The 446645-nt window shown below is 63.8% G+C and carries 434 protein-coding genes, 2 tRNA genes and 1 pseudogene (2 of these 437 running past the window's edge); 225 read left to right on the forward strand and 212 right to left on the reverse strand.

Annotation, left to right across the window (positions count from 1 at the left end; all coding sequences use genetic code 11):
- Both KUF59_RS18990 and KUF59_RS18995 read left to right on the forward strand, forming a co-directional pair.
- Positions 1-261: the 3' portion of a class D beta-lactamase gene (locus KUF59_RS18990; RefSeq protein WP_212460196.1), read on the forward strand. 558 nt of this gene lie to the left of the window's left edge; 261 of the gene's 819 nt are visible here — the last part of the coding sequence; its start codon lies beyond the left edge, outside the window; its stop codon occupies positions 259-261.
- Positions 262-323: 62 nt separating this feature from the next.
- Entirely contained in the window at positions 324-1694 is a 1371-nt protein-coding gene (locus tag KUF59_RS18995) for a serine hydrolase (RefSeq protein ID WP_212460195.1), read from the forward strand.
- Between the two features lie 6 nt (positions 1695-1700).
- On the opposite strand, the gene KUF59_RS19000 is transcribed toward KUF59_RS18995, so the two are convergent.
- The 3 genes from KUF59_RS19000 to KUF59_RS19010 form a co-directional block, all read right to left on the reverse strand.
- Entirely contained in the window at positions 1701-2705 is a 1005-nt protein-coding gene (locus KUF59_RS19000; RefSeq protein WP_212460194.1) for a dienelactone hydrolase family protein, read from the reverse strand.
- Between the two features lie 82 nt (positions 2706-2787).
- Positions 2788-3405: a hypothetical protein gene (locus KUF59_RS19005; RefSeq protein ID WP_212460193.1), complete on the reverse strand. Its 618-nt coding sequence runs from the start codon at positions 3403-3405 to the stop codon at positions 2788-2790.
- A gap of 184 nt (positions 3406-3589) precedes the next feature.
- Positions 3590-3994: a DUF4260 domain-containing protein gene (locus KUF59_RS19010; RefSeq protein WP_212460192.1), complete on the reverse strand. Its 405-nt coding sequence runs from the start codon at positions 3992-3994 to the stop codon at positions 3590-3592.
- A 150-nt stretch (positions 3995-4144) separates the two neighbouring features.
- On the opposite strand from KUF59_RS19010, the gene KUF59_RS19015 reads away from it, so the two are divergent.
- Together KUF59_RS19015 and KUF59_RS19020 are read left to right on the forward strand one after the other, a co-directional pair.
- Positions 4145-5677, forward strand: coding sequence for an acyl-CoA carboxylase subunit beta (locus KUF59_RS19015; protein WP_212460191.1), 1533 nt, complete (start codon positions 4145-4147; stop codon positions 5675-5677).
- Entirely contained in the window at positions 5674-6039 is a 366-nt protein-coding gene (locus KUF59_RS19020) for a hypothetical protein (RefSeq protein ID WP_212460190.1), read from the forward strand. Before KUF59_RS19015 ends, KUF59_RS19020 begins: the two co-directional genes overlap by 4 nt.
- Before the next feature lie 99 nt (positions 6040-6138).
- Here KUF59_RS19020 and KUF59_RS19025 read toward each other — a convergent pair whose 3' ends face one another.
- Positions 6139-8100 (reverse strand): alpha/beta hydrolase domain-containing protein, encoded by a 1962-nt coding sequence (locus tag KUF59_RS19025; protein WP_212460189.1) that lies wholly within the window; start codon positions 8098-8100, stop codon positions 6139-6141.
- Between the two features lie 215 nt (positions 8101-8315).
- On the opposite strand from KUF59_RS19025, the gene KUF59_RS19030 reads away from it, so the two are divergent.
- Both KUF59_RS19030 and KUF59_RS19035 read left to right on the forward strand, forming a co-directional pair.
- On the forward strand, positions 8316-8801 hold the full coding sequence (locus KUF59_RS19030) for an adenosine-specific kinase (RefSeq protein ID WP_212460188.1): 486 nt from the start codon (positions 8316-8318) through the stop codon (positions 8799-8801).
- Between the two features lie 73 nt (positions 8802-8874).
- A complete protein-coding gene (locus tag KUF59_RS19035) occupies positions 8875-9612 on the forward strand; it encodes a protein-L-isoaspartate(D-aspartate) O-methyltransferase (protein ID WP_212460187.1) in 738 nt (245 codons plus the stop codon).
- Positions 9613-9718: 106 nt separating this feature from the next.
- On the opposite strand, the gene KUF59_RS19040 is transcribed toward KUF59_RS19035, so the two are convergent.
- Positions 9719-10180, reverse strand: coding sequence for a VOC family protein (locus tag KUF59_RS19040; RefSeq protein WP_212460186.1), 462 nt, complete (start codon positions 10178-10180; stop codon positions 9719-9721).
- A 204-nt stretch (positions 10181-10384) separates the two neighbouring features.
- On the opposite strand from KUF59_RS19040, the gene KUF59_RS19045 reads away from it, so the two are divergent.
- Both KUF59_RS19045 and KUF59_RS19050 read left to right on the forward strand, forming a co-directional pair.
- Positions 10385-10699, forward strand: a complete 315-nt coding sequence (locus tag KUF59_RS19045) for a hypothetical protein (RefSeq protein WP_212460185.1) — start codon at positions 10385-10387, stop codon at positions 10697-10699.
- 100 nt (positions 10700-10799) lie between these two features.
- The gene (locus tag KUF59_RS19050; RefSeq protein WP_212460184.1) at positions 10800-11093 is read left to right on the forward strand and encodes a twin-arginine translocation signal domain-containing protein; all 294 of its coding nucleotides are present in this window, start codon (positions 10800-10802) and stop codon (positions 11091-11093) included.
- 135 nt (positions 11094-11228) lie between these two features.
- Here the strand turns inward: KUF59_RS19050 and KUF59_RS19055 are convergent, their stop codons facing one another.
- From KUF59_RS19055 to KUF59_RS19065, 3 genes are all read right to left on the reverse strand, one after another.
- Positions 11229-11480 carry a GCG_CRPN prefix-to-repeats domain-containing protein gene (locus tag KUF59_RS19055; RefSeq protein WP_212460183.1) on the reverse strand — a complete coding sequence of 84 codons (252 nt, stop codon included), beginning with the start codon at positions 11478-11480 and terminating at the stop codon, positions 11229-11231.
- A gap of 221 nt (positions 11481-11701) precedes the next feature.
- Positions 11702-12208 carry a hypothetical protein gene (locus KUF59_RS19060; RefSeq protein WP_212460182.1) on the reverse strand — a complete coding sequence of 169 codons (507 nt, stop codon included), beginning with the start codon at positions 12206-12208 and terminating at the stop codon, positions 11702-11704.
- 66 nt (positions 12209-12274) lie between these two features.
- Entirely contained in the window at positions 12275-12973 is a 699-nt protein-coding gene (locus tag KUF59_RS19065; RefSeq protein WP_212460181.1) for an ArsR/SmtB family transcription factor, read from the reverse strand.
- A gap of 156 nt (positions 12974-13129) precedes the next feature.
- Between KUF59_RS19065 and KUF59_RS19070 the strand changes: the two genes are divergently transcribed.
- From KUF59_RS19070 to KUF59_RS19080, 3 genes are read left to right on the forward strand one after another with little or no spacing between them, the layout of a single operon-like run.
- Positions 13130-13438: an NIPSNAP family protein gene (locus KUF59_RS19070; protein WP_212460180.1), complete on the forward strand. Its 309-nt coding sequence runs from the start codon at positions 13130-13132 to the stop codon at positions 13436-13438.
- 32 nt (positions 13439-13470) lie between these two features.
- Positions 13471-13821 (forward strand): antibiotic biosynthesis monooxygenase family protein, encoded by a 351-nt coding sequence (locus tag KUF59_RS19075; RefSeq protein ID WP_212460179.1) that lies wholly within the window; start codon positions 13471-13473, stop codon positions 13819-13821.
- Positions 13822-13875: 54 nt separating this feature from the next.
- A complete protein-coding gene (locus tag KUF59_RS19080) occupies positions 13876-14685 on the forward strand; it encodes an isocitrate lyase/PEP mutase family protein (RefSeq protein WP_212460178.1) in 810 nt (269 codons plus the stop codon).
- Positions 14686-14737: 52 nt separating this feature from the next.
- Here the strand turns inward: KUF59_RS19080 and KUF59_RS19085 are convergent, their stop codons facing one another.
- A complete protein-coding gene (locus tag KUF59_RS19085) occupies positions 14738-15136 on the reverse strand; it encodes a hypothetical protein (RefSeq protein ID WP_212460177.1) in 399 nt (132 codons plus the stop codon).
- A 167-nt stretch (positions 15137-15303) separates the two neighbouring features.
- Here KUF59_RS19085 and KUF59_RS19090 point away from each other — a divergent pair, with 167 nt between their 5' ends.
- Positions 15304-15945: a trimeric intracellular cation channel family protein gene (locus tag KUF59_RS19090; RefSeq protein ID WP_212460176.1), complete on the forward strand. Its 642-nt coding sequence runs from the start codon at positions 15304-15306 to the stop codon at positions 15943-15945.
- Between the two features lie 144 nt (positions 15946-16089).
- On the opposite strand, the gene KUF59_RS19095 is transcribed toward KUF59_RS19090, so the two are convergent.
- Positions 16090-17292 carry a cytochrome c gene (locus KUF59_RS19095; protein ID WP_212460238.1) on the reverse strand — a complete coding sequence of 401 codons (1203 nt, stop codon included), beginning with the start codon at positions 17290-17292 and terminating at the stop codon, positions 16090-16092.
- A 279-nt stretch (positions 17293-17571) separates the two neighbouring features.
- Between KUF59_RS19095 and KUF59_RS19100 the strand changes: the two genes are divergently transcribed.
- The 3 genes from KUF59_RS19100 to KUF59_RS19110 all read left to right on the forward strand — a co-directional run bounded on the left by KUF59_RS19100 (position 17572) and on the right by KUF59_RS19110 (position 22121).
- Positions 17572-21063, forward strand: a complete 3492-nt coding sequence (locus KUF59_RS19100) for an indolepyruvate ferredoxin oxidoreductase family protein (RefSeq protein WP_258769855.1) — start codon at positions 17572-17574, stop codon at positions 21061-21063.
- Between the two features lie 14 nt (positions 21064-21077).
- A complete protein-coding gene (locus KUF59_RS19105) occupies positions 21078-21347 on the forward strand; it encodes a hypothetical protein (RefSeq protein WP_212460174.1) in 270 nt (89 codons plus the stop codon).
- A 144-nt stretch (positions 21348-21491) separates the two neighbouring features.
- Positions 21492-22121 carry a hypothetical protein gene (locus tag KUF59_RS19110; protein WP_258769857.1) on the forward strand — a complete coding sequence of 210 codons (630 nt, stop codon included), beginning with the start codon at positions 21492-21494 and terminating at the stop codon, positions 22119-22121.
- A 154-nt stretch (positions 22122-22275) separates the two neighbouring features.
- Here KUF59_RS19110 and KUF59_RS19115 read toward each other — a convergent pair whose 3' ends face one another.
- Positions 22276-22722 (reverse strand): lysozyme inhibitor LprI family protein, encoded by a 447-nt coding sequence (locus tag KUF59_RS19115; protein WP_212460172.1) that lies wholly within the window; start codon positions 22720-22722, stop codon positions 22276-22278.
- 261 nt (positions 22723-22983) lie between these two features.
- Here KUF59_RS19115 and KUF59_RS19120 point away from each other — a divergent pair, with 261 nt between their 5' ends.
- The 8 genes from KUF59_RS19120 (at position 22984) to KUF59_RS19155 (ending at position 32304) form a co-directional block, all read left to right on the forward strand.
- The gene (locus tag KUF59_RS19120) at positions 22984-24141 is read left to right on the forward strand and encodes a thiolase domain-containing protein (RefSeq protein ID WP_212460171.1); all 1158 of its coding nucleotides are present in this window, start codon (positions 22984-22986) and stop codon (positions 24139-24141) included.
- A complete protein-coding gene (locus KUF59_RS19125) occupies positions 24141-24530 on the forward strand; it encodes a Zn-ribbon domain-containing OB-fold protein (RefSeq protein ID WP_212460170.1) in 390 nt (129 codons plus the stop codon). The genes KUF59_RS19120 and KUF59_RS19125 overlap by 1 nt, the downstream gene beginning before the upstream one ends.
- A 206-nt stretch (positions 24531-24736) precedes the next feature.
- Entirely contained in the window at positions 24737-25597 is an 861-nt protein-coding gene (locus KUF59_RS19130; RefSeq protein WP_212460169.1) for a MaoC family dehydratase, read from the forward strand.
- 159 nt (positions 25598-25756) lie between these two features.
- Positions 25757-26635: an SDR family oxidoreductase gene (locus KUF59_RS19135; RefSeq protein WP_212460168.1), complete on the forward strand. Its 879-nt coding sequence runs from the start codon at positions 25757-25759 to the stop codon at positions 26633-26635.
- Between the two features lie 105 nt (positions 26636-26740).
- Positions 26741-27694 carry a dihydrodipicolinate synthase family protein gene (locus KUF59_RS19140; protein WP_212460167.1) on the forward strand — a complete coding sequence of 318 codons (954 nt, stop codon included), beginning with the start codon at positions 26741-26743 and terminating at the stop codon, positions 27692-27694.
- Between the two features lie 4 nt (positions 27695-27698).
- Positions 27699-28517, forward strand: a complete 819-nt coding sequence (locus KUF59_RS19145; protein ID WP_212460166.1) for an NUDIX hydrolase — start codon at positions 27699-27701, stop codon at positions 28515-28517.
- Positions 28518-28598: 81 nt separating this feature from the next.
- A complete protein-coding gene (locus KUF59_RS19150; RefSeq protein WP_212460165.1) occupies positions 28599-29516 on the forward strand; it encodes a DMT family transporter in 918 nt (305 codons plus the stop codon).
- A 100-nt stretch (positions 29517-29616) separates the two neighbouring features.
- The gene (locus KUF59_RS19155; RefSeq protein ID WP_212460164.1) at positions 29617-32304 is read left to right on the forward strand and encodes a PAS domain S-box protein; all 2688 of its coding nucleotides are present in this window, start codon (positions 29617-29619) and stop codon (positions 32302-32304) included.
- A 110-nt stretch (positions 32305-32414) separates the two neighbouring features.
- On the opposite strand, the gene KUF59_RS19160 is transcribed toward KUF59_RS19155, so the two are convergent.
- Positions 32415-32765 carry a GrlR family regulatory protein gene (locus KUF59_RS19160; protein ID WP_212460237.1) on the reverse strand — a complete coding sequence of 117 codons (351 nt, stop codon included), beginning with the start codon at positions 32763-32765 and terminating at the stop codon, positions 32415-32417.
- Between the two features lie 271 nt (positions 32766-33036).
- Here KUF59_RS19160 and KUF59_RS19165 point away from each other — a divergent pair, with 271 nt between their 5' ends.
- Positions 33037-33534 carry a hypothetical protein gene (locus KUF59_RS19165; RefSeq protein WP_212460163.1) on the forward strand — a complete coding sequence of 166 codons (498 nt, stop codon included), beginning with the start codon at positions 33037-33039 and terminating at the stop codon, positions 33532-33534.
- Between the two features lie 63 nt (positions 33535-33597).
- Here the strand turns inward: KUF59_RS19165 and KUF59_RS19170 are convergent, their stop codons facing one another.
- A complete protein-coding gene (locus KUF59_RS19170) occupies positions 33598-33981 on the reverse strand; it encodes a VOC family protein (protein WP_212460162.1) in 384 nt (127 codons plus the stop codon).
- Between the two features lie 270 nt (positions 33982-34251).
- Between KUF59_RS19170 and KUF59_RS19175 the strand changes: the two genes are divergently transcribed.
- The 7 genes from KUF59_RS19175 (at position 34252) to KUF59_RS19205 (ending at position 39995) form a co-directional block, all read left to right on the forward strand.
- Positions 34252-34773, forward strand: coding sequence for a hypothetical protein (locus KUF59_RS19175; protein WP_212460161.1), 522 nt, complete (start codon positions 34252-34254; stop codon positions 34771-34773).
- A 176-nt stretch (positions 34774-34949) separates the two neighbouring features.
- On the forward strand, positions 34950-35474 hold the full coding sequence (locus KUF59_RS19180) for a hypothetical protein (protein WP_212460160.1): 525 nt from the start codon (positions 34950-34952) through the stop codon (positions 35472-35474).
- A 97-nt stretch (positions 35475-35571) separates the two neighbouring features.
- Positions 35572-35645: transfer RNA gene (locus KUF59_RS19185), tRNA-Arg, on the forward strand.
- A gap of 420 nt (positions 35646-36065) precedes the next feature.
- The gene (locus KUF59_RS19190; RefSeq protein ID WP_249140519.1) at positions 36066-37115 is read left to right on the forward strand and encodes a tyrosine-type recombinase/integrase; all 1050 of its coding nucleotides are present in this window, start codon (positions 36066-36068) and stop codon (positions 37113-37115) included.
- Positions 37116-37385: 270 nt separating this feature from the next.
- Positions 37386-38120 (forward strand): hypothetical protein, encoded by a 735-nt coding sequence (locus KUF59_RS19195; protein ID WP_258769862.1) that lies wholly within the window; start codon positions 37386-37388, stop codon positions 38118-38120.
- The gene (locus tag KUF59_RS19200) at positions 38120-39001 is read left to right on the forward strand and encodes a hypothetical protein (RefSeq protein ID WP_258769864.1); all 882 of its coding nucleotides are present in this window, start codon (positions 38120-38122) and stop codon (positions 38999-39001) included. Before KUF59_RS19195 ends, KUF59_RS19200 begins: the two co-directional genes overlap by 1 nt.
- A complete protein-coding gene (locus tag KUF59_RS19205) occupies positions 38991-39995 on the forward strand; it encodes a metallophosphoesterase family protein (protein ID WP_212460156.1) in 1005 nt (334 codons plus the stop codon). Before KUF59_RS19200 ends, KUF59_RS19205 begins: the two co-directional genes overlap by 11 nt.
- Positions 39996-40768: 773 nt before the next feature.
- Here KUF59_RS19205 and KUF59_RS19210 read toward each other — a convergent pair.
- The gene (locus tag KUF59_RS19210; protein WP_212460155.1) at positions 40769-41029 is read right to left on the reverse strand and encodes a hypothetical protein; all 261 of its coding nucleotides are present in this window, start codon (positions 41027-41029) and stop codon (positions 40769-40771) included.
- A gap of 210 nt (positions 41030-41239) precedes the next feature.
- Between KUF59_RS19210 and KUF59_RS19215 the strand changes: the two genes are divergently transcribed.
- Positions 41240-41650, forward strand: coding sequence for a DUF3775 domain-containing protein (locus KUF59_RS19215; RefSeq protein WP_212460154.1), 411 nt, complete (start codon positions 41240-41242; stop codon positions 41648-41650).
- Between the two features lie 74 nt (positions 41651-41724).
- Positions 41725-42186, forward strand: coding sequence for a host attachment protein (locus KUF59_RS19220; RefSeq protein WP_212460153.1), 462 nt, complete (start codon positions 41725-41727; stop codon positions 42184-42186).
- 22 nt (positions 42187-42208) lie between these two features.
- Here the strand turns inward: KUF59_RS19220 and KUF59_RS19225 are convergent, their stop codons facing one another.
- The gene (locus tag KUF59_RS19225) at positions 42209-42472 is read right to left on the reverse strand and encodes a hypothetical protein (RefSeq protein WP_212460152.1); all 264 of its coding nucleotides are present in this window, start codon (positions 42470-42472) and stop codon (positions 42209-42211) included.
- A 294-nt stretch (positions 42473-42766) separates the two neighbouring features.
- Here KUF59_RS19225 and KUF59_RS19230 point away from each other — a divergent pair, with 294 nt between their 5' ends.
- The 3 genes from KUF59_RS19230 to KUF59_RS19240 all read left to right on the forward strand — a co-directional run bounded on the left by KUF59_RS19230 (position 42767) and on the right by KUF59_RS19240 (position 45029).
- Complete coding sequence (locus KUF59_RS19230; RefSeq protein WP_212460151.1) at positions 42767-43213, forward strand: hypothetical protein; 447 nt, start codon at positions 42767-42769, stop codon at positions 43211-43213.
- A gap of 104 nt (positions 43214-43317) precedes the next feature.
- A complete protein-coding gene (locus tag KUF59_RS19235; protein WP_212460150.1) occupies positions 43318-44190 on the forward strand; it encodes a DMT family transporter in 873 nt (290 codons plus the stop codon).
- Positions 44191-44288: 98 nt separating this feature from the next.
- Entirely contained in the window at positions 44289-45029 is a 741-nt protein-coding gene (locus KUF59_RS19240; protein WP_212460149.1) for a hypothetical protein, read from the forward strand.
- A gap of 187 nt (positions 45030-45216) precedes the next feature.
- Here the strand turns inward: KUF59_RS19240 and KUF59_RS19245 are convergent, their stop codons facing one another.
- Entirely contained in the window at positions 45217-45501 is a 285-nt protein-coding gene (locus tag KUF59_RS19245) for a hypothetical protein (protein WP_212460148.1), read from the reverse strand.
- Between the two features lie 66 nt (positions 45502-45567).
- Positions 45568-47019, reverse strand: coding sequence for a cryptochrome/photolyase family protein (locus tag KUF59_RS19250; RefSeq protein ID WP_212460147.1), 1452 nt, complete (start codon positions 47017-47019; stop codon positions 45568-45570).
- A gap of 127 nt (positions 47020-47146) precedes the next feature.
- Between KUF59_RS19250 and KUF59_RS19255 the strand changes: the two genes are divergently transcribed.
- On the forward strand, positions 47147-48880 hold the full coding sequence (locus tag KUF59_RS19255; protein WP_212460146.1) for a methyl-accepting chemotaxis protein: 1734 nt from the start codon (positions 47147-47149) through the stop codon (positions 48878-48880).
- A gap of 172 nt (positions 48881-49052) precedes the next feature.
- Positions 49053-49448: a DUF2177 family protein gene (locus KUF59_RS19260; RefSeq protein ID WP_212460145.1), complete on the forward strand. Its 396-nt coding sequence runs from the start codon at positions 49053-49055 to the stop codon at positions 49446-49448.
- Positions 49449-49566: 118 nt separating this feature from the next.
- On the opposite strand, the gene KUF59_RS19265 is transcribed toward KUF59_RS19260, so the two are convergent.
- Positions 49567-50226, reverse strand: coding sequence for a peroxiredoxin (locus tag KUF59_RS19265; RefSeq protein ID WP_212460144.1), 660 nt, complete (start codon positions 50224-50226; stop codon positions 49567-49569).
- 382 nt (positions 50227-50608) lie between these two features.
- On the opposite strand from KUF59_RS19265, the gene KUF59_RS19270 reads away from it, so the two are divergent.
- The gene (locus KUF59_RS19270) at positions 50609-51184 is read left to right on the forward strand and encodes a hypothetical protein (RefSeq protein ID WP_212460143.1); all 576 of its coding nucleotides are present in this window, start codon (positions 50609-50611) and stop codon (positions 51182-51184) included.
- Between the two features lie 155 nt (positions 51185-51339).
- Here KUF59_RS19270 and KUF59_RS19275 read toward each other — a convergent pair whose 3' ends face one another.
- From KUF59_RS19275 to KUF59_RS19295, 5 genes are all read right to left on the reverse strand, one after another.
- Entirely contained in the window at positions 51340-53193 is a 1854-nt protein-coding gene (locus tag KUF59_RS19275) for an alkaline phosphatase family protein (protein ID WP_212460142.1), read from the reverse strand.
- 440 nt (positions 53194-53633) lie between these two features.
- Entirely contained in the window at positions 53634-53951 is a 318-nt protein-coding gene (locus tag KUF59_RS19280) for a response regulator transcription factor (protein WP_249140518.1), read from the reverse strand.
- A 50-nt stretch (positions 53952-54001) separates the two neighbouring features.
- Positions 54002-55225 carry an ABC transporter permease gene (locus KUF59_RS19285; protein ID WP_212460141.1) on the reverse strand — a complete coding sequence of 408 codons (1224 nt, stop codon included), beginning with the start codon at positions 55223-55225 and terminating at the stop codon, positions 54002-54004.
- Positions 55222-55947 carry an ABC transporter ATP-binding protein gene (locus tag KUF59_RS19290; RefSeq protein WP_212460140.1) on the reverse strand — a complete coding sequence of 242 codons (726 nt, stop codon included), beginning with the start codon at positions 55945-55947 and terminating at the stop codon, positions 55222-55224. Before KUF59_RS19290 ends, KUF59_RS19285 begins: the two co-directional genes overlap by 4 nt.
- A complete protein-coding gene (locus KUF59_RS19295) occupies positions 55944-57182 on the reverse strand; it encodes an efflux RND transporter periplasmic adaptor subunit (RefSeq protein WP_258769865.1) in 1239 nt (412 codons plus the stop codon). Before KUF59_RS19295 ends, KUF59_RS19290 begins: the two co-directional genes overlap by 4 nt.
- Before the next feature lie 843 nt (positions 57183-58025).
- Here KUF59_RS19295 and KUF59_RS19300 point away from each other — a divergent pair.
- From KUF59_RS19300 to KUF59_RS19330, 7 genes are all read left to right on the forward strand, one after another.
- Positions 58026-58700, forward strand: a complete 675-nt coding sequence (locus KUF59_RS19300) for a response regulator transcription factor (protein ID WP_212460139.1) — start codon at positions 58026-58028, stop codon at positions 58698-58700.
- Between the two features lie 252 nt (positions 58701-58952).
- The gene (locus tag KUF59_RS19305; RefSeq protein ID WP_212460138.1) at positions 58953-59351 is read left to right on the forward strand and encodes a curlin subunit CsgB; all 399 of its coding nucleotides are present in this window, start codon (positions 58953-58955) and stop codon (positions 59349-59351) included.
- A 116-nt stretch (positions 59352-59467) separates the two neighbouring features.
- Positions 59468-59860 carry a curlin gene (locus KUF59_RS19310; protein WP_212460137.1) on the forward strand — a complete coding sequence of 131 codons (393 nt, stop codon included), beginning with the start codon at positions 59468-59470 and terminating at the stop codon, positions 59858-59860.
- A gap of 43 nt (positions 59861-59903) precedes the next feature.
- The gene (locus tag KUF59_RS19315; protein WP_249140516.1) at positions 59904-60251 is read left to right on the forward strand and encodes a curlin; all 348 of its coding nucleotides are present in this window, start codon (positions 59904-59906) and stop codon (positions 60249-60251) included.
- A 75-nt stretch (positions 60252-60326) separates the two neighbouring features.
- Complete coding sequence (locus KUF59_RS19320) at positions 60327-60725, forward strand: hypothetical protein (RefSeq protein WP_258769866.1); 399 nt, start codon at positions 60327-60329, stop codon at positions 60723-60725.
- Positions 60726-60744: 19 nt separating this feature from the next.
- Positions 60745-61044, forward strand: a complete 300-nt coding sequence (locus tag KUF59_RS19325; protein WP_212460135.1) for a hypothetical protein — start codon at positions 60745-60747, stop codon at positions 61042-61044.
- 189 nt (positions 61045-61233) lie between these two features.
- Positions 61234-61683 carry a hypothetical protein gene (locus KUF59_RS19330; protein ID WP_212460134.1) on the forward strand — a complete coding sequence of 150 codons (450 nt, stop codon included), beginning with the start codon at positions 61234-61236 and terminating at the stop codon, positions 61681-61683.
- A gap of 27 nt (positions 61684-61710) precedes the next feature.
- On the opposite strand, the gene KUF59_RS19335 is transcribed toward KUF59_RS19330, so the two are convergent.
- Positions 61711-62388 carry a MarC family protein gene (locus tag KUF59_RS19335; RefSeq protein ID WP_212460133.1) on the reverse strand — a complete coding sequence of 226 codons (678 nt, stop codon included), beginning with the start codon at positions 62386-62388 and terminating at the stop codon, positions 61711-61713.
- A gap of 4 nt (positions 62389-62392) precedes the next feature.
- Positions 62393-63235 carry a GNAT family N-acetyltransferase gene (locus KUF59_RS19340; RefSeq protein WP_212460132.1) on the reverse strand — a complete coding sequence of 281 codons (843 nt, stop codon included), beginning with the start codon at positions 63233-63235 and terminating at the stop codon, positions 62393-62395.
- 111 nt (positions 63236-63346) lie between these two features.
- Here KUF59_RS19340 and KUF59_RS19345 point away from each other — a divergent pair, with 111 nt between their 5' ends.
- Positions 63347-64051, forward strand: coding sequence for an SDR family oxidoreductase (locus tag KUF59_RS19345; protein WP_212460131.1), 705 nt, complete (start codon positions 63347-63349; stop codon positions 64049-64051).
- 213 nt (positions 64052-64264) lie between these two features.
- On the opposite strand, the gene KUF59_RS19350 is transcribed toward KUF59_RS19345, so the two are convergent.
- Positions 64265-64459 carry a hypothetical protein gene (locus KUF59_RS19350; RefSeq protein WP_212460130.1) on the reverse strand — a complete coding sequence of 65 codons (195 nt, stop codon included), beginning with the start codon at positions 64457-64459 and terminating at the stop codon, positions 64265-64267.
- Between the two features lie 352 nt (positions 64460-64811).
- Here KUF59_RS19350 and KUF59_RS19355 point away from each other — a divergent pair, with 352 nt between their 5' ends.
- Positions 64812-65633, forward strand: coding sequence for an outer membrane protein (locus tag KUF59_RS19355; RefSeq protein WP_212460234.1), 822 nt, complete (start codon positions 64812-64814; stop codon positions 65631-65633).
- Positions 65634-65707: 74 nt separating this feature from the next.
- Here the strand turns inward: KUF59_RS19355 and KUF59_RS19360 are convergent, their stop codons facing one another.
- Together KUF59_RS19360 and KUF59_RS19365 are read right to left on the reverse strand one after the other, a co-directional pair.
- Positions 65708-66874 carry a serine hydrolase gene (locus KUF59_RS19360; protein WP_464165366.1) on the reverse strand — a complete coding sequence of 389 codons (1167 nt, stop codon included), beginning with the start codon at positions 66872-66874 and terminating at the stop codon, positions 65708-65710.
- A 97-nt stretch (positions 66875-66971) separates the two neighbouring features.
- A complete protein-coding gene (locus KUF59_RS19365) occupies positions 66972-68471 on the reverse strand; it encodes an outer membrane protein (protein WP_258769868.1) in 1500 nt (499 codons plus the stop codon).
- Between the two features lie 220 nt (positions 68472-68691).
- On the opposite strand from KUF59_RS19365, the gene KUF59_RS19370 reads away from it, so the two are divergent.
- The 3 genes from KUF59_RS19370 to KUF59_RS19380 all read left to right on the forward strand — a co-directional run bounded on the left by KUF59_RS19370 (position 68692) and on the right by KUF59_RS19380 (position 70587).
- On the forward strand, positions 68692-69078 hold the full coding sequence (locus KUF59_RS19370; protein ID WP_212460128.1) for an ArsR/SmtB family transcription factor: 387 nt from the start codon (positions 68692-68694) through the stop codon (positions 69076-69078).
- Between the two features lie 3 nt (positions 69079-69081).
- Positions 69082-69570, forward strand: coding sequence for an SRPBCC family protein (locus KUF59_RS19375; protein ID WP_212460127.1), 489 nt, complete (start codon positions 69082-69084; stop codon positions 69568-69570).
- Positions 69571-69744: 174 nt separating this feature from the next.
- Positions 69745-70587, forward strand: coding sequence for a hypothetical protein (locus KUF59_RS19380; RefSeq protein ID WP_212460126.1), 843 nt, complete (start codon positions 69745-69747; stop codon positions 70585-70587).
- A gap of 4 nt (positions 70588-70591) precedes the next feature.
- Here KUF59_RS19380 and KUF59_RS19385 read toward each other — a convergent pair whose 3' ends face one another.
- On the reverse strand, positions 70592-71254 hold the full coding sequence (locus KUF59_RS19385; RefSeq protein WP_212460125.1) for a response regulator: 663 nt from the start codon (positions 71252-71254) through the stop codon (positions 70592-70594).
- The gene (locus KUF59_RS19390) at positions 71251-72630 is read right to left on the reverse strand and encodes a sensor histidine kinase (protein WP_212460124.1); all 1380 of its coding nucleotides are present in this window, start codon (positions 72628-72630) and stop codon (positions 71251-71253) included. Before KUF59_RS19390 ends, KUF59_RS19385 begins: the two co-directional genes overlap by 4 nt.
- A gap of 184 nt (positions 72631-72814) precedes the next feature.
- On the opposite strand from KUF59_RS19390, the gene KUF59_RS19395 reads away from it, so the two are divergent.
- Positions 72815-73684 (forward strand): DUF3280 domain-containing protein, encoded by an 870-nt coding sequence (locus tag KUF59_RS19395; RefSeq protein WP_212460123.1) that lies wholly within the window; start codon positions 72815-72817, stop codon positions 73682-73684.
- On the opposite strand, the gene KUF59_RS19400 is transcribed toward KUF59_RS19395, so the two are convergent.
- The 4 genes from KUF59_RS19400 to KUF59_RS19415 form a co-directional block, all read right to left on the reverse strand.
- Positions 73685-74893 carry an ABC transporter substrate-binding protein gene (locus KUF59_RS19400; RefSeq protein ID WP_212460122.1) on the reverse strand — a complete coding sequence of 403 codons (1209 nt, stop codon included), beginning with the start codon at positions 74891-74893 and terminating at the stop codon, positions 73685-73687.
- A 45-nt stretch (positions 74894-74938) separates the two neighbouring features.
- Complete coding sequence (locus KUF59_RS19405; RefSeq protein ID WP_212460121.1) at positions 74939-75796, reverse strand: fumarylacetoacetate hydrolase family protein; 858 nt, start codon at positions 75794-75796, stop codon at positions 74939-74941.
- Between the two features lie 27 nt (positions 75797-75823).
- A complete protein-coding gene (gene mhpA, locus KUF59_RS19410) occupies positions 75824-77338 on the reverse strand; it encodes a bifunctional 3-(3-hydroxy-phenyl)propionate/3-hydroxycinnamic acid hydroxylase MhpA (RefSeq protein WP_212460120.1) in 1515 nt (504 codons plus the stop codon).
- A 76-nt stretch (positions 77339-77414) separates the two neighbouring features.
- On the reverse strand, positions 77415-78203 hold the full coding sequence (locus tag KUF59_RS19415) for a DNA-binding transcriptional regulator (RefSeq protein WP_212460119.1): 789 nt from the start codon (positions 78201-78203) through the stop codon (positions 77415-77417).
- Between the two features lie 143 nt (positions 78204-78346).
- Here KUF59_RS19415 and KUF59_RS19420 point away from each other — a divergent pair, with 143 nt between their 5' ends.
- Complete coding sequence (locus KUF59_RS19420) at positions 78347-79330, forward strand: VOC family protein (RefSeq protein WP_212460118.1); 984 nt, start codon at positions 78347-78349, stop codon at positions 79328-79330.
- Positions 79331-79343: 13 nt separating this feature from the next.
- Here the strand turns inward: KUF59_RS19420 and KUF59_RS19425 are convergent, their stop codons facing one another.
- From KUF59_RS19425 to KUF59_RS19435, 3 genes are read right to left on the reverse strand one after another with little or no spacing between them, the layout of a single operon-like run.
- The gene (locus KUF59_RS19425) at positions 79344-80375 is read right to left on the reverse strand and encodes an L-idonate 5-dehydrogenase (RefSeq protein ID WP_212460117.1); all 1032 of its coding nucleotides are present in this window, start codon (positions 80373-80375) and stop codon (positions 79344-79346) included.
- Between the two features lie 40 nt (positions 80376-80415).
- On the reverse strand, positions 80416-81183 hold the full coding sequence (locus KUF59_RS19430; RefSeq protein WP_212460116.1) for an SDR family oxidoreductase: 768 nt from the start codon (positions 81181-81183) through the stop codon (positions 80416-80418).
- A gap of 9 nt (positions 81184-81192) precedes the next feature.
- Positions 81193-82392: a mandelate racemase/muconate lactonizing enzyme family protein gene (locus KUF59_RS19435; protein WP_212460115.1), complete on the reverse strand. Its 1200-nt coding sequence runs from the start codon at positions 82390-82392 to the stop codon at positions 81193-81195.
- A gap of 185 nt (positions 82393-82577) precedes the next feature.
- Here KUF59_RS19435 and KUF59_RS19440 point away from each other — a divergent pair, with 185 nt between their 5' ends.
- Positions 82578-83339, forward strand: a complete 762-nt coding sequence (locus tag KUF59_RS19440; protein WP_212460232.1) for a GntR family transcriptional regulator — start codon at positions 82578-82580, stop codon at positions 83337-83339.
- A 33-nt stretch (positions 83340-83372) separates the two neighbouring features.
- A complete protein-coding gene (locus KUF59_RS19445) occupies positions 83373-84737 on the forward strand; it encodes an MFS transporter (protein WP_212460114.1) in 1365 nt (454 codons plus the stop codon).
- An 8-nt stretch (positions 84738-84745) separates the two neighbouring features.
- On the opposite strand, the gene KUF59_RS19450 is transcribed toward KUF59_RS19445, so the two are convergent.
- The gene (locus KUF59_RS19450) at positions 84746-85996 is read right to left on the reverse strand and encodes an arsenic transporter (RefSeq protein WP_212460231.1); all 1251 of its coding nucleotides are present in this window, start codon (positions 85994-85996) and stop codon (positions 84746-84748) included.
- Positions 85997-86256: 260 nt separating this feature from the next.
- Complete coding sequence (locus KUF59_RS19455; RefSeq protein ID WP_212460230.1) at positions 86257-88722, reverse strand: PAS domain S-box protein; 2466 nt, start codon at positions 88720-88722, stop codon at positions 86257-86259.
- 261 nt (positions 88723-88983) lie between these two features.
- Here KUF59_RS19455 and KUF59_RS19460 point away from each other — a divergent pair, with 261 nt between their 5' ends.
- The 5 genes from KUF59_RS19460 (at position 88984) to KUF59_RS19480 (ending at position 94252) form a co-directional block, all read left to right on the forward strand.
- Complete coding sequence (locus KUF59_RS19460; RefSeq protein WP_212460113.1) at positions 88984-90054, forward strand: zinc-binding metallopeptidase family protein; 1071 nt, start codon at positions 88984-88986, stop codon at positions 90052-90054.
- Between the two features lie 207 nt (positions 90055-90261).
- Entirely contained in the window at positions 90262-92277 is a 2016-nt protein-coding gene (locus KUF59_RS19465) for an acetyl-CoA carboxylase biotin carboxylase subunit (protein WP_212460112.1), read from the forward strand.
- Between the two features lie 154 nt (positions 92278-92431).
- Entirely contained in the window at positions 92432-93298 is an 867-nt protein-coding gene (locus KUF59_RS19470) for an isocitrate lyase/PEP mutase family protein (protein WP_212460111.1), read from the forward strand.
- Complete coding sequence (locus KUF59_RS19475) at positions 93295-93594, forward strand: acylphosphatase (protein WP_212460110.1); 300 nt, start codon at positions 93295-93297, stop codon at positions 93592-93594. The genes KUF59_RS19470 and KUF59_RS19475 overlap by 4 nt, the downstream gene beginning before the upstream one ends.
- Before the next feature lie 307 nt (positions 93595-93901).
- Positions 93902-94252, forward strand: a complete 351-nt coding sequence (locus KUF59_RS19480; RefSeq protein ID WP_408918101.1) for a hypothetical protein — start codon at positions 93902-93904, stop codon at positions 94250-94252.
- Positions 94253-94277: 25 nt separating this feature from the next.
- Here KUF59_RS19480 and KUF59_RS19485 read toward each other — a convergent pair whose 3' ends face one another.
- Complete coding sequence (locus KUF59_RS19485) at positions 94278-95795, reverse strand: PAS domain-containing sensor histidine kinase (RefSeq protein ID WP_212460109.1); 1518 nt, start codon at positions 95793-95795, stop codon at positions 94278-94280.
- Positions 95796-95946: 151 nt separating this feature from the next.
- Between KUF59_RS19485 and KUF59_RS19490 the strand changes: the two genes are divergently transcribed.
- From KUF59_RS19490 to KUF59_RS19500, 3 genes are read left to right on the forward strand one after another with little or no spacing between them, the layout of a single operon-like run.
- On the forward strand, positions 95947-96504 hold the full coding sequence (locus KUF59_RS19490) for a GbsR/MarR family transcriptional regulator (protein WP_212460108.1): 558 nt from the start codon (positions 95947-95949) through the stop codon (positions 96502-96504).
- Positions 96505-96520: 16 nt separating this feature from the next.
- Positions 96521-97186: a DUF4166 domain-containing protein gene (locus KUF59_RS19495; protein ID WP_212460107.1), complete on the forward strand. Its 666-nt coding sequence runs from the start codon at positions 96521-96523 to the stop codon at positions 97184-97186.
- A complete protein-coding gene (locus KUF59_RS19500; protein WP_212460106.1) occupies positions 97183-98619 on the forward strand; it encodes a TIGR01777 family oxidoreductase in 1437 nt (478 codons plus the stop codon). The genes KUF59_RS19495 and KUF59_RS19500 overlap by 4 nt, the downstream gene beginning before the upstream one ends.
- A gap of 61 nt (positions 98620-98680) precedes the next feature.
- Here KUF59_RS19500 and KUF59_RS19505 read toward each other — a convergent pair whose 3' ends face one another.
- On the reverse strand, positions 98681-99478 hold the full coding sequence (locus KUF59_RS19505) for an outer membrane protein (RefSeq protein WP_212460105.1): 798 nt from the start codon (positions 99476-99478) through the stop codon (positions 98681-98683).
- 101 nt (positions 99479-99579) lie between these two features.
- Positions 99580-100428 (reverse strand): LysR family transcriptional regulator, encoded by an 849-nt coding sequence (locus KUF59_RS19510; RefSeq protein WP_212460104.1) that lies wholly within the window; start codon positions 100426-100428, stop codon positions 99580-99582.
- Between the two features lie 111 nt (positions 100429-100539).
- On the opposite strand from KUF59_RS19510, the gene KUF59_RS19515 reads away from it, so the two are divergent.
- Positions 100540-100962 (forward strand): tautomerase family protein, encoded by a 423-nt coding sequence (locus KUF59_RS19515; protein WP_212460103.1) that lies wholly within the window; start codon positions 100540-100542, stop codon positions 100960-100962.
- Between the two features lie 53 nt (positions 100963-101015).
- Here KUF59_RS19515 and KUF59_RS19520 read toward each other — a convergent pair whose 3' ends face one another.
- Positions 101016-101279: a tautomerase family protein gene (locus tag KUF59_RS19520; RefSeq protein ID WP_212460102.1), complete on the reverse strand. Its 264-nt coding sequence runs from the start codon at positions 101277-101279 to the stop codon at positions 101016-101018.
- Positions 101280-101354: 75 nt separating this feature from the next.
- Here KUF59_RS19520 and KUF59_RS19525 point away from each other — a divergent pair, with 75 nt between their 5' ends.
- Complete coding sequence (locus KUF59_RS19525; protein ID WP_212460101.1) at positions 101355-102416, forward strand: LysR family transcriptional regulator; 1062 nt, start codon at positions 101355-101357, stop codon at positions 102414-102416.
- 7 nt (positions 102417-102423) lie between these two features.
- Here KUF59_RS19525 and lipB read toward each other — a convergent pair whose 3' ends face one another.
- A complete protein-coding gene (lipB, locus tag KUF59_RS19530) occupies positions 102424-103149 on the reverse strand; it encodes a lipoyl(octanoyl) transferase LipB (RefSeq protein ID WP_212460100.1) in 726 nt (241 codons plus the stop codon).
- A gap of 68 nt (positions 103150-103217) precedes the next feature.
- On the opposite strand from lipB, the gene KUF59_RS19535 reads away from it, so the two are divergent.
- The gene (locus tag KUF59_RS19535) at positions 103218-103460 is read left to right on the forward strand and encodes a FliM/FliN family flagellar motor switch protein (RefSeq protein WP_212460099.1); all 243 of its coding nucleotides are present in this window, start codon (positions 103218-103220) and stop codon (positions 103458-103460) included.
- A gap of 207 nt (positions 103461-103667) precedes the next feature.
- Positions 103668-103752, forward strand: a tRNA-Leu gene (locus tag KUF59_RS19540).
- A gap of 56 nt (positions 103753-103808) precedes the next feature.
- On the opposite strand, the gene KUF59_RS19545 is transcribed toward KUF59_RS19540, so the two are convergent.
- From KUF59_RS19545 to KUF59_RS19575, 7 genes are all read right to left on the reverse strand, one after another.
- Positions 103809-104780, reverse strand: coding sequence for a D-2-hydroxyacid dehydrogenase (locus KUF59_RS19545; RefSeq protein WP_212459973.1), 972 nt, complete (start codon positions 104778-104780; stop codon positions 103809-103811).
- A 39-nt stretch (positions 104781-104819) separates the two neighbouring features.
- On the reverse strand, positions 104820-106835 hold the full coding sequence (tkt, locus tag KUF59_RS19550; RefSeq protein ID WP_258770025.1) for a transketolase: 2016 nt from the start codon (positions 106833-106835) through the stop codon (positions 104820-104822).
- 70 nt (positions 106836-106905) lie between these two features.
- Positions 106906-108771 (reverse strand): TRAP transporter large permease, encoded by a 1866-nt coding sequence (locus KUF59_RS19555; protein WP_212459972.1) that lies wholly within the window; start codon positions 108769-108771, stop codon positions 106906-106908.
- Complete coding sequence (locus tag KUF59_RS19560; RefSeq protein WP_212459971.1) at positions 108768-109793, reverse strand: TRAP transporter substrate-binding protein; 1026 nt, start codon at positions 109791-109793, stop codon at positions 108768-108770. Before KUF59_RS19560 ends, KUF59_RS19555 begins: the two co-directional genes overlap by 4 nt.
- Positions 109794-109845: 52 nt before the next feature.
- A complete protein-coding gene (locus tag KUF59_RS19565) occupies positions 109846-110832 on the reverse strand; it encodes a transketolase family protein (RefSeq protein WP_212460212.1) in 987 nt (328 codons plus the stop codon).
- Positions 110833-110855: 23 nt separating this feature from the next.
- Entirely contained in the window at positions 110856-111704 is an 849-nt protein-coding gene (locus tag KUF59_RS19570; protein ID WP_212459970.1) for a transketolase, read from the reverse strand.
- 20 nt (positions 111705-111724) lie between these two features.
- Positions 111725-112474 carry an SDR family NAD(P)-dependent oxidoreductase gene (locus tag KUF59_RS19575; RefSeq protein ID WP_212459969.1) on the reverse strand — a complete coding sequence of 250 codons (750 nt, stop codon included), beginning with the start codon at positions 112472-112474 and terminating at the stop codon, positions 111725-111727.
- A gap of 108 nt (positions 112475-112582) precedes the next feature.
- On the opposite strand from KUF59_RS19575, the gene KUF59_RS19580 reads away from it, so the two are divergent.
- Positions 112583-113473, forward strand: a complete 891-nt coding sequence (locus KUF59_RS19580) for a LysR substrate-binding domain-containing protein (RefSeq protein WP_212459968.1) — start codon at positions 112583-112585, stop codon at positions 113471-113473.
- A gap of 130 nt (positions 113474-113603) precedes the next feature.
- Here the strand turns inward: KUF59_RS19580 and KUF59_RS19585 are convergent, their stop codons facing one another.
- From KUF59_RS19585 to KUF59_RS19600, 4 genes are all read right to left on the reverse strand, one after another.
- On the reverse strand, positions 113604-115418 hold the full coding sequence (locus tag KUF59_RS19585) for a reverse transcriptase family protein (RefSeq protein ID WP_212459967.1): 1815 nt from the start codon (positions 115416-115418) through the stop codon (positions 113604-113606).
- Positions 115419-115770: 352 nt separating this feature from the next.
- The gene (locus KUF59_RS19590) at positions 115771-117441 is read right to left on the reverse strand and encodes an SWIM zinc finger family protein (RefSeq protein ID WP_212459966.1); all 1671 of its coding nucleotides are present in this window, start codon (positions 117439-117441) and stop codon (positions 115771-115773) included.
- A complete protein-coding gene (locus tag KUF59_RS19595) occupies positions 117438-120326 on the reverse strand; it encodes a hypothetical protein (RefSeq protein ID WP_249140499.1) in 2889 nt (962 codons plus the stop codon). Before KUF59_RS19595 ends, KUF59_RS19590 begins: the two co-directional genes overlap by 4 nt.
- Positions 120327-121246: 920 nt before the next feature.
- On the reverse strand, positions 121247-121504 hold the full coding sequence (locus KUF59_RS19600) for a hypothetical protein (protein ID WP_212459964.1): 258 nt from the start codon (positions 121502-121504) through the stop codon (positions 121247-121249).
- 343 nt (positions 121505-121847) lie between these two features.
- On the opposite strand from KUF59_RS19600, the gene KUF59_RS19605 reads away from it, so the two are divergent.
- The gene (locus KUF59_RS19605; protein WP_212459963.1) at positions 121848-122222 is read left to right on the forward strand and encodes a hypothetical protein; all 375 of its coding nucleotides are present in this window, start codon (positions 121848-121850) and stop codon (positions 122220-122222) included.
- A 13-nt stretch (positions 122223-122235) separates the two neighbouring features.
- Here KUF59_RS19605 and KUF59_RS19610 read toward each other — a convergent pair whose 3' ends face one another.
- Positions 122236-123516, reverse strand: a complete 1281-nt coding sequence (locus KUF59_RS19610; RefSeq protein ID WP_212459962.1) for a polysaccharide deacetylase family protein — start codon at positions 123514-123516, stop codon at positions 122236-122238.
- Positions 123517-123685: 169 nt separating this feature from the next.
- Positions 123686-124474 carry a polysaccharide deacetylase family protein gene (locus tag KUF59_RS19615; RefSeq protein ID WP_212460211.1) on the reverse strand — a complete coding sequence of 263 codons (789 nt, stop codon included), beginning with the start codon at positions 124472-124474 and terminating at the stop codon, positions 123686-123688.
- Positions 124475-124590: 116 nt separating this feature from the next.
- Between KUF59_RS19615 and mgtE the strand changes: the two genes are divergently transcribed.
- From mgtE to KUF59_RS19650, 7 genes are all read left to right on the forward strand, one after another.
- Positions 124591-126012 (forward strand): magnesium transporter, encoded by a 1422-nt coding sequence (mgtE, locus tag KUF59_RS19620; RefSeq protein ID WP_212459961.1) that lies wholly within the window; start codon positions 124591-124593, stop codon positions 126010-126012.
- A 274-nt stretch (positions 126013-126286) separates the two neighbouring features.
- Positions 126287-126580: a helix-turn-helix domain-containing protein gene (locus tag KUF59_RS19625; protein WP_212459960.1), complete on the forward strand. Its 294-nt coding sequence runs from the start codon at positions 126287-126289 to the stop codon at positions 126578-126580.
- 127 nt (positions 126581-126707) lie between these two features.
- Positions 126708-127541 (forward strand): aldo/keto reductase, encoded by an 834-nt coding sequence (locus tag KUF59_RS19630; protein WP_212459959.1) that lies wholly within the window; start codon positions 126708-126710, stop codon positions 127539-127541.
- Positions 127542-127590: 49 nt separating this feature from the next.
- Entirely contained in the window at positions 127591-128496 is a 906-nt protein-coding gene (locus tag KUF59_RS19635) for a hypothetical protein (protein WP_212460210.1), read from the forward strand.
- A gap of 133 nt (positions 128497-128629) precedes the next feature.
- Positions 128630-129760 (forward strand): helix-turn-helix transcriptional regulator, encoded by a 1131-nt coding sequence (locus KUF59_RS19640; RefSeq protein ID WP_212459958.1) that lies wholly within the window; start codon positions 128630-128632, stop codon positions 129758-129760.
- Between the two features lie 574 nt (positions 129761-130334).
- A complete protein-coding gene (locus KUF59_RS19645) occupies positions 130335-133751 on the forward strand; it encodes a beta strand repeat-containing protein (protein WP_212459957.1) in 3417 nt (1138 codons plus the stop codon).
- A 528-nt stretch (positions 133752-134279) separates the two neighbouring features.
- Positions 134280-135275 carry an ABC transporter substrate-binding protein gene (locus KUF59_RS19650; RefSeq protein ID WP_212459956.1) on the forward strand — a complete coding sequence of 332 codons (996 nt, stop codon included), beginning with the start codon at positions 134280-134282 and terminating at the stop codon, positions 135273-135275.
- A 681-nt stretch (positions 135276-135956) separates the two neighbouring features.
- Here the strand turns inward: KUF59_RS19650 and KUF59_RS19655 are convergent.
- Entirely contained in the window at positions 135957-136676 is a 720-nt protein-coding gene (locus KUF59_RS19655) for a DUF599 domain-containing protein (RefSeq protein ID WP_212462543.1), read from the reverse strand.
- Between the two features lie 118 nt (positions 136677-136794).
- Here KUF59_RS19655 and KUF59_RS19660 point away from each other — a divergent pair, with 118 nt between their 5' ends.
- The 9 genes from KUF59_RS19660 (at position 136795) to KUF59_RS19700 (ending at position 144346) form a co-directional block, all read left to right on the forward strand.
- The gene (locus KUF59_RS19660) at positions 136795-137454 is read left to right on the forward strand and encodes a glutathione S-transferase family protein (RefSeq protein ID WP_212462544.1); all 660 of its coding nucleotides are present in this window, start codon (positions 136795-136797) and stop codon (positions 137452-137454) included.
- Positions 137455-137493: 39 nt separating this feature from the next.
- Complete coding sequence (locus KUF59_RS19665; RefSeq protein WP_212462545.1) at positions 137494-137862, forward strand: YidB family protein; 369 nt, start codon at positions 137494-137496, stop codon at positions 137860-137862.
- Between the two features lie 207 nt (positions 137863-138069).
- Positions 138070-138273, forward strand: a complete 204-nt coding sequence (locus KUF59_RS19670) for a hypothetical protein (protein ID WP_212462546.1) — start codon at positions 138070-138072, stop codon at positions 138271-138273.
- A 157-nt stretch (positions 138274-138430) separates the two neighbouring features.
- Positions 138431-139408: a hypothetical protein gene (locus KUF59_RS19675; RefSeq protein ID WP_212462547.1), complete on the forward strand. Its 978-nt coding sequence runs from the start codon at positions 138431-138433 to the stop codon at positions 139406-139408.
- Positions 139409-139450: 42 nt separating this feature from the next.
- Positions 139451-139891, forward strand: coding sequence for a DUF1489 family protein (locus KUF59_RS19680; RefSeq protein ID WP_212462548.1), 441 nt, complete (start codon positions 139451-139453; stop codon positions 139889-139891).
- A gap of 632 nt (positions 139892-140523) precedes the next feature.
- The gene (locus tag KUF59_RS19685) at positions 140524-141447 is read left to right on the forward strand and encodes a division plane positioning ATPase MipZ (protein ID WP_212462549.1); all 924 of its coding nucleotides are present in this window, start codon (positions 140524-140526) and stop codon (positions 141445-141447) included.
- Positions 141448-141798: 351 nt separating this feature from the next.
- On the forward strand, positions 141799-142659 hold the full coding sequence (locus tag KUF59_RS19690; protein WP_212462550.1) for an alpha/beta fold hydrolase: 861 nt from the start codon (positions 141799-141801) through the stop codon (positions 142657-142659).
- Positions 142660-142804: 145 nt separating this feature from the next.
- Complete coding sequence (locus KUF59_RS19695; RefSeq protein ID WP_212462551.1) at positions 142805-143560, forward strand: VWA domain-containing protein; 756 nt, start codon at positions 142805-142807, stop codon at positions 143558-143560.
- A gap of 57 nt (positions 143561-143617) precedes the next feature.
- Entirely contained in the window at positions 143618-144346 is a 729-nt protein-coding gene (locus KUF59_RS19700; protein WP_212462552.1) for a DnaJ domain-containing protein, read from the forward strand.
- A 220-nt stretch (positions 144347-144566) separates the two neighbouring features.
- On the opposite strand, the gene KUF59_RS19705 is transcribed toward KUF59_RS19700, so the two are convergent.
- Positions 144567-146396, reverse strand: a complete 1830-nt coding sequence (locus KUF59_RS19705; RefSeq protein ID WP_212462553.1) for a D-alanyl-D-alanine carboxypeptidase — start codon at positions 146394-146396, stop codon at positions 144567-144569.
- A 388-nt stretch (positions 146397-146784) separates the two neighbouring features.
- On the opposite strand from KUF59_RS19705, the gene KUF59_RS19710 reads away from it, so the two are divergent.
- Positions 146785-147123, forward strand: coding sequence for a phasin family protein (locus tag KUF59_RS19710; protein ID WP_212462626.1), 339 nt, complete (start codon positions 146785-146787; stop codon positions 147121-147123).
- Between the two features lie 77 nt (positions 147124-147200).
- On the opposite strand, the gene KUF59_RS19715 is transcribed toward KUF59_RS19710, so the two are convergent.
- Positions 147201-149105 (reverse strand): TadE/TadG family type IV pilus assembly protein, encoded by a 1905-nt coding sequence (locus KUF59_RS19715; protein WP_212462554.1) that lies wholly within the window; start codon positions 149103-149105, stop codon positions 147201-147203.
- Between the two features lie 484 nt (positions 149106-149589).
- Between KUF59_RS19715 and clpS the strand changes: the two genes are divergently transcribed.
- Positions 149590-149922 (forward strand): ATP-dependent Clp protease adapter ClpS, encoded by a 333-nt coding sequence (gene clpS / locus KUF59_RS19720; protein WP_186294195.1) that lies wholly within the window; start codon positions 149590-149592, stop codon positions 149920-149922.
- A 267-nt stretch (positions 149923-150189) separates the two neighbouring features.
- A complete protein-coding gene (gene clpA, locus KUF59_RS19725) occupies positions 150190-152598 on the forward strand; it encodes an ATP-dependent Clp protease ATP-binding subunit ClpA (protein ID WP_212462555.1) in 2409 nt (802 codons plus the stop codon).
- Positions 152599-152673: 75 nt separating this feature from the next.
- Here clpA and KUF59_RS19730 read toward each other — a convergent pair whose 3' ends face one another.
- From KUF59_RS19730 to KUF59_RS19745, 4 genes are all read right to left on the reverse strand, one after another.
- Positions 152674-153300: a hypothetical protein gene (locus KUF59_RS19730; RefSeq protein ID WP_212462556.1), complete on the reverse strand. Its 627-nt coding sequence runs from the start codon at positions 153298-153300 to the stop codon at positions 152674-152676.
- Positions 153301-153450: 150 nt separating this feature from the next.
- Positions 153451-153903 (reverse strand): peptidase associated/transthyretin-like domain-containing protein, encoded by a 453-nt coding sequence (locus tag KUF59_RS19735; protein WP_212462557.1) that lies wholly within the window; start codon positions 153901-153903, stop codon positions 153451-153453.
- A 100-nt stretch (positions 153904-154003) separates the two neighbouring features.
- A complete protein-coding gene (locus KUF59_RS19740) occupies positions 154004-155425 on the reverse strand; it encodes an MFS transporter (RefSeq protein ID WP_212462558.1) in 1422 nt (473 codons plus the stop codon).
- A gap of 131 nt (positions 155426-155556) precedes the next feature.
- The gene (locus KUF59_RS19745) at positions 155557-156468 is read right to left on the reverse strand and encodes a DMT family transporter (protein WP_258769872.1); all 912 of its coding nucleotides are present in this window, start codon (positions 156466-156468) and stop codon (positions 155557-155559) included.
- A gap of 183 nt (positions 156469-156651) precedes the next feature.
- Between KUF59_RS19745 and KUF59_RS19750 the strand changes: the two genes are divergently transcribed.
- Positions 156652-157539: a helix-turn-helix transcriptional regulator gene (locus KUF59_RS19750; protein ID WP_212462560.1), complete on the forward strand. Its 888-nt coding sequence runs from the start codon at positions 156652-156654 to the stop codon at positions 157537-157539.
- 18 nt (positions 157540-157557) lie between these two features.
- Here KUF59_RS19750 and KUF59_RS19755 read toward each other — a convergent pair whose 3' ends face one another.
- On the reverse strand, positions 157558-157719 hold the full coding sequence (locus KUF59_RS19755) for a hypothetical protein (RefSeq protein ID WP_212462561.1): 162 nt from the start codon (positions 157717-157719) through the stop codon (positions 157558-157560).
- Positions 157720-157923: 204 nt separating this feature from the next.
- Between KUF59_RS19755 and KUF59_RS19760 the strand changes: the two genes are divergently transcribed.
- The 5 genes from KUF59_RS19760 to KUF59_RS19780 are packed head-to-tail and all read left to right on the forward strand — an operon-like array spanning position 157924 to position 159819.
- The gene (locus KUF59_RS19760; protein WP_212462562.1) at positions 157924-158247 is read left to right on the forward strand and encodes an ArsR/SmtB family transcription factor; all 324 of its coding nucleotides are present in this window, start codon (positions 157924-157926) and stop codon (positions 158245-158247) included.
- Positions 158244-158675 carry an SRPBCC family protein gene (locus tag KUF59_RS19765; protein WP_212462563.1) on the forward strand — a complete coding sequence of 144 codons (432 nt, stop codon included), beginning with the start codon at positions 158244-158246 and terminating at the stop codon, positions 158673-158675. The genes KUF59_RS19760 and KUF59_RS19765 overlap by 4 nt, the downstream gene beginning before the upstream one ends.
- Positions 158676-158718: 43 nt before the next feature.
- Entirely contained in the window at positions 158719-158919 is a 201-nt protein-coding gene (locus KUF59_RS19770; RefSeq protein ID WP_212462564.1) for a hypothetical protein, read from the forward strand.
- A 4-nt stretch (positions 158920-158923) separates the two neighbouring features.
- A complete protein-coding gene (locus tag KUF59_RS19775) occupies positions 158924-159364 on the forward strand; it encodes a DUF1801 domain-containing protein (RefSeq protein ID WP_212462565.1) in 441 nt (146 codons plus the stop codon).
- An 11-nt stretch (positions 159365-159375) separates the two neighbouring features.
- Complete coding sequence (locus KUF59_RS19780) at positions 159376-159819, forward strand: DUF1801 domain-containing protein (RefSeq protein ID WP_212462566.1); 444 nt, start codon at positions 159376-159378, stop codon at positions 159817-159819.
- Here the strand turns inward: KUF59_RS19780 and KUF59_RS19785 are convergent.
- Entirely contained in the window at positions 159816-160772 is a 957-nt protein-coding gene (locus tag KUF59_RS19785) for an AraC-like ligand-binding domain-containing protein (protein WP_212462567.1), read from the reverse strand. The genes KUF59_RS19780 and KUF59_RS19785 overlap by 4 nt on opposite strands.
- Positions 160773-160960: 188 nt before the next feature.
- Between KUF59_RS19785 and KUF59_RS19790 the strand changes: the two genes are divergently transcribed.
- Both KUF59_RS19790 and KUF59_RS19795 read left to right on the forward strand, forming a co-directional pair.
- Positions 160961-161977, forward strand: coding sequence for a carbon-nitrogen hydrolase family protein (locus KUF59_RS19790; protein WP_212462568.1), 1017 nt, complete (start codon positions 160961-160963; stop codon positions 161975-161977).
- 13 nt (positions 161978-161990) lie between these two features.
- Positions 161991-163031, forward strand: coding sequence for a phenylacetaldoxime dehydratase family protein (locus KUF59_RS19795; RefSeq protein WP_212462569.1), 1041 nt, complete (start codon positions 161991-161993; stop codon positions 163029-163031).
- A gap of 59 nt (positions 163032-163090) precedes the next feature.
- Here the strand turns inward: KUF59_RS19795 and KUF59_RS19800 are convergent, their stop codons facing one another.
- Complete coding sequence (locus KUF59_RS19800) at positions 163091-163738, reverse strand: HAD family hydrolase (RefSeq protein WP_212462570.1); 648 nt, start codon at positions 163736-163738, stop codon at positions 163091-163093.
- A gap of 74 nt (positions 163739-163812) precedes the next feature.
- Between KUF59_RS19800 and KUF59_RS19805 the strand changes: the two genes are divergently transcribed.
- The 4 genes from KUF59_RS19805 to tsaA all read left to right on the forward strand — a co-directional run bounded on the left by KUF59_RS19805 (position 163813) and on the right by tsaA (position 166596).
- Positions 163813-164796: a lytic transglycosylase domain-containing protein gene (locus KUF59_RS19805; RefSeq protein ID WP_212462571.1), complete on the forward strand. Its 984-nt coding sequence runs from the start codon at positions 163813-163815 to the stop codon at positions 164794-164796.
- Between the two features lie 196 nt (positions 164797-164992).
- A complete protein-coding gene (locus KUF59_RS19810; RefSeq protein WP_212462572.1) occupies positions 164993-165733 on the forward strand; it encodes an AzlC family ABC transporter permease in 741 nt (246 codons plus the stop codon).
- Entirely contained in the window at positions 165730-166074 is a 345-nt protein-coding gene (locus tag KUF59_RS19815; protein ID WP_212462573.1) for an AzlD domain-containing protein, read from the forward strand. The genes KUF59_RS19810 and KUF59_RS19815 overlap by 4 nt, the downstream gene beginning before the upstream one ends.
- A gap of 30 nt (positions 166075-166104) precedes the next feature.
- Positions 166105-166596, forward strand: coding sequence for a tRNA (N6-threonylcarbamoyladenosine(37)-N6)-methyltransferase TrmO (tsaA, locus tag KUF59_RS19820; protein ID WP_212462574.1), 492 nt, complete (start codon positions 166105-166107; stop codon positions 166594-166596).
- Positions 166597-166715: 119 nt separating this feature from the next.
- On the opposite strand, the gene KUF59_RS19825 is transcribed toward tsaA, so the two are convergent.
- The 4 genes from KUF59_RS19825 to KUF59_RS19840 form a co-directional block, all read right to left on the reverse strand.
- Positions 166716-167141 (reverse strand): HIT family protein, encoded by a 426-nt coding sequence (locus KUF59_RS19825; RefSeq protein ID WP_212462575.1) that lies wholly within the window; start codon positions 167139-167141, stop codon positions 166716-166718.
- A 49-nt stretch (positions 167142-167190) separates the two neighbouring features.
- A complete protein-coding gene (locus KUF59_RS19830) occupies positions 167191-168423 on the reverse strand; it encodes a GNAT family N-acetyltransferase (protein ID WP_258769874.1) in 1233 nt (410 codons plus the stop codon).
- Between the two features lie 270 nt (positions 168424-168693).
- On the reverse strand, positions 168694-169440 hold the full coding sequence (locus tag KUF59_RS19835) for a glycerophosphodiester phosphodiesterase (protein ID WP_212462577.1): 747 nt from the start codon (positions 169438-169440) through the stop codon (positions 168694-168696).
- 15 nt (positions 169441-169455) lie between these two features.
- A complete protein-coding gene (locus KUF59_RS19840; RefSeq protein ID WP_212462578.1) occupies positions 169456-169923 on the reverse strand; it encodes a RidA family protein in 468 nt (155 codons plus the stop codon).
- Positions 169924-170169: 246 nt separating this feature from the next.
- Here KUF59_RS19840 and KUF59_RS19845 point away from each other — a divergent pair, with 246 nt between their 5' ends.
- A complete protein-coding gene (locus KUF59_RS19845; protein ID WP_212462579.1) occupies positions 170170-171018 on the forward strand; it encodes a cell envelope integrity EipB family protein in 849 nt (282 codons plus the stop codon).
- A 27-nt stretch (positions 171019-171045) separates the two neighbouring features.
- On the opposite strand, the gene KUF59_RS19850 is transcribed toward KUF59_RS19845, so the two are convergent.
- From KUF59_RS19850 to KUF59_RS19860, 3 genes are all read right to left on the reverse strand, one after another.
- Positions 171046-172728 (reverse strand): sigma-54-dependent Fis family transcriptional regulator, encoded by a 1683-nt coding sequence (locus KUF59_RS19850; RefSeq protein ID WP_258769875.1) that lies wholly within the window; start codon positions 172726-172728, stop codon positions 171046-171048.
- Positions 172729-173171: 443 nt separating this feature from the next.
- A complete protein-coding gene (gene acmB, locus KUF59_RS19855; protein ID WP_258769876.1) occupies positions 173172-174365 on the reverse strand; it encodes a methyl acetate hydrolase AcmB in 1194 nt (397 codons plus the stop codon).
- Between the two features lie 78 nt (positions 174366-174443).
- Positions 174444-176075 (reverse strand): flavin-containing monooxygenase, encoded by a 1632-nt coding sequence (locus KUF59_RS19860; RefSeq protein ID WP_212462582.1) that lies wholly within the window; start codon positions 176073-176075, stop codon positions 174444-174446.
- Between the two features lie 260 nt (positions 176076-176335).
- Between KUF59_RS19860 and KUF59_RS19865 the strand changes: the two genes are divergently transcribed.
- Positions 176336-176737, forward strand: coding sequence for a RidA family protein (locus KUF59_RS19865; protein WP_212462583.1), 402 nt, complete (start codon positions 176336-176338; stop codon positions 176735-176737).
- Between the two features lie 189 nt (positions 176738-176926).
- On the opposite strand, the gene KUF59_RS19870 is transcribed toward KUF59_RS19865, so the two are convergent.
- Positions 176927-178243, reverse strand: a complete 1317-nt coding sequence (locus KUF59_RS19870; RefSeq protein ID WP_312015540.1) for a DNA polymerase IV — start codon at positions 178241-178243, stop codon at positions 176927-176929.
- Positions 178240-178539, reverse strand: coding sequence for a DUF3572 domain-containing protein (locus KUF59_RS19875; protein WP_212462628.1), 300 nt, complete (start codon positions 178537-178539; stop codon positions 178240-178242). The genes KUF59_RS19870 and KUF59_RS19875 overlap by 4 nt, the downstream gene beginning before the upstream one ends.
- 230 nt (positions 178540-178769) lie before the next feature.
- On the opposite strand from KUF59_RS19875, the gene KUF59_RS19880 reads away from it, so the two are divergent.
- Positions 178770-179135 (forward strand): response regulator, encoded by a 366-nt coding sequence (locus KUF59_RS19880; RefSeq protein ID WP_027553080.1) that lies wholly within the window; start codon positions 178770-178772, stop codon positions 179133-179135.
- Between the two features lie 13 nt (positions 179136-179148).
- Positions 179149-180522, forward strand: coding sequence for a PleD family two-component system response regulator (locus KUF59_RS19885; protein WP_258769878.1), 1374 nt, complete (start codon positions 179149-179151; stop codon positions 180520-180522).
- A gap of 201 nt (positions 180523-180723) precedes the next feature.
- Here the strand turns inward: KUF59_RS19885 and KUF59_RS19890 are convergent, their stop codons facing one another.
- Positions 180724-183093 (reverse strand): xanthine dehydrogenase family protein molybdopterin-binding subunit, encoded by a 2370-nt coding sequence (locus tag KUF59_RS19890; RefSeq protein WP_212462585.1) that lies wholly within the window; start codon positions 183091-183093, stop codon positions 180724-180726.
- A 195-nt stretch (positions 183094-183288) separates the two neighbouring features.
- On the opposite strand from KUF59_RS19890, the gene KUF59_RS19895 reads away from it, so the two are divergent.
- A complete protein-coding gene (locus KUF59_RS19895; protein WP_212462586.1) occupies positions 183289-184368 on the forward strand; it encodes a Ppx/GppA phosphatase family protein in 1080 nt (359 codons plus the stop codon).
- Between the two features lie 4 nt (positions 184369-184372).
- Complete coding sequence (locus KUF59_RS19900; RefSeq protein ID WP_212462587.1) at positions 184373-185062, forward strand: RlmE family RNA methyltransferase; 690 nt, start codon at positions 184373-184375, stop codon at positions 185060-185062.
- A gap of 132 nt (positions 185063-185194) precedes the next feature.
- On the opposite strand, the gene KUF59_RS19905 is transcribed toward KUF59_RS19900, so the two are convergent.
- Entirely contained in the window at positions 185195-185938 is a 744-nt protein-coding gene (locus tag KUF59_RS19905) for a C13 family peptidase (RefSeq protein ID WP_212462588.1), read from the reverse strand.
- Positions 185939-186245: 307 nt separating this feature from the next.
- On the opposite strand from KUF59_RS19905, the gene KUF59_RS19910 reads away from it, so the two are divergent.
- Positions 186246-186509, forward strand: coding sequence for a hypothetical protein (locus tag KUF59_RS19910; RefSeq protein ID WP_212462589.1), 264 nt, complete (start codon positions 186246-186248; stop codon positions 186507-186509).
- 76 nt (positions 186510-186585) lie between these two features.
- Entirely contained in the window at positions 186586-187278 is a 693-nt protein-coding gene (locus KUF59_RS19915; RefSeq protein ID WP_258769879.1) for a hypothetical protein, read from the forward strand.
- A 113-nt stretch (positions 187279-187391) separates the two neighbouring features.
- Here the strand turns inward: KUF59_RS19915 and KUF59_RS19920 are convergent, their stop codons facing one another.
- The 5 genes from KUF59_RS19920 to KUF59_RS19940 all read right to left on the reverse strand — a co-directional run bounded on the left by KUF59_RS19920 (position 187392) and on the right by KUF59_RS19940 (position 192140).
- Positions 187392-188309 (reverse strand): MBL fold metallo-hydrolase, encoded by a 918-nt coding sequence (locus KUF59_RS19920; protein WP_258769880.1) that lies wholly within the window; start codon positions 188307-188309, stop codon positions 187392-187394.
- 194 nt (positions 188310-188503) lie between these two features.
- Positions 188504-189709, reverse strand: coding sequence for an NAD(P)/FAD-dependent oxidoreductase (locus tag KUF59_RS19925; protein WP_212462592.1), 1206 nt, complete (start codon positions 189707-189709; stop codon positions 188504-188506).
- Positions 189710-189832: 123 nt separating this feature from the next.
- On the reverse strand, positions 189833-190111 hold the full coding sequence (locus KUF59_RS19930; RefSeq protein WP_249141071.1) for a hypothetical protein: 279 nt from the start codon (positions 190109-190111) through the stop codon (positions 189833-189835).
- 95 nt (positions 190112-190206) lie between these two features.
- A complete protein-coding gene (locus tag KUF59_RS19935; protein ID WP_249141074.1) occupies positions 190207-191163 on the reverse strand; it encodes a helix-turn-helix domain-containing protein in 957 nt (318 codons plus the stop codon).
- Between the two features lie 131 nt (positions 191164-191294).
- Entirely contained in the window at positions 191295-192140 is an 846-nt protein-coding gene (locus tag KUF59_RS19940) for a catalase (protein WP_212462593.1), read from the reverse strand.
- A 319-nt stretch (positions 192141-192459) separates the two neighbouring features.
- Between KUF59_RS19940 and KUF59_RS19945 the strand changes: the two genes are divergently transcribed.
- Positions 192460-193389, forward strand: a complete 930-nt coding sequence (locus KUF59_RS19945) for a helix-turn-helix domain-containing protein (protein ID WP_212462594.1) — start codon at positions 192460-192462, stop codon at positions 193387-193389.
- A gap of 463 nt (positions 193390-193852) precedes the next feature.
- On the opposite strand, the gene KUF59_RS19950 is transcribed toward KUF59_RS19945, so the two are convergent.
- Together KUF59_RS19950 and KUF59_RS19955 are read right to left on the reverse strand one after the other, a co-directional pair.
- A complete protein-coding gene (locus KUF59_RS19950; RefSeq protein WP_212462595.1) occupies positions 193853-195640 on the reverse strand; it encodes a peptidoglycan-binding protein in 1788 nt (595 codons plus the stop codon).
- A gap of 365 nt (positions 195641-196005) precedes the next feature.
- Positions 196006-197496: an MFS transporter gene (locus KUF59_RS19955; protein ID WP_408918119.1), complete on the reverse strand. Its 1491-nt coding sequence runs from the start codon at positions 197494-197496 to the stop codon at positions 196006-196008.
- Positions 197497-197660: 164 nt separating this feature from the next.
- On the opposite strand from KUF59_RS19955, the gene KUF59_RS19960 reads away from it, so the two are divergent.
- On the forward strand, positions 197661-197909 hold the full coding sequence (locus KUF59_RS19960) for a hypothetical protein (protein WP_212462596.1): 249 nt from the start codon (positions 197661-197663) through the stop codon (positions 197907-197909).
- Here KUF59_RS19960 and KUF59_RS19965 read toward each other — a convergent pair.
- Entirely contained in the window at positions 197906-198859 is a 954-nt protein-coding gene (locus tag KUF59_RS19965) for an IS481 family transposase (protein ID WP_258768043.1), read from the reverse strand. The two genes, KUF59_RS19960 and KUF59_RS19965, sit on opposite strands and share 4 nt — an antisense overlap.
- 274 nt (positions 198860-199133) lie before the next feature.
- Between KUF59_RS19965 and guaB the strand changes: the two genes are divergently transcribed.
- The 3 genes from guaB to KUF59_RS19980 all read left to right on the forward strand — a co-directional run bounded on the left by guaB (position 199134) and on the right by KUF59_RS19980 (position 202325).
- Positions 199134-200624, forward strand: a complete 1491-nt coding sequence (gene guaB / locus KUF59_RS19970; protein ID WP_212462597.1) for an IMP dehydrogenase — start codon at positions 199134-199136, stop codon at positions 200622-200624.
- A 247-nt stretch (positions 200625-200871) separates the two neighbouring features.
- Positions 200872-201894, forward strand: coding sequence for an NADP-dependent oxidoreductase (locus KUF59_RS19975; RefSeq protein ID WP_212462598.1), 1023 nt, complete (start codon positions 200872-200874; stop codon positions 201892-201894).
- A gap of 146 nt (positions 201895-202040) precedes the next feature.
- A complete protein-coding gene (locus KUF59_RS19980) occupies positions 202041-202325 on the forward strand; it encodes a hypothetical protein (RefSeq protein ID WP_212462632.1) in 285 nt (94 codons plus the stop codon).
- A gap of 3 nt (positions 202326-202328) precedes the next feature.
- Here KUF59_RS19980 and KUF59_RS19985 read toward each other — a convergent pair whose 3' ends face one another.
- The 11 genes from KUF59_RS19985 to KUF59_RS20035 form a co-directional block, all read right to left on the reverse strand.
- Positions 202329-203393 (reverse strand): LacI family DNA-binding transcriptional regulator, encoded by a 1065-nt coding sequence (locus KUF59_RS19985; protein ID WP_212462599.1) that lies wholly within the window; start codon positions 203391-203393, stop codon positions 202329-202331.
- 27 nt (positions 203394-203420) lie between these two features.
- Positions 203421-204449, reverse strand: coding sequence for a succinylglutamate desuccinylase/aspartoacylase family protein (locus KUF59_RS19990; protein ID WP_212462600.1), 1029 nt, complete (start codon positions 204447-204449; stop codon positions 203421-203423).
- Positions 204450-204511: 62 nt separating this feature from the next.
- Positions 204512-204856, reverse strand: a complete 345-nt coding sequence (locus KUF59_RS19995) for a RidA family protein (protein ID WP_212462601.1) — start codon at positions 204854-204856, stop codon at positions 204512-204514.
- Between the two features lie 61 nt (positions 204857-204917).
- The gene (locus KUF59_RS20000; RefSeq protein WP_212462602.1) at positions 204918-205715 is read right to left on the reverse strand and encodes a transporter substrate-binding domain-containing protein; all 798 of its coding nucleotides are present in this window, start codon (positions 205713-205715) and stop codon (positions 204918-204920) included.
- A gap of 46 nt (positions 205716-205761) precedes the next feature.
- A complete protein-coding gene (locus KUF59_RS20005) occupies positions 205762-206490 on the reverse strand; it encodes an amino acid ABC transporter ATP-binding protein (protein WP_212462603.1) in 729 nt (242 codons plus the stop codon).
- Positions 206477-207127, reverse strand: a complete 651-nt coding sequence (locus tag KUF59_RS20010) for an amino acid ABC transporter permease (RefSeq protein WP_212462604.1) — start codon at positions 207125-207127, stop codon at positions 206477-206479. The genes KUF59_RS20005 and KUF59_RS20010 overlap by 14 nt, the downstream gene beginning before the upstream one ends.
- A 10-nt stretch (positions 207128-207137) precedes the next feature.
- Positions 207138-207797 carry an amino acid ABC transporter permease gene (locus tag KUF59_RS20015; protein WP_212462605.1) on the reverse strand — a complete coding sequence of 220 codons (660 nt, stop codon included), beginning with the start codon at positions 207795-207797 and terminating at the stop codon, positions 207138-207140.
- 9 nt (positions 207798-207806) lie between these two features.
- Positions 207807-209075, reverse strand: coding sequence for an alanine racemase (locus KUF59_RS20020; RefSeq protein ID WP_212462606.1), 1269 nt, complete (start codon positions 209073-209075; stop codon positions 207807-207809).
- A gap of 143 nt (positions 209076-209218) precedes the next feature.
- Entirely contained in the window at positions 209219-210061 is an 843-nt protein-coding gene (locus KUF59_RS20025; RefSeq protein WP_212462607.1) for a metallophosphoesterase family protein, read from the reverse strand.
- Positions 210062-210166: 105 nt separating this feature from the next.
- Positions 210167-211033: a tetratricopeptide repeat protein gene (locus tag KUF59_RS20030; RefSeq protein ID WP_212462608.1), complete on the reverse strand. Its 867-nt coding sequence runs from the start codon at positions 211031-211033 to the stop codon at positions 210167-210169.
- Between the two features lie 3 nt (positions 211034-211036).
- On the reverse strand, positions 211037-211660 hold the full coding sequence (locus KUF59_RS20035; RefSeq protein ID WP_212462609.1) for an acriflavin resistance protein: 624 nt from the start codon (positions 211658-211660) through the stop codon (positions 211037-211039).
- Positions 211661-211827: 167 nt separating this feature from the next.
- Between KUF59_RS20035 and KUF59_RS20040 the strand changes: the two genes are divergently transcribed.
- Both KUF59_RS20040 and KUF59_RS20045 read left to right on the forward strand, forming a co-directional pair.
- The gene (locus tag KUF59_RS20040; RefSeq protein ID WP_212462610.1) at positions 211828-212250 is read left to right on the forward strand and encodes an MAPEG family protein; all 423 of its coding nucleotides are present in this window, start codon (positions 211828-211830) and stop codon (positions 212248-212250) included.
- A 46-nt stretch (positions 212251-212296) separates the two neighbouring features.
- On the forward strand, positions 212297-213598 hold the full coding sequence (locus KUF59_RS20045) for an RsmB/NOP family class I SAM-dependent RNA methyltransferase (RefSeq protein ID WP_212462611.1): 1302 nt from the start codon (positions 212297-212299) through the stop codon (positions 213596-213598).
- 236 nt (positions 213599-213834) lie between these two features.
- On the opposite strand, the gene KUF59_RS20050 is transcribed toward KUF59_RS20045, so the two are convergent.
- The 3 genes from KUF59_RS20050 to KUF59_RS20060 form a co-directional block, all read right to left on the reverse strand.
- Positions 213835-214044 carry a cold-shock protein gene (locus tag KUF59_RS20050; protein ID WP_212462612.1) on the reverse strand — a complete coding sequence of 70 codons (210 nt, stop codon included), beginning with the start codon at positions 214042-214044 and terminating at the stop codon, positions 213835-213837.
- A 281-nt stretch (positions 214045-214325) separates the two neighbouring features.
- Positions 214326-214658, reverse strand: a complete 333-nt coding sequence (locus KUF59_RS20055; RefSeq protein ID WP_212462613.1) for a DHCW motif cupin fold protein — start codon at positions 214656-214658, stop codon at positions 214326-214328.
- Positions 214659-214845: 187 nt separating this feature from the next.
- Positions 214846-215217 (reverse strand): nuclear transport factor 2 family protein, encoded by a 372-nt coding sequence (locus tag KUF59_RS20060; RefSeq protein WP_212462614.1) that lies wholly within the window; start codon positions 215215-215217, stop codon positions 214846-214848.
- Positions 215218-215366: 149 nt separating this feature from the next.
- Between KUF59_RS20060 and guaA the strand changes: the two genes are divergently transcribed.
- A complete protein-coding gene (guaA, locus tag KUF59_RS20065; RefSeq protein ID WP_212462633.1) occupies positions 215367-216965 on the forward strand; it encodes a glutamine-hydrolyzing GMP synthase in 1599 nt (532 codons plus the stop codon).
- Between the two features lie 226 nt (positions 216966-217191).
- Here guaA and KUF59_RS20070 read toward each other — a convergent pair whose 3' ends face one another.
- The 8 genes from KUF59_RS20070 to KUF59_RS20105 form a co-directional block, all read right to left on the reverse strand.
- Entirely contained in the window at positions 217192-217998 is an 807-nt protein-coding gene (locus KUF59_RS20070; protein WP_249141076.1) for a COG3904 family protein, read from the reverse strand.
- Positions 217999-218040: 42 nt separating this feature from the next.
- Positions 218041-218247, reverse strand: coding sequence for a hypothetical protein (locus KUF59_RS20075; RefSeq protein WP_258769883.1), 207 nt, complete (start codon positions 218245-218247; stop codon positions 218041-218043).
- 278 nt (positions 218248-218525) lie between these two features.
- On the reverse strand, positions 218526-218945 hold the full coding sequence (locus KUF59_RS20080; RefSeq protein WP_212462615.1) for a cupin domain-containing protein: 420 nt from the start codon (positions 218943-218945) through the stop codon (positions 218526-218528).
- Between the two features lie 90 nt (positions 218946-219035).
- Positions 219036-220472 carry an MFS transporter gene (locus KUF59_RS20085; RefSeq protein ID WP_212462616.1) on the reverse strand — a complete coding sequence of 479 codons (1437 nt, stop codon included), beginning with the start codon at positions 220470-220472 and terminating at the stop codon, positions 219036-219038.
- Positions 220473-220578: 106 nt separating this feature from the next.
- Complete coding sequence (locus KUF59_RS20090; protein ID WP_212462617.1) at positions 220579-220980, reverse strand: SPW repeat domain-containing protein; 402 nt, start codon at positions 220978-220980, stop codon at positions 220579-220581.
- 226 nt (positions 220981-221206) lie between these two features.
- Positions 221207-221740, reverse strand: coding sequence for a DUF1993 domain-containing protein (locus KUF59_RS20095; RefSeq protein WP_212462618.1), 534 nt, complete (start codon positions 221738-221740; stop codon positions 221207-221209).
- A 178-nt stretch (positions 221741-221918) separates the two neighbouring features.
- Positions 221919-222494 carry a cytochrome P460 family protein gene (locus KUF59_RS20100; RefSeq protein ID WP_212462619.1) on the reverse strand — a complete coding sequence of 192 codons (576 nt, stop codon included), beginning with the start codon at positions 222492-222494 and terminating at the stop codon, positions 221919-221921.
- A gap of 371 nt (positions 222495-222865) precedes the next feature.
- On the reverse strand, positions 222866-223906 hold the full coding sequence (locus KUF59_RS20105) for a hypothetical protein (protein WP_249141079.1): 1041 nt from the start codon (positions 223904-223906) through the stop codon (positions 222866-222868).
- Positions 223907-224219: 313 nt separating this feature from the next.
- Between KUF59_RS20105 and KUF59_RS20110 the strand changes: the two genes are divergently transcribed.
- From KUF59_RS20110 to KUF59_RS20125, 4 genes are all read left to right on the forward strand, one after another.
- A complete protein-coding gene (locus KUF59_RS20110) occupies positions 224220-225440 on the forward strand; it encodes an efflux RND transporter periplasmic adaptor subunit (protein ID WP_475647876.1) in 1221 nt (406 codons plus the stop codon).
- A complete protein-coding gene (locus KUF59_RS20115; protein ID WP_212462620.1) occupies positions 225437-228616 on the forward strand; it encodes an efflux RND transporter permease subunit in 3180 nt (1059 codons plus the stop codon). The genes KUF59_RS20110 and KUF59_RS20115 overlap by 4 nt, the downstream gene beginning before the upstream one ends.
- A 70-nt stretch (positions 228617-228686) precedes the next feature.
- Positions 228687-229136 (forward strand): DUF983 domain-containing protein, encoded by a 450-nt coding sequence (locus tag KUF59_RS20120; protein WP_212462621.1) that lies wholly within the window; start codon positions 228687-228689, stop codon positions 229134-229136.
- Positions 229133-230866: a glutamine--tRNA ligase/YqeY domain fusion protein gene (locus KUF59_RS20125; protein ID WP_258769886.1), complete on the forward strand. Its 1734-nt coding sequence runs from the start codon at positions 229133-229135 to the stop codon at positions 230864-230866. Before KUF59_RS20120 ends, KUF59_RS20125 begins: the two co-directional genes overlap by 4 nt.
- 108 nt (positions 230867-230974) lie before the next feature.
- Here KUF59_RS20125 and KUF59_RS20130 read toward each other — a convergent pair whose 3' ends face one another.
- From KUF59_RS20130 to KUF59_RS20185, 12 genes are all read right to left on the reverse strand, one after another.
- A complete protein-coding gene (locus KUF59_RS20130) occupies positions 230975-233182 on the reverse strand; it encodes a xanthine dehydrogenase family protein molybdopterin-binding subunit (RefSeq protein WP_212462623.1) in 2208 nt (735 codons plus the stop codon).
- Positions 233183-233186: 4 nt separating this feature from the next.
- A complete protein-coding gene (locus KUF59_RS20135; RefSeq protein ID WP_212462624.1) occupies positions 233187-233642 on the reverse strand; it encodes a (2Fe-2S)-binding protein in 456 nt (151 codons plus the stop codon).
- A gap of 89 nt (positions 233643-233731) precedes the next feature.
- Positions 233732-234649, reverse strand: coding sequence for an NADP-dependent oxidoreductase (locus tag KUF59_RS20140; protein WP_258769888.1), 918 nt, complete (start codon positions 234647-234649; stop codon positions 233732-233734).
- A 65-nt stretch (positions 234650-234714) separates the two neighbouring features.
- A complete protein-coding gene (locus KUF59_RS20145) occupies positions 234715-235632 on the reverse strand; it encodes an NADP-dependent oxidoreductase (protein ID WP_212459314.1) in 918 nt (305 codons plus the stop codon).
- A gap of 198 nt (positions 235633-235830) precedes the next feature.
- The gene (locus KUF59_RS20150; RefSeq protein ID WP_212459315.1) at positions 235831-236325 is read right to left on the reverse strand and encodes a DUF3788 domain-containing protein; all 495 of its coding nucleotides are present in this window, start codon (positions 236323-236325) and stop codon (positions 235831-235833) included.
- 77 nt (positions 236326-236402) lie between these two features.
- Positions 236403-237116, reverse strand: coding sequence for an FMN-dependent NADH-azoreductase (locus KUF59_RS20155; RefSeq protein WP_212459316.1), 714 nt, complete (start codon positions 237114-237116; stop codon positions 236403-236405).
- 44 nt (positions 237117-237160) lie between these two features.
- Positions 237161-237706: a carboxymuconolactone decarboxylase family protein gene (locus KUF59_RS20160; protein ID WP_212459622.1), complete on the reverse strand. Its 546-nt coding sequence runs from the start codon at positions 237704-237706 to the stop codon at positions 237161-237163.
- A 35-nt stretch (positions 237707-237741) separates the two neighbouring features.
- Positions 237742-238377, reverse strand: a complete 636-nt coding sequence (locus KUF59_RS20165; RefSeq protein ID WP_258769889.1) for a nitroreductase family protein — start codon at positions 238375-238377, stop codon at positions 237742-237744.
- A gap of 713 nt (positions 238378-239090) precedes the next feature.
- On the reverse strand, positions 239091-239468 hold the full coding sequence (locus tag KUF59_RS20170) for a c-type cytochrome (protein WP_212459317.1): 378 nt from the start codon (positions 239466-239468) through the stop codon (positions 239091-239093).
- A 25-nt stretch (positions 239469-239493) separates the two neighbouring features.
- Complete coding sequence (locus KUF59_RS20175; protein ID WP_258769890.1) at positions 239494-241383, reverse strand: GMC family oxidoreductase; 1890 nt, start codon at positions 241381-241383, stop codon at positions 239494-239496.
- Positions 241266-242060 carry a gluconate 2-dehydrogenase subunit 3 family protein gene (locus KUF59_RS20180; RefSeq protein WP_212459319.1) on the reverse strand — a complete coding sequence of 265 codons (795 nt, stop codon included), beginning with the start codon at positions 242058-242060 and terminating at the stop codon, positions 241266-241268. The genes KUF59_RS20175 and KUF59_RS20180 overlap by 118 nt, the downstream gene beginning before the upstream one ends.
- A gap of 910 nt (positions 242061-242970) precedes the next feature.
- Positions 242971-243261: a hypothetical protein gene (locus tag KUF59_RS20185; RefSeq protein ID WP_212459320.1), complete on the reverse strand. Its 291-nt coding sequence runs from the start codon at positions 243259-243261 to the stop codon at positions 242971-242973.
- A gap of 387 nt (positions 243262-243648) precedes the next feature.
- On the opposite strand from KUF59_RS20185, the gene KUF59_RS20190 reads away from it, so the two are divergent.
- Positions 243649-245022, forward strand: coding sequence for a helix-turn-helix domain-containing protein (locus KUF59_RS20190; RefSeq protein ID WP_212459321.1), 1374 nt, complete (start codon positions 243649-243651; stop codon positions 245020-245022).
- A 279-nt stretch (positions 245023-245301) separates the two neighbouring features.
- Here KUF59_RS20190 and KUF59_RS20195 read toward each other — a convergent pair whose 3' ends face one another.
- From KUF59_RS20195 to msrB, 4 genes are all read right to left on the reverse strand, one after another.
- Positions 245302-246330, reverse strand: coding sequence for a transaldolase (locus KUF59_RS20195; RefSeq protein WP_258769891.1), 1029 nt, complete (start codon positions 246328-246330; stop codon positions 245302-245304).
- Between the two features lie 123 nt (positions 246331-246453).
- Positions 246454-246708, reverse strand: coding sequence for a DUF2171 domain-containing protein (locus tag KUF59_RS20200; RefSeq protein ID WP_212459323.1), 255 nt, complete (start codon positions 246706-246708; stop codon positions 246454-246456).
- Between the two features lie 163 nt (positions 246709-246871).
- Positions 246872-247384, reverse strand: coding sequence for a peptide-methionine (S)-S-oxide reductase MsrA (gene msrA / locus KUF59_RS20205; protein WP_212459324.1), 513 nt, complete (start codon positions 247382-247384; stop codon positions 246872-246874).
- A 2-nt stretch (positions 247385-247386) separates the two neighbouring features.
- Complete coding sequence (gene msrB / locus KUF59_RS20210; RefSeq protein WP_212459325.1) at positions 247387-247839, reverse strand: peptide-methionine (R)-S-oxide reductase MsrB; 453 nt, start codon at positions 247837-247839, stop codon at positions 247387-247389.
- Positions 247840-248163: 324 nt separating this feature from the next.
- Between msrB and KUF59_RS20215 the strand changes: the two genes are divergently transcribed.
- Complete coding sequence (locus KUF59_RS20215) at positions 248164-248853, forward strand: redoxin domain-containing protein (protein WP_212459326.1); 690 nt, start codon at positions 248164-248166, stop codon at positions 248851-248853.
- 99 nt (positions 248854-248952) lie between these two features.
- On the opposite strand, the gene KUF59_RS20220 is transcribed toward KUF59_RS20215, so the two are convergent.
- A complete protein-coding gene (locus tag KUF59_RS20220) occupies positions 248953-249993 on the reverse strand; it encodes a LysR family transcriptional regulator (protein ID WP_212459327.1) in 1041 nt (346 codons plus the stop codon).
- Positions 249994-250474: 481 nt separating this feature from the next.
- Here KUF59_RS20220 and KUF59_RS20225 point away from each other — a divergent pair, with 481 nt between their 5' ends.
- The 3 genes from KUF59_RS20225 to KUF59_RS20235 all read left to right on the forward strand — a co-directional run bounded on the left by KUF59_RS20225 (position 250475) and on the right by KUF59_RS20235 (position 252631).
- Positions 250475-251479: a helix-turn-helix domain-containing protein gene (locus KUF59_RS20225; RefSeq protein ID WP_212459328.1), complete on the forward strand. Its 1005-nt coding sequence runs from the start codon at positions 250475-250477 to the stop codon at positions 251477-251479.
- Between the two features lie 200 nt (positions 251480-251679).
- The gene (locus KUF59_RS20230) at positions 251680-252225 is read left to right on the forward strand and encodes a carboxymuconolactone decarboxylase family protein (protein ID WP_212459329.1); all 546 of its coding nucleotides are present in this window, start codon (positions 251680-251682) and stop codon (positions 252223-252225) included.
- Positions 252226-252268: 43 nt separating this feature from the next.
- Positions 252269-252631, forward strand: coding sequence for a DUF488 domain-containing protein (locus tag KUF59_RS20235; RefSeq protein WP_212459330.1), 363 nt, complete (start codon positions 252269-252271; stop codon positions 252629-252631).
- On the opposite strand, the gene KUF59_RS20240 is transcribed toward KUF59_RS20235, so the two are convergent.
- From KUF59_RS20240 to KUF59_RS20275, 8 genes are all read right to left on the reverse strand, one after another.
- On the reverse strand, positions 252628-253125 hold the full coding sequence (locus KUF59_RS20240; RefSeq protein WP_212459331.1) for an OsmC family protein: 498 nt from the start codon (positions 253123-253125) through the stop codon (positions 252628-252630). The two genes, KUF59_RS20235 and KUF59_RS20240, sit on opposite strands and share 4 nt — an antisense overlap.
- A gap of 20 nt (positions 253126-253145) precedes the next feature.
- Positions 253146-253832: an antibiotic biosynthesis monooxygenase family protein gene (locus KUF59_RS20245; protein ID WP_212459332.1), complete on the reverse strand. Its 687-nt coding sequence runs from the start codon at positions 253830-253832 to the stop codon at positions 253146-253148.
- Between the two features lie 250 nt (positions 253833-254082).
- Complete coding sequence (locus KUF59_RS20250) at positions 254083-254829, reverse strand: ferredoxin reductase (protein WP_212459333.1); 747 nt, start codon at positions 254827-254829, stop codon at positions 254083-254085.
- Positions 254822-255427, reverse strand: coding sequence for a sulfite oxidase-like oxidoreductase (locus KUF59_RS20255; protein WP_212459334.1), 606 nt, complete (start codon positions 255425-255427; stop codon positions 254822-254824). Before KUF59_RS20255 ends, KUF59_RS20250 begins: the two co-directional genes overlap by 8 nt.
- Positions 255428-255539: 112 nt before the next feature.
- On the reverse strand, positions 255540-255953 hold the full coding sequence (locus KUF59_RS20260; protein ID WP_212459335.1) for a cupin domain-containing protein: 414 nt from the start codon (positions 255951-255953) through the stop codon (positions 255540-255542).
- A 139-nt stretch (positions 255954-256092) separates the two neighbouring features.
- Positions 256093-256638 carry a DUF1003 domain-containing protein gene (locus tag KUF59_RS20265; protein WP_212459336.1) on the reverse strand — a complete coding sequence of 182 codons (546 nt, stop codon included), beginning with the start codon at positions 256636-256638 and terminating at the stop codon, positions 256093-256095.
- A 120-nt stretch (positions 256639-256758) separates the two neighbouring features.
- Positions 256759-257040 (reverse strand): DUF427 domain-containing protein, encoded by a 282-nt coding sequence (locus KUF59_RS20270; RefSeq protein WP_212459337.1) that lies wholly within the window; start codon positions 257038-257040, stop codon positions 256759-256761.
- 187 nt (positions 257041-257227) lie between these two features.
- A complete protein-coding gene (locus KUF59_RS20275; RefSeq protein ID WP_212459338.1) occupies positions 257228-258163 on the reverse strand; it encodes a LysR family transcriptional regulator in 936 nt (311 codons plus the stop codon).
- 253 nt (positions 258164-258416) lie between these two features.
- Here KUF59_RS20275 and KUF59_RS20280 point away from each other — a divergent pair, with 253 nt between their 5' ends.
- Entirely contained in the window at positions 258417-264845 is a 6429-nt protein-coding gene (locus KUF59_RS20280) for an AAA family ATPase (protein ID WP_212459339.1), read from the forward strand.
- On the opposite strand, the gene KUF59_RS20285 is transcribed toward KUF59_RS20280, so the two are convergent.
- Positions 264811-265212 carry a response regulator transcription factor gene (locus KUF59_RS20285; RefSeq protein ID WP_249140429.1) on the reverse strand — a complete coding sequence of 134 codons (402 nt, stop codon included), beginning with the start codon at positions 265210-265212 and terminating at the stop codon, positions 264811-264813. The genes KUF59_RS20280 and KUF59_RS20285 overlap by 35 nt on opposite strands.
- Before the next feature lie 577 nt (positions 265213-265789).
- Between KUF59_RS20285 and KUF59_RS20290 the strand changes: the two genes are divergently transcribed.
- The 12 genes from KUF59_RS20290 (at position 265790) to KUF59_RS44530 (ending at position 274577) form a co-directional block, all read left to right on the forward strand.
- Positions 265790-265984, forward strand: coding sequence for a hypothetical protein (locus KUF59_RS20290; protein WP_212459340.1), 195 nt, complete (start codon positions 265790-265792; stop codon positions 265982-265984).
- A 264-nt stretch (positions 265985-266248) separates the two neighbouring features.
- Positions 266249-266884, forward strand: coding sequence for a response regulator transcription factor (locus KUF59_RS20295; RefSeq protein WP_212459625.1), 636 nt, complete (start codon positions 266249-266251; stop codon positions 266882-266884).
- 429 nt (positions 266885-267313) lie between these two features.
- Positions 267314-267760, forward strand: a complete 447-nt coding sequence (locus KUF59_RS20300; RefSeq protein WP_212459341.1) for a winged helix-turn-helix domain-containing protein — start codon at positions 267314-267316, stop codon at positions 267758-267760.
- 294 nt (positions 267761-268054) lie between these two features.
- Positions 268055-268363, forward strand: a complete 309-nt coding sequence (locus KUF59_RS20305; RefSeq protein ID WP_212459342.1) for a hypothetical protein — start codon at positions 268055-268057, stop codon at positions 268361-268363.
- Between the two features lie 210 nt (positions 268364-268573).
- On the forward strand, positions 268574-268762 hold the full coding sequence (locus KUF59_RS20310; protein WP_258769895.1) for a hypothetical protein: 189 nt from the start codon (positions 268574-268576) through the stop codon (positions 268760-268762).
- Entirely contained in the window at positions 268759-268968 is a 210-nt protein-coding gene (locus KUF59_RS20315; RefSeq protein ID WP_212459343.1) for a hypothetical protein, read from the forward strand. The genes KUF59_RS20310 and KUF59_RS20315 overlap by 4 nt, the downstream gene beginning before the upstream one ends.
- Positions 268969-269705: 737 nt before the next feature.
- A complete protein-coding gene (locus KUF59_RS20320) occupies positions 269706-270773 on the forward strand; it encodes a two-component system sensor histidine kinase NtrB (protein ID WP_212459344.1) in 1068 nt (355 codons plus the stop codon).
- A 30-nt stretch (positions 270774-270803) separates the two neighbouring features.
- Positions 270804-272720, forward strand: coding sequence for a Na+/H+ antiporter NhaA (nhaA, locus tag KUF59_RS20325; RefSeq protein WP_212459345.1), 1917 nt, complete (start codon positions 270804-270806; stop codon positions 272718-272720).
- Positions 272717-273115: a baeRF12 domain-containing protein gene (locus KUF59_RS20330; protein ID WP_212459346.1), complete on the forward strand. Its 399-nt coding sequence runs from the start codon at positions 272717-272719 to the stop codon at positions 273113-273115. Before nhaA ends, KUF59_RS20330 begins: the two co-directional genes overlap by 4 nt.
- A 254-nt stretch (positions 273116-273369) precedes the next feature.
- Positions 273370-273495, forward strand: coding sequence for a hypothetical protein (locus KUF59_RS20335; protein WP_258769898.1), 126 nt, complete (start codon positions 273370-273372; stop codon positions 273493-273495).
- 57 nt (positions 273496-273552) lie between these two features.
- Positions 273553-274314 carry an ATP-binding protein gene (locus KUF59_RS20340; RefSeq protein WP_212459347.1) on the forward strand — a complete coding sequence of 254 codons (762 nt, stop codon included), beginning with the start codon at positions 273553-273555 and terminating at the stop codon, positions 274312-274314.
- Positions 274311-274577 carry a hypothetical protein gene (locus KUF59_RS44530; protein WP_464165363.1) on the forward strand — a complete coding sequence of 89 codons (267 nt, stop codon included), beginning with the start codon at positions 274311-274313 and terminating at the stop codon, positions 274575-274577. Before KUF59_RS20340 ends, KUF59_RS44530 begins: the two co-directional genes overlap by 4 nt.
- Positions 274578-274998: 421 nt before the next feature.
- Here the strand turns inward: KUF59_RS44530 and KUF59_RS20350 are convergent, their stop codons facing one another.
- The gene (locus KUF59_RS20350) at positions 274999-275391 is read right to left on the reverse strand and encodes a VOC family protein (protein ID WP_212459348.1); all 393 of its coding nucleotides are present in this window, start codon (positions 275389-275391) and stop codon (positions 274999-275001) included.
- A 206-nt stretch (positions 275392-275597) separates the two neighbouring features.
- Between KUF59_RS20350 and KUF59_RS20355 the strand changes: the two genes are divergently transcribed.
- Positions 275598-276059 carry a hypothetical protein gene (locus KUF59_RS20355; RefSeq protein WP_212459349.1) on the forward strand — a complete coding sequence of 154 codons (462 nt, stop codon included), beginning with the start codon at positions 275598-275600 and terminating at the stop codon, positions 276057-276059.
- Positions 276060-276087: 28 nt separating this feature from the next.
- Here KUF59_RS20355 and KUF59_RS20360 read toward each other — a convergent pair whose 3' ends face one another.
- From KUF59_RS20360 to KUF59_RS20375, 4 genes are all read right to left on the reverse strand, one after another.
- On the reverse strand, positions 276088-277347 hold the full coding sequence (locus KUF59_RS20360) for an acyl-CoA dehydrogenase family protein (protein ID WP_212459350.1): 1260 nt from the start codon (positions 277345-277347) through the stop codon (positions 276088-276090).
- 150 nt (positions 277348-277497) lie between these two features.
- Positions 277498-278454, reverse strand: a complete 957-nt coding sequence (locus tag KUF59_RS20365; protein WP_212459351.1) for a helix-turn-helix domain-containing protein — start codon at positions 278452-278454, stop codon at positions 277498-277500.
- A 406-nt stretch (positions 278455-278860) separates the two neighbouring features.
- Entirely contained in the window at positions 278861-279361 is a 501-nt protein-coding gene (locus tag KUF59_RS20370; protein WP_212459352.1) for a peptide deformylase, read from the reverse strand.
- 17 nt (positions 279362-279378) lie between these two features.
- Positions 279379-279783 (reverse strand): MAPEG family protein, encoded by a 405-nt coding sequence (locus KUF59_RS20375; protein WP_212459353.1) that lies wholly within the window; start codon positions 279781-279783, stop codon positions 279379-279381.
- A gap of 161 nt (positions 279784-279944) precedes the next feature.
- Between KUF59_RS20375 and KUF59_RS20380 the strand changes: the two genes are divergently transcribed.
- Entirely contained in the window at positions 279945-280700 is a 756-nt protein-coding gene (locus KUF59_RS20380) for an SDR family oxidoreductase (RefSeq protein WP_212459354.1), read from the forward strand.
- Between the two features lie 390 nt (positions 280701-281090).
- Positions 281091-282311 carry an MFS transporter gene (locus KUF59_RS20385; protein ID WP_212459355.1) on the forward strand — a complete coding sequence of 407 codons (1221 nt, stop codon included), beginning with the start codon at positions 281091-281093 and terminating at the stop codon, positions 282309-282311.
- Between the two features lie 119 nt (positions 282312-282430).
- Here the strand turns inward: KUF59_RS20385 and KUF59_RS20390 are convergent, their stop codons facing one another.
- Positions 282431-283303: a bifunctional helix-turn-helix transcriptional regulator/GNAT family N-acetyltransferase gene (locus KUF59_RS20390; protein ID WP_212459356.1), complete on the reverse strand. Its 873-nt coding sequence runs from the start codon at positions 283301-283303 to the stop codon at positions 282431-282433.
- Positions 283304-283450: 147 nt separating this feature from the next.
- On the opposite strand from KUF59_RS20390, the gene KUF59_RS20395 reads away from it, so the two are divergent.
- A complete protein-coding gene (locus KUF59_RS20395; protein WP_212459626.1) occupies positions 283451-284587 on the forward strand; it encodes an MFS transporter in 1137 nt (378 codons plus the stop codon).
- 5 nt (positions 284588-284592) lie between these two features.
- Here KUF59_RS20395 and KUF59_RS20400 read toward each other — a convergent pair whose 3' ends face one another.
- Both KUF59_RS20400 and KUF59_RS20405 read right to left on the reverse strand, forming a co-directional pair.
- On the reverse strand, positions 284593-285009 hold the full coding sequence (locus KUF59_RS20400; RefSeq protein ID WP_258769901.1) for a cupin domain-containing protein: 417 nt from the start codon (positions 285007-285009) through the stop codon (positions 284593-284595).
- 72 nt (positions 285010-285081) lie between these two features.
- Positions 285082-285483 (reverse strand): Ohr family peroxiredoxin, encoded by a 402-nt coding sequence (locus KUF59_RS20405; RefSeq protein WP_212459358.1) that lies wholly within the window; start codon positions 285481-285483, stop codon positions 285082-285084.
- 150 nt (positions 285484-285633) lie between these two features.
- Between KUF59_RS20405 and KUF59_RS20410 the strand changes: the two genes are divergently transcribed.
- A complete protein-coding gene (locus tag KUF59_RS20410; protein ID WP_212459359.1) occupies positions 285634-286110 on the forward strand; it encodes a MarR family winged helix-turn-helix transcriptional regulator in 477 nt (158 codons plus the stop codon).
- A 6-nt stretch (positions 286111-286116) separates the two neighbouring features.
- Here the strand turns inward: KUF59_RS20410 and KUF59_RS20415 are convergent, their stop codons facing one another.
- Together KUF59_RS20415 and KUF59_RS20420 are read right to left on the reverse strand one after the other, a co-directional pair.
- Positions 286117-286785, reverse strand: coding sequence for a VOC family protein (locus KUF59_RS20415; RefSeq protein ID WP_212459360.1), 669 nt, complete (start codon positions 286783-286785; stop codon positions 286117-286119).
- A 157-nt stretch (positions 286786-286942) separates the two neighbouring features.
- On the reverse strand, positions 286943-287296 hold the full coding sequence (locus KUF59_RS20420) for an MmcQ/YjbR family DNA-binding protein (protein ID WP_212459361.1): 354 nt from the start codon (positions 287294-287296) through the stop codon (positions 286943-286945).
- Between the two features lie 138 nt (positions 287297-287434).
- On the opposite strand from KUF59_RS20420, the gene KUF59_RS20425 reads away from it, so the two are divergent.
- The 8 genes from KUF59_RS20425 to KUF59_RS20460 all read left to right on the forward strand — a co-directional run bounded on the left by KUF59_RS20425 (position 287435) and on the right by KUF59_RS20460 (position 293749).
- Positions 287435-289099 carry an acetolactate synthase large subunit gene (locus tag KUF59_RS20425; RefSeq protein WP_408918103.1) on the forward strand — a complete coding sequence of 555 codons (1665 nt, stop codon included), beginning with the start codon at positions 287435-287437 and terminating at the stop codon, positions 289097-289099.
- 89 nt (positions 289100-289188) lie between these two features.
- Positions 289189-289536, forward strand: a complete 348-nt coding sequence (locus KUF59_RS20430; RefSeq protein ID WP_212401550.1) for a Lin0512 family protein — start codon at positions 289189-289191, stop codon at positions 289534-289536.
- A 6-nt stretch (positions 289537-289542) separates the two neighbouring features.
- Positions 289543-290235 (forward strand): GNAT family N-acetyltransferase, encoded by a 693-nt coding sequence (locus tag KUF59_RS20435; protein ID WP_212459362.1) that lies wholly within the window; start codon positions 289543-289545, stop codon positions 290233-290235.
- Between the two features lie 72 nt (positions 290236-290307).
- Complete coding sequence (locus KUF59_RS20440) at positions 290308-291492, forward strand: serine hydrolase domain-containing protein (protein WP_212459363.1); 1185 nt, start codon at positions 290308-290310, stop codon at positions 291490-291492.
- Positions 291493-291773: 281 nt separating this feature from the next.
- Complete coding sequence (locus KUF59_RS20445) at positions 291774-292166, forward strand: ArsR/SmtB family transcription factor (RefSeq protein ID WP_212459364.1); 393 nt, start codon at positions 291774-291776, stop codon at positions 292164-292166.
- Positions 292167-292178: 12 nt separating this feature from the next.
- Complete coding sequence (locus tag KUF59_RS20450; protein ID WP_212459365.1) at positions 292179-292712, forward strand: SRPBCC family protein; 534 nt, start codon at positions 292179-292181, stop codon at positions 292710-292712.
- 39 nt (positions 292713-292751) lie between these two features.
- Positions 292752-293501 carry a DUF899 domain-containing protein gene (locus KUF59_RS20455; protein ID WP_212459366.1) on the forward strand — a complete coding sequence of 250 codons (750 nt, stop codon included), beginning with the start codon at positions 292752-292754 and terminating at the stop codon, positions 293499-293501.
- Positions 293498-293749, forward strand: a complete 252-nt coding sequence (locus KUF59_RS20460; RefSeq protein WP_212459367.1) for a hypothetical protein — start codon at positions 293498-293500, stop codon at positions 293747-293749. Before KUF59_RS20455 ends, KUF59_RS20460 begins: the two co-directional genes overlap by 4 nt.
- A 50-nt stretch (positions 293750-293799) precedes the next feature.
- Here the strand turns inward: KUF59_RS20460 and KUF59_RS20465 are convergent, their stop codons facing one another.
- On the reverse strand, positions 293800-295140 hold the full coding sequence (locus tag KUF59_RS20465; RefSeq protein ID WP_212459368.1) for an RtcB family protein: 1341 nt from the start codon (positions 295138-295140) through the stop codon (positions 293800-293802).
- Between the two features lie 122 nt (positions 295141-295262).
- On the reverse strand, positions 295263-296588 hold the full coding sequence (locus tag KUF59_RS20470) for a TROVE domain-containing protein (protein ID WP_258769905.1): 1326 nt from the start codon (positions 296586-296588) through the stop codon (positions 295263-295265).
- 1225 nt (positions 296589-297813) lie between these two features.
- On the opposite strand from KUF59_RS20470, the gene KUF59_RS20475 reads away from it, so the two are divergent.
- On the forward strand, positions 297814-298473 hold the full coding sequence (locus tag KUF59_RS20475) for a DUF429 domain-containing protein (RefSeq protein ID WP_212459370.1): 660 nt from the start codon (positions 297814-297816) through the stop codon (positions 298471-298473).
- A 101-nt stretch (positions 298474-298574) separates the two neighbouring features.
- On the forward strand, positions 298575-298721 hold the full coding sequence (locus KUF59_RS20480) for a hypothetical protein (RefSeq protein ID WP_212459371.1): 147 nt from the start codon (positions 298575-298577) through the stop codon (positions 298719-298721).
- Between the two features lie 8 nt (positions 298722-298729).
- Here the strand turns inward: KUF59_RS20480 and KUF59_RS20485 are convergent, their stop codons facing one another.
- Positions 298730-299581, reverse strand: a complete 852-nt coding sequence (locus KUF59_RS20485) for an SDR family oxidoreductase (protein WP_212459372.1) — start codon at positions 299579-299581, stop codon at positions 298730-298732.
- A 70-nt stretch (positions 299582-299651) separates the two neighbouring features.
- Here KUF59_RS20485 and KUF59_RS20490 point away from each other — a divergent pair, with 70 nt between their 5' ends.
- Positions 299652-300362, forward strand: a complete 711-nt coding sequence (locus KUF59_RS20490) for a glutathione S-transferase family protein (protein ID WP_212459373.1) — start codon at positions 299652-299654, stop codon at positions 300360-300362.
- A 4-nt stretch (positions 300363-300366) separates the two neighbouring features.
- Here the strand turns inward: KUF59_RS20490 and KUF59_RS20495 are convergent, their stop codons facing one another.
- The 4 genes from KUF59_RS20495 to KUF59_RS20510 all read right to left on the reverse strand — a co-directional run bounded on the left by KUF59_RS20495 (position 300367) and on the right by KUF59_RS20510 (position 303008).
- Entirely contained in the window at positions 300367-301149 is a 783-nt protein-coding gene (locus KUF59_RS20495) for a sulfite exporter TauE/SafE family protein (RefSeq protein ID WP_212459374.1), read from the reverse strand.
- Between the two features lie 3 nt (positions 301150-301152).
- The gene (locus tag KUF59_RS20500; protein WP_212459375.1) at positions 301153-301785 is read right to left on the reverse strand and encodes a TetR/AcrR family transcriptional regulator; all 633 of its coding nucleotides are present in this window, start codon (positions 301783-301785) and stop codon (positions 301153-301155) included.
- Positions 301786-301916: 131 nt separating this feature from the next.
- Entirely contained in the window at positions 301917-302624 is a 708-nt protein-coding gene (locus KUF59_RS20505) for an alpha/beta fold hydrolase (RefSeq protein WP_212459376.1), read from the reverse strand.
- A 12-nt stretch (positions 302625-302636) separates the two neighbouring features.
- Positions 302637-303008: a tRNA-binding protein gene (locus tag KUF59_RS20510; protein WP_212459377.1), complete on the reverse strand. Its 372-nt coding sequence runs from the start codon at positions 303006-303008 to the stop codon at positions 302637-302639.
- A 123-nt stretch (positions 303009-303131) separates the two neighbouring features.
- Here KUF59_RS20510 and KUF59_RS20515 point away from each other — a divergent pair, with 123 nt between their 5' ends.
- Complete coding sequence (locus KUF59_RS20515) at positions 303132-303497, forward strand: ArsC family reductase (RefSeq protein ID WP_212459378.1); 366 nt, start codon at positions 303132-303134, stop codon at positions 303495-303497.
- 8 nt (positions 303498-303505) lie between these two features.
- Here the strand turns inward: KUF59_RS20515 and KUF59_RS20520 are convergent, their stop codons facing one another.
- Complete coding sequence (locus tag KUF59_RS20520) at positions 303506-304189, reverse strand: PAS domain-containing protein (RefSeq protein ID WP_212459628.1); 684 nt, start codon at positions 304187-304189, stop codon at positions 303506-303508.
- Between the two features lie 315 nt (positions 304190-304504).
- Here KUF59_RS20520 and KUF59_RS20525 point away from each other — a divergent pair, with 315 nt between their 5' ends.
- From KUF59_RS20525 to KUF59_RS20555, 7 genes are all read left to right on the forward strand, one after another.
- Entirely contained in the window at positions 304505-305260 is a 756-nt protein-coding gene (locus KUF59_RS20525) for an ABC transporter ATP-binding protein (protein WP_212459379.1), read from the forward strand.
- The gene (locus KUF59_RS20530; protein ID WP_212459380.1) at positions 305253-306005 is read left to right on the forward strand and encodes an ABC transporter ATP-binding protein; all 753 of its coding nucleotides are present in this window, start codon (positions 305253-305255) and stop codon (positions 306003-306005) included. Before KUF59_RS20525 ends, KUF59_RS20530 begins: the two co-directional genes overlap by 8 nt.
- Before the next feature lie 69 nt (positions 306006-306074).
- Entirely contained in the window at positions 306075-307295 is a 1221-nt protein-coding gene (locus tag KUF59_RS20535; RefSeq protein WP_212459381.1) for an ABC transporter substrate-binding protein, read from the forward strand.
- 67 nt (positions 307296-307362) lie between these two features.
- Complete coding sequence (locus KUF59_RS20540; RefSeq protein ID WP_212459382.1) at positions 307363-308226, forward strand: branched-chain amino acid ABC transporter permease; 864 nt, start codon at positions 307363-307365, stop codon at positions 308224-308226.
- A gap of 1 nt (position 308227) precedes the next feature.
- Positions 308228-309196: a branched-chain amino acid ABC transporter permease gene (locus KUF59_RS20545; protein ID WP_212459383.1), complete on the forward strand. Its 969-nt coding sequence runs from the start codon at positions 308228-308230 to the stop codon at positions 309194-309196.
- Between the two features lie 155 nt (positions 309197-309351).
- Positions 309352-309996: a DUF47 domain-containing protein gene (locus tag KUF59_RS20550; protein ID WP_212459384.1), complete on the forward strand. Its 645-nt coding sequence runs from the start codon at positions 309352-309354 to the stop codon at positions 309994-309996.
- Between the two features lie 14 nt (positions 309997-310010).
- Positions 310011-311015: an inorganic phosphate transporter gene (locus KUF59_RS20555; protein WP_212459385.1), complete on the forward strand. Its 1005-nt coding sequence runs from the start codon at positions 310011-310013 to the stop codon at positions 311013-311015.
- Here the strand turns inward: KUF59_RS20555 and sugE are convergent, their stop codons facing one another.
- The gene (gene sugE / locus KUF59_RS20560; RefSeq protein WP_212459386.1) at positions 311016-311330 is read right to left on the reverse strand and encodes a quaternary ammonium compound efflux SMR transporter SugE; all 315 of its coding nucleotides are present in this window, start codon (positions 311328-311330) and stop codon (positions 311016-311018) included.
- Positions 311331-311487: 157 nt separating this feature from the next.
- Here sugE and KUF59_RS20565 point away from each other — a divergent pair, with 157 nt between their 5' ends.
- The 8 genes from KUF59_RS20565 to KUF59_RS20600 all read left to right on the forward strand — a co-directional run bounded on the left by KUF59_RS20565 (position 311488) and on the right by KUF59_RS20600 (position 320407).
- The gene (locus KUF59_RS20565; RefSeq protein WP_212459387.1) at positions 311488-313110 is read left to right on the forward strand and encodes a peptide chain release factor 3; all 1623 of its coding nucleotides are present in this window, start codon (positions 311488-311490) and stop codon (positions 313108-313110) included.
- Between the two features lie 189 nt (positions 313111-313299).
- Positions 313300-313881, forward strand: coding sequence for a hypothetical protein (locus KUF59_RS20570; protein WP_212459629.1), 582 nt, complete (start codon positions 313300-313302; stop codon positions 313879-313881).
- A gap of 183 nt (positions 313882-314064) precedes the next feature.
- A complete protein-coding gene (locus tag KUF59_RS20575) occupies positions 314065-314649 on the forward strand; it encodes an NnrU family protein (protein WP_212459388.1) in 585 nt (194 codons plus the stop codon).
- 69 nt (positions 314650-314718) lie between these two features.
- Entirely contained in the window at positions 314719-316311 is a 1593-nt protein-coding gene (locus KUF59_RS20580; RefSeq protein WP_212459389.1) for a class I adenylate-forming enzyme family protein, read from the forward strand.
- 173 nt (positions 316312-316484) lie between these two features.
- Positions 316485-317138 carry a tetratricopeptide repeat protein gene (locus tag KUF59_RS20585; RefSeq protein WP_212459390.1) on the forward strand — a complete coding sequence of 218 codons (654 nt, stop codon included), beginning with the start codon at positions 316485-316487 and terminating at the stop codon, positions 317136-317138.
- Positions 317139-317178: 40 nt separating this feature from the next.
- Positions 317179-317721, forward strand: coding sequence for a hypothetical protein (locus KUF59_RS20590; RefSeq protein WP_212459391.1), 543 nt, complete (start codon positions 317179-317181; stop codon positions 317719-317721).
- A 50-nt stretch (positions 317722-317771) separates the two neighbouring features.
- Entirely contained in the window at positions 317772-319154 is a 1383-nt protein-coding gene (gene der, locus KUF59_RS20595; RefSeq protein ID WP_212459392.1) for a ribosome biogenesis GTPase Der, read from the forward strand.
- Entirely contained in the window at positions 319151-320407 is a 1257-nt protein-coding gene (locus tag KUF59_RS20600; RefSeq protein WP_212459393.1) for a TCR/Tet family MFS transporter, read from the forward strand. Before der ends, KUF59_RS20600 begins: the two co-directional genes overlap by 4 nt.
- A 58-nt stretch (positions 320408-320465) precedes the next feature.
- Here KUF59_RS20600 and KUF59_RS20605 read toward each other — a convergent pair whose 3' ends face one another.
- The 6 genes from KUF59_RS20605 to radA form a co-directional block, all read right to left on the reverse strand.
- Complete coding sequence (locus KUF59_RS20605; protein ID WP_212459394.1) at positions 320466-321692, reverse strand: ABC transporter substrate-binding protein; 1227 nt, start codon at positions 321690-321692, stop codon at positions 320466-320468.
- 233 nt (positions 321693-321925) lie between these two features.
- On the reverse strand, positions 321926-323014 hold the full coding sequence (locus KUF59_RS20610; RefSeq protein WP_249140450.1) for an NHL repeat-containing protein: 1089 nt from the start codon (positions 323012-323014) through the stop codon (positions 321926-321928).
- Between the two features lie 135 nt (positions 323015-323149).
- Entirely contained in the window at positions 323150-323890 is a 741-nt protein-coding gene (locus KUF59_RS20615; protein ID WP_212459396.1) for an SDR family NAD(P)-dependent oxidoreductase, read from the reverse strand.
- A gap of 196 nt (positions 323891-324086) precedes the next feature.
- Positions 324087-325610, reverse strand: a complete 1524-nt coding sequence (gene purF, locus KUF59_RS20620) for an amidophosphoribosyltransferase (protein ID WP_212459630.1) — start codon at positions 325608-325610, stop codon at positions 324087-324089.
- Between the two features lie 31 nt (positions 325611-325641).
- Complete coding sequence (locus KUF59_RS20625; RefSeq protein ID WP_212459397.1) at positions 325642-326271, reverse strand: CvpA family protein; 630 nt, start codon at positions 326269-326271, stop codon at positions 325642-325644.
- A gap of 167 nt (positions 326272-326438) precedes the next feature.
- A complete protein-coding gene (gene radA, locus KUF59_RS20630) occupies positions 326439-327896 on the reverse strand; it encodes a DNA repair protein RadA (protein WP_212459398.1) in 1458 nt (485 codons plus the stop codon).
- A 152-nt stretch (positions 327897-328048) separates the two neighbouring features.
- Between radA and KUF59_RS20635 the strand changes: the two genes are divergently transcribed.
- Entirely contained in the window at positions 328049-329209 is a 1161-nt protein-coding gene (locus tag KUF59_RS20635) for an ABC transporter substrate-binding protein (protein ID WP_212459399.1), read from the forward strand.
- Complete coding sequence (locus tag KUF59_RS20640) at positions 329206-331299, forward strand: putative bifunctional diguanylate cyclase/phosphodiesterase (protein ID WP_408918104.1); 2094 nt, start codon at positions 329206-329208, stop codon at positions 331297-331299. The genes KUF59_RS20635 and KUF59_RS20640 overlap by 4 nt, the downstream gene beginning before the upstream one ends.
- 21 nt (positions 331300-331320) lie before the next feature.
- Here the strand turns inward: KUF59_RS20640 and KUF59_RS20645 are convergent, their stop codons facing one another.
- On the reverse strand, positions 331321-331728 hold the full coding sequence (locus KUF59_RS20645) for a hypothetical protein (RefSeq protein ID WP_212459400.1): 408 nt from the start codon (positions 331726-331728) through the stop codon (positions 331321-331323).
- Positions 331729-331796: 68 nt separating this feature from the next.
- Positions 331797-332522 carry a sulfite exporter TauE/SafE family protein gene (locus tag KUF59_RS20650; RefSeq protein ID WP_212459401.1) on the reverse strand — a complete coding sequence of 242 codons (726 nt, stop codon included), beginning with the start codon at positions 332520-332522 and terminating at the stop codon, positions 331797-331799.
- Between the two features lie 149 nt (positions 332523-332671).
- On the opposite strand from KUF59_RS20650, the gene KUF59_RS20655 reads away from it, so the two are divergent.
- Together KUF59_RS20655 and KUF59_RS20660 are read left to right on the forward strand one after the other, a co-directional pair.
- Positions 332672-333040, forward strand: coding sequence for a GFA family protein (locus tag KUF59_RS20655; protein ID WP_212459402.1), 369 nt, complete (start codon positions 332672-332674; stop codon positions 333038-333040).
- 187 nt (positions 333041-333227) lie between these two features.
- Positions 333228-334046 carry an SGNH/GDSL hydrolase family protein gene (locus KUF59_RS20660; protein ID WP_212459403.1) on the forward strand — a complete coding sequence of 273 codons (819 nt, stop codon included), beginning with the start codon at positions 333228-333230 and terminating at the stop codon, positions 334044-334046.
- 4 nt (positions 334047-334050) lie between these two features.
- Here the strand turns inward: KUF59_RS20660 and KUF59_RS20665 are convergent, their stop codons facing one another.
- The 3 genes from KUF59_RS20665 to KUF59_RS20675 all read right to left on the reverse strand — a co-directional run bounded on the left by KUF59_RS20665 (position 334051) and on the right by KUF59_RS20675 (position 337746).
- Positions 334051-334827, reverse strand: coding sequence for an exodeoxyribonuclease III (locus tag KUF59_RS20665; protein WP_212459404.1), 777 nt, complete (start codon positions 334825-334827; stop codon positions 334051-334053).
- A gap of 63 nt (positions 334828-334890) precedes the next feature.
- The gene (alr, locus tag KUF59_RS20670; RefSeq protein WP_258770029.1) at positions 334891-336189 is read right to left on the reverse strand and encodes an alanine racemase; all 1299 of its coding nucleotides are present in this window, start codon (positions 336187-336189) and stop codon (positions 334891-334893) included.
- Between the two features lie 54 nt (positions 336190-336243).
- Positions 336244-337746: a replicative DNA helicase gene (locus KUF59_RS20675; RefSeq protein ID WP_212459406.1), complete on the reverse strand. Its 1503-nt coding sequence runs from the start codon at positions 337744-337746 to the stop codon at positions 336244-336246.
- A gap of 567 nt (positions 337747-338313) precedes the next feature.
- Between KUF59_RS20675 and KUF59_RS20680 the strand changes: the two genes are divergently transcribed.
- Positions 338314-338520, forward strand: coding sequence for a transcriptional regulator (locus KUF59_RS20680; RefSeq protein WP_212459407.1), 207 nt, complete (start codon positions 338314-338316; stop codon positions 338518-338520).
- Between the two features lie 105 nt (positions 338521-338625).
- Here KUF59_RS20680 and KUF59_RS20685 read toward each other — a convergent pair whose 3' ends face one another.
- Complete coding sequence (locus KUF59_RS20685) at positions 338626-339876, reverse strand: SAM-dependent methyltransferase (RefSeq protein WP_212459408.1); 1251 nt, start codon at positions 339874-339876, stop codon at positions 338626-338628.
- A gap of 272 nt (positions 339877-340148) precedes the next feature.
- Between KUF59_RS20685 and KUF59_RS20690 the strand changes: the two genes are divergently transcribed.
- The 3 genes from KUF59_RS20690 to KUF59_RS20700 all read left to right on the forward strand — a co-directional run bounded on the left by KUF59_RS20690 (position 340149) and on the right by KUF59_RS20700 (position 342453).
- Complete coding sequence (locus tag KUF59_RS20690; protein ID WP_212459409.1) at positions 340149-341270, forward strand: hypothetical protein; 1122 nt, start codon at positions 340149-340151, stop codon at positions 341268-341270.
- Positions 341271-341368: 98 nt separating this feature from the next.
- The gene (locus KUF59_RS20695) at positions 341369-341989 is read left to right on the forward strand and encodes a TetR/AcrR family transcriptional regulator (RefSeq protein ID WP_212459410.1); all 621 of its coding nucleotides are present in this window, start codon (positions 341369-341371) and stop codon (positions 341987-341989) included.
- A complete protein-coding gene (locus tag KUF59_RS20700; protein ID WP_212459411.1) occupies positions 341986-342453 on the forward strand; it encodes a PaaI family thioesterase in 468 nt (155 codons plus the stop codon). The genes KUF59_RS20695 and KUF59_RS20700 overlap by 4 nt, the downstream gene beginning before the upstream one ends.
- 127 nt (positions 342454-342580) lie before the next feature.
- Here the strand turns inward: KUF59_RS20700 and rplI are convergent, their stop codons facing one another.
- The 4 genes from rplI to rpsF all read right to left on the reverse strand — a co-directional run bounded on the left by rplI (position 342581) and on the right by rpsF (position 345061).
- Positions 342581-343186 carry a 50S ribosomal protein L9 gene (rplI, locus tag KUF59_RS20705; RefSeq protein WP_212459412.1) on the reverse strand — a complete coding sequence of 202 codons (606 nt, stop codon included), beginning with the start codon at positions 343184-343186 and terminating at the stop codon, positions 342581-342583.
- A gap of 52 nt (positions 343187-343238) precedes the next feature.
- A complete protein-coding gene (locus KUF59_RS20710) occupies positions 343239-344201 on the reverse strand; it encodes a DUF2232 domain-containing protein (protein WP_212459413.1) in 963 nt (320 codons plus the stop codon).
- A 132-nt stretch (positions 344202-344333) separates the two neighbouring features.
- Positions 344334-344573 (reverse strand): 30S ribosomal protein S18, encoded by a 240-nt coding sequence (gene rpsR / locus KUF59_RS20715; RefSeq protein WP_011441353.1) that lies wholly within the window; start codon positions 344571-344573, stop codon positions 344334-344336.
- 5 nt (positions 344574-344578) lie between these two features.
- Complete coding sequence (gene rpsF / locus KUF59_RS20720) at positions 344579-345061, reverse strand: 30S ribosomal protein S6 (RefSeq protein WP_212459414.1); 483 nt, start codon at positions 345059-345061, stop codon at positions 344579-344581.
- A 342-nt stretch (positions 345062-345403) separates the two neighbouring features.
- Here rpsF and KUF59_RS20725 point away from each other — a divergent pair, with 342 nt between their 5' ends.
- The 9 genes from KUF59_RS20725 (at position 345404) to gmk (ending at position 354080) form a co-directional block, all read left to right on the forward strand.
- Positions 345404-346138, forward strand: a complete 735-nt coding sequence (locus KUF59_RS20725; RefSeq protein ID WP_212459415.1) for a TetR/AcrR family transcriptional regulator C-terminal domain-containing protein — start codon at positions 345404-345406, stop codon at positions 346136-346138.
- Positions 346135-347157: a fatty acid desaturase family protein gene (locus KUF59_RS20730; protein WP_212459416.1), complete on the forward strand. Its 1023-nt coding sequence runs from the start codon at positions 346135-346137 to the stop codon at positions 347155-347157. The genes KUF59_RS20725 and KUF59_RS20730 overlap by 4 nt, the downstream gene beginning before the upstream one ends.
- Positions 347158-347333: 176 nt before the next feature.
- Positions 347334-348293 (forward strand): ACP S-malonyltransferase, encoded by a 960-nt coding sequence (gene fabD / locus KUF59_RS20735; protein ID WP_212459417.1) that lies wholly within the window; start codon positions 347334-347336, stop codon positions 348291-348293.
- A gap of 73 nt (positions 348294-348366) precedes the next feature.
- Positions 348367-349104: a 3-oxoacyl-[acyl-carrier-protein] reductase gene (gene fabG / locus KUF59_RS20740; protein ID WP_212459418.1), complete on the forward strand. Its 738-nt coding sequence runs from the start codon at positions 348367-348369 to the stop codon at positions 349102-349104.
- A 299-nt stretch (positions 349105-349403) separates the two neighbouring features.
- Entirely contained in the window at positions 349404-349643 is a 240-nt protein-coding gene (locus KUF59_RS20745) for an acyl carrier protein (RefSeq protein WP_008130699.1), read from the forward strand.
- Between the two features lie 103 nt (positions 349644-349746).
- Entirely contained in the window at positions 349747-351012 is a 1266-nt protein-coding gene (gene fabF, locus KUF59_RS20750) for a beta-ketoacyl-ACP synthase II (RefSeq protein ID WP_212459419.1), read from the forward strand.
- A gap of 133 nt (positions 351013-351145) precedes the next feature.
- Complete coding sequence (mltG, locus tag KUF59_RS20755; RefSeq protein ID WP_212459420.1) at positions 351146-352417, forward strand: endolytic transglycosylase MltG; 1272 nt, start codon at positions 351146-351148, stop codon at positions 352415-352417.
- Between the two features lie 112 nt (positions 352418-352529).
- The gene (locus KUF59_RS20760; protein ID WP_212459421.1) at positions 352530-353417 is read left to right on the forward strand and encodes a YicC/YloC family endoribonuclease; all 888 of its coding nucleotides are present in this window, start codon (positions 352530-352532) and stop codon (positions 353415-353417) included.
- Between the two features lie 3 nt (positions 353418-353420).
- Positions 353421-354080: a guanylate kinase gene (gene gmk, locus KUF59_RS20765; RefSeq protein ID WP_212459422.1), complete on the forward strand. Its 660-nt coding sequence runs from the start codon at positions 353421-353423 to the stop codon at positions 354078-354080.
- Here the strand turns inward: gmk and KUF59_RS20770 are convergent.
- The 3 genes and pseudogenes from KUF59_RS20770 to KUF59_RS20780 all read right to left on the reverse strand — a co-directional run bounded on the left by KUF59_RS20770 (position 354013) and on the right by KUF59_RS20780 (position 357265).
- Positions 354013-355251: a hypothetical protein gene (locus KUF59_RS20770; RefSeq protein WP_212459423.1), complete on the reverse strand. Its 1239-nt coding sequence runs from the start codon at positions 355249-355251 to the stop codon at positions 354013-354015. The genes gmk and KUF59_RS20770 overlap by 68 nt on opposite strands.
- 155 nt (positions 355252-355406) lie before the next feature.
- A complete protein-coding gene (locus KUF59_RS20775) occupies positions 355407-355892 on the reverse strand; it encodes a hypothetical protein (protein WP_212459424.1) in 486 nt (161 codons plus the stop codon).
- A 23-nt stretch (positions 355893-355915) separates the two neighbouring features.
- Positions 355916-357265: pseudogene (locus KUF59_RS20780) on the reverse strand (caspase family protein).
- A 223-nt stretch (positions 357266-357488) separates the two neighbouring features.
- Here KUF59_RS20780 and KUF59_RS20785 point away from each other — a divergent pair.
- Together KUF59_RS20785 and KUF59_RS20790 are read left to right on the forward strand one after the other, a co-directional pair.
- Entirely contained in the window at positions 357489-357992 is a 504-nt protein-coding gene (locus KUF59_RS20785) for a helix-turn-helix domain-containing protein (protein ID WP_212459425.1), read from the forward strand.
- A gap of 42 nt (positions 357993-358034) precedes the next feature.
- Positions 358035-358802, forward strand: coding sequence for a hypothetical protein (locus KUF59_RS20790; RefSeq protein ID WP_258769910.1), 768 nt, complete (start codon positions 358035-358037; stop codon positions 358800-358802).
- Positions 358803-358840: 38 nt separating this feature from the next.
- Here the strand turns inward: KUF59_RS20790 and KUF59_RS20795 are convergent, their stop codons facing one another.
- The 7 genes from KUF59_RS20795 to lptF all read right to left on the reverse strand — a co-directional run bounded on the left by KUF59_RS20795 (position 358841) and on the right by lptF (position 367620).
- The gene (locus KUF59_RS20795) at positions 358841-359899 is read right to left on the reverse strand and encodes an alcohol dehydrogenase (protein ID WP_212459427.1); all 1059 of its coding nucleotides are present in this window, start codon (positions 359897-359899) and stop codon (positions 358841-358843) included.
- A 34-nt stretch (positions 359900-359933) separates the two neighbouring features.
- A complete protein-coding gene (rsmA, locus tag KUF59_RS20800; RefSeq protein WP_212459428.1) occupies positions 359934-360788 on the reverse strand; it encodes a 16S rRNA (adenine(1518)-N(6)/adenine(1519)-N(6))-dimethyltransferase RsmA in 855 nt (284 codons plus the stop codon).
- Entirely contained in the window at positions 360785-361819 is a 1035-nt protein-coding gene (gene pdxA / locus KUF59_RS20805) for a 4-hydroxythreonine-4-phosphate dehydrogenase PdxA (RefSeq protein WP_212459429.1), read from the reverse strand. Before pdxA (KUF59_RS20805) ends, rsmA begins: the two co-directional genes overlap by 4 nt.
- Positions 361819-362763, reverse strand: a complete 945-nt coding sequence (locus tag KUF59_RS20810; protein WP_212459632.1) for a peptidylprolyl isomerase — start codon at positions 362761-362763, stop codon at positions 361819-361821. Before KUF59_RS20810 ends, pdxA (KUF59_RS20805) begins: the two co-directional genes overlap by 1 nt.
- Positions 362764-362843: 80 nt before the next feature.
- Positions 362844-365357: an LPS-assembly protein LptD gene (locus KUF59_RS20815; RefSeq protein ID WP_258769911.1), complete on the reverse strand. Its 2514-nt coding sequence runs from the start codon at positions 365355-365357 to the stop codon at positions 362844-362846.
- Positions 365357-366454: an LPS export ABC transporter permease LptG gene (lptG, locus tag KUF59_RS20820; protein WP_212459430.1), complete on the reverse strand. Its 1098-nt coding sequence runs from the start codon at positions 366452-366454 to the stop codon at positions 365357-365359. Before lptG ends, KUF59_RS20815 begins: the two co-directional genes overlap by 1 nt.
- Positions 366451-367620, reverse strand: coding sequence for an LPS export ABC transporter permease LptF (gene lptF, locus KUF59_RS20825; RefSeq protein WP_212459431.1), 1170 nt, complete (start codon positions 367618-367620; stop codon positions 366451-366453). Before lptF ends, lptG begins: the two co-directional genes overlap by 4 nt.
- A 341-nt stretch (positions 367621-367961) precedes the next feature.
- Here lptF and KUF59_RS20830 point away from each other — a divergent pair, with 341 nt between their 5' ends.
- From KUF59_RS20830 to KUF59_RS20845, 4 genes are all read left to right on the forward strand, one after another.
- A complete protein-coding gene (locus tag KUF59_RS20830) occupies positions 367962-369458 on the forward strand; it encodes a leucyl aminopeptidase (protein ID WP_212459432.1) in 1497 nt (498 codons plus the stop codon).
- A gap of 91 nt (positions 369459-369549) precedes the next feature.
- On the forward strand, positions 369550-370002 hold the full coding sequence (locus tag KUF59_RS20835) for a DNA polymerase III subunit chi (RefSeq protein ID WP_212459433.1): 453 nt from the start codon (positions 369550-369552) through the stop codon (positions 370000-370002).
- Positions 370003-370182: 180 nt separating this feature from the next.
- The gene (locus KUF59_RS20840; RefSeq protein WP_212459634.1) at positions 370183-370671 is read left to right on the forward strand and encodes a hypothetical protein; all 489 of its coding nucleotides are present in this window, start codon (positions 370183-370185) and stop codon (positions 370669-370671) included.
- A gap of 85 nt (positions 370672-370756) precedes the next feature.
- Positions 370757-371698, forward strand: coding sequence for a hypothetical protein (locus KUF59_RS20845; protein ID WP_212459434.1), 942 nt, complete (start codon positions 370757-370759; stop codon positions 371696-371698).
- Positions 371699-371718: 20 nt separating this feature from the next.
- On the opposite strand, the gene KUF59_RS20850 is transcribed toward KUF59_RS20845, so the two are convergent.
- The 3 genes from KUF59_RS20850 to KUF59_RS20860 all read right to left on the reverse strand — a co-directional run bounded on the left by KUF59_RS20850 (position 371719) and on the right by KUF59_RS20860 (position 374247).
- Entirely contained in the window at positions 371719-373587 is a 1869-nt protein-coding gene (locus KUF59_RS20850; RefSeq protein WP_212459435.1) for an ABC-F family ATP-binding cassette domain-containing protein, read from the reverse strand.
- A gap of 39 nt (positions 373588-373626) precedes the next feature.
- Positions 373627-373809 (reverse strand): hypothetical protein, encoded by a 183-nt coding sequence (locus KUF59_RS20855; protein ID WP_212459436.1) that lies wholly within the window; start codon positions 373807-373809, stop codon positions 373627-373629.
- Between the two features lie 192 nt (positions 373810-374001).
- On the reverse strand, positions 374002-374247 hold the full coding sequence (locus KUF59_RS20860; protein WP_212459437.1) for a sulfur globule protein precursor: 246 nt from the start codon (positions 374245-374247) through the stop codon (positions 374002-374004).
- Between the two features lie 297 nt (positions 374248-374544).
- On the opposite strand from KUF59_RS20860, the gene ndk reads away from it, so the two are divergent.
- From ndk to KUF59_RS44535, 4 genes are all read left to right on the forward strand, one after another.
- Positions 374545-374967: a nucleoside-diphosphate kinase gene (ndk, locus tag KUF59_RS20865; protein WP_027535388.1), complete on the forward strand. Its 423-nt coding sequence runs from the start codon at positions 374545-374547 to the stop codon at positions 374965-374967.
- 38 nt (positions 374968-375005) lie between these two features.
- A complete protein-coding gene (locus KUF59_RS20870; RefSeq protein WP_212459438.1) occupies positions 375006-375866 on the forward strand; it encodes a TerC family protein in 861 nt (286 codons plus the stop codon).
- A 348-nt stretch (positions 375867-376214) separates the two neighbouring features.
- The gene (locus tag KUF59_RS20875; RefSeq protein WP_249140431.1) at positions 376215-376865 is read left to right on the forward strand and encodes a hypothetical protein; all 651 of its coding nucleotides are present in this window, start codon (positions 376215-376217) and stop codon (positions 376863-376865) included.
- Positions 376835-378283 carry an alpha-amylase family protein gene (locus tag KUF59_RS44535; protein ID WP_464165364.1) on the forward strand — a complete coding sequence of 483 codons (1449 nt, stop codon included), beginning with the start codon at positions 376835-376837 and terminating at the stop codon, positions 378281-378283. Before KUF59_RS20875 ends, KUF59_RS44535 begins: the two co-directional genes overlap by 31 nt.
- Here KUF59_RS44535 and ppx read toward each other — a convergent pair.
- The 4 genes from ppx to KUF59_RS20905 all read right to left on the reverse strand — a co-directional run bounded on the left by ppx (position 378280) and on the right by KUF59_RS20905 (position 383465).
- A complete protein-coding gene (ppx, locus tag KUF59_RS20890; RefSeq protein ID WP_212459439.1) occupies positions 378280-379782 on the reverse strand; it encodes an exopolyphosphatase in 1503 nt (500 codons plus the stop codon). The two genes, KUF59_RS44535 and ppx, sit on opposite strands and share 4 nt — an antisense overlap.
- 12 nt (positions 379783-379794) lie before the next feature.
- Entirely contained in the window at positions 379795-381984 is a 2190-nt protein-coding gene (locus KUF59_RS20895) for an RNA degradosome polyphosphate kinase (RefSeq protein ID WP_212459635.1), read from the reverse strand.
- A gap of 151 nt (positions 381985-382135) precedes the next feature.
- Positions 382136-382813: a P-loop NTPase family protein gene (locus tag KUF59_RS20900; RefSeq protein WP_212459440.1), complete on the reverse strand. Its 678-nt coding sequence runs from the start codon at positions 382811-382813 to the stop codon at positions 382136-382138.
- A 109-nt stretch (positions 382814-382922) separates the two neighbouring features.
- Positions 382923-383465 (reverse strand): CDP-alcohol phosphatidyltransferase family protein, encoded by a 543-nt coding sequence (locus tag KUF59_RS20905; RefSeq protein WP_212459441.1) that lies wholly within the window; start codon positions 383463-383465, stop codon positions 382923-382925.
- 153 nt (positions 383466-383618) lie between these two features.
- Here KUF59_RS20905 and purM point away from each other — a divergent pair, with 153 nt between their 5' ends.
- The 3 genes from purM (at position 383619) to KUF59_RS20920 (ending at position 386694) form a co-directional block, all read left to right on the forward strand.
- Complete coding sequence (gene purM / locus KUF59_RS20910) at positions 383619-384692, forward strand: phosphoribosylformylglycinamidine cyclo-ligase (RefSeq protein WP_212459442.1); 1074 nt, start codon at positions 383619-383621, stop codon at positions 384690-384692.
- Positions 384693-384697: 5 nt separating this feature from the next.
- A complete protein-coding gene (purN, locus tag KUF59_RS20915) occupies positions 384698-385360 on the forward strand; it encodes a phosphoribosylglycinamide formyltransferase (protein ID WP_212459443.1) in 663 nt (220 codons plus the stop codon).
- A 203-nt stretch (positions 385361-385563) separates the two neighbouring features.
- Positions 385564-386694: an autotransporter outer membrane beta-barrel domain-containing protein gene (locus tag KUF59_RS20920; protein ID WP_249140434.1), complete on the forward strand. Its 1131-nt coding sequence runs from the start codon at positions 385564-385566 to the stop codon at positions 386692-386694.
- 20 nt (positions 386695-386714) lie between these two features.
- On the opposite strand, the gene KUF59_RS20925 is transcribed toward KUF59_RS20920, so the two are convergent.
- Complete coding sequence (locus KUF59_RS20925; protein WP_212459445.1) at positions 386715-387758, reverse strand: LysR family transcriptional regulator; 1044 nt, start codon at positions 387756-387758, stop codon at positions 386715-386717.
- 65 nt (positions 387759-387823) lie between these two features.
- Between KUF59_RS20925 and KUF59_RS20930 the strand changes: the two genes are divergently transcribed.
- The 5 genes from KUF59_RS20930 to KUF59_RS20950 all read left to right on the forward strand — a co-directional run bounded on the left by KUF59_RS20930 (position 387824) and on the right by KUF59_RS20950 (position 391468).
- The gene (locus KUF59_RS20930; protein WP_212459636.1) at positions 387824-388441 is read left to right on the forward strand and encodes a hypothetical protein; all 618 of its coding nucleotides are present in this window, start codon (positions 387824-387826) and stop codon (positions 388439-388441) included.
- Positions 388428-389048 (forward strand): GNAT family N-acetyltransferase, encoded by a 621-nt coding sequence (locus tag KUF59_RS20935; RefSeq protein WP_212459446.1) that lies wholly within the window; start codon positions 388428-388430, stop codon positions 389046-389048. Before KUF59_RS20930 ends, KUF59_RS20935 begins: the two co-directional genes overlap by 14 nt.
- 25 nt (positions 389049-389073) lie before the next feature.
- On the forward strand, positions 389074-389637 hold the full coding sequence (locus tag KUF59_RS20940; protein WP_212459447.1) for an isochorismatase family protein: 564 nt from the start codon (positions 389074-389076) through the stop codon (positions 389635-389637).
- A 36-nt stretch (positions 389638-389673) separates the two neighbouring features.
- Positions 389674-389853, forward strand: a complete 180-nt coding sequence (locus KUF59_RS20945; RefSeq protein ID WP_258770106.1) for a hypothetical protein — start codon at positions 389674-389676, stop codon at positions 389851-389853.
- A gap of 232 nt (positions 389854-390085) precedes the next feature.
- Positions 390086-391468 (forward strand): aspartate aminotransferase family protein, encoded by a 1383-nt coding sequence (locus KUF59_RS20950; RefSeq protein WP_212459449.1) that lies wholly within the window; start codon positions 390086-390088, stop codon positions 391466-391468.
- Positions 391469-391707: 239 nt separating this feature from the next.
- On the opposite strand, the gene rnd is transcribed toward KUF59_RS20950, so the two are convergent.
- The 3 genes from rnd to KUF59_RS20965 all read right to left on the reverse strand — a co-directional run bounded on the left by rnd (position 391708) and on the right by KUF59_RS20965 (position 398133).
- Positions 391708-392856, reverse strand: coding sequence for a ribonuclease D (gene rnd, locus KUF59_RS20955; RefSeq protein ID WP_212459450.1), 1149 nt, complete (start codon positions 392854-392856; stop codon positions 391708-391710).
- 562 nt (positions 392857-393418) lie between these two features.
- A complete protein-coding gene (locus KUF59_RS20960; RefSeq protein WP_212459637.1) occupies positions 393419-395017 on the reverse strand; it encodes an outer membrane protein in 1599 nt (532 codons plus the stop codon).
- Between the two features lie 269 nt (positions 395018-395286).
- Positions 395287-398133: an autotransporter outer membrane beta-barrel domain-containing protein gene (locus KUF59_RS20965; protein WP_212459451.1), complete on the reverse strand. Its 2847-nt coding sequence runs from the start codon at positions 398131-398133 to the stop codon at positions 395287-395289.
- Positions 398134-398301: 168 nt separating this feature from the next.
- Between KUF59_RS20965 and KUF59_RS20970 the strand changes: the two genes are divergently transcribed.
- Positions 398302-398427: a hypothetical protein gene (locus KUF59_RS20970; protein ID WP_258769914.1), complete on the forward strand. Its 126-nt coding sequence runs from the start codon at positions 398302-398304 to the stop codon at positions 398425-398427.
- A 220-nt stretch (positions 398428-398647) separates the two neighbouring features.
- On the opposite strand, the gene KUF59_RS20975 is transcribed toward KUF59_RS20970, so the two are convergent.
- Both KUF59_RS20975 and KUF59_RS20980 read right to left on the reverse strand, forming a co-directional pair.
- Complete coding sequence (locus KUF59_RS20975) at positions 398648-399562, reverse strand: AraC family transcriptional regulator (RefSeq protein ID WP_212459452.1); 915 nt, start codon at positions 399560-399562, stop codon at positions 398648-398650.
- Positions 399563-399884: 322 nt separating this feature from the next.
- Positions 399885-403178, reverse strand: a complete 3294-nt coding sequence (locus KUF59_RS20980; protein WP_212459453.1) for an autotransporter outer membrane beta-barrel domain-containing protein — start codon at positions 403176-403178, stop codon at positions 399885-399887.
- Between the two features lie 404 nt (positions 403179-403582).
- Between KUF59_RS20980 and KUF59_RS20985 the strand changes: the two genes are divergently transcribed.
- On the forward strand, positions 403583-403849 hold the full coding sequence (locus KUF59_RS20985) for a hypothetical protein (RefSeq protein ID WP_258769915.1): 267 nt from the start codon (positions 403583-403585) through the stop codon (positions 403847-403849).
- A 192-nt stretch (positions 403850-404041) separates the two neighbouring features.
- Here the strand turns inward: KUF59_RS20985 and KUF59_RS20990 are convergent, their stop codons facing one another.
- Complete coding sequence (locus KUF59_RS20990) at positions 404042-405070, reverse strand: helix-turn-helix domain-containing protein (RefSeq protein WP_212459454.1); 1029 nt, start codon at positions 405068-405070, stop codon at positions 404042-404044.
- 85 nt (positions 405071-405155) lie between these two features.
- Positions 405156-406169, reverse strand: coding sequence for a helix-turn-helix domain-containing protein (locus KUF59_RS20995; protein ID WP_212459455.1), 1014 nt, complete (start codon positions 406167-406169; stop codon positions 405156-405158).
- A gap of 305 nt (positions 406170-406474) precedes the next feature.
- Between KUF59_RS20995 and KUF59_RS21000 the strand changes: the two genes are divergently transcribed.
- Positions 406475-407326 carry a sterol desaturase family protein gene (locus tag KUF59_RS21000; RefSeq protein ID WP_212459456.1) on the forward strand — a complete coding sequence of 284 codons (852 nt, stop codon included), beginning with the start codon at positions 406475-406477 and terminating at the stop codon, positions 407324-407326.
- 121 nt (positions 407327-407447) lie between these two features.
- Here KUF59_RS21000 and KUF59_RS21005 read toward each other — a convergent pair whose 3' ends face one another.
- From KUF59_RS21005 to KUF59_RS21020, 4 genes are read right to left on the reverse strand one after another with little or no spacing between them, the layout of a single operon-like run.
- On the reverse strand, positions 407448-408767 hold the full coding sequence (locus KUF59_RS21005) for an ABC transporter substrate-binding protein (RefSeq protein ID WP_212459457.1): 1320 nt from the start codon (positions 408765-408767) through the stop codon (positions 407448-407450).
- A gap of 12 nt (positions 408768-408779) precedes the next feature.
- Entirely contained in the window at positions 408780-409658 is an 879-nt protein-coding gene (locus KUF59_RS21010; protein ID WP_212459458.1) for a carbohydrate ABC transporter permease, read from the reverse strand.
- Entirely contained in the window at positions 409655-410605 is a 951-nt protein-coding gene (locus KUF59_RS21015) for a carbohydrate ABC transporter permease (RefSeq protein WP_212459459.1), read from the reverse strand. Before KUF59_RS21015 ends, KUF59_RS21010 begins: the two co-directional genes overlap by 4 nt.
- Before the next feature lies 1 nt (position 410606).
- Entirely contained in the window at positions 410607-411458 is an 852-nt protein-coding gene (locus KUF59_RS21020; RefSeq protein WP_212459460.1) for a phosphodiesterase, read from the reverse strand.
- Positions 411459-411833: 375 nt separating this feature from the next.
- On the opposite strand from KUF59_RS21020, the gene KUF59_RS21025 reads away from it, so the two are divergent.
- Both KUF59_RS21025 and KUF59_RS21030 read left to right on the forward strand, forming a co-directional pair.
- Positions 411834-412367 (forward strand): REP-associated tyrosine transposase, encoded by a 534-nt coding sequence (locus KUF59_RS21025; RefSeq protein ID WP_258769916.1) that lies wholly within the window; start codon positions 411834-411836, stop codon positions 412365-412367.
- A 73-nt stretch (positions 412368-412440) separates the two neighbouring features.
- Complete coding sequence (locus tag KUF59_RS21030; protein WP_212459462.1) at positions 412441-412758, forward strand: hypothetical protein; 318 nt, start codon at positions 412441-412443, stop codon at positions 412756-412758.
- Positions 412759-412843: 85 nt separating this feature from the next.
- Here KUF59_RS21030 and KUF59_RS21035 read toward each other — a convergent pair whose 3' ends face one another.
- A complete protein-coding gene (locus KUF59_RS21035; RefSeq protein ID WP_212459463.1) occupies positions 412844-414316 on the reverse strand; it encodes a protein adenylyltransferase SelO in 1473 nt (490 codons plus the stop codon).
- Between the two features lie 196 nt (positions 414317-414512).
- On the opposite strand from KUF59_RS21035, the gene aspS reads away from it, so the two are divergent.
- Positions 414513-416285, forward strand: a complete 1773-nt coding sequence (aspS, locus tag KUF59_RS21040; RefSeq protein ID WP_212459464.1) for an aspartate--tRNA ligase — start codon at positions 414513-414515, stop codon at positions 416283-416285.
- Between the two features lie 146 nt (positions 416286-416431).
- Here aspS and KUF59_RS21045 read toward each other — a convergent pair whose 3' ends face one another.
- Complete coding sequence (locus KUF59_RS21045) at positions 416432-418399, reverse strand: hypothetical protein (protein WP_212459465.1); 1968 nt, start codon at positions 418397-418399, stop codon at positions 416432-416434.
- Positions 418400-418647: 248 nt separating this feature from the next.
- On the opposite strand from KUF59_RS21045, the gene KUF59_RS21050 reads away from it, so the two are divergent.
- The 4 genes from KUF59_RS21050 (at position 418648) to KUF59_RS21065 (ending at position 425945) form a co-directional block, all read left to right on the forward strand.
- Complete coding sequence (locus tag KUF59_RS21050; protein WP_212459466.1) at positions 418648-420957, forward strand: NADP-dependent malic enzyme; 2310 nt, start codon at positions 418648-418650, stop codon at positions 420955-420957.
- 200 nt (positions 420958-421157) lie between these two features.
- Positions 421158-421610: a DoxX family protein gene (locus KUF59_RS21055; protein WP_212459467.1), complete on the forward strand. Its 453-nt coding sequence runs from the start codon at positions 421158-421160 to the stop codon at positions 421608-421610.
- 368 nt (positions 421611-421978) lie between these two features.
- Positions 421979-423328 (forward strand): outer membrane protein, encoded by a 1350-nt coding sequence (locus tag KUF59_RS21060; RefSeq protein WP_212459468.1) that lies wholly within the window; start codon positions 421979-421981, stop codon positions 423326-423328.
- Between the two features lie 244 nt (positions 423329-423572).
- Positions 423573-425945: an autotransporter outer membrane beta-barrel domain-containing protein gene (locus tag KUF59_RS21065; protein WP_212459469.1), complete on the forward strand. Its 2373-nt coding sequence runs from the start codon at positions 423573-423575 to the stop codon at positions 425943-425945.
- Position 425946: 1 nt separating this feature from the next.
- Here KUF59_RS21065 and KUF59_RS21070 read toward each other — a convergent pair whose 3' ends face one another.
- The 3 genes from KUF59_RS21070 to KUF59_RS21080 are packed head-to-tail and all read right to left on the reverse strand — an operon-like array spanning position 425947 to position 429255.
- Positions 425947-426630 (reverse strand): SDR family oxidoreductase, encoded by a 684-nt coding sequence (locus KUF59_RS21070; RefSeq protein WP_212459470.1) that lies wholly within the window; start codon positions 426628-426630, stop codon positions 425947-425949.
- A 4-nt stretch (positions 426631-426634) separates the two neighbouring features.
- The gene (locus KUF59_RS21075; protein WP_212459471.1) at positions 426635-427828 is read right to left on the reverse strand and encodes a sialidase family protein; all 1194 of its coding nucleotides are present in this window, start codon (positions 427826-427828) and stop codon (positions 426635-426637) included.
- Complete coding sequence (locus KUF59_RS21080; RefSeq protein WP_212459472.1) at positions 427825-429255, reverse strand: sodium:solute symporter family protein; 1431 nt, start codon at positions 429253-429255, stop codon at positions 427825-427827. The genes KUF59_RS21075 and KUF59_RS21080 overlap by 4 nt, the downstream gene beginning before the upstream one ends.
- Positions 429256-429775: 520 nt before the next feature.
- Here KUF59_RS21080 and KUF59_RS21085 point away from each other — a divergent pair.
- Together KUF59_RS21085 and KUF59_RS21090 are read left to right on the forward strand one after the other, a co-directional pair.
- A complete protein-coding gene (locus tag KUF59_RS21085; protein WP_212459473.1) occupies positions 429776-430561 on the forward strand; it encodes a hypothetical protein in 786 nt (261 codons plus the stop codon).
- Between the two features lie 159 nt (positions 430562-430720).
- A complete protein-coding gene (locus tag KUF59_RS21090) occupies positions 430721-431572 on the forward strand; it encodes a L,D-transpeptidase (RefSeq protein WP_212459474.1) in 852 nt (283 codons plus the stop codon).
- Positions 431573-431608: 36 nt separating this feature from the next.
- On the opposite strand, the gene KUF59_RS21095 is transcribed toward KUF59_RS21090, so the two are convergent.
- Complete coding sequence (locus KUF59_RS21095; protein ID WP_212459475.1) at positions 431609-432433, reverse strand: IclR family transcriptional regulator; 825 nt, start codon at positions 432431-432433, stop codon at positions 431609-431611.
- 243 nt (positions 432434-432676) lie between these two features.
- Here KUF59_RS21095 and KUF59_RS21100 point away from each other — a divergent pair, with 243 nt between their 5' ends.
- The 5 genes from KUF59_RS21100 (at position 432677) to KUF59_RS21120 (ending at position 438808) form a co-directional block, all read left to right on the forward strand.
- Positions 432677-433582 (forward strand): dihydrodipicolinate synthase family protein, encoded by a 906-nt coding sequence (locus KUF59_RS21100; protein ID WP_258769918.1) that lies wholly within the window; start codon positions 432677-432679, stop codon positions 433580-433582.
- Positions 433579-434694, forward strand: a complete 1116-nt coding sequence (locus tag KUF59_RS21105) for a four-carbon acid sugar kinase family protein (RefSeq protein ID WP_258769919.1) — start codon at positions 433579-433581, stop codon at positions 434692-434694. Before KUF59_RS21100 ends, KUF59_RS21105 begins: the two co-directional genes overlap by 4 nt.
- Positions 434691-435722, forward strand: a complete 1032-nt coding sequence (gene pdxA, locus KUF59_RS21110) for a 4-hydroxythreonine-4-phosphate dehydrogenase PdxA (RefSeq protein WP_212459477.1) — start codon at positions 434691-434693, stop codon at positions 435720-435722. The genes KUF59_RS21105 and pdxA (KUF59_RS21110) overlap by 4 nt, the downstream gene beginning before the upstream one ends.
- A 21-nt stretch (positions 435723-435743) precedes the next feature.
- A complete protein-coding gene (locus tag KUF59_RS21115; RefSeq protein ID WP_212459478.1) occupies positions 435744-436874 on the forward strand; it encodes an iron-containing alcohol dehydrogenase in 1131 nt (376 codons plus the stop codon).
- 74 nt (positions 436875-436948) lie between these two features.
- On the forward strand, positions 436949-438808 hold the full coding sequence (locus KUF59_RS21120; protein WP_212459479.1) for a caspase family protein: 1860 nt from the start codon (positions 436949-436951) through the stop codon (positions 438806-438808).
- 339 nt (positions 438809-439147) lie between these two features.
- On the opposite strand, the gene KUF59_RS21125 is transcribed toward KUF59_RS21120, so the two are convergent.
- The 4 genes from KUF59_RS21125 to KUF59_RS21140 all read right to left on the reverse strand — a co-directional run bounded on the left by KUF59_RS21125 (position 439148) and on the right by KUF59_RS21140 (position 443150).
- Positions 439148-439699, reverse strand: coding sequence for a dihydrofolate reductase family protein (locus KUF59_RS21125; protein ID WP_212459480.1), 552 nt, complete (start codon positions 439697-439699; stop codon positions 439148-439150).
- Between the two features lie 8 nt (positions 439700-439707).
- Positions 439708-440697, reverse strand: a complete 990-nt coding sequence (locus KUF59_RS21130) for a polysaccharide deacetylase family protein (RefSeq protein WP_212459639.1) — start codon at positions 440695-440697, stop codon at positions 439708-439710.
- Positions 440698-440866: 169 nt separating this feature from the next.
- Positions 440867-441430, reverse strand: coding sequence for a glutathione peroxidase (locus KUF59_RS21135; protein ID WP_212459481.1), 564 nt, complete (start codon positions 441428-441430; stop codon positions 440867-440869).
- Between the two features lie 91 nt (positions 441431-441521).
- Positions 441522-443150, reverse strand: coding sequence for a L,D-transpeptidase (locus tag KUF59_RS21140; protein ID WP_212459482.1), 1629 nt, complete (start codon positions 443148-443150; stop codon positions 441522-441524).
- 212 nt (positions 443151-443362) lie between these two features.
- On the opposite strand from KUF59_RS21140, the gene KUF59_RS21145 reads away from it, so the two are divergent.
- Positions 443363-443908 (forward strand): CreA family protein, encoded by a 546-nt coding sequence (locus KUF59_RS21145; RefSeq protein WP_212459483.1) that lies wholly within the window; start codon positions 443363-443365, stop codon positions 443906-443908.
- Between the two features lie 3 nt (positions 443909-443911).
- On the opposite strand, the gene KUF59_RS21150 is transcribed toward KUF59_RS21145, so the two are convergent.
- Positions 443912-444118, reverse strand: a complete 207-nt coding sequence (locus KUF59_RS21150) for a hypothetical protein (protein ID WP_212459484.1) — start codon at positions 444116-444118, stop codon at positions 443912-443914.
- On the reverse strand, positions 444115-444378 hold the full coding sequence (locus tag KUF59_RS21155) for a hypothetical protein (RefSeq protein ID WP_258769920.1): 264 nt from the start codon (positions 444376-444378) through the stop codon (positions 444115-444117). Before KUF59_RS21155 ends, KUF59_RS21150 begins: the two co-directional genes overlap by 4 nt.
- 153 nt (positions 444379-444531) lie before the next feature.
- On the opposite strand from KUF59_RS21155, the gene KUF59_RS21160 reads away from it, so the two are divergent.
- On the forward strand, positions 444532-444690 hold the full coding sequence (locus KUF59_RS21160) for a hypothetical protein (protein ID WP_212459485.1): 159 nt from the start codon (positions 444532-444534) through the stop codon (positions 444688-444690).
- A gap of 24 nt (positions 444691-444714) precedes the next feature.
- Positions 444715-445080, forward strand: coding sequence for a hypothetical protein (locus KUF59_RS21165; RefSeq protein WP_212459486.1), 366 nt, complete (start codon positions 444715-444717; stop codon positions 445078-445080).
- A 6-nt stretch (positions 445081-445086) separates the two neighbouring features.
- Here KUF59_RS21165 and KUF59_RS21170 read toward each other — a convergent pair whose 3' ends face one another.
- The gene (locus KUF59_RS21170; protein WP_212459487.1) at positions 445087-445332 is read right to left on the reverse strand and encodes a DUF6719 family protein; all 246 of its coding nucleotides are present in this window, start codon (positions 445330-445332) and stop codon (positions 445087-445089) included.
- Between the two features lie 67 nt (positions 445333-445399).
- Positions 445400-446645, reverse strand: partial view of a MocR-like pyridoxine biosynthesis transcription factor PdxR gene (pdxR, locus tag KUF59_RS21175; RefSeq protein WP_212459488.1) — the 3' portion only. The gene runs 218 nt beyond the window's last position; only the last 1246 of its 1464 coding nucleotides appear in the window; the start codon falls outside the window, past its right edge — the gene reads right to left on this strand; the stop codon is at positions 445400-445402.

Consider the following 446645-nt stretch of genomic DNA (forward strand, 5'->3'; position numbering starts at 1 on the left):
CTGCCAGTCAGTCAGCGCAGCCAGGACGTCGTTGCCGACATTTTGCCGGTGACCAAGGTCGGCGAGTCAATCATTCGCGTCAAATCGGGATTGTTGGGGGCCGAGCGCGGTGATCCCTCGCTCGGCTGGATGGTCGGCTGGGCCGAGAAGGGCAGCGCGCACACCGTGTTCGCGCTCAACATGGATTGCCGCGAGCCCGGCCTCATCGCGCAACGCATGCCGCTGACGCAGGCCTGCCTGACCGACATCGGCGCGATCTAGCCTCTCGCGCGTAACCGAAGGCTCGACTAGCATCCCCCGCACCAGAGGGCAGGGGACATCGCATGCTGCATCGCCGGTCGGTTCTGCTCGGAGGCTCGGCGCTTCTCCTCGGAGGGCGGCTGCACGCACAGTCGACGCCCGAGCGGGACCTTGTCGCACTGCTGCAAGATCATGTCGATGTCGGCCGCGAGACGATGGGACTGGTGGCCGGTCGCATCGTGGACGGCCACCGCATCGTCGCATCCCACGGGCGTTCAGGTAGCGCCAACGGCCGGCCGCTCGATGCCGACACCGTGTTCGAGATCGGCTCGATCACAAAAGTCTTCACCGCATTGCTGCTCGCCGACATGGTCCTGCGCGGAGAGCTGGCGCTCGACGATCCCGCATCGAAATTTTTGCCCGCCGGCGTCGCCATGCCGGAGTTGAAGGGCGTGCCGATCAGCCTCTTGGACCTTGCCACCTACACGTCGGGCCTGCCCAACATGCCCGACAATTTTGCGCCGAAGGATCCGGCCAATCCCTATGCCGATTACACGTCCGACAGGCTCTATGATTTCCTGGCGCGTCACAAGCTCGCTTATGTGCCCGGCAAGCACTACGAATACGCCAATCTCGGCTTCGGCCTGCTCGGCCACATCCTCGAGCTCCGGGCCGGCAAGAGCTACGAAGACCTAGTCACCTCGCGCATCGCAGCGCCGCTCGGCATGGACGATACGCGCATCACGCTGTCATCAGCGATGCGGGAGCGTCTCGCGCAGGGCCACAACACCTCGATGGCGCCGGTCGCGAACTGGGACCTTGCGGCGCTCGCGGGCGCCGGTGCGCTACGCTCCACTGCGAACGACCTCTTCAAATTCCTCGAGGCCTATCTCGGGATGCGCGAAACGCCGCTTGCCGAGGCGATGAAGATGACACTGTCGATCCGACGCCCTCGCGAGACACAGCGCGACGTCGCGATGGGCTGGTTCGTCAGCACGCGGTTTGATGACGAGGTGATCTGGAAGGACGGCGGTACCGGCGGCTACGCGACCGTCGTCGGCTACTCGACCAAGTCGCGCAAGGCCGCCATCCTGCTCTCCAACGCGAACGACTACACCGCCAATCTGTCGCTCGGCATGAACATGATCAACCCGGCCTATGAGCCGCCAAAAATCCGCCGCGTGGTGCCGGTCGACGCCGCATTGCTCGCCGCCTATGCCGGCCGCTACCAGATCGTGCCGACCTTCGTGCTGACGGTGCGCGCCGACGGCATCAGGCTGTTCGTGCAGGCAACGGGCCAGGCCGAGTTCGAGGTGTTTGCCGAGAGCGACACCGATTTCTTCTACCGCGCCGTCAATGCCCAGCTCACCTTTGCCCGCCCTGAAGGCGGCGCGGCGGCGATGCTGACCCTGCACCAGAACGGCAAGGATATGCGGGGAACGCGGCTCCCCTGACGTCCGCTATCCCAGCTTGAGCAGCGCCTGCAAAAACTCCACCACCGCCTTGCGGGCTTCGCTGGCGGTGGCCGGATTGCCGCCGACATGCGGGTTGAGCTCGACGCAGGCGTCCTTGTAGGTGAAGGGCGCATTGGTATCGCCGTTCATCAGCACGCCGCCTTCGCCTTCCCTGATGTTGCAGTTGCGCACGGTCTGCGCATTCGCGGACACGGTGATGGTGTTGACGCCAAGCAGGCCGCTGTCAAAACCGTGGGCTGAGTCGGGATATTCCGTCAGCGTCACGTCGCGCTTGGCTTCCTTCAGCCGCTCGACAAAGGCCTTGCAGCTCTTCACGGGATTGTAGTCGTCGGGCGAGCCGTGGAAGATCCGGATCGGTCGCGCGGCGACTTCGGTATCGCTCGCATAGGTCGTCGAGCAATCCGGATAGAAGGGGATGTAGGCCGCGAACTGCGCGCCGGACTTGTTCCAAAGCTTGTGGAAGCGATCGAGGCTGGCATAGAGCGTCGCCTGTCCGCCGCGCGAAAAGCCCATCAGCACGATACGGTCGGGATCGACGCGGGGATGTTTTGCGAGGATTTCCAGCGAACGGTAGATGTCGACGATCAAATTGAGCCGGCCGAGCAGGGCCTGGTTCGGTCCGACCGCGGTCAGGCCGCGGCCGGAAAAGCCGTCGATCACAAAGGTCGAGATGCCCATCGCGTTGAACGCGTGCACCCAGGCTTCCGTCGTGGCGCCGACGCCGCTCGAGCCGTGCATGAGCACCACGACCGGCATCTTGCCGGTGCCCTGCGCGACGCGGAATTCGCCCGCGACGGTCACCGGCTTGCCGGCGGCCGCATCGCCGCTGAGGAATTGCTGGTCAGAGAGGGTCAGCGACGGGATCGCGTAGATCTCGACGCGGGAGGCGACCTCCTTCGGCAAAGACTGTGCCCGGGTCTCGATGCCGATCAACAAAGTCGAGACAACAAGCGCAATGAGCGCGACTACGACACGCGGCGCCGTCAGCATAGTCATCCTCCCCATGATTTTCGTTAAATAGAACAACCGCCTCGCGCGCTGTCAATTCGGCGCACGCAGGCGGCGAGGGACGTTAAGCCGATTTTTCCGCAGCCTTGTTCGCCAGCACCTGGTCTATGGCGCAGCCGCCGATTTGGCTCATCGCCTGCGAGATCAGGTCGCCATTCCTGGCAAAGCCATCCGAGAGGAAGTCGAACTGCGCCCGCGCCAGCCGCAGCACCTCGATCGGCACGGCGACGGCGGTCGCGTTGAACTCATCGACCGACCGTTTGAGTGTCCCGAGTTCTTCCGTCACGCGCGCGACATGGGCCTCCGCATCCTGCATCAGACCGAGCAGCCGGCCGCGCTCGGCCTCGAACCGCGCACGCTCGGCCTCGAATTGCCCGCGCTCCGTCGTCGCCTGGTCGGTGACCCCGGCAAGCTGCGTGCGCAGGGCGTCGATCTGCCGGAGCAGGCCGTCGGAGGCGAGCTCGGCGACCTCGCGCAGCTCGGCATTGCGCGTGCTCTCCTCCTGCAGGCGGTGATAGAGCTGCTCGGCCGACATCGCGCGGTGGGTGAGGGATTCGATCATGGCGGCGGCGCGCAGCAGCATCTCGCCATTGCGCCCCGACACCATGCTGGCCATCCGCCGCAGGAAGGCGGTGGTCTCTGAGGCGCTGTTCGCCGGCAGGGGAACGACCGTCGCGGACATCGGTGATGCAATCGAAGCCAAAGGGAACGGAGCAAGTACGCTGATGACGCTGACCGCCGCCGTACCAAATGACTGAGCTCACGCTTTCACATTCGGCGCCTGATCGAGATTCGGAGCAAGCCAGAGTCAGGTGAATCGGTCAACCCAAGGCGGTTGGCAAAGCGCCGCGGCGAGGCCCCGCGGTTCACGCTTTCCCCAGCCGCCCGATCCGCCCGAGATGGGTGAAGCCGAAGCCGGCAGCATATTTCAGGCCGTAGCCGAGTGCGCGGTCGAGGCCGATATGGGCGAGCCAGATCATGGCGATCGAGAGGGCGAGGGGCATTTCCAGCGCAAAGCCAGCCGTCATCAGCGCCACGGGCGCCATGTAGCTGTGGGCGGCGTTGTAGACGATGGCGCCGGTCTTGCTGTCGGCGAGATAGGCCAGGAAGCTGAGGTCCGGCGCCAGGAAGAGCAGGGCGAACACGAGCCAGGAGCCGCCCCAGACCGCGTAGAGCACCACCATGCCGACAAACAGCGTCAGCCCCTCCAGCCGGAGCAGGGTCTTGACGCCGCCGCTTGCAGCACCGGTTTCGCTCGTCACCTCGTCCATCGTCCGTCTCCCCGCCTAGCGCCTTGTAAAGCCTTGGGCTTTTGCGTCTACCGGCTGCAGGCCAGCTAGGTGCAAACCCGCTTTCCGGCTTGCAAAATGCCGTGTTAGAACCCCCGCCAACATGTCTTAGCTAAGAACTGGCGGGAGCAAATGAAACATATCCTGGACGCCCTTGAAGACCGCCGCGCCGGCGCCAAGCTCGGTGGCGGCGAGAAGCGCATCGAGGCGCAGCATGCGAGGGGCAAGCTGACCGCCCGCGAGCGCATCGAGCTTCTGCTCGATAAGGGATCGTTCGAGGAATTCGACATGTTCGTCGAGCACCGCTCCACCGAGTTCGGCATGGAGAAGACCAAGGTGCCTGGCGACGGCGTCGTCACGGGGTGGGGCACCGTCAACGGCCGCAAGACGTTTGTCTTCGCCAAGGATTTTACCGTGTTCGGCGGCTCGCTGTCGGAGACCCACGCGCTGAAGATCACAAAACTCCAGGACATGGCGATGAAGGCGCGGGCGCCGATCATCGGCCTCTATGATGCGGGCGGCGCGCGCATCCAGGAGGGCGTCGCCGCGCTCGCCGGCTATTCCTATGTGTTCCGCCGCAACGTGCTTGCCTCGGGCGTGATCCCGCAGATCTCGGTCATCATGGGCCCCTGCGCCGGCGGCGACGTCTATTCGCCGGCCATGACCGACTTCATCTTCATGGTGAAGAACACCAGCTACATGTTCGTCACCGGCCCCGACGTCGTGAAGACCGTCACCAACGAGGTCGTCACCGCCGAGGAGCTCGGCGGCGCCTCGGTGCACGCGACGCGCTCGTCCATTGCCGACGGCGCGTTCGAGAACGACGTCGAGACGATTTTGCAGATGCGCCGTCTCATCGACTTCCTGCCGTCGAACAACACCGACGGCGTGCCGGAATGGCCGAGCTTCGATTCCATCGAGCGGGTCGACATGTCCCTGGACACGCTGATCCCCGACAATCCGAACAAGCCCTACGACATGAAGGAGTTGATCCTGAAGGTCGTGGACGAGGGCGACTTCTTCGAGATCGCGGAAGGCTTCGCCAAGAACATCGTCACCGGTTTTGGCCGCATCGCGGGCCGCACCGTCGGCTTCGTCGCCAACCAGCCGATGGTGCTGGCGGGCGTGCTCGACAGTGACGCCTCACGGAAAGCGGCGCGCTTCGTCCGCTTCTGCGACGCCTTCAACATCCCGATCGTCACCTTCGTCGACGTTCCCGGCTTCCTGCCGGGCACCGCGCAGGAATATGGCGGCCTGATCAAGCACGGCGCAAAGCTCTTGTTCGCGTACTCTCAGTGCACCGTGCCGCTGGTGACCATCATCACCCGCAAAGCCTATGGCGGCGCCTTCGACGTCATGGCCTCCAAGGAGATCGGCGCCGACATGAACTACGCCTGGCCGACCGCGCAGATCGCGGTCATGGGCGCCAAGGGCGCGGTCGAGATCATCTTCCGCAGCGACATCGGCGATCCCGACAAAATCGCAGCGCGCACCAAGGAATATGAAGACCGCTTCCTGTCGCCCTTCATCGCCGCCGAGCGCGGCTACATCGACGACGTCATCATGCCGCACTCGACCCGCAAGCGGATCGCCCGCGCGCTGGCGATGCTGAAGGACAAGAAGACGGAAATGCCGGCGAAGAAGCACGATAATTTGCCGTTGTGACGTTCGGCGGCGACGAGAGCGAAGACGATCCGGCCGACGCGATCTCGGATCTCGAGGCGCGGATCGAAGTGCTTTCCGAGATCGCCGAACGATGCCGCAAATTCATTCTCGCCTCGAAGATCGCGATCGGCGGCGGAGTAGCGTTGCTGCTCCTCATGGTGCTCGGTTTGTTCGGAGCCGGTCAGGTCGCGGCGCTCGGCTCGATCGCCCTGGTGCTGGGCGGGATCGTGTCGCTCGGATCGAACGTCAGCACGCTGCAGCAGACCGATGCCGCCATCGACGCGGCCGAGGCGCGGCGCGCGGACCTGATCGGCAGGATCGACCTGCGCGTGGTCGACGACGTGCCGTTGAAGCTGATGTGAGGCGCAGTGCGCTTGGCGTAACCCACCTCTTTATTTTCCGCGTGGAGAGAGAAGTGGTGGGTTACGCTGCGCTAACCCACCCTACAAGTTTGCGGCGCTTCAATACGGTCCGAGCTTAGCCAGTTTGCCTTGCTTCGCGGCCTCAACGGCACGGTCAGCATCCTCGGGCAACAGCAACCGCTCCGCCACCTGCCGCGCCGCCTCCCGCCGAACCGCTGCCACGTATGCCTCATTGTCCGCATATCGCTCCGCGATTGACGGCCGCGGATCGTGGACCTCTTTTCGCGCAGCCTCGGTCGGTGCGAACGGCACGACCGCGCCTTGCAGCGGGTACAGCGCCGTCGGTCCATAATTCTGCGACCTCGGATTCCACCCGGTGTACGTTGCGCGTGGCACGGCCAGTGCAAGCTGACGCACGCCCGCGATCGCCATGCCGTCATTGTCCGCCTTCGGCACGAACACGGGATAGCGGCCGATCTCCTTCGGCGGCAGCATGCTCTGGTCGGAGAAGCCCGCGAGGGTGTGTATGCCGGCGTAGGGCAGGCCGGGGATATCCGTGGGCACCGCGCCCTTGGCCTCGACCAGCGTGCCCTGGCTGCGCATCGGCACGCGGCTCGAGGGCGGCCTCACACCGTCGGTGATCCAGGCGTTGAGATCGGACAGCAGCGCGCGCATCGGCGCGCCCGCATGCATCGGATTTTGCGGCAGCGCCATCGCCACAAGAGTCCTGCGCATGGTGTCGTCGGGATTGGCGAAATGCGGCGTGCCCGCGATCATGTAGGCGCGGACATTGTCGGGCAGGTCGAGGTGGTTGCCCGCGAGATCGGTGACGAGCAGCGAGGCGTGGGAGGCCCACCATTCGTGCTCGCTGTCGGTCTGCATCACTTTGGGGCAGGTTGCCGTCAGCGTGCACCGGCGAAGCAGGCCGTCGGTCCTGCCGGAGAGCGGGTCGCTGAGGCTGGCATAGGTGAACGGGAAGAGATCGGCCTGCCAGGCCGGGTCCTGCAAATGGCGCGGGTTGCGGCCGGGCTGGCCGAAGCGGAAATTGGTCGCCATGCGCCGCGTGCCCGCGACATGCGGCATCAGCCCGTCGAACACGACGCGGCCCGAGAGGTCCTCGTTGAAGCCGAGATAGAGGAAGTCGCGCAGAAAGCGGCCGGATTGCGAAACGCCAAAACCGATGGCTCGGCTGACGGAGGGGTGCAGGGCGTTCAGCAGCGGATTGGCCGGCGTGGTGTCGCGCCGCAGGAAGCTGACGACATCGCGCACGGCCGCGAAGCCCATGCCGAGGATGGCGGGATCGCGCGCGGTATAGGTGATCTCGTAAAGCGCGCCCGCATCGAAGCTGTCGGGGCGCGTGATCTCGACGGTGTTGGGATCGATGAGCTTTGCCGAGAGGCCGGCGGGTGTCTGCCGCGCATCGGCCCAGGCCGCGCGCACGGTCACGTTGAGGTTGGCGGGATCGGCCGCCGGCCATGTCAGGCTCGCGCGGGCCGGGTTCGTCAAATTGTCGAAGATGACTTCCTCACGCGCCGGCCCGGTGACGCCCTTCAGCATCGGCGCGGTCAGCGCCATCTGGCCGGGCTTTGAGGGGATGTCGCCCTGCCAGCCGACCCAGACCATCGTAAAACCCTGGCGGTGCAGGAAACCGATGCTGGCATCGTCTGCTCCTTGCGCATTGTTGGCGCCGGGCTGCGCGGCATCGTCGAACAGTTGCGGCGCAAGTTTGCGGCCGCGGTTCGGCACATCCAGCAGCAGCGTGCCGTTGCCGCGGGTGGGATCGGCGGGGCGGAGGATCACGACGTCGGCGGTCGCCTCGACCTTGCCGTCGCCGTTCCGCGGCGCCTGCGCGAGATCGGCGATGACGGCATTGCGGTCGTCGGACGGAGCGAGCGCGATGGTGGCGCGCGCCGTGATCCGCTCATAGGGCCCGACATCGCCAAAGCTCCGGCCCGCGAAGGCCGGCACGCGTTCCAGAATGTCGAAGCGGATCACTTCGGCTTGCAGCGCGACCGGGAACAGGCATGCAGCTGCGATTGCACCCGTAAGCACTTTTCGCATGGTCGCTCCTTCCCCAAGCGGCGTCAGAGGTTGATATCCCCCGCGCATGATTTTGTAGGTGCCAGTATAGCTAGATCGTCTCGCCAAACAATCGCCGGAGGAAACCGAGGCCCGCCGCCGTCTTCATCGTCCGCGCCACCATCACCGCAGGCGGCTTGCAATCGCCTACCGGTGGCCTACGATGAATTCCGTTGGTACCTTGAAGGAGCGCAGCCATGGAACTCACCGTGGTGCCCATCGTCAAGCCGGACGCCACCAACTTCATCTTCGGCCAGTCGCATTTCATCAAGACCGTGGAAGACCTCCACGAGACGCTGGTCGGCGCGGTCCCGGGCATCCGCTTCGGGCTGGCCTTTTGCGAGGCCTCCGGCAAGCGGCTGGTGCGCTGGTCGGGGAACGACGAAGCCGCTCTCACCCTCGCACGTGACAACGCGTTGGCCATCGGCGCCGGCCACACGTTCCTGATCTTCCTCGGGGACGGGTTCTTTCCCGTCAACGTGCTGGCTCAAGTGCGCGCGGTGCCGGAGGTCTGCCGCATCTTTTGCGCGACCGCCAATCCGACACAGGTGATCGTCGCGCAAACCGAGCTGGGGCGCGGCGTGCTCGGCGTGGTGGATGGCGGCTCGCCGCTGGGTGTCGAAACCGACGCGGACATCGCGTGGCGGAAGGATCTGCTGCGAAAGATCGGCTACAAGCTGTAGCGTTGGATCGGGATATCGGCGGTCGATGCGAACTTGCGTATCTCTCTATGTATCCCTTGGAGAGCGCACGATCATGAAGTTCTTGCTGCTCGTGTTGGCCATGGCTGTCGTTGCGCGGGAAGCGACCGCACAGGACGCACAGGACGACCAGTGCGTGCGCGAACGCGCCGCCATGGTCGAAACCATCCGGGCCTACGCGCGGTCCGCCGCCAGTGTCTTGGGAGAGCAAGGCCTGTCGGAGAGGGTCCTTGAGGCCATGGCGCAAACCAAACGCCATCTGTTCATCCCCGAGCGATCCTGCTCTATCGCATACGCAGACAGGCCGGTCCCGATCGGCCTCGGCCAGACCATATCGCAGCCGTACATCGTGGCCTTGATGACCCGGTTGGCCGATGTCGCGCCCGATCACGTCGTGCTCGAAGTCGGTACGGGTTCGGGCTACCAGGCCGCCATCCTTGCGCGCCTGGCGCGAAAGGTCTGCACCATCGAGATCATCCCGCAATTGGCCGAGACCGCCGCGAAGACACTCAGAGACCTCGCATATGACAATGTGAGCGTCAGGCTTGGCGACGGCTTCGATGGCTGGCCCGAATGCGGTCCCTTTGACGCCATCGTCGTGACTGCCGCGCTTGGGCAGCCACCGCCGCCCCTGATTGAGCAGCTTAAAGTGGGGGGCCGACTCGTCATGCCGGTGGGGTCCGCTTACACCACTCAGCAGCTCACGGTCGTCGAAAAAATCGCCGCCGGCAAGACGACGACGCGCAGCGTCGCCCTCGTGCGTTTTGTCCCCTTTACGCGTTCGCAAAACTAGACAACCGTTCAGCCCGCGCAGGATGGTTGAGCGTAGCGAAACCCATCACACGGTCACGGAAAGTGTGATGGGTTTCATGTCGTTCAACCCAAGCCTGTGATTGCGCCTACGCCGCCTTGTTCTGCTGTTTCATGGCCTCCGCAGCGCGCTTCTTGAGTTCGGCCGGCGATACGTCCTCGATATGGGTACCGATGTGCCAGCGGTTGCCGGCCGGATCCGACACACCGCCGCTACGGTCGCCGTAGAACTGATCCGCGGGCTCCATCAACGATGTGCCGCCGGCCTTGAGCGCCTTCTGATAGACCGCGTCGACGTTGGGTACGTAGAGATACAGCATGACGGAAGTTGCTTGTGCGCGTTCCGAAGCGTCGGAAATCATCACGATGGAATTTCCGATTTTGAACTCCGCATGCCCGACCTTGCCGTCGGGCCGCATCATCGGCTCGAATACCGGTTGGGCTCCGAAGGCGTCTTTCATGAAGCGGATGATTTTCTCCGCGCCATCGACGACGAGATAGGGCGTGACGGTGTGGTATCCCTCGGGAACCGGCTTTACTTTTGTTGCCATGGCTGTCTCCTCTGATTTGACCAACTCGTTCAGGACGACCCAGCCTGCCTCATGTCGTGTCCGCAATGTTCGGCCCGGTCTTTGAACAAAGTATGACGGCTGGTGTGCCGCGCGGGGCGGTTTAACGGGCAGTCGCGTCAATGCGCGCCCGCTGCTAAATTGTTCCTATCCGTGTTGCCTGACAAAAGGCAGGGAGGAACCGTCATGCCAACCGCCGTCTTCATCGTCCGCGCCACCGTCACCGATGCCGGCAAGCGCGCCGCGTTCGACCGCTGGTACGAGAAGGAACATCTCCCCGATGCCGTGAAATCGTTCGGGGCGAAGAAGGCGTGGCGGTTCTGGAGCGCGACAGATCCTGCCGTGCATCAGGCGATGTATCAGTTCGACGATCAGGCCTCCCTCGATCGCGCGACCACAGGTGACGACATGAAGCGGCTGATCGCCGATTTCAACCGCGACTGGCCCGAGGTGACGCGTACGCGCGAGACGCTGCTGCTGGCGCAGGAGTTCGCTGCGTGACATCAGCGCAAGATATCTGAATGCGCAGTTCAGCAGCCGTTCATTTCGCTCGGCCGACACTTCCCCTGCATCACTCACGATTGATTCAGAGGAAGACTTCATGGAACGTCGGGACTTTTTGAAATTCGCGTTGGGTGTTGCGGCGGCGAGTGCCGCGCTTGCGGCCAGCGCGCAGGCCGCACCGCTCACGCCGCAACCGATCGAAGGCCCGGGCGTTGCGCCGCGCACCAATTCCGATGCCCATCCCGCCGTCACCAGCAGCGAGGAAGCTGCGCAACTGAAGCCCGAGCAGGTGCACTGGCGCGGGCGCGGCCATCATTATGGCTGGCGTCACCGTCACTGGGGCTGGCGTCGTCGTCATTGGCGCCGGCACTGGCGCCGCCGCTACTGGTAGCGTTCAATCAGCCACAAAGGGAAAGGGGACCGCAATCGCAGTCCCCTTTGTTATTTGGGTTGTCCGACGGGTGCCCAAAACGAATGTGGCCGCCCAGGCGAGACGCCGGGCGGCCACATTGCGATGCAAGAACTATCAGAACGGGCGGCAGCGGCCGGCATACCAGCGGAAGCCGTAGGGGCAGACGCGCGCGCGCGGCACGACGACGACCGGGGCCGGGGCCACGACGATCGGGGCAGGGGCCACGACGACGCGGCCGGCCATTGGTTGGCAACCGCCATAGGGCCCGCGATACCAACCGGGACCGCATCCGCCGGCTGCGCTTGCAGCCTCGGTGAACCCGACGACCGCACTTGCGACCATGGCTACGGCAAACAGGTATTTCATAGGATGATCCTTCTCGTCCTTGGAACGGCGCTTGCGGCGCACAATGAATCAATGAGCGCGATTCGACACGTTAACTTTTTGGCGACACGTCGACACGACACAATCCAAACTGGCAATCATGACCTGAATGCGACGTGAACGGCGGCTCGCGCCCGGGGCTTTTGGTGCAGATGGCGCCGGGACCGGCGCCTTATGCTTAGTCTTCGCCGACGGTTTTTTGTTCATTCGATTTTTGGCGTGGTCTCGAAATTGCCGTCGGTATTGACAGTGTATAGGTGCTTCAAATTCCCGCCTTCGCCGAGCAGGTAGTAGTGGTTGCCGACGACGCCGGTCTCGTTTCGCGCGCCGCGAAACACGATCAGGCGGCTGTCGGCGCGGCTGACCACGGCATCAAAATCGTCGCCGACCTCGCGCCAGCCCGACACCGTGAACAACTCGGTGATGTGTCCCGACCGGGCATCCAGCAGGACGGGCGCGACGCAGGCCGAGCCGCAGGGCAGCTTGACGACGTAGTAGTGGCCGGCCGCGCTGACCTTCTCCTCTGACACGGCGTAGTGAAACTGCTCGCGGACGTCGCGAAGATACTGGTTGTGCAGGCGCGGCTTGGCCGGCTTGCCGGCGAAGACCTTTGCCGGATAGTCGGCGAATTTAGGCGGGATATCCGCGCGGGCGGGCAGGATGTAGCCCGCGACAAGCAGTGCAGGCGTCAATCGGAGCAGGCGATGCATGGCGGTCTCGAAGCTTCTTGCTCCGTAGGTCGTCCAGGCCATTGGAAAGTTCAAACGCCTTGCCGCCTAGTCGCTGCCCTTGCCGAACAGCGCGGCAAAGCTCTTCTCGCCGGTGCGGGTGAAATTCACGACGCGGCTGCCCGGCGTCGCATCGCGCGCCGCCCATTTCAGTTCGGTGAAGCGCTGCATCATGGTCGCGCCAAGCGTGCCGGCGAGGTGATGGCGCCGTTCGCTCCAGTCCAGGCACGCCTTGCAGACCGGGCGGCGCGGATGGGTGAGCATGTCCTGCGAGATCTGCAAATGTTTGGCGAGGAAGCGCTCGCCCTCGGCGGTCAGCTCGATGTCCTGCTTCTTCTGCCTGACCAGGCGCCGCTCGCGCATGCTGTCGAGCATCTGAACGCCGAGGTCGCCGGCAAGATGGTCGTAGCAGATGCGCGCCCGCCGCAGTGCCGGATCCTTCGGACCCGTGCGCACGCGCATGTGCCCGGCACGCGCGGCAAGGCCCGCAAGGCCTTCCAGGACGCCGGCGACATCGGGGTCGGTGAGGCGATAGTAGCGATGGCGGCCCTGCTTCTCAGGCTCGATCAGCCCGCCAGCCTCGAGCTTGGAAAGATGCGAACTCGCGGTCTGCGGCGTGATGCCGGCTTCCTGCGCCAGTTCGCTTGCGGTCAGCGCGCGACCGTTCATCAGCGCGGTCAGCATGTTTGCGCGGGCGGGGTCGCCGACCAGCGAAGCGACCATGGCGATGTCGGGTCCTGCTTTCATGCTTCGATGGTAGCCGAAGCATCGTGGAGGAGCAAGCGCGTAGTCTGGACCACAAGCTCGTCATTGCGAGCGCAGCGAAGCAATCCAGGCTGTCACCGCGGAAAGATTCCTGGATTGCTTCGCTGCGCTCGCAATGACAGGAAAGAGGAGCACGCCATGTCCGTCACCGTCTTCATCCGCTACCAGCTCGATCCCTTCAAGCGCGCGCAGTTCGAGGAGTATTCAAGGCGCTGGCTCACCATCATCCCGAAATGCGGCGGTGACCTGATCGGCTATTTCATGCCGCATGAGGGAACCAACAACATCGCGTTCGCGCTGATCACGTTCGAGAGTCTCGCCGCCTACGAGGCCTATCGCGCGCGGCTGCGCGGAGATGCCGAAGGCATGGCGAACTTTGGTTTTGCTGAGGAGCACAAGTTTATCCTCAGCGAGGAGCGGACCTTTTTGCGCAAGGTGGTATTGTAGGCCAACACCACGTCGCAACGCAGGAGGCGCCCATGATCGCCGTGATCTTCGAGGTCTGGCCGAAGGACGAGCACCGGCAGCATTATTTCGATCTCGCTGCCGACCTGAAGCCGATCCTGCAGACCATCGATGGCTTCATCTCGGTCGAGCGGTTCGAAAGCCTGACCGAGAAGGGCAAGATCCTGTCGGTGTCGTTCTGGCGCGACGAAGCGGCGGTGCAGGCCTGGCGCAATACGATGGAGCATCGCCGCGCCCAGGCGAGGGGGCGCGGGGCGTACTTTGCCGACTACCGCTTGCGCATCGCCAGCGTCGTCAGGGACTACGGCATGAGCGAGCGCGATGAAGCACCGAAGGATAGCCGCGCGGTGCACGAGGCGCACTAGCGCTGCCCCGCGCGCATCCCCATCTCTGCGCCGCCAACACAAAGGGAGAGAAACATGACGGTCACGACCGCCGACAAGCGCGCCACCTTCAGGAAGATGCACGAGAGCGGATGCTTCATCCTGCCCAATCCGGTCGATGTCGGCAGCGCCAAAGCCTTGCAGCATCTCGGCTTCAAGGCGATCGCATCATCCAGCGCGGGCTTTGCATGGACCATCGGCAAGGCCGACAACCACGTGACGGTCGAGGAGGTCTGTCAGCATCTGGCAGCATTGTGCTCGGCGACCGACATCCCCGTGAACGCGGATTTCGAGGGCGGCTTCGCGGTCGAGCCGGACAGGGTCGCCGACCATGTCGAACGTGGCGTTCGGACCGGCGTGGCCGGCCTGTCGATCGAGGATTCCACCGGCGACAAGGACAAGCCGCTCTACGACCGCGCACTCGCGGTCGAGCGCATCCGTGCCGCCCGTTCGGCGATCGGCGACAGCGGTACGATTCTGGTCGGGCGCTGCGAGGCTTATCTGTGGGGCGTGACCGACCTCAAGCTCGTGATCGATCGTCTCACCGCTTATGCGGAGGCGGGTGCGGATTGTCTCTACGCGCCCGGCCTGAAGACGCGCGAGGATATCGCGGCGGTGGTGAAGGCCGTTGCGCCAAGACCGTTCAACCTGTTGATCGGTGGATCGGGCCTCTCGCTTGCAGAGGCCGCCGACCTCGGCGTGCGTCGCATCAGCGTCGGCGGCTCGCTCGCGCGCGCCGCCTGGGGCGGTTTCATGCGCGCGGCGAAGGAGATGGCGGAGAAGGGCACCTTCACCGAGCTCGGGAGCGGTTATCCCGGCGGCGAGCTCAACAAGATGTTCAGCTAGCGCAAACGAAAGCGGCGGGATGTTTGGTGCCGCCGCTTTCGCTTCAACTCGCTTACTGCGACTTGGAGCCGTCAGACGGAGTCTGGGTATCCGGCACCGGCTTGCTCGGCGCTGCACCCGTGGTCACGCCCGGCGCGGCATTATTGCGCGGCGTCACGTCGCGCATGCCGGGAGGCGCGGCCGGATTGGTCGCAGGCGCCGTCTGTTGTGCCGTCTTCGCTGACGGCTCGGTCGTGGCCTCCTTCACGCTGGTATTGTTCAGGCCGTAGAACACGGCGCCGAGCACCAGCGCGATTGCCACTGCGAACAGCGCAACCTTGCCGCTGGAGGCGGGGCCTTCGCCCAGTTCCGGGTCAGCCTGGAGCTGGCTATCCCGGCGCGCCTCACGAAGATACTCATCGTCGGCAAAATTCGGTCGATACGGATCGTTGGGAAAACGGTCGTCAGCCATCGATTGGATCTCCTCGATTGATTGCGGCAAGACAACCGATGGATGCGGAGTTCGGTTCCGGGCAGCTCATGCTTTCGTCGCATGTTGCCCCCGGATCGGGAATCGGGAACCTGTTCTTTGCGGAACCAAGGACGTAGGTTCCATCATCAAGAATGGGAACTGTGGCGATGTGGAGCCTGCCGCCGAGCGATAGCGTCTTGCATTTCCTGTCTCTCGTTGCGCTCGCAGCGCAGGGAATGACGGCCGCGCTCGCTGCCGGCCGGCGCAGCATGGATTGGCTCGGCGTCTGCTTTCTCGGCTGCATCACCGCGCTCGGCGGCGGCACGCTGCGCGATCTCTTCCTCGGCCATTACCCGCTCGCCTGGGTGCAAAATCCGATCTATCTCGCGATCACCGGCGGCGCGGCCTTCGTCACGATTCTGATCGCGCGCCTCGTGCACCGGCTCAACCTCGCCTTCATCGTGCTCGACGCCATCGGCCTCGTGGTCTTCACCATGGCCGGCTGCGACGTTGCCTGGCAGATGGATGCATCGCTGCCAATCGTGATCGTCTCCGGCATGATAACGGGCTGCGCCGGCGGCGTGCTGCGCGACGTGCTCTGCAACGACGTGCCGCTGCTGTTTCGCTCAGAACTCTACGCCAGCGTCTCCGTCGTCACCGGCCTGTTCTATGCGACCGCGTTCGGTCTGAAGCTCAACAGCGAAGTCTGGACTGTGCTGACCTTCGTGCTCGGTGTCAGCTTCCGTTTGCTCGCGGTGCGCTACAAATGGGAGATGCCGAAGTTCGTGTTCACCGGCGACGAGAGGTAGGTTGCTCTCTTCACGCTTCGCTATTTCCGTTGAAGCCCCGCCGCTTCCACATCGTCATTGCGAGCGTAGCGAAGCAATCCAGAGTCTTTCCGCGGAGGGATTCTGGATTGCTTCGCTGCGCTCGCAATGACAGCGAGGGATCAACTACTTCCGCGCCTTCGCGACCTGCTCCGCCGTCACCAGCGGCGCGGCGTTGCCCCAGGAATTGCGGATGTAGTTCGTGACCGCGGCGATCTGCTCGTCCGACAATTGCTTGGCATAGCCCGGCATCTCGCCGGTGTTGGGGGCGCGCGGCGTCGTTACGGTGTGCGCGCCGTCGAGGATGATACGGATCGTGGAGGAGGGGTTGATTGATTGCAGCAGCGCATTGCCGGGTAGCGGCGGATAGATGCGCGGCGCGCCGGAGCCATCCGCCTCATGACAGGCGATGCAGAAGCGTGCGTAGACGGCCTGGCCGGCTTTCATCTCGCCGTCCTCCGGCGGCGTCACCAATGGCTCGCGTCGCCCCGGCGGCAGGCCCTTCAGATACACCGCTATCGCGCGCACGTCGGCGTCGCTCATCTTCGAGGTCGAGTTGAGGATGACTTCGGCCATCAGCCCGCCGGCATGGCTCTTGGCGTTACGCCCGCTTTGCAGATATTCGGCGATGTCGCCAGCGCTCCAGGACTGCAGCCCGCTGCGCGCGGCACTGTCGAGCCGCGGCGCGAACCAGCCGTCGACAGGGCTGCCGGAAAACGCGAGCTCTCGCTTGTCCGCGCCGAACCAATTCTTCGGCGTGTGGCAGGCGCCGCAATGTGCCAGCCCCGTGACGAGATAGCCGCCCCGATTCCAGGCTGCGCTCTTGAACTGATCGGGCTCGAACAGGCCGGGCTTGAAGAACAGCCAGCTCCAGGCCCGCATCAGCACGCGGTAGTTCAGCGGCCAGCGCAGCTCCGGCGGCTTGACCCGGTTCGCAACCGGCGCCTGCGTGCCGAGATAGGCGCGGATCGCCAGCGTGTCGTCCTTGGTCATCTTGGTGAAGTAGGGGTAGGGGAAGGCCGGATAGTAATTCGAGCCATCGGGCGCAATGCCGAAGCGCAGCGCGCGCGTGAAATCGGCGTCACTCCAGGACCCGATTCCGGTCTCCCGGTCCGGCGTCAGGTTCGGCGAGTAGATGCCACCGAACGGCGTATCGATGCGTTTGCCCCCGGCAAAGGGTTTTGAGGGATCGGCGGTGTGGCAGCTTGCGCAATCGCCGGCCTCGGTGAGCGCCTTGCCGCGGGCGATCGTCTCCGGCGAGGGCTCGCTGGCTCCTGCGGCGCCGGCAATTGCACTGCACAAAGCCAGACACACCAGAATCGCCCGCATCATCACGCCTTCCCTGCGACCATTCGCCAAGATCCACATCAAGGTCCCCATTATAGGGACGTTACGTCGTTTCGCGATGCCCGGGGTAAGCTGACACAAAGTGAAAAAGCGAGCGCACTTCCGGCCACGAAATTGCGAATTCATCATCGGCGGCGGATTGCTCCAGATTTGTGGTGCGGAGCGTTAAATATCCGACATAGAGTGGCGAAGACGGTCCGCCCGACATAAGTGAAAACAACGGGCGGGACCAAGGGTTTAGGGCGGCAAAGAGGACGCGGCATGGGCATCAACCAGGGTCCGATCAGTCTCGATCAAAAATACACGCAGAGCACGGGACACGTCTTCACCACGGGCATCCAGGCGCTGGTCCGCCTGCCGATGGCCCAGATCCGGCGCGACCGCGCCGCAGGCCTCAACACCGCAGGCTTCATTTCAGGCTACCGCGGCTCGCCGCTCGGCGGCTACGACCAGCAGCTCTTCGCCGCCCGAAAACATCTCGAGCAGTACAACATCAAGTTCCAGCCCGGCGTGAACGAGGACCTGGCTGCGACCGCCATCTGGGGCTCGCAGCAGCTCAACCTCTCGCCCGGCGCAAAGTACGATGGTGTGGTCGGCATCTGGTACGGCAAGGGCCCAGGCGTCGACCGCTGCGGCGACGTCTTCCGCCACGGCAATGCGGCGGGCTCAGCGAAGAACGGCGGCGTACTTTGTCTGGCCGGTGACGACCATGGCGCAAAATCCTCGACCGTCCCGCATCAGTCCGACCACGCCTTCATCTCGGCCCTGATGCCCTATCTCTATCCTTCGAGCATCCACGAGATGATCGAGATGGGCCTCTTGGGCATCGCGATGTCGCGCTACTCGGGCTGCTGGGTCGGCATGAAGGTGATCACCGAGACGGTGGAGACCACCGCTGAGATCGATCTCACCGACGAGATGAAGCCCTTCATCATCCCGACCGATTTCGAATTGCCGCCGGGCGGGCTCAATCTGCGCTGGCCCGACGACCGCTTCGAGCAGGACCGCCGCCTGCAGGACTACAAGGGCTTTGCCGCGATCGCCTTTGCGCGCGCCAACAAGGTCAACCGCGTCACCATGGATTCGCCGAATGCGCGCTTCGGCATCATGGCGTCCGGCAAGAGCTATGAGGACGTCCGCCAGGCGCTACGCGAATTGGGCATCACCGAGGAGGTCGCCGCCAAGATCGGCCTTCGCCTCTACAAGATCGGCATGCCCTGGCCGCTCGAGCCGGAAGGCGTGCGGCAGTTCGCCGTCGGCCTGGAAGAGATCTTCATCGTCGAGGAACGGCGCGAGATCGTCGAGAACCAGGTCAAGCAGGAGCTGTTCAACTGGCGCGACGACGTCCGCCCGCGCATCGTCGGCAAGATGGACGAGCACGACAAGCGCTTCCTCACCTTCGCCGCCGAGCTTAGCGTCGCCTCGCTTGCAAGCTCGCTGACCGAACGACTTCTCCGACTTAATCTCAATCCCGAAATCGCCGAAATGCTTCGCGCCAAGGCCGACTGGTTCAACGGTCGCCAGGCGTCCCAGATGATCCCGTCAGCGCCGGTCTCCCGCACCCCGTATTTCTGCTCCGGCTGCCCCCACAACACCTCGACAAAGGTCCCCGAAGGAAGCCGCGCGCTCGCCGGCATCGGCTGCCATTTCATGGCGCTGTGGATGGACCGCTCAACCGAGACGTTTACGCATATGGGCGGCGAGGGCGTGCCGTGGGTCGGCATCGCGCCCTTCACCAACGAGAACCACATTTTTGCCAATCTCGGCGACGGCACCTATTTCCATTCCGGCTATCTGGCGATCCGGCAGGCGGTCGCCTCCAAGACCAACATCACCTACAAGATCCTCTACAACGACGCGGTGGCCATGACCGGCGGCCAACGCCATGACGGCGATCTCTCGCCGCAGCAGATCACCTTCCAGCTCCACGCCGAAGGCATCCGCGAGATCTATCTGGTCTCCGAGAATCCCGATGCCTATCCCGCCGACACCATCGCGCCCGGCGTGAAGAAGTATCATCGCGACGAGCTCGAGAACGTCATGAAGATGTGCCGCGAGTTCAAGGGCACCTCGGCGATCGTCTTCGTGCAGACCTGCGCGGCCGAAAAGCGCCGCCGCCGCAAGCGCGGCCTGATGGAGGATCCGCCGCGCCGCGTGATGATCAACCCGGCCGTCTGCGAGGGCTGCGGCGACTGCTCGGTGCAGTCGAACTGTATCTCGGTCGAGCCGCTGGAGACCGAGTTCGGCCGCAAGCGCGCCATCAACCAGTCGTCCTGCAACAAGGACTATTCCTGCCTCAAGGGCTTTTGCCCGTCCTTCGTCACCATCGACGGCGGGGCGCCACGCCACCGCGCGCCGGCCGAGCTTGCCGACATCGGTGAGTTGCCCGAGCCGGCCTCGCGCCCGACGCTCGACAAGCCCTACAACATCGCCGTCGGCGGCGTCGGCGGCACCGGCGTCTTGACCATCGGCGCGCTGCTCGGCATGGCAGCGCATATCGAGGGCAAGGCCTCGATGATCCTCGACATGTCCGGCCTCGCGCAGAAGGGGGGCGCGGTGCTGAGCCATGTTCGCCTGTCCGACCATCCGGCCGAAGTGACATGCTCGCGCATCGTCACCGGCACAGCCGACCTCGTGCTCGCCGCGGACGAGGTGGTTGCGGTCGCCAAGGACACGATCTCGCTCTGTGACTCCGGCCGCACCCACGGCATCATCAACAGCCACGTCATTCCGACCGCCGACTTCATCCTCAATCGCGACTTCAACTTCCAGACCCGCAAGCTGAATGCGGTGCTTGAAACCGCGCTGCACAAGGATTCCGTGTTCTTCGATTTCACCAAGCCCGCCGAGCAGCTTCTTGGCGACTCTATCGCCACCAACATGATGATGATGGGCTATGCCTATCAGAAGGGCCTTCTGCCTGTTGGTGCCGAGGCCATCGAGCAGGCGATCGAGGTCAACGGCGTCTCGATCAAGATGAACAAGGAGGCGTTCCGGCTCGGCCGTCTCGCCGTCGCGGACCCTGCGCGCCTCGCCGACATGTTGAAGGGGACGGACGAGGTGGCCGCCCCGAAGACGCTCGATGCGATGACGCTCGACGAGATCATCGATCATCGCGTCAAGCATCTCACGGCCTATCAGAATGGCCGTCTGGCAAAACGCTATCGCAAGCTGGTCGACCAGGTCCGCGATGCCGCGGTGAAGGGCGGCCATGGCGATGCGCTGCCGCGCGCGGTTGCGATCAACTACGCAAAACTGCTCGCCTACAAGGATGAGTACGAGGTCGCGCGGCTCTTCACCGACGGCAAGTTCGAGCAGCAGCTCCGCGACCAGTTCGAGGGCGACTACAAGTTCAGCTTCAACCTCGCGCCGCCGATTTTGGCTGGTAGTGTCGATGCGCTGGGCCGGACGAAGAAGCGGGCCTTCGGTCCGTGGATGCTCGGCATGTTCCGCTGGCTGGCAAAATTCCGCTTCCTGCGCGGCACCCCGCTTGACGTCTTTGGCTACAGCGCCGACCGCAAGATCGAGCGCGACCTGATCGCAGGCTACGAGAAGGACGTCGCCACCGTACTCGGCCTGCTGTCGCGGGTTACGCACGACACGGCCGTGGAGCTGTTGTCGCTGCCCGACCGCATCCGCGGCTACGGCCCGGTCAAGGAGAAGGCGATCGCGGACGCCAAGACCCGCTACGCCCAGCTCGCCGCCGACCTCGCGAGCCCGCCGCCCGCACCACGGCAGATCGCGGCGGAGTAGGGAGGTCGCCCCCAGTGAGCGAGTGGCTGGCTGTCCACTGGCCCGAATTGTCGTTCGGTTTCGTGTGCGGAGTCATTTGCTCGCTGACCAAGCTCTTTTGGGAGAGAGTCCTGTTCGCGGGCGGGCTTGTCCTGGCGATCTACTTTCTGATGGTTCGTACGGCTGCCCATGCCGGATTCAGGTGGGACAATGAAATTGCCGCCGTTTGCCTGCTGGGTGCACTCCTGGGATGCCTTGTGCGTCCCGCGCTGGAATTGCTCTATCGGAAGGCGATGAGGTCTTGAGCGGGGACGGTGTCGCCCCTCGTGGCGAGGAGCGCGAAGCCGCAGGGCGGGCAAAGGTGCGAAGCGCCGTGGCCATTCTTCGAGGCGCCTGCTGCTCAGACCCCTCAGGATGAGGGCGGAGTATGCGGAAGCCGAGATCGCCAATTGCGCGTCGCTCCATCCGGGCTACAAGCGGATCATGATCAATACCGGGTCTTGGGGGAGCGAATGCGACGTGCGTTGCTGATGATGTGGGCCTTGTTGCTGACGACGCCCGCTGCCGCCGAAACCTTGTCCTGGGAAGGCGTCGGCACCGTCCGCTTGGGCATGGACGTGAAAGCGGCCGAGCAAGCGCTGAAGACAAAGCTGCTGCCTCGGCAGCCCCCCTTCGAAGATGACCAATGCTACGTGACCTGGCGCGCTGACGGGCATGATCCGGGCCTCGGTTATGTCCTCGAGCAGGGCAGGATCACCGTCATCCAGGTCTATAGCTCGGACGGCAAGGCGCCGGAGGTGGTTGACACGCACGGCCTCGCAATTGGCGCTAGGGAGGATGCTATCCGCGGTGCCTATGGGCAGGTCAAGAAGACTCTTGGCTTCTATGATCGCGGCAGCGACGCCAAGGTAGAGCAGGGTTCGAAGGAGGGCGCGAGCGACTATTCGCCGGAATATGTGTTCGAGTTGGAGAGTCCCGACCACAAGCGCTCCATCCTTTTGACGACACAGGCCGGCAAGATCATCAGCCTGTCGACGGGATTGAAGCCGATGATCCTTGAGCCTGAGCCGTGCCAATAGCGTCGGTGTCGTAGGACCACCTACTCTTGGTCAAGGAGCGCAGGTCGCTGGCGTAATCCACCGCTTCTGTCTCCGTGGAAACAAAAGAGGTGGGTTACGCCGAGCGGTTTGCGCTTTGCGCAATCCGCGGGGCTAACCCACCCTACGATTCCGGCTATCTCTGAACATACGGCACCTTCAGTTCGCCGATCCGCTCAAACGTCTTCTCTACCAGGCATCCATAGGCCCAGGTCCGGCTCCCCGAGCCGCCGGGCTCTCCGACGACGCCCCAGCATTCGGCATCGCGATAGGCTTCCCAGGCTTTCTGGCTTGCGGTGATCCGCTCCGCCGAGCTCGGTCCGTTGCCCGATGGTGGCGGCCAGGTGTTTCGCGCGCGCGCGTCCGCTTCCAGCGCCCTCATGCGGTCGACCGATTGGCGATAGATCTGGTCGAGCTCGGCTGACGCTGTGCGATAGAGGTCGTGCAGGCAGTCCCGCTGCTCGGCATTCGATCTGCGATCATAGCACGCCTTGATACGGTCGTTGTCGGCGCGGCCACAGCCGGCCAGCGCGAGCAGCAAGGCCACGCTGAAGCAGGACATGCTGTTCGAAACCTTCGTCAATTCGGACTTCCCGCGCACGCCTGCATCGCTTCCGGTTTCATTGGTGGCCGTGGAGGGCAGGCGGGTTCAACGGCAAGCGGTTCTACTGTGCATGGGGTTGTTTCGAGGAAAAAGAATCGACATGTACCGTCGGGCAGCGCTGACGGCGATTTGCGCTGACCCGCTACCCTCTCGCCCGACGGAATATTTCCGCGCTTGCCAAGGCGCCAGCGGCGGTTCAGAAAAACGGTGCAAGAAGAAACGCCAGCGGAGAACCTGAGTTTGACCATCAAGGGCAAGGCCTACATTGCCGGGATCTACGAACACCCGACCCGGCATGCGCCGGACAAATCAACCGCCCAACTCCACGCCGAAGTCGCCAAGGGCGCGATCGAGGATGCCGGGCTCACCAAGGACGACATCGACGGCTATTTCCTCGCCGGCGACGCACCGGGCGGCGCCTGGCCGATGGTCGACTATCTCGGCCTCAACACCAGGATGCTGCGCCACATCGATTCCACGGAAACCGGCGGCTGTTCCTATCTGATCCATCTCGGCCATGCCGCCGAGGCGATCGCCGCGGGCAAGTGCTCGGTCGCGCTGATCACGCTGGCGGGCAAGCCGCGCACCGGGGTGATGCCGCCGCGCGCCGCCGGCGCCGAGGTCGATTTCGAGTCCGCCTATGGCGCGACCACCCACAATGCCTACGGCATGTGTGCCATGCGCCACATGCACGACTATGGCACCACGAGCGAGCAGCTCGCCTGGATCAAGGTCGCAGCCTCGCATCACGCGCAGTACAATCCGCATGCGATGCTGAAGGACGTCGTCACCGTCGAGGACGTCCTCAACTCGCCGATGATCTCCGATCCCTTGCATCGCATGGATTGCTGCGTCGTCTCCGACGGCGGTGGCGCGCTGATCGTGACGTCACCCGAGATTGCCAAGAGCCTGAAGAAGCCGCTGGTGCGCCTGATCGGCCATGGCGAGGCGATGAAGGGACCGCGCGGCGGCAAGGATCTCGATCTCACTTACTCCGCTGGCGTCTGGTCCGGCCCGCGCGCGTTCGAGGAAGCCGGCATCACGCCAAGAGACATCAAATACGCCTCGATCTATGACAGCTTCACCATCACCGTTTTGATGCAGCTCGAAGACCTCGGCTTCTGCAAGAAGGGCGAGGGCGGAAAATTCGTCGCCGACGGCAACCTGATTTCGGGCGTCGGCAAGCTGCCGTTCAACACCGACGGCGGCGGCCTTTGCAGCAACCATCCCGTCAATCGCGGCGGCATGACAAAGATCATCGAGGCCGTCAGGCAGTTGCGTGGGCAAGCGCATCCGAAGGTGCAGGTGCAAAATTGCGATCTCGCCATCGCCCATGGCACCGGCGGACTACTGGGCGTACGCCACGCCGCCTCGACCTGCATCATGGAGCGCGTGTGATGGCTGAAGCGAAGAAATATCCTGCACCGGTGACGAACCCCGAGACCGCGCCGTTCTGGGAAGCCGCCAAGGCCGGCAAGTTCATGATCAAGCGCTGCACGTCGTGCGGCGAAGCGCATTACTTCCCGCGATCGATCTGCCCGTTCTGCTTCTCCGACAAGACGGTGTGGGAGGAGAGTTCTGGCGAAGGCACGATCTACACCTACAGCCTGATGCGGAAGTCGCCGACCGGTCCGTACGCGATCGGCTATGTCACGCTGAAGGAGGGGCCGTCGGTGCAGACCAATTTTGTCGACTGCGACCTCGAGAAGCTGAAGATCGGCCAGAAGGTGAAGGTGGTGTTCAAGCCCACCGACGGAGCGCCGCTGCCATTCTTCACGCCGGTGTAGTTCTTTCTTCCTTCTCCCCTTGTGGGAGAAGGTGGCAGCCGAAGGCTGCCGGATGAGGGGTATCGCTCCGCGGGGAGGTCTGTTGATGCGGAGCCAACCCCTCACCCAAACGAGTTTGCCGCACTGATCTCGCAGCCCTCTCCCACAAGGGGAGAGGGCACATCGACGGGCAGCGGCGTAAGGAATGCGGGAGGAAACCAAAAAACATGTCCGCCAGATACGAAGAACTCAAAGCCCTCAAAAACCTCGGCCAGAAATACGCCTACAGCGATCGCGAGGTCATGCTCTATGCCTACGGCATCGGCCTCGGCGCCGATCCGATGGACGAGAGGGAGCTCGCCTTCGTCAACGAGGGCACGCTGACGCCGCGTCCGCTCAGGGTGGTGCCGACCTTCGCATCCGTTGCGGCCTGGGGCGCGGGTCCTGGCGAGATGAACCTCAACCGCGTGATGGTGGTGGATGGCGAACGCGACATCACCTTCCACCAGCCTTTGCCGGCTGCGGCCCACATCACCGCCGACTCCTCGGTGGTCGAGGTCTACGACAAGGGCAAGGACAAGGGCGTGGTGATCAGCCACCAGACCGTGCTGAAGAACGAGAAAGGCGAAAAGCTCGCAACGCTGGTCGCCTCGCGCTTTGCCCGCGGCGACGGCGGCTTTGGCGGCCCGAACCTCACCCAGCCAGATCCGCACAAGATCCCGTCGCGTTCGCCCGACAAGACCATCGACATCACCACGCGGCCCGACCAGGCGCTGGTCTATCGTCTCTGCGGCGATCGCAATCCGCTGCACTCTGATCCCGAATTCGCCAAGAAGGCCGGCTTCCCGCGCCCGATCCTGCACGGCATGTGCACCTACGGCATCACCTGCCGCGGCGTGCTCCAGACGTTTGCCGACTACGATCCAAGTGCCTTCCGCCGGCACATCGCGCGGTTCTCCTCGCCGGTCTATCCCGGCGAGACCGTGACCATGGACCTCTGGAAGGACGGCAACGTGATCTCGTTCGAAGCCAAGGTGAAGTCGCGTGGCGTCACCGTGATCAAGAACGGCAAGACGGTGCTGGGTTAGGCGGTTTCGTGCCCCGGACGCAGCGCAGCGCTTCTTCAGCGGTGCGCTGCAGAGCCGGGGCCCATCGCAGCCGGAAAGAATGGGTCCCGGCTCAGCGAAGCAGCGTTTCACGCTGCATCGCGTTCGGGACACGAGAAACAAAATCAGGGAGAAGCCACCATGGGACTACTCGACGGCAAGGTTGCGCTGATCACCGGCGCGGGCGGTGGGCTCGGTGAGGCCTACGCAAAACTGTTCGCGCGCGAGGGCGCAGCCATCGTCGTCAACGACCTCGGCGGTCCCCGCGACGGCTCCGGCGCCGACAAGTCGATGGCGCAGCAGGTGGTTGACGCGATCAAGGCCGAAGGGGGCAGGGCGGTCGCCAACGGCGCCGACATCTCCACCATGGAAGGCGGCCAGTCGGTATTCGACGACGCCATCAAGCATTTTGGCCGCGCCGATATCCTCGTCAACAACGCCGGGATGTTGCGCGACCAGACCTTTCACAAAGCCTCGGAGTCCGACTGGGACAAGGTCATCAAGGTGCACCTCAAGGGCACCTTCTGCTGCACCATGCCGGTGTTCCGCTGGATGCGCGAGAACGGCGGCGGCGTCATCGTCAACACCTCCTCGACCTCGGGCCTGATCGGCAATTTCGGCCAGACCAATTACGGCGCGGCCAAGGGCGGCATCTGGGGCCTGTCCAACGTGCTGGCGATCGAGGGTCGCAAGTACAACATCCGGATATGGACGCTGGCGCCGGGGGCGCTGACCCGCATGACCGCAGACCTGCCCCGCTACAAGGAGAACCCGGGCGCCGCGCTGGGGCCGGACGGCATCGCGCCGGCCGTGCTATACATGGTCAGCGATTTGTCGGGCGACCAGACCGGCAAGGTGCTGGGCGTGTCCGGGCCCCGCGGCGTGCGCGAAATGCGGATGATGGAGATGGAAGGCTGGAAACCGCCGCACACGGGCTGGAACGCCCAGGACATCGTCGATCACGCCAAGGAGATCTTCTTCTCCGAGGAGCAGATCAAGATGGGCGCGCGGCGGTTTTGATAGACAGTCGTTCCGGGGCACGCGAAGCGCGAACCCGGAACCTCGAGATTCCGGGTTCGATGCTGCGCATCGCCCCGGAATGACGAACAAGAGGACAGAAGACCGATGAAACTCACCGCCGAAGCCAAGGGCACCTTTGCGATCGCGCCGACGCCGTTCCACGACGATGGCCGCATCGACGAGCGCTCGATCGACCGCCTGACCGATTTCTACGAGGAGGTCGGCTGCGACGGCGTCACCGTGCTCGGCATCCTCGGCGAGGCGCCAAAGCTCGATGCCGCCGAGGCCGAGCAGGTGGCGGTACGCCTCGTCAAGCGCGCGAAGAAGATGCAGGTCATCGTCGGCGTTTCCGCGCCGGGCTTTGCCACCATGCGCTCGCTGGCGAAGGCCTCGATGGACGCAGGTGCCGCCGGCGTGATGATCGCGCCACCGCCGTCCCTGCGCACCGACGACCAGATCATTGGCTATTTCAAGCAGGCGGCCGAAGCGATCGGGCCTGATGTGCCCTGGGTACTCCAGGATTACCCGCTGACGCTGTCGGTGGTGTTCACCCCCGCCGTGATCCGCAAGATCGTCATGGACAATGCGAATTGCGTGATGCTCAAGCACGAGGACTGGCCGGGCCTCGAAAAAATCTCGACGTTGCGCAATTTCCAGAAGGATGGCTCGCTGCGTCCGCTCTCGATCCTCTGCGGCAATGGCGGGCTCTTCTTGGATTTCGAAATGGAGCGCGGCGCCGACGGCGCCATGACCGGCTATGCCTTCCCGGAACTCCTGATCGACGTCGTGCGCCTGTCGAGGGAGGGCAAGCGCGACGCCGCGCATGATCTGTTCGACGCGCATCTGCCGCTGATCCGCTACGAGCAGCAGCCGGGCGCGGGCCTCGCCGTGCGCAAATACGTGCTGCAGAAGCGCGGCATCATCGCCTCCAGCGCGCAGCGCAAGCCAGGCGCGACCATTACTCCGGCCGCAAAGGCCGAGGTCGATTATCTCCTGTCGCGTGTCGCGAAGGTCGACAAGCGCGCCAATCTCCAACCGCAATCCAGCGCAGCAGGTTAATTGCATGGCCGAGATCGCCGCCGTCCGTCCCGCGTCCACGATCCTCCTGTTGCGCGATGGTGCAGCAATTGTCGACGGCAAGAGCCGCGACGAGATCGAGGTCTTCATGATGGTGCGCCACCATCAGATCGAGTTCAATTCGGGTGCGCTGGTGTTTCCCGGCGGCAGCGTCGATGCCGGCGACAAGGAGATCATCGCGCGATCCGACCTCTATTCGGGCGGCGAATCCTTAAGCGAATCCGATCGCGGTTTTCGCATCGCTGCGATCCGCGAGACGTTTGAGGAGAGCGGCATTTTGCTGGCGCGTCCCAAAGGCTCGACTGCGCCCGTTGATGCCGCGCGCGCCGGCGAGATCGCCGACAAACATCGCGTCGCACTCAACGAGCACAAGGTCAGCTTTCTGAGCATTTTGGCCGATAACGGCCTCCAACTCGCGCTCGATACGCTCGTGCCCTACGCCCACTGGATTACGCCGGAGGGCATGCCAAAGCGCTTCGACACCTGGTTCTTCCTCGCCGCTGCGCCGCCAGATCAGCTCGGTGCCCATGACGGACGTGAGTCGACCGACTCGATCTGGGTGTCGCCGCGCGAGGCAGTGGAGGGCGGCAACAGCGGTCGCTTCATCCTGCCGTTCCCGACCACTCGCAATTTGATCCGGCTCGCCAAGCAGCCGAACGTTTCGGCTGCGCTCGACGATGCCCGCGGCATGTCGATCGTCACCGTGATGCCGGTCATGACCAAGACCGCGACCGGCCGTCAGCTCCGCATCCCTCGCGAGGCCGGCTATGACGGCGAGGTCTTTGAGGTGGGCGCCGCCGGCTGACACAGTTCGACGCACAGCGAACTATTTTGGTCTCCGGCCCCTGTAGATTCCGTCCGCTGGCAACGGGACGGAACGCGCGACATGGACGATCGGCAAACCCCCAACATCGCCGTCGAGCTCGCGCTGCTCGTCCTGCTCGCAACGCTGTGGGGCGGCTCCTATACCTTCATCAAGCTCGGTGTCGCCACGATCCCGCCGATCACGCTGATCGCGGCGCGTACCGCGATTGCGGGCCTGCTGCTGCTCCTGGTCATGCGCCTCCGTGGCGTCACCATGCCGACGGATCTTGCGACCTGGCGCCGTTTCGCCTTTCAGGCCGTCCTCAACAGCGTGATTCCCTGGACGCTGATCGCCTGGGCCGAACGCCACGTCGATGCGGCGCTCGCCACCATCCTCAATTCGGCCGCGCCGATCCTCACCTTCATGCTCACGGCCATGGTGACCCGGCACGAGGCAACGAGCCCGCGAAAGCTGTTCGGCGTCGTCGCGGGCATGGCCGGCATCTGCCTGATCGTCGGCGTCGATGCGTTTCATGATTTCGGCCGCGGCATCGTCGCCGAAGCGGCAATCGTCGCCGCCACCATCTGTTACGCCTGCGCGGCGATCTTCGGCCGCAGCTTCGGAGGGCTCGACCCGATGGCGCCGGCGGCCGGCTCGCTGCTATCAGGCGCGGCCGTCCTGATCCCGGCCTCGCTTGCATTCGAGCAGCCCTGGACGCTGTCGCCCTCGCTGAGCTCGGTGCTGGCACTGCTTGCACTCGCGGTGTTCTCGACGGCACTGGCGTTTGCGATCTACTTCCGTCTGATCCAGACACTGGGTTCGGTCGGCACCACCGCCCAGGCCTATCTGCGCGTCCCGATCGGCGTCGCGCTCAGCGTGGCGTTGCTGGGCGAGACCCTGAGCAAGACCGCCTGGATCGGGCTTGCCTGCGTCGTCATCGGGGTCGCCGCCATGACAATTCCGGCGAGGGCGGCAACAGCGGCCCGCGCATCGTCCTGATGTAGGGGCGTTTGGTTAATTTCCGGCCGATTCAGCTCTATTCCCCGGGGGCCGGAATACGTCGTATATTGCACCGGCCAGGAGCCCGGTTCCCATCAAAATGCCCGCCGAATTGACGCCGATACCCGAAAAGAAGCGTGCGTTCTCGCTTTCCATCGGACAGATGACATTCGGCAGCTTCCTGCTCGTGCTTGCGGTGATCATTGTCACCTCGGCCGCCAGCGTGATCGCGATCCGTCACATCGATGCGACCTTTGCCGAGCTGCAGCGGCTCCAGAGCGTCGGCGACCTTGCCGAGGATATCGACCGTCGCATGAACGAGCTCCGGCTCGCCGCGCGCGACTTCGTCACCGATCCCGGCGCCGGCGTCCAGTTCAAGCAGGTCGGCGAGGCCGCCTCCACCCTCAGCGACATCCTGAAGAAGACCCGCATCGAGCTTGCGCCCGAGCAGCAGGACATGATCGACGGCGTCACTGAACGCCTGGCAACCTATCGCACCGGGCTCGAGCGCATCTCCGCCCTGATCGACCGCCGCGCCCAGCTGATCGCCGGTCTGCCGCCGCTGCGCGAGCAGTTCGACGCGGCGGTCCGCACCTCTGCCGACCGCGAGCTCGCTTCACGCCTTGCCGAGGCGCAGAGCCGGATCGCGCTCGGGCTGCTCGCCCGCAACCCCTCCGCGGCCGAGCAGGCCGCGCAGGGCATGCGCGCGGCCGACATTGGCGATGCCAGGCTGAAGGCGGCGGTCGACAATTACGCCGAGGCCATCATCGCGGTGGCGGTGCGCGAGCGGCAGATCGCCGACATCGACCGCGAGGTGCTGGGCACCGAGGGACGGCTGATCGGGCGCGTCACCGAATTGTTGCGCGACGTCAGCGACCGCCGCGGCCACGTGCTGTCGCGCGACTTCGCGCGGACGCTGGCCGAGGCGAAGTGGCAGAGCATCGTGCTCGGCACCATCGGGGTCCTGATCGGCATTGCCGCGGCGCTGTTCGTGGTGAGCCGGACGGTACGTCCGCTCGCCCAGATCGCCCGCTCGATCCGGGCGCTTGCAGGGGGCGAGAAGAACATTTCGATTCCCTCCGCCGAGCTCGACAACGAGATCGGCGACATCGCGCGCGCCGCAGAGGTGTTCCGCCGCGCATTGGAGGAGGCCGACACCGCGCGCGAGGCGGCGGTGCGCGCGCTCACCGAGCAGCGCCTTGCCGAAGAGAGCTACCGCAAACTGTTCGAGGGCTCGGTCGACGGCATCTACGTGACCACGCCGGCCGGCGACCTGCTCAACGCCAATCCGGCCCTGGCGCGGATGATGGGATATGAGAGCCCGCAGCAACTCATCGACAGCATCAGCGACATCGCCCATACGATCTACGTCCACCCTGAAGCGCGCGTCGAATACCAGCGGCTGATGGAGCGCGACGGCATGGTGCGCGAGTTCGAGTACCAGGTGCGCCAGCGCAGCGGCGACATCCTGTGGCTCTCCGACAGCGCCTCGGTGGTGCGGGATGAGCAGGGGCAGATTGTCCGTTACGAAGGCACGCTGCGCGACATCACCGACCAGAAGCGCGCCGAAGACGCGATCGCCGAAGGAAGGCGGCTGTTGCAGCAGGTCATCGACACCGTGCCGGCGGTGATCAACGTCAAGGACCGCGACCTGCGCTACGTGCTGATGAACCGCTACATGGCGGGTATCTTCGGCATCGAGCCCGGCGTTGCGCTCGGCCGCACCACCGCCGACCTGATGTCGCGTTACGGCGCGGCGAAGAGCGACGAGGCCGACAAACGGGTGCTGAAGGTCCGCAAGGGGCTCGGCTTTTACGAGGAGGAATACAAGGATTCCTCCGGCAATATGCGGCAATGGCTGGTCAACAAGCTGCCGCTGCTCGACGCCGAAGGCGAGATCGAGCGCATCGTCACCGTTGCGCTCGACATCGGCGAGCGCAAGCGGGGCGAGCAGGAGATGCGCAAGGCCAAGGAAGCGGCCGAGACCGCGCTGCGCAATCTGCGCGAGACGCAGGCCTCGTTGATCGAGGCGGAAAAGCTGGCCGCACTCGGGCGCCTGGTGGCGGGCGTCGCGCATGAGGTCAACAACCCCGTCGGCATCAGCCTGACGGTCGCCTCCGCCCTGGAGCGCAAGACCGCGATGTTCACCTCCGAGGTCGAGCGCGGTGAGCTGCGCCGCTCGACGCTCAACGACTATCTCAACACCAGCCGTGACGCGTCCTCGCAGCTCGTCGCCAACCTCAACCGTGCGGCCGAACTGATCCAGTCGTTCAAGCAGGTCGCCGCCGACCGCAACTATTCCGACCAGCGCACCTTCGACCTCGCCGATCTCACCGAGCAGGTGGTGATGAGCCTGCGGCCGGGCCTGCGCAAACACAATCTGACGCTCAACGTCGAGTGCCAGCCCAATCTGATCATGAACAGCTATCCCGGCCCCTACGGCCAGGTGCTGACCAACCTGTTTTTGAACTCGGTCGCGCACGCCTTTCCGGACGGGCGGCCCGGCATCATCGACATCCAGGTGCGTGAATCAGGCAAGGACAATGTCGAGATCATCTTCTCCGACAATGGTTGCGGCATGTCGCTCGACGTGCGCCGCCGCGCCTTCGATCCGTTCTTCACGACCAGGCGCGACCAGGGCGGCACCGGGCTCGGGCTGCACATCGTCTACAGCATCGTCACCAACCGCCTTGGCGGGCGGCTCGATCTCGACTCCGAGGCGGGTGAGGGCACGCGCATCCAGATGATTTTGCCGCGCGTCGCGCCGCTGGAGCAGGCCGCCGAGTAGTTCGCGGTCTATAGCGCTTTCAAGCGAAGTGGATACTGGTTCACGTCAAGAAGACGCGTCAAAACAAGAATCTAGAGACCCGTTCCGATTTCATCGGAACGGAAAAGGCTCTAGTTGGTATCAGCGAGCCTGCGCAAGGTTGCGCCAAAAATCTGGCTGGCCTTGCCGACGAGCGCGGTTCCCGTCATCTCCGCGTGTGTCTCGGTGAAGGTGCCGGTGACGCCGATACCGACCGGCGCCGGTCCGCCGAACAGCGGGTTGTCGTCATTGCGCGGAGAGGTGTGCCGCTGCACCAGCACCTCGCCCCTGAAGGTGTTGTCCTTCACGGTGTAGCTGCCGGTGTAATAGAGATAGGCATCGCCGCCGAGGATCTGCCCGTCGCGAAACAGGATCACGCCGCTGCCTTTGCCGACGCGCCCATCGAGCAGCGTCACATGTATCGAGTAGAGGCCGTTCTTCATCGCGTCCCGCGGCCGGTCGCCTTCGCCCTCGGCCGACCGGTCCATCTTTTATGCCAAAGCGCGTTGGCCCGCGCAACGCGGCAGTTTGGTTGCAGACCGCACCTCACGCCAACTCGCGAACCGTAGTTGTCCCGGCTTGCGGTGACGCTTGTGTGACGGCCTGATGGTGCGGCGAGGCCAAGTCCGACGAATCAAGTCAGGCGCATCAAACTGGCCCGCGAAATGCATAACAATCGTTGCACTGGCCGCGGGGTGCTGGAGCAAGACAAACATGACAAACTGGATCGATTCCGGCGGCGATCAGCCGCGCCTGTACGGTATGCGTCTGGACAATGTCAGGTGTGAAGCCAGGCGGTGGCGGATCGGAAGCGCGACGCGCTGGCGCGGCGTGCTCCAACTGAGTTGCGCCGTGCTTTTGATAGCGCTCGCTACGCCATACGGACATGCGCGCGATGACGGGCGCTACGCCAATTCGCCGCTGAAGGAATGGTTTGACAGCTTGCGAAGCGGCAAAGGGCCGTGCTGCTCCGACGCTGACGGCTCGGCGATCTCGGATTCCGATTGGGAAAGCAAGGACGGGCGCTACCGCGTGCGCGTGCCGCGCTACGGCTATTTGCTCGACGGGCAGCAGCAGGAGCTGGTCTGGGTCGACGTGCCCGACGACGCCGTGATCTCGGAACCCAATCGCGTCGGGCGCACCATGGTGTGGCCGATCTACGGCTACATGGGCGTTAACATCCGCTGCTTCATGCCGGGGTCGATGACCTGATCATCGCGCCATCGTCGGCGCCACTCCTCGGAGTGACGCCGGGCGCGGTGCGAGCACGCCGCCTCAGGTGTATTTCTTGTCGCGCTCGAGCAGCTCGACCGAGATGTTTTCCGGGCCGCGGATGAAGCAGACGCGAACGCCGGGGCGGATGGTCGTCGGCTCGCGCGTGAATTCGACGCCCTTGGCCTTGATCTCGGCGGCGACCGCGTCGATGTCCTTTACGGTGAGGCCGATATGGTCGAGGCCCTGATGCGGGTGCGGGGGCGGCGGGTTCATCGGCTTATTGGGCTCGAGCGGCGCAATGAAGATGTTGGCGCCGCCAAGCTTGACGTCGATGCGTCCAGGACCGCGTACGATCTCGCCGCCCAGCACATCCCTCAGCCAGACTGCCGTCGCCTCCGGATCGGGGCTGCGCAAGTGAACGTGATCCCAGGTGACGACAGGCATTTCCATTTCCTCCATGAAGCCTTGCGGCATTGCACCGTATGTTAGAGCGTTTTCAAGCGAAGTGGACCCCGGTTCGCGTCAAGAAGACGCGTCAAGAACGAGAATCTAGATCCCATCGCGCAATGATCACACACGGCGGTCGGCCGGAGGGAACCCGGAGCGATCCTGCGGGTTGAACAACGCGCGGTGGTCCGCCGTCAAACGGCCGTATCGGCGCGCTAGCGGAAAGCAGGGCAAGTGGGCGACGCCTTGCCCGACATTCGGTGACGCATGAGCGCTGGGCTTAGCCGTATCGAACGTATCAGCTTCGGCAAGCGAAGCCTGGTGCTGCTCTTCGCCCTCATGCTCCTCGGCCTTGGCGCCTGGCTGTTCCTGCCCGCCTCCAACGGTCATGTCGCGGGGACCAAGCCGCCGTCCGCGAACCTCGCTTCCCTCCAGACCGATCCTTCGGCCTCCGAGGCCGCCACGGTCGGCCTCGCGGCATCGTCGGCCGATGCGGCCGAGCTCCAGGGGCTGCGAATCTCCTCGCAGACCTGGCGACGCGGCGGGCTCGGGTCGAAGGCGCTGGTGACCTTCACCTTGCGAAACGACAACGACTACGCCGTGAAGGATGTCGAGATCGCCTGCGCCTTCAACCGGCGCGACGGCAGCCATCTGACGGACCGCAGGCGCGTGCTTCCCGAAACCGTGAGCATGAAGAGCCGCAAGACCTTTGCGCAGGTTCACATCGGCTTCGTCAATATCAATGCCAGCCAGGCGAAGTGCTCGGCGGTTGCTGCACGCCGTACGTAAAGGTCGGCCGTAAAGGGCGGCGCGTTCCGGTAGCGGAAAAGTTACCCTCATCCTCCCAATCGCCAAAGAATCCGGCGTTCCCGTTGAACCTGTCGCCGTGAGCAGGAACCAATTAAAGGATCGCCGGTTTTAAGGCGGAGAGCCTGTGCGCCAATGCGTGGGGCGGAGCGCTACCAATGCCCATCTTTCGCTATTTCGTCTTCGTCGGCGGGGCGCTGCTCGCCCTGTTGTTCGGTGTGAACCTGGTTCTGCCGCAAACTGCGCATGTCGAGGCCGTCACCACGGCCGTCTCCAGCGCCGACGTCCCGATGATCCGGATCCGCTCCGAACGAAAGCTGCCCGAGCGGGTGGTTCTCGACACCAGCGGGCCGACGATCGTGCCGGCGGTGACGACTGCCGAAGTCGTTGCTCCGCAATCCCAGGCGTTGGCCGATCTGTCGGCCAAGGCGCGGGTGCGCGATACTTTTGCCCAGTTCTCGCCGGAACCGAAGGCCGACTCCGCGGCCGGCAAGAAGGTCGAGGCCAAGCCGCAAGTGGCGCAGGCCGTGCCGCCATCCTCGCCGCCGAAGCACAAGGTTGCCAGGACGCGCTCGATGCAGCCGCAATATTATGGGCCGCAGTACGGCTATGGGCCGCAGTACGGCCGTCCCATGCTGATGGCTCAGCAGCCGCATTACGGCCTCTTCAACAACACCTGGTAAGCTCGTCCGGTCTCCTGCAATTGCGCGGGTGGGGCTTTTGCTCCGCGAACCTCTCTGCTAATCCGACCACGAGATTGGCCCGGCGTCCGGGCCGCACGCGCTCGTAGCTCAGCTGGATAGAGCATCGGATTTCGATTCCGAGGGTCGGAGGTTCGAATCCTTCCGAGCGCGCCCGAAATCTCCTCCCGATTGGCGGGAGTCTCCTGTACCTATTTGAAAAGCCTGGACTTTCATGCGCTCGACCAGCTAGCATTGGGTGGCTAACGAGGGTGTAACATTTTAGCCGCCTCTAGCGCTCCATACCATCAGACCTTTTCAACGGCTTTTGCCATGAGTGAGTACCTTACGAAGCGCAAGGGCTTCTGGCATTTCGCCAGGCGGGTGCCCAAAGAATTCGCGGATTTCGACCGGCGGGTCGTAGTGAGGCAATCCACGAAGATTCGGTGTTCGGAGGATCGAAGCGGCCGACGGGCGGCGGCTGTGGCTGAGGCCCTAAATCGGGACCTTGAGGGTTATTGGCTCGGCTTATCCAGAGGGCCCGGGGAAGAGGTTAAGGAGCGATACGAGCAATCTCGACGGAGAGCTCGGGCGTTGGGCTTCGAGTACATCGAGGCCGATGCACTGGCAAAACGCGAAACCGCCGAAATTCTCAAGAGAGTGGAGAAGCTTCTTGAGGATGGCCATGCAGACGATCCTGACGCTCGCGCGGCCTTATTGGGAGCAGTACCGAAGCCGGCGATCCTCGTGAGCGACATCTTTGTAGAGTATGAGCGTCAGGTAGCGGCCGAGATGACCGATATGTCGCCGAACCAGCGTCGGCGCTGGGCCAACGAGCGCAAGCTAGCCGTGAAGTATCTCATAAAGGTCATTGGAGATAAGCCCGTTAATCGCATCACGGGGGAGGATGCACTCGACTTCAGTGATTGGTGGCGCGATCGGGTTCAGCACGGAACTGTGTCCGCAAAGACTGCCAACAAGGGCATTGGTAATCTAAGCCGCATGCTTAAGGTAATAAATCGCCGGCATCGACTTGGGCTCCCTGATGTTTTTTCCGGTATGCGACTCGATCGAGTGGTCAACCGGTCGCGCGAACCATTTGACGTCAACTTTATTCAGAACAGTCTTCTTGAGGGTGGGACTCTCATGGGTCTCAATCCGGAAGCTCGCCGAACTGTTTTCCTGATAGCCGAAACAGGCCTCAGGCTGTCGGAAGCGATCAACTTGACACGGGAGACGATACAGTTGGATTGCGAAGTACCTCATGTGCAAGTTAGGCCAGATGGTCGTCGCATGAAGACCGAGCAGTCACGACGTGACATACCCTTGGTTGGAGTGGCTCTTGAAGCAATGAAGCTGCAACCGAACGGCTTCCCGCAATACCGGGACAAAAATGCGAGTCTCTCGGCCGTCTTGAACAAATTCCTCGAAACAAGAAATCTTCGGACGGAGCGTAAGCTTACAATTTATTCGCTTAGACACAGCTTCAAGGACCGCCTCATTGCTGCCGAGGCGCCCGATAGCATTATCGACGAGCTCATGGGTCATAAGACCTACAAGCCCAAATATGGGAGAGGCGCCACCCTGGATCTAAAACAGAAATGGCTGCTCAAGATCGCGCTCCGCGCTCCCGCTACGCTGTGATGATCTGGAATTTTCCCTTGAGTACTCGCATTGGTTGAGCGATAACAGGATCCCTTAGGGGAGGGGCAGCCATGCGGATTCCGAGGAACGGAGAACGGGAAACTTTGGCCACGAGCCGCTGCATCGATTTTCCGCAGGGGTCATATCCGTTTATTGTTATCGCGAAATGAAATTGGCTTAAGCCATTGATTTTATGACATATTATGTCTTGTTGGCTCCCTCGATACGACTAAATTGTCTGCATCGGCCAACTTGTAAGGCGGGCACCGAATGAATAATAACAATGAGCGGACCTCCGCAGCCCCCTCAATCGTTACCGGTGCTATGTCAGCGTACCCTTCAATCACACCTCCAGGAGCGCTCGATGCAGCTTTAGCGCCTCTGGCGGAGCTTAGCGATTTCGAGTTTCAGGGACTGCTTTTCGCGACATCGAAACCTCGTTCGTTTTTGCTGAGTTCGAAGGAACTAAAGGGTCTTCGAGAACAAATTCCTTCTGTTGCCAGCAACCTGCCTTTCCTGCTGTCCGCTCTCTCCTTTCTGTATTCCAGAATAGATGCACTTGGAGAAGTGTCGGAGCCCTTCGATCAGGTGATAGCTCGGCTGGTCGACGAACTCGATTTCCAGATGCTTGACGCCCAAAAGAAGGCGACGATTCAGAAGCGTCTAGAAGAACTTCTAAAGAAAAATCCAGGCTTTGGACGGTTTCAGAAAATTCTGCGACTTCAGGATGGATTCATTCCCAACGCGACTAGATTTCGATCGATGGTCGATTTGCGTCCAGATTTTGGTGAAAGCGACGACAGCCTCGAATACAAAGGCGTTATTACTACAATCCAATTTCGGGTAGTCACCGATTCAAGTAACCCGTCGCTCCAAGAAATGATCTTTCAAGTCAACGAAGAAGTCTTGGAAGACTTGCGAAAGGCTGTCGATAGGGCACAGAAAAAAATCGCACTTCTCAAGCAAGAGCCGAAGTTGGCTGGGCAAATTTTAGGGATCGATTGATGTCCTTATCCTTTCCGCCCTTTCTTGCGTTTTCTGGAGCCGGCGTAGCCGGTCCGCGAAAGGAAATTATCGGCCTTGCTCGTCGCGCGACCTATCATGGGCATCCGCAGCACGTTGCTGAGAAGATCACGCTGAATGCCGTTCAACAGTTTAGTGATGCCTTCGTTATCGTCGTAGTTGACGATTGGTCGGGTCTTCATGGATGGCACAGCCACGAGCCCGTTGTGGACAATAATTTTCTATTGAGCGCTCACCGCAATGTCGCTCGGAGGATGAGTGACAGTGTTACTCAAGTAACGAAGGTCGAGACGCTTCTACTCTCTTTAGACAAAGATAATGCCGCAACGCCTGTGGTGGAGCATTTTGAACCTGCTTGGGAGCATCACGAAACAGGAGAGCCGCAGGGACGTTTGAGTTTTTCGGAAACCTTCTTACCCTCAAACGAGGCTGTCTCCATTTGGATTGACGCGCTGAGACAGAAGGCCATCGACGCGAGACGGAAGGATATTGAACTAGCTTTTGCCGCCGCGTCTCCGCAGGAACGCTTTCACGAATTTGCTAACCTGTTCCGTTCAACCATTGGTTCGTTCGCGCAGTTCACGCGATATGAGGGGGGTGATCCAACGATCATCCGATCCGGCCAATTCATGGCCAATTTTCAAAGGGCGCTAAATCAGCAGTTCGATGTGATCCCAAATGACATTCCTCGGTTTAACCGTGTTCTAGCCGAAGATTTTACTCGAGCGTTACGCAAGGGTTGGCGCGTAGAGGGTGAGTGGGGGTTTGTCGAGCAAATCGGTTCCCTTGAAGTAAGGCTTAACTTGAGGCCGGTCGAACTTTTCGAAGATCCTGAATTCGTAGAGTCTGAGGATGTCGAATAACGCGTTAGCTGCGACCTATCGATACGTTCACTTATCGGATTTTCATCTTTGCAATCAGCCCTGGCGGACAAACATACTTTCTCGCGATTTGCACAAGTCGCTCGACACGTTCGATAAACGGCAGGCGCCTCAGAATGAATGGAATTCGATCATTCGTCCCGCCAGCTTCATTCCGGAGATCGTGGCTGGTGCAGCAAGGTTTTGCTACGGGCTCAATCGCAAATTCGATGGAATAATAATTTCCGGGGATCTAGCAACAACCGGGCGTGGTGTTGACCTGGACGTAGCGAAGGATTTCATCAAGACGCCCCCTCTATACGGTCCTTACATACGCTACAACGAACCGACAATTTGTGGCACTGCACTTCCAAAAAATATCCACCTCGTGCCCGGCAATCACGATCGGTATAGCGACGATTTCGCTACCCCAGGATCGCAGACTTTCGGGCTGATGTTCGAAATTCCTCACATGAGGAATCGGAATGGGGACGTCGGCCATTGGGTTAAGATCAAGAGCGGCCGGAAACTTGGATTTGTCTATGCTGATTTCGCCTTACGACGGGTTGACGACGTCAAAGACATTTCAAGGGGTCCCTACGGACAAGGCTTTGCCCATGCGGACATCCTAAATAAGTTAAAAGCGAAAACCCAAGAACTGCGGGACCAAGATATCCCGGTAGTCTGGATCATTCATTTTGCACCTTATGATTGTGATCCCGACCTTCATCTAGTAAACTTCAAGCAGGTCACCGACGCTGCAGTCGCGCTAGATGTCCTATGCACCTTGTGCGGGCACATACACGAACAACAGCATGTCGTTGTGGATGGACATCCTGTCTTTTGCGCCGGTTCAGCCGGATGTGTGGACTCGAAGAACAATGCTCGCTTGCACTTGATGACTATCAAGATCGACGACACTGGTCCCACCGTCAGCCGGCGCAATTTCCGCTGGTCTTGGGACCAAGATGCCTTTGTCGAGGTGGGTTCGGATTGATCTTCGCTCGACTAGATCGCCCAATCGTCAACCGAACCGAACGTGCACGTTAGCCTTTCGGGAGTTGCATCCAAAAAGAAAGAGGCCGCCAAATGAGGCGGCCTTTTCGTGCAAATCGAATTGAGTAATATCTCAACATGGGGGGCAAGGAAGACACCCCCATGAGGTTTTTGACTAGTCTTACCGCCTAATCTCAACCTTGATCTTGATAGTCAGAATGATCATGCCGATCCCCCCTTTCCGCACCCAGATGGGGGCTAGCAGAGGCCTCTGCGCTAGCCGATAAAGCACGGCTTTGGCTTCTGTGGAACTCACGATTTGGAGGCCACTAGGGCGCGGCTAGAAAATCAGATTTGAAAGCCGTTGAGGCCAAGTTCGAAGCAACCTCGTAGCGTGTAACATTGCGTGAATTCAATTCCGAGGTTGCCCATATTGAAATCGCAGCCTTTTTTGTCTTGTCGCGCGGATCTTTGGCCATTCCGAGCGCGCCATTCGCCGGCGATCGTTCTTCTTATGTTCCGAGTAGGCGGATGAGTGCCCGCTTATCAGGCACGGCTGACGCAAATCCGGATTTTGATCCCGTCAGCTTTTCGCCCGGTCCGCCGCGAAATGCTTCATGTCGTCCGCGGCGCCTTGAAGGGCGGGGCGGGCCGTGGCGCTCGCTGTAGTCACGACGCGCGACCGTCGCGCGCGCCGACATCGCTGACGACATTTTCGAGTTGATAGCGCGGCATCACAAAAAGCGAAGGGGCCCCGAGGGCCCCTTCAAAGTCTCACCAGTAACGGTAGCGTGGGCCATACACGCGCGGCGCGTAGCCATAGTACCTCGGGCCGTAATAGCGCCTCGGACCACCGTAATAGCCATAGTAGTTCGGGCGCCACCAGCAGCGTCCGTAGATGTCGCAGACCATGCGGACCTGCTCGACGTCAGGCGCCACCTGCGGGGCGGGCGCGACGGGCATGGCCGAGGCGGCCGGCGATGCCGCGAGCGCGCCAAACAGGGACGCGGCAACGAGGCCAATTCCAAGCTTCATGATGCATTCCTCCACTTACGCGCCCAGAATATCGAACAGGTTCCGCTCAAATTGTGGCGAAGGCGAAATGTAATGCTGATGAACAGTTGTTCAGTCAGCCGCGTCGCCCTGCCGTCATCCTTGATCTCGCGCAATCAGCCCGCGCGCCTTCCCCGCTAGTCTCTCAGGCGTGGGGGCCGGCGAACGCTGGCGCCCGGAAAGTGAGCGACGATGACGACAATTCCGAACCTGTCGATTTCGCCGGAGAAGGTGTTCTTCATCATCTCGAAGTCGCGTCAGTCCGAGAGCGGAGCCGCCGGAGGAGGCGTTATCCTGGAGTCGGGCGACAACGACATGAGCTACGGCCGCGGCGGTCGCGGCGAGGAGACCGATCGGGCCGAGCTCGCCGGCTTCATTCGCGACCTCAATATGGACGAGCAGATCGACCTGGTCGCCCTGACGTGGCTCGGCCGCGGCGATGGCGATCTCGGCAATTGGCGCGAGCTGCACGCCCAGGCCGCCCAGGCCCACAACAGGCGCACCGCTTCCTACCTGATCGGGACGCCGATGCTGGCGGACTATCTCGAAGAGGCGATGGCGCAGTTCGGCAAATCCTTCGAAGAATTCGAAGAGCACCTCTGATCGACCGTTTCGTAACGGTGCCGCGGGCAGCCACGGTTGGCAGCCCCAGCACGTTTCTCCCCTGGAGTCAGACCATGAGCAAAATGAGAATCGACAAGGGCGACTGGCTCGTCGTGTGCGATGGGCGCAAGGCGCTCATCCTGGAGAATCTCGGCGACGAGATGTTTCCCAATTTGCACACCCGCGAGGTGCACGAGCAGCCCAACCCGTCGACCAGCGCGCAAGGGAGCGATGCGCCGGGCCGGCTGCATGCCGCGGTGGGCGGGGCCCGCAGCTCGGTCGAGCAGACCGATTGGCACGACGAGGCCGAGCGGTCCTTCCTCAAGATCCTGGCCAGCCGGCTCGACACCGCCGTGAGCTCGGGCGAGACGAGCGCGCTGACGATGGTGGCGTCGCCGCGCGCGCTCGGCATGATCCGTGGCGATTATTCTGCGCTCGTGCGCAAGGCGCTGCGCGGCGAGGTCAGCAAGGACCTCGTCAAGCTGCCGGTCTATGAGATCGAGAAGCAGTTGCTGGAATCGGGCGCCGGTAGATAGCGGCGTCCGGGTCAGGCATCTCTCAGTAACAGGGGTGCCGGCGGCGGTCCTGGCCGATATAGGCGGCTGCGCTCTGACGGCAGTGATTGGTAGAGGGGCCGTCATAGTAGGCGAAGGTGCCGGCCGTCAGGCCCGGCCCGTAATTGTGCAGATAGCTGATCGGGTAGGGCAGCGGATTCGCATGATAGCGGTGGTAGCGGTGATGATGCCGCGCCTCTGCCAGCGCAGGCGCAAGGGTTACCGCCGACAGGACCGCGAGGGCGGCAAGACGCGTCAATTTGCTCATCTCATTTCTCCGGAACCGGCGCTAACGAACCGATATCTTATAGCCATTTTGGGCAGGCTTGGTACCTGCCAGGCAGGCGGAAATGGTAGCAGATTCCACAGATTCGGTAGTCCCCCGGATCGAAACGCCGGGTGTGGCCCCCAGACTTGCCTATTTTTGGCCTTTTCTGGATGCTTAACGAATTGCCAACACAGTTTGGCCAAGAGTCCAGAGACAAGAGTCCAGCGGGCCGGCCCTTTGGGGGGTCTCTATCGAGTCGGTCCGAATCCCAGAAGGCTTCCGCCCGTCACCCGCATGCGCATCACGTCCTTAAGCCTGTTGTTGCTCACTCTCGCCGCCGCTACGCCGGCGCGCGCGGAGCTGCACATCACCCGCGACCATGGCGGCTATGTCGAGGAGTACAAGGCGAAGTACAAGCGCGTCCGCGACAAGGGCGAGCGGGTCATCATCGACGGCATCTGCAATTCGGCCTGCACGCTGGTGCTGGGCATCGTGCCCATGAACAAGATCTGCGTGACGCCGAAGGCGAGCCTCGGCTTCCATCAGGCCTATTACGACAAGGCCTTCACGTTCGGCATCAAGGTGACGAGCTCGGAGGGGACGTCCGACCTGATGTCCTATTACCCCGACACGGTGAAGGACTGGATCCGCCGCAATGGCGGGCTCACCACCGAGATGAAGAAGATCAAGAACGGCACTGATCTCTGGAAGATCATCGATCCCTGCCCAGAGGAATGGTGAGCGGCTGAGCCGGCCGCGTTGCCGCCAACCGTCCTGCAACGCAACATCGACCCCTTGTAAAATCGCATTGCCGCACTGCCCATCGTCGGGCAATGAGAGCGGCAATGAATCATAATCAAGAAAGCCTGGCCGCGCGGGCGGCGCCGATCCTGTTCGTGGTGCTGTGGAGCACCGGATTCATCGGCACCAAATATGTCGTCAACAACGCCGATCCGTTGACCTACCTCGCCATCCGCATGGCGATCGTGGTCGGGCTGATGGCCGTCATTGCCGCCGTCGCGCGCCCGGCATGGCCCGATCGGGCCGGAATCTTCCACAGTGCGGTGTCCGGCATTCTCGTGCACGGCTTCTATCTCGGCGGCACGGCGATCGCGATCGCGCATTCGATTCCCGCAGGTCTCTCCGCGCTCATTCCAGGTCTGCAGCCGATCCTGACCTCCACGATTGCCAACCGCTGGCTCGGCGAGCGGGTGACGCCGCTGCAGTGGGGCGGGCTGCTGCTCGGCCTCGGCGGTGTCGTGCTGATCCTGCACAATCGTCCCATGACTGGGGAGGCCGGACTCGGTTGGCTCGCCTCTGTCGTGTCGCTGATCAGCATCACGCTCGGCACGCTCTACCAGCGCCGCTTCTGCAATCACATCGACTGGCGCGCCGGCAATCTCGTGCAGTACGTCGCGGTCACCATCTTCTTTGCAGCCGGTGCCTTCCTGTTCGAGGACAGGGTGGTGCACTGGACGCGCGAGTTCGTGCTCGCGCTGGCCTGGCTCGCCGTCGTGCTGTCGATCGGCTCGATCGGGCTGTTGTACTGGCTGATCCGGCATGCGGCGGCGACCTCGGTCGCGAGCCTGTTCTATCTGGTGCCCGCGGTTACGGCGCTGATGGCGTTTCTCCTGTTCGACGAAAAGCTCGACGCCATCGCGGTCGCCGGCATGGCGTTGTGTGCGGCGGCCGTGTTCCTGGTCAACCGGCGCTTCTAGCACGACCTGTGGGGAGGCGCCTTGCAGCTCTGGCGTGTATCGCGCGTCATGCTAGAATGGCCGCGTCATTTCAGCTTCCATTTTAGACGGTGATTTCCATGACGACACCCAAACGTGGATTGCTCGGCGGAGCCCGCAAGCCGGTCCGCATCGCCTGCATCAATCGCGCCGAGAGATCGCTCGATGTGTCGATGGCGAAGCTCACGACGGCGCTGCAGAAGTGTTACGACAAACACTTCCTTCCGGTCTGGGGCTATCCGGTCAAGCTCTACAACACGGACGATCCAAAGCCGACGGATTGGCAGTTGATCTATTTGAATAACCCGGACCAGCGGAGGGGACTGCTCGGCCGCCATGAACTGACCTATCGCGGACAGCCGATCTCCAAGGTCTTCGTCGAGACGGTGCTGGCCGATGACGAGACCGTGAGCAAGGCAGCCTCGCACGAATTGTTCGAAATGGTCCTCGATCCCATGGCGAACCTTTGGGCGGACAAGAACAAGCGCACCGAGTACGCCTACGAGGTGTGTGACGCGGTGGAGGACGAGTCCTTTAAGGTCAACGGGCTGGAGATGTCGAACTTCGTCTATCCGTCCTGGTTCGAGCCGTTCAAGCACCCGCGCGGTACCAAGTTCGATCATCTGGGAAGTCTGACCGAACCCTTCAGCATGACCGAAGGCGGCTACATCATCAAAAGGGTGGACGGCAGGGATATCGTCAAGGCGTTCGGCTCGCGAGCCAAGAAGCGACGCTTTGAGGCGGAGGACCGGCGCGGCCATCGCAGCGAGTTTCGCGATCCGAGCGGGATTCATCTCGCGCCCAGGGGGCGGAAGCGCTAGGCGCCGCCTGGTGGCCAGCCCCCGGAGCGTCTCGCCCGGGGGCAAAGCGCGATGGCTTTAGGTTAAAGGGTCATCGCGCTCTAGCGCTTTGTTTGCGCATGATCTCCGCGCAAACGCGTTCCGCGTTTGTCGCGAGGGAAAACCGCTGCACACTTTTCCGGATCATGCGCTAGTTCGAAAGTTGCGATCAGCGCTTGGCCTTCTTGGCCTTTTTCTTCTTGGTGGCCTTCTTCGCAGTCTTCTTCACCGCTTTCTTGGCTGCTTTCTTGGCTGCCTTCTTGACGGCTTTCTTGCCGCCCTTCTTGGCCGCCTTCTTCGAGGATTTCTTCGCGGCCTTCTTCGTAGCCTTCTTGGCTTTCTTGGCCGCTGCCTTCTTCGCGACCTTCTTGGCCGCGGGCTTTGGCGCTTCCTTCGGCGGCTCGGCCACCGTGGTTTCCATCACTGGCTCAACTACGGGCGTATCGTCGTTCATTGCGTCCCCCAGGGTTTGAACGGAACGACGACGATAGCGGGATTCTGCAACCTGTCAAAGCAGCGCTCAACTTTTGCGTATCCTCGCATAGGCCGCGAGCGCGCGCTCGCGGCCGCGCGTGTGGTCGACGATCGGCTCCGGGTAGGTGCTGCCAAGCACGACACCGGCACTCGCAAGCTCGATCGGCGTCGCGCGCCAGGGCTGATGGACCAGCTTCGCCGGTAGGCCTTTGAGCTCCGGCAACCAGCGCCGGACATAGGTGCCGTCGGGATCGAACTTTTCGCCCTGGAGCACCGGATTGAACACGCGGAAGTATGGCGCGGCATCGGCGCCGCAGCCGGCGATCCATTGCCAGTTGGCCGGATTGCTGCCCGCATCCGCATCGACCAGCGTGTCCCAGAACCAGCGCTCGCCGCAGCGCCAGTCGATCAGGAGATGCTTGACCAGGAAGGAGGCGACCACCATTCGCACCCGGTTGTGCATCACGCCGGTGTGCCAGAGCTCGCGCAGGCCGGCATCGACGATCGGATAGCCGGTGTGGCCGCGCTGCCAGGCCTCCAGGTCGGCGGCATCCCGCTTCCAGGGAAACGCGTCAAAACCGTCTTGCAGGCTCTGGCTCGCAAGCTCGGGGATGTCGAACAGGAGGTGGCGGCAGAACTCGCGCCAGCCGAGCTCGCTCAGGAATTTCTCGACGCCGGGAGCGAGGGCGGGCTCGGCGTCGGCGGCAAAGCGCGCGGCGTGCCAGACCTGCCGGGGGCTGATCTCGCCGAAGCGCAAATGCGGCGACAGGCGCGAGGTGCCGGCCCGGTCGGGCCGGTCGCGGTCACCTGCGTAAGTCCGCGCAGTCGTCTTGAGAAAGTCGCGCAGCCTCGCGCGGGCGGCAGCTTCACCCGGCGTCCAATTGTCGCGGAGGCCGCCGGCCCAGTCCGGCTGGGTCGGCTCGAGCCCGTAGTCTTCGAGGACGTCCGTGGCGATGTTTGTGGCGGATCGCAAGGTCTTCGGCGCGGCGAGCGGTTTTGGCGGATCGCCCATCGCCAGCACGCGGCGCCAGAACGGCGTGAACACCCGCAAGCCGCGGCCTTCCTTGTTGCGAATGGCGGCAGGTGGGACCAGGAGATCGCCGGGGAACCGCCGCGTCTCGACCGCAAGCTTCGCCAGCGATGCCTCGAGCTGCTTCTCGACCGCTTGATGCGGTCTTTGCGCGATTTCATTCCAGTAAAAGGCGCTGGCATCGTTTTCGCGGACGAGATCCGGGATCACCTTGACCGCTGCTCCCTTGCGCAAGGTCAGCGATCCCCCGATCGCCGCAAGACTGTTCCCCAATGCGCGCAGCGACCGCGCGAGCCACCAGCGTGCGGCGCCGCCCAAGGGGCGGCCGACGCTCTCGTCGAGGACGTAGAGGAAGATGACCGGCGCGCCGGTCCGTGCACTGGCCTTGGCGGCGGCGTGCAGGGCCGGATGGTCGGCGAGGCGCAAATCTTCACGGAACCAGACGATGATCGGCCGCGGGCTTGGCATGACGGGGGAGGCCTCGTTTACGACTTGGAAAGGATGTTGGGCCGGCCGGCACTTGCCAAATCCTCCCGTCGTTAATGGGAACGTAAGCGAAATGCTCGAAACATACGCCGTTTTTTGGGGGAGTTTCATGTCGAGCCGTTTTGGGAAGTTCCTGCCGCAATTCAAGCTCAAGCTTGGCACCAAGGCCGTCGTGAGTGCGGTGCTGTTGATTGCCGTGAACACCGCGCTTGTGGTGGGCGCCGGCTATTGGTCACTGACCTCGGAATTCAACGATCGCGCTTTGCGCGACATCGAGGTCAATCTGCGCACGCTTGCGCTGGCCTTCTCCGAGACCATTCCAGACGCCAAGATCGCGATGAAGGACGGCACGGTCGTCCGCGCCGAGATCGCCAAGATGCCGGAGTTCAAGGATCACGCCATCGTCGATCGCGCGGTGTCCTACACCGGAGGCAACGCGACGCTGTTCGTCTATGACGATGCGAGCGGGCAGTTCATCCGCCGCTCGACCAACGTGAAGAAGGAGAACGGCGACCGCGCCGTCGGCACCCAGCTCGCCGCTGACCATCCGGGCCAGACGCCGCTGCGCAAGGGCGAGGCCTATAAGGGGCCGGCCACGTTGTTCGGCAAGACTTTCATGACCGCATACTTCCCGGTGCTGGGGGCGGGCGGCAAGGTGATCGGCATCCTCTATGTCGGTATCCCCATGGCGCAGTTCGAGGCGATGCTGAACGAAGCAATCCGCAACATGGCGATCGCTGCCGGAGTCGCGGCGCTGCTGGTGCTGCTCCTGACCATGCTGCTGGTGCGCAGCGTCACCAAGCCGCTGACCTCGGTCACCGGTTCGCTGACGGCGCTCGCCAACGGCCAGAACGACATTGAGATCGATTGCGAGGACCGGGCCGACGAAATCGGCGAGATCGCGCGCACAGTTGCAGTGTTCAAGAGCAACTCGCTCGAACGGCAGCGGCTGCGCAGCGAGCAGACGGCTGCGTCCTCCGCCGCCGCCGAGCAGCGCAAGTCCGAGCTGCGCGGCTTCGTCGACGAGTTCCACGGCAGCGTCGGCGGCATCCTCAACAAGGTGCTGCAATCCTCCGGCGAGTTCGAGCGCGTGGCGAAGCAACTGACCGACACGGCCCGCTCGACCGCCGACCTGTCGGCGCAGTCGGCCGGCGCATCGGAGACCGCGTCCGATCACGTGCGTTCGGCGGCTTCTGCGTCCGACGAGCTCTCCAAGTCGATCTCCGAGATCACCCGCCGGGTGCAGGAATCCAACGACATCTCCGCCGAGGCCGTTCGCCAGGCTGAGGCGACCGACCAGCGTATCGCCCAGCTTTCGGAAGCGGGCTCGCGCATCGGCGACGTCGTCAAGCTGATCACCAGCATCGCCGAGCAGACCAACCTGCTCGCGCTCAACGCCACCATCGAAGCGGCGCGGGCAGGCGATGCGGGCCGCGGCTTTGCCGTGGTGGCTCAGGAGGTGAAGAGCCTCGCCGGCCAGACCGCGAAGGCGACCGAGGAGATTTCCAGCCAGATCGCGAGCATGCAGCTTGCGACGGAGGAGTCAGTCGGTGCCATCAAGGCGATCGGCGAGACCATCGAGCGCATCAGCGGCATCTCGACGTCGATCTCGGCCGCCGTCGAGCAGCAGAAGAGTGCCACCCACAACATCGCCCAGAGCGTCCGTGCGGCCGCGAGCGGCACGGCCGACGTTGCCGCCAATGTTCGCCATGCCGCCCAGGGCGCGAACGAGACCGGCGAGACTTCGAGCCGGATGTTTGCTTCCGCTCAGGCGCTCTCCAGCGAAAGCCTCAACCTCAAGGCCGAGGTCGAAAAGTTCCTCGACCGCGTGCGGGCGGCCTAGAGCATGATCCGGAAAAGTGCGCAGCGGTTTTCCGAAAAGATCATGCGCAAACAAAGAGCTAAAGCGCGATGACCCTTCAACCCAAAGCCATCGCGCTTTAATGTGAGACAAGCGGCGGGCTGAAACCACACAGCCTGCCGCGCCGTATCTGGCGGCATCCGATGAGGCCGCCATGAACCGGTATCTCGTGCTCTATGTCGCGACGCTGGTCGTCCTGATGGGGCTGGACTTTTTGTTCCTCGGGCTAATCGCCAAGGGCTTCTTCACGTCAGAGGTTGGCGACATGCTGGGCGAGCTCAAGCCGCTGCCGGCCGTGCTGTTCTATCTGCTCTACGTCGTCGGCATTCTCGTCTTCGTCAGCGGATCGGAGGCCGCAACCTGGCAGTCGACGCTTCTCTATGGCGCGCTGTTCGGCCTGTTCTGCTACGCGACCTTCGACCTGACCGCACTTGCGCTGCTCAGGCACTGGAGCTGGCCGGTCGCGTTCGTCGACGTCGGCTGGGGCGCGGCGGTGACCGCGGTCTCATCGACCGCGGGTCTTCTCGTGGCGGATCGTGTGACGTCCTGACTCCTGTCGTTCCGGGGCGATGCGGCAGCATCGAACCCGGAACCTCGAGATCCCGGGTCTGGTCCTTCGGACCATCCCGGGATGACGTTTGTCGGTTGCTTGGCGCAACCGCCCAACGTCATTTCGGCTGCGGCACGATCCGGATGTAAGGCTTCGGTTCCTTCCAACCCTGCGGATAGATGGTCTTGGCCTCGTCGTTGGAGACCGAGCCCGCGATGATGACGTCTTCGCCTTGTTTCCAGTCGGCCGGCGTTGCGACGCGGTGCTTCGCGGTCATCTGCAAGGAGTCGATGACGCGCAAAATTTCCTGGAAGTTGCGGCCCGTGGTCATCGGGTAGACCAGCACCAGCTTGATCTTCTTGTCGGGGCCGATGATGAAGACGTTGCGGACAGTCTGGTTGTCGGCCGGCGTCCGGGTGAGGGGATCGCCCGAGGTCGAGGCGGGCAGCATCTCGTAGAGCTTTGAGACGTTGAAGTCGGTGTCGCCGATCATCGGATAGTTCGGCGCCGCGCCTTGCGTCTCCTTGATGTCTTCAGACCATTTGGCGTGGCGGTCGACCGGATCGACCGACAGGCCCATCAGCTTGACGCCACGCTTGTCGAATTCGGGCTTCAGCTTGGCGAGCAAACCGAGCTCCGTGGTGCAAACCGGCGTGAAGTCCTTGGGGTGCGAGAACAGAAGCGCCCAGCTATTGCCGATCCAGTCGTGGAATTTAATTTTCCCCTCGGTGGTTTCGGCTTCGAAGTCGGGGGCGGTGGTGCCGATCGGAAGTGGCATGGTTCTACCTCATCTCATTGAAGTTACAGATAATTTCGGTCTGGAGGTGTCGGCCGGAGTATAGGCCGGACAAGGTCTCAAGTGAACCCGTTCAAGTAAAATGTGAAATCATTCTCCGAAACGTCCGATGTTCTAGCATCATCTTGCTGTTGGCGCTGCTGCGGCGAAATATCCCCGCATCCGGGAAAAGGTTCGGATCGCCCCGATATTGCCTTTTATGGCCCGCATCACGCCCGCCCGCCGTCGATGAAACCGAAACGGTCCCGACAGCGACTAATCAGCAACCATCTAGAAAAGTCGCGATCACCGTATCGAATCATTAACCACTCGTTTACGCCCGCATGAAAATGCTGGCCGATCAGAAGAAATCTGGAAGTGAACTATGTCTGCCGCTGCGTCGAATACTGTTGAGTTGTTTCAATCCCTCGAACCGTCCTGCCGCGATACTGCGGCTCATGCGCTCACCATCGTGCGCGACGGCGTGATTACCGGTGAAGGCCCCACCACCAAGGGCCGGGTGCATTTCTCCCGCGCGCTCGATTCCGATGACGCCGCCTGGTGCGTGCGCATCCTGACTGCTGCCGCCGTCAACGACCAGCCGATCAGCCGCGCCGAAGCCCAGGCGCTGTTCGAGATCAACGAGGCCGCGACCGAGCGTACCGATGGCGGCCGCTTCGAGGACCTCCTGGCCAAGGCCGTCGCCCATCACGCCGCCAGTGCCTCCGGCCTGCCGGTGCCGCCGCGCAGCGTCGCGCTGTCGGCCGAGACCGACATCGAGAGCTGGGCGCCGGGTTACGCCAGCCGCGTCAACCGCGACATGCTGGAATGGATCGCCGGCCAGATGCGCGGCAGCCGCCAGGGCAACCGTCGCCTGATGGCGATGGTGGCGACCTTCGTCGGTGCTACCGCGCTGCCGCTGGCCGGCCAATTGCCGAACGTGTTCGATATCGGCATGTGAGATTCTCGCGCCCAGCTAAAGCGCTATCGCGCTTTAGCTGCTTGTTTGCGCATGATCTCCGCGCAAACGCGTTCCGCGTTTGTCGCGAGGGAAAACCGCTGCACACTTTTCCGGATCATGCGCTTGTGCACGACTGAGTTGCCGAAGCGGCGGGGTTATTTCCCCGCCGTTTTCTGTTTGTCGCCCTCCGCTTCGAGCCCGAGGGTGCGGCCGGGGAAGCCAGCGGTATCGAAATAGCGCTGGCTGCCGACGCGCTGGAAGTTCAGCACGGTGCGCAAGCCGCTCTCGGTCGGCCGTGACTTGACTGAACCGACATAGGCCTTCGGCGTCTCGCCGTTCGGCATCGCCTCCGTCATCACGCGTCCGATCAGGCTGCCCTTCGGCTTGGTGGTCAGGCCCATCAGCTTGGCTGCGGTGGCCCCGACATCGGCGTTGCTGACGGGGAGCTCGTCGACATAGCCGGCTTTGAAGTCAGGCCCGATCGCCGCCATGAAGTTCATGGTGTCGCCGCGGCTGAAGCTGCCATGCATGCCCTGGCCCTGGCGCAGCACGGTGTCGGCGACCTGCACCGAGCAATTGGTCGGCGCTTCGCCGCAATCGCTGGCATAGGAGCGGAAGTTCACGACGATGGCCGGGTGGGGCGTCGCCGCCTTGCCCTTCAGGCTCAGCTGCGACAGCGGCAGCGTGCCCAGGAAATTGCCGAGGTCGTCGTGGACGAAGAGGCCGCTGACATAGTCCTGCTGGAGCAATGCGTTGATCACCTTGCGGGCGAGCTTGCGATCCTTGCTCGGGATGTAGATGAGGTCCGATCCGCCATTGGTGGCGACGACCACGTCCGGCTTGGTCGGATCCTTGCCGAGCACGCCGTTGCCGGCCTTGGGATGCTTGTTGCCTTCGATCTTGGCGTTCTTGTCGTTGGGGTCGAACAGCGGCAGGTCGAGAGCCTTTGCAAGGTCGAGCGCGACAAAACCCATCGGCAAAAAGTCCTTTGGCGTGTCGTCGTAGCTGACCTTGGCCGAAGGGCTGGTCTTGCTCTCCTTGGAGATCGTCGAGAAGCCGTGATCGGCCGAGACGATGATGTTGGTCGAGGCGGCGAGCCCGAGCTCGTCCAGTGCCTTGCGGATCTGGGCGAGATTGTTGTCGGCATTCTTGATCCCGGCCATCGAGGTCGGGCCGTTGATGCCCGGCTTGATCTGGTTGAGGCTGTCGCCGGTGTTGTGCTGGCTGCCATCGGGATCGCGCGACCAGAACACCAGCACGAAGGGCTTGCCGCGTGCCTTGAACATGGGGAGCACGACCTTGGTCGTGACGTCGGCCAGATAAGCCTGCTGCGCCACGTTGGCGACGGTGGTGCCCGGCGTTTTGGCGTCGCCCGCCTTGCTGTTGTCGCCGCGGGGCGGGGTGGCGAGCGGCAGGCCGGCCTTGGTCAGCGCCGCCTTCATCTCCTCCGACAGCGGCACGCTGTTCTTGCCGCCGGTAGCATCGTCGAGCACGATCGAGTGCAGGCCAGCCTCTCCTGGACGGTCGGTATGGTCGAACTGGAAGGTCGGCCCGAGCTTGCCGATCGCCGCGGTGCTGTATTGCTTGTCGCGGGCGAGCTTCAAGATGGTCTCTTCGTTGAGATAGTTGCCGTTGAAATGTTCGTCGATGTCGCCGAGCACGGCGTCGTTCTCGATGAAGGGGACGACCGTATCGCCGGCCGGCACGGAGGTGTAGGCCGTGTAGATCGTGTTGGAGAACACGCCGGTATCGCCGAGATAGTGCCCGGTCGACATCGCCGAGCCGTTCGCCATGGTGAAGGTCGGAAACAGCGAATGCGAATTCTTGAGGTTGACGCCCTTGTCGCGGATTTCCGCCATGGCGGGCGCGGTCTCAGGGCTGACCTTGAGTGCGCGCAGGCCGTCGGGAATGAACAGGATCAGGTTGCGCTGGGTATTGTTCTGGGCGGACGCCAGTCCGGTGGACATGAGCATCAGTCCGGCGGACAGCAACAATCGTGAACGGCGCATCAAATCTCTCCCTGCGATCAGGCGGATCGGCGACCGGCGCGGCCGCAGCCCTCCTTTAGTTTTGCTGCGTGACCGTTTTGTTACAAGGGGCGGGGGTTAGGCAAGAGTGATGTTGGGGAGTGGACACGTCCTGCTGTCATTTCGCGCGCCCCGGCTGCGCCAAGGCTTCTGCGCCAAGGCTTCTGCGCCAAGGCTTCTGCGCCAAGGCTTCTGCGGTAAGGCTTCTGCGGCAAGGCTTCTGAACCAAGGCTTCGCCGGGCTTAATGATCACGACCGCACTTTGGGGCCGGGACGGTTGATATAGGCGATAATTACAAACTCTAACGACGAAAAATATGCTTGCCGCAGGGGCCTGACAGGACGTTGTTCATTTGTCCGACGCGCGGGCTATCCAATCAATCCTTGCGCACTCAAGGCTGGCTCAATGCATCGTAGGCTCGTCACTTCGACGCGGAATGCACGCTCGGATTCCCGGCCATTACCGGCTGCGCTTTTTCCGGTGCTTGAAAACTTCCGGCGCTGACCAGATCGCGGCGCAATGAGGGGGGCGCGGCATGAAGGGCGAAAATGATCGCAATCTGCGTTCTATTCTGGAGACGGTACTTGCGCATGATGTTGCCGATATGCGCGCGCACCGTATTTTCGGAGATCTTGAGCTCATAGGCGATGTTCTTGTTCTGAAATCCGCGCGCGATAAGCATCATGAGCTCACGTTCGCGGGGCGTAGCTGTGATCTGTTCTTTTGGATCTGGGCTCATGACTAGCTCCTTCCTGGCCTGAAGGTTGATTTGGCTACCGCAGCACGTTCTCATTCCGTCTTGAGCGCCTCGATCGGACTCAGCTTGGAAGCCTTGTGAGCAGGATAAAAACCAAAAACGAGACCGGTCGCGATCGAGAAGACCAGGGCCAGCCCAATCGCCTCGGAATCGACCGACGTGATCCAGCCGGCCATGCGGGCGACCGTCATTGAAAGCGTAATGCCACCGACAACGCCTATGGCGCCGCCGAGAAGGCAAAGGACGAGCGCCTCGCAAAGGAACTGAAGGCGAATGTCCCGCATGCGGCCTCCGAGGGCGCGGCGAATCCCGATCTCGCGGGTGCGCTCGGTGACCGATACGATCATCACGTTCATGATGCTGATGCCGCCGACGAGCAGGGACACCGAGGCGATGGCAACCAGCAGCAGCGCCACCGTGCGGATCGCGCCCTGCTGCGCCTCCATGGCCGCGGCCGGATCCTGGACCTTGAAATCATCCTCCTGTCCGACGGGGATTCGATGGCGTTGCCGCAGTAGGCTCTCGATTTCGGATCGAGCGCCCGCCATCTGACCGTCGGCAGCCACCTTGGCGATGATGTAGGCAACCGAGTCCCGGTTGATCCCGCTGGCGCTGCCGAGAAATCGCAGTTTGGCCGTGCTCAGGGGAACGAAGGCGACGTCATCCTGCGCGGGACCCTTGCGATCGAGCACGCCGACCACCTCCAGCGGGACTTTCATGATCCTGATCTGCGCGCCGATCGGGTCATCGCCCGGCGCAAACAGCTCGCGCGCAACCGTGCTTCCGAGGATCACGACCTTGCCGGCGCCGGTCTCTTCGGCGCCGGAAAAATACCGACCGGACGAGAGCTGCCAGTCGCGCACCATGAAATGCCCGGTCGTCGTGCCATTGATCGTGGTGTTCCAGTTCTTGCCCTCGTGGATGACCTGTGCGGTCCCGGCGATCGAGCCGGCCGCGGCCTGGATCTCCGGAATCTGCTCGAGGATAGCCTGCACGTCGCTTTCGGTCATGGTCAGCTTGGTGCCTTCCTTGAGACGAACGCCGCCCTGATAGACCGCGCCCGGCGTGATCATCAGGACATTGGCTCCGATTGAGCGGATCTGCTCCTGAAGCCGGAGCTGAGCGCCCGCGCCGATCGCAAAGACCGTGACGATCGACGCGACGCCGATCACGATGCCGAGCATCGTCAGGAAGCTGCGCAGCGGATTGAGGCGCAGCGCATGAAGAGCGATCTGGAAGCCCTGAAGCATCGTCATGACGCCGCAATCCTTTTCGGCACGAGCGGGACCTGTGTTTCGTCGCTGACGAGTTGGCCATCATGCAGACGGATCGTGCGCCGGCATCGCGTCGCGATACCGGGGTCGTGCGTGATCATCACGATGGTCTGACCGGCCTCGTTGAGGGCGTCGAACAGGGCCAGGATCTCGCCGCCGGTGCGGCTGTCGAGTGCGCCCGTCGGCTCGTCGGCAAGTACGATCAGCGGGGATGCGATCAGGGCCCGCGCGATCGCAATTCGCTGTTGCTCGCCGCCTGAAAGCTGTCTCGGAAAGTGCTGCGCCCGGTGCAACATGCCGACGGCCTCCAGGCTTTGCTCGGCCCGTGTGATGCGCTCCTTGCGGTTCACGCCGCAATAGACGAGGGGAAGCGCGACGTTCTCGACCGCGTTGTGCCGCGCGAGCAGATTGTAGGACTGAAACACGAATCCGATGCTGCGCGCACGCAGGACCGATCGGCGGTCCTCGGAGAGATCGGCGACGTTTTCTCTCTCCAGGTAGATCGCGCCTTCGCTCGGCAGATCAAGCAGCCCGATCATGTTCATCAGTGTGGACTTCCCGGAACCAGACGGTCCCATGACGGCAAGAATCTCGCCCCGCGCAATGTCGAAACTGACGTTGCGGACAGCCGTCACCGCCACCCCATCCATGCGGTAGGTCCTGCACACCGATCTGAGGCTGATGAGAGGAGGGCGGCCCGTCATGATCCAAACCTGATTCCAAGAAATTCCATGCCGCCCGGCCGGATCGCCTGTCCGACCGCGACCTGGCTGCCTTCGACGAGATCACCGCTCTTGAGCGCCACCTGTTCTGCTCCTGCGGTGCCAACAGTCACGGGGATGCGCTGGAGTGAACCGCCGGCCGTACGGAGCCATACGCCGCTGCGTCCGGGGGCTCCGTCCGGCTGCGTGCCTGAGGGCTGGAATCGCAGGGCGGCAAGCGGCACTTTCAGCACGTCGTCCTGGCGCTCGATCACGATCCTCACAAGCGCGGTCATTCCCGGCAGCAACGCGCCATCGAGATTGGAGGTCGCCAAAACTACCGTATAGGTCACCACATTCTGCTGGGTCTGCGGCGCCTTGCGCACCTGCCTGACGAGCGCTTCGAAGCGGCGATCGGGATATGAATCCACCGTGAAGTGCGCGCGTTGGCCCGGCGCAATACGCCCGATGTCCGCTTCATCGACCCGCGCGTGAATCTCCATGTCTTCCAGACGGTGCGCGACCACGAAGGTCGTGCGAGATTCAAGGCCGACCGCGAGCGTCTGGCCTTCATTGACGAACCTGCCGACGACGACGCCGTCAATCGGCGAGCGGATCACCGTGCGGTCGAGATCGGCCTGAGCCGCCGCGAGGACAGCCACTTTCTCCGGAACCGCCATCCTTGCCTGGTCCAGCTCGGCTTCGATCCTGCGTAAATCCGCTTGCGCACCCTCGACCGAGTAGGCGTTCAGCGACATGAGGACCTCGGCTTCGCGCTCCTGTGCCAGTCTCGCGGTGAATTCGGTCTGGGCATCATCAACCGATGCGGTCGCCACGACATTCTGTGTCTGAAGCGCCAGCTTGCGCTGAAGCGTCTTTTGCGCCGACGCCTTGACGGCCTGGGCGCTCTCGAGCTTGGCGGCGAGGACTGCCCGGCTGCCCTTCGCGTTCTCCAGATCGACCCTGGCGCGATCGAGCTTGGCCCTCTCGAGGTCGACATAGGAGTTGGCCACCTCCACCGCCGCCTTGGCCTCGTCGACCTTGGCAGCGAAGGTCCGCGGATCGATCAGCGCGAGCGGCTGGTCCTTCCGGACCGTGTCGTTGAAGTCGACGTAAACCCTGGACAGCTGGCCGGACAGTTGGGAACCGACCTCGATCGTCTTCACGGGCTGAAGGGCGCCTGTGACGGTCACGGTCTGCTCGATGCTGCCGCGCTGGATCGAGGCGTAGCGGAACACGGGGGCATCCGACCCGAAGGCGGCGGCATTGCGTTCGATGGGCGGGATGGATTGGATGGCCGCCCGATAGACGCGGCTTGCTTCGCTCGCAGCCCGCGCAGCAGCGCCTCTGACGCCGGGGGGATCGGCGCTGTACGTTGCAGCCAGGCCACATATGACGGCAAGCGGAACAATCACTGGCACAAATCGCATATCAAAAACCCGCCTTCTGAAAAAAATGAGATCGCGGCGGAAAATCAGGGTTCGCGTAATGGTTGTACAACCAAATGTCGACACCTGCATCTAGGAGTATGTCGCCGCTCCTGGGGTGACGGACGGGAGCGCTGCATCATCCAGATGCAAAAATTGCGGACGCGATCATTCGTGACTTGCACGGTTCCTATACGAGGCGTACACGAGAACGTGTGTGCGGTATCAAATACGATCGTTGATTGAACGTCCCGGCTGGTGCGGATCCAATGCGACCACCAGTCGATGCGTTCGGAGAAGTCGTGAAGCCATGAACTGCTCTGGGAAAGACCTGGCGACAGCGCGGCCAGTTCAATCCACTCACCAGCCGGAGGTGAGATGTGCGGCCGCCATGTCGGTCGTCCGCATCCTCTGTCTCTCGCGCGGTGATCATGTCGTCGACGGCACCCCCCGATATCGCGATCATGAATCCCAATGTGTGAACGCGTTCACTCGTTTTCGGGAAGCGTTGGCTTAAGAGGGTCGAGTCGTCCGGGCAGGGGCGATGCGTTCGACCTGCGGAACGTCATTCAAGCACCTTAGCATCGCTTACAAGAAGAATGGACAGCTCGATGTCGGATCATCGAGCTAAGAGGAGTCCTGGAGTCTTTTGCCATGGGTTCGAATCAAGCCACGGTTTATGTCGTTGACGACGAACTACAGATAAGGAATGCGATCGGAAGTCTTTGCGAGGAGACCGGGCACCAGGTGAAGTTGTTCGCCTCGACGGAGGAATTCCTCGCGCAAAGACTCGACGTCGGACCGTCCTGTCTCGTGCTGGACGTCCGCTTTCCCGGTACATCGCCGACCGGGCTCGAATTGCAGCGTACGCTCGCGCAATCCGGCGTGCCCATTCCGATCGTGTTCATCAGCGGCTACACGGACATCCGCGTTTCGGTCGAGGCGATGAAGCGCGGAGCGGTCGAGTTTCTGCCGAAGCCGTTTCGGGAACAGGAGCTCCTTGACGCCATCAGGCACGGCCTCGAGCGCGACCGCAGGCGGCTCGAACGCGACGACAGGCTGCGTGATGCCAGGCAGCGTGTAGAAATGCTGACGATGCGCGAGCGCGAGATCATGTTGCTGATGGCAGAAGGGTTCGTCGCCAAGCAAATCGCGGCGAGGCTGAATGTCAGCGAGGTGACGGTGAAGGTGCATCGTGCACGGATGATGAGAAAGCTGGAGCTCCGCTCGCCGATCGAGGTGGTCAGGCTGATCGACAGCATGGGGCCGGAGTTCGGTGCAGGACGGACCGGCACGTCGCAGTCGCCTTTTCAGGCCGGCGGGTCCTGAAATTTCGCGCAACGTCTAGAGCATGATCCGGAAAAGTGTGTAGCGGTTTTCCGGAAAGATCATGCTCCAACAAAGAGCTAGAGCGCGATGACGATTCAACTTGATCTCATCGCGCTCTAGTCTGTCCAGACTAGCATGAATCACAGTCTGTCGCATGGAGCGCAATCGGTTCAGAGTCATCCCCATGATGTCGGCGTCCTCAAAACGGCATCAGAGACTTGATCAGATAACTTGACAAGAAAGGGATACTCCATGCGTAAATTTCTTCTCGTTTCCGTCGCAATGTTCGCTCTGTCGTCCGCCGCCCAGGCCGCGAACACCGCAACCACGGTGCAAGTTGGTGTCGTGAACGGCTCGAGCGTCACCCAGAACGGCCTCACCAACGACAGTTCGTCCACCAGCCAGCTCGGCATCCTGAACAGTGCGTCCACTTCGCAGGGCACGAGCTCCCCGTCGCTCAACAATGTTAGCACGGTCAACCAGGCCGGCGTGCAGAACACGGCGGCCACCGGCCAGGTCGCATTCGGCAACAACGGCAGCTCGATCACCCAGAATTCGTTCGGGCCCCCGGCACTCCAGAACAACGCTGCCGCCGTCGGTCAACTCGGCCTCGGTACCAACACCTCCGTCATCTCGCAGACGGCGCACTGAGCCAGCCCCACCGGACGCGTCACAGCGCGGCGCGTCCGGGCCATTTTCCAGAGAACCGCAATCAGGCTGATTGACCCAACGGCGGATCGACGGCCGATAGTCGCGGAGGAAATCACATGCGGATCAATTATTTCATTGCGACGATTGTCACGCTCAACGCGTTGAGCGCCATTGACGCCCATGCCGGCAACACGGCCAGCGTGTTGCAATTCGGGACGACGAACAGCTCCTTCATCTCCCAGAGCGGTCCGACGAACAACAGCGCCACCACGCTGCAATTCGGTGCGACCAACCAGGCGACGACCTTGCAGACGGGATCGCTGGCCTCGGTCAATACGTCGGTCATTGGACAGGGCGGCACGACGAGCACGGCAACCAATACGGCGGTCGCCGGCCAGGTCGGCGGCTTCAACTCGAGCCTGATCGGTCAGATCGGCGCGAACAACACGGCCGGGGTAGGTCAGCTCGGCATCCTGAACGGCTCAACGATCCTCCAGCAGGCGCCGTGACCGCGGGGCCTTCCCGATGTCCGCAACAGTGATGAGGCATGTCATGAAACACCGTCTTCCCAGCGTCGCAAGTTTGGCAGTTCTCATTCTCTGTTGCGGGCAGAGCGGACCGCTGCACGCCCAAACGGCTGACATCAAGACCATCGTGTCACTCGGCGGCCCGCCGGTCGTCCTGAACCAGAACAGTCAAACCAATATGGCTGGTGTGTTCATGGTTGGTGGCAACACCAGCGCGACCGTCGTCCAGACCGGCACCAACAACGCCACGGGAATCCTGCAATTTGGCGGAGCCAACTCGGCGGCCGTCGGCCAGAACGGCACGTTCAACTTCACCTTCGTCGGTCAGTCCGGCCTCTTCAACTCTTCCAATGTGAACCAGACTGCCCCGTAAGAGCATCGGTCCGGATCGTTCCCGCCCGGAAGGGCGAGGTGAAGGAGCGTTTCCATGAGATGGCGCGTTCAAGCCTTGGCGCTCGCAGCACTTGCCGGCGCGATGGGGATGAGTTCGACGGCATGGTCCGAATCCTTGACGACGTTTTCGTTCAGGAACAGCTTGCTCAGTGCTGAAATCATCGTCACCTACGGCCGGAACGCGGCGCCGGTGGCCGTGCAACAGACGAGCCAGACCAATATGCTGAGCATCTTTCAGCTCGGCGGAACGAGTTCTGGCGGTACTGCTGTCGTGCAAACGGGTGAGCGCAACAACGCCAGCGTCTATCAGACTGGCGAGGTGACGACCGCCAACGTTCTGCAGATCGGCGATACGAACGGCTCGCGCATACTCCAGGTTGGAGACATGAATTCAGCGTTCCTCACGCAATTCGGTCGGTTCAACAGGTCAACGATATTTCAGTTCGGTCGATGAGCCAGAAGGATAACCCGACATGAGGTTCATCTTACTCGCAGCGGGAATTGGTATCATGATGTACGGCGGAGCGGTCCGGGCAGCATCCGGCAGCGACGGGAACGGGAATACGACCATCGTTCGGGACGCCAATGGCGAGACGGTGATCACACAGAGCGGAGATCCCGCGGAGGCCGAGGTTCGCATCGAGCAGGAGCCCGGGCGAACGACGGTCTATCGTCGCAGCGGCGGAAACACCGCCATCGTGACGCAGAGTTCCGGCGGGCCCGGAGTTCCGGACGGGCAGCTCGAGTGGCTGCTCAAGCAACTGCGGCGCTGACCAGGGCGCTGTCGTTAAGCTCTTCCCGCGACAGAGGCCGGCGGCGGTGCGTGGCAATGGAACTGGCGTGGCCAGCCTCTGTGTTAATGTTACGCCTTAACCAATTATTAAGTATGGGTTTGCGGACGGCGAAGGGACGGGCCTAGCGTCGCGAAAGGGGAGCTTCAGAGCCAACGAGTGGTGCGTAACATGTCGTATCGAGTGTTTGGGGCGTTGATCGCCTCCGTGAGCGCAGTGTCGCTCCTGCTTGCCGCCGACGTAGCTTCTGCGAGGTCAGGCGGCGCGATGGCCCCGGCCGTTGCGGCGCCAGCCCCGGCCGTCCGCGCGCCGATCGCGCCGGGCGCGCGGTTTCATCATCACCACCGCGGCGCGCGGGGCGCATGGAACATGTGGCCGGGAGGCGGTGGCTTCTTCTACGGGCCTTCGGGCAGCGAAGGCTTTGCCGAGGCGGCGGCGCCGCTCTCCAACGACATCCGCTACACCTACACCTATGACGTGCCCTGGGATTGGGTGCACCGCTTTCCGCCGAACGTCGTGCCATCCGACAAGCCCTATGTGTCGAGCTGTCCGTCGGAGACCGTCGTCGTTCCCGGTCGCGGCGGCCAGGAGCACACCGTCAACGTGATGCGCTGCTACTGAGGCGCAGCGGCACGGGCGTTCCGCCGTTCATTTTGCGCTGTCCAGGATCGTGCGAGCGAGCTCGGTCACGCCGGTGAGCGTGATCTGGACGCCGACGCAGAGCAGCAAAAAGGCGGACAGGCGCGTGACCACGCTCGTGCCTTCCTCGCCGAAGATCCGCGCCATCACACTCGACTTCGCATAGGCGTGATAGATCGTCGCCGAGACTGCGATCGCGACGATGAGCGAGACGATCGATGACGTGAACAGGCCGTCGAGATCGTCCGGCCGGTGCGTGCCGATGGCGATGGCGGTTGCGATGGTGCCCGGACCCGTGGTCAGGGGAATGGTCAGCGGGAAGAATGCCATCCGCTGCACGATGGCGAAGTTGGCGGTCGACGTTGCATGTGCGCCGGGCGCGGCCGTGGGCGCATGCAGCATCGACCAGCCGGCTGCCGCGACGACCAGTCCGCCGGCAATGCGTAGGGCCGGCATCGAGATGCCAAAAATCTTGAGGACCTGGGCGCCGACGAACAGCGAGCCGAGCATGACGGCGAACGCGTAGAGCGCGACCCGCAGCGCGACGCGGGCGCGTTCGCTGTCGGACAGGCCCATCGTCCTGTCCAGGAAGATGAAGGCCAGTCCGTAGGGATTGATGATCGCAAACAGCGCGCCGAACGCGAACAGGAAGTCACCGATCCAGCGTGACGTAAACAGCTCGGCCATGCGCCTATCCCAGCTCGAAGGTGGTGACGCCGAACACGCGGTCGATCCGCAGCGGCGGGATCGCGCCGGTGTACATGCGCGCGGTCTCGAAGGTCGGGGTGAGGCCGAGCGCTTGCGCGAGCGCAACGGCGTCAGGGTTGACCGAGGGAACGTCGAGGAAGATTTCGCCCGGGCCCTTGCTTGCAAGCAGGGCGGACAGGATCGTCTCCGCAGCCGCGCGGTCATCGGCGACGAGCGGACCGATCTTGCGGCCCTGCCGGCAGGGCCGCATCACGCCCCATCCGGCGAGCCTGCCGTCGCGCATCAGCGCGCGGCCGACATGGCCCGTTGCGCCGATCCAGGCGCGCAAGAACGCGCTCCGCGGCGCGGGGAACACCGTGGCGTCATCCGCCTCGATCGCTGCAAAGGGGATTTTGTCGAGCGCGACGGTGTCGGCGCGCGGTTCGGTCACGGACGTCACGGTCCCACCATAGCGGATGTTGGCATAGGCGAGGGTGAAGCCGGACTTGCGATAATTGTCCTGCTGCGCCACGACTCCGTCGAGCCCGATCACGCGCGGCCCCGCATGGGCGATCGCGGCGTTCCAGACGTCGAGACCGTAGCCGTGGCCGCGCAGGTCGGCGCGCACGATGTAGAATCCGAGGAAGGCGAAACGTGGGCCATAGTTGACGCAGGAAACGGTTGCGACCGGTTCGCCCTTGAGCTCGCCGACGAAAAAGCCCAAGGGATCGACGGTTGCGAAGCTGGCGGCATCGGCAAGGCCCGGATTCCATCCCTCGGCGGCGGCCCAGTCGACGGCGAGGGCGATTTCCTCCGGCCGCAGGTTGCGGATGTGCAGATCGCTCATGACGGCTCCCCGAGGTCCGGACTTATGCCGGCGCAAGTCTGCATGTAAAACACCTTCCGATGATAGGCTGCGCGCTCGGCAGGCCTCAACAGCAAGACTTAAGGAATCGTCATGACAGGAGAAAAGGTCGCGCTGGTGACCGCGGGCGGCAGCGGCATGGGGGCAGGGGCCGCGCGCAGGCTTGCCGCCGACGGGTTTCGTGTCGCGATCCTGTCGTCCTCCGGCAAGGGCGAGGCTCTGGCGCAGGAACTCGGCGGGCTCGGCGTGACAGGCTCGAACAAGTCGAGCGACGACCTGAAGCGGCTGGTCGACGCAGCGCTGGCGAAGTGGGGCCGGATCGACGTCCTCGTCAACAGCGCGGGCCACGGGCCGCGCGCGCCGATCGTCGAGATCTCGGACGAGCAGTGGCACACCGGTCTCGATACCTATCTGCTCAACGTCATCAGGCCGACGCGCCTCGTCGTTCCGGCGATGCAGGCACAAAAGTCCGGCGCCATCATCAACATCTCGACCGCCTGGGCGTTCGAGCCGAGCGCGATGTTTCCGACCTCGGCCGTCTTCCGCGCGGGGCTTGCGGCCTTCACAAAGATCTTCACCGACACTTACGCCGCCGACAATATCCGCATGAACAACGTGCTGCCGGGCTGGATCGACAGCCTGCCGGCGACGGAGGAGCGGCGGGCGAGCGTGCCGATGGGGCGCTATGGCAAGGTCGAGGAGATCGCGGCGACCGTCGCCTTCCTGGCCTCCGACGGCGCGGCCTACATCACCGGCCAGAACATCCGTGTCGATGGCGGGCTGACGCGCTCGGTGTGATGTGGGCGGTCAAATCTGCCGCCGACAGCCATTGTCTCTCACGACGAGGCTTGCCCTTTGGGCCATCGCATCATCGTCGCTGCCTCGGGGCAGCGGAGGGCGCTGGGAGGCAGAATGAGTGGCGGATCGGTCACACTGCGCGGAACGTCCTTCGATTTCGCAATAGTCCAAGCGAAGTTTCGCCGCAGTTCAAGACGGTAAGGCACCCGAAGACTATTTCCGATCCTGCGCTGGATTCATCCCGATCGCGCACTTCGAAAACGCGAGCGTGAATCGCGTTTGGGGCTTGGAGACCGGAACGTCAACTGTTTCGGTTTCAAGGGCGTGCGACCGATCCGGCGGCATGACGAACGAAACCATCTGGATCATCGTCCCCGCGATTGGCATCACCATTGTCTTGGCGACCATCGTTCTGCTCACTGGCTAGTGATATCGGTTCGGCGACGCCGGGCTGGCCGATCTATGCCACCGGCGGTGTTGCGATTGCGGAAGTGAAGGGCGACTTCCCCTTCACCAATTTCCGTTTGCGTTCGGGCGGGAATCTGTAGCGGGAGCGAACGGCGCTGGGCCGCAGAACAAGTGGCAGATCGGTCACGCTTCGCGCGCAATGGACTTCGAGTTCGCAGTGGTCCAGCCGAAGTTTCGCCGAAGTCCAAGACGGCAAGGCGAGCGGAGGTTATTCGCGATTGTGCGCCGGGCGCATCCCGACAGCGCGCTTCGAAAACGCGAGCATGAATCGCGTTGGGGCATGGAGACTGGAATGAAAAGAGTTTCTCTGGCGATCTCGCTGATTCTGTTTGGAACTATGGCCGCGTCCGCGGCTGATCTTGCGGCGCATTACACCAAGGCCCCCGTGATGGCGCCGTCCTACAACTGGACGGGCTTCTACGTCGGCGGCAACGTTGGCGGTCAATGGGGCAGTTCGAATTCGAACACATCGACAGTCTTCGATCCGTTCGGCTACTTCGCCGACACGAGTGTTACCGCCGTCAACGCCGTCGGTGCCCAGCACATCAACAGCTCCAGCGTGACCGGCGGCTTGACGGCCGGCTACAACTGGCAGGTCAACAACGCGGTGTTCGGCTTCCAAGGCGACATCAACTATTTCGGCTTCAAGGGCAGCGCGACCGGCTCAGCGGTGTATCCCTGCTGCGCGCCGGTCGGTTTCACCGTCAACTCCTCGGTCTCGGCCGACTGGCTCGCCACCATCCGTGGCCGCATCGGCGTCCTCGCCACGCCGAACTGGCTGATCTATGCCACGGGCGGTGCTGCGATAGCCGACGTGAAGGGCGATTTCACTTTCACAGACGGGTTCATGACCGAATCCGGAGCGATCCGCGACACCCGGGTCGGCTGGACGGCGGGCGTCGGCGGCGAATACGCGGTCGGCAATGGCTGGTCGCTCAAGGCCGAATACCTGTACGTCGATCTTGGTCGTGCGAGCATGCGCAGCACGAATCTCGGCGGCGTTTTTGGCCCCTTCCCGGCCAGCGTGTTCACGCACTCGGCCGATCTCAAATCGAACATTGTCCGCGTTGGCGTGAATTACAACTTCGGCGGCCCTGCGGTCGCCAGATACTAGGCAGATTGAGCGAGCAGGCTTGACGTAAGAGCCCCGGCTTAGCCGGGGCTTGTTCGTTCCGATGATGAGCGCGTTCATCGCGATGCGACCAGCCTCGCCAGCGCGGGGAGGATCTTGTAGCGGGCAATCTCGTGCGGATATTCGCCGCGATTGGCGAGCAGAACGATGGCGAGCCTCTGTGCGGGCACGAGGCCAAAATAGCCGGAGGCGTTGTTCAGGCCGCCGGGCTTGTCGACGACGGTGACGCCGTCGAGATGGACGGTTTCCCAGGCCATCGCCTGTCCGAACTTCTCATCGACGCGAAAGCTCTCGCGCTGGGTCATCCGCAGCGCCTCGCGCAGCTCGGGCGCGACCGAACGCCCGTCGGCACAGGCGGTCACGAAGATCGCGAGGTCCCGCGCCGACGAGAACATCTGGCCGGTGCCGGGAAAGTCGAAATAGCTTTGCTGATTGCCGGGCGGGCCGATCGCCGTGCCCTGATCGGAGTAGCCCTGCGCCGTCCGCTGCAGCGCCTCATGGCCCATGATCGCGCGATTGTCGGGGCCGCGCTCGGGAACGAATGTCGAGGTCATGCCCAGCGGTTTCAGGATGCGTCTGTCGATGAGCTCGCGGATCGGCCTGCCGTAGCGGCGCTCGAGCGCGAGCTGGAGCAACACGTAGCCCGCGTGGCTGTAGATGCGCTGCCTGCCGGACTGCTCGCCATGCTGCGGCATCCAGGCGTTGAGCATGTCGAAGAACCGGGCCTGCGTGAACGTGTCGTTCGGCCAGGGCGGATGATCGGTCGGCAGCAACAGGCCGGATGTGTGCGTGACGAGCTCACCCATGGTGACCTTGCGAATGTAGTCGCCGCGCAATTCAGGCAGGTGTTTGGTCACGGGTTCGTCGAGCCTGAGCTCGCTGCGGAGCGTGCCCAGCGCAACGAGCGTGGCCTCGAAGGGCTTTCGCAAGGAGGCGAGGTTGAAGAGCGTATCCGGCGTCACGGGCCGTCTCGTCTCGCCGTCGGCAAAGCCATAGTCGAAGAATTCGACATGTCGGCCCGCATAAAGCGCAGCGACGAGGCCGCCTGGATGGTCCGGCGTCGCGGTCGGCGCCAGCTCGGCCGTGACGATGTCGCGCATCTGCGCGATCATGTCGGAATCCGCAACGGCGCGGCGCGGCCGGGCAAGCGCGATCGCGAACGGAAGCAGGGCGAGCGCCCGCCGGCTGATCGAGGTGTGACGTGAGGTGACAAGGGATGGCACGTGACGAGATGAACAGATCGCTGGCGCCCCCAGCGATGTCCTATCCGAAAATCCTCCCGTGCCTCAATTCACAATCGCGCGTGTTCCGTACAACCGTCTAGCCGCCGAGCCTGTAGTTCACACCGACGCGGATGACATCGTTGCGGACGGTCGATTGCGTTCCCATGGTCGGGAAGGTCTGATCGGTCGTCGCGAAAGTGTGATTGATGCTGCCGAGATCGAAATGAAGATACTCAATCTTGCCGGTCCAGTTGCCGGACAACCAGGCTTCGACGCCGCCGCCGGCAACCCAGCCGCCCTTGGTCTGCTTGAAGTTCGAGGTGTAGACGGCCGCGCCCGAGAACACGTCGGTCTCTTCAATCTCGGCCCATGCGCCGCCTGCGGTGACGAACAGGAGATAGCCGCTGCCGGCATAGCCGAGGCGGGCGCGCGCGGTGGCAAGCCAGTTGTACCGCTGCGTCACGGTCTCGACGGGACCGCCGGCCGTGAAGCAGCTCATGGCGCAGGCAGTGTCCTTCTGGCCGCTCCATTGTGCATCACCTTCGACACCCACCACGAACTGGTTGATCTGCCAATTGTAGCCGACCTGGCCGCCTGCGAGCGCGCCCTGCGGCGACACCTTTTGGGGCGCGAAGGAGGAGATGTAATGGGTGAGTTCGCCGAACAGCGGGGGCGCGACCGGGTCGAAATATTTGAACTCCTTGAACGAGGTGTTGCCGACGCCATAGCCGCCATTGAGACCGGCATAGGCGCCGGTCCAGCGCCAGGCGTTTGCTGCCGGATCGATCGGCGCGGGAGCGGTGGCCTGCGCATTCCACAGCCGGTAGTTCAGGCCGACGCGGACGATGTTGTCGGTGACGTGGCTGCGCACGACGTTGGTTTCGTCGAAGGGCAGCAGCCCGGCCGGCGTCGCAAGGCGCGTCGTCGTGGTGGTCGGCGAGAAATCGAGATGCAGATATTCGAACTTGACGGTCCAGTTGCCCGAGAGCCGTCCTTCGATGCCGCCGCCGAACACCCAGCCGGCCACGACGTTTTTCACTGTGGCTGAAGCGACGGAGTCGTCGAACTGGAGCGTTGCGGTCTCGCGAATGCCCGCCCAAGCGGCGCCGCCGGTGACATAGAGCAAATAGCCGCCATTGGCGTAGCCGAGCCTGCCGCGCAGCGTGGTGAACCAGTCGACCTGGTGACGCACGAGCGCCGCGCCGACCTCGGCGTTGAAATTCTGGATGCACTCGAAGCCGCCGCAGCCGGGGTCGCGCTGACCGGCCCACTGAGCGTCGCCTTCGAGGCCCAGCACCCAGCGTTCGATCTGCCAGTTATATCCGAGCTGGCCGCCGAACACGCCGCCGGTCGGCAGGATGCGTCCCGGGCCGTCCTGAAACCGCCCGGCGGGCAGGTTGGGCAATGCTTGATCGAAGGTGTCGCGGCCAAAGCTGTAGCCGGCGTTGATGCCGCCATAGAGGCCGGCCCAATTCCAGGGATCCGGCGGCGGCGCCTTGTATTTGACGGGGAGGTCGGCAGCGGACGCAGCGAAAGTCGACGCCAGCAGGATCGTTGCCCCCACAGCAATCCCGAAGCCGGTTCGTTTCATTCCCATTGCCAGTCCAGGGTGGTGCAGGGGGCCGGCGCGGCCCCGCGGCAAGATTCGTGCGGCGCGATTAAGCCATAATCGCCGACGCGTTGGCTGTGATCGGCCGGCCACAATCCCAGGTATTTGCGTCTTCGTTTCGCTCGCTCGCAATTGCCCGGGAAAGCATCACTTAGCTAATCAGCTAACAGATGTTGACACGGGCGACGGTCCGCTTATAGTTAGCTGTATGGCTAACAATCAAATCCAGCTCGACCGGATCTTCGCAGCGCTGGCCGACCCGACACGGCGGGCGATCGTGATGCGGCTTTGCGACGGCGAGGCGTCGGTCGGCGAGCTCGCCGATCCCTTCGACATGGCGCTGCCGAGCTTCATGAAGCACATCCACGTGCTCGAAATGAGCGGCCTCGTCCAATCGGAGAAGGCGGGCCGTGTCCGCACCTGCCGGCTGCGGCCGGAGGCGATGGTCGGGGCCGAGGACTGGCTGCAGCATCAGCGCGCGATCTGGGAGGCGCGGCTCGACCGGTTCGAGGCCTATGTCATGAAGTTGAAGAAAGAGAAGACGGAGAAGCCGGCTGTCAAACGGCCGTCTGCATCAAAAAAAGGAAAGGCGTAAGTGATGACCAGTTCTGCCAACCCAGCGCTGTCGCAATGGTCGCTCGATCGCGAGGTCGTGCTGTCGCGCGTGATCGACGCGCCGCGCGATCTCGTGTTCGAGGCGTGGACCGACCCCAAACATCTGCCGCACTGGTTCGGTCCGGCGGGCTTCAAGATCGAGACCAAGGAGATCGACGTGCGCGTCGGCGGGTGCTGGCGTTTCGACATGATCGCGCCTGATGGCACGCTATATCCGAACCGCATGCAGTTTCGCCGCATCGAGAAGCCGCGGCTCATCGAGATCGATCATGGTTCGGACAAGGACGATGATCCCGGCATGTTCCGGACGACCATCACGTTCGACAGCCAGAGCGACGGCAAGACCGTCTTGACGCTGCGGCAATTGCACCCGACTGCGGCACAGCGCGAGGCGGTGATCGGATTTGGTGCCGTTGAATATGGCAATCAGACGCTCGACAAGCTGGCGGTCTACGTGATGGCCAAACGCTGAGTGGTACGGCTCTGGATGAATTGTGACAGTCGCCACCGGCAATTGTGACAGGAGATGAATTATGACAGCGGGCGAAGTTCGCCCGCTCACGCATTTTTTTGTCGCGATTCGCTTCAGTTGTGTGACAGAATTGCTACCGTTCAATGTCAGTTTGACTACGACGGAGCGAGAAGCATGTTGCGATGGCAGGCACGAACCAATCCCCTGGCCTGGTGGTGGGGTTCGCTGACGCTTGTCAGCAACGTCAACATTCTCGTCTGGTTCATGCTGTATCGCGCGTTCTACGAAACGCCGGTTGGGAATGTCTCTGCGCCGTCCGGAACCGGGCTGATGCTGCTGCTCTGTGCGGCCTATGTGTTCGGCTGCGCGTTCCGCTCGTTCCTGCCGCGCGCCGACGTGCAGCGCATCTGCCTGTTCGACACTTGGCTGTCGAGCGTGTTCGTCGGACGCTCGGTCGCGACCGTCGCCGAAGTCTGCTTCGCCGCGCAATGGGCGATCATCCTCTATCAGCTCGGCGGCATGGCGAATGCGGACACCGCCGTCAATATCGCCTGGGTGATCGTGCCCGTGATCATCATTGCGGAGTGCTTCTCCTGGTATGCGGTGGTGACGACGAACTATCTCTACAACGCGATCGAGAATTCGCTGTGGGCGGTCGTGTTCTTCCTGGTCGGCGTCGCGCTCGTTCGCCTCGTGCCGGAATTTTCCGGTCCGGTGCGCTGGGGCCTCGTTGCCGGTGTCGTTGGGATTGCCTGCTATCTCGCCTTCCTTATCACCGTCGACGTCCCGATGTATCTGAGCCGCTGGCGGGCCGGGCATGGCGAGGGCGGCCGGCTCCTCGGCCTGCTCGAGGGGCTGCATGACGTCAGCACGCGCTGGGTCGTGACCCACGACGTCGCGCATTGGAAGGGGGAGTTGGCCTGGATGGCGCTCTATTTCAGCCTGGCGGTGTGGTCGAGTCTGGCGCTCTGTGCCTTCTACGCCATGCCGGAGTACCTCGCGCGCTATTTGACCTGAGCACTCAGGCCTCGCCGAGATCGACTTCGGTCAGGATTCCCTGGCGCAGCGCGAGCCGTACCAGCTCGATGTCGGAGCCGACGCCGAGCTTGTCCTTGATCAGCGAATGCAAATTCGCCACCGTCTTCGGGCTGACGTGCAAGGTCTCGGCGATCTCCTCGGTGGTGCGCTCAGCGAGCAGCAGGCGCATCACCTCGAATTCACGCGGCGTGAGCACATCGGCGGCGGACGATTCGCCGGCGAGCCGGCTCAATGCCAGTTCGTGGTCGATGTCGGGGCTGATCGCGATCTTGCCGGCGAGCACGTCCATCACGGCGCGAACCAGCGTTTCCGGCGGGCTGGTCTTGGTGACATAGCCCCTTGCGCCGGCGCGGATCGCTTGCACCGCGAAGCCCGCGTTCTCATGCATGGTGAAGACCAGGATCTTTGCCGTCTTGTCCCATTGCCTGATGCGCCTGACCGCCTCGATACCGCCGATGCCGGGCATGCTCAGATCCATGATGACGAGATCGGGGTTGACCGCCTTGAACTGCCGGTAGGCCTCGGCACCGTCGGAGGCTTCGGCGACGACGCGCAAGCCCGGTTGCTTCTGGAGCACGGAGCGATAGCCCTCGCGGACGACCGCGTGATCGTCGACCAGCAAAATGCCCCAGCCGCTCTCGCTCATGCCGCGTGCTCCAGCGCGGCGGGTTGATGCGGCGTGGCTGCTGGAATGAGCACGCGCAAGGCGCAACCGCGCTCGGGGTTTGCATCGAAGCTGAGGCGGCCGCCGAGCGCGGCGACGCGCTCGCGCATGCCGAGCAGGCCCATGCCGCTCCTGATCGCCGACTCGTTCGGCCGGCCGTCGTCGGCGACGACGAGATTGATGTCGCCATCCAGCATAGTCACTTGCAGAGTGACCCGTGTGGCGCCGGCGTGCTTGGCGGCGTTGGTCAGCGCCTCCTGCACGATGCGATAGATATTGGCGCTGACCGCGGGGGCGAGATGCTCAAAACTGCCGGAGAAGGCGATCTCGAAACGGGTCTGTCCGCGGCTGCGTCCGTTCCACCCTGCGACCAGGCCATCGAGGCTTCCCACCAGGCCGAGCTCCTCGACATCGGGCGGACGCAGGCGGAACAGCGTGCCCCGCAGCGTCTCCGCCATGCCGGTCGCGGTGCGCGCAATGCCGTCGCATTCGGGCAGCAGCGTGGGACAGTCCTGCGCCGCGGTCTGGCGGGCTGATGCGGCGAGCGCGCGGATGGCGGCGAGCGATTGGCCGAACTCGTCGTGCAGCTCGCGCGCCAGATGCCGGCGCTCCTCGTCCTGGAGCGCGATCAGTTTTCGCGTGAGCTCGCTGCGCGCGGCAAGCGCGGCCTCGAGGCTTTCGGCAAGGTGATTGAAGACGCCGCGGATCGCAGACAGTTCTGCGAGGTCGAACGGCGGCAGCCGCGCCGAGAGATCGTTGGCGGCGATCCGCTCCAGCCCGGCCCGGACCAGTTGGGTCGGCCGCAACGCGCGCGCCAGCGCCGCGTAGACCAGGATGCACAACAATGGCAGCGCGAGCGCCAGCGCCGCCATCAGGCGGCCTGCATCATGCCAGGCCTCGGCCGTCAGCACGGCAGGATCGACCCAGACGACGGCGTCGCCGAGCCGTGCGCCGCGGGAGGTCACGGGACGCACCGCCTCGCGGCCGGGATCGAACAGCGTGCGGTAGAAGGCGACAAAGGCCCGCGGCGGCTCACTGGCGCCCCCGGGTGCACCGCCGCAGAAGCGCTGCTGCATCTCGCCATTGGCAGCGCGAAAGGCCAGGCACAGGCCGGGCGTCATCACGGCCTCGACACTGTCGAGGTCGGGAAAGTTGTTACGGGGATTGCTCGCCCACTGGATCTTTCCCCGCTGCAGCTCCAGCGTCTTGGCGGTGAGGTCGGCGATGGCGTCGATCCGTGCATGGACCGCGCGGTCGGCGTCGATCAGGAAATAGGCTGAGATGGCGGCGAAGCACAGCGCCACGACGGCCGCCACGCGCAGCGTCAGGCGGACCTTCAGGTCGGATCGGTTCCACATCGCGGCGCACCTCGCAAGGCATGGTCGGCTGCCATTTAACGGCAGAAGCGACATGGCGGAAAGCGCGGCCCGGCCGGGAAGGCCAAAATCGTGAAATTTTCCCGGCCCATGCCGGGATAGCGGCGGCTGCGGGCACAAGAGCCCATGGCGTAGGTTGCTGGCCTGTCCCAGCTTTGAGGCCCTCATGCGTCGCCTGATCCTGCCGGTCCTGATCCTTCTCGCCCTTGTCCCGAAGGCAGGCGCCCAGCCCATCAGCGTTGCCGTTGACGACTTCAGTTTCACCGATACGTCGGCCGAGCCGGCAGACCAAACCGCGGCGCATGAGAAGCGCCTCAAGGCGTTCATGGTTGCGTTGCGGAAGGATCTTGCCGCAGACGGCCGTTACCAGCCGGTTCCGGCCATGCAGGCCGACGCAAAATTCAAAATCATCGGCGGCGTGCAGAAGACGAGCACGCTGGTGCAGTGGGCGAAGGCGGTCGTGATCGACGCCACTGCCAAAAAGATCGTGCTGGAACGGCTCTACACCTTCCGCGGCGACACCGACGAGGCGTGGGACCATGCCGAGGCGTTCGTCTCCCGCGAGATCCGCGCGACCCTGGACAAGGCGCTCGCGCCAGCGCCGGTCGCGCTCGCGGTGTTCGATTTTGAGCTGGAGGATACGACGGCTGCGCCATCGAGCGGCCTGGCGCCGTCAGACGCGACCTATCTGGCAGAAGCAACGGCGGGCGTGCGCGATCTCCTCGCGCAATCCGGCCGCTACCGCATGGTGGATGTCGGCGGCGTCGGCACGGAAGCTGCCAAGGCGCGCAAGCTCCGCGACTGCGGTGGGTGCGAAGCCACCATCGCCCGCGAGCTCGGCGCCGACCAAACGCTGATCGGCGTGGTGCGGCGGGTCAGCCGCACCGAGTACACGCTTGGATTCCAGGTCCGCGACGCCAAAACCGGCGCCGTCGTCTCGCGCGGCGACAGCGGGCTTCGCATGGGCGCCGACTATTCCTGGAAGCGCGGCGCCGTGCGGTTGGTGAGCGACGTCCTCGTCGAGGCGCAGCGCTAGCTATTTGCCGACCAGGCCGCACTTGCTGCGGTCGAGCGGACGAAAGGCCTGGTCGGGCGGGATGGTGGCGACGAGCTTGACAAAGTCCCACGGCCCTTTTGATTCCTCCGGCGTCTTGACCTGCACCAGATAGAGGTCGTGCACCATGCGCTGGTCCTCACGAATCTTGCCGTTCGGCGTGTAGGCATCAGAGACCGGCGTCGCCTTCATCCTGGCCATGACGGTCGCACTGTCGTCGGAGTCGGCGTCCTTCACAGCCTGCAAATAATGGCGCACGGCAGAATAGACGCCGGCCTGGATCTGCGAGGGCATGGCCTGGCGGCGCGCATGGAACGCATCGGAGAAGCGGCGGGCGGCCGGTGACACGTCCTCGAAGAAGGAGGTGACAATCAGGTCGCCGCGGGTCGCCTTGAGCCCGACGGCGTGAATGTCGACGTTCTGGAACGACATCGGCACGATCTTCATGCCCTGGGCCGCCAGGCCAAACTCCTCCGCCTGCTTGATGGCGGTGGCGTTGTCGCCGGCGACGTTGAGCGCCAGGACCTTCGCGCCCGAGGCCTGCGCCTGCAGCAGGAAAGAGCTGTAGTCGGGCGTGCCGAGCTGCGCCTTCACGCTGCCGGCGACCCTGCCGCCGAGTTCACTGATGCGCGAGCGCGCGGTCGCCTCGATCGAATGGCCGAAGGCGTAGTCGCCGGTGATGAAGAACCACGGCTCCTTGGACGTCTGCATGATGCCCGACACCACCGCGGTCGCGGTCGAATAGGCGTCCTGGGTCCACTGCACGCTGGTCGGCGCGCAGGCATCGTCGGTGAGCTGATTGGCGCCGGCGCCCGAGATGAGGAAGATCTTGCCGTTGCCGCGGACGAGCTCCTGCACCGCGAGCGCAGCACCCGAGCTGCCGCCGTCCGCGATGGCCTGGACGCCGTCGCTGAACCATTTGCGGGCGAGCGAGGCGGCAAGATCAGGCTTGTTCTGGTGGTCGGCCTGCAAAATCTCGATCGGCTTGCCGTTGATCTTGCCGCCGAACTCTTCCGCCGCCATCCGCGCCGCCTCGACCGAACCCGGCCCCATGGCGGTCGCGAATACGCCGTTCATGTCGGTGAGGACACCGATGCGGATGGCGTCGCCCTTGATATCGGCCTGCGCAGGCCCGGCGAGAATGAGAGCGAATAGCAACGCGGCGGCGGATGAGGTGTGGTGGATGCCCATGTCGTTTCCTGATTTTGTGTTTTGGGATCGTTGAGGCGCGTGCGGTTACGCTTGCCCGGCGACCACGGTGTTGCGGAGGACGCCGATGCCGGAGATCTCGACCTCGACGGTGTCGCCCGGCCGCATCCACAGGGGCGGCGTGCGCTTGGCGCCGACGCCGCCGGGCGTGCCCGTGACGATGACGTCGCCGGGGACGAGCGGGCAGATCGTCGAGATGTAGGCGATCAATTCGGGAATTGCAGTGACCAAAAGATCGGTGGTGGTGTTCTGCACGACCGTGCCGTTCAGCCGCGTCTGCAGCGTCAGTTTTGACGGATCGGGAATCTCGTCCGTCGTCACCAGCCACGGGCCAAAGCTTCCGCTCTCGGCAAAGGTCTTGCCGGAGAGGAACTGGCTGGTGTGGCGCTGCCAGTCGCGGATGCTGCCTTCGTTGTAGCAGGCATAGCCCGCGACATGGTCGAGCGCGCGGCTCGCCTGGATATGCCGGCCGGCCTTGCCGATCACCAGCGCAAGCTCGCCCTCATAGTCGAAATCGTCGCTCACTTTCGGCTTCACGATCGGCTGCAAGTGTCCGACCTGGCTGCAGGCGAAGCGGGCGAACAGCGCCGGCTTCTCCGTGACGGTGCGGCCGGTCTCCGCGACGTGGTCGCGATAGTTGAGGCCGACGCAGATGATTTTTTCGGGATCGGGGATGACGGGCGCGAAGGCGATCTTGTCGAGGGTGTGGTCGGGTCGCGCGGAGGCTGTCAGCCGCGCAGCGTCCGGAAGCCGGCCGGCTTCCAGGAACTGCCGTAGTGTCGCACATCCCTCCAAGCGCAGGCGCGCGCCGAGATCGACAACGCCATTGTCCTTGACCGCGCCGAAGGAGGGGCGGCCGTCGACGACGAAAGAGATGAGCTTCATGAGAATCCCTGGAAAGTTTGAGAACGGTCAGGCCGCGGACGGCACACGGGTTGATGGCGCGGCGGCAGCGATGAGCTGGTCGAACTCAGCATCGTTGCGCGCAGCGCCGCGGATGTAGCGGTCGGGGCGGACAAGCGCGGCCTTGAGGCCGTGCTCGCTCAGCCAGCGCCCGAGTTCTTCGGCGTCCGCGCTCGTCAGGACCGCGATGCCGGCTTGTGCGAGTGCGGACTGGACGGGCGTGGAGAGCGATGCGGCTGCTGCGACGAGGAGGACATTGTTGTACCCGGTGCGATCGTCGCTGCGCCGGCCGTCGGTGAGCATGAACTGCGGCGCGAGCTGTCCCGCCATCGGGAGATCGCCGATCCCGAGCCCGGGACCGAGCAGGGGCTTTCTCACCTCCAGCTTGACCGGCGCGTCCTTGCGCGCTTCGCCTGCGGCAAGTCCGGCCTCGATGTCCCTGGTGTTGATGACGCCGCCGAGCCGAATCGCGAGCTCGATGAACTCGCGCACATGCGGGCAACGCTCGCTTTGGTAGGTGTCGAGGAGGCCGGCGTCGGCGCGCCCTTGCAGCACGTCGCGGAGCTTCCAGGCGAGGTTGGCAGCATCGCGGATTCCCGCGCACATGCCCTGTCCGAGGAACGGCGGGGTCTGGTGCGCGGAGTCGCCGGCGAGCAGCAGCCGTCCATTGCGCCACGCTTGCGCGATCACCGAATGGAACGTGTAGACGGCGGCACGCTCGAGGTCGGCGTCGTCAGGCGTGATCCACTTTGACAGCAGCTCCCACATTTTTGCGGGCTGCGTGACCGCATTGCTGTCCTCGTCCGGATGGACCGTGATCTCCCAGCGGCGACGGTTGCCGGTGCCGCGCACATAGGTTGCCGGCCGCTGTGGATCGCAATGCTGGATGCTGTAGTCGCCGAGGTCGGCCCGATCGCGCTTCAGCAGCGCATCGATGACCAGCCAGCGCTCGTGAAAGCCGAGATCGTCCATGCCGGAGCCGATGAAACGGCGGACCAGCGAACGGGCGCCGTCGCAGCCGATCACATAGGTCGCGCGGATCTCGGTGAGCCCTCCGCTGGACAAATCCTCGTAGCGTACGCGAACGCCGCTCTCGTCCTGATCGAGCGCAAACACTTCACAACGGTTGCGCAGCTCGACATGCGACCAGCGCCGCAGGCCGCCAATGAGGATCTCTTCCAGATCGGGCTGGTGAAAGCGGTAGCTGAGATGCCAGCCCATCGCCGTGGGCGTCTGCGGCCGCGACCAGTCCAGGATCAGCCGACCCGCGGCGTCCTTGAACAGCATCCCGGGGCTCAGAATGACCTGGGGCAGAATGTCGTCGGCGAGCCCGATGGTCTGGAACACGCGCATGCATTCGTCGTCGAAGTGCACCGCGCGCGGCAGATGATAGGCTCGCGCTTCGCGTTCCAGCACCAGCGTTCGCACGCCGCACAGGCCCAGCAGATTGGCGAGCGTGGCCCCGACGGGGCCGCGCCCGACGATCACAACGTCGTAGTCCGGGGAGGCGGATTTATCTTGCATGGGGCTATCTCTTCCCCAGGCAGGTCACGCCTTCAACGGCGCCGCGCCAAGTGTCCGCCCAGCGGACGCAAGGAGGTCACGCGACCGGAATCGCGGCGGCGGCCTCGCGCAGCGGCGCGACATATTGTGTGACCGCCTCGTCGAGGGTCAGCGCCGAGCGGATCCAGATGATGGAGATGCAGCCGAACACGACTTCGTCGCGGACGATCGGGACCGCGATCGAGGCGGTCTTGGGATTGTATTCGCCTTCGCTGCGGACGGCGTAGCCGCGCTTCGCGGTCTCGGCGATCATGCGCGTGAGGCGTTCGCCGTCGAGGAAGGGGCGATCATCGGCCTCGTCGATCCGGCGCAGATGATTGACAATCATCTCGCGTTCGCGCGGCGGGCAGGCGGCGAGATAGGCGCGCCCTGCTGAGGTCCGCAGCATCGGCAGGCGTTTGCCGATCATGCCGCGGTCGATCGACAGCGGGCTGCGCGAATGGGTGGTCTCCTGGACCACCATCGCCGCGTTCTCGTATGTCGAGAGATCGACCGGCCAGACCAGCGTCTTGCTGAGTTCGGCAAGATAGGGTGCGGCCGCCTGGCAGATCACGACGCCGGGGTCGTAGCCGTCACCGAGGCCGAGAGCGTGCCGCGTGACGCGAAAGCGGTCGTCGCTGGCGCTGCGCGCGACATAGCCGAGTTCCTCGAGCGTCTCGAGCAGGCGATAGACGGTGGGGCGGGGGAGGTCGAGCTGGCGCGCGACGTCGCCGGCACGGATGCCGCCGGAGCGGTTGACCTCGCGCAGCACGTCGAGGCCCCGCTTGAAGGCGCGGACGCCCTCGGATTGCCTGGGCCGCCCGGACTGCGTCCGCTCCTTGGACACTCCAAATTCCTCCCTTGTGCCACCTCGCACCGCGGTTATCGTCACTCGCGAACGCGAAGCGACTGCAATGGTCCAGTGTAGGGCCGCGCGGCGCCGGTATCAAATCCGCGTAACGGCGGATGCGATGCCTTGGGAGGATGTGCATGGAAATCACCGCGCTCGGCTATATCGGCATCGCATCGTCGCAACTCGAGCAGTGGAGCCGGATGGCGACCGGGTTGCTTGGCATGCAACAGGTCGATCGTGGCGGCCAGATGCGTGCATTCCGCATGGACGATCGCAGGCAGCGCCTGATCGTGGATGGCGGCAGTGACGCCGGCCTTGCGGTGATGGGCTGGGAGGTGCAGAGCACCGCCGAGCTCAATCGTCTCGCTGCTCGGCTGGAGGGTCACCGTGTGAAAGTGACGCGGGGATCGCGCGCGCTGGCCGACGAGCGTCACGTGACCGAGCTGATCGCGTTCGCGGACCCCGCAGGCAATCGCCTCGAAGCATTTTGCAAGCCGGCGCTCGCGACCGAACCGTTCAAGCCGGGACGGCCGATCTCCGGCTTTCGCACCGGCGCGCTCGGCATGGGGCACGTCGTGCTGAACGTCGAGAACGTCGAGGTGCTGCTGCCGTTCTACCGCGATGTGCTCGGCTTCCACGTCTCCGATTTCGGGCTAAAACCTTACGGGCTCTACTTCTTCCACGTCAACGGACGCCACCACAGTTTTGCGATGGTCGGCTCGGGGCGGAAAGCGATGCACCATTTCATGGTCGAGCTCGGAAGTCTTGACGATGTCGGCCAGGGCTATGACCTCGCGCAGATGGACGATGATCGCATCGCCTATACGCTGGGGCGCCACACCAACGACCACATGACCTCGTTCTACGTGAACACGCCGTCCGGCTTCTTCATCGAGTATGGCTGGGGCGGACGCGTGATCGATCCCGCGACCTGGCAGCCGCATGAGACCTTCGACGGCCCGTCGCTATGGGGCCATGAGCGGCTCCATATGCCCGAAGAGCAGCGCAAGCGTATGCGCGACATGCGTCTCGATGCGGCGGCACGCGGCGTCCGCGTGCCAGACCCGCGCGTGCCACCCATGAACTGCGCGTGGCTGGATTCGGTGATCGCGCAGGAGTGAAGGCGCTAGCGCCTCAGAACGTCAGCTGCACCTTCATCGATTTCGAGCGGTCGCTGGCGAGTTCGAAGGCGGCGACCGCGTTCTCGAACGGCATCGCGGCCGTGATCAGCGGTTTGACGTCGATCAGGCCTTCGCCCATCAGGCGCAGCGCCAGCTCGAACTCGGGATCGAAGCGGAAGGTGCCGCGCAGTTGCAGCTCCTTGGCGACGATGCTGTTGATCGGCAACGTCATCTCGCCGCCGAGGCCAAGCTGCACGATGGTCGCGCCCGGCCGCAACAGGTCGAGCGCGGTGCGCAGCGCGGCCTGGCTGCCGGACGCCTCGAACAACGTGTCGAACACGCCCTTGCCGGCGCGCCAGGGATCGAGCGCAGGGGCGTTCGACGCGACATTGACCGCATGGCTGGCGCCGAGTGTCTTGGCGACCGAGAGTGGGGCATCGGCGACATCGGTCACCACGATCTCGGCGGCACCACCAAAGCGCGACACCAGGATCATCAGCGCCCCGATCGGGCCACAGCCGGTGATCAGCACGCGCTTGCCGAGGAGGGGGCCGGCCTGCTTGCCGGCGTGAAGGCAGACGGCGAGCGGCTCGGCCACCGCGGCCTCGGCCAGTGACAGTCTCTCCGCGATCGGGATCGCCTGCGCGGCATCGACCGTGACATATTCGCGAAACCCGCCCTGCACATGAGGATTGCGCATCGCACTGCCCATGAAGCGCATGTCCAGGCACTGGTTGCGCATGCCCTCCTGGCAGTGCAGGCACTGCCCGCACGGCTTGCTCGGGTTGACCGCGACGCGCGTGCCCGGTTTCAGATGCGCGACGCCGTCGCCGACAGCGGCGACGACGCCCGCGATCTCGTGGCCCAGCGCCATCGGCTGCTGGATCCGCACCGTGCCGAAGCCGCCATGGTGATAATAGTGCAGATCCGAGCCGCAGATGCCGCCATTGGCGATCTTGACGCGGACTTCGCCGGAAGCGGGTAGCGGATCGGGAAAATTGTCGATCCGGAGATCTTTTGGCGCGTGAATGACGACGGCGCGCATGGGCTCAACTCCTTGATAAGTTGTGCGGGGCAGGGCGCGATTACATCGCGGCCATCATGCCGCCGTCGACATAGATGATCTGGCCGTTGACATAGGTCGCGGCATCGGAGGCGAGGAAGATCGCCGCGCCCACCAGTTCATCCGGCTTGCCCCAGCGCTTGGAGGGGATGCGGCCCATCAGCCAGTTGTTGAACTCAGGATTGGACATCAGCGCTTCGTTCATGTCGGTCAGCATGTAACCGGGGCCGATCGCGTTGGCCTGAAGTCCATACTGCGCCCATTCGACGGCCATCGAGCGGGTCAGATTCTTGATGCCGCCCTTCGCCGCGGTGTAGGGAGCAATCGTCGGGCGGGCCAACTCGCTGCCGAGCGAGCCGATATTGATGATCTTGCCGTGCTTGCGCGGGATCATACGCTTGGCCGCCTCGCGACCGATCACGAAAGCGCTGGTCAGATCCGTCTCGATCACCTTGCGCCATTCGTCGGTGGTGAACTCGACCAGCGGCTTGCGGTGCTGGATGCCGGCATTGTTGACGAGGATGTCGACCGCGATGCCCTCGCGGTCGAAGCGCTCGAAGGCGGCGACGATCGCGGGTTCGTCGGTAACGTTGAAGGCGGCGCCTTCGGCCTGATGCCCGGCGGCGCGAAACTCGGCGACTGCCGTCTCCACGCGCTTCGGATCGACGCCGTTGATGATCAGTCTTGCGCCGGCTTTCGCCATGCCTTCGGCAATGGCGCGGCCGAGGCCGCGAGAGGAGCCGGTCACGAGCGCGGTGCGGCCGGAGAGATCGAAGAGGGCAGTGCTCATGGCGGGTCCTTATGCGTTGGTGCGGCGCACGGTGAGATCGCTGCGATCGAATACCGCAGGGAGCAGATCGACGCCGAGCCCGGGACCTTCCATCGGATAGACATAGCCGTCCCTGATCACGGGCATGGTGGTGACGAGCTCATTGTACCAGCCCTTGTAGAACGCGCGTACCGATTCCTGGATCAGCGTGTTGGGCTGGCTGAACGACATGTGGATGGCGGCGATGAAGCCGACCGGGCCGATGCAGTCGTGCGGGGCAAAGGGGCGGTGATAGGTCTCGGCCATTGCCGCGATCTTGCGGCCCTCGGTCAGGCCGCCAGTCCAGCACAAATCCGCCATCACCACATGCATGGCGTCGCGATCCAGCATGTCCTTGTAGGGGAAGCGCGAGCCCAGCGTCTCGCTGGCGCAGACCCAGACGTCGGTCGAGCGTGCGTATTCGGCGAGCGCCTGCGGTGAGTTCATCCGGATCGGATCCTCGTACCAGGTCGGCTTGTAGGGTTCCAGCGCACGCGCGATCTGTTTCGCAGTCGGCAGGTTCCAGAGCGAGTGGAGTTCGACCATGATCTCCATTTTGTCGCCGACGGCCTTGCGAATCTTTTCGAACGGCTCGATCGCCTGCTTCATCTGGGCGGCCGTGATGAACAGGCCCTTGTTCTCCTGCGCCGCCGGATCGAACGGCCAGATCTTCATCGCCGAGATGCCGCTCTCCAGAAGGCTTTCGGCGAGCGCGTCGGCGCGGGTCATGAAGGCGTCGAGGTCTTCGTACTGGCCCTGGGTAGCCCCGAGATTCCAGTTCGCGACCGGGCTGATATTGGTCGAGCGGACATATTTGGTGCCGGCGCAGGTGTTGTAGATGCGCTGCTTGTCGCGGCAGAGGCCGCCGAGCATCTGGTGCACCGGCTGGCCGCAGACTTTGCCGAACAAATCCCACAACGCGATATCGATGGCAGAGGCCGCGCGATATTCAACGCCGGTGGAGGACTGCGCCATCGGCAGATTGAGCATGTCGCGGTGGATCGCCTCGATATGCAGGGGATTGCGGCCGATGAGGCGGCCGGCAAAGGTGTCGTGGATCTGCGCCTCGACGGCGCCTGCACCATAGAAGGTCTCGCCGAGGCCGATGACGCCAGTATCGGTGTGCACCCGCACCCAGATGACGTTGGCGAACTCTTCCGTGCGCAGGGTTTCGATTGAGGTGATCTTCACCGCGATATCCTCCCGGCGGCCGCGTTGACGGCGCCTCTATTGTTATTGGTTCCGAACGGCCACTTTGCGGGCCGTCGGGCAAGGGCAGTCTTAACGCCGCTTGTAATATATCACAACATGTTTTATGAAGGTCACAAATGAGACTCGGCCCGGACAGGGACAAGCGGGCCGACAGGGAGGAAGACATGGTGCGCCGCAAACGCGCGCTCGAGGTGGTGCAGCCCGATGGTGAGGGCAGGCCCAGCCGGCGCAATCGCGTCAATTTCTTTCAGCTTGCCTATCAGAAGATCGAGGATCTCCTCGTCAATTGCGAGCTCAAGCCCGGTCAGTTCCTGACCATGCTGGAGCTTCAGCATCTCACCGGTTTCGGCCGCACGCCGGTGCATCATGCGGTGAACACGCTCGCCGCCGACACGCTCATCATCATCCGCCCGCGCCATGGCTTGCAGATCGCGCCGATCGATCTGGCGCGTGAGCGCATGCTGCTGGGCCTGCGCCGCGACATGGAGCGTTTTGTCATCCGGCTCGCCGCCGACCGCGCCAGCCTTTCGCACCGGAACCAGGCGCTGCATATCGAGCGTCTCTTGAAGGAGCGGCGCGCGAGCCTCACGCTCGACGAATTCAACCAGATCGACCGCCGCATCGACGCGCTGATCCTGGAGGCGGCGGGCGAGCCGTTCCTAGCGCACACGCTGCGGCCGCTGCACACGCTCTATCGCCGGATCGGCTTCATCCATCATCGCTGCATGCCGGGGCAGGGCGATTTGTCCGGCACCATCGACAGCCATCTCGCCATTCTCAACGCGGTTGCCAATCGCCGCGTCGATCGCGCCGTCAAGGCCAGCGACGCGCTGATCGACTTCATGGACTCGATGTTCGAGGGGATGGAGGCGGGGATCGATCCGCGCCTCCTGGATTGCAGCATCGAGCCGCTGCTCGGCGCCTGATCAACAAGCAACAAGGGACAGGGAGGAACGGGAATGCAAACAATGGCCGTGCCGCAACAGACCGCGATCGACAGCGCGGTGCGCTACCTCATCACCAACTACAGTCCGAAGGGCAACAAGGTCGGCTGGCTGATGATGGCCTCGATCCTGGTCGAGGCCTGGGATCTCTATTCCATCGCCTTCGTGCTGATCTTCATCCGCGAGCAGTACAACCCCGATCCGCTGATGCTCGGCCTCGCCGCGGCCGGTACGCAGGGCGGCGCCTTGATCGGCGCGCTGATCGGCGGCTGGCTCTCCGACAAGATCGGCCGCCGCGTGATGTTTTTGGTGACGATGGTGCTGTTCATCATTCTGGCACTGGCGCAGGCCTTCGTGCCCGGGGTCGGCTGGCTCGTCGTGATCCGCTTCCTGCTCGGCATACCCCTCGGCAGCGACATTTCGACCGGCTACACCTACATCATGGAATCCATGGCCAAGGGCGAGCGCGAGGTCATGGGTAATCGCTGGCAGTTCATGTTCGCGGTCGGCGAAGTCCTGACCGTCGGCGTCATCGTGCTGTTCCTGCTCGTCAACATCAACCACGAGACGCTGTGGCGCGTGACGCTCGGCCTCGGCGCGCTGCCTGCGCTGATCATCCTGGTGATGCGGCACGACGTGCCGGAGACTGCGGTGTGGCTGGTGCAGAAGGGGCGTTTCCGCGAAGCCAAGCAGGTGGCCCGCGAGATGTTCAACGACAATCTCGACATGCTGCCGAACCAAGACGTCGTGCTGCCCAAGACCAATACTATGGCCTTCCTCGCCGACTTGCGGAAGGATCCGATCCGCTGGCGCGCGACGGTCTATGGTTGGATCGCCTGCTTCGCCCAGGCCAGCGAGTTCTCCACCTTCGCCTTCTATCTGCCGGTGCTGTTCGCCATGGTTGGCGTCTCCTCGGTGCTCGGCAACAATCTGGTGACGATGGCGCTGTTCTCCTTCGCGGCGCTCTCGGGCTGGGTCGGACCGCTCTTGACGCCGAAGATCGGCCATCGCGGCATCGCGATTGCGGGCTTCGCGATCGTGCTGGTGTCGCTGCTGGTCGCGGCCTTCGCGCTCTACACCGACAACAAGGTGCTGTTGCCGCTCGCCGCCGCCGGCATGCTGTGGGGCCATTATTGGGACGCGTCGAACTGCATGACTATCCCGACCATGGTGGCCCGGCCGCAATATCGTGGCACGGCCAGCGGTTTTGCCTACATGTTCGTCAAGCTGCCGGCGTTCCTGGCGATCTTCCTGTTCCCGTCGCTGTTCGCAGCGATCGGGCAGGCCAATGCGACACTGTTCGTCGCGATCTTCCCGCTGATCGGGTTGCTCGCCGCGATCTTCATCCTGCCGGAAGTCTACGGCTACGAGAACGATTGAAGTTAGACCTACCTGATCGCGGCCGCGAGCGCCGCGATCAGGGCAGGCGGCGTGACCAAAAGGCCGAGCTTGAGGAACGGCCAGGCGCCGACCTCGATCTTCTCGCGGCGAAGCGCGACCAGCCAAAGGATCGTCGCAAGCGAGCCGGTAATCGAGAGGTTCGGCCCGAGATCGACGCCGATCAGGATGGCGCTGACGACGGATACCGGCAGGTGATCGGCTGATACGATCGAGCCGGCGACGAGGCCGACCGGCAAATTGTTGGCGATGTTGGTGGCAAGTGCGGTGGCGATGCCGACGCTCCAGGCCGCCTTCGGCGCCGATTGGCCGACGGCCTCATGCAAGAGCGCGCTGAGATGGCCGATCACGCCGGTCTTGACCAGTGCTTCCACCATCACGAAGAGGCCGCCGACCAGTGGCAGCACGCTCCAGGAGACGTGCTTCAGCACAGGCATCGGCGACTGCCGGCTGAGCAGCAGAACGAGCGCGGTCGTGACCACACCGCAGATGAAGGTCGGCAGGCCCAGTTGCTTGTCCAGCGCCGAAGCCGTGACCAGCACGATGCCGATCGCGACAATCCCGATCGCGGTCAGCTTGCCACCGCGGCTGAGCTTTGGATGCGGCACTTTTCGCGCGATGGTCTCTTCCTTCAGCGCGCGGTGCTGGGTCAGGCGCAGCACCACATAGGTCAGCACGATCGCGGCGATTGAGGGCAGGGCGAACTGGCGCAGCCATTCGGTCAGATGCGGCATGCGCGAGCCGAACACCACGAGGTTCGCCGGGTTGGAGATCGGCAGCACAAAACTCGCGGCATTGGCAATGAAGGCGCAGACGAAGAGATAGGGCAGCGGCTTTGCACCCGCCGCTCGCGTGGCGGCATAGACGGCCGGGGTCAGCACGATTGCGGTGGCGTCGTTCGACAGTAGTACGGTGACCAGCGTGCCGACGATGTAGATCAAGAGGAACAGCCGCTGCGGTGATCCATGCGAATGTTCGACCGCAAGCGCTGCGAGATAGTCGAACAGGCCCTCGAGCCGGGCGAGCTCGGCGATCAACATCATGCCGATCAGGAAGAGATAGACGTCGACGCCCTTCTCGACGCCGGTGAGCGCCTCGCGCCACGTCAGGAAACCGAACAGCACCAGCGCGGCCGCGCCCAAGAGCGCCCAGATCGCCTCGGGCAGGCGAAACGGGCGGATGAGGACGCCTGCGGTCGCAGGCAGAATGATGCTCCAGGCCCAGAAGGCGTCATGCGGCACGGTCGGCAAACTCGGTCCTCGATGCAGGTCTATTCGGCAGATAGCCGAAGTGGCCGCGGTTGTCTTCCCCTGGCCGTCGTCCCGGCCAAGCGTAAGCGCGGAGCCGGGACCCATACCGCGGAATCCTTCTCGAGGCACGCGGGACGTCGTTCTTCGCCAAAACCAGTCCTGTGGCCATGGGTTCCGGATCAGCGCTCCGCTCCGGACAACGCTGCGCGTTGCCAGGAGCTGCGCTTGTCCGGGACGACGTTGGGATGGACTTATCTCGCCACCGGCAGCTTCTCGGAGATCGCCTTGCGCAAAATGCGCGAGAGCGATTCCACCGAATAGGGTTTTTGGATCAGCTCGAAGCCGCGATGAGCGTTTTCGGCGAGCACGTTGCTGTAGCCGGAGGTCAGCACCACCGGCAGGCCGGGATAGCGCTCCCGGACGATTCCGGCGAGCTCGACGCCGTTCATGCCGGGCATGATGACGTCGGAGAATACGAGGTCGACGGCGAATTCGTCGTCGGCCAGGATCGCCAGCGCCGCGCCCGCCTCGGCGACGCGCCGCACGACATAGCCGAGGTCCTCCAAAAGCTCGGTGGAGAAACGCCCGACGTCGTCATTGTCCTCGACGACAAGCACGCGGTAGCCGCGCCCGGTGGTCGCGGATTCGCTTGCGATGGCCGCGGCCGCCTTTTCGCCGACCGGGCTCGGCGCCTGCGGCAGGTAGATCGTGAAGGTCGCCCCCTGGCCGGGCGTGCTCGCCACCGCGATGTCGCCCTCGGACTGTTTTGCGAAGCCGAAGGCCTGGCTGAGGCCGAGGCCGGTGCCCTTGCCGACCTCCTTGGTGGTGAAGAACGGCTCGAAGATCGCTTCGATATTTTCCGGCGCGATGCCGGTGCCGGTGTCGCTGATCGAGATCGCGACGAAGTCGCCGCTGCGCGCCGATTGCGCCCGCAGGCTCGGGATGCCCTGGACCTTCTTCACCGAGATGGTCAGGGCGCCTTCGTCCTTCATGGCATCGCGCGCGTTGATCGCGAGATTGATCAGCGCGGTCTCGAACTGCGCGACGTCGGCGATGGTGAAGCAGTCCGGCGCCTGGATGTCGACCTCGATCTGGATGCGGCTGCCGACGAGGGGGCGGACGAGCTGCGCCACGCTCTCGACCTGCGTGCCGACGTTGAACACCTGCGGCTTCAGCGGCTGCCGCCGCGCAAAGGCAAGCAATTGCGCCGTCAGGTTCGAGGCCCGCTCCACCGTCTCGGAGATCGCATCGACATAACGGCGGCGGCGCTCCTCCGGCAGCTCGCGACGACGCAGGAAGTCGGTGGCGGAGCGGATAATGGTGAGCAGATTGTTGAAGTCGTGCGCGACACCGCCGGTGAGCTGGCCGATCGCTTCCATCTTCTGCGACTGGCGCAGCGCCTCTTCGCCGCGGCGGCGTTCGGTGATGTCGACTGCTTCGGGCACGGCGCCGAGAATTCTGCCATGCTGGTCGAGCAGGGGACGCATGCTGAAGTCGAAATAGCGCTCGCCGATCGGCAGGCGAAGCTGCATCTCGATCCGGACGGCTTCGCCCGTCAGCACGGTGTTGAAGGCCTCACGAACGGTTGCCGGAAGGCCCGCGGTCGCGGTGAACCACGGCGTGTCCCAGAACGGCTTGCCGACCACGTCCGAAGGCTCGGCCTTGATTCCTGCGAGCGCGGTGTTGTTGGCGTAGAGCAACTCGCCGGCCAGGTTGAGCAGGCCCTGGTACTGGTTGCTGGTTTCCAGGATCGAGCGCAGTCGCGCCTCGTTGGATTCAAGTTGCGCGGTGCGCTCGGTGATGCGCTGTTCCAGGGTCTCGTTGAGCTGCCTCAGCTCGATCTCCGCCTGCTTTGCCGCGGTGACGTCATGCGCCACTCCGATGAAGCCGATATGCTTGCCATTGGGATCCCAGCGCGGCTGCGATTCCGAGCGCAGCCAGCGCCATTGGCCGTCGGCGCGCTTATAGCGGGCTTCCAGAACGAACGGTTTGAGCGAGGCCTCGCCCTGGACCGATTGTTGCAGGACGTGCGGCAGGTCGTCCGGATGTAGCACCTTGCGCCAGTCGAAATCGATCGCCTCCTCGAAGGGCAGTCCAAGGAAATCGACATAGGCCTGGTTGGCAAAGGACCGTTTGCGATCGAGCTTGGTGACCCAGATCGGCACCGGCGCAGAGTCCGCGATCAGGCGGAAGCGCTCCTCGCTCTCCTGCAAGGTGGCCTGGGCCAGCATCTGGTCGGTGACGTCGATGTCGGCGCCGATAAGGCGCAGCGCGCGCCCGGCGGCGTCGCGTTCGATCTTGCCGACGACGCTGATCCACCTGATCTCGCCGTCATTCTGGCGGATGATCCGGTACTTGTCGGAATAGTCCTCGCTGTCGGTCTTGAGCGTGGCGAGCAGGCGCTCGGCCGTCCGCGCGCGGTCCTCGGGGAAGATCCGTCCGACCCATTCGTCGTAGGTCTCCTCGGCAGCTTCAGCGGGCAGCCCGTGGATGTGAAGATATTCCGGAGTACGCCGGTTCCTTACACCGCGGCGCAGATCGATCTCGAGGCCGCCGACGCCGGCGATGCGCTGGATCTGCGCGAGCTCGGCCTCGCGCTCCTGGAGCGCGTAGTAGGCCTGATCGCGCTCGCGGGCGATCTCTTCGAGGTGCTGGCGCAGCCGTTCGGCGGCGATGGTTTCGGGCAGTGGATCGTTCAAGGCGTTGGCCGTTGTGATGCATGCCTGCGCGTGCCGGAGCGATACTCACACATGCGCCTTGCGAATTCCATTGGTTCAAGAGGCAGCAGACAAGAAAGACATCCGGCCGCTCTTGGTCGATCGTGCAAGGTGCTTGGTCCGGTGCCGGGGGCGTGCGAACGTCGAGCCGACGTCGCGCCGTGCATTTTGTTCCGATTCTTGGAACGATCGGCGTGCGGATGCGTCTTCGCAGGCGCAGGAGGCCATAGTTCAATCATTGCTTGCCGAAGAGGTTAAATCTTGAAGCTTTTCGCCTGCCAGGCCTGCGGCAACGTGCTGTATTTCGAAAACCGCGTCTGCGAGCGCTGCGGCCACCGGCTCGCCTTCCTGCCCGAGACGGAGACGCTCTCCGCGATCGAGCCCGACGGGGCGGCCTGGACGACGCTCGCCGACAAGGGCAGGGGGCGCATGCTCTGCGCCAATGCCGAATACGACGCCTGCAACTGGCTGACCGATCCCGGCAGCGAGCAGGCCTATTGCCGCGCCTGCCGGCACAACGGCACGGTGCCGAACCTGTCGGATCCGGCGCAGCTCGCCGGCTGGCGCGAGCTGGAGGTGGCAAAGCACCGGCTGTTCTACTCCCTGATCCGCTGGCGGCTGCCGCTGACGACGCGCTGGGAGGACCCCGCGCACGGACTGATCTTCAATTTCCTCGCCGACGATCCCCATAGCGGCCAGCGGATCATGACCGGCCACGACAATGGGTTGATCACGATTGCGCTCACCGAGGCTGATGACATCGAGCGCGAGCGGCGGCGGCTGGAAATGGGCGAGCCCTATCGCACGCTGCTCGGGCATTTCCGCCACGAGGTCGGGCATTATTTCTGGGACGTGCTGGTGCGCGGTGGCGGCAAGCTCGACGAATTCCGTGCGATGTTCGGCGACGATACCCTCGACTATGGCCAGGCGCTGCAGCGTCATTACGCCGAGGGCCCGCCGCCGGATTGGCAGCAGAACTATGTTTCGACTTACGCGACGATGCACCCCTGGGAGGATTTCGCCGAAACCTGGGCGCACTACCTGCACATCGTCGACACGCTGGAGATGGCCTCCGAATTCGGCATGCAGGTGCGTCCCCGGGTCGACCGGGACGGGGAGCTGACCGCGCGCATCCGCGCCAACCCGTACGAAGCGGCGGACTTTCAGGTGCTGGTCAATGCATGGCTGCCCTTCACCTTTGCCATCAACAGCGTCAACCGGGCCATGGGGGTGCGCGACCTCTATCCCTTCATCCTGTCGTCAGCGGTGATCGCGAAACTGGGCTTTATTCACGCCCTGGTGCGGGCCGCGGCAAAGGCCGACAGCAAGTAAGCGCAAGTCGGCTTCAAGTCGGCCTGGCGGCGGGACGCCCGGGCTGCTGGTACGCCAGGCCTTGGGTGGTTCTTGGGTGGTTCTTGGGGCGGATTTAGACCGTTGCCTCCGGCCCATTTTGATGTACCACGGACACCTCACGGCCCGTCCGCCAAGGCCCCAACGGCCAGGGAGGGGTCCCGCCCAAGGTTCAGACTCAAGAAAAGCATGTTCAAACGCATTCTGATCGCCAATCGCGGCGAAATCGCCTGCCGGGTCATCAAGACTGCCCGCCGTATGGGAATTCAGACGGTCGCGGTCTATTCCGAGGCCGACCGGGACGCCCTGCATGTCGAGATGGCGGATGAAGCAGTCCTGATCGGGCCGCCGGCCGCCGCCGAGAGCTATCTGGTGATCGAGAAGATCGTCGAGGCCTGCCGCAAGACCGGTGCCGAGGCCGTGCATCCCGGCTACGGCTTTCTCTCCGAGCGCGAAGCCTTTCCGCGCGCCTTGAAGGCCGCAGGCGTCGTGTTCATTGGCCCCAACCCGGATGCGATCGCCGCCATGGGCGACAAGATCGAATCCAAGAAGGCCGCCGCCAAGGCAAAAGTCTCGACCGTGCCGGGCTATCTCGGCGTCATCGAGGACGACAAGCACGCGGTGCGGATCGCCGACGAGATCGGCTACCCCGTGATGATCAAGGCCTCCGCTGGCGGCGGCGGCAAGGGCATGCGTATCGCGCATTCCAAGAGCGAGGTCGCCGAAGGTTTTAATCTCGCCAAGGCCGAGGCCAAGGCCTCGTTCGGCGACGACCGGGTCTTCGTCGAAAAATTCATCGTCGATCCCCGCCACATCGAGATCCAGGTGCTCGGCGACAAGCACGGTAACGTGATCTATCTCGGCGAACGCGAATGCTCGATCCAGCGCCGCAACCAGAAGGTCATCGAGGAAGCGCCGTCGCCGCTGCTGGACGAGAGCACCCGCCGCAAGATGGGCGAGCAGGCGGTCGCACTCGCCAAAGCCGTGAACTACGACTCCGCCGGCACGGTCGAGTTCGTCGCAGGCCAGGACAAGAGCTTCTACTTCCTGGAGATGAACACCCGTCTCCAGGTCGAGCACCCCGTCACCGAACTGGTCACCGGCATCGACCTCGTCGAGCAGATGATCCGCGTCGCGGCCGGCGAGAAGCTGGCGATCGCGCAGAAGGACGTCACGCTGACCGGCTGGGCCGTGGAATCGCGCCTCTACGCCGAAGATCCGTTCCGCAACTTCCTGCCCTCGATCGGGCGGCTCGTGAAATACCGCCCGCCGGCGGAGTTGAGCAAGGACGGCATTACCGTGCGCAACGACACCGGTGTGCAGGAGGGCGGCGAGATATCGATCCATTACGATCCGATGATCGCAAAGCTCGTTACCCATGCGCCGTCGCGGGCGGCAGCGATCGAGGCTCAGGCGACCGCGCTCGATGTGTTCTATGTCGACGGCATCAGGCACAACATTCCGTTCCTGTCGGCGCTGATGAACCATCCGCGCTGGCGCGAGGGCAATCTCTCGACCGGCTTCATCGCGGAAGAGTTCCCCAAGGGCTTTGCGCCGCGTGCGGCCGAAGGCGAGGTCGCACGGCGGATCGCCGCCGTCGGGGCCGCCATCGATCACGTGTTAGGGGAGCGCAAGCGGCAGATTTCCGGCCAGATGGGCGGCCGCGTCGTGCAGCGCGAGCGGCGCCGCGCAGTGTGGCTCGATCGCGAGGAGATCCAGCTCGAGGTCGCCCGTGAGAGCGAGACAATCGCAATCCGCTTCGTCGATGCCGAGGGCAAGGCCGGCAAGCCGCATCTGCTGGACTCGCCGTGGAAGCCCGGCGACCCGGTCTGGCAGGGCACGGTCGACGGCCAGTTCATCGCGGTGCAGGCGCGTCCGATTCCGAACGGCATCCGGCTGGCCCATCAAGGCGTCGAGGTGCCGGTCTATGTCTGGACCGAAACGGAGGCGACGTCCGCGCGCCTGATGCCGGTCACTACGGCGTCCGACACCGGCAAGAAGCTGCTGTGCCCGATGCCCGGTCTCGTGGTCTCTATCGCGGTAACCGAAGGCCAGGAGGTCAAGGCCGGCGAAACGTTGGCGGTCGTCGAAGCCATGAAGATGCAGAACGTGCTGCGCGCCGAGCGCGACGGCACGGTGAAGAAGGTCCACGCCAGCGCCGGCGCGACGCTTGCCGTGGACGCGCTGATTTTGGAGTTTGCGTAGCTCGTGGTGAAGCGCTGGCGGCGCCAAAAGCGCCGTCATTGCGAGCGAAGCGAAGCAATCCAGAATCTTTCCGCGGCGGCAGTCTGGATTGCTTCGCTTCGCTCGCAATGACGGAGTATGTTGTTGCACCGTTGCAACGGACCGAGACAGCACCATGACCTTTCGTCACCGCCGCGAAAAACTGCGTTCGATCCTCGCAGGCAACGACTGCATCCGCCCCGGCTCGGTCTATGATGCGATCTCGATCCGCATCGCCGAGGATCTCGGTTTCGAGATGGGAATGTTCGGCGGCTCGGTCGCCTCGCTCGCCGTACTCGGCGATCCCGACATCGCGCTGATCACGCTCACCGAGCTCGCCGAGCAGATGCGGCGGATGTCGCGGGCGTCAGCGCTGCCGGTGCTGGTCGATGCCGATCACGGCTATGGCAATGCGCTCAATGTGCGCCGCACCGTGCAGGAGCTGGAGGCCGCAGGGGCTGCCGGTCTCACCATCGAGGACACGTTGCTGCCGCAGGCCTTTGGCGAAGCCAGGACGCAACTGATCCCGCTGGAGGAGGGCGTCGGCAAGATGAAGGCGGCGCTCGATGGCCGCGGCGATCCCGCGCTGGTCATCCTCGGGCGCACGGGTGCCGCCGCGATCACCTCGCTCGACGATGCGATCCGCCGCGCGCGGGCCTATGAGGCCGTTGGCGTCGACGGACTGTTCTTCACCGGCATCAAGTCGAAGGCCGAGCTCGAGGCGATTTCGGCCGCGACGCGATTGCCGATCGTGCTGGGCGGCGCGCCGGAGGACATCAGCGTATCAGATTATCTCAGGGGACAGCGGGTGCGCATCGCGCTCCAGGGCCATGCGCCGATATCAGCCGCAACGCAGGCCGTCCACGACACCCTCAGGGCGCTGCGCGAGGGGACGCCGCCGAAAAACCTCAAAGGCCTCGCATCGTCGGAACTGACAAGCCGTGTCATGCGCGAGGCCGACATGAAGACGCGCAGTGCCGATCTCCTCGGACTGAAGACATGAGCCGGGCCATCCTCCAGGTCACGATCCGCGGCCGGGTGCAGGGCGTCGGCTATCGCGCCTGGATCGAATACCAGGCGACCACGATCGGACTGGAAGGCTGGGTGCGCAATCGCCGCGACGGCAGCGTCGAGGCCTTGTTTGCGGGGCCGCCGACCCGGGTTGCCGAGATGGTCGCGCTCTGCCGGCACGGCCCGCCATCCTCGCGCGTCGAGAGTGTGACCAACGAAACCGCCGGCGAGGAGGATTTGAACCTGCGCCGGGCAGGCGAGATCTTCTCGGTGCTGGGAACGGTCTAGCGCGTCTACCTATATTTTGGCGGCGTCCGTTTTTCAGAAGGCGACGTCGCACCGCAATCTATTTCATGTAGCCCACGTAATCGATTTCGAGCGCATTTTGCGAGGCGCGTGATCACTTTGGAATGATGGCCGCGTCAAAAGCTCGCACTGAGCCAGCGATGGCTGCTTGAACCTTCCAGCTTTCTGCCGCGACGTACGGCTACGCTGACGTGTGTCCCCGAGGGGCGCATTGATCCCAGTGAATTGAGCTGACGCTGTTTGCGGACTGTTGTGGTTGGGAATTTTCCTTCTTTCAAAGGAATTTTCCATGGCCAGGATATTGCTGGTAATTGCAATCGCCACGGTGATGGCGGTCGACGTTCACGCCCATGACGCCGCTCATCCCGAACTCGACTCGTGGTATGAGAGTCTTCGCAGCGGAAAGGGGCCGTGCTGCAGCGACGCGGACCGCTATGCGCTGTCTGACGTCGATTGGGAAACCAAGGACGGCCGTTACCGCGTCCGGATCGCAGGCCAGTGGTGGGATGTGCCCGACGAGGCGGTCGTTACTGGGCCGAACCGAGCCGGGCGTGCGATGGCTTGGCCCGTCTACCATTGGAGACTCGAGAGGCTGATACGGGTGGACATTCGCTGTTTCATGCCCGGAAGCATGATGTGAGAAGGGCGCAACGGAACGACGCGCCCTAGCGCGGCAGCTTTGCGATCGCCTCGCTCAACTCGTGGATCTCGTAGGGCTTGCGCAGGATCGGGAAATCGCCGCGCGCGTCGGCGGCGGCGTCGCTGTAGCCGGTCGCGAGCAGGATCGGCAGATCGGGACGGATCTCGCGCAGGCGGTGCGCAAGGGTGAGGCCGTCCATCTTGCCGGGCATCACGATGTCGGAGAACACGAAGTCGACGCCGTTCAGCTCGATCTCGCGGAGCGCGGCCTCGGCGTCGGCGACGCGCCGGACCGTGTAGCCAAGCTGCTCCAGGAAGCCCGTGCTGACGGTCGCGACGTCGGGGTTGTCCTCCACCAATAGCACCGTGCCGCTGCCGCGCGACGGCACAGGGAACTTGTCCCGTCGCGGCTCGGCCGTTTCCCGTGGCAGCAGAATGGTGAAGGTCGTGCCCTTGCCGAGCTCGCTCTCGACCTTCACGGTGCCGCCGGCCTGATGGGCAAAGCCGTGTACCTGCGAGAGGCCGAGGCCCGTGCCCTTGCCGATCGGCTTGGTCGTGAAGAACGGCTCGAAAATCTTGTCGACGACATCAGAGGGGATGCCGAGGCCGGTGTCGGCGACGCTGATCGCGACGAATTCGCCGGCGTGAAGGGTCTCCGACAGCACCACGTTGCGCGCGCTGACCGTCACCGTGCCGCCGTCGGGCATGGCGTCGCGCGCGTTGATCACGAGATTGAGCAGGCCCGTCTCGAGCTCGGAGACATCGGCCCTGATCGGCCAGACGTTGCGGTCGATGTCAAAGGCAAGCTGAACCGAGCTGCCGGCGCCGGTGTGGAGCACTTCGCGGATCGCCTCGATCCGTTCGGCGAAATGGATCGGCTGCGGATTGACGCTCTGCCGCCGCGCAAAGGTCAGGAGCTGGCTGGTCAATGCCGCGCCGCGCCTTGTCGCCGTCTCGATCGCCGAGATCGCACGCTGCAGCTTGGCATCCTCGCTGGTGCCCTTCTTCAGGATGTGCAGGCTGCCGCTGATGATCATCAGGAGGTTGTTGAAATCGTGCGCGACGCCGCCGGTGAGCTGGCCGAGCGCGTCGAATTTCTGGGCCTCGGCGAGCTGCTTCTGCATCGTCTCGAGTCTCAACTGCGCATTGCGCCGCTCGGTGATGTCGCGGGTTATCTTGGCAAAGCCGACGAGCTTGCCGCCCTCGTAGATCGGGTCGATGATCACGCTCGCCCAGAAGAAGGTGCCATCCTTGCGGACGCGCCAGCCTTCCTCCTCGTAGCGACCCTGATCCCGGGCGATGCCGAGCGCGCGCATCGGCTTGCCGTTGGCGCGGTCGGTTTCCGGGTAGAAGCGCGAGAAATGCTGACCCACGATCTCGTCGGGCGAATAGCCCTTGATGCGTTCGCCCCCGATATTCCAGCTCGTGATGATGCCGGCGGGATCGAGCATGTAGAGGGCGTAGTCAACAACCCCCTCAACCAACAACCGGAAACTTCGTTCGCTCTCGAACAAGTCCCTCTGTTGCTTGAACTTTGTTACCATTCTGGATCCCAGCCTCAACGCGGGCAAACGCGTCATAAAGACTTTCGTTCCCGATCGCTGGAACATTTTTGGGCAAATTCAGGGAAAGTCCGCCGCATTGTGTACAGGGGAGCTGCTTGACAGGGCGCCGCGATCGTCAGATATTTCTGTCATGACAGAAACAACCGGCAAAAAGAAACTGCCTGTAGTCGTCGAGCGCTTCATCCTGCATTGGGGCGACATGGGCGACGGGTGGGGCGTCAACCGCTCCGTCAGCCAGATCCATGGCCTCTTGTATCTGGCCGAGCAACCGATGACGGCGGAGGACATCGCGGAGACGCTGGGCATGGCGCGCTCCAACGTCTCCAACTCGATCAAGGAACTGCTGGCCTGGAACCTGATCCGCCGCGTGCCGATCCTGGGCGACCGCCGCGATCATTTCGAGGCGGAGACCGACATCCTCGAAGTCGCGGCGCGCATTGCGGCGCGGCGGAAGGAGCGGGAGCTGGATCCCGCCATCGCAGCGCTCCGGGCCTGCGTGACCGACGCCGCCGAGGACCCCGCCATCAGTCCGGTCGCGAGCAAGCGCCTGAAGGAGATGCTGGCCTTCACCGAGCTCGCCGACCGCTGGTTCATGCAGATGCTCACCGTGCCGCGGCCGCGTCTCGTCGCGTTGATGAAGCTGGGCGAGAAGATCGTCAATTTGCTGCCGATCGGCAGGGCCAAATAGGGCTGGGAGGGGTGCGATGACATCGGCAAGGAGTTTTGCCTCTCACGCTGCACCGCCCGCCCATACAAAGCTGCTCGACGATCGCCGTTTCCGTGCGCTGCTGCCGGATGAGGATTGGGGACGCCTGCCGGTTGCGACTTGGCGGCGCTTTTCCAAGCGCGTCTGCGACGGCGACAGCGTCGTCTATGTCGGCCGCATCGACGAGGTCATGTTCAGCGACATCGGCTGGTGGCTCGCGCAAGCCGCGCGGCTGATCGGCGGACCGTTGCCGACCGGCCGCGACACCGGCGTGCCCATGATCGTCACCGTCACCGAGGATGCCGCGAGCGGCGGGCAGATCTGGACGCGCATCTGCGCCCGCAGGAGCAGCTTTCCCCAAGTCATCCATTCCGCCAAGCGCTTCGACGGACCGACGGGGCTCGAAGAATATGTCGGATTCGGCGTCTGCATGGCGTTGCGGATTTCGGTCGTGGACCAGGCGCTTCAGTTTCGCAGCGCCGGTTATGCCGTGCAGATCGGACGGCTGCGCGTGCCGCTGCCGGCATGGCTCGCGCCGGGCGAGATCACGGTGACGCATCGCGATCTCGGCGAGGGCGCATTCCGCTTCACGCTCGACGTCGTCCACCCGCGTTTCGGCGCGCTCATCCGCCAGTCCGCCGTGTTCAGGGAGGCCGTATCATGACGCCACTCTTGTGGACCCTCATCGCGATCCAGATCGTGATGGGCACGTTCGATACCTTCTATCATCACGAATTCACCGAGCGTCTCGCCTGGCGCCCATCGCAGCGCTTCGAACTCCAGCTCCACGCCGTGCGCAACATGCTCTATGCGCTCTTGTTCCTGGTGCTCGGCTGGCTCGAGGTTCATGGCGTGCTAGCGTTGCTCATCGTCGCGCTGCTGATTGCCGAGATCATCATCACGCTGATGGATTTCGTCGAGGAGGATTTGAGCCGGAAATTGCCGGCGAGCGAGCGCATCAATCACACGCTGCTGGCGATCAATTACGGCGCCATCCTGGTGCTGCTGCTGCCGGTCCTGATCGGCTGGGCGATGCAGCCGTTTGGCGTGACGATCGCCTATACGGGCTTCGTCAGCATCGCCGCCACCGTTTGTGCGGTCGGCGCCGCGCTGTGCGGCCTGCGCGACATTGCCGTGACGCGCCGCCTCGCGCGCATGCCCCGCGGCCCGGCGCGCGACCTCGTCGACAAACTGGCAGGTCGCCGGACCGTGCTGATCACCGGCGCCACCGGCTTCATCGGCAGCCATCTCGCCGCAAGCCTCAGCGCAGCCGGCCATCACGTCATCGCGCTGATCCGCAATCCGGCGAAAGCGGAGATGCTGCCACCGCCGGTCACCCTGATCACAAGCCTCGATCACCTTTCCTCCGACACGCGGATCGATGCCATCGTCAATCTCGCGGGCGAGCCGATCGGCGACGGCCTGTGGACCGAAGCCAAGCGCGCAAAAATCCTCAATTCGCGGATCGACATGACCGGCGAGGTCGTGAAGCTGATCGCGCGCCTCGAGCGCAAGCCGGACGTGCTGGTCAGCGGCTCCGCGATCGGCTGGTACGGGCTGTGGGCCGATCAGGTGCTGACGGAGTCGAACAAGTCGCATGCCTGCTTCAGTCACGCGCTGTGCGAGGCCTGGGAGAAAGCCGCGCGGCCGGCGGAGGAGCTCGGCGTCCGCGTGGTCTATTTGCGGATCGGCCTCGTGCTCGGCACCGAGGGCGGCTTCATCACGCGCATGCTGACGCCGTTCGAATTCGGCCTCGGCGGTCCCCTCGGCACCGGCCGGCAGTGGATGTCCTGGATCGAGCGCGACGATCTGATCCGCCTGATCGCCTATGTGATCGCAACATCAGATCTGGCGGGGCCGATCAACGCGACCGCGCCGATCCCCGTCACCAACGCAACGTTTACCGAGGAGCTCGGCCGCCGCCTCAATCGTCCCGCGGTGTTCCGTATTCCGTCCGGCCTGCTGCGCCGGTTCGGCGGCGACTTTGCCGATGAGCTTCTGCTCGGCGGCCAGCGCGTGCTGCCGAACAAGGCGCTGAGCCGCGGATTCGTCTTCCGCCACGAGACGCTGCGCAGTGCGTTCGACGCGATCCTTTAGCAGAAAAGCAAAAAGCCCCGGCCAGGACAGCCGGGGCCACTCAGTTTCCACCCGAGGGAGATCAGTATTTTGCGACGACCGGGCTGCCCCAGCCAAAGCGGTAGTTGACGCCGGCTTTTACGACGTCGATGTGCTGGCGAATATCGTATTCGAAGGCGACGCAGCCGCAGCCGGGCTGAGGCTGCAGCGTTTCGCGTTGCCGGCCGAAGTCGAGATAATTGTACTCGGCCTTCACCGACCAGTTATTGGCGAAGGCGTATTCGATGCCGGCGCCGACCATCCAGCCCCAGCGCAAATCGTCGGCTTGCTGCAGCGGAACGCCTTGCGGCCCCGGGAAGACGCCGCCGGGGAGTCCGCTGACGAAGAAGCGATCATTGGCCCAGGCGCCGCCGCCCTTGGCGTAGAACAGGGCCTGGCCTGCCGCGACGCCGACGCGGCCGGCGATGGTGCCGAAGGCATCGGTCTTGGAGTTGATCTGGAGCAGGAGCGGGAGCTGCAGATGCGTGCTGGTGGCCTTGAGGTCGGTCCAGCTCGCGTCGGCCTCGACGCCGAACACCCAGATGCCGGTCTGGTAGTTGAAGCCGAGCTGTCCGCCGGCGAGCCAGCTTGAAGCCGTGTGGCCGCCGGAATTGACCGGACATCCCGCGCAGCCGGCCGCGAGGTTGAGCGGGCTCGCCGGGCTTATCCAGTCCTTGTCGAACCAGTCGCCGCCGACATGCGCGCCGATGTAGAAGCCGGTCCAGCTGAACACGGGAGGCGGGGGCGCCGGCGGCGCCTTGACCGCCATGTCGGCGGCCGACGCTGCGGTCGCAACGGAGGCGAGGGCGATTGCCAGAAGCCCCAGAACCAGTTTTCGCATGCCACACTCCCCGGGAGGTCAGTTGCGCGCATGCTACTGCCGATTGCCGCAGGGGACTGTCACCCCGGAAATACATCGACACAGAAAACGGATCGTTGCGGTCAGGCGGCGCTGCGGAAGGTCGCCGCCACCGTGCGCAGCGCGGCAAGCTTTGCGGGATCGCTGACGTTCGAATGGAGCATCACGCGCGAGCTGCCGAGTTTTGGCAGCTTGTGGCTCGGCCCGATGTCGACCAGCCCGGCCGGCGCAATCCGGCGCGCCAGAGGCGCGACCGCAAGGCCGGCGAGGGCGGCTGCGACGACAGCGGTCACGCCGCCGCCGACAAAACGCTCGCGCCAGGCAAGGCCGGCCTTGTCGAGCGCGCGCGCGGCGATGGCGCGAACACCGCAGGGCGGCGCCAGCGTCGCAAGCGGCACTGCCTCGCCGCGCGGCAGCGAAAAGCGTCTTGACGCGAACCAGCCAAACTCGTCCTCGACGAGCCTTTCGCCGCCGCGCCGGCTGCCTTCCTGGCGCACGATGACAGCGTCGAGGCGGCCGGCATCATAGGCTTCCAGCATCTCGCGCGAAAAACCGATGGTTACGGCGAGCGCGAGCTGCGCCGACATCGCATGCAGCCGCTCCAGGAGCGCGACCAGCTCGGGACCTGCCGCGTGATCGGAGACGCCGAGCGACAAGACTTGCGGGGCCGCGCTTGCGCCGGATAGGGCGCGGTCATGCGCCTCCATCAGCGCGCGTGCATGCGGGAGGAAGCCGGCGCCCTCGGCGGTCAGCCGGACGGCACGCGGCGAACGTTCGACCAGCCGCTTGCCGAGCAACGTTTCGAGCCGCTGCAGCTTGAGGCTGACAGCGGCCTGCGTCGTGCCGAGCGCTTCGGCGGTGCGCGTAAAATTTTGAAGGTCGGCGACCAGGAGGAAGGCCTGGACGGTGGCGATGTCGAGGGCGGCTGTCATTATGAGTCGTTATCATTGATATCAATAGAGATAAGATACCAAAATGGCGATCCAGGGTCTAGTTTCCCTTCAGCGCAATGAACGCCCGCGCAAGCGAAGAGGAGAACGACCATGCCGCTGATCACCGTGACCTATGCAACGTCCCGCCGATCGCCGACCTTGAAGGCCGACATTGCCAATGCCGTGTCGGAGCTCACCGCAAAGATCCTGCACAAGGATCCTGATGTCACCGCCGTCATCGTCAAGGCGGTGGATGCCGCCGACTGGTTCGCCGGCGGCAGGTCGCTCGCCGAGCAGAAGCTCGCCAGCTACTGGATCGACACCCATGTCAGCGAAGGCACCAACACCAAGGACGAGAAGGCCGCCTATCTCGCGGCGATGTTCACGCGCATGAGCGATCTGCTCGGCCCGCTGCACCACGAGACCTATCTGCATGTCGACGAAGTGAAGGGCGACGCCTACGGCTTCGGCGGCCTCAGCCAGGAGCGCCGCTACATCGCCGGCAAGCTCGAGGTCGCGGCCAAGGCGGCATGACGCGGCGCGGGAGTTCGGTACGGTCCCGTGGCGCCGTCGTCAAAGGTCGCGCGTCACGGGATGACGGACATCGTTGCCGGCGGTTCGTGGTGGTCGCCGAAAGCGAGGCCGTGCCCAAGCGACCAGTCCACCGCCGCGTTTTCGGAGAGCGCAATCATGATGTCGTCTCCGCAGAAGCCGGCACTGACGGCGCGCTCCGCGATCGACCGGAACAGACGCTTCTTCTGGTCGATCGTCCGTCCCTGGAGAAACAGGATCTCGACGATCGATGCCTCCGCCGTGCGCGTGACGTTGGGGAAGGTCGGGTCAATCAGCATCAGGTCAGGCGCGTAGCGGCAAACGAGCTGAAACCGATCGTTGGACGGGACGCCGCAGGTCTCAACCAGGCCCTCATGTACGGCGTCGGCGAGCGCGTGAACCCGTTCAATTGGGAGCTGGGCGGGGACGGAAATGCGGGCGAGGGGCATGGCTGGCGGGCTCCGTGGTTGTCCGGATCATCCTTATTCATGCTGAAGATGGAGATAAATCTCGATATGGAGAAGCAATCATTCCTAAAAGTCATGAATATGCCGTCACACCCCATCCCCGATCTCAGCGTCTTTGTCCGTGCCGTCGATCTCGGAAGTTTTGCTGCGGTCGGTGCTGAGACGGGTCTGACCGCCTCCGGCGTGTCCCGCATCGTGACACGGCTGGAACGGCGCCTCGGGGTGGCGCTTCTGCACCGGACAACCCGGCGGCTCGTCCTGACGCAGGAAGGCGAAACCTTTCTTGCTCACGCACGAAGCATTCTGGCGGCAGTCGAGGCCGCCGAGGCTGACGTTGCATCTGTGCACGGACGCCCGCGCGGGATGATCCGTATCAACAGCGGCACCGCGTTCGCACGACGGCGGCTTGCGCGGTGGCTGCCTCAGTTCATGGAGCAATATCCGGACATCCGCATCGATCTCACGGTCAGTGACCATCGCATTGATCCGATCAGCGAGCAGATCGACGTGACGATCCGGGTCGGCCCGCTCGCCGACAGCGACCTGATCGCGGTGCGCCTCGGTGAGGTCAGGCGCATCATCGTCGGCAGCCCGCAATATCTCGAACGCAATGGTGTGCCCGAGCAGCCCTCCGATCTGATGCGGCACAATTGCCTCCAGCTCAGCGGCTACGCGCGGCTTGCGCAATGGCCCATGTTCGAGCACGGCAAGCCGATGGCGATTCCCGTCAACGGGACGATCCGATCGGACAGCGCCGAACTGCTGCTCGACCTCGCACTGGCGGGCGCGGGTCTCATTCGCCTCGGCGACTTCCTGGGCGAAGAAGCCTTGCGGGAGGGCAGGCTGGTGCCTTTGCTGTCGCATTGCCACGACGATGATCCGCAGCCGATCACGGCGCTGATCCTGCCAGGGCGGCAAGCCATTCCCAGGGTCCGCGCTTTCGTCGATTTTCTAAAGGCGAACTGCTGACGGGGATTCAGATCGCGGCTTCCGGCAGCAGCGCCCGTGTCGGGCCGAACAGCTCCTCAAAAGCCTGCCGGAGCGCGACGTCGACATCGGCCATCGTGACGGGATGGCCGAGATCGACCAGCGAGGTGACGCCATAGCGGGGATCGGCGACGCCGCAGGGCACGATGCCGGCAAAATGCGAGAGCTCCGGCTCGACATTGATGGCGATGCCGTGGAACGAGACCCAGCGCTTCAGCCTGACCCCGATGGCTGCGATCTTGTCCTCATAGCCCTCGCCCTTGTCGGGCCGCCTGACCCAGACGCCGACCCGATCCTCGCGCCGCTCGCCGCGCACGTTGAAGGCGGCAAGCGTCCGGATGATCAGCTCTTCCAGACCAGCGACATAGGCGCGGACGTCGGGCCGGCGGCGCTTGAGGTCCAGCATCACATAGGCCACCCGCTGGCCGGGGCCGTGATAGGTGAGCTGGCCGCCGCGCCCCGTGGCAAAGGTCGGGAATCGGGGGTCGAGCAGGTCGGAGGCCTTGCCCGAGGTGCCGGAGGTATAAAGCGGGGGGTGCTCCAGCAGCCAGACCAGCTCCGCCGCCTCCTGCGCCGCAATGGCCGCGGCCCGCGCCTCCATGGCCGCCACGGCCTCCGGGTAGGACACGGGAGCGTCCGAAATCTGCCATTCCACGGGAGCGCCGTTTGAGGCCGAAAACGATGTCAAATCGAGGTGTTGGCGGTCGTTAACCATTGGCTAACCATAACGTGGTGATCATTGCAGGAGCAAATGCGAAAGTCTCAAGTTGTGGCGGTGCCGTAGTGTCCACCCTCGATAAAGTCACCGTGGATCTCATGGTGGTCCTCGGGACCACGTCCATGCCGATCCATCAGGTATTACGTCTTTCCCGCGGCGCCATCATCGAACTGGACGCAACCGAGGCCGACGAGGTCAAGGTCCTGGCCAATAATCTGCCGGTGGCCAGCGGCGTCGTGCTGGTTGACCGCAACCGGATCGCGGTCGAGGTCAAGCAGATGCTGCCGCGCTCCCCGGGCACCCGCTAGCCAGAGCGATTTCCAGGGAGTTGGGCAACCGGTTCGCGTCAGGAAAGCGCGTCAAAGCAAGAATCTAGAGCCGCCGGGCAGGGGCCGGAACCGCCCCGAAAAGCTTGTGGAATTCGAGGCCTCTGCAGGCTTGTACCCCTCTGATCGATTTGTTACATCGGCGCCGTTGATCCGGCAGGCCTCAAGCCTTATAGCCGGCTTCCCAAAGCGCTCGTGGCGGAACTGGTAGACGCGCTGCCTTGAGGTGGCAGTGAGTAAAATCGTGGGGGTTCGAGTCCCTCCGAGCGCACCAAAAACGTAAGCCATTGACACGAAAAACGTTTTCGCTGTTCGCGTCCGGCTTCACGCCTAGGCCACCATGTTCCTTGGCGTGCCGTTCCAAAATCCCTCGACATTATCGACAAGCTGATCGGCGAGCGTTTGAACAGCTTCGCGACTGGCCCAGGCAACGTGCGGCGTCAGAATGAAATTCGGCAAGCCGGCCAGTTGCATCAGCGGATGATCGGCCTGTGGCGGCTCAATGGTCGCCACGTCGAAGCCTGCCCCCGCGATCTGGCCAGAGCGAAGCGCCTGGCCGAGCGCAACCTCGTCGACTAGGCCGCCCCGCGCAGTGTTGATCAGAATCGGTCTGCGCCGCATCAGCGCAAATTCGGGCCCCGCGATCATGTTGCGTGTCTGCGGCATCAAGGGCGCATGTAACGTGATGATATCGCTCTGTCGCAGCACCTCCTCGAATGGCGTGTAGAGCGGGCCCATGCCGGCTACGCCCTTGTAGGACGAGAACAGCGTGCGCATTCCGAAGGCTTTTCCGATGTCGGCAACCGCGCGGCCGAGCGCGCCGTCGCCGATGATTCCGAGCGTGGCGCCAGAGAGATCGTTGATGGGGTGGTCGAAATAGCAGAACTGTCCGGATTCGGCCCAGCGGCCCGCGCGCACTGAATCACGATAGGCGGTCAGGCTGCGACGCAGCGCGAGAATGAGCGCGAAAGTGTGCTCGGGCACGGTGTTGACCGCGTAGCCGCGAATGTTGGAGACGGCGACACCGCGATCTGAACAAGCCTTGACATCGACGACATCGGAGCCGGTGGCCGCAATCGCGATCAATCGCAATTTCGGTGCCGAGCTCAGTTCGGCGAACCGTATGGGCACCTTGTTCGTGATGACGATGTCCGCGTTCGAAATTCTCTCGGCAACCTGATCCGGCTCGGTAGCGCCGAATTCAAGCAATTCGTGCGGGAATGCGAAGGGACGAAGGCGGATATCGCCAGGCATCGTATCGCGGTCGAGAAATACAATGCGTGCGGGCTCGGCGGCCTTCATGATTTCGTCTCCCAGGGATTCCGCGGTAGCGCGGTCGAGCTAGAGGAGGGCCAATGCAGCCGTAACGATCGCATCAGCCGTGATGTTGAAGTGTCGGTAGAGTGCGTCGGCCGGGCCGGACGCGCCGAAACCGGTCATGCCGACGAAGGCGCCGTCGTCGCCGAGCCAGCGCTCCCAACCGAATTTCATCGCGGCCTCAACTCCCACCCGGGCAGTGCCGGCGCCCAGGACGGAGGCGCGATAGCCCTCATCCTGGAGTTCGAATAGCTCCCAGCACGGCATGGATACGACCGCCGTCGGAATACCCTTGGCCTGCAGGATCGCTCGCGCCTCGATGGCCAAGGCCACTTCTGAACCCGTTGCGAGCAGCGTAACGCGGCGGGTCCCCTCGGCTTCAGCAAGGACGTATGCCCCGCGTCGCGAGGAGTTTTCACGACTTGCATCGGATCTCTGCTGCGGCAGCATTTGCCGGGCACAGACGAGCGAGACGGGTCCCGTGGCGTGCTCGAGCATGATCTCCCAACATTCCGCCATCTCGGCTGCATCGGCCGGCCGGAAGACCAGCATGTTCGGCATTGCCCGCAGCGAGGCAAGAATCTCGACCGGCTGATGGGTCGGGCCATTCTTGCCGATCCCGATCGAGTCGTGGCTGAAGATGAATTTGACCGGCAGGCCCATGAGCGCCGCCATCCGCATGGCCGGACGTTCGTAGTCGGCGAACGCAAGATAGGTCACGGCCAGCGGAATGATGCCGCCATGGGCGGCCATGCCGTTGGCAAGTGCACCCATGGCGTGTTCGCGCACGCCGCAGTGGACATAACGGCCGCGGTTGTCGCCGGCTGTGAAGGCTGCGAGCTGGCGCTTGTGGTTCGTCGGCGCCTCCAGATCGGCGCAGCACGTCATGATATCGGGTATGACGTCGTAGAGCGCACTCGCGACCTCGCCCGACGTCTCGATTGAGTAGGCCGGTTTTCGCTCCACGATCGAACGCGCCTTGTAAGTGGACGTCACGTCGCGCCATCCTTCGGGAAGATGCCCGGCAATGGTGCGTTCGAAGGACGCTCGATCCGCGCCGTCCAAGGTCGCGGCGCGCCGCCGCCAAGCGTCGTATTCAGCCTGCGAGCGAGTGCCTGCGTCGAGCCAGGTTGCGGCTACCTCGTTTGGAATGGCGAAGGGTGTCGCGGGCCAGCTCAGCGTGCCCGCCATCTCGTCGCGATCGGAGTCAATCAGTTTGCCGCTGTGCCCGCCTCGCTGCCCCTCGAGCCGCCGGATGCCTTTGGCGATCGTGGTACGGCAGGCAATCAGCGACGGACGATCGTCCTTTCGTACGTCCGCAAGCGCGTCGCTAACGGCCTCGATATCGTGCCCGTCGACCTCCAGGACATGCCAGCCGGCAACCCGAAAACGTTCGGCCACGTTCTCGGAGATGCTGAGGGAGGTCGCGCCGTCGTCTGTGATCTCGTTGCTGTCCCAGACAAAGACGAGATGGCCGAGACGCAAATGTCCGGCCAGCGAAATGACCTCCTGACCCACGCCCTCCTGCAGGCATCCGTCACCGACGAACGCGTATGTCATGTGATCGACGATTTTGGCGCCGAAACGCGCCCGCAACCGAGCCTCGGCGATGGCCATGCCGAGAGCGTTGGCGATGCCTTGACCAAGCGGCCCCGTCGTCGTCTCGATGCCGGCCGCAGGATCATATTCGGGATGTCCGGCACAGTGCGAACCGAGTTCGCGGAAGGATTGTACTTGCGACAGAGAAATCTTCTCGTAGCCGGTGAGGTGCAGCAAAGCGTAAAGAAGCATCGATCCATGGCCGTTCGAGACCACGAAGCGGTCGCGATCCGGCCAAAGCGGATCCTTCGGATTGAACTTCAGGTGGCGCGTGAACAGTGCGGTGGCGATCTCCGCCATGCCGAGCGGAACGCCCTGATGACCCTCGCCGGCCTTCAGGATGGCATCGACGGCGAGAAAGCGAATCGCATGGGCGAGACGTTCGTCCATTTTGCCGACGGGACGTGCAGGGGCGAAGGTCGCGGAGGCATCAGCCGACATATGCAAGGCACCATTTTCCTGCGGCGCGGCTCCTGCCGCGGCCGCAACTGTCAGACGCGCATCCGGCGCATCACGGGAGAAAACCGGTAGAAATCCAGGGAACGAAGGCCACGACGAGCAATCCGACAACCAGCGCGGCGAGATAGCTCCAGATCCGCTTCAAGCCCGCGTTCGGATCGACCCGACCGATCGAGCAGGCGGCGTAGTAGCCGAGCCCGAAGGGCGGAGCGAAGAGGCCGATGCCCATGGCCAGGATGACGACCATCGCATAGTGCACCTCGTGCACGCCGAGCTGCTTGGCGACCGGAAACAGCAACGGGCCGAACAACACCATGGCCGGGATACCTTCCAAGACGCTGCCGAGCACGATGAACAGAACGATGGAGCCGATCAGGAAGCCGTACTTGCCGCCGGGAGCCTGCGCGAGGACCGCCGCCAGAGCATGCGAGAAGTTCGATTGCGTCAGCGCCCAGGACATGCAGGTCGCAGCGCCGATGATGAACAGGATCGTGCCTGCCAGTGCCGCCGTACCGACGAGCGCGGGATAGAGCTCGCGCCAGTTGAACGAGCGGTAGACGAGAATGCCGATGACGATCGCATATGCGATACCGATCGTGGCGACCTCGGTGGCGGTGGCCACGCCTTCCATGACGGCAACACGAATGATGACCGGCAGCAGCAAGGCCGGTACGGCGATCACGAATGTCCGGCCGATTTCACGCATCGTCGTCACGCCGCGCTCGGCGCCGGATCCCTCCGCCATGCGGCGACGCGCAATGATGGCCAGCGCCAGCGCAAGCACGACGCCCGGCAGGATGCCGCCGGTGAACAGCGCCGCGATCGAGACGCCGGTCACGGAGCCGATGATGATGAGCACGATCGACGGCGGGATCGTTTCCGCCATGGCGCCCGAGGCCGCGAGCAATGACACCAGCTCCCCCTCGTGGATGCCTCGCTTCTTCATGTCCGGAAACAGCACCGGCGCGACGGCCGCCATATCAGCCGTCTTGGCGCCGGAAATGCCCGAGACAAGCAACATGGCGCCCAACAGGACGTAAGCCAGACCGCCCTCGACATGACCGACGAGCGCCGCGAGAAAGTTGACCATGGCGGTCGACATGCGCGTCATGACGATCAGATAGCCGAGCAGGATGAACAGAGGCACGGCCAGCAGGATCAGCGAGCTGACGCCCTCGTCGATGCGACCCGGAATCACCTCGAGCGGCGTCGTCGTGGTCAGCATGAGATAGGAGACGGTGGACAGCCCGAAGCAAAACGCAATCGGCACGCCGGCAAGCACGCCTAGTCCGAGCAGGACGGCGAAGAAGATGACGAGATTCCAGTTGCCGATCCCCCGCATCCAGGGGCCAAGCGCATAGAGCAGGCCGGCCAGCGCCGCGATCACCGCGATGGCAAGCACGAGGTCGCGCCAACCGCGATCGGCACAGCGAACAAGGCTGGCCGCCAGCATGAGCACGAAACCGACCGGCAAAGCGGCGGCACGAACGACGTCGTTGAGACCGAGGGCCGGAGTATGAACGAAGGTCTGATCCTCAGCGAAATTGTACGCCGGGTGAAGAACAAGCAGCAGAAACAACGCGGGCGCAGCGGCTCCCGTGGCCTCGAGCAAGCCGCGCAGCCATCCCGAGAACATCCCGACGAGTGCGGTCATGCGCATGTGCTGACCGCGCCGCTGTGCGATGGCCGCGCCCAGCATGGCGAGCCACAGGAACATGATCGAGGCGAGCTCGTCCGACCAGGTCAGCGGATGATTGAACACGAAGCGCGCAATCACGCCGGTGAGCAGGACGAGAATCTCGGCCACGACCACGATGGCCGCCAGGGGCTCGGTAAGGAGCGCGAGCGCCCGATCGAACGGAGCGGCCAGGCCCGATACGGGCGCAGCCATCTCTCCCGACAGCGTCTCGGCGCTCATCCGAGTTGACCCACGGCCTGTTCGAGCAGGGTCCAGCCCTTGTCGCCGAACTTCTGACGCCAGTCCTTGTAGAAGCTGGTCTTGGCGAGGGATGCGCGGAAGGCAGCCTTGTCGACCTCGACGAACTGCAAGCCCTTGCCCGCAAGCTCGTCGCGCAGCGATTTCGAGAGTGCAGCAATGTCCGCACGCTCGGCGTCCGCCGCCTTGTTCAATTCGCGCGTGACGATCTCCTGAGCATCGGCCGGCAAGCGCTGGAAGGAGCGACGGTTGCCGAGGATGAGGTAGGCGTCCCAGACGTGGCTGGTGAGGCTGCAATATTTCTGCACCTCGTAGAGCTTCGCGGTCGCGATGATCGCCAGCGGATTCTCCTGTCCTTCGACGACCTTCGTCTGCAAGGCGGAATAGACCTCATTGAAGTTGATCGGCGTCGGCCCGGCACCGAGGGCCTGGAACAGACCGGTGAGGATGGGCGCCGCCGGAACGCGCATCTTGAAGCCCTTCAGATCGTCCGGCGTCTTGATCTCGCGGGTCGACGAGGTGAGCTGCCGGAATCCGTTGTCCCATGACTTGCAGACCTGAAGGACACCGACGTTCTCGACCTCGGCCTTGACGAATTTTCCGAGATCGCCGTCCATTGCCTTCCAGACCTCGTCGTAGGAGGAGAAGGCAAAGCCGGTATTCACGATGCCGACGCCCGGGACGAGCGTTGCGAGCACCGAGGAGCCGATGTTCAGATAGTCGACCGCGCCATTGCGGATCTGGCCGAGAAGGTCGGTGTCGGAGCCGAGCTGGTTGGCCGGGAACAGATTGATCTCGACACGCCCGCCGGTCGCTTCCTTGATGCGGTCGATCGCTTCACGTGCCCGCTTGTTGACGGGATGCGACGGGTCCTGTCCGGTCGCGAATTTGAGGGTGAATTCGGCCGCATCGCCGCGTCGCGAGAGGATGGCTACGAGCGGGATCGATGCACCTGCCGCCAGCACGACGCGTCGGCTCAGGCCCGTCTTGGATTGCTTGGTCATTTCATTCTCCCTTGGATTTTTTGTTGGTGTCGGTTTTGTGAAGGCGGCTGGTTCACCGCCAACTTTTGACGGCAGCGCATATCGCTTCCGTCGAGATGCCGTAGCGATCGTGCAATGTCGGCAGCGCTCCGGCGGCGAGGAACTCGTCGGGCAAGCCAATCTGCTGGAATGCGGGATGGACGCGCGCACGCATCAGCGCACTCGCCACCGCTTCACCCAGCCCCCCGATCACGGTGTGGTTTTCGGCGACGACGACGAGGCGTCCGGCCTTGCGGCATGCCTCCACGATCGTTTCGGTATCGAGCGGCTTGATGGTCGGCACATGCAGTACCGCGGCCTGGATCTTGTCGGCCTCGAGACGCTTGGCAGCCTCCAACGCGCGCATCGTCAGCAGACCCGAGGAGACGAAGAGCACGTCCGCGCCGTCGCGCAGCAACTTGGCCTTGCCAAGCTCGAACTTGTAACCGTACTCGTCGAGCACGAGCGGCACCTGTCCGCGCAACAGTCGCATGTAGACCGGACCCTGGTGGCTCGCCATCGCCGGCACGACCTGCTCGATCTCGTGCGCGTCGCACGGATCGATCACCGTCATGTTCGGCATGGCGCGGAACAGCGCGAGATCTTCCGCCGCCTGATGGCTTGGTCCGTATCCCGACGTGAGGCCGGGCAGGGCGCATGCAATCTTGACGTTGCGGTCCTCCTCCGCGATCGTCTGGTGGATGAAGTCGTAGGCGCGGCGAGCCGCAAAGACGGCGTAGGTCGTGACGAACGGCGTAAATCCTTCGGCCGCGATGCCCGATGCAGCGCCGAACAGGAGCTGCTCGGCCATGCCCATCTGATAGTAGCGGTCCGGGAATTCCTTCGCGAATACGTGGAGGTCGGTATACTTGCCGAGGTCGGCGGTCATGCCGACGATGTCGTGTCGTGTGCGTGCGAGCTCGACGAGTGCATTGCCGAACGGCGCCGGCTTTGTCCGCTGCCCTTCGGCGGCGATCGAGGCGATCATGGCCGAGGTCGTGAGGCGAGGCTTGGATGGCATGGTCGCGGTCCCAGTGGTCGCCTTCACGCGCGCCTCCCTTCATCGAGAGCCTGCAGCGCCAGCTGCCACTCGTGCTGATCCACGCGCATGAAATGATTGCGCTCGCGGGCCTCCAGAAACGGCACGCCCTTGCCCATGAGAGTGTCCGCAATGATCATGCGCGGCTTCGCGCCCTCATGCTTCTTGGCGGCATCGAACGCGGCAACCACGGCATCGAGGTCATTGCCGTCGATGCGCTGCACGAACCAGCCGAACGCCCGCACTTTTTCCGCGAGCGGCTCAAAACCCATCATCTGCGTGGAGGGCCCATCGGCCTGCTGGTTGTTGACGTCGACGATCGCAATGAGGTTGTCGAGCCCGTAATGCGCCGCCGACATCATTGCTTCCCATTTCGAGCCTTCGTCGAGCTCGCCATCGGAGAACAGCGTGTACACACGGCTTTCGGAGCCTTTGCGCTTCAAGCCGAGGCACATGCCGACGGCGATGCTCAGGCCAAGCCCCAGCGATCCTCCCGACATCTCCATGCCCGGCGTGTAGGAGGCCATTCCGGACATCGGAAGCCGGCTATCGTCGAACCCGTAGCTCTCAAGCTCCGCCTCGGGAATGATTCCAGCCTCGATCAACGCGGCATAGAGCGCGATGGCATAGTGTCCGTTCGACAGCAGGAAGCGGTCGCGCCCCTCCCAGGTCGGCTCTTCCGGGCGGTAGCGCATCGCATGGAAGTAGGCGACGGCCAGCACGTCGGCGATGTCGAGGGCCTGGGCGATGTAGCCCTGTCCCTGAACTTCACCCATTCGAAGCGCATTGCGGCGGACGCGATATGCGCGTTCCGCAAGCGTCGGCTCATTGGTTCGCAAGTTGGCTCCGGACATGGCTCGTCCCCTCCGCGTCGTCAGTGAATGTGCATTCCGCCGTTCACGTCGATCACGGCCCCGGTCGTGTAGGCCGCCAGTTCGGAAGCCAGAAACAGGAAGATGTTGGCGACGTCCTGCGGTCGGCCGAGGCGGGCGAGCGGGATGCCGGCGAGAATCTCCTTCTCCTTTTCAGGCGCGATCTTGCCGATGTTGATGTCGGTGACGATCAGGCCGGGCGTGACGCAATTGACGCGGATGTTGTCGGGGCCGAGTTCCCGGGCCATGGCCTTGGCGAGGCCAAGCACGCCGGCCTTGGCGGCCGAATAGTGCGCGCCGCCGAGAATGCCGCCGCCGCGTTGCGCGGAGACCGAGGACATGCAGGCGATCGAGCCGGTCTTCCGCGCGCGCATGTGGGGCATGAGCGCCTGCGAAAGATAGAGCACGCCGCGCAGATTGACGTCCTGGATGCGGTCCCAGTCCTGAGCGGTGATATCCCAGACCTTCACGGGCTGGGTGACGCCGGCATTGTTGATGAGAATGTCGACCTGGCCGAAGGCCTTGAGCACGTCGGCCACCGCGCGTTCACAGTCGGCCTTGTCCGTGACGTTGCAGGCGAGGCCGAGATGCTCCTTGCCGAGTTCGCTGGCCGCTCTGGCCGCGCCGGCGCCATCGAGATCGAGGATCGCGACGCGCGCGCCCTGGGCAGCGAACGTCTTTGCGGTGGCGAAGCCGATGCCGCGCGCACCGGCTGCTCCGGAAATGATCGCGGTTTTGCCGGCCAAAAGCATATTCCCTCCGAGAAGTTTTGTTTCGATTGGCGGGGAATATGGTTGAGGCCAGAGACCACGAAAATACGCGAAATTTGCACTAACAGGTGAATTGTGTTCACCTGTCGCATGGCTCCGCTCCCCCTTCGCTCTCTTCGGGTTTTCGAGGCGGCCGCGCGCAGCGGATCGTTCCGCGCGGCTGCGAGCGAACTCGGGCTGACGCCGAGCGCGGTCAGCCACGCGATCCGGGACTTCGAAGGACAGATCGGGACGACGCTGTTCGAACGTGACGGACGTCGAATGCTGGTCAATCAGGCTGGCGAAGAGCTGTTGCGGCGCGTGTCCGGCGCCTTTGACGAACTGAGGAATGGGCTTGAGGTTGCCAGCGCACGCTCATCCAATCTCTTGCGGATTCATTGTGCGCCGAGCCTGGCGGCGCAATGGCTGATGCCCCGGCTGCGTGGCCTGATCGAAAAGCATCCCGAGCTGGAAGTGAGGTTGGCGGCAGGAACCGACTATCCCCATTTTCGCAATGACGAGTTCGACCTCGACATTTGCTATGGACCCCCGCGCCAGGAAGGCATGGCTGTCTTGCCGCTCGGCGAGGAAATCGTGCGTCCCTTGTGCGCCCCCTCGCTTGCCGGCGCCATTCGCGAACCGGCCGATCTGCTAAAGCTCTCGCTGATCGAAAGCGAGCAGAAGCGGGTTCGCTGGAATGCCTGGTTCGCGACAAACGGCCTTTCGGCGCCGAGCCCTGGCGGGTTTCGGTTCGATCGCAGCTTCATGGCAATTGCCGCGGCCGTCGATGGTCTCGGCGTGACGCTGGAATCGACACGGCTGGCCGAGCGTGAACTTGCGAGCGGCAAATTGGTGGCGCCCCTGGCCGGCCGCGCGAGCGATCCGTCCTATGTTGGGCACTATCTCGTCTGTCCGCCGCAAACCAAGCATCGGCGCTCGGTCCGCACCTTTACAAGATGGATCACAAAGGAACTGGGTTTGGCGGATGGTCAAAAGCGCTAGAGCGTTCACAGCTTCCGCATGGCGCCCGTCGTTCGCGCGCTCTCGGCGCTCGCGCCGTGTCTCGCTCAAACTGGGGCCGTCGGGTTTTTAAAGGCAGCAGGTGGGCGCAGCCACGAGACGGGGCGGCGGTTCAACGCGTCCACCATCGGCTGAAGTAGAAATACAGCATTGCGCCGGCGATCACGGTGCCGCCAGGGACGATTGCGAGCGCGAGCATCAACGCCAGCAGGATCACCAGCGCCGTGACGAACCACGGCGGCCTCTTTTTTGGTGCCGTCGCGGGAGCCGCTGGCGGGCCGGCAGCGCGCGTCGCGCCCGGCGGCGGTGGGGGAACATTGGGCACACCCCACGGGCTAGGCGCCGCGATGCGCGCTTGTGCTGCCTGCTTCTTTTCCTCCTGCCGCGCCAGCGCAACCAATACCGGGTCCGGCGGTGGCGGCAGCCGCTCTGCGGGATTCCATTGCCGGCCGGGTGGCGTCTGGCCGGCGGCTGCGGCCTTGCGGAATGCGGCGCGGGTCGGGCGCCGCGCCAAGCGGGTGGGCGCGTACCGTGCGGCAAGGCGCTGCGCTCGCTGTAGCAAAGGCGTGCCACTCTCCGGATCGACCATCATGGCGAAATGGCCGAAGCCGAGCAGCGACCGGATCACGTCCTTGCCAGGGCCGAAGTGCTTGCCCGCCGGCCCGTGGCGCTCGACCTGCTGCAGCACGGCGCGGTAACGGCGCAGCAGGTCGCGCGGTACGGCCACGGCCTCGTTGACCGTGAGGCCGGTGACCTCCTGGCGCGTCGACCTGCGCATCACGCGCGTCTTGTCCGGATGGACCTTGAACCCTTCGGCCTCGACAATGCTGTGCACTGCCTTGAGCAAGGTGCCGATCTTTTTCACCGCTTCGCCCGAGCCGGAGAAAGTCAAATCGTCGGCATAGCGGCTGTAGACGAAACCGAGCGTGCGGGCGAGCCCTGTGAGGCGTCGGTCGAGCCTGCGGCAGATCAGGTTGGTGATCGCCGGGCTCGTCGGCGCGCCCTGCGGCAGCAGCCGCGGGCCGTCGGCGATGAAGTGGCGCTCGCCGTCGAGCGTCACTTCATCGACCATCGGCTCGGTGCACAACAGCGCGAGCGGAATCGCGACCGCTTCAGCATAGCCCAGCGCCTCGAACAGGCCCTTGACGCGGGCGTAATTCAGGGTCGGGAAGAAATCCTTGAGATCGAGATTGATCACCACGTCGCGGCCGACATGGTTGCGCGCATTGGTAAGGATGGAGCGCTGCGGCGCAAAGCCGTGCGCGGCATCATGGAGTGGCATTCGCGCGAGGATGTTGTCGAGCACCCAATACTGCGCGCGCTTGAGGCGTGGCATCGGCGCCGAGATCAACCGCTCGCCGCCGCTCTTCTTAGGGATCGTGAAGCGCTGATAGTGATTGACCGACGCCACCTTTCTGTTGAAGGCGAGGAAGCGCAGCTCGCCCAGCGCTACGCCCATCGCGTCAGCCAGCGCCTTGGCGTCGGCGAGCGGGGGCAGGCCGTCGTGCAAGGGCGTGGTGGTCGTGCGGGTGTGAAGGCCACGCGAGACGTCCTCGCCGAGGTAGAGCACATCGCGCTTGCGTCGTTCGTGCCAGGCAAAAGCCCGCCCTTGTCGCGCCTCTGCGTTGCGACGCTTCGTCTCCTGACGCCGCGCCATCGCCTCGGCCTTGCGGCGCTTGTGCATTTCCTTCAGCGCCCGCTCGGGATCGCCGAGCGTGGCGTTCTGGCGCTGCAGTTCGGTGAGTTCGCGCATCGCTTCTGCACGGGCGCGGATCACGTCCGCGGCCGGCGCAGGCGCGTCTTCGCCGTCGGGCCAGAAACCGAGCCGGATCATCTCCTCGAGGATGACCTCGTCCTTCGACGACTGGCGGATGCGGTCGTAGAGTTCCTGACGCGTCAGCGTGCCGGGAGCAACGGTCTCGTTCATGCGGCCGGCCCTCTGGTCAAGAGGGCGGCGGCTGTCTTGCTGAGGGAGATCGGAAAGGGCGCAGGCCGGATTGCCTTCGTCTTATCCAAGAACTGGATCGATCCACTCGACGCCGGGGCGTCCACCCATACGCAATTGGGTTCAAGGAACCCAATCTGCGATTGCGTATGGGTGGACTGCCCCGGCCCAGTGAAGATCGGGCCAGTGACGCGTGCATAGTCATGGTGCAAGGACGGCGATGCGCCGCCCGGGTTGCAAGGTCCTGACCAGCCTGCGCCCTTCCGAATGCAGTGATACGCGAATTGTCGTCTCCGGTTCAAGCCGGGTCGGCGGATGGCGGCTTTCATGTCACTCATGCGATGGCGCGTCCGTCCTGGGCGACGCCCTCGACTTGGGCATGGAAGATCCGGCGCAGCGCCAGCATGTGCTCGCAAGGGCCGCGCATCATCTTGTTGTGGCCGTAGAAATGACAGCTGCACCGCGCCTCGACGAGACGGTCGTCGTCGTCGAGGACGAGGCTCACCTGCTCGGTGCGGGCGTTGTCGAGCACGCTGCCGCTGACGGCGCGAATGCCCTGGTTGCGATCGATGCTGCCGATTGTCACGAGGTTGGCGTTGATCAGCCGATCGGCCTTCTCCTCCTGCGCGCTCGCGAAGCGCAGCTGGGCGGCCGATAGCGGCTCGCGCACCAGCTCGCGGAGGCGGTAGAGCGACTTGTCGAGATCGAACATGACGCGTCCGGCCTGGGTGTAGGCCGTGAGCGCCGCATGCACGAGCGTCTGGTCGACGCCGGTCTGCTGCGCCAACTCGGCGGCCGTCGCCGCGTGCGACTTGCCGAGCGCTGCGAAAATGCGTTGGGCGGTGTCGTTGTCGACCCTGTGGCGCGGCGCGAGCAGGTCGAATTGCCCGGCGGACGACCAATCGTTCGCGGTCCAGCCAGACAAGCCGAGCGTGAAGCGCAGACCGCCGAAGTCGACGACGAAGAACGATGGCAGGCCGGTCCCGGTCAAATGCACCCGCACCGACCGCGCCAGCGGCAGCGCCCGTCCGAGGATCGCAAGACGCCGCCGGCCCCAGATGCGGATCTCGGCGGGGGACTTGCCGCGATAGATCGAGCGGCGGAAGGTGAGCCTGTCGTTCCACGGCTCGATGATCACCTCCACGGGCGCATCCGGCTTGAGCAGGAAACGCAGCGAGCGCGGGCCGGCCTTTTCCTTCCTCTGCGCGAGGCGGGTGAGGATGTTGGCCATGTCCACGGGATGCAGGTCGAACACATGCGCAGGCAAGGTCATGGCGCTCGACACCTGCAGGAAGCCGCGCACCCAGCTGTCCGGCAGGTCGATCTTCTCCTCGCGGAAGTCGAGGTCGTCGCCGGTCTGTACCTCGAATCCGGACGGATCGATGGTGAGCGTGGTGTCGCGATAGGAGCGGATCTTCTGGAATTCGTCGTAGAGGGCGTGGCTGTAGTCGATGTTGGTGGTGCCGAACGCCATCTCGCCGAGGTTCTCGAACACGTCGTGGTCGCACGACAGCCGCCCGTAGCTCGATTCGTCGAGGCTGAAGCACTCGAAGAAGATCTCGTCCGGATGCACGGTGATCACCGGATCGAGCACGATCCAGGCGTCGCGGTTCTGCTTGTAGAGGTAGTTGAAATAGGCCTGCCGCGCCGCCCAGAACGGCTTCATGAGCCGATCGCGCTCGCGGTCGAGGCCGCGGATGCGGTCCTGCAATTCCGCGATGCGCGGCTTGAGCGCGGCAGACTGCGCCGTAGCCTCGGCGAGGAAGTTGGCCTCGTTCTGCTTCAGCCACTCGAAGTAGGCGGTACGGTCGCGCGGCTTGAAGCGCAGGTCGGACACGACGACATGATGCAGCGCCGAGATCGCCTCGCGGAACGCGAGATGGCGCGCGACCTTGCCGGTGAAGAAGGTCGGCTGGCGCAGCGTATCCGGCGCGAAGGCGAACGACGAGGAGGCGGCGTCGGACGAGGCACTGGTGCTGCCGAGAAATCGATATGCGAAATTCATGCGGCGCTTCCGTTGCTTTGCGAGCCACCGCCCGACGGCGTGCGGCCGGCGCGGGCCACGGTGACAGGCAGAGTGATATCCGGCCAGGCATGGGCTATGTCGCGCAGGATCATGAGTGCTGGCGCCTTGTCGCGCAGGGTCATGCTGAGCGTGATGTCGTGCAGCAATTGCGCAATCGCCGCAGCGCGGTCCCTGTGTGCCAGTGCCTCGTTGCGCAGTGCCGTGAAGACCCTGTCCTTGGCGATGCGCCCACGGTTGATCTGCATCAGGATGATGCGGGCCTGGGTGAGGAACTTGGCGAAGGTCGCTGCATCTGCCAGCGAATCGCCGGTTATCAGCTCGGTGACGAAGAGATGGAAGCTGCCCGATGGGTGCTCCAGAACGCGCCCCAGCACCTCGGCGACATCGCCGTCTGTGAGGCTGCGCCGCAGCAGCAGGCGGGCGGCGTCCTGCACCGCCGGCACGGTCGAGTCCGCCATCACCGCCAGCGCCGCCGCCGGCAGCGCGTCGCTGGGCCATGCGGTGAGGCGGTTCACCGCGGTCGTTCGTACATCGTCCCACTCGCTCTCGACCAGCAGGACGGCATTCTGCGGGTCGGAGCGGAAGCGGGCCTCGTCGGCCGCAAACGCATGAAGCGCGAAGCGGCGCACGGCAGCGAACGAATGATTGCCGAGGCGGGCGAGCTGGCGGACCGAGAAGCGCGATGGGTCGCGGCTCTCCAGCAACTTTGCGCCCAGCATGCGGGCGCCAGCCGCGCGCGCCTGCAGCAGGCGCCACAGCGTGCCGTCGTCGATGGCAGCCGCTGCCTGCGGCAAGGCATCGACGAAGAGTGTGACCATGTCGGCGGCATGGCCTTCGATCGGTTCGGCGCGGAAGAAGCCGGCCATCAGCGTGTCGCGCAACTGAACGGCAAAAGCCTCGTCGGTCGCCGCGAGGCGCGCGATCAGACGCCGAGCAGCCGCTCGCAGCCCGGCATGGGCGCCAGTGGCCGCCAGACTGATGCCGTCGCGATGATGCGCGAGCGTGGCGTCGTCGAGCCGTGCCAGCAGGGTCATCGAGGCAACGCGGATTTCCGGCGCATCAGCCTGCAGGATTGCCTGCCAAAACGCTGCCGGCAGATCGCCTGGCCGCGTCGGCGTCACGGCGATGAGCTGGATGCTGGCCGCCTGGACGTCGGAGCTGGCATGGCCGGTCAGGCTTTCGATCACCTCCGGTTGAAGCGGGCAGTCGCGATCGGGCCATAGCTGTGGCAGCAGCGCGAGGGCGGCCGTAAGGCCGGCGCGCAGAACATTGTCAAGTTCCGACGGCAACTGCGCAAGCCAGGCCGCGAACGCTTCCGTCGCGCGGGCGCGTTGGTCCCGCGAGGGGGCGCGGTCGCGCAGCCAGCCGCGCGTCCGGCCTTGCACGTGGTCGTGCGGGCTCGTCAGCGCGGTGCGTGCAAGGGCGGGGGCGGCCCACGGCCAGTCGGCGCGGTCGTCGATGGCGCGGATGGCCAGGTCGCGCATGTCCTGTGCGGTCGCCTCGAGCAGCGCGGCGATCAATGTCGCCTCGGCCTTCCCGGCATCGATCAGACGCCGCGCGATGTCGGTCGCGAGCGCGGTGACCTCTGGATAGGGTGAGGCTAGCAGGCCGCCGATCGCGGCCACGTCCATCGTGTCAGGGCGCGGCGGGCCCTGCCGCAGTGCCTCCGCCGCGAAGCGCGCTGCCGCGTGATTGCGTGCCAACGTCGCGATGCGCAGCAGCCGCTGCGGCTGGGCATCCCATAGCGCGGGGAACGCCTCCTCGCGTTGCGCCGGCGCACGCGCGCCGACGTGGCGATGAGTGAGCGCGTTGGCATTGAAGCGGCTGGTCTCGGCCGCGGCATGCAGCAGGTGGCTGATGCTCCACACCCGGCTTAGCGCCTCGGTGGCATGAGGGGTGGGACGAAAGCGGCCGTCGATGCGGACGTGCTCGGTCCACGTCGCCGGCTTGATGCCGTCGGCGTCGGTGAAGGCGAGCAGGAGCTCACTCGCCATCGCCGTGAAGGCTTCCTGTCCGAGCTCGGCGCGCTTGCGCAGCATCCGCCAGGCGCGCCGCTTGAAGTAGAGCAGGGTCTGGTCGGACAGTGCGATGCGCGGAGCCGCGCTCCGCAGTTCCTCGCTGAGCTTCAGCGCCTGGCGCGAATCGGGCACCCAGACGCGGTCGTTGTAGACGCGGCCGCGACGGTACATCGGCGTCGCCAGCTCGAACTGCCGCGCAGTTGCGGCGAACAGCGGACCGTCGTCGGTTAGATCGGCATATTTGAACAGGCGCCGCAGCACCTGCACGTAGGGCGGGCGTGGACTCATCGCGTGCACGGCCGCGAGCAGCGTCTTGCGCGCGGCGCTGTCGGCGAGCGCATGGTGGGCAAGAGCAATGAGGAACTGATTGGCGAAGCCCGGATGTGCCGAGCTTGCCGCCAGCAGGGCCTGCAGCAGCCCCGCGCCGTTGCCGTTCGTCAGCGCCATCTCAATGTCGGGTGTCGCCGCAGCATCCGTCGTTCGCGGCAACGACAGGCGTGGCGGCAGTCGCCGCGCGCCCATCAGTTCACTGGCGAGGGCATAGGCCGCATAGTCGCGTGTCACGAAACTGACATTGACGTCGGCGCAGCTGCGCAGCAGATCGACGGCGTTCGCACCGCCACAGCGCGCCAGCGCATACACGAGGCTGTAACTTGCGTTCGCCGCGCCGATCTTTTCGGCGAAGGCGGCGAGTTGGGGATAGGCGGGGGCCAGCCGGATCACGCCGAGGCGCCAGAACAGGCGGTCGCGTTCCTTGTCGGGCCATGCACTACGCGCACCGATCGCGAGCTTCTTGAGTAGCTCCGTATCGCGTCCGTCGGCAGCGACGCCGGTGTCGAGAACCATCAGCGGTGGTGCGTCGCCGTCGATGCGGCGATAACCGCCGTTTATCTTGGACACCACGACACTGTCGAACAGCTTTTCGGCGTTCGAGCGGGTGACCGGCGACGGTGTCTTCGTTCCATCCCTTAACGACGTGCCGCGACGGCCAAACCTAAAATTGACGAGATAGCATGCGTCGACATCTGCTCGTTCGAGATCGACCAGATCGACTTCATAGAGTTTGTCTGAACTGCCCTCCTTCATCCAGAGGCGAACGGACCGAACGACTTGCATGGACTACCCTAGGATGTCGGGCGGTCTACATGGCAAGCTGGGCGCGCCGCGTCAATGGCGATTGGTGCAACGGAATATGGACGTACACGACAGGGGCTCGTCGAGCCTGTGAGGGAGCTCGGCGTGCGGGTCAGAACAGTCGGCCAGCCAAGCCGTCGTTCATTTTTGGGGACCTCGCCCGACTCCGCCCACTTCGCACGGCATCCTTGAAAGGCACTTAGCAAGTGGGAAATGCACCTAATTCCTTTATCCATCTTGGTAAGTAATTGAGATCGCAATAAATACGACTGTCCTCCGAGCGCGCCCGAATCAAAATGCGAGGGGCTATTCCCGTCACTCGCTCCGGCCCCAGCTCGAGTTCTATGCGTAGTTGAGGCGTCAATTCGCATGACCGTGTCCGTGCGGTCGGCTGGACCGTCGGCGCCGGCTTCGAATATCTCCTCGCACGCAACTGGTCTGTGTTCGCGGAATACAACTACGTCGATCTCGGCACCAACCGCGCGGGTTACACGCGCAACACCGACGGGATCCGCATTCTTCGTCGATGCCCGACGTCAGGTCCATCTGGCGACGGTTGGCGTGAACTTCCGGTTCGGGCAGCCCTGACCGAATTCGAGCGATGCTGCGGTCGCGGGCGCGGCCGCGCGCCGTTAGCCGTATTCGTCGCCGATGCCGTACTCCCGGTAGATCTCCAGCGGATCCTGGTCGGGGAACAGACGGCATTTGGCCTGCGCGAGGTGCAGGCTCACGGTGGCCGGCTCCTTGCCGTTGGCAAGCAGCTTTCGGATGTCTTCCATATGGGCCTGCGGCTGGTGCTTGGTGGCAAGCTGCTCCAGCGCGACGAGGGCCGTCGCCAGGGCCTCGGTGAGGACCCATTCGTCGTGGCCCGTGATTCCCTTCTTCGGCATTGGCAGACCCCACATCGGACGGCAAGTCAGGTGGCAGAACACAGTGTACCGCGACTTTGGCCCAATCTCCATTGAGCCGTTGTGGCCGGTACGCATCCGAGCAAGGTCGTCGTCGCTGGCGGCTCGCGATCTCTTGCATTATGCCCATGCAGGGCTAAAAGGCGCACAGCGCGCGTGTTCCGCTCCGAGCGGCGCCGCGCCCCGCAGATGCACTCGTATCCCTGCTGCAATGATACTGGCGTAGACCGGTACGCAGCGTTCAGGCCGGCCGTCCCGGCTTGCGACCGACACCTCACGATTCGCAAACGCTCAAACGGTTGCGCCATCCCTGGCTGGAGCAAGCATGGTCCTTCTGAGCTTCGTCTACCGCTTCCTCACGAACTTCCTGTTCCTGGCGGTGGTCTATTTCAGCCTGAACTTCCTGGAGAAGTACGAGAACAAGGCGCTTCTCGCCATCCTGGTGCTGGTCTACAGCGCGATGCGCGCGGTCTCGACGCTGCGCTCGTTCTACTTCTACCAGAAGATTGAGAAGCTCGAGGCCGAAACGCGCAGGTTGCAGGCGCCGATCAATGACGGCTCCGGCGGGACCAATGTGCGCAAGCAGATCGTGACCGATGTCGCGAAGCTGCGGCGCGACGGCGAGCTGAAGGCCTATATGGACCTGTTCTTCATGGCGCTGATCGTGCTGCTCTGTGTCGCCAAGATCCTGACGAGGTAGCCGAGCAGGCGGATCACTGCTGCCGCTTCTTCAGGCTGGCGACGCGCGTCGGCCGGGTTACGTTGGCTTGTGCCGGCCGTTTGGCGTTTGCGGCGTGCGCAGGTTGTGCGCCGCGCGGAGCCGCAGCGGCGATCTTCGCACGGGTTTTTCCCTTGCTCTTGCCGTTCTTCGGCGCAGCCGTGAGCGGCGTCGCCGCCGGCTCGGCCGATGTCATCCGTGTCGCGGTGCGCCGGGACGACGACGCCATCAGCACGGCGAGCGACTTCTCGGGAATGTCGAAGACGTCGCGGCCGGGCACCGGCAGCGTCACCGCGCTCGCCTGCGCCGAGATGTGGCGCGACAGGGCGACGGGGCGCGGCATCTCGGTGTGCAAATCCGCCAGCGCCGGTGCCGGAAGCATGTCGGTGCGGGCAAAGACGAAGTTCGGGACCTTGGGCCAGCGTGCAATCGGCACGGTCTCCGACGGCGGGTGCATCAGCCATTCAACCTGCTCGGTCGGCGTCGCCGGCCGGTCGGCGGTCGCCGGCACCACATGCACGATGCGATAGCCGCGCGCCTTGAGATCCCGGATGATCTTGGGCAGCGCCGCGACCGTGCGCGCCTGGATGTCGTGCAGCAGCAAGATGCCCTTGCCCTTGGCCTCCAGCCGCTGCATCGCGAGCTGATAGACCCGCTCGGAGGAGACATGCCGCCAGTCGTCGGCGGGGAAGTCGGCGCTCCAGACCTGGATGCCGCGCGAGATCAGGTGGTTCTCGACGCCTTCGGCGCGCATCAGGCCGGGAATGCGGAAGAACGGCGCCAGCGCCGACGGATCGGTCATCGCCGCCTGCGTCCACTCGATGCCGCCGTTGATCTCGGCCTCGGCCTTTTCGATCGGCATCCTGTCGAATGTCAGCGGATGATTCATGCTGTGCGTGCCGACGGTGTGGCCCGCGGCCACCAGCCGGCGCACGCCGTCCGGGTTGGCCTTGGCCTGGCTGCCGATGATGAAGAAGGTCGCCTTGACGCACTCGTCGGCGAGCATCTTGAGGACCTGGTAGCTGTATTTCGGCAGCGGACCGTCGTCGAAGGTCAGGACGACCTCATGGTCCTTCAATGGCAGTGTCTCGCGGTATTGCATCGTGCCGATGAGCGGATGCTCGCGCGGGTCGACAACGATGGTGCGCGACGTGCCGAGCGCGCCCGGATTGCCGGGGCAATCCGCCGCCATGGCCGAGCTGGCAATGGCCGAGGCGGTCAATAGGCCGAGGCCAAGCCCGATCCAGGATCGTGTCCCAACACCACTACCGATCATGAATCACCAATTACCCTCGCGCCCGATCCGCGTTATGTCCGAACGTTGGTCTAAAAGCGGCCCATGGCGGTTCAGGCCCGTGGAGCCGTTATGAATGCACGGACTAGCATGAACAGAGCCTTAACTGGCTCATTTTCGCCGCATTTTGCCGCGGCGTGACATTCTCGCATCAACGCGCGGCGTCGGCATTCCGTTGCGTGCGGCCGGGCGGGACGATGTGGACGACGCGATAGCCGTTCTCGCGCAGATAGCGCAGGAATGCCGGCATCATAGCGGCCGTGCGCGCCTTGTTATCGTGAAACAAGATGATGCCCTTGCCTGCGGCGGCCAGGCGATCCGTCACCAGCTTCAATGTCTGCTCCGGGGTCATCTCGTCCCAATCGCTCGCCCAGAGGTCGGCGCCGAACACGGCGATGCCCCGCGATTGCAGGAGGTCGAGGGTCGCGGGCGTCGACTCGAAATAGGGGAAGCGGAAAAACGGCGTCGAAGGCGTTGTCGTCGACGCTCCGTTCAGCGCCATCTCGTCTGCCGCGATCCCGCGGTCGATATTGTCCTTGGACCTGTCGAATGGGATTTGCGACATCATCGGATGCGAGAAGGAGTGATGGCCGATCGTGTGGCCCTCGCGCGCGATCCGCTTGACCATGTCGGGGTGCTCGGCGGCATGCTGGCCGATCAGGAAGAAGGTCGCGCGCACGCATTCCTGCGCCAGCGCCGCCAGCACCTTTGAGGTGGTCGGCGGATGCGGGCCGTCGTCGAAGGTCAGCACGACCTCGTGATCGGCGAGCGGCAGCGTCTGCGGAAAGCTCTTGGTCCCGACGCGCGGATACGCCTTGGGATCGACGGTGAGGACGCGCGCGGTGCCCAGCGCATCCTTGCGCGGGCAGTCTGAGGCCAAAGCGGGTGTCATGCCGGGAGTCGCGAAGGCGACCGCTGCAAGCATCGCGCTCGCAAGCATCAGGGGCCGGTTCGATCGACGCATCTTTGTCATTGCACTCGACGTTGCCTTGTGGGTATTGCCAAAGCCCACAGCACAAATGAATTGATCCATCCTGTCAAACGGCGAGGCGCGCCATGGACGAGCAAATGGACGTTGCCCCCTCCGCCGAGACGTCGGTACTCGACCACGTTCCGATGCGCAATGAAGATGGCGAAATTCGTCATGAATTCGTCGCGGAGATTGCCCATGCGATCGCGGCCGCCGACGCCGCGCCGCTGCGCGCCATCGTCGCCGAGCTGCACGAGGCCGACCTCGGCGACCTGATCGCGGCCCTCGAGCCCGACGACCGCGTCCGCTTGGTCGAGCTGACGGGCCGGGATTTCGACTTCTCGGCGCTGAACGAGGTCGACGAGACCGTCCGCGAGGAGATCCTCGAGGAGCTGCCGGCGGAGACGGTCGCCGAGGGCGTCCGCGAGCTCGAATCCGACGACGCGGTCGAGCTGCTCGAGACCCTCGACGAGGCGGAGCAGGAAGAGATCCTGGAGAAGCTGCCGCTGAAAGAGCGCGTCGCGCTCGAGCGCAGCCTGCTTTATCCGGAAAATTCCGCCGGCCGGCGGATGCAGACCGAGTTCATCGCGGTGACCCAGGATTTCACGGTGGGCCAGGCGATCGACTACATGCGCGACACGCCGGATCTGCCCGACCGCTTCTACGAGATCTACGTCGTGGACAAGGACCAGCACTGGCTCGGTGCGATCCCGCTCGACGTGCTCCTGCGCGCGCGCCGGCCGGTGCCGCTCACCGACCTCACCGACGAGGATCGCCGCCGCGTCTCCGTCCTGGAGGACCAGGAAGAGGTGGCGCGCATGTTCGGCAAGTACAATCTGGTGGCGGCTCCCGTCCTCGACACGCAGGACCGGCTGGTCGGCGTGATCACGGTCGACGACGTCGTCGACGTCATCGAGGAGGAGGCCGACGAGGACCTGAAGGCGCTCGGCGGCGTCACCAGCGACGAAGAGCTCTCGGATACCGTGCTGACGATTGCGCGCGGCCGCTTCAACTGGCTGCTGGTGAACCTTGCGACCGCCTTCCTCGCGTCCTCGGTGCTCGGCCTGTTCGAGGGCCAGCTCGAGAAGATGGTGGCGCTCGCCGTGCTGGCGCCGATCGTCGCCAGCCAGGGCGGCAACGCCGCGACCCAGACCATGACGGTGGCGGTGCGGGCGCTGGCGACGCGCGAGCTCGGCGCCAGCAATGCCTGGCGCGTGGTGGTCCGCGAGGGCCTCGTCGGGCTCGTCAACGGTCTCGCCTTTGCCGTGATCACGGGCATTGCGGCTGTGGCCTGGTTCAAGATCCCCGGGCTCGGGTTCGTGATCGGGCTTGCGATCATCGTGAACCTCTTTGCCGGGGCGCTCGGCGGCATTTTAATCCCGATGGGACTGGAGCGGGTGAGGGCGGATCCCGCGGTTGCCTCCGGGACGTTCGTCACGACGGTCACCGACGTCGTCGGCTTCTTCTCCTTCCTCGGCATCGCCACGCTGTGGTTCGGCCTGAAGTAGGATCCTGGCTACGATCTTCCGTCTCCACAAACTCAATCGTCATCCTGAGGTGCGCGCCCTTGCGCGCCTCGAAGGATGGGCCGCGAGCGCCCGTAGCCCATCCTTCGAGGCTTCACCTTGCGGTGCAAGCGCATCGCAAGGCTCGCACCTCAGGATGACGTCGGTGTGTGTGGTAGGCACGGCCGCCCGGATGGAGCGCAGCTCCATTCGGGCCACTGACCCCTATCGTTAATCCGAACTTAAGCCGCTTCAGGGATCATCGCCCTGCTTGGGGATGAACATGCGCCTACGGCTGAAAGCGGACGGACGGATCGTGGAGCTGCGGGACGGGCAGGAATTTCCGCTGCCTGCCGTCGCCTCCGGTGAAGGCGGTTCGCTTGAAGTGCGTGATCTGCGCCGCCGCGCCTGTCTCACCCAGATGGAGTTTGCCGCCAAGCTCGGCGTGCCGGTCGAGACCATCCGCAATTGGGAGCAGGGCAAGCGCGCGCCGCGCGGACCTGCGCGGGCGCTTCTCGCCGTGATCGCGCACGCGCCCGACACCGTGTTCCAGGCGCTGGCCAAGGGCTGATCAAGGGCTGATCAAGGCCCGGTTAGGGCTTGCCGTGAAATCCTGTTCGCCCTTGGGTTGCTTCGGTTGGCAGTCCCGCGAGCCAGGTCCATAATGCGATGGGGCGTGCGAAGGCGAGGGATTCCTCATGCTGTTCGTCGAAGCCAAGGGTGCAAGAATCTCGGGTGCAAAAATCCCGGCGATCGGACTGGGGACCTGGGAGCTGAGCGGCCGGACCTGCGCGCGCGTGGTCGAACAGGCGCTGCGGCTCGGCTATCGCCACATCGATACCGCGCAGGTCTATGAGAACGAACGCGAGGTCGGCGACGGCGTGCGCGCCTCTGGCGTGCGGCGCGACGACATCTTTCTCACCACAAAAATCTGGACCAACCATTTCGCGCCGCACGACCTGGAGCGCTCCGTCAAGGAGAGCCTTGTCAGGCTGCGGCTTCCCGCAGTCGATTTGTTGCTACTGCACTGGCCCAATCCGCACGTGCCGCTGGCGGAAACGCTGGGTGCGCTGGCGCATGCGAAGAGGATGGGGCTGACGCGGCATATCGGCGTCTCCAATTTCACGGTGGCGCTGATCGAGGAGGCGGTTGCCTTGTCTCCGGAGCCGCTGGCCTGCAACCAGGTCGAGTATCATCCCTATCTCGACCAGGCGAAGGTGAGGGCGGCCTGCGACAGTCACGGGCTTGCGCTGGTCGCCTACAGCCCGATCGCGAAGGGGCGCATCAGGAGCGACCAGGCGCTGGCGCAGATCGGGCGCACCCATCGCAAGACGCCGGCGCAGATCTGCCTGCGCTGGCTGGTGCAGCAGAACGTCTCGGCCATCCCGCGCACCTCGCGTATCGAACGGCTCTCGGAGAACATCGAAATCTTCGATTTCGAGTTGTCGGACGACGAGATGGAACAGATCTTTGCGCTCGCCCATCCGAAGGGCCGGCTGACCGATTTCGGCTTCGCACCGAAATGGGATTGAGGGGCGGTTCCGGTATGCTAGGACCAGAATGGCAACCGAAAATCAGGCCATGGAACCGCGGCGGATCATACGGACGGACATTGCGGCCTCAGCGCTCGCGCATCTGACGCTGGTGGGACTGATCATCCTGATCAGCGAGGTCCATCCGTTTCACGCAGCGCCCACCGAGACCGTCTCCTTCGACATCGTCACGCCGGAGCAGTTGAAGGAAGAGGAAGCGAAGGAGCAGGTCAAGGAGCAGGTCAAGGACAAGCCGCCTGAGCCGCCCCTCGACCTGAAGCTGCCGAAGCTCGACGTCACCGAGAAGAAGGAGGCGGCCGCTGAGCCGCCCAGGCCGCCTGCGCCGGCACCTTCGCCGTCACCGATGCCGGAGGCATCGTCAGAACCGCCGAAGCAACAACCGCAGCCGCCATCGGCACAAAAACATCGCGAGGCCAACGCACAGCCGCAAGCGCAACCACGGCCCGCGCCGCAACCGCCGCCGCAAGCTGCGGCCCCGGCCTATATTCAGCCGGAGCCTGACGTCACCCTCAAATACGGCGTCATGCTGGGGTTGCCTCCGGAACTGCCGGCCGCGCCGAAGGACGCGACCAAGGACGCGTCGAAGGACGACGGCGGCGCTGCGCAGGACTCGATGGCAGCCAAGCTTGCGCCCGAGGTCGTGGCGGAGTTTCGCCGCCACCTGCGAAGCTGCACCAAACTGCCGGACGGAGTCGCGCCGACCGACAAGGTGCACATCAAGCTGCGCACGGTGATGGCCACCGACGGCACACTGGCGCGCGAGCCGATCCTGATCGAGGCCAGCGCATCGCCAGCGAAGGGCTTGGCCATGTTAGAGTCGGCCAAGAGCGCGCTCCTGGCCTGCCAGCCCTACAAGATGCTGCCGGCGGACAAATATCAGGAATGGAAGGTGCTCGACCTGTCGTTTACGCCGCGGGATTTCGGTGCGTCGTAGAGCTGCTGTCGGCGCTGGCTTCCCAGAAAGGTCACCTTTTCTCACAGTATTGATGCGGGGTTGTTGTTCCGCGGATAGTTTGATGCAGTTTTGAGCAGGCTAGCACGCCAACACGACCGGACGCGAGGCAGGCATGCGTACCTCGTGGGACCTAACCGCAATACATGCAGCGATCACCCAGGCGGCGCTCGACCCGTCCTGCTGGACCCCGGCATTGGATGAAATTGCGGCGGCTGCCGGCGCTGTCGGCGCGGCGCTGATTCCGATCAAAACAAGCGACAGGCCCCTCGGCCTTACCTTCACGGCCAGCGTTGCAGAATTGATGGACCGGTACATCAAGGAAGGCTGGTACGAGCACGACGAGCGGAGTCGAGGTATTCCCAAATTGCTCTCCACCGGGATCATGGTGGATCAGGATCACACCTCGCCGGAGGAAATGCGTCGCTCACCATACTACAACGACCTTCTCGGCAGATGTGGTTTTCGATGGTTCGCCGGCGTGGCGTTTGATGCGGGTGAGGACAATTGGTGTCTTGCAATTCAGCGCAGTCCCAAACAGGGACCGTTTAGCCCCGCCGAGCAACAACGGCTTCTCGCTCTTCGGCCCCCCTTGACCAGCGCCGCCACGGTAGCACGCGAATTGGGGTTCGTGCGGGCGCTTGGGATCTCCGAAGCTTTCGACATGATGGAAACGGCCGCGCTGCTCATCAATCAGAACGGACGCGTCGTCAGGACGAACAGGGTGGCCGACAGCAAGCTCGGCGATCACCTGCGTATCATCGACGGGCACCTGACCACAGACGATCGGAACGCCGCGCGCGCGCTCAGACGGCTCATCGAGCGCGCGATAAACGCCGACGCGAGCGCGACCGTGATGCCGCCCGTTGCCATTGCGCGGCCCGGCCGCCGCCCGATGGCCGTCTACGCGGTGCCGCTGAGCGGCGGCGTGGTCCGCGACGTCTTGGCCGTCGTGCGTGCAATTGTGGTTGTCCGAGACCTGGAACAATGTTCCATGCCGCCCGAAGCGCATCTAAGGAACCTGTTCGGTCTGACGTCCGCCGAAGCCAAACTCGCGACGCGCGTGGCATCGGGCGAACACCTCGAACGCGTTGCCGACGAAAGCGGTATTGCCTATCAAACTGCACGCAACCAGATGCAGGCGATCTTCGCGAAAACGGACACGCACCGGCAGGCGGAAATCGTGGCGCTGTTCGCGCGCCTACACTGCGCTGGGCCTCACGCGATCGACGGCGGAGCGGCGTAGCTTCAAAGGTCTACGCCTTCTCTCGCTTTGATTTGCTTCAGATGCGACGGCGAAGCCTGACGGCTTTATGGAGGCGTTGCGCTGAGCGGGTGGGTTGCTGGGAAAAGTTGCAACGCATGGTACATTTGCATCATGACAGCCCGAGAGAGCGCAGTTACCAACGGCAAGTATTATTGCCATCTGCTGCCCGTAAATCGGCGACGTACCGAACTCACCGTTTGTTCCAAGTGGCAGCGCTAGTGCCATCGGTAGGCCCTTTTCACTTCCGCCTTATGCAAGTGGGCGAGGGCCGCAGTTATTGATGGCCCATGACAAGCAGATCGACAGTTACAAGCCGTCGGTTTGTTGGAACCGAGCGCACCCGCACCGACTACACCGACTACCTGACCGGCGGCTCCTCATATTCGTTCCAGACCTCAATGGGGACGATAGATTGGATCTTGAACGCGCGGCATTGATCGCTTCGCGCAGTCTCATACGAAGAAGGCGAAACCCACAGTTTTAAATTTAGCTCAAACCGCTGGCCTTCGTCGAATGCGCAACGCCGTGCATGGACAAACCGAAGGAGGCGAAGATGCCAACCGAATTCCAGCAGACTTCCTACGCGACGGGATCTGGACCTCTTTCCGTTGCAAGTGGAGACTTGAATGGTGACGGCAAGCCGGACATCGTCACCGCAAATGCCAACGATAACACCGTGTCGGTGCTGCTCAATAATGGCAACGGCAGCTTCCAGACACAGACGACGTATGGAACGGGACCTGGACCTCTCTCGGTTGCGATCGGCGACCTGAATGGCGACGGCAAACCGGACCTTGTTGTCGCGAATGGTAATTCGTTTAGCACGGACAGTGTCCTGCTCGGCAATGGCGATGGTACCTTCCAACCCAAGACGAATGTCGTGGTCGGGGAATCTCACCAGGTTGTCATTGGCGACTTGAACGGGGACGGGAAACTAGATCTCGTTAACGCCAACAGCAACTCCGGTACGGTTTCGATATCGCTCGGCAACGGCAACGGAACGTTTCAATCCCGGACCACCTACGCGGTAGCGTCTGCTCCCGGGCCTATTTCGGTTGCGATCGGCGACGTGAATGGTGACGGCAAGCCGGACCTTGCCACCGCGGACTACAGCGTGAATACGGCGTCGGTGCTGCTCGGCAACGGCAACGGCACTTTCCAGGCGGCGGCCAGCTATGCGGCGGGAAGCCAGCCTGGTCTAGTACAAGTCGCGGACCTGAATGGGGACGGTCGACAGGATATCGTGGTCGCAAATCAAACCTCGAATGACCTCTCGGTGCTGCTCGGCAATGGCGACGGCACCTTCCAGCCGCAGGCCAACTATGATGTCGGCGCCGGTCAGGGTTTCGTTCAGGTCGGCGATGTGAGTGGGGACGGCAAGCCGGACATCGTCGCGGTCGCGAATGGAGTGGCAGTGCTGCCAGGCAATGGTGACGGCACCTTCCAGCCGGCGACCACCTATGCGGCGGGCTCTGGAACTTCCTCTGACGTGCTTGGAGACGTGAACGGCGACGGCAAGCTCGACATCATCACATCGAATTTCAGCGACAATACCGTATCGGTGCTGCTGAACACGACCAACAACGACCCGCCGGTCGTGACGGTGACCGCGACCACCACCACCGCGACCGAAGGTAATGACGTGGTGTTCACGTTCCATCGCACCGGGAATCTCAGCAGCTCGATGCAACTGGACTTCGGCTACAATGGTTCGGCCACCAACGAGGTCGACTTTACCTGGGCCGGCAACAATGGTCTTCCGCCCCGGTTTGAGGCCGGCTCGGACTCCTACGTGCACCGCCTCACCACCTTCGGCGACGGGTTGACCGAGGGATCGGAGACCCTCGGGATCTATCTTGTCAGCAACTACGGCTACACGGTTGGTGATCCCGGTACCGCAACGGCGACCCTCTACGACGAGGACACGACGGCGGATGAACCGCCAACAGCATCTGTGGCGATCAACGACGGCGACGGCTTCATCAACGACGCCGAGAAGTCGGAGGTTGGTTTCACGATTGTGGGGGTTGATGCTGACGCGGTTGCGATCGTGAAGTTCTCGGACGGCAATCCTCTCCACGATGTTTTTCGTGGACCTGGCGGTGATGGCTCCAGCGCGGCCGATCTGTCCGGGCTGACTGACGGCCCAATCACGGCGTCGATCTCTGTGACCGACACGGCTGGCCATACGGCCGCTGGCACCGGCGACACCACTACGAAGGACACGACGGCGGATGCATCGCCGACAGCGTCTGTGACGATCAACGATGGCGACGGCTTCATCAACGATGCCGAGAAGTCGTCAGTTGGTTTCACGATTGTGGGGGTCGATACCGACGCGGTTGCGATAGTGAAGTTCTCGGACGGCAATCCTCTGCACGATGCTTTTCGTGGACCTGGCGGTGATGGCTCCAGCGCGGTTGATCTGTCCGGGTTGACTGACGGCCCGATCACAGCGTCGATCTCCTTGACCGACGCGGCTGGCAATACGGCCGCCGGCACCGGCGACACCGCTACGAAGGACACGACGGCGGATGCATCGCCAACAGCGTCCGTGACGATCAACGACGGCGACGGCTTCATCAACGATGCCGAGAAGTCGGCAGTTGGTTTCACGATTGTGGGGGTTGATGCCGACGCGGTTGCGATCGTCAGATTCTCGGATGGCAATCCTCTCCACGATGTTTTTCGTGGACCTGGCGGTGATGGCTCTAGCGCGGCTGATCTGTCCGGGCTGACTGACGGCCCAATCACGGCGTCGATCTCCCTGACCGACACGGCTGGCAATACGGCCGCTGGCACCGGCGACACCACTACGAAGGACACGACGGCCCCGGGGGCTCCGACGCTGGCTCTGGCGCATGATACCGGCAGCTTGAACAGCGACAGGATCACCAGCGATCCGTCCATCATCTACACGGCGTCGGCGGCGGGCGACGTGCTGTTGTACAAGGCCGACGGTGGGACGGGTTTCTCGACCATCGCGCCGGTGTTTCTGACCAACGGCACGGCCGATGGTCAACATACCGTCTTTGTCGAAGAGCGGGACAGCGCGGGCAACATCAGTGTGGCTGCCAGCCTGATATTCAGGCTCGACACCACCGTGCCGGCGGCGCCTTCGCTCAAGCTGCATACGGACAGCGGCAGCTCGAGCACGGACAAGATCACAAAATCTGGCGTGGTCGACGTCACCGGCCTCGAGACCGCGGCGAACTGGCAATACAGCACCGACAACGGCGCGCACTGGCTCAACGGTACCGGCACGAGTCTGACGCTCACGGGCGATGGCCAGAAGGACGTGATTGTCCACCAAACCGATGTGGCGGGTAACACCTCGGCAAGCTCGGCAACGTTCACCTTCACGCTCGACACAACCGCGCCTGTCACGACGATCGCAGACATGCTTCAGGTCGCGACTGCAAAGAAGGGAACCACCACGACGATCAGTGGTACGTCCGAAGCGGGGAGTACCGTGACACTTCTGGACGGCAATGCGGTCGCAGGTACGGGCACTGCTGCGGCGAACGGAAAATGGAGTATCTCGATTTCGAATCTGTCCGATACAAAGCATTCGTTCTCGGCGAGCGCCGTTGATCTTGCCGGCAATAACGGCGGGTCAAGCCCTGTAGCCATCCTCGGTACTTCGGGCGGGGATAAAATTTCAGGTACGGGTAGCGCGGATCTGATCGAGGGGCTCGCCGGCGCAGATCAGTTCGCGGGCGGCGTCGGAGCGGACACATTCATTTTCCACGGCGGCTTCGGAAAGGACACGATCACCAGCTTCGATCTCTCGAAGGACGTGCTGGCATTCGATCATAACTTGTTCGCCAGTGTCGCTGCGATTCTGAGTGCAACCACCGACGTAAAGGGCAATGCCGTGATCGCTTACGACAGTGCCAGTACGATTACCCTTGTCGGTATCACGAAGTCTGACCTGGCGAACCACACGAACGACTTTCAGCTCCTTTGATTCTGCTTCGTGCTCGCTGAGCAAGCAGAATGTGTGCGCTAACGCTGTTTGACCCCGGCACAAAGATGTGTCGGGGTCATTCAAGATCCTCAGGCCGCGGATGAACGTCGCCCCTTTTGGAAGAAAGCGACGTCTCCTGCCATCTCGGTAGGTCGCGCCTTGCCGAACTCGCCGACTTCATCTGCGATTACCCGGACGGATAGGCGAGACCCGTTGGTGAAACGGCAATGATCTCTCTGGAAACGTATTGTCCTGTTCCACCGTTGTCTTGCGGCCCGAATGCTCTTGCCGACAGGGGAGGCGCCTTCCGGCGCCATCGCCGCCCACGCGCTCGAAGGGTTATGCCCCAATTTGGATGTGTGGCATCGCAGACACACGGGGAACATAATCAACGGAAGCGATCAGCGGGACATTGACCCCAAAACCCCGGCACTGTTGGCTTCGATGACATTTCTTTGGCTCCGATAACGTTTCGATTTTAGTTCGCCAGAGCGACGAGGACGACGCGCTGATCCTTGGAGGCGATTCATGAAGCGCCGCGATTTCTTGTTTGCCGCCGCGATGCTCGCGCCGGCCATGCGACAAGCCTCGGCGCAGCAGCCCGCTCCGAAGAAGCGTCTTGCGGTCATTGGCGCTGCGAAGGTCGAAGACATGAGGATCGGACGCGAACCAAATTCGTCAACGTTTCTGGAAGAACTGCAGCGCCTTGGCTACGTCGAAGGTGGAAACCTCATTGTCGACCGGTGGCAACTTCAGCCGGGACGTCTCGAGGAGATTGCACGCGAAGTGGTTGACACAAGACCCGATGTGATTGCCTGCCAGGGAACGCCGATGACTCTTCGCCTTAAAGCGGCGACGACGACTATCCCCATCGTAGCGGCAACGGGCGACCCTATTCGGTTCGGGCTGGTTTCGAATCTCGCCCGTCCCGGCGGCAACGTCACGGGTGTGAGCGTGGACGCCGGAATCGAAGTCTGGGCCAAGCGCCTTGAATTGCTTTCCAGCGCCGTTCCCAAATTGCACAACGTCGTTTTCGTGTCATCGGAAGGAGCTTGGACGGGCGCAGGTGGCCAAGCGGTGCGCGACGCGGCACAAAAGCTGGGGATTTCCCTGGTGCGTGGTATCGTCAGCAGTCCATATGGCGAAGCGGAATTCCGCAGCGCATTCTCATCGCTCCAGCGAGATCAACTGGACGGATTGATCCTTTCGGATGAGGGGCAGGTGCATGTTCCCAGAAAGCCCCTGTTGGTTCAGCTGATCCAGCAGATGCGGCTTCCCGCCATTTACCCCTACACTGTGTTTGTGGAAGCAGGCGGACTGATGTCCTATGCCTCCGACGTCGAGTCCGTCATTCACAGGCAGGTAGCGCAGATCGTCGAAATATTTCGAGGAGCCAATCCGGGCGACATCCCGTACTCTCAAGCGGTGCGGTTTGACCTTGTTGTTAATCTGAAGACGGCCAAGGAGCTGGGACTTGAGATGCCCGCCGCGCTGGTTGCCGCCGCGACTACCGTGATTGAATAGCGCGCTCGGCTGCGTTTGCGCTTGTGGAGAGCAAAGCGGACGCGACGAATGTATGAGCGCGTAGGATGGGTTGAGCTCTTCGCGAAACCCATCATCTTCGTCAAGCGCACTGAGTGATTTCGCTTCGCTCTAACGATCCTACGGACTCGTTGTCGGTGCGACAACGGTGATCGAATGAATGCTGGAAAATACCGGGCAAAGCTCTGTGACCGTCACCCTGAGGTGCGCGCCTTGCGGCGCAGTTGCGCCGCAAGGCAAGCCTCGAAGGGCGACGGCCCGGCTGCATCCCGGCCGCTCATCCTTCGAGGCTCCGCTTGCGATGCGTGCGCACCGCAAGCCTCGCACCTCAGGATGACGGGTCCGACACGCTCGCAGGATGGGTTGAGCTCGTCGCGAAACCCATGATCTTCGTCGTGAAGTGCATTGTTGGGCTTCGCCTCGCTCTACCGCGTCCTGCGGGCTAAAGGAGATTCCAATAGAACATTGCGCTGGCTGCAGCGATGCCAACGAATATGCCAATCGAGATCGCTTTTCGTATCGGCGTTTTCCATGGAAAGGCTCTGACGCCGCCCATGAGGTAAAGCGCTACTGCGGCAGCAGCGAAGAACGGTTGCTCCTTCCAGAAGAGCCCCATAAGTGCGGTCGAAATCACTGCGGATACCGCGCCTGCGAGGCTCGCGCTCATTTCCGCAGCAGCCGCGTCGCCGCCGGTGCATCCGCATCGTCAGGCGCCATCGCCGCCCACGCGCTCGACGCAAATTGTCGCCGCCAGGTGACGATGACGACCGCAGCCGTGGTCACGAACAGCACCCAGGGGCTGACGAACCAGCCGAGATAGCCGAGCGCGAAGAAGAAGGCGCGCTGGCCGCGGTTGAAGTGACGGCCGGCGGCTTCGAACAGGCGAGTGGTGCGGATGACATGCGCCTCGGCCTCGGGCGTGTCGCGCTGGGAGGCCGGCGGCATGCCGCCATAGAGGATCGCGACATAGTTGAAGAGCCGGTAGGCCCAGGCGAACTTGAAGAAGGCGTAGACGCAGATCAGCACCAGGCCGACGCATTTCAACTCCCACAGCGCCGGCGTCGGGCTGAGATCGATCGGCAGCTTGCTCAGGATGACGAGCGCGTCATTGGTCGCCCGCAGCAGTGCCAGCGCGCCGCCGATCGCGAACAGGCTGGTGGAGGCGAAGAAGGCGGTGCCGTTCTGCAAGGACGCCATGATCTGCATGTCGACCATGCGGGTGTCGCGCTCGAGCATGCGGCGGACCCAGACCTCGCGGTAGCGGTTCATGCGTGCCGACAGGCTGTCGCGGCCATAGGCCGAGTGCTCCAGCGTAAGCGCGTAAACCAGCCATTCCAAGGCAAAGAAGCCGACCGCCGCGACGTCGACCCAATATCCGCTCATGTCGATCCCTCGTTGCGATGAGGATTGCCACGCATGTTTCATCGCGGCAACGATTGATTGCCGGCAGGCGATGGCGCTAAAAGCGCCATCCTGGGGAATGACGAGAAGGACCACTCACATGGCTGCGCTGACGCTCGCGATCGGCAACAAGAATTACTCCTCCTGGTCGATGCGCCCCTGGATCGCGCTGCGCGCGAGCGGCATCCCTTTTGAGGAAGTCTTCATCCCGCTCTACACCGACCAGGCGGACAAGGACAAAATCCTTGCCTTCAGCCGCGCCGGCAAGGTGCCGGTCCTGGTCGACGGCGACATCACCGTGTGGGATTCGCTCGCCATCATCGAATATCTTGCGGAGCGCTTTCCGGAAGCAAAACTGTGGCCGGAAGACCGCGCGGCGCGCGCGCATGCGCGTGCCGTCTGTGCCGAGATGCATTCGGGCTTCCAGGCGCTGCGCAACGAATGCGGGATGAATTTGCGCCGCCCGGTCAAGCCGGTCGCGCTGTCGGCGGATGCAGAGGCCAATATCGCGCGGGTGCAGGAGCTCTGGCTCGATTGCCGCGCGCGCTACGGCGCTGGCGGGCCGTTCCTGTTCGGCCGTTTTGGTGCGGTCGACGCAATGTACGCCCCCGTCGTCCATCGCTTCCGCACCTACGCGATTCCAGTCGCGCCTGAGGTCAAGGCCTATATGGACGCGATGATGGTGCTGCCCGCGTTCCAGGAATGGACCAAAGACGGGATCGCCGAAACCATCGTCATCGACAAGTTCGAGGACGCTTAGACGCGAGGGTCGCGTGTGATCCGCAACGGGAGCACTGCCATGGGAATTCTCGACTCGCTGGAAAACAACCCGGCGTTCCGTAGCGCGCTCGGCCAGCTCGGTGCGGCGGTGCTGCCGGCCGTGCTGAACGAGGTGCTCGGCAGCAACAATCAGGGCGGTCTCAGCGCAATCGTCGCGAAGTTGCAGCAGGCCGGTTTCGGCGGGCAGGTAAAATCCTGGCTCGGCAACGGCCAGAACCTGCCGATTACGGCCGACCAACTCCGCCAGGTGCTCGGCAACGACACCGTCAGGCAGCTCGCCGCGCGCTACGACATCCCGGTCGACCAGCTCGGCCAGATCCTCGCCCAGGAGCTGCCGAAGGCCGTCGACCACGCAAGCCCCGAGGGCCGGCTGCCCCATACCGCGTGAGGGCGCAGGGCGCGGCCGGCGTCCGTTCTAATACGGATCATGGGCGGTTCCCGTGCAGCTACTGCACTGAAAAGACTGCAAAATTTGCGCGTCTGCCACGCTTGTATACCGCTGGCCAAAAAGCCTGAGCGCGTGCTATAAGCCCGCCGGGTTTCCAGCCAGCCATCGTAAGCGGGACCGTTGGGCGACGGCAGGCGTTGTTTGCAAATGGAGAGGGCGTTGAAGCACAAATTCCCTGTGGGATCGCGCGTTTTGTACACTGCCAGCAATGTCGCGCGCCCGGCTGCGAGCGGTGCGTATGAGGTGATCCGCCTGCTGCCGACGGAAGGCGACGACTGCCAGTATCGGATCAAGAGCTCGACCGAAGCTTTCGAACGGGTGGCCAAGGAAAGCCAGCTCGCTTTGTCCTGACGGTTGAAGGGAATAGCGCATTGGCGTTGGGGTGGATTTGTTTCGTCCCGCCGTCAAAAGGCCCGGTTCAAGTTAGCAAGTAGCCGCGAGGCGGTTGCCGGCTCGCGGCGCTTGCTTTCACCAAATCAGCTCTCTGCTGCGTGAAGGGACGTCGCGCATGAATTGGGCATGGGCATCTTCGCTCGACGAGCTCTGGCGCTCGCCAACTTTTCCCATGTGGGTGACGCTGGCGGCGGCAGGCTTCTTTGGCCTGATCGTGCTGTTCACGCTGCTGCGCGCCGAGAAATCGGTCGCCAATGGCGCGTTGACCGTGATCACGCTGCTCGCCATCGGTATCGCGGTGGCGGCCACCATCCGCTTCTACGGGCCGTCGGGCAGGGCGGCGCCAAATGAGGCCCGGGCGCAGCCGGTGACGGTGGCGGCGTTGCCTGCCTTGTCCTGCATCGACGATCTCGCCGGCGACATCGTGCTGTCGGCCTGCGAGAAGACGTTGTTCGGCTCGTCCGACGCGGTGGCCGCTGCCGTCAGCTACGCCGCAGCCCAGATCTCCCGCCTGACCGCGCTCGGCGATGTTGCGAGCGCCAACAAGGTCATGACGTCAGAGCTGAAGGCGCTGCGCCGTGCGGTGGAGCACGACCGCTATGGCCTGGTCGCTCAGGTGCTCGCAACGCGCGACAATTGCACGCCGTCCGAATGCGCCGCGTTCCTCTCGGTCACCGATCGCGCGCAGATCGTTGCCAACATGGATGCGCATGTTTTCGAGGGGCTGATCGCGCGCTATGCGCCGGCCTGGAACGCGCCTGGGGCGCAGGTGCCGCCGGGACCGCTCGCGGCGCTGCCGCCGTCGATGCCCACCGGCAAGCCGACCAATGCGGAGTTCCCGAGCGCGTCATCGACGCCTCCGGTCAGCATCATGTCGCCGGAACCGCCTGTGACCGCTGCCAAGCCCGCGCCGGCTGCGCCCGCAGCCGCTTCTGCACCGCGTCCGGCGGCGGCCCCGGTCCAAGCCGCAGCCCCGCCGCCTGCCGCCAAGAAGCAGCCGGCGCCGAAGGCGGCGCGTGCGCCTGCGGCAGCTCCGGTGCAGATCGCGCCGCCTGCATCGGCGGCCGCGCCCGCGGCTGCGGATAACGACTAGCCGCAGCTTTCAAAGCGCGGCATTGCCCGCTATTGGTGGGCCATGCCGCTTCACCTGATCAAGCTCGCCGTCGGTTGCGATTCCGTCAAGGAACTCAAGCAATGGGTCGCTGAACGCATGCAGGCCGCGAAGAAAAAAGGCCTGCCGCAACAGCACGTCCACGTCACCCGCATGGTGCCCAAGCGCGGCGACGAGATCCTCAGCGGGGGCTCGCTCTATTGGGTGATCAAGGGCGAGATCGCGGCCCGTGAGAAGATCATCGGCATCGAGCCGTTCCGTGACAAGGACGGCATCGGACGCTGCCGGATCGTGATGCAGCCGAAGGTGTTTTCGGTGTCGCCGCGGCCGATGCGTCCGTTCCAGGGCTGGCGCTACCTGACCGAGGACGCCGTGCCGCCGGATCTCGGCAAGTCCGCCGCCGGAACGATCGCGGCGATGCCCGAGCCGATGCGCCGCGAACTGCGCGACCTCGGATTGCTGTGAGCAATCGGATTGCTGTGAGGAATCGGATTGCTGTAGCAAACGCCGCTTGCGGGCGATGATTGCGTCATCGTCGCCGATTTGCCCGACGCATCAATGAGCTCGTAGGATCCACCGGGCATCGCGCCGGCGACCGCCGGCTACTGTGCATGGGGTTGTTTCGATAGTTTGTCCATCGCCTCAGGGCGTGACGATATGCAGCCGCGCCAATTCGGACGGCGGCATCTCGATCCGACGGCCGCGTTCGGTGATGCCGTCGACGATGTCGACGATCTCCGGTTCGACGCCCATGCCCGTTTGCTTCTTCCCTTAGGGGCAATCATCCATGCGGGTGCATTCGGCGCAAGCGCAACCTGGTGGCATCGCGCGATCCGGTCCGGATCGTTCGGGAGGAGGGCAGTGGGCTTCCGCGAATCGTCACAAACCTGAATCGCTCGACTTGCGTGTTCGCGCCGTTGCGCAAAGGCGGGCGTAAAGAACTGTCGCGTGTTTGTGGGATTGATCACAGAGGGGCGTCGTCGCGCGATTCATGATTAAGATGAAGGCGGGGCGATTTGAGCATCCTGACACGCATTTCACTTGACCGCTGACGCGGTCGACTCGAAGATATTTCGCGTGGGGGCTTGAGGATCATTATGCTTGTGCAGACCAGCCAAGGCCAGTCGGGCTCGGCGCACGTCGTCGTGCTCGGCAACGAGAAAGGCGGCTCGGGAAAATCCACCAGCGCCCTGCACATTGCCGTCGCTCTGCTCAAGGCCGGCCAGCGCGTCGCCACCATCGACCTCGACTGCCGTCAGCAGAGCTTTACCCGCTACATCAACAACCGCTCCGCCTGGGCGCGCCGCACCGGGCTCGACCTCGAGCTGCCGGTGCATCGCTGCATCAAGCTCGGCGAGACCATGCAGATCGCCGAGAACGAGAATTCCGAGTTCCTGCAGTTCATGGAAGCGGTCTGCGCGGTCGAAAGCAGTTTTGACTTCATCGTCATCGATACGCCCGGCACCGACAGCTACCTGATGCGGCTGGCCCACTCGATGGCCGACACGCTGGTCACCCCGATCAACGACAGCTTCCTCGACTTCGACGTGCTCGGCACCGTCGACCCCGCCAACTACGCGGTGACGGGCGAGAGCCATTATGCCGAGATGGTGCGGGACGTCAGGCGCAAGCGCCGCCAGCTCGACGGCTCGACCACCGACTGGATCGTGGTGCGCAACCGCCTGTCGATGCTCGGCTCGCGCAACAAGCAGCTCGTCGCCGACGGGCTGAAGGAATTGTCGCTGCGGCTCGGCTTCCGCTATGTCGACGGCTTTGCCGAGCGGGTGGTCTACCGCGAATTCTTCCCGCGCGGACTGACCGCGCTCGACGACATCGACGAGGCGACCCTCGGCATGCGGCCCAATCTCGGCCACGTCACGGCCCGCGAGGAGGTGACGGGCCTGCTGCGTCAGCTCAAGCTGCCACTCGACGAGCGCGGCCGCCGCCGCGCGGCCAACCGCGCCGAATGGTTCACCCAGGTCGACAAGCCGCTCGAAGTCCACGACATCCTGGGCGCCTGAGCGGCGGCGGTAGCTGCCTACTTTCCCTATCAAAGTATCTGCGACTATGGCCGGTTCCCATGGAACCCGATGGCCGGTTCGCGCTTTTATGCCGCATCCCTTCGGTATTGAACCGGAGTTGGATAGGTTGCGTCGGAAGGAGTATTGCAGCCTGACATAGCTCTCTTGGAATGGGCTGCCTAACAAACGTGTGCGACGCACAATGAAAGGGCTGCTAGTTCACAATATTTGGCCTTCCTGTCACGTCGCTGTGACATATATTAGGGAATAACCGACAAGAGGCCCCAAGAGCCTCCAGCAAGACGATGACAACAGGGATTCAGGCCAAAAGGCCTGACGCTGAGGACGATCATGAAGCGTGGAATTGCCGTTCTGGTTTCGGTCACCGCTCTCGCGGCCATCGCCTATTTCACGGCGAACAAGTGGGCCATCAAGCACGAGACCATCACGTTCTATGATGCTTCGCGCGACAATCGCCCGGTGCCGGTCCACGTCGCGATCCGCCGCGACAGGGAATTCCAGGCCGATGCCGGCATGATCAATTTGCCGGTCGCCGTTCTCAACCACGGCAATACCGTCAAGAACACCGAATACGGTTTCCTCTCCACTGTCTTTGCCATGCGCGGCTATCTTGTGCTCAGCCCGCAGCATGATCTGCCGACCGATCCGCCGATGGTGACCAAGCCCGGCGAGCTCTATGTCGGACGCCTGCCGCAGATCCTGCGCGGCGTCGCCAACATCCACCTCGCCATCGCGGAGATGAAGAAGATTCGGCCCAACGCCGATTACGCCAGGGTGACGATGGTCGGCCACTCCATGGGCGGCGACATCTCGATGTATTTCGCCAAGCAGTATCCGGACGAGATCAAGAAGGTCGTGACGCTGGATAATCTGCGCGTGCCGTTCATGACCGCCGGCAAGTTCAAGATCCTTTCGTTCCGCTCCAAGGACCCGCAATTCAAGACCGACCCGGGTGTGCTCCCGACCGACGAGGAGTGCGAGAAGGCGGGCATTACGGTGGTGAACACCGACTTCCAGCATAACGACATGCGCGACACCGGCCCCGATGGCGCAAAGTCCTCGATCCAGGGCATGCTCGACAAGTTCCTGAGCGACACCGACAGCGACGTGGCACCGGTCGATACGCTGAAAGCCCCGCCGAAGATTCTGGAGCCGGGTCCGGTCGCGCTGATGGGGTCTGCCAAAAGCTGACCTGACAAGAGCTGATCTGACGCGCTGACCTTAGCTGCGACTGCAAACCCAAAGCCTCCGCCGGCTCCGCCCGCGGAGGCTTTGTGCATTGACCGCGCGAGCCGCGCTGACCACATTAGTCGCCTGATCAGGCGAATGTGCAGGGATGCCCGGCGAACCGACCAAACCGCGCAGCCGCGATGCCGCCTCGGAGCAGAGCAAGGCGTCCGGCACGCTGCCGCAGGCGAAGACGTCGACCGCGGACGACATCGCCGCCTTTGTCGCCAGGGCGCGCGCGATGTCGCCGCATGCCCCCGGCGCGAAGGGCCGAATGATCTTCGCGCTCGATGCGACCATGAGCCGGCAGCCGACCTGGGACATGGCCTGCGCACTGCAGGCCGACATGTTCCGCGAGGCGGCTGCACTCGGCAGCCTGGACATTCGGCTGGTTTATTACCGCGGCTTCAACGAATGCCGCGCCTCGAGCTGGATCTCGGACAGCGCCAAGCTTGCCGGCCTGATGAGCAAGATCGACTGCCGCGGCGGCAACACGCAGATCGGCAAGGTGCTCGCCGAGGCCCGGCGCGAAGCCGCGGCCTCCGGCGTGCGAGCCGTCGTCTTCGTCGGCGACGCCATGGAGGAGAAGGTCGACGAGCTCTGCGCCAAGGCCGGTGAGCTCGGCATGCTCAAGGTCCCCGTCTTCATGTTTCAGGAGGGCCACGACGCGGTCGCCGAGCATGCGTTTCGCGAGATTGCCCGGCTGACCGGCGGTGCCTGGTGCCGGTTCGATCCCGGTGCGGCAGCGCAATTGCGCGAGCTGCTGCGCGCGGCGGCGGCCTATGCCGCCGGCGGCCGCGAGGCGCTGCTCAAGCTCGCGAAGACCGCAAGCGGCGCCGCCCTGTTGATCGGCCAGATGAAGTGATGCGGGACTGACGTTCGGCCGCATGCTTTTTGCGAACGGCGGGACTATATTCAGGCCATGCCGACCCTGATCGCCGGCGCTGTCGCCGTTGTCACAATCTATCTGCTGCTCCAGATGTTTCGTGCCGCCAATCCGGCCGTGCTGGCGCGCGCGATCAAGATCGGCGGTGGCGTTGTGGCGCTGGCGGTTGCCGCCTTCACAGGCCTGAAGGGCGAGCTGGCGGTCGCGATCCCGCTCGGCATTTTCGGCGCGGGCCTGCTCGGCTGGTCGCCGTTCACGACCACGGGCTTTGGCAATATCGGCGGGCTGTTCGGCGGCGGCGCTTCGCGTGCGCCGGGCCAGACCTCGCGCGTGCGCTCGCAATTCCTCGACATGCAGCTCGACCACGATTCCGGCCGGCTCGCGGGCCAGATCGTCGCCGGTCCCAATGCCGGCCGCCAGCTCGACGAGTTCGATCTTGCCGAGCTCGTGGCGATGTGCCCGGCGTTCGACGCCGAGAGCGTGGCCTTACTTGAAAGCTATCTGGACCGCCGGTTTCCCGCTTGGCGTCAGAACGCGCAGGGCGACGCGGCAGGGCGGCAGCGCCGCACGGCGCCGAGCGGCAAAATGACGACGGAGGAGGCCTATCAGATCCTTGGCCTGCAGCCGGGGGCGGGCCGCGACGAGATCAGCCGAGCCCACAAATCCCTGATGAAGAAACTGCATCCCGACCAGGGGGGCTCTACGTATCTCGCTGCCCGGGTAAACGAGGCCAAGGATACTCTGCTTCGCACGCATAACGGCTAACTCCGGCACCACGCTACAAACACTTCTGTGCCCGCGTGAGTCCTGTTCGTCTGTTTGCCGTCGCCCCGATGCGCCCGCCTTTGTCGGCGTGGTCGATCCCTTAGGGAAAGTTTTAACCGTAAATTCTTGACGAGAGGTTTTTAACGCAGAGATCACCTGGTCCGAAAACGACGATGCCCGCGCGAGGCGGGCATCGGGATCGGTTCGGCAGTGAAAGGGATCAGTTTCGGACGGTGATGCAGGAGATGTCGGCGCGCTTCAGCGCGCGGCAGACGGCTTCCGCCTGGTCCCGTTCGAGCCCCGCGAAGCGGGCGCGGTAGAGCTTGCGATTGTCCTTGGCGACCACCTCGGTGAACGGATCGGCCTTGCTGAGCAGGCCGCGGGCCGAGCTGCGGGCGGCTTCGATGCGCTGCTGGGCCTCGCCCTCGCTTTCCAACGCGCCGACCTGCACGATCCAGCCGCTGTGGGTGACGACTGGCCGGGTGGTGCTGCTCATCTGGATCGGCTGCGGCGCCGGCTCGGCCGAGGCGAGCCGCGGGGCGGGCGCCGGTGCGGCGGCGGTCGCCGCCGGCAGGACGCCCAAAATGCCGTGTCCGGTGCCATGTCCGGCCGGCTGCTGCGGCAGCTCGGCGCGGGCGGCTTCCGGCTTCGCGATCTCGGTCTTGCTGATCTCGGATTTGGCGACGTCGGCGCGGGCGACGACCGCGCCCGAGGTTTCCGCGACTTCGGCGCGCGCGCTTGAAACCGTGCTGGTGATCGGCGGTGACGGCTGTGCGGGGGTCGCGGAGGCGACCTTGACGGCGCCGGCCTTCACCTGAACCGTCTTCACCTTGACCGGCTTCATCGGCTCCGAGGAGCCGGGAATGATGGACAGCGGCTGGCTTGCGATCACACCGTTGGTGAGCGGGGCGGGCGGCTCCAGCTTGGCTTCAGCCGTCTTTTCGGCCTTGGGCTGGGCCGGGGGCATCGCAGCGGTGGCGGCGGCCAGCGCCGACATGCGCGAGGCGGGCGCGGTGCGCGGAGCCACCGGTTCGGGGGCGGCTGCGGCCTGAACCTGCGGCGCAGCGCGCGCCGGGGCCTCGGAGGCGTCGGCAACTTCGGTCGAAGCTTCCGACGAATTGCGTTCGGTGATCGCGACGGCGGTGCGGGAGGTCGCGGCCTTCTCGAGGTTCTCGGCGAGCAAATTGCGCATGATGGCATCGCGCGAGCCGCCGCTGCGGCCGCCGAGCACGACGCCGACCAGATGGCGGTTGCCGCGGCGCATCGAGCTCACGAGGTTGAAGCCGGAGGCGCGGGTGTAGCCGGTCTTGATGCCGTCCACGCCCTCGACGCTGCCGAGCAGGTGATTGTGGTTGCGGATCGACTGGCCGCGGAAATTGAACGTCGCGGTCGCGAAGTAGCGGTAGTAGCGCGGGAAGCGATCCTGGATCGCGCGGCCGAGGGTGGCCTGGTCGCGCGCCGTGGTCACCTGCTCGTCGTTGGGCAGGCCCGAGGCGTTGCGATAGACGGTCTTGGACATGCCGAGCGAGCGCGCCTTGCGCGTCATCATCCCGGCAAAATCGTCCTCGTCGCCGCCGATCGCTTCGGCGATCACCACGGCGGCGTCATTGGCGGAGCGGGTGACGAGACCCTTGATGGCGTCTTCGACGCGGATGGTCTGGCCGGGACGCAGGTTCAGCTTGGTCGGATCCTGGCTGGCGGCGTGCTGCGACACCGACATCTCGGTGTCGAGCTTCATCTTGCCGGCTTCCAGACGCTCGAACAGCAGATAGAGCGTCATGATCTTGGTGAGCGAGGCGGGATGGCGGAGCGCGTCGGGGCTCGTCGCCTGCAGCGTGGTGCCGGAATTGCCGTCGACGATGATCGAGGCGAATTTCGCGCTGGAGCTTTCGGACACATCGCGCTGCACGCGATGGTGCGCGTAATGGCGATGACGATAGCGCCGTGCGTCGGCAGCTTCCGTCGTGAAGATGACTGCGGTGGTGACCGTAAGAAGCCCGAAAACCCCAACCCGCGCCAAGCGCGAGGAAGACAAGTTTTTACGAAGCATGAAACCCCGTCCCCGTTTCTGACTTGATCACCGGCTCGTGAGGCGAAATTGTGCCCTTTGGACCCGGTATCACTACCTGCCTGGACCGCCGCGCCGCGGACGCTTGTGCGAAGCGGTGCGGGCCCAAGCCGCTGTTCTGGCTAAGGTGATGTTCTCAAACGGCTTTTGACCGCCTGTCGGAAGCTGAACACGTCCAGGGAATCAAGGTAGGGGCCTGCGGTTTCCAAAAGCTTAAAGAACCCTTGCGTAGATCCCCGGGAATCACCGCAAATTGCGTCATTTTGTGCGTCGCACAAGATTCTTGACAATTTTTGTGCGATGCACTATGTCTGGGGCGACGTCAGGGAGCCGGGCTTCCCGACGATAGCCAGGGAAAAAGGATTCCATGATGTTCAAGGTTGAAGACTTCCAAAACTACGGCAAAGAGCATTTCGAGCAGGTCGTTGCCTCCGCGACCTCGGTGCAGCATGGCCTGCAGGCGATCGCCAGCGCCTATGGCGACTTCACCAAGAAGTCGTTCGAAGACACCAAGTCCTTCGTTGAGAAGCTTTCCGGCGTGAAGTCGCTGGACAAGGCCCTGGAAGCCCAGACCGAGTTCGCCCGCTCGAGCTACGAGACCTTCGTCGCCGAGTCGCAGAAGATCGCGGGCCTCTACAACGACCTCGCCAAGCAGGCATTCAAGCCGGTCGAGACCATCGTGTCGAAGTTCACCCCCGCCGGGAACTAAGTCTCCCGACAAGTCCTGGAATCAAAAAGCCCGGCTGGTTTCAGCCGGGCTTTTTCGTTCTTGCGTTGCGGCGTGCGTCAGTGCGCCACGCGCAGCTTGCTCAGCGCCGTGCCGATCGTGTTGAACGTGGTCACGATCTGGCTCGAGCTCGTCAGCATGAAGAACTTGTCGGGGCTGCTCGCGCAGTTCTGCAGCACGGTGGACGTCGCATCGGCGGGCGAGTGAGTGTTCACCTGGATCGTGTAGATCGTGTACATGTCCTGGCCCTTGGAATCCTTGGCCGCCTTCAGGTTGCTGCACATCAGCGCCTGCCGCGCGTCGATCGGATCGCCCGACGCCTGCGAGCTGCCGTTGCCGTATTCGGGCCAGCGGTCCTCGGTGTTCAAGCCGTCGGACAAGAGGATGATAACCCGGTTGTACGTCGTGTTGGCGTCCTCGGCCGGTGTGTTCAGCGGGCCTCCGACCAGCAATGACTGCCAGGCCCAGGCCAATCCGACCGCCTGGTTGGTGCCGCCCGTCGGCTGCATCGCGTTGACGGCGTCCTTGAGTGTGGTCCAGCTATAGCTCAGCGGAATGATCGGCTTGAGCTGGCTCGAGACGCTGCTGCTGCAATAGGCTGTGCTGTTCTCGTAATATTCGTTGGCCGGGAACAGCGTCGTGACGTCCGAGGACACTGGCAGCACGCCGGTCGCATCATTGGGCTGGGTGCGGTCGGCGACGCAGCCGGTCCAGTTGCTGATCGGATTCGTCGAGGCCAGACGGTAATCGTTCAGGACGGTGGGCGTGGTGTTGGTCGAGGTATATCTGTTGTTGGTCCAGCCGACGACGGCACTCACCCGGGGCTGGCTGGTATTGTGCGTCGTGTCGTTCGGTCCGGGCTGCGTCCAGTTGTGGACGTAGAGATTGCCGGTGCACGATTTGACGCCGTTGCTCGTCGAGCAACTGCAGCCGGCGATCGCATTGTTCGAGGAATCCCTCGGACAGGAGCAGCTGTTGGATCCCGTGCAGAACACGCCGGTGCCTGCGGCTTCGCTGGTCCAGCAGCCATTGTAGAGCGCGTGCGAGTTCGCATCCACGCTCGGGCAGATGTAGCCTGAGTAGCTGCCGCTCGACGGGATCGTCGAGGTGGTGGAACTGCTGGTCGGGCCTGTTGTGCAGGAGAAGCCGCCGTTGCTGTTGGAGAAGGGGCACTTCGCACCGGGACCGAAGGCGTGCCAGTTGATCGGCAGCGATGCCTGATAGCTTCCGTTGTTGGGCTGTGTCGTTGGCGGGTTCAGCCAGTCGGTCCAGTCGAGGTAGCTCTGGGTGTAGTTGCTCGCACCGAGATTGACGACCTTCGCAAAAGGAATGACCGAGATGTAGACGTCACCATTGGTCTTGCTGAGCGCGCTGAGCTGATCGATCAGGCCGCCGGTTCCTGCCACGGCATTACGCAGTGCGGTGATCTTGCCGTCCGACGCCATCGAGCCCGTGTTGTCGAGCGCCAGCGCCACGCGCATCTTGACGTTGCCCCAAGTAGTCGTCGAGTTCGAGTTGAGATTGAGATTGTCGTACGTATTGGTGTTGTAGAGAATCCGGGGCAAAATCCGGATGAATTGAGTTGGCATCGATGCATTTGCCGTGAGTGCAATCGTCGCGGCGGTGGTGCTGCTGGCGGCGGTATAGTTGGCGGTGACCCCCGTGACAGTCGCGGACGTGTTGTTGTAGAGGGCCGCGAAATAGCCTTGGGCCTTCGTGTTGATGTCGGAGGTGGTGATGGTGCCCTGCGTCAGGTCTTTCGAGAGCATCAGCGCCGTGGAATCGAGCGCCGCCTGCATCGACGCGCGCGCCTGGACGCCGCGGCTATAGTCGATGGCTGCGCCTACGAAGCCCAGGACCGGCAATAGCGCGATAGCGAAGATGACCGCAATATTGCCTTGTTCGGCCTTCGTGAAGCGGGCGAGGAGCCGACCAACTCGATTAACGACGGGCAGGCGAAACATGACGATCCCCGAAATCTGTGGTTTTGCCTGATTTCGAGGCGCACCATTGAAGAGCGGGTAAATTGGACCGTGCAAAACCGGGGGTATCCCGGCGCGAAGCCGCCGCAGCGCCGTTAACCCCGGGTTCCTGGTCAACAGCCGCTGAACGGTGATCCGGAATTTTTTGTCAAATTGATTGGAATTGACTAACCTCGGACAGGATTGGCCGGACCGGGAATCGGACGGCCGCGGCCGCGTCGTATGAGCCCATGCGCGCTTGCGGCGGGCCGGGGTCGAGCCCATATTCGTATGGCTGACCGGGCCCGGCTCGGATCGGCTGGGAGCGGCGATCCGCAAGACGGTGCGTCGTGCGGGGCCTCGAAAGCGGGGCCGCGCGTCAAGCCGCCATATGCTTCCGTGGGGATTTTTAAACGCCTGAGCCATGTCGCAACTAACTTTCAGCCTTAACCTACCCGCGTCAGCCGCCGTCTGTGACGCTCCCCGGATGAGCAACGACGAAAATCGTCCCGGCAACACCACGGGACCGACCACCTCGGTCATCACCAAGGTGAAGCCCAAGACCAAGCGGCCCAATCTCTACCGGGTGCTGATCCTCAACGACGACTACACGCCGATGGAGTTCGTCGTTCACGTCCTGGAGAAGTTCTTCCAGAAGGACGTCGAGGCCGCGACCAAGATCATGTTGCACGTCCACCATCACGGTATCGGGGAATGCGGCGTGTTCACCTACGAGATTGCCGAGACGAAGGTCACGCAGGTGATGGATTTTGCGCGCAAGCACCAGCACCCCCTGCAATGCGTGATGGAAAAGAAGTGACGCCGCGCTGACAGGCGCGGTTACCGCGTAAAGGCATCCGCTATCCGAGTGGCGTCCCCGCCGTAGGCGGCCAACTACGGGGTTTTGATCGCCAGCGCCAATTCCTGCCCCAATCGGAACGGGTTTTGCATCGAAAATACCCGGGCGCGTAACCCGAGTCGCGGAACCGCTCTTTCGCCGCGGTTTTGTATAACTATATTTGACGAAGGTTGTTGTTGCCTGACCGGGTGATGGCGATCATGATGGTGGGGGCCATAGAGGACGCGAATGCCGACTTTTTCCCAAAGCCTTGAACAATCCCTGCATCGTGCACTGGCGATCGCAAACGAGCGTCATCACCAATACGCGACGCTCGAACATCTCCTCTTGTCGTTGATCGATGACTCCGATGCAGCAGCCGTCATGCGCGCCTGCAGCGTCGACCTCGACAAGCTGCGCACGAGTCTGGTGAACTATCTCGAAACCGAATTCGAAAACCTGGTGACCGATGGCGCCGACGACGCCAAGCCGACCGCCGGTTTCCAGCGCGTCATCCAGCGCGCGGTGATCCACGTGCAGTCGTCCGGTCGCGAAGAGGTGACCGGCGCCAACGTGCTGATCGCGATCTTCGCCGAGCGCGAGAGTCATGCCGCGTACTTCCTGCAGGAGCAGGACATGACGCGCTATGACGCGGTCAACTATATCAGCCACGGCATCGCCAAGCGGCCGGGCGTCTCCGAAGCGCGCCCCGTGCGTGGCGTGGACGAGGAGACCGAGGCCAAGGGCAACGAGGACGCCAAGAAGAAGGGCGAGGCGCTCGAGACCTATTGCGTCAACCTCAACAAGAAGGCGCGCGACGGAAAGATCGATCCGGTGATCGGACGCAACTCCGAGATCAACCGCGCCATCCAGGTCTTGTGCCGCCGGCAGAAAAACAACCCGCTGTTCGTCGGCGAAGCCGGCGTCGGCAAGACCGCGATCGCGGAAGGCCTCGCCAAGCGCATCGTCGACAGCGAGGTGCCGGAGGTTCTCGCGGCTGCGACCGTGTTCTCGCTCGACATGGGAACGCTGCTCGCGGGCACGCGCTATCGCGGTGACTTCGAAGAGCGCCTGAAGCAGGTGCTGAAGGAACTGGAGGCCCATCCCAACGCCATCCTGTTCATCGACGAAATCCACACCGTGATCGGCGCGGGCGCCACCTCGGGCGGGGCGATGGACGCTTCGAACCTGCTCAAGCCGGCGCTTGCCTCGGGCACCATCCGCTGCATGGGCTCGACGACCTACAAGGAATACCGCCAGCACTTCGAGAAGGACCGCGCGCTGGTGCGGCGCTTCCAGAAGATCGACATCAACGAGCCGACGGTCGAGGACGCCATCGCAATCCTCAAGGGCCTCAAGCCGTATTTCGAGGACTACCACCGGCTGAAATACACCAATGAGGCGATCGAGGCCGCGGTGCAGCTCTCCTCGCGCTACATCCACGACCGCAAGCTGCCGGACAAGGCGATCGACGTGATCGACGAGTCAGGCGCGGCGCAGATGCTGGTCGCCGAGAACAAGCGCAAGAAGACCATCGGTATCAAGGAGATCGAGACCACGATCGCCACGATGGCGCGGATCCCGCCCAAGAGCGTGTCGAAGGACGACGCCGAGGTGCTCAAGCATCTCGAGCAGACCCTGAAGCGCGTGGTGTTCGGCCAGGACAAGGCGATCGACTCGCTGTCGGCCTCGATCAAGCTGGCACGCGCCGGCTTGCGCGAACCGGAGAAGCCGATCGGCTGCTACCTTTTCTCGGGTCCGACCGGCGTCGGCAAGACCGAGGTCGCCAAGCAGCTCGCAGCCTCCCTTGGCGTCGAGCTCCTGCGCTTCGACATGTCCGAGTACATGGAGCGGCACACCGTGTCGCGCCTGATCGGCGCGCCTCCCGGCTATGTCGGCTTCGACCAGGGCGGCCTGCTCACCGACGGCGTCGACCAGCATCCGCATTGCGTCGTGTTGCTCGACGAAATCGAGAAGGCGCATCCCGATCTATATAACGTGCTGCTCCAGATCATGGACCACGGCCGGCTCACCGATCACAACGGCAAGCAGGTCAACTTCCGCAACGTGATCCTGATCATGACCACGAACGCCGGTGCGGCCGATCTCGCACGGCAGGCCTTCGGCTTCACCCGCCAGAAGCGGGAAGGCGACGACCACGAGGCGATCAACCGGCAGTTCGCGCCGGAATTCCGCAACCGTCTCGATGCCATCGTCTCCTTCGCGCATCTCAATGCCGATGTGATAGGCATGGTGGTGGAGAAGTTCGTGCTGCAGCTCGAGGCGCAGCTCGGCGATCGCGACGTCACGATCGAGCTGTCCGACGAGGCCAAGGCCTGGCTGATCCAGCACGGCTATGACGAGCAGATGGGCGCGCGCCCGATGGCCCGCGTGATCCAGGAGCACATCAAGAAGCCGCTGGCGGATGAGGTGCTGTTCGGCAAGCTGAAGAGCGGTGGCCACGTCCGCGTCGTCCTGGTCAAGGACGAGGCTGACGAGACCAAGGACAAGATTGGCTTCGAGTTTGTCGAAGGACCGGTCACGCCGAAGCAGGAAAAGCTGCCCGGGGCCCGCAAGCGGCCGCCAGGTAAGTCCAAGCCGGGCGGTCCCGGCGGCTCCAAGGGGCCGACCTCCAAGGGCCCGCTGGTCAAGGTCTGATCGCGAGCGTCATGAATTGAAAAAGGGCCGGCTGTGAAGCCGGCCTTTTTGTCGATGGCGACGATCGGCGCGAGCTCATATCTGAGGACAGGCCAGCCCCAGAAAGCCGGCTCGTCGTGCGATCGCGGCCTCAAGACCATCTGGCAAGAAACTCACCGCTTCGTCCAACGTGTCATCGCCTACGCTGCAGCGGCAAAACCGCCTGGCTGCGGCGAGCAGTTCCTCCCGCGACACGCCCTCATAGGCTTGTCGCGTCGTTTCAAGCGCCGCCTCGACCTCGGGCGGAGACAGCAGCAGGTTTCCCATCTGCCCCGGCAACGCTTGCGCGCGCTCGGAGCCCAGCGCATGCCAGACGATGCTGACGGTCGGATGACGAGCTGTGATCGTCATCCGGAAGACATGTCGTTCATCGACGAGGTCCGACAGCGCGCCCTCGATCGTCAGCAGCTGTCTAGCGAACTCGACGAACCCCGGACGATTGAATGCGCGGGAAAATGCGCGGACCCGGGAAGCTAGCTCGTCGCTTGCGGTGAGCCATGCGTCTTCCTCATATTCGTACGGGTGCGCCCGCCAATCGTCGATGGCCTGCCTTGCCTCCGCAGACAACGGGCTTTCCGCCGCGGCCGCAGCAAAATGTGGCTGAATGCGCGCATGCTCGCGCTCATCGACGAACAAACCGATCCACCAATAGTCGAAGGCCACGCGTCACCCCCTGCAGCATGTTTCAGGCTGCGCTGGATGGCCGACGGGTTACCAAGCACCAGCAGTCTCCGGGACCGCGTGTTGGTCGCGGCACGCGAGCAACCGGTTCGCGTCACCGGTCGTGAGAGCAGGACAGAAACGCCGTACGCACTATGTGCCGGCTTCGGGTGCGCGCGATGGCCGAGGCTTCTTCGCAGGAGGGGGCGGCCGGTGGACCGGCGCCACGGGCTGCATGGTCACGATGACGGGATTCGGCTTGTGGTCGGTGGCAGCGCCGGTCACGGCGTCGACACCCATGCCCACGAGACCGCCCGCGATGATATTGCCCGCGAAGCCGGCCGCGCCTGTCGCCGGGATTTCCTTCGTGAGCTGCACCGTCTGCGATTCAAAACCTTCCTTCTGGAAGGTGATGGAAATGTCGGCGTTGCGCTTGGCGACGATGGAGCATGGCGTCATGCAGGTCGTCGGTACCTCGAGACCGCTGACCACGGCTTCAACGCCTGATGGTGTCGATGAAATGCTGATGTTTTCCGTCGTGCCGCGTGTAACGGACGCGCAGCCGCCCAGCATGGCGCCGAGCGCCAAAATTCCTACAATACGCATGAAAAATCCCCAGCCCGAGATGCAATCAAGCGCAACCGGAGCGCGAAGGCAAGGGGCCACTGCGTCGAATAGTTAAGCCACGCCAAGGTTGTGCGCTGCTTTACTCGCCCTTCATGCGCTGGCCGTCATGGATGCGCACATGTTCGGCGCCGCGCGCGCCGGCGGGGGAGAGCCTCAGCATGCTCAGCAGGGCTCCGCACAGCGCGAAACCGACGGCGGCCAGCAGCGCGATCCTGGTACCCTCGATGGCGTAGCGCCCGAGCAGCAGCGCGACCAGCGCCGCGCCCGTCGTTTGTCCCAGCAACCGCGCCGTACCTAACATTCCGCTGGCCCCGCCGGAGCGTTCGCGCGGGGCGGCCGCGATCATGGTGCGGTTGTTCGGGGTCTGGAACAGTCCGAAGCCGAGACCGGCAAGCGCCATCCGCCAGATCACGTCGGCATGTGCAGGGCTGGCCGGCAGCAATGCGAGCGAGGCGAGCCCGCCCGCGAAGAGCAGAAGGCCGATGCCGCCCAAGAGCCCGGCCGGATAGTGCTCGACCAGCCGTCCGGCCAGCGGCGCCGCAAAGGCCACCGCGATCGGCCAGGGCGTGATCAACAGTCCCATCTCGACGGCCGAATAGCCAAAACGGTGTTGCAGGTAGAAGGGGATCGCGACGAAGGCCAGCATCTGCGCGCAGAACGAGGCGATCGAGGTTGCGATCGACAGGCCGAAGATCGGAATGCGCAACAGATCGATCGGCAACAGCGGCACCGCGACGTGGGTCTCGCGATAGATCAGGAGCGCGCCGGCGGCCATCGCGACGCCGAACTCGATCAGGCAGATGAGCAGCGGCTCGCCATGGCCGACACTGTCGATCGCAAAGATGCCGACGCCGAAGGTGACGGCGCTGAGGCCTGCGCTTTGCCAGTCGAAGGGATGCGATGCGAGACGCGTGTGCGGCAGGCAATTCCACCCCAAGGCCAGGGCAGCTATCCCGAGCGGGATGTTGATCGCGAACAGAAAGGGCCAGTTCGCGACCGAAAGGATGGCCGAGGCCAGCGTCGGGCCGATCGCGGCCGACACCGCGACGACCAGCGCGTTGCGGCCGATCCCGCGTCCGAGCAAGGCGTGCGGATAGGTGAACCGGACCAGCGCGGTGTTCACGCTCATGATGCCGGCCGCGCCAAAACCCTGGACGATGCGCGCCAGCGTCAGCTCAAGCAGCGTATGCGACAGCGCGCAAAACGCCGAGGCGAGGGTGAAGAGTAGCAGCCCTGCGAGGTAGACGCGGCGATAGCCCACGATCTCGCCCATCGAGGCCAGCGGCAACAGCGAGATGGTGATGGCAAGCTGGTAGCCGTTGACGATCCAGATCGAGAAGGCGGGGCTGGCGTTCAGATCGGCCGCAATGGTCGGCAGCGCCACATTGGCTATGGCGCCGTCGACGACCGACATGGTGATGCCGAGCGCGATGGTGAGGATGGCCCATTGCCGCTGCGGCAGCGGCAGGCCGTCGGCATGCTCGATTACATCTGTCGACATCGTGAACGGCGCTCGGAAGCGCGATCGAATCGCGATCGCAGATTTCACATGTTACTGCGCAACTTGGAGCCGTCGCGATGGTTCCGGGGCTTTATCGCTCACCTGGTGACCGCCGCGAGCAGCCCGGGGCATCAGGCCTGTGTGGAGGCTCTTTCCCAAGTCGCGGCGCGGCTCGGCGGCAGGCGCAGGAAGAGGACGATGTTGCCGAGGCCAACAAGCGCCAATCCGGTGATCGACCAGAGCGACCAGTGATAGGCCTCGAAGGAGCTGGAGACGGCGAGCGCGACCGCAGGGTAGAGCACCGTCACATAAGCGGCGCGATCGGCGCCTAACCGCGCCAGCAGCGAGAGATAGGCGAGAAAGGCCGCAATCGTGCCGACAACCGCGAGATAGAGGAGGCTAAGGAGATAGCCTGGCGAGGGGGCGATCACGAAAGCTGCGCCTCGTGCCAGGCAGAAGAGCGCGAGAAAGACCGTGCCCCAACTCATGGCCCGGGCGACGGCGTTGGGAAGATCCGTCCCGTCCGCCGTGGCACGCAGAGAGGCGAAATTTCCAAGCGAGAAGACGAGCGCGGCGGCGAGCTGCAACGCGACTCCGAGCGCCGTGCCGGCATCGACCGCAACGCCCGCGAACGCCTCGCCGAAAAGGAGCATGATGCCGATCATGCCCAGCAAGGCGGCGCCGAGAACTTGCCGGCTCGGCCGTTGGCGTCGGAAAAGCCATTGGTTGAGCGGATTGAATATCGTCACCGTCGTGACGATGACGGAGGCGACGCCGCTCGCAATGTGGCCGATCGCGGCATAGGTGAGGATGTAGTTGAGGCAGAACAGGCAGACGCCCATGGCCGCAAACCAGCCATGCTGCCGCGGGTCGACGCGCTGGAGTCGCCCCGTTGCCGCGAGGCCGGCCCAGATCAAGGCCGTTGCGAGAACGAAGCGCCAAAGGATCGAGACCTCGGGGGCGACGACCCCGAGCTGCAGCTTGATCGCGAACCAGGTGAAGCCCCATGCAAGGACGACGGTGATGAAGAGCAGAGCGGTCATGAACAACACTTGTCCGTTGGACCGCGCGATCCCTAGTCCAGGCCCAACAAGCTTGTCTGTCGCAACGCTGCCTGTTCTTGTCAGGATCTTGCTCTAAAGCACGGCGTCCACGGCGCCCGACATTGTGGCGCGACGGCTCTTTTGCTCTAATCGGCCGCGTCTTCAACCGCCGTGCGACGAGCGATGTCCGGTCTCCAGGGATTCACCATCTTCGACTGCCTGAATGGCGCCCATGTGCCATTGCGGAGCGCTGTGGCACTCGGCGGTGGTCTCGCGGTGGCCCTATGGGAGCGGAACGAGACCGCCTTCACGCGCTACGCCGCGCCCAACCACCACACGCTCAGCCTCTATCTTAGTGGCGGCGAAGCGATCTGCCGTCGTCGCGACGGGGAACGCATCGGCAGCGCCGGCGCCGGCAGTCTCTGCACCATGCCGCGCGGCGTCACCAGCGATTGGGATGTCAGCGGTCCTGTCGCCATGTTCCACCTCTATGTCGCGCGCGCGGCCTTCGAGCGTGCCGCCGTGGAGGCGCTTCACGTCGATCCTGCCGCCATCGACCTGCGCGATGAGACGTATTTCCGCGATGCCCACATCGAGACGCTGATCCGCGAGGCAATGCTGCCTCTTGTCTGGGATGAGCCGGCAGAGCGGGTAGCGCTTGGCCACGCTGCGCAGACGCTGCTCGCCTATGTGGTCGCGCGCCACACCACGCGTGGTCCGGCAGCACTGCGGACACGCGGCGGTATCCCGCCGGCGCGACTGCGACGCATCACCGACTTTGTCGAAACCCATCTCGACAGGCCGCTCGGGATCGAGGATCTCGCCGGCGTGGCCGAGCTCAGCCCGTATTATTTCGCACGGATGTTCAAGCGTGCGACGGGTGAAACCCCGCATGGCTTCGTCTTGCGCCGCCGCATCGAACGCGCGAAGCGGCTGATGGCGACGGCCGAAATTCCGCTTGCCGAGGTCGCGCTCGCCTGCGGGTTCAGCAGCCAGAGTCACTTCACGCAGCGCTTTCGCGCCTTGAGTGGCATGACGCCGCGCCAATACACGCGCTCGCTGCGCGGTTGAGAGCGCAGGCGCTATTTCTCACCAGCGCGCGGTCGCCTTGCCGAAGACGTAGAGCGCGATCAGCCCCACTGTCACTGCGGTCGAGTAGATCAGGACGTTGCGATCCCAATCGATCCGCTTGCGCCCGGCCTTGCTGAAGGTGAGGGCCGTGAACAGGGCCTTCATGGCAAATCGGCGCATTGGCATCCTCGAAAGCCGGAGGATGCCATCGTTGGGCCAAACGGGCTTGATGCACGTCAACGGCGTGGAAAGCGCCGCGACCGCGGCGTAATGCATTGCCGGCGGGATATGGGTCTGACCTGACGGGTCCGGGAAATTTTGGGTTGACCGATCCATTCCTCTTCAGTTATACCAAATCCATAACCTAATGGTTATGGATTTGGGATGCCGAATGCTCACGACTTGATTTTCAGGACGCTGGCCGATCCAACGCGGCGGGCGATCTTCGAACGTCTCTGCCGCGACGGCGAGCAGACGGTCGGAGCGCTGACGGCGCGCGCCGGGATCTCGCAGCCGGCCGTCTCGAAACATCTCGGGGTCTTGAAACAGGCGGGCCTCGTGCGCGACCGCCATGAGGGCCGCCAGACCCATTACAGCGCACAACTCGGGGCGCTCGGGCCGCTGATCGACTGGACCCGCCAGATGGCCGGGTTCTGGGAGCGCCGGTTCGACGATCTCGAAGATCTGCTGAAGAGGATGGACCAATGAACAATACCGCGACCGAAACGCGCTCCGTCGTCGTCGAGCGTGAGATCCCGCATCCGCCGGAAAAGCTCTGGCGCGCGCTGACGCAGCCGCATCTGATCGAGGAGTGGCTGATGAAGAACGATTTCAAGCCGCAAGTCGGCCACCGCTTCAACCTGCGCGGCGAGTGGGGCGGTGTGCTGGATTGCGAGGTGCTGACCATCGAGCCGCAGAAGACGCTGTCCTACACCTGGAATTTTGCGCACGAGGATGCCGCCTTCGATCTGCGCAGCGTCGTCACATTCACGCTGACACCGACGGGCAGGGGAACGCATCTGCGCATGGAGCAGGTCGGATTCCGTCCGGATCAGAAGCAGGCTTTTGGCGGCGCGCACGCTGGCTGGAAGCAGTTCTTCGACAAGCTCGACCAGGTATTGGCGCAGGCAGAATGACACCGGTCGCATCGTTGATGGTTTCGTCTCAAGGGAGGGGTTCTTGAACAAGTGGATACGTCAGATTCACCGCTGGCTGTCGATTGCCTTCACATTGGCCGTCATCGGCAATGTCATCGCCATGGTCAGGCAGGAGCAGGCCGTCTGGGTCGGCCTGCTCGCGCTGTTCCCGCTGATCCTGCTGCTGCTGAGCGGCCTCTACCTCTTTGCGCTGCCCTATGCTGTCAGATGGCGGAACAGCTGAAGATATGGCCGGCAACACACCGAAAAAGTCCGCGAGGGCTGCGAAACCGGCTCTCCTCGCAGGCGGCAACCCCCAGATCGCGAAAGCCGAAGGCGATGCCCCGGTGCAGGCCTATATCGCAGCCATGCCCGGCTGGAAGCGCGAAATTGGTCGCCGGCTCGACGCAGTCATCGTGCGCACCGTCCCCGGCGTGCGCAAGGCCGTGAAATGGAATTCGCCCTTCTATGGCATCGCTGACGAGGGCTGGTTCCTCAGCTTTCATTGCTTCACGAAGTACGTCAAAGTGGCTTTCTTCCGCGGCACGTCGCTGCGTCCTGTTCCGCCCGGCGAGTCCAGGAGCAAGGACACGCGCTATCTCGACATCCATGAGGATGACCAGCTCGACGAAGCTCAGCTCGTTGCCTGGGTGACGCAAGCCAGCCGATTGCCCGGCGAACGAATGTGAGTGCAACGAAAATGAAAAAAGCGATGGCAAGCGTGAAGAAGAGCCCTGCGAAGGACGCAAAGGGGGGAGCCTCTCCTTCCGAGCATATCGATGCGCGGATCAAGGAGCTCGGCGACTGGCGCGGCGAGACGCTGGCGCGCATCCGCGGGATCATCAAGCAGGCCGATCCTGATGTCGTCGAGGAGTGGAAGTGGCGCGGCGTCCCGGTGTGGGAGCATGACGGCATCATCTGCACCGGCGAGACCTACAAGGCCGTGGTGAAGATGACCTTTGCCAAGGGTGCTTCGCTGGATGACCCGGCTGGCCTTTTCAACTCCAGCCTCGAAGGCAACACGCGGCGTGCCATCGACATCCACGAGAGCGACAAGATCAACGAAAAGGCGCTGAAGGCACTCATCAAGGGCGCCGTGGCGCTGAATACCGCGAAGCGATCGGCCAAGAAAAAGAAGAGCTAATGCGGCAACTGACTCTGCCGGAAATCGCGCGGCGATAGGCCAAAATGCTCGCGGAAGACACGGCCGAAATGCGAGAGGTCGTTAAAACCCCAGGCAAAGGCGATCTCGCCGACATGCCGGTGCGCGAGCACGGGTGAGGCGAGGTCGCGCTTGCATTGGGCGAGGCGCTCGGCGAGCACGTAGCGTTGAAACGACATGTGCTCGTCGGCGAGAAGATCGTTGACATAGCGCGGCGAGATGCCGAGCGCGGCCGCGGTGTCCGACAGCGAGAGCTCCGGATTGGAAAGGCGCGCGCGGATATGCGCCTTCAGCCGATAGAGCAGGGCGGAGCGATGGGTCGATGACGGCAGCGACGTCTTGCCGAGACGTTCGCTCAGCGCCATCGCAATGAGGTCGACCGCCTGCTCGGACAGCGCGACGGCGTGGCTCGCCTCGATCTGATCAGCGCTCTGGCACACACGGTAGACGAAATCATAGGCGAGCCTCTGCAGCGGCGAGTCCGGGCCGAACGTGATCGCGGTCATGGCTTCGGTGCCGCCGAGCCGTCGCTGCAGCATGTCGCGCGGCACCTTGAAGATGGTCTGGGTGAAGGCGTCGTCGAACTTCAGCTCGTACGGGCGCGTGGTGTCGTAGAGCGCGAATTCGCCGGGATGGATCACGGTCTCGCGGCCGTCCTGCACGACGCCGCCGATGCCGCGATTGCCGAGCGCGACGAGCACATAGTCCTGATCGGAGCGCGCGATCCGCGACGGCGTGCGGTAGACATGCTGGCGGTCGGAGCAGACATCCGAACACACCGCGCGGCCGAGCGAAGCCTGAGTCACCGTGCCATGAAAGGCGCTGCCGAGGTCGGACTTGCAGTCGAGCCCGACGAACACGTCGCAGACGATGTCCTGCCAGAGCGACAGGCGGCGGTAGCCGGGGCTGCCGTCTGTGGTGAACTGGACTGACATGCGTGAGCCTCCCTGTCACATCCCGTGCATTGTGCTGGCACTCAACCTGCCGGGCAGCGAGGCAATTTCCGTACCGCCTCGCCGATCGCTCCCAGTCGACTTTTTGTTCCGCAGCGGTCGAGCGCCGATCGCCGCTGTCTGGCCCAATAGACTGCATCGGACGTGGTCAGAATTCAATGGAGGCGGGAATGGGCATCGAACATCCGAAATACAAGGTCGCGGTGGTGCAGGCGGCACCCGCCTGGCTCGATCTCGACGCGTCGGTCGACAAGTCGATCGCACTGATCGAGGAGGCCGCCCAAAAGGGCGCCAGGCTGATCGCATTCCCCGAGGCGTTCATCCCCGGCTATCCCTGGCACATCTGGATGGATTCGCCGGCCTGGGCGATCGGCCGCGGTTTTGTGCAGCGCTACTTTGACAACTCGCTCTCTTACGACAGCCCGCAGGCCGAAAAACTGCGTGCTGCGGTTCGCAAGGCAAAACTCACCGCCGTGATCGGATTGTCGGAGCGGGACGGCGGCAGTCTTTATCTGGCGCAATGGCTGATCGGGCCCGATGGCGAGACCATCGCAAAGCGCCGCAAGCTGCGGCCGACCCACGCCGAGCGCACCGTCTATGGCGAAGGCGACGGCAGCGACCTCGCGGTCCACAACCGCCAGGACATTGGCCGGCTCGGCGCACTCTGCTGCTGGGAGCATCTGCAGCCATTGTCAAAGTACGCGATGTACGCGCAGAACGAGCAGGTGCATGTCGCGGCCTGGCCGAGCTTTTCGCTCTACGATCCCTTTGCGGTGGCGCTGGGCGCCGAGGTGAACAACGCAGCCTCGCGCGTCTATGCGGTGGAGGGCTCCTGCTTCGTGCTGGCGCCATGCGCGACGGTCTCGCAGGCCATGATCGACGAACTCTGCGATCGGCCGGACAAGCACGCGCTGTTGCATGTCGGTGGCGGCTTTGCCGCGATCTACGGTCCCGACGGCAGCCAGATCGGCGAAAAACTGGCGCCCGACCAGGAAGGCTTGTTGATCGCGGAGATCGATCTCGGCGCCATCGGCGTGGCCAAGAACGCGGCGGATCCGGCCGGGCACTACTCGCGGCCCGACGTGACGCGGCTCCTGCTCAACAAGAAGCCGTACAAGCGCGTCGAGCAGTTTTCGCCGCCGACTGAGGCGGTCGAGCCGACGGACATTGCAGCGGCGGCAAGCTGAGGAGGGACTCGTCATGGAATCCGCCATCCCTCCGCATCTGGAGACAAAGCGCTCGCGCCACAAGCGCGTGCCGGATGACTACCAGCCGCCATATCCGTCCTTTGTCGCGCGCTACAAGCCCGCCGTCAGCCGCGTGGTGATGGCCTATTTCGGCGTGCAGTATCGCGGCGCAACGCCGGCTGCGGCCACCGACGCGCTGGCGCGGATCGCAAAGCGTTTTGCGGCGGCCGACGGTCCCGCGCATTGGGACCGCGCCCATTACGTGGACCATGCAGGCTTCGCGAACGTCGTCTCCGTCGCCTATTGGGACGACGTCGCGCGCTTCGATGCTTGGTTCGCTCCGGCCCGCGATGACTGGACCGGCAAGGCGGACGAGGGCATCGGCACCTTTATCGAGGTGCTGCGTCCCTCGGTCGAGCGCCACGAGACACTGTTCTCCTCGCTCGGCCGGCCCGAAGGCGTCGCCGTCATCGCCGACGGCATGAGCGGCGATGTGCAGGAGCACGCCTATTGGGGCGGCATGCGCGACCGCATTCCGCTGTCGCAGACGAGCGAGATGGCACCTGGCGGCAAGGCAGAGCTGGTGCGCGACGGGGCTCGGCTACGGGTGAAAGCGAATGACAATCTCTGCCTGATCCGTTCGGGCCAGGACTGGAGCGATACCGAGGCTTCCGAACGAGAGCTCTATCTCGGGGACGTCGAGCCGGTGCTGCGCGAGGGCATGGATTTCCTGCGCGACGACGGCGTCGCCATCGGCTGCTACGCCAATCGCTATATGCGCGTGCTCGGAGCGGATGGAACGCCGACCGAAAAATCCTACGGCCAGAGCTGGTGGAAGAGCCTTGCCGCGCTTGAGCGCTGGGCGGAGTCGCATCCGACCCATGTAAAGATCTTTGGCGCGGCGATGAAATATCTCTCGACGCTCGGGCCGTCAGCAAAGCTGCGGCTCTATCATGAGGTCACGGTGGCCGCGGCAGATGAGCAGTTTTTCGAATATCTCAACTGCCATCCCAAGACGGGGATGCTGACGGCGGTCGAGACCGTCAGCGCCTAGAGCATGATCCGGAAAAGTGTGCAGCGGCTTTCCGGATAGATCATGCTCAAGTAAAGACCTTACGCCGCGAGCGTGGCGTAGCGGTCGAGCAGTTCAGGATGTGCGGCGCAGATGTGATGCGCGCCGGCATCCCGCAGCTCGTCTTCGCTGCCATAGCCGTAGAGCACGCCGATTGCGGTCATGCCGTTCTTGCGCGCGCCGACGACGTCGTGGCTGCGGTCTCCGATCATGACCGCAGAGCGCGGGTCCACCTTCGCCTCATCGAGCGCGTAAGCCAGGAGGTCGCCCTTGTCGACGCGGGTGCCGTCGAGCTCGGAACCGAACACGCGCTCGAAATAGCGGCGCAGGCCAAAGTGGTCGATGATGCGCTCGGCAAAAACCCTGGGCTTGCTGGTCGCGACGAACATGCGCGGACTCGTCGCCGCCAGCGCCGACAAGGTCCCCTCAATCCCGCCATAAGCCTCGTTCTCGAACAGGCCGACATCGGCGAACCGCTCGCGGTAGAGCAGCAGCGCGCGGTCGGCGAGCTCGTCGGTTCCCGTCAGCTTCTTCAGGCTGGCATGCAGGGGCGGGCCGATGCACCAGGTCAGCTCGTCCTCGGTCGGGACGGCCTGGCCGAGCGTCTTGAGGGCATACTGGATCGAGCGGGTGATCCCGGGCTTTGGATCGGTTAGCGTGCCGTCGAGATCAAAATAGATTGTATGCATCCGGGCCCGCTCGCGTTGATTATCCCGGTCGTTGCTAGTTGCCTTGCTGCCCGGTTTCAAGGCCGATTTACGTGATGTTGCGGACCCAATTGCTGCCATCCCTGACACGGACGCTGCTCGGCTGTGGCCTGGCGACGCTGCTTTGGCATGCGCCAGCGAGGGGCGAGGAGCCGCCGGTCCGTGGCGCGCGGCCGAGCGTCGAGGAGCCGGCGATGCCGCCGGACAAGCCGGCCGATGCGGCGCGCGAGAGCGACACCCGTGAATCGATCTGCCTGATGATCGAGGCCGCAGCGCGGGCCTCGAACCTGCCGCTCGAATTTTTTGCCCGCGTGATCTGGCAGGAAAGCCGTTTCCAGACCGACGCGGTCGGCCCGGTGACGCGCAATGGCCAGCGCGCGCAAGGCATCGCGCAGTTCATGCCGGGCACCGCGAGCGAGCGCGGGCTGCTTGATCCCTTCAACCCGATTCAGGCCCTGCCGAAATCGGCCGAGTTCTTGGACGAGCTGCGCAACCAGTTCGGCAATCTCGGTCTTGCCGCCGCTGCCTACAACGCCGGCCCGCGGCGGGTGCAGGAGTGGCTCGCCGGCACCGGCGCGATGCCGCAGGAGACGCGGAGTTACGTCGTCGCCATCACCGGCTCGACGGTCGAGGACTGGGCCGCGGCAGGAAGGGGCGGCAAGACCCCACCCAGCGCGCCGCCGACGAGCTGCCGCGACCTGATGGCGCTGCTCAGGCGCGCGCCTAATCCCTTCATCGCCGAGCTCGAGCAGCATGTGCAGCTTGCCGCGGCAAAGCTCTGGGGCGTGCAGCTCGCCGCCGGCTTCGACCGAAACAGGGCGCTGGCGATGTACTCCCGCGCCATCAAGCGCCTGAGCGACGTCATCGGCGACCGCGATCCGAGCCTGCTGAGTTCGGTGATGCGCAGCCGCGGCACGCGCGCCTTCTACCAGGTGCGCATTGGCGCCGACACGCGCGGCGAGGCTGACGAGCTGTGTGGCCGCATCCGCAAAGCGGGCGGCGCGTGCTTCGTGCTGAAGAATCGAGGTGTGAGCGGGTAGTTGATGAATGCCGTCATTCCGGGGCGGCTCGAAGAGCCGAACCCGGAATCTCGAGATTCCGGGTTCGATGCTTCGCATCGCCCCGGAATGACGGCATGTGCTGCGCCGCGCATGCCAGCCCCGCCTTGCACTTCCTTGACGTGACGCACCGTCTCGCCCGTTATGCCGCCACGACTTCTCCCATTCCCGGCTGCCCGTGGCGCTTCCTCCGCTCGATTCATCGCAATGGCATAGCTCGTGGCGCGCCTTCCTGTGGGGCCTGCGCTCGATCACGCAGACGATCCTCACCATCGTGCTCTTCGTGACCTATCTCGGCATCGGGGCGCTGGCGCATGACACCGGCTTCAGCCTCGCCTGGGCGTTGGCCTCAACCCTGTTCGTCTGGGCGGGACCGGCGCAGATCATCCTGATCACCACGCTCGGGTCCGGTGCGACCATCATCCAGTCCGCGATCGCCGTGACCGTGAGCGCCATACGCCTGTTCCCGATGGTAGTCTCGGTGCTGCCCCTGATGCGCACGCCTGAGACCAAGCGGCGGCAGCTTTTCTTCGTGGCGCATCTGACCGCCGTGACGCTGTGGGTCGAATGTCACCGCTTCCTGCCGCTGGTGCCGCGCGAGCGGCGCATCGCCTTCGTCCACGGGCTCGGCTTTGGCCTGGTCTCGGTCTGCCTCTGCGCCAACACGGTCGGCTATTTCCTCGCGGCCAATCTCACGCAGACGCTCGGCGCGGCGATCCTGATGCTGACGCCGCTGTCGTTCCTGTTCTCGACCGCGCGCAACAGCCGCGAGCTCGCCGACATCGTCGCGCTCGTACTCGGGCTCGTGCTCTATCCGCTGGCCGCGAAGATGAATTCAGGCCTCGACATCCTCGTCAGCGGCGTCGTGGCCGGCACCATTGCTTACGGCGTGCACTGGTTCCGGGAGGCGCGCGCATGAGCAGCTTCATCGGCGACTGGCATGCGCTGGCCGTGCTTTTTGTCGCCGGCGTTATTCCCAACCAGATATGGCGCATGCTAGGTCTCTGGTTTGGCGGCGGTCTGGACGAGGGCTCGGAAGTCCTGGTCTGGGTGAGGGCGGTGGCGACCGCGATCCTTGCCGGCGTCATCGCCCAGATCGTGGTGCAGCCGCCCGGTGCGCTGGCAAGCGTGCCTGACGCGTTGCGCTACGGCGCGGTCGTTGCCGGCTTCATCGTGTTCACTCTGACGCGCCGCTCGATTTTTGCCGGCGTCGTCACCGGCGAACTCGTGATGCTGGCCGGCAGGGCGTGGCTGGGCTAGAGTCCGACCGAATAATAGGGAATTGTGAGAATGGTTCGCGAAAACGAACTCCGCGAGGGCGAGCTTGCGATCGAGTTGCCGAAGGCCGAGGACGCCGGCCTCGTCTTCATCGGCCGCATCCGCACGCCCTGGACCTCGCGGCTGGAGACGCCGCGGCAGGGGCGCCATGACGGCCCCGTCTGCCGGCTCGAAATCTTCGAGCCCTTCGTGCCCGCGATCAAGGGTGTGGACTTCTACTCGAACCTCGAAGTGCTGTACTGGCTCGACAGGTCGCGCCGCGACATCCTGCTGCAAAGCCCGAAGAACAACGAGAAAACACGCGGCACGTTCTCGCTGCGCTCGCCGGTGCGGCCCAACCCGATCGGCACGTCCATCGTCAAGCTGGTCGGGATCGAGGGCAACACAATTTTGGTGCGCGGCCTCGACTGCCTCGACAACACGCCGCTGATCGACATCAAGCCCGATCGCTGCGAGTTTACGCCGCTGGCCGCACCGCAGCCGGGGGATTTTGAGACGGAGTAGGTCTCTCCGCCGTCATTCCGGGGCGCGCCTCTTGGCGCGAGCCCGGAATCCATCTCTCGTCGGTTTCTGCGGCCCAATGGATTCCGGGCTCGCGACTTCGTCGCGCCCCGGAATGACGATCAGCCCTTCAACGCCGCGATCAGCTTCGCCGCATTCTCTTCCAGCACCTTGTTGTCTTCCTTGCGGCTCGCAGGCGGCAGCATCGCCACGCCGTCATGACGCGGCATCACGTGCATGTGTAGGTGGAACACGACTTGTCCGCCGGCGGACTCGTTGAACTGCTGCACCGTGATGCCGTCGGCCTCGAACGCCTTCATCGCGGCCGCGGCAACCTTGTGCGCGCCGCGCGCGACGTGGGCGTAGTCGTCAGGCTTGATGTCGAGGATGTTGCGGGCAGGGGCTTTCGGAATGACCAGCGTGTGGCCTGATACCCGCGGCATGATGTCGAGGAAGGCGAACACATGCTCGTCCTCATAGACCTTGTGGCAGGGCAGCTCGCCGCGCAGGATTTTTGCGAAGATGTTGTTGGTGTCGTAGGCGGACATGGCGCTGCTCCCGGAGAATATCGTTTGTGTCACCAGCCGGCGGATGGCGTCAAGGCGCCTCTTCGAGGCCTTTGCGGAACGGCCCCATCTCGGCAAGCTCGCGACCGGCTTCCGCGACATAGGCGCGCTCGCGCTTGAGGTAATCGTCGATCGCGCGGCGCAGGCCGGGGTCGGCGATGAAGTGCGCGGAATGCGTCGTCTGCGGCAGGTAGCCGCGTGCGATCTTGTGCTCGCCTTGCGCGCCGGCTTCGACGTTCTTCAATCCGCGTTTGATCGCGAACTCGATCGCCTGATAGTAGCAGACCTCGAAGTGCAGAAACGGGTGGTGCTCGACCGCGCCCCAGTTGCGGCCGAACAGCGTATCCGCGCCGATGAAGTTGATCGCACCGGCAATCCAGCGGTTGTTGCGCCTGGCCATCACCAAAAGCACGTCGCGACTCATGCTCTCGCCGATCAGCGAGAAGAACTTTCGCGTCAGATACGGCCGGCCCCATTTGCGCGAGCCGGTCTCCATGTAGAACGCGAAAAACGCGTCCCAGGCGTCCTCGGTGATGTCGCTGCCGGTGAGCCAGTGGATGGTGATCCCTGCTGCGAGCGCCTCGCGCCGCTCGCGCTTGATCGATTTGCGGTGGCGCGAGTTGAGCGTCGCCAGAAAATCGTCGAACGTCGCAAAGCCGTGATTGTGCCAGTGGAACTGCTGATCAGTCCGCTGCAGAAAACCGTGGCTCGCGAGCAGCTTCCATTCGGCTTCGCGCGCAAAGGCGACGTGCACGGAGGACGCCTTGCTGACGCCGCAGAGCGCGATCAGCCCGCTCGCAAGCGCCTCCGCGATGCGCGCGCGATCGACGCCGTCGCGGATCAGGAGGCGTGGGCCGGTTGCGGGCGTGAAGGGAACCGAGACCTGGAGCTTCGGATAGTAGCGTCCGCCGGCGCGCTCATAGGCGTCGGCCCAGCCGCGGTCGAAGACGTATTCACCCTGCGAATGCGATTTCAAATAGCAGGGCACGACACCGGCGACCTTGCCATCGACCTTGGCGATGAGGTGCCGCGGCCCCCAGCCGGTGCGCGCCGTCGCCGAACCTGAATTCTCAGCGGCCGAGAGAAAGGCATGGGAAACGAAGGGGTTATAGGCGGGTGTTGAAAGCCCGGTGCAATCACCCGACAGCGCGGATGAGGGGCCGAGATCGGCTACTCCAGACGGATTGGCGCAAGCATTCCAGTCCTCAGCGGACACTTCGCCAATGGATGGAACGGCCTCGAGCGTGATTTCGGAAGATGCCATCGCGTATCTTGAACAACCCCTGCGTCAAAGATCGTGCATTGCGGTAGCGACTTCAAGGGGTGTGGGGAACTCGGCTGGTGCTGCGGACTCGTCTTCGCGATACGGGCGTGATCCCTTCACGAGTCGTCCTAGCGAAAGCCAGGACCCATAACCACAGGCCAGAGTTTGGCGAAGACTGGCAGTCGCTATGCCTTCATCGGGACTGGCACCGCGCGCCATCGAGAGATCACGCGGTATGGGTCCTGGCTTTCGCCAGGACGACGTCGGAGCCTACGGCACAAACCCCTCAAAGATCATCTGGTCCGCATACTTCGCCGCCGCCGCACGCTGCTCCGCCGTGCGCACCGTCCAGGTCAGGAGCGGGCAGCCGAATACGTTGCGCGCGATCCAGGGAGCGGGAGCAGGCAGATGGTTGACCGAGAAGGCCACGAAATGCGGCTGGGTCTGCAAACCATGGCGCAGATACAGCATCGAATCGCGCTGCTCCTGCGTGAGTTTTGTCCAGTGGCCATCGTCATAGGTTCGCTGCGCGACGATGCCGCGCGGCCGTGACGGGATGAGCTCGCGAAGCGCCAGCACCTGGTCGGGATCGAAGGACATGCCGACCGCCGGTCCATCATAGGAGGCGAGCACCTCGGCCATCCGAGCTACCAGCTTGCGGTCGCCCTTGAAATGGCTCTTCACCTCGATCACCAGCGGCGCGCGGCCGGCGACCATGGCGCAGAGGTCGGTCAGCGACATCATCCGCTCGGGCGTGTCCTTGAAGGTGACGGCCCTCAACTCGGCCGCGGTCTTTTTGAGCAGGAGACCGCTGCCGTCGGCGAGGCGTCCCAGCGCATCGTCGTGATGCACCATGGCCTCGCCGTCGGCGGTAAGCTGGATGTCGACCTCGATCGCGAAATTGCCCGCGATCGCAGCCTGCACCGCGCCCGGCATGTTCTCGACCACGCCGCGTGAGATGTCGTGCAGGCCGCGATGAGCGACCGGCCGCTGGGTCAGCCAATCCGGAGCGCGCAACGCTCGTCCTCCGCGTCAGGCGACCTCGAACACGCCTTCGACCTCGACGGCGGCATCCGCCGGAAGCGAGGCGACGCCGACCGTGGTGCGGGCGTGGCGGCCCTTGTCGCCGAAGGCGGCAACCATCAGGTCCGAGGCGCCGTTCAGCACTTTTGGCCCGTCGACGAAGTCGGGCGCGGAATTGATGAAGCCGCCGAGCCGGACCACGCGCACGACCTTGTCGAGGTCGCCGAGCGCCGCCTTGACCTGGGCGAGCAGATTGACGGCGCAGCCGCGAGCCGCAGCCGCACCCTGTTCGATGGTCACGCCGGCGCCGAGCTTGCCCTTGGCGATCAGCTTGCCCTGCGGATCGAAGCAGACCTGGCCGGAGACGAAGATGAGGTTGCCGGTCCGCACGAATGGAACGTAGTTGGCGACCGGGGCGGGGGCCTCATGCAGGACGATGCCTTGTTCCGCGAGCTTCTGTTCGACCGTTCCTGCCATGTTGCGCCCTCGATGCCTGCTGTGATGACCCGGACTCAGGTTTGCAGCCGGGTGCGCCTGTTTCGCCGATTGGCCGGCCGCATGCAAGGCGACCGCCGGCTTGCCCAGCGCCGTTCAGGGTTGCATTTTTCTGAGGCAGAACAGGAGGTTCAACGAAAAAGCGCAACTTTCCGTGAAGCCGCCGCAGTTGCGACGCAATGGAACGGCCATTAATGTGGCGAATCTTCGCATCCCCAGGGAACAGACATGGTGCACCTTTTCCGGACGTCGCTCGGTGTGATGGCGTTTGCGGCGGCCGCGCTTGCGGCGGGCGGCGAAGCCGCGGCGGCGAACGGTCCGTTCCTTCCGCACCAGGCGCTGTATGAGCTGAGCCTCGTCAAGTCGCGCAGCAACTCCGTCAACAGCGCGCGCGGCCGCATCCTCTACAATTTCACCGGCAATAGTTGCGAGGGCTACACGTCCGAATTCCGCCAGGTCTCCGAGCTCGACAGCGGCGAGGGCAAGATCACGCTCAGCGATCTCCGCTCCAACTCCTGGGAAGACGCGGGGGGCAAGAGCTACCGCTTCAAGATCGAGACGCGGATGAACGACACCGATAGCGGCCAGGTCGACGGATCGGCTGAGCGCAGCGGCGACCACATCAACGTCAAGCTGAAGCTGCCGGTGCCGAAGACCTTTACGCTCGATGGCACCACCGTGTTCCCGACCGAGCAGATCCAGCGCATCATCGCCGCCGCCAAGGAAGGCAAGTCGCTGCTGGAGCTCAGCGTCTATGACGGCTCCGACAATGGCGAAAAAGTCTACAACACGCTCACCGTGATCGGTCAGGCGATCCCGGCCGAGCGCACGGCTGCCGCGCCTGATCCTTCGACCCGCGACGACCACATGAAGTCGCTGATGCGCTGGCCGGTCACGGTCAGCTATTTCGACCGCGAGGCGCAGCAGAAAGAGGGCGAGCAAACGCCGGTCTACGCCATGGCGTTCGAGCTCTACGAGAACGGCGTCTCCCGCGCGTTGGTGCTGGATTACAACGACTTCGTGATTTCAGGCGCGATGGGCAAGTTCGACGTCAAGGACGCCAAGCCCTGCAATTGAGCGCTTCTCAAGTTTTTTGAACGCGCCTCAGTCGGCACGGATCTGATAGTGACGCAGCTTGGCGTAAACGGTGCTCTTGGCGAGACCGAGCGCGGAGGCAGTGGCTGCCACATTGCCGTTGCATGACCGCAGCGTGCGCGCGATGAGATCGCGTTCCGTCACCTCCGTGAGCGACAGGCCCAGATCCGTCCTGGCGTGGACTTCTGTCCGGAAGGAGAGATCGGCCAAGTCCGAGGGTTCAATCACCTCGCCGGCGCTGGTCAGCAGCAGGCTCTCCACCCGGTTGCGCAGCTCGCGCACATTGCCCGGCCAGTCATGGCCTTGCAGAAGTGCCAGGGCCTCGGGCGAGAAGCGGCAATCGCCGAGGCCATAGCGCGTCCTCGCCTGGGCAACGAAATGATCGACCAGCATCGGAATGTCGTCCGGCCGCTCCCGTAGCGGGGGAATGGCAATCGGGACCACCGCCAGCCGGTAGTACAGGTCCTTGCGGAAGCGCTGCGCGTTGACCTCAGCGTCGAGGTCGCGGTTCGTCGCGGCGATCAGGCGGAAGTCCACCTTGCGGACCGTCGCTTCGCCGACGCGGCTGATCTCGCCGCTCTCCAGCGCCCGCAGCAACATCGGCTGCAGGTCGAGCGGCAGTTCGCCGATCTCGTCGAGGAAAAGACTGCCGCCGGATGCGGTTTCGATCTTTCCGGCCATGCCGCCGCGACGCGCGCCGGTGAAGGCGCCGTCCACATAACCGAACAGTTCGCTGGCCAGCAAATCGCGCGAGATGCTGCCGCAGTTGACGACGATGAACGGCTGGTCGCGGCGCGGCGAGGCCGTGTGGAGCCCCTGGGCGAAGATTTCCTTGCCGACGCCGGTCTCGCCAAGCAGTAAGACGGGCGCGGACGTCCACGCGACGCGGCGGCATTTCTCGACCACCGCATGCATCTTCGGGCTGCGGTGGATGATGTTTCCGAACGTGCGGGCTGAGTTTTGCGCTGATGGCGAGACGGTCCGGGCCGCGGCCTTCGGCGCCACCATGATGGTGCCCAGATGCTCGCCATCATGGTCTACCGGCCGCAGCCATTCCTCCTTGATCCAGGCCGGACGCGAGGCGTCCCATGGCCGATCGTCGGCGCTTCTGAGCTGCGGAAAGTTCGGCTCGCACTTCGGCGCGCCGAGATCGCGCATGATCTGCGTGATCTCTCCGTTGGCCTTGAAGGGACGCCCGGCGCTGTCGAACAACACGGCGTGATGCCGGTCCGACGGGGGCAGCAGCCAGAAGCACTGATCGAGAAGCCGATAGCGCGCCTCCATCTCCATCTGAAGCAACTGGGCCTCGATGCGTGCGGCCGCCGAAATCGCCAGCGCCAGGGCCTGTCGGCCGTAGGAATCGGACAGCCCGGACAGATCGATCGATCCGATCACCGCGCCGTCGATGGGGTCGCGGATCACGCTGGCCGAGCAGGTCCAGCGCTGAATGCCGGAGCAAAAATGTTCTGTCGCATGCACCTGAAGCGGCTGGCCGGTTTCCAGTGCCGTGCCGATCGCGTTGGTGCCGCAGACCGTCTCGCTCCAGTTGCTGCCGGGGAGGAGGTGCGTCTTCTCCACCGCATTGCGCAGGGCGATCTTGGTGTCGCCTTCGAGCCGCAGCACGATGCCGTCGGCATCGGTCAGCACCATCACGGTGCCGGTCTCCGACATATAGTCGCGCGCCAGTGCCATGGTGGAGGCGCCGGCCTGGACCAGCCGGTTGCGCTTGTCGAGCAGGCGCTGGAGCCGCTCATCACGCATCGGCATCGGAGCCTGGCCGCGCCTGTGGTCGACGGCCGACTCCTGGCTCCGCCGCCAGGAATCGCTGATCGCGGGACGCACGACCTGTCGCGCAGCGAGGATCCCGGACTGGAAGTACTCCCAGTTTGTCAGGACGTCGCGGACGATGTCAGGATTTGCAAAAGCTTCCTCTGGCGTCTGCCCCAACACGTTCCCTCCTTCGACGCGCTGAGTGGTCCTGATCTGTGGACCCCGAGCTTCATCTCCCGATTGTGAAACCATCCATGGAAACGTGCAACGGACAATCGCGACCTTGGTGCTACCCCGGTCCGCCTCCGGCCGCACTGCAAAATGCGGCGATTGAAGGCGGACCGAAGATCGCAACAAGGCGAAATCTAGGCGGCCTTGCGTTGGCTCAGGCTGTCGTAGAAGGCGGTTTCGAAACGCATGTAGCCGGTGAACGACGCCACATCCGCAAAGGGCAGGATCTGGGTTGCCCAATAGCCGCCAAAGCCGTTCTGCCGGTCGATCCAGTAGAACAGGTTCGCCAATCCCGCCCAGCCGAGCGCACCGGCTGGCCGGCCGGTCGGAGCCTTCTCGTCGTTGACCATGAAGGTGAACGCCCAGGATTTTGACAGGCCCGGGAAAAACTCCGCATCGTTCGAGAGCGATTTAATGACGCCCGGCAAGGCCGTCACCTTGAGATCGCCAAGCTGGTTCTTCTCGGCCATCTTCACGGTCTCAGGCTTCAAGACCCGGCCATGGGGACCTGCGCCGTCGTTGAGCCACATGCGGATGAAGCGCATGTAGTCGCCGACCGTGCTGTAGAGGCCGTGGCCGCCCATATGGACCTCAGGACTCGCGGGCAATTCGAAGTCCATCGGGGTCAGCGAGCCGTCGGCGTTGCGCGCATGCACGCCGGCAAGCTTGCTGCGCACCGCATCGTTGATCGCGAATGTGGTGTCGCTCATGCCGAGCGGCTTGAAGATGCGCTCGGCAAAGACCTCGCCGAGCCGCTTGCCGGTGATGCCCTCGACAACCTGGCCCACCCAATCGATGTTCGTTCCGTACTCCCATTTCGAGCCGGGATCGAACAGCAGCGGCGTCATGAGTGCGGCCTTCGACGAGGTGATCACGCTCGGCTGTCCGTGCTCGGTCGCCAGGCGCAGATAGTTCTCGTTGAAGAAGTCGTAGCCGAATCCGCCGGTGTGCAGCAGCAGCATGCGCGTGGTCACGTCACGCTTCGGCGCGCGAAGTTTTGGCTGGCCCTTGGCGTCGAAGCCGTCGATCACCTGGAGCTTGCCGATGTCAGGCGCGTACTTCCTCGCGGGCGCATCGATGTCGAGCTTGCCTTCCTCGATCAGTTGCAGCGCCGCCGTGCCGGTGATCGCCTTGGTCGTCGAGAAGATCGCAAAACTGCTGTCGGTCGTCATCGGCGCCGACTGGTCGGTGCGCCGCTTGCCGACGGCGCCCTCGTAGATGTTGCCGTTGCGATCTGTCACCATCGCCACCACGCCTGGGACGCCCTGGCCCGTCGTGACCGTCTCATGGAGAATGGCGTCAGCCGCCGCCTTGAATTCCTTGGTCATGTGTTGCTCCGAATTTGTCATGATGATGCGGGATGGAGGGCCGCGCTCACCCAAAAGGTTGCGCAGCCCCGTGTGCGTTCACTGCTTGGCAAAGCCGGGATAGGCCGAGGAGGCGACCTCATCGCACTTCTGGCGATAGGTCCCGACGCCGCCGATATAGGAGAGCAGACGGCGCGGCTTGCCCTCGACGTTCGAGCCCATGTACCAGGAGTGCGTCTTGGTCACGAGGGTCGTGTTCGCGACCTCGTCATGATGCGCGACCCAGGCATCCTGCGTCGCCTTGGTCGGCTCGATGACGTTCAACTGGTTCTTCTTGAGATAGGCGATGCAATCGCTGATCCACTCGACCTGCTGCTGCAGGCACGTCGTCATGTTGCAGAGCGCCGTCGACGGCGCCAGCGGAGCGCCGGTCGTGAACAGGTTCGGGTAGCCGTGGACCTGAAGACCCATAGTGGTCCGGATGTCGCGGCTCCACTCGTCCTTCAGCGAGCGGCCGTCGCGGCCACGGATGTCGATGCGCGTCAATGCACCTGAGCCGGCGTCGAAGCCGGTGGCCAGGATGACCACATCAAGCGCATGCGACGTTCCATCGGTGAGTTCGATCCCCTGGGGCGTAATCCGCTTGATCGGGTTGTTCTTGACGCTGACCAGCTCGACATTCGGCTGGAGGAAAGCCTCCAGATAGTTGGTCTCGAGCGGAACCCGATGCGTGCCGAAGCCGTAATCGGTCGGGATCAGCGCCTCGCAGAGTTTTGGGTCCTTCAGGCGCGCGCGCATCTTCTTGCGGACGAACTCGGAGATCTCCTCGCTGACATCCTCTTCGAAGAACATCTCGACAAAGGAGGCGAGCCACAGCCGCAGCGAGCCTTCATCCCAGATCTTCTCCAGAACGGCGTGACGCTGGTCCGGTGTGAGATCCTTCCAGGCGCCATTGGTGAAGTCGTATTCGAAGCCGGTGAACGAGTGGGGCAGAACTTTCCGGAATTCCTCGAACCGCGCCTTGTAGCCCTCGACCTCCTTCGGCCCGTATTTCGGGTTCTTCATCGGAATGATGTATTGCGGCGTGCGCACGAACACTTTCAGGCTGCCGACTTCGCCGGCGATGGTCTGGATCACCTGGATGCCGGTGGCACCATTGCCGACCACGGCGACGCGTTTGCCGGCGAGATCGAGCTTCTCCTTCGGATAGCGGCCGGTGTGGACCAGCGTACCCTTGAAGGTCTCCTGTCCGGGAAAGACCGACGTCAGCGGCGCCGACAGCATGCCGCAGCAGGTGATGAGGAACTGCGCGTCGATCGTGTCGCCCTTGTCGGTGGTGATCGTCCAGCGCTGGGTTGCCTCGTTGAAGACGGCGCTTGTCACCGTCGTGCTGAAGCGGATGTCCTTGCGCAGGTCGAGCGTGTCGGCGACGTAGTTGAGCCACTTTTCGATTTCCGGCTGACCGGGGAAGCGCTCGCTCCAGCTCCAGCCCTTGTAGAGCTTCTCCGAGAACAGATACTGGTAGATATAGGCCTCGGAGTCGAAGCGCGCTCCCGGATAGCGGTTCCAGTACCAGGTGCCACCGACGCCGGTGGCCGTATCGACGGCCTTGACCTTGAGGCCCTGCTCGTCGCGCAGCTTGTAGAGCTGATAGAGGCCGGCAACTCCCGTACCTATCACCACTGCGTCCAGGCGTTCCGGCTGACGCGCGCCGTTGGTCGTCCCACTCATGCTTCCCTCCTAATTTGGATCTTTGTCCTCTCCCGCTGCGAGGCGAGATGCGATCGGGAAACGCAGGTTGTGTGCCAGCTCCGTCGCGAGGCTCTAAGCGCTTGCGTTGATTGGGTTTGTTGTTTGACGGCCGGGATGCCCAGGGTTCGAAATTCGAACTGGCGGGGAGTGCTGAGATCGAATTTCGGTCGAGCACTGGCCCGCCGCACCGCTCCCGGTTACGATCACCTGCAATCAACAAACGTCAGGGAGGCGGCACCATGCCCAAGATCGAACATCTCCGTCCGAGCGAGCTGCACCACAATCCCGCATACTCCCATGTCGTCGTCGCCTCAGCCGGGCGCACCATCTACATCGCGGGACAGGTGTCGACCGACGAGGAGGGCAGGGTCGTCGGCGAAGGCGATCTCGCCGCGCAGACCACGCAGGTCATGCACAATATCGGCGCCGCGCTCGCCGCTGCGGGTGCGACCTACGCCAACATCGTCAAGATCACGACCTTCGTCGTCGGATACAAGCCCGAACTACGTCCCATCATCGGCAAGGCCCGCGGCGTCTTCTTCGAAGGCATGACCCCGCCGGCCAGCACGCTCGTCGGCGTCACGGCGCTTGCCGCGCCGGAATGGCTGATCGAGATCGAGGCTGTGGCGGTGGTGGATTGACGGGGACGCTGCATACCCCAATGTCGTCCTGGCGAAAGCCAGGACCCATTACCCCAGGGAGTAGTTGTGGCGCAGCGCGCTGACTACGAGTCTTCGCGACAATGACCGCTGGTGGTTATGGGTCCGGGCTTTCGCCAGGACGACAGCGAGGTTGTGGTCGCCTGCTTCGGCTCACACCAACCGCCGCCCTCACTCCTCCGCCGTCTTCTCCGGCCCGTCATAGGCGATGCCGCGGATCACGGCGGCCTTGCCGAACTTCTTGCGCAGGCTGTCCACCGCGCGCTCGGCGTGCGCGGCGCGGCGGTCGAGCATGTCGGTGTCGTCGTCGGACGAGCCCGCGCGCAGCGCGCTGACGCCGGCGCCCATCAGGCGGAAGGCGGTACCGTCGATCTCCTTGGCCAGCATCTCCCGGCAGATCGAAAAGATCTTTGCCGCAAGTTGCGTCGGCGCCGCGATCGATTGCGAGCGGGTGCGCTGGCGGAAGTCGGCGGTCTTCAGCTTCAGCGTGACGGTCGAGCCGGCGAGCTCGCTGGTCTTCAGGCGCGAAGAGGTCTTCTCGCACAGGCGCCACAAAATCTTTTCCAGCGTCGCGAAATCGCGGATGTCGCTCTCGAACGTGGTTTCGCTGGAGATCGTCTTGGCGCCGCGATCCGCCACCACACTGCGGTCGTCGATGCCGCGCGCGAGCCGCCAGAGCCTGCGGCCGTCGGTCGGGAACTGCCGCATCAGTTCGATCTCGTCGGCCTTTTGCAGATCGGCGATGGTGCGGAAGCCGCGCTGAACCAATCGCTCCTGCGTGGCGGGACCGACGCCGAAGATGAAGCCGACGGGCTTGTCGGCCAGCATCGTGCGCGCTTCCTCCTGGTCGAGCGTGGCAAAGCCGCGCGGCTTGTCGAGGTCGGAGGCGATTTTTGCCAGAAACTTGTTGCAGGACAGCCCGACCGACACCGAGATGCCGATATCGCGCTCGACGTCGCGGGCAAAGCGCGCCAGCACTTTTGCCGGGATCATGCCGTGGACGCGCTCGGTGCCGGAGAGATCGAGAAAGGCTTCGTCGATCGACAGCGGCTCGACCAGCGGCGTCAGCGCCTGCATGGCATGGCGCACCTCGCGGCCGACCCGAACATATTTTGCCATGTCGGGCGGGATCACGGTCGCGTGCGGGCACGCTTCGAGCGCCCTGTACATCGGCATCGCCGAGCGCACGCCAAAGGTGCGCGCGATGTAGCAGGCAGCCGACACCACGCCGCGTTTTCCGCCGCCGATGATGACGGGCTTGTCCGCGATATCTGGATTGTCGCGCTTCTCGACGGTCGCGTAGAACGCGTCGCAGTCGATATGGGCGATGGTGAGGGCGGCGAGCGTGCGGTGGCGGACGAGGCGAGGGGAACCGCAGCGGATGCAGCGCCGCGCCGCAATATCGAGATCGGACAGACAGTCCCGGCAGAAGCAGCCAGGACCGATTTGAAGTCCGGTCTGAGGTCCCGACTGGTCGGGATTGGTCACGGCACGTCGCGCTCCCAATGCGGGTCGCCGAGCACCTGCCGGGCGGCGGCGATGTTGGTCGGATGCAGTTGCGAGACGTTCGCAAAAGCCTTCACCGTGGCATCGTCGCGCAGCACGAAATCGAGCACGCTGATCAGGAAATTCGGGTCGCCGGCGGCGCTGCGCAAGGTCTCCGGGCCGATGCCTGTCTCAGCCAGGAACAGGCCCAGCCTTTCAGGGTCGCCCGCAACGAAAGACAGCGCCTGAATCGCAACAATTTCAGCGACTTCGCGGGGGTTTTGAACAGGCTTTTTCAAGGGGGCGGTTTGCCTTTCCATTAACTTTCAGTGTCTACTTTGGAATCATCATGCCCGAGTCTCGCAAGGCCAGACAAGCAACCGGCAACCAATCGCAGAAAGTTGGGCCTCGGGTTTAACGAAACTAGAGCGAATCTGGAGCTAGTTTGAATCCAGTTTTCGAAGCGCCGTCGAGAGGCGCCTGAGGCGCCACATGTCGAACAGATCTCCTGGAAGTGGGGAGTTGCGGGATGGCTAAGACCGTCCTGATCGTGGAAGACAACGAGCTCAACATGAAGCTCTTCCGCGACCTGTTGGAGGCGCATGGCTATCAGACCTCGGGCACCAGCAATGGCTACGAGGCGCTCGATCTCGTTCGCAAGATGCGTCCCGACCTCGTCTTGATGGATATCCAATTGCCGCAGGTCTCGGGTCTGGAGGTGACGCGCTGGATCAAGGACGATCCGGAACTGCGCACCATTCCCGTCGTCGCAGTCACGGCCTTCGCGATGAAGGGCGACGAAGAACGCATCCGCGAGGGCGGCTGCGAAGCCTATTTGTCCAAGCCGATCTCGGTCGGCAAGTTCATTGAGACGGTCCGGCGTTTTATCGGGTAGGGAGTCAATTTCAGTGTCCGCGCGTATCCTCGTCGTCGATGACGTCCCTGCCAACGTCAAGCTCTTGGAAGCCCGTCTCTCGGCCGAATATTTCGATGTGATGACGGCGTCGAACGGCGCCGAAGCGCTGGCAATGTCTCGCAGCGCCGAATGTGATATCATCCTGCTCGACGTCATGATGCCCGACATGGACGGCTTTGAGGTCTGCCGCCGCTTGAAGTCCGATCCGGCGACGCATCACATTCCGGTCGTGATGGTGACCGCGCTCGACAGCCCCGCCGACCGCGTGCGCGGTCTGGAAGCGGGCGCCGACGATTTCCTCACAAAACCCTTGTCCGATGTCGTGCTGATCGCGCGCGTGCGTTCGCTGACGCGGCTGAAGATGATGACCGATGAGCTGCGCATGCGCGCCATCACCTCGCTCGAGATCGGGGTGCAGGCGCCGGAGCGCAACGCGATCACCGACACCGGCAAGGGCGGCCGCATCCTGCTGGTCGACGACCGGCAGTCGTCCTATGAGCGGCTCGCGACTCTGCTCGCCGCCGAGCACACGGTCGATGTCGAGCCCAACCCGACGGAGGCGCTGTTCCACGCCGCCGAGGGCAATTACGACCTCCTGATCGTCTCGCTCGACCTCAACAATTTCGACGGGCTTCGGCTGTGCAGCCAGGCGCGCTCGCTGGAGCGCACCCGTCACGTGCCGATCCTTGCGATTGCCGAAGCCGAGAGCGGCACGCGGCTGCTGCGCGGGCTCGAGATCGGCGTCAACGATTATCTCTTGCGCCCGGTCGACAAGAACGAGCTTTCGGCGCGCGCCCGCACGCAAATTCGCCGCCGCCGCTATACCGATCATTTGCGCGACAACGTGCAGAACTCGATCGAGGCTGCGATCACCGACGCGCTGACCGGCCTGCATAACCGCCGCTACATGGAGAGCCATCTGGCGACGCTCGCTGAACAAGCGTCCACGCGCGGCAAGCCGCTAGCGCTGATGATCCTGGACATCGACTATTTCAAGTCGATCAACGATAATTACGGTCACGATGCCGGCGACGACGTGCTGCGCGAATTCGCGGTGCGCGTGCGAAAATCGATCCGTGGCATCGATCTCGCCTGCCGCTACGGCGGCGAGGAATTCGTCATCGTGATGCCGGAGACCGATCTGCACGTCGCCGGCATGGTCGCCGAGCGCCTGCGCCGCTCGATAGCGGGCGAGCCCTTTGCCGTCCACAAGGGCACCAAGCGGATCGAAGTCACGATCTCGATCGGATTGACGACGCTGGAGCAGAAGGGCGAGGCCGTCGCCGACGTCCTCAAGCGCGCCGACACCGCGCTCTACCGCGCCAAGCACGACGGCCGCAATCGCGTGGTGTCGCAGGCGGCCTAGGCGCGCCTGCATCGAGCGTGCGGCGCCGCGTTCCACAAACTCCGCTGTCATGCCCCGCGAAAGCGGGGCATCCAGTACGCCGCGGCTTCTCGGCTCTACTCTCGCTGTCTCTGGAATACTGGATCACCCGCTTTCGCGGGTGATGACAGTTGTGTGCGTGGAAGCAGCGACAGACTCTCGCTCAGCAAAAGGCGCCCCGCCTTACGCCGTCCCCTTCGCCTCCTGGATCGCGCGCCAGACCCGCTCCGAGGTCAGCGGCATGTCGAGATGCTTGATGCCGTAATCCGACAGCGCGTCGAGCACGGCATTCACCACGGTCGACATGCTGCCGGCGCAGCCGGCTTCGCCGCAGCCCTTGGTGCCCAGCGGATTGCTCTTGGCCGGCACCGGATGGTCGCCGACCGTCATCGCGGGGATGTCCTCGGCGCGCGGCAGCGCGTAGTCCAGCAGCGAGCCGGTGACCGGCTGGCCACTTTCGTCATATTGAATGTGCTCCATCAGCGCCTGGCCGATGCCCTGCGCGACGCCGCCGTGAAGCTGGCCCGCGACCAGCATCGGGTTGATGACGGTGCCAAAGTCGTTGACGCCGGTGTAGCGCACGATCTGCACCACGCCCGTATCAGGATCGACCTCGACCTCGGCGACGTGGCAGCCGTTGGGGAAGGCCGACGGCACTGGCTCGCTGGTGTGGTCGACGTCGAGTCTATCGGGCACGCCTTCCGGCACCTTGCCGTCATGCAGGCGTTTTGCGAGCTCCATGATGTCGATGCTGCGGTCGGTGCCGGCAATGGTGAACGCGCCGTCGGCGAATTCGATGTCAGCCTCGGAGGCCTCCAGCATGTGCGCAGCGGCGCGCTTGCCCTTCTCGATCACGAGTTTCGAGGCCTGCACGATCGCCATGCCGCTCGCGGTGATCGAGCGCGAGCCGCCGGTGCCGTTGCCGGTGTGCACGATGTCGCTGTCGCCCTGCACCAGCTTGACGCTCTCGAAGGGGACGCCGAGCTGCGCACATAGCACCTGCGCGAAGGCCGAGGCGTGGCCCTGGCCGTAGTCGAGCGTGCCGGTGACGAGCTGCACCGAACCGTCAGGATCGAACACGATCTTGCCGAGTTCGACGCCGGGAGGTGCGGTGACTTCGAGATAGGAGCCGACCGCGACGCCGCGCAGCTTGCCGGCCTTCTTGCTCTCCTTCTTGCGCTTGGCAAAGCTTTCATAGTCGGAAATCTCCAGCGCCTTGTTGAACACGGCCTGGAAGTCGCCGCTGTCATAGGTGACGCCGGAGGAGGCGGGGAACGGCATCTGGTTCGGCTTGATGAAGTTGCGCTTGCGCAGCGTCAGGCGGTTGATGCCCATCTCGTCGGCGGCGCGATCGATCAGACGCTCCATGTAGTAGTTCGCCTCGGGCCGGCCGGCGCCGCGATAGGCGCCCATCAGCGTGGTGTTGGTGAGGACCACCTTGATGTCGATGCTCATCAGCGGCGTGCGATAGACGCTGGAAAAGTTCTTGCCGGTGTTGAGCGAGAGGGGCCCGGGCGCGACGCCGGTGATGTAGGCGCCGACATTGCCGTAACCGGAGAGTTTGGTCGCCAGGAAATGCCCCTCGGCGTCGAGCGCAAGCTCGGCATGGATTTTTTGCGCGCGGCCGTGGCTGTCGGAGAGGAAGCTGGTCGAGCGCTCGTCGAGCCACTTCACTGGGCGCCCGAGCTCCTTCGCGGCGAACAGGATGCACATATATTCGGGATAGTTGATGTTCTTCATGCCGAAGGAGCCGCCGACATTGCCGGTCAGCAGGTGCACCTTCTCGTTCGGCACTTTCAGGTTCTTGGCGAGGTTGGCGCGGTTGCCGGCGACGCCCTGCGTCGGCACCTGGATGGTGTAGCGCTCGGTCTTCTTGTCATAGGAGGCAAGCCCGACCCGCGGCTCCATCGACACCACGGCAACGCGCGTGTTTTCGATGTCGAGCTTGGTCACATGGGCGGCGCCGGCGAAGGCCGCGTTCACCTTCTCCATGTCGCCATAGTGATAGTCGAGCGCGACGTTGTTGGGGATGTGGTCGTAGAGCAGCGGCGCGCCGGGCTGCGCCGCCTGTTCCGGATCGGTCACCGCCGTCAGCGGCTCGACGTCGATACCGACGGCTTCAGCCGCGTCGCGCGCCTGCGCCAGCGTTTCCGCCACAACGAAGGCGACGGGGTCGCCGACGAAGCGGACCTTGTCGGTGGCGAGCGCCATGCGGTTGGTCTGGAGCAGTGGCGTGCCGTCGCGGCTCTTGAGCGGCAGGCCGCAGGTGAAGGGGCCATGGCCGGCGGCGCTGAGGTCCGTTCCGGTCCACACGCCGAGCACACCCGGCATCGCCTTGGCGGCCGCGGTGTCGATTCCGCGGATCACGCCATGGGCATGGGTCGAGCGCACGACATAGGCATAGGCCTGGCCGGGCAGGTTGAAATCGTCGGTGTAGCGGCCCTTGCCGCGCACCAGGGTATCGTCCTCCTTGCGCCGGACCGGCTGGCCGACACCATATTTTTGCAGTGCAATAGCGTTTTCGAGCGAGGACGATTTGGTGTGTTCTTGCATGGAAATGACCTGAAAAGCCGGCGATTGCGCGATTTGGGGGGCGGCCGCGGACCGGGCCCCGTTCAGATAACCCACCGTTCCCTGCACGACAACGCATGAAAGGGCATGGTTGCGCTGACTTGCCGCGCTGGTAATGTTTCCTTCGAAAAAGCAATTCCGGATCGGCCCTTTCGGCGCCGTGGAAAGACAGTTTGTATGAATGACCACACGCCGCTCCGCGACGGCGCTCCGCCGCGCGGGGAGCCGCAGGGGTCGATGGTGTCGGCAGCGCTGGCTGCCGAACCGGCGGCGCCCGTGAATGGGGCGGGAACCGGCATCTATGCGGCGCTGGATCTCGGCACCAACAATTGCAGGCTCCTGATCGCCTGTCCGACCCATGACGGCTTTCGCGTCGTCGATTCCTTCTCGCGCATCATTCGGCTCGGCGAGGGCATTTCGGCGACCGGCTGCATCAGCGACGCCGCGATCGAGCGCGCGATCGCAGCGCTCAGCATTTGCCGCGACAAGATCAACCTGCGGAAGGCCCGGCGGCTGCGGCTGATCGCCACCGAAGCCTGTCGCGCGGCCTCGAACGCCGAAGGGTTCCGCAGCCGCGTCGCAGCCGAGACCGGCATCGAGCTCGAGGTGATCGACCGCGAGACCGAGGCGGCGCTTGCCGTGCTCGGCTGCTCGCCACTGGTCGACCCCAGGGGACGCGGCGCGATCCTGTTCGACATCGGCGGCGGCTCGACCGAGCTCGTGCGCATCGAGCGCGATCCGGCCGAGGACAATCCCCAGCCGCGCATAAAAGCCTGGATGTCGATCCCGCTGGGCGTGGTGACGCTCGCCGAGCAGTTTGGCGGCCGCGACGTGACGCCGGCGATCTACGCGCTGATGGAGCAGGAGGTCGCGAACCATGTCGCGCCGTTTGCCGAGGAGCATGGGCGCGATCTCACTGAGATGCATCTGCTCGGTACGTCAGGCACGGTGACGACGCTCGCCGGCATCCATCTCAACCTCGCGCGCTACGACCGCCGCCGCATCGACAGCATCTGGATGGACGATTCCGACATCACGGCGACCATCAACCGGCTGCTCGGCATGAGCTACGAGCAACGCGCCGGCAACAATTGCATCAGCGTCGAGCGCGCCGATCTCGTGCTGGCGGGCTGCGCGATCCTCGATGCGATCCGCCGCGCCTTTCCGCTGCCGCGCCTGCGCGTCGCCGACCGGGGCTTACGCGAAGGCATGCTGGTCGAGATGATGCGCGAGGACGGCGCGCTCAGGAGCTGGTGAGACCATGGCCAAGGACACCACCGGCCGGCTGCACGTCCAGGTCAAGACCGGCGGCAAGCGAAAGCTGTCGTCAAAGCTCTGGCTCGAGCGCCAGCTCAACGATCCCTATGTCGCCAAGGCCAAGGCGGCGGGCTATCGCTCGCGCGCCGCGTTCAAGCTGCTCGAGATCGACGACAAGTATAAGCTCCTGAAGCCGGGCATGGCCGTGGTCGACCTCGGCGCCGCGCCCGGCGGCTGGAGCCAGATCGCGGCCAAGCGCGTCGGCTCCGTCGACGGCAAGGGCAAGGTTGTCGCCATCGACCTCCTGGAGATGCCGGAGATTCCCGGCGTCGATTTCGCCCAGCTCGACTTCATGGCCGATGACGCGCCGGACAAGTTGACCACGATGCTGGGCGGCGGCGCCGACATCGTGATGTCCGACATGGCCGCGAACACGACAGGTCATCGCAAGACCGACCAGCTCCGCATCGTCGGCCTGGTCGAAACCGCCGCCGCCTTTGCCTGCGACGTGCTCAAGCCCGGCGGCGCGTTCCTCGCCAAGACGTTCCAGAGCGGCGCCGACGCCGAGCTCCTCGCCCAGCTCAAGCGCGACTTTGCCACCGTGCGTCACGTGAAGCCGGCCGCCAGCCGGCAGGATTCATCCGAGCGCTACGTGCTGGCGACGGGGTTTCGGGGCGAGGCAACGAAGGCGTAGCCTCACACTCTGCAGCCGCCCCGGACAAGTGTAGCTGCTGACAATGCGTAGCGTTGTCCGGTAGCGCGCACTGATCCGGACCGCGCGAGCACTTGCGCTCGTCGCGCTAACCACAGGCAGCAGTTTGCCAATTCAAGGACGTTCAACGAGCAATGGCAGCACGTTTTCACCGCCTGCCATCTGAGGATTTGACGGCTCGAAATGCTCTCGCCGTTCTCGCCTCCGAACGAGCAGGCTCGCGTCGAGAAACGCACTCCTCACACTTGTCGCTTGCCTTAGCGCAACGTTGAAAAAAGCGTCGCCGAAGTAGGTCCACTTGGCCTTGTCCTGACAGCCGAACGAAGAATGATGGGCATCGGCCGCGGTGATGACCAGCACATCGGGATTCGCGAGGCGTGGGATGAAAACGCCAGAAAAACAGGCAGAGATGACCACCACCTTGTGTCGCACGCCCGTTTTCGCGAGCATGTCAGCGAGACGGGACGGCGTAAGCGTTTGCGTGAGCCGCCCCGCCTTGATTGCAAGGCCATCGGGAGAGCCATGCGAGGTTAGAATCAAAAAGAGAACATCTTTCTCGGGATTCAGGCGGCTGGCCACAATCTGCAACGAGCTAGCCAGGCCCTCGATCGTCGCATGTCCGCCCTTCTTTGAATTGTACTGTAGGTCGATCGAGGCAGTCTCAAAACGGGCCGCTACGACCTGAGCGGCGCCAGTCGCCTCGGCTCTAAACACGCCTTGATCGCCGAAAAGGCCAAAGGACACCACGCCGACCTTTCGGGCATCCTCAATAGCGCGTACCGGCGAAACCAGCCCGACGATCAAAATCAATGCGACGAACGGCGCGCCGAGCCGGCTGATCCAGGACCCAGAGGTCATGCATACCTCGCTGCGAGATGGCCGCCACAGAGCTGCGGCCTAACACAAGACAGGCGAACTACAGCGAATTTGCATGGCTCGCAATGTTATCTCTCCGACCGCGTTCATGCTTCGCCGCTCCCCATTGTGCGAACCGCCACGCCGGCCGGACTCGTCCGAGCGTTGCCGGCGACAGGATTTCGGGGGCGGGCGAAGGAGGAGCCGCATACTTCGCCGTCGTCCCGGCCAGCCCGGCATTTGAACCGATCCCCGATCCGGTCACACCAAGATCAGGCAACCAATCGCCTGCGTGCCCCCGGACGCCCGAATGCATTTCTTCATCTATGAGGTCGGCTATCGCATCGTCGCGCTCGCGGCGTGCATCTACTGCGGCCGCAGGGTGTGGTACGGCGCGGTCGAGCGAAAAATCACGATGTACAACACGGATTGGTGGGACTGGTGGACGCCGGACTTCGTGTTTCAGCGCGACGCCATGCCGATCCGCTACTGGATGACGATGGTGATGGCGGCGGGCGGCGCGGTCCTGTGCTTCCTTGCTACGATCCTCGGATACTACCAGCCTGGCACCTGAGCTTCGGCTAATCCCACGATGAACTTGATCGGGCGACGCGCGACTTATCGTGTAACTCCATCAAGGGAACAGGACGATGAAGAGTAGGGCATTTTGGATCGGCCTGCTCATGGCCTGCGGCATCAGCGTCTGCAACGCAGCGACCGCCGCACCGCCGGCGGCTCCGCCCGCGGGTTACGCGATCGCAGAGAAGCACACCAAGACATCGCCCGACGGCGCGACGACGATCGAGCAATATCTCAACCAGGAGACCGACGAGTGGAAGTGGCTGTTCTGGGCGCGCCGGCAGGGCACGTTCGCGCTGCTTGATCCGGAGCCCGCCGGCTACGCGGCGGCCTTCGTCTTCACCAATGACCAGAACTGGATCGTTCGCCTGCAAAAGACTGGCTCGGGCGAGCAGTCGCTCTACCTGTACCGCTTCACGCCGCAGGGCTATGTGAGCGCGACCAGGAAGCCGCTCGGTGACCTCGCCTGGGCCTATATGAAGAGCAGGCCCGACTGGCGGAAGGTCGTGAAGGCGCCGGAGTATCACGAGGCGGCGTATCTGTGGGAGGGGTTTGAAGACAACTATCGCGGGCTCGGCGTCGATTGGCCGGCGAACCGCTATCTTCTGATTGGCCTGTCGGGGGATGCCGACGTCAGGGGTCGCAAACGCTCGCAGACCGGCGTGGTGAACGGCTGGCGCTGCCGATATGACCTTGAGACCGGCAAGTTCGACCTGCCGCCGCTCTTTTCACGTGACAACGCGAAAGCCGTCGTGCCCAGGTGAGCAGGTCGGCTCCTGATCGTCGCACAATCCGCAATCGCCGGCGCCAAAACCAGGGCGTGAACTCATCAACGCGATGAGCACGCGCCCCAGCTCGGCTCTAATCCAACACGCGGTCAGTAGTCCCAGAAGGCGGGCACAAAACGGAAGGCGTCGCCGTCGATCGCCACCCGTCCGATGGACGGGAACGGCACGTGAGTGGCGACCAGCATCTCGCCGGTCTCAGCGAGTTCTCGCAAAAGACGGACACGGACGCGCGCTGCCTCCTCGGGGTCGTGTTCGAAGCCGTTGAACCAGTCGGGGTGCTCGAACCCGACCGCGAACACGGCGTCCCCGGCGAACATCAGCCTGTCGCTGCCGGACGCCAGACGAACCACGCTATGCCCGGGTGTATGACCGCCGGTGCGAAGGATGACCACCCCGGGCGCCACCTCGTGCTCCTGCTCGAACGGCCGCAGATGGTTGAGATACTCCTTGGTGAACCGCTTCGCGGCCGCACGAAGCGCGTCCGGAAATCCCGGCGGCATGGAGACGCGGGAGAAATCGGGAGCCTCCCAGAACTTGACCTCGGCAGCCGCCACATGGATCCGCAGGTCCGGGCGCAGATGGTCCTTCACCCCGTCGACGAGCAACGCGCCGATATGGTCCATGTGCATGTGGGTCAGCACCAGGTCGGTCACGGACCCAAGATCGATGCCGGCAGCCTCCAGTCGCTTGATCAATTGCCCGGCCCGCGGCAAGTTCAAGTTCGGGTCGGACCCTAGCCCGGCATCGATGAGGATGGTCTGGCCGCCGCTACGCACCACGACCACGTTCAGCGCCCAATCGAACGCGTCCTGCGGCAGGAACATGTCGTTCAGCCAGGCCGCTCGGTCGGCCGGTGCGGCGTTGTGCGCCAGCATGGTCGTTGGCAGCGGAAGCACGCCGTCGCTGACGACCAGCACGTCGATGTCGCCGACCTTCAGCGCGTAGCGCGACGGCACGAGCTCTTCGGGCGCGGCTCTGACAGCGTTCGGGGTGTTGTGTAGGTTCATGGGTGTCTCCTGCTTTCAGTGTGGGCGTCTGGCCGCCTTGGTTGAGAAGGCCGCGCGGCCAGAGGGGAACGCGGCCGTCATCGCTTCGCGCGTCTAAAGCGCGATGGTTTCAGGTTGAATCGTCATCGCGCTTTAGCTCTTTGTTTGAGCATGATCTTTTCGGAAAACCGCTGCGCAGTTTTCCGGATCATGCTCTAGAGATCGGTGACACGCTCCGGATCGGCCGACGCCAGCGCAGCGGCACGCTCGGCCTTTGGCGGATAGATCCAGACGGTGTTGATCTCCTGCTTGGTCTTCTTGGCGACGTCGCCGACCATCTCCACCTTGCGTTCCCAGCCGCGCGTGAACAGCGCGCCGGCTTCGCCGAGATCGAGACAGGTGACGTAGGCCTTCTGGTGGTAGGGCCTGGTCGGAACGCCGAGCAGCTCCGCTGCGGCGTTGTTGCCGGCAAAGGCGCCCATCCGCGTGGCGTGCTGGCAGGACATCAGTGCGTAGTTGCCGTCGTCATCGCAGGCGGCGCGCGCAGCATCGCCGGTGGCGAAGACGCCCTCGATGCCCGGCACGCGCAAACAGCGGTCGACCAGCAGCCGGCCGAAATTGTCGCGCTCGGCGCTGATCTGCGCGGTGAGGGGAGCGGCACGAATGCCGGCTGCCCAGACCACCGTCTCGGTTTCGATGTGCTCGCCGCTGGACAGCGTAACGCCTGATGCATCGAGCGAGGCGACGCCGACACCGATGCGCGTCTCCACGCCGAGCTTGCGCAGCGCGTCCTCGATGACGGGGCGGGGACCTGCGCCCATGTCGGGCGCAATCCCATTGTTGCGCTCGACGATGATGACGCGGGTCTTGGCATCCTTGCCGAGAATCTCGCGCAGCCGCGCCGGCATTTCGGTGGCCGCCTCGATGCCGGTGAAGCCGCCGCCGGCCACGACGACCGTGTCGCGCCCGTTCACGGCAGGTCGCTTGGCGAGGCCATGCAGGTGCTTGTCGAGGGCAACCGCATCGTCGAGCGAGTCGACGCTGAAACCGTGCTCGGCAAGACCGGGAATGTTCGGACGAAACAGCCGGCTGCCGGTGGCCACGACCAGACGGTCGTAGGAGAGCGACTTGCGCGTAGCTTTTCCGGTCGCGATCTGGACCATCTGGGATTTGGTGTCGACCGTCTCGGCGCTGCCTTGCACGTAGACGACGTCGATGGCCTTGAGCACATCCGAGAGCGGTGCGGTGAGGGTTTCGGGATTCGGTTCGTAGAGCCGCGGGCGAACCACCAGCGTTGGCTCAGTTGCGACCAGCGCGATCTCGAGCTCGTCGGGTGTGACACCCTGGATATCGCGCAGGCGGGCGGCGGAAAGGGCTGCATACATGCCGGCGAAGCCGGCGCCAATGATGACTAGTCGCATGTAAAGTTCTCCTTGGGTTGGGTCTTCTCGGGCACAAGCGCGCTGCCGCCGCCGCTCCCGGGTAGCGGCTGGCCGTGTTGCGGTCGGCAACGGCGCGAAGGGGTGAAGTGAAATCGCCGGTCCTTAAGGGGCGATACAGCCGGGCGGCGACGAACTTGGCGACCAGCCTTGGCGAAAGACGAACGGCTGCGCGGGCCTGCGGTCCCAGTCCTGATAGGGAAGGCGCGAGCTATCCCTGGTCATGATTGAGATCAGCGGGTGTTGCGGCGGGATTTCCACCTCTTCCCCCGTTGCTGAAGTGAAGCGCACGGCCAGCGAAAGTCCGTACACGACGGCGGTGGCGAGGGCCTTTCGTGATGACGCGAGTGCCAGCCGGCTGACGAAGTTTTTCCCGATCATCATTTGTCTCCGTCGATTGGTTTCGACATGGTGATGGTCTAACTGATCAGGTTTGCCGCTGCCCCAGAGCGATTGCGATCGCTATAGAGCGATTGCTGCTAACGCATGCGCCTGCGCCAATCGCTCGGGGTGTCACCGGTCAGCTTCCTGAAGGCCGCGGCGAAGGCGGTCTGGGAGGAGTAGCCAAGCGCCGCGGAAATCGAGACGACCGAGTCGTCGGTGTCGCGCAGCATCTTCATGGCCTGCTCGAGCCGGTGCTGGCGCAGCCAGGCATGCGGCGAGAGCCCGGTGCTCTCCTTGAAGGCGCGGCAGAAGTGAAAGCGCGACAGCCCGGCATCGGACGCCAGCGCGGCAAGGGAGACGTCGGTATCGTCGTCCGAGTGCAGACGCTGGATCGCGCGCCGCAGCGTGATTGGCGCAAGACCGCCCAGCGTCGGCTGAAAAATGGCAGGCGAGCCGGCATGTGCAGCCAGCAGGCGGGTGGCTAAGAGATCGTTGAGCTGGTGCCGGAACAGCGCATCCAGTGCCGCGCTGCCTTCAATCGCATCCGATGCGCTTATGAGGAGACGGGATGTGATGGGATCGGGATGCCCCGTTCGCTCCAGCAGCTCGCGCGGCGCCGACATGTCGGCTTCACCGGCTACGCGCTCGATCGTCCTGTGGGGAAGATAGAGCTGAACCACATTGACGGATCCGGGAATGTCCCAGCGCGCGCTCGAGCCGGCCGGAATGATCGTGACCACGCCGGTGCGCGCCGTTCCAATCGCGATCGACCTTCCGTTGCGCCGCTCCAGACGTTGCACGCCGGTGGGATACGTCATGATGACGTGGTCAGCCATGGGTTCCACGACGTCGTGCAGGGCGCCATGCTTCCAGTGGGCGATGGCGCCGCTGGTGGGATCCGAGGCCATGCTGACCGGTGCGGTCTTCAGCACGCGCGCCATCTCCAGATCGGCGGGACGCGGTTCGCCATTCGGCAGAGAATGCTGGGACGTCTCGGGAGCGTTGGACTGTTTCGGCTGCGAAACGTCGCGCGGGATTGGCTGGCAGCTCATGGTCAATGACCTCGCCGTTGAGATGCACTTCGATCGAGCGTGTTCGGCGCGCGTTCTAGGCGCTGTGCAGGTCCAGGGTCTTTCCCAAAGCCGCCATGCTTTGTCCGAACCTGCTACAAGCGGCGAACCGGTCAGCGACGTATTGTCTGCGAGATCGCGTAGGCGGCGCAGCGTGCTGCAAACATCTCGTCCGGCGGACGCCCGATCCCCTCGGCAAGATTGGCCGGATTGAAGCCGGCCTCGTCACGCGCATCCTTCGCTTCGACGCCGGTGACCACGATCGTTCCCAATCGCAAAGCGTCGCGCGCATCCTCGTCGGGCCATCGGATGGTGACATCCATCACGGGGTCACCGGGACGGTCGAGCAGCGCCATCAGGCTGAATCTGATATCGCGGGCCGCGATGCGGGAGTCGAGTTCATCGTGCAAGAGATCGGGTCGCTTCGGTGCGACCTCGTCCCCGGCCGGCCGGCCTTCTTCGCCGACCGGGATGACCTTGAACTTGATGAACCTCGTCTCGCCCTTTGAATTCGTCGTGGGAAAAGCGTGCACCCCCCAATAGGTCGTGCCGGCAAAGCTTGCGGGCAGCGGATGCGCGGCTATGTAGTCCGCCTGATGCAGCGTTTCAGGATTGCTGACGGAGAAGGCCTCGATCCTGTCCCAATCCAGCTTGCCGTCCGGTCCCGGACTGCGTGCGCGAAGGAAAGCCAGCATTTGATCGAGCGTCCTGGCAAAATGAACAGGGGCGCTTTGCGTGAAAACGTCCGAGCGCTGCCCGTTGCTGCCGAGCCGGAAGCTGAAGCCGCGCAACGAGAGGTTCGTGTTCGCCGCGATCGGATCGCCGCCGTCCAGGGCGAACCGCGCCAGCACGCGCGATGGCTTGGTGAAGCTGCGGGATCTCGTGATCTCCCGGGCCTGACCCGAGGGAGTATAGGTGCCCCGAACGCATCGGCCCCAGGCGAAGCTCGCACGGGTCATTGGCGGTAGATCAGCTGCCGCCTTCAGGGCGTCGATGATGGATGCGGGCGTGGCGGCACCGGCAGGAAACTTGGGCAGAACGGGAACCTTTGGCTCGTTGGGACGTCTTTTTCGCGCAGCGAGAGGCCGGGCGTCTTTCCCGAAGCGGCCATGCCTTGTCCGATTCTGCGACGAAATGCCGACGGCGCCATGAACCCTCGAATTGCTGCGTAAATCATCCTGCCGTCAGCCATGCTGGACGGCAGATCGCCGATTCACGATAATGATCCGGGTTTGCACTTGCATCCGCCGGTCCGCGTGACTGATGAACTGAGATCCTATGGCACAGAGCGGTTTTCACGGTGAGAAGTTCAGGGAACTTCTGCACCTTCGGGACACACCGTCATCGCTGATCACGCGGTCCATGCGCGGTGTCGACGTGGCCGTCACCGAAACGCGGGATGACAATCCCGTCCCGGGTCTTTGCGGCGAAATCATCCCCGAGGATGCGTATATCGTCAGCCTGAAACTCCGCGACTACCCTGACTGCGAATACTGGCAGGATGGCAAGTGCGTGGCCAAGCCCAGCATCGTGGCAGGCACGACATATATCTACGACATGAAGCGCGATCCGCGCTTCGTGATCGAAAAGCCGTTCCACTCCCTTCATTTCTATGTTCCGGCTCTGGCGCTGGACGGTATCGCGGAGCAGTCCGGCGTGCGGCGTGTCGGCCAACTCGACTATCAATACGGCAACGGCTTTCAGGACGAGGTTGTGCATCACATCGGCGCGTCGCTGATGCGGGCATTGCGACGGCCATCCGAAGCCAACCAGCCCTTCATCGATCACATGATGCTTGCGCTCACAGCGCACGTCGCTCAGGCCTATGGCGGATTGCGCGACGCGGAGGCGATGCGCGGCGGTCTTGCTCCCTGGCAGGTGAAGCGAGCCTGCGAAAAGCTCGAATCCGATCTCGCCGGCAAATTTTCGTTGCAGGACATCGCGTCTGAGCTCGGCCTCTCGGTCAGCCATTTTTCCCGGGCGTTTCGGACGTCCGTTGGATTGCCGCCGCACCAGTGGCTCCTCCACCAACGCGTGAGCGCGGCAAAGCAGTTGATGACCGTCCGCGACCTGTCACTTGCCGAGATCGCAATATCGGCCGGGTTTTCCAATCAAAGCCACTTTACGCGGGTATTTACGAGTCTGGTTGGCGTCAGCCCGGGTGTGTGGCGTCGCGAAGGACTCGGCGCTCCCGAAAGCGAGACGTGAGCCAAGACGACAGGAGCGGTAGACGCCTGCGGACGCCGAGGCTCGTGCAGCCTTCGTATAGGTCGAAGGCTGCCGCCGTATCTTCCGAATTGCCTGGCGCCTTTTGGCCGACGATAGTTGTCAGCCATGGCCACGTCGGAAACCCTTCTCTCTGTCGTCGCAATCAGGCTCGCCGCGCTGGTCGTTGCCGGGCTTGTCGCGAGGACCGCGGCGGCGGATCATCCAGGCTCAGAGCAAGCATGCGTCCGAGCGAGGATGGCCATCGACGTGCACGCGCCCCCGGCTGCGAAGCCGGAGCCGGATGCAGTCTTGCGGGACATGTTGGTGCATGACTGATCGCCCGACGGCGGTGATCGCTGCGCGCTGAGCCTGCACCTCATCGAGCCTGTTCGCGCTGCCCGACCGCTGGGGCTGTGCGGGCCGCAAAAAGAGCCCCGCCAGAGGCGGGGCTCAGGAGGCGCCTTTACCGGCTGGGTTGGTTCTGAGCCGGCTGACCCGACGCCGAAGGCGCCGGGGCGTTATTCTGGTCGGTTTGTCCAGACTGCGTGTTCTGCGTAGCGCTGGGTTGGTTGGTAGGCTGATTGTTGCTTTGGGCCGGGGCCTGTCCGGTGGTCTGGCCCGACGGCGGTTGTGTCGCTGCCTGGCCCTGCGTCGCCGGTTGGTTCTGCTGAGCCTGGCCGCTTGTAGACGGCGGGTTCTGCGGAGCCTGGCCCGTGGTCTGGTTCTGCTGCGCTGGCGCATTGGTCTGATTTTGCTGCGCAGGCGCAGTGGTCTGACCGGTGTTTTGCCCGGTCGTGTTCTGCTGCGTCGACTGGCCAGTCCCATCCTGACCGACGGTCGTCGATTGGCCCTGCGTAGCGCGGATCTGGTTGGACACGCCCAGTGCAGCGACCGTGCGGGTATCGATCGAGCCGGTGGTCTGGAAGCCTTCCTGTCTCTGGAAGGTAATCAGCGCTTCGCGCGTCGTGGGCCCGAGGACGCCGTCTGCTTCGCCAGACATCAGGCGACGTTCAATCAGAACCCGTTGAACAACGCGGATCTCGTCGGGGCTGAGATCCAGCGTGGCGACGCTGCCACCGCCAACGCTCGGGCCGCCGCGCCGGACAAAGTGTGTCCGCGGGCCGGCGGGAATGGCGTCGACGATCCTGCGCCTTCGGTCGAGGACCACGATCTCGTCATCCACGACGAAGAAGCTGTAGTCGCGATAGCCCGGATAGATGCCGATCAGCGCCGGGTATGCCGAGAAGGAGACCACGGAGATGTTCCGCGGCACCACCACGCCGGCATTGATCCCGAAGTTGATGGAATTGAAGTTGACTCGCGCGCGCTCCACATTGCGTGAGCTCAACACCGACTGCTGCAGCGTCGTCTGCTGCTGTGCGCTCACCTGCACGCGACCGGACATGCTCTGGGTGGTCGCATCCTGGGTTTGCGCCTGGGTGTTGGCCGGTCCCTGGGTGTTGGTGCCAGTCGTCGTACCCTGACCCTGCTGTGCATTCTGGCCTTGGGCGTTGTTGTTCGCGCCGGTTGTGGTGCTCTGACCCTGGGCGTTCTGGCCTTGTGCGTTGCCCTTGGTGTTCGCACCCGTCGTTGTCGTGCTCTGGCCCTGCGCGTTCAGGCCTTGGGAATTGTCCTTGGTGTTCGCGCCGGTCGACGTCGTGCTCTGACCCTTCGCGTTCTTGCCTTGGACATTGTCCTTGGTGTTGGCGCCTGTGGTCGTGGTCTTACCCTGATCTGCATCTTTCGACTGACGCGTAACGTCGCGGTCGCTGCGGCCCTGTCCGACGCTCTGGTCCTTTTGTCCGCTCTTGTCGCTATCGGACCTGGACTGACGCGCTTGGCCAGGTTCGCTGCGGCCCTGACCGACGGTTTGGTCCTTGCCACGCTTGTCGCTTTCAGACTGGGACTGGCGCGCGTTGTCGTGGTCGCCGCGGCCCTGACCGATGGTCTGACGCTCGCCCCTGTCGGCCTTGCCGCTGTCACGCATTCCTTCGCTGCGCTCGGTACGCGACGGCGCCGCGGAGGGACTCTCGGCCCGGCCGCCTGCGCGGCCCTGCGTCATTCCTTCGCTGCGGGAAGCGCCACCTGCGCCTTGCGACATTCCGCCGCCGGACCGACCCTGTTCCGCAGCGGCTCCGCCGCCGCTCGTTCCGCCGCCGGCACCTTCACGCATGCCTTGCGCCGACGCCAGGCTGACGCCGGCGAGCAGCACTGCTGTAGTCAGCAGGAACCTGCTCTTGCTTGTGTTCATCTGAACCTCCTCCGTTTGCTTTGCAGCATTTTTCAATTGGGTATTTTCGAACGACAGAGCTCGAGACGAACAAGCCCTCATCCGATTTTCCGATTAGCGTTGCGACGTCGTGCCAACATCAACGAAGGGCAAAAGTTGCAAACGCGCGCCCGCGAGGAACAGGAGTCACGAAGACAAACGAGCGTTCATCTCGGTGAACTCGCGGCTCCCGATGGATCGCCTCATGACTGATCGCGTTGGTTGGAGAGATCCATAGGCCCGCTGTTCCGCGGGCGTTCGTAGGGCGTCGCGGGGCGCGCCCGGCTACTTTGCATGGGGTTGTTTTGCGGGTTTTTGACCTGCCGAGGCCGGCACCTTGCTTTCCGCTACCCCAGCCTTTGATCCCGCACGTCCTGGGTATCCTCGGTCGCCGCCTTGACGGCGGCGCTCGCCGCGCTCTTCGCGGCGCCCTTGCGGCTTGCGACCTCGACCGCCTTGCGGCCGGAGATTTCGTGGCCGGCATCGGCAGGCATCTGCCAGAAGAACCAGGAGGACGCCGCCGACGTCAGCGCCACGACGAGAAAGGCCGGCGCGAACACGGTGGCATTGATCTCGCTGACATGGTTGAGCCACATCGTCGTTTCCACGCAGGCGGCGCCGACGGCGACGCCGGCCGAGACCGCGAGCTGCTGGTTGACGCTGACGAGCGTGGTGGCGCGGCTCATCTGCGCTGTCTCGACGTCGGCATAGGCCACCGTGTTGATCGCGGTGAATTCGAGCGAACGGAAGAAGCCGCCGACCACCAGGATGACCATGATGATGAGCAGCGGCGTCGTCACCGTGAACAGCGCACAGACGGCGAGGAAGAACGCGCTGATGATCGCGTTGACCGTCATCAGATTGCGGAAGCCGAAGGTGCGGATGATGCGCGCGGCCAGTGTCTTCATGCCCATGGCGCCGAGCGAGGAGGCGAAGGTGACCAGGCCCGAATGGAACGGCGACAGCCCGAAACCGATCTGCATCAGGAGTGGGAGCAGGAACGGCAGTGCGCCGATGCCGAGCCGGAACATGAAGCCGCCGAATATGGCTGCGCGGAGCGTCGGCAGTTTTAACAGCGAAAAGTCCAGCACCGGTGATCCCGTCTTCCGCGCGTGCAGGACGTACAGCGTCATCGAGATCGATCCGCCGACGACCAGGGCAGCGATCGTGCCCCAGGGCAGCAGGTTGAGCCCGGCCACGGAGAGACCGAACGCGATGCCGGCAAGCCCGATGCCTGCGAGCACCATGCCGTAGAGATCGAACGGCTCCTGCGTTTCGCTCTTGATGGGATCGATGAAGCGCATCGCCATGAAGATGCCGACGAGCCCGATCGGGATGTTGATCAGGAAGATCCAGTGCCAGGACGCGTAGGTCGTGATGAACCCGCCGAGCGGCGGGCCGATCACGGGACCTATGAGGGCAGGGACCGTCACCCAGGCCATGGCGTTGACCAGCTCGCTCTTGTCGATCGAGCGCAGCAGCACGAGGCGGCCGACCGGCGTCATCATCGCGCCGCCCATGCCCTGCAGGATGCGCGCGAACACGAAATGCGTCACCGATTGCGACAGCGCGCAGCCGATCGAGCCGACCATGAAGACGCCGACCGCGATTGCGAACACCATCCGCGCGCCGAACCGGTCGGCGGTCCAGCCGCTCGCGGGGATGAAGACGGCCAGCGACAGCAGATAGGAGGTGATCGCGAGCTTCAGCGTCAGCGGGCTCGTGCCGATGTCGGCGGCGATCGCCGGCAGCGAGGTGGCGATGACCGTCGAGTCCATGTTTTCCATGAACAGGGCGGTCGCCACGATCAGCGGGATGACGCGTTGCTTGTTGTCCAACATGACGGAAAAGTAATGGAAATCAGAAGCAAGGGGCATTTGCGGCTTATCATCGCCGCGCCGTCGAGACCATTGCGGAACTGCGCATAGCACCTAAATCCTGCGTCACAGCGGTGTGACCACCAACCGTGTCCGAGGTTGCACCGGCTGCCGGAGATCCCGCGATGATCTACATCCTTGCCGCGCTGCTGCCACCGATCGGGCTGCTCCTGAACGGCCAGCCGTTCTCGGCGATCCTCAACCTCGTCGTGATCGTCATCTGCGTGATTTTCGGCCTGATTTTCCCGATCCTGTTCCTGGTGCCATCAGCCCATGCGCTGATCGCGGTGCACATGAAGCGGGAGGACCGGCGGCACCGGGAGGTGGTGGACGCGATCCGCCAGCACGGCCCGCCGCCGGGCTATCCGCGCTAACTGTGGAATCTCAACAGGTCGTCCTTCGGAAGGCCGAGGCGGCTGATCGGTGGTTTGGCTTGCAGACTACCGTGCGGGCGATGCCAGTTGTAGTGATGAAGCCAGATTGGCAGGTTGTTGGCGCGCTGGTCTGAGGTGTCGTAGGCGCGAGCGTAAGCCCACTCACGCAGCACGGTCTGGATGAAGCGTTCGGCCTTGCCGTTTGTTTGCGGTCTGTAGGGTCTGGTGAAGATGTGCTTGAGACCGAGCTTGCTGCATGCTCTGGCGAAGGCCTTGGCGCGGTAGCAGGAGCCGTTGTCGGTCATGATGCCGGTGACCTTGATGCCGAGGCTGCGGTAGTAAGTGACGGCACCCTTGAGGAAGGCGATGGCGCTCTCCTTTTTCTGATCACGCCGGATCTGGGAGAAGGCCAGGCGCGATGCATCGTCGATGGCCACGTGGACGAACTCGTGGCCGGCGCCGCGGCTTTCGCCCTTCTGGCGATCGTGCGTGATGCGGTGGCCTGGTCTGATGAATCTGCCGAGTTTCTTGATGTCGATATGGATGAGCTCGCCGGGCTGCTCGCGCTCGTACCGGCGCACCGGCTCGGCGGGCTCCAGATCGCGTATCCGGCTTAATCCCAAGCGGCGAAGGATGCGGCTGACGGTGGCCCGTGACACCCTGACCTCGGCTGCGATCTGCTTGCCGGTGTGGCGCTGCCGGCGCAACGTCTCGACGGCGGCGCACGTGGCGACAGGGGTTTGGCTTGGCGATGAATGAGGTCGCGACGAGCGGTCGCGCAAACCATCAACACCCTCTGCGCGGAACCGCTTGACCCATTTGGCCACCGTTTTCGGTGTCGTGTTGAACCGATCTGCCACGGCGGCCTGGCTCAGCCCGCCATCGATCACGCCTCGCACCATCGCCTCTCGACCTTTGGGCGTCAAAGGCGCATTCTTGTGGACGTTCATCTGGTCTCTCCTTGGAACACTGAAGCTTCGCAACCTCAGCTTCCTCGGTTCAGACCAGATGGACAACCTCCTGAGAGACCAAAGCTAACCCACCCAAAAAAGCCTGTGCATGGCTGGCAATCGGGTCGAATGGCTTTGATTCGTCAGCCGACCGTGCTATCGACCCGCGTCAACCCCACTGATGGGCTCCGATTCTCCGGCGCTGCCGCAAGGTACGCCGAGGGTGGCGCTCATCCATAAGCATTTGCGGCATGGCCGCAGGAAGGAGTTGGCGATGGCCACGGTACTTCAAGGCATCCGCGAAGCCTACACATTCGACGACGTGCTGTTGAAGCCGGGCCTGTCGGACGTGCTGCCGTCCGAGGTCGACATCCGCTCGCGCGTCACCCGCGCCATCCCGCTCAACATCCCGATCATGGCCTCCGCCATGGACACCGTCACCGAGGCGCGCATGGCGATCGCCATGGCGCAGGCCGGCGGCCTCGGCGTCATCCACCGCAATTTCGATCCCGAAGGGCAGGCCGCCCAGGTCCGGCAGGTCAAGCGATACGAGTCGGGCATGGTGGTGAACCCGCTCACCATCAGCCCCGATGCTTCGCTCGACGATGCGCTCAAGCTGATGAGCGATCACGGCATCTCCGGCATTCCCGTTGTCACTGGTGCCGGCAAGACCACGCCGGGCAAGCTCGTCGGTATCCTGACCAACCGCGACGTCCGCTTTGCCCACGACCGCCGGCAAAAAGTCTCCGAGCTGATGACGCATGAAAATCTCGTCACGGTGCGCGAGAATGTCAGCCAGGACGAAGCCAGGCGGATGCTGCACAAGCATCGCATCGAAAAGCTGCTCGTCGTCGACGACCAATATCGCTGCGTCGGCCTCATCACCGTGAAGGACATGGAAAAGGCGGTCGCCCATCCGCTCGCCTGCAAGGACGCGCAAGGGCGCCTGCGCGTCGCTGCCGCAACGACCGTCGGCGAGTCCGGCTTTGAGCGCACCGAGCGGCTGATCGATGCCGGCGTCGATCTCGTCGTCGTCGATACTGCGCACGGCCATTCCAAGCACGTGCTCACGGCCGTCAACCGCATCAAACGTCTCTCCAACTCCGTGCAGGTCGTCGCCGGCAATGTCGCGACCATGGAGGGCACGCAGGCGCTGATCGACGCGGGCGCCGACTGCATCAAGGTCGGCATCGGCCCGGGCTCGATCTGCACCACGCGCATTGTCGCCGGCGTCGGCGTGCCGCAGCTCACCGCGATCATGGATGCGGTCGAGGCCGCGAAAAAGGCCGACGTGCCCGTGATTGCCGACGGCGGCATCAAGTTCTCCGGCGATCTCGCCAAGGCGCTTGCGGCCGGTGCCGACATCGCGATGGTCGGCTCGCTGCTCGCCGGCACCGACGAGACGCCCGGCGAAGTGTTCTTGTGGCAGGGCCGCTCCTACAAGGCCTATCGCGGCATGGGCTCGGTCGGCGCGATGGCGCGCGGCTCGGCCGACCGCTACTTCCAGCAGGACATCAAGGACACGCTCAAACTCGTGCCCGAAGGCATTGAGGGCCAGGTGCCCTACAAGGGCCCGGTCGGCAACGTCATGCACCAGCTCGCCGGCGGCCTGCGTGCCGCGATGGGCTATGTCGGCGCGCGCACCCTCGACGATCTGCACAAGAAGGCACAGTTCGTCCGCATCACCGGCGCGGGCCTGCGCGAAAGCCACGTCCACGACGTGACGATCACGCGCGAATCCCCGAACTATCCGGGCGGGGGTTAGTCGTTTCGGATCTCTCCACTCGTCATGGCCGGGCTTGACCCGGCCATCCACGCACTCGCCCAAAACTCCGCTGTCATGCCCCGGCCTTGACCGGGGCATCCAGTACGCCGCGGCCTCTCGGCTTAATCACGACCGTCTCTGGAATACTGGATCGCCCGCCTGCGCGGGCGATGACAGCGAGTGCGGGGTTTGCTTCCCCGCGATGCGTCTCCTAAATGACTGCAACAAGCATTCAGGAGGAAGCATCATGTCCCAAGGCAAACGCATCGTTCTCGCCGCGCGTCCCGTCGGTGAGCCAAAACCATCCGATTTCCGTACCGAGGAATTCGCTGTGCCGACACCGGGGCAGGGCGAAGTTCTCCTGCGCACCATCTGGCTGTCGCTCGATCCCTATATGCGCGGCCGCATGAACGACACGAAGTCCTATGCGGCGCCAGTACCGGTCGGCGGCGTGATGGAAGCGGGCACGGTGTGCGAGGTGGCGGCATCAGACAATCCCGGCTTTGCCAAGGGCGACATCGTGCTCGCACGTGCCGGCTGGCAGACGCATGCGATCTCCGATGGCAAGGGCCTTGCGAAGATCGATCCAAAACTTGCACCGATCTCCACCGCCGTCGGCGTGCTCGGCATGCCCGGCATGACGGCCTATACGGGCCTGCTCGACATCGGCAAGCCGCAGCCGGGCGAGACGGTGGTCGTGGCGGGCGCATCCGGAGCGGTCGGATCGGCCGTCGGCCAGATCGCAAAGATCAAGGGCGCGCGTGCGATCGGCATCGCCGGCGGCAAGGACAAGTGCGACTACGTCAAGAACGAGCTCGGCTTCGACGATTGCCTCGATCACCGCGAAACCGATTTTGCCGCGAAGCTGAAGTTTGCCTGCCCGAAGGGCATCGACGTCTATTTCGAAAACGTCGGCGGCGCGGTGTTCGAAGCCGTCTTCCCGCTGCTCAATCCGTTTGCGCGCGTTCCCGTGTGCGGCCTGATCGCGCATTACAACGACACCGACGCCAAGCCGCCGAAATGGGCGTCGTCGCTGATGTTCGCGACGCTGACCAAGCGGCTGACCTTCCGCGGCTTCATCGTCTCTGATTTCGCCAACCGTCACGGCGACTTCCTGCGCGACATGTCCGGCTGGGTCCGTGAGGGCAAGGTCAAGTACAAGGAGTTCGTGACCGAAGGCCTCGACAGCGCGCCAGGAGCGTTCATGGGCCTGTTGAAGGGCGCCAATTTCGGCAAGCAGCTCGTTCGCGTGGGACCGGACAAGGCCTGATCACCCCCTCGGGGCGAGGCAAATATGGTTAACGAGGCGTTACCAATCGGCAACACCCGCCCGTAAAAGCCGTAAGTATGACCGCCGGTTCATTGACCGGCGGTCGAAGGCATTGAATCATCGCACCAATTTCAGGTGCTGTGATGTTGTTTGAGATCGGTATTTTCTGCGTAATTCTTCTGGCCGCCGGCTATTGGGCGACGATGTTCGTCATGGGCCGGCGCGACGACGTCATCCATGGTAAATTCGTGCATGCCGAGGACGAGCCCGGGCAGGCCTTGATGCCGGCGCCCCCGCCGCCATTTCCTGCACGGCCAAAATTCCCGGCGCGTCCCACCCCGCGCGTGGCCAATGACGCCAAGCCGGTGAACAGCGATGCGCTGCAATCGCTGCTGGCCGCGATCCAGCAGGATCTGAAGAACGTCGCCTAAGCCTCAGACGCTGCCGCGCTCAAGGAGGACCAACTCCACCGCATGTCGCGGCTCGATTTGTGGCGTGCCGGCCAGACGCGCCAGCAATAGCTCACCCGCCGCCCGGCCGATCGCAGCGGCATTGAAGGTGATGGTGGTGAGGCCCGGCGTGATCTGATCCGCCACGTCATTGTCGCCGAAGCCGAGCAAAGCGAGATCGCGCGGCACCGATATGCCACGCGAGCGGGCCTCGATCAGCGCGCCGGTGGCCAGGAGATCATTGGCGCAGAACACCGCACTGGCGCGATTGCCGCGATCGAGCAGCGCCGTGAACGCGGCCCGGCCGTCGACCAGACCCGTGATCTCGCCGACGCCGATCTCGTGAACGATTTCGAGACCGAGCCTCGTCGCCGCCGCGCGAAAGCCATCGCGGCGTAGCGCGCCGCGGCCGCTGCTGCGTCCGATGAAGGCAAGGCGGCGATGTCCCGCCTGCGCCAGGCGCTCCGCCGCCATGGCGCCAGCATCCGCGTTGGAAAATCCGACCAGCATGTCGATGGGATCGCGCGGGAAGGCCCAGGTCTCGATCACGGGAATGCCGAGCTCCTGCAACGCGGCCCGGTTCTCCTGGAGCTCGATGACGCCGGTGAACATGACAGCTGCGGGGCGGATGCCGCGCAGCGACTGGATCATCGCGACCTCCTTGGCGTAGGAGTAGGAGGTCTGGCCGACCAGCACTTCATAGCCTTCGGGCTCGAGCGCGGCCGCGAGGCTGCGCACGGCGAGGCCGAACTGCTGACTGAGGATGTTGGAGACGAAGGCGACGACCACGTTCGATCGTCCCGACCGCAATGCGCGCGCATGCGGATTGGACGCATATCCCGTCGTCTCGATCACTTCGAGGATGCGGTCGCGGGTCTCGCGGTTGACCTTCTCGGGGTGTCGCAGCACCCGCGACACTGTGATTGGCGCAACGCCGGCGCGCTCCGCCACCTCTTCGATGCGCGGCGGTCGCCCGGTTGCCGGGCCGCGGCCGGGCGGCGCCGGAATGCGCACCACGTCGTCGTAGGTCGGCTTCGTCGGATCGCTCATCGATTCTCCGAAGCTAGAGTACAACGCTCACCGCGCCAAAGCCTCATCGCGTGTCAGGGCACGGCCGACCTGGACCAGGCAATCGCCGCTCTGACTGTCGGTGTGCAGGCGCTGCGAGATGACGATGCCGTCGGCGGGGAAGCGCAGGACCTCCTCGCTCGCTTCGGGACGCTCGAAATCGTGATACCAGCCCGCAATGTCGCCCGCCTTGACCCGGGCTCCGACCATGACAGCCGGCTCGAACCAGCCGCGCCGCGTCGCGTACACCGCCTGGGCGTGACTTTGCAGTGCCAGCAGTTCGGTCGGTCCCTCGATCGGCGCATGCGGCCCGAGCACCGGTGTCTTGACGATATCGAGCGCAAGCAGGAGCCGGTCGACGGCGCGCGCGGTGAGCGCCATGGTCTGCGGCGTAACGGTGCCGCCGCCGCCGAATTCGCCTGACAGCCCGATCGCGCCGGCGCGCGCAGCGGCCGCCATTGAAGTTGGCGCGGCGGCGCCGTTCTCGGCAACGAAGGCGAAGGGCATTCCGAGCCCCTCCATGAGACGCAGGGCCTGGCCGAACATCTCGGGCGGTCCCTGTCGCTCGATCAGCGCGCAGGGCAGATGTGCCATCGACGTTCCGCCGGAGTGGATGTCGAAGACGATTTCGTGGCGCGGGAACAGCTCGTGCTCGAGGAAATGCGCCAGGCGGAATGTCGGCGTTCCCGCGGCATCGCCCGGGAAAGCGCGGTTGAGATTGCCTTCGTCGAGCGGCGAGCGGCGGCGCGCCGCCATCACCGCCGGCAGGTTGGCGAAGGGCAAAATGGTGATCTCGCCGGTCACGGCAACCGGATCGAGCCGGCGGAACAGGCGGGCGAGCGTGATCTCGCCCTCATATTCGTCGCCATGATTGCCGGCCATCAGCAAGAGTTTCGGGCCGGCGCCATTCTTGATCCGGAAGATCGGGATCTTGAGCTGGAAATAGGGGGAGCGATCGATCGAGAAGGGAATGCCGAGATGGCCGGACCATTTCTGGTCTTTCTCGAAATCGATCTCGTGGAAGAGTCCGGTATGCATTGGGTGCCTCGAGGCCGCGTCGTTGCCGACGCCGGCCGAAGGTTGGACAAAGGGCGATGCCGTTAAAGCAAGGCGACCGCGGTCATCTCGACGCGGAGGTCGGGATCGGCAAGTCGAGCCTCGACGCAGGCGCGTGCCGGCGGATTGGCCGGATCGATCCAGGCGTCATAGACCGAGTTCATGGTGTCGAAATCGGTGATGTGCGGCAGGAACACGTTGACCGCGACGAGCTTGGAGCGGTCGGAGCCGGCTTCCTTCAAAAGCGCGTCGATCTTGGCAAGCACCTGCTGCGTCTGTGACACGATGCCCGCCTTGCGGTCATCGGCGACCTGGCCGGCGATGTGCACTAGGCCGCCGGCGGCGACAGCCTGGCTCATGCGCGGGCCGACGACGTAACGTTTGATCATCTGAAAGTTCTCCTCGTGAGGTGAGCTCCCGCGCGCCGTGCGCGGGAGCGTTTGTCCGAGCTTACAGCGTCGGCAGCGTCTGCTCTTCCTTGAACCACTTCAATTGCAGCGCGCCGAGCTTGCCGTTCAGCTTGTTGGTGAAGATGTCGGTGTTGATCCAGTTGAGCAGGTTCTGCTCGCCCTGGCGTACGCCGATATGCGCCGGCGACTGGCGGATCAGGAATTTCAGCTCGACCTCCTTGGTCGGATTCTGTTCCTGCACCTTGATCGCGATCGCGCTGTTCTCCGCAAAACTGTCGGCCTGTCCGGCGAGATAGGCGGCGATGGCGGCCGGCGTATCCTCGAAGCGGACCAGTTTCACCTTCGGCGCGTTGTCGGTGAGCCAGACGTCGAGAGTCGTGCCTTTCGCGACGGCAACGGTGCGACCCTCCAGATTGTCCGGCTTCTTGCCGGTCGCCGACGCAAGCGATTTCGCGCCGTAGACGCCGAGATTCACGACCGCATAGGGCTGGGAGAACATCACCTGCTGGGCACGCTCGGGCGTGGCGCCGAGACCCGCGATCAGGAGGTCGATCTTGTCGGACAGCAGGCTCGGGATGCGCGCCGCGCCCGTCACGGGGACGAGCTCGAGCTTCACGCCCATGTCGCCGGCGATCAGCTTGGCAAGGTCGGCATCGAGGCCGGCGATCTCGCCCTTGTCATCCTTGAAGCCCCAGGGCGCGGCGTCGGTGAGGATGCCGACGCGCAGCTTGCCCGCGCCAAGCACGTCCTGGAGCTTGTCGGCTCTGGCAAGACTCGATGTGGCAAGGACGGCAACCGCCGTCGCAGCAATCGTGAAGAGGGACTTCCACTTTCTCATGACGCTCTCCTGGTGTCGGCCGACGGCCGGATGACGGGGACGGTTCTCATTTCACAGACGCAATGAAGCTTGCGAGCTCGGGCGTTTCGGGGTTTGCAAACAGCTTTGCCGGCGGCCCCTGTTCCCAGACGCGGCCCTGATGCATGAAGACGATGCGGTCGGCGACGTTTCTCGCAAAGCCCATCTCGTGGGTGACGAGGATCATCGTCATGCCCTGGCGTGCCATCGCCTCCATCACCTTCAAGACTTCGCCGACGAGCTCGGGGTCGAGCGCCGAGGTCACCTCGTCGAACAGCATCAGATGCGGCGCCATCGCGAGGCAGCGGGCGATCGCGACGCGCTGCTGCTGGCCGCCGGAGAGCTGCTCCGGCCAGGCATCGATCTTGTCGGCGAGGCCGACGCGGGCGAGCACGTCCTCGGCAAGCGCGCGCGCCTTCGTCTTGTCGGTGCGGCCGGTGAGGAGAGGGGCGAGGGTGATGTTGCGCTCGACCTTCAGATGCGGAAACAGGTTGAAGGCCTGGAACACGATGCCGACGCGCTGGCGGAATTGCTTGAGGTCACGCATCTTGGCGTGGACCCTCTCGCCCTCGACGCGGATCTCGCCGGCATCGACGGTCTCCAATGCATTGATGCAGCGGAGCAGCGTGGACTTGCCCGAGCCGGAACGGCCGATGATCGTGACGATCTCGCCTTCCTCGACGTCGAGCGAGACGCCCTTGAGCACGTCGACCCGGCCGAACTTCTTGTGGATGTCGCGGATTTCAACGAGAGCCATCGAGGCGGGCCTCCAAAGAGCGGGACCAGAGCGTAAGCGGCAGGCAGAGCGCGAAATAAATCGCGGCGACCAGCGCGTAGGTGAGCAGCGGCTGGAACGTCGCCGCGCTCACCACTTGGCCTGCACGGGCGAGCTCGACAAAGCCGACGATCGAGGCGAGCGAGGTGCCCTTGATGAGCTGCACCAGGAAGCCGACCGTCGGCGGCAGCGACAGGCGCAGGGCTTGAGGTGCGATGATGTGGCGGAATTGCTGCCAGAGCGACAGGCCGAGGCAACTTCCGGCTTCCCACTGCGCCAGCTTCACGGCCTCCAACCCGCCACGCCAGATCTCGCCGAGGAAGGCCGCGGTGTAGAGCGTGTAGGCAACGGTGACGGCGATGATCGCCGGCACCTGGATGCCGAGGAAGACCGGCATGCCGAAATAGAAGAAGAACAGGAGGCCGAGCAGCGGCACGCTCTGGATGACCTGGATGATTGCGGCCATCGCCCAGCGCAGGGGCGCAAAGCAACTGACGCGCCCCGTAGCAAGCCCAAGCGCGAGCGGTGCGCCGAAAGCAAGCGCGAGGACGACGAGCAGAACGGTCCAGCGCAGCGCGGCGACGAGCGATACGAAGTCGATGACGGAGAAGGATCGCATCGCCTCGCCCTCAACGCCGCCGCGGCCAGCGGAAGGCCGCCGCGCCGACCAGCGCGAACAGCGCCTTGAACGACATCGCCATCGCGAAATAGACGGCGCAGATCACCGCATAGACCTCAAAACTGCGGTAGGTGCGGCTCTCGATGAAGCCGGCGACGTGAAACAGCTCGTCGGCGGCGACCTGCGATGCGAGCGAGGTGCCGAGCAGCAGCAGCACGAACTGGCTGGTGACGGCCGGATAGGCATTGCGTAGCGCAGGCGGCAGCACGATGTGACGAAACACCTGCCAGCCGGAGAGGCCAAGGCATTGGCCGGCCTCGACCTGGCTCCGTGGAATGGAATCCAGCCCCGACCGGATGATCTCGACCGAATAGGCGCCGAAATAGAGCGACAGCGCCACGCAAGCTGCTTCGAAGGCCGGGAGCTTGAGGCCGAAGGTCGGGAGCACGAAGAAGACGATGAAGATCTGGATCAGCGACGGCGTGTTGCGGAACAGCTCGATGTAACCGCGCACCAGCCAGCGCAGCGCCGCGATGCGGCCCTTCAGGGCGACCGCGCCGGCAATGCCGATCAGGATTCCGAACAGCGCCGCAACCACGGTCAATTCGAGCGTGACGAAGGCACCGTCGATCAACTGGTTCTGATAACGCCAGAGCGGCAGGAAATTCATCGCGCGCTCTCAGCCGAACTGGGTGTCGAGCGCGCGCGTCACGGCGCCGTCGGCGTCGAGACCGTAGATCACGCGCCAGCGGTCGAGACAGGTGCAGGGATGCGAGATGCCGAAGGCGATGACGTCGCCGACCGCAAGCGTAGAGTCCGCGGGCACCTGGATGAAGGCGTGCTGGTCGTTGAGGCGGGTGACCGCGAGCTTGTGCGCGAGGCCTTGCTGTTCGATCCCGTCGCGCCAGAGGCGTAGTGGAACGGGGAGGCCTTGGTCGAAGGAGGCATCGCGCATGCCGAAGCCGCAGATCGCAAGTGTTGGCTCCGGACGGGATAGGACCTCGGCCCAGAGCGTCAGCGCGGGACGAAAACCGTCTGCCGCCGAACGTCGTACGCCGTCGATAACGAGGCCGCCGCGCCGGTCCATCTCCGCAAAAGCGCGGGCATAGATGCCGTGGTCGGCGAAGAACAGCGCGCCGGAGCGCAGGATCACCTTCGCGTTGCCGTCGGTCTTCGCGACGGGTGCCAGCGCTTTTGCCACGACGTCGAAATAGGCCGAGCCCCCGGCGCTCAGCAGCAACTGATGGTGAGGGGCCGCGCGTCGAACCAGCGCGAACGCGTCGGCGGTGCGCTCCATCAGCGTCGCGATGGCGTGTGTCGTCTCATCGCGATCCGGTGTGGCGGCTGCGCCTTCGTAGGTCGCGACGCCGCCGAGCACGAGCCCGTCAGCGGCAAGCACCGCGGCGATGACCGCTTCGACCGCGGCGCGATCGCGTGCGCCGGCGCGGCCTGTGCCGAGCTCGACCAGCACCGACAGCTCAGTGCGGTCTGCGTGCCGCGCGGCCTCCGCGAGTGCGGCCACCGCGGCCGGCGAGTCCGCGAAGGCATGAAACTCGACCTCGGGATAGGCGCTCAGCAGCGCGCCGAGCCGACGCCCGGCGGCGAGCCCGCCGATCTCGTTGGCGAGCAGCACGGCTGCCTGTTGGATGTTGGCGACCGTCGTCCCCCAGGCGCCGGCCTCACGCAGCGCGCGGGCCAGCGCGGGCGACATTGGTGTCTTGGCGTGGGGCGCCACATTGACGCCTGCGCCCTCGCACCAGCGCAGGAACAGGTCGCGATTGCCGGCGAAGGCGGCTTCATCAAGCGCGAGAGCGGGGAGCGCGAGGTCGCCGCGCGAGGGACGCCAGCCCCGGCTGCCAATCTCCTCGGAGGGAATGCCGTCGACCAGAGGAATTCCTCTGGTGGTCGCAGAAAGAGGTCGGGCGTCCCACGGTGAAATCGACAGCATCGTCACTCCGTCGTGCGGCGTTTAATCGCCGGCAGCGACGATATGACGTAATGACAACGTTGTCATTAGCAGTTTTGAAGCAAAATCAGCGCAATCAGCATGTGTGGTAGTATGATTGTAGGGGCGAGTGCCCGCCGACTAGGCTAGTCGGCCGCTGCCATCTGCGCGAACAGCTCTTCAATGTCGATATCGACCTGACCGGCTGCCTTGACATGCCGGACCTCAAAACTGTCGGGCTGGAAGCGGTACTCGACGAGCCCGGTTTCCTTGATGCCGATGCGCACCTGGCGCTGATCGTTGATAACGAAACCCGTTGACGGCGCCCAGACGTGGCGCGTGTGGCCGAAGGTGAAATCGCGCCGCTGATGGACGTGGCCGCTCGCGACGAGGCGCAGATCGACGCGCGAAAACATCTCGATCAGGCGCTGCCGCGCCGGCTGCGGCACGTAGCGGATGGAGGTGTCCACCGTCTCGGCATCGTCGGGCTGATTCAGGAACAGCGGCTTGTGCACGAACAGCGCGACCGGTCTGCCGTTGGCGCGCGACAGTTCGGATGCGAGCCAGTCGAACTGTTCGGCCTCGAAGGCGAGGCCCGAGTTCATCACCAGTGTGTTGAGGCCGATGAAGCGCCAGCCGGCCGCCTCGAACGACCAATGGTCTTCGCCGATGATTTCGCAGAATTGCCGGCGGTGCGCTTCCTCGACCGGCGGCTTCGGCGCCGGGCCGATCGCGGTCGGATTGTCGCCGATGTCGTGATTGCCGGGAATGTAGCGGCAGGGAAAGGGCAGGGCGTCGTGCAGCCCTTTTGCGAATTCGACGTCGGCGCGGCTGGTCGGCCCGTCGAACGACACGTCGCCGGTGTTGATCACGAGATCGGGTCTGTTCGCATCGATGTGCTCACAGACGCGCTGGAAGTTTGCGATCAGGCCCGGAAAGCGCCGGCCGAGATGGGTGTCAGAAATCTGCGTGAGGCGAAATTCGGACATGGGGCGAGTATCGACCGGCGAAACGTCGGAACGATGACACGCGCGCAAAATCCGCGATCGAACAAAGTTTAAAGCACGCGCCGCCTGTTGCTCGTTCAGGAAGGCCTATCCGCCGTCAGAGCAAATCCGTCCGACGGATTTGCCGGCGCGGTCTTTGAGACCGAACGGACAGCGCAGGCGTTCCAGCGCCTTCGCCGCATCCTCGCTGCCGAGCGCGGCGGCGCGCTTGTAGTAGGCGATCGCGGCCTTGGGGTCCTTCTCGCCGGCGCGCCCGGCTTCGGCATAGGCGCCGAGGCGCTCCAGTGCGTCCGCATGGTCGAGCGCGGCGGCTTTCTCGAACAGCGCCTTGGCGGCGACGTCGTCCTTCGGCCCACCGTCGCCATCCTCGGTCATCAATCCAAGCTGGAACATCGCCTCGCTGGAATTGGCCGCCGCCGCTTTGGCGTACCAGTTGCGCGCCATCGCAACATCGGTCTTCACGCCGACACCGGCACCATAGATCGCGGCGAGATTGATCATGCCCTCGACATCGCCGGCCTTGGCAGCCGTCTCGATCAGCGTCCGTGCCTCCTCGACGTTCTTTCTCACGCCGTCGCCTTTGATCAAGAGCACGCCGAGCCCGGCCATCGCAGTTGTGTTGCCGGCTTTGGCTGCCTTGCGATACGCATTGGCCGCTTCAGTCGGTTGGCCGCCGAACTCGTAGGCGCGGCCGAGCTCCATCCAGATGCGGCGCGGCGCATCGGTCGCGGCAGTGGCCGCCTTGCACGCCTTGACCGCGGCTGGAATATCGGAGCCGGCGATCACGGTGACGCCGTTGACCTCGGCGGGCTTGTCCGGATCGGTGGGATGCGCGGCGAGCCCGTCACATGCGGCGATGTCGGCGGGCGCTGCATTCGCCACCATCCCCTGCACGAGGCAGAGTGGCACGGCGAGGACGAGGCCGATGCTGACGCGAAACCCCGAACGAGCCATCCGTTAAAGCACCCGATAGCGGATCGTGAAGGCGTCCTGCGGCGCCACGGGGCCTGCAACCGGGGAGGCGACGCGGTCGGCGAGGTGCCAGGGGCTGAACTGCTCGGAGCGGTGCGGCTCGGCCGGCAGGCGCAGCTTGAATTCGAACGTGCCCTTGCCGGGCAGGCTGACGACCAGCAGCCGGTCGGCGGTGCGATGGTCGATCGTGACGGCGCCCCGCAGCACCGAGCGGCCGTCGCCGAGTTCCCGCGTGCCCTCGACCTGGGCGAGCTTCTGGTTGCGGTCGGTATGCAGCTCGATCTGGCTCTCGGAGGCCGTCGTCAGGATCTCCCGGGGCATGCGGATCTCGAATTCGACCGCGGGCTTCGACGGATTGAGGCCGAGATAGGCGAGCGCGGCGTGGCGCATGTCGTAGGCCGCAAAGGTGAACAGGCCGAGCGCGGCAAGCGTCGCCAAGCCGTGCTTGAGGAGGTCGCGCCCGGTCCGGTAACCGGTGCGGAAGTAGACGGTGAGGGTGATCGCGACCGCGAGCGCCGCGGCGATGCCTGATAGCGCCGACATCAAAATTCCGAGCCCACCGTCCGGGGATTCGCTGAAAAAGCTGCCTAAGGTTGCGAAAATCGTCATGGCGCCGTCTCGCCGTTGGACCCCGAAGGGCCGAAATCGCTTTAACTACTGGCGGTTAGTCGCCTCACCGCGAAAAGCGGTTCAAGTGCTTGATTGCCAGAGCTAAGGGCGGGGGCTAATGAGCCCCTCAATTCGCGTCGCGAACGGGAAAATCCCAGGAAAATCTGATGTCGGTTCAAATGGTTTTGCTGCCGGTCTTCGTGCAGGTCGCGCTCACTTTGGCGCTGCTCGTCGCCGTGGTCGGGGCGCGCCGGGCAACGCTGGTGTCAGGCGAGACAAAAATTCGCGACATTGCGCTGGGCGAGCCGAGTTGGCCTCCGCGCGCCACCCAGATCGGCAATTGCTACCGCAACCAGTTCGAGCTGCCGGTGTTGTTTTACGCGCTGATCGCGATTGCCTTGCCGCTGCGCCATGCCGATCTCTTCATCGTGCTGATGTCCTGGGTGTTCGTGGTGACGCGGCTGGTCCATGCCGGCGTGTTCGTCACGTCAAACGATTTTGGCCGGCGCTCCACGGTGTGGATCGCGGGCGGCCTCGTGCTGCTCGTGATGTGGATCTACTTCGCGCTGAAAATGCTGCTGCTGATCTGAACGCATGATTCCCCGAAGAGATCATGCGCAACACTGAAAGAAACTCATGACCCCTGCTGCCCGGCTGTCCGCGGCCATCGAACTCCTCGACACCATCGAAACCCAGCGCGTGCCTGCGGCCAAGGCGCTGAAGGAATGGGGCACCGCGCATCGTTTTGCGGGCTCCGGCGATCGCGCGGCGATCGCGGGGCTCGTCTGGGACGTGCTGCGCCGCTACGCCTCGAGCGCGTATTTGATGGACGCCGACAGCGCCCGCGCGCGGCTGATCGGCATGCTGCGTCTCGAACGCGGCATGGATGTCGCGACCATGTCCGCGATGTTCGACGGCAGCCGCTATGCGCCGTCGCCGCTGACCGAGGCGGAGAGTAGCGCGCTCGCCACGCGCTCGCTGAAGGGTGCGCCGGCCGCGGTTGCCGGCGACTATCCGGACTGGCTCGATCCCTATCTCGCAAAAGTCTTCGGCGAGGATCGCGCGGCGGAGGCGACCGCGATGGCAAGCCGCGCGCCGCTCGACCTGCGCGTCAACACGCTGAAATCCAACCGCGACAAGGCACAGCGCTCGCTTGCGCATCTCGGCGCAAAGCCGACGCCGTGGTCGCCGGCCGGCCTGCGCATCGAGCTCGGCGCTGATGCGCGCAATCCCGGCATCCAGTCGGAGGAGGATTTCATCAAGGGCGGCATCGAGGTGCAGGATGAAGGCTCGCAGCTCGCCGCGCTCTTCACCGCGGCAAAGCCCGGCGAGCAGGTGATCGATCTCTGCGCCGGCGCCGGCGGCAAGACGCTGGCGCTGGCGGCCTTGATGCAGGGCAAGGGCAGGCTGATCGCGACCGACAGCGACAAGCGGCAACTTGCTCCCATTCACGAACGCCTGTCGCGCGCTGGCGTGCACAATGCCGATGTCCGCACACCCAAGGGCGACGCCGATCCGCTGGCCGATATTCGCAGCACAGCCGACTTGGTCGTGATCGATGCGCCCTGCACGGGCACCGGCACCTGGCGCCGCAACCCCGACGCCAAATGGCGCATGCGCCCCGGCGCGCTCGAGATTCGCCTCAAGGACCAGGCCGAGGTGCTGGAGCGCGCCGTGCCGTTGGTGAAGCCGGGTGGGCGGATCGCCTACATCACCTGCTCAGTGCTGACGGACGAGAACGACGAACAGGTCAAAGCCTTCACCGCGCGCCATCCCGAATTTTCGGTCGTGCCGCCGGAGCAGACCGCAGGCGTGCTCTGGGACAAGGCGGAGGCGTTTGCCGAGGCCGCGCTGCAATCGGAGCACGGCTGGCTGATGACGCCGAGGCGAACCGGCACCGACGGGTTTTTCGTCGCGGTGCTGAGGAAGGCCGGTTGATTATTTGCTGTCATTCCGGGGCTCGCGTAGCGAGAACCCGGAATCTATTGGGCCGCAGAGATCGCTGAGGAATGGATTCCGGGTTCGCCCTACGGGCGCCCCCATTGCGCGCTTGCGCAATGTGGAATGACAAGGGAGCAAACGAAAGCCCCGCCGCCGGAATCCCGGGGGCGGGGCTCGTAACCTTACGCTTTGCCAGTACGTCCGTGGTCAAAGCGCGATTGGGTCGCGCAGGACTAGCCGGCGCGGAGGTTGTCGGCGGAGGACTTGCCGCTGCGGCGGTCCGCGACGATGTCGAAGGAGATCTTCTGGCCCTCGTTGAGGGTGCTCAGACCGGCGCGTTCCACCGCGCTGATGTGAACGAAGACGTCCTTGGTGCCGTCGTCCGGCTGAATGAAGCCAAAGCCCTTTTGGTTGTTAAACCACTTCACAGTACCCATAGCCATGGGGGAGGTTCCTTTGATTAACGGTCTACGCGCTGGGACCGGTACGCAAATGCTTTGCGCCCATCGTCCCGATTGATCGATTTTGGGGAATCTGAATCGTGCGCGCCCGTCATAAAAAACGAGGCGAAGCGGCCCAGTCGTTCGGCCAAGTATCGAGAATGTGAACATACAGATTTATTGGGGCCAGTTCAAGGCACCACCACACGCGCGCCGTGAAGTGGGGTCGGTATTCTAGTCCGCGCTGCAAATCGGCCACTTCGGCGGCATATTGGCGGGTTCCCTCAGTCGACGATGAACAGCGTCGCGCCCACAGCCGTCGATGAGCGGTGCGCGGCGTCGCCAAAATCCGAGACCTGGTAGCTCATGCCCGGCGTGAGCTTGAATTTGCGCCCGTCGCGCAGCTCGGTGTCGAGCTCGCCCTTGAGCACGTAGAGCACATGGCCGCGATCGCACCAGTGATCGGCGAGATAGCCCGGCGAATACTCCACCATCCGCACCCTGAGCTCGCCGATGTCGAGCGTGCGCCACAGCGCGTGCCCGGTCTCGCCGGGATGCGTGGTAGCCGCAATCTTGCTCCAGTCGGTGACGGTGAAGGGCGAGGTGGGGAGTTTCATGGGTGATCCTGTTCGTTCGCTACGCTCGCACTGACGAGCTTGTGGCACGCATGCGCCTCACTCTCGCTGTCATCGCCCGATTCAATCGGGCGATCCAGTATTCCAGAGGCGGTGACGCTATACGGAGAAGCCGCGGCGTACTGGATTCCCCGCCTTCGCGGGGAATGACAGCGGTGTGCTTGGCAACCTAATGCACCAAATGATTCGCCGAGCCCTGCACGATCTTCGCATCCGTGTTCACCCGCAGATACTCGCAGATCTTCTTGCCGCGCTCGTTCTGGTAGAACACGACGACGCTGTCGGGGCTGACGAACAGGTCGATCAGCTCGAAATGCAGGTTGGGAAGCAGCGCCAGCGCCTTGCCCCAATATATCCGCAAGCTCTCCTTGCCGCGCAGGGTTCCGCTCTCGGCCAGTCCGAGCGCCTGGACCCTGTCAGACGTCATCTCGGCGATGTCGTCATAGAGCGCCAGCACGCGCTCGAGGTCGCGCGAATTCCAGGTGTTGATCCAGGTCCGGCCCAAAGCTTCCATGGCGGACGGCTGGTGGTGAATTGGCATGGCATCCTCCCAATCTCGGCATATTCTGCAGCGGGCCAAATTAGGTCAATATTACTGACATAAATGGCGTCTGTCCATGCCCAAAGAAGAATGTGGGCGCGCCGGCCCGCGCGGTTGCGGCAGGGGGCGTGGTCGCGTATCTGCTTGCCATGACAGCAGCACAGAACGCCCGCGAGTCGTCGTCGCCCCATGTGGCCTCGGCGCACGACAAGATTCTCATCGTCGACTTCGGCAGCCAGGTGACGCAGCTCATTGCGCGTCGCGTGCGCGAGGACGGCGTCTATTGCGAGATCGTCCCGTTCAACAAGGCCGAACAGGCCTTTCTGGAGATGAAGCCGAAAGCGGTGATCCTCTCAGGCGGACCGGAATCCGTGCATGAGGAAGGCTCGCCGCGCGCCCCGCAACTGATCTTCGATTCCCGCGTGCCCGTGATGGGCATCTGCTACGGCCAGATGACCATGGCGGCCCAGCTCGGCGGCACCGTCGAGGGCGGGCATCATCGCGAATTCGGCCGCGCCGACGTCGAGGTGAAAGCCCCGAGCAAGCTGTTCGAGGACGTCTGGTCGCCCGGCGGCAAAAACCAGGTCTGGATGAGCCATGGCGACCGCATCACAAAGATGCCGCCCGGCTTCACGGTCGCCGGCACCTCGCCGAATGCGCCGTTCGCGATCATTCAGGACGAGACGCGCAAATATTACGGCCTCATGTTCCACCCCGAGGTCGTGCACACGCCCGACGGCGCAAAGCTGATCCGCAATTTCGTGCGCAAGATCGCGGGCCTTTCCGGCGACTGGACCATGCGCGCCTTCCGCGAGGAGGCGATCCAGAAGATCCGCAATCAGGTCGGCAAGGGCAGGGTGATCTGCGGCCTCTCCGGCGGCGTCGATTCAGCCGTCGCCGCCGTGCTGATCCACGAGGCCATCGGCGATCAGCTCACCTGCGTCTTCGTCGATCACGGCCTGCTGCGCCTGGACGAAGCCAAGACGGTGGTCGATCTCTTCCGCGGCCACTACAACATTCCGCTCGTGCATGTGGACGCCTCAAAACAGTTTTTGGGCGAGCTCGAAGGCGTCACTGATCCCGAGGTGAAGCGCAAGACCATCGGCCGTCTCTTCATCGACGTGTTCGACGCCGAGGCCAAGAAGATCGGCGGCGCCGATTTCCTCGCGCAGGGCACGCTCTACCCTGATGTGATCGAGAGCGTCTCCTTCACCGGCGGTCCCTCGGTGACGATCAAGTCGCACCACAATGTCGGTGGTCTGCCCGAGCGCATGAACATGAAGCTCGTCGAGCCCCTGCGCGAGCTGTTCAAGGACGAGGTCCGCGCGCTCGGCCGCGAGCTTGGCCTCCCCGAAATCTTCGTCGGCCGTCACCCGTTCCCGGGCCCGGGCCTCGCCATCCGCTGCCCCGGCGACATCACCCGCGACAAGCTCGAGATTTTGCGGAAGGCCGACGCCGTCTATATCGACCAGATCCGCAAGCATGGCCTCTACGACGAAATCTGGCAGGCCTTTGCCGTGCTGCTACCCGTGAAAACCGTCGGCGTCATGGGCGACGGCCGCACCTACGACTACGTCGTGGGCCTGCGCGCCGTCACCTCCACCGACGGCATGACCGCCGACTTCTACCAGTTCGACATGAAGTTTCTGGGCGAGACCGCCACGCGCATCATCAACGAGGTGAAGGGCGTGAACCGGGTGGTGTACGACGTGACCAGCAAGCCGCCGGGGACGATTGAGTGGGAGTAGTGCGGCTTGCTGCCATCGCGTAGTTTAGCGTGGTCTGGTCGAGTTGTTCTCGCTTCCTTCGCATTGAGAATTCTGACCGAAGTAGTGGGCTTGGCTTATCCCGGCAGAGGTCCGAAATCCATTGCGTCTTCGCTGATGGAGTATCGCAGCGCGCTGGATCGTACAGAAGGGCCGGGGGCTCAAAGCTTAGCTTCAAGCACCGGCAGGTTTTGGCGCAAAGCGGACATCAACATGAGTGGAGATGCGATTTAGACTCACATGCTTTGGGTGCCAGCTCGACCACCGCTGCGTTGGGGCTGCTCAGCTGAGCAACTTTGTCGGTAGTGATGAGATTGGTCACTCGCAATTCCTCCCGAGAGAGTTCATGTAAATCTTCCCACGGCGGAACGTTTAGCGACAGTGACAACAAATCACCCGCGCCGCCCATGTCGAAGGTGTATTTGGCGAGACGTCCGATATCGCGCTCAACGGTCATGAGATCATATGCGCTGTAGCTCGCGGCCCGAGCATTGTCAGCGCGGTCGCCCATCCAGATCTGATGCACGCGGACATGCGCTTGTTCAGGCACGTAACGCGACTTGCCCGACAGCAGCAGAAAAACGCACATGGATTCGCAGTAGGCCTCCGGCGACACGTGGGCGCGCTCGCCATGTTCGCTGGGGGTAAGCACGCTCGCCCCGACGGTCGTGAACATTTCGAGCGCCCGGAACCGCCGTCCGAGCGCGATCGCGTCGTTGACCGAGCCGCCGCCGGAATCCAGCACGACGGTTTCGCCATTGAGCCGATAATCGCGTGCGAATGCATCGAAATCGCTTGGGGTCTCGGCGGTGACGATGCCGACTGCGCTGATCCAGCCTCGGCAATTCGGCTGGCAAGCGACCCAGCTGAACTTCATGGGCAATTGGCGTTCCTCGAGGGCGGCGCCGGCGTACGCCGAGCGCCCCGGCATGGCCACAAGGCCGAGCAATGCGATGCAACAGGTGGCGACGCTGAGCAACGTCCAAGCTCGGGTGGTCGCTCGGCGAGCGAGCATGAATCTCTTTCCTTGGCTGGCTATCGGGTGGAATGAGCCGCGTCACAACGGCTTGGGTACACCGGCGACACCTGGTGCCGCCGGGTTGGTCGGTACAGATCCAGAATCGAATCTTAACCGGGACTGATGCTTGGCGCGCCATTTCGGGCCGGGGCCACGCATGTAGTGCAGCTCGGGTCGGTAGCTGTCGCGCACGTCCATAATCAGGTTGTGAATGACACTGGCGAAGTCGGAGGCAAACTCAGTCATCCTTCGAGCAAAACATGAAAATGCGGTTGCACCCATTGTTATCATCGATGAACCTCTCCTATTTCTCTCGCCGCTAAACACATCGGCCGTTATGCCCAAGCGTAGGCTCCGAGAGATGGGCCAAGCCATTGCACAGAGGTTGATCCTCCCCTGACCTTTGGCTGAGAAGAGCACACCAAGGCTTAGGCCCTGCGCACGAGGGCCCTGCGACTGATGGGAAGGTCGCAGGCCAGCCGCATGCGAAGACTGCCCTTGTTCATCTCAATGCGTCTGAAGGTTCATTTGATGGGCGTGGTCAGAGGGCCGTCGTAGGTATCGAGGACGAAGACAGCGAGCAGCTTTGCCGGCTCGGTGTTGCTCGCGTTGCGGCTGGTCGAATGGATAGCGCCCGGCGGTTCGGACCAGCTCTCGCCCGCCCGATAGATGCGCGTCTCGCCGTCATTCACCTTCGACTCGATCGCACCCGAAATCACATAGGCGTAGATGAAAGCCGACTTTGCGTGGGTGTGGGGCACGGAGGCCGCGCCGGGCGCGTAATCGACTTCCACGGCGATCAGCGACTTGCCGGGGACATTGGGAATAGCCGCCTCGAAGTTCTTCGTGACGGTTTGCGCTTCGCTATCATGGGCGTAGTTGGGGCCGGCCATCGAGAAGGCGAGGGCGGCGCAGGCGGCGGCGATGATGGTTCTGATCTTCATGGGCTTTCTCCTTCTGCCTATAGGTTGGTCTTCGTTCTTCATTGTTTCCTCCCGGCCTTGCCGGCCTGCTGATTACGGACACCGAACGGGTCAGTCTCGCGGGATGAAGTCGACGTGGGGCCCCGGCTCGATAATGAACACCGCGAGCGTGGCGAGAACGCAGGCGACCGCGGCGACAGTCATCGCCATATGGAATCCCGAGAACAGCTGAGGACCGCCCTGCCGCAGGACGCCGCCGAGCAAGGCGATGGCGAAGAGCGACCCGGCGCGCGAGACCGCGCTGTTGACGCCAGACGCGGTTCCGGCGCGATCGGTCTCGACGGAGGTGAGGATGAGGGTCGTCAGCGGCGCGATCGCCAGGCTCATGCCCAGCGCCAGCAACAGGATGCTGGGGAAGACGTCCGCCCAATAGGTCGCGTTCGAATCGACACGGAGCGCCATGGCGCATCCCAAGGCAACAACGGCGCCGCCGGCGAACAATGGCAAGCGCCGGCCGAACCGGCGGCAGAGCATGCCGGCAAGCGGCGAGACGACCGTGATCAGCACTTGCAGAGGAATGAAGGCCAGGCCCGCCACCAGCGTCGGCAGGTGCGCCCCCCGGATCATCACGAACGGGATCAAGGTTAGCATGATCGTGAACGCTCCGTAGAGGAACGCAGTGAACAGGTTCGCGCCGACAACCGACCGCGAGGCGAAGAGGGACGGGGGCAGCATGGCGTTGGCGCCTAATCGCCGTTCGGTCACGATGAGGCAGGCTAAGCCGCCCAGACCGACGATCAGGGTGACGAGCACCCAAAGGTTCAGACCGGAGCCGTTGGTCAGGCTTGTCAGCCCCGCGCCCAGCCCGCCGAGCCCGACTGTCGAAAAGACCGCGCCACCGATGTCGATCCGGGCGTGGCTGGTCGGGGAGTCCTTGGGTATCCACACGGCGCCGACGGCCAGCGCGCCGGCGACGACGGGCAGGAGCATCAGAAAGGTCGTCCGCCAGGACCCGTGATCGAGGATCGCGCCGGCGATCGCGGGCGCGACGCCGCTGGCGACGGCCGCGGCGGCGGACCAGATGCCGACCGCACGTGCTTTCTTGTCGGCGGGAAAGGCCTGCCCGAGCACGGAAAGGCCGTTGGGCAGGATCGCGGCTTCGCCCAAGCCTTGCAGGAAGCGGCCGACGATGAGCGGCGCGAAACTCGGCGCGAAACCAATCGCGGTCGCGCCCATGCCATAGAGAGCGATCCCCGCGAGGAAGATCCGCTTCTGTCCGAACCGGTCACCCAGAGCGCCGGCGACCAAGGTCAGGGCCGCGAGTGGCAGGAGCTCGGCGTTCATCACCCACTGCAGGTTGAGCGGCGACAGGCGCATGTCTCGGCCAATCGTCGCGAGCGCGACGGTGACGACGGCGCTGCTGACGAACACGAGGCAGCTGCCCAGGCTCGACGCGGCGAGCACCTTCGTGCTGCCCTGCGCGCCGACGGCCTTAGGCTCGGAGAGAGCCAGGCTGCGGTCGGTCAGGATCAGGGACGCGCTGCTCACGACCTAATCTCTCAGGTTAGGTCGAGCGCTTCGCGGCGCGCGAGCTCATAGTCCTCACGGACGAACATCGGCAACGTCTCGACCCTCGACGACGCCGTCGCCGCATTCAACCCGCTGTGCGCCTGTCCAATCCCGAACGCATCGCGACTGGCTCCTCAGGCGCGTTAAAGACTGATGTCGTGAGCAGGACAGCGGCAGCGAGGCCCCAGTAGTACGAGGCGTCGAGCCCGAAGAATTTGAAGGCAAACGGGGCGATGACAAACACTACCCCGACGGCGCGATCGACCCAAAGGTGTAGCCAGTAGGGAATGATGCGGACGAGCCCGGTGGGATGGTCGGTCAGGGCGGCCAAGAGTAGCGCCGCGACGCCGGTAACAACCGAAAGCCACATTGCGACCGGTTCGCTCTGGCCGAGCTTCAGCACGAACGGCGCTGCGATCAAGACGATCGCGACGGGATAATCGATTAGGTAGGCGTGGATAGACTTGGTGATGAAGCGGAACGACATCGGTGACTCCTACGTTGTTGGTTGCTCGACCGGGTCCTTGCGACGCGGGGAGTGCATCCACCCAAGAGGACGATCACGCCGCCCTATGTTGGCAAGCACTCCGCACAGCCGTCACAAGTCAACCCGGTTAGATGCACGGAAAAGCTATGCCGGCACGCCAACCATTGGAAATGTCCGGTCGTTATGGTTTCCATTCCACTCGCCCCGCGCCATGGAAGCGCGCCTCTCACGAGTAGTCACCACCGCTTTGCTGAGTGAGGTTGCCGAGGTAGTCACGCTTCCCGATCGTCGCTCCAAGATGCCGGAGGATCGCGTGCGCAATCGAGATGTGGAAGAAGAAGTCGGGCAGCACCAGGTGCCGGATGTAGTCTTCGCCGCCGAACCACCCGCGCACGATAGGCGGCGTCAGCTCGTATGTGTGGGACTGCGCGCCGGAAATCTCGTCCGGCTGCACGTTTTGCAGGAAACCGCGGGTCTCAAGGAGCCGTTCTTTCAACGCCGGATACATCATCGGGGTGTTACCGGGTGCTGGCGGATCGTGCTGCATCAACTTCGCCATGTGCGCCTCGACCTTGTTGCAGCTTACGGAGAACTGTTCTCCGAAAGTGAGCATGTTGGGCGCGAGCCGCTCGCCAAGAATCCTCCCAGGCTCAAACGCCTTGGTCCGTTCGAGTGCTTGGGCGTGGTCGAGATAGTCGTCCATTACGTTCAGTCCATGCACCATGACAGGGACTGTGATGTCATAGACCGAGAAGGACACGCCGAACTCCATACTCTTGTTTGTAGTCTGAAATTCGGTCGGACCCGACAGGTCGATAACCGAAGCGAATGATCACAATGACACCTCCCATCTCACGGCTTGCCAAACCAGCTTGCCGGACTCGACAGTGGCCTGCACGAAACAGCAGCAAGAGGAGAGCGTCTACGCATGCGGCCGCCTAGTGACGCAGGACGGGATATCCGCTCACGTAAATCCAGTCGGTGGCCTTGGCGGGCACATGGCACCCCTGGCAATCGGTGTGGTAGTCGGTAGAGGTAGTCTTGAGCGGCTTGTCCGCGTCGAACCAAGACCATCCCCACCCGTCGCCCCACAACGGGTTGTCGGGATGCGTTCCCTTGCTGTCTTTCACCATGACGAACCAGCCCTTGAGCTTGTCGGCGTGGCTTACTGTGCCGGTGGTCATCTCGTTCGTCGAGGTCGCGAAGACCTCTTTCACCAGAACGGCGCCGTCCGGGAAGTGTCCCGTCTTCCGGTAGGTGTCGATCGCCCCCGGGGATGCGTAGACGGTGTGCATTTCCTTCGAGCCCTGGCCGCTGTCGGCGGCGATCGCCCAGCTCCCCAGCGTTTGGTAGACGGTTCGGTAGTCTGCCGGCACGCGCAGCTGCCCGGAGGCGTCCACCACGTTCGCGGTTGGGCCGGCCGGAGCCGCTCCGCTGATCTGAGCGAGCGCCGCCACGGTGCCGGTGACCAGGGAAATGGCGACAGCCAGGCCGACAGTCCTCGATAATTTCATTAGGCGCTCCTTTGCTGTCCGCGCACGGCACGGCGGCTCGTCACAATGGCTTCAATCAATGTCGAGGCAGCCGCGTGTTCGGCCGACCCAGTGGACCTCAGGATCGGACGCAGCCGGCGAAATTAGAAATTCCGTTTGGACATGCATTCGATAAACGTGGGGTATCATTGCCTAAAAGCGCTGTACGCGTGCGGCCCCGTCCGTCTTCGATCAACCGTCGAGGACGCCGTACAACACCGCCTTGAGGTCAAATGACAGCGAATCGGAGAGGTTCAATCACCACGTGGCCGTCGGCAGGCCACCCAGGTCGGGGATTCCACGCGCGCCTTGCGCAGAACGGCGCATGCGACCGCGATAATCTCGTTCACAAGTCACGAAGCCAATGCACCGATCCTGACGCCGCACATTCCCGCGATGATCGCGGCCGCGACGATGGCGCTCATCGCGACGCAGACACTCCAAAGGCGATTGGCATTACGTTCGTCTACACCGTGCGCGATCAGCACCACTCTCAGCCCTGAAGCAAGGTGGCTCAGGACGAAGAAGGCGCCGAGCGCGTAGTGAGGCAGCAGACGGATATTCCATGCGTCATGAATGAGCCCAGTCGGGGCTCCAATCGCGAAATTCCAGTCTGTCGGTATGCCGAGAAAGCTTCGCGCGTAGACGAAGACCGAGTTCATGTGGCCGAGAATGTACACTGAGAGATAGGCTCCCGAAGCGACCTGATAGGTCCGCTGGAAGTCATGGGCTGCGGCGCTCCAGCGCCATGCCAGAAAGAGGCCGGTGCCGATCTGGAAAAGCATGGCCGCCACCAACAACGGTTCACCTACGGCAGAGCGATAAACCACGCGTCCGATCTTCATAACGGCCGCATGCGCATCCGGCCCTATCAAGCCGAACAGATGATTGGTGAGATGAAACACCACATACAGGGACAGGACCGCGGCCGTTACCCCGTGGACCACCCGCCAACGCCCGACTGCAGGCGCAGCTGCAGCGACCGGATCTCGGGCAGACTGCGACCAGATCGCGATTGCGAGCCAAATCGAGCACCAGACGACCTCGTCGGGAATAGGGCTTTTGATCAAGGTCTGGACAACGCCGAGAAAGACATAAAGCGTTGGCGACACCACGCTGGCATAGGCGAGGCGTCTTGAACCGGGATTGGACGTCGGACGACAAGCCAGAGCGATCCCAAGAAACGGCACGACGAACGCAACGACCAGGATGAAGGTCGCGCTGGCGGTCGCGAGCGGCGGCGGGCTTACGGGCTGCGTGCCGACGATGGCATGAAAAGCACTGAGCAGAAATGGATAACAAATCGCCGCCGCTGCTGGAACCAGAGCCAAATAGTCAAAGTGCTTCTCAAGAAGCCTTCGGCGGTTCTGCAGGCGAACGAATGCTTCCATCATAGACCTATAAAGCCACAACGAAGAAAGCGGTGTACGAGACGACTTCCAAGACAGGTTTAAAAACTGGCCTTCGCGTATCACGCCGCGCGGCAAGCGGCAATTACGATCGTCTATCGACTCTATGGCGAGTGGTAATTTCCCTTGTCGGCTTTGCAAGGTCACTCTCGAAAGCATCGTCGTACCGAAACTTTCAGTGCCGAAACGGACACGCGGAACACAATGCCGGATTGAGAAGCCAGGAGGCTCGATATGCAAAGCAACGACGCAATTGAAGTCGTCAATTGCAACATTCTAGGTCCTTCGGGAGACGGAAGTGAGTGCGACTGACAGAACGGAGTATCCGGCTCCGGCGACCCGGCTCGATCGCAGTTCGTTTCGCCGCCTTGCACGATGCGGCGCACCGATCGGTCTGCTGGTCGCGCTCGCGCTCGCTGGCTGCGACGAGAAGGCGCAATCGCAGGCGGCCGCGCCTCCGCCGCCGTCGGTGACGGTGGCACAACCGGTCAAACGGAGCGTCACCGACTGGGACGAGTTCACCGGCCGCTTCGAGGCGATCCAGGAGGTTCAGATCCGTGCCCGCGTCGGCGGCTTCGTCACCAATGTCGAGTTCAAGGACGGCGACATGGTTCATGCCGGCGACCTCCTTTACATCATCGACCCGCGGCCGTTTGAGGCGGTGGCCGAGCAAGCCAATGGCCAGCTTGCCGATGCCCGGGCAAAGACGGAGCTTGCTAAGCGCGAGCTCGATCGCGGCCTGAAGCTTGTCCAGACCAGCGCTGTCTCCGAACAGGTCGTCGACCAGCGCCGCCAGGCCTTGCAGGCTGCGAACGCCGCTGAGACCATCGCTGAGGGTGCGCTGAAGGCAGCCCAACTCAATGTCGAGTTCACGCATGTGGTGGCGCCGATCACCGGTCGCGTCAGCCGCCATCTCGTCAGTGTCGGCAATCTCGTCAGCGGCAGTGACAATGGCGCATCCACATTGCTGACCACCATCGTCTCAATGGATCCCATCTACATCTATTTCGATGTCGATGAGGCGACACACCTGAAGAACAACAAACTGTGGTTCGAGGGCAAGAGGCCGAGCTCGCGCGACACGGCCAACCCCGTGCAGGTGACGCTCACCGGCGAGACGAAACCCTCGCATGAGGGCAAGATGGATTTCCTCGACAACCGGCTCGACGTGTCGACCGGCACGCTGCGCAGCCGCGCGATCATCCCCAACCACGATCTGTCCATTCTGCCCGGACAATTCGGTCGCGTGCGGCTGATCGGCTCCTCACCCTATGAAGCGTTGCTGTTGCCGGATACGGCGATCGCGACCGACCAGTCGCGCAAGATCGTATTCGTGGTGAAGGATGACGACACGGTGGAAGCGCGCGCGGTCGAGCTCGGGCCTTTGGATGAAGGCCAGCGCGTAGTCCGTACGGGCCTCAAGTCGGAAGATCGCATCATCATCGACGGCATCCAGCGGGCCCGCGTCGGCGCCAAGGTCGCACCGAAGAAGGCCGAGAGCGGCGGCAAGAAGTCATGAATCTCGGGCGTCTTTCCATCAATCAGCCCATTTTGGCGATGGTGCTGTCGATCGTGCTCCTGATCGTGGGAGCGATCGCCTACAGAACGTTGCCCGTCGCAGAATATCCGGAAGTGGTACCGCCGACCGTGGTAGTGACCGCGCAATATCCGGGCGCCTCCGCGCAGACCATCTCGGATACCGTCGCCGCTCCCATCGAGCAGCAGATCAACGGCGTCGAGGACATGCTGTACATGTACAGCCAGGCGACCTCGAATGGCCAGCTTACCATCACCATCACCTTCAAGCTCGGCACTGATCTCGACAAGGCGCAGGTGCTGGTGCAGAACCGTGTAGCAATTGCGCAGCCGCAATTGCCGGAGGAGGTGCAGCGCAATGGCGTCGTCACCAAGAAGGACTCGCCCGACATCCTCATGGTCGTGTTCATGCTGTCGCCCGACGATTCGCTCGACCAGCTATACATCTCCAACTATGCGTTGCTGCAGGTGCGCGACCAGTTGCTGCGGCTTGACGGCATCGGCGACATCCAGATCTTCGGCGCGCGCGATTATTCGATGCGGCTGTGGCTCGATCCCGACAAGATCGCGAATCTCGGCCTGACTTCGAACGATGTGGTTGCGGCGGTCCGCGCCCAGAACCTGCAGATTGCGGGCGGCCAGCTTGCGAGCCCACCGATTGCCGACCGCGCCTTCCAGCCGAATCTAACCTTCGTTGGCCGGCTGAAGGATCCGTCCCAATTCGAGGACATCGTCGTCAAATCGGGCCAGGACGGCCGCATCGTGCGCCTGCGCGACGTGGCGCGGATCGAGCTCGGCGCGCTCGACTATTCCACCAACAGCTTCCTGTTCCGCAAGTCAGCGGTGGCGTTGCGGGTGACGCAGCGGCCAGGGTCGAACGCGCTGGCGACTGCCAAGGGCATCAAGGACACGATGGAAAAGCTGAAGGTCGGCTTCCCCAAGGGGCTCGACTACAATATCGGCTACAACCCCACCGAGTTCATCCGGCAGTCCATCAGCGAGCTGATCAAGACGATCTATGAAGCGATGGCACTGGTTGTCGTCGTGGTTCTGGTGTTCCTGCAGGGCTGGCGTCCGGCGATCATCCCAATCGTGGCGATCCCGGTGTCGCTGGTTGGTACCTTTGCGGCCATGGCAGCCCTCGGCTATGGCATCAACAATCTCACGCTGTTCGGACTTGTGCTCGCGGTTGGCATCGTGGTCGATGACGCCATTGTCGTGGTCGAGAATGTCGAGCGGCATCTCGCGCAAGGCTTGAGCCGGCGCGATGCCGCGCTGAAGACGATGGAGGAGGTCGGCGGTGCGCTGGTGTCGATCGCGCTGGTGTTGTGCGCTGTGTTCGTGCCGACCGCGTTTCTCGGTGGCATTACCGGGCAGTTCTTCCAGCAGTTCGCGGTCACCATAGCGGTCGCGACAGCAATCTCCTGCTTCTGTTCACTGACCCTGTCGCCGGCACTGGCTTCGCAGATCCTCCTTCCGCACGCGGAGAAGCGGCCACCGGCTGCCTGGAATTTTATCGCGCGCGGCTGGGAATGGTTTACCAGTCTGTTCAACCGCGGCTTTGATTGGCTGTCGCATTTTTATGCTGACGTCGCACGCTTCGTGATCCGGCATCGCGTGGTGATGCTGCTCGTCTATATGGTCCTGATCGGCAGCGCCGGCTGGCTGCTTGTCACCACGCCCCAAGGCTACATTCCGCCACAGGATCGCGGCTACGTGATCATATCCGCGCAATTGCCAGGCGCGGCATCGCTGGCGCGGACCACCGAGATCGTTCGCAGGATCGAGAGCATCGCGCTCGATACGCCTGGAATTTCGCATATTGCGGTCTTTGCAGGTCTGTCTGGAGCGACCCGCACACAGGCGAGCAACTCGGCGGCGTTGTTTCCGGTGTTCGAAGAACCGGAGGTGCGCCTCAAGAAGGGACTGAACGCGCAGGTGATCACGGCGGATCTGCGCAAGCGGCTGTCGGCCATCGAAGGTGCGTTCATCATCGTGATCCCGCCACCGCCGATCCCCGGCATCGGCACCGGCGGCGGCTTCACCATGCGCATCCAGGACCGGCAAGGCCGTGGTCCGAAGCTGCTGGCGGCGGCGACCGACGAACTCGTCGCAGCGGCGCGCAAGTCGCCGCTGCTCCTCGCCCCTACTGTGTTCTCGCCGTTCTCCGCGAACACGCCGCAGGTCTTCGTCAACATCGATCAAGTCAGGGCGCAGAAGCTCGGCGTTCCCATCCAGAACATTACCGACACGATCCAGACCTATTTCGGCTCGACCTATGTCAACGACTTCAACCTGTTCGGCCGCACCTATCACGTCACCGCGCAGGCCGACCTGCCGTTCCGGAAGGAGCGTCCTGATCTTGCGCGGTTGCGGACCCGCAATGCCAATGCCGACACGGTGATGCTCGGCAGCGTCGTAGATTTCAAGGACGTCTCGGGTCCCGATCGCGTCGCCCGCTACAATCTCTATCCGGCGGCCGAGCTGCAGGGCGAAGGCTTGCCCGGGACGAGTTCGGCGACGGCGATCGCCGTTATGAAGAAGCTCGCCGAGAATACACTGCCGAGTGGCTTTTCCTTCGAATGGACCGACCTGTCCTATCAGCAGGTCACCGGCGGCAACACCGGATTGTTCGTGTTCCCGATCTGCGTGCTGTTCGTCTATCTGGTTCTGGCCGCGCAATACGGGAGCTGGAGCTTGCCGTTTTCCGTCATCCTGATCGTGCCGATGTGCTTGCTTGCCGCCACTATCGGGGTGCGCATCATGGGCCAGGACGTCAACATCCTCACACAGATCGGCTTCATTGTGCTGGTGGGATTGGCCGCCAAGAACGCGATCCTGATCGTCGAGTTCGCGCGGGACATCGAGCTCGAGGGCAAACCGCGCCTGGAGGCGGTGATCGAGGCTTGCCGGTTGCGACTGCGGCCGATCCTGATGACCTCGTTCGCCTTCATCCTCGGCGTGCTACCGCTGGTGATCTCCACCGGCTCCGGATCGGAGATGCGCCAGGCGGTCGGCGTCGCCGTCTTCTTCGGCATGCTCGGCGTCACGCTATTCGGCCTGATCTTCACGCCGATCTTCTACATGGTGGTGCGCGACCTCGCGGAAGGCAAGAACGAGCGCAAGCCGACGCGGACGACGGCGGCTGCAGCGGAGTGAGTTGCGGTGACGCCGATGCGCGATGAAGCCGGAATAACTCATGCTGCCGTGTGAGGCAGGAGGACGGGCGATGGCCACGACAGTTGAAGGCAATGTTGGAAGTCACGACAACGACTGGACGTCTGCAGAGACTGCCGCGGGGCGTAACGTTAGCCTCTCCCTTTGGAGGGGCGTTCGAGGAAGGTGCCCGCGCTGCGGGCGCGGTCGCCTGTTTTGTGCGTTTCTCAAAATCGACGACCGCTGCTCTGTCTGCCGCCTCGATTTCACCGGCCACCGAGCCGACGACCTGCCGGCCTACTTAGTGATTGTCATCGTCGGACACATCGTGGTCCCCGTGATTCTCTGGATCGAGGTGGACTATGCACCGTCGCTGGCGTTTCAGCTTGGCATCTATCTTCCGATTACGGCCTTGGCCTCGATAGTTCTCCTGCAGCCGGTCAAGGGTGCCGTCGTGGCGCTGCAATGGGCGCTCAGGATGCATGGCTTCGGCGCGCACCCGCCCGACGAACTCCAGGCGTGAGGCGGAAGGTGCCTCAACAGAACGACGTCGGAGAAGCGGGCGCGAGCGCCAGCAATTTCATCCGCGGCATCATAGCGTCTGACGTCGAGACCGGCCGCACGCGTGTCGTGGTCACGCGCTTTCCACCCGAGCCGAACGGCTTCCTCCACCTGGGACACGCGAAGTCGATCGTTCTGAATTACGAGCTTGCGAAGGAATTCTGCGGCCGCTGCAACTTGCGCCTCGACGATACGAACCCGGCAAAGGAGAGGGTGGAGTACATCGACGCGATCAAGCGCGACGTCCAGTGGCTCGGATTCGATTGGGCGCAGGGCCTCCACTTCGCCTCCGACTACTTCGAGCAGCTCTACGCGTGGGCCTGCCATCTCGTTCGCATCGGCAAGGCCTACGTGGACGACCAGTCCGCACACGATATCAGAGAGGGCAGGGGGACATTGACGAGCCCTGGGCGTAACAGCCCGTTCCGCGACCGCAGCGTGAAGGAAAATGCTGAGTTGTTCGCGCGGATGCGCGCCGGCGAGTTCAGGAACGGCGAGCGGGTTCTCCGCGCGAAAATCGACATGGCGTCAGCGAACGTCAACCTGCGCGACCCGGTCATCTACCGTGTTCTCAACGCCAGCCATCCGCGCACCGGCACGGCCTGGCACATCTACCCGAGCTATGACTTCGCGCACGGCCAGTGCGACGCCATCGAAGGGGTGAGCCACTCGCTGTGCACCCTCGAGTTCGAGGATCACCGACCTCTTTACGACTGGTTCCTCGACAACCTCCCGGTGCCATCGCGACCCCGACAGTATGAGTTCGCTCGCCTGGGTATTACGCATACGGTCCTCTCAAAACGCGTGCTGACGGAGCTAGTGCGCGACGGCCGCGTGGCGGGCTGGGATGACCCGAGGATGCCGACGCTTGCAGGCCTGCGCCGACGGGGTGTGCCTCCGGAGGCGGTGCGTCGATTCATATGCGGAGTCGGAGTTTCGAAGGCCAACAGCATGGTCGACGACGGTGTCCTGGACGCAGCGATCCGGAATGTCCTTAATGAGCGGGCTCCCCGACGACTGGCGGTGCTCAAGCCGCTCAAGGTGACAATTGAGAACTACTATGCCGGCCGGATAGAGGAGTTGGATGCTCCAAACCACCCGGCGAACCCGACCTTCGGGACGAGAGTCGTCCGGTTCTCCCGCGAGGTGTACATCGAGCAAGACGACTTCCACGAGGCGCCATCATATGGTTTCCGGCGCCTCGCGCCGGGTCGCGAGGTGAGGCTCCGGTACGCCTACCTCGTCACTTGCCATGATGTGGTGAAGGACGCAGCAGGCCGTGTGGTCGAGCTACGCTGCACCTACGACCCCGACAGCAGGAGTGGCGCCGGCGGGCGAAAGGTCGGGGCGACAATCCACTGGGTCAGCGCTGTAGATGCGTTGCCAGCAGAGGTCAGGCTCTACGGCCGGCTCTTCTCAGCAGCGAGTCCGAGCCTGACGGACCTCGCAGCGGACCTCGACCCGCATTCCCTGCAAACGCTAAGCGGCTGCCTCGTCGAGCGTGCAACCGGCTCTGATCCCCATGGCCAAGCATTACAGTTTGAGCGCCAAGGCTACTTCACTCACGACGACGATTCCTGCCCAGAGAAGCTGGTCTTCAATCGAACCGCCTCGTTGCGCGAGAGCCCGGGAAAGCCACAGCCCCCTCGGAGTAACTCCTTGCTACAACCCAGGCAGCGCCGTACTGTCTGAGGCCACTCCCTCGAGTGGTGCATCTCGCGGAATCATCCCATTCGGGGCCCAGTCGGCTCCGGACAGTCATCCCGTGCGCGCTGCGACGCGCACGGGATGATGGAAGGACTATGACGACGACTTCAGCAAATCCGTGTCGAACGGCAGCCTGCGCAAGCGCTTCCCGGTGGCGGCGAAGATCGCATTGTTTACCGCAGCACTGACAATGGCCGTCGGAGCTTCACCAATGCCACCTGGAGCTTCTGCGTTCTTGATCAAGTGCGTCTCCACCACCGGCACCTCGTCGATACGCATCGGCAGATAGCTGTCGAAATTGCTCTGCTCGACGCGTCCATCCTTGAAAGTGATTGACCCATGGAGCGCAGCGGTCAGCCCGAAGAGCGTTCCACCCTCAACCTGTGCTTCGATCGTATCCGGATTGACGTACATGCCGCAATCAACCGCACAGACGATCCGCTTTACCTTGACAGAGCCGTCGGCCGCCACTTCGACCTCGGCGACCTGCGACAGGTAACTTCCAAATGCGAATTGTACCGAAATCCCGCGGCCATGCCGTGCGGGAAGTGGTGATCCCCACCTTGCTTTTTCCGCGGCAAGGGACAGAACACCAAGCGCTCGCGGATTGTGACCGAGCAATCCCTTGCGATAAGCGACAGGATCCTGCTTTGCGGCATGCGCGAGCTCATCCATGAAGCTTTCGACCACAAAAACATTGTGAGTCGGTCCGACGCCGCGCCAGAAAGCCGTCCGGACACCAGGGGGCTCGACCCGGACATAGTCGACGTGGATATTGGGCAGCGCATATGGCGGCTTGGCCGCCGCTTCTACGGCATCGAGATCCAATCCGTCCTTGAACCAATAGGGAATATAGCGAGCGGCGATTGAGGAGCCGGCGATCCGATGCGTCCAGGCAACCGGCTCGCCGACCGCATCAAGTCCGGCCGACAGTCGATCGAAGTAGTACGGCCGATACATATCGTGCTGGATGTCTTCCTCGCGGCTCCAGATCACCTTCACCGGGCCATCGACGTGCTTGGCGATCTTGACGGCCAGCACCGTGCCATCGGCCTCCAGCCTTCGGCCGAAGCCACCGCCAATCAGATGATTGTGAATCTTGATCGCATCCCTTGGCAGACCGCTGAGTTCGGCGACCAGAGACTGCGTGAGCGATATCGCCTGCGTCCCGACCCAAACGTCGCAACGATCCTTCTGCAGATGAACGGTGCAGTTCATCGGCTCCATCGCCGCATGGGCCAGGAAAGGCACCTGATAGACGGCTTCGAGCCGTTGCGCCGCTTGAGCAAGAGTCTTCCCTGCATCGCCATCTCTACGGGCAACTGCGCCCGGCTTTTTGGATTCCTCCTCCAATTGCTTGACGATATCGGCGTTGTTAACCGTGCCATTCGGCCCATCGTCCCACGTGATGGCGGCAGCCTCGAGCCCCTTCTTCGCCGCACCCATGTGATCCGCCACGACTGCAACAGCTTCATCGATATTGACCACCTGCCGGACGCCCTTCACTGCCAGCGCAGCCTTCTCGTCCACCGTTTTCGCCTTGCCACCGAGCACAGGCGAAATAGCAACCGCGGCAACCTTCATACCCGGCAATCGTGCGTCGATGCCGTAGAGTGCGCGCCCATCGACCTTTATCGATGAATCTACGCGCTTGGCACGCGTGCCGATCAGGGTGAAAGCCTTCGGATCCTTCAACCTAACACTTGCTGCGGGCGGCATCGGCAATTTCGCTGCAGCCTTCGCAAGTTCACCGTAGCTCAGATGCTTCGAGCCGGACGCATTGAACACGATGCCGTTCTTGGCATGGCAAGTCGCTGGATCGACATTCCACCGCTTGGCAGCAGTCGCAATCAGCAGATTACGACCCACTGCGCCTGCCTGACGCAGCGGCGTCCAGAAGGCACGTACGGAGGAGGAAGCACCTGTAGTTTGAATGTGCAGGAACGTGTTGGCGTAAAGTGCATCATTTGCCGGCGCATGCTGAACCTGAATCTGGTCAAGCTCCACTTCCAGTTCTTCAGCCAGAAGCATTGAGAGCGCCGTGTAAACCCCCTGTCCCATCTCGGCCATCGGCATGATCAGGGTCACGGCGCCGGTTGGATTGATCCGTATAAATCCATTCGGCGCAAAAGTACCCGTGACATCGTTTTCGACCACCCGCGAAGCAGGCGCCGCGAAGACGGACGCCGTGCTTGCACCGGTCAGCGCAAAACCAAGCAGCAAACCTGTGCCATGAAGAAAGGCGCGCCTCGACACCGCTGTTTCCTCGGCAATCCGCTCTCTCAGAATAGGCCCATCCATGATCTCAAGCTCCCGCGGCGTGCTTGATCGCAGCGCGGATGCGCTGATACGTGCCGCAACGGCACACATTGCCTGACATGCCGGCGTCGATGTCGTGATCGGTCGGCTTCGGCGTGTCCTTCAGCAGCGCCGCCGCCGACATGATCTGGCCGGACTGGCAGTAGCCGCACTGCACCACCTCCAGCTCCAGCCACGCCTTCTGCAAGGCCGCGCCCTGCGGCGTCTGGCCGATCGCCTCGATCGTGGTGACCGCGCTCTCGCCGACGCTGTCGACCGTGGTGATGCAGGACCGCGTCGCCGCGCCGTCGACATGCACGGTGCAGGCGCCGCACAGCGCCTTGCCGCAACCGAACTTGGTCCCGGTCATGCCGAGCACGTCGCGCAGCACCCACAGCAGCGGGGTGTCGCCGTCGACGTCAACCTCATGGGGTGTGCCGTTGATCTTTAACATGAAAGCCATGACGGCCTCTTGGTAGCTGCGACTGATAGGATGCCGCCCGCCGACTGGACAGCGCCGGCCGGCCGCGTGCATCGATGGACGCGTGTCGCTCACGGACGAACGCGGATGATTGTCTTCCCGTTGCGTCGCTCGGTCGGGTTGAAGGCGGCGACAGCGTCGTCGAGGGTCGAGACGATGCCGATGTTCGTCCGCAGTCGTCCGTCCCGCACCCGCTGGACGATCTCACTCAGTTGGGCACGATCGGACTCGACAACGAAGTCGACCGCCAGACCGTCGGCGGGCCGCGCCTCGGTCGGCCCGACGATGGACACCAGCGTTCCTCCGGTTCGAATCAGGCCTGCGGACCGCTTCTGGATGTCGCCGCCGATGACATCGAACACCAGATCGACTCCGCCGACGTCTTCAAGGACGTTGTTGTCAAGGTCGACGAACTCCTGCGCGCCGAAGTCGAGCGCCTTCTGACGGTCGGCGGCGCGTCCGGTGCCGATGACGTAAGCGCCGGCCTCTCGTGCGAGTTGCGTCACCATCGACCCGACTGCGCCGGCCGCGCCGTGCGCGAGGACGCTCTGCCCCGCGTGAAGACGGCCGTGCTCGAACAGTCCCTGCCACGCGGTTAGGCCTGAGATCGGCAGGCTCGCGCCCACCGTGAAGTCGACGTCGCCCGGCAGCGGCGCGAGGTTGCGTGCCTCGATGGCCACATACTCCGCCAGGGTGCCGTCGCGATACCAGTCGGCGAGGCCGAACACTCGCTGTCCGACCGACAGTCCCGTCGTGCCGTAGCCGAGAGCGGTGACCACTCCGGCCAGCTCGTGGCCGGGGATCGACGGTGTTCGGTCACGGTCGAGGCGATCGGTCCAGGTCGGGGGCCACGTTAGCTCAGTCGGGACGAATCCCGACGCATGAATCTGAACGACGACGTCGTTTATCGCCGCCTGCGGCTCGGGCCGCTTCGCCAGCTTCATCCCGGCCGTTCCCGCAGCCTGGTCCGTCACAACGATCGCCTTCATGTGAATTGTCTCCTCGGTCATTTGTCTCTTTGGTGGAGATGTCGCAGTGACAGGCGCATGTCGCCTCACGGACGAACGCGGATGATCGTCTTCCCGCTGATCCGCTTGGTCAGATTGAAAGCGGCGACGGCATCGTCGAGGGTCGCGATGTTGCCGATGTTCGTCCGCAGTCGTCCGTCCCGCACCCGCTGGACGATCTCACTCAGTTGGGCCCGATCGGACACGAGAACAAAGTCGATCGTCAGGCCATCGGCCGGCCGCGCCTCGGTCGGCCCGGCGATGGTCACCAGTGTTCCTCCGGCTCGAATCAAGCCTGCGGACCGCTTCTGGATGTCGCCGCCGATGACATCGAACACCAGATCGACTCCGCCGACGTCTTCAAGGACGTTGTTGTCAAGGTCGACGAACTCCTGCGCGCCGAAGTCGAGCGCCTTCTGACGGTCGGGGGCGCGTCCGGTGCCGATGACGTAAGCGCCGGCCTCTCGTGCGAGCTGCGTCACCATCGAACCGACTGCGCCGGCCGCGCCGTGTACGAGGACGCTCTGCCCCGCCTGAAGATGGCCATGCTGGAACAGCCCTTGCCATGCGGTCAGGCCCGGCATCGCCACGCTGGCGCCCACCGTGAAGTCGACGTCGCCCGGCAGTGGCGCGAGGTTGCGTGCCTCGATGGCCACATATTCCGCCAAGGTGCCGCCGCGATATGAGTCCGAGAGGCCGAACACCCGCTGTCCGACCGACAGCCCCGTCGTGCCGTAGCCGAGAGCGGTGACCACTCCGGCCAGCTCCTGCCCAGGGATCGACGGTGTTCGGTCACGGTCGAAGCGATCCGTCCAGGTCGAGGGCCACGTCAGCTCACCCGACGTGAATCCCGACGCATGAACCTGAACGACGACGTCGTTTATCGCTGCCTGCGGCTCGGGCCGCTCCGCCAGCTTCATCCCGGACGTTCCCGCAGCCTGGTCCGTTACCACGATTGCTTTCATGGGAATTGTCTCCTCAGAGATTTATTGGTTCGGGGTAAATTGCAGGCGTGGAAGGTCTTTTCGATCTCTCACGCAACTGGTTATCGGCTCGACGTCTTCCGCGACGACCGTGATGTCGAATTGCTGTGTGATGTCGGCGAGACCGCTGCTCGCGTTCCTCGGAGCCATCGCGCGGCGAACCCAGCATTTTTGTGAACTTCAACCGCGCGACGGTGGCGGGCGCTTCAAAGTGAGAAGCTCCGCCACATCGTGCAGATCACCCGCCGATGAGATGGCAACTGTCAGCCATTTTCCGTCGATGTATGTTTTGGCTTCGTCATAGAGCTTGACCAAGTGCGGACGCCAGACATAACGCCGCTCCTCAAACTTCTCTCGTTCAGCTCCACCCATGACCACCACGGCCGAAAACAGCCGGTATTCCGGCACCAAGGTGCAGAACGCCCTGGTCTTCTTGTAGCGCAAGGACCAACCGCGGTTTCTGCCACCGTAGAGCCAGTCCGGCGCGAAAACTCCAGGGTAGAATTCAACGATCCAGTTCCGCAGCTCGGTCCAATACCCGAACGCCTTTGGTCCGATCCACTCGCGGACGGCACCGTCATCGGGCGGTGCTGATTTGTCGGTGATCCTGTCGCCGATTTTGGGAAGCGTCACGCCATCGGCGGCTGTTACTCTCGTTCCGATAGGTAAAATCATCAAAAGACCTCGTGTTCATAGTCCGACGGAGGCCGGAGGATTATGATGCGGGCGCGCCAAGCGCTTGCGGCGCGCCCTTAGGGAGCTCCTGGTACGACGCTCTCCGGAGCATGGGGGAGTGCCTCGCGATACGGTTTACCGGTGCCTGAGCGCACTGCATGGCAGCCATCGACGCCTCGAAGCTCTCCCATGACAGTCAGATCGAGAGCGGCGAGCGCTTTCTCCCTCGCCAATGGAGCTTGCTCTCGGTCGAGGAACGCGGTGGCCTCTAGAGGGATAAATTGCTGGGTCTTCAGCCCAATGGAACTAAGTGCCAGCGACAGATATGGCGTGAGGAAGTCCGGCTGGTTGGCTTGGTCGCCGGTAAAGACGCCGCCAGAGGCGACGCCGATGAACACCGGACGATCCCGGAGCATTCCCACCTTTCCGGCGGGCGTCGACATCATCGTGCGACCGACGCGCAAGATTTGATCGATCCACGCTTTGAGGACCGAGGGAATAGCGAAGTTGTGCATGGGCGTTCCGATGACAACAACATCGGCCGCTTCGACTTCCCGGATAAGCGCTTCGGAAATATCCAGAGAACCCTTCGGCGGGGCGGCTAACGTGGCGGGCGACGCCAACGCGGCGGCATAGTTAGCCACGGTGTGGGGCAAGGGTTCGAACCCTAAATCACGCCGGGTAATGCTCGCCCCGGGCGCAACCTCGAGAAGCTTTTCGGCGATCGCGGCCGAAAGCTCACGGCTATGCGATTCTCGACGGGGACTGCTATCAATATGGAGAATGTGCATGTGATCGATCCCAATGGCTTCGAGAAGTTGCGACGGGACAAAGCTCAGATCGAGCCGGCCGGCGTTACGGCGGGAAAGTCCTTCTCGGGATCGAACACGTTGTTGAAAAAATTCGTTAGGGAGTACATAGCCGCCAGCGCGACGATCTCCATGACGTTCGCATCCGTGTAGCCTGCATCGCGAACGGCTTTCAGATCGGCATCACTGACCTTGCCGCGGGTCTCGATGACCTTGCGCGCAAACTGGACGGCGGCGTCCCGCTTCGGGTCGCTGGCATGGCCCTTCCGAGCGAGAATGATTTCATCGGCCGGCAGCTTGGCCATATGCTCGGCCGTAAAGCTGTGAACCGTCAGGCAATAGTTGCAGCCATTCACTTCGGAGACAGCAAGGCCGATGCTGTCACGCGTCTTCACGTCGAGCGCCTTGCTCAAGGAGCCGAGCAGGGCGGCCCACGCGTTGAACGCGATCGGGCTATGCGCGAAGGTCGCCATCATATTTGGGGTGAACCCGACGTTCCTGGTGATCGCATCGAGTGTCGGTTTGCTATCGGCCGGCACTTGATCCGGCTTTAGAGCTGCACTTCTTGGCATCGTAGTCTTCCGTAAGTTAGGGGCTTTACTAATACTCAAACGAGATCCAGCACATCGGCGACCGGTCGGCGCGGCTTCTGCGCCCAGTTTCCCGGACGCTCCGGCCCCACGGACAACAGCATGACCGGTACTTCGTCCTCGGCCAGTCCGAACTCGCGGTGCACCGCTTCGGCATCGAAACCGATCATCGGCGTCGAACCCAGGCCCAGTGAGCGGGCCGCATAGATCATCGCCGCCGCGCCGAACGTGCCGGTGCGTACTGCCTCGTCGCGCTGGCGCTGCGGGTATTCCATGTACAGATCGCGTGCGGGGATTTCCCATTCCGGCACCATCTTTGCCGGCATGATGCCCGCTTCCACCAGCGGTGCCAGACGCTCTGGTACTACGCTGGAATCGGCCAACTGGCCGCAGACGATGAAGGTAACGGCTGCTTCGGTGATCGCGGGCTGATCCCAAGCGAGCGGCCGCAACCGAGCCTTGGCTTCAGGCGTGCGTACGGCGATGAAGCGCCAGTTCTGCAAGTGGAAGGACGTCGGCGCGGTGGTACCGATTCTCACCAGCTCGCGGATTTGTTCGTCGCTCAAGGTGGCGGCAGGATCGAAGTACTTCGTGGCGCTGCGGCTCAGGATGCATTCGATGACGCCGTTGGTCATGGTGATTCCGTCAGTCATGGTGATTCCTATGGGTGAAGGGATAGGTTGAGGTACGAGAGTGCTTTCGCTTTCTCTGTTGAAAATGCTGCGGCGATGGGTCCGTTCGACATCTAGTGCCGGGAGCCATGGGTAGTTTCCGAAAGCGAAGGCAGAACAGTGTGACCTCGCTTCCAGAACTGCTCGGTGTCGGGCGGCGGCTTGACCAGTGACACATCAGCGTCCACTACGTTCGCGGTCGGACCGGCTGAAACCGCTTCGCTCATCTACGCGAGCGCCGCCACGGTGGCCGCGACCAGGGAGACCGCAACAACTGGGCCGACGGTCCTAGGTGATTTCATGGGGGGCTCCTTTGTTGCCCGCGCGCGGCACGGTGGCTCGACGCAATGGCTTCATGCGATGTCGAGGCGGCCGCGTGTCCGGCCGACCCGGTGGCCCCAAGATCGGACGCAGCCGGCGAAATTGGAAATTCCGGTTGGTCATGCATTCGATAAGCGCGGGGTATCGTTGTCTAAAAGTGCTGTGCGCGTGCGCCCCGTCGGTCTAGACAGGGAAACGCATCGCGTAACCACCGCTGCGCTCGAAGCGCACAGGAGGCCACACTCGTAACGCATGGCGGTGAGGATTTCAGACACAGCATCACGCAATTCCGACGCCCGCACATATTGGTCGGCGGCATCGATGTTTAGCGTGCGAATGGATGGCGTCTTGCTGACGCCTCGCTCAACGAGCCGTTACTTCAACGTAGCAAGATAGGTAACGAGGTCCGTCCGGTCCGTCGGGTTCTTCAGCCCTGCGTAGGGCATCCTGTTTCCGGGAACCACTTGCTGTGGCGATTCCAGATACGCATCGAGGATCTTCGTATCCCAGACAATGTCGGACTTCTTCATCGCGTTACTATAGCTGAAGCCGGGAACCGTACCCGCCTTCCTGCCGTTGATTCCCCCCAGGCCCGGCCCGGCGCGACTGGCATGATCTGCCGCATGGCAAGCTGCGCAAGCTTTGAAGATGGTTTTTCCGTGCTCGGCGTCCTGTGCGTAGCCGCGAGTCGCGGTTGCTCCCGCAAGTACGAGCACCGCGATAAACGCGCCAATCTTTCCCGCGCTTTTCATAGGGAACGTCCTTTTTAGGTCGGGATCAGAGGTGGCGCGGCCGCGCGACATAATCGTTGAGGTCGTCGCCGAGTCGAAGCGCGAGAGCCCCTAGCGGGCCTGTCGGGTTGTAGCCTGCATTGAAGGGGTAGACGGATGCACCGACGACAAACAGGTTTTGCGCATCCCAGTGCTGCAGGTGAGGGGAGACGACGCTCGTCGCAGGATCGCTTCCCATAATCGTGCCACCAGTGACATGGGTGGTCTGATACACGCGACTATCGTACGGCCCCTTGCGGGGGGCTGTCGGCGGTGCGATGTCGGCACCGGTCGCTTTGGCGATCTCGTCGATCTTCTTCGACAGATAGACCGACATCTTGCGCTCGTTCTCGCGAACGTCGAACGTCATCCGCAGGAGCGGTTGCCCATAGGCGTCGACATAGGTCGGGTCGAGGTCGACATAATTCTCCCGATGCGGATACCAGCTGCCATGGGCAGTTATGCTGAAATTATGTGCGTACCAATCGGCGTTGGCTTTTTTCCACTCCGCGCCCCATTTCGGCGTGCCGGGCGGCACAGCCCGGCTCGTAATCGGCCGTCCGTTCGTCACGTTGGCGTAGATGTAGCCGCCTCCGAAGAAGCCAAGACCGCTGTGGTCGAAATTGTCCCCGTTGAACTCGTCGATCACGGTCTGTGACGCACCGGACGCCAGGAACGGGTTGATCCAGCGGTCCTTGAAGAAGACACGCGTGCCGAACATCGTCTGGTGGCAGAAATTCTTGCCGACCAGCCCGTGACCAGTCTTGGGATTGTAAGGCGTCCCAATCCCCGCCATCAGCAGAAACTTGGTATTCGACATCGTGAAGGAAGAAAGTACGACGACGTCGGCCGGCTGTTCGTACTCCTCGCCGGTTACGCGATCGATGTAACGAACGCCTCTCACGCGTTTTGCCTTACGATCATAAAGAATATCGAGAACATGCGTTTCCAGACGCAATTCGAAGCTCTCGCGCTTTCTCAGCATCGGATAGAGCAGAACTTCGGGGCTCGCCTTGGCGTTGGCTTCGCAGATGAAGCGCTCGCAATGGCCGCAGAACTGGCACTGACCAAGCTGCATACCATCGGGATTGGTGTAGGCCTCCGGCGAATTTGCTGCCGGCAAGGGAAAAGGTTTGTAGCCTAGCTTCTTGGTTGCCTCGCTGAAGATCACGCCCGCTTCGGTGATAGGCAGAGGGTTTTGCGGAAACTCGTTCTGCCGTGGTGCCTCGAACGGATTTCCGCCCTCCTGCACCTTGCCACGCAGATTTCCTGCCTTGCCGGCAATGCCGAACAGCTTTTCGAACTGATCGTGATAGGGCTCCATCTCTGCATAGGTGACGCCCCAATCCTGGATCGCCATTTCAGCTGGAATGGCCTTCTTTCCATACCGGTTCTCAAGGTGGGTACGCAAAACAGGGTCAGTCTCGCTCCAGCGCCAGGTCTGCCCGTTCCAGTGATTGGCCGCACCGCCCATTCCCTCGCCGGGTTTGAACGCCTGGAGACGTCGTATCGGCAGCGCCGTTTCGCCGCCATTATGGCGAAGCGTGTAGGTCTGGACGGACCAATCCTGAAAGAGATCACCATGCACGTCCCAGCGCAGTTCGTCGCGCTGCGACGGCAGGCTTGTTGCGGCGGTATGGGTGCGGTCGATTCCCCGTTCAAGGACGACGACATCGACGCCCTTGGCCGTCAGCTGGCGAGCGGCCAGCGCCGCCGTGAATCCTCCGCCTACGAAAACGACGGTGCGATGTTTCAAGCGTGTAGCCATGATTGCTTCCCTTAGGCGAAGTCGGCGATGGATTTCGGATCGGCGGCACCCGGGAAGGGCTTGCCACGGAAATCGACCATGTCCTGGGAATGAACCGCGGGGAGACCTGGATAGCCGATCGCCTTCCAAAACACCTTGCCGACATTGCCGCCGTAAACGGGATCGGCGAAACAAGCTTGCTCAAATAGCGGATAGACGAGTTCGTTGAACCACGAGGCGAGCTGGACGCGCTCGTCTGTCACCTTGCCGTTGGCAATTTCATGGAGAAATCGGTCGGCACCACTCTCATCTAATTCACTAAAGGCCTTGCCATTGCGTTTCTGGCAGGCCGCATCCGCGGCAGCGAGGCCCGCCTTGAAAAATTGCTCGGGTGTGAGCGGCAATTGATAGCCCAGTTCAGGCTTACCCTCTCGCCAGGGGCCGCGCATATAGAGGCGCGCGCCCTTACCGAAACCGCCTGCCAGTTGTCGGTCGATGTAGGCTGCAAGCCCGCAATCGACGCCGCCGGGTGTCAGCGCATCCGCAGGACACATCACGTTGACCATCACCTCGACGAAGCCGGCTTCGTCCGGGCCGAATGACAGATAGCCGGGCACTGGCAACGGCAACTTGGCAGCGATAGTACTCGCGGAAGCATCCACGGATTGGGAGGAGGCCGGTTCGGATGCTTCCGCGAGCGCCGCGGTTGTCGCGACGGTTCCTATCAGGACACCCGGAGCCAGCGAAGCGGCGCCCGTGGCAGCGGCAACGCCGAGAAAGCCTCGACGATTCGGATGGAAGGTTTTGTCGCTTTGGTCATTGGTCATCGGAGTTGCAGTCCACTTTTTTATCGCGGCATAATCGCGTGATCATCCATGTGCGAGGCGTCTCTCTGTGCGGCGGAAGCATGGGTCGCCTCATGCGGGGCTCAGTCTGCCTGACGCGCGTTCGCGGTCGGGCCGGTCGGAGCCGCTCCGCTGATCTACGCCAGCGCGGCCACAGTGGTGGCGAGCAGCGAGACAGCGACAGCCAGGCCGACAGTCCTCGGTAATTTCATGGGGGCTCCTTTGCTGCCCACGCGGCAAGGTGACTCGCCGCAGCGGCTTCAATCACTGTTTCAATCGTTGCGGAGGCGACCGCTTGTGCTCGGCCGGCCCAGCAGACCCAAAGATCGGGCGCGGCCGACGAAATCAGAAATAATCTTTGGTCATGCATTCGATAGGCAGAGGTATCGTCATCCAGAAGCGCTGTGCGCGCGTGCGTCCCGTCCGTCTTCGATCAGCATCGAGGAGCGCGCCGTACTCGAGGTGTCGGGCGGCGTAGGAAGACATGAAGGGGCACTTCGCGATCACCCTTTTTCCATCGCGTCGCAACGCTTCGAAAACGCCATGTGCCAGCCGCGATCCGTACCTTGGCCGGACAGCTCTTGCGTCGCCTCCGTGTGGAGCAGGACGAGGCGGCTTTTAGTAGCCGACTGTGAGCGCGCCGTCGCCGAAGGGCATTTCAAGCCGGTTCATTGCCGGATTGTCCAGGACACCGCCGCGGCAAGCGGGGCGAGCCGTGTGTCTGGACGAACGGCGACGGATGCGTGGTTCTTCGCGCATGCCGCTCATCGCCTCCACAGCGTTGATAATCAAATTGAGGATTACTTGCCGTAGTTGCCCCCGATCTGCTTGGACAGTCGGCTAGGGCCCTGCGAATTGAGTCAGCACTGATACGCCGTTTCTCGTCACCTCGTCACGCGTCAGCTTGAGCAGGTCGCGGATCGCCCCGTTGATCTCCACGCGCTCCTTCTTCGGTGGCGCCTTCTTGAAGAGGCCGCAGCCCGCGGATCCGGTAGATCACGTCACTGGCTCGATAAGCGTCCCTCACGATGCAATCGAGCGCTTGTCGTACCTCGTCTAGGTCCGGCGGCCGATGAGCCAGAAAGTGCCGAGCGGCCTGAGCGTTAGCGACTATCGTCGCAATGCGCTGCGTCGCTTCAGCAATATTGTCTGACTCGGCGCCCACATGTCCACTGTCGATCATGGCGTTCTCCTTTGGATGTTCGGAGCGGAACACTAGACCGCGAAGGTCTGTCCGACGGCTGAGCATCCAACAAATGATCTAGCCACTCTTGGAGGGATTTGATCCCGACCGGAGGCCCTTGCTTTTTTACATGGAACTTTGGCTTACGGCGCGCCGTCAGGCTCGCTGTTCAATAGCCGAAAACAAGTACCATCAGCTGTCCTTGCGGCGATTGCGAGGGTACTTCGCGTGGTATACCGTGGTGCTGCTTCGACGATGTTTTTTTGGATGTCCGTGGTGTCTTGACGACCTGCGGCGCCGTGTGCCGCGATAGCGCGTTTTGCCACGGGCAGAAGATGGACGGCGCGCCATCGGTACAAGCCCGTCCATCGTGAACCGGGTGCGGTGATGAGACTCCCGGAGCGGTCTGCAAGCTCGCTCGACACTTTCGCTGGGCATGTCGAACACGTTTGTTCGGTTGCTCAGGGGGCAGCGCCTCCGCCGGGGATAGAAGCAGTATCAAGCTCCTGGCAAAGATCAGCAAAAAAATACGGACTCGATCCAGTCGATAGCAAGGCGCCGCGCATCCTCACGCCTGCTGAATTGAAGCATTTTCGCGAACCGCTGGATAAGCTCACCTTTAGTGCTCAAGAGGAGATAGATGAATTATATAAGGTGGTTCGTGAAGCTGGTTATGCCATCTTGCTCTGTGATAGCTCGGGAGTCGTAGTCGCCCATCGCGGTGAAGATATGCGGGCAAGCGAGTTCAAATATTGGGGAACGTGGCTTGGGGGAGTGTGGTCCGAGGAGTTGGAGGGCACAAACGGAATCGGCACCTGCATCATAGAAGAGCGGCCTGTCACGATCCACAGAAGCCAGCATTTTAGGTCCAGACACATTAACCTGAGCTGCTCTGGTGCGCCGATCTTCGGAGTTGATGGGCGATTGATAGCAGTGTTGGACGTCTCTGCCATCGATCCTGAACTCTCGGAACGAGCGCACGCGCTCACTGGTGCGCTCACGCTACGATCGGCGTGCGCGATAGAAGAGAGAGTTTTTCGTGAGCACTTCCGTCGAGAGTGGATCGTCGCGGTAGCGCCGCCGGAGGGCGGCGCTCCGGGCATGCTGCTGGCGATTGACGGCAACCAACGTATCATGGGCGCAAACCGGTTCGCGCGCACGTCCCTTATGCTTGATGATCGTGGACTCCGGGCGGGTACCAGCTTGTGGTCGATCTTCGAGCGAAACGTCGACATTTTCCGGCGCCAGGACCGGACCGATTTCTCTGTGCGGTTACTGATCGCCGGCAGCAATGATAGTCGGCCCGCGCTTGTCACTCCACCCGATCGCCCTGTGACTGCCTCGAACAATCCAACGAGCCATGACGTGCACACGCGGCCGCGCCTGGGCTCGATTGATGTTTCGACCCTGCCGCCAGCACCGCAAGCATGGGGCGGATTGTCGCCGGGCGCAATGCGTCGGGTGCGGGAATACGTGGAAGTGCATTTGGGCGAAACTATCGATCTGTCGATGTTGGCTGGAGTTGCCGGACTATCAGTACATCATTTTGCACGACAATTTAAGCAATCCGCCGGGGTGACGCCGCATGTCTACCTCACGCAAAAGCGCGTTGAGCGCGCCCAGGAGATGTTGGTTCGGACGGATCTTCCGTTAGCGGAAATTGCGTTCGCCGTGGGCTTTTTCGACCAGGGTCATCTAGCACGTCATTTCCGTCATTTGCTCGGTAAGACCCCTCGAGAGTTTCGGTGGTCGCAACGCTAGAAGCAAAGAGCGTTTGCATCGCCGAAGAGTCGCTGAGGACTAGGTCTGCCGTATGGCCACCACGCTACCGAAGACGAGATCGAGGAATCCGATGCAGCCTGACGCCGGCCTTCACTCCGCGAGAGCGACGCGCGCGACCGCGGCGAGATACGCTGGACGCACCTGCAGCCCGAGATCCGCGAGCAGCCATCGGACGCTTTGAGGCCTCGAGTTGTTCAGGTGGTGCATCACGATCATCACGGCTCTGCGTTCGCTGTCGGCCGTGGCGACGTCGCGGGCTCACAGGAGGCGTTCTGCGGTCCTGCGGCGGAGCGTCTTCAGGTCGTTCGCGAGCACGCGAATGCCCTCGGACAGCTTCTCGGTCGCCATCGCGTCCTCGTTCATGATCCACCGGAAGGTTGTTTCGTCCATCGGACCCGTGGGGTCCAGGTGTTTTATGTCGACGGCGTCTTCGCTCACGAACCAGTGGCAGATCCCGTCTTCCGCCGTGCGAAGGGAGCGTGGCTCTGCGGCGGTGGGCGCCAAGACGCGTTTGAGCTCGCCCCCCTCGGACGCAAGCGCGTCCATGAGGGCGGGCGCGATCGCCAGCCGATCGCATCCGGCCAGCGCCTCGATCTGGCCGGTGTTGCGAAATGACGCCCCCATGACGATCGTCTCGATGCCGTTCGACTTGTAGTATCCGTAGATGTCCCGCACGGACCGGACCCCTGGATCCTCGGCGGCGTCGAAGTCCTTTCCACCAGACTTCTTGTGCCAGTCGTAGATGCGGCCCACGAACGGCGAGACCAGGAAGGCGCCAGCTTCGGCGCTGGCAATCGCCTGCGCCCGGTTCAACAGCGACGTCATGTTGCACTTGACACCCTCGCTTTGGAGGATCTCTGCAGCGCGTATTCCCTCCCACGTCGATGCGAGCTTGATCAGCAGGCGATCGGGTCCGACGCCGCGCTGCTTGTAGGCGTCGATAATCTGGCGCGCCCTCGCGACCAATGCTCCGATATTGAACGACAGGTTGGCGTCCACCTCGGTGGACACAAAGCCTGGCACGAGTCGCAAGAGCTCGACGCCGACGGAGACTGCGAGCCGGTCGGCAGTCGCGGCGGCGACGCGTGCAGCGTCGCCGGTCTGTTTTCGTCCCCATGTCAGCGCTTCTTCGACAATATTCCTGTACTCGGGATTGTCGATAGCTTTCAGGACGATCGTTGGATTCGTCGTGCAGTCTACCGGCTTGAGACGCGCCACCGCACCAAGATCGCCTGTGTCGGCGACCAATGTTGTCATTGCGCGTAGTTGATCCAGCTTCGACGCCAAGGCCTTTTCCTCTCGAGTGTCGGCTCAAGCCGTGCATGCACCATGCCTGCGAAACGGTTTCCTGTCGTCGGTTCGCGTTTTTTTATGCCTCGCGCGTGGCCAGGGTCGTCGGGTCTTCTTTCGTCAGACGGGCTTTCCCGATTGCTCCTCTTCGAACGTCACCGCTACCGCCGCGTTTGCCGAGAGGCGAACCCTTTGCCCCTCGACGTCGGCGATCAGCCCGAGGTCGATGAAATGCGCGTGGCCCTTGTGCTGGCCCTCGCCGCTGTCGCGCTTGGCGAGCCTGATGCGACCGTTGGCGACACCGTCGACAGTGCCGACGTGAACACCGTCCGCGCCGATCACTTCCATGTTCTGGACGATCTTGTTCGTGGTCATCCCGTCTCTCCTTGTGGTTTCGCCGGCTATGGCGAAGTTAAGCGTGCTCCGCCAGCCGGAGACCCGCGGAAGCGCGGGTATTGGCGAGGGTGCGTCGCACCCCTCGTTTCACGAAGCGAAGTAAGGCTGCGTCCGGCACCGTCCACACGTCCCTGCGCCGCCCTCAGGCGGCGCTTCTGCGCGGAAGCTTCCACTGCGGGCGGACGAAGTGGCAGGTGTAGCCATTCGGGTAGCGTTCCAGGTAGTCCTGGTGCTCGGGCTCGGCCACCCAGAAGTCGCCAGCGGGCGAAACCTCCGTCACCACCTTGTCCGGCCACAGCCCTGAGGCCTCCACGTCGGCGATGGTGTCCTCGGCGACGCGGCGTTGTTCCTCGCTCGTGTAGAAAATCGCCGACCTGTAGCTCGCGCCTCGGTCGTTTCCCTGCCGGTTCGGCGTCGTCGGGTCGTGGATCTGGAAGAAGAACTCCAGCAGGTCGCGGAAGCTTGTCTGACTCGGGTCGAACGTGATCTCGATCGCTTCTGCGTGCGTGCCGTGGTTGCTGTACGTGGCGTTCTTGACGTCGCCGCCCGAGTACCCAACCCGCGTTGAGACGACACCGGGCAGGCGTCGCACCAGTTGCTGCATTCCCCAAAAGCAACCCCCTGCCAGGATTGCGCGTTCTGTAGTCGCTGCCATCGTCAGGCCTCCTGCTTTGCGAAGAGCTTTGCGTACGCGCCGTAGCCCTCGCCCTCCAATTGGTCGCGGTGGATGAATCTCAAGGAGGCCGAGTTCATGCAGTACCTCAACCCGCCCTTGTCGCGCGGCCCATCTGGGAAAACGTGGCCAAGGTGGCTGTCGCCGTGCTTGGAGCGAACCTCCGTCCGTGCCATGCCGTGCGAGCTGTCAACGTTCTCGACGACGTTTGCCGCCTCCAGAGGCCGCGTGAAACTCGGCCATCCCGTCCCGCTGTCGAACTTGTCGAAGGATGCGAAGAGCGGCTCGCCGGAAACCACGTCGACGTAGAGGCCAGGCTCCTTGTTGTCCCAGTATTCGTTGGCGAAGGGGCGCTCGGTCCCGGCGGTCTGCGTGACGCGGTACTGCTCGGGAGTCAACTTCGAGACGGCTTCGGGGTTTTTCCTATAGATCGCCATTCGCCGTACTCCTCTTTGTTCAGCATTGAGGATAGGCACCGGGTGGTCGAACGTCCAATCACCTCCGGCTATCGAAACGATGCCATGCGGATCGACACCCGGGGGTGTTTCAATCTGCCGGGACCGATTTATCGGCCCGGGCGGCGGGTCTGAGAAATGCGGGAACAGGACTTTGAATCGGCGCGCGCCCGACTATTCCTAAAGATAATTCGTCAACGACTTCCATTCCAAAGTTGAATTTTAGTTTCCCAGAACGCACGGTCACCATGCAAGAAACATACGCGTACAGGTGCTGCGAAGGGCCCCGTTGGGGGGAGAACCAGAATGGACGATGAAGTTTCGAAGGGGCGCCCGGTTAGTACGACGATCGAACCCTCCGCGGAGACCTTGAGCGGTTTTCGCACGCTGGATATCCGAACCGACCGGCTGATTTCATCATGGCTGAGAGAGGCGGGGGTTCCTGACGGCGCCCTGAAGGTGAACGAATCTGCGCCCGATTTCCTTCTCCCCGACGCAAATGGAAAGCTCGTTTTATCTTTGGAATTGCGACAAACTGCACCGTTGATCGTCACCTTCGTTTACGGGACTTGGTCCCCATTGTGCGCAGCTGGACTACGGGTTCTTCACGGGGCCACCCCCAGAATCCGCGCTGCCGGCGCCAGAGCAATTGCCATAACGCCTGACACTGCAGACTTGCCACGCAATCTCAAATGCGATCACCGACTGGATCTGGAAATCCTCTCCGACCTAGATCTTGGGGTGAGCCTTTCGTTCGGCCTGGTGTCCGTGGTGCCAGCCGAGATAAAGAGCCGTCTCTTGCAGCGCGGCCTTGATCTCTCCGCTCCCCATGGCTTCTCCTTTTGGATGTTGCCAATGCCGGCGACCTATGTCCTCGACCAACGAGGGATCATCCGTCGAGCGTGTATCGGGCCGGACTCCATCACGCGAGCGACGACCGAAACCGTGCTTGCTGCCCTGCCCGAATTGGATAGGCCGCCTAAGCCTCGCCCTTAGGCTAACCGGAAACGAGACGAGTCAATTCAAGAGGCTACGCGTGGGTGACTGCAACTGCGTCGTGGGCTTGTCCCTCGGCATCAACGACTTCGCGCCACCTTAGCAACGACGGTTGGATGCCCGCGACAAGCTCGGGCGTGAGGAGGCGGGACCGGGACCTGTGATCTGGATCAAGGAGCCTGCACCTTGTGCGTCAACCTTGCGAACATTGACCTTGCTCGAGGCAGGGGCAGACGCGCAGCGGAGTTTGTACAGTGCACTCGTCCAGTCACGAACACGAGCGACCTTGATAAAGGCGTCAAGCGCGGGCGAATACTGCCTCCCCGCCACGGCCAGAAGCTGCACCTCGCGCCGGACGGGGTCGCCCTCAATTGGAATAGCGGCGAGCGACGGCAGCCTTGGAGCGTACTCTGGCGCCAGGATGGCCCCAAAACCGGCCGACGCCATTTCCTGAAGATGGCTTTCCTGATCGCTCCCGTGCACAACCTTAGGGCCTGGCTGGTCGGCAAAACAAGCCTGTTTGAATCGGCCGGCGACGTCGCATCCGACCCTTTCGAGAAATTCCACCTCATGCAAGTCTTTGAGCGGGATAACGGTTTGCCTCGCCATCGGATGTTTCAGAGACAAGACGAGCACGTACCGTTCCTCGAACAGCCGCCAGCGATCGATACGCTCAGGTAGCTCCACGGCGCCACCGACGAGTGCGGCATTGATCTCGCCATCCAAAAGCATCGCAATGAGCCCGTTGGCATCCGCCTCGCGCAGATCGACTCGCAGGTCAGGGATAATCCTGGCGACTTCCAGGAGCAATTCCGTAACGAGTGCTGCGGAGACTGACGGCACCAACCCGATCTTGAGCGGGGCGATTGTCTTCTTTTGATAGCCTCGCGCCTGAAGCCGTACCGCCTCGGCGGCGGCAAATATCTTCTCCAGTGTGGGCAAAACCATCTTGCCCAGCTCGGTGAGCTGGGTGAGGTGACGCTCACGGTGAATCAACGCGCCACCGAGTTCTTGCTCTAACTTTTGTACTGCCTTTGTCAGCGCCGGCTGCGTCACATTGCATTGCTCCGCAGCCCGCGTAAAATTGAGTGTCCTTGCCAGAGCTAAGAAATATCGCACCTGATAAAACTGCAGCTGCATACTCATACTCGAAAGACTTGCCCTCGTTCGGACCGTTCCGGTTCGTTGCCGTAGTAGGCAGAGCCGATGGCCAAGCGGTTTGTCGCGGAGTTCCCGCGGAAACCGATATTGTGCGCCGGCTCGGAATTGTCGATCCGCGTCTCGCGCAAAGTGTTCTCACCGACGCTGTTTCCTATTAACGCCGCGGTTGCGTACAACATCATAGGCGAGTCCAGTCATATGTCAGGGTTTGCGTCGAGATCGGCTCGGTCGTCTTTTCATCAAGTGCTTTTTGCTCATTAGGATCTCCTAAGGTCTCAGTTCTGAAACGTCGGAATGAGGGGCGCTGCAAGCCCACGTTCGTCAAAGAGGTTCCCAGCTTCCTCCCAGGCCGCCAGCCAGGGCGCAGACGCACACCGTCTTCGCCATAAAGCAGTACCAAGATTTGCAATTGTCCTGTCCCAAGAATAGGACATCAGCTCACCCCGAGAGTCCGAAACAAATGTCCGATCGTCCAAATCTTGTATTGCGTCGATCCGATCTCGACGTACTGATGGCAACTTTCGATGTCGAAGTCATTGGGCTCATCGAGTGTTTGGTCAGTCCAGGTTGGCGCCTGTCATTCGAGAGCGCGGACGCGCCGGCTATCCACTACAATCTTTCCGGGACCGGACGAATGGTCGTGAGTGGTTTCTCCGCATTTCCTCTAGTACCTCACACCCTTGTCATCACACCGCCCAAGAAGCCGTTTCACATCGAGGTTGATGACCGCACAGCGGCCAAAACAGTGAATGTGGTCGAAGCTCAATGGGATTCCCGCTTCGGCGAGGGTATCCAGCGATTCGTCGCCGGGAACGTCGACCCGGCGGTGATGCTGATCTGCGGGTACTTTCGCGCCACCTACGGCTCGTCGATCGACCTCTTTGCTGACCTTTCCACGCCGATTGTCGAGCGCTTCGAACCCGACGACGAACTGGGGTCAAAGTTACAGGCTGCGTTGGCAGAAATCAGCGGCCGGCAGGTTGGAATGCAGGCGATGACCACCGCCATCCTGAAGCAGGTGCTCGTCACGCTCATCCGTCGGAGTTTGAATTCGACTAGCGTTTGGCTCGAGCGCTTTTCTATCCTGAGTGACCGTCAAATCGCCCATGCGTTCGCCGATATGGTGGCGCGGCCATCGGCCGATCACTCCGTCACGGCCTTGGCGCAGAAGGCTGGCTTGAGCCGATCCGCATTCATGGCGCGATTTGTGCGCGCAATCGGAAGTTCGCCGATGGTCGCGCTCCGGCAAATGCGGATGAAGCGCGCAGCCGATATGCTCGCCGCGAAGACATTTTCAGTTGAGCAGATCGCGCGGGCGGTCGGTTATAGGAGCTGCAGCAGCTTTCTCCGTGCTTTTCGCCAGGTGCATGGATACGTCCCGGCAGAATCCGAGGGTAAGGGGCGCTCCGCGCATGGTCAGCGCGGCGGGTCAGGCGCAGCTGAGGACGAAGGCCGGGACACGTGACATTGGTGCGCCGGTCGGTGCTCAGTCGATGACCTGCTGTTATCGATTGCATGATCAAGAAACATGCCCGCCGCGGCGTGACGCGCGCTAGCTTTCGAGGCACTCCAGTGGCGAACACTGGCTGAGACGGTCGGGCGTCAGTGACGGCCCGCATCGTCACCAACCGAATAATCGTTCGCGGTCTACGGTAGGAGGATCAAATGCCGCGTATTGCCATTCCGAAACGTGAGGACGCCCCCGCGGAGTCCAAGCCGATCCTCGACAACGTTGACAAGATGCTGGGCTTCGTGCCCAACCTGCACCGCCTCATGTCGATCAGCCCTAACGCGCTCTCCGGCTGGGCTACCCTGATGGGATCGCTGGCGAAGACCCTGGACGTCAAGACGAGAGACGGGATCTCGCTGGCGGTGTCGGAGGCGGACGGCTGCGACTACTGCCTGGCCGCGCACAGCTTCATCGCGGCCAACCTGGCCAAAATCCCGGCGGACGAAATCGGGCTGAACAGGGAGGGCCGCTCGAGCGATCCCAAGCGCCAGGCTGCGGTCGCCTTCGCGAAAGCGCTCATCGAGACGCGCGGCAAAGTTTCCGACACCCAGTTTGCGGCGGTCAGGGATGCTGGGTGGACAGACGCCAACATCGTCGAGATGATCGCGCTGACTGCCCAGTTCCTTTTGACCAACTTCATGAACAATGCGGTGCAGACCCCGATCGATTTTCCCAAGGTCAGTCCCGCGAAGGCAGCCTGACGCGAGGTGCCTTCCTTTGGAGAGGGGAGGGCTGGAGAATCCAATGTCTCGACGGTCCCCGCGGCCTGGTGTCAAGCGCGTCTACGAGCCGCCCGAGGCCTCGGACGGCACGAGGGTGCTCGTCGACCGCATCTGGCCGCGCGGGCTCACGAAGGAGCATGCCAGCGTCGACGTGTGGCTAAAGGACATCGCCCCGAGCGCCGGCCTCAGGACCTGGTTTGGCCATGACCCGAACCGGTGGCGCGAGTTTCACAAGCGATACTTCGAGGAACTCCGCGCCAATCACGCCGCAGTCGAGCCCCTGACGGATCTTGTATCGACGGGCGAAGTCACGCTGCTCTTCGGCGCGCACGATATCGAGCGCAACAACGCCGTGGCGCTCGCGGACTATCTCGCGGCAGACTAGTCGGGGTCAATGTTCGGGATCGGGAGGTCGCTCAAGTCATCATCATAGCTTGCCGCCGGCCCGATGCCGACGTTACCGTTCGTGCGGATGTCGGCACTGAGGCCGAGCGTCCGCCCGACGGGACACATGTTCGCAGCCTGCATCAGTTGGGCGCGCTCCTCCTCGCCAAGGTTTCCTTCGAGCTTGATGGAGCGATCGAAGGAGTCGCGGCCGCCGTCGCCGCCATGGTGGTACGACACGGCTACCTCGACGTGGGAGAGCGGGATTTTCCGCCTTCGCGCCTGCAGCCGTATCGTCATCGCCGTGCACGCGGCGAGCGAAGCGCTTAGCAACTCGTAGGGGGTCGCCCCCGCTGCCGTGCCGCCCCTGCCGTCGGAGCCGCTGATCGAGAACACCGATGGGCCGGCACGGCCGTTAAGGGTGCCAGTGCCGTCAAGGTCGCCGGCCACCTCGGCCTGTGGGCGGGGAGCTCCATCGTCGTTCGAATTCGTCATCGTGCTTTCCGGAGCGGATGTCAGGCGTGGAGGGTCTCGCCGCCCTTAGCATCTGCGTAGTACTGAGGCGCTTCGCGACGGTCGTATTTCCCGTAGTCGCGCACGATCCGCACTCTCCGGACCCTTGCCTTGTCATTCGGCTCGGAGGCGTCCTCGTAGGCCTGCGCTGCAGCGGCGTCCTTCCAAGATATGAGGAGAATCAGCTCGCCGGGCGTAAGTATGGCGTCGAAGATGTCCCAGGACGTGCAGTCGGCGGCCCACGGGTTCAGGCCGAGCCACTCGGCGCAGTCGTACGGGTTGTTCGTCTGCTTCCACTCCGCGGGGCGCGTCGCGTTGATCAGCGAGACCGTCGTTCCTTCCCCGACTTCGGTCTCGTCGAGCCGCTGCTCCGTGAGGGCGTACCCCGCGGGTACCTCATTGTCAGCAGTGATCTGGCCGACGCGGAGGTGGTAGTCTGCGAGAATTTCGTCGCGGCCCTTCCGTTGGACCTCGTGATGGCGCCTGTGGGTGCGCCATCGGACGAGCGATTTCTCGTCCCGCCAGTTCGAAAGCGAAAGGATCCAGCCCTCGCGGGTCAGGCTCTTGTAGCGGACGTTGTCGACGAAGCCCTCGGCCTGCTCCAGCTCGGGGCGCAGCATCTTGGCGTTGTCGAGGTAGTCATCCCAGTTCTCTTTATTGGGGAGGACTTCAAAAATCACTGAAAACATGTTCGTATCCCGCTCTTAGAGTGTGCGACGCAGTCGATTTTGATGTCGAATTGCCCAGGCTAGGCGCGCTCTTGACGGCGGAAGACCTTCAAGTCTTCGACATCGATCGTCTTGGACAGCATCCACGCGGCTCCCGTTTCGTTCACTGTTGCGTCTTCTTGCATTCGGCGCGACCATAATCGCCACAGGCCGCGCGGATAATCTGGCCTTTGCGAAAACTATCCTCTCGCAAAGCGAGAGGAGTCGTCTCTCAAGCGCCGTAGCGTTCGGTCTTGATCGCCCTCGCTTCCAGTCCCAAGGCGAGGGCGGCGTCCGCCGCGATGTCGACGAAGGCGTTCGACCCGCACACGAAGGCGCAGCCGGGAGACATAGGCAGCCGTGCCGCGACGTCAGCGACCATCCTGGCGTCGATCCGCCTGCTGAAGTCGGTGCGGCGCGTCGCAGGCTCGCGTGTCAGCGCCAAGGCGAGCGCGAAATCGGGAAGCGAGCTCTCGAGCTCGAGGAGCTCGTCCCTGAACAGCACGTCACCCCAGGTTCTGGAGGAGAGCGACAGCGCGACGGGCACCGGCTCGCCGCTGGCCTTCCGATACCGGATCATGGCCATGAGCGGCACGACGCCGGAGCCGGCGCCGATCAAGAGCACTGGCTTGTTGGAAGGCCCCGGCCAGAGAAAGTGTCCGCCAAGCGGCCCGCGAAGCTCGATCATGTCGCCTACTTGGGCGACGTCGTGGAAGAACGGGGAGACCTCGCCGTCCGGGAGGCGCTCGATCGCCAGCTCGATCACCTTGGAATCGCTCGGGGCCGAGGCGATCGAGTAGCTGCGCATGGCAGTGTAGCCGTTGGGCGCGGTCAGCCGCACGTCAACGTGCTGTCCGGCCGTATGGCCGAACGTTTCGGAGAGGCGGAGAAAGAAGCTTTTGATAGCTGGCGTCCTCGTCGCAATCTCGACAATCGCGCAGCTCTGCCATTGCGCGGTTGCGGCAATCGCTTCAGTCATTCGTGTATCGCTGCTCATGCCACGGATCGCCGTACATATGGTACCCTCGCAACTCCCAGAAGCCGGCCTCGTCACGCTCCGTGAACTGAAGCCCATTCACCCACTTCGCCGACTTCCAGAAGTAGAGATGTGGCACGAGCAGGCGCGCCGGTCCCCCGTGGTCGCGCGGCAGCGGCTGGCCTTCGTACCTGAGCGCGACCATAGCCTTCCCCGTCGTGAGGTCCGCGAGTGGCACGTTGGTGGAGTATCCGTCGTAGCAATGTGCGAGCGCAAACGGAGTGGGTGCGGTAAGGCCAGCGTCGGCGAGGACGTCGTCGACGGCCACGCCCTCCCAGGCGGTGTTGAGCTTCGACCACGAGGTCACACAGTGGATGTCTCGCGTCATCCTGGTTCGAGGGAGCGCGTTGAACTCCGACCAGCTCCACGCTTTGACCGGACGAGGTCCGACCTTCAGCGTGAAAGTCCAGTCCGCGGACTCGATCCGCGGCGTGGGGCCGGCCGTAAGCACCGGGAAATTGTCGACGAGGTGCTGTCCCGGGGGAATCCGGTCCGATGGTTCGGGTCCGGATTGGCGGCCTGTGAAACCGCGAGTGACCATGGTGGATTTCCTCCGTGCCTGCGCGTGGCATAATCATCTGGCGGTCGCGAGCGGCCGGCGCCCGGACCCGCGCGCGCGCGGTCACGAACGCCGCGCGCCGCGGTCGCCGCCCCTAGGGGAACGTCAGGCCGAAAGTGGCCGGATCGGGCTGCTCGCCTTTCCGTGGGACCAAGAAACGCTCCAGCCCACCCGGCACGAAGCTGAGCAGCAGGGTCGCCTGGTCGCCGACCACCTCGATCGTATGCGGCACTCCGCGGGGAAGAGCTGCGTAGGCGCCCGGTCCCACCTCGACACGGGCATCGCCGACCCGCGCGATGAGCTTGCCCTGCACCACGTAGAGCAGTTCGTCCTCGCGCGAGTGGGTGTGCAGCGGCGGCTCCTCTCCGGCCCGCACCGTCCACATGACAGCGCCATATTCGCCTCCGGACTGGCTGCTCTCCACTTTCATCTCGATGCTCGAGCCTCCGCTCGAGGTCACTGTCTCGCCGCCGTGTGGCGGTGTGAGAACCGGCTGCTGGACTGACATTTGTAGACTCCTGATTGTTGGACCCTTATTCGACTTCGCAGTGGCGGCGAAAGGTCGCCGCTCACAACGTACCGTGAAACATGGTATTCCGTGCGGCGAATGGGAAATGACGTCACGCCATGAAGTCGATAGCCGCGCGTTATGACGGCCGTCCGCCTTCCGCATCGGGCTCGCGGGCATCCAACGCCAACCGCTCCAGCAGCTCGGTTAGCGTCCTGACGGCCTCCGTTAGCTTCAGGACTTCGCGCTCACGCAGTTGGTCGATCTTCTCGTGCAGCAACTCTATCTCGAGCTCTGCCTTCACATTGATCCGGTAGTCGTTCTCCGCAGCCTTGCGATCAATGTCCTGCTGCCGGTTCTGACTCATCATGATGACCGGCGCGGCGTAGGCCGCCTGGAACGAAAGCGCGAGATTGAGAAGAATGAACGGGTAGGGGTCCCAGCCCCTCATCGCGCCGACCAGGTTGGCGGTTATCCAGACGAACAGGATCGCGCTCTGGACGATGATGAAGCTCCACGATCCCATGACGGTGGCGACTGCGTCTGCTATCCTTTGCCCCAGCGTCGGGCGCGCCGCCGTCGCGGGCTCGTCCATGGCCTGAAGCCGAAGGGAACGGCGCGCTCGTCTGAGGTCGGCGAGCAGGTCCTGCTCAGCCGGCTCCATGCCGCCGGGGTTTCCCGCCATCCCTTTTACGCTGCCAGCACCCGTTCCGCTCGATTGCGCGGTCGATTTCGTCTTTGTGCTCGTCTTGCGCGACCCAGCACGTAACCACCACGTAGCTCACGTCTCGGCCTTTCGCTCGTGCTACCCGACGTCAACCCCGTTCCAGAAAGCCACGTAGTCCTTGATGTTCGCGGCCGCCGTCGACGGCTCCGGGTAGTACCACGCGGCGTCCTCGTTGGTCTTTCCGTCCACCACCAACGAGTAGTACCTCGCCATACCCTTCCACGGACAGCGGCTCGTCCTCGAACTCCGCTGTAGGAATTCCTTGCGGATGCTCCCGGGCGGGAAGTAGTGGTTTCCCTCGACGACGACCGTCTTATCCGACTCCGCGATCGTCGCGCCGTTCCAAGTCGCCGTTGTCATTTCCTGTTCCTCGTCCTGCGACGTTGTCGCGATGACTCCGACGCTATCGCACGCCGCGGCCTCCGCGAAATAACGATCGGGAATGGATTGCATAGCGCTACGCTTCGCCGGGCCACTCCAGTGTGACGCAAGCGCCCAGGCCGGTCGATTGGCTGGAAGCGGTTGTCCGCCGGCGTGCGCGTCGTGGTCATGCGGGCGCGCTAGCCACCTCCGAAAGCGTTGCATGCAGCATGCCCTTCTGGGGGACATCGACCGACCAGTCGCGAAGCCGCGCGACCTTGACGAAAGCGTCCAGCGCGGGCGAGTAGCGGCGCCCCTGCACAGCCAGCAGCCGCACCTCCCGCGAAACCGGGGCGCCTTCGAGCGGAATGGTCTTGAGCGTCGGAAGGTGCGGCATGTGCTCGGGCGCGAGTATCACGCCGAAGCCAGCCGCGGCCATGTGCTGCAGGTGCAAGTCGTGACCGCTGCAATAGCCGAGCCGGAGCGGTTCCTCGGGGAAATACGACCGTTGGATCTTCGGGGCGACGTCGCATCCGGCGCGTTCCAGCAAGACGGTCTCGCGGAGGTCGTCGATGCCGATCGAGGGACGGTTTGCGAGCCGGTGTGTCGGCGCGAGAACCACGACGTAGCGCTCCTCGAACAGTAGCCAGTCATCGATGCGGGCAGGCATGTCCTGCACATCCCCGACCATTGCGGCGTTGATGTCCCCCTCAAGCAAGAGGTCGACGAGCTTCTCCGCTGCGCCCTCACGCAGCTCGACGTGAAGCCCAGGGACTAACTTTGCGATCTCCGCGATCGGATCGAGGACGAGCGACGCCGAGATGGAGGGGGCGAGGCCGATCTTCAGTGGCGCGACCTCCTTGCGTTGGAACTCCTGGGCTCTGCGACGCACCGCCTCTTCCGAGGCCAATGTGCGCTCCAGCATCGGAAGGACTTCCTTCCCAAGGTCCGTGAGCTGCGTTAACTGGCGCTCGCGGTAGATTAACTGGCCGCCTAGCTCCTGCTCGAGCTTCTGCACCCCCTTGGTCAGGGCGGGCTGCGTGACATTGCACTGCTCGGCTGCGCGGGTGAAATTGAGTGTGGACGCGACGGCGAGGAAGTAGCGAACTTGATGAAGCTCCATGGGCTGTTCTCCTTCCTTCCGGGTCGCAGTTGCGCTCCGAGTTCCCTTGGAACCAGCGGGCAGGGCGCTTATTGACTCGTGTGCGCCGCCGTAGCGAGTAAAGCCCGGCAAATCGCTCCAAATTGCTGCTAAGGAGAAGGAAGATCTCCGTCCGCGCATCCGGCAAGACTAAGGGACGCGAGGCCGCGCGTGTGGCGCACGAAGAGCTTGATCAGCCGACTTCAAGCCGAAGCCCGACGTCGGAGTCTGACAGATGGTGCAGCAGTCGCTGAACGTCGCGTACTCGGACGGTAGCTCTCAGGTGTTGTGGGAGGACGGCGAGCGCGTGTTGAGCCGTGGCTGGCGACTGGACGACAATGGCAACCGGCTCGCCGTGCTGCTTGATGCCCGTGCCATCGACCAACCGTCCCGCTCAAGACTCGATCGCCTCGCTCACGAATTGAGCTTGAAGGATGAGCTGGACGCAGCCTGGGCTGTGCGACCGCTCAAGGTGGAGCGCGGCAGCGGCCGCACCATGCTGCTGGTGCTCGAGGATCCGGGCGGCGAGCCGCTCGCTAGGCTGCTCGGCTCACCGATGGATTTGGGAGGCTTCTTGGCCCTCGCGATCGGTGCTGCAACAGCTATAGGCAAGCTCCACCAGCGCGGCCTCATCCACAAGGACATCAAGCCAGCTAACATTGTGGTGCACTGCGCCGATGGACACGTGCGGCTCACCGGATTTGGCATCGCATCGCGCCTGTCCCGCGAGCGGCAGGCGCCCGAGCCGCCCGAGACCATCGCCGGTACGCTCGCCTACATGGCACCCGAACAAACCGGGCGGATGAACCGCTCGATCGACGCCCGCAGCGATCTCTACGCCCTCGGCGTCACGCTGTACCAGATGCTCACGGGCGTTCTGCCCTTAACGGCGGCCGATCCCATGGAGTGGGTGCACTGCCATATTGCCAGAAAGCCGGTGCCGCCAGGGGAGCGGTTAGAGAGTGTCCCAGCGCCCGTCTCGGCGATCATCATGAAACTGCTCGCCAAGACACCCGAGGATCGTTACCAGACCGCCGGCGGTGTCGAGCGCGATCTGCGACGCTGCCTGGCGGAATGGGAAGCGCGCCGCCGCATCGATGACTTCCCGCTCGGCCTGCAGGACACGCCGAACCAGCTGCTGATCCCCGAAAGGCTGTACGGACGAGATCGCGAGATCGCGACGTTGCTTTCCAGCTTCGATCGCATCGTCAAGACCCGTGAGCCAGAGTTGGTGCTTGTCTCAGGATATTCCGGCATCGGCAAGTCCTCAGTCGTCGACGAACTACACAAGGTGCTGGTGCCGCGGCGCGGCCTGTTCGCGTCTGGCAAATTCGACCAGTACAAGCGCGATATTCCTTACGCGACACTGGTGCAGGCTTTTCAAAGTCTCGTCCGGTCTCTCCTCAGCAAGGGCGACACCGAGTTGGCAAGCTGGCGGCACGTGCTTTTAGAGGCGCTTGGATCGAACGGGCGACTCATGATCGACCTCATACCCGAACTCAAGCTAGTCATCGGAGACCAGCCACCGGTTCCTGAGTTGCCGCCACAGCAGGCACAAAGCCGTTTTCGACTCGTATTTCGGCGCTTCATTGGCGCACTTGCCCGCTCGAACCGGCCACTGGCGCTCTTCCTCGACGACCTGCAGTGGGTCGACGCGGCGACGCTTGATCTGCTGGAGGACCTGTTGCGGCCAGATTCGGAGCACCTCATGCTTATCGGTGCCTATCGCGACAACGAAGTCGCTGCGGCCCATCCGCTAACGAGAAAACTCGACGCCATAAAGACCGCTGGCGGAAAGGTCGCAGAGATCAAGCTGTCGCCGCTCGCCCAAGAGCATCTTGGGCAGTTGGTTGCGGACGCACTTCGCTGCGAGTTAGAGCGCGCAAAGCCGCTTGCGAAGCTGGTACAACTGAAGACCGGCGGAAATCCGTTTTTCGCCGTTCAGTTCCTGTCTTCGCTCGTCGAGGAAGGACTACTCAAATTCGATCATGACGGCGCGCGCTGGTCCTGGGATATCGACCGCATTGAAGCCAAGGGCTACACCGATAATGTCGCTGATCTTATGGTCGGGAAGTTAACCCGCCTGCCGACCGAGGCGCAGAATGCATTGCAGCAGCTGGCTTGTCTTGGAAACATTGCCGAGAGCACAGTCCTTTCGATGGTACTCGGGATTTCGGAGGAGCAACTCGATACGAGTCTGTGGCCGGCCCGCCATCAGGAGTTGGTCGAGCGTGTGGCAGGCGCTTACCGGTTCGTCCACGATCGCGTTCAGGAGGCCGCCTATGGGCTGATCCCGGAGCAACTGCGCGGCGAGGCGCACCTTCGAATAGCGAGACTGCTCGCGGCACGGACATCTCCGGAGAAGCGAGACGAGGCGACCTTTGAAATCGTTAATCAGTTCAACCGAGGTCTTGGTTTGATCACATCGGTCGATGAACGCGAGCAGGCCGCGGAATTGAACTTGGCAGCAGGCCGGCGCGCCAAAGCGTCGGCTGCATACGTTTCGGCGCTCAGTTACTTTATCACCGGTCGAGGCCTATTGGCGGAGGGATGCTGGGAGCGCCGGTGGGCGCTCATCTTCGCACTCGACCTCCATCGCGCCGAATGCGAGCTCTTGACTGGCGCGCTGTCGGACGCAGAAAGCCACTTGGCTGCATTATCTGCTCGCGTCACGGATATGGCTGATCGAGCGGATGTGGCGCGCCTCAGAATCGACCTTTACCTCACGCTCAATCAGCCCAGCCGCTCGGTCGCCGTCGGTCTCGAGTACTTAAGGTACCTCGGCATCAGCTGGTCGCCGCATCCGACGGATGAGGAGGCGCGCCAAGCGTATCAGCATGTCTGGTCGGAGCTCGGCCGGCGCGCGACCGAGGAGCTGATGGCCCTTCCCTTGATGATCGACCCGGCAGCGCTCGCCGAGCTAGATGTCCTGAACCGGCTCTCTTCGTCGGCACAATACACCGACCTCAACCTCTACACGCTCGTCGTCTGCCAAATGCTGCGTCTTACCTTGGATCGTGGCAACAGCGACGCGTCTGCTGTCGCCTATGGCCGGCTTGGAATGATCGCCGGGCTGCGGTTCGGCGAGTACGAGGGCGCGTACCGCGTCGGGCAACTCGCTTGTGAGCTCGTAGAGCAGCGTGGACTATGGCGTTTCCAGGCGGGTGTGTACCTGAATTGCGGAAATATGGTCATGCCTTGGACAAGGCATATCAGAACATGCTGCGAACTCATTGGCCGCGCATTTGATGCGGCGCAGAAAACCGGCGACCTCGTGTATGCGGGGATTTGCTCCGGGCTGAGGGTCCTGAATCTTCTTGCAGTCGGTGATGCGCTTGCCGACATCGAACGTGAAGCTGAGAGGGTACACTTAGGCCACATACAGCTTGGCACAAACCTCGAAATCATCGGTGTGGCACTCGCTATCGTACGAATGCTACGCGGCGCAACGGCAAGATTTGGCTCCTTGGATGACGGGCAGTTTGATGAGCAGCGAATCGAACGCGATTTCGCGAACACTTCGGACGTGACGGCCGGCCAATGCTTGTATTGGATCTGCAAGTTGCAGGCCCGCTTTTTGGCTGGTGACTATGCGAAAGCGGTTGATGCTGCATCGATGGCGCAGCCGCTTCTGAGCATGTCCCTCACGATCATGGAGGCGGCCGACTATCACTTCTACGGCGCCTTGTCGTACGCGGCGTTTTGCGATTCGATGCCTGTCGGCCAGCGGACGCCGACTCTGGAGGCCTTGGCCCCTCATCACAGTCAGCTCGCCAGCTGGGCCGCGGCCTGTCCTGAAAACTTCGAAGACCGCGCAGCGTTGGTTAGTGCGGAGATTGCCCGGATTGATGGTCGCGCGTTCGATGCCATGAACCTTTACGAGCAAGCCATCCGTTCGGCACAGGCAAACGGCTTTGTCCACAACGAGGCGCTCGCCAAAGAGCTGGCGGCACGCTTTTACACCGCGTGCGGTTTCAATCAAATCGCGCACCTATATCTGCGAAACGCCCGCGACTGCTATCTGCGCTGGGGCGCGGACGGCAAGGTGCGCCAACTGGATGCGATGTATCCGCGCCTCAGGATGGAAGAGCCCGCACCTGCTTCGACAAGCACGATCGCAGCGTGTGTCGAGCAACTCGACCTCGCAACGGTGATCAAGGTGTCGCAGGCCATCTCGGCCGAGATCGTGCTGGAGAAGCTGCTCGAATTGCTTATGCGCACGGCGCTCGAACAGGCTGGCGCCGAACGAGGCTTGTTGATTCTTTCACGCGGAGCTGAGCAACGGATCGCCGCCGAAGCAACGACGGACGGCGATTCGGTGACCGTGCATCTGCGCGACGAGGAGGTGGCTGCGACAGTGCTGCCGGAGACGGTGCTCCACTATGTCCTGCGCACCCGGGAAAGCGTTATTCTCGACGACGCGTCATCTCGCAATCCATATTCTGACGATCCCTACATCGTTGAGAATCATCTCCGTTCTATTCTCTGTTTTCCGTTAATCAACCAGGGAAGGCTTACAGGCATCCTCTACCTGGAGAACAATCTGACGCCCATGGCCTTTACGCCCGATCGCGTCGCCCTGTTGACGGTGCTTGCGTCGCAGGCGGCGATCTCACTCGAAAATTCGCGGCTTTATCGCGACGTCGCAGACCGCGAAGGGAAGATTCGGCGTTTGGTCGACGCGAACATCATTGGGATCATCATTGCCGACCGCGAAGGTCGAATTCTTGAAGCCAATGACGCGTTTCTCCGTATCGTGGGATATGACCGTGAAGACCTCGTTTCGGGCCGCGTGCGCTGGACCGAGCTGTCGCCGCCGGAATGGCGCGAGCGCGACATGTTGACTCGGGCGGAACTGAACTCAACCGGGATAGTTCAGCCCTTCGAGAAGGAGTATATTCGGAAAGACGGCAGCCGCGTTCCTGTGCTTATTGGCGTCGCTCTGTTCAGAGAAGGAGGCGACGAGGGCCTAGCATTCGTGCTCGATTTGACAGAGCGCAAGCGCGCGGAGGACCGCCTCCGCGTGCAGCACACCGTCGCGCAGGTCTTGGCGGAAGCGGCCACGATCGAGGAGGTCACTCCGAGAATACTGCGGGCCATGGGCGAGTGTCTGGGATGGGACGTAGGCGCGCTCTGGCGTGTGGACCGGGAGGCCGAGGCGCTGCGCTGTGTCGAGCTTTGGCATAAAGCGTCGATAGAAATCCCCGAATTTGAAAGAGCCGATTGGCAGTTCACCTTCAATCCGGGGGTGGGACTACCGGGCCGGGTGTGGTCCAGCCTTAAGCCCGTATACATTCCGGATGTCGTTCCTGATAAAAATTTGCCGCGCGGACCCATCGCCGAACGCGAAGGACTACACGCGGCCATCGGCTTTCCTATCCTGCTCGGGAGCGAAGTCTTGGGCGTGATCGAGTTTTTCAGCCGCGAGATCAAGCAACCCGATCAAGAGCTGCTCGACATGGTGGCCACCATCGGCAGCCAGATCGGTCAGTTCATTGAACGCAAGCGCGCCGAAGAAGCTCTGATGCGAAGTAAGGATTATTTGGCCGAAGCGCAGAAGCTGACGCATACAGGCAGTTGGGCTTGGGATCCCCGCACGGAACAGGTGCTGTATTGTTCCGAGGAAATGTTCCACATTTACGGCCTGGATCCACGGTCGAGCCTACCTTCTCGAGAAAATTTTCGACTGCAGATCCACCCCGAGGATCGCGAGTGGGTAAAGGAGAGATTTGAGGAGTCGCTTCGCAAAAAAATTGACACCTATGCCGAGTACAGGGTTGTGCTGCCAGACGGAACAGTTAGGCACATCAGTGCCTCAGGTCATCCGGTTCTCAACGAAGACGGCGAGCTCATCCAGTTTGTCGGTACCGCTGTAGATGTGACAAAGCGCAAACAAGCTGAGGAATCATTGCGGGAAAGCGAGGCGAATCTCGCCCACATGAACCGCGTGAGCACGATGGGAGAGTTAGCAGCCTCGCTGTCGCACGAAATCGCGCAACCGATCGCCAGCGCACGCAACAACGCGCGGGCGGCCCAGAATTTTCTGAAGATGCAGCCGCCGGACCTGGGCGAGGTCAGGGAAGCGCTTTCCTGTGTCGTCGGGGATGCCGATCGGGCAGGAGAAATCATCGATCGCATCCGAGAGCAAATCAAGAAAGCGCCGCCGCGAAAAGAGTGCTTTGACCTCAACGTGGCAATCAACGAAGTGATCGTATTGGCTCGAAGTGTGACCCTCAGGAATGGCGTTTCGGTCCAGACCCGGCTTGCAGAGGGATTACTTTCGGTTCTGGGGGATCGCGTTCAGCTGCAACAGGTCTTGCTGAATCTGATTCTGAATGCGGCTGAAGCAATGGGTTCGATGGAGGAGGGGGCGAGAGAGTTGTTGATCAGCACAGAGGAAGGCCAAGCAGGCGCCGTCGTGGCCGTGCGCGATTCTGGGCCGGGCATTGATCCGGAACATCTCGACCGGGTCTTTGACGCCTTCTACACCACGAAGCCCAATGGAACGGGCATGGGGCTGTCGATCTGCCGGTCTATCATCCGCGCTCATGGCGGCAAGCTATGGGCGGAGGCGAACGAACCCCGCGGCGCCGTGTTCCAGTTCACACTGCCGGGGGCGGAACGGGAGCTCACGACCCCTTCTCAGGCGAGCCTGCCGACCTGAGAGCCGCGTAAACACATCGTGTGAGATGGTCCTCATCCACCGGCTTACGCAGGTAACACAAGACCCCATCGTTCAGGGCGCAAGCCCGATCAGCATCATTGGGAAAGGCCGTCACGAGGATTGTCGGTATCGCGTTGCCCGTGTCGATAAGATGCCGGTAGAGTTCGAGCCCGGTCATAGCAGGCATGTGGATGTCGGCGATCAGGCAAGCTGTTTCGGCAAGCCGCGGGGAGGCGAGAAAATCCGCTGCAGACGCGAAAATTTCGACCGTATAACCCAGCGATCTCATGAGCCTGTACATGGACTCACGAAGGAACCGATCATCTTCGACGACCGAAACTAGTACCTTTTTCATCATACCGCCCATGGCCGTTCGCTGGACGCGTCTGCGGGCAGATAACTATCCAATTATAGTGACACTCACATTGCTTGATATCTGAGAGAATGCCACCAGTGTGCCGCCTGTGCCCCGTAAACTTTGGTTTATCTGGACGATGATCGCGAAGCCTATCCGGCATGACTTGCAATCGAGGCTTCGGCCGGACGAAAGCGGTCGCGGGATCGCAGCGGGCGAACTCTAGGACTCGCCCGAGCGCCCTAAGCCTTAGTATCATCGTCCCGCCCCCTTTGGATGTCCGAGCTCAACCCGCGCTCAATTGAGCCGTTGGTGACAATCCTCTTAGTTTTAGTGCATCCGAAATGCGCACAAGCCAAAAGGAGCAAACAATGACTTACCGCCTCGAAAGTCACGGGTCCGACAAGGCCGTGCGATGCGCAGTCTGTGAGGGCAAGTTTGGTCTCGTCCGGCATTATTCGTGGCGAACGCCGCTTTGCTCCAGGAAGTGCGTCGATCGCTTCAAGGCGCGCCGCCGAGGTGACCACAATTGGATGGGCTGGTTCCAATTCGCTTTCGACCAGTCGCCCGAAAACCGCGCGAGGGCGTCATGACGCTTCAGATCTCACAACGAGGCAAGGAATATTTGAAGGCCGCGCAGACTTTGCTTCACACTGCCAAAACCATGACGGACCAAGCCATTGCGGCTCAGCTTAGGGCTCTTGCCGACGACTACGAGCGGCGAGCCGAGAGGGCTACGCTCGACGACGCAGCCAAGGCGTTGGCTCGATCCGCCGAGCGCTGAATACGCGTGGCAAACATGAGCTGATGGGCAGCTTCCCTCAGCAGCTATCGGGCCGACTAGAGATCGAACTTCGACCGAAAGTCGACCCGAGCGTCGGAGGGGAGTGAGCTGTGTCAGCGCGCGTAAGGTTTGGAGTAGCCTGCGCGTATCCGTCAGAAAAAAGGGGCTGTTCAGGTTCCACGATTGGGATTAGAAATGCGCGGTCTGCCGGACCTGCAAACCAAGATGCAGGCTGATTTTCGTGATCTCTTCCGAGTGGCAGCGATGTCTGACGCAACCTCCACCGTGTTGGTCATCGACGACGATCCGGATCTCCGTGCGTCGGTCGGGCGCCTGCTGCGATCGCTCGGCATTGACGTTCAGTTATTTGCCTCCATTTCCGACTTCCTCAAATCCGATCCACTGGATTGCCCCACCTGCCTGGTGCTCGATATCAGATTGCCCGGCCAAAGCGGCCTCGATTTCCAGCGCGAGCTGGCTGCGGCAGACAGGGAGATCCCGATCATCTTCGTCACGGGCCACGGCGACATACCGATGTCTGTGCAGGCAATGAAGGGGGGGGCGATTGAGTTCCTGACCAAGCCGTACCGCGACCAAGATCTTCTCGATGCCATTCAGCTTGGCTTGGCCCGCGATCGTGCGCGGCGGGAGAATGACAAGGACATGGTCTCCTTAAGGCAGCGTTTCGCCTCCCTAAGTCCCCGGGAGCGCGAGATCGTAATTCAGGTGGCGCGCGGCCGCCTGAGCAAACAGATTGCCCACGATATCGGCATCGCCGAAGCCACGGTGAAGGTGCATCGCAGCAGGGCGATGCAGAAGATGCAGGCCGGTTCGCTTCCAGAACTCGGCCGAATGGCTGACAAGCTCAAGCTGGTGCCTCACACGCCGCAACGCTCTTAAGATGTGCGTTCTTGCTCGATGTGCGTTTCGCGCGGCCGGATGAGTTGAGCAGTCGAGCAATCCGCAAAGCAAAACAGAAGAAAAGGCCGGCGGCGACGCCGCCGACATTCTCTTGCAACTGCCGGCTCGCGGGTCCGGTTCCGCTGCGATTATCTGCACTGAGTGTCAGAGCAAACGAAGAGCGGGCTGCTGCGCACTGTGGCAACGATTCGATCGATACTGACAGCCAAGTGATCCCGCCATAGCACTTACAATCTGTCCGCCCGATTGAAGCCGCCTCCCGGCTTGTAAATCTAGGTTTAGGCAACGCAACCAAATCTGTCACTGCGCGCCACCCGCGTGGAATAGCTCGCAGCACTCCAAATCGTCAGATTGCGGGTCAATAGCATCTTTGCGGGGAGTAGCCCTGCAAAAGCAAGCGAGGTCATTATGCGATCGACTGCAGCTTTCGGACGCCTAGGGGGAGAGCTTGACGTCGGACGCGTCGTTCAGCGTCCGGATGCGGCCAGGCAACTCTTCGAGAGACGAACCGAACCAGCCGGCGCAACGCCAACAGAAGTTTCGTTCGGACCGTTTCGCCTGCTTCGAACGCAGTTCCTTTTGCTGGAAGGCGACAAGCCCGTGCCTCTCGGAAGTCGCGCTCTGGAAATCCTGATTGCTTTGCTTGACCGCCACGGAGAGTTGGTCACCAAGCAGGATTTGATGGCTCGCGTTTGGCCCAATGTGTTCGTTGAGCCCGCCAACCTCACGGTTCATATGTCAGCGCTACGTCGCGCGTTGCGTGACGGCCAAGATGGGAATCGCTTCATCGTCAACATCCCCGGACGCGGCTACTGTTTCGTCGCCTCTGTCGTTATATCGGCTCACGAGAATTGAGCGCAACTGGCGGTGCACCGGGAAATTCGGGTGAGGCATTACCGTTGTCGCGACAATAGCAGAGCAGCCGATCACTGTAGCGAACATTCCCGTCAGCTCCTGGAGCCCGTCAACTCGCCAGGAGGGTGAGAGCGGCGCCTCCTCTGCCGGCATCCGAAATCGTCACTCGCGTTTTCTAAGCCAAGGTTTATGTGGCCCAACTACAGCCGTACGCTGAACAACCCACGTGCAATAGAAGACAGACCGGCAGAAATGTAAGCCTCCTCGCAACAACTCGCGTTCTGGAGTCCGCTCATGAGGAGAATCACTGTTCTCATCGCTTCTGCTCTGATCAATGCATCTACAATTCCCGGACTTGCGGCGGAGTCCACGTTAAACAAGGATGTTAACGCCGCTCGCGCGGTCTCCGCGACTGTAAGCAGCAAACCCGCTAATGCGGCCGACAACGAGAAGACTTGTCGCGCCTACGCCGCCTCATTTTATAAGTCAGCGATGCTGCGGCAAGCCGCTGCTGGCCGCGTCGACAGCGCGTGGTTGTTAACCGCGATCGATTTTGTGACTAACGCTTTCAACGACCTGTTGGCGACGAAATGCGTCAGCTGACCCTCACTATTCACTGACAATGACAATGCACGAGGTCCGCAGATGATCATTTTTCCGCTCATGGCCACCTGGATGTGGTTTCAGATCATCACAGCGTCACCGCTCCCATCCTCGGGCCGTCGTTACGACCTGCGCGAGGCGTCGAAGTCGGGGTCAACGGACCTGCATGACCGGATGGAATGATTATTGTAATATAACAGGAGTGAAAACGTGGGTGATGTTATTCGATTTGTCTCAAAGTCCGAGCGGGAGCGAGCTCGCCTTATTCGCGAAGCCCGAGCGGTCTACGACAGCGTCTTTCCGCCATCTGATCCCGTCCGCGAGCAGCGGGACAAGGCATCCGCAAGCCATATGCGCATCGGCGCAGACGTTCATCACGGCGAGGGGGGCCCATCATGATCGCGATCATCGCCGTGCTCTGCAGTTTGTCTTCTCCAGAAAATTGCCGCGAGCAGACCGTTACCACCTCGGACTTCGCTGACGTCTCGATGCAGTCCTGCCTGATGGGCGCACCGCAGCTCGCCGACTGGATGAATCAGCATCCGACTGAGCGTCTTGCGGCATGGCGCTGCGTGATCGGTCAAAGGGATGGCCGGGGTACTTAGGGTGAAATGTCGACCAGCTCGTAAACTCGGAGCGTAATGTATCATGGCGTCGAGTTTCGGAAGATCGTTTCGTGGGTTGGTCCTTGCGGCTCGTCCGGTTGAACAGTTTCGTCCGCAGGACTCGAGCTCGAAGACCTTGCGGACTGTTGGCAGTGGCGTTTTCAATTGGCGCGCCGCAACTGAAAGGCTGCCGGTCTCGATCGACATCAGCGATGTCGCGTTCTCTTAGGCCGCTCGCAGGCAACTTCTCATAGCGAATGTGGTCGACCCACGGGCATACGCATTCGGCACGATTTGCTGAGATTTGGATTGCTTCACTCGCACTGACGTTCCTCGTCGGATACCAATTTGCCTCACGGAGGCGGACAGCTTCCCAAGTGCTCGGCGCGCCGCGATCCCCCCTTCGCCGCGGTTCGCCCGCGGCCGGTCCTTCCCTCCCGGGGACCGGCCGCTCCTCCTCAAGGGCCGTCGGGCAACGGCGCTGGATCGGATAGGCATGGGGCACTTGGATCGACGAGTGTGGGAAGTCCAGTCGTCGAGCGCAAGACGGATGGAGATTCGCCGCAGCGCGCCGGGCGTCTCTCAGCCATTCCGATAACGGTCGGCTATCGACTCCATGGCGAGAGGTGATTTTCCTTTAGACCGTCATAGACCCAAACTTCGAGCTGTCGTCGCCCGCCCTCGTGTACGGGCCGAAGTCGGCGTTCCGTTGAACGATCGCAACTAAGAGGTCCGACATGCAGATCAAAGAGACATCCGACGTTTCCTTCCCCGGCGTGGTCGAGAGCTCCGCGCTGGAGGATGTCGTCGTGCTCGCGGACAGCGCCGGCGTCTCGCTTGGAGCGCAGCGCGCATTCAGCGCGAGGGTGCGGAGCGTCCGCGATGATGGCAGCGGCCTCATCACGTCCAGGTGCGTGGAGATTCCGCTCGTCGGGCGCGACGGCGAGATCTCCGGGGTCCTGTGTCTGACCGCCCCACAGCCCGACACGCGCGGCGTGTTCTCGTCCCGCAGGCCGGAGGGGACGAGGGCGATCGGGGACGTGGCGGAGTTCGTGGTCCACGACATCAACAACCTTCTCGCTGTGATTGGCGGCGGCCTGCGGCTGCTCGAGTGCCAGAGCGACGCCGCACACCGAAAGGCCATCATCAGCAAGATGCAGCACGCGATCACGCGAGGAGCGTTGCTCAGTCGTCAGCTCCTCGACGTTGCCCGACCATACCCCGAGTCGATCGGCGGGTTCGTCGCAGGCAGCCGCCTCGCAGCGCTGGCGGGTTCGCTGGACCAGGCGTTGCGTTCCGACATCACGGTCCGCACCGATATCGCCCCTGATTTGTGGGACTTCGACGCTGACCCGGAGGAGCTGTACTTCGCGCTGCTGAACCTCTGCCGAAACTCGGCCGATGCCATGCCTGGGGGCGGCGCGATCACCGTCGCGGCGCGGAACGTCGAGCCTTCCGCTGGCGCGGCCCGGGGATTCGTCGAGATCGTCGTCGCCGACGACGGGGAGGGCATGCCCGACGAGGTTCTCTCGCAGGCATTCACCCCGTACTTCACGACAAAGGCCGCGGGCAGCGGCACCGGCCTCGGGCTCCTCCAGGTCAAGCGCTTCGCCGAGGGACGAGGCGGCGCGGTCTGTATTGAGAGCGAGCGGGGCGGCGGCACGCTGGTGCGCCTCTTCCTCCCGCGCGTGCACGCGGCTGGGCTCCCCGGCCGTATCGTCGGCGCGGAGATCGCGTACACGCCGTCACCCAACGGCGGCGTATTCCACGTCGTCAACCCAGCGGCGGCTGCGCCGACCTCGTAGCCGGCGCTAACACCTGAGATCGGTTCAGCGATGCAGCTCATGATCCCGCCCGGCCGCCTCGACCGTCCGGTCGACCACGAGAGGGACCACGTGCTCGGTCCCACCGATGCCGAGATCACGCTCGTCGAATACGGCAGCTACGCGTGCCCGCACTGCAGGGCTGCCAACGAGCGCATCGCGCAAGCACGCGACCAACTTGGTGACCGCGTCTGCTACGCCTTCCGCCACAGGCCACTCACGGACAACAGCCTTTCGTTTCGGGCCGCCGAGCTCGCCGAGCTTGCCCAGTCGCCCGAGGCGTTCTGGTCCGCGCACATCAAGCTGATGACGAGGTCGATGCAGCTCACAGAGGATGACCTCGTCGCGGTGGCCGCCGATCTTGGCGTGAACGCCAACTTCGCGCTCGGCGACAGCGACGCCGTGCGGCGCGCGAGAGCGAGAGTGGAGGCGGACGTCGCAAGCTCACGCGCAAGCGGGGTGAGATTCACGCCGACCTTCTACATCAACCGCCGGCGCTACGACGGACCGTGGGACGAGAGCTCTCTCGTCGACGCGATGCTTGGCACGCTCGGCCACCGCGTCCGTACGGCAGCCCTGGATTTCGCGAGCTGGGGCCCGTCCGCCGGCATTTTGCTGGTCCTCGCGACCGTGGCGGCGATGGTCTTGACGAATTCGCCGATCGGGCCGTCGTTCGAGGCGCTCTGGCGCCAGGAGCTCGGCGTGAGCTTGGGTGACGCAACCTTTCAGATGTCCATCCTCCATTGGGTCAACGATGGCCTACTGACGGTGTTCTTCCTCGTCGTGGGATTGGAAGTGAAGCGCGAGATGACAGTTGGTCATCTCGCAAGCCGCCGCTCCGCAGCGCTTCCGATCGCCGCCGCGCTCGGCGGCATGGTCGTGCCGGCGCTTCTGTACGCGCTGGTCATCCCTGCGGGGCCGTGGTCGTACGGGTGGGGCGTTCCAATGGCGACCGACACTGCGTTCGCGATTGCCTTGATCGTCGTGATGGGCGCCCGCGTTCCCGTCGAGCTGCGCATCTTCCTCACTGCGGCGGCCATCGTCGACGACATCGGTGCGATCGTGATCGTCGCTGTGTTCTACTCCGGCGATATACATCCGGCATACCTGGCCGCCGCCGCGGCGGTCGTCGTCGCGCTGGCGCTGCTGAGCCGGTCGAGAGTCTACCTTCTCTCGCCTTACATCCTGTTGGGCATCGCGTTGTGGACATTCGTCTACGCGGGCGGTCTCCACGCGACGCTGGCCGGCGTGGTACTGGCGCTGTTCGTGCCCACGCGCCCGCCCGCCAACCTGGCTGCCCTGATGACGCAGGCCAGCACCATCATCGCCTCCGAGGCCCGGCACGAGGGTGAGGTTCTCAGGCACGGCCCCTCCACTCCGGCGCTGCACGCGCTCGATGCAATCTTCGACAGACTTGAATCGCCGGCCGACCGGCTGCTGCGGCACGCCGGCGCGCGATCGAGCTACGCTGTGCTCCCGATCTTCGCACTGGCGAATGCGGGGGTGGCGATCAATCCGGGCGTCTTTGTTGGGCATGGCTGGCTCATGGCCGCGATCGTTGCTGGCCTAGCCATAGGAAAGCCGCTCGGCGTCTTCCTCATGGCTGCTGCGGCCGTGCGCGCAGGCATAGCCGTCAAGCCGGCGGAGTACACGTGGCGGCAGTTGGCCGGGGCGGGAGCCCTCGCTGGTATCGGCTTCACGATGTCGCTCTTTATCGCCGCGCAGGCGTTTCCAAGCGCTTCCGACTTCTCGGCCGCCAAGATCGCCGTGTTCGCTGCGTCGATTCTTTCGGCCGTCGTTGGGACTGCCCTGCTCTGGGGAGCTTCGCGTCAGGAGCTTATCGAAGAGGCGCCGCAGTGCGCCAGCATGCAAGTATCGCAGTCCGCGGGGGCGTTTATGCAGGATCGTGAACAGGAGATCTTTGGATGATTCTACCTACCGGTACGACAGTAGCAGTCGCTGATGGCGCGACGGTCCGTCTATTCCGCAATACGGGTGTGAAACCTGGGGTGCATCTGGTCGAGATCTCGGCGGCTCCGCCTGCGCCCGCCCACTCGGGTGCGCGCCATCACGCCGGCTCCGCCAACCCCGATGGTAGGCGGCTTGACGAGGACGACTTCGCGGCAGCTACGGCTTCGTTCCTTAACAAGCTCAGCCTGGACGGGACCATAAAACACCTGGTCGTCGTCTCCGACCCCAGGACCCTGGGGGAGATGCGCAAGCATTTCCACCGCGACCTGAGAGGCAAGATCATGGGCGAGTTCGCGAAGGACTTCAGCCGGCGTCCGCTCGAGGACATCGCCTCATTGATCGCTGACGCCTGACGCGCCTCTGTAAGCGGCTGCTGGCGCAAGCCTGTCCAGTCATAACTCGTGCGAATAACTCAAAGTTCGGCGACGACTACTGCTCTCGACCAATCTCAACCAAACCAACCGTCTAAATGGATCAGCAATGGACAAGATAGTCAAAGCTGCCTCTGGCATTCTACAGCATCAAGAGGAAGCAAGGTTCTGCTGACCTCGGTGTCACGTTCCAATCTCTCGACTAACCGGAATCTCGCATTAGGAGGAGCCTCCGCATGACCTATTACCTAATCGCCTCACGCGCCGCGATCATCTTCTGGACGAGCCTTGCAATGGTGCCAACCGAAATCCTCTTTGACGCGTTAAAGACCGAATTGGAGCGCCGCGGCGTGGAGCCATAGGGGCTCCCTGCTTGGTCCTGCGGCACGTGCCAGAGAGAAAGATCGTTGGAGCCCGAAATGACAAAGCACATTGCACCGTTACCGAATCCCGATGGATCGTTGCTTCTTCGTGAGTTGAACCACAGAGTAAATAACGAGCTCACTAGCACTATCTGCACGATTTCAGCCAAAGCGGTGGCGTCGGATGACATGGCAGTCAAGGCCGCGCTCCTCGATGTGGTCGACCTCCTGCACGGTTACGCTGATGTTCACAAGGCACTACGCATGCCGGATCCTGGGCGCCCGACCGACGCCGCAAGGTACCTCCAGAATCTTTGCTTCTACATCACGAAATACCGACTGGACCGGCTGAGTATACGTCTCTTGTGTTCGGCGGATGATTTGCGGCTTGAGGGCGAACGCTGCTGGAAGCTTGGGTTGATCGTATCCGAGCTGCTCAGCAATGTGGCACGACATGCTCGTTTCGACGATAGACATCCGGAAGCGAAAGTGAAGTTGCTGCTTGCAGGTAACGTCGTAAGGTGCGCGGTCTCTGACAATGGCTCGGCATCTGATCTCAGTGTGCGCGGTCGCGGGCTAACGATCGTCGGCGAGTTGGTCAGCAGTTTGGGTGGCCGCGTTCATGCGTCTCGCGCCGCCGAAGGGTCTTCGTTCCTTCTCACCTTCCCATTGACTGAATCCGAGCAACGTGCCGCCGGCGCAACTCATGTTGTCTTGAAGCGAAGGAAGGTGCGTCGTTCTAACAGGTTGCAGGTCCCAGGAGCCGAAGATGCAGCGGCTGGCCGGGCCAGTCGTCCCGCTGAAGGAGACCGAACATGACCCAGGTCTATTTCCATTGCTCCAACACGAAGAAAGTTTTCGTCGACTATTGCGGCGCCGTAGTGGACGATCTCGCTGAGGCCGGGAGCATGCGACGCGCGTCGTGGAATCCTTCACCTGCGAGCGCAGCTTCGATGATTGGCGTGACTGGGTTCTGCATGTCAGTGACGACCGAGGCGATGAGCTCTTCATTGTCCCCTTCACTTTCGTGCTCGGCAAGGCGCACTGACGTCAACATGCTCAGAACTCAGCCAGATGAGTGATCGCCCGCGTCGCAGAAGCGGCCCTGGCAGGTCTTGGCGCAAAGCGGACCTGCTTCGATAGAGCGCAGTAGTGGGGGTGAGCGGTGTAGGGAACCATCCGACGACCAAACCAGCGCCTTCCTGATCTCTGACGGTATATGAAGCTACGTCGTGCCATTACGAGCAGTGGCGATTTCCGCGACGTATGCAGAGCTATTCAGTCGATTGACTCCGATAGGTAGCGGAATCGCCAGTATTCCGAGCAGCACAAATTATTCTGTGAATTCAAGACCGAAAAGATTCGGCGGGTATACCGTCGGCATTTGACCGTCAGCCTTAAGTATTTGTGCTTGCATATCAACGCGAAGACCTCTTCATAAATGATTGAGTGGGAGTAGGGGATCTAAAGCGCGATGACGATTCATCCAGATCTCATCGCGCTTTAGGAGGCTATCTCCTGCGCGATCTCCCAAATGTGGCCGGATGGGTCGGAAAACGCGGCGGTACGACGACCCCAGGGACGATCGATGGGGCCGTTCACCAGCTCTACGCCGCTTTGCCGGAGCCTCGCGCAGGCTTCATCGACATCGGCGACGCGAATGGTCATGAGCATGCGAGGTCCGGCGCTTGAAGCAGCCGGCACCACCGGCTCCACGAGCTGCGGCGCCTGTGTCTCCTGCAGCAAATTGACCATGACGCCACCGAGCCCGATCACGGTGCATACGGCGTCGGAATAGATCGGCCTGGCGTCGAACACGGCCTCGTAGAATGCCCTCGTGCGCGCGAGGTCGTCAACGAAGAGGGTTACGCACTCTAGATTGTTCAAGCTTGTCATTCGAGGGCGCCTCGGTTGACTGGTCAGACAAGTTTCTTTTGACAAAAGATAACAACGTATTTGGAAATAATGAAGCTCGTAGGGTGGATTAGCCGGAGGCGTAATCCGCCAATCCTTTGGTCGAGACAAGCTCATGATGGCGGGTTACGCTTTCGCTAACCCGCCCTACGAGCTGACGCCGCATTGACTGGCTGGGAGGCAATCTCTTGAAACGGTCCGCCGTGTGGTTTGCGTTGGTGGGGCCGGCGGTCGGATTCGCGATGATGTTTGCCGTCTCGCTCGCGCGACTTTCGTGGCAAATAGTCATGAGGCGAAGCGACGCCGTTCTGCTGGATGACTCGCTGGCATCAACCGCGCTTGGTTTCGTGACGGTCATCCCTGTCCTTTTGATCGGGGCCTATGTCGTCGGGGCGCCCGCCGCCTTTGCCGTCGGCGCGGCGACGCGATTGATGTCGGATCGCGCCGTCTCGACGTTATGGATCGTCGCCGCCAGCCTTCTCATCGGAGCCGGGATCAGCATGGCGACGATCTATGGGCTCGATGAATTCGTGATCCCGCATCCCCATTTGGATTCGGCGCCCATGTTTGGTCCGCGCATGTGGGTCATCGTCGGAGCCGTTGGCGCCGCGTCGGCGGTGATGTGCACGCTGGCCGCCATGCGCCGCTAGCTTTCGCCAACCAACCCGCGCTGCAGACCTAGCCCGTGGCGCCAAACGTCCCATAGGGCGCGGTCAGCGAACTGTAGGATGGGCTCTTGATGATGTTGTGCAGGTTTCTGCGGCGGGCGCCCATGTTGCCGCCGTCATAGAGCGGGAAACACATGGCGTCGTTCATCAGTTCTGCCAGCGGGTGCATGTCTGTGTAGCTGTCGACCCCGACCAGCCGCATGGCGTCATAGACGACGTCGACGCAGGTCTCCGAGCAGAAGACTTTTGTCATCACGGCAAGCTCGTGCTCTTTCCCTTTGGAAAGATCGTATTGCTGGCAGGCCTTCCAGGTCAGGTACCGGCATGCCTCGATCTTCATCTTCATGTCGGCGAGCATGTAGCCCACAGTCGAATATTCGATGATCGGATGCGGGCCGGAGCGGGCGTCGTTCTTCGCAAACGCGACAGCATGATCGAAGGCGGCGCGCATCACGCCGACGCAGGCCGCGCCGATCAGCGCCGCGGTCCAGGCAAAATTCGTGGAAACGATCTCGATGCCGTCGCCCGGCTTGCCGATGATATTGCCGGCGGGAACGCGGACATTTTCGAACTTCATGCGCGGCGAGATCGTGGCCCGGTGTCCGGCCGTGTCGAGAATTCCGGTCACCTTGACGCCCGGCGCGTTGCCGGGAACCATGATCACGGCGAGGGATTCCTGGGCGTTCTTGTTCGGGTCGGTCCGGCACACCACGGCGTAGAGATGGCAATTCTTGCCGTCCCAGCCGGTGCCGTTGGTGGTGTAGTGCTTTTCGCCGTTGATGACCCATTCATCGCCTTCGCGAATGGCGAAAGTCTTGACGCCGTAACGCGGGTCGGGCGCGTCGAAGTTTGCGCCGCCCGTCACCTCGGTGAAGGCGAGCGCGCCGAGCAGCGATCCGTCCTTGATGAAATCGGGAAGGAAACGGCGCCTTTGCTCGTCGGTCCCGAACATGATGACGGGCTTGACGCAAAGCCCGGTCCCGAGCATCGCGCTGGGGACGTTGACGTCGACGACGCACAATTCTTCGGCGGCGACCGCAAAGTCGAGCGTCGAAATGTCCATGCCGCCGACATCCTGCGGAAACAGTCCTTTGACGAATCCCGCGTCCACCGCCTGTTTGTGGAACGGCCGGATGGCATAGAAGCGGTCCTCGGGCTTGGCGTGCTTGCGGATCGTCGGACGGACATCCCTGAGGACGCCGCTGGCGAAGGCGCGCGCACCGTCTCGGAGGGCGATTTGATTTTCGTTGAGCCTGAAATCGATAGCCATCGCGACCTCGCACAAGAATGTTGAATGCGCCATTCTTGCACCGCGGCGACGCTCGTTCTTGGCGAGGAGGGACAAAATAATTGACCGGGAGTGCACAGGTCCCTCAGGCGGGATCGGCGCACCGCGCGCAAAGCGAATACTTGCGATGTCCTATCTGGTTTGTTGCGTGGACCGGTACTCGCGAGGCGAAAACCCGAAGCGCTGACGGAAGCTGCGGTTGAAGTGAGAAATATCGCGAAAACCCCAGCGGAACGCGACGTCGGAGATGCGCGATTGGTCCGACGCTGCGAGATCGCCGGCGCAACGCACCAGTCTCCGTTCCAGAACGACTTGCCCGAACGATTTATCGCTTTCCTCGAAGACCCGGTGCAGATAGCGGATGGAAATGCCGAAATGCGCAGCGACCGACGATGCCGACAGCAGCGGATCGGCCAAATTCGTCTCAACGAACTTCATGATGGCGGTGAACAGCCCGCGCCGCACGGATTGAGGCTGGCCCATTCGGGTTTCCTCGGTGGCCCCCAGCGCCAGCGCCGTCAGATTGACGAGATCGCCCGCAAGCGTCTCCACCGCTTCCGGTGGCAGGTCACCCCGCTGCATCGCGATGGACTTCAGGAAGCCGACCGTTATCTCGCCCAGGGCATGATTATCAGACACGCAGATGCCGGTCGAACAGTCCGGCTTCTGCAAGAGCGGTCGCAGCATGTGTCGCGGAATTCGGAACGAGAACACGTTCCAATCGTCCATGAAATCCAGAAAGTAGGGCCGGGTCGAGTCGACGACCGCGAACTGGTTCGGGCCGACGATCGTCTCCCGTCCCTCGGTCTCGTAGCGGCAGCGGCCGCTCAATTGCAGATTGACAAAATAGACTTCCTGCGACGCCCTGCGGATCTCGGCATCGCCCCGGATGACGTGATGCGCCTTCGACTGAACCGTCGTGACGTTGATCGTGGACAGCGGATAGGCCGTCACACGGCTGGGGAAGCGGGCCGCACCCTGCGCCCCGGGCCGCTCCGGCCTCAGGGTAACAAAGGCTTCGCAGAGGACCTCGCGCCAATAGGCGAACTGGTCGCGGTCGGGCAATTCTTCGGTGTTCCAGATCTGCATCAGATCACCCCCACGGACGCGATCGTTGCGACGACAGGCAAGGTCGGCGAAACGATACCCTTCTGCTCCCGGCGGCGGGAAAGACTAACCCTTGCCTCGAAATGGGCAAGTGAGACGGATGCGAGAAACAGGGAATTTTTCGGCGCGTTTTCGAGAGGCTCAAGCCGGGCAGGGGACGCTGTCCGCCTTCGCGCTTCGAGCCACGGCGGACAAGTCGCTAACGCGCCTTACGAATTCCGCGCTTCAGCCGCGACAGGTGCGTAGGGTGGATTAGCCCGCGGCTGCGCGAAGCGCAGTCCGCTGGCGTAATCCACCATTCTCTCGTCGCGTCGCGCTCCAAGATGGTGGGTTACGCCGAGCGGATTGCGCTTCGTGCAATCCGCGGGGCTAACCCAGCCTACGGTCCCTACGAATTCCGCGATATCTTCTCGAACTTCTTGATCAACCGCTCCCGCTTCAGCCGCGACAGCTTGTGGATCCAGAACAGGCCGTTGAGCTGATCGATCTCGTGCTGGTGGCAGACGGCGCGCAAGCCGTCCGACTCCTCATTGTGCATGTTGCCGTCGACATCCTGATAGCTGATCCGCACGCGCGCGTGCCGCTCCACCTCGTCATTGACGCCAGGCATCGAGACGCTGCCTTCCCGGTGCATGATCATCTCGTCCGACAGCCATTCGATCTCCGGATTGACATAGGTCCGCGCCCCGTCCTTGTCGCCGAGGTCGAGCACCACGACCCGCAGGGGAACGCCGATATGCGGCGCGGTGACCCCGATCCCCGGCGCGGCATGCATCGTCTCCAGCAGGTCCTGCGCGAGTTCCTGCAGTGTGGCGTCGAACACGGTCACCGGCCGGGCAGGGATGGCGAGCCGGCGGTCGGGATAGCGGACGATCGTGCGGATGGTCATGCTCGGATTCGTTCACTTCAATGAGTTACGAAGGGCGCTGCCAAAACGGCGAGCATGCCAAAGCTGGCGATGTTCCAGAACAGGGAGCGGACGAGCGGTACGCCGGATATGTAAAGCGCCGAGTAGCCGATGCGCCCGCCAAGATAGGCGATCGATCCCCAATAGGTCAGCCCATTGTGAATGCCTGCGACGTGAGCGATCAGGATCGCGGCGACAAAGAACGGAAACGTCTCCATGTAGTTGCGGAAATTTCGGTTGATGCGGCCGGGAATGGGCTTGAGCGGCGGCATCTCGACGTCGCGCGGGCTCGCGGCCCATCTGAGGCCGTACTGCACGTTGGCGGCTTGCGCGGCGGCGACAAGCTGAAAGAAGCCCCAGACGATGGTGGCTGCCAGCATCGAAAGTTCGAAGTCGATCCCCATCCTGTGTCCCTTCGAATTGAGGTGCGGCCAGCCCGTCACAAGGTCAACCTGCTTGCCCCGTCAGTCCGATCAAATCTCAGCGCGCGGCAAATTGCGACATCAAATGATCGGGTGCAGGGCGCAGCGTGCGCGTGCATCAAGTCCTCGACAAAGGAACTCTCATGAAGATCGTCGTCATAGGCGGCACCGGCCTGATCGGCTCGAAAGTGGTCGCCATTTTGCGTCAGACAGGCCACGAGGTCGTCGCCGCCTCGCTGAGGAGCGGCGTCAACGTCATCACCGGCGAGGGGGTGAAGGAGGCCATGGCCGGCGCGGACGTCGTGATCGACCTCGCCAATTCACCGTCGTTCGAGGACAAGGCCGTACTGGAGTTTTTCCAGACCGCCGGCCGCAACATCTTTGCTGCGGAAGCCACAACCGGCATCCGGCACCATGTCGCGCTCTCCATCGTCGGGGCCGGGCGGACGCCCGAGAACGGCTATTTCCGCGCAAAAGTCGCCCAGGAGAAGCTGATAGAGGCCTCCGGCATTCCCTACACCATCGTGCGCGCGACCCAGTTCATGGAATTTCTCGGCGCGATTGCGGGGTCGGCCACGCAGGGCAACATTGTCAGGATGTCGCCCGGTCCGTTCCAGCCGATCGCGGCGGAGGACGTCGCCGCCATCGTCGCCGACGTCGCGCTCCAGGCGCCGCGCAACGGCATGATTGACATCGCAGGCCCCGACCGCGCGCCGTTCGACGAGATCGTCGCCCGCTACCTGAAGGCGATCGGCGATCCCCGCACTGTCGTGGGCGATCCCGACGCGCTGTATTTCGGCGGCCGGGTCGAGGAGCACTCGCTGGTGCCAATCGGCGAAGCGCGCCTCGGCCGCATCGGGCTCGACGCATGGCTCAGCCGGGCGCGGACACAGGCCTGAGGTCTGAAGCCTGACGGCATCAATCCCCTGAAGCATCAAGAGCTTCGTGCCGTTGGGCAAATCGCTGGCAAACCATCCCAGCCCACCAGAGTGACGGTCGTACGTCGTCACGAAGGCGGGTTGGGAAGCGGTGGACGCCGGCTGCCGTCGGCTACTGTGCATGGGGTTGTTTCGATGCTTTTGGTGCAGGGGTCGCAAGCTGAGGCCGGGCCCGGCATCATCGTCGCCAAAAATTTCGCTTTACGCGAAACACGGAATATCGTATGGATATGCCATAGGGGGCCGCGGAGAGCGGCTTCCAAAAATTCCTGTTTCTTCGCCCATGCTGATGTCGGTTGCGGCAGTTCCCGTTCGTCTTCCACCCAGACAGACCTGCACGGGAGACCAGGAATGAACCCTTCAACCTATCGCTGGGTGATCGTCGCCGCCGGCGGCTTGCTCGGCTGTGTCGCCATCGGCGGCATGTTTTCGCTGCCGGTGTTCTTGCAGCCGATCGCAAAGGACACGGGCTGGTCGGTGACCGGCATCTCCAGCGCGATGACCATCGGGTTTCTGGCGATGGCCTTCACCAGCATGGCCTGGGGCACGCTGACCGACCGGTTCGGACCACTGCCGGTGGTGCTGACAGGATCGACGGTGCTGAGCCTGAGCCTGTTCCTCGCAAGCCACGCCACCTCGCTGATCGCGTTCCAGTTCGTCTTTGGCCTACTGGTCGGCGCCTCCTGCGCCGCGATTTTTGCGCCGATGATGGCGACCGTCACCGGCTGGTTCGACACCCATCGCGGCCTTGCGGTCTCGCTGGTGTCGGCCGGCATGGGCATGGCGCCGATGACGATGGCGCCGTTCGCGGCCTGGCTCGTCTCAGGCCATGACTGGCGGACCTCGATGCAGATCGTGGCGCTGGTGGTCGGCGCCATCATGATCCCGGTCTCGCTGCTGGTGCGCCGCGCGCCCGCGCTTGCCGCCGCAGCTGCCGCGCCGGTCACGGGTGGCGCGCCGCAAGCGGAGATGTCGGTCGGGGAGGCGCTGCGCTCGCCGCAATTCTTCATTCTGCTTGCAACCAACTTCTTCTGCTGCGCCACCCATTCGGGTCCGATCATCCACACCGTCAGCTATGCCGTGAGCTGCGGCATCCCGCTGATCGCGGCGGTCACGATCTACAGCGTCGAGGGCTTTGCCGGCCTGTTCGGCCGCATCGGCTTCGGCCTGCTCGGCGACCGCTTTGGCGCCAAGCGCGTGCTGGTCACGGGTCTCCTGCTGCAGGCCTTCGGCGCGCTCTCCTACGTCTTCGCCCGTGAGCTCGTGATGTTCTATTCGGTCGCGGCCGTGTTCGGCTTCATCTATGCCGGCACCATGCCGCTCTATGCCGTGCTCGTGCGCGAAAACTTCCCGCTGAAGATGATGGGCACCGTGATCGGCGGCACGGCGATGGCCGGCAGCCTCGGCATGGCGACGGGACCGCTCGCCGGCGGCCTGATCTACGACGCGTTCTCGAGCTATGCCTGGCTCTATATCGGCTCATGGGCGATGGGCCTTGGCGCGTTCCTGATGGCGATGACGTTCAGGCCGTTTGCAAGGCCGCAAGCTCAGCCTGCGGCGGTGACGGCGTGACCAATCTCCACGTCATTCCGGGCCGCGCGCGAGCGCGAACCCCAATGCGCAATTGCGCATTGTGGAATCTCGAGATTCCGGGTTCAGCCCTCACGGGCTGCCCCGGAATGACGTTGGATCTAAACCCGCTTCTCGAAAAACAGATCCGGATAGGGATCGTCGTTGAATCGCGCGATCTCGGTCCAGCCGGTGCTGCGGTAGAGCTGGCCGGCCTCGGGCAGCGCGCTGTTGGTGTCGAGCCGCAGCACCGTGATGCCGAGTTCGCGCGCGGCGGTCTCGGCTGCGTCCATCAGGCGCCGGCCGAGGCCGAGCCCGCGCGCGGCCGGCGACACCCACAGACGCTTGATCTCGGCGATCTCGCCGCCGCTGCCCTTCAGCCCGACGCAGCCGATCGGCAGACCGTCCGACATCGCCACGATAAAAGTTCCGCGCGGGCGGACCATGTCCTTGGCATCGGGATCGCGCGACAGCTTGACGTCAAAACCCTGTTTGAAGCGGCGGGCGAGCTCGGCATAGTATTCGCCGAGGCAGTAGCGCGCCACGGGCTCGCGCGGATTCGTCTCGTTGAGTTCGGTGCGGCTGTTGCCGAGTGCGGACGCGATCATGTCCATCGCGGCCAGCAGCGCCTCGCGCTTCGCATGGCGGGCGAGCATGGCGTCGGCCTGCGCGTTGGAGATCGCCTCATACGCTTTGAACTCGCCGGCGCCCGCCCGCGTCAGTGTCGCCACGCGGCGGCGCGCGTCGTCGGCATGCGCCGTCGTTTCGATCATGCCTTCGTCTTCGAGGCTGCGCAGCAGGCGGCTCATCAGCCCGGAATCCAGGCCGAGATAGTCGCGGATCTCGGCGACGTCGGAACGCCCGTGCCCGATCGCATTGAGCACGCGCGCCGCACCAAGCGGGCGGCCGCGTCCGAGGAAGGAATGATCGAGCGCGCCGACCGCTGAGGTCACGGCACGGTTGAAGCGGCGGACGCGGGAGATCGGATCGAGCATTATCTGACTTTAGTCAGATAAATGCTTCTGTCAATCGCAGGGGATCTGGGGTGCGGCGTTCCGGTCTCGACGTCTTCAAACAATTGCCCGAGAGACGACTTAACCCCACATGCTCGCAATACCCGCCTCTCGGAGTTCCCTTTGAAAATGCTGTCCGCCGATCGTCCGGCCACCCGGCTCGCGACGCGCCTGTCGTTTCTCGTCGCTGGTTTTGGCATGGCCTGCTGGGCACCGCTGGTGCCATTTGCGAAAGAGCGGCTGGCGGTCGATGACGGTGTGCTCGGCTTGCTGCTGCTCTGCCTCGGCATCGGCTCCGTCGCGGCGATGCTGCTGACGGGCGTGCTGAGCGCACGCTATGGCAGCAAGCCCATCATCATCGCGGGCGGGTTGGCGCTCGCCGTCATGTTGCCGTTTCTGACCATCGCCAGCACGCCTGTTACGCTCGGCGTGACGCTGCTCGCCTTCGGCGCGGCGCTCGGCACGATCGACGTCGCCATGAACATCCATGCCGTCGAGGTCGAGCGCGCGGCGCCGCGGCCGCTGATGTCGGGCTTCCATGCGCATTTCAGCATCGGCGGGTTCATCGGTTCGGCCGCGATGACCGCGCTTCTATCGCTGCACCTCGACGCGCTCGCGAGCAGCCTCATCTGCGCCGCGCTAATGGTGATCGCGATGGTGATCGCCTGGCCGCGCCTGCTGCGCGCCGCGCAGGCGCATGAGGGGCCACTGTTCGTGCTGCCGCACGGCATCGTGCTGCTGCTCGCAGCGCTCGCCGCCATCACGTTTCTTGTCGAGGGCGCTTTGCTCGACTGGGGCGCGCTCCTCATCGTCGGCGCGGGTCTCGTGAAAGACGCGCAAGGCGGCATCGGCTACATGCTGTTCTCGATCGCCATGACGGTCGGCCGTCTCGGTGGCGACGCCTTCACCGCGCGCGTCGGCGATCGCGCGACGCTGGTCTCGGGAAGCCTGCTGGCGATCGCGGGCTTTGTGATGCTGCTGCTTGCGCCGGTCGCCGCGTTTGCCATGGCCGGCTTCGTGCTCATCGGCCTCGGCGCATCGAACCTCGTGCCGGTCCTGTTCCGCCGGGCCGGCACGCAAACCGTGATGCCCACCGGCCTTGCGGTCGCCTCGATTACGACAGCTGGTTATGCGGGCGTCCTGCTGGGGCCTGCCGGCATCGGCTTCGTCGCCAAGATCGCTGGGCTCGCGTCCGCATTCGCCATGCTGGCCGCGCTCATGGCCGCGGTCACCTTGTCCGCGCACGTCGTGACCAGGAAGGCCTGATGGACTTACTGAGCCAAGGTCAGCAGCGGTTTGCTCTTGTCGACGATGTACGTCGCAAGCTCGCTTGCAGTGACACTGCCGGCGTTGCGCGCCGCATGCACCGTCCCGGCCGGGATGAAGAGCACGTCGCCGGCCTTCAGCGTCACGGGCGCCTTGCCGGCGACCGTATATTCCAGCGCGCCTTTGAGCACATAGATGATCTCTTCACCGGGATGGGAGTGATGGGGAAAGGCGACGCCCGGTTCGATGTCGACGCGGACCTGGACCGCCTCGCGCCCGGGGACGCTGAGGTCGTGCCGTTGCAGGTCGGTCCGCGTGATGCCCGTCGGCTGGGCCAGCGCAAGCCGTGGCGCCAGAACGCTGCCCGCAATCAGCGCGGCCGTTGCGATCGTCCGCATCGTCTTCGTCAGCATGGTACTCATGATGGTTTCCTCATAGTCTGGATGTCTCGTCCGGGGCCGGGCCCGCCTGTCGGCAGGCCCGCAAAATCCCGTTCAGGCGAGCGTGGTGGTCACCTCGATGTTGCCGTGGACGGCCTTGGAGTAGGGGCAGATGCCGTGCGCGGCTTCGACCAGTTCCTCAGCGACCGCGCGATCGACGCCCGGCAGGCTGACGTTCAGGCGCGCGCGCAGGAAGAACGCGCCACCGGCCTGGTTGAGGTCGATCTCGGTATCGACGGCCGGGTCGGTCGGCAGCTTGACCTTGCGCTGGGCGGCGGCGAGCTGGATCGCGCCGAGATAGCAGGCCGACCAGGCGGCGCCGAACAGGTTTTCAGCCGCCGGGTGCGGCTGTGGCAGCTTGACGTCGAGGAAGCCGTCGCTCGAGCGGGCGGCGCCGTTGCTGCCCGCGCTGACATGGGTTTTGCCGGTGAAGAGAACCTTTGCAGTCGCGCTCATGGCGAACTCCTTTTGCTGGGTCATTTAGATCGCATCCGATCTAATCGAATACGCGTCGAAATAGTCCGCTGGGCGGGCCGGGTCAAGCTCTTCCGATTTAATCGGATGCGATATATATAGCGCCGGAGATCACAAATTCCGGAGGTTCCCGTGACGCGCTCGCCTCAGCCCAAGGACCAGCTCAAGGGCCGAAAGCTGTCCAACTATCTGTGTTTTGCCATCTATTCGGCCAATCTGGCCTTCGGCCGGGCCTACAAGCCGATCCTCGACGCGGTGGGGCTGACCTACACGCAGTACATCGCCCTGGTCGCGCTCGCCGAGGCCGATGAGCAGACCGTTAGCGAGCTCGGCGACAAGCTGTTTTTGGAATCCAACACGCTGACGCCGATCCTGAAGAAGCTCGAGCAGATGGGATATCTCCGCCGGCAGCGCGACCCCGAGGACGAGCGCCAGGTGAGGGTGAGCCTGACGCCGGCCGGCCGCTGCCTGCTCGACAAGGATCTCGGCGCGCCGCTCGTCGAGGCGACTGGGCTCGGCGACGATTTTCCGGTGGTGCAGAAAACCGTCAGCAGGCTGCGCGACAATCTGCTGCGCGCGGGTGAGGCGCAGCCTGCGAAGAAGAAGTGACGACCGTTACAGCGGCAACGGTTTGCCGGCCCGCTCCTTGACGATGTAGTCGGCGTACCAGTCCGGCCAATTTTCGTCATGCTTGCCGCCGTTGCGCTTCTCGTGCTCGCCATGGGCGATGGACGCGCGGCGCATCGCAGCCGCCAGATCCCTCGACGAGGCGAACGCGGTCTCCTCCGCATCGATGCGTCCGGGCAGCCGCGTCGTGATCTCCTGGAGTAGCCAGCCATTGCCGTCGGGATCTCTGAACGAGGCGTAGGTGCGGTAGGTGCCACGCTCCGGATCCGGACCGCTGACGCGGCGGCTGCCGGAGAGGAAGGGCTCGTCCGTGCCGGTGTGTACGCTGCTGTCGGGATGGAAGAGCTCGCTCACCGCTACGCCGCGTGCGAGCAGATCGTCTCGCGCGGCCTTGATGTCGGATACGACCAGATACAGGCCCTGCGCCGAACCGGGGGCCGCCGCGGTCACGTTCTTGCCGAAGATAACGGACGCGGGCGAGCCGGGCGGGGTGAACTGGATCACGCGCCAGTCGTCGCTGGCGGCAAAATCGGCGTCGAGCCGCCAGCCGAGCTTGCTGTAGAACGATTTGGCCCGATCGACGTCGGACACGGGAATGACTGCGATCTCGAACTTGAAGTCGATGGCTGGTTTCTTGGTCTGGGTGGACGTGGTCATGGCTGTCTCCTTGATGTCTGGGAGCGCGGCGCCACCAATGCGCCGCCGATCCGATGGGCGCAGAGTTAGATTGCTTCGCTCGGCAAGCGAATACGCGCCGTTCGGCAGACACTCTTCCGTACCGCGAGCGAATACGGGCGCCGGTTCCGGCAGCCATTCAGACGAGCCCGAGTTCCTTACGCGCCTTCCGCGTCAGCTTTGCGACCACCAGGGCATGGGACTGTCGGAGATAGGCCGCGAGCTCGGCATCGCTCAGGGCATCATTGTCGGTGAGCTGCACCCATTTGGCGCGGGCGAGGTACGGCGCCGGGCGTGCCAGGCCCTGTTCGATCAGGAGCGCATAGGCCATGTTCGAGGTCTTGAACATGAAGCCGCCGGAGCGTTCCACGAAACCTCCGGCGAGCGCGAACATCTTGCCGCCGACCTTGAACACGGAGGTGCCTTCCCACTGGATCACCATGGTGACGGCGGGAAGGCGCCGGCAATGAGCTTTGAAGGTCTTGGGATTCATGTCGCGCTTGTGGTCGAGGATCGATGAAACCAGTGTCCGAACCTGCGGATGGCGACAAGCCGAAAAGCATTGTGAGTTGTGCCGGACGGTTGAGCGGTTACCATCCCGTCCAATGGTTGGAGACAAGGGGGAGGCGACATGAGTGAACAGACGCGCATGGTGAAGGGATCGGACCTGTTCGTTGCGGCGCTCGAGAACGAAGGCGTCGACCGCATTTTTGGCGTGCCCGGCGAGGAAAACCTCGACCTGGTCGAGTCCCTGCGCAACTCAAAAATCAAGCTGATCCTCACCCGGCACGAGCAGGCCGCCGCCTTCATGGCCGCGACCCATGGCCGGCTGACCGGCAAACCGGGCGTGTGCCTGTCGACGCTCGGCCCGGGCGCGCTCAACCTGTCGACCGGTGCGGCTTACGCCTATCTCGGCGCCATGCCGATGATCATGATCACGGGGCAGAAGGCGATCATGAGCAGCCGGCAGGCGCGCTTCCAGATCGTAGACGTCGTCGCCTCCATGAAGCCGCTGACCAAGCTGGCGCGGCAGATCGTCAGCGCCTCGAGCATCCCGACCGTGGTGCGCGACGCCTTCCGCGTGGCGATGGAGGAGCGGCCGGGTCCGGTGCATCTCGAATTGCCCGAGGACGTCGCGGGCGAGGAGGTCGCGCCGGCGCCTGTCGTGCCGATCCATCCGATCGAAATTCCCGTCGCCCATCGCGCCGCGCTCGACCGCGCCGCCGAGATGATTTTGGCCGCTAAGCGCCCGCTCGTGATGATGGGCGCCGCGACCAGCCGGCCGCGATCGACCCACGGCATCGCAAGCTTCGTGCGGCGCACCGGCATTCCCTTCTTCACCACGCAGATGGGGAAGGGCACCGTGCCCGGCGGCACCAATCTCTACATGGGCACGGCGGCGCTCTCCGAGCGCGACTATGTCCACGAGGCGATCGATGCCGCCGACCTGATCGTCGCCATCGGCCATGACGCGATCGAGAAGCCACCCTTCATCATGGGCCCGTGGGGCCCGAAGGTGATCCATGTCAGCTACACGCCGGCGAGCGTCGAGCAGGTCTATTTCCCGGATGCGGAGGTCATCGGCGACGTCGGGCCGAGCCTCGAATTGCTGGCCGATCGCCTCGAAGGCAAGCTGCCGAACGCCGCCGCGCTGTTGCCGGCGCGTGAGCAGATCCTCGCGCATATCGCCGATCGCGCCACCGAATCCCGCTGGCCGCCGACGCCACAAAGGATCGTGCACGACGTCCGCCAGGTCATGCCGGAGAACGGCATCGTCGCGCTCGACAACGGCATGTACAAGATCTGGTTCGCGCGCAACTACCGCACCCGCGTCGCCAACACGCTGCTGCTCGACAATGCGCTCGCGACCATGGGCGCCGGCCTGCCATCGGCGATGATGGCGGCCATGCTCTATCCGGAGCGGCGCGTGCTCGCGGTCTGCGGCGACGGCGGCTTCATGATGAACAGCCAGGAGATGGAGACGGCGGTTCGGCTGAAGCTCAATCTGGTGGTGTTGATCCTCGACGATGGCGCCTACGGCATGATCCGTTGGAAGCAGGCGGTCGACCATTTTGCCGATTTCGGCCTGACCTTCGGCAACCCCGACTTCACGCAATATGCGCAGTCCTACGGCGCCAAAGGCCATCGCATCGAGACCGTTGACAGCTTCGTGCCAACGCTCGATGCCGCCTTCAAGAGTGGCGGCGTGCACCTGATCTCGATCCCGATCGATTATTCGGAGAACGTGCGGGTGCTGGTGGACGAGCTGCGCGCGCACGAGAAATGGTCGGAGTGATCCGCAGGGCGGGTCGCGACAAGCCTCTTGTGCATGGCACGTGTATCGCGGAAGGTCGCGCTCCGGAAAATGATCGAACAGGAGTCGAAATGACCCGCGTGCGCTGTATCACCGAGATGGGCATGGGCGTCGACGTCCATGGCAAGGACGCGACGAAGGCGGCGAAGCGCGCGGTGTCTGACGCCATCCGCCATTCAAGTCTCGGCTTCTTCCGCATGATCGGGAAGACGGCGAACGACATGTTCGTGGATGTCACGATAGCCGTGCCCAATCCGGAAGCGGTCGACAAGGACGCCGTCGCCAAGGAACTTCCTTACGGCACGGTGACCGTCAACGCGGTCAAGGGCGGGCTGGAGATTCCCTCGGCTCCGGAACAGGGCAATGATCCCATCCTCATTGCCAACGCCGCCGTCATTGTCAGTTTCGACAAGGACTAGCGTCCCGTGTCCGCTAGCGACGTGACGTTGCTCGACCGTCCGATCTGGAGTGCACTGACGACCCGGCAGAGTGGCCTTGCGCTGGGCGGCGCGCAGGCGCGGCGCTTTCCCGCCGAGATCGGGCCGTTCGCCGACATGGCTGATATGTCGGATGCGAGCTTTACCGCGCTCGGCGAGCTGATGGCGCCCTCCGAATATGTCGTGCTGTTCACGCCGGACAAAATCAGCGCGCCGGCGGGCTTCAAGGTGCTGCTCGCCAAGAGCGGCGAGCAGATGATCGGAACGCCTTCCGAGAGTAGGCTCTCTGGCGTCGAGATTGTAACGCTGAGTGCCGATGATGTTCCGGCCATGATGGCGCTCGTCGAGCTAACCAAGCCCGGCCCGTTTGGCACGCGCACGCACGAGCTCGGCACGTTTCTCGGCATCCGCAACGGCGGCGAGCTCGTCGCGATGACCGGCGAACGGATGAAGCCCGGCAACTATACCGAGATGACGGCGGTGTGCGTTCATCCGTCGTATCGTGGCCGCGGCTATGCGCAGGCGCTGCTCGGCGCCGTCGCCCGTCAGATCGTCGCGCGCGGTGAGATTCCCTTCCTGCACGTGTTCTCCGACAACACCTCCGCAATCGCACTGTACAAGCGGCAGGGGATGGAGATCAGGCGCAGCCTGGAAGTGACGGTGTTGCAGAAGCAGGGCTGACGGCGTCGCAGGCTTCCCATCCGACAAATTCCCGCTATATCCGTGCAACCAAATTTGGGGAGAGCAGACGCGATGGACGCCAAGGTCACCGATTTTTCCGCCGTACGGACGGCGATGCAGCGCTACGTCGATCAGGAGATCATTGCGGGCGTGTCCTGGGCCGTGCTGCGTGGACGGGACGTCGTCGACCAGCAATGCGTCGGATTTGCCGATCGTGAGGCCAATGTGGCGCTGCGGCCCGACCACATCTTCCGCGCGTTCTCCAACACAAAACTCGTCATCACCATCGCGATCTTGCTGCTGGTCGAGGAGGGCCGTATCGGCCTCGACGACGCGATCGAGAAATTTCTGCCGCAGCTCGGCAATCGCAAGGTGCTAAAGGACGGGGCGACGAGCCTCGCCGACGTCGAGCCGGCAAAGGGCTCGATCACGATCCGTCAGCTCCTGACCCACACCGCGGGCCTCAGCTATGGAATCTTCGATCCCGGCACGGTGCTGTTCAAAGGCTATAACGAAGCCAAGGTGCTCAATCCGCTGACGCCGCTCACCGACATGATCGACAGGCTCGGTGATCTGCCGCTGTCCTATCATCCGGGTGCCTCCTGGGAATATTCGGTTGCGACCGACGTGCTCGGCCGTGTCGTCGAAGTTGTGTCGGGCAAGCCGCTCGATACCTTCATCAAGGCGCGCATCTTCGAGCCGCTGGGCATGGTCGACACCGGCTTCTGGGTGCCGGGGGCGGAGCAGGGCAGGCTGGTCGCGTATTATCGCGGCGCGGATGTGCTGGATCCGATGAAGCCGGGCCTGTGGCGGATCGACGACCTGCCTTATCCGCAAGCCTATCGCCGGCCGTTCCCGCGGCTGTCGGGCGGCGGCGGCCTGGTCTCGACCTTGCCCGACATGCTCGCGCTGGTGCGAAGCCTGCTGCCGGGCGAGGAGCGCCTGCTGAAGCCCGACACCATCCAGGCGATGATGACGAACCAGCTTCCCGCCGGGCAAACCATCCGTTTTGCCATGCTCGGGCCGATCCCCGGCAAGGGCTTTGGTCTCGGCGGCGCCGTAACCTACCAGCCGGGGCCGTTTGATCCGCCGAACTCGACCGGCGAATTCCAGTGGGGCGGCGTCGCCGGCACGCATTTGTGGATCTGTCCGCAGGCCAATACGGCCGGCGTGCTGATGGCGCAGCGCCAGATGGGCTTCTGGAATCCCTTCTTCTTCGAATTCAAGCGCCTAGCCTACCAGGCCGTCGGCGCCTGAAAAAACTGAGGGCGCGCGAATCCTCCTTCCTCGTTACGGCCCCTTAGGGTGACATCGCGGCGGCGCTGGAAGCGTTGTCGCCGCATTATCGTGACGTCGCGCTGGATCACGCACGAAGCGACAAGGGCGCGGCTGCATCATGCCCGCGCCCTGATGCGCGAATACCTGACGAGATGACCGGACCAGCGGACGGCGGCTAGGCCGGCCCCCTCGGAACCGGCCTGAAAAGAAAATTAAACCGATCGGTTGACAATTAGCGCCGGGCGTTTATGTTAAACCACATGGTTGAACAAGCGCATCTCGACGCCGTCTTTCATGCCCTCGCGGATCCGACGCGGCGGGCGATGCTTGGTCATTTGGCCGAGCGGGAACTCACGATCGGCGAACTCGCAACACCCTTCAGTATGAGTTTCGCCGGAGCTTCCAAGCATGTGCGGGTGTTGGAGAACGCAGGGCTCGTGACGCGCACGATCCGTGGCCGCACCCATTTCTGTCGTCTGCAGGCCGCGCGGCTCGCGGAAGCCGATGCGTGGCTGCGGCGTTATGAGCGCTTCTGGACTGAACGTCTCGACACGTTGGAGGCCCTGCTGCGCGCCGAGGACGAGGCCAAGGCAACCAATAGGACAGCAATCAAGGCAACCAACAAGACGGCGAGCAAGACACCGAAGAAGTAAGGGAGTCGAACAATGGATACCAAGACCAAGCCTGACGCATATGGCGAGCTGATCGAACCGACGACGCTCAGACTTCAGCGCCTGTTGCCCGGACCGATCGAGCGCATCTGGGCCTATCTCACCGACAGCGAGCTGCGCCGCAAATGGCTGGCGTCGGGCGCTATGGAGATGAAGGTCGGCGCGCCCTTCGAACTCTCCTGGCGCAACGACGAGCTCAACGATCCCCCGAGCAAGCGGCCGGAGGGCTTTCCCGAAGAGCACCGGATGCAGAGCCGGATCACGGAACTCGATCCGTTGCGGAAACTTACGATCGTCTGGAACAACAGTGGCGACGTGACCTTTGAACTGGAGCCTGCGGGCGCGGGCGTGCTGCTCACCGTCACCCACCGCCGTCTGCCGGATCGCGCGATGATGCTCAAGGTCGGCGCCGGCTGGCACATGCATCTCGACATCCTGGTTGCGCGCGCCTCCGGCAAGGAGCCGCCGCTTTTCTGGGATGGCTGGGCCCGGCTGCAGCAGGACTACGACCGGCGTCTGCCGGCCTGACGGAACGCACAAGCAAAGACAACAAACAGGAGGTTTGTCATGCAGACTCATGTCGTTTCGGCGCAGCAGTGGGAAGCTGCGCGCCAGCAATTGCTGGTGAAGGAGAAGGAGATGACGCACGCGCGTGACGCGCTCGCGGCCGAGCGGCGGCGGATGCCGTGGCTCGCCGTGGAGAAGCAATACGCGTTCGACGGACCCAAGGGCAAAGCGAGCCTGGTCGACTTGTTCGAGGGCCGCCATCAACTGATCGTCTATCGTGCCTTCTTCGAACCGGGCGTGTTCGGCTGGCCCGAACATGCCTGCCGCGGTTGCTCCATGGTGGCCGATCAGGTCGCCCATCTCGCCCACCTGAACGCCCGCGACACCACGCTCGCATTCGTCTCGCGCGCACCGCAGGCGGACATCGCACGCCTGAAGGCGCGCATGGGATGGGAGATGATCCCCTGGTACACGGTCACGGACAGTTTTGACGCCGATTTCGGCGTCGGCGAGTGGCACGGCACCAACGTGTTCTTCCGCGACGGCAGCAAGCTCTACCGCACCTACTTCATCAACAACCGCGGCGACGAGCAGATGGGAGGCACCTGGAACTACCTCGACATCACGCCGCTGGGACGGCAGGAGGTGTGGGAAGACTCACCCGAAGGCTATCCCCAGACGCCGACCTACAAATGGTGGAACTGGCACGACAGCTACGTCGAGGGTGCGGCGCCCGACAAGCGATGGGTCGAGGTGTCGGATGCCGGCGAGGCGGCGTTCCGCAAAGAGCAAGCGGGCGCAAAGTCGTGAGCAAGCGAGCCGCGATCGGCGCAGCCCATTGGCTTCACCTCGCGGCCGCGCCGACCTTTGCGATCATGGCGGTGCTGACGGGAGTGTTCGGCGGATCGGCGGATGCGTTATGTTCAGCCACTGGCGCGTCGTCGCTCGGCGGAATGGTGCCGATGTATCTGCTGATGACCGCGTTCCATTCTGCGCCCTGGCTGAAACTGATCGGCAGCCATGCGCGAGCTTCTCAAGTGAGTAAGAGCAGTGCCTGAAGCCCAGGCGCGGTGAGGGCGGGAGGCAGGCCTCCCGCCCTCTGCTTGTGTCAATCCTTCCACGGATCGAATTCGCCTTCGCCGGCCATGGCGACGGCGAACGGCCGCAGCGTGTGCAGCACCTTCACCGTGCCGGCGTGCTGCGCGAGCACGTCCGGCAAACGGCGATAAGCCATCGGGCTTTCGTCGAGGTCGGCACCGATCAGGGTAACGCCGCGCTCGTTCAGCCAGCGATCCATCTCGGTACGCGTGAAGCGGCGCTTCGCCTCCTTGCGCCCGAACAGGCGGCCGGCGCCGTGCACGGTCGAATAGAGCGAAGCCTTCGCCTCGGGGCTGTCGACGCCTTCGAGGATCACGGCGTCGTCGCCCATGGAGCCGCCGACAAACCCCTTCTGGCCGGGGAAGGCTGGCGTCGCGCCCTTGCGCACCACCCACAAATCGCGCCCGTCGTGGGTCTCACGCCAGGCATAGTTGTGGTGGTTGTGCACTGATACGGTCACGCTGCCGCCGATGATCTGGCGGACGCGCTCCACCACCCATTCGCGGCCCGCATAGGCATAACGCCCGGCGAGCTGCATCGCCGCGATGTAGCGGCGACCGAGTTCGGAATCCTCGTCGACGACGGCGGGCGGAACGTTCATGCCGTCCTTGCCGCCGGCGGCCTTGAGGTAACGCGTCGCGGACGTATGCCCGAGACCGCGGCTTCCGAAGTGGACGCCGATCCAGACAAAACCTTCCTCGTCGCGCATCAGATCGACATAGTGGTTGCCGGATCCGACCGTGCCGAGCTGGCTCACGGCCTTCTGCCGATAGACCTCCATGTCGCTCTCGCGCCAGGCATCGCCGTCGTCGAACAGTGCGTGCTCGGCACGCTCGGCATTGGCCCGGCCGACGCCGAAGGAGATCGTCTTCGCGACGTCGCGGATGATCGTGGGCACGAGGCCTGCGATGTCCGCAAAGCGCGTGTCGAGGCGCGCGGCCATGTTGCCGCAGCCGATGTCGAAGCCGACGCCGGAGATGCTGATCTGCTTCTCATAGGCGATGACCCCGCCAACCGGCTGCGCATAGCCGAGATGGCCGTCGGCGCAGATCACGCCGGACACGACGTTGCCGACCGCCATGCAGTTGCGCATCTGCGCGACGGTCGCATCCTCGTGCTGGCCGAAGATCTTGAGCGGCGCGTTCTTGAATCGCTCCTCCCGCGGACGAAGGTTCGCGATCTCGTTCGCGGCCGCGCTGGCTTCGCGGGCCAGTTGCTCCTTCCGCGCGGCGTCCCGGTAGAGACACCAGGCGGGCTGGCCGCGTCCTTCGCCGACGCGCGCATCCGGATCGACGCCGGCGGCGAGGCACAGCTCGCGGGCACGTTCCTGGTAGGGATCGGGTCGTCGCATGATCTTGTTTCCTGCTTCACACCCGCACGGCATCGTAGCCGATCCGCGCGGGATCTTTCCAAAAGATTGAAAAATCCCGGGCGCGGTGTCCCGCGCCCGGGGTCGTTGGTATGTATGCCGCATCAGTGCAACGTCGTTTCCGACGCCGCGATCCACGCGACCACGGCCTCCGAGAAGCCGCTGACGCGGGTCCAGGCGCCGTGGCCGACGCCGTGCTGATACGAGGCCACGTTCACGATGGTGCCGCGCGCCTTGGGCTCGGGCACCTGGTCGTGGCTCTGCTCGTCGGTGAAGACGATCAGGCGGTCGTCCTTGCGGTCGATCTCAGCAACCGCCTTGCCGAGATACGTCCCGCCATGGGGCTGCGAGTTGACGATCGCGTCCCGTAGCGCGAAGCCGCGGCGGGGAGGGACCTTCACCACCTTGTTGCTGAAGGTGAAGATCTCGACCTCGTCGCAGATTTCGCGGGCCAGGATTGCTAGACCGCACGCGGCCTCCGCGCGCGTCATTTCCGACTGCGCGGAGAGGGTTGCGAACATCGAGCCCGACACGTCGATCAGGAGCCGGGTGCGGCCGGGAAGCCGCACATGGTCCTTGACCGACTTGAGCATCGCAGCTTCGAGTTCGGGCTCGAAGTCCGGCGCATAGCGCGCCGCCGTGATGAAGCGATAGGGCAGGATACGATCCGTCCGCATCGCCTCGATCGCGTCCGCGATCGTCTCGCGCGGCACCTCCGCCTTCTGCATCAGGCGCAGGTTGCGCAGCAGCGCCATGCCGCCGAGCTTGCGCTCGGCGATCAGGCGCTCAAAGGTGTCGCGCTTGCCCTTGCCGGCCGAGAGCGAGACCTCCCAGGTGTCGGGGGAGGCGAGCTCGCCGTCGACGAGCTGCTTCCACACCTTCTCCTGCTCGGCGTCCTTCGGCTTGGCGTGAACCAGGAACAGCACGTCCCTGATCCGAACCGCGCCGTCGCGGTCGTACTTCGCGAGCTGATAGGCATCGAACTTCGTCACGGCACGCGCGAGGCCCTTCTTGATCTGCGCCGAGACGGGCTGACGCTTGCGCTGCTGCATCGGGCCGAGCGCATCGGCCCAATAGATCGCAAGCAGCTCGGTCATTTCGTCGGGACGCTGGATCACCTGGGCCAGCGTGTCGGCAACGAGGGCACGATGCTTCTCGCTGCGCGCCATCTCGCGGACCACGAGCAGGGGTGCGTGCCTGAGCTTCATGACCTCGCGCGCCTCGATCGCCATCTGCGCGACGCGCGCAGTGGCGACCTTGGGCACGAGCGCCTTGATGCGATCGGCGATCGCAACGCCGTCCTCGTAGAACTGGTCCTCCCAGAGGAGGCAGTTCATCAGTGCGCGCCTCAGCTCCATCTCGGGCGTGAAGCGCTTTGCGCGCGCGCCCTCACGCGTGAAGGCGCGAACGATCTTGTTGAGCCTGACCATGACGGCCTCCTCTCACTTGATGATGGGTTGAAAAACAGGTGCCGGGGAACAGGCGAGGCTGTACTGCCCTCGCGGGCATTCACATGCTCTACCACTGAGCTACGGACGAGATGTCCGGGAGGACTCGAACCTCCGACCTTGCGATTACGAAGTAACAGCACTCTTCACCACCGGCGGCTAAGGACGCGATCCGGGAACGGGCGATTGCTGAGATCCAGCCGGCGTGAGCCGGCCGGAAAGCGCTCTAGTCCACTGAGCTACCGGTGCATGGGACACCGGGCGGGATTCGAACCCGCGACCTCTCGCGTTGCAGGCGAAGTAACAGCGATCTTCACCACGGATCGTGATTGATTTGGCGGGGAACGGACGATGCTGTTGCCGCTCCGAAGAGCATACTCAGCCACGGCATTTCTGCCGGCGGGGTTCGAACCCGCGACTCCGGGCCAAGGTAACGGTCCGGCGCTTCTACCGAAGTAACAGCTATCTTCACCACCGCCGTGCCGCTGCCTTGGCGTTGACCTTGGCATCGACAAATAAGTGTACGCTGGGGAACGGGCGATATCGGCTTTCAGTGACAGCAACACAGGTGCAGTCCTTACGGACGGATCCTGCGCCGGGCCGCGTGCAAACCTTCGCGGGTCCGCATCCCGGTGCGTGAGTCACAGGCGGGAGGCATACCCGCTTTGCCTGGCGCGAAGTATCCGAAATCTTCACCACCAGCGTCGGTTGAGCCGCTAATGCGGCAAACCGTATCAATGAAATCTGTCGCGGCGCTCTCGACGCGCCGCAATTCGCGAACTCTCAAGAGTTCGCTCTGCCATCGGTATCCGGCTCATCGCCTCGTTCCCTCCGGCAGGCCCCGCGCGCTTGGGCACGCGCCTCTCGAGCGCGAGCCCCGGGATCCGGGTCTCCCGTTCCGGCAATCTGCCGGGCAATTCGATTGGGCCACGCGGAGGCAACAAAAAACCCTCCGGAGCGGCTGGCTCGGGAGGGTCCGTGAGAAGCGGACTTGTCGATCTTGCGTATCAGGCAAGATCGCTCCCATGAGCCGGGCATGCGCTATCGATCGGCCGTAGGCCGTTCGACAGTCGTGCAATTCTTTCGTAGCGGTAGTGCATGGCTCGGTTCATGTTCGTCACGCGCGAACGGAAGTGTTCGCGAGGGCGCGGGACATACGCCCGCGCTTTGCGGATGTCAAGCACAGGTTGAAAGCGAAGAGAACGCGATGCCGAACTATCTCGGCCTGGATGGATTTCGTTTCGGCTGGGTTGCGGCCTGGATCGACGATCGCGGCGATCACGGATTTGACTATTCGCCGGGTCTCACGCGCCTGCTCGCGATGGCGCACAAGCGTGCAATGATCGACATGCCGATCGGGCTGGAGACGAGCGGCTACCGCACCTGCGATATGCGTGCGCGTGAACTGATCGGCCCCGCCGTTTTCCTCGGCGCGCGCCGCGACCTCTGGACGTTTCCGGACATGGCGACGGCAAACCGGCACTACTGGCAAAACGGCGACAAGGGCGTGTCGAGCCAGCTCTGGAATATCAGGGACAAGATCAGGGAGGTCGACGACGTCATGACGCCGGAGCGCCAGGAGACAATCGGGGAAGCGCATCCGGAATTGATCTTCTGGAATCTCGCAGGTGAGCAGAAACTCGAGCCAAAGACGTCGGCGGCCGGACGCGAGCAGCGTCTCAAGCTGCTTGAGGCGCGCGGTTTCGCCAAGGTCCGGGAGTGGCTGACGCTGCGCCACGGTACCGGTATCGGCCGCGACGATCTGATCGACGCCTGTGCCTGTGCGGTCGCCGCGCGCGACAGCACGAAGCGCGTCGGCGGCGACGAGATCGATCCGCGGGGATTGCGGATGGAGATCAATTACTAGGCCGGGAAAAATCGGCAGTATTTCGGGCGCGAATAGGAACTGCACCTGCAAAGCCGCGTTTGATCCTTGCACTGCGAGGATGGTGTTGAGGGACAAACGCTATGAACGACGCCAGCCAGTTGGCGACGGCAATGATCGCGCTCACGTTCACGGCCATGCTGCTGATCACGGGACAATGGTTCGTGGACTACCGGCTGCAGCATGAGGCGAGAGCTCCGCTCACCGCGATGACGACACTGCCGCCGTAGCAGCCGTTTCACCCGCCGCGAAAATAATCCGGCTTGCCCGTCGTCCAGGTCTCGCCCCAGAGCTGGCCGCCGCCGTCGACGGTGAGCGTCTCCCCGGTGATGAATTTTCCTGACGGCGCGGCGAGATAGACGCAGGCTTCCGCGATGTCGAATGCTGAACCGGCGCGCATCATCGGATTGGAGCGCGGATAGGCGGCACGCGCCTCGCTCGTATAGACGTTCCAGCCCTCGGTCTCGATCGCACCCGGCGCTACGCAATTGACGCGGATGTCGAGCGGGGCCCATTCGACGGCGACGGCGCGCGACAGGCCGATCACGCCGGAACGCGCGGCGATCGAATGCGCGATTCCGTAAAGCCCGTGGGTCGTGACGACAACGATGTTGACGATCGCGCCGGGATGCTTTGCATCGCGCCAGCGCTGCGCCGCCGCCTGCATCATGTACCAGGTCCCGTTCAGATTGGTGTCGATGACGGCGTTCCAGCCCTTCACCGAAAAGTCGATGGCGGCTTGCGGAAACTGGCCGCCGGCGCTGTTGACGAGGCAATCGACGCGGCCATGTTCGCCCCACACCGCAGCGAACAGCGCCTTCACTGCATCGGGATCGCGGATATCGGCGACATGCGCGGAGGCCTTGTCGCCAAGCCGGGCCGCGAGCGCATCGAGCTTGGCCTGGTCGCGACCGACGAGGACGACATGGGCGCCGAGCCGGGCAAACAGGAGCGCAATCGCCCGTCCGATGCCGCCGGCGCCGCCGGAGACGATCGCCACCTGATCCTTCAGCGTATCCGCCGCATAGACGGTCGGATGCGTTGCGAGTTCGTCGTCGCTCAGGCCCACCTTGGTTTGTTGTTCATCCACGCGCGCGGCCTTGTGTCGTCCTTCAATCCACCTAGATTAGACGCTTGCCAATAACGAAGCCAAGGTCCTGATGCCCGATCTCTCCGCCTTTCCCGTCACCAAGCGCTGGCCAGCCAAGAACCCCGAAGTCCTTCAGCTCTATTCGCTACCGACGCCGAACGGCGTCAAGGTCTCGATCATGCTGGAAGAGATTGGATTGCCTTACGAGGTCCATCTCGTCGATTTCGGCAAGGACGACCAGAAGACGCCAGAATTCCTGTCGCTCAATCCGAACGGCAAGATCCCGGCGATCCTCGATCCGATCGGCCCCGGCGGCAAGCCGCTGCCGCTGTTCGAGTCCGGCGCGATCCTGCAATATCTCGCGGAGAAGACCGGCAAGCTTCTGCCGCAGGACGCGGCGCGGCGCTGGCAGGCCATCCAGTGGGTGCACTTCCAGATGGGCGGCATCGGGCCGATGTTCGGCCAGGTCGGCTTCTTCCACAAATTCGCCGGCAAGGATTTTGAGGACAAGCGGCCGCTCAAGCGCTACGTCGACGAGTCCAAACGGCTGCTCGGCGTGCTCGAAACGCACCTTGCGGGCCGGCAGTGGGTCATGGATGACGAGTACACCATCGCCGACATTTCCATGCTCGGCTGGGTGCGCAATCTCATCGGCTTCTACGGCGCGCGCGATCTCGTCGCGTTCGATCAGTTCAAGGACGTCGCCGCATGGCTGGAGCGCGGGTTGGCGCGTCCGGCGGTGCAGCGCGGGTTGAACATTCCGAAGCGGCCGGGAGGGTAGGGGATCAGCTCAGCGCCTTGGCGGCCATGTAGAGCGTCATCAGCGAGACGAGCCCGATCATGATCCGGCGCAGCACCGATTTGCTGACGCCATTGGCCATGCGTGCGCCGAGATCAGTCCCGATCCAAAGGCCGGCAAGAATGCCGATGATGGCCGGCCAGCCCACCATGAGCCCCTTGCTCCAGTAGATCCAGGCCGCCGGAATATTGGTCGGGATGACCGAGAAGATGAGGCTGACGAGTTGTGCCTGATGTTGCGGCACGCGCAGGCCCGCGGCGAGACCAACCGTGATCGCGAGCCCGCCGCCGATCCCCATGAAGCCGGAGGAAAAGCCGGCAAGCGTGCCGATGAGAAACAGGGGAAGCCAGGGCAGTTCGCCGGGATCGCGGGCCTCGTGACTACCGTCCTTGCGTTCGCGACGCAGAAGCAGTGCTGCGATCAGAGCAACGAGATAGACGACATAAGTCCATTGCAGGACCTGGTCGGACACGGCCGCGGCGGCATAGCCACCGCCCGCGCCACCGACAAGAAATCCGATGCCGATCCAGACAATCCATTGCAGCGGGCTGCGGTTACCGCTCTGCCAGTAGCGGCGCACGCCGGCGAGACCCGTCGGAGGCACCTGCGCGATCAGCGACGTGCCCTGGGCGACATGTTGTTCCGCGCCGAGCAGCAATACGCAGAAGATGACGAGGCCGCCGCCCGGGCTTGTGCCCATCAAGCCCGATGTCAGCCCTCCGACGAGACCGACGCCGGCACCCGCAAGAAGTTCTGGGATCGCGGACATCGCTCACGTCCTGGTTCGTCGCCTGACGTCCGGCTTCGTCGTGCGAAATCCTTCGATCACGCCGTCGACGGCCACCATGCAGGCTTCAATGTCAAAATCCTCGCCCCAGCTTTTTTGCAGGACAAATCCCTGGAACATCGCGATCAGGATCCGGGCGATCGCGTCCGCGCTGACATCGCGCTTGAACAAGCCGTCGTGCTGGGCGCGTTCGATCAGGGCGACGATGACGGCGCGCGGCATGTCGATGCCTTCGACGACGCTGGCACGAACACGGCGGTTGCGCAGGGCTTCGGCCCAGCCGTGGATGCCGACGCGCCGGCGCGCTTCGCCCGCGGGATCGGTCAGCCACTGGGCGTAGACGCCGACCAGTGCGCGAAGTCCCTCCAGCGGATCGCGCGCGCCTTGCACTACCGAATTGAGCACGGCCTCGCGGCGGTGCCGGTCGTCGGCGAGCGCCTCGATCAGGTCGTCCTTGCTCTGGAAGTAGAGATAGACCGCGCCATGGCTCAGACCCGACCGCTTCACGATGTCGGCCATGCCGGTCTGGTGAAAACCGTCTTTGGAGAAGCAGGCTAAGGCCGCCTCGAGGATCTGCTGGCGGCGGCTCTCGCGCTTCTGGTCGCTGATCTTGGGCATTCAAGACGCCTCTTAAATAGCTGACATATCGATAGTTTTTCTTGAGCGACGGGAAGGTCTGAATAATAAAACTGACTGATCAGTCTTTTTTAGTGATATGTTGGCCCGGCGTCAAGTCAGCCGGCGGCCGTTCAATGCAGCAGATCGTCCCGCAGCCAGCGGCAGAGCGCAGCCGACGTCTCGGCCGGCCGTTCCATTGGCGCCATGTGGCCGGCGTTCTCGATGATCGCCAGCTTGGTCCCCGGAATCAGCGCGGCGATTTCCTCATGCTGGGCGAGCGGGCTCCATTGGTCCTGACGGCCGACCAGCGCCAATGTCGGGCATGCGATGTCGCGAAGGAATCCGCGCGGGTCGGGCCGATTGAGCAGCGCCTGGATCTGGCGCTCATGCTGTTCGGGCGTCGCGCGCATGACCATCGACCTCATGCTCGCCAAAAGCACCTGGTCGTCCTTTCGTGCGGGATCGAGCATGCCGGGCAGCCAGCGATCCGCGAGCGCGCCCATGCCGCTGTCATAGGCGAGCCGGACGAGCTCGGCGCGCTTCTCGACTTCACCTTCGCGCCTGACGTGGATGCCCGTGTTGAGAAGCCCGAGGCCGACGATACGCTCCTTGCCCTGGCGCACCATTTCGAGCGCGACGCGACCGCCCATGGAATGGCCGATGGCAACGAGCGGCCCTGCGATTTCGCTCAATGCCTTCGCGGCCATCGCTTCGATCGAGGATTCCTTGGAAAAATCGGCAACCGCGACTGTTGCGAGATGCGCAAGGTCAACGTGCTGCCCGGCCCAGACCTGCGCATCGCAGAGCAGGCCCGGCAAAAGTGCGATCGTCGGTCTCACGCGCATCATCCCTTAGAACAGCCGCCCGCCGTTCGGCACCGGCTTGCTTGGCTGCACCAGCACGACCTTGCCGTTGGCGTCGGGGAAGCCGAGCGTCAGCACCTCCGACACGACCGGCCCGATCTGGCGCGGCGGAAAATTCACGACGGCGGCGACCTGTTGTCCCACCAGGGTTTCAAGCGGGTGGTTTTCCGTGATCTGCACCGAGCACTTGCGCACGCCGATCGCGGCGCCAAAATCGATCCACAGCCGCCACGCCGGCTTGCGCGCCTCCGGGAACGGCTTTGCATCGACGATCGTGCCGACACGGATATCGACGGCGAGAAACTGGTTGAAGTCGATGGTCGGGGCGGCACCAGCCGCGGGATCATGGGTGACGTGCATGGATGTCAGTCTCGCGAATTCACAACATGTTCTCGGCGAATATTGTGGGGCGAACCGGAGTTTCGTACAACGCCTTATCCGGCCCTAGCCGCATGCGCGAGGAACGACCCTTTGGAGCGACCCTTGGCCACCACCATCTACGGCATCAAGAACTGCGACACCATGAAGAAGGCGCGCGCCTGGCTCGATACGCATGGCGTGGCCTACGATTTCCACGATTACAAGGCGGCCGGCGTGGAGAAGGACAAGCTCAAGCAGTGGAGCGACAAGCTCGGCTGGGAGACGCTGCTCAATCGCGCTGGCACCACGTTCAAGAAGTTGCCCGACGCCGACAAGGAAGGTCTCAACGAGAAGAAGGCGCTGGCGTTAATGCTGGCGCAGCCGTCCATGATCAAGCGGCCGGTGCTCGAGGTCGGCGCCAAGCTGCTGGTCGGCTTCAAACCGGATATCTACGCCAAGGAAGTCGGCGGCAAGGCGGGCAAGAGCTAGTTCAGTAGCTAGTTCAGCTCGATGATCTCGGTTGGAAGGCCTGCAACGCTCGGTTCGGCGAATTCGATCACGTCGGCGGCGTCGATGCGGCCGGGCGAGCGATGGAAGAGATCGCGATCAATCACCGCGCGCAGCTTCGGCCGCGGCACCGCGTCATTTCCGCGCATCAGATTCTTGATCTCGAAGCCGCCGTCCTCGCAAAAGGTCTTGAGCGAGGCGATGACATGGCTGACCCTGTCGTCGGTCACGAACGGAAGCAGCAGCCGTTCATAGGCGACGACGCGTCCGTAGATATCATCGACGTCGGCAACGGTGTAGGCGGGAAGTCCGCGCGCCACGCACTGGTGGTAGATGGGCATGACGAAGGGCGCGAGCCTCGCGCCGAGATAGTCTTCGAGCAATGCGCCCTTGCCGGTATGGCCGTACGCGCGCGAGATGCGCGATCCCTCGCTCTGAATGACCAGGCGTGGCGGCGTGGTGGACATGTCCACCGTAAAATAGATGAGATCGGACAGCTCTTCCTCGAGCCGCGCCGGTTGGTACTCCCAGATCGCCGGCACCTTTTTATCGCGCGCATAAAGTCGCAGCCACGTGTTGAGGAGATCACGCTGCCTGATCGATTTGACAATCGAGGGTGTGGCGCTGTCGAAATCCAAAACAAAATTCCCGGCGAATAAAAACGCGCGCATCATCGTTGCTGCGGGAAAATTTTCTATGAAGGCTGGCGTTGCCTGCGAAAGACCGTTAACGACAGCTTGATGACCGACGCTTTGCGGATCGTCAGCGGGGCAGACGCAAATTCTGACGTCTTCGACTAAGGGCGCATTCGCGCGGTGGACGGCAGTTTGCCTTGCGCAGCTTTCCACCTTGCCTAACCCCCGTCACCTCCGGCATATTCTGCCGCAGGAGGCGGCGTTCCGGGACAGGCTATAAGGGCCACCGGAAAGCCGAGAGCAATAAGGAAAGCCGCGCGCGACCGCGGGTCGTGCGAGCAGGGGGAAATTTGTTTGGCTGATGAGTTCATTCTCGAAACGGAAGGCCTGACCAAGGAATTTGCGGGATTTTTCGCCGTCCGCGACGTCGCGCTCAAGGTCCGCCGTGGGAGCATTCACGCGTTGATCGGCCCGAACGGGGCCGGAAAGACGACCTGCTTCAATCTGTTGACCAAGTTCCTGAAACCGTCTGCCGGCAAGATCCTGTACAAAGGTCAGGACATCACCGCGATGGCACCAGCCGACGTCGCGCGCATGGGACTGGTTCGCTCGTTCCAGATTTCAGCGGTATTTCCGCATCTCACGGCGCTGGAGAATGTCCGCGTCGCGCTCCAGCGTCAGCATGGCTCTTCGTTCGACTTCTGGCGCTCCAAGTCCGTTCTCAACCGCTTCAACGCCCGCGCGCTGGAATTGTTGAACGACGTCGGCCTCAGCGAGTTTGCCAATACACCCGCGGTCGAAATGCCCTATGGGCGCAAGCGTGCGCTCGAGATCGCGACCACGCTGGCGCTCGATCCGGAGATGATGCTGCTCGACGAACCGATGGCCGGCATGGGTCACGAGGACATCGACAAGATCGCCGCCCTCATCAAGCGCATTTCGGCGAAGTACACGATCCTCATGGTCGAACATAACTTAAGCGTTGTGGCCAATCTCTCCGACATCATCACCGTGCTGACGCGCGGGCAGGTCCTGGCGCAAGGCAACTACGCCGACCTCTCCAAGGACGAGCGCGTCAAGGAAGCCTATTTGGGAGCCGGTCATGCCTGAGACTGCGATCGCCGAAGCGCCGGCGACAAGGGCCGGCTCGACGGGCGGCACCATCCTCGAAGTCCGCAACCTGGAAGCCTGGTACGGCGAGTCCCACATCCTTCACGGGATCAATTTCGACGTGAAGGCGGGCGAGGTCGTGACGCTGCTCGGGCGCAACGGCGCCGGCAAGACGACTACGCTGAAGTCGGTGATGGGCATCATCGGCAAGCGCACCGGCTCGGTGAAGTTCAACAACCAGGACATCATCCGCGCGACCTCCGACAGGATCGCGCGCATGGGCATCGCCTTCTGTCCCGAGGAGCGCGGCATTTTCGCAAGCCTCGACGTGCGCGAGAACCTTTTGCTGCCGCCGACGGTGCGGGCCGGGGGATTGTCGCTCGACCAGATCTTCGAACTGTTCCCGAACCTGAAGGAACGCCTCAACAGCCAGGGCACAAAACTCTCCGGCGGCGAGCAGCAGATGCTGGCAATCGCGCGCATCCTGCGCACCGGCGCGAGCTTCTTGATGCTCGACGAGCCGACCGAAGGACTTGCGCCCGTCATCATCCAGCAGATCGGCCACACCATTGCGCGGCTCAAGAAGGAAGGTTTCACGATCCTTCTGGTCGAACAAAACTTCCGCTTCGCGTCCACCGTTGCGGATCGCTATTACGTTGTCGAGCACGGCAAGATCATCGACGGATTTTCAAATTCGGAGTTGGCGGCCAACATGAACAAGCTGCACACCTATCTCGGTGTGTGAGCCCGTGCAGGCCGCCTGAAGAACAACTACTGAAGAACAACTACTAAAGAGATATTGGGGAAGCGGATCATGAAGCACAGCATTTCGGCCATGTTGCTTGGCACTGCCTTGATGTTTGGAATGGCAGGCGGCGCAATCGCGCAGGACAAGAACATCAAGATCGGCGTGCTCACCGACAATTCAGGTCTCTATGCCGACCTCGGCGGTCCGGGCTCGACCGTCGCCGCGCAGATGGCGATCGAGGATTCCGGGCTTGCGGCAAAAGGCTGGAAGCTCGATCTGATTTCGGCCGACCATCAGAACAAGCCGGACATCGGCACCACGATTGCGCGACAATGGATCGACGTCGAGAAGGTCGACATCTTCATGGACGTGCTGAACTCCGGCGTGGCGCTGGCTGTCAACAACGTCGTGAAGGAGAAAAACTCCGTCATGATCAATACGGGTGCGGCGACGTCCGACCTCACCAACGCGCAATGCTCGCCGAACACGGTTCACTGGGTCTACGACACCTACATGCTGGCCAACAGCACCGGGCAGGCGCTGGTGAAGGCCGGCGGCGACACCTGGTACTTCCTGACCGCCGACTACGCCTTCGGTCACGCGCTCGAGCGCGACACCGCCGCGGTCGTGGTGAAATCGGGCGGCAAGGTGATCGGCACTGTCAGGCATCCGCTCAACACCGCCGACTTCTCCTCGTTCCTGCTGCAGGCGCAGGCGTCGAAGGCCAAGATCATCGGCATGGCGAATGCCGGCGGCGACACCACCAACACCATCAAGCAGGCGGCGGAATTCGGCATCGTCTCGGGCGGCCAGAAGCTTGCGGGCCTGCTCCTCTTCATCACCGACGTGCACGCGCTCGGCCTGAAGGTGGCGCAGGGGCTGAACTTCACCGAGACCTTCTACTGGGACATGAACGACGGCACCCGCGCCTTCTCCAAGCGCTTCTCCGAGCGCATGAAGAACAAGGCGATGCCCTCGATGGTGCAGGCCGGCGTATATTCGGGCCTCTTGCACTACTTCAAGACGCTGGAGGCAATGGGCGGCAATCCGCATGACGGTGGCAAGGTCGTCGCCAAGATGAAGGAATTGCCGACGGACGACGCGCTGTTCGGCCAGGGCACGATCCGCGCCGACGGCCGCAAGCTGCATCCCGCCTACCTCTTCGAGGTCAAGAAGCCGGAGGAGTCGAAGGGGCCGTGGGACTATTACAAGCTGATCGGGACCACTCCGGGAGACCAGGCGTTCCGGCCGCTCTCGGAAAGCGCCTGTGCGCTGGTGAAGAAGTAAGATCAGCCGCGCCTTAAGGCGCGGCCTAGTGGAAATGACATAACGAGACCGGGTACGAGATCGATCGATGCAGGCTCTCTACGCACAGTTACTTGTGGGACTGATCAACGGCTCGTTCTACGCGCTGCTAAGTCTCGGGCTTGCCGTGATCTTCGGCATGCTCAACATCATCAACTTCGCTCACGGCGCGCTCTACATGATGGGCGCGTTCGTCGCGTACTTCCTGTTGAACCTTGGCGGCATCAACTACTGGTGGGCGCTTCTGATCGCACCTGTTATCGTCGGCATCTTCGGCATGATCCTGGAGCGGACCATGCTGCAATGGCTGACCGGGCTCGATCATCTCTACGGCCTCTTGCTCACCTTCGGCATCGCGCTGATCGTGCAAGGCCTCTTCCAGAACTACTTTGGCTCCTCGGGTCTGCCCTATGCCATTCCCGACGAACTGAAGGGCGGCATGAATCTCGGCTTCATGTTCCTGCCGATCTATCGCGGCTGGGTCGTCATCTTCTCGCTGGTGGTGTGCCTTGCCACCTGGTTCCTGATCGAGAAGACCCGGCTCGGTGCTTACTTGCGCGCCGCGACCGAGAACCCGACGCTGGTGCGTGCCTTCGGCATCAATGTGCCGCGCATGATCACGCTGACCTACGGCCTCGGCGTCGGCCTTGCGGCGCTCGCCGGCGTGCTGTCCGCGCCGATCAACCAGGTGCGGCCGCTGATGGGCGCCGATCTCATCATCGTGGTATTCGCGGTGGTCGTGATCGGCGGCATGGGATCGATCATGGGCTCGATCATCACCGGCTTTGCGCTCGGCGTGATCGAAGGCCTGACCAAGTATTTTTACCCGGAAGCCTCCAACACCGTCGTGTTCGTGCTGATGGTGCTGGTGCTGCTTGTGAAGCCAACCGGACTGACGGGAAGGGCGGCCTGATATGACCGTAGTAACCGACGACACCCTGAAGGCGCCCCCGCGCGCGATGCGCGACGAAATGATCGTCTTCGTGGCAATGACGCTGTTGCTCGCTTCGGTGCCCTTCACCGGCATCTATCCGTTCTTCGTGATGCAGGCGCTGTGCTTTGCGCTTCTGGCCTGCGCCTTCAACCTCCTGATCGGCTATGGCGGTCTGCTCTCCTTCGGCCATGCGATGTTCCTCGGCACCGCAGGCTATTGCAGCGCGCATGCGCTGAAGGTGTGGGGCCTGCCGCCGGAGCTCGGCATCCTCGTCGGTGTCGCCGCGGCCTTCGTGCTCTCGATCGTGACCGGCTACGTGTCGATACGCCGCCAGGGCATCTACTTCTCGATGATCACGCTGGCGCTGTCGCAGCTTCTCTACTTCATCTACCTCCAGGCGCCGTTCACCCATGGTGAGGACGGCATCCAGGGCATTCCGCAGGGACGCATGTTCGGCGTGCTCGACCTGTCCAAGCCGACGATCCTCTATTACGTCGTTCTGGTTGGCTTCCTCGGCGGCTTCCTTCTGATCTACCGCATCATCAACTCGCCCTTCGGCGAGGTGCTGAAGTCGATCCGCGAGAACGAGCAGCGCGCGATTTCGCTCGGCTATCGCACCGACCAGTACAAGTTCTTGGCCTTCATCCTGTCGGGTACGCTGGCCGGCTTTGCCGGGTCGCTGAAGGTGTTCGTGGCGCAGAATGCCTCGCTCACCGACGTGCACTGGTCGATGTCGGGCGAAGTCGTGCTGATGACGCTGGTCGGCGGCCTCGGCACGATCTTCGGACCCGTGGTCGGCGCCTTCGTCATCATCGCCATGCAGCAATATCTCGCGAGCTTCGGCCAGTGGGTGACCGTGATTCAGGGCGCGATCTTCGTGATCTGCGTGCTCACATTCCGCCGGGGCGTAGTCGGCGAAATCGCGCATTACTTCCGCAGGTCGCTGTAAGTTATTGATGTAGCTTGTAAAAGACTGCCGCGCGAAAGCGGTGGATGACCCGGTTCGGCGGGCGTGAGGTGGCACGCGCGCGGATCGAAAATGGTCTATGACAGTTTGGTGACAGTCCTCCCGGACCGGCCAATCTCAAACCGGCAGTAATTCCCATGATGCGATGGTTTCGCGCCTTTCTTCCCAAGGAGGAACGGTTCTTCGATCTGTTCGACCGCCATGCCCAGACCGTGATCCAGGGGTCCATCGCACTCCAGGGGATGCTGAACGGCGGCGAGGAGACCCCGGTCTACTGCCAGCGCGTCAACCAGTTCGAGAACGACGCGGACAACATCACACGCGAGGTGCTCACCGCCGTTCGGCGTACCTTCATCACGCCGTTCGACCGCGGCGACATCAAGAACCTGATCACCTCGATGGACGACGCCATCGACCAGATGCAGCAGACCGCCAAGGCTGTGATGCTGTTCGAGGTCCGCGCCTTCGAGCCGCCGATGCGGGAGATGGGCGGGCTGCTGGTCGAATGCGCCAACCTCGTCGGGCGCGCGCTGCCGCTGATGCAGGCGATCGGTCCGAACGTGGCCATGCTGACGGCGATCACGGAGGAACTGACCAAGCTCGAGGGCCGCGTCGACGATCTCCACGACATCGGGCTGAAGGAGCTGTTCCTGAAGCATCGCGACGGCAATGCGATGAACTTCATCGTCGGCGTCGAGATCTACGACCATCTCGAGAAGGTCGCCGATCGCTTCGACGACGTCGCGAACGAAATCAACAGCATCGTCATCGAGCAAGTGTAAGGCAGGGCCGCGCTGTGGATGCTGCGTTGGGTTTTCCTGTCCTGGTCGGGCTGATTGCCGTTGCGCTGCTGTTCGACTTCCTGAACGGTCTGCACGACGCCGCCAATTCGATCGCGACCATCGTCTCGACCCGCGTGCTGCGGCCGCAATACGCGGTGTTCTGGGCTGCCTTCTTCAACTTCATTGCCTTCCTGGTGTTCGGCCTGCACGTCGCCCAAACCATCGGCACCGGCATCATCGATCCCGCCATCGTCGATGCGCAGGTGATCTTCGCGGCCCTCGTCGGCGCCATCGTCTGGAACCTCGTCACCTGGGCGCTCGGCATCCCGTCCTCGTCATCGCACGCGCTGATCGGCGGGCTGGTCGGCGGCGGCATCGCCAAGGGCGGGATTTCGGCGGCGGTCTGGAGCGGGTTGTCGAAGGCGGTGCTCGCGATCGTGCTGTCGCCGCTGGTCGGCTTCCTGCTCGCGATGGCGCTGGTTGCGATCGTGTCCTGGGCCTCGGTGCGCTCGACGCCCTTTGCCGTCGACCGCGCGTTCCGCATCCTGCAATTCGCCTCTGCCTCGCTCTATTCGCTCGGCCATGGCGGCAATGACGCCCAGAAGACCATGGGTATCATCGCGGTGTTGCTCTATTCACAGGGCCATCTCGGCAACGAGTTCTCGGTGCCGTTCTGGGTCGTGCTGTCTTGCCAGGCCGCGATGGCACTGGGCACGCTGATGGGTGGCTGGCGGATCGTTCGCACCATGGGTCTGCGCATTACCAAGCTGACGCCAATGCAGGGTTTTTGCGCGGAGACCGGTGGTGCGGCAACCCTGTTCATGGCGACCTATCTCGGGGTTCCCGTCTCGACCACGCACACCATCACCGGTGCCATCGTCGGCGTCGGCGCCGCCCGCCGCGTCTCTGCGGTACGCTGGAACGTCGCGAGCTCGATCGTCTATGCCTGGGTCATCACGATCCCGGCCTCGGCCATCGTCGCCGCGCTGACCTGGTGGCTGGTACAGGTCCTGCGCTGATCAGGTGACGAGTTTCAGCCCCACGATGCCTGCGACGATCAGGCCGATGCTGGCGAGCCGCATGGCGGTGGCGGGCTCTCCGAACAGGGCGATGCCGAGCAGCGCGGTGCCGACCGCTCCGATGCCGGTCCACACCGCGTAGGCGGTTCCGATCGGCAGCGTTTTCAGGGCGAGCCCAAGCAGGAGCACGCTGCCGGCCATCGCCGCGAGCGTCAGCACGGATGGAACGAGCCGGCTAAAGCCTTCGGTGAATTTGAGGCCGATCGCCCAGCCGACCTCCAACAGACCGGCGACGAACAACACGATCCAGGCCATGACAACCCTCTGTTTTCAGGCAGGGTCGTCCCCGCGAAGCGATGTGCTGATGACGGAAGGTCGTCCTTCCCCGGGGGCATATGGGGCTGGCAAAGGGTCTCTGCAATCACCATTTGACGCTTGAAAAGGCCGGTTTTCCCTGCCAAACGCTCCCGCCATGTCCGACACCGCCACCGCAACCGAATCGCCGGTCCGTTCCCCGCTTGCTGCTGAAGTGGCGCGGCGACGCACCTTTGCGATCATCTCCCACCCGGACGCCGGCAAGACCACGCTGACCGAGAAGCTGTTGCTGTTCGGCGGCGCCATCAATCTCGCCGGCCAGGTCAAGGCCAAGGGCGAGCGCCGGAACACGCGCTCGGACTGGATGAAGATCGAGCGCGAGCGCGGCATCTCGGTCGTGACGTCGGTGATGACCTTCGAGTTCGAAGGGCTGGTGTTCAATCTCCTGGACACGCCGGGCCACGAGGACTTTTCGGAAGACACCTACCGCACGCTGACGGCGGTCGATTCCGCCGTGATGGTGATTGACGCTGCCAAGGGCATCGAGGCGCGGACGCGAAAACTGTTCGAGGTCTGCCGCCTGCGCGACATCCCGATCATCACCTTCATCAACAAGATGGACCGCGAGAGCCGCGACACCTTCGAGCTCTTGGACGAGATCGAGAAGACGCTGGCGCTCGATACCACGCCGATGACCTGGCCGGTCGGCCGCGGCCGCGACTTCCTCGGCACCTATGACGTGCTCAACGGCGGCGTGCGCCTGCTTGAAGGTGGCGGCGCCAAGACCGGTGCTGCGCAGCAGATCGAGATCGAGGAGCTCGGCAAGCTCAACGCGAACCTCGATGTCTCTGCGGTGAAGGACGAACTCGAGCTCGTCACCGAAGCCTCAAAGCCGTTCGAGCTCGAAGCGTTTCGCGAGGGGCATTTGACGCCGGTCTATTTCGGCAGCGCGCTGCGCAATTTTGGCGTCGGCGACCTCCTGGAAGGGCTCGGCAAGTTCGCGCCCGAGCCGCGTGCGCAGGAGAGCAACCAGCGCAAGGTCGAAGCCACCGATCCGCGCATGAGCGCCTTCGTGTTCAAGATCCAGGCGAACATGGATCCGAACCATCGCGATCGCATCGCCTTTGCGCGTCTGTGCTCCGGAAAACTCAGCCGCGGCATGAAAGCCAAGCTGGTGCGCACCGGCAAGAGCATGCCGCTGTCGAGCCCGCAATTCTTCTTCGCGCAGGACCGATCGGTGGCGGATGAAGCCTTTGCCGGTGACGTCGTCGGCATTCCCAATCACGGCACGCTGCGGATCGGCGACACGCTGACCGAAGGCGAGGATTTCACCTTCGTCGGCGTGCCGAGCTTCGCGCCGGAAATCGTCCGCCGCGTGCGTCTCACCGACGCGATGAAGGCGAAGAAGCTGAAGGAAGCGCTGCAGCAGATGTCGGAGGAGGGCGTGGTCCAGGTGTTCCGTCCGCGCGACGGTGCGCCCGCGCTCGTCGGCGTCGTCGGCGCGCTGCAGCTCGACGTGTTGAAGGCGCGGCTCGAGGCCGAATACGCGCTGCCGGTCGAGTTCGAGGTGAGCGAATTTCAGCTTGCGCGCTGGATTTCGTCCGACGACCGCAAGAAACTCGACACCTTTGTCGCCGCCAACACCTCCAGCATCGCCGACGACGTGGATGGCGATCCCGTGTACCTCGCCAGGAACGAGTTCTATCTCGGCTACACCAGGGAACGGGCCGAGGGCATCGAATTCGCCAACGTCAAGGACGTCAAGAAGAAGGCGGGGTAGGCTCGTCCACACCCTCCGCTGTCATGCGCCGGCTTGACCGGCGCATCCAGTACGCCGTGACCTATCGATTCAATCTCTGCTGTCTCTGGAATACTGGGTCGCCCGGTCAAGCCGGGCGACGACCTAGGCGCGCTCATGTGAACGCCGCGGGGACTTGACGTGCCCGTGGCAATGGCCACGTGTTGGGGCATGTGGCGCGGCATTCTCATCATTCTCGTGTTGACGGTCACGATGGCCAGCGCCGACGCGCGGCGCCGGCAGATCAATCCGATTCCGTTTTCGCACGAGCCATGCAGCGTCTTGGACAACCGTCCCTGCACGCCGTCCTATTGCAGCGTGCTCGAACACGGCCCCTGCATCCCCGAGATCGACTATCCCTACGGCCAGAACCTGCAGCTCACCGTGCAGACCGTGCCGTCGCCGAATGAGCTCGCCAAGTATCAGAAGCCGGATCACGATCTCGACACCATCGGCGACCTCTTCGCCGAACTGCGCGCCTGCTGGGCGCCGCCGCCGGAAGACAGCGCGCGGCAGGGCATGCAGATGTCGGTGCGCTTCAGCTTCAACAGAACGGGCGGCTTGATCGGCCCACCGCGCTTGACCTACGCGACGTCGGGCGTGCCGGCGGATACGCGGACCACCTACCTCAACGCGATCAACACTTCGCTCAATGCCTGTCTGCCGCTGAAATTCACCGACGGCCTCGGCGGCGCGCTCGCAGGGCGCCCGATCGCGATCCGCTACGTCGACAACCGCGAGCTGGGAAGGTGAGCTTGTCGTCATTCCGGAGCGCGCGGAGCGCGAACCCGGAATCTCGAGGTTGGTTTGCGATCTCGTGTTCAAACTCGAGATTCCGGGTCTGGCCCTGCGGGCCATCCCGGAATGACGACATTGCGGCTGGCGGCGAGAAGATGATACGCATCATTCGGGGGCGCAACATATGGGGAGGACGTCGTGGGTCTGTTGGTGATGATCCTGGGGCTCGTGCTTTTTTTCGCGGCCCACACTTTGACGACAAAGCGCAAGGCGCGGGAGCGCGTAATCGCCAGCTTGGGTGAGGGCACCTACAAGATCCTGTACTCGTTGGCATCGCTGGCAGGCCTTGCGATGATCATCTGGGGCTTTGCCAATTATCGCGCGACGGGATGGATCGACGTCTGGTATCCGCCGAAGGCGATGAAGCACATCACGGTGGCGCTGATGCTGCCGGCCGTCATCCTCGTGGTCGCCTCCTACATTCGCGGTCGCATCTACGCGACGCTGAAGCATCCGATGCTCGCCGGCATCAAGCTGTGGGCGGCGGCGCATCTGCTCGCCAATGGCGATCTCGGCTCTATCATCCTGTTCGGCTCGTTCCTGGGCTGGGCCGTGTATGACCGCATTTCGCTGAAGCATCGCACCGACGCCGGCGGACCGCCGATCCCGGTGGGCGGCGCCACCAACGATTTGATCGCGGTTGCGGTCGGTGTCGTGGCCTATCTGGCATTGGCCTTCGCCTTCCACCCTGTGGTGATCGGCGTTCCCGTCGTGGGGGCATAAACAGCCAGTCGGCGCAGGGATCGGCCGTTCGTGCACGGACAATGACAACAACAAGCCGAGAGCATTCCCATGGACTGGTCGCAGCATTCGATTCCTCCTATGCGGCTCGAGCCACGCTTCGGCGATCGTGTCGTGCCGGCATTCTGCGAGCGGCCGGCGAGCGTCTGGGCGATGATTGCGGATGCAGCCGCCCGCAACGGCGATGGCGAAGCGCTGATTGCGGGCAGCGTCAGGCTGACATGGCGGCAGGCGGTTGAGCGGGCGGCGCGGATTGCAGTCGGCTTTCGAAAGCTCGGTCTGCAGCGCGGCGACCGCGTTGCCGTGCTGCTCGGCAACCGCATTGAATTCCCCCTGATCCTGTTTGCGGCCGCACATGAAGGGCTGGTGACGGTGCTGCTCAGCACCCGCCAGCAAAAGCCCGAGATTGCCTATGTGCTCGGCGATTGCGGCGCCAGGATACTGATCCATGAGGCGGCTCTTGCCGAGCGCCTGCCGGATGCGCGGGACGTGCCCGATGTCACCCATCGCATCGCCGTCGATGACGATCCGGCGCTGTCGCGTTTCGCGGTGCTTGCGGACAATGCTCCGGCGCCCGCGCCAGTCGAGGTCGGCGAGGAGGACACCGCGATGATCCTCTATACCTCGGGGACGACGGGCAAGCCCAAGGGCGCGATGCTCGCCCATTGCAACATCATCCATTCCTCGATGGTGTTCGTCTCCTGCCTGCAATTGACGCAGACGGATCGCTCGATCGCGGCCGTGCCACTAGGGCATGTGACCGGCGTCGTCGCCAACATCACGACCATGGTGCGCTGCGCCGGCGCGCTGATCATCATGCCGGAGTTCAGGGCGGCCGACTATCTCAAGCTCGCCACACGCGAGCGCGTCACTTACACCGTGATGGTGCCGGCGATGTACAATCTCTGCCTTCTCCAACCCGATTTCGACAGCTACGACCTCTCGAGCTGGCGCATCGGTGGCTTCGGCGGCGCGCCGATGCCGATCGCGACCATCGAGAAGCTCGATGCAAAGATCCCCGGCCTGAAGCTCGCGAACTGCTATGGCGCGACCGAGACCACGTCGCCCTCCACGATCATGCCCGGCGAGTTGACGGCCAGCCACATCGACAGCGTCGGCTTGCCCTGTCCGGGCGCGCGCATCGTTGCTGTCGATGCTGATGGCCGTGAGCTGCCGCGTGGCGAGATCGGGGAGCTCTGGATCCAAAGCGCCTCCGTCATCAAGGGCTACTGGAACAATCCAAAGGCGACGGCCGAAAGTTTTACCGCCGGATTCTGGCACTCCGGCGACCTCGGCTCGGTCGATGCCGACAATTTCGTCCGCGTGTTCGACCGGCAGAAGGACATGATCAACCGCGGCGGCCTGAAGATCTATTCCGCGGAGGTGGAGTCCGTGCTGGCCGGCCATCCCGCCGTGGTCGAGAGTGCGATCATCGCAAGGCCGTGCCCGGTGCTCGGCGAGCGCGTGCATGCGGTCGTGGTGACGCGCGAAGCCGTTGCCGCTGAGGCGCTGCGCGCCTGGTGCGCCGAGCGGCTGTCCGACTACAAGGTGCCGGAGACCATGGCGATGACCGCCGACCCGCTGCCACGCAACGCCAACGGGAAGGTGCTCAAGCGGCAATTGCGGGAGCTGCCGGGGGCCTGAAGGGGCGGCCGGAACCCAGGCGGCGGTGCTCGGCGGGACGGTTAACGCCTTGATTGGCCTCGCTTTGCCTTGCCACCGCCATATGGTTAGGGTATCGCCGCCGCCACGCGGGAACGGGTTTTCTGACGCGAGATTCCAGCGCGCGCTCCCGACCGGGGATGGGATTAGCTTAAGTGTCTGAATTATTTGACGAAGTCGACGAGGAAGTACGTCGCGAACAGCTCAAGAAGCTGTGGGACAGGTATTCGATCTACCTGATCGCCCTGATGGTGCTGATTGTCGCAGCCGTCGGCGGTTGGCGCGGCTACCAGTATCTGGAGGCCAAGAAGGCCGCCGAGGCCGGTGCGGCCTTCGAGAAGGCCGTCGAGCTGTCCGACCAGGGCAAGCATGCCGAGGCCGAGGCAGCCTTTGCCGAGCTCGCCGTCAAGGCGCCGTCCGGTTACCGCACGCTGGCGCGCCTGCGCGCTGCCGCCGAGATCTCTGCCCGCGATCCCAAGGCCGCGGCCAAGATGTATGACGACATTGCCGCCGACCGCAGCATCGCCAGCGAGCAGCAGGCGCTCGCAAAAATCCGCGCCGCCGGCTTGCTGCTCGACACGGCAGGCTATGCCGACATCCAGCAGCGGCTGGAGGCATCGACCGCCTCGGGCTCGACCTTCCGCCACACCGCCCGCGAAATGCTGGCCCTGTCGGCCTGGCGCAATGGCGACATGACCGCGGCGCGCAAATGGCTGGATGCGATCGCCGAGGATGGCGAGACGCCGCCGAGCATGCGCTCGCGCGCCGAGGCGCTGCAAGCCTTGCTGCCGGCGGTTGCCAAGAGCTGATTGAGAGCTGATGGCCCGAGATAGCTGGACGAGACACCAGATGCGCCGCACGCCACGTTTGATCGCAGCCGCCGTCCTGATCGCCTTCTCGGGCGTGCTGGGCGGCTGCTCCAGCGGCGGGTTCGATCCCAGCGATCTCATGGATTTCCTCGACACCAAGAAGAAGCTGCCGGGCGACCGCAAGCCGGTCTTCCCCGAGGGTGTGCCCGGCCTGGAGCAGGGCGTGCCGAAGGATCTCTACAAGGGCGCACAGCAACAGCCGGACCAGCCGCCCGTGGACGCGGCTGCCGTTCCGCCGCCTGCGCCGAACGCCAAGTCGGCCAAGGGCAAGAAGTCCAAGCAGCCGGCGGCCGCTGCCGTTGCGCCGGCCGAGGCGCCAGCGGGCGAGGCGGACGGCGAAGTCCAGCCCGATGCAGCGCCGGCTCCGGCCGCGCCGCCGCCGAAGCAGAAGATCGTCCGCAGGCGCACCACCGCGCCGCCGCCGGATCAGACCACGCAGCCGGCGCAGCAGACCCAGACCACGCAGCAGCAGTCGCAGGGAGCATTCCCGGCCCCGATGCCGAGCGGCAGCTTCTCGCGCTGATATTTCTCAATGCATTGACAGGCGCGTCCCCTGCGGCGCACGAATGACTGATGTCCTTTACCGTCGCCATCATCGGCCGGCCCAATGTCGGAAAGTCGACGCTGTTCAACCGGCTGGTGGGGCAGAAGCTCGCGCTCGTCGATGACCTGCCGGGTGTCACGCGCGACCGCCGCGAGGGTGAAGCTCGGCTCGGCGATCTCGAATTCACCATCATCGACACTGCAGGGCTCGACGAGGGCGCCAAGGGCTCGCTGACTGCGCGCATGCAGGAGCAGACGGAAACTGCGATCGCGCAGGCGGACGCGCTGTTCTTCGTCATCGACGCGCGCGCAGGCCTCACGCCGACTGATCGTGCCTTCGCCGATTTCGCCCGCCGCGCCAACAAGCCCGTGCTGCTGGTCGCCAACAAGAGCGAGGGCAAGCACGGCGATGCCGGCGCCATGGAATCCTTCGCGCTCGGGCTCGGTGATCCCATCCAGATTTCCGCCGAGCATGGCGAAGGCATGGGCGAGCTCTACGATGCGCTGAGCGAGATCATCCCGCAGACGCCTGATGACGATGAGGTCGAGGATGACGAGCCGGAGTCCGAGGAGGAGGCTGCGAAGCGTCCCATTCGGGTCGCGATCGTCGGTCGGCCCAATGCCGGCAAGTCGACGCTGATCAACCATCTGCTCGGCGAGGAGCGTCTGCTGACGAGCCCTGAGGCCGGCACCACGCGCGACTCCATCGCGGTCGAGATCAACTGGAAGGGCCGCGACTTCCGCGTCTTCGACACCGCGGGCCTGCGGCGCCGCTCGCGCATCGAGGAGAAGCTCGAAAAACTGTCGGTGGCCGACGCGCTTCGCGCGGTGCGCTTCGCCGAAGTCGTCGTCCTGATGATGGACACGCAGAACAAGTTCGAGGAGCAGGATCTGCGCATCGCCGACCTGATCGAGCGCGAGGGACGCGCGGTCGTGCTCGCCGTCAACAAATGGGACCTGATGGAGAGCAAAGGCGGCGGTGCGATCTCGAACTTGCGCCGGGATGCCGACCACTGGCTGCCGCAGCTCAAGGGCGTGCCGATCGTTGCCGTCTCCGGCCTGATGGGCGAGGGCATCGATCGCCTGATGACGGCCGTCCAGGACGCCTATGCGATCTGGAACAGGCGCGTGCCGACTTCGGCGCTGAACCGCTGGTTCGAGCAGGCGATCCAGGCCAATCCGCCACCTGCGGTGTCCGGCCGCCGGCTGAAGCTGAACTACATCACCCAGACCAAGGCGCGGCCGCCGAGTTTCGTGCTGTTCTGCTCGCGCGCGGATGCCGTGCCGCAGGCCTATCTGCGCTATCTCACCAATTCCATGCGCGAGACTTTTGAGCTGCCGGGCACACCGGTGCGCATCACGCTGCGCGAGAAGGCCAATCCCTTCGCGCACAAGCGTAAACGGCTGTCGTGAACGGAGACGCCGGTCAGGCGATCGCCGTCGATGCGCCGCCGATCAAGCGCGGCGCAGTCGCCTTCATCTTCGTCACCATCCTGCTCGACATGCTCGCGCTCGGCGTGATCATGCCGATCCTGCCGAAATTGGTGGAGAGTTTTGTCGGCAACGACACCGCGCAGGCGGCGCGGATCTTTGGCGTGTTCGGCACCGCCTGGGCGCTGATGCAGTTCGTGTTCTCGCCGGTGCTCGGCGCGCTCTCGGACCGGTTTGGCCGGCGGCCGGTGGTGCTGCTGTCGAATTTCGGACTTGCCGCCGACTACGTGCTGATGGCGCTGGCACCGTCGCTGCTCTGGCTGTTCGTCGGCCGCGTGATCTCCGGCATCACGTCGGCGAGCATTTCGACCGCCTTTGCCTACATCGCCGACGTGACGCCGCCGGAGCGGCGCGCGGCGGTGTTCGGCAAGATCGGCGCGGCGTTCGGCGCAGGCTTCGTGTTCGGGCCTGCGCTCGGCGGCCTGCTCGGCGATATCGACCCGCGGCTGCCGTTCTGGGCCGCGGCCGCATTGAGCTTTGCCAACGCGGTTTACGGCCTGCTGGTGCTGCCGGAATCGCTGTCGGCGGAAAAGCGCGCGCCGTTCCGCTGGCGGAGCGCCAATCCGATCGGCGCGCTGAACCTGTTGCGTTCGAACGCGGTGCTGGCGGGATTATCGGTCGTCAATTTCATCGCACAGGTCGCGCATGTGGTGCTGCCGTCGACCTACGTGCTCTATGCGACCTACCGCTATGGCTGGGATTCCAAGATCGTGGGACTGACGCTCGCAATGGTCGGCATCTGCGCCATGGTGGTGCAGGGGCTCGCGATCGGGCCCATCGTGCGCGCATTCGGCGAACGCAAGGCGCTGCTGCTCGGCCTGAGCTGCGGTGCGATCGGTTTTGTGATCTTCGGTTCGGCGCCGACCGGACCATTGTCATGGCTCGGCATTCCCGTGATGTCGCTATGGGGCGTGTCGGGCGCGGCGATTCAGTCGCTGATGACCCGGCTCGTCGCGCCTGATCAGCAGGGCCAGCTCCAGGGCGCGAACTCGAGCGTGCAGAGCGTGTCGCAGCTGGTCGGCCCCTTCCTGTTCACGCTGACCTTTGCCTATTTCATCGGCGGCGGCGCGCCGTTGCATTTGCCCGGAGCACCGTTCCTGCTGGCAGCCGTGCTCATGGTGCTGTCGCTTGCGATTGCGATGCGGACTTTGGCCGGGACATCCTCCGAAACGTAAAATGCCCGGGCCTAGGCCCGGGCATGATGTCGTCGAAATCGCGTCGACTGCTACGCGGTCACTTCTTCACCAGCGGGCAGTCGCTGGCTTCGAGCGGCTTGGCCGCGTCTTCCGGTGCGATCGTGGCAACCAGCTTGTAGTAGTCCCACGGGCCCTTCGACTCTTCCGGCTTCTTCACTTCGAACAGATAGGCCGGGATCAGGCGGCGGCCGTCGGCGCGCAGCGGGCCTTTGCCGAATAGCGGATCGTCGGTCGGCAGCTCCTTCATCTTGGCAACCACCTTGGCGCCGTCATGCGGATTGCTGCCCAGCGCATCCATCGCCTTCAGGTAATGCAGGATCTCCGCATAGAGGCCCGCAACCGTCATCGACGGCATCGAGCCCTTGGGCGAGACCTTCTGGAAGCGTTTTGACCATTCGCGGGTCCCGTCGTTGAGATCCCAGTAGAAGGATTCGGTGAAAGTCAGGCCCTGCGCGGTCTTCAGCCCGAGCGAGTGTACGTCGTTGATGAAGAGCAGGAGCGCTGCGAGCTTCTGGCCGCCGGACACGATGCCGAATTCGGCGGCCTGCTTGATCGCGTTGGTGGTGTCGCCGCCGGCGTTGGCGAGGCCGATGATCTTGGCCTTCGACGACTGCGCCTGGAGCAGGAACGAGGAGAAATCCGCGGTGTTGAGCGGATGCTTGACGCCGCCGAGCACCTTGCCGCCGGTGGCCGTGACCACGGAGCCGGTGTCGCGCTCGAGCGCATGGCCGAAGGCATAGTCCGCGGTCAGGAAGAACCAGGTGTCGCCGCCCGCTTTCGTCAGCGCCTTGCCGGTGCCGTTGGCGAGCATGTAGGTGTCGTAGGTGAAGGAGACGGTGTTGGGCGTGCAGGCCTTGCCGGTGAGGTCGGCGGTGGCTGCGCCCGAATTGAGCAGCACCGAGTTCTTTTCCTTGACGAGGTTGCTCACCGCGAGCGCAACGCCCGAGCTCGGCGTGTCGGCGATGGCGTCGACCTTGTCGGCGTCGATCCATTGCCGGGCAATGTTGACGCCGATATCAGGCTTGTTCTGGTGATCGCCGCTCAAGACCTCGATCTTCCAGCCCTTCGCCTTCATGCCGGAATCTTCGACGGCCATCTTCACCGCAGCGACCGAGTTCGGGCCGCCGATGTCGGCATAGAGGCTCGACATGTCGTTCAACACGCCGATCTTGATGGTCTTGTCTTGGGCGGAGGCCGAGGTGGCAAAGCCGAGACCGGCACAGGTCAGGAGCGCGGCATAGCGCCAGGCGTGAGTCTTCTTCATTGTGTTCCTCCAAACGTTGATGCCGGGACGGCCCTCTTTGACGGAGCCTTTGACCTGCGGCGAGATCGGTTACGATCCGATATTTTCGATAACCTGTCTGAAGGCTTGCGGCAATGCGCTAAACGTAGCGGTTGAGGGAGGGGTTAACTCTTCCGGACGGCGTCGACACGGCGCAGATTTTGGCAACCCGCACACGCAAGCGGGTTGCAATACGACCGGTTGGTGGATGCCTTTCAAGGAAGCGCGTTGGACGTCAGCTTGAACTTCTGGATGCGCTTTCCGGTGTCCACCTCCGCCGTGTACACGTTGCCCTTGGCGTCGATCGCCATGGCGTGGACCCAGTGGAACTGCCCTGCATTCCGGCCGCTGCGACCAAAACTGCCGACGACGGTACCATCCTCCCGCTTGATCACCCTGATCTCGTTGTTCTCGCCGTCGGCGCTCAAGAGATAGGTCTGTTTCGCATCGGGCCAGAGTGCGATGTCCCACACCGCGCCGTTTCCGAGCGTGTTCTTTTCGAAAAACCATTCCTTCACGAAGGTGCCATCCTTCTTGAACACCTGGATGCGATTGTTGGTTCGGTCGCAGACATAGACGAGACCGTCATTGGCGAGTTTTACGCAGTGGACTGGATTGCCGAATTGCTGGGCAACCGGCGCCTTGGGATCGTAGGGCGGTTGCTTGTCGTCGCTCGGCTTGTTGCCATAGGCGCCCCAGTGCCGCTTGTAAGCCAGTGTATCAGCATCGAACACGATGACGCGGCGATTGCCATAGCCGTCGGCGACGTAGATCTCGTTCGCGTCCTTGTCGATCGCGGTTTCCGCGGGCTTGCCGAGCTGGGTGGTGTCGCTGCTGCCCTTGCTCGGCGCGATCTGGCCGATCTGCGCCACGAACTTGCCGTCGAGCGTGAACTTCAGGATCACGTTGTCGTTGTCGGCATTGCCGCCGATCCACACGAAGCCGCGCTCATCGACCTCGATGCCGTGCTCGCGGCCGACCCATTCATAGCCTTCACCGGGGCCGCCCCAGGAGCGCAGAAGATTGCCGTCGGCGTCGAACTCGAGGACGGGTGGTGCCGATGCGCAGCATTTTGAACGCGGCGGATTGAGCGTCGCGCCCTTTTCGTCGTCGGTCAACGAACGTGGGCGGTGGATGACCCAGATATGCCCTCGATGGTCGACGGTGATGCCGCCGACCTGACCGAGGATCCAGTTGTTCGGCAGCGCTTTTGGCCAGGAGGCATCGACGGCGAATGTCGGGATCTCTCCCGCGGCTGCGGCCTGCGGCAGCGCAAACGCAATCGCTGTGGCGCAGATCGACATGGAGCGCGCGAGATGCGCAATCGCGCGAGTGAGGCGAGCGCGGCCCGGCGTGAGCGCCATGGCATCCTCCCATTCTTGACGCGGCTTGCTGCCGCTTTGGGCCGGCAGTCAATCGCGCCGAGGACGTCGAGTCAATCAGGCGGGCGGACGGAAGCCCATCAGCTTCCTGGTCTTGTAGTCGTAGAATTTTCCGGTCTCGGTCCAATCAGGCGCGCACATCGGAACGATGAATTCGGCGACCTGTTCCGGAGTATCCAACGTCGCGGGATCCTCGCCCGGCATCAGGGTCGCACGCATACGGGTGCGGATCGGACCGGGGTTGAACAGGTTGATGCGCAGCTTGGTGCTTGCGGTTTCCTGCGCCCAGGCGCGCGCCAGCGTCTCCAGCGCAGCCTTCGACGCCGCGTAGGGGCCGACATAGGCGGTCGCCTTGTTGGCGGCGCCCGATGTGATGAACACCGCGCGGCCCGCATCGGACTGCCTCAGCAGCGGATCCATGCAGCGAATGAGCTGGAAGTTCGCGGAGACGTTCACCGCCATCACGTCGTTGAAGGTCTTGAATTCGATATGGCCGAGCGGCGAGGAGGGGCCGAGCACGCCGGCATTGCCGACCAGAATATCGAGCTTGCCGTAGCGTTCGTGCAGGCCGGCGCCAAGCCGTGCGATGCCGTCGGAATCGGTGAGATTGAGTGGCACCAGCGTGGCGCTGCCGCCCGCCTTGCGGATCTCGTCGTCGAGTTCCTCGAGCCCGCCCTGCGTGCGCGCCACCGCCACGATGTGCGCACCGGCCTTTGCGAGGGCTATTGCGGTGGCGTAGCCGATGCCGCGCGAGGCGCCGGTGACGAGAGCGATGCGGTTGGCGAGGGGTTTTGTCATGGCGGGGTTTTACAGGCGTGGATGGCTGGGACAAGCCCCCACCAAACCGTCATTCCGGCGCGGTCCCACCGGGTCCGCGCGAAGCGCGGCCCGATGACAGGCTCCGGACCGAACCCGAAATCCCGAGATCCCCCAATGCGCAACTGCGCATTGGGGTTCGATGCTTCGCATCGCCCCGGGATGACGGCTGACGCCGTCAGCTCGCTTCCGCCAGCAGCGACAATTGCCGCGGCTGCGGCTCGACCTGGGTCTGGTCGGTGAGGTGGGTCGGATAGGCGCCGGTGAAGCAATGATCCGAGAATTTTGGATTGGCCGGATCGCGGCCGGGCTCGCCCATCGCGCGGTACATGCCGTCGATCGACAGGAAGGCGAGAGAATCAGCGCCGATGATCTCGCGCATCTCCTCCAGCGAATGGGTCGCAGCCAGGAGGCCGCCGCGATCCGGCAGGTCGATGCCGTAATAATCGGGATAGAGGATCGGGGGCGAGGCGAGACGGAAGTGCACCTCGGTCGCGCCGGCATCGCGCATCATGCGCACGATCTTCTTCGAGGTGGTGCCGCGCACCAGCGAGTCGTCGATCAGGATGATGCGCTTGCCTTCGATCGCGGCGCGGTTCGCTGAATGCTTCATGCGCACGCCGGATTCTCGGATCGCCTGCGTCGGCTGGATGAAGGTGCGGCCGACATAATGGTTGCGGATGATACCGAGCTCGAACGGCACGCCGGAATGCTGGCTGTAGCCGACCGCGGCGGGCACGCCGGAATCCGGCACCGGCACGACGACATCGACCGGCACGTGACTCTCGCGCGCGAGCTGCGCGCCGAAATTCTTGCGCACCTCGTAGACCGAGCGGCCGTGCACGATGGAATCCGGCCGCGCGAAATAGATGTATTCGAAGATGCAGGGCCGCGGCGCCATCGGCGGAAACGGCTTGTGGATGTCCTGGCCGTTCTCGTCGAACACGATGACTTCGCCCGGCTCGATGTCGCGGACGAAGCGCGCGCCGATGATGTCGAGCGCGCAGGTCTCCGACGTCAGGATCGGGCAGCCGTCGAGATCGCCGAGCACCAGGGGGCGAATGCCGCGCGGATCGCGCGCGCCGATTAGCTTCTTGTTGGTCAGCGATACCAGCGCATAGGCGCCCTCGATGGCGCGCAGCGCATCGACGTAACGTTCGATGAAGCGGCTGCGCTTGGATTGCGCGACCAGGTGCAGGATCACCTCGGTATCGGTGGTCGACTGCATCATCGCGCCGTTCCTGACGAGCTCGCGGCGCAGCGTCAGGCCGTTGGTGAGGTTGCCGTTGTGGGCGACCGCAAGGCCGCCGGCGTTCAGCTCGGCGAACAGCGGCTGCACGTTGCGCAGGATGGTGGCGCCTGTCGTGGAGTAGCGGACATGGCCGACCGCGACGCTGCCGGGCAAGCGGTCGATCACCTCGCGGCGGGAGAAGGTGTCGCCGACCAGGCCGAGGCGGCGCTCGGAGTGAAATCGGTTGCCGTCGTAAGAGACGATGCCGGCGGCTTCCTGGCCGCGGTGCTGAAGGGCGTGGAGACCGAGGGCGGTGATGGCGGCGGCATCGGGATGGCCGTAGATGCCGAAGACGCCGCATTCCTCGCGGAGCGTATCCCCCTCCAGATCGTCCTGAAGCTCGATCGCGGCTGGGCCCGAGGACCCGTTCAAGTCGAGATTTAGCTGGGCGTTCCGGTCAGGGTTTTGCATCTCGTCCATCTCGCCTCTGTTCGGGCTCAAATCAACGCGCCGCAGGTTTCTCGATCAGCTTCTTGAGGCTTTCACGAGCCGGTTTACTGTAGCCGTCGCTGCTGCCCGAAGGCTGCTGCTCGGAATCAGCTTGCTCATCATCTGGTTTGTTTTTCTTGAATCTCTTCAAGATGGTGTTCTCGGGGTCGTCCGGCAAGAGCGACTTCAGCCATTCCCCGGTCGAATCGAGCACCGTGCGGGACTTTGCGCCGCGGACCCAGTCCGGCTGCTGCTTGTCGGGAACCAGCCAGATGAAGAACTGGTAAGCAACCACAACGATCAGGAGGCCCCGGGCGAGGCCGAACAGGAACCCCAGCGTCCGATCCAGCGCGCCGATTCGGGAGTCCAGGATCATGTCGGAGATGCGCACCGTGATCACGGAGACCACGATCAGCGTGCCCACGAACACGCCGGCGACCACCACGACGCTCGCCACCGTGTCGTTGTTGAAATAGGTCTTTGCTGTCGGCAGCAGCTTTGAGAACGAGTACAGCGTGACGATGGCGGCCGCGCCCCAGGCCGCGATCGACAAAATCTCGCGCATGAAGCCGCGGACCAGGGCCAACAGGCCGGACACGAGCATGACGCCGAGCAGGATCAAATCGAGGATTGTAATCGGCATCGGCTGGTTGGTCCGCTCGTACTCTCAAAGGCGTTTTGCGAATCGGTGATCTGGCCGCCGCCCTAACTGACGGGCAGACGGCAGTCCCGGCAAGGCCGGAGCCACGCAATCCCATGCTGCTTTTGTGCGCGCTGTATAGCGGCGGGGGCGGGCAACGTCACCTCCGCCTAGCCCTCTCCACGGCGGAATCTCGCCGGTGTGGCATTTTTTTCGCCTTGTCGCTCATCCTTGGCGCCGGATTCGCCCCTGCGGGAGCCGCGGGCCGCAATTTCGGCCACCAGGGTGGTCAGGCCGCCGACGGCGTTCAGGGACAGCCCGGCGTCGCCGCCAGCCTCGCCTCGGGCCGATTCGGGCAGGATGGCGCGGCCGAAGCCGAGTTTTGCCGCCTCCTTCAGCCGAGCGGCGGTCTGGGCCACTGGCCGAACCACGCCGGAGAGCGAAATCTCGCCGAAATAAACGGCATCCGTGGGTAACGGCGCGTTTACCAAGGATGAAACCAGGGCCGCGGCGGCGGCCAGGTCCGCCGCCGGTTCATGAATGCGCAGGCCGCCGGCGACGTTCAGGTAGACGTCGTGGCCGGACAGCTTGACCCCGCAATGGGCCTCCAGCACAGCGAGCACCATGGAGAGCCGGCTCGGGTCCCAGCCCACCACGGCCCGGCGCGGGGTGCCAAGCGAGGTCGGCGCCACCAGCGCCTGCAATTCGACCAGGACGGGCCGCGTGCCCTCGATGCCGGCGAACACCGCCGTGCCGGGTGTGCCGAGGTCGCGCTCCGACAAGAACAGCTCGGACGGGTTGGTGACCTCGCGCAATCCGAGGCCTGTCATCTCGAACACGCCGATCTCGTCGGTCGGGCCAAAACGGTTCTTCACGGCGCGCAGGATACGGAATTGCTGCGAGCCTTCGCCCTCGAATGACATCACCGCATCGACCATGTGCTCGACCACGCGGGGGCCGGCGATCTGGCCGTCCTTGGTGACGTGGCCGACCAGGATGATGGCGGCGCCGGTCTTCTTGGCAAATCTGATCAGCGCCTGCGCCGAGGCGCGCACCTGTGTCACCGTGCCGGGCGCGGATTCCACCGTGTCGGTCCACATGGTCTGGATCGAGTCGATCACGATCAGCCGGGGGACTGCGCCTTCGGACAGCGTGGAGACGATGTCCTCGACCGAAGTCTCGGCGGCGAGCTGCACGGGTGCATCGGAGAGGCCGAGGCGCTCGGCGCGCAAGCGCACCTGCGCGATCGCCTCTTCGCCGGAGATGTAGACGATGCGATGGCCAGCGCGCGCCAACAGGCTGGTCGCCTGCGTCAGCAGCGTCGATTTGCCGATGCCGGGATCGCCGCCGACCAGCAGCACCGAGCCGCGCACAAAACCGCCGCCGGTGACGCGGTCGAGCTCGGTCATGCCCGAGGACAGGCGTGGGGCATCCGGGCTCTTGCCCGACAGGCTCTCCAGCGCAAACGTCCGGCCCTTGCGCTTGGAGCGGATCGAGACCGGCACGCTGCCGCTCGTGTCTTCCTCGGCGAGCGTATTCCACTCGCCGCAGGACTCGCACTTGCCCTGCCAGCGGTTATAGGCCGCGCCGCAGTTCTGGCAGACGAAGGAGAGGGTGCTTTTGGCCATAGGGGGTATGTGCGCGAGTCGCGTTTTGTTCGGGTCTGCTGATAGCACGGATACACCGATTGTTAGCCCTAAGTCGGCGCACCGGGATCCGTTTTGCCAAATGTTAGCGGACGCCGGTCCAACCTCGGAACAATTCGGGGTGGCGAGAAAAAATGTCGAGGCTTCTGAGCGTTTTGATTGCCGCAGGGCTGGCCTGCGGTCTGCTCGCGTCGTCTGGCGGGGCGATAGCCGGCGGAGCCGAGCTGAAGGTCGTCTTCGTCAATCCCGGCAAGACCGGCGAGGTCTATTGGGACATGGTCTCCGGGACCATGAAGGCCGCCGGCCGCAAGCTGAACATGGATGTCGAGGTGCTCGTCAGCGAGCGCAACTTCCGCACCATGCAGGAGCTCGGCCTCGGCGTCGTCGCGCGCGCGGACAAGCCCGATTTCCTGATCCTGTCCAACGAGGAATCTGCGGCCGTGCCGGTCCTCGAAGCGGCGGAAGCCGCAGGGATCAAGACGCTGTTGCTGTCGAACACGCTGATCGGCGCTGATGCGGCCCGTCTCGGGCCGCCGCGCGCAAAGTTGAAGATGTGGCTCGGCGACATCACCACGGACCTGCAAACCGCGGGCACGCGGATGGCGAACGCGCTCATCGACGCTGCGCGCAGCGAAAAATGGCAGAGCCCGGACGGCAAGATTCACATCCTCGGTATCGGCGGCGACGAAATCACGCCGGCCTCGATCGCCCGCAATGTCGGGCTCGATCTTGCGGTGGCCGCCGCGCCCGACGTGGTGGTCGACCGCATGCTGTTCGCCAATTGGACGCAGTCGGAGGCCGAGCAGGTCACCGCCAACTATCTGAGCTGGGCCGTGCGCAAGGGCATCCGTCCTGCGGGCGTCTGGGCCGGCAACGATCCGATGGCGCTCGGCGCCATCAAGGCGGCGGTGGCTGCCGGGCTCGAACCGGGCAGGGATCTTCAGATCGTCGGCCTCAACTGGTCGGAGGACGCGCTGCGCGAGATCACGGCGGGACGGCTGCTCCTGACTGACGGCGGCCATTTCCTGCTCGGCGGCTGGTCGATGGTGCTGTTGCGCGACTACGCCGACGGCTGCGATTTCGGCGCGGTCTCGCCGCATGTCCAGGTCAAGACGTCGGCGATCACGCGCGACAATCTTTCCTCGGTCAGCATCCTGATCAAGACCCGCGCCTTCGACCAGATCGACTTTGTGCGTTTCAGGGCCAAGGCGGGCGATTGTGGCCAGTATGACTTCTCCATCGCCGCATTGATCGCCTCCATGTCGTCGAACGGCGTCCGGGCGTCGAACGAATGATGCAGGACGACGCGATGGAAGGTCCTGAGCAGCCTGCGCGAGCCGTTGCGGCGGCGCCGCCGCGTTCGGTCATCCATTCGATGATCTGGGCGACCGTGCCTGCGCTCCTGCTGGTGCAATTGCTCGCCTCGGCCGGTATCGAAGTCTCCAGCTTCCTGTCGCAGATGCGCCAGCTCGACGCCCGCATCGCGCGGGCTGCCGAAAGCCGCGCTCACCTCATCGCAGAGCCGCTGTGGAAGTTGCGCTACGCGCAGGTCACCGCCGTACTCGGCGAGATCCTGCACGACGAAGCGATCTCGGCCGCCATCGTCTACGACGATACCGGCTCCGTCGTTGCCCGCGTGCCCGCGCAGCCGGTGACATCAGGCGCCACCATGGTGTCGCGTTCCATCGACTACAGCAACGGCAACATCACGGTTCAGGCCGGCCGCATCGCGATCGCCTATTCCTACGGGGCGATCTACGCAGAGACAGGCAAGGCGCTGGCGCGGCTCTTCGTCGCCGGCCTGCTCGCGACGCTCGTGACCCTGCTCGCGCTGCGGATCTCGGCCAACATCTTCATTGGCAAGCCGCTCTCGGTGATGATGTCGGCGATCCAGCGCAGCAAGCGCGACGGCCGGGCCTATCAGGCCGACATTTCCTCGACCAACGAATTCGGGCAGTTGGCGCAGGCCTTCAACGCCATGCAGCACACGACGTCGGATGCGCTGGAGCAACTGCGTCATCTCGCCTGGCACGATCCGTTGACGGGATTGCCGAACCGGAGGTCGTTGACCGAGCGGCTGGCGATCTTGAGCCGCACCGCGCGCATTCCCGATGCGCTGATCTCCTTCTGCTTCATCGACCTCGACGACTTCAAGGGCATCAATGACACGTTTGGCCACGACGCGGGCGACCGCTTCCTGGTGCACATCGCGGGTCTGTTGCGTGATGCGGTCGACCAGGACGACTGGGTCGCGCGGCTCGGCGGCGACGAATTCGTCGTCATCCGTCCTGATGTCGCTGACGAGCCGGCCGCGCAGGCCTTCGCCGCCAGATTGTTAGGGGCCATCTCCGAGCCGGTCCGGCTCCATGACAAGCAGGTGGTGCCGCGCGCCTCGATCGGGCTTGCTGTGCGCCGCGCCGACGATCCCGAATTGGCGCACCTGCCGGCGCTCGCCGACATCGCGCTCTACCACGCCAAGAGCAAGGCGCCCGGCACGATCGCGGTGCTCAACGAGGAGCTTCAGCGCGACTATCGCCGCCGCCGGGAGCTCGAGCTCGCGATCCCCGCCGGCTTTGCCGAGCGCGAGTTCGAGGTCTGGTACCAGAGCCAGGTCGATCTCGACACCAATGAGGTCGTCAGCCTCGAAGCGCTGATCCGCTGGCGCCATCCCGACCATGGCATCATTTCGCCCGCCGAGTTCCTGCCGCTGATCGAGCGCAGCGGCAACGCCTCGCGGCTCACCAATTATGTGCTCACCGACGCCTGTTACGCGCTCAACCGCCTCGCGGCCGCGGGCCGGCCTGAGATCCGCATCGCCATCAACCTGCCGCCGTCGGAATTGGCGGACCAGTCTTTTGCCGACCACATGCAGGAGACCTGCACGCGCCTTGGCGTCGCTGCGTCATCCCTCGAGCTGGAGATCACCGAGGGCTCGCTGATCAACAACATCGCCAGCGCGTCCGAGACGCTACGGCGGCTGCGTGCGATGGGGGCGACGATCGCGCTCGACGATTTCGGCACGGGCTACAGCTCGCTGGCGCATCTGCGGCGTTTTCCGCTCGACAAGGTCAAGATCGACAAGGCGTTCATCAGCGACATCCCCGACAGCGCCGAGGACAAGGCGATCGTCGGCGTCATCGCTTCGCTCGCCGGCACGCTGGATCTGACGCTCGTGGCCGAAGGCATCGAGCGCGCCGAGCAGGCGCAGGCGATGACCGAGATGGGCGTGCGGTACGGGCAGGGCTATTTCTATCAGCGGCCGCAGCCGCTGGACGCCGTGCTCAAGCTGCTCGAACGGCAGGCGGTTGCGGAGGGGACGTCCCGGGTGCTCGCGACAAGTCCGTCCCTGGTGCCTGAATTGTGGGTGCCTGAACCGGCCGAGTGATTGCGCGAGCCGCGCGACCCGTCAGCGACCGGCCTTGCTTCCCTTCTTCATCTCGCATCGCAGATAGGGCTTGCCGTCGATGGTGAGCATGCCGTTTGGGCCTTGGGCGAGCTTGATCGTCACCTTCCGGCCTGCGACGCCTTTCTTGTAGTCGTCCCAGAACTCAAAGCACGTCGCCGTCAGCACCAGTCCGGTACCGGAAGGAGCTTTGCGGTCGATCCGGCAATGGTTTTCGTATTGATCGACGATCGGCGCCGGCTTGCCCTTGATGACATTGTCGAGGTCGACCAACGTCTTGCTGTCGGGACCTTCCTCATTGCGGCAGTCCTTTTGGCTTCTCGCCCAGAGCCCATCGAACGGCGTGGCGGCAGACGCGGCTTGCACGCCGGAGGCGAGAGCGAGGCACAGGATCGCGGGGGACAGGCGCATTGAACAACTCGGCGGACGGGGAGGGCTCGCGATATCAGTCTGAAATCCCAACGCCGTGGTTCGAAACCTTACGAATTTGTCGCAGACCACAGCAGCGACAGGCCGGCAGCCAGCATGATGCCGTCCATCACCAGGCGGAACACGTCAGGTTTCAGATGCAGTACGAAGCGTTTTGCGATGAAGGCGCCGAACATGAGCGATGAGCCGGCGATCAGGCCCTTGGCGAAGACGTCGGCCGTCAGTGCGCCGAAGCGTTCGAAGGTCACGGACTTTGAGAAATAGAGCCCGAGCGAGGCGGCGGCTTCGGTCGCGAGGAAGGCGCCCTTGGTCAGGCCGTAGAACAGGAACAGCGGCACGCTGAGCGGCCCGGTCGAGACCACGATGCCGGTGAGGTAGCCGATGACGGCGCCGCCGATCGCGAGATGCCAGAGGTTGGCCTTCAGATTGTGCCGCGCAAGCCAATGCCGCACCGGCACCATGGCGATGAGGAAGACCCCGATCGCGAGATCGACCGCGCGCGCGGGCAGCGCGAGCAGCGTGCGTGCGCCGAGCGCGGCGGCAGGAATGCCCGTGACCGAATAGGCCGCGCAGGCCCGCCAATCCACCTCGCGCCACCACGCCAGGATGCGCGAGAAGTTGGCCATCACGGCGGCCACTGCCATGATCGGCACGGCCTCTTTCGGGCCGAACTCGTAGATCAGCACCGGCATCAGCATGATCGACGAGCCGGTCCCGACGATGCCGGAGATCGTGCCGGCGATCAGACCGACGGTGAGGATGAAGAGGAAGGCCAAGAGGAGGGCTCCGGGAATCGGCCAAGTGTAGCCCAATCGGCGGGCTGAGCCTGCCCAAAGCGTTCCCTGCGAGGCTGCTGACAGCATGTTGGCAGCAGGCCTCGGCTACGACCATCTCCTGCCAATTGTGGGAACGGAGGGAGTAGGTCATGCCGGTCGAGGGAAGCTGCCATTGTGGTGAGACGGTGTTTGAGGTCAGCGAGGCGCCGGAGGGCGTGACACGTTGCACCTGCTCGTTATGCGCCAAGCGCGGCGCCCTGTGGGCCTATTACAAGCCCGCCCAGTTCCGCCTGCTGTCGCCACCTGAAAACGTCAAAACCTATCTCTGGGGCAGCCGCACTGTAAAACATCACTTTTGCGCGGGCTGCGGCTGCGGGACCTATTCGGAGTCGCCGGACTGGTCGACCGGCAAGCCCGACTTCGACAATCCGAAGGTTGCCGTGAACGCACGCCTGTTCGACGATTTCGATCTCGACGCGGTGCCGGTCAACATGATCGACGGCAAGAACCTTTGGTGAGTCTCGGACGCTGTCTCCGCGGCCTTGAGCCGTCAGGTGAAAGCTGATTTGCTTCTGCCACCAGAGCGTTTTCCAGCGAAGTGGACCCCGGTTCGCGTCAAGAAAACGCGGCAAAGACAAGAATCTAGAGCATCCGTTCCGATTCTATCGGAACGGAAGCTCTGGGGAGCCAAGGTGGGAGAAGCTAATGATGCGCCATCTGTTGCAAACGTTGTTCGCGGCCTGCCTCGCAGGTGCAGCATGCTTCAACGCCGCGCACGCCCAGACCAAGCCGAAGGTCACGACGCTGGGGCCGGATTTCCCCAAGGCCGTGATGTTCGTTGGAAACAGCTTCTTCTACTACAATAACGGCCTGCCCGGGCACGTCACGAATCTCGAAAAGGCCGCCGATCCCGCCAACAAGGCGAGCTATCGCAACACCATGGTCACGATCGGCGGCTCCGGCCTCGACTGGCACGACATGGAGAATCTGCTGCGGCCGGGCGGCATCGGCGCGTACTCCTTCGACGAGCAGAACAACGTCGTCTTCAACAAGCCCGGCAGGCAATACGAAGCCGTCGTGATGATGGATTGCAGCCAGTGCCCGATCCATCCGCAGTTGAAGGGCGCGTTCACCGACTTTGCGAAGAAGGACAGCGCGATCGTTCGCGCCCACGACATGCGGCCGGTGCTGTTTATGTCCTGGGCCTATGCCGACAAGCCGGAAATGACGGCGGAGCTTGCCGAGGCCTATACGATCGCGGGCAACGACAATGACGTGCTGGTGATCCCCGCGGGCCTGGCTTTCGCGCGCGTCCGAAAAATTCAGCCGGAGCTCAATCTGTATGCGCCTGACAAGCGCCACCCGAGTCTCGCCGGAACGTACCTTGCGAGCTGCGTGACCTATGCTGCGCTGACGGGACGTTCGCCCGTCGGCAATTCCTACGGCGTTGGGCTGGATCCTGAGATCACGCAGCTCTTGCAGAAGGCCGCCTGGGACACGGTGCAGGAGTATTACGGGCCCTGAAGCGTCATCTGTCGCGCAGCACCGCCCACGCCGGCGCGTGATCGCTCGCGCCGTCCTCGCCGCGGATCGTCTTGTCGACGCCGGCTTTGGCGAGGCGAGGGGCAAGTGCCGGGCTGAGCAGGAGATGATCGAGCCGCAGGCCCGCATCGCGCGGCCAGCGGTTTCGCTTGTAGTCCCAGAACGTGTAGATGCGTTTCTCCGGGTGCGTCTCGCGGATCGCATCGCACCAGCCTTGTGCGACGAGCGAGGCGAAGGCCGAGCGGCTTTTCGGCTGGATCAGCGCGTCCATGTCCCATGATTTGGTCGGATAGATGTCGAGCGGCGTCGGCGCGACGTTGTAGTCGCCGGCGAGCACGACCGGCAGGTTCTGTTTGATGAGCGTTTTGGCGTGACGCTTCAGCCGCGCGAACCAGGCGAGCTTGTAGTCGAATTTCGGCCCCGGCTGCGGGTTTCCATTCGGCAGATAGATGCTGGTGACGATGACGCCGCGCACGGCGGCTTCGATGTAGCGCGCCTCGTGATCTCCGCGATCGCCGGGCAACTCGGTGCGCGTCAACACCGGCTCGGCATTGCGCGCCAGGATGGCGACGCCGTTCCATATCTTCTGGCCGCGCCACACCGCGCCGTAGCCGGCCTTCTCGATCGCAGTGATCGGGAATTCGGCATCGGTCGCCTTCAATTCCTGGAGCGCGACGACGTCAGGCTTGGCCGCGCGCAGCCAGCGCAACAAATTGGGCAGGCGGCGGTTGATATTGTTGATGTTGAATGTTGCGACCTTCATGGGCGGAGGCGGCGCGCGCTCGATTTCAAGAAGGTCGTCGACGGAATGAGGAAGTAAGCGCGATCAGGTCGGCAGCGGCGGCGGGTTCGTCGACTGCTCCACCGGCGGCGGCGAAGCCGGTTGCGCCGTTGCAGCAGGCTCGGCTGCGGCGGGCGGCGGCACGGCGGCGGCATGATCGAGCGGCTCGGCATTGCCGCCCTTGTAAACGCGCGCATAGCGACGGCCGAGGCTGGTCAGCACCTCATAGCCGATGGTGCCGAAATGATGTGCGAGCTCGTCGACGGTGATGCCTTCGCCGAGCAGCGTCACCATGTGGCCGCGGCGGGCGGCGTTCGGCGGCAGATCGGTGATGTCGATCGCGGTCAGGTCCATCGAGACGCGGCCTGCGACAGGGCAGCGCTTGCCGGCGACGACGACTTCGGCGCCGCGCGTGCCATCATTCGCGCTCGCCGCGCGGAAATAGCCGTCGGCATAGCCTGAGGCGACGATCGCGAGTTTTGTCGGACGGCGTGCGGTCCAGGTGCCGCCATAGCCGACCGTCTCGCCGCGCTCGACGTTGCGGATCTGCACGATGCGCACTTTGAGATCGACCACCGGCTGCATCGGATTGTCGGCTTCCGGCGTCGGATTGACGCCGTAGAGCGCTGCACCCGGCCGCACCATGTCGAACTGGAAGGACGCGCCGAGGAAAACGCCGGAGGAGTTGGCGAGGGCGGCCGGCACGCCGGCGAATTCGCTGGCGATGCTGCGGAAGGCCGCGAGCTGCTTTGCGTTCACGGTGCTGTTGAGCTGCTCGGCTGCGACCAGATGGCTCATGACCAGCGCAATGCCGTGGTCGCCGGCATTGATGCGCGGGATGATCGCCTGCGCTTCCTGAAGTGTCAGCCCCAGCCGGTTCATGCCGGTGTCGACGTGGATTGCCGCGCCGCCGGACCAGCCGGTGCGGCGGCAGAACACGTCCCATTCGGCGAGCTCGTTGAGGTCACCGATCACGGGACGGCAGTCGATCTGGGCGTAGTGCTCGCCGGTGTTCTGAAAGTAGCCGCCGAGCACGTAGATGGTCGCAGTTGGCAGCGCGGCGCGCGCCGCGCGGGCTTCCTCGATATTGGCGACGAAGAAGGTCTTGCAGCCGGCCTTGTTGAGGGCGCGCGCGACCGGCGCGATGCCGCAGCCATAGGCGTCGGCCTTGACCACGGCGGCGCATTCGGCCGGCACCGCGGTCTTCTCCAGCTTGCGCCAGTTGGCGATGATCGCGTCGAGATCGATCGTGAGCACGCCGCCGAAGGCCGCGAGCGCGGCCGCCTGATTGGACTCCGGCGACAACAGATCGGTCTGCGGGATGGTTTTCGGGTCGGACGCGATGTTCATGCCGCCGTTTTACGCGTCGGAGCGGCGGCGTTCAACCCGCGGAACAGGTTAGTAACTCCGATCCGGCAGATGACCGTCATGGTTGAGGTCGCCGAACCGGGTGACCGAGGCGTCGAAGTGCAGCTCGACCGTGCCGGTCGGGCCGTGACGCTGCTTGCCGATGATGACTTCGGCCTTGCCGAGTGCGCGTTCCATGTCGGTCTGCCACTTGGTGTGTTCCTCGGTGCCGGGGCGCGGCTCCTTCATGGCGAGGTAATACTCCTCGCGGAACACGAACATCACGACGTCGGCGTCCTGCTCGATCGATCCGGATTCGCGAAGGTCGGACAGTTGCGGCCGCTTGTCGTCGCGGGACTCGACCTGACGCGAGAGCTGCGACAGCGCGATGATGGGAACGCTGAGCTCCTTGGCGAGGGCCTTGAGGCTCGTGGTGATCTCGGTGATTTCCTGCACGCGGCTGTCGCTGGCGCGCTTGCCCGAGCCCGAGAGCAGCTGGATGTAGTCGATGACGATGAGGTCGAGGCCCTTTTGCCGCTTCAGCCGCCGTGCGCGCGCCATGAGCTGCGCGATCGACAGACCGCCGGTCTCGTCGACATAGAACGGCAGCGACTGTAGCTCGATCGAGACCTCGCGGATCTTCTCGAAGTCGGCCTCGGAGATGCCGCCGCGGCGAATGCTGGAGGAGGGGATGCCGGTACGCTCGGCGACGATACGGGTAGCAAGCTGGTCGGCCGACATTTCGCAGGAGAAGAAGCCGACCACGCCGCCATTCACCGCCTTCATGGTACCGTCGGCCTGCACCTCGCCGACATAGGCCTGCGCGATGTTGTAGGCGATGTTGGTCGCAAGCGAGGTCTTGCCCATGCCCGGGCGGCCGGCGACGATGATCAGGTCGGAGTGCTGCAGGCCGCCCATCTTGGTATCGAGGTCGCGCAAGCCAGTGGAGATGCCCGACAGCTTTCCGTCGCGCTGGAAGGCCTTGGCCGCGAGATCGACGGCGAGGGTCAGCGCCTGCGAGAACTTCTGGAAACCGCCGTCATAGCGGCCGGATTCGGCGAGCTCATACAGCTTGCGCTCGGCGTCCTCGATCTGCGCCCGGGGCGCAAAGTCGACGGGTGCGTCATAGGCGACATTGACCATGTCCTCGCCGATTCCAATGAGGTCGCGGCGCAGGGAGAGGTCGTAGATGGTGCGCCCGTAATCCTGGGCGTTGATGATGGTGGTGGCTTCGGCGGCGAGCCGCGCAAGATATTGCCCGATGGTCATGCCGCCGACGTCGGTATCGGCCGGCAGGAACGTTTTCAGCGTCACCGGCGTCGCGATCTTGCCCATCCGGATCAGGCTGGCGGCAGTCTCGTAGATGGTCTGGTGCAGCGGCTCGAAATAGTGCTTCGCCTCGAGGAAGTCCGAGACCCGGTAGAAGGCGTCGTTATTGACGAGGATGGCACCCAAAAGGCTCTGTTCCGCCTCGATATTGTGCGGCGCGCTCCGGTAGGCGGGAGTTCCCGGGTCGGGCGCGAGTTTGAGGACGGTCGAATCAGTCAGGGCCATGGCGGGAGCGTGCTTAGCAAACTTTTATGGGCTATGCGGGGCGGCGATAAAGCGCCGCCTGCATGCAAAGCGAAAGTGAAAGCTCGCCGCTATCAACCGCTCAGTAAAAAATGGTGGATGATTAGCGGTTGCAGCACGGGCGATGCTTGACGGAATTTTGCGGAATTGGGCCTGGGGCTTGATCCCGCTCAAGCCGCGCCACGGAAAAATCCGGATGCTGTGAACCTTATGTGCCGGCGCGCAGACCTATTTGAAGGCGCGCCGCTGACGTCACCGGCCTGCCTTCGGCTCCGGATCCGGGTTCAGATGAGCAGAAGGTAGACCAGCGCAACCAGGGCAGCGCCGACGCCGGTGGCGATCAGGGCGTAGTCGGTGCGGAGATCGGCCTGCACATCGAAGGAGGTTTGGGTCTTCTTGGTCATGGGCAGAGGTCTAGGACAAAGACGACGCGCCTAATGTGAAGCAGATCACAGACGTCAGTTTTCTTTGGATTTGTTTTAGGCGGGAACAGAAAAGGCGGTCCGGGTGTTGGGTCCGGGCAAAACCGCCAAAGAGGCGAGACAGGCGATGCGGCAGGAACTCCTGATATGGCGAAGCGACGCAGGCAGCCGCCTCTGGCTGTCGGCGCTGGTCGCTGCCATGGAGGAGGCTGCGCAGCCCGAAATCCGCCGCCAGGACGTTCCGGCCGAGACGATTGCGCAGCTTCGCGTGCAGCTCGCCCTTCCGGCTTCGTTGCGGCTCTATCAGGAGCCGCCTTCAAACCTCCGCCACTAGAGCCTTTTCCGTTCCGATGGAATCGGAACGGGGCTCTAGATTCTAGTTTTGACGCGTTTTCTTGACGCGAACCGGCATCCACTTCGCTTGAAAACGCTCTAACCCCTATTCACCCGCGAGCTTCAGCGACGGCTTGCTGCCGCGTTCCAGCCGGCGCAACCGCGCCTCTTCATGGCCGATGTAGTCGCGCGTCACCGGCACCACGCCCTGATGCCTGGTGAGCTGGATCTGGAAGTTCATCATGGCCTGCTTGCGGAACGTCATCTCGCACGCCGCGAGATAGAATTCCCACATCAGTGCGAAGCGCTCGTCATAGAGCTGCACCGCTTCCTCTCGTCGCGCCGCGAAGCGCTCGCGCCATGCCTTCAGCGTCTCGGCATAATGCAGGCGGAGGATCTCGATGTCGCAGACCAGCAGGCCAGCGCGCTCGATCGCGGGCATCACCTCCGACAGCGCCGGGATATAGCCGCCGGGGAAGATGTACTTTGCAATCCAGGGGTTGGTGGTATCCGGCCCCTGCGACCGCCCGATCGAATGCAGCAGCATCACGCCGTTATCGGCGAGCAAATCGGCACCGCGCTGGAAAAAGGTGTCGTAAAACTTCACGCCGACATGCTCGAACATGCCGACCGAGACGATGCGGTCGAACGGGCCGTCGACGTCGCGATAGTCCTGGAGCAAGAACCTGGCTCGTTGCGTCAAGCCCTTCTCGGCGGCGCGCGAGCTTGCGAACTGCAATTGCTCGGTCGAGAGCGTGATGCCGGTGACGTCGGCGCCGGCGATCTCGGCGAGGTAGAGGCCGAGCCCACCCCAGCCCGAGCCAATGTCGAGCACGCGCTGGCCGCGCCTGACCAGGAGCTTTGCGGCAATGTGCCGCTTCTTGGCGAGCTGTGCATCGTCGAGCGAGGCTGCCGGCGTCTCGAAATAAGCGCAGCTATATTGCTTGTCGGCATCGAGGAAGAGAGAATAAAGCCGTGCGTCGAGGTCGTAATGGTGCGCGACATTGTTCTTGGCGCGGGAACGCAAGTTGAATTGCCTCATGCTCCGCGTCAGGTAGCGCAGCCACCACTGCGGCTTTCCCCAGTGCGGCAATACGCCGGGTTGATCCAGCAGGATCGCGAGCGCATCAGCGATAGAGCCGCTCTCGACGACGAACTCGCCGTCCATGAAGGCTTCGCCGAGGCCGAGTTCGGGATTGAGCAGGATCTTGCGCTGCGCGTCCTGGGTGACGAAGCGGACCGCGACCGGCGGGCCGGTACCGTCGCCGCAGGTGAAACTTGCGCCGGTCGCGGTCGTTACCGTCATCGATCCGCGGCGAATGAACCGACTGAGAAAACTCCGCAATAAACGGTCCATCGAACCCACCTTTCGAGCGAACCCGAAAAGATGCGACTAGCCCGGCCGTCTTTCCCGACGCCTCAGAACGGAAGAAGTTCCTATGCATCAGCATCCAGGCGGCGCTCGATGGTCTGCTACTGCGTTGTGTTCAAAGCGGATATTCGCAAATCGCGGGATCACATTGTTGCGTGACGAGCCAGCTTCCATTCACGGCACAATCGGCTAAAAGGTCACCCGCGCCGCCCCGGTTTGCGGGCCGGATTGACGAGAATTCAGTGGAGATGACGGGAATGTCGAGCCGAGCGCTCAGCCTCGCGACGGTGTTGCTTCTGATCGGCTTCGGCGCGGTCGATACCGCACTGGCGCAGGCGCAAAACCTCGAGGCCGGCAAGACGCCGTCCCAGCTCTTCGCCCAGACCTGCAACGCCTGCCACAAGAGCCCGCGCGGTCTGTTGAAGACGGTGGCGCCGGGCTCGCTGCCGAGCTTCCTGCGCCAGCACTACACGACGAGCTCCGACATGGCTGGCGTGCTCTCATCCTATCTCGTGTCCAACGGCGCGACCGACACCCGCTACCAGGCCAAGGACGCCAAGGACTCCAGCAAGGGCGGGAAGGACGGCGCCAAGGAGAAGGAAGCCAATTCCAGCGCAACCCAGCAGTCGCCCGAGCACGCCGGACGTCGCCAGAGGCCGGGCCAGGAGGGTGCGAAGCCCGAGGGTGAGGGCGCTGCTGCGGGTCAGAAGCGCATGGCGCGGCCGAGCGAGGACGGCGCGAAGGAGGGAGCCAAGCCCGAGGGCCAGGCGACCAATGAGCGCGGCCCCGACGGTCGCAAGAAGAAGATGAGCAAGCGCGGCAAGCCGGACGCCGACGAGGCGCCCAAGACCGATGCCTCAAAGACCGATGCTCCGAAGACCGACGCTGCGAAGGACGGTCCGGTAACGACCGAGCCTTCGGCGGCCGACAAGAAGGACGAGCCCAAGACTGAACCCAAGACTGAACCCAAGGGCGAACCCAAGAGCGAGGCTGCCAAGGCCGATGGCTCCGGTGAAAAGCCATCCGGCGACAAATCTTCGGGCGAGAAGCCGGCGACGCAGGAGAGCAAGCCCGACACGGCCGCCAAGCCGGAGAGCAAGCCCGAGAATAAGCCTGAGACGGGCGCGTCGCAGTCGGTCAAAACCGAGCCGGCCAAGACCGAGCCGACCAGCACCGAAAGCCGGCCCGATCCGGCACCGCAGGTCACGCCGGCCCCGCCGGCCGCGGCCAAGCCCGCAGAGGCGCCCTCCGGCAGTGCCGCTAGCTCGGAGCCGACCCCCGCAAGGCCGCAGGAGACGCCGCCTGCGGTGACCGCCACGGCGCCGCCGGCACCGCCTGCGGCCCCAGCCGGGCCGCCGGTCCCGCCGATTTCGCAGTAAAGCGGGTCCACGTGGAACGAAGGCCGCGGCAACGCGGCCTTTTCGATTCTTGACCCGCGTTAGAGCATCCCTCTAGAGTAATGCTCTAGGAGAGATCTATGGCGGCGACGGTTCGTGACGATCTGCTGGCGGCAGGCCTTGCGATCTTCGATCGCGTGGGCTTTGAGGGCGCGACGGTGGCCGCGATCCGGACCCGGGCGCGCGCGTCCAATGGCAGCTTCTTCCACGTCTTCGCATCGAAGCAGGAGCTTGCCGGTGCGTTGTTTATCGAGGTGCTCCGGCACTATCACGCCGCGATCCTCGCCGCGCTCGATCCGGCTCTTGGTGCTGCGGAGGGGATCGACCGTCTGATCCGCGCCCATCTCGGCTGGGTCGTGACCAGCCGCCGCGAGGCGCGCTATCTGTTCGAGATCTCGCGCAACGAATGGGGCGACGACGTCCGCGATGCCCAGCGTGCGCACAACGCGCGGCTGGCCGAGAGCATCGAGCGCTGGCGCGCACCGCTGATCGCACGCGGTGATCTCTTGCCGATGCCGCCCGTGATGTTCATCAGCCAGCTCATCGGGCCCGCGCAGATATTTTGCCGGGCGTATCTGTCGGGCCGCGACCGCACCGACCCGCGCAATGAAGCCGACACGCTGGTTGCCTGTGCCATCCGTGCGCTGGTGCCACCCGACCGCTTCACCGCAAGCAACAACAAGAAAGGAATGGCGTCATGAGGACGGAGCAGGATCCCGCCTTCGCGGAGATCGCAGCCCATATTCACACCAATGTCGGCAAGCAGGGCTTCATGAATCTGGTCGGCGCGGAACTGTCGGACCTGTCCCGCGGCGAATGCACGATCGCGGTGGACCGCAGGCCGGAGCTGCTGCAACAGCACGGCTTCTTTCATGGCGGCGTTACCGCCTTCCTGGTCGACAACGCCACCACGATTGCGGCGGCCACCTCGCGCGGTCAGCCGGCACTGACGGCGGAATACAAGCTGAACCTGCTGTCGCCCGCGGTCGGCGAAAAACTGATCTGCCGGGCGCGGGTGATCAAGCCGGGCCGTCAGGTCTCGGTCGTCGCCGCCGACGTGTTCTGCGTGACCGACGGTGTCGAGAAGCACACGGCCACAGCGCTCGCCTCGATCGCGATGCTGAACGAGGAGGTGGCCACGAAAACGAAAAGCCCGGCCGCGTGAACGGCCGGGCATGTTGATTGTCATTCCGGGGCTCGCGAAGCGAGAACTATGGTGCGCACTTGCGCACCTGAGAATCTCGAGATTCCGGGTTCGGCTCTTTGAGCCGCCCCGGAATGACTGAGACCTCTTACTTCTCGGTTGCTTCCTCGGCCGGAGCCGGCTGCACGTCGTCGTGCTGGGCTTCCGGATCGAAGAACTCGCCGGCGGCGGCGATCGCCTCGGCGGCCGCATCGCGGTCCTCGTTGCGGGTCGAGATGTCCTCGCCGCGGTTGATGCGCTCGGCCTCGTCCTGGCTGCGCGCAACCGTCACGGTGACCTCGACCTCGACCTCGGGGTGAATGGCAACCGTGATGGAGTGCTTGCCGATGGTCTTGATCGGCGCGTCGAGCTGCACCTGCGGACGGGCGAGCGAGACGCCGTCGGCTTCGAACGCAACGACCACGTCGCGTACGGTGACCGAGCCGAAGAGCTGGCCGGCTTCCGAGGCCTGGCGGATCACGATGATGTTCTTGCCCTCGACCTTCTCGGCGATCTTGGACGCCTCGCCCTTGGCCTTGATGTTGCGGGCCTCGAGCTCGGCCTTCATGCCGTCATACTTGGCGCGGTTGTCGGCGGTGGCGCGCAGCGCCTTGCCGCGCTTGAGCAGGAAGTTGCGGGCGTAGCCGTCGCGAACCTTCACGACTTCGCCCATCTGGCCGAGCTTGGCCACGCGTTCCAGCAAAATGACTTCCATAATCGTTCTCCTTTTGAAGTGATGTGAGTTGGTTGGTTGTTCGAAGGTGGACTTAAGGGGTCGGTAGCGGCGGCGGCTGCGACCGGTTGCGCAAGTATCGTTCGCGGAAGCCGAACACGGCATCGGCAAGCCCGAGGATCACCATCGCCAGCACGGGCCATCCGAACACGACGACCATCGCGTAGGTCGAGCCGAGCCAGAACGTGCGGCTCTTCAGCGCGAGCGTCAGCGTGTGCAGCACCGCAAAGCCGGTCAGCGCATAGGCCAGCATCAGCGCCGTCGAGATGATCTGCGCGACCATCGCGACAAGACCGCTGGTGAAGCAGAGGGCGATCGCGACGCAGAGCACCGCGAGCGTCATCGGCGGCAGCTCGGCCCTCATCATGGCGGGCCAGGGGCGGCGCAGCCGGCCCGAGGTCGCCGTCACCTTGGCGCTGAGCCAGAGATTGAGCGTGAGCGTCATCATCGACACGATCGTGGCTGCGGCCGGTGCGATCTTCACCAGCGCATCGATGAATTGGTCGGTCTCGCCAGTGATCGGCGAATCGCTGGCCCTGAGGATGCGCAGGAGGCCGCGACGCAAAGTACTGGTGATGGCGTCGGCGTCAGTGCCGAGCGTCAGCAGCGCGGCCATCGTCGTCAGCGTGGCAAAGCCCGCGATCCAGAGCAGGATGCGGCCGAGCGGATACCATTCGATCTCCGGCTCGGGGGACGCGCCGTCGGTGCCGACTTGCCGGCCGAGCAGCACGAGATGGCCGAGCCACCAGGCGGGCAGCGCGATGGTCACGGCAAAGGCGACGCAATAGGGCAGGCCGAAGAGGGCGCCCAGCCCAATCGCGGCGGCAATGCCGCCGAAGCTCGCGGCGAGCGGGCCCCAGCCGATCGCGGCCACCATCAGCGGCAGCGGGGCGAGATAGAACAGGACGAGCGAGATCAGCGCGCCCGAGACGATCGAGGCGAACATCAGGGCCGACGCAGCGCCGGCGATCAGGGCTATGAGTCCAAATACCATCATCAGCTGTCCCGCTCCCTTCGAGCGGTTAGAGGCCGTATCGCCCCAACCATCGGCAACCGGACGACCCGGAAGCCTTATGAGTTCAGATAAGTCTTGATCGGCGGCCCATCGCCGCCGATCAAGAGCGTCGTATCAGCGGATCACGTAGGGCAACAGGCCCAGGAAGCGCGCGCGCTTGATGGCGCGGGCGAGTTCACGCTGCTTCTTGGCGGAGACGGCCGTGATGCGGCTCGGCACGATCTTGCCGCGCTCGGAGACGTAGCGCATCAGCAGCTTGGAATCCTTGTAGTCGATCTTCGGCGCGTTCGGACCCGTGAACGGGCAGGTCTTGCGGCGACGGAAAAACGGACGGCGGGCGCCAGCTTCAGCCATTGTTCTTACTCCTGGTCCGTCGTGGTGGTTTCAGCTTCGTCGCGGGGGCGGCGCGGGCCGCGGTCACCGCGGTCGCCACGGAAGCCGCCTTCGCGGTCGCCGCGGAAGCCACCCTCACGCTCGCCGCGGAAGCCGCCGCCACGGTCGTCACGCTCGCGATCGCGGTCCGTCTTGCGCATCATCGCCGACGGGCCTTCCTCGAGCTCCTCGACGCGGACGCTGAGATAGCGGATCACGTCTTCGCTGATGCGCTCCTGGCGCTCGATCTCGGCGATCGCCGCGGACGGCGCGTCGATGTTGAGCAGCACGAAGTGCGCCTTGCGGTTCTTGTTCATGCGGTAGGTGAGGGAGCGAACGCCCCAATTCTCGGTCTTGGTGATCTTGCCACCGAGGCCTTCGACGATACCGGTCATCTGCGCAGTCAGTTCTTCGACCTGCTGCGGGCTCGCGTCCTGGCGCGCGAGGAAGACATGCTCATAAAGAGGCATGGTTGTCCTTTCCTAGTGTTAGCGCGTCACCCGGCGTCAAGCCCTTCGAGGCCTTCGGAAAGGACTCGGTATAAGCTCAGAAGGCGGAAGCACGGGACGACGGGCCGACTGGCCCTGCCACAACAGAATCAACTTGTGAGTTTGCTGAGACCGTCCGTTCAGCTCCCGGCCGGGATCTGCGGATGGCGCGCTTTATACGGATTTTGGCTGGGTTGGCAAGGTTTCGGGACCGGATTTTGACCCGGGTGCTTCCGGACCTCTGGACCACCCGGCTGATGGTCGGAAATTACCATCTTGCATTATTTGTTTGTATGACATACAAAGAATGCAAGGGAGGATCCCATGGCAGCCAAGACGATTCAGGCTCCGTTGGAAGGGCCGGCCGGCGATCCCAAGCACGCGGCCCGCGCCACGCGCTCGGCGGGCCGCAAGATGCGCTCGCTGCTGCTCGATGCGGCAAGCCCCCTGTTCAAGGAGCGAGGGCTCGCCGGCGCCTCGATTTCCGAGATAGCGACCGCGGCCGACGCGTTCCCGAGCCAGATCACCTATTACTTTCGCACCAAGGAGGCGCTGTTCGTCGAATGCGCCTGCCGTGACCTGCTGTACCTCGCCCGCAGCACGGAGCAGGCAGCACTGACGGCGCATACGCCGCGCGATTACACGCGCGCGCTCGCAGAAACCGTCACGGCGACCGATTCGGTGGCCTTTTTCGCCGAGGCACTCACCCTGACGCGCCGCCGACCCGATCTCGCGCCGCTGGTCGAGCGCACCATCGAACGGCTGCACAGCGAAGGCGCGCGCGCCTATGCGAGCCAGGTCGAGCGGCACGGCTGGCGATCCTTGCGCGCGCCCGACGAGAGTTCGCGGCGGTTCTGGGCGGTTGCGATCGGCGTCATGCTCGAAGGCTACGCCATGGGCCGTTCGCCCGAGCAATTGTGTGCCGAGATGCTGCGCGTGCTGGGCGAACAGGCCAGAACCGATACAGCGGCGGACAGGACTGCCAATGATGGTGCCCGCCTGCGTCTTGTTGGGGATCCCGGCGCATCGACACCATCGAACGGGGAGAGCGAGACATGACCGCACTTCGCATGCGTGCCCGCGATTTCCTCAGCGAAGACGAACTCGTCGCCGTGCGCGAGCGCGTGACCTGGAAAGGCGTCGCGCTGATCGCCCATGCCTGGGCGCTGATCCTGGGTGCGATCGCGCTGGTTGCGTGGTGGCCCAATCCGCTGACCTATCTGCTTGCGGTCGGGATCATCGGCTCGCGCCAACTGGGCCTCGCCATCCTCATGCATGACGGCGCGCATGGCTGCCTGTCTGCGGACGAGAACACCAATCTGACCCTGAGCCAGTGGTTCTGCGCCTATCCGATTTTCGCGGAGACGCGCGCCTATCGCCGCTATCATTTGCAGCACCACGCGCGCACGCAGCAGGAGGACGATCCCGATCTCGTGCTGTCGGCCCCGTTCCCGATCACCCAGTTGAGCTATCGCCGCAAGTTCATCCGCGATCTCACCGGCCAGACCGGCTATCAGCAGCGCAAGGCGCAACTGCTCAATGCGCTCGGTCCCAATGAATGGCCGCTGGCGCAGCGCGCCGCGCATTTTTGGGCGAAGCTCGGACCGCAATGCGTCGTCAACGCGATCCTGTTTGCGGCGCTCGCGGCGCTAGGGGTCTGGTGGGCCTATCCGCTGCTCTGGCTGGTCCCGCTGCTGACCTGGCAGATGGTCATCACGCGCATCCGCAACATCGCAGAGCACGCCGTCGTCCCCGACAGCAGCGATCCCCTGCGCAACACCCGCACCACCCATGCCAACTTTATCGAGCGTCTGTTCATCGCGCCTTATTACGTGAACTACCACCTCGAGCATCATTTGCTGTTCTACATCCCCTGCTACAACCTGCCGCGCGTGCATCGCATTCTCAGCAGGACGCATGCGGGGCGGATGGAGATACAGCCGAACTATCTGGCCGTGCTGCGGCTTGCGACCGCAAAGCCGAACCAGGACGATCGCCCGGGGCAGTTGGCAAGCAGCGCCCGCCGCGCGCGGGCGGGGGCCGAGGTCGGCGCCGATCAGAAGGCGGGTGGTTTTTAGTCCCCGGCACTCGTTTCGTAACCCATCCCGGTGATGTCAGCGGCTTGACATCCCGGCCCCGGTCAGTGTCTTACGGCCCCCTCTAGAGCATATTGTGGAACCAGGAGCTCGTGCCGGGCGTAGAAGCGGCTGGCGGGTTTCGAGACGGGTCCGGCTCAAACAGCCAGGGAGCGCCGATGACGGCAGCATTCACATTTCCGGGGCAGGGGTCCCAGGCCGTCGGCATGGGCAAGGCCCTGGCGGACGCATTTCCCGCCGCGCGCGCGGTGTTCGACGAGGTCGATGCGGCACTGGGCGAGAAGCTGACAGCGATCATCTGGGACGGCCCGGCCGAGACCCTCCAGCTCACCGAGAACGCCCAACCGGCGCTGATGGCGGTTTCGCTTGCGACCTTGCGGGTGCTCGAGTCCGAGGCGGGTTTTTCCGTGGGGCGGGATGCGGCCTTTGTCGCGGGACACTCGCTTGGCGAGTATTCGGCGCTGGCCGCGGCCGGCGGCCTGACCATCTCCGATACCGCGCGCCTCTTACGCACCCGCGGCCTTGCCATGCAAAAGGCTGTCCCGGTCGGCGCCGGCGCGATGGCCGCACTGCTCGGCCTCGATTACGACGCGGCGATGCAAGTCGCCCAGGAAGCCGCCCAGGGCCAGGTCTGCCAGGCGGCCAATGACAATGGCGGCGGACAGGTGGTCGTGTCCGGTGACAAGGCTGCGGTCGATCGCGCCGTCGAGATCGCCAAGGGCAAGGGCGCCAAGCGCGCGATGTTGCTGCCGGTGTCCGCACCGTTCCATTGCAAGCTGATGCAGCCGGCCGCCGACGCGATGGCGGAGGCGCTGGCGAAGGTCACGATCAAGGCGCCCGCAGCGCCGCTGGTGTCGAACGTGCTGGCAAGCGCCATCACCGACCCCGACGAGATCCGGCGCCGTCTGGTCGAGCAGGTCACGGGCACCGTGCGCTGGCGCGAGTCGGTGGCCTATATGGCCGGGCAGGGCGTGTCGCGCTTCTTCGAGATCGGCGCGGGCAAGGTGCTCACGGGCCTCGTCAAGCGCATCGCGGATGGCGCCGTCGGTGTTGCCGTCGGCGGTCCCAACGATATTGCCGCCGCAAAGGATGCATTGGCCGCTTCGAAGCAGGCCTGATTCTTGTTTTGACGCGTTTTCTTGAAGCGAACCGGTCTCCACTTCGCTGGAAAACGCTCTGAAGGAGTTTCTTATGTTCGATCTGACTGGCAAGAAGGCGCTCGTCACCGGCGCGACCGGCGGCATCGGCGGCGCGATCGCGGCTGCCTTGCACGCCCAGGGCGCGACCGTTGCGATTTCGGGAACGCGCAAGGAAGTGCTGGACGAACTCGCCGGCAAGCTTGGCGAGCGCGCGCATGTGCTGCCCTGCAACCTGTCGAAGGCCGACGAGGTCGAGGCGCTGGTGCCCGCTGCGGAAGCCGCGATGGGCCAGGTCGACATCCTCATCGCCAATGCCGGCATCACACGCGACAATCTCTTCGTGCAACTGCGCGACGAGGATTGGGAAGAAGTCATCAACGTCAATCTGACCGCGACCTTCCGCCTCGCGCGCGCCGCCACCAAGCTGATGATGCGCAAGCGCTTCGGCCGCATCATCGCCATCACCTCGGTGGTCGGCGTCACCGGCAATCCGGGGCAGGGCAACTACACTGCGTCGAAGGCGGGTCTGATCGGCATGATCAAGACGCTCGGTGCCGAATACGCCAAGCGCGGCGTCACCGCGAACTGCATCGCGCCCGGCTTCATCAAGACGCCGATGACGGATGCGCTCAACGACAAGCAGCGCGAGACGATTCTGACCAAGGTTCCCGCCGCCCGGCTGGGGACCCCGGAGGATATTGCGGCTGCTGCCGTCTATCTGAGTTCGAACGAAGCAGCCTATGTCACGGGTCAAACGATTCACGTGAACGGCGGAATGGCCATGATCTGAACCGCCCGACAGGGCGGGCCGGCTGCGGCAAACGGCCGTTTCCGGAGCGAATTGAGGCTTGTAGTCAAGGCAGTTGAAGTATGATAACCGGACCTTCAACGGATGGGCAAAGAACGCCATTGCAGGTTTTGGAAACCCTGTATATTGGCGGTGCGGAGCCTTGGCCGTCGTTCGCCGGGCCCTGCATCGGCTAGGTGGGGCCAATCAAGTTCGTACGCGATTGCGAAGGCAGTTTAACGACCTCGACGGCTCGTATCGTCCCGGGGGGTCGGGTCAAGGGAACAACACGAGGTTAAGCGATGAGTGACATTGGCGAGCGGGTTAAGAAGATCGTGGTCGAACACCTTGGTGTTGAGCCCGAGAAGGTTGTCGACGCTGCGAGCTTCATCGACGACCTCGGCGCCGACAGTCTGGACACCGTCGAGCTGGTGATGGCGTTCGAAGAGGAATTCGGTTGCGAGATTCCGGACGACGCGGCGGAAACGATTCTCACGGTCGGCGACGCCACGAAGTTTCTCGAGAAGAACGCGAAGAGCTAAGGCTCTCATTTCGTGGGACAACATTGAAACCGGCCGGACCGCAGGAACGCGGTCCACCGGTTTCTTGTTATCGGCTGCGAGTATCTTGAACCGGAGTTGAGGTATGAGGCGGGTTGTCGTCACGGGCCTCGGCATGGTGTCGCCCCTTGCGTGTGGCGTCGAGCCGACCTGGAAGCGCATCCTCAATGGCGAGAGCGGTGCACGCAAGATCGAGACCTTCGACGTCTCCGATCTGCAGACCAAGTACGCCTGCAACGTGCCGCGCGGCGACGGTTCCAACGATACTTTCAATGCCGACCAGTGGATGGAGCCGAAGGACCAGCGCAAGGTCGACGACTTCATCATCTTCGCGATGGGGGCGGCGAAGCAGGCGCTTGACGATGCCAATTGGCATCCAGAAAGCGAAGAGGACAAATGCGCGACCGGCACCATGATCGGTTCCGGTATCGGCGGCCTCAACGGCATCGCGGAGACCGCGATTCTGTTGAAGGAGCGCGGCCCGCGCCGCGTCTCGCCATTCTTCATTCCGGGCCGACTGATCAATCTCGCCTCCGGCTACGTCTCGATCGAGCACGGGCTGAAGGGACCGAACCATTCGGTGGTGACGGCCTGCTCGACCGGCGCGCATGCGATCGGTGATGCGGCCCGTCTGATCGCGCTCGGCGATGCCGACGTGATGGTCGCGGGCGGCGCGGAATCGCCGATCAGCCGCATCGGAATTGCCGGCTTCAACGCCGCGCGTGCGCTGTCGACCGGTTTCAACGAGACGCCCGCGAAGGCCTCGCGCCCTTACGACAAGGACCGTGACGGTTTCGTGATGGGCGAGGGCGCCGGCGTCGTGATCCTCGAGGAGCTCGAGCACGCCAGACGCCGCGGCGCCAAGATCTACGCCGAGGTGATCGGCTACGGCCTGTCGGGCGATGCCTATCACATCACCTCGCCGTCCCCCGATGGCGACGGCGGCTTCCGCAGCATGTCTGCCGCGCTGAAGCGTGCAGGGCTGACGCCGTCCGATCTCGACTACATCAACGCGCACGGCACCTCGACCCCGGTCGGCGACGAAATCGAGCTTGGCGCAGTCGAGCGGCTGCTCGGTAACGCGGCCTCCAAGGTCGCGATGTCCTCGACCAAATCGTCGACCGGGCATCTCCTCGGAGCGGCCGGTGCGATCGAAGCGATCTTCGCGATCCTCGCGATTCGCGATAACGTCGTGCCGCCGACGATCAATCTGGATAATCCGTCGGTCGAAACCGCGATCGATCTCGTGCCGCACACCGCGAAGAAGCGTGAGATCAACGTGGCGTTGTCGAATTCTTTCGGATTTGGCGGTACCAATGCTTCGGTGATCGTCCGGCGCCTGGCCAATTAGCTTGCGCTTGCAACGAATCCACCGTTTTGCCTTATTCGGCGATAGTCATAGTGGTGGGCGTGTATTTGGCAGGGCAAGCGCAGGAGTGCGCTGGCTAGGCCGCAATTGAACCGGCAGGATTCAGGTTGCTTCGATGAGTGAAAGGCCGCCCATTTCGCCCCGGAGTCCGCGTGCCGCGCTGGAGCCTGAGCAGCTGCCCCCGCCGCCGAAACGGTCGGACCGCGCGCGCAATCCCTTCGTGATTATCGGCAATGCCATCATCACCATTCTCCTGATCGCGATGTTAGGTGCCGGCGCCGTCTATTATTACGGCCGGCAGATCCTGGAGACGGCGGGCCCGCTGAAGGAAGACAAGATCGTCAACATTCCCTCCCGCGCCGGCAAGCGCGACATCGCCGACACCCTGAACAAGGAAGGCGTCACCGACGTCAATCCATGGGTCTTCATCGCCGCCGTGTTTGCGCTGAAGGCGAGCTCGGACCTCAAGCCGGGCGAATACGCGTTCCAGAAGAACGCAAGCCTGCGCGACGTCGTCGCCACCATCGTCGAGGGCAAGGTGGTGCAGCACGCCGTCACGATTCCGGAAGGCCTGACCTCCGAGCAGATCGTGGCGCGGCTGTCCGAAAACGACATCTTCACCGGCAGCGTGCGCGAAGTGCCGCGCGAGGGCACGCTGCTGCCGGAGACCTACAAATTCCCGCGCGGGACGACGCGCGAGCAGGTGATCCAGCGCATGCAGCAGACGCACAAGCGCGTGCTGGGCGAGATCTGGGAACGCCGCAGCCAGGACATTCCGATCAAGTCGCCGGAGCAGTTGGTCACGCTCGCCTCGATCGTCGAGAAGGAGACCGGCAAGCCCGACGAGCGCAGCCGCGTCGCCGCCGTCTTCACTAACCGCCTGAAGCAGAAGATCAAGCTGCAGTCCGATCCGACCATCATCTACGGCCTGGTCGGGGGCAAGGGGACGCTGGGCCGTCCGATCAAGCGCAGCGAGATCACCCAGCCGTCGCCCTACAATACCTACGTGATCGACGGCCTGCCGCCGGGCCCGATCTCCAATCCCGGCCGCGCCTCGCTGGAAGCCGCCGCCAACCCGGCCCGCACCCGCGACCTCTATTTCGTCGCCGACGGCACCGGCGGGCATTCCTTCACGGAAACCTACGACGCGCACCAGAAGAACGTCGCCAAGCTGCGCGCGATGGAGAAGCAGATCCAGAACGACACCGTGGAGCCCGCTGACGACGCGCAGGCGCCGGCCGCGGCCGCCCCGGCGGACAATGCGCCCACGGCAACGACCAAGCCAACCCAGCAGAAGAAGCCGCCTGCGGCGCGGCCGGCGACCAATCCGCCCGCACCGGCGCGGCAGGGTGCCATTCAAACCACGCCGCCCGTGGTCCAGCGCTAGCCGTCGCACGGCCCTGCGGGCTTTCACGGATTCCACTTTCCTGCAAAAAAGTCTTAAGATTCGCATGCCTTGATGGCCTCGCGAATCTCATCTGTCCGGAGAAGCTCACCCGATGGCGCTGTCGTCCATGACCGGCTTTGCCCGAAGCCACGGTGCGAGCGGGCCTTACACGTTCGAATGGGAATTGAAGTCGGTCAACGCCAAGGGCTTTGACCTGCGCGTGCGGCTGCCACAGGGCTTTGACGAGGTCGAGGCCCACGCCAAGAAGCGCGCGGGCGAGGTGCTGTCGCGCGGCACCGTCTACGCCAATCTCAACGTCAAGCGCGCCAATGCGGCGGCGTCGGTGCGGATCAACGAGGACGTGCTCAATGCCGTGCTGAAAGTCGCGGCCCAATTGTCCGGCCGGGTCGACGCGGTGGCGCCGAGCATCGACGGCCTGCTGTCGATCAAGGGCGTGATCGAGGTCGCCGAGCCCGAGAGCAACGAGGACGAGGACAAGGCGGCGCGCGCCGCCGTGGCCGAAGCCTTCGACAAGGCGCTCGCCGAGCTCGTCGAGATGCGCAAGCGCGAGGGTACCTCGCTCGGACAAATCCTCATCCAACGCGTGGACGAGATCGAGGGATTGGCGAAGAAGGCGGAGGCCTCGCCGGGCCGCAAGCCGGAGGCGATCCGGGCGCGGCTCGCCGAGCAGATCGCGACGCTGCTCGATACGTCCGATCGCTTCGACGCCGACCGGCTCACCCAGGAAGCGCTGATGATCGCGACCAAGGCCGACATCCGCGAGGAGCTCGACCGCATCGCCTCGCACGTCGCGCAGGCGCGCGAGCTGATCGGCAAGGGCGGCCCGATCGGCCGCAAGCTCGACTTCCTGGCGCAGGAGTTTCATCGCGAGGTCAACACCTGCTGCTCGAAGTCGAACGACATCGAGCTGACCAACACGGGGCTCGCCATGAAGAACGTGGTCGAGCAGTTCCGCGAGCAGGTTCAGAATCTGGAGTGATCGATGACGACGGGCGGTCACGGATTTGACGGTGTCGAGCGGCGCGGATTGATGTTCGTGCTGTCGTCGCCTTCGGGCGCAGGCAAGACCACGCTGTCGCGCCTTCTGATCGAACGCATGCCCGGACTGAAGATGTCGGTCTCGGCGACGACGCGCGCGAAGCGGCCCGGGGAGGTCGACGGGCGCGACTATCAGTTCGTCGACAAGCCCAGCTTCGAAGAGATGGTGAAGCAGGACGAACTGCTGGAATGGGCGACCGTCTTCGACAATCGCTATGGCACGCCGCGCGCCCCCGTCGAGGCCGCGCTGTCAGCGGGCCAGGACGTGCTGTTCGACATCGATTGGCAGGGCACGCAGCAATTGCGTGAGAAGGCCCGCGCCGACGTCGTCAGCGTGTTCATCCTGCCGCCGTCGGCGGCCGATCTCGAGAAGCGGCTGCACTCGCGGGCCCAGGATTCCGACGAGGTCATCCGCAAGCGGATGAGCCGCGCCAGCGACGAGATGAGCCACTGGGCCGAGTACGACTACATCGTGATCAACCACGACGTCGACGAAGCCTTCGCCGAAGTGCAGTCGATCCTGAAGGCCGAGCGCCTCAAGCGCGAACGGCGGACTGGCCTCGTTGGATTCGTACGAGGTCTGCAAGGTCAGCTTCAGGGCTAGTCTGCGTCAATCGCGGCCCTTCCTTCGCCAGCCGTTCCAACATTTTGGTGATGATGTCGATGTCGACGGTGTCGGCATCATCGGTCTTTTCCGTCTCGGCGCGGGCTTCGATCGTCTCGGCCTCAGGCTCCGGCGAAACGTCGTCGAAGGCGATCGCCGCCGCCTCCGCTTCATCCGTTGCATGGATGTCGTTCTCCGCCGCGGGGACGGCGTCGCCCACCACGCGAACATCGGCTGCCTCAGTTGCGGGAGCAGCGTCGCGCTGCGGTTGCGGGAGTGCGAAGGAGAAGTCGAACGGTTGCGGCTGCTGTTGCTGCTTCAATTGCTTCAGCCGCTGCAAGCGCGGTGCGGCTGCTTCGGCCCACGGCGCGCGGGCGTTGTCGGCCGGCGGCTCCCAATTGACCCGGCGGCGCGTGCCGTCATGTGCCCGGACGCGCGCGCCGGAGCCGGCGAAACGATAGATCGCGCTGCCGAGGATGCCGGCAAGCGTCAGGGCGCCGCCGATGACGAGGAGCAGCGTTTGCAGCGAGCCGGTCGGCTTGTCGGCGGGAGCCGGCGTCGCCGGCGCTGTGACGGCGGGCGCAGTTGCAGGCTCGGGGGCAGGCTCCGGGGCAGGGCGTGCATCGGCCAGTTTCGTCGCGGGCGCCGCGGCGGGTTGCGGGGCGGGAGCCGTTGCGGCGGAGGCGTCAGGCCAGCGCGCGTTCAGCGCGGGCTGTTCCGCGCTGTCGGCGGAAGCGCTCAGGCGCTGATTGAGGGGCTGAGACGCCGTCGCTTTCGGCGCCAGGATCGATGCCGTCGTATCCTGCGCAACAGTGCCTTGTGGCGTCGGCCATTCGGCGCGCGCATCCTGCATGGAGCGCGGGGCGGGTGTTTCGGGCTTCTGCGAGGCCGCAGTCGTCTGGGTGCTTTGCGCGCTCTTCGTGCCTTCGGCGCGCAGATACCAGCACTGCCGCTTGGTGCCGCGCTCGACGCGGTAATACCAATGTTGGCCCTCGGGCGCCGTCTTCTTCGGCGAGACCAGGCAATCGTCGGCGGCATTGGCTGCGGCGTCATTGGCTGCGGTTGGCGCGGCTTCAGTGCTCGGCGCATTCTGCGACACCGCCGACAACGGCGCTCCCGCCAGCACGCTGGCGAATAGTGCGGATATGAACTTTGCGGTGCGGTTGCCCATCCTGGTCTCCCGGTTACGCCTTACGCAACATGTACGGGAGCCAATCTCGTCAAAGACTTGGGTGGCAATGAGCCCCAAATCCGGAGAGGATGAGGCTTAAATCGGGCCTGCGCAGCGATTGTTCCACCGCGAATTCAGGCCGTTTTCGGTCGCGATTATTGCTTGCTTGCCGTCCAGGTTCCACCGCAGCCGTCGGAGCGGCGCCACGTTCCGGAACCGCCGCGGCCGCTGAGACGGCCAGAGCCCGTGGAGGTCACGCCGTCGCCCCGGCCGAACGTGCTCACGCTTCCGCTCGGGCTGACAGTGCCGCTGACGCCTTCGGCGATCACCTTGCCCGAGGAGACCACGACCGCGCCGGTCGTGGTGCCACCGCAGCCGACGTTCACGACGATCCAGGCGCCGTCGAAACTGCCACCACCTCCACGCCGCGCCGGCTCGTCGGCAGCCGGCTTGCTCCGGCGCGACGACGAGGAAGGCGCAGGTTCTGCCGAGCGATCTTGACGTGAGCCCGACAGGGACTTGTCGTCATTGCCGATCGAGCCTCCGGCGCTGCCGGATTGCGCGAGCGCAAGACCGGGCGACAGGGCCACGGTGAGCAACAGAACGGGTAGGATATCCTTGCGGCGAAAGACGTTCGGCATCTGAAATCCAATTCACCAGAAAATCAGCGACCGGACCCGTCCGCACAGACCGCTCCGATAATGCGGCAAGATTTCCCCGCCTTGTTGCATTCGTCAAGCGCGACCTCCTTGGCCCGCTGCATCGTATCGCGCGCAACCAGCGACCACGACTTGTCCGAGATCGCGAACGCGCCGCATCGGCCGCCATAGAAGGAGAGCTCGATCGGACACTTGGCGCTGCCGCAATTGCCGCGCGCATCCGCCACTGCCGCACGCCGCGAGGCGTGATTCCAGGACATGCCCCATTTGTCATTGTCGGGCCCGTAGACGATCGAGCCTCAGGGCTTGAGATCATCCATCTTGCGCATGCGCATCAAAAGACCTTCGGTGGCTTCGCCGGTCGGCGCCATCGCGATCTTCTCCTGGAGCTTTGTGATCGCGCGCGTCAGATCGCTGCGGCCGTCCGGCGTTTCAGGGTCGAAATTGAGCTCGTAGAGCCGCTCGCTCAGCTCGCTGAGCAGCGCGGGATCCCTGAGCGGCGCTCGATCAGGATCGGGGCGCAGGCTCGTTCCCGGCTGCGGAACGGCTGCGACTTGCGGGCTGGTGCCTTGCGCCGCCGGCGGCACGAAATAAAACGTGCCGTCGATCGGCGAGGACGACACCCAGGGCTGCTGCGCGCCTGATGTCGCCCGCTTCACCGCGAGCCCGACCTGGTTGAAGGTTTGAAAAATGTCGAGGCCGGACTGCTTGATCGTCGTCGCCAGCGCCTTGGTGTAGGGGCTGTGGCCGTCCATGCCGTCCTGTGCGACGTTGCCGGGCTGTGTGGCATAGGAGATCAGCGTGCCCTCGGGCGCGCGCATCTGCGCAAGGCCGCCGTCGGAGGCGCGCAGGCCGCGTGCGCCAAACGGGTTGTTGCGGCAGGCATCGAGGATCACAAGGTTGAGCCGCGTGCCCGAACCCTGCATCTGGCGCAGCACCAGATTGACGTCGGTCATCTGGAAGTCGACGTCGGCTTCGCGCGTCGGATTGGCGCCGACCGGTACCAGATAGTTGGAGCCCGCCACCTGCACGCCGTGGCCGGCATAGTAGAAGAGGGCGACGTCGGCGCCCTGGACCTGCCGGCCAAAGCTCTGCACCGCGTTGTCCATCGCACCCTTGTCGAGATCGAGTTGCGCGCGTCCGCCGACCAGCGTGAAGCCGAGCGCGCCGAGCGTCTCCGCCATCAGCGAAGCGTCCTTGCTCGGATTGTCGAGCGGGGTGATGTTCTTGTAGGCGGAGTTGCCGACCACGAGCGCGATGCGCTTCTCGGCGGAGGCAGGCGCAGCACCGCAGACGACCGCGGCCAGCGCGAACGTTGCCAGCGTCACGATGCGGCCAAGCAGCCCCTTGCGCATCCAAAGCCCCCGCGGAGATGACAAGCATAGTCTATCAGCGGGGAAGGTTGGCGGAAAGCGGTGCGACAAACTGTGCTGTCGGTCACACGCGGTCGCGGATCGAGGCGTCCACGTTCGACATCACGATCTCGGTGACCGGGGCATTCCAGCGCCGATTGCCCATGCGGCCCAAGCGTGAGCGTTGTAAGCTTGCCCTCGCAATGTCGTTTGAGGGAGCATGACGATGGCCCTTCAGAATCAAACCTGCGCGTCGAATTCCGCTGAGCAATCGACGTGGACGGCGGCGGGCGACGAGTTCGTTCTTCTCGACACCGTTCAGCCGCCGGCCCGGATCGCAATGGCCCGGGAGCGCATGCTGCTGAGCCGGCTCTATCTCGGCCTGATCCGCAGCATCAACGACGACTATGGCGCGGATTTCGTCAGGCAGAACGACAGCGCCACGTTCCGCACCATCGGCATCTATCTCTTCCTGCGCACCGCCATGTGCTCGCCGGTGCGCGCGACCACGATTGCGCAAGGCCTGAGGATCCCGCGCGCGACGGTGCTGCGGCGGCTGGAGGAGATGATCAAGCAAGGCTATGTCGAGCGCATCGGCAATGCCTACCGCGTGACCGACAAGGTAAACATTCCCGATCTCCAGCAGCGCTTGCAGCAGCGGGTCGACATGATCCTGGAGACGGCGCGCGAGCTGTCGAAGCTGAGAGAGGCCGGCGGCGCCGCGCATTGAGCGCGGCTGAACCGAGACGTCGTTTGCGCCGACCAAACCGGCATGCGCTTGCCCATTCTTGTCTTGCAACTCCTCGTCGCCGCCGTGAGCGTGTTCAACGTGATCCGCTTCCGGCTCGACAACCTCCTGATCGAGAGGGGGGCTGAGCTCGACCGTCTCGCCCTCGTGGGGCTGGCCGGCGCTGCCATATCGACGGCCGCTGTGCTCGTTCTCTGCTGGCGCGCAACGGCCCTGACTCCACTGCGTGCGGGACTCGCTCTTGTGCTGATCGGGGTGACCGCTCTCTCCGGTGTCGCGCCCGGGATGATCGAATCCCGCGTCAGGGCCGCGGAGCATGCCACGCGCGAGGCTGAACACCAGCAGCGGGAGGACGCATTCGCACGCGAGCTCGCTCAGTGGACCGCCGATATCGACAAACGCGCGGCCGTGGCCCAGCCGCTCGAACCCGAGCAAGCCTGGTCGTTTGTCGATTGCATCGCCAGTGCAGGCTATCGGGACGAGGGAGCCAATCCTCCCAGCGCCCAAGCGCTCGAACTGCTGCGCCGGGCGCTCGCCGCGGGCCTGATCGACGTCAATACGGCGGTGCCGGGTCACCGGCTCAAGGACCCGGTGCCGCGGCCGTTGTTCCTGCAGTTCTACACGGAGCGCGTTGCGCCGGTGCGCAACGTGCTGGCGCGGCAGGATTGGGAGATCATGCGCCTGCTCGCCGCCGGCGGCGCCGATCTCGCGTTATCAGACGCGGCGCCGCTCGTCGCGGACCTCGCAAAGACTGCGGTGGCTGGGCCGTCGCGGTTCGTCAGCTTGAAATAGCTTCGGACTGGGGCGGCCGAACCTCCTCGTCGAGGCGATCAGTTCTTCAGCACGATCCGTCCGACCACCTTGCCGGCGCGGAGTTCGTCGATCCATTTCTGGACGTCGGCCATCGGCTCCTCGCGCATCGGGGTTGGCTTGATCTTGCCGGCGCGGGCGAGCGCCATCAGCTCGTGGCCCTCGGCGAGCGTGCCGACCATGAAGCCTTCGACGGTGAGGCGCTTGTAGACCCACTGCACCGTCGGCAGCGTGAACTGGCCGCCCATCAGGCCTGACACCACCACCTTGCCGCCGCGCGCGGCGACCGCGACCGCAGACGCCATCGACTTCTCGTTGCCGGCGAAATCGACGACCTCGTCAAAGCCGCCGTCGGTCTCCTTCAGGATGCGGCGGATCACTTCGGGCTCGGACGGATCGTAGGCGTTCGCAGCGCCGTTCTTCAGCGCGGTCTCGCGCGCGGCCGGGCTGAGATCGGCCACCGTGATCGGCTGCTTGAACATGGCCTGCGCGAAGGACAGGCCCATCATGCCGACGCCGCCGAGCCCGATCAGCAGCAGATTGCGCTGGCGCGGGCGGTCGACCAGACGCTTGAGCGCGCCATAGGCGGTGACGCCGGAGCACATCAAGGTCGCGGCCTGGTTGACGGGCAGGGGATCGTATTCGAGGAGATACCTTGCGTCGGGCACCAGCACATGGGTGGCAAAGCCGCCGTCAATGGAGACGCCGAGAAAACGCTGCTTGGCGCAGAGATTTTCGTCGCCGTTCTTGCAGTCGCGGCACTGGCCGCAGCCGATCCATGGAAATACCGCGCGCTTGGCGCCGACGAGACCGGCCGGCACGTCCGCGCCGACCTCTTCCACGACACCGGCGATCTCATGGCCGAGTGTGAAGGGCAGCGTCATGCCGCGCGTGGTATCGAGCTTCTTGCCGCCGCCGAGATCGGCATAGCCGTCCTGGATGTGCAGGTCGGAATGACAGAGGCCGCAGCGCTCGATGCGCACCAGCACCTCGCGCGCTTGCGGCTTGGGTGTGTGGACGATGGTTTCGCACAGTGGCGCATCGAACTTCACCAGAGACTGCCGACGCATCAACGCCATTTTTCTTCCTCCGGAATTTCTTATTCAGGTCGTTTCAGCTTTCGCTTCGTATATCCGCCAATTCACGCGCCATGGCAACAAAGCCGGAGACCGGAATGGTCTCCGCGCGCCGCGTCGCATCGACGCCGGCAGCCTGCGCCAGTCGCGCCGGATCGGCCTGCAGCGATTTGAGGCTTTGCCGCAGCATTTTGCGGCGCTGACCGAAGGCAGCGGCGGCGACCTGTTCGAGCAGCCGGCGATCGCAAGGCTCGGGCGCCGCGCGCGGCACGAGGCGTACGACGGAAGACGTTACCTTCGGCGGCGGCACGAAGGCGGATGGCGAGATGTCGAACAGGATCTTTGTCTCCGCGCGCCAGTTCGCGAGCACGCCGAGCCGGCCATAGGCCTCTTCATCCTCGCGCGCGACGATGCGCTCGGCGACCTCGCGCTGAAACATCAGCACCATCATCTCGTACCAGGGCGGCCAGGGCTCAGCTGTGAGCCAGCCGATCAGGAGCTGGGTCGCGATGTTGTAAGGCAGGTTGGCGACGATCTTCGCTTTGGCGCCGCCGAGCAGCGGCCGCGGATCGAAGGTCATGGCATCGCCATGCACGATCTCGAGCCGACCCGGATAGCGCGCGGAGATATCCTTCAGCGCCGGGATCGCCCGCTCGTCATGCTCGATGGCGATGACGCGGGCCGCACCCAGCGCCAGCAGCGCGCGGGTCAGCCCGCCCGGACCCGGACCGATCTCGACGATGGTCGCGTCCTCGAGCGGGGCTGCCGCGCGCGCGATGCGTGCGGTCAGATTGAGATCGAGCAGAAAATTCTGGCCGAGCGATTTGCGCGCCGACAAAGCGTGCTGGCGGATGACCTCGCGGAGCGGCGGGAGGTCGTCGATCGCGCTCATGCGGGTTTTGTGTCGGCCATGCGGCTCGCCAGCTCCAGGGCGGCGACGAGGCTCGCAGGGTTGGCCTTGCCGCTGCCGGCGATGTCGAAGGCGGTGCCGTGATCCGGCGAGGTCCGGATGAAGGGCAGGCCGAGCGTGACGTTGACCGCGTCGTCGAACGCCAGCGTCTTGATCGGGATCAGCGCCTGGTCGTGATACATGCAGACCGCGCAGTCATAGGTCTTTCGCGCGGCGTCGTGGAACATGGTGTCGGCGGGCAGGGGCCCGCGGGCTTCGATGCCTTCGCCGCGCAGCAGCTTGATTGCTGGAGTCACGATGGTCTGCTCCTCGTGGCCGAGCGAGCCGTCCTCGCCGGCGTGCGGGTTGAGGCCGGAGATTGCGATGCGGGGGCGGGCGATGCCGAAATGCGCGCGCAGCTCGGCCGCGACGATGCGCACCGTCGAGACGATCAGCTCGGAGGACAATTGCGCCAGCGCATCGCGCAGCGACAGGTGGATGGTCACGGGCACCACGGCGAGCGACGGCGACCACAGCATCATCACCGGCTGCGGCGCGCGGCCATTACGTGCGGCAAACTCCGCCAAATATTCGGTGTGGCCGGGATGGCGGAAGCCGGCCCGGTAGAGCACGCTCTTGGCGATCGGATTGGTCACGACGGCCGCGGCGCGACCCTCAGCGACATCGGAGACGGCCTGGCGGATGGAGGCCAGCGCGGCTGGCGCGCTGCTGTCATCGGGCCGGCCGGGCTCTGCGGTGGCGATCTCGCCGGTCGCCACCACGGGCAGCGCATCGGCGAAGGCGGCTGCCGCCTCGTGGCTCGGCACGGAAGCGATGCGGATGTCGGCGCCGAGCGTTTTGGCGCGCCGCGCGATCGCGGCCTCGTCGCCGAGCAGGTAGAAGCACGGCAGATTGAGCTCACGCCGCTTGAGCCAGGCTGCGATCGTGATGTCGGGGCCGATGCCGGCGGGCTCGCCCAGTGTCAGCGCGAGAGGCTTTGCGTAAGAAGGCTTTACGGAAGGAGGCCCGGGCATCAGCGATATTCGATCATCGCCGCCTTGCGGATCTCGGCCAGATAGCTCTTCGAGGTCTTCTCGAACTTCTCGACGTACATCTTCTCGCGGATCTCGCGCTTCTTCGGCGTGTCGATCATGGTCGGCTTGCGCGAGCAGAGCACCACCATTTCGATGCCCTGCTTGGTGACCTCGGGCGGGGTGAGATGGCCGACCGGTGTGTCGTCGAGCACCTTGCGCAGCGGCTCGGGCAGGTCTGCGGTGGTCTTGGTCACGCTGTCGCGGATCGCGGCGTTCGGCGTTGAGCGGAACAGGGAGTTGGCTTCATCGCAGCTCCCGACGCGTGAACGATAGAGTTCGGCTTCCTTCTTGCGCGCCTCGAGCGTGGCGTCAGCCGAGCCGCGCGGCACCACCAGCACGATCGGCTGCATCTTGTACTCGGTGCCCTCGACCTGAAGCTTTTCGCCGTTCTCGGCCTGCACCTTGTCGGCAACGTCCTTCTCGCCGACCTGGAGGCGCTCCTTGTAGCGGCCGCGCACGAGGCTGGTCCAAACCATCTCCGAGCGCATGCGGCTCTTCAGCGTCTCCGGGCGGATGCCCTTCATCTCGAGCGACTTGGTGAGCTGGTCCGGCGTGATCCGCATGCGCGAGGCCATGCCGGAATAGGACCCCTCGACGTCGGAAGGGCCGGGATCGACGCCGTATTTCTTGCCTTCCTTGATCTTCACCTTGTCGTCGATCAGCTCGTTGATGATCTCCTGCCGGCTCGGCTTCTTGTGCGACACCAGTTCGTCCAGCCTGCCGCGCTGCTCGATGTCGAAATCGGTGATCGGCTCGCCGTTGACCATGAGCACGATGTTTTGCGCGCGCGAGGGCGTCGTGCCGCCGATCAGCAGCAATCCGGCGCCCACGGTCAGGGCAAGGGCGAAGCGGAGGAGGCGGTGCACTGGCAATGGGGTCGTCATCATTGTCGCTCGCATGTCAGCCAAGGTGAGTTGATCTTGCGATCGGAAACCTCCCGGGGGCCGCCGGGGCATACGCATCACTACTGCATAAAGCCGGTGGAACTGCTCGTCGCCGAGGCCGAGGAAGTTGCCAATGTCCGGAGGCCGAACTGGAACATGAACGCGTGGCTCAATGTCGGCGGGGCGGTGCCGGCGGTGTAGCTATAGGAGGTTACATAGTTCGCCGCCAGCACGAAGCAATCGTCGACGTAGCCGGCGCCGACCACATACTGGTTGATCTTGTTGGCCTCGAGGTCCCAGCGCGCCGAGCCCTGGACCACCCAGTTGGCCGCGACCTTCAGCGAGCCCGAGGTGAGGATGCCCTCGCGCCGCGTCAGATAGCCGAGTTCCGGCTGCGGCGCGTAATTGCCGTAGATCATGCTGACCGACCAGCGGTCGAAATTGGCGCGGCCTTCGGCCTCGAAGCGCTGCACGTTCCAGGTCTGCTCGTCGAGCCGGGTGCGGACGCTGAACGTGTAGGTGCGGTTCGGCGAGTAGTTGACGCGCGCGACGTAGTCGGAGCGCGGCTTGTCGAGGCCCGAGTTGAGGCCGGTGTTGATCTCGTCCTGCACCGCGAAGGAGTTTAGGCCGAACATCTGGTAGGACTGGCCGAACAGCATGTTGATCGAGCCGCCGCGGTCGAACTGCGTGGTCGCCTGCACGCCGACATTGGCGCGGCCGCCGCCTTCGACGCGGTCGTAACCGGAGAACTTGTCGACGCTGAACAGGTTGCTGGCGTCGAACACCATGCTCTGCGCGTCCTCGTTGGGAAGCTTGCCGGCATAGGTCTCGTTCGGCCGGATGATCACTTGCGCGATCGGCTCGACGGTGGTCGTGCCCCACGGCTGCACGTTGATGAAGGGATAGCGGTATTCCAGGCCAACCGTCGGCATCAGCCGCAGCGCTTGGGTGTCGCCGACCGGCAGGAAGTTCGACACGCCCGGCTGGTTGGAGACCGAGGAGTTGATGGCATCGGCGCGCAGGATCGCGAACGGCGTGAAGATCTGGCCGAACGGATCGGTGAACGATTTGCGCCACTGCGCCTCCGCCGTCAGGCGGGTGTAGGTTCCGGGGAAGCCGCGCAACAGACATTGCGTGGGAAGGCGCGCGAGCGGATCGGCCGACGCGGTTGTGCACAGGCCGTTGGTGTTGGCGAGCGTCGTGATCGGATCGAACACGGCGGTCTCGCGCGACAGGTTGAGGAAGCTGGTCTTGTAGCTGAACTCGCCGCCGAAGACGGGGTAGTTGAGCACGTTCGAATAGTCGAGCACCGGCCAGATGATCGGCACCTGGCTCTGGTTACCCGAGAAGCTCAGATAATACATCGTCCGCACGTCGAAGAAGCTGCGGTTGCCGACGCCGGTCAGATAGAGCTGCGACAACGCCTCGGTCGGCAGCAGCAGGAACGACGAGAACGGGTCGCGGTACTGCGCCAGGCGGTAGTCCGACATGAAGTAGTAGTCGGACAGCACGACGCCGTCCCAGCCCCAGACCCATTTGTCGTTCAGCGCGAACTGACCATGGGTTTCGAGGCCGCCGCGGAACTGGCGGTCGCCCGGCTGTCCGGAGAACGCGCTGCGGTCGAGCTGGTCGATGCCATAGGCGCGGATCGAATACGCACCGTCTATCAGGCGCTGGCGGAACTCGGCTTGCCCCAGCACGCCCTGCCGCGTCGTGATGCGCGGGTTGAGTGTGAGGTCGTAGTCCGGCGCGATCGCCCAGTAGAACGGGACTTCGACGCCGTAGCCGAACGTGGTCGTGCTCGAGGTGAAGCCAGGCATCAGGAAGCCGGTCTTGCGCTTCACGGTCGGATCGGGCGTCGAGAAATACGGCATGTAGGCGAGCGGCACGCCGAAGAATTCGAGCTGCGCCGTCTCGAAATACAGCATCTTCTCCTGCTGGTCGTGGATGATGCGGGCACCCTTGACCTGCCAGAGCGGCGGCTTCTTCGGATCGTCCTTACAGGGCGCGCAGGCCGTGTAGACGCCGTTCTCGAATACCGTGTAGTTGCCGCTGGAGCGGTCGGCGCGGGTCGCCGCCATCCGGGTCTGGTCGGCGGTGTCGACGCGCAGCGAATCGACGAAGCCGTCGCGGTAGTCGTCCGACAGATCCATGATCTCGGCATAGGTGATCTTGCCGTCGGCATCCGTCATGCGGATGTTGCCTTCGGCATGCAGCCGCTTGGTCTTCTGGTCGTAGATGACCTTGTCGGCCTCGACGCTGGTGCCGTTGTAGAACAGCTGGACGTTGCCGACCGCCGAGATGCGCGAGTTGTTGTAGTCGTAGTCGACCTCGACCGCCTGCACGAGCATCTGCCCGTCATTGGCGGCCTTCGGCGGCTTGGGACGCGGCGGCAGCGGATTGTAGGTGAAGCTCTGGGCGGCCGCAGGTGTCACGGCGGCGACGTCGGCGAGCCCGGCCAGCGCCAGCGCGGCCAGGAACGCGACCAGGACCTTACGTGCGGGCAAGTTGCGCGCAGGCAAGCCGCCTGCGTTCGCGCGCACCATGGTGCGCAGCGCCAACGCAGACACGAGCCCTCGTCGGACGGCAGTCACTAACCGTCCTCCTGATAGAGCAAGGCCAAAAAGCCGGTGAGGCCGCCCACCACTACGGGCAACCACGCCGCAGCGATCGGATGCATCAACTCAGCCTTGCTCAAGTCTTCAGTCACTTTCGACAGAACGTAGAGCAGAAAGCCTGCGCCCACGCCACTCAAAACCATCTTCTGCACGCCGCCCATCCGGAAGAAGCGCAACGACACGGAGGCCGCCAGCATCACCATGGCTGCAAGCAAAAACGGCTGCGCCAGAAGCTTGTGATACTGGAGTCGATATCCGGCTGTCGCGAAGCCCGAGCTTTCGGAGGAGCGGATGTAGCTCGGTAGTTGCCAAAAGGACACAGTTTCGGGTGTGGAAAAACTGTTGCGGACCTGCGCCTCGGTGAGCGCGGTCGGAATCTCCATGCGGGCCTGGTCCAGCGGCGGCGCATCCAGCGCGTAGCGGCGGACGTTCTTGAACAGCCAGTGGCCGTCCTCGAGCGTGGCCTCGCGCGCCTCGATCCGCTCCTTGAAGTGGAAGTCCGTGTCGAAACGGAACAGCGTCAGGCCGGTCAGGCGCACGCCCTGCTTCTCGCTGCGCGCGGCATTGATGATGACCTGGCCGTCATTGGTGATCTGGTTGAGCCAGAAGCCGGAGGCGTCCTGGATGCCGCCGCCCGGCGTCGAGCCGAACAGCTCGGCCTCCATGCGCTTGGAGAGCTCGCGCAGGTTAGCCGACATCGGATTGTAGGCGACGGTGGCGATGAAGCCGATCAGGAGCGCGCTGCCGAGCGCGGGCGAGATGAACTGCCAGGCCGAGATGCCGGCGGCGCGCGCCACCACGAGCTCGAGCCGGCGGGAGAGGGCCAGGTAGCAGGTCATGGCGCCGATCAGCATGCAGAACGGCGTCAGCTTCTCCAGGAGTTGCGGCACGCGGAACAGCGAGGTCTCGGCAATCGTGATCGCGGAGGCGTTGGCTAACCCTGAGGTCTTGCGCACCATCTCGATGTAGTCGACCAGCACGAGCAGCACGAAAATGCTGGCGAACACGCCGAGCGCGTTGATGACGAAGCGGCCGGCGAAATAGCGCCCGAGCGTGTTGGTGAGCATGCTCATGCGGTCACCGGCCGACCGAACAGCCGCGCAATGCGCGCGTTCGATCTGTTGATGGCCTCGAGCAGGGCCGGCGGCGGTTCGACCACGACGCCGGCAATGATCATCCACAGCCCGCCGCCGATGGCGGCGAACAGCATGGCGTACTGGATCAGGGGGGCGAGTGGCGATTTCACCGCCATCACCGAGCAGGCAAAACCTGCCATGCGCAGGCCGAACACCGCCAGGATCGAGCCGCCGATCGAGAAGTTGCGGCTTTGGCGCGTCGTGCGCGGCGCGCCGAGAAAGGCGAAGGTCAGTGCGGCGAAGGCGAACGGATAGAGCGGCGCCATGATGCGGTCATGCAGCTCCGAGCGGAACTGGCCGGGCACCTGCTTGTAGACGGAATCGTTCTCGGCCGGAGAGAACAATTCCCAGAGGTAGCGCTCGCGGATGCCGAGCGTGACGTCATGGCCCTGGTTGGAGAACTTTGACATGTCGAAGGCGTGGCGGCTGAACGTCACCAGCGCCGGGTCCCGCTTGCCGGTCTCGAAGCGCTGGAGATTGCCGTCCTCAAGCACCAGGAACGATCCGTCGCCGCTCTTCACTACGGTGCCGCGCTCGGCGACGATCGAGTTGCGCTCCTTGGGATCGCGGCGGTCGTCGATGAAGATGCCGGCGAGAATGCCGCCGGGCTGGCGCTCGCGGATCCGGATCGTGAGGTTCTGGTCGAGCTGGGCGAAGCGGCCGGGCTGCAGGATGTTGGTCAGCACGTCGGCGGTGATCTCGGCGTCCCACTGCTTGATGCGGCGCATGCCGTCGGGGGCGAGGTAGGCCGCGATGAAGGCGACCAGCAGCGCCACCACGCAGGTGGCGTAGAAGAACGGATAGAACAGCCGGAACGGCGAGAAGCCGGCGGCATTCATCACGATGATCTCGGAATCGGTCGCAAGCTTGTTCAGGGTGTGCGAGATCGCGATCATCAGCGCGATCGGCGAGATGATCAGGATGAGCGCCGGGATCACGAGACCGGTGATGCCGAGGAAGGTCAGGATGGTCTGACCCTGGCTCGTCATCAGATCGATGCCGCGCAACGCCTGCGTAATCCAGATCACGCCGGTGAGGCTGACCAGGACCAGCGCAAACGACGCGAGCGTCGTACGAAAAATATACCTGTCGATCGACCCCATGCGCGACCGTTCGATCCCCAACCAAGCCCACCAACCACAAACGGATTTTAAGGCTTTCCGACCCATCCCCGAATGGGGATCCCCAAGGGCCGATTCACCGCTCTTCCGCCGACTAATCTCTCACTACCATCCCTTTGATCCGTCAACAAAATGGCTGCCCCATGGCACCGTTAGGATATGGTTAATATTTCCCTCGTTGTGGCCTTGGCGCCACGGGCGGCGCTTGGCACGGCCCGCCCGGTCGGGCCATAGTGCGGCAGGATCAGTGAATCGCGGTTCAGGAAGCCGCTGCGGCGTGGCCCGTGGCCGGCAAAAAGTCCCGTCTTTTGGAGGAGTTATCCATGTCCGACGCCGTCAAGGTCGGCTTCGTCCCGTTTTCGGCCGCCCCGCGGGGTATTCTGGTGGCGTTTTGTGACGATGGTCTGAAGTTCGGCCCTGCGACATCGAAGGCGCTGGGAGCGGCGACCGATCTCGTCAAACGGGCGGCCGCGGCGAGCCAGTTCAAGGGCAAAAGCGGCGCCGCCCTCGACATCCTGGCGCCGGAGGGATTGAAGGCCTCCCGCCTGATCGTGATCGGCACCGGCAAGGCTGCCGCGCTCAAGATCAACGATTTCCTCAAATTCGGCGGCGTCGCGGCCGGCAAGCTTGGGGCCGGCAATGGCGGCATGACCATCATGGCCGAACGGCCCGATGGCGCCATGACCGGCGAGCAACTGGTCGCGATCGGCTCCGGCCTGCGGCTGCGCGCCTACAAGTTCGATCGCTACAAGACCAAGAAGAAGGACGGCGAGGAGGGCGCCTTGCGCGCCGACGTCTCGCTGGCGGTCGCCGACGTCGCCGCCGCGAAAAAGGCCTTTGCGCCCGCAGGTCACGTCGTCGACGGCGTGATTATCGCGCGCGACCTCGTCAACGAGCCGCCGAACGTGCTTTACCCCGAGGAGTTCGCGCGGCGCGCGAGCCAGTTGCGCAAGCTCGGCGTCGCGGTCGAGGTGCTCGACGTCAAGGCGATGCACAAGCTCGGCATGGGCGCGCTGCTCGGCGTCGGCCAGGGTTCTGCGCGGCCGAGCCGCACCGTGATCATGCGCTGGAACGGCGGCAAGAAGGGCACAGCCCCCGTTGCCTTCGTCGGCAAGGGCGTCTGCTTCGACACCGGCGGCATTTCGATCAAGCCGGCCGGCAGCATGGAGGACATGAAGGGCGACATGGGCGGGGCGGCCTGCGTCGTCGGCCTGATGCATGCGCTCGCAGCACGCAAAGCCAACGTCAACGCGGTCGGCGCCATCGGCCTCGTCGAGAACATGCCCGACGGCAACGCGCAGCGTCCCGGCGACATCGTCACCTCGATGTCGGGCCAGACCATCGAGATCATCAACACCGACGCGGAGGGCCGCCTCGTGCTCGCCGACGTGCTCTGGTACGTGGCCAAGAAGGTGAAGCCGAAATTCATGGTGGATCTCGCCACGCTCACCGGCGCGATCATGGTCGCGCTCGGCACCGAGCACGCCGGCATGTTCTCCAACAATGATGAACTCGCCGAGCGGCTGTCGAAGGCCGGGCAGGAGAGCGGCGAAAAGGTCTGGCGCATGCCGCTCGGCCCCGAATACGACAAGCTGATCGATTCCCAGTTCGCCGACATGAAGAACACCGGCGGGCGTCACGGCGGCTCGATCACGGCCGCGCAGTTCCTGCAACGTTTCGTCGACGACACGCCCTGGGCGCATCTGGACATTGCAGGCACCGCGATGGGCGCGCCGAAAACCGATATCAACCAGAGCTGGGGATCGGGCTATGGTGTGCGCCTGCTCGATCGGCTGGTCGCCGACCATTACGAAGGCTAAAGCGCGATGAGATTTGGATGAATCGTCGTCGCGCTTTAGGTCTTTGTTTGAGCATGAAAAACCGCTGCACGCTTTTCCGGATCATGCTCTAATGACCGAAGTCCTGTTCTATCATCTGCAAAACATGTCGGTGGAGAACGTGCTGCCGCCGCTGCTCGAGAAGTCGCTCGAGCGCGGCTGGCGCGTCGTCGTGCAGTCGACCTCGCCTGAACGCGCCGATGCGCTCGACGCGCATCTGTGGACCTATCGCGACGATTCCTTCCTGCCTCACGCGACATGGCGGGTCGGCGACGCGGCGGACCAGCCGATCCTGCTCGCGATCGAGGAGGATAATCCCAACGGCGCCAATGTGCGGTTCCTGATCGACAACGCTGCGCTGCCGCAGGATTCGCAGAGCTATGAGCGCATGGTGCTGCTGTTCAACGGCGACGACCCCGATGCCCTGGCCCTGGCGCGCACCGCCTGGACGGATTGCAAGACGCGGGGATTTGAGGTCACCTATTGGCAGGCCGACGAGCGCGGCCGCTGGCAGCGCAAGGACTAGTGCGAGGGAATTAGCAGCGCCAGCAATTAATGATAATTTGGACTTTTCGGGCGAACCTAGCCAAAGAGCCACGGTCGTGCCGCAAAGGAATGTTGGGACAATTGGTTAGGGCTGGACCTTAAGCGGGGATCTGAGTTTATCGTGCGACATCAAAAGCTTCCCTCGACGCTGATCCTGGCGTTGGCTGCCGTTGCGCCGCTTCTTGCAGGCTGCGCCGGCGGCTCCGACCTGCTGTCGAAGGATGCCGAATGGTTCAACAAGCCGACCCGGCTGTTCATCAAGAACATCTCGATCGACGCCCCGCCGCTGACGCCGGAAAAGCCGGTGACGGCCGACGATCTCGTCAGCGCTGATGGTGCCTGTCCCGGCATGGTGCCGCCGGGCGCACCGGCCGACGCCAATGCGTCGAGCGCGCCGGCGCCGTCAGGCGGCACGGTCGCGCTCGGTCACACCGAATGTGATGTGGTGCGCGGCATCGGTGCGCCCTCCAGCGTCAACCTCTCCAATGATGCAGGCGGCCGGCGCGTAGCCGTGGTCACCTGGATGACTGGCCCGCGTGCCGGCATCTACACCTTCACTTCGGGCCGCCTGTCCTCGATCGAGGGCACGCCGGAGCAGCCGGCCGCGCCGAGGGCCAAGCCCAAGCCGAAGAAGAAGCAGACGGGCTGAAGCGGGCGAGGGAGCTGGCGTATGCGCATGAGCGAGCCATCACCCCGCAAGCGATTCTGGTCCAGCATAGACGTTGACGTCATTCATGGACACGGTTGACGGGCAATCTTCCGGACCCGAGTTGAAGCCTGTCGTCCGCACCTTTTGGCACGGGCCGTTTTCCCCATACGAAGCGCTCTGTCTGCTCACATTCGTGACCGCGGGAATTCGCGTTGAATTGTTTGCGGACCATCCGATCCCCGAGCTGCCGGACGGGGTCGTTCTGAGAGATGCCCGCGAGATCATCGACGACGATGTCTCGTTCTATCAGCATGAATTCGACGGGCCGAGTCCGTCGCTTCATTCCAACCATTTTCGCTACGCGCTTCTCGAAAAGGTCGGCGGCTGGTGGGTCGACGCGGACGTGATGTTCGTCGGCACGGCGCTGCCCGTGACGGACAGTTTTGCCGCGCATCAGACGGAGGACGAAATCAACACCGCCGTGTTGCGTTTCCCGGCTGGCGATCCCCTCATGGGGGCGTGCCGGGAGCGCACCGAGGCCAGGCGCGCCGATGCACGGTGGGGCGAGGTTGGTCCGAAATTGCTGACCGAGCTGCAACCGCAATTCGCGCCGCATCTCCGGCCCACGGCGCGAGATGTCGCTTACGCGATAGGGCCGGAGGAATTCGAAAAAGTTTTGCTTCCCGACGCCTGCGAGGAGATCGAGCGGCGCACGTCGGCATCGACGTTCGTCCATCTCTGGAACGAGATGTGGCGGCGAGCCGGAATACCCAAGACCATCGCGCCGCCGCGCGGAAGCTGGCTCGATCGCATGTTCGAGCGGCACCAGTTCCGGCCCGTGTGGTCAAACCGGCTCGAGCCGGATCATATTCAGCGCTGGGCGGCGTTGCGGCGCGATCGTGATCATGCCGGCCACTGGAATCACGTCCACTACCAGGAGCTCACACGCCTGCGGGCGGAACGCGGAGCAAGACGCGGGATGCTGTCGCGCCTGATGGCGCGATTGAAGTCGGAGCGGGACAAGTGATCGAGGGCTCTCGATAACGGTCACGCCGTCGACGCCGCCTCATCGAACTGCGCGCTTGCCTCGAGCCATTGTTCCTCGGCGCGCGTGAGCGCGTCGGCGGCATTGGCGCGCGCCTTGGACAATTGCGCCGCCTGCTTGGGGTCGCGCGTAAAAATGTCGGGCAGGGAGAGCGCGGTGTCGATCTTGGCGATGATCTCGGTGATGCGCGCGATCTCGGACTCGGCCTCGGCAATACGCTTCTTCAGCGGACCGCGGCCGTCCATCTTGTTGCGCTGGGGCTTGTCGCCGCCGTTGCTGCGTTCGCGCGGACTCGCCTCCATGCCGCGGGCCGACAGGACCACGCGACGGTAATCGTCGAGATCGCCGTCGTAATTGGTCACGGTGCGATCGGCGACGAGCCAGAGCCGCTCGGCGCAGGCTTCGATCAGATAGCGGTCGTGCGAGACCATGATGACGGCGCCGGGAAAGTCGTTGATGGCCTCGGCAAGTGCCGCGCGGCTGTCGATATCGAGATGGTTGGTCGGCTCGTCCAGAATGATCATGTTGGGGCCGAAGAACGTCGCGAGGCCCAGCAGCAGGCGCGCCTTCTCGCCACCAGACAATTTGCCGGCCGGCGTGTCGGCCGCCTTGCCGGAAAAGCCGATCGCGCCGGCGCGGGCGCGGATCTTCGATTCCGGCGCTTCGCCCATCAGCTTGCGGACGTGATCATAGGCGGAGGCGTCGACGTTCAACTCGTCGAGCTGGTGCTGCGCAAAGTAGGCGATCGACAATTTGTCGGCGCGCGTGACCCTGCCCGAGAACGGCGCGAGACGTCCCGCCAGCAGCTTGACCAGCGTCGACTTGCCGTTGCCGTTTGCCCCTAACAGTGCGATGCGGTCGTCGTCGTCGATGCGCAGGGTGACGCGGCTCAGCACCGGGCTGGCCGCATCGTAGCCGACCGTGGCATTGTCGACGGCGATGATCGGCGGCGACAGCGTCTTCTCCGGCGGCGGGAAGCTGATCTCGTGCACCTCGTCGGTCACCAGCGCGGTGATCGGTTTCAGCCGTTCCAGCATCTTGACGCGCGACTGGGCCTGGCGGGCTTTCGACGCCTTCGCCTTGAAGCGGTCGACAAAAGCCTGCAGACGCGCGCGCTCGGCTTCCTGACGCTTGACCTGCTTGGCGTCGAGCACCTCGCGCGCGGCGCGTTGCTCCTCGAACGAGGAGTAGGTGCCGCGATAGAGCGTGAGCTTGCCGCGCTCCAGATGCAGGATCTGGTCGACCGAGCTTTCCAGCAGGTCGCGGTCGTGGCTGACCACGATCACGGTGCGTGGATAATGGGCGAGGTGATCCTCCAGCCACAGCGTGCCTTCGAGGTCGAGATAGTTGGTGGGCTCGTCGAGCAGCAACAGATCGGGGGCCGCGAACAGCGTCGCCGCGAGCGCCACGCGCATGCGCCAGCCGCCGGAAAATTCCGAGCAGGGCCGCGCCTGGTCGCTCGCGGAGAAGCCGAGGCCGCTGAGAATCGCAGCCGCGCGACTAGGCGCCGAATGCGCGTCGATGTCGACGAGGCGGGTCTGGATCTCGGCGATGCGGTGCGGATCGTGCGCGGTCTCGGCTTCGCGCAGCAGCGCGTCGCGCTCGAGATCGGCTTTCAGCACCACCGCAATGAGGCTCTCGGGACCATCAGGGGCTTCCTGCGCGAGGCTGCCGACCCTCCAGCGCGGCGGCAGCGTCACGCTGCCGGATTCGGCAGCGAGCTCGCCGCGGATCACCTTGAACAGGGTCGACTTGCCGGTGCCGTTGCGGCCGACGAGGCCGACACGCGAACCGGGCGCGATCTGCACGGAACTCTGGTCGATCAGAAGGCGTCCGGCGAGCCGGACCGAAAGGTCGGTGATGGACAGCATGCGGCCTTGTCACCGCAAGGACGCGCAAACGCAACCGTTTTAGTTGTTGCGATCGCCGTCCCGGTCGCGCTTCCGGAGCTCGTTGAGGAGGTGCTCCAGATGCGAGGTCAGCCGCGGTTCGGGCCGCAGACTCTGCTGCAGCCGTTCGCCCACGGCATCGCAAATCGATCGGCTGGTCCGCCGGTCGATTTGTTCGCTGTTACTGGCGAAGCGTCCAGGCATGACGGGGTTCCAAGGGTTCGGTTGTAATCTCCCTATCAAGTCCCTGAATACGAAATAGTTTCGCCCCCAACGGAGGGCTGCTCTGCATTCTCGCAAAGATTGTATGGATTCCCTGACGTGCCCAAAAACGAGGCCCCAGCGGGGCGTGCCGGGGCCTGTTCTGGTCGTCACTCTTGGAAGGTGCTGACGGGCTCAGTAGCAGCGGTTGATCATGCGCCAGCGCGGTCCCCAGGGGGTTGGAACCAGCCGGCGGACATAGCAGCCGCCATAACCGTAGGAGACGGGGCCGCCGACATAGAAGCGCGGTGCGCCCCAGCCGCCGCCATGCCCATGCCCGTACCAGCCACCGTGCCAATGGGCCGAAGCGGCCGTAGGCGCGAGCGCGGCGGCACCCAGCGACACCGCGGCGATCGCAGCAAGCGAAAGTTTCCTGAACATGGTGTTCTCCTCAAAACTGCCGGCGCGGGGCTATCGCGTCGATGGAATGGCCGCCGAAACGCCTCCTTGAGGGGAGAATTGCGTTTCGATGGCCCAAACCTTAGGCCCGGGACACTGAACCGAACCCTGACGGAGCCTGCAGATTTGGTTCATCTGCGTGAAATTATTGTAATTCCACGCCCCGTTGGCCCGCGGCGATACGTCTGTGGGACCCGTTTTGGGGTCGCTTGCCGTTCGCTGACGGCGCCGATATAAGCCCGGCAACTCCTCCCCAGCGCTATTCTCAAGGACAAGATCATGGCGATTGAACGCACCTTCTCGATCATCAAGCCCGACGCGACCGCACGCAACCTGACCGGCGCGGTCAACGCCGTGATCGAAAAGGCGGGTCTGCGCATCGTCGCCCAGAAGCGCATCCGCATGACCAAGGAGCAGGCCGAAACCTTCTATGCCGTGCACAAGGCGCGCCCGTTCTTCGGTGAGCTCGTCGAGTTCATGACCTCGGGCCCGGTGGTCGTGCAGGTGTTGGAAGCCGAGGGCGCCATCGCCAAGTACCGCGACGCGATGGGAGCGACCGATCCGTCCAAGGCGGCCGACGGCACCATCCGCAAGCTCTACGCCAAGTCGATCGGCGAGAATTCGGCGCACGGTTCCGATGCGCCGGAGACTGCCGCGATCGAGATCGCGCAGTTCTTCTCCGGCAACGAGATCGTCGGCTGATCCCGCAGCGCACGTTTTAGGGGACGAAAGGAAGCATTGTGAGCTGGCTTTGGCAGATCTTCGATCCCGCTACGATCGGGGCGTTCTTCACCCAGTTTCGCAATGAAATGGCCGAGCCGACGTTCTGGGTCGCGGTCGGCAAGATCATCTGGATCAACATCCTGTTGTCCGGCGACAACGCGCTGGTGATCGCACTGGCGTGCCGCGGTCTCAAGCCGCGGCACCGGCTGTGGGGCATGATCTTCGGCGCCGGCGCCGCAGTCCTGCTGCGCATCATCTTCACCGGCATCGTCGCGAGCCTGATGGCGCTGCCGTACCTCAAGCTGGTCGGCGGCCTCGCACTGATCGTGATCGCCGCAAAACTCCTGGTGCCGGAAAACGAGGACGAGGACGACGTCGAGTCGGCTTCGCATCTCTGGCAGGCGATACAGATCGTCGTCGTCGCCGACATCGTCATGAGCCTGGACAACGTGATCGCGGTGGCTGCCGCTGCGAACGGCAGCGTGCCGCTGCTGGTCCTCGGCCTTGCCATCAGCGTGCCGCTGATCGTGGCCGGTGCCGCGCTGATCATGGCGCTGCTGGCGAAACTGCCGGTGCTGGTCTGGGCGGGTGCTGCGCTGCTCGGCTGGATTGCGGGCGAGGTGATCGCGACCGATCCGGGCGTCGAGCCGACGCTGCATGCCCTGTTCGACGGTTCTCTCGGCGCTTCGCTGGATTCGGCTTTGGGTGTGCTGCGCATTCCGCCGCAGTTTGGCCATGGCGGGGCGGGTGCGGAGTACCTGTGCGCCTTGCTCGGCGTGATCGTGGTGCTGGTGGTCGGCTACATCTGGCGTCGGCGCAGCCTCAGTCTGGCGGCGCTGGAATCCTCCGAGCGTCACGCCAAAGCTTCTGCTGAGTAGGGGCTGGTGGCCCGAGCCCAACCGATCTGAACGACGAAAACAGCAGTCGTCATCGCGCTTCAGATAGTTGCCTGAACTCGTCGCGGCGGACTGCCGCTACGCAGCCTTCCGGATGACGCTCTGGAGGCGAGGGCGAACCCATATCGAAAAGCTTCAAAAACAGAGACTTGAGAGGGATACCTGGCCCTTCGGGAAGGCAGTTCAGATTTGCGTTCCGCATCATTCCCAACAGACCCGTCATGCTCTCAAGCGCGAAAAGTTTCAACTTGCAAGTGTCAGCACCCTGCAACAGATTTGATCACCCCAATGGAGCGACGAAGGGTGACTCCACCTCCTGCGGATATCCCAATGGGTGCCACCGTGAGGAACGGTGGAACGCATTTCCGCGTTTGGGCGCCGACAGCCGAAGCAGTTCATGTGGCGCTGGTTGATCCAGCCGTCTCGCCGCCCGCCTCTTGGCAGGCAGATGGAACGAACATGCTTGCGCGAGATGCTTCCGGCTTCTGGTCGGGGTTCTTTGCGGGCGTAGGGCACGACTGGGAGTACAGGTACTGGATCAAGGGGCCGTCAGGCGAAGGATACAAGCGTGATCCCCGGGCAGCCGAATTGGCGCTCGAACATTATCCGGACTGCAACTGCAGGATCGTCAAGCCACGGGATTATCCCTGGCATGACGAGGCGTTTGTCGCGCCCCGGTTCAACGACTTGATCATCTACCAATTCCACATCGGCGTGTTTTTTGCCGAGCGCGACGGCGTCGACATCCGTGCCAATCGCGTCAGCAAGTTCCTCGACGTCGTATCGAATATCTCGCTTCGCTTGGCGTCAACGCAATACAGCCTCTGCCGGTCGCGGAGTGGCAAGGCGAGACCAGCCGCGGCTACAACAATACGGATTTCTTCTCGCCCGAGATGGACTATTGCGTTCCACCCGCAAATCTTGGTTCGTACCTGCCGCGGATCAACGCGATGCTGCATGCGAAGGGCAGGCCCCCGCTAAGCACCGACGATCTGCGGGACCAGCGAGACCAACTAAAGGCTCTGGTCGATCTCTGCCACATCTACGGTCTCGCCGTGATCGGTGACGTCGTCTATAACCACGCTGGGGGTCCTTTCGACCCTCAAAGCATGCGGTTTTTCGATCGTCCCTGGAATCGCGAATGGTGGGATCGGGACAATTATTTCGTCGCGGGCGGTGGATGGGCCGGCGGAAGGATTTTCGATTGCGCGGTGGATGAGGTTCGAGCCTTTCTCATCGACAACGCAACCATGTATCTGGACGACTTCCACCTCGATGGTTTGCGTTATGACGAGGTCACCGTCACGGCGCAAAACGGCGGCCAACAGTTCTGCCGCGATATCACATCGACGCTGCGATACCGCCGGCCGGACGCCGTGCAGATCGCCGAATACTGGAACTGGGACCGAGCGCTACCGGTTCAAGCGAATGGTCTGGGATTTGACGCGGCCTGGGGCGATGGTCTGCGTCGCGCCATTCGTTCGGTTCTCGCCAGCGCGGCGCAGGGGGCATCAGCCTCCCTGAACCTCGATCCGGTGCGGGATGCCGTTCGGCTTCAGCCCAACTTCCCGGCTAGGTGGAAGACCGTGGTGCATCTGGAAAACCATGACATCGTGGACGCGGATCGCGAAAACCCGGGCCAGACAGAGGCCCGGAACGTTGCGCTTGCCTGCGAGCCTGACCGGCGGTGCTGGTACGCCAGAAGCCGCTCACGCGCCGCTTCTACGTTGCTGCTGACAGCTCCCGGGATTCCCATGCTTTTCATGGGACAGGAGTTTTTGGAGGACAAACCCTGGCACAACAATCCCGCGCGAAGCGACCTTTTCATCTACTGGGACGGTGTCAAGACGGACGCCAACATGCGCGATTTTCTGCGCTTTATGCAGGAGCTCTGCTGGCTTCGAAGGTCTCATCCGGCATTGCGGGCGGAAGGATGCAATCCGTTTTATGTCCATAATCTGAATCGCGTCATCGCTATTCAGCGCTGGGTGAAGACATTGGGCGCGATGTGGTCGTGGTCGCATCGTTCAACGAAAGGACGCAACACGGCTACCAGCTGCCGTTTCCCGTGGGTGGGTACTGGTTTGAAGTATTTAACACCGAGGCTTATGACAGCATGCCGGCAGGAGGTGGCCTCAACACGAATGTCGCCGGCAATTCCGCGGGCATCGTTTCTGACGGGCCCCCGCTCGGAGATCAGCCGAATTCCGCGACGATGGATATTCCTGCGAACGGAGTGCTCGTCTTCGCGCGCGACCGGGGTGACCCCATCCTCAAGCCGATATGAGTACTGCCATCGCCGAGCACCAAGCGGCCCGAAAACGAAGAGACGAACTTCTCGGATCCATCGGTACTGTCAACGCTATTTCAGCTGTTTCCGGCCAGAAGCGGGAGACTAGCGCCGCACGATCGAGCCGGCGCGGCCGATCAGGCGCGCGAGCTGCTTGAAGCGGCCGCCGACGCGGTCGGCGACGAGATCGCCGAGCCGGTGCTCGAACACCAGCATCAGCTTGCGGCCCTGGCTGCGGAAATGTGTGGCGGGCAGCACGCCCGGCCGCGCCGCCGAGATCAGATGCGCGACGCGGAACATGGCTCCCAATAGCCGCGCGCGTTCCAGCTGGGCCGGCGTCAGCAGATCCTGCATCGTCTGCGGCGGCTGGTTTTCCTCGCTGAGGCCGGCATAGCGATAGAACACCGACAAGCCGACGAAGGCGCGGCCCTCATGGCTGATCGCGCCAAAATTGCCGTTGACCACGAGGCTCAAGGTCTGCTCGCCGCGGTGGTCGGGATGCACGCGCCAGCCGATATCGGAGAGCAGGCAGGCGGTGTGGCGCAGCCGGCGGTCCTCCTCGGTCTCGCGCAATTTCACGACGCGCGCGAAGCGGTCGGTCCATTCAATCAGCTCGCGGGCGTGGCGCGCCGAGCGCGACAGGAGCTGGTTCAACTCCTCCGCGGCGCAGATCAGGCCGTCCTTGGCGCGCTCGGCCTCCGACAGCCTCTCGTGCAACAGCCCCTCGCGCACGCCGAAGGTCGAGAACACGATCGTCTTCGGCTTCGCCACCCGGATGATGTGCTCGAGCACCAGCGCGGCATAGGTGAGGAGCGGGCGGCGAGCGTCGGCGACGACCTCGATATCGGCGAGCATGTTGCTCGCCGCCAGCCGCCGCAGGCGTCGCGCGAAGTCGAGCGCCTCGGCGGCCGCAATCGAATAGCCGTGCATGACCTGGAGCGGATAGCCGCTCTGGATGATGTGGATGCGGGCGAGCGCGCGCCAGGTGCCGCCGACCGCGTAGAAGGTGCGCCCGTGGCCTGCCTTGAGCTGCGCCACGTCAGCGAATTCCTCGCGAACGATCCGGTCGGCACGCTTGAGCGATTTGTGTGCGAGGTCCTGCAGGGCGAGGCCACCGAGCGGCAGCGTCACGCCGCTGCGGACGCTATTCCTGTGCACCTCGATCAGCTCCAGCGAGCCACCGCCGAGATCGCCGACGATGCCGTCCGGGTGATGGATGCCCGAGATCACGCCGAGCGCCGACAGCCGCGCCTCGCGCGGACCGGACAGGATCTCGATCTTCACGCGGCAGATGCGCTCCGCCTTCGCGATGAAGTCCGGACCGTTCGACGCGTCGCGGCAGGCGGCGGTCGCGATCGCGTAGACGCGGCCGACCTGCATCACCCGAATCAGCGCGTTGAAACGCCTGAGCGAGGTCAGCGCCTTGTCCACGGCGTCGGGCGCGAGCAGGCCGGTGCTCTGCACCTCGCGGCCCAGACCGCACAGCGTCTTTTCGTTGAAGATCGGAATCAGGCTGCGCGCGAGCGCCTCGTAGACCACGAGACGCACCGAGTTGGAACCGATGTCGACGACCGCGACGCTCGCGCCGCGTTTGCGCGGCCGTGTCACAACAATCCCCGATCAGGATTGATGACGTTCGGTCCGGCGCGTAAGGCGGCGCGGAGAGGATTCCTTGAGCGACTTTCCACGGCCAGACAGACTCGGATTCGTCATGAAGTAATTGTGCACGTTGAACGGCTCTTCGCCCTTCGCGGCCTTCATACGCGTTGAGGACCCGTCCGGCAACAATTGCCAACTCTGCTCATTGTCCTTGAGATTCGCGACCATGATCTGTTCGAGAACCTGCTGATGCACCGTGGGATTTTGCAGCGGACACAGCACCTCGACGCGGCGGTCGAGGTTCCGCGGCATCATGTCGGCTGACGAGATATACACAGCCGCTTTCGCGCCCGGCAGGCCCTGGCCCATGCCGAAGCAATAGATGCGGCCGTGCTCGAGGAAGCGGCCGATGATCGATTTGACGCGGATGTTCTCCGACAGGCCGGGAATGCCCGGCCGCAGACAACAGATACCGCGGACCACGAGCTCGACCTGGACACCGGCCTGCGAGGCCTCGTAGAGCGCATCGATGATGTCGGGATCGACGAGCGCATTCATCTTCATCCAGACCGCGCCGGGCCGGCCATGCTTCGCATGCGCGGTCTCGCCCTGGATGTGCTCGATGATGCGCTTGCGCAGCGTCAGCGGCGACACCGCCATCTTTTCGAGGTCGCTCGGCGCCGCATAGCCGGTGATGAAGTTGAAGACGCGGGCAGCGTCGCGGCCGATCGTCGGATCCGAGGTGAAGTAGGAGAGGTCGGTGTAGATGCGCGCGGTGACGGGGTGGTAATTGCCGGTGCCGGTATGGACATAGGTGGTGAGGCTGCCGCCCTCGCGGCGCACCACCATCGAGAGCTTTGCGTGCGTCTTCAATTCGAGGAAGCCGTAGACGACCTGAACGCCGGCGCGTTCGAGGTCGCGGGCCCAGCGGATATTGGCCTCTTCGTCGAAGCGCGCCTTCAGTTCGATCAGCGCGGTGACCGACTTGCCGGCTTCCGCGGCCTCCACCAGGGCACGCACGACCGGCGAGTTGTTGGAGGTGCGATAGAGCGTCTGCTTGATGGCGACGACGTCGGGGTCGCGTGTCGCCTGCTGCAGGAACTGCACCACGACGTCGAAGGATTCGTAGGGATGGTGGACAACCAGGTCCTTCTGGCGGATCGCGGCAAAGATGTCGCCACCATGCTCGCGCACGCGCTCGGGGTGACGTGGCACGTAAGGGGTGAATTCGAGATCGGGGCGATCGAGCCGCGTGAGCTGCGACAGCTCGTTCATGGCAAGCACGCCGTCGACCTGGAACACCTCGTCGTCGGCAGCGGATAGCGCGTGTTGCACGAAGTTACGCAGCTCCTCCGGCATCTTGGCGTCGATCTCGAGCCGGATCACCGAGCCGCGGCGGCGGCGCTTCAGCGCGGTCTCGAACAGCCGGACGAGGTCCTCGGCCTCTTCCTCGATTTCGAGCTCGGAGTCGCGGATGATGCGGAACGTGCCCTGGCCGCGGACGGTGTAGCCGGGGAACAGGCGATTGATGAACAGGCTGGTGGCCTGCTCCAGCGAGATCAGCCGGACCGTGCCTTCCGCCGGCATGCGGATGAAGCGGTCGATCTTGCCGGGCATTCGGATGAGCGCGTTCATCGCCTTGCCGTCGGCGGCGCGGGTGAGCTGGAGCGCGATGGTGAAGCCGAGACTCGGGATGAACGGGAAGGGATGGGCGGGGTCGATCGCGAGCGGGGTCAGCAGCGGAAAGACGTTGCGGAGGAAGTATTCCTCGACCCAGGTGCGCTCCGCCTTGGTGATGTCCTTGCCGTCCACCAGCACGATGCCGACCTCAGCCAGCGTGCCGCGCAGATCGCCCCAGATCGCCTGCTGGTCGCTCGCAAGCTGGGAGACGGTGCGGTTGATCAGTGCGAGCTGCTCGGACGGGGTCAGGCCGTCGGGGCTGCGCTCGGCGATACCTTCGCGGACCTGAGCCTTGATGCCGGCCACGCGGACCATGAAGAACTCATCAAGGTTATTTGCCGAAATCGACAGGAATCGCACCCGCTCCAGCACGGGATGGCTGCCATTGACCGATTCCTCCAGCACGCGGCGATTGAAATGCAGCCAGGAGAGCTCGCGATTGATGAACCGTTCGGGGCTCTTGGCGATTGCCGGGGCGCCCGGCTCGACGTGTTCTTTTTCTTTTAATTCAACGGCTTGCGCGGAGTCCATGAGAAGTCGATCCATCGTCTTGCACCTATTTTGCGTCTTATGCGCAAAACCGGCGAGGAGCATGTGTTAGCGCGATGACGTTTCGATGACATTGAGGTTCCGCGCGCCCGCGGCGTCAAGCGCCTCGCGACGGGGACGACGGTCCGGCGGATCAAACGTTCCGGAGCAGCTCGACGGCCAGCGCCCGGGTCACAGGACGGCCCTGCCGCAGGGCCTCGCTGTCCAGAAGCTCAACCGCTTGGCGAGCGGCGGCCTGGGAGCGCTCCAGGCGGGTGGCGAGGTAGCTCACGACGCTCTCATCGACGCTCAACTGCCGGTCGGCGCAGAATTTGACGATCAGGGCGCGGAACAACTGGTCGTCGGGTGGCAACAGCGCGACCGCAGGCACAGCGCGCAAGCGCGAGCGCAGGTCGCGCAATTCGATGTCGAGGGTGACCGGCACCTCGCGGCCCGTCAGCAGGACATAGGCGCCGTCCTCGCGCGCGAGGTTGAGAAGGTGGAACAGCGCGCGCTCGTCAAACTCCTTGGCCTTCAAATCCTCCACGACCAGCGCGCCGGTGGCGAGCGCGCCCGGCACGGTCGCGGGCGTCAGCGCATTGGCGGTGGTGGAGCGGGCGCCGGCCTCGTCGGCCCAGATGGCGGCGAGGTGGCTTTTGCCGGAGCCTTCCGGTCCCGCCAGCCACATGATCCGGTTCGGCCATTCCGGCCAGCTATCGATGAGCGCGAGACCGGCGGCGTTGGCAGGGCCTTCCAGAAAATTGTCCCGGCTCAGGCTCTCCGCATGCGGGAGAGCGAAGGCCAATTGACGGGGATGAACGCGGCCTGCCACGCTTTGCTTGCTCCATGCCGGGTCCAACCGGCCCTGTTCGATTGCCGTCAGGCGTTACGCCTGACGAGTTGGCCTTTTGCGGGGCCGCTCCGTTCTCTTTGCCGGATGCCTATTTGGCCTCGATCGCGCTCATGTGCCGCAGCCACTCGACGAGGTAGAGCGACACCGAGGAGAGCGTGAAGACCGTCACGAAGCCCATCAGGATCATATCATAAGGTCCGGGCTTGAAGCCGAAGGCGAGCGCCGCAAGCACCAGTGCCGCGAAGGCGACCTGGGCAACCGTGTTGAGCTTCGACACCATCGACGGCTTCATCGCGACCGGCCGGTCGAACAGCCAGGACACGATCACGGCCGCGACGATCATGATGTCGCGCGACACCACCAGGATCACGATCCAGCGCGGGATCGCGCCCCAGATTCCCAGCGCCATGTAGATCGACACCAGCAGCGCCTTGTCGGCCAGCGGGTCGAGCAGGGCGCCAAGCTCGCTCGTCATGTTGAAGCGCTTGGCCAGGAAGCCGTCGATAGCGTCGCTGACCCCGGCGATCAGGAATACCGCGAACGCAATCTCCATTTGGCTGGAAACGATGGCCCAGACGATGATCGGGACCAGCATGATGCGGCCCAGGGTAATGATGTTCGGAATACTCACGCGGCGCTTCCCGGCACCCGGTCTGACCTCGAATCCGGTGCTCTGGAGGCTGAACCGGCTGTTATCTACATAGTACAGCGCTCGGCGCCTTGCGAGCCATTGCGCATCCCCTGAAATCGACGTAACCAGCCGCAACCCCACTGGAAATCGGGCATGACCGACCGCAAAAACGGCCTCACCTACGCCGATTCAGGCGTCGATATCGATGCGGGCAATCGCCTCGTCGACCTGATCAAGCCGATGGTGCGCGCCACCGCGCGGGCCGGCGCCGACGCCGAAATCGGCGGATTCGGGGGCCTGTTCGACCTCAAGGCGGCCGGATTCAGGGATCCCGTCCTGGTGGCTGCGACTGACGGCGTTGGAACCAAGGTCAAGATCGCCATCGAAACCGGCCTGCATGGCGGGATCGGCATCGACCTCGTGGCCATGAGCGTCAACGACCTCGTGGTGCAGGGCGCCGAGCCGCTGTTCTTCCTGGATTATTTTGCCTGTGGGAAACTCGATCCCGAAGCGGCCGCGGCGATCGTCGCCGGCGTTGCCGAAGGCTGCCGCGAATCCGGCTGCGCCCTGATCGGCGGCGAGACCGCCGAGATGCCCGGCCTCTACCAGGACGGCGACTACGACCTTGCGGGCTTTGCGGTCGGGGCCGCCGAGCGCGGCACGCTGCTGCCGCGCAAGGATATCGCCGCGGGCGACGCCGTGATCGGGCTCGCCTCGTCGGGTGTCCATTCCAACGGCTTCTCGCTGGTGCGCAAGATCGTCGAACAGTCCGGCCTCGGCTTCGGGGCGCAGGCGCCGTTCTCGCCGGTCATGACGCTCGGCGGGGCGCTGCTGGCGCCGACAAAGCTCTACGTCAAATCCTGCCTGCGCGCGATCCGCGAGACCGGGGCGGTGAAGGGCCTCGCCCACATCACCGGCGGCGGCTTTACCGACAACATTCCGCGCGTGCTGCCAAAACATCTTGGCGTCGGCATTGATCTGGCAAACCTGCCGGTGCTGCCGGTGTTCAAATGGCTGGCGGCGCAAGGCGGCATCGCCGAGCTCGAAATGCTGCGCACCTTCAACTGCGGCATCGGCATGATCGCGATCGTCGAACCCGACGCCGTCGAAAACGTCGTTAAGATCTTCGAGGATGCCGGCGAGGGCGTTGCCGTGCTCGGCAAGGTGATCCCGGCCGAGGGTGAGCATCGCGTCGTCTATCACGGCAACCTCGACCTGGCGCTGTAGGACCCATGAAGCGCCGCGTCGCCATTTTGATCTCCGGCCGAGGCTCCAACATGGCCGCGCTGATCAAGGCCGCGGCAGCGCCGGATTTTCCGGCCGAGATTTCGCTGGTCATCTCCAACAAGGCCGATGCGCCCGGTCTGGAGCGGGCGAGGGCCGGCGGCGTCAAGACGCTGGTGATCGAGAGCAAGCCGTTCGGCAAGGACCGCGCCGGTTTCGAGGCGGTGCTGCAAGGCGCGCTCGATCGGCACGGCATCGAGCTGATCTGCCTCGGCGGTTTCATGCGGCTGTTCACGGCCGAGTTCGTGCAGGCCTGGTACGGAAGAATGCTCAACATCCATCCCTCGCTCCTGCCGTCCTTCCCCGGCCTCGACCCGCACGGCCAAGCCTTGCGCGCCGGCGTCAAACTGTCCGGCGCGACGGTGCATTTCGTGATTCCCGAGACCGATGCCGGCCCGATCGTGATGCAGGGCGCGGTGCCCGTCGGCGACAACGACACGCCGGACACGCTGTCGGAGCGCATCCTCGAGGTCGAGCATCGCATCTATCCCGAAGCGTTGCGGCTGCTCGCGCAAGGCAAGGTGCGAATCGAGGGCGACGTCTGCAAGACGGCGGGAAGCGGGGCCTCGGAGAATTTTCTGATCTCGCCGGTGGTGACCGACGCGCAGTGAGCGCGGTTTCCGTTCGCCCCCTGTGGCAGCGGAAGCACAACCCATCGCAATCGCCGCGTCGGCGGGAGTTCAACCGATTGACCCCCTGTGCCAGTTGAGCGCAAATCGCCTCGCACGGCGCGGATCGTCATGGTTTTTCGCGCCGTCATGAGCGTCGGGATTGTGTCGTCATGCGCAGTGCGCAGCCGTTGGGAACAGGGCGGATGATCAGGCTGGGCCGGCTCCGCCGGGTCGCGGCTGCGCTCGTGCTCGCCGTTGGGTTCGCCGTCGCACTCGGGGCCGGGCCCGCCCTCGCGCAGAGCCCTTCGCCGTCTCCGAGCCCGACGCCGACACCAACGCCGTCGCCGACCCCGATCCCAACCCCGTCACCGACGGCGACCAACTACGAGCGTTCGATCGGCAGCACCACGCTCGACCTTGGCTCCAACTTCCTGGAGCGGCTCGGCAACCAGGCCTCCAACGGGTTCAACCGCACGATGCGCAACAATCCCGGCGGCGGTGGCGCCTCGTCGGAGACGGAAGCACCACGCTATCGAACCTGGTTCGAAGGCTACGGGATCTCCGCCCGCACCGACGCGCAGGGCGACTTCGTCGGCGACAAGCGCAAGACTTTTGGAGGGGTGGCGGGCTTTGGCGCGCGGCTCGCGCCGGGTGTCAATATCGGCTTCTCCATCGATCAGAGCCGAACCGATGTCGACGTGCCGCTCGCGCTGCAATCGGCAACCCTCGATTTGACGCAGATCGGCTTCAACGGCTCGATCGACAAGGGGCCGTGGACCTGGGCCTTCGCGGCCGTGCACGGCTTTGGCAATGTTCGCTCCAGCCGCGACACCGGCTTTGGTCTGGCGACCGCGCGCTATCACGCCGCGATCGACGGCGCGCTCACCGAGGTCAGCTACTACTGGACGCAGGATCAGGCGCGCATCGTGCCGAAGGGCGCGCTCGAATATGTCCGCGCCACCAGTGCTGCTTTCAACGAGGTCGGCGGCCTCGACCCCATGGCTGTCGGCTCGACCGCGCTGGCACGCGCGCGCGTGATGATCGGCGCCGAGGTGGGGCGTTACTTCATCTTCGATCAGAAGATTTTGGACCTGTCGGCCTACGGCAAGTTCGTCGACAATTTCTACCAGGACTTGGGCTCGATCCAGGTCAGCCTGGGCGCGCAGAGCATCGTGGTGCCGGGGATCGGCGAGAGCCGCCACGGCGTGGATGCCGGCGCGTCGGCCTCGCTCAGCCTGACCAACACCGCGCGGCTCTATGTCAATTACGACACCAAGCTGCGCAGCGAATTCCGCTCGCATCAGGGCACGGTCGGCTTCGAATACAAATGGTAGGGCGGCTGCGTCCCGGCCCCTCAGGTCGGCGCTGCCGCGACATAGCCGGTCAGGCCGACGCTTTCTTTCGCCGCTGCCATCATCGGCACCAGCGCGTTCGGATGGATGAACTCGTCGCGGAAGCAGGGATAGGTCTTGGGATCAAAGATCTTCTTCAGCCACTCGACAACGATCTTGTGCCGCTCGGATGAGCGGAACTCCTTGTGGTAGGTGAGCCAGAGATCGGCATGATGGCTGACGCCGAGATCGACGGCGACGAGCGGCGCGCCGAGCGCGATCGACACCGTCGGCAGGAAGCCGATGCCGGCGCCGCGCTCCACCGCATAGAGCACGCCGATCGAGGAGTTGGTCTTGATCCCGACGATGCCTTCCAGCGACTTCAGTCCGAGAATGCGGGCATAGGCGGTGTCGTCGACCTGCGGCGCGCTCTGCTTGACGATGCGATGGTTCCTCAACTCGGCAAGCGTTGCCGGTACGCCGTGGAGGTTTTCGTAGTCCTTCGAGACGAAGGGATAGATGTGGAGCCTGCCGAGCTTGGCCACGATCAAATCCGGATTGGTCGGCGGCTCGAGCTGGATCGCGATGTCGGACTCCAGCCGCGCGACGTCGGCCTGCTCCATCGCACAGCGCAAATCGACGGTGATCTTGCGGTAGGTCTTCTGAAAGTCGATCAGGCGCGGCAGGATCCAGAAATTGCCCGGGCCCTCGGTCACCGCGACGCGGACCGTGCCCGCGGTATCGTTCGAGGAACGCGAGGCGCGTCGAAACACGTTGAAGGCGTGACGCTCCATCAGCGACACGTCGGAAATCATCGCCATGCCTTCGTCGCTCAGCGTCAGCCCGCTTTGGTCACGCAGGAAAAGCTTGCAACCGATGCTCTCCTCGAGCCGGTCGATCCTGCGCATCAGCGTCGTCGAGGTGAGGCCGAGCTCTTCTGCGGCATTGCGGAAACTTTTATATTTTGCGCAGGCTAAAAACAGCTTCAAATCATCCCAGGAAGCATCCAAGGACTCTTCACTTCGGTGCTGCATCATCGCAGCACCCCGTTGCAATAGTTGCTGCATACTCCTGATCCTTACCCGCTAAGCTCTCCACCGTAACGGGATGGGGGAAACGATAGATGCGCAATATGGGTATGGAAAGGGGCCCGTTTGCCGCAAGGCATGAATTTGACGCCCTGCCGCTCAGCCCCGACATCGATGTCCATTGTGCGCAATATTCCGAGCTTGCGGCAATGGCGGATATGGCCCACCGGCTCGTGCCGGGCGTGCGGATCGGGGAACCGGAGCTCGCGCGCTATTTCACCTTCGATCCTCAATGCCTGCTGAGCTTCAGCCGCAATGGTTCGTTGGTCGGCGGCATGGCATTTCTGTACCTCAACAGCCTCGGCCACGACGCGCTGCTGCTCGACGAGATCTGTCTGACCGAACCCGATACGCGCCATCTCGCCTCCGGCGATGAGGAGGTTTCGGCGATCTACATCTGGGCGATCGCAGCCACCGGCCGCGGCATCGCGGGACTCGGGAAGGCCGCCGCGCATTTGCGGCAATCGCGATTTCGCAGCGCTGACTGCTTCGCGCAGCCGTCGACGGCGGCGGGACGCGACATCATGAAAGCGACGGGATTTACGCCTATCCCGAGCTTCCAGCCCGACCTGTGGTGTTACGAGCGGCCCTGGAATCGACAGCCAGTGCGCATGCCGGGTTCAAGTTTTGCAGCAAGGAGTTTTGCAGATGCACGGCACTAGAATTCCGCATGCCAAACCGGACTCCCGCGCTATCACCATCCGTATTGCGCGAGATCCCAGCGATCTCATGCTGGTCACCGCCATTCGCTCTGCGGTCTATCTCGCCGAGCAGGATTGTCCCTTCGACGAGGAGTTCGACGGCAACGACCTTGTGGCCGCGCATTTCATCGGCTTCGTCGGCAACGAGCCGGCGGGCTGCCTGCGGGTGCGCTTCTTCGGCGAGTTCGCCAAAGTCGAACGCCTTGCGGTGCGCCATCAGTACCGGCGCTCGCGCGTGTCGTTCAAGCTCGTGCAGGCGAGCGTCGAGTATGTGAAGCGCAAGGGCTTTCGCAAGATCTACGGCCAGGCGCAGGACCGGCTGGTCGATTTCTGGGCCCATTTCGGCGCAAAGCCGCTCGGCCATAATCGCAAGATCACCTTTTCCGATTTCTCCTACACGGAGATGGTCCTCGAGATCGAGCCTGGGCCCGACGCCATCACGCTGGACAGTGATCCTTACGTGATTATCCGGCCCGAAGGCGACTGGGACCGGCCGGGCGTGCTCGACGCCTCGGCGGGCAGGGCGGTGACATCGCCATTGCGTACTATGGCCGTCGCCGATCGCTAGAATTGGTGCAACCACAAGCAAGCAGATGCTGGTTTCCCTCCACGACGATCCGCCGATCCTGGTTTGCGCCGACCTGCAGGTCGAATATCTGACCCCCGGGCGTCGCCACGTCATCCTCGACGGCGACGCCGCCACCTCGCGCTGCCTCGAGTTGTTGACGCTGTGGCGCGACAACCTCTGGCCGGTGATCCACCTCAAGCGCATCGCGCAGGCGGCCTGGTTCAATCCGGCATCCAAGCTGACCGACTGGATCGGCGACCTGAAGCCGCGGCCGGGGGAGATGACGTTCGAGCATCCGCTGCCCTCGGCCTATAGCTCGGCGCGCTTCGTCGATTACACCTCGAACATCAAGAACTTCCGTTGCGTGCTGCTGGGTTTTTCCCTCGACGAGACCGTACTGGCGACCGTCGTTGACGGCTTTCACCGCAGCCATCGTTATCAGGTGGTCGGCGATGCCGTCGCGTGCCGGCATCCGGGGAGCGGAGATGCGGCCGCCTACAAGCAGGCGGTGATGAATGTGATCGGCAATTTTGCTAGTGTGCAGGCAAGCGCCGAACTCCTCAGGACCAGCGGCGCCATCGCGGTCTAGCAACCGCCGCCGGCAATCGACCGGCGACAGGGATGGATGGGAAACTTGTCTCGGGGACAACGTCTCGCGGAACTGGCGAGCGACTTGTCGCTCGCCGTCGAGAGGGCGCGCCGGCTCGGCCTGGCGACGACCGTCTATCTTCTGTCCATGGCGCTGGTCGAGGTGAAGGAAGCTGTCGAGGCCGATAGCGGCGACGACGATGACGGGGCGGCCTAAAGCGCGATGAGTTCATCGCGCTCGGGCTCGTTGTTTGCGCATGATCTCCGCGCAACCGCGGCCCTTCGGGTCCGGATCATACAGCTTCGGCTTCATGCAACGCTGCCCGGCGTTTGCGCACCGTGAAATGGCGTTGCAAGTTGCGTCCCGTGGCAATAGCCAAGATGTCGACGCTTTCTCCAGACAGGGCTTTCGTCGGCGCGACCGATTGCCAAGCTTTAGGGATACCGCAATGACCATGCAGCCGAACTCGCAAGAAGCCCGCGACGTCGCCTATCAGCTCCACGCTTACACCAATGCGCGGTCCCACCAGCAGGCGGGTCCCCTGGTGATCGAGCGCGGCGAGGGGCCTTACGTGTTCGACGCGGCCGGCAAGCGCTATCTCGAGGCGATGGCGGGGCTGTGGAGCGTCGGGCTCGGCTTCAGCGAGAAGCGGCTGGTCGATGCGGCGCACCGCCAGATGCAGGCGCTGCCGTTCTACCACACCTTCGCCTCGCGCTCGCACGGCCCCTCGATCGATCTCGCCGAGAAGCTCGTGAAGATGGCGCCGGTGCCGATGAGCAAGGTGTTCTTCACCAACTCCGGCTCGGAGGCCAACGACACCGTGCTGAAGCTGATCGCCTATCGCTCGAACGCGCTGGGCCAGCCGCAGCGCAAGAAGGTGATCAGCCGCCTGCGCGGCTATCACGGCGTCACCATTGCGTCGGCGAGCCTCACCGGCCTGCCGAACAACCACCGCTCCTTCGATCTGCCGCTGCCGAACATCCTGCACACCGGCTCGCCGCATCACTACAAGGATGCGGCGGCGGGCGAGAGCGAGGAGGCCTTTGCGACGCGGCGCGCCGAGGAGCTCGACGCGCTGATCCAGAAGGAAGGGCCTGACACGATCGCCGCCTTCTTCGGCGAGCCCGTGATGGGCGCCGGCGGCGTCATCGTGCCGCCCGCAACCTATTGGGAGAAGATCCAGGCGGTCCTGAACAAGTACGACATCCTGCTGGTCGCCGACGAGGTCATCTGCGGTTTTGGCCGCACCGGAAAGATGTTCGGCTGCGAGACCTTCAACATCAGGCCCGACGTGCTCGTGGTCTCCAAGCAGATCACCTCGAGCTATTTCCCGTTCTCGGCGATCATCATGAACGACCGCATGTTCGAGCCGATCGCGGACGAGAGCAACAAGATCGGCGTGCTCGGCCACGGCTTTACGGCTGGCGGTCATCCGGTGGGATCGGCGGTCGCGCTCGAGAATCTTAGGATCATCGAGGAGCGCAATCTGGTCGCGCACGCCGCCGAGATCGGCGCCTATATGCAGGACCGGTTGCGCACGCTCGCCGACCATCCGCTGGTGGGCGAGGTCCGCGGTATCGGCCTGATTGCCGCCGTCGAGCTCGTGCTGGACAAGACGCGCAAGGTCGCGGCCGGAACGCCAGGCGCCCTTGGCGGTGTCGCAAGTCGGCTGCTGCTGGAGCGCGGCATCATCTCGCGCAACATGCTTGACGCGCTCGCGATCTGCCCGCCGCTGATCGTCACCAAGGTGCAGATCGACGAGCTCGTCGATGGGCTCGCCGGCATGCTGGAGGATCTCAAGGCGGAGGCGGCGAAGCTCACGCCGGCGTAAGGCAAGCTCTCCGCAACCGCGGTAATTCCGGGCGAAGCTCTTGCGCCGTCATCCCCGCGCAACGGCGCAGCCGTTGTCGCTGGAGGTGCGAGCCGCGGTGCGCAGCACCGCGAGCGAGCCTCGAAGGGCGACGGCCCGACTGGCACAGCGGGGGCCGTTCATTCTTCGAGGCTCGCCATGCAGCGCTTGCGCGCCGCATGGTTCGCACCTCAGGATGACGGTGAGGGAGTTGTGACCAACTACGCCCGCTGCACCCCGACCACGCGGCCTTTCTCGATCGCAAGCGCGAGTTCGCCGCGCTTGAGCTTGAGGGCGGCATCGCCGAACAGCTCGCGGCGCCAGCCACGCAGCGCGGCGACGTCGGCCTCGTCGTCGGCGGCGATGGCTTCGAGGTCGTCGACGGTTGCGATCACCTTGCTGGCGACCGCGTGGCGCTCGGCCGTCATCCGCAGCAGCACCTTCAACAGCTCGACGATCGCCTGACCGTTGGAGTTGTTGCGCGGCTTCTCCAGCTTCGGCAGCTTGGTGAGGTCGCGCGCCAGCCCGCGCTGCACGGCGGCGATGATGTCGGTGCCCCATTTGGACTTTTCAAAACCCTTCGGCACCGAGCGCAGATGGGCGAGCTTCTCCACCGTATTGGGCGCGTGGGTGGCGATATCGCTGACAGCCTCGTCGCGCAGCACGCGGCCGCGCGGCACGTCGCGGCTCTGCGCCTCCTGTTCGCGCCAGGCCGCAACCTCCATCAGGACGGCGAGATCCTTCGGCTTGCGCACCCGCGTCTTCAGGCGTTCCCAAGCGCGCTCGGGGTGGAAGTCGTAGGTGCGGGGCGAGGTGAGGATCTCCATCTCCACGCTGACCCAGTCGCTGCGGCGACGCTTCTTCAGGTCGGCATCGAGCGCGGCGAAGACGTCGCGCAAATGGGTGACGTCGGAGACCGCGTAGTGCATCTGCTCCTTGGTCAGCGGCCGGCGCGACCAGTCGGTGAAGCGGTGGGTCTTGTCGGGGCGATGGCCCGTCACCTTCTCGACGAGCTGGTCGTAGGCGATGCTGTCGCCATAGCCGAGCACCATGGCCGCGACCTGGGTGTCGAACACCGGGTGCGGGATGATGTTGGCCTGGTGCCAGATGATCTCGATGTCCTGGCGTGCGGCGTGGAACACCTTCAGCACGCTCTCATTGGCCATCAGCTCGAAGAACGGCTTGAGGTCGATGCCCTCGGCCAGGGTGTCGATGACCACGGCCTCCTCGGCGCTCGCCATCTGCACCACGCATAGCAGCGGGTAGTAGGTGGTCTCGCGCAGGAACTCGGTATCGACTGTGATGACGGGGTGCTGGGCCAGCCGGCTGCAGGCAGCGGCGAGGTCAGCGGTGGTGGTAATCAGATCCATGAACGGCCCATGACACTTGGTATCAGCCGTTCTGCCGAAAGCGCTGATATGTCAAGGGCCTCGTAGCGAATTCGGGCCTTGCATTTCAAGTGGAATCGCAAGCAAAAGCCGGTCCCGGCGGCGGATTCCGGTGAAATTGCGCCCTCGAAATCCTATTCGTAACGGATCCGCCGCGACGGCTTGCGGGCGCAGGGCATCGCGACCACGACCACGCACATGGCGAGCATCGCCAGACCCAAGAACTCGAACACCAATATGTCCACGGCAAATTCCCCCAAGAAACGTTGCTAAACTTGTCTGGGGCGAATTGAGGGTCTGTTAATTGTCGTGGTTACCGGCGGCGGGGCGGGCCGGATGGTGGACGGGGGGTTAACGAGGCGGGATGGATTTCCGGGGGTGCGCTGGTGGTCGATGGAAGAGAATTGACGAGGGGCGGTTTCGGTATTGCGCCACCAAAGTTTCTCGCCGGAACGGTAGTTCAGGTCGAGCGCACAGCGCTGACTCCCAAACGAAAAAGCCCCGGACGATGCCGGGGCTTTGGATGTTCGAGGCTCAGATCGGATCAGTACTTCGCGACAACCGCGCCATCCGAGTTGAAGCGGTAGACGATCGACGTGCTGATGGTCTGCACCCACGGCTTGAAGGTGACTGCGGTGCCAGTTGATGTGCCTGCACCCGTTCCGCACCCGAAGATCGACGCAGCACCCTCGGCCGTACACGTTTGAGGCAGAGTGATACGATCATAGTAGGCCGCGCGATATTCGGTCTTCATGAACCAGCCAGGCGTCGCAAGGCCGAAGAGGCTCAGGCTGTTCTCGACGCCGCCACCGACGAACCAGCCGTCGCGACGGAATGAAGGATTTGTCGAGTACGATGTGTTTCCGACAACAACGCCGAGGATCGACAGATTGGCTCCAGACCACTCGGAGCCGGAATAGCCCGCATTGACGTAGGACAGAACGTTGGGCGCAACGAGGTAACCCAGCCGTGCGCCGGCAGCGTAGCTGGTGCGAAGCTTCTCGGTGCCTTCGGTGCCCCAGAAGGTATCGATCAGCGAGCCGCGGATGTCGCCGAATTGTCCGTCGCCAAACAGACCTGCGACCCATTTGCCGGCGACTTGCCAGTCATAACCGGCGCCAACGGTGGCGAACCAGCCGCTTCCGCCAAAGCGCGAATTGCCCTCAATCAAGGAGCCGGCCGGGCCTGCGCCGAAGAAACCCGGCACCGTGCTGAGGACGGTGCTGTCAGCAGCCCAGAGCCCCCCGCCGCCGCCGCCAAAGGCATAGAAGCCCGTCCAGTTCGGGCCACCAACAGCGGAAGGAGCTTTGCTGTAGATGCGCGGGGCAACATCGACAGCCGCCACGCCTTTGTCGTTGAAGCGGTAGACCAGCGATGTGCTGACTGTCTGCACCCAGGGCTTGAAGGTCATGCCGATGCCGGTCAAGCCAGTCCCGAACGCTGGCGTGAGGGTCTCTGGCAGCGCGACGCGATCATAATATGCCGATCGATATTCGGACTTCATGAACCAGCCAGGTGCCGTGATGCCGAAGATGCTCAGGTTGTTCTCGACACCGCCGCCGACGAACCAGCCGTCACGATGAAATGAGGGCGTGGTGTCGAACGCCGCGCTTCCCGGCTGCAGCCCGATCTGGGTCGTCCCTGACCACTCGGAGCCTGTGTAGCCCGCGTTGACGTAGGACAGAACGTTCGGCGCAACCAGATAACCCAGCCGCGCACCGGCCGCGTAGCTCGTGCGAAGCTTCTCGCTACCGTTATTGCCCCAGAAGGTATCGTTCAATGATCCGCGGATGTCTCCAAACTGTCCGTCAGCGAAGACACCGGCCACCCAGTTGCTGAACTGCCAGTCGTAGCCGGCGCCAACGGTGCCGAACCATCCGCTGCCGCCGAGGCGGCGATCGCGGTCTCTTGGCGTGCCGGCAGGACCGGCGATCGGGCCAAAGAATCCGGAGCCGGTGCTGTAGAGTTCGCTGTCGGCGTTCCATAGGCCACCACCGCCACCGCCGAACACGTAGAAGCCAGTCCAGCTCGGCGCGGCGATTGGCGCCGGCGCTTTCACATAGGGCCGGGCGGTGAGGTCGGCCGCCGAGACTGCTCCGGTCATTGCCGTGACCGCGCCCAGAGCGAACACAAGCTTTTTCATTTCAAATCCCCAACCCCAATCTGTTTTGCAGGCTCCGCCGCGGTCGCGGCGGATCATGCCGATCCGATTCAGATGCCCCTCGTATGGTCTTGCCGAAGCGGCGCCGATGAACAGGCAAAACGACCAGCTGTCGCCCAATCGGAAAAATCAGGAAGCGAAACAGGAAAACGCGGGAAAAAGATTCCTGCCTCTCCACCGAGAATGGGGCCGGTGGTTACCGGCGCCGCGGTGGGCCTGATCCGTTGCGTCATGGGCTGGCCCCAGGTCCTTCACCAAGTGTACCGGGCGACCGCCTTGCCGACGACGGTGCGCCGGGTGGAGGAGATCTCGGAATCGACGCTGCCACCGAGCGCGAAGCCGTTGCGCCAGGCGACTTCGGCAGCACCCGTGAGCAGGGCGGCATCAGGTGCCTGGCTTGCACCGTTCACGACGAAGCCGGACTGCGGCAGCGTCTGGAAGGTCGCGAATGCGGTGCGCGCGACGTCGAAATTGTGCGCCCAGGCGCCGCGCCCGCGAAGGGTCACTACGGCATCGCCAGAGACGTAGGATCGATCCGCACGCAGGCCGAGCTCGCTGCGCGAGTCCGTGACGTCCTTGCCGCCATAGGCGAGCGCGAACGTATTCGCGCCGCTGATCGCCTGTTCGCTGAAGCCGGGCAGGAACAGTGTGGTCGCTTGTCCTGCGACATAGGGCGTCAGCGCGGCCCAGGACAGTTCGTAGCGATGGCCGGCTTCGATGCGGGCCGACAGTGCGTTGGCGGTGAAGCGGCCCTGGAGCCGGTCGACGCCGCCAATGGTCACCGTACGGTCGGTGGTGACGTCCTGCCAGCCATAGGCCAGCGCACCGGCGATATAGCTCTGGCCAAAGTTGTGGCGCGCGAAAGCGCCGGCCTGGAACAGTTCGGAGCGGCCGCCGCCGAGGCCGCTGTCGAGGTTGAAGCCGGTGCCCCCGCCGCCGAGCGCGAAGCCGACGACCGTGTCCGGCCCAATACGATAGTCCGCCCCTGCGGCGACCCCAACGGCATGGCTGTTCGTCGCGTGCGAGCCGACGACGGCGTTGCCGTCCGCATTCTGCGCACCGCCATAGCCGGCCGCCCACACATTCCACCGTGCAGCGGCACCCGCCGCGCCGAGCGGGGCCTTGCGCTCAATGGAGGCAAACGCATCGCGCGCTGTGCCTTGACGTCCCGTCATGCCTGCATCGGCATACGACAGGACGCCGCCGCCGGGTCCGGCATTGCCGAGATGGCCGAACGGATCGAGCAGCGTCGCCACGAAATTGTCCATCGCATCGAAGGAGACCTGCTGGATGCCGGTTGCATGCTCGCCGGACGCCTGCGTGAGCGCGTTGTTGAGACTGGCGCCGCTTGCGCCGAGCAGGGCGTTGAAAGCCGCCGGCGGGTTCGCTCCGGCCGTCAGGGCATTGTCGATACCGGCTGCGACGTTGCGCTGGTTGATGGTCGCGCCCGAGAGCGACGGCGACAACAGGCCGGGATCGAGCGTGAGCAGCACGCTGGTGCCGTTGTAGGTCAGGTGCGGATTGCGCGCGAGGCCGGTGCCGCTGAGCAGGACCGTGTCGAACGTGCCGGTCACGCCGCCTGCGCCGGTCATGATGGTATAGGTCGTCGTCGACGACACGCGGCTCAGCAGTTGCACCGAAACGGTGCCGGCGATTTGCGCGGTGCCTGTCACTGCCGTGCTGGTCGCGCTCGACCCTGAAACTTGCACGAGATAGGTCGAGGCACTGCTCATGACGAGGCTGCCCTGGACGTTCAGCGTGCCGGTGCCATTGAAGCCGGGCGCAAGGATGCCGTCAAACATGTGGATGGTGCCGCCGACCGTGCCGTCGCCCGCCAGCGTGCCTCCGGTCTGCACCACGAAGCCCGTGGCGTTGGTGAGCGAACCGGTCACCGCCAGCGTGCCGCCATTGATGAAAACGTTGCCCGTGAAACCGCTGCTGTCCGCGGTCAACCGTGTAACGCCGGCGTCCTGGATGATCTCGCCGTTGCCCGCCAGCTGGGGGCCAAAGGCGTAGTTTGACGACGTGTGATTGAACCGGATCGCGCCGCTTAGGGTCACCGACGGCGCGAACTGGACCAGGGAAGCATTCAGGATGCCCGGCGCCACCGCTGTCTGCCCTGAGCCAGCTCCGATGTCGATTTCTCCGAGGGTGGTGCCAGTCCCAACGTTGACGACATTGGAGGTCACCGTCACCGAACCGCCGTTTGCGATTGTTAGATAATTGAGGCCGCCGCTGCCACTAGCGCCGAGAGTAAGTGCGCCCGTCAGCAGGGACGATCCCGCGCCGCTGACGCTCAGCGAGCCGAAACCGCCGGAGTGAAAGCCGAGAATGGTGACGCCGGCCGTCATGGTGGCGCCATTGGTGATCGAAACGCTGCCCTGCGCCTGTCCGCCGATGATCAAGGCGCCCGGCACGTTCCAACTTGAGCCGGTGCCATCGACGCTGGCCGTTCCGATTCCGATGCCACCGACAATTGCGCCGGCGTTGTTGGTGACCTGGCCGCCATTGGAAATGGTCAGGCTGCCCGTGCCTGAGGTTCCGACAAGCAGTCCGCCCGACGTCGTGAATGAGGAGCCGGAGCCACTGACCGTCAGGCTGCCGTTTGCGCTGCTCGTGAGATCGCCGAGATAGGCATTGACGGCGCTGACGCTGCCGCCCGAGAGAACCTGAAGCGTGCCGCTGCCGGCGCGGCCGATCGAGAGATCGCCGGTGTTCGTCCATGTCGAGCCGGCGCCGGTGACCGTCACGCTGCCCGTGCTGCCGGCCTGAAAACCGAGCGCCGCAGTGGTGTCGGTCAAGGTGCCGCCATTGCTGATCATGAGCTGACCAGTGCCTGCGGCACCGATGAAGGTCGACAATGCGTGCGCTGCGCCTCCGCTGATGACAGCCGGGTTGGGCGAGGTCTGGTCGACGGTCACCGTGTCGGTGGCGTTTGGCACCGCTGCCGGATTCCAGTTGCCGGCGGTGAACCAGTCGGACGAGGCCGCACCCGTCCAGATCGGATTTGCACCCATCGCGGGTTGAATGGAGAGGACGGCGGGCAGCGCCGTCGATGCCAGCAGCAGTCGAAGCAAACACGCGAGCGAGCCCCTCATCCGCAGCGGATCGTGCGATCTGGCAATGAAGGGAGAGGAAGGATGGGCCGGCTGTCGCGCGCATCTTGAGGTCATCTGCACTTCCGTCACTCAATTCCTGCAGGCGCGGTCGAAGCCTGCTTCATGTCTGTTTGGCGGAAGGAGAAATGAGTTCTCACGAAATCGGAAATGACGACAAATGAAATCGGCGGCCACCGCTGGGACGCTGAAGAGTACGACCGCTGCTGCGGCGTCAAACCATCCATGCCTCATATCGAGTCGATCTCCCAAAACCGTTTACCTGCCGCAAATTGATAGCGGCCCGCCTCAGCAAGCGCTTTGACTGGCCGGAACTGATGTTCCACGGCAAGCAAGCGGACGTCGTGTGCGTGGCAACTGTTGCAATAGGGTCACACGAAAATGCCCAGCGGAGATTTTCGTCCAGCGGAGATTTTCGTTTCGACGCCTTCTACGCTGACCCGGGCTGCCGGTTCGGCGCAGAAGCTGCGCCTTCCAACAAACTGAAGCCGTCGGACTATTCGCCGCGCCGTCTTTTCGCGTCTTTGCGGATGTCCGACGGTGTCGCGGCGTAGCGCCGGCGGAAGCAGCGATTAAAGTAAGATTGGTCGCTGAAGCCGGCCTCGAACGCGATTTCGCCCACCGGACGATCAAAATGGCGTCGATCTGTCAGCAATTGGTGTGCTAGTGCCAGCCGCTGTGCGAGCACGAATTCGGAAAAACTCGAGCCATCGGTTTCAAGCAGGCTGCGTACGTAGCGAGGCGAAATCCCTTGGCGCGCCGCGACAAGCTCCGCCGAAAGATCGCGTTGCACGAGATTGCGGGCGATGTCTGCTTTGATCGCGTGCAGCCTTGCGGCACGAACGCCGCGCTCGCGAGCAAGAGCAACAGCGTCGGGCGTCCCTCCCGCAGCGACGATGACAAGATCGGTCAAGTGCGTGGCGACGCTCTGCGCCAACTGTTCGGTCGACAAGGCCGACGCGTCCTGCAGCACGGCCAAATAGCCGGACAATAGTTGTATTGCGTCGGTGGGCTCTATCAAGGGTCGGGCAAGTGCAGCGTCGAGATCGGCAATATGGGGCCTTATACGCTCGCGCGACACTGCAAGCGTCAGGAATTGGCCGCCATTCCGGATCGTGCAAACGCTCGGGTCAATGCCGGAGACCAGAACCGCGCTACCAGCAGCAATAGTGACCTCGCGTCCGAACTGCGCAATTGTGCCAACCCCTCCTGTCACGATGGAGAACAAGAAATTGTCGGGTGCTCCGGCGGCGATTTTGCGAGTCATCCGGTAACTCGCATCGGATCGTGAACCACAAGCGACGCCAAGACCCGGCAGTCGGCGAAGCGTCACGTCTGCATGAAACGGCGCGTCATTGAGCGGTTCGATCTCAAAACGGGCGACGGTATGGCCGTAAACCTCGCGCCACATTGCCAGCCGCTTTTCGACCGGGAATGCGTCCGTGGTCACATGCACGGGAGCGAATGGTGAGGCCGAAGCCTGAGAAGTCAGGTATGGAGCCGAGGAATTCGTTCGACGGGAAGGACTGTCGGGCATCGATATGTTGTGCCGATCGGGCTAAAAGCGGTTCAAAACTGCCGGCGATTTCCGCTCTCTAACCCCCTTCCTGTCGTCTGGTCTAGACGTGATCCGGTGGCAGATCTCTCTTGGACCTCGATTTGGGCAGGAAATCCTCGCTGCCGTGTCTGTTCGAGCCTTGCATTCGGGCGGAATCGCCCGGGTGGCACGCGAGTCACCACTGGTACCGGACGACTCCCTTGCCGGCATAGGACCGGGTCACCTCGGAAAACTCGCCCTCGAAAGTTGCGGCGGCCGACCAACCATTCAGCCACTTCTTCTCAGCCGATGCCGTGACCAGCGCCGCGTCTGCGGCCTGTGCCGCCCCGTTCACGACGAAGCTTGCACCGGGAAGGGCCTGGAATGTTGCCGCCACAGAGCGGTCCGGATTGAAGTCGTGCGCCCAGGCGAAGCGGCCGCGCAATGTGAGGACACCGTCCTGGGCGACAAACGACTTGTCCGTGCGCACGCCAAGCTCGGCACGGGCATCCGTGACGCTCTTCGCCGAATAGGTGAGGGCGGAGGTGCCGGTTCCGGCCAGGACAGTTTCGGCATAGCCGGGCAGGTCGAACATCGTGACCTGAGCCGCTGCATAGGGCGTGATACCGATGCCATCCGTCCATGGGGCGATCACGCGATAGCCACCTTCAATGCGCCCCGAATAGGCATTGGCTTTGAAGTTGGCGTGCAGGCGGTCCACGCCTGCGATGGTCACGGTGCGATCGGTGGTGACGTCCTGCCAGCCATAGGCGAGCGCTGCGGAGACGTAGGCCGGTCCGTTGTTGTGACGCAGATAGGCGCCGGCCTGGAATAGATCCGAGCGACCATTGCCCGAGCCGGTCACGGCAAAGTTCGTTCCGCCGCCGGCGAGCGCGAAGCCGGCGAGGGTATTCGGCGAGAACAGATAATCAGCGCCGACCGCGCCGCCGAAGATCCGGCTGGTGCTGTCGTTGGAGCCTATGCCGGCTCGGCCGTCCGTCGACTGCACACCGCCGAACGCCGAGGCCCAGGTGCTCCAGCGCTGCTCGAACAGGGCGCGCGAAGTCGGATTCAGGGCCATGGTAAAGGCATCGGTGGTCCGCCGCTTTGCCGCTTCGCCTGTCTCTTCGGCAAATCCGGTGGGTCCTGGCGTGACCGTGGTGCCGCCACCGCGCGTGACCGGATCGGTCAGCAGGCCGAGGAACAAGCCCATCGCATTGAATGTGCTTTGCTGAGAGCCTGTGGCGACCTCGCCGGACAGTTGCGTCAGTCCGGCCGGCGTCAACGCACCGAATGCGACCGGCACGCTGCCGCCCGCGTTGAAGAAGTTGGTGATTGCGCTCGCGACGTTCTGCTGGTTGACGTTCAGTCCCGACGAGGAGGGCAGCGCGAAGTTCAGGGTCAGATCGAGATAGGCGTTGGTCGCGTCATAGCCGAGGCTGCTGGAAAAGCCTGACGGCAGGTTCGTATTGACCAATGTCGCGAAGCTGCCGCTGACGCCGTTCGTGGCGTGGACGATGGTGTACTGCTTCGTGACGTAGGAGCCTTGCCCGAAAACCGCATTCACGGTGGCGCCACCGAGAGTCGCGGTGCCTGTGACATCGGTGCGACTTGCACTCGTGGGCGAGACCTGGACGAGATAAGTCGCGGCCGCCGTGAGCGTGAGATTGCCCTGCACGGTCAGCGTGCCGATCGAATTGCCCGGCGCCAGCGTGCCGCTGGTGACCGTCGTATCTCCGACGGTGCCGGCACCGCCCAGCGTACCGCCGTTGACCGTCATCGTGCCGCCCAGCGTTCCGTTCACCAGCAGCGTGCCGCCCGTCACGTTGGTCGTTCCGGTGAAGCCGGACGAATTGCCCGTCAGGTTGGTCACGCCGCCGGCTTGCTGGATGACACCGCTGCCGCTGATCGCGGGGCTGAAGACGTAGTTCGTGCTCGTGTGGTTGAGGTCGATCTCCGCGGTCCCAGCTCCCATGGTGATCGACGCCGCATTGATCGTCCCGGGCGCCAGCCCGGGGAGACCCGCGGTGTTGCCGACGACGAACGTACCGGAAGAGCCGGAGTCCCGGGCCAGGGTGATGTTGCCCGAACCACCGTTGACTGTGACCGTGCTGCCCGACGAGACTGCAAGAAGGCCAGAGCCGCTCGCGCCGACGATCAAGCTTTGAGTGGCCAACGTGGACCCCGCGGCGAGGGCTACCGTCCCGGTGGAGCCGGCCAGGGAGCCGACGACCGTTCCGAAGGATGAGCCGACTGTAACGCTCGCGCCGCTGCCGTAGATGACCATGATGCCATTGCCGCCATCGCCGACAATGAGACCATTATTGATCTGGGCGCTCGATCCGGATCCGCCGACAAGAAGGCTGTTGGGAGCTGAATTACCCGCCTGAACACCGATGGCAATCGAGTCGCTGGTCAAGGCGCCTCCGCTGAGCACCCTGACGGCGCCTTGACCGAAGTAGCCGATATTCAAGGTACCGGTGTTGACCCATGTCGAACCAGCGTCGCTGATCTGAATAACACCCGAAGAGCCGGAGCCATCTCCGACGTATCCCGTCAAGCTTTGAACGTGAGCGCCATTGAGAAGCGAAAGATTTCCTGCGCCCGCTACGCCAATCCTGACGACATTGCTCCCCAGAAACGATCCAGCGCCATCTACGCTAACGGCGCCGTTGCTGCCATTTTGGTCGCCGACGAGAATGGCGTTCGTCGCGGTGACAACGCCTCCGGATTGGATGACCAGCGACCCCTGGCCTGAATATCCGACGTAGAGACTCAAGCCGTTGGTCCAATGTCCGGTGGTGTCGACGGTCACTGTACCGCTAGCTCCGGCGCTAGAGCCAAGAATCCCGTTGGCGCTTGTGACGGTGGAGTGCCCACCAATGATCAAGCTGCCGTTGCCGCCGTAACCGACCTCGAGATTGCCGCTATTGGCCCAGGTGCTGCCTGTATCGACGACGACGGTGCCAACGCTTCCAGCCTGTCGACCGATTGTGCCGCTTAGGGAACCGACTGCCCCCCCATTCGTGACAGACAGATAACCGGTCCCTTGGCCGCCGATACTGAGATTGTCCAGGGTCCAAAGCCCGGAAACGTTGACGGTTCCGGTGGAGCCGATCGTCGTGCCGATCCATCCATCGCCCGAAGAGCTCAATACAGCAGAGCTGCCGCTGATCTGCAACTGGCCTCCGGCACTTGTGGCGCCAATGTCGATGTCTGCCGAAAATGCGCCTACGCTGGTGATCTGTGCAGGCTTCGACGAACCGGCATCGATGATCACCGGATCCGATGACGTTGGCACCGAACCCAAGCTCCAGTTGAAGAGGTTGAACCAACTGGCATTGACAGCTCCGGTCCAGTTGTCGTCGGCGCGTGCGCGCGAAGCATCCACCAATGTGGTTGTTCCCAGGAGGGCGGCTACAAAATATCGAGCCGCGGGAAGAGATGTGCGTCGACGTTGGTTGCGCCGGTCTGCGTCCGAAAATTTCATCACGCCCCTTCCAAAAGGCTCTCTCATCATTGGAGGCGGTGCGGATTGCGCTCGCGCGAGCCCGCAGCCTGTCTCATCCTTGTTTGGCGGAGACTGCGCGGAAAGGACAGGTCGCGTAACGACTTGCCGCGAAATCGGAAATGACGGGAAGTGAAACAGGAAATTGGAGGAAGAAGAGAGCGCCTGATTTCTCACCGAAGAGGAGAGAGAAGAATCACGTCCGCATTTCCTGCGAATATCGGCTCCTCCGCGCGTGGCGCTCCAGCACGACTTCGTGGCGCTTCAGGCATCACCCTTCGTCGGGCCGCGGCGAGGTTCCCCAGCCCGTCACGTCATGCGCCTGATCCAGTGCGCCCACTCCGCAAGGCTCTTGTCCGAGGTTGACGACCAGCAGCGTGCCGCCCGTGACGCTGGTCGTGCCGGAAAGGCCCGAGGAATTGATTGAAATCGATCTCTGCGGCACCGCACCCAGGGTGATGGAAGCCGCAGAGATCGTTCCAGGCGCCGACGCGGGGCTGGCTACGTCGTTGCCGATGAAAGCTTCAGATCATAAAAAATGGCGAGATGGCCGGCTCGCCCCGATCCGATTCCAATGCCGGTCTCATGGTTTTGGCGGAGGCAGCGCAGAAAGAACAGATCGAGCGACGAGCTGTCGCGAAAATCGGAAATGACAGGAAGTGAAACAGGAAATCGCGGGAAAAAGAGAGCGGGCCCATTCACCGAACGTCGGCGGAGAATCATGCGCGGCATGACCGCCGCAGAAATCAGTTATTCAACGTATGGTGCTGCAAACATGATCACGTCGGTTTATGTCGCCTCAAGCGTCATGCTTCGTTGCTCAGTTGCAAAGTTCGAGCGCCCGCTCACGTCATGCGCCTGATCCAGTGCGCCCACTCTGCGAGGTTATCGTCGGATGCCGACGACAAGGCGTTGCCTTCCAGCCCGTGCGCGCGCAACTCGCGCGGTGTGAGACCAAACTGCCGCTGAAAGGCGAGCGCAAAGCTGCGATAATGGCCAAATCCATGCGCTTCAGCGATCGTCTCGATCGACTGCTCCCTGTGTGCCGGGTGGACCAAGGCTGAGCGGATCAGAGACAGCCGCCTTCGTCGTATGTAGGCGGCAACACCGCCATGGGACTCGAAGAGATAAGCGAGATTGCGCCGTGTCATCCCAAAGCGACCGGCAATGGTTTCCGGATCCAGGTCCGGATCACGGATATTGGCATTGATGTACGAACAGATCCGCTCGGTCATGGCTATGCGCACGGGCCCAGCCTGTTCGTCCTGAACCTTGCCATTGAGCGCTGCTGTGGTCAGTTGCACGGTGGCGTGTATGATCGCTTGAGCCTGGTCGAGCGACATCTTGGGCAGACGCGCTTGAAGGCCAATGAGGTGATCCCGGAGGAGCGCGGCAAGCGGATCGCTCGACGGCAGCAGATGCAGGTTGTGCTCGTCCGGTGCCGCGAGATGCGGGCCGAGCAGATTTCGCGGCAAGAACAGCGTGAGCGCCTGATTGTCGCCGCCACGTCTGTCCGTCGGTTGGGACATGTCATAAACCAGGATGTCGTTGGCATGAACCGCCGCGCCTCCGTCCCGCGGGCCGCTCCAGCCCTTGCGTAGGATCTGCACCATGAACAGATCCACTCCATCGCGTCCGATACATGCGCGGGAACGACTCCAATCCTGGGCGGGCACCCGAAAATCGCCGATCAGAACATTGCCGACATGCCAAACGTCCGCTCGCACGTCGAAGGTCTGCGGATAGTCTTTCGGCGCGCGCACGTCGTAGAAGAGGCCTGCATGCTCCCGCCAGAGGGTGAACGCCTGTTTTCCGGGGAGACCGCGGGTGTCGAGGACTGAATGGGGTATGCCGCCGTCCAAGTGCTCTGTCATGCCTGAACTGATTTCCCACCTGCCGCGATCAGTTGGTATCTTTCCAATCGAGCGAGGTTCGGGCGGCAGCGGTTCGGTCGCCAACTCACTTCAAGCCCCCGATCCAGTGCGCCCAATCCGCCAGCCTGCCGTCGGACACCGAGGGCATGATGTGGCCCTCGTGCGCCAATGCACGCACCTCGCGTGGTGTGAGACCGAACTGCCGCAGAAAGGCGAGTGCAAAGCTGCGATAGTGACCAAATCCATGCGCTTCGGCGATCGTCTCGATCGACTGTCGGTTGCGTGCCGGATCGGTTAGAGCCGTGTGGATCAAGGACAGGCGTTTTCGTCGGACATAGGCGGCAACGCCGCCGTAGGATTCGAAGAGATATCCGAGATTGCGCCGGGTCATTCCAAATCGGCCGGCGATGGTTTCCGGATTGAGGTTCGGATCGAGGATGTGCGCGTTGATGTACGTGCGGATCCGATCGGTCATGGCCATGCGTACGCTGCCAGCCTGTTGTTCGCGAACGGTGCCGTTCAATGCAGCCGCGGTCAGTTGCACGGTGGCGGGCATGACGGCTTGAGCTTGATCCAGCGGCATTTCGGTCAGATGCGCGCGAAGGCTGAGGAGGTGATCCCGGAGCAGGCCGGCGAGCGGGTCGCTTGATGGCAGCAGGTGCAGACAATGCTCGTCTGGCGCCTTGAGGTGAGGCGCGAGCTGATTGCGCGGCAGGAACAGGGTGAGCGCCTCGTTGTCGCCCCCTCGGCTGGCTGAAGGCTGCGCCATGTCGTAAATCATGATGTCACCGGCGCGAGCCGTCGCCCCGCTGTCGCGCGAGCCGCTCGAACCTTTGCGAAGGATCTCCAGCATGTACACGTCCGTCCCATCGCGGCCGATACGCGCGCGCGAGCGGCTGTAATCCTGGGCAGGCACCTGAAACTCGGCCATCAGAACGTTGCCAAGATGCCAACAATCCACACGTACTTCGAAGCTTTGCGCGTATTCTTTGTGCGCGCGCAGGTCGAAGTACACGCCCCCGTGCTCCTGCCAGAACTCGAATCCCTGCTTTCCCGGGAGACCGTGCGTGTCGAGGACCGAATGGGGGATGTCGTTCACTGGGTGCTCTGTTATGCCTGAACGAATTTCCAACCTTGCCGCGTGACCACTTAGTGACTTTGCCATTGAAGCTGGTTCGAGCGCGGCAAGGCTGCGATTAACACGATATCGGCCAATGTGAGCCGCAATAATAGGAAAGGAATCTACGAGAAGCGGCAATGGAAGTTTTGGGAAATAGCATCCGGTCAGGCCCGCAACTCGTGGTCAGTTCTTGGGCGTCAGCCCTTGGGCGGCAAGCGGGCGCTTGCCCGATCTGATACAAGGGCTTGCAGGGGATTCTTGAGGCAAATGCTGAAGGACAATTGGTGAGCATTCTTCTCTGGGCATGGCAAGGCGTGGTCGGGCAGCTCAGCACGTCGCTGGCCTGGCAGAGCTTTGCCGCGCTGATGGTGCTGTTCCTGGTGCTCGTCGCTATCGAGTGGAAGTTGGAGGGCCACCTGTCGCGCTACCTTGAGGCGTCCTTCCTCACCGACATCGTCTACACCGTCCTGATCATCGGCGGCGTCTACGCCTGGATCCAGCAGCCGGTCGTCAGCTTTCTCGATCAGGCGCTGCGGCAGCACACGCCGTTCCTCTATATGGACCTGCTGCGCCGTCTGCCGGAGCCGATCCAGCTCGCGCTCTTCCTGCTGGCGGTCGATTTCTGCCGCTACTGGAAGCACCGCGCGCTGCATGTCGTGCCGGGCTTGCGCGAGGTCCACAGCATCCACCATTCCGCTGAAAACCTGAACTTCCTCACGGCATTCCGCGTCCATCTGCTCGAATATGTCATCGACGGCGTGATCACGCTGCTGCCGGCGGTGCTGCTGGGCCTGCCGCCCGAGATGTGGCTGCCGCTCTATCTGAGCTTCATCCTGCTCAACGCCATTCAGCACTCCGACCTCGATCTCAGCTTCGGCCGGCTCAACCGGATCTTTGTGTCGCCGCGCTTCCATGCCGTCCACCATTCGGACCGGCGCAGCCACTATGACAGCAATTTTGGCGCGCTGTTCAGCTTCTGGGACGTGCTGTTCGGCACGGCGATCTTTGCCGCAGGACGGCCGGCCCGCTACGGGCTGCCAAAGCTCAACATCCCCGGCTCGTTCATCGGCCAGCTCATCTTTCCCGTGAGTTCGGTGCTGCGGCGGGCGCTGCGCGCACGATCCGGCAGTGCGTAGGGTGAGTTTGCTCCGCGGCTGCGCGAAGCGCAGTCCGCTGGGCGTAACCCACCAACGCTTGTGCAACACGAAGCCGAGGTGGTGGATTACGCCTTCGGCTAATCCACCCTACGAAGCTGCATTACGGCAGCTTCAGCGCCGTCTCGGCGTTGTACGGCTTGAGTAGCTCGTCGGCGGCCTTCTGCGCGGCGACGAGGGCGTCCTTCGGCTGCTTCTTGCCGTTCAGGACCAGCATCACCTCGTCTTCGAGGGTCTTGCGCACCGGAACGGTCTTGTAGGTCGCAAACCACGGCTTTGCGACCTCGAGCTGGTCGACCGCGGTCTTGGCGTCCGGGTTCTTGCCGAGGAACTCGACCATCTCCGGTGTCTTGTAGGCGGCCATGTTCGGGGCGAAATAGCCGGTGGCGCGGCTCCACCAGCCGCTCTTCTCGGGCGAGGTCATCCACTTGATCAGCGTCCACGCGGCCTTCTGCTTGCCGGCCTCGAGGCCCGCCGGGATGATCAGCGAGGCGCCGCCGATCGGTACGGCGTTGCGGACATTGCGCGGGATGAACGCGACCTTGTACGGGAATTTGGCGTTGTCGCGCACATAGGTGAGCGAGCCGGTGGAGAGCATCATCATCGAGGCGTTGCCCGAGATGAAGGAGGTGCTCACGGCCGGACCCGGCGTGGCGCCCGGCGCATGCACCTTGTGCTTGCTGACGAGATCGCTCCACCAGGTGAGCGCGCCGAGCATCGAGGGCGTGTCGTAATAGACCTCGCCGCCGAACTCCTCGTTGTAGTAGCGCCCGCCATTGGACATGGTGAGCGTTTCCATCATCCAGCCGCAATAATCATAGGCGCAGGGGATGGCGATGCCCCAGCGAGTGACCTTGTCGCCGTCGCGCTTGGTGAGCTTCTTGGCCCAGTCGGTCACTTCGGCAAAAGTCTGCGGCGGCTTGTCCGGATCGAGCCCGGCTTCCTTGGCATGCTCGGCGTTGATGTAGAGCAGCGGCGTGGAGTTGTGGAACGGCACGCCGTAGACCGAGCGGTTGATCACGGCATTGCCGTGCAGCGCCGGAAAGAACTGGCCGAGGAACTGTGCCTTGGTGGTGCCGTCGGCCGCGATCAGCGGATCGAGGTTGGTGAGCTCGTTCTCGATCTGCATGTCGAGCAAAAAGTTCGCCGACATGATCACGGCCGCGGGCGGCTTGCCGGCCTTGATCGCGGCGCGCGTCTTGATCAGCGTGTCGTCGTAGGAACCGGTGTAGACCGCGGTCGCCTTGACGTCGGGATGGGTCTCGTTGAACTCCTTGATCAGTGTGCCCATGTCGCGGGCGAGCTTGCCGTCGACGGGGACCGGGAAGAACAGATCGATCTCCGTCGGACCGTCCGCGCGAGCGGGAAGGGCGAGAGCCCCGGCCATGGCGAGGCCGAGCACGAGCCTGCGGGAAAACAGCATCTCAAAAATCTCCTATTTGATGCCTGACGTGACGAAGGAACTGATGAAGCGCTTCTGGAAGATCAGGAAGGTGACGAGCAGCGGCGCGATCACGATCAACGTGCCGGCGGCAATCGTGCCCCAGGCCTGGGTGCCTTCGGCCGTCTTGGTGAAGACGGACAGGCCGACGGTGAGCGGCCGCTTGTCGGGGGAGTTGATCACCATCAGCGGCCAGAGGAAGTCGTTCCAATGACTGGTCACCGAGACGATGGCGAAGGCGGAGAAGCTCGGCAGCGACAGCGGCACATAGATGTTGCGGATGCGCTGGAAGACGCTGGCGCCGTCGATCAGGGCGGCGTCCTCGAGCTCGGTCGGAATGGCCTCAAAAGCCTGGCGCATCAGGAACGTGCCGAAGGCCGAGGCGAAGAACGGCATCATCACGCCGGTGAGCGTGTCGTAGAGGCCGAGCGTTGCGACCAGCGTCAGGTTCGGCACGATGAGCAGCACCGGCACCAGCATGAGCTGCATCAGGAACAGATAGAAGATCAGCGTCTTGCCGGCGAACGACAGCCGGGCAAAGGCAAAGCCCGCCAGCGTGACCGTGACGAACTGCACGAGCAGGATGCCGGTGCAGATGATCGTCGTGTTGAGGAAGTAGCGCGGGAAATCGCCGATCTCCCAGGCATCCCTGATGTTGTCGAGCGTAGGCTTGAAGCTCGGCATCAGCTCCGCCATGAGGTTGATGCCGTCAGATGGCGGTCGCAGCGTCGCGACGCCCATCCAGAGGAAGGGGATCAGCCAGATAGCCGCGATCAGCACCACGAGGGCGAAGCCGAGTTTTGGCGTGATCTCGCCGCGGGTGGCGAGCGGCGCGTCCGCGAACAGCCGCTTGAAGGGATTCGTGACCTTCATGGCCCGCCCTCCCGCTTCGCGATGGAGCGGAAGGAGAGCGCGGTGAGTGCCATCAGTGCTGCGAGCGTCAGCAACGTTGCCGCCGAGGCCTTGCCGATGTCGTAATGCTCCACGGCCTGCTGGTAGACGTAGAACAGCACCAGATTGGTGGCGTTCGACGGCCCGCCCTGGGTCATGACGAAGACGTGGTCGACCTGCGTGACCGCATTGAGCGTGGCGATCACGGTGACGAACAGGAAGGTCGGGCGCAGCTCCGGCAGGATGATATGACGCAGCCGTTGCCACGGCGAGGCGCCGTCGAGATGAGCCGCCTCCATGACGTCCTCGGGCACCGCCTGAAGCCCGGCCAGGAAGAACAGCATGTAGTAGCCGGCGTTCTTCCAGATGGTGATGACCATGATCGCATAGAGTGCGACGTCGGGGTCGCCGAGCCAGTTCGGCAGCACCGGAAGCAGGCGGCCGATATAGTAGTCGAGCAACCCGACATTGGGCAGGAAGATGAACAGGAACAGCGCGGAGGCCGCCACCATCGGGATCAGCACCGGCAAGAACAGCGCCGCGCGCAGTGCGCTGGTGATGACATTCGTGCGCGCCAGCGCCAGCGCGAACAGCAACGCAAGTCCGATGCTCGGGATCGCGGTGCCGACGGCGTAGATGAGATTGTTGACGACCGCGCCGGCAAAGGCGGGATCGGCGAGCACGGCTGCGATGTTGTCGAGGCCGACGAAGCGGACCGGCGCCTTGGGCGTGGCGCGCGCGTAGAGCGCATCGACGAAGACGCGTCCCATCGCGCCATAGGTGAACAGCGCGAGGAAGACCAGCGAGGGCAGCAGCAGCAGATAGGCCGGCAGCGAAGCCTTGAAGCCGGCGGAGAACCGCTTGAGAATGTGCAGTCGCGGCGGCGCTGACGCCGCGACCGGGAGAGCCGCGGGTTCAGCGAGGCTCATCTCACCGCGCCGCGAAGTTGAGCGCATAGTCGCGATCATCCATTCCCGCCGGTGCGGCGAAGGGGAAGCGCAGACTTTGGTCGAGGAAGTCGTGGCTGTGCACGACCAGGTTCTCCTGGTCGATCAGCACGACGCCATAGGCCGGCGGCTCGTGGCTCGCCAGATGATCCGTGGCCTTCGGATCGAGCTCGAACCAGACCTGGTGGTTGGTTCCGCGCAGGGTGGAGAAGGGGATCTTGCCGTAGCTGCCGAAGATCGGCCGGTGCACATGGCCGAAAAAGAGGTGGCGGATGCGCGAACGATAAGGCGCGATCACCTCGGCGAACTCCGCGCTCTGCTTCAGCGCGATCTCGTCCATCGCGTGAACGCCGACCGGGAAGGGCGGATGATGCATGAAGACGACGAACGGCATCTCGGCGGGCGCCGCGGCAAGCGTGTCCGCAAGCCAGCCAAAACGCTTGGCGCACATCTCGCCGGCGTGGCTGGTCTCGTCCAGCGTGTCCAGGAAGACGAACAGGCCGTGCTCGGTGGTGCGCGTGCCCTGCACAAAACCGTTGGGATCGCGCGGCGCGGACCTGAGCCCGTCGAGGCAGGCCACTCGCTTGTCGTGATTACCGACCATCGCAATGTAGGGCATCTTCAGCGCGGCCATCGCGCCTGCGAAATTGGCGTAGGATTCAGGCTCGCCCCAATGAGTGAGGTCGCCGGTCACGACGGTGAAGGCAGCGTCGGCGTGATGCTGGTTGATGTCGGCGATCGCGGCATCCAGCCGGGCGCGCGGATCGAGGCCATAGAGCTTCTGTCCGGGACCTGCGAGATGCGTGTCGGTGAGGTGGATGAATTTGAAAGGCATGGCGCGCTTGTCATGATTGGTGGAGGATGGACGCCTCCGGCAAGACGACCCCGACAGGCGGTTAGAGTGCGAATGTATCAGTTTGATGACATCTGTTCCACAGGTGCGTTGACAGGTGTGGATGTCCTCGTCGACAGGCCGAGGCCTGGCATGGCCTCTCACGATTGCGGTGCGAGGCCCCGTCTACCTTGTCGCGAAGATGCGGTCATGATTTGCTCGGCTGCGCATCGAAGTTGCACCGCATCACGAGAGATCGAATGTTGACGTCACGTGCCTTCCGCAAGCTGGGATGAAGTAGGGAGGTGCGTAGGGTGGATTAGCCGAAGGCGTAATCCACCACTGTGAGCCAACCTGAAGTTGTGCTATCCACTGCGAATGTCGGACTACCGCCGCGCGTTCATTCCCGGGGGATGCTGGTTCGTCACCGTGAACCTGCTCGATCGCCGCCAAGCTCTTCTGACGGACCAGATCGAAATCTTACGGAACGCAGTTGCCGCAACGCGCCGGAGCCATCCCTTCGGGATCGAAGCTTTTGTGGTTCTACCAGATCATCTGCATGCAATCTGGAGGCTTCCGCCGGGCGACGCCAATTTTTCGGTTCGCTGGCGGCTGATCAAGACCCGTTTTGCAAAAGCTCTGCCAGCGAACGAACGATTGAGCGCCGTCCGCGCCTCGCGGAACGAGCGCGGCATTTGGCAGCGCCGCTACTGGGAGCATCTCATCCGCGACGAGGTCGACTACGCGCGCCATGTCGAATATTGCTACTACAATCCTGTCAAGCACGGGCACGTCTCGAAGGTGTGCGACTGGCCGTACTCGTCATTTCATCGCGATGTACGCGCTGGATTGTTTCCGGAAGATTGGGGCGGTGACGCCCGGCTCATCGGCGAGTTCGGAGAGCGATTGTGAGAAAGGTTGGTGGATTACGCCTTCGGCTAAATCCACCTTCAGGGCGGCCACTGCCAAGGAAAAGTAAAAGCCAATGGAAGACGAGGAGTATTTCTCCAACATCGGTGGAGCTCGCATCAATATGATGAACGCGACCTTCCCCTATGCCGAACTCACGGTGTTTCGAGATGCGCTACGTCTTACGTGTGTTGCAGACTACGTGTTTCCCAAGGAGAATATCGTAAGTCTGACTAGATACCGGGGCCTGCTTTCGGTCGGCCTCCAGATTCAGCACAATGTGCCAACTTACCCCGAGTTTATAGTGTTTTGGGTCCAGCTCTTTCGATGGGGATCGGGCTTCTCGATGCTCAAGAGGCGACTGGAGGCATTTGGATACGAGGTCAAAGTGTGAGAGCAGCGGGCTAGCAGCTTAACTTGCCGCCAGAAAAGTGGTGGATTACGCCTTCGGCTAATCCACCCTACGTATCGAGTTTGCCTCACGTCCCGCAAAACGTCTGTAACACCCGCTGATCCGGCAGCGGCGGATCGGCGTAGGCTGCATAGTCCGGCTGATCCTCGAACGGCCTTGCCAGCACCTTCACCAGTTCCTCGAACGGCGCAAAATCGTTGTCGCGCATGGCGGCCTGGATCACGGCTTCGACGCGGTGGTTGCGCGGGATGAAGGCGGGATTGACTGCGTGCATGGCGGTGCGTCGTTCGGACGCCGATTGCGGCTCGGCGGCGAGGCGGGTGCGCCAGCGTCCGGCCCATTCGTCGAAGGCTGCGGGCTCCATGAACTGCGCGCGGACATCGGCGGCGTCATCACCGGCGGCCTCGCCCAGCTTGCGGAAGGTGAGGGTGAAGTCGGCGCCGTTCTTTGCCATGGCATCTAACAGGTCCTGGATCAGCGCCTCGTCGCCGTCGCGCTCCGTGAACAGGCCGACCTTCTTGCGCAGGCCGGCCTGATAGGCGGCGCTGAACTGGTCCGAGAACGCGCCGAGGATGTCCTGCGCTTCGGCAATCGCCTTCTCCTGCTCGTCGGCGAACAGCGGCAGCAGGCATTCGGCGAGCCGGGTCAGATTCCACAGCGCGATGCGCGGCTGGTTGGCATAGGCATAGCGGCCCATCTCGTCGATCGACGAGAACACCTGCGCGGGATCATAGGCATCCATGAAAGCGCAGGGGCCGTAATCGATGGTCTCGCCGGAGATGGAGCAGTTGTCGGTGTTCATCACGCCATGGATGAAGCCGACCAGTAGCCAGCGCGCGACGAGATCGGCCTGCCGCGCGGTGACACCCGCGAGCAGGGCGTGATAGGGACGCTCGACGCCCGCGAGTTCCGGATAGTGGCGGGCGATGACGTGATCGGCGAGTTTTCGGATCGCGTCGGTGTCGCGGCGGACGGCAAAGAACTGGAAGGTGCCGACACGGATGTGGCTGGACGCAATACGCGTCAGCACGGCGCCAGGCAGCGCGGTCTCGCGCAGCACGTGCTCGCCGGTGACGACGGCGGCAAGCGAGCGCGTGGTCGGAATGCCCAATGCGAACATGGCTTCGCTGACGATGTACTCCCGCAGCACAGGTCCGAGCGCCGCGCGCCCGTCGCCGCGGCGGGAGAACGGGGTGGGGCCGCTTCCCTTGAGCTGGATGTCGCGGCGAACGCCATCCCTGTCGATGACCTCGCCGAGCAGGATCGCCCGCCCGTCGCCGAGCTGGGGAACAAACTGCCCGAACTGGTGGCCGGCATAGGCCATGGCGATGGGGTCGGCACCCTCAGGCACCAGCTTGCCGGCGAGGATTTCCGCGCCCTCCGGCATCTCCAGGAGATCCGGATCGAGCCCGAGCTGGAGCGCCAGCGGCCGATTCAGCTTGATCAGCCTGGGCGCGGCCACGGGGGTCGGCGCCACGCGGGCAAAGAAGCTGTCGGGCAGCGCCGAATAGGAGTTTTGGAAGGGGAAATGGACCGTCATGTCCCTCAAGATAGGCGTGGAACGCCTGATGGCAAAGGCTCAGGCCTCGGAGGCCCAAAAATGGGCGCATCTAGCCCAAAACAGGCCTTTCCCTTGGTTGCCGCACCCGTCCTCCCGAGGTAAACCCTGCCGCAACTTCGGACCGGCCACCTCAGCCGTCCGATTCGCTTCCTCCGACATTGATTTTGGGACGACCATGCATCGCTACCGGTCACATACATGCGGCGCGCTCCGCGAGAGCAACATCGGCGAGAAGATCCGCCTCTCGGGCTGGGTCCATCGCGTTCGCGACCATGGCGGCGTGCTGTTCATCGATTTGCGCGACCATTACGGCCTGACCCAGTGCGTGGTCGACCCGGACTCGCCGGCGTTCTCGCTCGCCGAGAAGCTGCGTTCCGAATTCGTGGTCAAGATGGACGGCAAGGTCCGCCGCCGCCCCGAGGGAACCGACAATGACGACCTGCCGACCGGCAAGGTCGAGGTCTATGTCGCCGAGATCGAGGTGCTGGGCCCGGCCGGTGACCTGCCGCTGCCTGTCTTCGGCGACCAGGAATACCCCGAGGATATCAGGCTGAAATACCGCTTCCTCGACCTGCGCCGCGAGAAGCTGCACCAGAACATCATGACGCGCGTTGCGATCATCGACTCCATGCGCCAGCGCATGAAGGGGCAGGGCTTCTTCGAGTTCAACACACCGATCCTGACCGCGTCCTCGCCGGAAGGCGCGCGCGACTTCCTCGTGCCGTCGCGCATCCATCCCGGAAAATTCTATGCGCTTCCGCAGGCGCCGCAGCAGTACAAGCAACTGCTGATGATGTCGGGTTTTGACCGCTATTTCCAGATCGCGCCCTGCTTCCGCGACGAGGACCCGCGCGCCGACCGTCTGCCGGGCGAGTTTTACCAGCTCGACGTCGAGATGAGCTTTGTCACGCAGGATGACGTCTTTGCGGCGATGGAGCCCGTCATCACCGGCGTGTTCGAGGAATTTGCCAAGGGCAAGCCGGTGACGAAAGGCTGGCGCCGGATCCCGTTCGCCGAAGCGCTGCGCAAATACGGCAGCGACAAGCCGGACTTGCGCAACCCGATCGAGATGCAGGACGTCTCCGAGCATTTCCGCGGCTCCGGCTTCAAGGTCTTTGCGCGCATGCTCGAAGACCCCAAGAACCAGGTCTGGGCGATCCCGGCTACGGGCGGCGGCTCACGCGCGTTCTGCGATCGCATGAACTCCTGGGCGCAGGGCGAGGGCCAGCCGGGTCTCGGCTACATCATGTGGCGCGAGGGCGGCGAGGGCGCTGGCCCGCTCGCGAACAACATCGGCGCTGAGCGCACGGCTGCGATCCGCGCGCAGCTCGGCGTCAAGGAGGGCGATGCCGCCTTCTTCGTCGCCGGCGATCCCGACAAGTTCTGGAAGTTTTCAGGCCTTGCCCGCAACAAGGTCGGCGAGGAGTTGAACCTCACCGACAAGGAGCGGTTCGAGCTCGCCTGGATCGTCGACTTCCCGATGTACGAGTACAACGAGGACGACAAGAAGGTCGACTTCTCGCACAACCCGTTCTCGATGCCGCAGGGCGGTCTCGACGCGTTGAAGGGCCAGGACCCGCTGACCATCAAGGCGTTCCAGTACGACATCACCTGCAACGGCTACGAGATCGCCTCGGGCGGCATCCGCAACCACGTGCCGGAAGCCATGGTGAAGGCGTTCGAGATCGCCGGCTATGGCGAGCAGGAAGTGGTCGAGCGCTTTGGCGGCATGTATCGCGCCTTCCAGTACGGCGCGCCGCCGCATGGCGGCATGGCAGCCGGCGTCGACCGCATCGTGATGCTGCTCTGCGGCACCACCAATCTGCGCGAGATCTCGCTGTTCCCGATGAACCAGCAGGCTATGGACCTCCTGATGGGCGCGCCGTCGGAAGCCACGACAAAGCAGCTCCGCGAGCTGCACGTGCGGGTGAACCTGCCGCAGAAGTGACGCGCTCTTCGCCTCTTCTGAGGCGTGAGCGAGCTATCCCAACGTCGTCATGCCCGGGCTTGTCCCGGGCATCCACGTTTTTGGCGCGGCACGAAGAACGTGGATGGCCGGGACAAGCCCGGCCATGACGGGGACGGCGCCGTCCCCTAAAGCCCCGTCGAAGCCTCGATGTGGAATTGCGCCAGCGCGATCACCGGCTCGACGTTCAGCACGTCCAGCAACTGCATCACCGGCACCTTGCCGAGTGGCGTCAGCTTGATGACGAGCGTCTGGCCCGAAGTCTCGACGAAGCGGGCGATGGCTTCGACGGCGGCAGCCACGTCGGCATTTGACCCCGCGATCTCTGCGCCGTTGGTCCTGATCATGTCGGCGATGGCGCGGCGGGCGGCGTCACGGCTGACGTTCTGAATGCGGGCAAATTGCGCGACCGCAAGGTCGACGCCGCCCGTGTCGCGCAAGCTCAGCTCGATCGCGCCGGCCTCGATCTGGGTGGCCTGCTGCATCGCCTGCGCCGGATCGGCCGAGAACATCTCGCGCGGGACATTGGCGAGCGCGATACTGGCTTGCGCCTTCAGGATGTTGCCGAGATCGATGGTCGCGGGCGTCAGCACGAAGGCGCCTGAGGATTCGGTCCAGGCCGCGCCGAGATCAACGTTGAGCGCCAACTTGTCGATGCCCGCGGCAATCAGCGGCGCCAGCGCCGGGTTGCTAGGGTCGGTCGGCACGACCATTTTCGCGACAAAACTGGCCTTGGTGGGGATTGAACCTACGAGCTGGCCCCAGTTCAGGCTGAGTGTGTCGATGTTGACCGTCTTGTTGGTGGACTTGTGCGGCGAGACGACGCCCTTGATCTCCGCGCCTTCGAGCACGCGGAACACGCCGAGCACCTGATCCGGTGTCGGTTTCTGCGCGAGATTGGCGAACTGCGCCGCCCAGCGCATCAGGTTCGCCGTGCTGAAGGCTTTGAGCGCAAAACGCTCCATCCTGACCTGTCCCTGCGGTGAGGGCGCATCGAGGCCTTCCAGCGCGATCTCGCCCTCGCCGTATCTGACGGCTCTGAGCTTGCCGGTCCCTTGCGGCGTGCTGATCGACATCGTGCCGATCTCGGCCTTGCCGACGCGCAGGCCCTCATAGAGCCCGGCGAGCTTTTCCATCATCTCCCGCGATTGTGTCGGCGTCGGCGGCTTCGATGGATCCTTCGGCAGCAAAGCCAAAATCTCGGCGGGCCGGAATTTGGCGGGTTGCAGCGCGATGTCGTCGATGCTGAAGCCGTCGACCTGCGCGCGCACGCCTTGCGCCGACGTCACCACATAGGTGCCCGTCGAGACCTGCCGGTAGATGCGGTGGAAGCTGTCGTCATTGGCCTTCTGCGGATCCAGGATGGCGGCAACCGCGGTCCCATCGAAATCATTGACGATCACGTTGGTGATTTCGCCGGTCAACTTGTCGGGTCGGACCGGCTGCTGCACGTTGAAGGTGAAGGCAGCGCGGTCCAGTTTTGCCGCATCGAACTTGCCGCGGTCGATCTTCTCAATCGCGAGGCCCGAATAGGTGATGTCGCCGCTGCCGGGTCCGGTGGAGCCGGGGTTGACGGTGATGGCAATGGTCGGCGCCACGACCGAGGACGCGGTGATGCCCAGAAACTGATCGAGCGCAAACCGGTACAGGTCGATCAGGGAGTCCGAGGCGGGCGCACCCTGCGTGCGGATCGGGCCGGAGAAGTCGCGCACCGTGATCTGCGGCGCCTTGTAGGCGGCCTTCAGATTGGCCGCGCCGGCAGCGCCCTCGAACGCGAACTGCACATCCGATACCTCGATGCTGTCGGCCGAGACCTTGGTGTCGTCGATCTGGCGAACACCGGCCGCCTTGATGCCGGCGATCTTGACGCTGGTCTGCGCCCCACGCTCGACGGCGATGTCGTCGATGGTCAGCGTCCGGGTCGCCAGATCGAAGGCGACCTTGCCGTGGCTCGCCTTGCCGCCGCCGGCACGGAGCTGCTCGAATGCGGCATCGACCTCGGCCGTGGCGCGGTGCTGGACGTAGGCGTTGAAGCCGAACCATCCCCCCGCTGCGATAACGGCCAAGGCGATCAAGCCGATCAGGATACGCTTCATTCGGTCAGCTCCGGTTGCCGCTCTTCCGCCGAGCAACCTGCCATATTCGCAATCGGCGGGCCGGTCCAGAGAAAGCTATGGTTTTCAAGCGTTTGACGCTGTGCTCTGTTGATGGGAGCGCAATCGGATGTTGCCACCATGCCGTCGGCCGTGCTTCATCCGGTTTCCATGACCCGGAATACAGGTTGCCTGCCGGGCCGGGTCTGAGAAAAAGGTTTTGAGGCCGGAAACGCGAGGCGAGACTCCGCATGTCGTCCTATTCTGAAGATCTGCATTCGGCTGCACTGGCCTATCACCGCCTGCCGCGGCCCGGGAAGCTGGAGATCCAGGCCACCAAGCCGCTCGCCAACCAGCGCGACCTTGCGCTGGCCTATTCGCCGGGCGTCGCCGCCGCCTGCACCGAGATCGCCAAGAACCCGGCTGAGGCCGCTTCGCTGACGACCCGCGCCAATCTGGTCGCCGTGGTCTCGAACGGCACCGCCGTGCTTGGTCTCGGCAATATCGGCCCGCTGGCATCCAAGCCGGTCATGGAAGGCAAGGCGGTCCTGTTCAAGAAATTCGCCGGCATCGACGTCTTCGACATCGAGATCGCTGCCGACACGATCCAGCGGGTGGTCGAGACGGTGGCAGCGCTCGAGCCGACCTTTGGCGGCATCAATCTCGAGGACATCCGTGGCCCCGAGTGCTTCGAGATCGAGGCACAGCTCAAGGAGCGGATGAAGATCCCGGTCTTCCACGACGACCAGCATGGCACCGCGATCATCGTTGCTGCCGCCGTCACCAACGGCCTGCGGCTGAACGGCAAGAAGCTGTCGGATGTGAAGATCGTGGCGTCGGGGGCAGGGGCCGCGGCAATCGCCACGTTGAACCTACTGGTCTCGATGGGCGCGCAGCGCAAGAACATCTGGGTCTGCGACATCGACGGTCTCGTCTATGACGGCCGCAACACGCAGATGGATCGCTGGAAGGCGGTCTACGCCCAGAAGACCGACAAGCGGACGCTCGCCGACGTGATCGGCGGTGCCGATATCTTCTTAGGTCTGTCGGCGCCGAACGTGCTGAAGCCCGAGATGGCCAAGGAGATGGCCGATCAACCCCTGATCATGGCGCTCGCCAACCCCAATCCGGAGATCATGCCGGAGGAGGCGCGGAAAGCGCGCCCCGACGCGATGATCTGCACAGGCCGCTCCGACTATCCGAACCAGGTCAATAACGTCCTCTGCTTCCCCTTCATCTTCCGCGGCGCGCTCGACGTCGGCGCCACCGCCATCAATGAGGAGATGAAGCACGCCGCCGTCGAGGCGATCGCGCAGCTCGCGCGCGAGGCGCCGTCGGACGCCGTCGCGCAAGGCTTTGACAGCGGCGAGACGCAAGGGTTCGGGCCGGGTTCGCTGATCCCGAGTCCCTTTGATCCGCGGCTCATCCTGCGCATCGCGCCGGCCGTCGCCAAGGCGGCGATGGAATCGGGCGTGGCGACACGGCCGATCGCCAATTTCGACGACTATGCCACGCAGCTCACCCGCTTTGCCTTCCGTTCCGGCCTCGTCATGAAGCCGATGTTCGCCAAGGCAAAGACCCAGCCGGTGCGGGTGATCTATGCCGAGGGCGAGGACGAGCGCGTGTTGCGCGCCACCCAGGTGGTGCTGGAGGAGAAGCTGGCGCGGCCCATTCTCGTCGGCCGTCCGTCGGTCGTGGAAGCCCGCATCAAGCGCTTCGGCTTGTCGATCAAGGCCGGCAAGGATTTTGACCTGGTCAATCCCGAGGACGATCCGCGCTACCGCTCCTATGTGCAGTCCTATGTCGAGGTCGCTGGCCGCCGCGGCGTCACGCCGGAAGGTGCCCGCACCGTGGTGCGCACCAACAACACGGTGATCGCGGCGCTCGCGGTGATGCGCGGGGAGGCCGATGCCATGCTGTGCGGCGTCGAGGGCCGCTACATGAGCCATCTGCGCCATGTCCGCGAGATCATCGGCTTCTGCCCGGGGATCCACGAATATGCCGCGCTGGCGCTGATGATCACCGCCAAGGGCGCGCATTTCATCGCCGACACCCAGGTGCGGCCGAACCCGAGCGCCGAGGAGCTCGCGGAAGTCGCGGCACTGGCCGCGATCCATGTCCAGCGCTTCAACCTGAAGCCCAAGGTCGCCTTCGTGTCGCATTCCGATTTCGGCAGCTACGACACCGACTCCTCGCGCAAGATGCGCCGGGCGACCCAGCTTCTCCAGGAGAGGCACCCCGAGATCGAGGCCGACGGCGAGATGCAGGCCGACACAGCGCTGTCGGGCGTGGCCCGCAAGCTGGTGCTGCCGCATTCGCACCTGGAGGGCGAGGCCAACATCCTGATCATGCCGACGCTGGACGCGGCCAACATCGCCTATCAGACCATCAAGGTGCTGGCCGACGCGCTGCCCGTGGGCCCGATCCTGATCGGCCCGGCGCGCCCAGCGCACATCCTCACCCCCGGCGTCACCGCACGCGGCATCCTCAACATGACCGCGGTCTCCGTCGTCGAAGCCCAGGAACGCGCCGCAAGGCAGCAGCCGACGCTGTTCACGTAGGCTTCGTGTCAGGACTTTCCCTCGTCCCGCAAGTGGGGCGAGGGAACACGTTTTCCCAAGACGACAATTCAACGCGCTTTCAACAACGCTTCCAGATTTCCCTATTTGAGATTCCGGATTTCCCTGTTTGAAAAGGTCCGGGGAACCTTCATAATCGCTCCCGCGTCCCGCCGCCAAAGCCTGAGCCAAGAGGCCCGACCATGCCAGCGTTCGTTACCTTCGGGCGAATCCTGTTCGCCGTGCTGTTCATCTACACCGGCGCGACAAAACTGTTCGCGATTCAGGCCACGGCGGATTTCATCGCCACGAAGGTCACCGTGCCTGAGATGGTCACGCCCTATACCCAGCAGGTGGAGCAGGCGACCGGGATGACGACGCCGCAACTTTTGGCGATTGCGGTCGGGGCGCTCGAGATCATCGCGGGGTTGATGATCGCGCTGAATTTCGGCGCGCGCTTCTTCGCGATGCTCCTGATCATCTACGTCGCCGTTGCGACCGTGCTGTTCTACGATTTCTGGAATCAGGTACCACCCGAGAACGCCAAGATGCTCGTGGACGCGCTGAAGAACCTATCGATCATCGGCGCGCTGTTCATGATCATGGGCTATGGCCGGGCGACCCGCCCGGTAGAAGCGGCCTACGGGGACGTCTAAAGCGTTTTCGAGCGAAGTGGGGCCGGTTCGCGTCAAGAAAACGCGTCCAAACAAAAATCGAGAGCGCCTTCACGAATCGCAACCAGGATTGCGCGAGCGCCAATGTTGCTGGAGATGTCTGGCGTGAACGCGCGTGCACAGCTTGCGATATTTTTTGAACCTCCATTCACACGCAATTGCATAATAGCAACAGCCGCTTGTCAAAATCGGCTTCGTCGGTTGAGCGGCGAGACTCTCGTCTTGTCGCGACGAGTTCCATCCCACTAGTTGTAACCACGTTGTCCTTGGGGCGAGTGGGGGTGGACTTGAGTGAATTGAGACTGTCATTTGCGCGTGTGGCCGCGCTTGCAGGCGTCACATGCGCGGCAATGTCCGTGAGCCCCCTCGCAGAGGCCGCCGATCTGCCCGTCAAGGCACCCCCGCAAGTCGTTCCGGTCGCAAGCTGGACGCAGTTCTATGTCGGCGCGGGTCTCGGCTTCGATTTTGCGACGGGACAATCGAATCTGGCACCGATCGGCGGTCCAGCCGCATTCAACATCACGGGCCTGCAGGGCGCCGACCTCGGACTGACGGCCTTTGCCGGCTTCGACGTTCAGCTCGGATCGCAATTCGTGGTCGGCGGCTTCGTCGACTATGACTGGTCGCGGCAGAAATCGTCGGCGTCGATCGGCGCGTTCGGAATCAATTTCACCGCGACGATGCCGTCGCTCGACCAGGCCTGGACGATCGGCGGCCGCGCCGGCGTCCTGGTGAGCCCGGACGTGCTGCTCTACGGTCTCGCCGGCTATACCGAGACGAAGCTCGACAATTGGGGCTTCAACTTTACCCAACCTGGCCGCCCGGACTTTGCGGTGCAGGAAGCCAAGCTGACGTCCCGCGGCTATACGGTCGGTGTCGGCGCCGAATATCGCCTCGCCAACAATCTGTCGCTGCGCGGCGAGTATCGCTATGTCGGCCTCGGCAGCATGACGACGGTCGATGCCGTCAACGGCGCGGTCTGGACCACCGATCTCTCCGAGCACATCGTGCGCATCAGCGCGGCCTACCGCTTTGGCCAGTTCGGCACGGCCACGCCGGCTGCCGCAGCGGCGCCGGTGCGCAATCCGGCCTGGACCGGCTTCTATGTCGGTGCAGGCATCGGTGGCGACGCCATCGCGCCGCATGTCGCGGGCACGATCACCGGCGGGCTCGATATCAAGGGCGCGGGCCTCGGCGGCGCCGATATCGGCGGCACCTTCATGGCCGGCTACGACCGCCAGATCGCGCCAAGCTGGGTCGTCGGCGTCTTCGCCCTGGTCGACATTGCCACCAATGGCGGCGCCCGCTTCAGCGCGTCCGCGGTCGGCGGCGACGTGCTCGCGTCGGACCTGGCAGCCGTGCAATGGGGCTGGACCGTCGGCGGCCGCGTCGGCTACCTCGTGACATCAAGTACGCTCGTCTACCTGCTCGGCGGCTACAGCGGCACGACGCTGCATTCCGTCAGCTACGGCTTCGCCGGCCTGGACGGGACCGGGCCGACGCCGGAATATCGCGGCGCCACCTTCGGCGGCGGCTTCGAACGGTTCTTCACCGACACGGTCTCGGCGCGCGCCGAATATCGCGTGACGCATCTGAACACGCTGGACAATCTGGTCGCGCCGAACTTCGATACGCTGAGTGCGGGCGGCACGGTGCATACGCTGCGCGCCGTGCTGTCCTATCACCTGCCGACGCGGTAAGCGGTAGTCGCGGGGCGCCACTAATACGGCTTCCTGCGACAAATTTCGGCAGCCTCCTGAGGTTGTGCTGTGTTGCCTCGGCAACACCGGGCCGGAATTCGCATTGTTTCTGGATGTTGCTCTCCCGCACCTGTGGGAACTTCGGCATATTCGCAGCCGATAGGACCAAAATCACAGTTTGATTCGTTGCAGGTGGGGCCGGGTGGACAGGGCATTTTTTCGATTTTGCGGGTTGGCGATCTGTTTGACGGCCATCGTCGGGTCGAGCGGTCAGGCACGGGCGCAAGCCTGTACGCAGACCGGCACCAACCAGACCTGCACCAATTCCGTCTTCCTCAACAATGCCGCGGCGGCCGGCATCAGCGACACCAATACGGTGACGGTCACCAATACGTCGACCGGCGTCATCGGCGTCCTGGGTACGGGCCAGAACGGCATCCAGACCCTTGCGGGGGCAGCCAACGTCACGAACGACGGCACCATCGCCGGCTCGACGGGTATTCTCGCGAATACCAACGCCGTCGTCACCAATTCAGGCACCATCTCGGCGAATGCCAACGCGATCACGGCCCTGACTGGAAAGGCCACCATCGACAATTCGGGGAGCATCTCCAGCGCGAGCACGGCCATCGTGGCGGTGACCGGAATCAACCTGACCAATTCCGGCACCGTCGTATCAACGGCGGGTGCCGGGTTGTTCGCGACAACGGGGGATGTCGGTGTCACGAACAGCGGCACGATCTCCTCCAACTCCTTCACCATCTTCAGTAATGGCAATACGACGGTCGCCAACACCGGCACGATTTCCGGTCGCAATGCAGGCATCTTCGCCAACAGCGGAACATCGACGCTGAACGTCACCAATTCCGGCCTGATCTCCACCAACAACGGCATCACCATTGGCGGCAACGGCACCACGGTGAATGTCGTCAATTCCGGCACGATCCGCGACACCGGGACCGGGACTGCGATCCTCACCTCGAAAAACCTGACACTATCGAATTCCGGCACGATTTCGGGCTTCAACGGGGTCACCGCGACCAATCTGACGCTGAACAACACCGGCACGATATCAGGAACGAACGTTGCCGTTATTCAAAACGGCACCGGCAACATCTTCAACGCCGGCACGATCAGCTCGACCAACTTTGCGCTCTTCACCTCGAATGCGGCTGTTGTAACCAACACCGGCACGATTTCTGCCGGCGCCACTGCCGTGTTTGCGGGCGGGGCGGGCACCTTCGTCAATTCGGGAACCATCACCGGCGGTCAATTCGCCTTCCGCAGCAATGGCGCCGCGACCAGCCTGACCAACTCCGGAACGATATCGAGCCCGCAATTTGCGATTTTCCTCTCCGGCACCAACGACGTCCTGACGCTTCTGCCGGGTTCGCGGATCATCGGTGCCATCAATCTCGGGACGGCGGACACCATCAATTTCGCCGGCGGCAACCACAATCTGACTTTCAATTCGCTGGCCGGCGCGACCGTGACAGGCACGACGCCGTTTGCCGTCTCGGGTAACCAGGCGGCCGCGATCGATGTGACGCCGTTCGCAGCCCAGGGACGCACGCTCAACGATTTCAGCCGTGAGGCCGCGGGCGCAATTCCGCTGATTCCGGCCGGCACGTCACCTTCAAGTGGACCGCTGGCGTTTGCCGCGCCCGATCCATCGTCGCGCGTCAACGACGCCTTCGCTGCAATTCCCGGCGTTGTTGCCGGCGCCAACGACGCCATGGTCTTCAAGAACCCGACGGTCGTCTATGAGGACGGCAGCGCGGTGTGGGCGCGGGGCTTTGTCGGCCAGCGGATCCAGCAGGCCGACGGTCCGCTGTTCCGGACCGCGAACCTGTTCTATGGCGGCATGATCGGCGGCGACATCAGGGTGCGGCCCGATCTCAGGCTCGGCGCCTTCGCCGGCGTCGGCCAGACCCGCACCAGCATCGACTTCTCCGGTGGCCTCAACAGCGACGTGACCTTCGGCGGCCTCTACGCCCAGTACGACGCCGGCGCGACCTTTTTGCGCGCCGTGCTGCAGGCCGGCGGCTCGAACAATTTCACGACGCGTACCATCAACAACAACCTCGTCGCCGGCGGTCTGGAGACTGCGACCGCCTCGTTCAACGGCTGGTACATCAATCCGGAGCTGACCATCGGTCAGCGCGTGGGGCTCGGCAACCTCGCCGGCGCGAGCTACACGCTGACGCCGACCCTTCGCCTGCGTTATCTCTACGGCTCCTATGACGGTTACACCGAGAACGGCTCGACCGCGAACCTGACCATGGGTACCCGCTCTGTGAGCACGGTCGAGGAGCGTGGCGAGTTGAAGCTGACGCGCACGGTGACTTTCTCGCCGTCGAGCCAGCTGGCGAGCAGCATCTATGGCGGCTTCCTCGGCACCCAGCGCGCCGGCGACAGTGCAATCAATGCTGCGCTGCTCGGCCAGGCCATTCCGTTCGCGGCCCCCGGGCCGGCCAATGTCTGGGGCGGCTTTGGCGGCCTCGGCCTGGAATGGCGCACCCGCAACGTCACGTTGTTCTCGACGGCCGAGTACCTCGCTCTGTCGGACAACAGCGCGCTCGTGAGCGGCCGCGCGGGCTTGCGCGTCGGGTTCTAATTCAGCTCAGCGAGCTGCCGCCGCAGATCACGAGTTGCTGTCCGGTGATGGCCGCGGCTTCGCCCGAGAGCAGGAACGCCACCGTGGCGGCGACCTCGTCCGGGCGGATGAAGCGCCCGATCGGCGGCAGTTTTGGCGCGACGCCTGACCGCGTCGGGTCCTTCAGCATCGGCGTTTCGGTGGCGGCGGGCGCCACGACATTGACCGTGATGCCGCGCGGTGCGAGTTCTATCGCCCAGGACCGCGCCAGCGCCACCAGCGCCGCCTTTGTCGCTGCATATTGTCCGCGGCCGGCTGCGCCCGAGGCGGTGCGGCTGCCGATGAACACGATGCGCCCGCCCTCCGGCAGGCGCGGTGCCAGCGCGTCGGCAAGCCGCCCGGCGACATCGACATGCAGCCGCCACATCGCCGCGCCGTCCTCATGGTCGAGCGCGCCGAGCTGACCGACCTTCAAAAGACCTGCGGCATGCACCAGCGCCGTCGGCGCGATGCCGGCGACGGCGCTCGCGAGCGCAGTGGTGTTGCCGAGATCGATCGAGAGATGATCGTATGCCGGATGATCGAACGGAGCGGGCCGCCGGCTGATGCCGGTGACGCGCCAGCCCTCGCGCAGCAGGCGTTCGACGATCGCAGCGCCGATGCCGGAACTCGCGCCCGTCACCAATGCATGGGGCCGTCCGCCCATCGCCTCAGGTCCCGGCGGCGCGCGTGACCCACGGCTCGGTCACGCGAACATGCTTGATCGCCCGGCGATGGAAGGTGAAGGCCATATGAAGCGCGCCGTCGGCCGTCTGCTTGACCGAGGGATAGGACAGCTCGCGGTTGGTCTGGTCACGGGAGTTGTTGGTCATGCAATAGCCGTCGCCGGTCTCGACGTTGCGCCGGGTCCAGCTCTGTCCGCCGTCGGTCGAGACGGCCAGCGTCATCGGGGCTCGCGGCGCGCCCCAGAATGCGGTGCGCCCGTCCGTCTTGCCACTGTTGCCGGCGATGACGGGCGGCAGCTCGTCCTCGATCTCGTCGTAGAGCGAAAGGCGGCGGTCGGTCGCGGCTTTCGCGCTGCTGTCGTTGAAGACGAGCGCGAGATGGCCGTTGCCGAGTCGCGTGAACTGGATCGAGGAGTTGTTGTTCGGCAGGCTGGTTGCGACCGGCGCCGACCAGGTGCGGCCATGATCGCCCGATCGGCTCTGATAGATGTTGTCGGCCCAGCGGCTGCGAAACAGCGCGAGCAGCGCGCCGTCGTCGAGGCGGTCGATGCACATGTGCACGCAGCCGCGGCTGCCGGGCACCTCGACGTCGCGCCAGGTCTTGCCTTGATCGGAGGAAATCTTGACTGCGCTGGTGTCCTCATCGCCGTTCCATTTCCGTCCCGGCGTGGAGTGACAATAGAACACCGGCAGCAGCCAGTCGCCATTGTCGAGCACCACGATGGGCTGCCGGATGAACGTGCCGCGGCCGTGCTGCTCGGCGAACATCGTCTCGATCGGGCCCCAGCTGCGGCCATTGTCGCGCGACAGGCGTCTGCGCACGAAGGCGGTGTCCTGGTTTCCCGCAAGCTGCGCCGTCCACATCAGCCACAGCGTGCCGTCGCGGGCAGGGAACAGCACCGGGTTCTGCTCGGAGCGGCGGGAATCGTCCGACAGTTTTTCGGCCGGCGACCACTCTGTCGAACCGCGGGACAGGCGGGAGAAATAGACCGAGATATCAGACATGCCTTCCTGCGTGCCGCCGAACCAGACGCAAGCGAGATCGCCATTGGCAAGCGGCATCAGATTGGCCGCGTGGTTCTGCACGCAGGGCGAGGGAATGAAGGCGTCGAACCTATCAGGGTCGCCAGCGGCCGGCCGCACGACGCCGTCGGCCACGATCTCGATGTCCGCGATCATGCCGAGGTCCTTTCCGCAAGCGCATTGGCATTTGCGGCCGGGGCCGTGCTGCCGGTGGGGGCACCGAGCACGAGGCGCTCGATCGCCATCACGACCAGCGGCGTCGCAGCCGCAACATACATGTTGTCGATGCCGAAGGGATTTCCGAGCAGGTACCAGACCGTCGTCGAGATGGCCGCGCCGATCAGGCCGGCGGTCGCGCCGCGGTTGCTGGCGAACAGCGGCAGGTAGAAGCCCATCATCGCGACGATGGTGATCGACAGCCGCAGCGCGCGCGTAAAGAACGACAGTTTCAGGATCTCGGGGATGAAGAACACGAACACCAGCGGCACGATGCCGATCACGATCGAGAACACGCGGGTCATCTTCAACTCGCGCTCCGGCGTCGGCTTCCAGTAGGGGACATAGAAGTCGCGGACCACGAGCGAGGCGATCGCGAGCGCCACGGTGCAGACGCTGACGAAGATCGAGGCGACCAGCGAGGTCGTCACGAAAGCGGAGGCCAGCGGCGGCATCTTCTCCAGAAACACCGGCAGTGCGTAGAGGCTGTTCATGTCGGGGTAGAGAAATTTCGCCGCGACCCCGATCATGGCGAGCAGGAAGCCGAGCGGCAGACAGAAGGCGGCGGCGTAGAAGGTTGCCTTGCGCGCGTCATCGGCTGATGGCGTCGAGGAGATCGCCTGCACGATGAACTGCGTCGAGAAGATCGCGCCGACCGTGCCGAACGTCCAGGCGAAGATGGTGGTGAAACCGATCTTGCCGTCCCAGGTGAAATAGTAGGCGGGCAGTTTTGCCTGGATCGGCGCGATCCCGCCGGTCATCGACATCGCGACCGCGAAGATGACGAGAATGCCGACGACCTTGATGGCGCTGTGCAGGATGGTGACCCAGGCCACGCCCTTCAGCCCGCCGAACACGTAGTAGAACGTAGAGACCACGGCGATGATGCACATCGCAACCGGCAGGCTGATATGCAGCGAGGTGGCAATCGCCGCCGCGCCGCTGACATAGTTGCCGACATTCACCAGCAGCAGCGCGTAGATCATGATCACGGACACGGTGAGCATGGTCGACTTGCCGTATTTCTGTGCGATCGCGGCCGAGATCGTGTATTCGCCGGAATTGTAGAGTTTCTTGACCATCAACAGGCCGAACAGCAAAAAGCCGATCGAGGCGCCGAGCACCGCCCAGCCGGCGGCCATGCCAGACTGAAACGCCTCCTGTGCCGTGCCGACGGTCGACTTGGCACCGACGAATTCGGACATCATCAGCACACCGACGACGACAGCGGGCATGGCGCGCGCGCCGGTCATGAACTGCTCGCTCGTCTTGCTGCGCAGCTTGAACGTGAGCCAAGACGTGAAGGCAATGTAGGCGGCGATCATCGTGACGATGAGCGTGCTCTCTCCATTGAGGATGGCTTGCATCGATGGTGTTTCCTCTGGTGACGGGGCCGCGGTGTTATCAAGCCCGCTAGGCCCGCTGTTTCGTCCGATATCGTTTGATCGGAATGCGAACAAATGTTGTTAAAGTTATTTAACCTGTCCGGACGCCGCCCGTCAAGCGAGCGCCACTGGGGTGCGCGCCTCATCAGTCGCTCACTGCAGGGGCGCTCCCTCTGGTCAGGGGCGTGAATCACTGTTCGGCAGTTGTGCTCAAGATGCCCGGCTAAGGAGCGCTTTGGTCGCGATGCACCCGAATGCGGACTCGTTGTGCTTGACTTGAGAGCTTCGGCTCTTCACCCGTTGCGGACATTCGCCCGCGCCTGGTGGACCGTTCCCGTTGCTGTTTGGGCCCGATACGATAGTCATAGACTTGGAGAATTCGGTGAGACGAAGCAATTTCATGACGGGCCTGGGATTTGCAGAAGCGTTGCCTGCGATTTCTCGCGACCGGCAGGGGACGCCGGTCATTGGCTTCCTCAGTCCGCGCTCTTGGAGCCGTACAATGCCGCAGCGCGCACCGCGTCTTCTCACCTCGACCTGTCAGCTCGTCGCTCCTCTCGGCTTCCTGCTCCTCGCACTGACTTATACGGAGGCGCATGCACAGACACGCGGCGGATCGGACTCGTCACCGCCCCTTTTCGACCTGCTCTACCTCGTTGTCGTCGAGCCGCTCTTCCCGCTGTTGGCCGGCGCCGTCCTGTTCATGTGGACCCGTTCCCACTTGATCGCGGCAGGCCTTTCCGCCCTCGGCTTCGGCGCGTGGGGAGCCATGTACTACTCTCGCTTGTCAGTCGATGGCCCTTTGTCGGGCGCGCTCTACGGATTGGGTTTCGACGGCGTCACCAGCGGGTTATTGGCGTTGGCCGGCAGCGGCTACGTGCACCTGATCGGAGCGGAGGCGCGACGCCTAGGTAAGGAGCGAACGGCAATCGTGCACGCCGGCGGCATCGCCTTCGCGGCGACAGCCTTTGTTCTGCTCCTCGTGACGCATGGCTCGGACAAGGTCGGGATCGGGCTCTATCTCGTCATGCTCGCGTGGTCGTTCGGGGCCGCGTTTGCGACCGGCAGCTTCGGCGGTGTCGTCGCCACGATGGCGTTCGCGCTGGTCGCCATGGTGCATGGCATCTGGGGCGCCGCAATCGCCAGCGGCGTCCGCGATGCCGGCCAGGCCTATATCGCGATCTTCTACGTGCCGCCGTTGCTGGTGCCTGTTCTCGCGACCGCCGCCTTTGGCAGGTGGCTCGGCGGCGCCCTCCGAGCGCGCAAAAGCAATGAGCGACCAGGATAGGCGGGCCGCGGATCGGCTGTTGGCCGGAATGCGATGAGCGCGTTGTCCGCGTCCGGCGTTAACCATCGCTTAGGGTTCCGGTCTGAGCGAAAGTCACTTCGAAGTTTCTTAAATTTTGCTGCTTACCTCTTCCGGGCATGGCGATCCGGGGAAAGAGATATGGGTAAGCGAGCCAAACGCGGAAAGGCGGAAACGCTCGCGATACCAATGGTCGCGAGAGTTGCAATTGGCGCCGTGGCCGTCGCCGTCGTGGGGTACAGTTTGCTGTCTGGCCCGGCGAGCGTGCAAAAGCCGTCCGCGCCCCAAGCCAAGGCGTCGTCAACTCCGGTTTACGTGTCAACTCCGGTTCATGCATCGGCGCCAGCTCCGGCTCCGAATCCGGCCCCGGCGCCTCTGGTCGAACCACCAAAAGCCGCTGACGGTCCCGGAGCATTTGTCCGGCAGGTGGTTGACTACGCCAGCCGCCAGACGCCGGGCACCGTGATCATCGATACCAGGAACACATTTCTTTATTTCGTTCTGAACGACACGCAGGCATTGCGCTACGGCATCGGTGTTGGCCGCGAAGGTTTCACATGGTCCGGAGAGCAGACTGTGGCCCGTAAGGCCGAATGGCCGGATTGGCATCCGCCTGTAGAGATGGTCTCTCGTCAGCCCTATCTGCCGCGGTTCATGGCAGGTGGCCCCGGCAACCCGCTCGGCGCCCGGGCGATGTATCTGGGCGAGACCGAATATCGAATTCACGGCACCAACAAGCCCGATACGATCGGGAAGCGGGTCTCGTCCGGCTGTATCCGGCTGACCAATGAGGACGTCGTGGACCTCTATGATCGGGTGAAAGTCGGAGCGAAAGTGATCGTGCTTCCGGCAACCGCTGCCCGTCGACCATCCCAGGGAGCGCCGCCCGACGCCGCGTTCCGGTTGCCGGACCCGGCATCGCCATCGAACCGGCCCTTGGCAGCGAACGCGCAGATGCTGTCATCCGGACCGAAGGTCGCCGGGGTCCAGTAACAGTCCTCCGTCCTCGGTCAGACGTGTGCGTTGCGCTCACCCGCTCATCCGCGCTGCATTGGTCAGCAGCTTCGCGACTCGCAACACTTCCGGCAGCGCTGACTTTTCAAACGTCTTCACGTCCATGCGGTTGGCATCGACGGTGAGGCTGACGCCCGCGACGATGGATTTGTCGGCGCCGAACACGGGGGCGGCGAGGGTGCGCAGGCCATAGGCGTTCTCGCCGTCCGAGACGGCATAGCCCTGCTTGCGCACCTGATCGAGCCGCGCGAGCAACGCCTTCAGATCCGTCAACGTGCGCTCCGACAGCTTGATGCGCTCGGTGGCCTCCAGCCGCGCGATCTGCTCCTCCTTTGGTAAGCCCGCAAGGATCACCTGGCCGAGCGCGGCCGCATAGGCCTTGATGCGGCTACCGGGTCGGCGGTCGATCTTGTGGCGGTCGAGGCCGGTCGAGACACGCGCGAGATAGACCACGTCGCTGCCGTCGAGAACGCCGAGCGAGGCCGCATCGCCGAGCGCCGGCACCAGCTCGCGCAGCAGCGGTTCGGCCTGGCCGCGCAGATTGCCGGCGCTGAGCGCGGTGTAGCCGAGATCGAGGCATTTCAGGCTCAGCCGATAGTGGCGCGACTCGTTGGCGTGGAGATAGCCGAGCTTGACCAGCGTCTGCACCAGGCGGAACGTCGTGCCGCGGTCCATCTCGGCGCGCTCCGCAATCTCCGTGATCGTCAGTTCGAACTCTTCAGCCGAAAAACTCTTCAGCACCGCGAAGGCTTTGGCCACCGAGTTCACGAAATTCTTGGGATTGTCGGCGGGTGAGGCAGTCTTGGGTAAAGCAGTCTTGGGGGACGCAGTCTTGGCCAAGGTTCGTTCCTCTCATCTGGCGGCGCCTCGTCTCGCGATGGAAAGAGTTGGAACTCTTCGCGAATTCGCGCTCAAGGTCGGCCGCTCCAGCAAGCAGGGAAGCGCTCTCAGCCGGATAGGCTTAAGCTGCTCGCTTGACGGCCGCGGTTACGAAGCCTATCACCCTCGCAAGTTTTGACAACAATTGTTCGGATACCGATCCAAGAGAGAAGGGGTCGGCCGGATGCCAATGGAGGAGCTTTCGTGGTGGATGTTCAGCCCAGAGGCGTGTTTTGCGCGGCGTTGACGCCGCTGGATGCCGATCTTGCGCCCGATCATGCCGTATTCGCAAAACATTGTCGCCATCTCCTCAGCGAAGGCTGTGACGGCATCGCCTTGCTCGGTACCACGGGTGAAGCGAACTCGTTCTCATCCGGCGAACGCAAGGCGCTGATCGAGAGCGTCGTCAAAGCCGGGGTCTCGCCATCGCAATTGCTGCCGGGGACGGGCGTGGCGGCGCTGACCGAAACCGTGGAGCTGACACGGCACGCGCTGTCGCTCGGTGTCACCACCGTCGTGATGCTGCCGCCGTTCTACTACAAGGACATCAGCGAGGAGGGGCTGTACGCCTCCTATAGCGAGGTCATCCAGCGTGTCGCGGATGCCAGGCTCAAGGTCGTGCTCTATCACATCCCCCAGATGTCGCATCAGCCGATCCCGCACGCAGTGATCGCGCGGCTGCGCGCGGCCTATCCTGATACGATCGTCGGCATCAAGGACTCCTCCGGCGACTTTGCCAACATGACCGCGATGATCGAAAAATTCCCCGGCTTTGCGGTGCTCGCGGGCGCCGATCCGCTGCTGCTGCCGCTCCTGAAGAAGGGCGGCGCGGGCTGCATCACCGCGACCTCGAACCTGGTGGCGCGCGAGCTCGCCTACGTGTTCCGTCACTACAACGATGATGACGCAGCACTCGAGGCGGCGCAGAACCGCATCGTCAAGGCGCGCGAGCGGGCCTCCCAGTTCGCGCAGATCGCGACGCTGAAGACGTTGCTGGCGCAACAGACCGGCCATGCCGGGTGGCGCCGGCTGCGGCCCCCGCTGCTGCCCCTGTCGCAGGAGAATGCCGATAAGCTGCTGGCGACGGTACCCCAGAAGGAGCCCGTGTGAGGCCATCGCTCCGCCTTCTCGCCGACGATCTGACCGGTGCGCTGGATACGGCCGCCGAGTTCGTCGGCGTGTGCGGACCGTTTCAAGTGACCTGGGCGGAAGCGCTTCCTTCACAACGTCCCGCCTGCCTTGCGGTCGATACCGGCACGCGCGAGCGCGACAAGGCAGAGAGCGTCGCGATCGTCGAGCGCCTGGTGCCGCTGCTGGCCGATGGCGCCATCGCCTACAAGAAGGTCGACAGCCTGTTGCGCGGCGCCTGGGTCGCCGAGCTCGGCGCCTGTCTGCGATCGGGTCCATGGACGTCCTGCATCGTGGCGCCGGCTTTTGCCTATCAGGGCCGCCGTACTTTTGGCGGCCAGCAATATGCGCGGGCGCAGGACGGAAGCTGGTCACGGGTCGGCGACAATCTGCTGACGCAGCTCGCAGCCGAAGGTCTAGATGCGCAATCGGGGCGGTTCGATGCCGATTTGCCTCCCGGCATCAGCGTGTTCGACGCGGAGAGCGAAGACGATCTCGATCGCATCGTCGCGATCGGGCGCCGCGCCGCGCAGCCGGTGCTGTGGTGCGGCAGTGGTGGACTTGCCGGCGCGCTCGCACGCGGCAGCGATGCGTCCGCGCCGTCGCTTCTGCACAAGCCGGTCCTCGGGCTGTTCGGATCGGACCAATCAGCGACGGCCGCACAGCTTGCCGCTTGCGGCGGGGCCGTCGTTGCACTTGCGGAAACGGGCGACGACAATGCCGGACTGGTTCGCCGCAAGCTCGGCAGCGAGGGCGTTGCACTGGTGAAGTTCGACCTCGCGCCCGGTCTGTCCCGCGGCGAAGCGGCGCGCCGCATCGCGCGCGGACTGACGTCGCTGACATCAGCGCTCGCGCCGCCGGGCACCCTGATCGTCGCGGGTGGCGAAACGTTGCGGGCCGTCTGCACTGCGCTCGGCGCGCGGGCGCTCGAGGTGACCGGGCGCATCATGCCGGGCCTGCCGTGCTCGATCATTCGCGGCGGCCGCTGGGACGGCGTCGCGGTGGTTTCGAAATCCGGCGCCTTCGGCGCGCCGAATCTGTGGCGCACGCTGTTGCAAGACAATCAACTGACTATCGAGAGACAACACACATGACCCATCCGCATCTCGCCATCACCATGGGCGATCCCGCCGGCATCGGTCCGGAGATCATCATCAAGGCCTGCGAGAAGCTGCGGTCGCGGATCGAGGCAGGCGATCTCAGGCTGCTGATCATCGGCAGCGGCGCGGCATTGAAGAACGCGGCCGCGCAACTCGCCGTGAAGCTCGATATCCCCGAAGTGCGCGCTGCGGACAAGGTCTGGCCGAACCTGTGTTTCCTCCAGGCCGATGACGAAGGCGAGCCGATCAGGCCCGGCGTGCTGACGGCCGATGGCGGCCGCTTCGCCTTCAAGGCGGTGGAACAGGGCGTGCGCCTGACGCAGGCGGGCCGGATCGGCGGGATCGTGACCGCGCCCCTGAACAAGGAAGCGCTCAACAAGGCCGGCTATCACTATCCCGGTCATACCGAGATGCTGGCCGAGCTCACGGGCGTCAAGGGCTCGGTGATGATGCTCGCCCATGGCAACATGCGCGTCAGCCATGTCTCGACCCATGTCGCCCTCCAGGACGTGCCGAAACGGCTGACGCCGGAACGCCTGCGCTATGTCATCGATCTCACCGACAAGGCGCTGCGCGGGCTTGGACTCGAGAAACCAAAAATCGCCGTTGCCGCGCTCAATCCGCACGCAGGCGAGGGCGGTCTGTTCGGCCGGCAGGACATCGACGTCTCGGAGCCGACCATCGCGAAGGCGGTTGCCGATGGATTGAACATCGTCGGCCCGGTGCCGGGCGACACCGTGTTCGTCAAGCTGCGCGCCGGCCAGTACGACGCCGTGATCGCGATGTATCACGACCAGGGGCATATCCCCGTCAAGCTGCTCGGTTTCGAGGTCGATCCCGCCACCGGCCGCTGGCAGGAGCTGTCCGGCGTCAACATCACGCTGGGCCTGCCGATCATCCGCACCTCGGTCGACCACGGCACCGCCTTCGACATTGCCGGCAAGGGCATCGCCAATGAGCGCAGCATGATCGAGGCGATCGAATATGCCGAGCGCCTCGCCGCCGGCAAGGCGCACGCCTGACATTTTTCGGAAACGAGAACCATGACCAATCTGTCTGCACCGATCCAGCTCATCAGCCCGGAAGTGATCGAATTCGGCTCCGGCACCATCGCGGCGGTGGCGCGGTTTGCGCGCGAAAAGGGTGTGCGCCGTCCGCTTGTCGTCGCCGATGCGTTCAATGCAGCGCGTGTCGACGTGCTGGCGCTGCCGGGCGAGGTGACCGTGTTCGGCGAGGTCAAGCCGGAGCCTGACGTTCCCAATCTGGAGAAGGCGCTCGGCGTCGCGCGCACGGCACGGCCGGATCTCGTGGTCGGTTTCGGTGGCGGCAGCGCGATGGATCTCGCAAAACTCGTCGCCGTGCTCTGCACCGGTGAACAAAGACTTGCCGATGTGGTCGGTCCGGACAAAGTCGCAGGCCGAGCCGTTGCGCTGGTGCAGGTGCCGACGACGTCAGGCACCGGCAGTGAAGGCGGCATCCGCGCACTGGTGACCGATCCCGTGAGCCGCAACAAGTGGGCCGTGCAGAGCCGCTTCATGCTGGCCGATCTTGCCGTCGTCGACCCCGATCTCACCATGAGCGTGCCGCCGCAGGTGACGGCCGCGACCGGCGTCGATGCGCTGGCGCATTGCGCGGAAGCCTTCACCAGCCGCAAGGCACATCCGACGATCGATCTCTACGCACTCGAAGGCATCAGGCTCGTTGGCCGCTATCTCCCGCGTGCGGTCAAGGACGGCGCGGACCGCGAGGCCCGTGCGGCGCTGTCGCTGGCCTCGCTCTATGGCGGCTTCTGTCTCGGGCCTGTGAACACCACGGCCGGCCACGCGGTGGCCTATCCGCTCGGCACCCGCCATCACATCGCCCATGGTCTTGCCTGTGCCGTGATCTTCCCGCACACGCTGGCGTTCAACATGCCGGCAGTCGAAGCCAAGACGGGCGCCGTGCTCGAGGCGCTCGGTGCCCCCGCGACCAAAAATCCGGCGGCCGCATTCGATGCCGCCTACCGCTTCTGCGTCGATCTCGGCATCGAGATGCGCCTGTCGGCGCTCGGCGTGCCCAAAGATGACCTCGGCGCCATGGCCGACGAAGCCCACGCCATCCGCCGCCTGCTCGACAACAACCCGCGCGATCTCAGCCGCGATGCCATCCTGGGGATGTATCAAGCGGCCATGTGACCAGGGTCACAGAACAAAATTTGCCTTTGGGCATGCTCTGAGTACTCTGATCAGATTGCTGATTTGGGGCTGCGATGGGCGTGTTGCGGTTTTTTACGTTTTTGATTGTTCTCATTTGTCTTGGGGGCGGTGCCGCGCATGCCGAACGGCGCGTGGCGCTCGTCATTGGCAACTCGGCCTACAAGAGCGTGCCGCGGCTGGCGAACCCCGCGAACGACGCCACTCTGGTCGGCGGCATGTTCAGGAAGGCCGGGTTCGATGCCGTCGATATCAAGCTCGACCTCAACGCGTCGGAGATGCGGAAGGCCCTGCGTGAGTTTGGCGGCAAGACCAGGGATGCCGAGGTCGCCGTCGTCTACTACGCCGGTCACGGCATTGAACTCGACGGCGTCAACTATCTGATCCCCACCGACGCGACGTTGGAGACGGATAGCGACGTCCTCGACGAGACCATTGCTCTGGACCGCGCGCTGTTCGCGGTCGAACCAGCAAAACAGCTCCGCCTGATCATTCTCGATGCCTGCCGGGACAATCCCTTCGCCAAGACGATGAAGCGGACGATTGCCTCGCGCGCCATCGGACGCGGCCTCGCCAAGGTCGAGCCGAACAGCCCGAACACGATGATTGCGTTTGCCGCGAAGGCGGGTTCGACGGCCTCCGATGGCGACGCCAAAAACAGTCCGTTCGCGGCGGCTCTGGTTGAGCGCCTCCCGACCCCGGGGCTCGACCTCGGCAAGGCCTTCCGCTTCGTCCGTGACGATGTCCTGAAGACGACCGGCAACAAGCAGGAGCCCTTCGTCTATGGGTCGCTCGGCGGCGACGACGTGCCGCTGGTCCCGGCGAAGCCGGTCGCCACAGGACCGCAGGCGAACCAGCAGGATGCAGTTCGCCGGGATTACGAGTTGGCAATGCAGGCGGGCGAGAGAGATGCGTGGGACGCCTTCCTGCGTGCCTATCCCGACGGCTTCTATGCCGATCTGGCCAAGGTCCAGTTGAAGAAGATCATCGCCGAAGAAACGCGCGCCGCGGCCGCAAACAAGGCTCGGCAGGCCGAGGACGAGAAGGCGCGGCTCGCAGCTGACAAGGCCAAGAAGGCCGAGCAGGACAAGGCCGCGGCTGCCGCCAAGGCCGCCGAGGACGCCCGGCTCGCGGCCGAGAAGGCCAAGCAGGTCGAGGACGCCAAAGCCGCCGCAGCCGAACAGCGCCGGAAGGATGCCGAGGCCGCCGTGGCGAAGGCGCTGGCCGACAAGCAGGCGGCGGCCGAGAAGGCGCTCGCCGACAAGATCGCCAACGACAAGGCGGCTGCCGAGGTGGCCGCAAAGCAGGCGGCTGAGAAGGCCCAGCGTGACGGCGAGCAGAAGGTCGCGGCAGTTGCCCCAACTCAGACGGCTCCCAGCCTATCGCCGCAGGAGACCGCAAAACTGGTGCAGTCGGAACTCCGTCGTGTCGGATGCCACCCGGCCCCTGCGGACGGCATCTGGACGGCCTCCTCAGAGCGCTCGCTGACGCTCTTCAACAAGCATGCCGGCACGAAGCTCGACGCCAAGCTGGCAAGCTTCGACGCCCTCGACGCGATCAAGAGCAAGCCAGGACGCGTCTGCCCGCTGGTCTGCGACCGCGGTTTCAAGGCCGATGGCGATGCCTGCGTGAAAATCACCTGCCGCGCAGGCCATCACGTGAACGACAACAACGAATGCGAGAAGGTCCAGGACAAGAAGCCGGTCGCGACCCGCGAGGACGCCAAGCCGCGAGACGACCAGAGGAAGAAGGTTGAGGGCACGCCCGCGAAGCCGCAGGCGACGGGACAGATGTACTGTGGACAGGGTGGCTGCAGGCCGGTGCAAAAAGGCTGTCGCCTGGAAGCCTCTCGACCTCTTACCCCGCAAGCCGCGGGAGCCTATGCATCGGGCGGGGTGGTGGAAGTTTGCAATTGAAGCGGCCGATCGGCGTCAGTCTTGGCCCGACACCGGCGCGCGTCTTGCGATGATGGCAAGATACACCTGATTTGCCCGACGGGTCAAGAGCGATTTCGTAAAATCCGCAATCGCTTACCCCTGACCTCATCTACAGAACGAGCATCGTTTTCGATCGCTTCTTGCTAACGGTGATCGAGCAAGATCCGAAAATCAGGCTCAGCCATTTTCGCTCGCGACGGCGGCAGTTTGTGCCACGACTGTCGATTTGTCCGATCAATCAGTGATTTCGCTAAATCCGCCGGGCGCCGCGCCCGCCATGCGTCCTCTACTGTGCATGGGGTTGTTTTCGACGCTTTGTCAGCCTCGCCGCCATGGCGTTACGATCACCCCATCCGCGGCATCGAGCATCTGCGGCGCGTCGGCCTTCAGCCCGTGCGAGCTGAGCACCTCGTACGGCGTGCGCGCGGGCACTTCGGTAAAACAGCCTTCGCCGCCGGGCAGGCGCACATGCGGCGCTTCCGAAAGCCAGAACGTGTCGTAGCGGTCCATGAACATGTCGAACACGACGGGGCCGCCGATGACTGCGACCGTGCCCGAGGTGACGCCGGCGAAGTCGGCCGCCTCCTCGAAGGAGGTGCCAAGCGGATTCCACAGGCTCGCATTCGGCAGCTCCGGATCGACCGCGAGAGATGGGATCTTGCGGGTCAGGATGAGGCGCCGGCGTTTTGGCGAGTTCGGCTGCTGCTCATGGGAGTGCCGGCCATGCACGATCAGCGCGGCGCGATCGAGCGCGGATTCGAAGAAACGCTTGTCGCCCTCGAATTTGAGGCTGTCGGGCATGACGTGATCAGCGTCGGCAAGCATGCCGTCCGCGGAGACGATGACGTAGCCTTCGATACGAAACGACAAGGCGCCGGCTATTCGGAGACCGTCGTCACGACGCTGTTGACCGGACGTTGGCTGACGGTCGGCAGCTTGACGTCCTTGAGCAGCTCCTGATCGTATTCGGGCAGCGTCGCGACCGGCGCCTTCGCCCGCATCGCCACCACCTTGTAGCCACCGGCCTTCAGCTTCTGCAGCAGCGCCGGCAGCGCCTCGGCGGTGTGCTTCTGGAAGTCGTGCATCAAGAGGATGCCCTTGCCCTTGCTGTCGAGCTTCTTCATCACGGTGTCGACGATCTTCTCGGGCTTGGAGGCCTTGAAGTCGAAGGAGTCGATGTCGCAGGAGAAAATCCCGATGTTGCGGTTGCCGAGATAGGTGACCATCTCCGGCGGGTGCTGGAGTGCCGGGAAACGGAAGAAGGGCGACGGCGCGACGCCGCCGAGCGCCCATTTCACGGCGCTAAAACCCTTTTCGATCTCTTCCTTCCGCTGTTGCTCGGTCAGCTTCTTGTTGTTGAGATTGGCGTGCGACCAGGTGTGCGAGCCGACGGTGTGGCCGGCGGCGTAGACCTGCTTCAGGATCTCGGGCTCATAGGTCGCGTGCTTGCCGATCGGGAAGAAGATGCCGGTGGTGCATTCGTCCGCGAGCGCCTTCAGCACCGCGGGCGTGTTCTTCGGCCAGGGGCCGTCGTCGAAGGTCAGGACCACCTCCTTGTCGCGGAGAAAGTCGAGCTCCTTGAAATGCTCGAAGCCGAAGCCGGGACCGCCCGTCGTGTCGATCTCGACGGTGCGCGCGACGCCGAGTGCGCCCTGATTGCTGCAAGCCGCGCGCGCCGGTTGCGGCGCCTGCTTGGGCGCGGCCGCAGCGGCAGCCTGCGGGGCTGGCGCTGCGGCGGGTTGCGCCGCCGGTGCTGCGGCTGCGGGCGGCGCGGCCGCGGGTTTGGCCGCCGGCGTCTGCGACCATGCCGCGCTTGCCATCGCCACCGTAACAGCGCTTGCCAAAATCAGTCTTGCCGCAACACGCATGGTCGTTGTCCCCATGGATTGATCCCGTTGTTCGGCCGCGGCTTTTTTGCCTCTGGTCGAACCTGTCCTGCCCAAGATTATCTGGTCTTGACCCTAGCCTAGATGGTGCGCCATCGCCAATGCAACGGCCGTTTGAGGTTGGATGCGAATTGTGCCCAGTCCTCTCGCGTCAGCTGGCGGCGAGCGCCCTGGCGACCGCTGTCTTGACCCGCGTATCGGTCGGATCGATCGCTGACGGAAACACCTCGGCGATGTAGCCATCGCGGCCGATCAGGTATTTGTGGAAGTTCCAGCGCGGAACCTCCTTCGGCCGCGCTTCAGCGGCCCATTTATAGAAGGGATGTGCCTTGGGGCCGACCACGACGGCCTTGGCGGCGATGGGGAAGGTAACGCCGTATTGGTGGTGCGCGGTCTCCGAGATCTCGGTCGTGCCGCCCGGCTCCTGGCCGCCGAAATCATTGGAGGGTACGCCAATGATGGTCAGCCCGCGCTCGCGGAACTCGCTCCAGAGCTCTTGCAGGCCGGCATATTGTGGGGTGTAGCCACAGAGCGAGGCGGTGTTGACGACGATGAGCGGGCGCCCGCTGAAGGCGGCGAGGCGGATGTCGTCGCCTGACAGCGCGGGGAAAGAGAAGGCGTAGGCCGGCATCCGGCTCATCGCAGCGTTCTCGGCGAGGGCAGGCGATGCGATTGCCGCAAGCGCCGTGCCGACAAAAGCCCTGCGGTTCAACATGGCGATCGCGTCCCAAGCTTGATCCGGACGACGCATCATAGCGCGTACCGCCACGTGGCGATGCTCAACAACGCGTTATGCCATGCAGCGCCTAGCGCAGGCGGACGATGAAGTCGGTGCCTTCGCCGGTCTCGCCCTGGTTGATGCCCTGGTCAGACACGATGATCGAGCCGCCTGATGTCAGCATCTCGTTGATCTTCGCCATGGTGTCGGCGGGGATCGAAAGGCGGTCGAGCGCCTCGGCCGGGCTGTTCGGCACGATCACGGGTTTTGCAGCGACGGGGATCACGGCTGCGACGCGCTGACGGCGGTTGGTGCGGCCTTCGTCCTCCCGCTCGACGGAGCGGACGCTCACCGGCAGCGACACCACCGACCAGCGCAGCGCATTGGAATCGGCCTTGTCGACCTCAGCGGTGAACACATGCGTGCCGAGCGGACGGTCGCTCGCTGCAATGGTCACGGGTCCTTCGAACAGCGGCGCAAAGTTCTGCCGCACATAGAGCTTGGAGTCCTTGCGGCTGATGAACACCGCAATCTGCCCAGCGCGCTTCGGCGGCTCGGGCTTTGCGACCGGTGCCGGATCGGCGACGCGGGTCTGGTCCTTCTTCGCGTCGGTCGTGGCCGGCTGCGCCGGTGCCGTGGCGGTTGCGGCAGCATCCGGCGCCTTGGGCGCCTCGACGGCTTCAACCTTCGTGGGGTCGGTCTTCGGAGGCTCAGCCTTGACGGCATCAGCCTGCGCGGTCGCCGCGGGCTCGATCTTGTCGGCCGGCTTTTCCTCTGCGACCGACAAAGCTTTCGGAGCATCCGCGGTGTCGGCCGGCTTGGCTTCGGCGCTGATTGCCTCGGCGGGCTTGGCGCTTGCTTCGTCGGTCTTCACCGCCTCTTCGCCAGCCTTGTCAGCCGGTGCGTCGGCACGCGCCAGCGCATTGCCGGTGGTCGCATCCGACATCACGTGGCCGACGCTCGAGCGCAACTCGTTGAGCGGCTCGGCGCTCGCGCTCTTGATCTCGGCGCCCTTGTCGGCCTTGTCGGCGACGTTGGTCTGCGGCTCGATGCTGGCGGCGGGCTGCGGCGGCACGCGCAGCGTTGCGAGCAGGGGATGCGAGAAACTGTGCGGCGACATCTCGCCGGGCGCGACGACCACGCGCGCGCCCATCTTGGTCCAGTTCCACATCTTCACCGCGAACGCCATCGGCATGCGGATGCAGCCATGCGAGGCCGGATAGCCCGGCAGCACGCCCGCATGCATCGCCACGCCCGACCAGGTGATGCGCTGCATGTACGGCATCGGCGCGCCGCTATAGATGTTGGAGTGGTGGAATTTGTGCTTCTGGATGATGCTGAACACGCCCATCGGCGTGGAATGGCCCTTCATACCGGTCGACACCGGCGACTCCGCGAACACGCCGTTGGAGTCGTAGACCGTGACCTTCTGCCGCTCGATCGAGACGGCGATGACGAGGGGCCCTTGCGGCTTGGCGCCGGTTTCCTTCTCCGGCACGGCCTTCTTGGACACTGCATTGCGCTTGCGCTGCTTCGGCCGCTGCATCTCGGGGGACGGCTGCCGGGAGTAATAGGCGCCGGCAGAATAGTCAGGCCAGTAATACAGGGCGGCTTCCGCGTAGCTTGTGGTGCCAAACGCACCTGCCGCCGTAAAAATGGCGAGCCGCCACAGCCGCGACGTTGCGGCAGAGAAACCGGGCCCGTTCACGCCAATCATTCTCGAATCCATGAAATCAGTCAGTGGTTAGTTGTTGCAGAGGGGGTCCGCGTTCACCAGTGAAGCGGTTCATAGTCAGCCTACTTTTGGCCAAGCCGTAGCAAAAAAGCCTCACATTGCGGTAAACGGCGGCCGCCCCAGGGTAGGCCGGCCGCCTTCCTGACCGGGCCGGGAACACCTACATGCCGAAGGGCGTCTTACCGGAGAATTCTATGTCATCCAGTGTCCTCGGCCTTCGTCACATCAGCTTGAAAGGCCTCGCTTTATTCCTGTTGCTCCTGGCTGGGCCGGGGGCCGCGTCTGCCGCGGACGAGCCGGATCTGATCTTCCGTCGCTCGACGGTCTTCAAATGGGTCAGCCCGAACGACAAGCTTGCGACCTATGGTCTCGACGATCCCGAGGTCGAGGGGGTGGCCTGCCATTTCACGGTGCCGGAAAAGGGCGGCTTCAAGGGCTGGTTGGGGCTCGCCGAGGAGGTCTCGGACGTCTCGCTCGCCTGCCGTCAGGTCGGTCCCATCAAATTCAAGGAGAAGATGGAGCAGGGCGACGACATGTTCCGCAGGCGCCGCTCGCTGTTCTTCAAGAAGATGCAGATCGTGCGCGGCTGCGACGCCAAGCGCAACGTGCTGGTCTACATGGTCTATTCCGACAAGCTGATCGAGGGATCGCCGAAGAACTCGACCTCGACCGTGCCGATCATGCCGTGGGGCGCAGCCGACCCCAACGTTCAGAAGTGCGGGGACTATTTTACCCAGTAGCGATCAGGCGTGAGCCGGCGCGCGATGCGTGACGGCTGCTGCGCGCGGCTTGGCAAGGCGCGAGCCGGTCAGCCGCACGAACATCTGCGGCGTAGCCTCGTAGGCGCGCTGCGCCTGCAACGCCATTGCGGTGGAACAGGTCGATCTCGGATTGGCGCGGTCCATGGATTGGTCCGTATCGCGCGCCGTTGCGCTCTTTCCCGCCATCATTTTGGCCATCCCTCAAACTGCCAGCCCGGTTTTCCGGACTTGTTGGTGTTCGAAGGCTTCGGTCGTCGCTGAGACATCCCCCGTTCAGCGCGACCAAGCCTTCGTTTGCGTTTCTTTTGCGCACAGAAACGTAAAATGCCGATGAAGCCGTGAATCTCCGAGATGACGGCCCGGTATCCACCGCCCCGATGTTGCGAGGGAACCGATTTTTGGCCGTACGGGCGGGGCGACGCCACTTTGAAATGATTGGCTTTTTTCAACTAATGTTTCGTCGGCAGAGGCGCGACGAAACAATTCTCACAAAGATGAAACCATTTTCGGCTTTTGGCGCATCACGGCCGAAACCGGCCATGGTTATCAGGTTCCGCAACGACAGCGGCGCTCAGCCGACCGACCGAACCTGGAGACAGTCAATGCGCGCGCTCAGCTTCATCCTCGCCTTCGGCTTTGTGATCGCCGGCTCCTCGATCGCCGGCTCGGCCGACAGCGGGCTGCCGGGCGTCGGCACCTTCGCCTACAACGGCGCTCCGATCGCTCCGTCCCAGGCGATCGTGGTGGCGTCGCGCTTCTGATCAGAACAAGAAAATCAGGCCATCATGCTTCATCGTTTCTGCGCCGCGGTCTTCGTTTCCCTTCTGACGATCAGTTCAGTCCAGGCGCAGGTGCGCTCTCCCAACCGACTACCGGATCCGCGTGGCGAATTCGTGCGCCAATGCGCGCCGCACATGCTCGGGCGCTGGGAGCATCCGGAAGAGGTTTGCGGCTGCCTGCATGACCATGCCGCGGCCGTTGTCGAGGATCACGATCTGCGCGAGGCGCTGCTGCGCGGCATCAGCGAGACCGGCGTGCCGACCATCGAGACCGATTGGGTGCCGCCGGCCAAGCAGAGCGAGATCGGGCCGACTTTCACCAAGATCGCGAAGCCGACGCTGCAGTGCATGTTCGATCCGGCGAAGCAATAGCTCCCGTCATTTCGTCTTCGGACCGATCCGCGGCACGCAGTTGCGCGTCACGGTGATGCCGCTTTCCGTCATCTTCGCGCCGCGCACTTCCTTGACCTGTCCCGCAGGGCAGGTGCCGTCGTCGACGAGCACGCGCTGGCCAAGCCGCAAATTGCGAATGTCCTGTTCGCGTCCGACCGTCTGGGCGTGCGCCGGTGACGTCGCGAGCGCGGCGAGCAGGGTGGTCAGGCAAAACGCGCGAACAGCAAGCATGGTGCGGGGCTCCGAGAGCGATGCCGCAATCTAGGGGCCGGCCAGCGATTCTGATAGTCAGCCATCGTCACCGCCGCCGCGCGTTGGCGCGCAGGGCGGAGAGCGATTCCCTTGCGAGCTTTTCGGCCTCGGTCACCAGTTGCGGAACCCGATGTCCCGAAAATCCCAGCACGAAGCCGGGCAGGGGGCGTGTGCGGCTAAAAGTGTCGGCGAGCAGCCAGCCTTCGGCGCGGGCGGCCTCTTTCGCGCGCGAGGCAACGACGAGCTCGACCGCCGGATCGAACCGCGCGACGAGATGCAGGCCCTGCGAAGGCACGGGAACGGACAAATGTCCGTCGGAGGCATCCTGTAACGTCGTAGCGAGCGCATCACGCGCCTCGCGATAGAGTTTTCGCACCCGCTTGAGGTTTTGCGCGAACGCGCCGGAGTTCAGCATGTCGGCGACGGCGCCTTCCATCAGTGTCGCGGGAAAACGGTCGAGCGCCGCGCGCGCGGCCGCGACCTGCCCGATCAGTTGCTCGGGGACCGCGCAATAGCCGATGCGAAGACCCGGAAACAGCGTCTTGGCAAAGGTGCCCATGTAGATGACGCGCTGGAGATGATCGATCCCGGCGAGCGACATCAGCGGCGCGCCGTCGTAGCGGAACTCGCTGTCGTAATCGTCCTCGAGCACGAAGGCGCCGGCTTCCTTCGCCCAGTCGAGCAGCTCCAGCCGCCGCGTCATCGACATTTGCACGCCAAGTGGAAACTGGTGCGATGGCGTGACATAGGCGGCGCGCGCCGTGGCCGCTGCCGTACGGCCCCTGATGACGCGCAGGCCGTGCTCGTCGACGGGCACCGAGACGGCGCGATAGCCGCAATGTGCAATGGTTTTCCGCGCCGCCGGATAGCCCGGATCTTCGCACCAGACCTGGTCGTTGGGCTTGAGGATCGCGCTCAGCACGATGCGCAGCGCGTGCAGCGTGCCTGACGTCAGCATGATCTGCTCGGGATCGCAGCGCAGTCCCCGGGCCGACAAGAGGTGATCGGCGATCGCGACGCGCAGCTCACGGCTGCCGCGGGGATCACCATAGTGCAGATGTTCGTCGCCAAAGGCGCGCATGCGCCGGCCGACAAAGCCCCGAAAACGTTGCAGCGCGCGCTCGTCGATATGGGTGCAGCCGAGCGAGAACGCGCCTTGCCGGGGCGCCTCGATCGCAACCTTCGGCTTCCGCGCCTCGCTCGCACGGGCCGGAATCCGCGCGGCGACGAAGGTGCCGGAGCCGACGGTGGCTTGCGCAAATCCGTCGGCGATCAGCCGCTCATAGGCCGTG

It is taken from the genome of Bradyrhizobium arachidis (assembly GCF_024758505.1).
In the GTDB taxonomy this organism is placed as follows: Bacteria; Pseudomonadota; Alphaproteobacteria; order Rhizobiales; family Xanthobacteraceae; genus Bradyrhizobium; species Bradyrhizobium manausense_C.

What these genes read in the sequence shown, in the direction of transcription:
- KUF59_RS20785 (WP_212459425.1), top strand. Translation starts at nt 357,489, where the DNA reads ATGGCCCTTCAGAATCAAACCTGCGCGTCGAATTCCGCTGAGCAATCG.
- KUF59_RS19465 (WP_212460112.1), top strand. Translation starts at nt 90,262, where the DNA reads ATGTTCAAACGCATTCTGATCGCCAATCGCGGCGAAATCGCCTGCCGG.
- KUF59_RS20025 (WP_212462607.1), bottom strand. Translation starts at nt 210,061, where the DNA reads ATGTCCGAATTTCGCCTCACGCAGATTTCTGACACCCATCTCGGCCGG.
- KUF59_RS19390 (WP_212460124.1), bottom strand. Translation starts at nt 72,630, where the DNA reads ATGTGGAACCGATCCGACCTGAAGGTCCGCCTGACGCTGCGCGTGGCG.
- radA (WP_212459398.1), bottom strand. Translation starts at nt 327,896, where the DNA reads ATGGCCAAAAGCACCCTCTCCTTCGTCTGCCAGAACTGCGGCGCGGCC.
- KUF59_RS19635 (WP_212460210.1), top strand. Translation starts at nt 127,591, where the DNA reads ATGGAACCGCGGCGGATCATACGGACGGACATTGCGGCCTCAGCGCTC.
- aspS (WP_212459464.1), top strand. Translation starts at nt 414,513, where the DNA reads ATGCATCGCTACCGGTCACATACATGCGGCGCGCTCCGCGAGAGCAAC.
- KUF59_RS19560 (WP_212459971.1), bottom strand. Translation starts at nt 109,793, where the DNA reads ATGACCAAGCAATCCAAGACGGGCCTGAGCCGACGCGTCGTGCTGGCG.
- KUF59_RS21170 (WP_212459487.1), bottom strand. Translation starts at nt 445,332, where the DNA reads ATGCTTGCTGTTCGCGCGTTTTGCCTGACCACCCTGCTCGCCGCGCTC.
- KUF59_RS19790 (WP_212462568.1), top strand. Translation starts at nt 160,961, where the DNA reads ATGGGCATCGAACATCCGAAATACAAGGTCGCGGTGGTGCAGGCGGCA.
- KUF59_RS20405 (WP_212459358.1), bottom strand. Translation starts at nt 285,483, where the DNA reads ATGAGCGCGACTGCAAAGGTTCTCTTCACCGGCAAAACCCATGTCAGC.
- KUF59_RS20640 (WP_408918104.1), top strand. Translation starts at nt 329,206, where the DNA reads ATGATGCAGGACGACGCGATGGAAGGTCCTGAGCAGCCTGCGCGAGCC.
- KUF59_RS19910 (WP_212462589.1), top strand. Translation starts at nt 186,246, where the DNA reads ATGCATTTCTTCATCTATGAGGTCGGCTATCGCATCGTCGCGCTCGCG.
- KUF59_RS20005 (WP_212462603.1), bottom strand. Translation starts at nt 206,490, where the DNA reads ATGGCTCTCGTTGAAATCCGCGACATCCACAAGAAGTTCGGCCGGGTC.
- KUF59_RS19475 (WP_212460110.1), top strand. Translation starts at nt 93,295, where the DNA reads ATGAGCCGGGCCATCCTCCAGGTCACGATCCGCGGCCGGGTGCAGGGC.
- KUF59_RS20220 (WP_212459327.1), bottom strand. Translation starts at nt 249,993, where the DNA reads ATGCAGCTGCAGTTTTATCAGGTGCGATATTTCTTAGCTCTGGCAAGG.
- KUF59_RS20690 (WP_212459409.1), top strand. Translation starts at nt 340,149, where the DNA reads ATGTCGAGCCGAGCGCTCAGCCTCGCGACGGTGTTGCTTCTGATCGGC.
- KUF59_RS20130 (WP_212462623.1), bottom strand. Translation starts at nt 233,182, where the DNA reads ATGGATGGGCCTATTCTGAGAGAGCGGATTGCCGAGGAAACAGCGGTG.
- KUF59_RS19100 (WP_258769855.1), top strand. Translation starts at nt 17,572, where the DNA reads ATGGGCATCAACCAGGGTCCGATCAGTCTCGATCAAAAATACACGCAG.
- KUF59_RS20580 (WP_212459389.1), top strand. Translation starts at nt 314,719, where the DNA reads ATGGACTGGTCGCAGCATTCGATTCCTCCTATGCGGCTCGAGCCACGC.
- KUF59_RS20795 (WP_212459427.1), bottom strand. Translation starts at nt 359,899, where the DNA reads ATGGCGTTGATGCGTCGGCAGTCTCTGGTGAAGTTCGATGCGCCACTG.
- KUF59_RS20700 (WP_212459411.1), top strand. Translation starts at nt 341,986, where the DNA reads ATGAGGACGGAGCAGGATCCCGCCTTCGCGGAGATCGCAGCCCATATT.
- KUF59_RS20170 (WP_212459317.1), bottom strand. Translation starts at nt 239,468, where the DNA reads ATGAAAAGCGCGGGAAAGATTGGCGCGTTTATCGCGGTGCTCGTACTT.
- KUF59_RS19710 (WP_212462626.1), top strand. Translation starts at nt 146,785, where the DNA reads ATGTTCAAGGTTGAAGACTTCCAAAACTACGGCAAAGAGCATTTCGAG.
- KUF59_RS19555 (WP_212459972.1), bottom strand. Translation starts at nt 108,771, where the DNA reads ATGAGCGCCGAGACGCTGTCGGGAGAGATGGCTGCGCCCGTATCGGGC.
- KUF59_RS19255 (WP_212460146.1), top strand. Translation starts at nt 47,147, where the DNA reads ATGTCGAGCCGTTTTGGGAAGTTCCTGCCGCAATTCAAGCTCAAGCTT.
- KUF59_RS19380 (WP_212460126.1), top strand. Translation starts at nt 69,745, where the DNA reads ATGTTGCGATGGCAGGCACGAACCAATCCCCTGGCCTGGTGGTGGGGT.
- KUF59_RS19495 (WP_212460107.1), top strand. Translation starts at nt 96,521, where the DNA reads ATGACATCGGCAAGGAGTTTTGCCTCTCACGCTGCACCGCCCGCCCAT.
- KUF59_RS20270 (WP_212459337.1), bottom strand. Translation starts at nt 257,040, where the DNA reads ATGACAACGGCGACTTGGAACGGCGCGACGATCGCGGAGTCGGATAAG.
- KUF59_RS19335 (WP_212460133.1), bottom strand. Translation starts at nt 62,388, where the DNA reads ATGGCCGAGCTGTTTACGTCACGCTGGATCGGTGACTTCCTGTTCGCG.
- KUF59_RS19325 (WP_212460135.1), top strand. Translation starts at nt 60,745, where the DNA reads ATGAGGTTCATCTTACTCGCAGCGGGAATTGGTATCATGATGTACGGC.
- KUF59_RS19305 (WP_212460138.1), top strand. Translation starts at nt 58,953, where the DNA reads ATGCGTAAATTTCTTCTCGTTTCCGTCGCAATGTTCGCTCTGTCGTCC.
- KUF59_RS19660 (WP_212462544.1), top strand. Translation starts at nt 136,795, where the DNA reads ATGGCTGCGCTGACGCTCGCGATCGGCAACAAGAATTACTCCTCCTGG.
- KUF59_RS19050 (WP_212460184.1), top strand. Translation starts at nt 10,800, where the DNA reads ATGGAACGTCGGGACTTTTTGAAATTCGCGTTGGGTGTTGCGGCGGCG.
- KUF59_RS20105 (WP_249141079.1), bottom strand. Translation starts at nt 223,906, where the DNA reads ATGATGGAAGCATTCGTTCGCCTGCAGAACCGCCGAAGGCTTCTTGAG.
- KUF59_RS20375 (WP_212459353.1), bottom strand. Translation starts at nt 279,783, where the DNA reads ATGGGGATCGACTTCGAACTTTCGATGCTGGCAGCCACCATCGTCTGG.
- KUF59_RS20165 (WP_258769889.1), bottom strand. Translation starts at nt 238,377, where the DNA reads ATGACTGACGGAATCACCATGACCAACGGCGTCATCGAATGCATCCTG.
- KUF59_RS19795 (WP_212462569.1), top strand. Translation starts at nt 161,991, where the DNA reads ATGGAATCCGCCATCCCTCCGCATCTGGAGACAAAGCGCTCGCGCCAC.
- KUF59_RS19080 (WP_212460178.1), top strand. Translation starts at nt 13,876, where the DNA reads ATGACGGTCACGACCGCCGACAAGCGCGCCACCTTCAGGAAGATGCAC.
- KUF59_RS19330 (WP_212460134.1), top strand. Translation starts at nt 61,234, where the DNA reads ATGTCGTATCGAGTGTTTGGGGCGTTGATCGCCTCCGTGAGCGCAGTG.
- KUF59_RS20475 (WP_212459370.1), top strand. Translation starts at nt 297,814, where the DNA reads ATGCCGAACTATCTCGGCCTGGATGGATTTCGTTTCGGCTGGGTTGCG.
- KUF59_RS20455 (WP_212459366.1), top strand. Translation starts at nt 292,752, where the DNA reads ATGCAGACTCATGTCGTTTCGGCGCAGCAGTGGGAAGCTGCGCGCCAG.
- KUF59_RS20615 (WP_212459396.1), bottom strand. Translation starts at nt 323,890, where the DNA reads ATGACAAAACCCCTCGCCAACCGCATCGCTCTCGTCACCGGCGCCTCG.
- KUF59_RS21015 (WP_212459459.1), bottom strand. Translation starts at nt 410,605, where the DNA reads ATGAGCCTCGCTGAACCCGCGGCTCTCCCGGTCGCGGCGTCAGCGCCG.
- KUF59_RS20350 (WP_212459348.1), bottom strand. Translation starts at nt 275,391, where the DNA reads ATGACAAGCTTGAACAATCTAGAGTGCGTAACCCTCTTCGTTGACGAC.
- KUF59_RS19170 (WP_212460162.1), bottom strand. Translation starts at nt 33,981, where the DNA reads ATGCCTGTCGTCACCTGGGATCACGTTCACTTGCGCAGCCCCGATCCG.
- KUF59_RS20260 (WP_212459335.1), bottom strand. Translation starts at nt 255,953, where the DNA reads ATGTCAGTCCAGCAGCCGGTTCTCACACCGCCACACGGCGGCGAGACA.
- KUF59_RS19315 (WP_249140516.1), top strand. Translation starts at nt 59,904, where the DNA reads ATGAAACACCGTCTTCCCAGCGTCGCAAGTTTGGCAGTTCTCATTCTC.
- KUF59_RS19615 (WP_212460211.1), bottom strand. Translation starts at nt 124,474, where the DNA reads ATGCTTGCGAGCGCGATGCTTGCAGCGGTCGCCTTCGCGACTCCCGGC.
- KUF59_RS20335 (WP_258769898.1), top strand. Translation starts at nt 273,370, where the DNA reads ATGACCTATTACCTAATCGCCTCACGCGCCGCGATCATCTTCTGGACG.
- KUF59_RS20930 (WP_212459636.1), top strand. Translation starts at nt 387,824, where the DNA reads ATGGGTATGGAAAGGGGCCCGTTTGCCGCAAGGCATGAATTTGACGCC.
- KUF59_RS19915 (WP_258769879.1), top strand. Translation starts at nt 186,586, where the DNA reads ATGAAGAGTAGGGCATTTTGGATCGGCCTGCTCATGGCCTGCGGCATC.
- KUF59_RS19225 (WP_212460152.1), bottom strand. Translation starts at nt 42,472, where the DNA reads ATGAGCAAATTGACGCGTCTTGCCGCCCTCGCGGTCCTGTCGGCGGTA.
- KUF59_RS19485 (WP_212460109.1), bottom strand. Translation starts at nt 95,795, where the DNA reads ATGGTAACAAAGTTCAAGCAACAGAGGGACTTGTTCGAGAGCGAACGA.
- KUF59_RS19365 (WP_258769868.1), bottom strand. Translation starts at nt 68,471, where the DNA reads ATGGGAATGAAACGAACCGGCTTCGGGATTGCTGTGGGGGCAACGATC.
- KUF59_RS19880 (WP_027553080.1), top strand. Translation starts at nt 178,770, where the DNA reads ATGGCTAAGACCGTCCTGATCGTGGAAGACAACGAGCTCAACATGAAG.
- KUF59_RS20850 (WP_212459435.1), bottom strand. Translation starts at nt 373,587, where the DNA reads ATGCTGTCCATCACCGACCTTTCGGTCCGGCTCGCCGGACGCCTTCTG.
- KUF59_RS20610 (WP_249140450.1), bottom strand. Translation starts at nt 323,014, where the DNA reads ATGTCGATCTGCGCCACAGCGATTGCGTTTGCGCTGCCGCAGGCCGCA.
- KUF59_RS20565 (WP_212459387.1), top strand. Translation starts at nt 311,488, where the DNA reads ATGTCCGACACCGCCACCGCAACCGAATCGCCGGTCCGTTCCCCGCTT.
- KUF59_RS20080 (WP_212462615.1), bottom strand. Translation starts at nt 218,945, where the DNA reads ATGAAGATCAGAACCATCATCGCCGCCGCCTGCGCCGCCCTCGCCTTC.
- KUF59_RS19200 (WP_258769864.1), top strand. Translation starts at nt 38,120, where the DNA reads ATGTCCTTATCCTTTCCGCCCTTTCTTGCGTTTTCTGGAGCCGGCGTA.
- KUF59_RS19075 (WP_212460179.1), top strand. Translation starts at nt 13,471, where the DNA reads ATGATCGCCGTGATCTTCGAGGTCTGGCCGAAGGACGAGCACCGGCAG.
- KUF59_RS20425 (WP_408918103.1), top strand. Translation starts at nt 287,435, where the DNA reads ATGAGTGAACAGACGCGCATGGTGAAGGGATCGGACCTGTTCGTTGCG.
- KUF59_RS20550 (WP_212459384.1), top strand. Translation starts at nt 309,352, where the DNA reads ATGATGCGATGGTTTCGCGCCTTTCTTCCCAAGGAGGAACGGTTCTTC.
- KUF59_RS19350 (WP_212460130.1), bottom strand. Translation starts at nt 64,459, where the DNA reads ATGGTCGCCAAGACAATGGTGATGCCAATCGCGGGGACGATGATCCAG.
- KUF59_RS21020 (WP_212459460.1), bottom strand. Translation starts at nt 411,458, where the DNA reads ATGCCTTTCAAATTCATCCACCTCACCGACACGCATCTCGCAGGTCCC.
- KUF59_RS20440 (WP_212459363.1), top strand. Translation starts at nt 290,308, where the DNA reads ATGGACGCCAAGGTCACCGATTTTTCCGCCGTACGGACGGCGATGCAG.
- msrA (WP_212459324.1), bottom strand. Translation starts at nt 247,384, where the DNA reads ATGGCAGCGACTACAGAACGCGCAATCCTGGCAGGGGGTTGCTTTTGG.
- KUF59_RS19600 (WP_212459964.1), bottom strand. Translation starts at nt 121,504, where the DNA reads ATGCCGAAGAAGGGAATCACGGGCCACGACGAATGGGTCCTCACCGAG.
- KUF59_RS20275 (WP_212459338.1), bottom strand. Translation starts at nt 258,163, where the DNA reads ATGGAGCTTCATCAAGTTCGCTACTTCCTCGCCGTCGCGTCCACACTC.
- KUF59_RS19345 (WP_212460131.1), top strand. Translation starts at nt 63,347, where the DNA reads ATGACAGGAGAAAAGGTCGCGCTGGTGACCGCGGGCGGCAGCGGCATG.
- KUF59_RS20115 (WP_212462620.1), top strand. Translation starts at nt 225,437, where the DNA reads ATGAATCTCGGGCGTCTTTCCATCAATCAGCCCATTTTGGCGATGGTG.
- KUF59_RS20710 (WP_212459413.1), bottom strand. Translation starts at nt 344,201, where the DNA reads ATGATGGTATTTGGACTCATAGCCCTGATCGCCGGCGCTGCGTCGGCC.
- KUF59_RS19975 (WP_212462598.1), top strand. Translation starts at nt 200,872, where the DNA reads ATGTCCCAAGGCAAACGCATCGTTCTCGCCGCGCGTCCCGTCGGTGAG.
- KUF59_RS19440 (WP_212460232.1), top strand. Translation starts at nt 82,578, where the DNA reads ATGGTGCGCCGCAAACGCGCGCTCGAGGTGGTGCAGCCCGATGGTGAG.
- KUF59_RS19085 (WP_212460177.1), bottom strand. Translation starts at nt 15,136, where the DNA reads ATGGCTGACGACCGTTTTCCCAACGATCCGTATCGACCGAATTTTGCC.
- KUF59_RS20510 (WP_212459377.1), bottom strand. Translation starts at nt 303,008, where the DNA reads ATGCACGTCACCCATGATCCCGCGGCTGGTGCCGCCCCGACCATCGAC.
- KUF59_RS21115 (WP_212459478.1), top strand. Translation starts at nt 435,744, where the DNA reads ATGACCAATCTGTCTGCACCGATCCAGCTCATCAGCCCGGAAGTGATC.
- KUF59_RS19985 (WP_212462599.1), bottom strand. Translation starts at nt 203,393, where the DNA reads ATGAGCGATCCGACGAAGCCGACCTACGACGACGTGGTGCGCATTCCG.
- KUF59_RS20155 (WP_212459316.1), bottom strand. Translation starts at nt 237,116, where the DNA reads ATGCACATTCTCCATATTGATAGCAGTCCCCGTCGAGAATCGCATAGC.
- KUF59_RS19140 (WP_212460167.1), top strand. Translation starts at nt 26,741, where the DNA reads ATGAAACTCACCGCCGAAGCCAAGGGCACCTTTGCGATCGCGCCGACG.
- KUF59_RS19695 (WP_212462551.1), top strand. Translation starts at nt 142,805, where the DNA reads ATGCCCGGCGAACCGACCAAACCGCGCAGCCGCGATGCCGCCTCGGAG.
- purN (WP_212459443.1), top strand. Translation starts at nt 384,698, where the DNA reads ATGAAGCGCCGCGTCGCCATTTTGATCTCCGGCCGAGGCTCCAACATG.
- KUF59_RS19585 (WP_212459967.1), bottom strand. Translation starts at nt 115,418, where the DNA reads ATGAACGAGACCGTTGCTCCCGGCACGCTGACGCGTCAGGAACTCTAC.
- KUF59_RS20385 (WP_212459355.1), top strand. Translation starts at nt 281,091, where the DNA reads ATGAACCCTTCAACCTATCGCTGGGTGATCGTCGCCGCCGGCGGCTTG.
- der (WP_212459392.1), top strand. Translation starts at nt 317,772, where the DNA reads ATGTCCTTTACCGTCGCCATCATCGGCCGGCCCAATGTCGGAAAGTCG.
- KUF59_RS20725 (WP_212459415.1), top strand. Translation starts at nt 345,404, where the DNA reads ATGGCAGCCAAGACGATTCAGGCTCCGTTGGAAGGGCCGGCCGGCGAT.
- KUF59_RS20145 (WP_212459314.1), bottom strand. Translation starts at nt 235,632, where the DNA reads ATGAAAGCAATCGTGGTAACGGACCAGGCTGCGGGAACGTCCGGGATG.
- KUF59_RS19340 (WP_212460132.1), bottom strand. Translation starts at nt 63,235, where the DNA reads ATGAGCGATCTGCACATCCGCAACCTGCGGCCGGAGGAAATCGCCCTC.
- KUF59_RS19395 (WP_212460123.1), top strand. Translation starts at nt 72,815, where the DNA reads ATGCGTCGCCTGATCCTGCCGGTCCTGATCCTTCTCGCCCTTGTCCCG.
- KUF59_RS20975 (WP_212459452.1), bottom strand. Translation starts at nt 399,562, where the DNA reads ATGTGGCGCGAGGTTTACGGCCATACCGTCGCCCGTTTTGAGATCGAA.
- KUF59_RS19235 (WP_212460150.1), top strand. Translation starts at nt 43,318, where the DNA reads ATGAATCATAATCAAGAAAGCCTGGCCGCGCGGGCGGCGCCGATCCTG.
- KUF59_RS19945 (WP_212462594.1), top strand. Translation starts at nt 192,460, where the DNA reads ATGGCACAGAGCGGTTTTCACGGTGAGAAGTTCAGGGAACTTCTGCAC.
- KUF59_RS19510 (WP_212460104.1), bottom strand. Translation starts at nt 100,428, where the DNA reads ATGACAGCCGCCCTCGACATCGCCACCGTCCAGGCCTTCCTCCTGGTC.
- KUF59_RS19215 (WP_212460154.1), top strand. Translation starts at nt 41,240, where the DNA reads ATGACGACAATTCCGAACCTGTCGATTTCGCCGGAGAAGGTGTTCTTC.
- KUF59_RS19935 (WP_249141074.1), bottom strand. Translation starts at nt 191,163, where the DNA reads ATGAGCTGCCAGCCAATCCCGCGCGACGTTTCGCAGCCGAAACAGTCC.
- KUF59_RS20945 (WP_258770106.1), top strand. Translation starts at nt 389,674, where the DNA reads ATGGGAAACTTGTCTCGGGGACAACGTCTCGCGGAACTGGCGAGCGAC.
- KUF59_RS19650 (WP_212459956.1), top strand. Translation starts at nt 134,280, where the DNA reads ATGAAGCGCCGCGATTTCTTGTTTGCCGCCGCGATGCTCGCGCCGGCC.
- KUF59_RS20305 (WP_212459342.1), top strand. Translation starts at nt 268,055, where the DNA reads ATGAGGAGAATCACTGTTCTCATCGCTTCTGCTCTGATCAATGCATCT.
- KUF59_RS20495 (WP_212459374.1), bottom strand. Translation starts at nt 301,149, where the DNA reads ATGTCCGCGATCCCAGAACTTCTTGCGGGTGCCGGCGTCGGTCTCGTC.
- KUF59_RS19865 (WP_212462583.1), top strand. Translation starts at nt 176,336, where the DNA reads ATGCCCAAGATCGAACATCTCCGTCCGAGCGAGCTGCACCACAATCCC.
- KUF59_RS20060 (WP_212462614.1), bottom strand. Translation starts at nt 215,217, where the DNA reads ATGCCAATTCACCACCAGCCGTCCGCCATGGAAGCTTTGGGCCGGACC.
- KUF59_RS21075 (WP_212459471.1), bottom strand. Translation starts at nt 427,828, where the DNA reads ATGATCGCGGACATCGAGATCGTGGCCGACGGCGTCGTGCGGCCGGCC.
- KUF59_RS19895 (WP_212462586.1), top strand. Translation starts at nt 183,289, where the DNA reads ATGAATGACCACACGCCGCTCCGCGACGGCGCTCCGCCGCGCGGGGAG.
- KUF59_RS19240 (WP_212460149.1), top strand. Translation starts at nt 44,289, where the DNA reads ATGACGACACCCAAACGTGGATTGCTCGGCGGAGCCCGCAAGCCGGTC.
- KUF59_RS20875 (WP_249140431.1), top strand. Translation starts at nt 376,215, where the DNA reads ATGGGTGCCACCGTGAGGAACGGTGGAACGCATTTCCGCGTTTGGGCG.
- purM (WP_212459442.1), top strand. Translation starts at nt 383,619, where the DNA reads ATGACCGACCGCAAAAACGGCCTCACCTACGCCGATTCAGGCGTCGAT.
- KUF59_RS19180 (WP_212460160.1), top strand. Translation starts at nt 34,950, where the DNA reads ATGCCCATCTTTCGCTATTTCGTCTTCGTCGGCGGGGCGCTGCTCGCC.
- KUF59_RS19825 (WP_212462575.1), bottom strand. Translation starts at nt 167,141, where the DNA reads ATGTCCGCCTACGACACCAACAACATCTTCGCAAAAATCCTGCGCGGC.
- KUF59_RS20135 (WP_212462624.1), bottom strand. Translation starts at nt 233,642, where the DNA reads ATGGCTTTCATGTTAAAGATCAACGGCACACCCCATGAGGTTGACGTC.
- KUF59_RS20265 (WP_212459336.1), bottom strand. Translation starts at nt 256,638, where the DNA reads ATGGCGGGAAACCCCGGCGGCATGGAGCCGGCTGAGCAGGACCTGCTC.
- KUF59_RS20415 (WP_212459360.1), bottom strand. Translation starts at nt 286,785, where the DNA reads ATGACCACGTCCACCCAGACCAAGAAACCAGCCATCGACTTCAAGTTC.
- clpA (WP_212462555.1), top strand. Translation starts at nt 150,190, where the DNA reads ATGCCGACTTTTTCCCAAAGCCTTGAACAATCCCTGCATCGTGCACTG.
- KUF59_RS19815 (WP_212462573.1), top strand. Translation starts at nt 165,730, where the DNA reads ATGAGCAGCTTCATCGGCGACTGGCATGCGCTGGCCGTGCTTTTTGTC.
- KUF59_RS19030 (WP_212460188.1), top strand. Translation starts at nt 8,316, where the DNA reads ATGGAACTCACCGTGGTGCCCATCGTCAAGCCGGACGCCACCAACTTC.
- KUF59_RS20280 (WP_212459339.1), top strand. Translation starts at nt 258,417, where the DNA reads ATGGTGCAGCAGTCGCTGAACGTCGCGTACTCGGACGGTAGCTCTCAG.
- KUF59_RS20090 (WP_212462617.1), bottom strand. Translation starts at nt 220,980, where the DNA reads ATGTCGTTCCGCTTCATCACCAAGTCTATCCACGCCTACCTAATCGAT.
- KUF59_RS20235 (WP_212459330.1), top strand. Translation starts at nt 252,269, where the DNA reads ATGTCTCGACGGTCCCCGCGGCCTGGTGTCAAGCGCGTCTACGAGCCG.
- KUF59_RS19640 (WP_212459958.1), top strand. Translation starts at nt 128,630, where the DNA reads ATGCGTACCTCGTGGGACCTAACCGCAATACATGCAGCGATCACCCAG.
- KUF59_RS20200 (WP_212459323.1), bottom strand. Translation starts at nt 246,708, where the DNA reads ATGACCACGAACAAGATCGTCCAGAACATGGAAGTGATCGGCGCGGAC.
- KUF59_RS19845 (WP_212462579.1), top strand. Translation starts at nt 170,170, where the DNA reads ATGGTGCACCTTTTCCGGACGTCGCTCGGTGTGATGGCGTTTGCGGCG.
- KUF59_RS19445 (WP_212460114.1), top strand. Translation starts at nt 83,373, where the DNA reads ATGCAAACAATGGCCGTGCCGCAACAGACCGCGATCGACAGCGCGGTG.
- KUF59_RS20030 (WP_212462608.1), bottom strand. Translation starts at nt 211,033, where the DNA reads ATGGCTCGTTCGGGGTTTCGCGTCAGCATCGGCCTCGTCCTCGCCGTG.
- acmB (WP_258769876.1), bottom strand. Translation starts at nt 174,365, where the DNA reads ATGACCAAGGAATTCAAGGCGGCGGCTGACGCCATTCTCCATGAGACG.
- KUF59_RS19245 (WP_212460148.1), bottom strand. Translation starts at nt 45,501, where the DNA reads ATGAACGACGATACGCCCGTAGTTGAGCCAGTGATGGAAACCACGGTG.
- KUF59_RS19675 (WP_212462547.1), top strand. Translation starts at nt 138,431, where the DNA reads ATGAATTGGGCATGGGCATCTTCGCTCGACGAGCTCTGGCGCTCGCCA.
- rplI (WP_212459412.1), bottom strand. Translation starts at nt 343,186, where the DNA reads ATGGAAGTCATTTTGCTGGAACGCGTGGCCAAGCTCGGCCAGATGGGC.
- KUF59_RS44530 (WP_464165363.1), top strand. Translation starts at nt 274,311, where the DNA reads ATGACCCAGGTCTATTTCCATTGCTCCAACACGAAGAAAGTTTTCGTC.
- rnd (WP_212459450.1), bottom strand. Translation starts at nt 392,856, where the DNA reads ATGGATCTGATTACCACCACCGCTGACCTCGCCGCTGCCTGCAGCCGG.
- lptF (WP_212459431.1), bottom strand. Translation starts at nt 367,620, where the DNA reads ATGGGGTCGATCGACAGGTATATTTTTCGTACGACGCTCGCGTCGTTT.
- KUF59_RS19670 (WP_212462546.1), top strand. Translation starts at nt 138,070, where the DNA reads ATGGAGAGGGCGTTGAAGCACAAATTCCCTGTGGGATCGCGCGTTTTG.
- KUF59_RS19920 (WP_258769880.1), bottom strand. Translation starts at nt 188,309, where the DNA reads ATGAACCTACACAACACCCCGAACGCTGTCAGAGCCGCGCCCGAAGAG.
- tsaA (WP_212462574.1), top strand. Translation starts at nt 166,105, where the DNA reads ATGGTTCGCGAAAACGAACTCCGCGAGGGCGAGCTTGCGATCGAGTTG.
- KUF59_RS19925 (WP_212462592.1), bottom strand. Translation starts at nt 189,709, where the DNA reads ATGCGACTAGTCATCATTGGCGCCGGCTTCGCCGGCATGTATGCAGCC.
- KUF59_RS19890 (WP_212462585.1), bottom strand. Translation starts at nt 183,093, where the DNA reads ATGCAAGAACACACCAAATCGTCCTCGCTCGAAAACGCTATTGCACTG.
- KUF59_RS19595 (WP_249140499.1), bottom strand. Translation starts at nt 120,326, where the DNA reads ATGGTTCTCGACACCGGCGTCGCTGCCGACGGACGCGATACGGAGCTA.
- KUF59_RS19990 (WP_212462600.1), bottom strand. Translation starts at nt 204,449, where the DNA reads ATGCATACCGGACTCTTCCACGAGATCGATTTCGAGAAAGACCAGAAA.
- KUF59_RS20500 (WP_212459375.1), bottom strand. Translation starts at nt 301,785, where the DNA reads ATGCCCAAGATCAGCGACCAGAAGCGCGAGAGCCGCCGCCAGCAGATC.
- KUF59_RS19545 (WP_212459973.1), bottom strand. Translation starts at nt 104,780, where the DNA reads ATGAAGGCCGCCGAGCCCGCACGCATTGTATTTCTCGACCGCGATACG.
- KUF59_RS19830 (WP_258769874.1), bottom strand. Translation starts at nt 168,423, where the DNA reads ATGGCATCTTCCGAAATCACGCTCGAGGCCGTTCCATCCATTGGCGAA.
- KUF59_RS20050 (WP_212462612.1), bottom strand. Translation starts at nt 214,044, where the DNA reads ATGGCTATGGGTACTGTGAAGTGGTTTAACAACCAAAAGGGCTTTGGC.
- KUF59_RS20855 (WP_212459436.1), bottom strand. Translation starts at nt 373,809, where the DNA reads ATGCCTGGACGCTTCGCCAGTAACAGCGAACAAATCGACCGGCGGACC.
- KUF59_RS21060 (WP_212459468.1), top strand. Translation starts at nt 421,979, where the DNA reads ATGTCCGTGAGCCCCCTCGCAGAGGCCGCCGATCTGCCCGTCAAGGCA.
- KUF59_RS19575 (WP_212459969.1), bottom strand. Translation starts at nt 112,474, where the DNA reads ATGCTTTTGGCCGGCAAAACCGCGATCATTTCCGGAGCAGCCGGTGCG.
- KUF59_RS19995 (WP_212462601.1), bottom strand. Translation starts at nt 204,856, where the DNA reads ATGATCAAACGTTACGTCGTCGGCCCGCGCATGAGCCAGGCTGTCGCC.
- guaB (WP_212462597.1), top strand. Translation starts at nt 199,134, where the DNA reads ATGGCCACGGTACTTCAAGGCATCCGCGAAGCCTACACATTCGACGAC.
- KUF59_RS20075 (WP_258769883.1), bottom strand. Translation starts at nt 218,247, where the DNA reads ATGACTGAGTTTGCCTCCGACTTCGCCAGTGTCATTCACAACCTGATT.
- KUF59_RS20430 (WP_212401550.1), top strand. Translation starts at nt 289,189, where the DNA reads ATGACCCGCGTGCGCTGTATCACCGAGATGGGCATGGGCGTCGACGTC.
- KUF59_RS19060 (WP_212460182.1), bottom strand. Translation starts at nt 12,208, where the DNA reads ATGCATCGCCTGCTCCGATTGACGCCTGCACTGCTTGTCGCGGGCTAC.
- pdxA (WP_212459429.1), bottom strand. Translation starts at nt 361,819, where the DNA reads ATGCCCGGGCCTCCTTCCGTAAAGCCTTCTTACGCAAAGCCTCTCGCG.
- KUF59_RS19470 (WP_212460111.1), top strand. Translation starts at nt 92,432, where the DNA reads ATGACCTTTCGTCACCGCCGCGAAAAACTGCGTTCGATCCTCGCAGGC.
- KUF59_RS21145 (WP_212459483.1), top strand. Translation starts at nt 443,363, where the DNA reads ATGTCATCCAGTGTCCTCGGCCTTCGTCACATCAGCTTGAAAGGCCTC.
- KUF59_RS19230 (WP_212460151.1), top strand. Translation starts at nt 42,767, where the DNA reads ATGCGCATCACGTCCTTAAGCCTGTTGTTGCTCACTCTCGCCGCCGCT.
- KUF59_RS19680 (WP_212462548.1), top strand. Translation starts at nt 139,451, where the DNA reads ATGCCGCTTCACCTGATCAAGCTCGCCGTCGGTTGCGATTCCGTCAAG.
- mhpA (WP_212460120.1), bottom strand. Translation starts at nt 77,338, where the DNA reads ATGCAAGATAAATCCGCCTCCCCGGACTACGACGTTGTGATCGTCGGG.
- KUF59_RS20015 (WP_212462605.1), bottom strand. Translation starts at nt 207,797, where the DNA reads ATGAATTTCCTGCCGCTCTGGCGTTATCAGAACCAGTTGATCGACGGT.
- KUF59_RS20775 (WP_212459424.1), bottom strand. Translation starts at nt 355,892, where the DNA reads ATGCCGAACGTCTTTCGCCGCAAGGATATCCTACCCGTTCTGTTGCTC.
- KUF59_RS20925 (WP_212459445.1), bottom strand. Translation starts at nt 387,758, where the DNA reads ATGCAGCAACTATTGCAACGGGGTGCTGCGATGATGCAGCACCGAAGT.
- KUF59_RS19220 (WP_212460153.1), top strand. Translation starts at nt 41,725, where the DNA reads ATGAGCAAAATGAGAATCGACAAGGGCGACTGGCTCGTCGTGTGCGAT.
- rsmA (WP_212459428.1), bottom strand. Translation starts at nt 360,788, where the DNA reads ATGAGCGCGATCGACGACCTCCCGCCGCTCCGCGAGGTCATCCGCCAG.
- KUF59_RS20320 (WP_212459344.1), top strand. Translation starts at nt 269,706, where the DNA reads ATGCAGATCAAAGAGACATCCGACGTTTCCTTCCCCGGCGTGGTCGAG.
- KUF59_RS20230 (WP_212459329.1), top strand. Translation starts at nt 251,680, where the DNA reads ATGCCGCGTATTGCCATTCCGAAACGTGAGGACGCCCCCGCGGAGTCC.
- KUF59_RS20980 (WP_212459453.1), bottom strand. Translation starts at nt 403,178, where the DNA reads ATGAAATTTTCGGACGCAGACCGGCGCAACCAACGTCGACGCACATCT.
- KUF59_RS20365 (WP_212459351.1), bottom strand. Translation starts at nt 278,454, where the DNA reads ATGCAGATCTGGAACACCGAAGAATTGCCCGACCGCGACCAGTTCGCC.
- KUF59_RS20950 (WP_212459449.1), top strand. Translation starts at nt 390,086, where the DNA reads ATGACCATGCAGCCGAACTCGCAAGAAGCCCGCGACGTCGCCTATCAG.
- KUF59_RS19005 (WP_212460193.1), bottom strand. Translation starts at nt 3,405, where the DNA reads ATGTCCGCGACGGTCGTTCCCCTGCCGGCGAACAGCGCCTCAGAGACC.
- KUF59_RS19145 (WP_212460166.1), top strand. Translation starts at nt 27,699, where the DNA reads ATGGCCGAGATCGCCGCCGTCCGTCCCGCGTCCACGATCCTCCTGTTG.
- KUF59_RS19420 (WP_212460118.1), top strand. Translation starts at nt 78,347, where the DNA reads ATGGAAATCACCGCGCTCGGCTATATCGGCATCGCATCGTCGCAACTC.
- KUF59_RS21030 (WP_212459462.1), top strand. Translation starts at nt 412,441, where the DNA reads ATGGAAGACGAGGAGTATTTCTCCAACATCGGTGGAGCTCGCATCAAT.
- KUF59_RS21120 (WP_212459479.1), top strand. Translation starts at nt 436,949, where the DNA reads ATGGGCGTGTTGCGGTTTTTTACGTTTTTGATTGTTCTCATTTGTCTT.
- KUF59_RS20935 (WP_212459446.1), top strand. Translation starts at nt 388,428, where the DNA reads ATGCACGGCACTAGAATTCCGCATGCCAAACCGGACTCCCGCGCTATC.
- KUF59_RS19965 (WP_258768043.1), bottom strand. Translation starts at nt 198,859, where the DNA reads ATGAACGTCCACAAGAATGCGCCTTTGACGCCCAAAGGTCGAGAGGCG.
- KUF59_RS21085 (WP_212459473.1), top strand. Translation starts at nt 429,776, where the DNA reads ATGCCGCAGCGCGCACCGCGTCTTCTCACCTCGACCTGTCAGCTCGTC.
- KUF59_RS20845 (WP_212459434.1), top strand. Translation starts at nt 370,757, where the DNA reads ATGGACACGGTTGACGGGCAATCTTCCGGACCCGAGTTGAAGCCTGTC.
- KUF59_RS19130 (WP_212460169.1), top strand. Translation starts at nt 24,737, where the DNA reads ATGTCCGCCAGATACGAAGAACTCAAAGCCCTCAAAAACCTCGGCCAG.
- ndk (WP_027535388.1), top strand. Translation starts at nt 374,545, where the DNA reads ATGGCGATTGAACGCACCTTCTCGATCATCAAGCCCGACGCGACCGCA.
- KUF59_RS19065 (WP_212460181.1), bottom strand. Translation starts at nt 12,973, where the DNA reads ATGAAAGCAGGACCCGACATCGCCATGGTCGCTTCGCTGGTCGGCGAC.
- KUF59_RS20570 (WP_212459629.1), top strand. Translation starts at nt 313,300, where the DNA reads ATGTGGCGCGGCATTCTCATCATTCTCGTGTTGACGGTCACGATGGCC.
- KUF59_RS20960 (WP_212459637.1), bottom strand. Translation starts at nt 395,017, where the DNA reads ATGAAAAAGCTTGTGTTCGCTCTGGGCGCGGTCACGGCAATGACCGGA.
- KUF59_RS19740 (WP_212462558.1), bottom strand. Translation starts at nt 155,425, where the DNA reads ATGTCGACAGATGTAATCGAGCATGCCGACGGCCTGCCGCTGCCGCAG.
- KUF59_RS21135 (WP_212459481.1), bottom strand. Translation starts at nt 441,430, where the DNA reads ATGTTGAACCGCAGGGCTTTTGTCGGCACGGCGCTTGCGGCAATCGCA.
- KUF59_RS20370 (WP_212459352.1), bottom strand. Translation starts at nt 279,361, where the DNA reads ATGACCATCCGCACGATCGTCCGCTATCCCGACCGCCGGCTCGCCATC.
- KUF59_RS19605 (WP_212459963.1), top strand. Translation starts at nt 121,848, where the DNA reads ATGGTCCTTCTGAGCTTCGTCTACCGCTTCCTCACGAACTTCCTGTTC.
- KUF59_RS19165 (WP_212460163.1), top strand. Translation starts at nt 33,037, where the DNA reads ATGACAAACTGGATCGATTCCGGCGGCGATCAGCCGCGCCTGTACGGT.
- KUF59_RS19750 (WP_212462560.1), top strand. Translation starts at nt 156,652, where the DNA reads ATGTCCGGTCTCCAGGGATTCACCATCTTCGACTGCCTGAATGGCGCC.
- KUF59_RS20520 (WP_212459628.1), bottom strand. Translation starts at nt 304,189, where the DNA reads ATGATGCGCGCGTTTTTATTCGCCGGGAATTTTGTTTTGGATTTCGAC.
- KUF59_RS19095 (WP_212460238.1), bottom strand. Translation starts at nt 17,292, where the DNA reads ATGCGGGCGATTCTGGTGTGTCTGGCTTTGTGCAGTGCAATTGCCGGC.
- KUF59_RS20450 (WP_212459365.1), top strand. Translation starts at nt 292,179, where the DNA reads ATGGATACCAAGACCAAGCCTGACGCATATGGCGAGCTGATCGAACCG.
- KUF59_RS19205 (WP_212460156.1), top strand. Translation starts at nt 38,991, where the DNA reads ATGTCGAATAACGCGTTAGCTGCGACCTATCGATACGTTCACTTATCG.
- gmk (WP_212459422.1), top strand. Translation starts at nt 353,421, where the DNA reads ATGACGACGGGCGGTCACGGATTTGACGGTGTCGAGCGGCGCGGATTG.
- KUF59_RS21140 (WP_212459482.1), bottom strand. Translation starts at nt 443,150, where the DNA reads ATGATTGGCGTGAACGGGCCCGGTTTCTCTGCCGCAACGTCGCGGCTG.
- KUF59_RS20590 (WP_212459391.1), top strand. Translation starts at nt 317,179, where the DNA reads ATGCGCCGCACGCCACGTTTGATCGCAGCCGCCGTCCTGATCGCCTTC.
- KUF59_RS19375 (WP_212460127.1), top strand. Translation starts at nt 69,082, where the DNA reads ATGACCAGTTCTGCCAACCCAGCGCTGTCGCAATGGTCGCTCGATCGC.
- KUF59_RS19370 (WP_212460128.1), top strand. Translation starts at nt 68,692, where the DNA reads ATGGCTAACAATCAAATCCAGCTCGACCGGATCTTCGCAGCGCTGGCC.
- KUF59_RS20680 (WP_212459407.1), top strand. Translation starts at nt 338,314, where the DNA reads ATGCGGCAGGAACTCCTGATATGGCGAAGCGACGCAGGCAGCCGCCTC.
- KUF59_RS19000 (WP_212460194.1), bottom strand. Translation starts at nt 2,705, where the DNA reads ATGCTGACGGCGCCGCGTGTCGTAGTCGCGCTCATTGCGCTTGTTGTC.
- KUF59_RS19950 (WP_212462595.1), bottom strand. Translation starts at nt 195,640, where the DNA reads ATGAACACAAGCAAGAGCAGGTTCCTGCTGACTACAGCAGTGCTGCTC.
- KUF59_RS20215 (WP_212459326.1), top strand. Translation starts at nt 248,164, where the DNA reads ATGGACGATGAAGTTTCGAAGGGGCGCCCGGTTAGTACGACGATCGAA.
- KUF59_RS19135 (WP_212460168.1), top strand. Translation starts at nt 25,757, where the DNA reads ATGGGACTACTCGACGGCAAGGTTGCGCTGATCACCGGCGCGGGCGGT.
- KUF59_RS20035 (WP_212462609.1), bottom strand. Translation starts at nt 211,660, where the DNA reads ATGACGATTTTCGCAACCTTAGGCAGCTTTTTCAGCGAATCCCCGGAC.
- KUF59_RS20330 (WP_212459346.1), top strand. Translation starts at nt 272,717, where the DNA reads ATGATTCTACCTACCGGTACGACAGTAGCAGTCGCTGATGGCGCGACG.
- KUF59_RS20390 (WP_212459356.1), bottom strand. Translation starts at nt 283,303, where the DNA reads ATGCTCGATCCGATCTCCCGCGTCCGCCGCTTCAACCGTGCCGTGACC.
- KUF59_RS19480 (WP_408918101.1), top strand. Translation starts at nt 93,902, where the DNA reads ATGGCCAGGATATTGCTGGTAATTGCAATCGCCACGGTGATGGCGGTC.
- KUF59_RS20040 (WP_212462610.1), top strand. Translation starts at nt 211,828, where the DNA reads ATGTCGGTTCAAATGGTTTTGCTGCCGGTCTTCGTGCAGGTCGCGCTC.
- KUF59_RS20635 (WP_212459399.1), top strand. Translation starts at nt 328,049, where the DNA reads ATGTCGAGGCTTCTGAGCGTTTTGATTGCCGCAGGGCTGGCCTGCGGT.
- KUF59_RS20480 (WP_212459371.1), top strand. Translation starts at nt 298,575, where the DNA reads ATGAACGACGCCAGCCAGTTGGCGACGGCAATGATCGCGCTCACGTTC.
- purF (WP_212459630.1), bottom strand. Translation starts at nt 325,610, where the DNA reads ATGCAAAACCCTGACCGGAACGCCCAGCTAAATCTCGACTTGAACGGG.
- KUF59_RS20190 (WP_212459321.1), top strand. Translation starts at nt 243,649, where the DNA reads ATGAGACTCCCGGAGCGGTCTGCAAGCTCGCTCGACACTTTCGCTGGG.
- KUF59_RS20655 (WP_212459402.1), top strand. Translation starts at nt 332,672, where the DNA reads ATGCCGGTCGAGGGAAGCTGCCATTGTGGTGAGACGGTGTTTGAGGTC.
- KUF59_RS19655 (WP_212462543.1), bottom strand. Translation starts at nt 136,676, where the DNA reads ATGAGCGGATATTGGGTCGACGTCGCGGCGGTCGGCTTCTTTGCCTTG.
- clpS (WP_186294195.1), top strand. Translation starts at nt 149,590, where the DNA reads ATGAGCAACGACGAAAATCGTCCCGGCAACACCACGGGACCGACCACC.
- KUF59_RS19705 (WP_212462553.1), bottom strand. Translation starts at nt 146,396, where the DNA reads ATGCTTCGTAAAAACTTGTCTTCCTCGCGCTTGGCGCGGGTTGGGGTT.
- KUF59_RS20545 (WP_212459383.1), top strand. Translation starts at nt 308,228, where the DNA reads ATGACCGTAGTAACCGACGACACCCTGAAGGCGCCCCCGCGCGCGATG.
- KUF59_RS20940 (WP_212459447.1), top strand. Translation starts at nt 389,074, where the DNA reads ATGCTGGTTTCCCTCCACGACGATCCGCCGATCCTGGTTTGCGCCGAC.
- KUF59_RS21025 (WP_258769916.1), top strand. Translation starts at nt 411,834, where the DNA reads ATGTCGGACTACCGCCGCGCGTTCATTCCCGGGGGATGCTGGTTCGTC.
- KUF59_RS19765 (WP_212462563.1), top strand. Translation starts at nt 158,244, where the DNA reads ATGAACAATACCGCGACCGAAACGCGCTCCGTCGTCGTCGAGCGTGAG.
- KUF59_RS20760 (WP_212459421.1), top strand. Translation starts at nt 352,530, where the DNA reads ATGGCGCTGTCGTCCATGACCGGCTTTGCCCGAAGCCACGGTGCGAGC.
- KUF59_RS19900 (WP_212462587.1), top strand. Translation starts at nt 184,373, where the DNA reads ATGGCCAAGGACACCACCGGCCGGCTGCACGTCCAGGTCAAGACCGGC.
- KUF59_RS19805 (WP_212462571.1), top strand. Translation starts at nt 163,813, where the DNA reads ATGTTGCGGACCCAATTGCTGCCATCCCTGACACGGACGCTGCTCGGC.
- KUF59_RS19800 (WP_212462570.1), bottom strand. Translation starts at nt 163,738, where the DNA reads ATGCATACAATCTATTTTGATCTCGACGGCACGCTAACCGATCCAAAG.
- KUF59_RS20340 (WP_212459347.1), top strand. Translation starts at nt 273,553, where the DNA reads ATGACAAAGCACATTGCACCGTTACCGAATCCCGATGGATCGTTGCTT.
- KUF59_RS20790 (WP_258769910.1), top strand. Translation starts at nt 358,035, where the DNA reads ATGCGCTTGCCCATTCTTGTCTTGCAACTCCTCGTCGCCGCCGTGAGC.
- KUF59_RS19400 (WP_212460122.1), bottom strand. Translation starts at nt 74,893, where the DNA reads ATGGGCATCCACCACACCTCATCCGCCGCCGCGTTGCTATTCGCTCTC.
- KUF59_RS19610 (WP_212459962.1), bottom strand. Translation starts at nt 123,516, where the DNA reads ATGATCGGTAGTGGTGTTGGGACACGATCCTGGATCGGGCTTGGCCTC.
- KUF59_RS20675 (WP_212459406.1), bottom strand. Translation starts at nt 337,746, where the DNA reads ATGGCCCTGACTGATTCGACCGTCCTCAAACTCGCGCCCGACCCGGGA.
- KUF59_RS19040 (WP_212460186.1), bottom strand. Translation starts at nt 10,180, where the DNA reads ATGGCAACAAAAGTAAAGCCGGTTCCCGAGGGATACCACACCGTCACG.
- KUF59_RS20070 (WP_249141076.1), bottom strand. Translation starts at nt 217,998, where the DNA reads ATGCTCGCTCGCCGAGCGACCACCCGAGCTTGGACGTTGCTCAGCGTC.
- KUF59_RS20010 (WP_212462604.1), bottom strand. Translation starts at nt 207,127, where the DNA reads ATGCGATCCTTCTCCGTCATCGACTTCGTATCGCTCGTCGCCGCGCTG.
- KUF59_RS19300 (WP_212460139.1), top strand. Translation starts at nt 58,026, where the DNA reads ATGGGTTCGAATCAAGCCACGGTTTATGTCGTTGACGACGAACTACAG.
- KUF59_RS20470 (WP_258769905.1), bottom strand. Translation starts at nt 296,588, where the DNA reads ATGGTCAGGCTCAACAAGATCGTTCGCGCCTTCACGCGTGAGGGCGCG.
- KUF59_RS19735 (WP_212462557.1), bottom strand. Translation starts at nt 153,903, where the DNA reads ATGCGTATTGTAGGAATTTTGGCGCTCGGCGCCATGCTGGGCGGCTGC.
- KUF59_RS20225 (WP_212459328.1), top strand. Translation starts at nt 250,475, where the DNA reads ATGTCCGATCGTCCAAATCTTGTATTGCGTCGATCCGATCTCGACGTA.
- KUF59_RS19840 (WP_212462578.1), bottom strand. Translation starts at nt 169,923, where the DNA reads ATGGCAGGAACGGTCGAACAGAAGCTCGCGGAACAAGGCATCGTCCTG.
- KUF59_RS21010 (WP_212459458.1), bottom strand. Translation starts at nt 409,658, where the DNA reads ATGAAGGTCACGAATCCCTTCAAGCGGCTGTTCGCGGACGCGCCGCTC.
- KUF59_RS20245 (WP_212459332.1), bottom strand. Translation starts at nt 253,832, where the DNA reads ATGTTTTCAGTGATTTTTGAAGTCCTCCCCAATAAAGAGAACTGGGAT.
- KUF59_RS20835 (WP_212459433.1), top strand. Translation starts at nt 369,550, where the DNA reads ATGACCGAAGTCCTGTTCTATCATCTGCAAAACATGTCGGTGGAGAAC.
- KUF59_RS20810 (WP_212459632.1), bottom strand. Translation starts at nt 362,763, where the DNA reads ATGACGACCCCATTGCCAGTGCACCGCCTCCTCCGCTTCGCCCTTGCC.
- KUF59_RS20490 (WP_212459373.1), top strand. Translation starts at nt 299,652, where the DNA reads ATGCCCGATCTCTCCGCCTTTCCCGTCACCAAGCGCTGGCCAGCCAAG.
- KUF59_RS19275 (WP_212460142.1), bottom strand. Translation starts at nt 53,193, where the DNA reads ATGCGCCGTTCACGATTGTTGCTGTCCGCCGGACTGATGCTCATGTCC.
- KUF59_RS19265 (WP_212460144.1), bottom strand. Translation starts at nt 50,226, where the DNA reads ATGCCACTTCCGATCGGCACCACCGCCCCCGACTTCGAAGCCGAAACC.
- KUF59_RS19500 (WP_212460106.1), top strand. Translation starts at nt 97,183, where the DNA reads ATGACGCCACTCTTGTGGACCCTCATCGCGATCCAGATCGTGATGGGC.
- KUF59_RS19260 (WP_212460145.1), top strand. Translation starts at nt 49,053, where the DNA reads ATGAACCGGTATCTCGTGCTCTATGTCGCGACGCTGGTCGTCCTGATG.
- KUF59_RS20285 (WP_249140429.1), bottom strand. Translation starts at nt 265,212, where the DNA reads ATGGGCGGTATGATGAAAAAGGTACTAGTTTCGGTCGTCGAAGATGAT.
- KUF59_RS20295 (WP_212459625.1), top strand. Translation starts at nt 266,249, where the DNA reads ATGTCTGACGCAACCTCCACCGTGTTGGTCATCGACGACGATCCGGAT.
- KUF59_RS19715 (WP_212462554.1), bottom strand. Translation starts at nt 149,105, where the DNA reads ATGTTTCGCCTGCCCGTCGTTAATCGAGTTGGTCGGCTCCTCGCCCGC.
- KUF59_RS19290 (WP_212460140.1), bottom strand. Translation starts at nt 55,947, where the DNA reads ATGACGGGCCGCCCTCCTCTCATCAGCCTCAGATCGGTGTGCAGGACC.
- KUF59_RS19690 (WP_212462550.1), top strand. Translation starts at nt 141,799, where the DNA reads ATGAAGCGTGGAATTGCCGTTCTGGTTTCGGTCACCGCTCTCGCGGCC.
- KUF59_RS21050 (WP_212459466.1), top strand. Translation starts at nt 418,648, where the DNA reads ATGTCGTCCTATTCTGAAGATCTGCATTCGGCTGCACTGGCCTATCAC.
- nhaA (WP_212459345.1), top strand. Translation starts at nt 270,804, where the DNA reads ATGCAGCTCATGATCCCGCCCGGCCGCCTCGACCGTCCGGTCGACCAC.
- KUF59_RS20300 (WP_212459341.1), top strand. Translation starts at nt 267,314, where the DNA reads ATGCGATCGACTGCAGCTTTCGGACGCCTAGGGGGAGAGCTTGACGTC.
- KUF59_RS20695 (WP_212459410.1), top strand. Translation starts at nt 341,369, where the DNA reads ATGGCGGCGACGGTTCGTGACGATCTGCTGGCGGCAGGCCTTGCGATC.
- KUF59_RS20150 (WP_212459315.1), bottom strand. Translation starts at nt 236,325, where the DNA reads ATGATTTTACCTATCGGAACGAGAGTAACAGCCGCCGATGGCGTGACG.
- KUF59_RS19160 (WP_212460237.1), bottom strand. Translation starts at nt 32,765, where the DNA reads ATGAAGAACGGCCTCTACTCGATACATGTGACGCTGCTCGATGGGCGC.
- sugE (WP_212459386.1), bottom strand. Translation starts at nt 311,330, where the DNA reads ATGGCCTGGATCGTGTTGTTCGTCGCCGGTCTGTTGGAGGTCGGCTGG.
- KUF59_RS20860 (WP_212459437.1), bottom strand. Translation starts at nt 374,247, where the DNA reads ATGTTCAGGAAACTTTCGCTTGCTGCGATCGCCGCGGTGTCGCTGGGT.
- KUF59_RS20255 (WP_212459334.1), bottom strand. Translation starts at nt 255,427, where the DNA reads ATGGTCACTCGCGGTTTCACAGGCCGCCAATCCGGACCCGAACCATCG.
- mgtE (WP_212459961.1), top strand. Translation starts at nt 124,591, where the DNA reads ATGGACGAGCAAATGGACGTTGCCCCCTCCGCCGAGACGTCGGTACTC.
- KUF59_RS19625 (WP_212459960.1), top strand. Translation starts at nt 126,287, where the DNA reads ATGAACATGCGCCTACGGCTGAAAGCGGACGGACGGATCGTGGAGCTG.
- KUF59_RS20540 (WP_212459382.1), top strand. Translation starts at nt 307,363, where the DNA reads ATGCAGGCTCTCTACGCACAGTTACTTGTGGGACTGATCAACGGCTCG.
- KUF59_RS19025 (WP_212460189.1), bottom strand. Translation starts at nt 8,100, where the DNA reads ATGCGAAAAGTGCTTACGGGTGCAATCGCAGCTGCATGCCTGTTCCCG.
- KUF59_RS19070 (WP_212460180.1), top strand. Translation starts at nt 13,130, where the DNA reads ATGTCCGTCACCGTCTTCATCCGCTACCAGCTCGATCCCTTCAAGCGC.
- KUF59_RS21005 (WP_212459457.1), bottom strand. Translation starts at nt 408,767, where the DNA reads ATGCTGTTTTCCCGCAGGCTCGTGCTCGGCCTCGCCATGGCCGGGGCT.
- KUF59_RS19645 (WP_212459957.1), top strand. Translation starts at nt 130,335, where the DNA reads ATGCCAACCGAATTCCAGCAGACTTCCTACGCGACGGGATCTGGACCT.
- KUF59_RS19930 (WP_249141071.1), bottom strand. Translation starts at nt 190,111, where the DNA reads ATGATGATCGGGAAAAACTTCGTCAGCCGGCTGGCACTCGCGTCATCA.
- KUF59_RS20645 (WP_212459400.1), bottom strand. Translation starts at nt 331,728, where the DNA reads ATGCGCCTGTCCCCCGCGATCCTGTGCCTCGCTCTCGCCTCCGGCGTG.
- KUF59_RS21090 (WP_212459474.1), top strand. Translation starts at nt 430,721, where the DNA reads ATGGGTAAGCGAGCCAAACGCGGAAAGGCGGAAACGCTCGCGATACCA.
- KUF59_RS19665 (WP_212462545.1), top strand. Translation starts at nt 137,494, where the DNA reads ATGGGAATTCTCGACTCGCTGGAAAACAACCCGGCGTTCCGTAGCGCG.
- KUF59_RS20100 (WP_212462619.1), bottom strand. Translation starts at nt 222,494, where the DNA reads ATGAAATTATCGAGGACTGTCGGCCTGGCTGTCGCCATTTCCCTGGTC.
- KUF59_RS20745 (WP_008130699.1), top strand. Translation starts at nt 349,404, where the DNA reads ATGAGTGACATTGGCGAGCGGGTTAAGAAGATCGTGGTCGAACACCTT.
- KUF59_RS20360 (WP_212459350.1), bottom strand. Translation starts at nt 277,347, where the DNA reads ATGGCTATCGATTTCAGGCTCAACGAAAATCAAATCGCCCTCCGAGAC.
- KUF59_RS18995 (WP_212460195.1), top strand. Translation starts at nt 324, where the DNA reads ATGCTGCATCGCCGGTCGGTTCTGCTCGGAGGCTCGGCGCTTCTCCTC.
- KUF59_RS20465 (WP_212459368.1), bottom strand. Translation starts at nt 295,140, where the DNA reads ATGCGACGACCCGATCCCTACCAGGAACGTGCCCGCGAGCTGTGCCTC.
- KUF59_RS19430 (WP_212460116.1), bottom strand. Translation starts at nt 81,183, where the DNA reads ATGAGCACTGCCCTCTTCGATCTCTCCGGCCGCACCGCGCTCGTGACC.
- lptG (WP_212459430.1), bottom strand. Translation starts at nt 366,454, where the DNA reads ATGAGCATGCTCACCAACACGCTCGGGCGCTATTTCGCCGGCCGCTTC.
- KUF59_RS19270 (WP_212460143.1), top strand. Translation starts at nt 50,609, where the DNA reads ATGTCTGCCGCTGCGTCGAATACTGTTGAGTTGTTTCAATCCCTCGAA.
- KUF59_RS20665 (WP_212459404.1), bottom strand. Translation starts at nt 334,827, where the DNA reads ATGAAGGTCGCAACATTCAACATCAACAATATCAACCGCCGCCTGCCC.
- rpsR (WP_011441353.1), bottom strand. Translation starts at nt 344,573, where the DNA reads ATGGCTGAAGCTGGCGCCCGCCGTCCGTTTTTCCGTCGCCGCAAGACC.
- KUF59_RS44535 (WP_464165364.1), top strand. Translation starts at nt 376,835, where the DNA reads ATGCTGCATGCGAAGGGCAGGCCCCCGCTAAGCACCGACGATCTGCGG.
- KUF59_RS20990 (WP_212459454.1), bottom strand. Translation starts at nt 405,070, where the DNA reads ATGACAGAGCACTTGGACGGCGGCATACCCCATTCAGTCCTCGACACC.
- KUF59_RS19490 (WP_212460108.1), top strand. Translation starts at nt 95,947, where the DNA reads ATGACAGAAACAACCGGCAAAAAGAAACTGCCTGTAGTCGTCGAGCGC.
- KUF59_RS20185 (WP_212459320.1), bottom strand. Translation starts at nt 243,261, where the DNA reads ATGATCGACAGTGGACATGTGGGCGCCGAGTCAGACAATATTGCTGAA.
- KUF59_RS20660 (WP_212459403.1), top strand. Translation starts at nt 333,228, where the DNA reads ATGATGCGCCATCTGTTGCAAACGTTGTTCGCGGCCTGCCTCGCAGGT.
- KUF59_RS20920 (WP_249140434.1), top strand. Translation starts at nt 385,564, where the DNA reads ATGATCAGGCTGGGCCGGCTCCGCCGGGTCGCGGCTGCGCTCGTGCTC.
- KUF59_RS19780 (WP_212462566.1), top strand. Translation starts at nt 159,376, where the DNA reads ATGAAAAAAGCGATGGCAAGCGTGAAGAAGAGCCCTGCGAAGGACGCA.
- KUF59_RS20420 (WP_212459361.1), bottom strand. Translation starts at nt 287,296, where the DNA reads ATGAATCCCAAGACCTTCAAAGCTCATTGCCGGCGCCTTCCCGCCGTC.
- fabF (WP_212459419.1), top strand. Translation starts at nt 349,747, where the DNA reads ATGAGGCGGGTTGTCGTCACGGGCCTCGGCATGGTGTCGCCCCTTGCG.
- KUF59_RS20380 (WP_212459354.1), top strand. Translation starts at nt 279,945, where the DNA reads ATGAAGATCGTCGTCATAGGCGGCACCGGCCTGATCGGCTCGAAAGTG.
- rpsF (WP_212459414.1), bottom strand. Translation starts at nt 345,061, where the DNA reads ATGCCTCTTTATGAGCATGTCTTCCTCGCGCGCCAGGACGCGAGCCCG.
- KUF59_RS19525 (WP_212460101.1), top strand. Translation starts at nt 101,355, where the DNA reads ATGTACGGCGTCGGCGAGCGCGTGAACCCGTTCAATTGGGAGCTGGGC.
- KUF59_RS20055 (WP_212462613.1), bottom strand. Translation starts at nt 214,658, where the DNA reads ATGAAACTCCCCACCTCGCCCTTCACCGTCACCGACTGGAGCAAGATT.
- KUF59_RS19310 (WP_212460137.1), top strand. Translation starts at nt 59,468, where the DNA reads ATGCGGATCAATTATTTCATTGCGACGATTGTCACGCTCAACGCGTTG.
- KUF59_RS20180 (WP_212459319.1), bottom strand. Translation starts at nt 242,060, where the DNA reads ATGACCAATGACCAAAGCGACAAAACCTTCCATCCGAATCGTCGAGGC.
- KUF59_RS20290 (WP_212459340.1), top strand. Translation starts at nt 265,790, where the DNA reads ATGACGCTTCAGATCTCACAACGAGGCAAGGAATATTTGAAGGCCGCG.
- KUF59_RS20895 (WP_212459635.1), bottom strand. Translation starts at nt 381,984, where the DNA reads ATGGACTCCGCGCAAGCCGTTGAATTAAAAGAAAAAGAACACGTCGAG.
- KUF59_RS21130 (WP_212459639.1), bottom strand. Translation starts at nt 440,697, where the DNA reads ATGCGTGTTGCGGCAAGACTGATTTTGGCAAGCGCTGTTACGGTGGCG.
- KUF59_RS19850 (WP_258769875.1), bottom strand. Translation starts at nt 172,728, where the DNA reads ATGGCACTGGCGCGCGACTATATGTCGGAGACCGGCACCGTGATGGTG.
- tkt (WP_258770025.1), bottom strand. Translation starts at nt 106,835, where the DNA reads ATGTCGGCTGATGCCTCCGCGACCTTCGCCCCTGCACGTCCCGTCGGC.
- KUF59_RS19210 (WP_212460155.1), bottom strand. Translation starts at nt 41,029, where the DNA reads ATGAAGCTTGGAATTGGCCTCGTTGCCGCGTCCCTGTTTGGCGCGCTC.
- KUF59_RS19175 (WP_212460161.1), top strand. Translation starts at nt 34,252, where the DNA reads ATGAGCGCTGGGCTTAGCCGTATCGAACGTATCAGCTTCGGCAAGCGA.
- KUF59_RS19385 (WP_212460125.1), bottom strand. Translation starts at nt 71,254, where the DNA reads ATGAGCGAGAGCGGCTGGGGCATTTTGCTGGTCGACGATCACGCGGTC.
- KUF59_RS20045 (WP_212462611.1), top strand. Translation starts at nt 212,297, where the DNA reads ATGACCCCTGCTGCCCGGCTGTCCGCGGCCATCGAACTCCTCGACACC.
- KUF59_RS19745 (WP_258769872.1), bottom strand. Translation starts at nt 156,468, where the DNA reads ATGACCGCTCTGCTCTTCATCACCGTCGTCCTTGCATGGGGCTTCACC.
- KUF59_RS20965 (WP_212459451.1), bottom strand. Translation starts at nt 398,133, where the DNA reads ATGAGGGGCTCGCTCGCGTGTTTGCTTCGACTGCTGCTGGCATCGACG.
- KUF59_RS20315 (WP_212459343.1), top strand. Translation starts at nt 268,759, where the DNA reads ATGATCGCGATCATCGCCGTGCTCTGCAGTTTGTCTTCTCCAGAAAAT.
- KUF59_RS19565 (WP_212460212.1), bottom strand. Translation starts at nt 110,832, where the DNA reads ATGCCATCCAAGCCTCGCCTCACGACCTCGGCCATGATCGCCTCGATC.
- KUF59_RS19630 (WP_212459959.1), top strand. Translation starts at nt 126,708, where the DNA reads ATGCTGTTCGTCGAAGCCAAGGGTGCAAGAATCTCGGGTGCAAAAATC.
- KUF59_RS19515 (WP_212460103.1), top strand. Translation starts at nt 100,540, where the DNA reads ATGCCGCTGATCACCGTGACCTATGCAACGTCCCGCCGATCGCCGACC.
- KUF59_RS20400 (WP_258769901.1), bottom strand. Translation starts at nt 285,009, where the DNA reads ATGAGTACCATGCTGACGAAGACGATGCGGACGATCGCAACGGCCGCG.
- KUF59_RS19090 (WP_212460176.1), top strand. Translation starts at nt 15,304, where the DNA reads ATGTGGAGCCTGCCGCCGAGCGATAGCGTCTTGCATTTCCTGTCTCTC.
- guaA (WP_212462633.1), top strand. Translation starts at nt 215,367, where the DNA reads ATGACAGCAGCACAGAACGCCCGCGAGTCGTCGTCGCCCCATGTGGCC.
- KUF59_RS19285 (WP_212460141.1), bottom strand. Translation starts at nt 55,225, where the DNA reads ATGACGATGCTTCAGGGCTTCCAGATCGCTCTTCATGCGCTGCGCCTC.
- KUF59_RS20020 (WP_212462606.1), bottom strand. Translation starts at nt 209,075, where the DNA reads ATGCTGTCGATTTCACCGTGGGACGCCCGACCTCTTTCTGCGACCACC.
- KUF59_RS20605 (WP_212459394.1), bottom strand. Translation starts at nt 321,692, where the DNA reads ATGAAGAAGACTCACGCCTGGCGCTATGCCGCGCTCCTGACCTGTGCC.
- KUF59_RS21055 (WP_212459467.1), top strand. Translation starts at nt 421,158, where the DNA reads ATGCCAGCGTTCGTTACCTTCGGGCGAATCCTGTTCGCCGTGCTGTTC.
- KUF59_RS20535 (WP_212459381.1), top strand. Translation starts at nt 306,075, where the DNA reads ATGAAGCACAGCATTTCGGCCATGTTGCTTGGCACTGCCTTGATGTTT.
- KUF59_RS20250 (WP_212459333.1), bottom strand. Translation starts at nt 254,829, where the DNA reads ATGACTGAAGCGATTGCCGCAACCGCGCAATGGCAGAGCTGCGCGATT.
- KUF59_RS19590 (WP_212459966.1), bottom strand. Translation starts at nt 117,441, where the DNA reads ATGAATTTCGCATATCGATTTCTCGGCAGCACCAGTGCCTCGTCCGAC.
- KUF59_RS21080 (WP_212459472.1), bottom strand. Translation starts at nt 429,255, where the DNA reads ATGCAAGCCATCCTCAATGGAGAGAGCACGCTCATCGTCACGATGATC.
- KUF59_RS20445 (WP_212459364.1), top strand. Translation starts at nt 291,774, where the DNA reads ATGGTTGAACAAGCGCATCTCGACGCCGTCTTTCATGCCCTCGCGGAT.
- mltG (WP_212459420.1), top strand. Translation starts at nt 351,146, where the DNA reads ATGAGTGAAAGGCCGCCCATTTCGCCCCGGAGTCCGCGTGCCGCGCTG.
- KUF59_RS21150 (WP_212459484.1), bottom strand. Translation starts at nt 444,118, where the DNA reads ATGATGGCGGGAAAGAGCGCAACGGCGCGCGATACGGACCAATCCATG.
- KUF59_RS19940 (WP_212462593.1), bottom strand. Translation starts at nt 192,140, where the DNA reads ATGACCCGTGCGAGCTTCGCCTGGGGCCGATGCGTTCGGGGCACCTAT.
- pdxA (WP_212459477.1), top strand. Translation starts at nt 434,691, where the DNA reads ATGACCCATCCGCATCTCGCCATCACCATGGGCGATCCCGCCGGCATC.
- KUF59_RS19700 (WP_212462552.1), top strand. Translation starts at nt 143,618, where the DNA reads ATGCCGACCCTGATCGCCGGCGCTGTCGCCGTTGTCACAATCTATCTG.
- KUF59_RS21165 (WP_212459486.1), top strand. Translation starts at nt 444,715, where the DNA reads ATGCTTCATCGTTTCTGCGCCGCGGTCTTCGTTTCCCTTCTGACGATC.
- KUF59_RS20530 (WP_212459380.1), top strand. Translation starts at nt 305,253, where the DNA reads ATGCCTGAGACTGCGATCGCCGAAGCGCCGGCGACAAGGGCCGGCTCG.
- KUF59_RS20240 (WP_212459331.1), bottom strand. Translation starts at nt 253,125, where the DNA reads ATGACGAATTCGAACGACGATGGAGCTCCCCGCCCACAGGCCGAGGTG.
- KUF59_RS19505 (WP_212460105.1), bottom strand. Translation starts at nt 99,478, where the DNA reads ATGCGAAAACTGGTTCTGGGGCTTCTGGCAATCGCCCTCGCCTCCGTT.
- KUF59_RS20830 (WP_212459432.1), top strand. Translation starts at nt 367,962, where the DNA reads ATGTCCGACGCCGTCAAGGTCGGCTTCGTCCCGTTTTCGGCCGCCCCG.
- KUF59_RS19685 (WP_212462549.1), top strand. Translation starts at nt 140,524, where the DNA reads ATGCTTGTGCAGACCAGCCAAGGCCAGTCGGGCTCGGCGCACGTCGTC.
- KUF59_RS20730 (WP_212459416.1), top strand. Translation starts at nt 346,135, where the DNA reads ATGACCGCACTTCGCATGCGTGCCCGCGATTTCCTCAGCGAAGACGAA.
- msrB (WP_212459325.1), bottom strand. Translation starts at nt 247,839, where the DNA reads ATGGCGATCTATAGGAAAAACCCCGAAGCCGTCTCGAAGTTGACTCCC.
- KUF59_RS19280 (WP_249140518.1), bottom strand. Translation starts at nt 53,951, where the DNA reads ATGAGCCCAGATCCAAAAGAACAGATCACAGCTACGCCCCGCGAACGT.
- KUF59_RS21035 (WP_212459463.1), bottom strand. Translation starts at nt 414,316, where the DNA reads ATGACGGTCCATTTCCCCTTCCAAAACTCCTATTCGGCGCTGCCCGAC.
- KUF59_RS19195 (WP_258769862.1), top strand. Translation starts at nt 37,386, where the DNA reads ATGAATAATAACAATGAGCGGACCTCCGCAGCCCCCTCAATCGTTACC.
- KUF59_RS20000 (WP_212462602.1), bottom strand. Translation starts at nt 205,715, where the DNA reads ATGAGAAAGTGGAAGTCCCTCTTCACGATTGCTGCGACGGCGGTTGCC.
- KUF59_RS19425 (WP_212460117.1), bottom strand. Translation starts at nt 80,375, where the DNA reads ATGCGCGCCGTCGTCATTCACGCGCCAAAAGATCTCCGGATCGACAAT.
- KUF59_RS19785 (WP_212462567.1), bottom strand. Translation starts at nt 160,772, where the DNA reads ATGTCAGTCCAGTTCACCACAGACGGCAGCCCCGGCTACCGCCGCCTG.
- KUF59_RS19580 (WP_212459968.1), top strand. Translation starts at nt 112,583, where the DNA reads ATGGCTCCGCTCCCCCTTCGCTCTCTTCGGGTTTTCGAGGCGGCCGCG.
- KUF59_RS19355 (WP_212460234.1), top strand. Translation starts at nt 64,812, where the DNA reads ATGAAAAGAGTTTCTCTGGCGATCTCGCTGATTCTGTTTGGAACTATG.
- KUF59_RS21070 (WP_212459470.1), bottom strand. Translation starts at nt 426,630, where the DNA reads ATGGGCGGACGGCCCCATGCATTGGTGACGGGCGCGAGTTCCGGCATC.
- KUF59_RS19760 (WP_212462562.1), top strand. Translation starts at nt 157,924, where the DNA reads ATGCCGAATGCTCACGACTTGATTTTCAGGACGCTGGCCGATCCAACG.
- KUF59_RS19155 (WP_212460164.1), top strand. Translation starts at nt 29,617, where the DNA reads ATGCCCGCCGAATTGACGCCGATACCCGAAAAGAAGCGTGCGTTCTCG.
- KUF59_RS20970 (WP_258769914.1), top strand. Translation starts at nt 398,302, where the DNA reads ATGACGACAAATGAAATCGGCGGCCACCGCTGGGACGCTGAAGAGTAC.
- KUF59_RS19250 (WP_212460147.1), bottom strand. Translation starts at nt 47,019, where the DNA reads ATGCCAAGCCCGCGGCCGATCATCGTCTGGTTCCGTGAAGATTTGCGC.
- KUF59_RS19570 (WP_212459970.1), bottom strand. Translation starts at nt 111,704, where the DNA reads ATGTCCGGAGCCAACTTGCGAACCAATGAGCCGACGCTTGCGGAACGC.
- KUF59_RS20685 (WP_212459408.1), bottom strand. Translation starts at nt 339,876, where the DNA reads ATGGACCGTTTATTGCGGAGTTTTCTCAGTCGGTTCATTCGCCGCGGA.
- fabD (WP_212459417.1), top strand. Translation starts at nt 347,334, where the DNA reads ATGACGGCAGCATTCACATTTCCGGGGCAGGGGTCCCAGGCCGTCGGC.
- KUF59_RS19860 (WP_212462582.1), bottom strand. Translation starts at nt 176,075, where the DNA reads ATGAGTGGGACGACCAACGGCGCGCGTCAGCCGGAACGCCTGGACGCA.
- KUF59_RS20140 (WP_258769888.1), bottom strand. Translation starts at nt 234,649, where the DNA reads ATGAAGGCGATCGTTGTGACGGACCAGGCTGCGGGAACGGCCGGGATG.
- KUF59_RS19405 (WP_212460121.1), bottom strand. Translation starts at nt 75,796, where the DNA reads ATGAAGCTCATCTCTTTCGTCGTCGACGGCCGCCCCTCCTTCGGCGCG.
- KUF59_RS19045 (WP_212460185.1), top strand. Translation starts at nt 10,385, where the DNA reads ATGCCAACCGCCGTCTTCATCGTCCGCGCCACCGTCACCGATGCCGGC.
- KUF59_RS21045 (WP_212459465.1), bottom strand. Translation starts at nt 418,399, where the DNA reads ATGAAGCGTATCCTGATCGGCTTGATCGCCTTGGCCGTTATCGCAGCG.
- KUF59_RS19905 (WP_212462588.1), bottom strand. Translation starts at nt 185,938, where the DNA reads ATGACCTCTGGGTCCTGGATCAGCCGGCTCGGCGCGCCGTTCGTCGCA.
- KUF59_RS19015 (WP_212460191.1), top strand. Translation starts at nt 4,145, where the DNA reads ATGAAACATATCCTGGACGCCCTTGAAGACCGCCGCGCCGGCGCCAAG.
- KUF59_RS19520 (WP_212460102.1), bottom strand. Translation starts at nt 101,279, where the DNA reads ATGCTGATTGACCCGACCTTCCCCAACGTCACGCGCACGGCGGAGGCA.
- KUF59_RS20395 (WP_212459626.1), top strand. Translation starts at nt 283,451, where the DNA reads ATGCTGTCCGCCGATCGTCCGGCCACCCGGCTCGCGACGCGCCTGTCG.
- KUF59_RS21160 (WP_212459485.1), top strand. Translation starts at nt 444,532, where the DNA reads ATGCGCGCGCTCAGCTTCATCCTCGCCTTCGGCTTTGTGATCGCCGGC.
- fabG (WP_212459418.1), top strand. Translation starts at nt 348,367, where the DNA reads ATGTTCGATCTGACTGGCAAGAAGGCGCTCGTCACCGGCGCGACCGGC.
- KUF59_RS20120 (WP_212462621.1), top strand. Translation starts at nt 228,687, where the DNA reads ATGGCCACGACAGTTGAAGGCAATGTTGGAAGTCACGACAACGACTGG.
- KUF59_RS20160 (WP_212459622.1), bottom strand. Translation starts at nt 237,706, where the DNA reads ATGCCAAGAAGTGCAGCTCTAAAGCCGGATCAAGTGCCGGCCGATAGC.
- KUF59_RS19775 (WP_212462565.1), top strand. Translation starts at nt 158,924, where the DNA reads ATGGCCGGCAACACACCGAAAAAGTCCGCGAGGGCTGCGAAACCGGCT.
- KUF59_RS19010 (WP_212460192.1), bottom strand. Translation starts at nt 3,994, where the DNA reads ATGGACGAGGTGACGAGCGAAACCGGTGCTGCAAGCGGCGGCGTCAAG.
- KUF59_RS19125 (WP_212460170.1), top strand. Translation starts at nt 24,141, where the DNA reads ATGGCTGAAGCGAAGAAATATCCTGCACCGGTGACGAACCCCGAGACC.
- KUF59_RS19960 (WP_212462596.1), top strand. Translation starts at nt 197,661, where the DNA reads ATGATCTACATCCTTGCCGCGCTGCTGCCACCGATCGGGCTGCTCCTG.
- KUF59_RS19150 (WP_212460165.1), top strand. Translation starts at nt 28,599, where the DNA reads ATGGACGATCGGCAAACCCCCAACATCGCCGTCGAGCTCGCGCTGCTC.
- lipB (WP_212460100.1), bottom strand. Translation starts at nt 103,149, where the DNA reads ATGGTTAACGACCGCCAACACCTCGATTTGACATCGTTTTCGGCCTCA.
- KUF59_RS19055 (WP_212460183.1), bottom strand. Translation starts at nt 11,480, where the DNA reads ATGAAATACCTGTTTGCCGTAGCCATGGTCGCAAGTGCGGTCGTCGGG.
- KUF59_RS20625 (WP_212459397.1), bottom strand. Translation starts at nt 326,271, where the DNA reads ATGCCGATTACAATCCTCGATTTGATCCTGCTCGGCGTCATGCTCGTG.
- KUF59_RS19755 (WP_212462561.1), bottom strand. Translation starts at nt 157,719, where the DNA reads ATGCGCCGATTTGCCATGAAGGCCCTGTTCACGGCCCTCACCTTCAGC.
- KUF59_RS20770 (WP_212459423.1), bottom strand. Translation starts at nt 355,251, where the DNA reads ATGGGCAACCGCACCGCAAAGTTCATATCCGCACTATTCGCCAGCGTG.
- KUF59_RS19035 (WP_212460187.1), top strand. Translation starts at nt 8,875, where the DNA reads ATGAAGTTCTTGCTGCTCGTGTTGGCCATGGCTGTCGTTGCGCGGGAA.